The sequence below is a fragment of the Novosphingobium sp. PY1 genome (assembly GCF_017312445.1).
Taxonomy (GTDB): domain Bacteria; phylum Pseudomonadota; class Alphaproteobacteria; order Sphingomonadales; family Sphingomonadaceae; genus Novosphingobium.
Genome location: NZ_BLTI01000004.1, coordinates 1 through 447,516 on the forward strand (window position 1 = coordinate 1; position 447,516 = coordinate 447,516).

At 64.8% G+C, this 447,516-nt stretch carries 444 protein-coding genes, 6 tRNA genes and 2 pseudogenes (1 of these 452 only partly in view); 248 read left to right on the forward strand and 204 right to left on the reverse strand.

Annotation, left to right across the window (positions count from 1 at the left end; genetic code table 11):
• Positions 1–259: 259 nt before the first annotated feature.
• Together J3474_RS04045 and J3474_RS22995 are read left to right on the forward strand one after the other, a co-directional pair.
• Positions 260–637 (forward strand): annotated as a pseudogene (locus J3474_RS04045) (IS66 family transposase zinc-finger binding domain-containing protein); the annotation flags it as partial.
• A gap of 43 nt (positions 638–680) precedes the next feature.
• Positions 681–791 (forward strand): transposase domain-containing protein, encoded by a 111-nt coding sequence (locus tag J3474_RS22995; RefSeq protein WP_376706515.1) that lies wholly within the window; start codon positions 681–683, stop codon positions 789–791.
• Between the two features lie 927 nt (positions 792–1,718).
• Here J3474_RS22995 and J3474_RS04055 read toward each other — a convergent pair.
• The 6 genes from J3474_RS04055 to J3474_RS04080 are packed head-to-tail and all read right to left on the reverse strand — an operon-like array spanning position 1,719 to position 11,430.
• On the reverse strand, positions 1,719–3,623 hold the full coding sequence (locus J3474_RS04055; protein WP_207093178.1) for a sulfatase-like hydrolase/transferase: 1,905 nt from the start codon (positions 3,621–3,623) through the stop codon (positions 1,719–1,721).
• Positions 3,623–5,332 carry a sulfatase gene (locus J3474_RS04060; protein WP_013831591.1) on the reverse strand — a complete coding sequence of 570 codons (1,710 nt, stop codon included), beginning with the start codon at positions 5,330–5,332 and terminating at the stop codon, positions 3,623–3,625. The genes J3474_RS04055 and J3474_RS04060 overlap by 1 nt, the downstream gene beginning before the upstream one ends.
• Before the next feature lie 14 nt (positions 5,333–5,346).
• A complete protein-coding gene (locus J3474_RS04065) occupies positions 5,347–6,822 on the reverse strand; it encodes a sulfatase (RefSeq protein ID WP_242528183.1) in 1,476 nt (491 codons plus the stop codon).
• Complete coding sequence (locus tag J3474_RS04070; RefSeq protein ID WP_207093179.1) at positions 6,822–8,261, reverse strand: sulfatase-like hydrolase/transferase; 1,440 nt, start codon at positions 8,259–8,261, stop codon at positions 6,822–6,824. Before J3474_RS04070 ends, J3474_RS04065 begins: the two co-directional genes overlap by 1 nt.
• A gap of 2 nt (positions 8,262–8,263) precedes the next feature.
• Complete coding sequence (locus J3474_RS04075) at positions 8,264–10,039, reverse strand: arylsulfatase (RefSeq protein ID WP_148274909.1); 1,776 nt, start codon at positions 10,037–10,039, stop codon at positions 8,264–8,266.
• A gap of 50 nt (positions 10,040–10,089) precedes the next feature.
• Positions 10,090–11,430: an MFS transporter gene (locus tag J3474_RS04080; RefSeq protein ID WP_207093180.1), complete on the reverse strand. Its 1,341-nt coding sequence runs from the start codon at positions 11,428–11,430 to the stop codon at positions 10,090–10,092.
• 367 nt (positions 11,431–11,797) lie between these two features.
• Between J3474_RS04080 and J3474_RS04085 the strand changes: the two genes are divergently transcribed.
• From J3474_RS04085 to J3474_RS04115, 8 genes are all read left to right on the forward strand, one after another.
• Positions 11,798–13,486 carry a glycoside hydrolase family 3 protein gene (locus J3474_RS04085; protein ID WP_242528184.1) on the forward strand — a complete coding sequence of 563 codons (1,689 nt, stop codon included), beginning with the start codon at positions 11,798–11,800 and terminating at the stop codon, positions 13,484–13,486.
• A complete protein-coding gene (gtdA, locus tag J3474_RS04090; protein ID WP_207093181.1) occupies positions 13,480–14,562 on the forward strand; it encodes a gentisate 1,2-dioxygenase in 1,083 nt (360 codons plus the stop codon). Before J3474_RS04085 ends, gtdA begins: the two co-directional genes overlap by 7 nt.
• Positions 14,559–15,257, forward strand: a complete 699-nt coding sequence (locus tag J3474_RS04095) for a fumarylacetoacetate hydrolase family protein (RefSeq protein ID WP_013831598.1) — start codon at positions 14,559–14,561, stop codon at positions 15,255–15,257. The genes gtdA and J3474_RS04095 overlap by 4 nt, the downstream gene beginning before the upstream one ends.
• Positions 15,250–15,888, forward strand: coding sequence for a maleylacetoacetate isomerase (maiA, locus tag J3474_RS04100; protein ID WP_013831599.1), 639 nt, complete (start codon positions 15,250–15,252; stop codon positions 15,886–15,888). The genes J3474_RS04095 and maiA overlap by 8 nt, the downstream gene beginning before the upstream one ends.
• A 62-nt stretch (positions 15,889–15,950) precedes the next feature.
• Positions 15,951–17,591, forward strand: coding sequence for an alginate export family protein (locus tag J3474_RS04105; RefSeq protein WP_207093182.1), 1,641 nt, complete (start codon positions 15,951–15,953; stop codon positions 17,589–17,591).
• Between the two features lie 230 nt (positions 17,592–17,821).
• Positions 17,822–17,950: a hypothetical protein gene (locus J3474_RS22865; protein ID WP_256437822.1), complete on the forward strand. Its 129-nt coding sequence runs from the start codon at positions 17,822–17,824 to the stop codon at positions 17,948–17,950.
• Positions 17,951–18,035: 85 nt separating this feature from the next.
• Positions 18,036–18,779, forward strand: coding sequence for a spermidine synthase (locus J3474_RS04110; RefSeq protein ID WP_242528185.1), 744 nt, complete (start codon positions 18,036–18,038; stop codon positions 18,777–18,779).
• A gap of 135 nt (positions 18,780–18,914) precedes the next feature.
• Positions 18,915–19,616, forward strand: coding sequence for a Crp/Fnr family transcriptional regulator (locus J3474_RS04115; protein ID WP_013831602.1), 702 nt, complete (start codon positions 18,915–18,917; stop codon positions 19,614–19,616).
• A 13-nt stretch (positions 19,617–19,629) separates the two neighbouring features.
• Here J3474_RS04115 and J3474_RS04120 read toward each other — a convergent pair whose 3' ends face one another.
• Positions 19,630–20,937 carry a sulfotransferase gene (locus J3474_RS04120; protein ID WP_242528186.1) on the reverse strand — a complete coding sequence of 436 codons (1,308 nt, stop codon included), beginning with the start codon at positions 20,935–20,937 and terminating at the stop codon, positions 19,630–19,632.
• A gap of 103 nt (positions 20,938–21,040) precedes the next feature.
• Between J3474_RS04120 and J3474_RS04125 the strand changes: the two genes are divergently transcribed.
• Positions 21,041–21,514 carry a GtrA family protein gene (locus J3474_RS04125; RefSeq protein WP_207093184.1) on the forward strand — a complete coding sequence of 158 codons (474 nt, stop codon included), beginning with the start codon at positions 21,041–21,043 and terminating at the stop codon, positions 21,512–21,514.
• A gap of 56 nt (positions 21,515–21,570) precedes the next feature.
• Here J3474_RS04125 and J3474_RS04130 read toward each other — a convergent pair whose 3' ends face one another.
• On the reverse strand, positions 21,571–22,269 hold the full coding sequence (locus tag J3474_RS04130; RefSeq protein ID WP_207093185.1) for an OmpW family protein: 699 nt from the start codon (positions 22,267–22,269) through the stop codon (positions 21,571–21,573).
• 235 nt (positions 22,270–22,504) lie between these two features.
• Between J3474_RS04130 and ccoN the strand changes: the two genes are divergently transcribed.
• The 10 genes from ccoN to hemN are packed head-to-tail and all read left to right on the forward strand — an operon-like array spanning position 22,505 to position 31,860.
• Positions 22,505–24,157, forward strand: coding sequence for a cytochrome-c oxidase, cbb3-type subunit I (gene ccoN / locus J3474_RS04135; RefSeq protein ID WP_207093186.1), 1,653 nt, complete (start codon positions 22,505–22,507; stop codon positions 24,155–24,157).
• Positions 24,158–24,182: 25 nt separating this feature from the next.
• Positions 24,183–24,932 (forward strand): cytochrome-c oxidase, cbb3-type subunit II, encoded by a 750-nt coding sequence (gene ccoO, locus J3474_RS04140; RefSeq protein ID WP_013831608.1) that lies wholly within the window; start codon positions 24,183–24,185, stop codon positions 24,930–24,932.
• Positions 24,929–25,099: a cbb3-type cytochrome c oxidase subunit 3 gene (locus J3474_RS04145; RefSeq protein ID WP_207093187.1), complete on the forward strand. Its 171-nt coding sequence runs from the start codon at positions 24,929–24,931 to the stop codon at positions 25,097–25,099. Before ccoO ends, J3474_RS04145 begins: the two co-directional genes overlap by 4 nt.
• Positions 25,092–26,039 (forward strand): cytochrome-c oxidase, cbb3-type subunit III, encoded by a 948-nt coding sequence (gene ccoP / locus J3474_RS04150; RefSeq protein ID WP_207093188.1) that lies wholly within the window; start codon positions 25,092–25,094, stop codon positions 26,037–26,039. Before J3474_RS04145 ends, ccoP begins: the two co-directional genes overlap by 8 nt.
• Before the next feature lie 36 nt (positions 26,040–26,075).
• Entirely contained in the window at positions 26,076–27,533 is a 1,458-nt protein-coding gene (ccoG, locus tag J3474_RS04155) for a cytochrome c oxidase accessory protein CcoG (RefSeq protein ID WP_013831611.1), read from the forward strand.
• The gene (locus J3474_RS04160) at positions 27,530–27,988 is read left to right on the forward strand and encodes a FixH family protein (RefSeq protein ID WP_207093189.1); all 459 of its coding nucleotides are present in this window, start codon (positions 27,530–27,532) and stop codon (positions 27,986–27,988) included. The genes ccoG and J3474_RS04160 overlap by 4 nt, the downstream gene beginning before the upstream one ends.
• Positions 27,985–30,132, forward strand: a complete 2,148-nt coding sequence (locus tag J3474_RS04165) for a heavy metal translocating P-type ATPase (RefSeq protein WP_207093190.1) — start codon at positions 27,985–27,987, stop codon at positions 30,130–30,132. Before J3474_RS04160 ends, J3474_RS04165 begins: the two co-directional genes overlap by 4 nt.
• Positions 30,129–30,296, forward strand: a complete 168-nt coding sequence (gene ccoS, locus J3474_RS04170) for a cbb3-type cytochrome oxidase assembly protein CcoS (protein WP_207093191.1) — start codon at positions 30,129–30,131, stop codon at positions 30,294–30,296. The genes J3474_RS04165 and ccoS overlap by 4 nt, the downstream gene beginning before the upstream one ends.
• Positions 30,293–30,514 carry a hypothetical protein gene (locus J3474_RS04175; protein WP_207093192.1) on the forward strand — a complete coding sequence of 74 codons (222 nt, stop codon included), beginning with the start codon at positions 30,293–30,295 and terminating at the stop codon, positions 30,512–30,514. The genes ccoS and J3474_RS04175 overlap by 4 nt, the downstream gene beginning before the upstream one ends.
• 32 nt (positions 30,515–30,546) lie before the next feature.
• Positions 30,547–31,860 carry an oxygen-independent coproporphyrinogen III oxidase gene (hemN, locus tag J3474_RS04180; protein WP_207093573.1) on the forward strand — a complete coding sequence of 438 codons (1,314 nt, stop codon included), beginning with the start codon at positions 30,547–30,549 and terminating at the stop codon, positions 31,858–31,860.
• Positions 31,861–31,879: 19 nt separating this feature from the next.
• Here hemN and J3474_RS04185 read toward each other — a convergent pair whose 3' ends face one another.
• Entirely contained in the window at positions 31,880–32,152 is a 273-nt protein-coding gene (locus J3474_RS04185; RefSeq protein ID WP_041558652.1) for a PilZ domain-containing protein, read from the reverse strand.
• Positions 32,153–32,523: 371 nt separating this feature from the next.
• On the opposite strand from J3474_RS04185, the gene J3474_RS04190 reads away from it, so the two are divergent.
• Positions 32,524–33,732 carry an amidohydrolase family protein gene (locus J3474_RS04190; RefSeq protein WP_207093193.1) on the forward strand — a complete coding sequence of 403 codons (1,209 nt, stop codon included), beginning with the start codon at positions 32,524–32,526 and terminating at the stop codon, positions 33,730–33,732.
• 25 nt (positions 33,733–33,757) lie between these two features.
• Here the strand turns inward: J3474_RS04190 and J3474_RS04195 are convergent, their stop codons facing one another.
• From J3474_RS04195 to J3474_RS04230, 8 genes are all read right to left on the reverse strand, one after another.
• Entirely contained in the window at positions 33,758–33,889 is a 132-nt protein-coding gene (locus J3474_RS04195; RefSeq protein WP_007012769.1) for a DUF2474 domain-containing protein, read from the reverse strand.
• Positions 33,889–34,896: a cytochrome d ubiquinol oxidase subunit II gene (gene cydB, locus J3474_RS04200; RefSeq protein WP_013831617.1), complete on the reverse strand. Its 1,008-nt coding sequence runs from the start codon at positions 34,894–34,896 to the stop codon at positions 33,889–33,891. Before cydB ends, J3474_RS04195 begins: the two co-directional genes overlap by 1 nt.
• A 5-nt stretch (positions 34,897–34,901) precedes the next feature.
• Positions 34,902–36,311 carry a cytochrome ubiquinol oxidase subunit I gene (locus J3474_RS04205; protein WP_207093194.1) on the reverse strand — a complete coding sequence of 470 codons (1,410 nt, stop codon included), beginning with the start codon at positions 36,309–36,311 and terminating at the stop codon, positions 34,902–34,904.
• A 280-nt stretch (positions 36,312–36,591) separates the two neighbouring features.
• The gene (locus tag J3474_RS04210) at positions 36,592–37,383 is read right to left on the reverse strand and encodes a sulfite exporter TauE/SafE family protein (RefSeq protein WP_207093195.1); all 792 of its coding nucleotides are present in this window, start codon (positions 37,381–37,383) and stop codon (positions 36,592–36,594) included.
• 18 nt (positions 37,384–37,401) lie between these two features.
• On the reverse strand, positions 37,402–38,961 hold the full coding sequence (locus J3474_RS04215; protein ID WP_207093196.1) for a bifunctional protein tyrosine phosphatase family protein/NAD(P)/FAD-dependent oxidoreductase: 1,560 nt from the start codon (positions 38,959–38,961) through the stop codon (positions 37,402–37,404).
• 31 nt (positions 38,962–38,992) lie between these two features.
• Positions 38,993–39,409 carry a DUF6691 family protein gene (locus J3474_RS04220; RefSeq protein ID WP_207093197.1) on the reverse strand — a complete coding sequence of 139 codons (417 nt, stop codon included), beginning with the start codon at positions 39,407–39,409 and terminating at the stop codon, positions 38,993–38,995.
• A gap of 1 nt (position 39,410) precedes the next feature.
• On the reverse strand, positions 39,411–39,854 hold the full coding sequence (locus J3474_RS04225; protein WP_207093198.1) for a YeeE/YedE family protein: 444 nt from the start codon (positions 39,852–39,854) through the stop codon (positions 39,411–39,413).
• Positions 39,855–39,865: 11 nt separating this feature from the next.
• Positions 39,866–40,792, reverse strand: a complete 927-nt coding sequence (locus J3474_RS04230; RefSeq protein WP_207093199.1) for an MBL fold metallo-hydrolase — start codon at positions 40,790–40,792, stop codon at positions 39,866–39,868.
• A 78-nt stretch (positions 40,793–40,870) separates the two neighbouring features.
• On the opposite strand from J3474_RS04230, the gene J3474_RS04235 reads away from it, so the two are divergent.
• The gene (locus J3474_RS04235; RefSeq protein ID WP_013831624.1) at positions 40,871–41,506 is read left to right on the forward strand and encodes a peroxiredoxin; all 636 of its coding nucleotides are present in this window, start codon (positions 40,871–40,873) and stop codon (positions 41,504–41,506) included.
• Positions 41,506–41,862, forward strand: a complete 357-nt coding sequence (locus J3474_RS04240) for a helix-turn-helix transcriptional regulator (protein WP_207093200.1) — start codon at positions 41,506–41,508, stop codon at positions 41,860–41,862. The genes J3474_RS04235 and J3474_RS04240 overlap by 1 nt, the downstream gene beginning before the upstream one ends.
• Positions 41,863–41,993: 131 nt before the next feature.
• Here the strand turns inward: J3474_RS04240 and J3474_RS04245 are convergent, their stop codons facing one another.
• The 4 genes from J3474_RS04245 to J3474_RS04260 form a co-directional block, all read right to left on the reverse strand.
• Positions 41,994–42,743 (reverse strand): M23 family metallopeptidase, encoded by a 750-nt coding sequence (locus J3474_RS04245; RefSeq protein ID WP_051009991.1) that lies wholly within the window; start codon positions 42,741–42,743, stop codon positions 41,994–41,996.
• A 126-nt stretch (positions 42,744–42,869) separates the two neighbouring features.
• On the reverse strand, positions 42,870–43,661 hold the full coding sequence (locus tag J3474_RS04250) for a ferritin-like domain-containing protein (protein WP_207093201.1): 792 nt from the start codon (positions 43,659–43,661) through the stop codon (positions 42,870–42,872).
• Between the two features lie 2 nt (positions 43,662–43,663).
• Entirely contained in the window at positions 43,664–44,137 is a 474-nt protein-coding gene (locus J3474_RS04255; RefSeq protein WP_007012781.1) for a peroxiredoxin, read from the reverse strand.
• A complete protein-coding gene (locus tag J3474_RS04260; RefSeq protein ID WP_207093202.1) occupies positions 44,134–46,845 on the reverse strand; it encodes a bifunctional [glutamine synthetase] adenylyltransferase/[glutamine synthetase]-adenylyl-L-tyrosine phosphorylase in 2,712 nt (903 codons plus the stop codon). The genes J3474_RS04255 and J3474_RS04260 overlap by 4 nt, the downstream gene beginning before the upstream one ends.
• 165 nt (positions 46,846–47,010) lie before the next feature.
• Here J3474_RS04260 and J3474_RS04265 point away from each other — a divergent pair, with 165 nt between their 5' ends.
• The 4 genes from J3474_RS04265 (at position 47,011) to J3474_RS04275 (ending at position 49,071) form a co-directional block, all read left to right on the forward strand.
• A complete protein-coding gene (locus tag J3474_RS04265) occupies positions 47,011–47,217 on the forward strand; it encodes a hypothetical protein (protein ID WP_207093203.1) in 207 nt (68 codons plus the stop codon).
• Positions 47,218–47,366: 149 nt separating this feature from the next.
• Positions 47,367–48,350 carry an agmatine deiminase family protein gene (locus J3474_RS04270; RefSeq protein ID WP_041558656.1) on the forward strand — a complete coding sequence of 328 codons (984 nt, stop codon included), beginning with the start codon at positions 47,367–47,369 and terminating at the stop codon, positions 48,348–48,350.
• A gap of 116 nt (positions 48,351–48,466) precedes the next feature.
• The gene (locus J3474_RS22870; RefSeq protein ID WP_255327356.1) at positions 48,467–48,595 is read left to right on the forward strand and encodes a hypothetical protein; all 129 of its coding nucleotides are present in this window, start codon (positions 48,467–48,469) and stop codon (positions 48,593–48,595) included.
• A 53-nt stretch (positions 48,596–48,648) separates the two neighbouring features.
• Positions 48,649–49,071 carry an Hsp20/alpha crystallin family protein gene (locus J3474_RS04275; RefSeq protein ID WP_242528187.1) on the forward strand — a complete coding sequence of 141 codons (423 nt, stop codon included), beginning with the start codon at positions 48,649–48,651 and terminating at the stop codon, positions 49,069–49,071.
• A 13-nt stretch (positions 49,072–49,084) separates the two neighbouring features.
• Here J3474_RS04275 and J3474_RS04280 read toward each other — a convergent pair whose 3' ends face one another.
• Both J3474_RS04280 and thrS read right to left on the reverse strand, forming a co-directional pair.
• Entirely contained in the window at positions 49,085–49,756 is a 672-nt protein-coding gene (locus J3474_RS04280; protein ID WP_207093204.1) for a spermidine synthase, read from the reverse strand.
• The gene (gene thrS / locus J3474_RS04285; RefSeq protein ID WP_013831632.1) at positions 49,753–51,753 is read right to left on the reverse strand and encodes a threonine--tRNA ligase; all 2,001 of its coding nucleotides are present in this window, start codon (positions 51,751–51,753) and stop codon (positions 49,753–49,755) included. The genes J3474_RS04280 and thrS overlap by 4 nt, the downstream gene beginning before the upstream one ends.
• Positions 51,754–52,064: 311 nt before the next feature.
• Here thrS and J3474_RS04290 point away from each other — a divergent pair, with 311 nt between their 5' ends.
• The 4 genes from J3474_RS04290 (at position 52,065) to ddmA (ending at position 56,053) form a co-directional block, all read left to right on the forward strand.
• Positions 52,065–52,811, forward strand: a complete 747-nt coding sequence (locus J3474_RS04290) for a carboxylesterase (protein WP_013831633.1) — start codon at positions 52,065–52,067, stop codon at positions 52,809–52,811.
• A gap of 16 nt (positions 52,812–52,827) precedes the next feature.
• On the forward strand, positions 52,828–53,703 hold the full coding sequence (locus tag J3474_RS04295; RefSeq protein ID WP_207093205.1) for a tetratricopeptide repeat protein: 876 nt from the start codon (positions 52,828–52,830) through the stop codon (positions 53,701–53,703).
• Complete coding sequence (locus tag J3474_RS04300) at positions 53,700–54,692, forward strand: LLM class flavin-dependent oxidoreductase (protein ID WP_207093206.1); 993 nt, start codon at positions 53,700–53,702, stop codon at positions 54,690–54,692. The genes J3474_RS04295 and J3474_RS04300 overlap by 4 nt, the downstream gene beginning before the upstream one ends.
• A 134-nt stretch (positions 54,693–54,826) precedes the next feature.
• Complete coding sequence (gene ddmA, locus J3474_RS04305) at positions 54,827–56,053, forward strand: dicamba O-demethylase ferredoxin reductase subunit DdmA (RefSeq protein WP_207093207.1); 1,227 nt, start codon at positions 54,827–54,829, stop codon at positions 56,051–56,053.
• A gap of 48 nt (positions 56,054–56,101) precedes the next feature.
• On the opposite strand, the gene queG is transcribed toward ddmA, so the two are convergent.
• Positions 56,102–57,187: a tRNA epoxyqueuosine(34) reductase QueG gene (queG, locus tag J3474_RS04310; RefSeq protein ID WP_207093574.1), complete on the reverse strand. Its 1,086-nt coding sequence runs from the start codon at positions 57,185–57,187 to the stop codon at positions 56,102–56,104.
• 75 nt (positions 57,188–57,262) lie between these two features.
• On the opposite strand from queG, the gene J3474_RS04315 reads away from it, so the two are divergent.
• From J3474_RS04315 to msrB, 3 genes are all read left to right on the forward strand, one after another.
• Positions 57,263–58,273 (forward strand): ABC transporter ATP-binding protein, encoded by a 1,011-nt coding sequence (locus J3474_RS04315; RefSeq protein WP_207093208.1) that lies wholly within the window; start codon positions 57,263–57,265, stop codon positions 58,271–58,273.
• Positions 58,270–59,526 (forward strand): ABC transporter permease, encoded by a 1,257-nt coding sequence (locus J3474_RS04320; RefSeq protein ID WP_207093209.1) that lies wholly within the window; start codon positions 58,270–58,272, stop codon positions 59,524–59,526. The genes J3474_RS04315 and J3474_RS04320 overlap by 4 nt, the downstream gene beginning before the upstream one ends.
• 108 nt (positions 59,527–59,634) lie before the next feature.
• Positions 59,635–60,126, forward strand: coding sequence for a peptide-methionine (R)-S-oxide reductase MsrB (gene msrB, locus J3474_RS04325; RefSeq protein WP_207093210.1), 492 nt, complete (start codon positions 59,635–59,637; stop codon positions 60,124–60,126).
• 21 nt (positions 60,127–60,147) lie between these two features.
• Here msrB and J3474_RS04330 read toward each other — a convergent pair whose 3' ends face one another.
• Together J3474_RS04330 and J3474_RS04335 are read right to left on the reverse strand one after the other, a co-directional pair.
• Positions 60,148–60,777, reverse strand: coding sequence for a PilZ domain-containing protein (locus tag J3474_RS04330; protein WP_013831641.1), 630 nt, complete (start codon positions 60,775–60,777; stop codon positions 60,148–60,150).
• 150 nt (positions 60,778–60,927) lie between these two features.
• Positions 60,928–61,012 (reverse strand) — tRNA-Leu (locus tag J3474_RS04335).
• A 224-nt stretch (positions 61,013–61,236) separates the two neighbouring features.
• Between J3474_RS04335 and J3474_RS04340 the strand changes: the two genes are divergently transcribed.
• The gene (locus tag J3474_RS04340) at positions 61,237–62,298 is read left to right on the forward strand and encodes a hypothetical protein (protein ID WP_007012800.1); all 1,062 of its coding nucleotides are present in this window, start codon (positions 61,237–61,239) and stop codon (positions 62,296–62,298) included.
• 110 nt (positions 62,299–62,408) lie between these two features.
• Here J3474_RS04340 and J3474_RS04345 read toward each other — a convergent pair whose 3' ends face one another.
• On the reverse strand, positions 62,409–62,690 hold the full coding sequence (locus J3474_RS04345; protein ID WP_013831643.1) for an integration host factor subunit beta: 282 nt from the start codon (positions 62,688–62,690) through the stop codon (positions 62,409–62,411).
• Positions 62,691–62,948: 258 nt separating this feature from the next.
• Between J3474_RS04345 and J3474_RS04350 the strand changes: the two genes are divergently transcribed.
• The 3 genes from J3474_RS04350 (at position 62,949) to J3474_RS04360 (ending at position 67,380) form a co-directional block, all read left to right on the forward strand.
• On the forward strand, positions 62,949–64,604 hold the full coding sequence (locus J3474_RS04350; protein WP_207093211.1) for a peptide MFS transporter: 1,656 nt from the start codon (positions 62,949–62,951) through the stop codon (positions 64,602–64,604).
• A gap of 68 nt (positions 64,605–64,672) precedes the next feature.
• Positions 64,673–66,058: an amidohydrolase gene (locus tag J3474_RS04355; protein ID WP_207093212.1), complete on the forward strand. Its 1,386-nt coding sequence runs from the start codon at positions 64,673–64,675 to the stop codon at positions 66,056–66,058.
• Positions 66,055–67,380, forward strand: a complete 1,326-nt coding sequence (locus J3474_RS04360; RefSeq protein WP_207093213.1) for an amidohydrolase family protein — start codon at positions 66,055–66,057, stop codon at positions 67,378–67,380. The genes J3474_RS04355 and J3474_RS04360 overlap by 4 nt, the downstream gene beginning before the upstream one ends.
• 181 nt (positions 67,381–67,561) lie before the next feature.
• Here the strand turns inward: J3474_RS04360 and dxs are convergent, their stop codons facing one another.
• The 6 genes from dxs to J3474_RS04390 all read right to left on the reverse strand — a co-directional run bounded on the left by dxs (position 67,562) and on the right by J3474_RS04390 (position 73,642).
• Positions 67,562–69,484, reverse strand: coding sequence for a 1-deoxy-D-xylulose-5-phosphate synthase (gene dxs, locus J3474_RS04365; RefSeq protein ID WP_207093214.1), 1,923 nt, complete (start codon positions 69,482–69,484; stop codon positions 67,562–67,564).
• Positions 69,485–69,597: 113 nt separating this feature from the next.
• Entirely contained in the window at positions 69,598–70,059 is a 462-nt protein-coding gene (locus J3474_RS04370; protein WP_207093215.1) for a Fur family transcriptional regulator, read from the reverse strand.
• Between the two features lie 80 nt (positions 70,060–70,139).
• On the reverse strand, positions 70,140–70,289 hold the full coding sequence (locus J3474_RS04375) for a hypothetical protein (RefSeq protein ID WP_238532509.1): 150 nt from the start codon (positions 70,287–70,289) through the stop codon (positions 70,140–70,142).
• Between the two features lie 201 nt (positions 70,290–70,490).
• The gene (locus J3474_RS04380; RefSeq protein ID WP_007012808.1) at positions 70,491–70,694 is read right to left on the reverse strand and encodes a hypothetical protein; all 204 of its coding nucleotides are present in this window, start codon (positions 70,692–70,694) and stop codon (positions 70,491–70,493) included.
• A gap of 19 nt (positions 70,695–70,713) precedes the next feature.
• Positions 70,714–72,306 (reverse strand): bifunctional phosphoribosylaminoimidazolecarboxamide formyltransferase/IMP cyclohydrolase, encoded by a 1,593-nt coding sequence (purH, locus tag J3474_RS04385; RefSeq protein ID WP_207093216.1) that lies wholly within the window; start codon positions 72,304–72,306, stop codon positions 70,714–70,716.
• A gap of 100 nt (positions 72,307–72,406) precedes the next feature.
• Positions 72,407–73,642: a dicarboxylate/amino acid:cation symporter gene (locus tag J3474_RS04390; RefSeq protein WP_207093217.1), complete on the reverse strand. Its 1,236-nt coding sequence runs from the start codon at positions 73,640–73,642 to the stop codon at positions 72,407–72,409.
• Between the two features lie 151 nt (positions 73,643–73,793).
• On the opposite strand from J3474_RS04390, the gene glmM reads away from it, so the two are divergent.
• The 3 genes from glmM (at position 73,794) to thiD (ending at position 76,223) form a co-directional block, all read left to right on the forward strand.
• Positions 73,794–75,134 carry a phosphoglucosamine mutase gene (glmM, locus tag J3474_RS04395; RefSeq protein ID WP_207093218.1) on the forward strand — a complete coding sequence of 447 codons (1,341 nt, stop codon included), beginning with the start codon at positions 73,794–73,796 and terminating at the stop codon, positions 75,132–75,134.
• Entirely contained in the window at positions 75,134–75,361 is a 228-nt protein-coding gene (locus J3474_RS04400; protein ID WP_207093219.1) for a DUF1272 domain-containing protein, read from the forward strand. Before glmM ends, J3474_RS04400 begins: the two co-directional genes overlap by 1 nt.
• Positions 75,362–75,476: 115 nt before the next feature.
• On the forward strand, positions 75,477–76,223 hold the full coding sequence (thiD, locus tag J3474_RS04405; RefSeq protein ID WP_207093220.1) for a bifunctional hydroxymethylpyrimidine kinase/phosphomethylpyrimidine kinase: 747 nt from the start codon (positions 75,477–75,479) through the stop codon (positions 76,221–76,223).
• A 13-nt stretch (positions 76,224–76,236) separates the two neighbouring features.
• Here the strand turns inward: thiD and J3474_RS04410 are convergent, their stop codons facing one another.
• Positions 76,237–77,109 carry an LOG family protein gene (locus tag J3474_RS04410; RefSeq protein ID WP_207093221.1) on the reverse strand — a complete coding sequence of 291 codons (873 nt, stop codon included), beginning with the start codon at positions 77,107–77,109 and terminating at the stop codon, positions 76,237–76,239.
• Positions 77,110–77,223: 114 nt separating this feature from the next.
• Here J3474_RS04410 and J3474_RS04415 point away from each other — a divergent pair, with 114 nt between their 5' ends.
• Positions 77,224–78,279: an LD-carboxypeptidase gene (locus J3474_RS04415; protein WP_242528188.1), complete on the forward strand. Its 1,056-nt coding sequence runs from the start codon at positions 77,224–77,226 to the stop codon at positions 78,277–78,279.
• 39 nt (positions 78,280–78,318) lie between these two features.
• Here the strand turns inward: J3474_RS04415 and J3474_RS04420 are convergent, their stop codons facing one another.
• Positions 78,319–78,660 carry a hypothetical protein gene (locus tag J3474_RS04420; RefSeq protein ID WP_207093222.1) on the reverse strand — a complete coding sequence of 114 codons (342 nt, stop codon included), beginning with the start codon at positions 78,658–78,660 and terminating at the stop codon, positions 78,319–78,321.
• Between the two features lie 305 nt (positions 78,661–78,965).
• Here J3474_RS04420 and J3474_RS04425 point away from each other — a divergent pair, with 305 nt between their 5' ends.
• Positions 78,966–80,753, forward strand: a complete 1,788-nt coding sequence (locus tag J3474_RS04425) for a diguanylate cyclase (RefSeq protein ID WP_207093223.1) — start codon at positions 78,966–78,968, stop codon at positions 80,751–80,753.
• 551 nt (positions 80,754–81,304) lie between these two features.
• On the opposite strand, the gene J3474_RS04430 is transcribed toward J3474_RS04425, so the two are convergent.
• The 5 genes from J3474_RS04430 to J3474_RS04450 form a co-directional block, all read right to left on the reverse strand.
• Positions 81,305–81,472, reverse strand: a complete 168-nt coding sequence (locus J3474_RS04430) for a hypothetical protein (protein WP_207093224.1) — start codon at positions 81,470–81,472, stop codon at positions 81,305–81,307.
• Between the two features lie 136 nt (positions 81,473–81,608).
• Complete coding sequence (locus J3474_RS04435) at positions 81,609–82,013, reverse strand: DoxX family protein (protein ID WP_207093225.1); 405 nt, start codon at positions 82,011–82,013, stop codon at positions 81,609–81,611.
• A 244-nt stretch (positions 82,014–82,257) separates the two neighbouring features.
• The gene (locus tag J3474_RS04440) at positions 82,258–82,659 is read right to left on the reverse strand and encodes a hypothetical protein (protein WP_013831658.1); all 402 of its coding nucleotides are present in this window, start codon (positions 82,657–82,659) and stop codon (positions 82,258–82,260) included.
• Between the two features lie 110 nt (positions 82,660–82,769).
• Positions 82,770–84,188 (reverse strand): metalloprotease TldD, encoded by a 1,419-nt coding sequence (tldD, locus tag J3474_RS04445; protein ID WP_207093226.1) that lies wholly within the window; start codon positions 84,186–84,188, stop codon positions 82,770–82,772.
• A 109-nt stretch (positions 84,189–84,297) separates the two neighbouring features.
• Positions 84,298–84,510 carry a zinc-finger domain-containing protein gene (locus tag J3474_RS04450; protein ID WP_038577581.1) on the reverse strand — a complete coding sequence of 71 codons (213 nt, stop codon included), beginning with the start codon at positions 84,508–84,510 and terminating at the stop codon, positions 84,298–84,300.
• Between the two features lie 163 nt (positions 84,511–84,673).
• On the opposite strand from J3474_RS04450, the gene J3474_RS04455 reads away from it, so the two are divergent.
• Positions 84,674–85,618: an ABC transporter ATP-binding protein gene (locus J3474_RS04455; RefSeq protein WP_207093227.1), complete on the forward strand. Its 945-nt coding sequence runs from the start codon at positions 84,674–84,676 to the stop codon at positions 85,616–85,618.
• Between the two features lie 99 nt (positions 85,619–85,717).
• Positions 85,718–87,316 (forward strand): L-aspartate oxidase, encoded by a 1,599-nt coding sequence (gene nadB / locus J3474_RS04460; RefSeq protein WP_013831662.1) that lies wholly within the window; start codon positions 85,718–85,720, stop codon positions 87,314–87,316.
• Positions 87,317–87,408: 92 nt separating this feature from the next.
• Here the strand turns inward: nadB and J3474_RS04465 are convergent, their stop codons facing one another.
• Complete coding sequence (locus tag J3474_RS04465) at positions 87,409–87,654, reverse strand: GlsB/YeaQ/YmgE family stress response membrane protein (RefSeq protein WP_041558659.1); 246 nt, start codon at positions 87,652–87,654, stop codon at positions 87,409–87,411.
• 603 nt (positions 87,655–88,257) lie between these two features.
• On the opposite strand from J3474_RS04465, the gene J3474_RS04470 reads away from it, so the two are divergent.
• Positions 88,258–90,300: a ribonucleoside-diphosphate reductase subunit alpha gene (locus J3474_RS04470; RefSeq protein ID WP_013831663.1), complete on the forward strand. Its 2,043-nt coding sequence runs from the start codon at positions 88,258–88,260 to the stop codon at positions 90,298–90,300.
• A 142-nt stretch (positions 90,301–90,442) separates the two neighbouring features.
• Here the strand turns inward: J3474_RS04470 and J3474_RS04475 are convergent, their stop codons facing one another.
• Entirely contained in the window at positions 90,443–90,925 is a 483-nt protein-coding gene (locus J3474_RS04475) for a hypothetical protein (RefSeq protein WP_242528189.1), read from the reverse strand.
• A 416-nt stretch (positions 90,926–91,341) separates the two neighbouring features.
• On the opposite strand from J3474_RS04475, the gene J3474_RS04480 reads away from it, so the two are divergent.
• Positions 91,342–91,734, forward strand: a complete 393-nt coding sequence (locus J3474_RS04480) for a PepSY domain-containing protein (protein WP_207093228.1) — start codon at positions 91,342–91,344, stop codon at positions 91,732–91,734.
• Positions 91,735–91,737: 3 nt separating this feature from the next.
• On the opposite strand, the gene J3474_RS04485 is transcribed toward J3474_RS04480, so the two are convergent.
• Complete coding sequence (locus tag J3474_RS04485) at positions 91,738–91,998, reverse strand: DUF2171 domain-containing protein (RefSeq protein WP_207093229.1); 261 nt, start codon at positions 91,996–91,998, stop codon at positions 91,738–91,740.
• Positions 91,999–92,403: 405 nt separating this feature from the next.
• Here J3474_RS04485 and J3474_RS04490 point away from each other — a divergent pair, with 405 nt between their 5' ends.
• On the forward strand, positions 92,404–93,456 hold the full coding sequence (locus J3474_RS04490; RefSeq protein WP_007012369.1) for a ribonucleotide-diphosphate reductase subunit beta: 1,053 nt from the start codon (positions 92,404–92,406) through the stop codon (positions 93,454–93,456).
• A 493-nt stretch (positions 93,457–93,949) separates the two neighbouring features.
• Here the strand turns inward: J3474_RS04490 and J3474_RS04495 are convergent, their stop codons facing one another.
• Positions 93,950–94,318, reverse strand: coding sequence for a membrane protein (locus J3474_RS04495; protein ID WP_013831666.1), 369 nt, complete (start codon positions 94,316–94,318; stop codon positions 93,950–93,952).
• A gap of 134 nt (positions 94,319–94,452) precedes the next feature.
• Positions 94,453–95,715 (reverse strand): NupC/NupG family nucleoside CNT transporter, encoded by a 1,263-nt coding sequence (locus J3474_RS04500; RefSeq protein ID WP_007012366.1) that lies wholly within the window; start codon positions 95,713–95,715, stop codon positions 94,453–94,455.
• A 104-nt stretch (positions 95,716–95,819) separates the two neighbouring features.
• On the opposite strand from J3474_RS04500, the gene J3474_RS04505 reads away from it, so the two are divergent.
• The 7 genes from J3474_RS04505 (at position 95,820) to J3474_RS04535 (ending at position 100,667) form a co-directional block, all read left to right on the forward strand.
• Entirely contained in the window at positions 95,820–96,500 is a 681-nt protein-coding gene (locus tag J3474_RS04505; protein ID WP_007012365.1) for a queuosine precursor transporter, read from the forward strand.
• 10 nt (positions 96,501–96,510) lie between these two features.
• Complete coding sequence (argB, locus tag J3474_RS04510) at positions 96,511–97,410, forward strand: acetylglutamate kinase (RefSeq protein ID WP_013831667.1); 900 nt, start codon at positions 96,511–96,513, stop codon at positions 97,408–97,410.
• A gap of 46 nt (positions 97,411–97,456) precedes the next feature.
• Complete coding sequence (locus tag J3474_RS04515; RefSeq protein WP_007012363.1) at positions 97,457–98,011, forward strand: hypothetical protein; 555 nt, start codon at positions 97,457–97,459, stop codon at positions 98,009–98,011.
• 105 nt (positions 98,012–98,116) lie between these two features.
• The gene (locus J3474_RS04520; protein ID WP_007012361.1) at positions 98,117–98,410 is read left to right on the forward strand and encodes a YggT family protein; all 294 of its coding nucleotides are present in this window, start codon (positions 98,117–98,119) and stop codon (positions 98,408–98,410) included.
• A complete protein-coding gene (folD, locus tag J3474_RS04525) occupies positions 98,410–99,306 on the forward strand; it encodes a bifunctional methylenetetrahydrofolate dehydrogenase/methenyltetrahydrofolate cyclohydrolase FolD (protein WP_013831669.1) in 897 nt (298 codons plus the stop codon). Before J3474_RS04520 ends, folD begins: the two co-directional genes overlap by 1 nt.
• Positions 99,303–100,025 (forward strand): hypothetical protein, encoded by a 723-nt coding sequence (locus J3474_RS04530; protein ID WP_207093230.1) that lies wholly within the window; start codon positions 99,303–99,305, stop codon positions 100,023–100,025. The genes folD and J3474_RS04530 overlap by 4 nt, the downstream gene beginning before the upstream one ends.
• A 6-nt stretch (positions 100,026–100,031) precedes the next feature.
• A complete protein-coding gene (locus J3474_RS04535; protein ID WP_007012359.1) occupies positions 100,032–100,667 on the forward strand; it encodes a MarC family protein in 636 nt (211 codons plus the stop codon).
• Between the two features lie 19 nt (positions 100,668–100,686).
• On the opposite strand, the gene J3474_RS04540 is transcribed toward J3474_RS04535, so the two are convergent.
• A complete protein-coding gene (locus J3474_RS04540; protein ID WP_013831671.1) occupies positions 100,687–101,298 on the reverse strand; it encodes an LON peptidase substrate-binding domain-containing protein in 612 nt (203 codons plus the stop codon).
• A 6-nt stretch (positions 101,299–101,304) separates the two neighbouring features.
• Positions 101,305–102,207, reverse strand: coding sequence for a thioredoxin (trxA, locus tag J3474_RS04545; protein WP_207093576.1), 903 nt, complete (start codon positions 102,205–102,207; stop codon positions 101,305–101,307).
• A 223-nt stretch (positions 102,208–102,430) separates the two neighbouring features.
• Here trxA and J3474_RS04550 point away from each other — a divergent pair.
• Positions 102,431–102,505 (forward strand) — tRNA-Gly (locus tag J3474_RS04550).
• A gap of 528 nt (positions 102,506–103,033) precedes the next feature.
• Positions 103,034–105,028, forward strand: a complete 1,995-nt coding sequence (locus J3474_RS04555) for a ParB/RepB/Spo0J family partition protein (RefSeq protein WP_207093231.1) — start codon at positions 103,034–103,036, stop codon at positions 105,026–105,028.
• Between the two features lie 147 nt (positions 105,029–105,175).
• On the opposite strand, the gene J3474_RS04560 is transcribed toward J3474_RS04555, so the two are convergent.
• Positions 105,176–105,505, reverse strand: coding sequence for a YnfA family protein (locus tag J3474_RS04560; protein WP_207093232.1), 330 nt, complete (start codon positions 105,503–105,505; stop codon positions 105,176–105,178).
• Positions 105,502–105,918, reverse strand: coding sequence for a helix-turn-helix domain-containing protein (locus J3474_RS04565; RefSeq protein ID WP_207093233.1), 417 nt, complete (start codon positions 105,916–105,918; stop codon positions 105,502–105,504). Before J3474_RS04565 ends, J3474_RS04560 begins: the two co-directional genes overlap by 4 nt.
• 68 nt (positions 105,919–105,986) lie before the next feature.
• Between J3474_RS04565 and J3474_RS04570 the strand changes: the two genes are divergently transcribed.
• From J3474_RS04570 to J3474_RS04585, 4 genes are all read left to right on the forward strand, one after another.
• A complete protein-coding gene (locus J3474_RS04570) occupies positions 105,987–106,631 on the forward strand; it encodes a cation transporter (RefSeq protein WP_207093577.1) in 645 nt (214 codons plus the stop codon).
• Positions 106,632–107,005: 374 nt separating this feature from the next.
• Positions 107,006–107,305 (forward strand): DUF736 domain-containing protein, encoded by a 300-nt coding sequence (locus tag J3474_RS04575; RefSeq protein ID WP_207093234.1) that lies wholly within the window; start codon positions 107,006–107,008, stop codon positions 107,303–107,305.
• 595 nt (positions 107,306–107,900) lie between these two features.
• A complete protein-coding gene (locus J3474_RS04580; RefSeq protein WP_207093235.1) occupies positions 107,901–108,119 on the forward strand; it encodes a DUF2274 domain-containing protein in 219 nt (72 codons plus the stop codon).
• Complete coding sequence (locus tag J3474_RS04585; RefSeq protein WP_242528190.1) at positions 108,116–108,337, forward strand: AlpA family transcriptional regulator; 222 nt, start codon at positions 108,116–108,118, stop codon at positions 108,335–108,337. Before J3474_RS04580 ends, J3474_RS04585 begins: the two co-directional genes overlap by 4 nt.
• A 17-nt stretch (positions 108,338–108,354) precedes the next feature.
• Here the strand turns inward: J3474_RS04585 and J3474_RS04590 are convergent, their stop codons facing one another.
• The 8 genes from J3474_RS04590 to J3474_RS04625 form a co-directional block, all read right to left on the reverse strand.
• Positions 108,355–108,861 (reverse strand): DUF6692 family protein, encoded by a 507-nt coding sequence (locus J3474_RS04590; RefSeq protein WP_207093236.1) that lies wholly within the window; start codon positions 108,859–108,861, stop codon positions 108,355–108,357.
• Positions 108,858–109,412, reverse strand: coding sequence for a DUF305 domain-containing protein (locus tag J3474_RS04595; RefSeq protein WP_242528191.1), 555 nt, complete (start codon positions 109,410–109,412; stop codon positions 108,858–108,860). The genes J3474_RS04590 and J3474_RS04595 overlap by 4 nt, the downstream gene beginning before the upstream one ends.
• A gap of 3 nt (positions 109,413–109,415) precedes the next feature.
• A complete protein-coding gene (locus J3474_RS04600; RefSeq protein WP_242528192.1) occupies positions 109,416–109,799 on the reverse strand; it encodes an ion channel in 384 nt (127 codons plus the stop codon).
• Between the two features lie 61 nt (positions 109,800–109,860).
• On the reverse strand, positions 109,861–111,210 hold the full coding sequence (locus J3474_RS04605) for an APC family permease (RefSeq protein ID WP_207093237.1): 1,350 nt from the start codon (positions 111,208–111,210) through the stop codon (positions 109,861–109,863).
• Positions 111,207–113,525, reverse strand: a complete 2,319-nt coding sequence (locus J3474_RS04610) for a copper-translocating P-type ATPase (protein WP_242528193.1) — start codon at positions 113,523–113,525, stop codon at positions 111,207–111,209. The genes J3474_RS04605 and J3474_RS04610 overlap by 4 nt, the downstream gene beginning before the upstream one ends.
• 30 nt (positions 113,526–113,555) lie before the next feature.
• Complete coding sequence (locus J3474_RS04615) at positions 113,556–113,840, reverse strand: hypothetical protein (protein WP_207093238.1); 285 nt, start codon at positions 113,838–113,840, stop codon at positions 113,556–113,558.
• 20 nt (positions 113,841–113,860) lie between these two features.
• Positions 113,861–114,277 carry a DUF411 domain-containing protein gene (locus tag J3474_RS04620; protein WP_242528194.1) on the reverse strand — a complete coding sequence of 139 codons (417 nt, stop codon included), beginning with the start codon at positions 114,275–114,277 and terminating at the stop codon, positions 113,861–113,863.
• Between the two features lie 66 nt (positions 114,278–114,343).
• Positions 114,344–115,030 (reverse strand): DUF2231 domain-containing protein, encoded by a 687-nt coding sequence (locus J3474_RS04625; protein WP_207093239.1) that lies wholly within the window; start codon positions 115,028–115,030, stop codon positions 114,344–114,346.
• Between the two features lie 99 nt (positions 115,031–115,129).
• On the opposite strand from J3474_RS04625, the gene J3474_RS04630 reads away from it, so the two are divergent.
• Genes J3474_RS04630 through J3474_RS04650 form a run of 5 tightly spaced genes read left to right on the forward strand, consistent with a single transcriptional unit; the run spans position 115,130 to position 119,263 of the window.
• Complete coding sequence (locus tag J3474_RS04630; RefSeq protein ID WP_207093240.1) at positions 115,130–115,414, forward strand: hypothetical protein; 285 nt, start codon at positions 115,130–115,132, stop codon at positions 115,412–115,414.
• Positions 115,411–115,851 (forward strand): periplasmic heavy metal sensor, encoded by a 441-nt coding sequence (locus J3474_RS04635; protein ID WP_207093241.1) that lies wholly within the window; start codon positions 115,411–115,413, stop codon positions 115,849–115,851. Before J3474_RS04630 ends, J3474_RS04635 begins: the two co-directional genes overlap by 4 nt.
• Positions 115,852–115,857: 6 nt before the next feature.
• The gene (locus J3474_RS04640) at positions 115,858–116,418 is read left to right on the forward strand and encodes an RNA polymerase sigma factor (protein WP_207093242.1); all 561 of its coding nucleotides are present in this window, start codon (positions 115,858–115,860) and stop codon (positions 116,416–116,418) included.
• A gap of 32 nt (positions 116,419–116,450) precedes the next feature.
• Positions 116,451–118,241: a copper resistance system multicopper oxidase gene (locus J3474_RS04645; RefSeq protein WP_207093243.1), complete on the forward strand. Its 1,791-nt coding sequence runs from the start codon at positions 116,451–116,453 to the stop codon at positions 118,239–118,241.
• Positions 118,241–119,263, forward strand: coding sequence for a copper resistance protein B (locus tag J3474_RS04650; RefSeq protein ID WP_376706511.1), 1,023 nt, complete (start codon positions 118,241–118,243; stop codon positions 119,261–119,263). The genes J3474_RS04645 and J3474_RS04650 overlap by 1 nt, the downstream gene beginning before the upstream one ends.
• On the opposite strand, the gene J3474_RS22575 is transcribed toward J3474_RS04650, so the two are convergent.
• A complete protein-coding gene (locus tag J3474_RS22575) occupies positions 119,229–120,017 on the reverse strand; it encodes an MFS transporter (protein WP_242528195.1) in 789 nt (262 codons plus the stop codon). The genes J3474_RS04650 and J3474_RS22575 overlap by 35 nt on opposite strands.
• Between J3474_RS22575 and J3474_RS04660 the strand changes: the two genes are divergently transcribed.
• Positions 120,016–120,861, forward strand: a complete 846-nt coding sequence (locus J3474_RS04660; RefSeq protein ID WP_207093244.1) for a DUF932 domain-containing protein — start codon at positions 120,016–120,018, stop codon at positions 120,859–120,861. The two genes, J3474_RS22575 and J3474_RS04660, sit on opposite strands and share 2 nt — an antisense overlap.
• Before the next feature lie 183 nt (positions 120,862–121,044).
• Here J3474_RS04660 and J3474_RS04665 read toward each other — a convergent pair whose 3' ends face one another.
• Positions 121,045–121,263 carry a helix-turn-helix domain-containing protein gene (locus J3474_RS04665; protein WP_120323806.1) on the reverse strand — a complete coding sequence of 73 codons (219 nt, stop codon included), beginning with the start codon at positions 121,261–121,263 and terminating at the stop codon, positions 121,045–121,047.
• A gap of 271 nt (positions 121,264–121,534) precedes the next feature.
• Here J3474_RS04665 and J3474_RS04670 point away from each other — a divergent pair, with 271 nt between their 5' ends.
• From J3474_RS04670 to J3474_RS04750, 17 genes are all read left to right on the forward strand, one after another.
• A complete protein-coding gene (locus J3474_RS04670) occupies positions 121,535–121,789 on the forward strand; it encodes a DNA -binding domain-containing protein (RefSeq protein ID WP_207093245.1) in 255 nt (84 codons plus the stop codon).
• Between the two features lie 158 nt (positions 121,790–121,947).
• On the forward strand, positions 121,948–122,727 hold the full coding sequence (locus J3474_RS04675) for a DUF2285 domain-containing protein (protein ID WP_207093246.1): 780 nt from the start codon (positions 121,948–121,950) through the stop codon (positions 122,725–122,727).
• A gap of 118 nt (positions 122,728–122,845) precedes the next feature.
• Positions 122,846–123,112, forward strand: coding sequence for an AlpA family transcriptional regulator (locus tag J3474_RS04680; protein ID WP_021227839.1), 267 nt, complete (start codon positions 122,846–122,848; stop codon positions 123,110–123,112).
• A gap of 7 nt (positions 123,113–123,119) precedes the next feature.
• Positions 123,120–124,013, forward strand: coding sequence for a replication initiator protein A (locus tag J3474_RS04685; protein ID WP_207093247.1), 894 nt, complete (start codon positions 123,120–123,122; stop codon positions 124,011–124,013).
• Positions 124,014–124,269: 256 nt separating this feature from the next.
• A complete protein-coding gene (locus J3474_RS04690; RefSeq protein WP_207093248.1) occupies positions 124,270–124,791 on the forward strand; it encodes a DUF2840 domain-containing protein in 522 nt (173 codons plus the stop codon).
• Complete coding sequence (locus J3474_RS04695) at positions 124,788–125,366, forward strand: S26 family signal peptidase (RefSeq protein WP_207093249.1); 579 nt, start codon at positions 124,788–124,790, stop codon at positions 125,364–125,366. Before J3474_RS04690 ends, J3474_RS04695 begins: the two co-directional genes overlap by 4 nt.
• Positions 125,347–125,679: a DUF736 domain-containing protein gene (locus tag J3474_RS04700; protein ID WP_207093250.1), complete on the forward strand. Its 333-nt coding sequence runs from the start codon at positions 125,347–125,349 to the stop codon at positions 125,677–125,679. Before J3474_RS04695 ends, J3474_RS04700 begins: the two co-directional genes overlap by 20 nt.
• A gap of 3 nt (positions 125,680–125,682) precedes the next feature.
• On the forward strand, positions 125,683–126,549 hold the full coding sequence (locus tag J3474_RS04705; protein ID WP_207093251.1) for a lytic transglycosylase domain-containing protein: 867 nt from the start codon (positions 125,683–125,685) through the stop codon (positions 126,547–126,549).
• A gap of 304 nt (positions 126,550–126,853) precedes the next feature.
• Entirely contained in the window at positions 126,854–128,584 is a 1,731-nt protein-coding gene (locus tag J3474_RS04710; RefSeq protein ID WP_207093252.1) for a VirD2 family relaxase/mobilization nuclease, read from the forward strand.
• A gap of 20 nt (positions 128,585–128,604) precedes the next feature.
• Positions 128,605–130,635, forward strand: coding sequence for a conjugal transfer protein TraG (locus J3474_RS04715; protein ID WP_207093253.1), 2,031 nt, complete (start codon positions 128,605–128,607; stop codon positions 130,633–130,635).
• Positions 130,632–131,048: a CopG family ribbon-helix-helix protein gene (locus J3474_RS04720; protein WP_207093254.1), complete on the forward strand. Its 417-nt coding sequence runs from the start codon at positions 130,632–130,634 to the stop codon at positions 131,046–131,048. The genes J3474_RS04715 and J3474_RS04720 overlap by 4 nt, the downstream gene beginning before the upstream one ends.
• Before the next feature lie 321 nt (positions 131,049–131,369).
• Positions 131,370–132,569 carry an ABC-three component system protein gene (locus J3474_RS04725; RefSeq protein ID WP_207093255.1) on the forward strand — a complete coding sequence of 400 codons (1,200 nt, stop codon included), beginning with the start codon at positions 131,370–131,372 and terminating at the stop codon, positions 132,567–132,569.
• Positions 132,566–133,072: a three component ABC system middle component gene (locus J3474_RS04730; RefSeq protein WP_207093256.1), complete on the forward strand. Its 507-nt coding sequence runs from the start codon at positions 132,566–132,568 to the stop codon at positions 133,070–133,072. The genes J3474_RS04725 and J3474_RS04730 overlap by 4 nt, the downstream gene beginning before the upstream one ends.
• Entirely contained in the window at positions 133,069–135,006 is a 1,938-nt protein-coding gene (locus J3474_RS04735; RefSeq protein WP_207093257.1) for a DUF3732 domain-containing protein, read from the forward strand. Before J3474_RS04730 ends, J3474_RS04735 begins: the two co-directional genes overlap by 4 nt.
• Positions 135,007–135,193: 187 nt before the next feature.
• Positions 135,194–135,652 carry a mobile mystery protein A gene (locus tag J3474_RS04740; RefSeq protein WP_207093258.1) on the forward strand — a complete coding sequence of 153 codons (459 nt, stop codon included), beginning with the start codon at positions 135,194–135,196 and terminating at the stop codon, positions 135,650–135,652.
• Positions 135,649–136,236, forward strand: a complete 588-nt coding sequence (locus tag J3474_RS04745; protein ID WP_207093259.1) for a mobile mystery protein B — start codon at positions 135,649–135,651, stop codon at positions 136,234–136,236. Before J3474_RS04740 ends, J3474_RS04745 begins: the two co-directional genes overlap by 4 nt.
• Positions 136,236–137,975, forward strand: coding sequence for a class I SAM-dependent DNA methyltransferase (locus tag J3474_RS04750; RefSeq protein WP_207093260.1), 1,740 nt, complete (start codon positions 136,236–136,238; stop codon positions 137,973–137,975). The genes J3474_RS04745 and J3474_RS04750 overlap by 1 nt, the downstream gene beginning before the upstream one ends.
• Here the strand turns inward: J3474_RS04750 and J3474_RS04755 are convergent.
• From J3474_RS04755 to J3474_RS04765, 3 genes are all read right to left on the reverse strand, one after another.
• Complete coding sequence (locus J3474_RS04755) at positions 137,972–140,044, reverse strand: hypothetical protein (protein WP_207093261.1); 2,073 nt, start codon at positions 140,042–140,044, stop codon at positions 137,972–137,974. The genes J3474_RS04750 and J3474_RS04755 overlap by 4 nt on opposite strands.
• Before the next feature lie 145 nt (positions 140,045–140,189).
• Complete coding sequence (locus tag J3474_RS04760) at positions 140,190–144,836, reverse strand: helicase-related protein (RefSeq protein ID WP_207093262.1); 4,647 nt, start codon at positions 144,834–144,836, stop codon at positions 140,190–140,192.
• Complete coding sequence (locus tag J3474_RS04765; protein ID WP_207093263.1) at positions 144,836–147,610, reverse strand: hypothetical protein; 2,775 nt, start codon at positions 147,608–147,610, stop codon at positions 144,836–144,838. Before J3474_RS04765 ends, J3474_RS04760 begins: the two co-directional genes overlap by 1 nt.
• A 437-nt stretch (positions 147,611–148,047) precedes the next feature.
• Between J3474_RS04765 and trbB the strand changes: the two genes are divergently transcribed.
• From trbB to J3474_RS04820, 11 genes are read left to right on the forward strand one after another with little or no spacing between them, the layout of a single operon-like run.
• Positions 148,048–149,034 carry a P-type conjugative transfer ATPase TrbB gene (gene trbB / locus J3474_RS04770; protein ID WP_207093264.1) on the forward strand — a complete coding sequence of 329 codons (987 nt, stop codon included), beginning with the start codon at positions 148,048–148,050 and terminating at the stop codon, positions 149,032–149,034.
• On the forward strand, positions 149,031–149,366 hold the full coding sequence (locus J3474_RS04775; RefSeq protein ID WP_207093265.1) for a TrbC/VirB2 family protein: 336 nt from the start codon (positions 149,031–149,033) through the stop codon (positions 149,364–149,366). Before trbB ends, J3474_RS04775 begins: the two co-directional genes overlap by 4 nt.
• On the forward strand, positions 149,363–149,644 hold the full coding sequence (locus J3474_RS04780; protein WP_021227817.1) for a VirB3 family type IV secretion system protein: 282 nt from the start codon (positions 149,363–149,365) through the stop codon (positions 149,642–149,644). The genes J3474_RS04775 and J3474_RS04780 overlap by 4 nt, the downstream gene beginning before the upstream one ends.
• Positions 149,641–152,112: a conjugal transfer protein TrbE gene (trbE, locus tag J3474_RS04785; protein WP_207093266.1), complete on the forward strand. Its 2,472-nt coding sequence runs from the start codon at positions 149,641–149,643 to the stop codon at positions 152,110–152,112. Before J3474_RS04780 ends, trbE begins: the two co-directional genes overlap by 4 nt.
• Positions 152,109–152,825, forward strand: a complete 717-nt coding sequence (gene trbJ / locus J3474_RS04790; protein ID WP_207093267.1) for a P-type conjugative transfer protein TrbJ — start codon at positions 152,109–152,111, stop codon at positions 152,823–152,825. Before trbE ends, trbJ begins: the two co-directional genes overlap by 4 nt.
• 8 nt (positions 152,826–152,833) lie before the next feature.
• The gene (trbK-alt, locus tag J3474_RS04795; RefSeq protein ID WP_207093268.1) at positions 152,834–153,112 is read left to right on the forward strand and encodes a putative entry exclusion protein TrbK-alt; all 279 of its coding nucleotides are present in this window, start codon (positions 152,834–152,836) and stop codon (positions 153,110–153,112) included.
• Positions 153,109–154,428, forward strand: coding sequence for a P-type conjugative transfer protein TrbL (gene trbL, locus J3474_RS04800; protein ID WP_207093269.1), 1,320 nt, complete (start codon positions 153,109–153,111; stop codon positions 154,426–154,428). The genes trbK-alt and trbL overlap by 4 nt, the downstream gene beginning before the upstream one ends.
• Complete coding sequence (gene trbF / locus J3474_RS04805) at positions 154,429–155,112, forward strand: conjugal transfer protein TrbF (RefSeq protein WP_207093270.1); 684 nt, start codon at positions 154,429–154,431, stop codon at positions 155,110–155,112.
• Positions 155,109–156,122, forward strand: coding sequence for a P-type conjugative transfer protein TrbG (gene trbG / locus J3474_RS04810; RefSeq protein WP_207093271.1), 1,014 nt, complete (start codon positions 155,109–155,111; stop codon positions 156,120–156,122). The genes trbF and trbG overlap by 4 nt, the downstream gene beginning before the upstream one ends.
• On the forward strand, positions 156,119–157,330 hold the full coding sequence (locus J3474_RS04815; protein ID WP_207093272.1) for a TrbI/VirB10 family protein: 1,212 nt from the start codon (positions 156,119–156,121) through the stop codon (positions 157,328–157,330). The genes trbG and J3474_RS04815 overlap by 4 nt, the downstream gene beginning before the upstream one ends.
• Positions 157,327–157,548 carry a DUF2274 domain-containing protein gene (locus J3474_RS04820; RefSeq protein WP_165325607.1) on the forward strand — a complete coding sequence of 74 codons (222 nt, stop codon included), beginning with the start codon at positions 157,327–157,329 and terminating at the stop codon, positions 157,546–157,548. The genes J3474_RS04815 and J3474_RS04820 overlap by 4 nt, the downstream gene beginning before the upstream one ends.
• A 13-nt stretch (positions 157,549–157,561) precedes the next feature.
• On the opposite strand, the gene J3474_RS04825 is transcribed toward J3474_RS04820, so the two are convergent.
• From J3474_RS04825 to J3474_RS04885, 13 genes are all read right to left on the reverse strand, one after another.
• Positions 157,562–157,858: a hypothetical protein gene (locus J3474_RS04825; RefSeq protein WP_207093273.1), complete on the reverse strand. Its 297-nt coding sequence runs from the start codon at positions 157,856–157,858 to the stop codon at positions 157,562–157,564.
• A complete protein-coding gene (locus J3474_RS04830; RefSeq protein WP_207093274.1) occupies positions 157,855–158,802 on the reverse strand; it encodes a LysR family transcriptional regulator in 948 nt (315 codons plus the stop codon). The genes J3474_RS04825 and J3474_RS04830 overlap by 4 nt, the downstream gene beginning before the upstream one ends.
• Complete coding sequence (locus J3474_RS04835) at positions 158,795–161,329, reverse strand: heavy metal translocating P-type ATPase (RefSeq protein ID WP_207093275.1); 2,535 nt, start codon at positions 161,327–161,329, stop codon at positions 158,795–158,797. The genes J3474_RS04830 and J3474_RS04835 overlap by 8 nt, the downstream gene beginning before the upstream one ends.
• The gene (locus J3474_RS04840) at positions 161,326–161,673 is read right to left on the reverse strand and encodes a hypothetical protein (protein ID WP_207093276.1); all 348 of its coding nucleotides are present in this window, start codon (positions 161,671–161,673) and stop codon (positions 161,326–161,328) included. Before J3474_RS04840 ends, J3474_RS04835 begins: the two co-directional genes overlap by 4 nt.
• Positions 161,674–161,972: 299 nt before the next feature.
• Complete coding sequence (locus J3474_RS04845; protein ID WP_207093277.1) at positions 161,973–162,656, reverse strand: ZIP family metal transporter; 684 nt, start codon at positions 162,654–162,656, stop codon at positions 161,973–161,975.
• A 220-nt stretch (positions 162,657–162,876) separates the two neighbouring features.
• A complete protein-coding gene (locus tag J3474_RS04850; protein WP_207093278.1) occupies positions 162,877–163,224 on the reverse strand; it encodes a DUF190 domain-containing protein in 348 nt (115 codons plus the stop codon).
• Positions 163,224–166,481 (reverse strand): efflux RND transporter permease subunit, encoded by a 3,258-nt coding sequence (locus J3474_RS04855; protein WP_207093279.1) that lies wholly within the window; start codon positions 166,479–166,481, stop codon positions 163,224–163,226. Before J3474_RS04855 ends, J3474_RS04850 begins: the two co-directional genes overlap by 1 nt.
• Before the next feature lie 3 nt (positions 166,482–166,484).
• Positions 166,485–167,645, reverse strand: a complete 1,161-nt coding sequence (locus tag J3474_RS04860; protein ID WP_207093280.1) for an efflux RND transporter periplasmic adaptor subunit — start codon at positions 167,643–167,645, stop codon at positions 166,485–166,487.
• A 97-nt stretch (positions 167,646–167,742) separates the two neighbouring features.
• A complete protein-coding gene (locus J3474_RS04865) occupies positions 167,743–169,011 on the reverse strand; it encodes a TolC family protein (RefSeq protein WP_207093281.1) in 1,269 nt (422 codons plus the stop codon).
• A gap of 60 nt (positions 169,012–169,071) precedes the next feature.
• Positions 169,072–169,404 carry a hypothetical protein gene (locus tag J3474_RS04870; RefSeq protein WP_207093282.1) on the reverse strand — a complete coding sequence of 111 codons (333 nt, stop codon included), beginning with the start codon at positions 169,402–169,404 and terminating at the stop codon, positions 169,072–169,074.
• A 364-nt stretch (positions 169,405–169,768) separates the two neighbouring features.
• A complete protein-coding gene (locus J3474_RS04875; RefSeq protein ID WP_207093283.1) occupies positions 169,769–170,092 on the reverse strand; it encodes a DNA-binding protein in 324 nt (107 codons plus the stop codon).
• A gap of 4 nt (positions 170,093–170,096) precedes the next feature.
• A complete protein-coding gene (locus tag J3474_RS04880) occupies positions 170,097–170,435 on the reverse strand; it encodes a type II toxin-antitoxin system RelE/ParE family toxin (protein WP_207093284.1) in 339 nt (112 codons plus the stop codon).
• 55 nt (positions 170,436–170,490) lie between these two features.
• On the reverse strand, positions 170,491–171,759 hold the full coding sequence (locus tag J3474_RS04885; RefSeq protein ID WP_207093285.1) for a site-specific integrase: 1,269 nt from the start codon (positions 171,757–171,759) through the stop codon (positions 170,491–170,493).
• 499 nt (positions 171,760–172,258) lie between these two features.
• Here J3474_RS04885 and J3474_RS04890 point away from each other — a divergent pair.
• Positions 172,259–172,844 (forward strand): annotated as a pseudogene (locus tag J3474_RS04890) (IS5 family transposase); the annotation flags it as partial.
• A 355-nt stretch (positions 172,845–173,199) separates the two neighbouring features.
• Here the strand turns inward: J3474_RS04890 and J3474_RS04895 are convergent.
• The 9 genes from J3474_RS04895 to J3474_RS04935 all read right to left on the reverse strand — a co-directional run bounded on the left by J3474_RS04895 (position 173,200) and on the right by J3474_RS04935 (position 175,926).
• Complete coding sequence (locus J3474_RS04895; protein ID WP_207093286.1) at positions 173,200–173,409, reverse strand: AlpA family transcriptional regulator; 210 nt, start codon at positions 173,407–173,409, stop codon at positions 173,200–173,202.
• A gap of 155 nt (positions 173,410–173,564) precedes the next feature.
• Positions 173,565–173,801: a hypothetical protein gene (locus tag J3474_RS04900; protein ID WP_207093287.1), complete on the reverse strand. Its 237-nt coding sequence runs from the start codon at positions 173,799–173,801 to the stop codon at positions 173,565–173,567.
• Complete coding sequence (locus J3474_RS04905; protein WP_207093288.1) at positions 173,798–173,995, reverse strand: hypothetical protein; 198 nt, start codon at positions 173,993–173,995, stop codon at positions 173,798–173,800. The genes J3474_RS04900 and J3474_RS04905 overlap by 4 nt, the downstream gene beginning before the upstream one ends.
• Before the next feature lie 2 nt (positions 173,996–173,997).
• Entirely contained in the window at positions 173,998–174,261 is a 264-nt protein-coding gene (locus J3474_RS04910) for a DUF2312 domain-containing protein (protein WP_207093289.1), read from the reverse strand.
• A gap of 20 nt (positions 174,262–174,281) precedes the next feature.
• Positions 174,282–174,515, reverse strand: coding sequence for a hypothetical protein (locus J3474_RS04915; RefSeq protein WP_207093290.1), 234 nt, complete (start codon positions 174,513–174,515; stop codon positions 174,282–174,284).
• Positions 174,512–174,721, reverse strand: coding sequence for a hypothetical protein (locus tag J3474_RS04920; protein ID WP_207093291.1), 210 nt, complete (start codon positions 174,719–174,721; stop codon positions 174,512–174,514). Before J3474_RS04920 ends, J3474_RS04915 begins: the two co-directional genes overlap by 4 nt.
• A gap of 112 nt (positions 174,722–174,833) precedes the next feature.
• On the reverse strand, positions 174,834–175,142 hold the full coding sequence (locus J3474_RS04925; RefSeq protein WP_041558672.1) for an ogr/Delta-like zinc finger family protein: 309 nt from the start codon (positions 175,140–175,142) through the stop codon (positions 174,834–174,836).
• Positions 175,142–175,633 (reverse strand): hypothetical protein, encoded by a 492-nt coding sequence (locus J3474_RS04930; RefSeq protein ID WP_242528196.1) that lies wholly within the window; start codon positions 175,631–175,633, stop codon positions 175,142–175,144. Before J3474_RS04930 ends, J3474_RS04925 begins: the two co-directional genes overlap by 1 nt.
• Positions 175,630–175,926 (reverse strand): carph-isopro domain-containing protein, encoded by a 297-nt coding sequence (locus tag J3474_RS04935; RefSeq protein WP_207093615.1) that lies wholly within the window; start codon positions 175,924–175,926, stop codon positions 175,630–175,632. The genes J3474_RS04930 and J3474_RS04935 overlap by 4 nt, the downstream gene beginning before the upstream one ends.
• 72 nt (positions 175,927–175,998) lie before the next feature.
• On the opposite strand from J3474_RS04935, the gene J3474_RS04940 reads away from it, so the two are divergent.
• The 5 genes from J3474_RS04940 (at position 175,999) to J3474_RS04960 (ending at position 179,816) form a co-directional block, all read left to right on the forward strand.
• Positions 175,999–176,559, forward strand: a complete 561-nt coding sequence (locus tag J3474_RS04940; RefSeq protein ID WP_207093293.1) for a helix-turn-helix transcriptional regulator — start codon at positions 175,999–176,001, stop codon at positions 176,557–176,559.
• 629 nt (positions 176,560–177,188) lie between these two features.
• Positions 177,189–177,476, forward strand: coding sequence for a hypothetical protein (locus tag J3474_RS04945; RefSeq protein ID WP_207093294.1), 288 nt, complete (start codon positions 177,189–177,191; stop codon positions 177,474–177,476).
• A gap of 333 nt (positions 177,477–177,809) precedes the next feature.
• Positions 177,810–178,196 (forward strand): hypothetical protein, encoded by a 387-nt coding sequence (locus J3474_RS04950; protein WP_079731202.1) that lies wholly within the window; start codon positions 177,810–177,812, stop codon positions 178,194–178,196.
• Positions 178,184–178,672, forward strand: coding sequence for an ImmA/IrrE family metallo-endopeptidase (locus tag J3474_RS04955; protein WP_207093295.1), 489 nt, complete (start codon positions 178,184–178,186; stop codon positions 178,670–178,672). The genes J3474_RS04950 and J3474_RS04955 overlap by 13 nt, the downstream gene beginning before the upstream one ends.
• Positions 178,659–179,816 (forward strand): beta family protein, encoded by a 1,158-nt coding sequence (locus J3474_RS04960; protein WP_242528197.1) that lies wholly within the window; start codon positions 178,659–178,661, stop codon positions 179,814–179,816. Before J3474_RS04955 ends, J3474_RS04960 begins: the two co-directional genes overlap by 14 nt.
• Here J3474_RS04960 and J3474_RS04965 read toward each other — a convergent pair.
• The 10 genes from J3474_RS04965 to J3474_RS05010 form a co-directional block, all read right to left on the reverse strand.
• Positions 179,813–180,598: a sce7726 family protein gene (locus J3474_RS04965; protein ID WP_207093297.1), complete on the reverse strand. Its 786-nt coding sequence runs from the start codon at positions 180,596–180,598 to the stop codon at positions 179,813–179,815. The two genes, J3474_RS04960 and J3474_RS04965, sit on opposite strands and share 4 nt — an antisense overlap.
• Positions 180,599–180,817: 219 nt before the next feature.
• Complete coding sequence (locus J3474_RS04970) at positions 180,818–181,828, reverse strand: contractile injection system protein, VgrG/Pvc8 family (protein WP_207093298.1); 1,011 nt, start codon at positions 181,826–181,828, stop codon at positions 180,818–180,820.
• Complete coding sequence (locus J3474_RS04975) at positions 181,825–182,238, reverse strand: phage tail protein (protein WP_242528198.1); 414 nt, start codon at positions 182,236–182,238, stop codon at positions 181,825–181,827. The genes J3474_RS04970 and J3474_RS04975 overlap by 4 nt, the downstream gene beginning before the upstream one ends.
• A gap of 13 nt (positions 182,239–182,251) precedes the next feature.
• On the reverse strand, positions 182,252–184,765 hold the full coding sequence (locus J3474_RS04980) for a phage tail tape measure protein (protein ID WP_207093299.1): 2,514 nt from the start codon (positions 184,763–184,765) through the stop codon (positions 182,252–182,254).
• Positions 184,765–184,896 (reverse strand): GpE family phage tail protein, encoded by a 132-nt coding sequence (locus J3474_RS04985; protein WP_041558677.1) that lies wholly within the window; start codon positions 184,894–184,896, stop codon positions 184,765–184,767. Before J3474_RS04985 ends, J3474_RS04980 begins: the two co-directional genes overlap by 1 nt.
• Positions 184,897–184,904: 8 nt before the next feature.
• Positions 184,905–185,210 (reverse strand): phage tail assembly protein, encoded by a 306-nt coding sequence (locus tag J3474_RS04990; protein ID WP_207093300.1) that lies wholly within the window; start codon positions 185,208–185,210, stop codon positions 184,905–184,907.
• 62 nt (positions 185,211–185,272) lie between these two features.
• Positions 185,273–185,785: a phage major tail tube protein gene (locus J3474_RS04995; protein ID WP_207093301.1), complete on the reverse strand. Its 513-nt coding sequence runs from the start codon at positions 185,783–185,785 to the stop codon at positions 185,273–185,275.
• 43 nt (positions 185,786–185,828) lie between these two features.
• The gene (locus J3474_RS05000) at positions 185,829–187,001 is read right to left on the reverse strand and encodes a phage tail sheath subtilisin-like domain-containing protein (RefSeq protein ID WP_207093302.1); all 1,173 of its coding nucleotides are present in this window, start codon (positions 186,999–187,001) and stop codon (positions 185,829–185,831) included.
• A gap of 16 nt (positions 187,002–187,017) precedes the next feature.
• Positions 187,018–187,368, reverse strand: coding sequence for a GPW/gp25 family protein (locus J3474_RS05005; RefSeq protein WP_207093303.1), 351 nt, complete (start codon positions 187,366–187,368; stop codon positions 187,018–187,020).
• The gene (locus J3474_RS05010) at positions 187,368–187,904 is read right to left on the reverse strand and encodes a phage baseplate assembly protein V (RefSeq protein WP_207093304.1); all 537 of its coding nucleotides are present in this window, start codon (positions 187,902–187,904) and stop codon (positions 187,368–187,370) included. The genes J3474_RS05005 and J3474_RS05010 overlap by 1 nt, the downstream gene beginning before the upstream one ends.
• A 490-nt stretch (positions 187,905–188,394) precedes the next feature.
• On the opposite strand from J3474_RS05010, the gene J3474_RS05015 reads away from it, so the two are divergent.
• Together J3474_RS05015 and rnk are read left to right on the forward strand one after the other, a co-directional pair.
• Positions 188,395–190,680 (forward strand): CHAT domain-containing protein, encoded by a 2,286-nt coding sequence (locus J3474_RS05015; protein ID WP_207093305.1) that lies wholly within the window; start codon positions 188,395–188,397, stop codon positions 190,678–190,680.
• Positions 190,681–191,154: 474 nt separating this feature from the next.
• On the forward strand, positions 191,155–191,874 hold the full coding sequence (gene rnk, locus J3474_RS22965) for a nucleoside diphosphate kinase regulator (protein WP_308632745.1): 720 nt from the start codon (positions 191,155–191,157) through the stop codon (positions 191,872–191,874).
• Between the two features lie 153 nt (positions 191,875–192,027).
• Here rnk and J3474_RS05025 read toward each other — a convergent pair whose 3' ends face one another.
• The 18 genes from J3474_RS05025 to J3474_RS05110 all read right to left on the reverse strand — a co-directional run bounded on the left by J3474_RS05025 (position 192,028) and on the right by J3474_RS05110 (position 205,109).
• The gene (locus J3474_RS05025) at positions 192,028–192,846 is read right to left on the reverse strand and encodes a DNA adenine methylase (RefSeq protein ID WP_207093306.1); all 819 of its coding nucleotides are present in this window, start codon (positions 192,844–192,846) and stop codon (positions 192,028–192,030) included.
• 176 nt (positions 192,847–193,022) lie between these two features.
• The gene (locus J3474_RS05030) at positions 193,023–193,274 is read right to left on the reverse strand and encodes a hypothetical protein (RefSeq protein WP_207093307.1); all 252 of its coding nucleotides are present in this window, start codon (positions 193,272–193,274) and stop codon (positions 193,023–193,025) included.
• 13 nt (positions 193,275–193,287) lie between these two features.
• A complete protein-coding gene (locus J3474_RS05035) occupies positions 193,288–193,671 on the reverse strand; it encodes a tail fiber assembly protein (RefSeq protein ID WP_207093308.1) in 384 nt (127 codons plus the stop codon).
• Positions 193,672–193,679: 8 nt separating this feature from the next.
• A complete protein-coding gene (locus J3474_RS05040; RefSeq protein WP_207093309.1) occupies positions 193,680–196,115 on the reverse strand; it encodes a phage tail protein in 2,436 nt (811 codons plus the stop codon).
• Between the two features lie 12 nt (positions 196,116–196,127).
• Positions 196,128–196,682: a phage tail protein I gene (locus tag J3474_RS05045; RefSeq protein ID WP_207093310.1), complete on the reverse strand. Its 555-nt coding sequence runs from the start codon at positions 196,680–196,682 to the stop codon at positions 196,128–196,130.
• Positions 196,679–197,572, reverse strand: coding sequence for a baseplate J/gp47 family protein (locus J3474_RS05050; RefSeq protein ID WP_207093311.1), 894 nt, complete (start codon positions 197,570–197,572; stop codon positions 196,679–196,681). Before J3474_RS05050 ends, J3474_RS05045 begins: the two co-directional genes overlap by 4 nt.
• Positions 197,573–197,764: 192 nt before the next feature.
• Positions 197,765–198,721, reverse strand: a complete 957-nt coding sequence (locus tag J3474_RS05055; protein WP_207093312.1) for a hypothetical protein — start codon at positions 198,719–198,721, stop codon at positions 197,765–197,767.
• A gap of 252 nt (positions 198,722–198,973) precedes the next feature.
• Positions 198,974–199,645 (reverse strand): phage virion morphogenesis protein, encoded by a 672-nt coding sequence (locus J3474_RS05060; protein WP_207093313.1) that lies wholly within the window; start codon positions 199,643–199,645, stop codon positions 198,974–198,976.
• Positions 199,642–200,160, reverse strand: coding sequence for a phage tail protein (locus tag J3474_RS05065; protein WP_207093314.1), 519 nt, complete (start codon positions 200,158–200,160; stop codon positions 199,642–199,644). Before J3474_RS05065 ends, J3474_RS05060 begins: the two co-directional genes overlap by 4 nt.
• The gene (locus tag J3474_RS22880) at positions 200,144–200,275 is read right to left on the reverse strand and encodes a hypothetical protein (RefSeq protein ID WP_256437826.1); all 132 of its coding nucleotides are present in this window, start codon (positions 200,273–200,275) and stop codon (positions 200,144–200,146) included. The genes J3474_RS05065 and J3474_RS22880 overlap by 17 nt, the downstream gene beginning before the upstream one ends.
• A 10-nt stretch (positions 200,276–200,285) precedes the next feature.
• A complete protein-coding gene (locus J3474_RS05075) occupies positions 200,286–200,681 on the reverse strand; it encodes a hypothetical protein (RefSeq protein ID WP_207093316.1) in 396 nt (131 codons plus the stop codon).
• Positions 200,678–201,130, reverse strand: coding sequence for a D-Ala-D-Ala carboxypeptidase family metallohydrolase (locus J3474_RS05080; RefSeq protein ID WP_207093317.1), 453 nt, complete (start codon positions 201,128–201,130; stop codon positions 200,678–200,680). Before J3474_RS05080 ends, J3474_RS05075 begins: the two co-directional genes overlap by 4 nt.
• Before the next feature lie 4 nt (positions 201,131–201,134).
• Positions 201,135–201,467 carry a hypothetical protein gene (locus J3474_RS05085; protein WP_207093318.1) on the reverse strand — a complete coding sequence of 111 codons (333 nt, stop codon included), beginning with the start codon at positions 201,465–201,467 and terminating at the stop codon, positions 201,135–201,137.
• A 4-nt stretch (positions 201,468–201,471) separates the two neighbouring features.
• Positions 201,472–201,696, reverse strand: a complete 225-nt coding sequence (locus J3474_RS05090) for a tail protein X (protein ID WP_207093319.1) — start codon at positions 201,694–201,696, stop codon at positions 201,472–201,474.
• Complete coding sequence (locus J3474_RS05095; RefSeq protein ID WP_207093320.1) at positions 201,696–202,178, reverse strand: head completion/stabilization protein; 483 nt, start codon at positions 202,176–202,178, stop codon at positions 201,696–201,698. The genes J3474_RS05090 and J3474_RS05095 overlap by 1 nt, the downstream gene beginning before the upstream one ends.
• Before the next feature lie 120 nt (positions 202,179–202,298).
• Positions 202,299–203,090 (reverse strand): phage terminase small subunit, encoded by a 792-nt coding sequence (gpM, locus tag J3474_RS05100; protein ID WP_207093321.1) that lies wholly within the window; start codon positions 203,088–203,090, stop codon positions 202,299–202,301.
• Between the two features lie 54 nt (positions 203,091–203,144).
• Positions 203,145–204,236: a phage major capsid protein, P2 family gene (locus tag J3474_RS05105; protein ID WP_207093322.1), complete on the reverse strand. Its 1,092-nt coding sequence runs from the start codon at positions 204,234–204,236 to the stop codon at positions 203,145–203,147.
• A 51-nt stretch (positions 204,237–204,287) separates the two neighbouring features.
• Positions 204,288–205,109, reverse strand: coding sequence for a GPO family capsid scaffolding protein (locus tag J3474_RS05110; RefSeq protein ID WP_207093323.1), 822 nt, complete (start codon positions 205,107–205,109; stop codon positions 204,288–204,290).
• 175 nt (positions 205,110–205,284) lie between these two features.
• Here J3474_RS05110 and J3474_RS05115 point away from each other — a divergent pair, with 175 nt between their 5' ends.
• The 3 genes from J3474_RS05115 to J3474_RS05125 all read left to right on the forward strand — a co-directional run bounded on the left by J3474_RS05115 (position 205,285) and on the right by J3474_RS05125 (position 209,509).
• Positions 205,285–207,138, forward strand: a complete 1,854-nt coding sequence (locus J3474_RS05115; protein ID WP_207093324.1) for a terminase large subunit domain-containing protein — start codon at positions 205,285–205,287, stop codon at positions 207,136–207,138.
• Entirely contained in the window at positions 207,138–208,187 is a 1,050-nt protein-coding gene (locus tag J3474_RS05120; RefSeq protein ID WP_207093325.1) for a phage portal protein, read from the forward strand. Before J3474_RS05115 ends, J3474_RS05120 begins: the two co-directional genes overlap by 1 nt.
• Positions 208,188–208,435: 248 nt before the next feature.
• Positions 208,436–209,509, forward strand: coding sequence for a DNA cytosine methyltransferase (locus J3474_RS05125; protein WP_207093326.1), 1,074 nt, complete (start codon positions 208,436–208,438; stop codon positions 209,507–209,509).
• On the opposite strand, the gene J3474_RS05130 is transcribed toward J3474_RS05125, so the two are convergent.
• From J3474_RS05130 to J3474_RS05150, 5 genes are all read right to left on the reverse strand, one after another.
• On the reverse strand, positions 209,506–210,462 hold the full coding sequence (locus J3474_RS05130; protein ID WP_207093327.1) for an HNH endonuclease: 957 nt from the start codon (positions 210,460–210,462) through the stop codon (positions 209,506–209,508). The genes J3474_RS05125 and J3474_RS05130 overlap by 4 nt on opposite strands.
• Positions 210,446–210,883 (reverse strand): very short patch repair endonuclease, encoded by a 438-nt coding sequence (locus J3474_RS05135; RefSeq protein ID WP_207093328.1) that lies wholly within the window; start codon positions 210,881–210,883, stop codon positions 210,446–210,448. The genes J3474_RS05130 and J3474_RS05135 overlap by 17 nt, the downstream gene beginning before the upstream one ends.
• Before the next feature lie 842 nt (positions 210,884–211,725).
• Positions 211,726–212,523, reverse strand: coding sequence for a helix-turn-helix domain-containing protein (locus J3474_RS05140; protein ID WP_242528200.1), 798 nt, complete (start codon positions 212,521–212,523; stop codon positions 211,726–211,728).
• A complete protein-coding gene (locus J3474_RS05145; RefSeq protein WP_207093588.1) occupies positions 212,477–213,850 on the reverse strand; it encodes an integrase arm-type DNA-binding domain-containing protein in 1,374 nt (457 codons plus the stop codon). Before J3474_RS05145 ends, J3474_RS05140 begins: the two co-directional genes overlap by 47 nt.
• A 125-nt stretch (positions 213,851–213,975) precedes the next feature.
• Positions 213,976–214,049: transfer RNA gene (locus J3474_RS05150), tRNA-Gln, on the reverse strand.
• Between the two features lie 167 nt (positions 214,050–214,216).
• On the opposite strand from J3474_RS05150, the gene J3474_RS05155 reads away from it, so the two are divergent.
• Positions 214,217–214,363 carry a hypothetical protein gene (locus J3474_RS05155; RefSeq protein WP_158511840.1) on the forward strand — a complete coding sequence of 49 codons (147 nt, stop codon included), beginning with the start codon at positions 214,217–214,219 and terminating at the stop codon, positions 214,361–214,363.
• Between the two features lie 33 nt (positions 214,364–214,396).
• Here the strand turns inward: J3474_RS05155 and J3474_RS05160 are convergent, their stop codons facing one another.
• Positions 214,397–215,200, reverse strand: coding sequence for a crotonase/enoyl-CoA hydratase family protein (locus J3474_RS05160; protein ID WP_207093329.1), 804 nt, complete (start codon positions 215,198–215,200; stop codon positions 214,397–214,399).
• A gap of 304 nt (positions 215,201–215,504) precedes the next feature.
• Here J3474_RS05160 and J3474_RS05165 point away from each other — a divergent pair, with 304 nt between their 5' ends.
• Together J3474_RS05165 and J3474_RS05170 are read left to right on the forward strand one after the other, a co-directional pair.
• Positions 215,505–216,818 carry a Ppx/GppA phosphatase family protein gene (locus tag J3474_RS05165; protein ID WP_207093330.1) on the forward strand — a complete coding sequence of 438 codons (1,314 nt, stop codon included), beginning with the start codon at positions 215,505–215,507 and terminating at the stop codon, positions 216,816–216,818.
• Positions 216,815–217,474: an RlmE family RNA methyltransferase gene (locus tag J3474_RS05170; protein ID WP_007012491.1), complete on the forward strand. Its 660-nt coding sequence runs from the start codon at positions 216,815–216,817 to the stop codon at positions 217,472–217,474. The genes J3474_RS05165 and J3474_RS05170 overlap by 4 nt, the downstream gene beginning before the upstream one ends.
• A gap of 200 nt (positions 217,475–217,674) precedes the next feature.
• On the opposite strand, the gene J3474_RS05175 is transcribed toward J3474_RS05170, so the two are convergent.
• Positions 217,675–218,307, reverse strand: a complete 633-nt coding sequence (locus J3474_RS05175; RefSeq protein WP_207093331.1) for a cytochrome c family protein — start codon at positions 218,305–218,307, stop codon at positions 217,675–217,677.
• 119 nt (positions 218,308–218,426) lie between these two features.
• Between J3474_RS05175 and J3474_RS05180 the strand changes: the two genes are divergently transcribed.
• The 9 genes from J3474_RS05180 to J3474_RS05220 all read left to right on the forward strand — a co-directional run bounded on the left by J3474_RS05180 (position 218,427) and on the right by J3474_RS05220 (position 226,800).
• On the forward strand, positions 218,427–219,320 hold the full coding sequence (locus tag J3474_RS05180) for a prephenate dehydratase (RefSeq protein ID WP_207093332.1): 894 nt from the start codon (positions 218,427–218,429) through the stop codon (positions 219,318–219,320).
• Between the two features lie 99 nt (positions 219,321–219,419).
• Complete coding sequence (locus J3474_RS05185) at positions 219,420–220,124, forward strand: hypothetical protein (RefSeq protein WP_207093333.1); 705 nt, start codon at positions 219,420–219,422, stop codon at positions 220,122–220,124.
• The gene (locus J3474_RS05190) at positions 220,121–221,458 is read left to right on the forward strand and encodes a DUF4350 domain-containing protein (protein WP_207093334.1); all 1,338 of its coding nucleotides are present in this window, start codon (positions 220,121–220,123) and stop codon (positions 221,456–221,458) included. The genes J3474_RS05185 and J3474_RS05190 overlap by 4 nt, the downstream gene beginning before the upstream one ends.
• Positions 221,455–222,429 carry a MoxR family ATPase gene (locus tag J3474_RS05195; protein ID WP_207093335.1) on the forward strand — a complete coding sequence of 325 codons (975 nt, stop codon included), beginning with the start codon at positions 221,455–221,457 and terminating at the stop codon, positions 222,427–222,429. The genes J3474_RS05190 and J3474_RS05195 overlap by 4 nt, the downstream gene beginning before the upstream one ends.
• 4 nt (positions 222,430–222,433) lie before the next feature.
• Positions 222,434–223,762, forward strand: coding sequence for a DUF58 domain-containing protein (locus J3474_RS05200; protein ID WP_207093336.1), 1,329 nt, complete (start codon positions 222,434–222,436; stop codon positions 223,760–223,762).
• Positions 223,759–224,799, forward strand: coding sequence for a stage II sporulation protein M (locus J3474_RS05205; RefSeq protein ID WP_207093337.1), 1,041 nt, complete (start codon positions 223,759–223,761; stop codon positions 224,797–224,799). Before J3474_RS05200 ends, J3474_RS05205 begins: the two co-directional genes overlap by 4 nt.
• A complete protein-coding gene (locus J3474_RS05210) occupies positions 224,796–225,719 on the forward strand; it encodes an RDD family protein (RefSeq protein ID WP_242528202.1) in 924 nt (307 codons plus the stop codon). Before J3474_RS05205 ends, J3474_RS05210 begins: the two co-directional genes overlap by 4 nt.
• Entirely contained in the window at positions 225,719–226,186 is a 468-nt protein-coding gene (locus J3474_RS05215) for a GNAT family N-acetyltransferase (protein ID WP_013831799.1), read from the forward strand. Before J3474_RS05210 ends, J3474_RS05215 begins: the two co-directional genes overlap by 1 nt.
• 95 nt (positions 226,187–226,281) lie before the next feature.
• Positions 226,282–226,800, forward strand: coding sequence for a GNAT family N-acetyltransferase (locus tag J3474_RS05220; protein WP_207093338.1), 519 nt, complete (start codon positions 226,282–226,284; stop codon positions 226,798–226,800).
• Between the two features lie 7 nt (positions 226,801–226,807).
• On the opposite strand, the gene J3474_RS05225 is transcribed toward J3474_RS05220, so the two are convergent.
• The gene (locus J3474_RS05225) at positions 226,808–227,818 is read right to left on the reverse strand and encodes a zinc transporter ZntB (RefSeq protein WP_007012480.1); all 1,011 of its coding nucleotides are present in this window, start codon (positions 227,816–227,818) and stop codon (positions 226,808–226,810) included.
• 117 nt (positions 227,819–227,935) lie between these two features.
• Between J3474_RS05225 and ispG the strand changes: the two genes are divergently transcribed.
• Together ispG and J3474_RS05235 are read left to right on the forward strand one after the other, a co-directional pair.
• Positions 227,936–229,060: a flavodoxin-dependent (E)-4-hydroxy-3-methylbut-2-enyl-diphosphate synthase gene (gene ispG / locus J3474_RS05230; protein ID WP_041558686.1), complete on the forward strand. Its 1,125-nt coding sequence runs from the start codon at positions 227,936–227,938 to the stop codon at positions 229,058–229,060.
• A gap of 71 nt (positions 229,061–229,131) precedes the next feature.
• Positions 229,132–229,668 carry a TIGR02281 family clan AA aspartic protease gene (locus tag J3474_RS05235; protein WP_207093339.1) on the forward strand — a complete coding sequence of 179 codons (537 nt, stop codon included), beginning with the start codon at positions 229,132–229,134 and terminating at the stop codon, positions 229,666–229,668.
• A 12-nt stretch (positions 229,669–229,680) separates the two neighbouring features.
• Here the strand turns inward: J3474_RS05235 and J3474_RS22885 are convergent, their stop codons facing one another.
• From J3474_RS22885 to rpoB, 4 genes are all read right to left on the reverse strand, one after another.
• Positions 229,681–229,815: a hypothetical protein gene (locus tag J3474_RS22885; RefSeq protein WP_007012477.1), complete on the reverse strand. Its 135-nt coding sequence runs from the start codon at positions 229,813–229,815 to the stop codon at positions 229,681–229,683.
• 114 nt (positions 229,816–229,929) lie between these two features.
• Positions 229,930–231,144: an MFS transporter gene (locus J3474_RS05240; RefSeq protein ID WP_242528203.1), complete on the reverse strand. Its 1,215-nt coding sequence runs from the start codon at positions 231,142–231,144 to the stop codon at positions 229,930–229,932.
• A gap of 159 nt (positions 231,145–231,303) precedes the next feature.
• Complete coding sequence (gene rpoC, locus J3474_RS05245) at positions 231,304–235,596, reverse strand: DNA-directed RNA polymerase subunit beta' (RefSeq protein ID WP_013831805.1); 4,293 nt, start codon at positions 235,594–235,596, stop codon at positions 231,304–231,306.
• Positions 235,597–235,674: 78 nt separating this feature from the next.
• Positions 235,675–239,829 (reverse strand): DNA-directed RNA polymerase subunit beta, encoded by a 4,155-nt coding sequence (rpoB, locus tag J3474_RS05250; RefSeq protein WP_207093340.1) that lies wholly within the window; start codon positions 239,827–239,829, stop codon positions 235,675–235,677.
• 570 nt (positions 239,830–240,399) lie between these two features.
• On the opposite strand from rpoB, the gene J3474_RS05255 reads away from it, so the two are divergent.
• From J3474_RS05255 to J3474_RS05295, 9 genes are all read left to right on the forward strand, one after another.
• A complete protein-coding gene (locus J3474_RS05255; protein ID WP_207093341.1) occupies positions 240,400–241,548 on the forward strand; it encodes a hypothetical protein in 1,149 nt (382 codons plus the stop codon).
• Positions 241,549–241,786: 238 nt separating this feature from the next.
• The gene (locus J3474_RS05260) at positions 241,787–241,969 is read left to right on the forward strand and encodes a hypothetical protein (RefSeq protein WP_041558688.1); all 183 of its coding nucleotides are present in this window, start codon (positions 241,787–241,789) and stop codon (positions 241,967–241,969) included.
• 21 nt (positions 241,970–241,990) lie between these two features.
• Positions 241,991–242,551, forward strand: coding sequence for a DUF2975 domain-containing protein (locus J3474_RS05265; RefSeq protein WP_013831807.1), 561 nt, complete (start codon positions 241,991–241,993; stop codon positions 242,549–242,551).
• Entirely contained in the window at positions 242,551–242,805 is a 255-nt protein-coding gene (locus tag J3474_RS05270) for a helix-turn-helix transcriptional regulator (protein ID WP_013831808.1), read from the forward strand. The genes J3474_RS05265 and J3474_RS05270 overlap by 1 nt, the downstream gene beginning before the upstream one ends.
• Positions 242,806–243,166: 361 nt before the next feature.
• Positions 243,167–243,682, forward strand: a complete 516-nt coding sequence (gene rplJ, locus J3474_RS05275) for a 50S ribosomal protein L10 (protein WP_013831809.1) — start codon at positions 243,167–243,169, stop codon at positions 243,680–243,682.
• An 89-nt stretch (positions 243,683–243,771) separates the two neighbouring features.
• The gene (gene rplL / locus J3474_RS05280) at positions 243,772–244,146 is read left to right on the forward strand and encodes a 50S ribosomal protein L7/L12 (RefSeq protein ID WP_013831810.1); all 375 of its coding nucleotides are present in this window, start codon (positions 243,772–243,774) and stop codon (positions 244,144–244,146) included.
• 186 nt (positions 244,147–244,332) lie between these two features.
• Complete coding sequence (locus J3474_RS05285) at positions 244,333–245,244, forward strand: CHAD domain-containing protein (RefSeq protein WP_207093342.1); 912 nt, start codon at positions 244,333–244,335, stop codon at positions 245,242–245,244.
• 7 nt (positions 245,245–245,251) lie between these two features.
• Positions 245,252–245,722 carry a CYTH domain-containing protein gene (locus J3474_RS05290; protein ID WP_013831812.1) on the forward strand — a complete coding sequence of 157 codons (471 nt, stop codon included), beginning with the start codon at positions 245,252–245,254 and terminating at the stop codon, positions 245,720–245,722.
• Between the two features lie 77 nt (positions 245,723–245,799).
• The gene (locus J3474_RS05295) at positions 245,800–246,453 is read left to right on the forward strand and encodes a hypothetical protein (protein ID WP_242528204.1); all 654 of its coding nucleotides are present in this window, start codon (positions 245,800–245,802) and stop codon (positions 246,451–246,453) included.
• Between the two features lie 110 nt (positions 246,454–246,563).
• Here the strand turns inward: J3474_RS05295 and J3474_RS05300 are convergent, their stop codons facing one another.
• Entirely contained in the window at positions 246,564–247,154 is a 591-nt protein-coding gene (locus J3474_RS05300) for a cytochrome c family protein (protein ID WP_242528205.1), read from the reverse strand.
• A gap of 135 nt (positions 247,155–247,289) precedes the next feature.
• On the opposite strand from J3474_RS05300, the gene J3474_RS05305 reads away from it, so the two are divergent.
• From J3474_RS05305 to J3474_RS05320, 4 genes are all read left to right on the forward strand, one after another.
• Entirely contained in the window at positions 247,290–248,669 is a 1,380-nt protein-coding gene (locus J3474_RS05305; RefSeq protein WP_013831815.1) for an MATE family efflux transporter, read from the forward strand.
• 177 nt (positions 248,670–248,846) lie between these two features.
• Positions 248,847–249,134, forward strand: a complete 288-nt coding sequence (gene groES, locus J3474_RS05310) for a co-chaperone GroES (RefSeq protein ID WP_007012467.1) — start codon at positions 248,847–248,849, stop codon at positions 249,132–249,134.
• 45 nt (positions 249,135–249,179) lie between these two features.
• Positions 249,180–250,829: a chaperonin GroEL gene (gene groL / locus J3474_RS05315; RefSeq protein WP_013831816.1), complete on the forward strand. Its 1,650-nt coding sequence runs from the start codon at positions 249,180–249,182 to the stop codon at positions 250,827–250,829.
• Between the two features lie 375 nt (positions 250,830–251,204).
• Complete coding sequence (locus J3474_RS05320; RefSeq protein ID WP_038577529.1) at positions 251,205–252,170, forward strand: serine hydrolase; 966 nt, start codon at positions 251,205–251,207, stop codon at positions 252,168–252,170.
• A gap of 148 nt (positions 252,171–252,318) precedes the next feature.
• On the opposite strand, the gene J3474_RS05325 is transcribed toward J3474_RS05320, so the two are convergent.
• On the reverse strand, positions 252,319–252,627 hold the full coding sequence (locus J3474_RS05325) for a hypothetical protein (RefSeq protein WP_007012464.1): 309 nt from the start codon (positions 252,625–252,627) through the stop codon (positions 252,319–252,321).
• Positions 252,628–252,851: 224 nt separating this feature from the next.
• Here J3474_RS05325 and polA point away from each other — a divergent pair, with 224 nt between their 5' ends.
• Together polA and J3474_RS05335 are read left to right on the forward strand one after the other, a co-directional pair.
• Positions 252,852–255,692 (forward strand): DNA polymerase I, encoded by a 2,841-nt coding sequence (polA, locus tag J3474_RS05330; protein ID WP_013831819.1) that lies wholly within the window; start codon positions 252,852–252,854, stop codon positions 255,690–255,692.
• 67 nt (positions 255,693–255,759) lie between these two features.
• Entirely contained in the window at positions 255,760–256,893 is a 1,134-nt protein-coding gene (locus J3474_RS05335) for a mechanosensitive ion channel family protein (protein ID WP_207093593.1), read from the forward strand.
• 173 nt (positions 256,894–257,066) lie between these two features.
• Here the strand turns inward: J3474_RS05335 and J3474_RS05340 are convergent, their stop codons facing one another.
• From J3474_RS05340 to J3474_RS05350, 3 genes are all read right to left on the reverse strand, one after another.
• Positions 257,067–259,382 (reverse strand): CDC48 family AAA ATPase, encoded by a 2,316-nt coding sequence (locus tag J3474_RS05340; protein ID WP_013831821.1) that lies wholly within the window; start codon positions 259,380–259,382, stop codon positions 257,067–257,069.
• Between the two features lie 767 nt (positions 259,383–260,149).
• Entirely contained in the window at positions 260,150–260,932 is a 783-nt protein-coding gene (locus tag J3474_RS05345) for a universal stress protein (RefSeq protein ID WP_013831822.1), read from the reverse strand.
• Between the two features lie 110 nt (positions 260,933–261,042).
• Positions 261,043–261,945 carry a LysR family transcriptional regulator gene (locus tag J3474_RS05350; RefSeq protein WP_013831823.1) on the reverse strand — a complete coding sequence of 301 codons (903 nt, stop codon included), beginning with the start codon at positions 261,943–261,945 and terminating at the stop codon, positions 261,043–261,045.
• Positions 261,946–262,034: 89 nt separating this feature from the next.
• On the opposite strand from J3474_RS05350, the gene J3474_RS05355 reads away from it, so the two are divergent.
• The 4 genes from J3474_RS05355 (at position 262,035) to J3474_RS05370 (ending at position 264,761) form a co-directional block, all read left to right on the forward strand.
• Entirely contained in the window at positions 262,035–262,742 is a 708-nt protein-coding gene (locus J3474_RS05355) for a CoA transferase subunit A (RefSeq protein WP_013831824.1), read from the forward strand.
• Positions 262,742–263,395: a CoA transferase subunit B gene (locus J3474_RS05360; RefSeq protein ID WP_007012457.1), complete on the forward strand. Its 654-nt coding sequence runs from the start codon at positions 262,742–262,744 to the stop codon at positions 263,393–263,395. The genes J3474_RS05355 and J3474_RS05360 overlap by 1 nt, the downstream gene beginning before the upstream one ends.
• A gap of 98 nt (positions 263,396–263,493) precedes the next feature.
• Positions 263,494–264,039 (forward strand): glutathione peroxidase, encoded by a 546-nt coding sequence (locus J3474_RS05365; protein ID WP_207093343.1) that lies wholly within the window; start codon positions 263,494–263,496, stop codon positions 264,037–264,039.
• Positions 264,040–264,077: 38 nt separating this feature from the next.
• On the forward strand, positions 264,078–264,761 hold the full coding sequence (locus J3474_RS05370; protein ID WP_207093594.1) for a glutathione S-transferase family protein: 684 nt from the start codon (positions 264,078–264,080) through the stop codon (positions 264,759–264,761).
• Between the two features lie 18 nt (positions 264,762–264,779).
• On the opposite strand, the gene J3474_RS05375 is transcribed toward J3474_RS05370, so the two are convergent.
• The 7 genes from J3474_RS05375 to hisS form a co-directional block, all read right to left on the reverse strand.
• Entirely contained in the window at positions 264,780–265,643 is an 864-nt protein-coding gene (locus J3474_RS05375) for a sulfurtransferase (RefSeq protein ID WP_207093344.1), read from the reverse strand.
• Between the two features lie 167 nt (positions 265,644–265,810).
• Positions 265,811–267,028 carry a methionine adenosyltransferase gene (gene metK / locus J3474_RS05380; protein ID WP_013831828.1) on the reverse strand — a complete coding sequence of 406 codons (1,218 nt, stop codon included), beginning with the start codon at positions 267,026–267,028 and terminating at the stop codon, positions 265,811–265,813.
• Positions 267,029–267,071: 43 nt separating this feature from the next.
• Entirely contained in the window at positions 267,072–268,772 is a 1,701-nt protein-coding gene (gene lnt / locus J3474_RS05385) for an apolipoprotein N-acyltransferase (RefSeq protein WP_207093345.1), read from the reverse strand.
• A 70-nt stretch (positions 268,773–268,842) separates the two neighbouring features.
• Positions 268,843–269,643, reverse strand: a complete 801-nt coding sequence (locus J3474_RS05390) for a DUF4167 domain-containing protein (RefSeq protein WP_207093346.1) — start codon at positions 269,641–269,643, stop codon at positions 268,843–268,845.
• 241 nt (positions 269,644–269,884) lie between these two features.
• Positions 269,885–270,718: a peptide chain release factor N(5)-glutamine methyltransferase gene (gene prmC / locus J3474_RS05395; RefSeq protein ID WP_207093347.1), complete on the reverse strand. Its 834-nt coding sequence runs from the start codon at positions 270,716–270,718 to the stop codon at positions 269,885–269,887.
• Positions 270,711–271,781: a peptide chain release factor 1 gene (gene prfA, locus J3474_RS05400; protein WP_007012448.1), complete on the reverse strand. Its 1,071-nt coding sequence runs from the start codon at positions 271,779–271,781 to the stop codon at positions 270,711–270,713. Before prfA ends, prmC begins: the two co-directional genes overlap by 8 nt.
• A 45-nt stretch (positions 271,782–271,826) precedes the next feature.
• Positions 271,827–273,083 (reverse strand): histidine--tRNA ligase, encoded by a 1,257-nt coding sequence (gene hisS / locus J3474_RS05405; protein WP_207093348.1) that lies wholly within the window; start codon positions 273,081–273,083, stop codon positions 271,827–271,829.
• Between the two features lie 179 nt (positions 273,084–273,262).
• Between hisS and J3474_RS05410 the strand changes: the two genes are divergently transcribed.
• The 4 genes from J3474_RS05410 to J3474_RS05425 all read left to right on the forward strand — a co-directional run bounded on the left by J3474_RS05410 (position 273,263) and on the right by J3474_RS05425 (position 277,751).
• Entirely contained in the window at positions 273,263–275,197 is a 1,935-nt protein-coding gene (locus J3474_RS05410; protein WP_207093349.1) for a M61 family metallopeptidase, read from the forward strand.
• A gap of 109 nt (positions 275,198–275,306) precedes the next feature.
• Positions 275,307–275,843: an inorganic diphosphatase gene (gene ppa, locus J3474_RS05415; RefSeq protein WP_007012444.1), complete on the forward strand. Its 537-nt coding sequence runs from the start codon at positions 275,307–275,309 to the stop codon at positions 275,841–275,843.
• A 409-nt stretch (positions 275,844–276,252) separates the two neighbouring features.
• Positions 276,253–276,885 carry a DUF1326 domain-containing protein gene (locus J3474_RS05420; RefSeq protein ID WP_013831835.1) on the forward strand — a complete coding sequence of 211 codons (633 nt, stop codon included), beginning with the start codon at positions 276,253–276,255 and terminating at the stop codon, positions 276,883–276,885.
• Entirely contained in the window at positions 276,885–277,751 is an 867-nt protein-coding gene (locus J3474_RS05425) for a DUF2182 domain-containing protein (RefSeq protein ID WP_207093350.1), read from the forward strand. Before J3474_RS05420 ends, J3474_RS05425 begins: the two co-directional genes overlap by 1 nt.
• A 25-nt stretch (positions 277,752–277,776) precedes the next feature.
• On the opposite strand, the gene J3474_RS05430 is transcribed toward J3474_RS05425, so the two are convergent.
• A complete protein-coding gene (locus J3474_RS05430) occupies positions 277,777–279,231 on the reverse strand; it encodes an NAD-dependent succinate-semialdehyde dehydrogenase (RefSeq protein WP_013831837.1) in 1,455 nt (484 codons plus the stop codon).
• Positions 279,232–279,457: 226 nt separating this feature from the next.
• On the opposite strand from J3474_RS05430, the gene J3474_RS05435 reads away from it, so the two are divergent.
• From J3474_RS05435 to J3474_RS05480, 10 genes are all read left to right on the forward strand, one after another.
• A complete protein-coding gene (locus J3474_RS05435) occupies positions 279,458–280,477 on the forward strand; it encodes a DUF2889 domain-containing protein (RefSeq protein ID WP_207093351.1) in 1,020 nt (339 codons plus the stop codon).
• Positions 280,478–280,664: 187 nt separating this feature from the next.
• Positions 280,665–282,266: a carboxyl transferase domain-containing protein gene (locus J3474_RS05440; RefSeq protein WP_207093352.1), complete on the forward strand. Its 1,602-nt coding sequence runs from the start codon at positions 280,665–280,667 to the stop codon at positions 282,264–282,266.
• 5 nt (positions 282,267–282,271) lie between these two features.
• Entirely contained in the window at positions 282,272–284,125 is a 1,854-nt protein-coding gene (locus J3474_RS05445; protein WP_207093353.1) for an acetyl/propionyl/methylcrotonyl-CoA carboxylase subunit alpha, read from the forward strand.
• Positions 284,125–284,577, forward strand: coding sequence for a MaoC family dehydratase (locus J3474_RS05450; RefSeq protein WP_207093354.1), 453 nt, complete (start codon positions 284,125–284,127; stop codon positions 284,575–284,577). Before J3474_RS05445 ends, J3474_RS05450 begins: the two co-directional genes overlap by 1 nt.
• 38 nt (positions 284,578–284,615) lie before the next feature.
• Positions 284,616–285,236, forward strand: coding sequence for a TetR/AcrR family transcriptional regulator (locus tag J3474_RS05455; protein ID WP_207093355.1), 621 nt, complete (start codon positions 284,616–284,618; stop codon positions 285,234–285,236).
• 132 nt (positions 285,237–285,368) lie between these two features.
• Positions 285,369–286,004 (forward strand): Dabb family protein, encoded by a 636-nt coding sequence (locus tag J3474_RS05460; RefSeq protein ID WP_041559210.1) that lies wholly within the window; start codon positions 285,369–285,371, stop codon positions 286,002–286,004.
• A 41-nt stretch (positions 286,005–286,045) separates the two neighbouring features.
• Positions 286,046–287,242: an SRPBCC family protein gene (locus J3474_RS05465; protein ID WP_207093356.1), complete on the forward strand. Its 1,197-nt coding sequence runs from the start codon at positions 286,046–286,048 to the stop codon at positions 287,240–287,242.
• A 36-nt stretch (positions 287,243–287,278) separates the two neighbouring features.
• The gene (locus tag J3474_RS05470) at positions 287,279–287,581 is read left to right on the forward strand and encodes a putative quinol monooxygenase (protein WP_207093357.1); all 303 of its coding nucleotides are present in this window, start codon (positions 287,279–287,281) and stop codon (positions 287,579–287,581) included.
• A gap of 43 nt (positions 287,582–287,624) precedes the next feature.
• Positions 287,625–288,680 carry an NADP-dependent oxidoreductase gene (locus tag J3474_RS05475; RefSeq protein ID WP_041558691.1) on the forward strand — a complete coding sequence of 352 codons (1,056 nt, stop codon included), beginning with the start codon at positions 287,625–287,627 and terminating at the stop codon, positions 288,678–288,680.
• Positions 288,673–289,170, forward strand: coding sequence for a nuclear transport factor 2 family protein (locus tag J3474_RS05480; protein WP_207093358.1), 498 nt, complete (start codon positions 288,673–288,675; stop codon positions 289,168–289,170). The genes J3474_RS05475 and J3474_RS05480 overlap by 8 nt, the downstream gene beginning before the upstream one ends.
• 20 nt (positions 289,171–289,190) lie before the next feature.
• Here J3474_RS05480 and J3474_RS05485 read toward each other — a convergent pair.
• Together J3474_RS05485 and fumC are read right to left on the reverse strand one after the other, a co-directional pair.
• A tRNA-Gly gene (locus J3474_RS05485) sits at positions 289,191–289,264 on the reverse strand.
• Positions 289,265–289,380: 116 nt separating this feature from the next.
• Positions 289,381–290,772, reverse strand: coding sequence for a class II fumarate hydratase (fumC, locus tag J3474_RS05490; protein WP_207093359.1), 1,392 nt, complete (start codon positions 290,770–290,772; stop codon positions 289,381–289,383).
• 182 nt (positions 290,773–290,954) lie between these two features.
• Between fumC and J3474_RS05495 the strand changes: the two genes are divergently transcribed.
• The 4 genes from J3474_RS05495 to J3474_RS05510 all read left to right on the forward strand — a co-directional run bounded on the left by J3474_RS05495 (position 290,955) and on the right by J3474_RS05510 (position 294,333).
• The gene (locus tag J3474_RS05495; RefSeq protein ID WP_013831849.1) at positions 290,955–291,668 is read left to right on the forward strand and encodes a pirin family protein; all 714 of its coding nucleotides are present in this window, start codon (positions 290,955–290,957) and stop codon (positions 291,666–291,668) included.
• Between the two features lie 67 nt (positions 291,669–291,735).
• Positions 291,736–292,632, forward strand: coding sequence for a pirin family protein (locus tag J3474_RS05500; protein ID WP_038575894.1), 897 nt, complete (start codon positions 291,736–291,738; stop codon positions 292,630–292,632).
• A 29-nt stretch (positions 292,633–292,661) separates the two neighbouring features.
• Positions 292,662–293,048, forward strand: coding sequence for an OsmC family protein (locus tag J3474_RS05505; protein WP_207093360.1), 387 nt, complete (start codon positions 292,662–292,664; stop codon positions 293,046–293,048).
• A gap of 25 nt (positions 293,049–293,073) precedes the next feature.
• The gene (locus J3474_RS05510; RefSeq protein ID WP_013831852.1) at positions 293,074–294,333 is read left to right on the forward strand and encodes a bifunctional alpha/beta hydrolase/OsmC family protein; all 1,260 of its coding nucleotides are present in this window, start codon (positions 293,074–293,076) and stop codon (positions 294,331–294,333) included.
• 30 nt (positions 294,334–294,363) lie between these two features.
• Here J3474_RS05510 and J3474_RS05515 read toward each other — a convergent pair whose 3' ends face one another.
• Positions 294,364–295,416, reverse strand: coding sequence for a tyrosine-protein phosphatase (locus tag J3474_RS05515; protein WP_207093361.1), 1,053 nt, complete (start codon positions 295,414–295,416; stop codon positions 294,364–294,366).
• A 17-nt stretch (positions 295,417–295,433) separates the two neighbouring features.
• On the reverse strand, positions 295,434–298,043 hold the full coding sequence (locus J3474_RS05520; protein ID WP_207093362.1) for a TonB-dependent receptor: 2,610 nt from the start codon (positions 298,041–298,043) through the stop codon (positions 295,434–295,436).
• Between the two features lie 319 nt (positions 298,044–298,362).
• On the opposite strand from J3474_RS05520, the gene J3474_RS05525 reads away from it, so the two are divergent.
• The 5 genes from J3474_RS05525 to J3474_RS05545 all read left to right on the forward strand — a co-directional run bounded on the left by J3474_RS05525 (position 298,363) and on the right by J3474_RS05545 (position 303,584).
• Positions 298,363–298,779: a secondary thiamine-phosphate synthase enzyme YjbQ gene (locus J3474_RS05525; protein ID WP_013831856.1), complete on the forward strand. Its 417-nt coding sequence runs from the start codon at positions 298,363–298,365 to the stop codon at positions 298,777–298,779.
• A 19-nt stretch (positions 298,780–298,798) separates the two neighbouring features.
• The gene (locus J3474_RS05530; protein WP_207093363.1) at positions 298,799–299,653 is read left to right on the forward strand and encodes a cytochrome b/b6 domain-containing protein; all 855 of its coding nucleotides are present in this window, start codon (positions 298,799–298,801) and stop codon (positions 299,651–299,653) included.
• The gene (locus tag J3474_RS05535; RefSeq protein WP_007013013.1) at positions 299,650–300,417 is read left to right on the forward strand and encodes a molybdopterin-dependent oxidoreductase; all 768 of its coding nucleotides are present in this window, start codon (positions 299,650–299,652) and stop codon (positions 300,415–300,417) included. Before J3474_RS05530 ends, J3474_RS05535 begins: the two co-directional genes overlap by 4 nt.
• 120 nt (positions 300,418–300,537) lie before the next feature.
• Positions 300,538–301,917, forward strand: a complete 1,380-nt coding sequence (locus J3474_RS05540; protein WP_207093364.1) for an L-serine ammonia-lyase — start codon at positions 300,538–300,540, stop codon at positions 301,915–301,917.
• A gap of 158 nt (positions 301,918–302,075) precedes the next feature.
• Positions 302,076–303,584 (forward strand): sodium:alanine symporter family protein, encoded by a 1,509-nt coding sequence (locus J3474_RS05545; protein WP_207093595.1) that lies wholly within the window; start codon positions 302,076–302,078, stop codon positions 303,582–303,584.
• 226 nt (positions 303,585–303,810) lie between these two features.
• Here J3474_RS05545 and wecC read toward each other — a convergent pair whose 3' ends face one another.
• Complete coding sequence (gene wecC, locus J3474_RS05550) at positions 303,811–305,112, reverse strand: UDP-N-acetyl-D-mannosamine dehydrogenase (protein ID WP_207093365.1); 1,302 nt, start codon at positions 305,110–305,112, stop codon at positions 303,811–303,813.
• Positions 305,090–306,229, reverse strand: a complete 1,140-nt coding sequence (wecB, locus tag J3474_RS05555; protein ID WP_207093366.1) for a non-hydrolyzing UDP-N-acetylglucosamine 2-epimerase — start codon at positions 306,227–306,229, stop codon at positions 305,090–305,092. The genes wecC and wecB overlap by 23 nt, the downstream gene beginning before the upstream one ends.
• A 685-nt stretch (positions 306,230–306,914) precedes the next feature.
• On the opposite strand from wecB, the gene dcd reads away from it, so the two are divergent.
• The 6 genes from dcd to J3474_RS05585 all read left to right on the forward strand — a co-directional run bounded on the left by dcd (position 306,915) and on the right by J3474_RS05585 (position 312,618).
• Positions 306,915–307,469, forward strand: a complete 555-nt coding sequence (gene dcd / locus J3474_RS05560) for a dCTP deaminase (RefSeq protein WP_007013018.1) — start codon at positions 306,915–306,917, stop codon at positions 307,467–307,469.
• Positions 307,470–307,923: 454 nt separating this feature from the next.
• Positions 307,924–308,412, forward strand: a complete 489-nt coding sequence (ectA, locus tag J3474_RS05565) for a diaminobutyrate acetyltransferase (protein ID WP_013831864.1) — start codon at positions 307,924–307,926, stop codon at positions 308,410–308,412.
• A gap of 17 nt (positions 308,413–308,429) precedes the next feature.
• Positions 308,430–309,761 carry a diaminobutyrate--2-oxoglutarate transaminase gene (gene ectB, locus J3474_RS05570; protein WP_207093367.1) on the forward strand — a complete coding sequence of 444 codons (1,332 nt, stop codon included), beginning with the start codon at positions 308,430–308,432 and terminating at the stop codon, positions 309,759–309,761.
• Between the two features lie 71 nt (positions 309,762–309,832).
• Positions 309,833–310,246 (forward strand): ectoine synthase, encoded by a 414-nt coding sequence (locus tag J3474_RS05575; protein ID WP_207093368.1) that lies wholly within the window; start codon positions 309,833–309,835, stop codon positions 310,244–310,246.
• An 18-nt stretch (positions 310,247–310,264) separates the two neighbouring features.
• Entirely contained in the window at positions 310,265–311,179 is a 915-nt protein-coding gene (thpD, locus tag J3474_RS05580) for an ectoine hydroxylase (RefSeq protein ID WP_013831867.1), read from the forward strand.
• Positions 311,176–312,618, forward strand: coding sequence for an aspartate kinase (locus J3474_RS05585; RefSeq protein WP_207093369.1), 1,443 nt, complete (start codon positions 311,176–311,178; stop codon positions 312,616–312,618). The genes thpD and J3474_RS05585 overlap by 4 nt, the downstream gene beginning before the upstream one ends.
• A gap of 13 nt (positions 312,619–312,631) precedes the next feature.
• Here the strand turns inward: J3474_RS05585 and J3474_RS05590 are convergent, their stop codons facing one another.
• The gene (locus J3474_RS05590; RefSeq protein ID WP_207093370.1) at positions 312,632–313,930 is read right to left on the reverse strand and encodes a HAMP domain-containing sensor histidine kinase; all 1,299 of its coding nucleotides are present in this window, start codon (positions 313,928–313,930) and stop codon (positions 312,632–312,634) included.
• Positions 313,931–314,136: 206 nt separating this feature from the next.
• Between J3474_RS05590 and J3474_RS05595 the strand changes: the two genes are divergently transcribed.
• A tRNA-Val gene (locus tag J3474_RS05595) sits at positions 314,137–314,212 on the forward strand.
• A 133-nt stretch (positions 314,213–314,345) separates the two neighbouring features.
• Here J3474_RS05595 and J3474_RS05600 read toward each other — a convergent pair.
• Positions 314,346–314,930, reverse strand: a complete 585-nt coding sequence (locus J3474_RS05600; RefSeq protein ID WP_007013026.1) for a TlpA disulfide reductase family protein — start codon at positions 314,928–314,930, stop codon at positions 314,346–314,348.
• A 19-nt stretch (positions 314,931–314,949) separates the two neighbouring features.
• On the opposite strand from J3474_RS05600, the gene argH reads away from it, so the two are divergent.
• The 7 genes from argH to J3474_RS05635 all read left to right on the forward strand — a co-directional run bounded on the left by argH (position 314,950) and on the right by J3474_RS05635 (position 320,944).
• Entirely contained in the window at positions 314,950–316,323 is a 1,374-nt protein-coding gene (gene argH / locus J3474_RS05605) for an argininosuccinate lyase (protein WP_007013027.1), read from the forward strand.
• A gap of 7 nt (positions 316,324–316,330) precedes the next feature.
• A complete protein-coding gene (locus J3474_RS05610) occupies positions 316,331–316,570 on the forward strand; it encodes a hypothetical protein (protein WP_041558695.1) in 240 nt (79 codons plus the stop codon).
• 18 nt (positions 316,571–316,588) lie between these two features.
• Positions 316,589–317,854, forward strand: coding sequence for a diaminopimelate decarboxylase (gene lysA / locus J3474_RS05615; protein WP_207093371.1), 1,266 nt, complete (start codon positions 316,589–316,591; stop codon positions 317,852–317,854).
• Positions 317,855–317,874: 20 nt separating this feature from the next.
• On the forward strand, positions 317,875–318,672 hold the full coding sequence (locus tag J3474_RS05620; RefSeq protein WP_207093372.1) for an NAD(P)-dependent oxidoreductase: 798 nt from the start codon (positions 317,875–317,877) through the stop codon (positions 318,670–318,672).
• A 210-nt stretch (positions 318,673–318,882) separates the two neighbouring features.
• A complete protein-coding gene (locus J3474_RS05625) occupies positions 318,883–319,056 on the forward strand; it encodes a hypothetical protein (RefSeq protein ID WP_158511841.1) in 174 nt (57 codons plus the stop codon).
• Between the two features lie 11 nt (positions 319,057–319,067).
• Positions 319,068–320,045, forward strand: a complete 978-nt coding sequence (locus J3474_RS05630) for a hypothetical protein (RefSeq protein ID WP_207093373.1) — start codon at positions 319,068–319,070, stop codon at positions 320,043–320,045.
• On the forward strand, positions 320,033–320,944 hold the full coding sequence (locus J3474_RS05635; RefSeq protein ID WP_242528208.1) for a transposase: 912 nt from the start codon (positions 320,033–320,035) through the stop codon (positions 320,942–320,944). The genes J3474_RS05630 and J3474_RS05635 overlap by 13 nt, the downstream gene beginning before the upstream one ends.
• Positions 320,945–321,001: 57 nt before the next feature.
• Here the strand turns inward: J3474_RS05635 and ruvX are convergent, their stop codons facing one another.
• The 6 genes from ruvX to pyrE all read right to left on the reverse strand — a co-directional run bounded on the left by ruvX (position 321,002) and on the right by pyrE (position 325,474).
• Entirely contained in the window at positions 321,002–321,484 is a 483-nt protein-coding gene (ruvX, locus tag J3474_RS05640) for a Holliday junction resolvase RuvX (RefSeq protein WP_007013034.1), read from the reverse strand.
• Entirely contained in the window at positions 321,463–322,620 is a 1,158-nt protein-coding gene (locus J3474_RS05645) for a DUF3089 domain-containing protein (RefSeq protein WP_207093374.1), read from the reverse strand. Before J3474_RS05645 ends, ruvX begins: the two co-directional genes overlap by 22 nt.
• Positions 322,620–323,588 (reverse strand): signal peptidase I, encoded by a 969-nt coding sequence (lepB, locus tag J3474_RS05650; protein ID WP_207093375.1) that lies wholly within the window; start codon positions 323,586–323,588, stop codon positions 322,620–322,622. The genes J3474_RS05645 and lepB overlap by 1 nt, the downstream gene beginning before the upstream one ends.
• Before the next feature lie 24 nt (positions 323,589–323,612).
• Positions 323,613–324,041 (reverse strand): holo-ACP synthase, encoded by a 429-nt coding sequence (gene acpS, locus J3474_RS05655; RefSeq protein WP_007013037.1) that lies wholly within the window; start codon positions 324,039–324,041, stop codon positions 323,613–323,615.
• Positions 324,042–324,113: 72 nt separating this feature from the next.
• On the reverse strand, positions 324,114–324,854 hold the full coding sequence (locus tag J3474_RS05660) for a pyridoxine 5'-phosphate synthase (RefSeq protein ID WP_207093376.1): 741 nt from the start codon (positions 324,852–324,854) through the stop codon (positions 324,114–324,116).
• A gap of 35 nt (positions 324,855–324,889) precedes the next feature.
• A complete protein-coding gene (pyrE, locus tag J3474_RS05665) occupies positions 324,890–325,474 on the reverse strand; it encodes an orotate phosphoribosyltransferase (protein ID WP_013831879.1) in 585 nt (194 codons plus the stop codon).
• A gap of 206 nt (positions 325,475–325,680) precedes the next feature.
• Here pyrE and coxB point away from each other — a divergent pair, with 206 nt between their 5' ends.
• The 16 genes from coxB to J3474_RS05740 all read left to right on the forward strand — a co-directional run bounded on the left by coxB (position 325,681) and on the right by J3474_RS05740 (position 337,505).
• Entirely contained in the window at positions 325,681–326,745 is a 1,065-nt protein-coding gene (coxB, locus tag J3474_RS05670) for a cytochrome c oxidase subunit II (RefSeq protein ID WP_007013040.1), read from the forward strand.
• Between the two features lie 30 nt (positions 326,746–326,775).
• Entirely contained in the window at positions 326,776–328,461 is a 1,686-nt protein-coding gene (gene ctaD, locus J3474_RS05675; RefSeq protein ID WP_207093377.1) for a cytochrome c oxidase subunit I, read from the forward strand.
• A gap of 129 nt (positions 328,462–328,590) precedes the next feature.
• The gene (locus J3474_RS05680; RefSeq protein WP_013831882.1) at positions 328,591–329,505 is read left to right on the forward strand and encodes a heme o synthase; all 915 of its coding nucleotides are present in this window, start codon (positions 328,591–328,593) and stop codon (positions 329,503–329,505) included.
• 12 nt (positions 329,506–329,517) lie between these two features.
• The gene (locus J3474_RS22890; protein WP_255327360.1) at positions 329,518–329,646 is read left to right on the forward strand and encodes a hypothetical protein; all 129 of its coding nucleotides are present in this window, start codon (positions 329,518–329,520) and stop codon (positions 329,644–329,646) included.
• Positions 329,647–329,651: 5 nt separating this feature from the next.
• Entirely contained in the window at positions 329,652–330,242 is a 591-nt protein-coding gene (locus J3474_RS05685; protein ID WP_013831883.1) for a cytochrome c oxidase assembly protein, read from the forward strand.
• A gap of 79 nt (positions 330,243–330,321) precedes the next feature.
• Positions 330,322–331,143, forward strand: coding sequence for a cytochrome c oxidase subunit 3 (locus tag J3474_RS05690; protein ID WP_013831884.1), 822 nt, complete (start codon positions 330,322–330,324; stop codon positions 331,141–331,143).
• Positions 331,144–331,145: 2 nt separating this feature from the next.
• Positions 331,146–331,535 carry a DUF983 domain-containing protein gene (locus tag J3474_RS05695; protein WP_207093378.1) on the forward strand — a complete coding sequence of 130 codons (390 nt, stop codon included), beginning with the start codon at positions 331,146–331,148 and terminating at the stop codon, positions 331,533–331,535.
• Between the two features lie 11 nt (positions 331,536–331,546).
• A complete protein-coding gene (locus J3474_RS05700) occupies positions 331,547–332,113 on the forward strand; it encodes an SURF1 family protein (protein ID WP_207093379.1) in 567 nt (188 codons plus the stop codon).
• 111 nt (positions 332,114–332,224) lie between these two features.
• Positions 332,225–333,628 (forward strand): threonine synthase, encoded by a 1,404-nt coding sequence (gene thrC, locus J3474_RS05705; RefSeq protein WP_207093380.1) that lies wholly within the window; start codon positions 332,225–332,227, stop codon positions 333,626–333,628.
• Positions 333,628–334,518: a class I SAM-dependent methyltransferase gene (locus J3474_RS05710; protein ID WP_207093381.1), complete on the forward strand. Its 891-nt coding sequence runs from the start codon at positions 333,628–333,630 to the stop codon at positions 334,516–334,518. The genes thrC and J3474_RS05710 overlap by 1 nt, the downstream gene beginning before the upstream one ends.
• An 8-nt stretch (positions 334,519–334,526) precedes the next feature.
• Entirely contained in the window at positions 334,527–334,898 is a 372-nt protein-coding gene (locus J3474_RS05715) for a dihydroneopterin aldolase (RefSeq protein ID WP_013831889.1), read from the forward strand.
• Position 334,899: 1 nt separating this feature from the next.
• Positions 334,900–335,235, forward strand: coding sequence for a Rossmann fold domain-containing protein (locus tag J3474_RS05720; RefSeq protein ID WP_207093382.1), 336 nt, complete (start codon positions 334,900–334,902; stop codon positions 335,233–335,235).
• Positions 335,236–335,244: 9 nt separating this feature from the next.
• Entirely contained in the window at positions 335,245–336,249 is a 1,005-nt protein-coding gene (gene moaA / locus J3474_RS05725; protein WP_207093383.1) for a GTP 3',8-cyclase MoaA, read from the forward strand.
• A gap of 5 nt (positions 336,250–336,254) precedes the next feature.
• On the forward strand, positions 336,255–336,497 hold the full coding sequence (locus tag J3474_RS05730) for a MoaD/ThiS family protein (RefSeq protein WP_041558697.1): 243 nt from the start codon (positions 336,255–336,257) through the stop codon (positions 336,495–336,497).
• A gap of 4 nt (positions 336,498–336,501) precedes the next feature.
• On the forward strand, positions 336,502–336,960 hold the full coding sequence (locus J3474_RS05735; RefSeq protein WP_207093384.1) for a molybdenum cofactor biosynthesis protein MoaE: 459 nt from the start codon (positions 336,502–336,504) through the stop codon (positions 336,958–336,960).
• Between the two features lie 125 nt (positions 336,961–337,085).
• Positions 337,086–337,505, forward strand: a complete 420-nt coding sequence (locus tag J3474_RS05740; RefSeq protein ID WP_013831893.1) for a hypothetical protein — start codon at positions 337,086–337,088, stop codon at positions 337,503–337,505.
• A gap of 91 nt (positions 337,506–337,596) precedes the next feature.
• Here J3474_RS05740 and J3474_RS05745 read toward each other — a convergent pair whose 3' ends face one another.
• Positions 337,597–338,133: a hypothetical protein gene (locus J3474_RS05745; RefSeq protein ID WP_013831894.1), complete on the reverse strand. Its 537-nt coding sequence runs from the start codon at positions 338,131–338,133 to the stop codon at positions 337,597–337,599.
• Between the two features lie 262 nt (positions 338,134–338,395).
• On the opposite strand from J3474_RS05745, the gene rplU reads away from it, so the two are divergent.
• From rplU to J3474_RS05765, 4 genes are all read left to right on the forward strand, one after another.
• Positions 338,396–338,692 (forward strand): 50S ribosomal protein L21, encoded by a 297-nt coding sequence (gene rplU / locus J3474_RS05750; protein ID WP_007013058.1) that lies wholly within the window; start codon positions 338,396–338,398, stop codon positions 338,690–338,692.
• A 26-nt stretch (positions 338,693–338,718) separates the two neighbouring features.
• Positions 338,719–338,988: a 50S ribosomal protein L27 gene (rpmA, locus tag J3474_RS05755; protein WP_013831895.1), complete on the forward strand. Its 270-nt coding sequence runs from the start codon at positions 338,719–338,721 to the stop codon at positions 338,986–338,988.
• Between the two features lie 258 nt (positions 338,989–339,246).
• Entirely contained in the window at positions 339,247–339,822 is a 576-nt protein-coding gene (locus J3474_RS05760) for a GNAT family N-acetyltransferase (RefSeq protein WP_207093385.1), read from the forward strand.
• A gap of 237 nt (positions 339,823–340,059) precedes the next feature.
• Positions 340,060–340,611: a GNAT family N-acetyltransferase gene (locus J3474_RS05765; RefSeq protein WP_013831898.1), complete on the forward strand. Its 552-nt coding sequence runs from the start codon at positions 340,060–340,062 to the stop codon at positions 340,609–340,611.
• Between the two features lie 41 nt (positions 340,612–340,652).
• On the opposite strand, the gene J3474_RS05770 is transcribed toward J3474_RS05765, so the two are convergent.
• Positions 340,653–341,399: a folate-binding protein YgfZ gene (locus J3474_RS05770; RefSeq protein ID WP_207093386.1), complete on the reverse strand. Its 747-nt coding sequence runs from the start codon at positions 341,397–341,399 to the stop codon at positions 340,653–340,655.
• Positions 341,400–341,450: 51 nt separating this feature from the next.
• The gene (locus tag J3474_RS05775; RefSeq protein WP_013831900.1) at positions 341,451–342,356 is read right to left on the reverse strand and encodes a LysR family transcriptional regulator; all 906 of its coding nucleotides are present in this window, start codon (positions 342,354–342,356) and stop codon (positions 341,451–341,453) included.
• Positions 342,357–342,505: 149 nt separating this feature from the next.
• On the opposite strand from J3474_RS05775, the gene J3474_RS05780 reads away from it, so the two are divergent.
• The 4 genes from J3474_RS05780 to J3474_RS05795 all read left to right on the forward strand — a co-directional run bounded on the left by J3474_RS05780 (position 342,506) and on the right by J3474_RS05795 (position 346,176).
• Positions 342,506–343,204, forward strand: coding sequence for a pirin family protein (locus tag J3474_RS05780; RefSeq protein WP_013831901.1), 699 nt, complete (start codon positions 342,506–342,508; stop codon positions 343,202–343,204).
• A 43-nt stretch (positions 343,205–343,247) separates the two neighbouring features.
• Positions 343,248–343,826, forward strand: a complete 579-nt coding sequence (locus J3474_RS05785; RefSeq protein ID WP_013831902.1) for a nitroreductase family protein — start codon at positions 343,248–343,250, stop codon at positions 343,824–343,826.
• Positions 343,827–344,044: 218 nt separating this feature from the next.
• A complete protein-coding gene (locus J3474_RS05790; protein ID WP_041558699.1) occupies positions 344,045–344,725 on the forward strand; it encodes an HPP family protein in 681 nt (226 codons plus the stop codon).
• Positions 344,726–344,850: 125 nt separating this feature from the next.
• Positions 344,851–346,176: a dihydroorotase gene (locus J3474_RS05795; protein WP_207093387.1), complete on the forward strand. Its 1,326-nt coding sequence runs from the start codon at positions 344,851–344,853 to the stop codon at positions 346,174–346,176.
• A gap of 27 nt (positions 346,177–346,203) precedes the next feature.
• Here the strand turns inward: J3474_RS05795 and rarD are convergent, their stop codons facing one another.
• Positions 346,204–347,103, reverse strand: a complete 900-nt coding sequence (rarD, locus tag J3474_RS05800) for an EamA family transporter RarD (RefSeq protein ID WP_013831905.1) — start codon at positions 347,101–347,103, stop codon at positions 346,204–346,206.
• A gap of 209 nt (positions 347,104–347,312) precedes the next feature.
• On the opposite strand from rarD, the gene J3474_RS05805 reads away from it, so the two are divergent.
• Together J3474_RS05805 and J3474_RS05810 are read left to right on the forward strand one after the other, a co-directional pair.
• On the forward strand, positions 347,313–347,750 hold the full coding sequence (locus J3474_RS05805; protein WP_007013069.1) for a glycine zipper 2TM domain-containing protein: 438 nt from the start codon (positions 347,313–347,315) through the stop codon (positions 347,748–347,750).
• Positions 347,751–348,056: 306 nt separating this feature from the next.
• Positions 348,057–348,770, forward strand: coding sequence for a hypothetical protein (locus tag J3474_RS05810; protein ID WP_038575875.1), 714 nt, complete (start codon positions 348,057–348,059; stop codon positions 348,768–348,770).
• Positions 348,771–348,794: 24 nt separating this feature from the next.
• Here J3474_RS05810 and J3474_RS05815 read toward each other — a convergent pair whose 3' ends face one another.
• Together J3474_RS05815 and J3474_RS05820 are read right to left on the reverse strand one after the other, a co-directional pair.
• Positions 348,795–350,264: a succinylglutamate-semialdehyde dehydrogenase gene (locus J3474_RS05815; protein WP_007013071.1), complete on the reverse strand. Its 1,470-nt coding sequence runs from the start codon at positions 350,262–350,264 to the stop codon at positions 348,795–348,797.
• Positions 350,265–350,351: 87 nt separating this feature from the next.
• Complete coding sequence (locus tag J3474_RS05820) at positions 350,352–351,758, reverse strand: protein adenylyltransferase SelO family protein (RefSeq protein WP_207093388.1); 1,407 nt, start codon at positions 351,756–351,758, stop codon at positions 350,352–350,354.
• Positions 351,759–351,824: 66 nt separating this feature from the next.
• On the opposite strand from J3474_RS05820, the gene J3474_RS05825 reads away from it, so the two are divergent.
• The 5 genes from J3474_RS05825 to J3474_RS05845 all read left to right on the forward strand — a co-directional run bounded on the left by J3474_RS05825 (position 351,825) and on the right by J3474_RS05845 (position 357,624).
• Positions 351,825–352,697: an alpha/beta fold hydrolase gene (locus tag J3474_RS05825; protein WP_207093389.1), complete on the forward strand. Its 873-nt coding sequence runs from the start codon at positions 351,825–351,827 to the stop codon at positions 352,695–352,697.
• Between the two features lie 14 nt (positions 352,698–352,711).
• A complete protein-coding gene (locus J3474_RS05830; protein ID WP_207093390.1) occupies positions 352,712–353,857 on the forward strand; it encodes a glycosyltransferase in 1,146 nt (381 codons plus the stop codon).
• 122 nt (positions 353,858–353,979) lie between these two features.
• Positions 353,980–354,804, forward strand: coding sequence for a tetratricopeptide repeat protein (locus tag J3474_RS05835; RefSeq protein WP_007013075.1), 825 nt, complete (start codon positions 353,980–353,982; stop codon positions 354,802–354,804).
• Between the two features lie 23 nt (positions 354,805–354,827).
• Positions 354,828–356,189, forward strand: coding sequence for a PQQ-binding-like beta-propeller repeat protein (locus tag J3474_RS05840; RefSeq protein WP_013831912.1), 1,362 nt, complete (start codon positions 354,828–354,830; stop codon positions 356,187–356,189).
• Positions 356,190–356,271: 82 nt separating this feature from the next.
• Positions 356,272–357,624: an isoprenylcysteine carboxylmethyltransferase family protein gene (locus J3474_RS05845; protein ID WP_207093391.1), complete on the forward strand. Its 1,353-nt coding sequence runs from the start codon at positions 356,272–356,274 to the stop codon at positions 357,622–357,624.
• Between the two features lie 118 nt (positions 357,625–357,742).
• On the opposite strand, the gene J3474_RS05850 is transcribed toward J3474_RS05845, so the two are convergent.
• Complete coding sequence (locus J3474_RS05850; protein ID WP_007013078.1) at positions 357,743–359,131, reverse strand: glutamate--cysteine ligase; 1,389 nt, start codon at positions 359,129–359,131, stop codon at positions 357,743–357,745.
• 58 nt (positions 359,132–359,189) lie between these two features.
• Positions 359,190–359,948: a 16S rRNA (uracil(1498)-N(3))-methyltransferase gene (locus J3474_RS05855; RefSeq protein ID WP_207093392.1), complete on the reverse strand. Its 759-nt coding sequence runs from the start codon at positions 359,946–359,948 to the stop codon at positions 359,190–359,192.
• Positions 359,949–360,057: 109 nt separating this feature from the next.
• On the opposite strand from J3474_RS05855, the gene ubiA reads away from it, so the two are divergent.
• Together ubiA and J3474_RS05865 are read left to right on the forward strand one after the other, a co-directional pair.
• Positions 360,058–361,008 (forward strand): 4-hydroxybenzoate octaprenyltransferase, encoded by a 951-nt coding sequence (gene ubiA / locus J3474_RS05860; protein ID WP_052117869.1) that lies wholly within the window; start codon positions 360,058–360,060, stop codon positions 361,006–361,008.
• Between the two features lie 11 nt (positions 361,009–361,019).
• Positions 361,020–361,664: an SOS response-associated peptidase gene (locus tag J3474_RS05865; RefSeq protein WP_207093393.1), complete on the forward strand. Its 645-nt coding sequence runs from the start codon at positions 361,020–361,022 to the stop codon at positions 361,662–361,664.
• Positions 361,665–361,672: 8 nt separating this feature from the next.
• Here the strand turns inward: J3474_RS05865 and J3474_RS05870 are convergent, their stop codons facing one another.
• The gene (locus tag J3474_RS05870; RefSeq protein WP_038577376.1) at positions 361,673–362,044 is read right to left on the reverse strand and encodes a VOC family protein; all 372 of its coding nucleotides are present in this window, start codon (positions 362,042–362,044) and stop codon (positions 361,673–361,675) included.
• Positions 362,045–362,154: 110 nt separating this feature from the next.
• Here J3474_RS05870 and soxR point away from each other — a divergent pair, with 110 nt between their 5' ends.
• Complete coding sequence (soxR, locus tag J3474_RS05875) at positions 362,155–362,607, forward strand: redox-sensitive transcriptional activator SoxR (RefSeq protein WP_013831919.1); 453 nt, start codon at positions 362,155–362,157, stop codon at positions 362,605–362,607.
• Here the strand turns inward: soxR and J3474_RS05880 are convergent, their stop codons facing one another.
• The 4 genes from J3474_RS05880 to J3474_RS05895 form a co-directional block, all read right to left on the reverse strand.
• On the reverse strand, positions 362,608–366,042 hold the full coding sequence (locus tag J3474_RS05880; RefSeq protein ID WP_207093394.1) for an AAA family ATPase: 3,435 nt from the start codon (positions 366,040–366,042) through the stop codon (positions 362,608–362,610).
• A 33-nt stretch (positions 366,043–366,075) separates the two neighbouring features.
• Entirely contained in the window at positions 366,076–366,834 is a 759-nt protein-coding gene (locus J3474_RS05885) for a thioredoxin domain-containing protein (RefSeq protein ID WP_207093395.1), read from the reverse strand.
• Between the two features lie 129 nt (positions 366,835–366,963).
• Positions 366,964–367,746 carry a thioredoxin domain-containing protein gene (locus tag J3474_RS05890; protein WP_207093396.1) on the reverse strand — a complete coding sequence of 261 codons (783 nt, stop codon included), beginning with the start codon at positions 367,744–367,746 and terminating at the stop codon, positions 366,964–366,966.
• Complete coding sequence (locus tag J3474_RS05895) at positions 367,746–368,300, reverse strand: DUF721 domain-containing protein (protein ID WP_013831923.1); 555 nt, start codon at positions 368,298–368,300, stop codon at positions 367,746–367,748. Before J3474_RS05895 ends, J3474_RS05890 begins: the two co-directional genes overlap by 1 nt.
• Before the next feature lie 29 nt (positions 368,301–368,329).
• Between J3474_RS05895 and J3474_RS05900 the strand changes: the two genes are divergently transcribed.
• From J3474_RS05900 to nudC, 3 genes are read left to right on the forward strand one after another with little or no spacing between them, the layout of a single operon-like run.
• Entirely contained in the window at positions 368,330–369,388 is a 1,059-nt protein-coding gene (locus tag J3474_RS05900) for an A/G-specific adenine glycosylase (protein WP_207093397.1), read from the forward strand.
• Positions 369,385–370,695, forward strand: a complete 1,311-nt coding sequence (locus tag J3474_RS05905) for a serine hydrolase (RefSeq protein ID WP_207093398.1) — start codon at positions 369,385–369,387, stop codon at positions 370,693–370,695. The genes J3474_RS05900 and J3474_RS05905 overlap by 4 nt, the downstream gene beginning before the upstream one ends.
• Complete coding sequence (gene nudC / locus J3474_RS05910; RefSeq protein ID WP_207093399.1) at positions 370,667–371,602, forward strand: NAD(+) diphosphatase; 936 nt, start codon at positions 370,667–370,669, stop codon at positions 371,600–371,602. The genes J3474_RS05905 and nudC overlap by 29 nt, the downstream gene beginning before the upstream one ends.
• Positions 371,603–371,653: 51 nt before the next feature.
• Here the strand turns inward: nudC and J3474_RS05915 are convergent, their stop codons facing one another.
• Both J3474_RS05915 and mgtE read right to left on the reverse strand, forming a co-directional pair.
• Positions 371,654–372,055 (reverse strand): DUF1489 family protein, encoded by a 402-nt coding sequence (locus J3474_RS05915; RefSeq protein ID WP_007013091.1) that lies wholly within the window; start codon positions 372,053–372,055, stop codon positions 371,654–371,656.
• Positions 372,056–372,083: 28 nt separating this feature from the next.
• Complete coding sequence (gene mgtE / locus J3474_RS05920) at positions 372,084–373,529, reverse strand: magnesium transporter (protein WP_013831927.1); 1,446 nt, start codon at positions 373,527–373,529, stop codon at positions 372,084–372,086.
• Between the two features lie 169 nt (positions 373,530–373,698).
• Between mgtE and J3474_RS05925 the strand changes: the two genes are divergently transcribed.
• Positions 373,699–374,166: a peptidylprolyl isomerase gene (locus J3474_RS05925; protein ID WP_007013093.1), complete on the forward strand. Its 468-nt coding sequence runs from the start codon at positions 373,699–373,701 to the stop codon at positions 374,164–374,166.
• Positions 374,167–374,295: 129 nt separating this feature from the next.
• Here J3474_RS05925 and J3474_RS05930 read toward each other — a convergent pair whose 3' ends face one another.
• From J3474_RS05930 to J3474_RS05945, 4 genes are all read right to left on the reverse strand, one after another.
• On the reverse strand, positions 374,296–375,180 hold the full coding sequence (locus J3474_RS05930; protein WP_207093400.1) for a LysR substrate-binding domain-containing protein: 885 nt from the start codon (positions 375,178–375,180) through the stop codon (positions 374,296–374,298).
• A 51-nt stretch (positions 375,181–375,231) separates the two neighbouring features.
• Positions 375,232–376,155, reverse strand: coding sequence for a hemolysin family protein (locus J3474_RS05935; RefSeq protein WP_007013095.1), 924 nt, complete (start codon positions 376,153–376,155; stop codon positions 375,232–375,234).
• 28 nt (positions 376,156–376,183) lie between these two features.
• Positions 376,184–376,669, reverse strand: coding sequence for an rRNA maturation RNase YbeY (gene ybeY / locus J3474_RS05940; protein ID WP_207093401.1), 486 nt, complete (start codon positions 376,667–376,669; stop codon positions 376,184–376,186).
• A gap of 188 nt (positions 376,670–376,857) precedes the next feature.
• Positions 376,858–377,895, reverse strand: coding sequence for a PhoH family protein (locus J3474_RS05945; protein WP_007013097.1), 1,038 nt, complete (start codon positions 377,893–377,895; stop codon positions 376,858–376,860).
• 206 nt (positions 377,896–378,101) lie between these two features.
• Between J3474_RS05945 and J3474_RS05950 the strand changes: the two genes are divergently transcribed.
• On the forward strand, positions 378,102–378,683 hold the full coding sequence (locus J3474_RS05950; protein ID WP_207093402.1) for a hypothetical protein: 582 nt from the start codon (positions 378,102–378,104) through the stop codon (positions 378,681–378,683).
• A 36-nt stretch (positions 378,684–378,719) separates the two neighbouring features.
• Here J3474_RS05950 and J3474_RS05955 read toward each other — a convergent pair whose 3' ends face one another.
• Both J3474_RS05955 and miaB read right to left on the reverse strand, forming a co-directional pair.
• On the reverse strand, positions 378,720–379,433 hold the full coding sequence (locus J3474_RS05955) for an alpha/beta fold hydrolase (RefSeq protein ID WP_041558703.1): 714 nt from the start codon (positions 379,431–379,433) through the stop codon (positions 378,720–378,722).
• Positions 379,430–380,764, reverse strand: a complete 1,335-nt coding sequence (gene miaB, locus J3474_RS05960) for a tRNA (N6-isopentenyl adenosine(37)-C2)-methylthiotransferase MiaB (protein WP_038575864.1) — start codon at positions 380,762–380,764, stop codon at positions 379,430–379,432. The genes J3474_RS05955 and miaB overlap by 4 nt, the downstream gene beginning before the upstream one ends.
• Positions 380,765–380,954: 190 nt before the next feature.
• Between miaB and J3474_RS05965 the strand changes: the two genes are divergently transcribed.
• The gene (locus J3474_RS05965; protein ID WP_207093403.1) at positions 380,955–381,407 is read left to right on the forward strand and encodes a tRNA (cytidine(34)-2'-O)-methyltransferase; all 453 of its coding nucleotides are present in this window, start codon (positions 380,955–380,957) and stop codon (positions 381,405–381,407) included.
• 185 nt (positions 381,408–381,592) lie between these two features.
• On the opposite strand, the gene J3474_RS05970 is transcribed toward J3474_RS05965, so the two are convergent.
• Genes J3474_RS05970 through J3474_RS05985 form a run of 4 tightly spaced genes read right to left on the reverse strand, consistent with a single transcriptional unit; the run spans position 381,593 to position 385,224 of the window.
• Positions 381,593–382,708, reverse strand: coding sequence for an NAD(P)-dependent alcohol dehydrogenase (locus J3474_RS05970; protein WP_207093404.1), 1,116 nt, complete (start codon positions 382,706–382,708; stop codon positions 381,593–381,595).
• A 43-nt stretch (positions 382,709–382,751) separates the two neighbouring features.
• A complete protein-coding gene (locus J3474_RS05975) occupies positions 382,752–383,492 on the reverse strand; it encodes an SDR family oxidoreductase (protein ID WP_207093405.1) in 741 nt (246 codons plus the stop codon).
• Positions 383,489–384,445, reverse strand: coding sequence for a 2-hydroxyacid dehydrogenase (locus J3474_RS05980; RefSeq protein WP_013831936.1), 957 nt, complete (start codon positions 384,443–384,445; stop codon positions 383,489–383,491). The genes J3474_RS05975 and J3474_RS05980 overlap by 4 nt, the downstream gene beginning before the upstream one ends.
• A gap of 17 nt (positions 384,446–384,462) precedes the next feature.
• Positions 384,463–385,224, reverse strand: a complete 762-nt coding sequence (locus tag J3474_RS05985; RefSeq protein ID WP_207093406.1) for an SDR family oxidoreductase — start codon at positions 385,222–385,224, stop codon at positions 384,463–384,465.
• A 189-nt stretch (positions 385,225–385,413) separates the two neighbouring features.
• Between J3474_RS05985 and J3474_RS05990 the strand changes: the two genes are divergently transcribed.
• The 6 genes from J3474_RS05990 to J3474_RS06015 all read left to right on the forward strand — a co-directional run bounded on the left by J3474_RS05990 (position 385,414) and on the right by J3474_RS06015 (position 390,827).
• Positions 385,414–386,460: an L-idonate 5-dehydrogenase gene (locus tag J3474_RS05990; protein WP_207093407.1), complete on the forward strand. Its 1,047-nt coding sequence runs from the start codon at positions 385,414–385,416 to the stop codon at positions 386,458–386,460.
• Positions 386,457–386,807, forward strand: a complete 351-nt coding sequence (locus tag J3474_RS05995) for a hypothetical protein (RefSeq protein ID WP_207093408.1) — start codon at positions 386,457–386,459, stop codon at positions 386,805–386,807. Before J3474_RS05990 ends, J3474_RS05995 begins: the two co-directional genes overlap by 4 nt.
• Before the next feature lie 37 nt (positions 386,808–386,844).
• A complete protein-coding gene (locus J3474_RS06000) occupies positions 386,845–387,951 on the forward strand; it encodes a LacI family DNA-binding transcriptional regulator (protein ID WP_013831940.1) in 1,107 nt (368 codons plus the stop codon).
• Position 387,952: 1 nt separating this feature from the next.
• Positions 387,953–388,834, forward strand: coding sequence for an NAD(P)-dependent oxidoreductase (locus tag J3474_RS06005; RefSeq protein ID WP_013831941.1), 882 nt, complete (start codon positions 387,953–387,955; stop codon positions 388,832–388,834).
• Positions 388,831–389,352, forward strand: coding sequence for a gluconokinase (locus tag J3474_RS06010; RefSeq protein ID WP_207093409.1), 522 nt, complete (start codon positions 388,831–388,833; stop codon positions 389,350–389,352). Before J3474_RS06005 ends, J3474_RS06010 begins: the two co-directional genes overlap by 4 nt.
• A gap of 206 nt (positions 389,353–389,558) precedes the next feature.
• Positions 389,559–390,827 (forward strand): MFS transporter, encoded by a 1,269-nt coding sequence (locus J3474_RS06015; protein WP_207093410.1) that lies wholly within the window; start codon positions 389,559–389,561, stop codon positions 390,825–390,827.
• Between the two features lie 350 nt (positions 390,828–391,177).
• On the opposite strand, the gene J3474_RS06020 is transcribed toward J3474_RS06015, so the two are convergent.
• Positions 391,178–392,122, reverse strand: a complete 945-nt coding sequence (locus J3474_RS06020) for an isocitrate lyase/phosphoenolpyruvate mutase family protein (protein WP_207093411.1) — start codon at positions 392,120–392,122, stop codon at positions 391,178–391,180.
• A 55-nt stretch (positions 392,123–392,177) separates the two neighbouring features.
• Complete coding sequence (locus tag J3474_RS06025) at positions 392,178–395,048, reverse strand: TonB-dependent receptor (protein WP_207093412.1); 2,871 nt, start codon at positions 395,046–395,048, stop codon at positions 392,178–392,180.
• Positions 395,049–395,654: 606 nt separating this feature from the next.
• Between J3474_RS06025 and argS the strand changes: the two genes are divergently transcribed.
• The 8 genes from argS to tatC all read left to right on the forward strand — a co-directional run bounded on the left by argS (position 395,655) and on the right by tatC (position 402,484).
• Positions 395,655–397,412: an arginine--tRNA ligase gene (gene argS / locus J3474_RS06030; RefSeq protein ID WP_013831946.1), complete on the forward strand. Its 1,758-nt coding sequence runs from the start codon at positions 395,655–395,657 to the stop codon at positions 397,410–397,412.
• A gap of 2 nt (positions 397,413–397,414) precedes the next feature.
• Entirely contained in the window at positions 397,415–398,221 is an 807-nt protein-coding gene (locus J3474_RS06035) for an SPOR domain-containing protein (protein ID WP_207093413.1), read from the forward strand.
• Between the two features lie 96 nt (positions 398,222–398,317).
• The gene (nagZ, locus tag J3474_RS06040; RefSeq protein WP_207093414.1) at positions 398,318–399,331 is read left to right on the forward strand and encodes a beta-N-acetylhexosaminidase; all 1,014 of its coding nucleotides are present in this window, start codon (positions 398,318–398,320) and stop codon (positions 399,329–399,331) included.
• Between the two features lie 3 nt (positions 399,332–399,334).
• A complete protein-coding gene (locus tag J3474_RS06045) occupies positions 399,335–400,150 on the forward strand; it encodes a ScpA family protein (RefSeq protein ID WP_007013106.1) in 816 nt (271 codons plus the stop codon).
• A gap of 11 nt (positions 400,151–400,161) precedes the next feature.
• Positions 400,162–400,839, forward strand: a complete 678-nt coding sequence (scpB, locus tag J3474_RS06050; protein WP_207093597.1) for an SMC-Scp complex subunit ScpB — start codon at positions 400,162–400,164, stop codon at positions 400,837–400,839.
• A gap of 97 nt (positions 400,840–400,936) precedes the next feature.
• Entirely contained in the window at positions 400,937–401,176 is a 240-nt protein-coding gene (locus tag J3474_RS06055; protein WP_013831950.1) for a twin-arginine translocase TatA/TatE family subunit, read from the forward strand.
• Between the two features lie 25 nt (positions 401,177–401,201).
• A complete protein-coding gene (tatB, locus tag J3474_RS06060) occupies positions 401,202–401,651 on the forward strand; it encodes a Sec-independent protein translocase protein TatB (RefSeq protein ID WP_207093415.1) in 450 nt (149 codons plus the stop codon).
• An 11-nt stretch (positions 401,652–401,662) separates the two neighbouring features.
• Positions 401,663–402,484, forward strand: coding sequence for a twin-arginine translocase subunit TatC (gene tatC, locus J3474_RS06065; RefSeq protein WP_207093416.1), 822 nt, complete (start codon positions 401,663–401,665; stop codon positions 402,482–402,484).
• 93 nt (positions 402,485–402,577) lie between these two features.
• Here the strand turns inward: tatC and J3474_RS06070 are convergent, their stop codons facing one another.
• On the reverse strand, positions 402,578–404,284 hold the full coding sequence (locus J3474_RS06070; RefSeq protein WP_207093417.1) for an amidohydrolase: 1,707 nt from the start codon (positions 404,282–404,284) through the stop codon (positions 402,578–402,580).
• Positions 404,281–405,177: an NAD(P)-dependent oxidoreductase gene (locus tag J3474_RS06075; RefSeq protein WP_007013112.1), complete on the reverse strand. Its 897-nt coding sequence runs from the start codon at positions 405,175–405,177 to the stop codon at positions 404,281–404,283. The genes J3474_RS06070 and J3474_RS06075 overlap by 4 nt, the downstream gene beginning before the upstream one ends.
• A gap of 99 nt (positions 405,178–405,276) precedes the next feature.
• Between J3474_RS06075 and J3474_RS06080 the strand changes: the two genes are divergently transcribed.
• From J3474_RS06080 to J3474_RS06090, 3 genes are all read left to right on the forward strand, one after another.
• Positions 405,277–406,530: a threonine ammonia-lyase gene (locus tag J3474_RS06080; RefSeq protein WP_007013113.1), complete on the forward strand. Its 1,254-nt coding sequence runs from the start codon at positions 405,277–405,279 to the stop codon at positions 406,528–406,530.
• A 96-nt stretch (positions 406,531–406,626) separates the two neighbouring features.
• Entirely contained in the window at positions 406,627–407,412 is a 786-nt protein-coding gene (locus J3474_RS06085) for an SDR family NAD(P)-dependent oxidoreductase (protein WP_207093418.1), read from the forward strand.
• Positions 407,413–407,627: 215 nt separating this feature from the next.
• The gene (locus tag J3474_RS06090) at positions 407,628–408,467 is read left to right on the forward strand and encodes an arginyltransferase (RefSeq protein WP_013831955.1); all 840 of its coding nucleotides are present in this window, start codon (positions 407,628–407,630) and stop codon (positions 408,465–408,467) included.
• 24 nt (positions 408,468–408,491) lie between these two features.
• Here J3474_RS06090 and J3474_RS06095 read toward each other — a convergent pair whose 3' ends face one another.
• From J3474_RS06095 to J3474_RS06130, 8 genes are all read right to left on the reverse strand, one after another.
• The gene (locus J3474_RS06095) at positions 408,492–409,076 is read right to left on the reverse strand and encodes a lysozyme (protein ID WP_207093419.1); all 585 of its coding nucleotides are present in this window, start codon (positions 409,074–409,076) and stop codon (positions 408,492–408,494) included.
• Between the two features lie 144 nt (positions 409,077–409,220).
• Positions 409,221–409,787: a fasciclin domain-containing protein gene (locus tag J3474_RS06100; RefSeq protein WP_207093420.1), complete on the reverse strand. Its 567-nt coding sequence runs from the start codon at positions 409,785–409,787 to the stop codon at positions 409,221–409,223.
• A gap of 17 nt (positions 409,788–409,804) precedes the next feature.
• Complete coding sequence (locus J3474_RS06105; RefSeq protein ID WP_242528210.1) at positions 409,805–410,956, reverse strand: hypothetical protein; 1,152 nt, start codon at positions 410,954–410,956, stop codon at positions 409,805–409,807.
• Between the two features lie 238 nt (positions 410,957–411,194).
• Positions 411,195–412,604 carry a type I glutamate--ammonia ligase gene (gene glnA / locus J3474_RS06110; protein ID WP_007013119.1) on the reverse strand — a complete coding sequence of 470 codons (1,410 nt, stop codon included), beginning with the start codon at positions 412,602–412,604 and terminating at the stop codon, positions 411,195–411,197.
• 139 nt (positions 412,605–412,743) lie between these two features.
• Positions 412,744–413,082 carry a P-II family nitrogen regulator gene (locus J3474_RS06115; protein ID WP_007013120.1) on the reverse strand — a complete coding sequence of 113 codons (339 nt, stop codon included), beginning with the start codon at positions 413,080–413,082 and terminating at the stop codon, positions 412,744–412,746.
• Positions 413,083–413,497: 415 nt separating this feature from the next.
• On the reverse strand, positions 413,498–414,421 hold the full coding sequence (argC, locus tag J3474_RS06120; RefSeq protein WP_013831959.1) for an N-acetyl-gamma-glutamyl-phosphate reductase: 924 nt from the start codon (positions 414,419–414,421) through the stop codon (positions 413,498–413,500).
• A complete protein-coding gene (locus J3474_RS06125) occupies positions 414,418–414,783 on the reverse strand; it encodes an SH3 domain-containing protein (protein ID WP_007013122.1) in 366 nt (121 codons plus the stop codon). Before J3474_RS06125 ends, argC begins: the two co-directional genes overlap by 4 nt.
• 64 nt (positions 414,784–414,847) lie before the next feature.
• Positions 414,848–416,233, reverse strand: coding sequence for a M17 family metallopeptidase (locus J3474_RS06130; protein WP_207093422.1), 1,386 nt, complete (start codon positions 416,231–416,233; stop codon positions 414,848–414,850).
• A gap of 66 nt (positions 416,234–416,299) precedes the next feature.
• Between J3474_RS06130 and J3474_RS06135 the strand changes: the two genes are divergently transcribed.
• The 3 genes from J3474_RS06135 (at position 416,300) to J3474_RS06145 (ending at position 418,953) form a co-directional block, all read left to right on the forward strand.
• Positions 416,300–417,148 carry a DUF4163 domain-containing protein gene (locus J3474_RS06135; RefSeq protein ID WP_242528211.1) on the forward strand — a complete coding sequence of 283 codons (849 nt, stop codon included), beginning with the start codon at positions 416,300–416,302 and terminating at the stop codon, positions 417,146–417,148.
• Positions 417,149–417,203: 55 nt separating this feature from the next.
• The gene (gene map / locus J3474_RS06140) at positions 417,204–418,034 is read left to right on the forward strand and encodes a type I methionyl aminopeptidase (RefSeq protein WP_007013125.1); all 831 of its coding nucleotides are present in this window, start codon (positions 417,204–417,206) and stop codon (positions 418,032–418,034) included.
• 103 nt (positions 418,035–418,137) lie between these two features.
• Positions 418,138–418,953 (forward strand): glycosyl hydrolase, encoded by an 816-nt coding sequence (locus tag J3474_RS06145; RefSeq protein WP_242528212.1) that lies wholly within the window; start codon positions 418,138–418,140, stop codon positions 418,951–418,953.
• 9 nt (positions 418,954–418,962) lie between these two features.
• Here J3474_RS06145 and J3474_RS06150 read toward each other — a convergent pair whose 3' ends face one another.
• From J3474_RS06150 to J3474_RS06185, 8 genes are all read right to left on the reverse strand, one after another.
• Complete coding sequence (locus J3474_RS06150) at positions 418,963–420,216, reverse strand: adenosylmethionine--8-amino-7-oxononanoate transaminase (protein WP_207093425.1); 1,254 nt, start codon at positions 420,214–420,216, stop codon at positions 418,963–418,965.
• Positions 420,213–420,848, reverse strand: coding sequence for a dethiobiotin synthase (bioD, locus tag J3474_RS06155; RefSeq protein WP_207093426.1), 636 nt, complete (start codon positions 420,846–420,848; stop codon positions 420,213–420,215). The genes J3474_RS06150 and bioD overlap by 4 nt, the downstream gene beginning before the upstream one ends.
• 7 nt (positions 420,849–420,855) lie before the next feature.
• Positions 420,856–421,611, reverse strand: a complete 756-nt coding sequence (locus J3474_RS06160; protein WP_207093427.1) for a methyltransferase domain-containing protein — start codon at positions 421,609–421,611, stop codon at positions 420,856–420,858.
• On the reverse strand, positions 421,608–422,228 hold the full coding sequence (locus J3474_RS06165) for an alpha/beta fold hydrolase (protein ID WP_207093428.1): 621 nt from the start codon (positions 422,226–422,228) through the stop codon (positions 421,608–421,610). The genes J3474_RS06160 and J3474_RS06165 overlap by 4 nt, the downstream gene beginning before the upstream one ends.
• Complete coding sequence (locus J3474_RS06170; protein ID WP_207093429.1) at positions 422,225–423,388, reverse strand: 8-amino-7-oxononanoate synthase; 1,164 nt, start codon at positions 423,386–423,388, stop codon at positions 422,225–422,227. Before J3474_RS06170 ends, J3474_RS06165 begins: the two co-directional genes overlap by 4 nt.
• A gap of 264 nt (positions 423,389–423,652) precedes the next feature.
• The gene (locus J3474_RS06175) at positions 423,653–423,856 is read right to left on the reverse strand and encodes a hypothetical protein (protein ID WP_007013133.1); all 204 of its coding nucleotides are present in this window, start codon (positions 423,854–423,856) and stop codon (positions 423,653–423,655) included.
• Complete coding sequence (locus tag J3474_RS06180) at positions 423,856–424,059, reverse strand: DUF4169 family protein (protein WP_207093430.1); 204 nt, start codon at positions 424,057–424,059, stop codon at positions 423,856–423,858. Before J3474_RS06180 ends, J3474_RS06175 begins: the two co-directional genes overlap by 1 nt.
• 12 nt (positions 424,060–424,071) lie before the next feature.
• The gene (locus J3474_RS06185; protein ID WP_207093431.1) at positions 424,072–425,541 is read right to left on the reverse strand and encodes an ATP-binding protein; all 1,470 of its coding nucleotides are present in this window, start codon (positions 425,539–425,541) and stop codon (positions 424,072–424,074) included.
• A 198-nt stretch (positions 425,542–425,739) separates the two neighbouring features.
• Between J3474_RS06185 and adh the strand changes: the two genes are divergently transcribed.
• The 4 genes from adh to J3474_RS06205 all read left to right on the forward strand — a co-directional run bounded on the left by adh (position 425,740) and on the right by J3474_RS06205 (position 431,275).
• Positions 425,740–427,260, forward strand: a complete 1,521-nt coding sequence (adh, locus tag J3474_RS06190; protein WP_013831967.1) for an aldehyde dehydrogenase — start codon at positions 425,740–425,742, stop codon at positions 427,258–427,260.
• A 124-nt stretch (positions 427,261–427,384) separates the two neighbouring features.
• Positions 427,385–427,804 (forward strand): DUF779 domain-containing protein, encoded by a 420-nt coding sequence (locus tag J3474_RS06195; RefSeq protein WP_013831968.1) that lies wholly within the window; start codon positions 427,385–427,387, stop codon positions 427,802–427,804.
• Positions 427,805–427,922: 118 nt separating this feature from the next.
• Positions 427,923–429,068 (forward strand): FIST N-terminal domain-containing protein, encoded by a 1,146-nt coding sequence (locus J3474_RS06200; RefSeq protein ID WP_013831969.1) that lies wholly within the window; start codon positions 427,923–427,925, stop codon positions 429,066–429,068.
• Positions 429,068–431,275 carry a PAS-domain containing protein gene (locus J3474_RS06205; protein WP_242528213.1) on the forward strand — a complete coding sequence of 736 codons (2,208 nt, stop codon included), beginning with the start codon at positions 429,068–429,070 and terminating at the stop codon, positions 431,273–431,275. Before J3474_RS06200 ends, J3474_RS06205 begins: the two co-directional genes overlap by 1 nt.
• An 83-nt stretch (positions 431,276–431,358) precedes the next feature.
• On the opposite strand, the gene J3474_RS06210 is transcribed toward J3474_RS06205, so the two are convergent.
• The 4 genes from J3474_RS06210 to pedF all read right to left on the reverse strand — a co-directional run bounded on the left by J3474_RS06210 (position 431,359) and on the right by pedF (position 435,450).
• Positions 431,359–432,039 (reverse strand): response regulator transcription factor, encoded by a 681-nt coding sequence (locus J3474_RS06210; protein ID WP_013831971.1) that lies wholly within the window; start codon positions 432,037–432,039, stop codon positions 431,359–431,361.
• 66 nt (positions 432,040–432,105) lie between these two features.
• The gene (locus J3474_RS06215; protein ID WP_013831972.1) at positions 432,106–433,848 is read right to left on the reverse strand and encodes a methanol/ethanol family PQQ-dependent dehydrogenase; all 1,743 of its coding nucleotides are present in this window, start codon (positions 433,846–433,848) and stop codon (positions 432,106–432,108) included.
• A gap of 261 nt (positions 433,849–434,109) precedes the next feature.
• Positions 434,110–435,003 carry an ABC transporter substrate-binding protein gene (locus tag J3474_RS06220; protein WP_207093432.1) on the reverse strand — a complete coding sequence of 298 codons (894 nt, stop codon included), beginning with the start codon at positions 435,001–435,003 and terminating at the stop codon, positions 434,110–434,112.
• A gap of 3 nt (positions 435,004–435,006) precedes the next feature.
• Positions 435,007–435,450, reverse strand: coding sequence for a cytochrome c-550 PedF (pedF, locus tag J3474_RS06225; protein WP_013831974.1), 444 nt, complete (start codon positions 435,448–435,450; stop codon positions 435,007–435,009).
• Positions 435,451–435,618: 168 nt separating this feature from the next.
• Here pedF and J3474_RS06230 point away from each other — a divergent pair, with 168 nt between their 5' ends.
• The 5 genes from J3474_RS06230 to J3474_RS06250 all read left to right on the forward strand — a co-directional run bounded on the left by J3474_RS06230 (position 435,619) and on the right by J3474_RS06250 (position 443,114).
• Positions 435,619–436,620: a PQQ-dependent catabolism-associated beta-propeller protein gene (locus tag J3474_RS06230; protein ID WP_207093433.1), complete on the forward strand. Its 1,002-nt coding sequence runs from the start codon at positions 435,619–435,621 to the stop codon at positions 436,618–436,620.
• Positions 436,621–436,734: 114 nt separating this feature from the next.
• Entirely contained in the window at positions 436,735–438,135 is a 1,401-nt protein-coding gene (locus tag J3474_RS06235) for a porin (protein ID WP_207093434.1), read from the forward strand.
• A gap of 153 nt (positions 438,136–438,288) precedes the next feature.
• Positions 438,289–440,307, forward strand: coding sequence for a TonB-dependent receptor (locus J3474_RS06240; protein ID WP_207093435.1), 2,019 nt, complete (start codon positions 438,289–438,291; stop codon positions 440,305–440,307).
• Positions 440,308–440,334: 27 nt separating this feature from the next.
• Entirely contained in the window at positions 440,335–440,853 is a 519-nt protein-coding gene (locus J3474_RS06245; protein ID WP_041558711.1) for a cytochrome b, read from the forward strand.
• Positions 440,850–443,114, forward strand: coding sequence for a TonB-dependent receptor (locus J3474_RS06250; protein WP_242528215.1), 2,265 nt, complete (start codon positions 440,850–440,852; stop codon positions 443,112–443,114). Before J3474_RS06245 ends, J3474_RS06250 begins: the two co-directional genes overlap by 4 nt.
• Positions 443,115–443,120: 6 nt before the next feature.
• On the opposite strand, the gene J3474_RS06255 is transcribed toward J3474_RS06250, so the two are convergent.
• Positions 443,121–443,309, reverse strand: coding sequence for a hypothetical protein (locus J3474_RS06255; RefSeq protein ID WP_041558713.1), 189 nt, complete (start codon positions 443,307–443,309; stop codon positions 443,121–443,123).
• 190 nt (positions 443,310–443,499) lie between these two features.
• Entirely contained in the window at positions 443,500–444,096 is a 597-nt protein-coding gene (locus J3474_RS22590) for a cytochrome c family protein (protein WP_242528216.1), read from the reverse strand.
• 241 nt (positions 444,097–444,337) lie between these two features.
• Between J3474_RS22590 and J3474_RS06265 the strand changes: the two genes are divergently transcribed.
• Entirely contained in the window at positions 444,338–445,636 is a 1,299-nt protein-coding gene (locus tag J3474_RS06265) for a DUF3422 domain-containing protein (RefSeq protein ID WP_207093436.1), read from the forward strand.
• Between the two features lie 70 nt (positions 445,637–445,706).
• A complete protein-coding gene (locus J3474_RS06270; protein ID WP_207093437.1) occupies positions 445,707–446,564 on the forward strand; it encodes a nucleotidyltransferase family protein in 858 nt (285 codons plus the stop codon).
• A 107-nt stretch (positions 446,565–446,671) separates the two neighbouring features.
• Here the strand turns inward: J3474_RS06270 and J3474_RS06275 are convergent.
• A tRNA-Leu gene (locus tag J3474_RS06275) sits at positions 446,672–446,758 on the reverse strand.
• Positions 446,759–446,899: 141 nt separating this feature from the next.
• A protein-coding gene (locus J3474_RS06280; RefSeq protein ID WP_207093438.1) for an MJ0042-type zinc finger domain-containing protein crosses the window boundary here: on the reverse strand, positions 446,900–447,516 show its 3' portion. The gene runs 268 nt beyond the window's last position; 617 of the gene's 885 nt are visible here — the last part of the coding sequence; its start codon lies beyond the right edge, outside the window — the gene reads right to left on this strand; it ends in the stop codon at positions 446,900–446,902.

Below are 447,516 nucleotides of genomic sequence, written 5' to 3' on the forward strand. Positions count from 1 at the left end.
AAATCCTACCCCCGCAACCAATGGTGTACGACTTAAGCCCCCAGCGCCCACGCGCCGGGGGCTTTGTCGTTTGCAGCCCGCGGCCATGCTTGCCACCGCGGCTGTCAACGCCATGAACTACCACTGCCTCGATCAGAGCGCGGATCGTGTTCCTCGAGCCAATCGGACACCCTGATTTACCGTTGGCGATGAGGCGGTGATTGTGATTTCATGGCGTTGAGCGATAGAGGCGGAAAGTGTCTCTACAGCGTGGCTTTTTCGATTTGCCCTGGAGGAAGTCGAGATGGCGCTGGCCGAGGCCGAGCATGCTCGCGACAAGGCAAGCCGGACTCCGACCGAGCGATCGCGCAAGACCAACCGGGGATCGCTGCCAGCTCACCTGGAGCGGATTGAACAGGTCGTCGACGTCGAGAGCAAGGCTTGCCCCAGTTGTGGCGGCGCCCACCATCAGATCGGCGAAGACGTGGCTGAACGGCTCGATGTCATGCCCACCACCTTCCGTGTTCTTGTCACGCGCCGTCCGCGCTACGGTTGCCGCTCGTGCGAGAGTGCGGTCGTGCAGGCCCCGGCACCGGCACGGATCGTCGAAGGTGGCATCCCCACCGAAGCGCTGATCGCGCAGGTTCTGGCGGCCAAGTAGGCCGATCACCTGCCGCTGGACCGTCAGGCGCAGTTCCAAGATCTCTGGAATCAACCGGCACGTCTGGCTGAGTGATACGCTCACGAAATTGGCCGCGGGTCATCCCGCCAATGCCGTCGGTGAACTCATGCCCTGGACAGCCGTGGGCTGAAAACACCGCTTACGTCTCATTGGGAGCAATTCTGGCGAGGCTATGCGCCTATCGACTGGGGCAATCCGCAGTCTGGGCACAGGTTGCTGGTCGAGGGCGTTGTCAGAGACGGGCCGTTGAATGCGGCGGCGTTCGCAATGACGGGCGAGCATCGGCGCTGGCGGAACTCTCGTCGGAATGTAACGAGATCGTGCTTGGTACTCTCGAAATTCTCGCGATGAAACTGCGGCGCCGACTCGGCTTCACAGACAATCCGCAGCCCCGACCAATGGCGCCGACGACCGCCATTGCTGATAATCTCATACACAGACATCCGCATATGCTCAGGACATAGCCCCAAGCCTCCATCTTAGGCCTGAGGGTGTCCGGTCAAAATAGGGGCCAGATCAGATGGCGAAATCCTGACAGAGCGCTAAGACATGGAGCGCCGGAGAGGGGAGAAGATTGCCAGCATACTCGTTGGACTGGGTGCGCCCGAAGGTTCGATAGGCCTCGAGATCGTTGACACGGTCGAAAGGCCGACCGGCAGGGCAGATTGGCAAAGCCGCCAGGTAGTCGGCACCGCGCTGATCTTTGCCTCGTGCGCTACAGCCCGCCCGCCCAATCGTAGCCTGTCGCCGATCCGGAGAGGTCTTCGGTTCTGGGCTGCCCGTGGATATCTCCGTGACGTCAGCGCGCGGAGAGTGGCCGATGAAACGGCCTCGCTCCACGAATCGCAGGCGTCGGGAATCCAGCGGCTATTTTCGTCGATCCGGAAGGGGGCAACCTGCACTTTTCGAGCCGGGCCCCCTCTGGGTAGAAGCGGTCAGGGCCTATGGGAAAGGGACCATCTACCGATACGCCATATCGACGGAGTCCTTGCCTTTATGTCGAAGTACCGGCGTTGCACGCATCCTTAATCGCCAACGCGCATTTGGAAAGCGGCCTTCAACCGGGACCGTTTCCGGCGCGAATCTTCCGCATCAGGCCTTCGTAATCGAAGATGGTGGTTTGCGGGGTATAGGCGTCGGTCAGCCGCAGCTTTAAGTACTTTCCGGCACTCTTGATATATTCGCTGCTGTCATTTTGCGTAGCCCTGGCTATTTCGAGCGCGGGCATCGCTGCGCGTCCGATATAGGTAAGGGCGTTCAGGGCATAGAGGCGCACTTGCCATGGGCCCGAGGCCGCGAGAGCGACCAGCACTTCCACTCCCTCGTCGGCATGGCCGAGTTTGGTCAGCGCTTCTGCCGCGACTATGCGCACCTGAGGTTCATCGTCGGCGAGGAGACGCTGCAGGTCGGCTTTGGCCGATGCGGCTTTTTCCGCGAGGATGAGAAGGCCCGTCGCCGCCCAATAACGCATGACGGGGGCGCTGTGCCGAGCCGCGCGGCGCAGGGCGCCCAGGCCGCTGGCTTTGCCGCGAGCGGCCGTGGCGGCAAGCGCCATCACTTCCTTGAGCGGATAGAGCGCGGTGTCGCGGCTTTCGCTCCAGCCTTCGCCGGGCATCGTCTCGGGCAGGAAGCCGTTGTCGTTGATCGCCAACATCTGCACATCGAGCGCCCCGCTCAGCTCCGCTAGCGTGGCGCGATGCTCGGGTGAGGCGGCAAGGTCGTTGATCTCATGGGGATCGGCCGCAAGATCATAGAGCTCTTCGAATGGCTTGGGCTGGAAAAAACGGTCCTGAACCGGGTTCAGCGTGCCGTCGATGTGCGCCTGCTCCCATTCCTGATAGCCCTTGGCCAGCCATTCGAACGCCTGCTGCTGGCCCCAGGGACGATGCGGCATGTAGTTGCGGATATAGCGCCAGCGACCATCGGTGACGGTGCGCTGGAAGTCGATCCGCTCGTCCATGCGGTTGCGCATGCCAAAGGCATAGCGTTGCGGCTGCGCCCTGGCGCTCAGGAACGGTTTGCCGCGCATATAGGCGGGCTGCCTGGCCCCTGCCAGCGCCAGCACGGTGGGGGCCAGGTCGATGAAGCTGACGGGCGAGGTGATCTCGGATCCGGGGCGTCCGGGCAGCAGGTGCTGCCACTTGGGCGGGGCATAGACGACCATGGCACAGCGCAGGCCCTCATCGTAGCAATAGCGCTTGGATCGGCCCAGCACGCCGCCGTTATCCGAATAGTAGAAGACGATCGTGTCGTCCGCCAGGCCATCGGCCTCCAGTTCGGCAAGACGTTCGGCCAGTTGTCCGTCCATCTTTTCCATCAGGTTGTAATAGCTGGCGAAGTCCTGCCGCGTGCCCGGCGTATCGGGCAGGAATGGCGGGATCGAGACCATTTCTGGCGTGACCCGGCCCGTCGTCGGCTTGAAAATGCGCGATTCATGCGTCGTCTGGTAGTTGAAGACGGCCATGAACGGCTGGCTCTTGTCCTCGCGCGACCGCCAGTGCGCTTCGTTGCCCTGACCGTCCCAGATCTTCTCCGGGTCGACATCGCAGTTGTAGTCGGTTTTGGCGCTGTTGGTGCAAAAGTAGCCGGCTTCGCGCATCAGTTCGGGATACGTGCGCAGTTCCTGCGGCAGCTGCGCCTGGGCGCGCATGTGGTTGGCTGGCGCGCAGGTTTCCGGATAGACGCCGGTGAGGATGCCGAAGCGCGAGGGTGCACAAACCGGCGCGTTGGAATAGGTGTTGCGGAACAGGAGCCCCTTCCTGGCCAGCTCATCGATCGTGGGAGTGTGCGCCAGCTTGTCGCCGTAGGCGCCGATGAAGGGGTTGTTGTCCTCGCTCACGAGCCAGAGAATGTTGGGCCGTGCCTGTCCGGTGGCTGCGGCGCGCACCGGCCCCGCTGCCGCCAGTGCGGCAGCGCCCGCGGCACTTCCGAGGAGATTGCGGCGTGTCAGATCGTGTCCCATCACTTCGCGTCTCCGTCGACCTGGCGCTTCAGCTCTTGGGCAAGCGGAGGCGTGTAGATTACCGGCTTGCCGGCGGCATGCTGTTGCAGCTTGTAGGGCGTGTCGGGGAGGATCGGATCGAGCCGGTCCGTCGGATTCGGCTTGATGTACCATTCCTTGGGGAAATCAGCCGCGTGCGGGCCATTCACGCTGCGCCGCACCGCGCCGGTGGAAAGGCGCGCGCTGTAGGGGATCGAGTGCTTCCCTTCGCTGTTGGCGAGCTGCTCGTAAAGCGCGATGCGCAGTTCCTGCTTCTTCGCCGCCCATCTGGGATCTTCGGCAAGATTGTGCATCTCCTCCGGATCGTTCCTCAGGTCGTATAGCTCGTCGATGTCATAGACGCCGTAATACTGGATGTACTTTATCCGGTCGCGCTCGATAGCGAAGGTGCCGGGGGTCATCGGGAAGTTGTATTCCCAATAGTATTCGTACGTGAAATCGCCCGGCTTCCAGTCGGCCGCCTCGATCTTGCCTTTCCACAAGGGCCACGCGCTGCTGCCCTCGAACTGCGGCGGACGCTGGGCGCCTGCGACATCGAGGAAGGTTGGCGCGAAATCGAGATTGCGGATGCGGCCGGTGTTGACTGCGTTGGCGGGCACCGTGCCCGGTTCCCAGACGACGAGCGGCACGCGGATAGAGGCTTCGTAAGCGTTGCGCTTGTCGATCAGGCCATGCTCGCCGGTCATGAAGCCGTTGTCCGACGTAAAGACGACCAGCGTATCCTTTTCCAGGTGGTTCTTGCGCAGGTACGTCATGATGCGGCCCAGGCTGTCATCGATCGCGGACAGCGTGCCGTAATAGTACTTGAGGTACTCAGTCATCGGCACGTCGGCGTTGTAGAAGAAATCGATGCCGTGCCAGGTGTTGCGCTGGTTCTGCACCCACACCGGCTTGCCGGCGTTGTTTTCCGGCGTGTCGGCCGCGCTGGCGGGCAGGGTGAACTTCGCGTCGTCGTACTGGTGGGCATAGCGCGGCGGCGGCAGCGGGTCCGAATGGACGCCCTTGTGGCTGAGATAGAGGAAGAAGGGCTTTTTCGGATCACGCTCCTTCGTCAGCCAGTTCATCGCATAATCGGTGAGCTCATCGGTGATGTAGCCCTTTTGCGGGACTTCCTTGCCATCCACGTTGAGATTGGGCGAGGAATGCGGGCCCGCTTGCTTTGCAGGCCAGTAATTGCCCTGGCCCATGAAGCTGACCCACTTGTCGAAGCCGGGACGCGGCGCATCGGTGCTGGCGCCCATGTGCCACTTGCCGAAGAAAGCCGTGTCGTAGCCTACCTGCTGCAGGTACTTGGGAAAAAACGTCAGGCCTTCTTCGGAACTGTCGTTGTTGTCGACCACGCCATGGTTGCGGGCGGTTTGCCCGGTCAGGATCGTGGCGCGGCTGGGGCTGCACAGCGACGACGTGACGACGGCATTGGGAAAGTACGTGCCTTCCTTTGCCATGCGATCGATGTTGGGCGTCTTGAGCAAGCCGGGCTGGAGGAAACCCATGCCATCATAACGCAAGTCGTCCACCAGCACGAAGATAATGTTGCGCGGGTGCTGCGCCGCTGGAGCGGGGGCGGCTTCGGGAGTCTTGGCGGCGGCTGGCAGGGCTGGCAGCGCAACGGCTGCGAAGCAGGCGGCGCCCAGAAGCGCACGTGCGGTAATAGCGAGCTTGTTCTTCATCGATGACAGCCTTCTCAATAAACCATCTCGGTCTCGCGACCGTTGATCTTTACCTTGCGAGTGAGGTGCAGCTCCCACAGCGGATCGGGCAGGCTGGTGCGGAACCGGTCGATTTCGCCCGACAGGCGCTTGGCGTTGGCGGTGTCCTTGGCCGTCAGATCCTGCGATTCGGCCGGATCGCTCTCCAGGTCGTACAGGTGCGACTGCTGCCAATCGCGCGACACCCACAGCTTCTTCGAACCCTGGCGCGCCGCATAGACAGGTTCCTGACCCCACACCAGGAGGCGGTCGGCATCAGGCTTGCGCACCGTCGTCAAGAGATCCCGGCCTTCCAGTTCTGCCGGAAGCGGTTTCCTGGGGTTGACCGCCTTCATCACCGTGGCGGCAATATCCAGCGACGAAACCGGTGCATCGACGGTGGCATGCGGCTTGAGAGCAGCGGGCCAGGACATCATGAACGGCACGCGCGTCCCGCCTTCCAGATAGGTGAACTTGCCTGAACCCCAGGGATGGTTGGTATTGCAGAAGCCGAAGCGTTCGGGGCAGCCGTTGTCGGACAGGAAGACGACGATCGTGTTCTCGCGCAAGCCGCGCTCTTCCAGCGTGTCGAGGATCTGGCCAACGCCATCGTCCATCGCCGCGATCATGGCGATGTATGTGCGTCGGACCGGGTCCTTCACGTTCGCGAAGCGATCGTAATAGGCCTGGGGCACCTGCAGCGGCCAGTGCGGCGCGTTGTAGGCGACGTAGGAGAAGAAGGGCTGCTTGGCATCGGCCGAGCGATTGATGAAATCGACTGCACGATCGGTGATCTGGTTCGTCAGGTACTTCGAGAAGTCGTCCGCCGGGCGTGCATCGGGGCCTTCGACCATGGCGTGATTGCCTTCGCGCGGGCCGATCTCGTACTTGTCGACTTTGGTCGGCGTGGTGACGATACCCGGCGTCTTGGGGTCGACGTAGTTGGTTTCGCCGGCAAGGAATCCGAAGAATTCGTCAAAGCCGCGGTTGGTGGGATAGAACTGCCGGTCGGCGCCGAGGTGCCATTTGCCGAAAGCCGCGGTGCGATAGCCCAGCGGCTGCAGGCGATCGGCGATGGTCTTCTGGCCCACCGGCAAACCGGCGCCGACATCGCCCATGTCGTTGATGTTGTAGGTGAACCCGAACCGCTGCGGCATGCGCCCGGTCATCAGGCCGGCGCGGCTGACCGCACAGACCGACGCGGCGACATAGCCGCTCGAGAAGGCGACGCCGGTTTTCGCGATGCGATCGATGTTGGGAGTGGGCACGTCGGTCCGGCCATATGTGGAGACATCTGCCCAATCGAGATCGTCGACCAGCACCACGACCACATTGGGCCGCGTGAGATCGACTTTGGCGGGGACGCTTGCGGGCACGCGGCGCGCAGCCGCTTGCACCGGCACAACGCCGGTCATGCCGATCGCGCAGGCGCCCGCGAGCAGGCTGGCGGCGATTGCGTTGCGAAATGTCATCATTCGTCTCCCGATGGAGTGCGGCCGCATCCGGCCACGGTCGAGGGTTGGGCCGGATCGACGGAAGGGTATCCCTCGCACCACGGGAAGCGTTCCGGGTTGAGTGGCCCGTCCTTGGTTTCGTCCAGCACCTTGCGAAGGGCTGCATAATGCCTGGCGGCTTCACCCTTGCGCTGCGCTGAGGGCACTTCCGTTTCCACGCCGGACACGGGGTTCATGGAAACGAAGCGGCCATCGCCGTAGAGCTTCCAGGTGGCATCGAAGGCAAAGCGGACAGGCTTGTGCACCCACTGGGGGGCATAGTGCATGAAGATGTTCTGACGGACCGACGATGCCTTGCCTTCCATCACCGGCCACTGGCTGACCCCGTCGACCTTGCCCGCAAGCTGCGGCTTGCCGGCGATATCGGCAAAGGTGGGCAGCATGTCGGCAAAGTCCACCAGAGCGTCAGACACCTTGTGCTGCCCGACGCCGGGGCCCCAGGCAATGAAGGGGACATGGGTGCCGTTGATGGTGGGCCGGCCCTTTCCGCCCTGGATCGCATATCCGTCACGCGTCGAAGTGATCTGGCGGTTCGTGCCGTTGTCGCCGGTGAAAATCACGACGGTGTTCTTGTCGAGCCCTTCGTCCTTCAGGCGCTGCATCAGGTCGCCCACCTTGCGGTCCATGTAGGTGACCATGCCGCTGAAACGATCCTTGTTGCCCTTGGCCGTCATGGAATCGGGCGTCTGGACGAAGGGATTGTGGACCAGCACCATCGAATAATAGAGGAAGAAGGGCTTGTCCTTGTGACGCGAGATGAAATCGAGCGCCATGTCGCTGTCGAGATCGGGTCCGAAGCCTTCCTCGTTGATCTTGGGTTTGCCATTGTACGCGCGGGTCGGCCCCCAGTAGCGCGATCCCTTGGCGGTCAGGGCCTGAAGCTGCCACAGGTAGCTTTCGTCAAAGCCCGCAGCTTCGGGCGTGATGCCGACGCGACCGTCGAAACCGTTGCCCATAAGCTGCCACTTGCCGAACATGCCGGTGACGTAGCCGGCATCCTTCATGACGTTGCCGAAGGTGCGCTGGCCGGGTGCGAGATACCCGAACGCTTCGTAGTTGCGCCAGTTTTCCTGACCCGTCATGAGCCGGGTGCGCGATGGCGAGCACAACGGCGTGGCATGGGCGTTCTGGAACAGCGTGCCCTGTGCTGCCAGGCGATCCACGTTGGGCGTGTAATATTCTCCGCCGTAGGCATTGATGCCTTCCACGCCCAGGTCGTCCGCGAGGATCAGGATGACGTTCGGGGGCCCGGACGTGCGCGCAGGAACGCCGGCGTTCACGGGGCGGGGCGCCTGCGCCGCCTCGGCCTTCTGCCGCGCTGCCAATGCGCCTTGGGGAAGGCCGGCCAGAACGCTGGTGGCCGCGATGGCGGCGCAAAACTTGGTGAAACGTTGCAAGATTACTTCTCCTGCGCCGGAGCGTGGACCGTGCGGTCGCCGCTGCCGTCGTATAGTTCGCGGTATCGATAGAGCTTGGGGGCTTCTGCCAGCGGCGGATCGGAATACTTGCGCGCTTCCTGCCACCACAGAGCCTTCAATTCTTCCAGTTTGGCGGGCATTTCCGCGGCCAGATCGTGATTTTCCGAAGGATCGGCCGCGGTATCGTAGAGCTGCCACACGTCCTTGGCGAAATCGGCGTCGCGCGGGTGGATGGCAAGGGCGCGCCACTTGCCCTGCGTGATCGCGCGGTTACCGCGCAGTTCGAAGTATTGCACGGTGCGCGCGGACGGCGCAGCCGGGTTCGTCACGCTGGGCAGGAACGACGCGCCGGCAACCGGGATCTCGGACTTGCCATCGACCTCCTCGGGGAAGCTGGCACCTGCCGCCGCCGCCAGCGTGGGGGCAATGTCGATCGCGTCGACATACTGCGTGCGAACCTTGCCGCTGGCCTTCACGCGCTTTGGCCAGCTCACGATCATCGGCGTGCGCACTCCGCCCAGCTGCGGCCAGATCTTGTAGCGCTTGAACGGCGTGTCGCCCAGGAATGCCCAGGGGCGCTGGTATTCGCTTTGCGTCTTGTCGGTTCCAAGTTCGTCGAGGCGCGCAAGCATCTGCTCGGGCGTCAGCGTGTTGGGGCGGTACATCCGCTCGAACGAGCCCTTCTGGCCAGCCTCCGAAGCCGCACCGTTGTCGGACACCAGGACGATCAGCGTATTGTCGAACTGGCCTGTGTCCTTGAGGTGCTGGACGAGACGACCGATCTGTTCGTCGGTATGCGTGATGAACCCCGCATAGGTCGCCATGAAGCGGGCGAAGACGGTCTTTTCGGTAGGCGTCAGGTCGGCCCAGGCGCGATCTCCGGTCGCCCGCTCGGTGAGCTGTGCATTCGCGGGCATGATGCCGGAACGCTTCTGCCGGGCGAGGCGGGCAGGCCGCAATGCGTCCCAGCCCTTTTCATAGATTCCGGCATAGGCATCGATGTAGCGCTTGGGCACCTGGATCGGGGCATGTCCGGCACCATAGGCCAGATAGACGAACTGCGGCTTGGTTGCTCCGCCTGCAAGAGCCTTGATCGCGTGATCGGTGATATCGACGGACAAGTGGTAGCCCGGCCGATCCGGCTTCGCCAACGCATGGTTATCTTCGACCAGATCGGGATGATACTGGTCCGTCCAGCCCGATATGAAGCCATAGAAGTCGTCGAAGCCGCGCTGCAAGGGCCAGGAGGCGTTGTGGCCGGGCGATCCGTCCTCGCTTTCGGGAGCCAGATGCCACTTGCCGTAGACGTGCGTGCCGTAGCCGGCATCGTGCAGGACTTGCGCGATGGTGCTGGCGTTAGGCGCCAGTTCTCCCCGGTCGCGCGTCATGTCCGCCGGATCGACGACGCGGGCGGGAAGGTCCGGCAGCCTGACCGTTTGCGGGTTGCGCCCTGTCAGCAATGCCGCGCGCGTGGCCGTGCACACCGCCTTGGAATCGAAATGATTGTACCGCAGTCCCGCGCGCGCCAGCGCATCGATGTTGGGCGTGCGGATCTCCGAGCCGAAAGCGCCGAGGTCGGAAAAGCCCACGTCGTCCAGCACGATAAGGACGATGTTGGGCGCGCTGGCACGTGCGCGCAAAGGCGGAGCATCACGGGCAGTCGAAGGCACGGCAATCGCGCCGATTGCCAGGCATGCAGACAGGCCGGTGGCCAGTCGGAGCATCCCTTTCAGTCGCGACCCTTGCTGTGCTTTCATCGACCTGTCCCTTGTGCTTCTTGTAATTGCAATCGTGGTGGCCGTTCGGCTCAGCCGGTGCTTTTCAGGATACCGGTGTATCCGCGCAGCCCCAGCAGCAAGGCGAGAACCGATAGAGGCGACGCGATGGCGCAGACGATCGTGATGGCGTTGGGAAGCTGGGCCGGATCGTTGTACCAGAAGTCGGTAACGGCGGCGATCGCGAGAGGACCGCCCGCGGCGCCGATCAGGTTGACCATCAGCATGTAGCCCGCCGAAACCGAAGCGCGCATGCGGTTGGGCGTGATTTCCTGCAAGGCCGCAAGGCCACCGCCGAAGTTGAAGCCCGCCAGGAAGTTCATCACCCCGATCAGGGCCAGCGACAGCGTGGCCGTGGAAGCCTGCGGGAAGCTGATGGTGACAGGAATCAGAGCCGTGAAGCCGAACATCGCCGTGAACAAGTTGGCGCGTTCATAGCCCCGGCGGCGCAAGGCGGCGGCGATGAAGCCGCCCGCAAGAGTGCCACCTACGCCGCACAGCGCGGTGATCAGGCCATACTGCGCGCCGATCTGGGCGGTTGTCAGGCCGAACTTGCGCTCCAGAAAGGCGGGGATCCAGGCACCCGTTGCGTTGCCCACGAGGATCATGAGGGCAAAACCTGCGCTGATGCCGAAATACGCCTGCCAGTGACGGCGCATGTGCGCCATCAGTTCTGAGAGGGAGGGGCTGGTGTTGGTATTGTCGTCCGCGGCGCCCGTACCGGGGGCACTCATGCGCACGGGCTCGCGCACCAGGAACATGCACAGGGCCAGGACGATCCCCGGCGCGCCCAACGCCAGGAAGATCAGGTGCCAGCCCTTTACCGCGCCGAGCAGGGGCAGGACCAAGACGCTGCTCGGCGGCACGACCGAGGCCAGCAGACCACCCAGCAGCAACGCCATTGCGCCGCCGATATAGATGCCCATCTGGTAGACGGCCATGGCGGCGGGCAGGCGCTCTTTGGGGAAGTAATCGGCCAGAAGGGAATAGGCGGCCGGGCTGAGGCCGCCTTCTCCGGCGCCCACACCGATTCGGGCGATGAAAAGCGTGACGAAGGAACGGGCGACGCCGCATAGAGCGGTCGCGACGCTCCAGATGAGGACGGCTGCAGCCACGATGTTGCGGCGATTCGCCTTGTCCGCCAGTCGCGCGACAGGCAGTCCGACCAGGACGTAGAACATCGTGAAGCTGAGGCCATAAAGCAGGCTCATGGCCGTGTCGCTGACCTGCAGATCCTGCTTGATCGGCTCAACCAGCAGAGCAAGAGCCTGCCGGTCGACGAACGCCAGCGTGTTGGCAGCCGCAAGCATGCCTGCGGCAAACCAGGCTCGCCGCGGCGAGGGCCAGCTGCGATCCTTTTCAACTTCCGGCATTCGTCCTCCCATAGGGTTCGCATATTGTAGCGCTAAAAGCCCTTGTGCCAAAAGTGAGCGGCAGGTCAAGGCATTGTTTGTCGCTTTGCAATGATACGTATTCTCAGCCGTCGGCGGAATATGGCTTCGCGCCGCCGAAAAGGTTTGACGACGTCCTCCGTTTCTGATTTTAGCGGTAAATATAAACAGCGGTTGGAATCCGGCCGATTCAAGGGGTGGCGTAAAAGCGTCGACTTCTCAAGATGTTAACAAGATGGATGCATGAAGTTGAATAGTTTGGTCGACATGCGCGGCCGCCTCGGCGACGCCAAGACGCGATTCGCGCCGTTCACGGGCGGACCTGCCGAAAATTCGCGGGACGCCGTGCATGGCTGAAATGACCGTGGAAGCAGCCGATCCGTTGGCGATCGATGCCGCCGCCCGCCGCTGGGTCGAGCGGACGCGCGATTCGATGAGCGCCGAGGAGCTGGTAGGCCAGCTGTTCGTCTTCTCCACGTCGCAGGACAGTCGCGAGGAGCTTGACCCGCTGCTGGCGTTGAAGCCGGGCGGGATAAACCGCTTCCCCACCCGCGATCTTGCCGCCTTTCGCGACGCCAGCGTGCGCACGATCGAAGCTGCATCGGTGCCGCCGATCTTCACCGGCGACATCGAAGGAGGCACGATCAGCTATCCCTTCGCCACGGCCGTTCCCAATATCATGGGGCTGGCCGCCTGCAACGATCTTGGCACGACGGAAGCGGTCGCGCGCGTCGTTGCCCGGGAAAGCCGCGCCCTGGGCTACGACTGGTCGTTCGGCCCGGTGGTCGACATCAACGCCGTGTTCCGCAGTGCCATCGTGGGCACGCGCTCGTTCGGCTCCGATCCGCTCAAGGTGCTGCAGCAGGCCAGCGTCTATGCACGCGTACTGCAGGAAGAAGGCATCGCCGCGTGCCTGAAGCACTGGCCAGGCGACGGCTTCGATGATCGCGACCAGCATTTGGTCACCAGCGTCAATCCGCTGTCGGTGGAGGAGTGGCATGCGCTTTACGGGCGCATCTATGGTGCGCTGATCCGCGAAGGCGCGATGACGGTCATGTCCGCGCATATTGCGTTCCCAGCCTATATCCGCAGCCGGATGCCCGATGCCGGACATGAGGCCTTCCAGCCCGCGACAGTGTCGCGGATACTCAATCAGGACCTGCTGCGCGGCGAACTGGGCTTTCGCGGCCTGATCATTTCCGACGCGACGGGCATGGGCGGCCTCACGAGCTGGATGGAGCGGTCGGAAACCGTTCCGACCGTGATCGAAAACGGCTGCGACATGTTCCTGTTCAGCCGGGCGCCCCAGCGTGACTTCGGCTTCATGCTGGATGGTCTGCGCAAGGGTCTGCTTTCCGAAGCGCGCCTGTACGAGGCGGTGACGCGGATCCTGACGCTGAAGGCGCGGCTGGGCCTGCACCTGCGCGCTCCGGATGAGCGGATGCTTCCGCTCGATGCCATGCGCGAACAGCTGCAGACCCCGGCAAGCCGCGAAGTGGCGCGCGCCGCTGCGGGGCAGGGCGTGACCTTGGTGAAGGACGTGCAGAACCTCCTGCCGCTCGACCCTGTCACCCATCGCCGCGTGGTGATCATCGCCGAGGAAGGCTTCAGCTTCTGGGACGGGTCGCTCGATCGCGGCTATGCGCCTCTTGTGGAAGAACTGACAGCCCGCGGGTTCGAGGTGCGCTCCTACGATGCCGATGCCATGCCGACTCGAGAGGATACCGATCTCATCCTGTATCTGGCCGGGCAGGAAGCGACACCGAGTGTGGCGCACATCTATCTGGATTTCGTGAAGCTGCACGGCGGCAATCGCAAGGCAATGACCCAGTTCTCGCGGGAAGTGCCCACCGCGCTTCTGTCCTTCGGTCATCCCTACTATCTCTACGACGCCCCGCACATTCGGACATGTGTCAACGCCTACAGCTCGATCGAGGCGGTGCAACGCGAGACAGCCAAGCGCTTGACGGGCGAAGAGCCGTTCATCGGGGTAAGCCCGGTCGATGCCTTTTGTGGTACGGAGCAATTGCAATGGTAAATGGCGAGGAAAAAGCCGCCAGCCGGCAGGCCGAAGGCGCGAACGACCAGCGTTCGCAGCTGGAAGCTCTTTACGCCGCGATGGCGCCGCAAGGACTGCAGCCGCTTTGGGAAAGCCTGCACGCACTGGTGTTGCCGGAGCCGAAGTCCCCGGCAAGGCCATGGCGCTGGAGCTATGACGATACGCGCAACTATCTGATGCGCGCGGGCGACATCATCAGCGCCGAACAGGCCGAACGCCGCGTGCTCATCATGGAGAACCCGGGGATCGCGGGGCAGGCGGCCATTACGCCCAGCCTTTATGCCGGCTTGCAGCTGATTCTGCCGGGCGAAGTGGCGCCATGCCACCGCCACGCGCAGAACGCGCTGCGCTTCGTGATGGAAGGCAGCGGCGCTTTCACCGCGGTGGACGGCGAGAAGGCGATCATGGAGCAGTTCGACCTCGTACTGACGCCGGCGGGGCAGTGGCACGATCATGGAAACCAGACCGATACGCCGATGATCTGGCTGGATGGCCTCGATATTCCGACCGTGCGCCTGTTCGATGCAAGCTACGCCGAACGCCTGGGCAGTGCGGCACATCCCGAGACGGTTCGTCCCGGCGACACGTCGGCCCGCTATGGTCACAACATGCGGCCGATGCGTGGCAGTTCGGCGGATCGCAGGCCGGGCGGTCGGCCCCTGTTCCATTACCGCTATGCCGAATGGCGCGAAGCGCTGGGCGCCATGGCGGCAAGCGCGGACATCGATCCCCATCTGGGCCATGCGCTGGAATTCCTGAATCCAGCCGACGGCGGCCCGGTCCTGTCGACCATCTCGGCCCACGTCCGGCTGCTCCCCGCCGGCTTTGAATCCCGTGCGCGGCAGGCGACCGACGGCACCGTCTTCGTTGTGTGCGAAGGCGAGGGCGAGCTGCTTTTGGGCGACGACGTGATCGCGCTGCAGCCGCGCGATGTGGTCGTAGTCCCATCCTGGATCCGTCATCAGTTCCGGGCGTCATCGGAACTGATCCTGTTCGGCTATTCCGACAAGGCTTCGCAGATGAAGCTCGAACTCTATCGTGAGGTAAACCATTGACCCAGCTTTTCGAAACGCTCGCGCCCGTCCTTGCCAAAACCAGCGATGGCAATGACTTCCCCGTCCGCCGCGTTTTCTGCATCGGTCGCAACTACGCCGACCATGCCAAGGAAATGGGCGTCGAGGTGGACCGCGAGGCTCCGTTCTATTTCACCAAGTGGGCCGAGACGGTGATCCCGACCGGTTCGACGATGGCATACCCGCCGATGACGCAGAACTTCCATTATGAAGCCGAACTCGTCGTCGCGATCGGCAAGGGTGGCCGCAATATCGACGAAGCGCAGGCCCTCGATCACATCTATGGCTATGCTACCGGCCTCGACATGACGCGCCGCGATCTCCAGCTGGAAGCACGGAGCAAGGGCCGCCCCTGGGATGCCGGCAAGAACGTGGAGCAGTCGTCACCGCTGGGCCTGCTGCATCCGATCTCCGAAACGGGTGAACTGACCAAGGGCAGGATCAGCCTGACCGTCAACGGTGAAGTCAAGCAAGACGCCGATCTGGCGGACCTCATCCATTCGGTACCGGCGCTGATCGCCTATATTTCCAAGGCCTATCGTCTGGAACCGGGCGACCTGATCTACACCGGTACGCCTGCAGGCGTGGGAGCCGTGCTTCCGGGTGACGAAATCGTGATCTCGATCGAGGGCCTCAGCGACACCGTCATCAAGGTCGGACCGCCCCTCGATGCCTGAGAATACGGTACTTCACGGCTTCTGGCGCTCGTCTTCGGCGTGGCGGGTCCGCATCGCGCTGGCGCTCAAGGGCGTCGCGTGGGAAGGGCGGACCTACCATCTTCGCGAAGGCAGGCAGCGCGGGTCGGATTTCCTTGCGCTGAACCCGCAAGGGCTGGTTCCCGCCCTGGAAATCGATGGCGCAACGCTGACGCAAAGCCTGGCGATGTGCGAGTATCTCGACGAAGTGCATCCCGAACCGGCCTTGCTGCCGGGCGACGCGATGCAGCGTGCCAAGATCCGTGCTGCCGCACAGGCGATCGCCTGCGACGTTCATCCTCTGCAGAACCTCAAGGTCCTGCAGAAGCTGCGCGACCTTGGCCACAGTGAAGATGTCGTGACGGGCTGGGCCAGAGACGTCATCGAAGGCGGGCTTGAGGCATTTTCGAAGCTGATCGCCCGGAACGAAGGCACCTATTGCTTCGGTGATACGGTCACGCTGGCCGACATCTGCCTGATACCGCAGTTGGGCAATGCCCGCAGGTTCGGCGCCAGAATGGACTTCCCGCGGCTTCTGGCTGTGGAAGCGGCCTGCAACGAACTGGAAGCGTTTCGCGTGTCGGTGCCTTCGCTGCAAAGCGACGCCGAGTGACCATCAGGGCCTAGCCCAGTTGAAATGGGCCACGTTCACGCGATCTCTCCTCCCGCGTGAAGGTGGTTGACGGCGGCGGATGTGCATCCGCCGCCGTCGAACTTCTCTCCCCCCACTCCCCCCAGGATCATATCTTCAAGATGTCTTCGTTTCCGAAGCGCAAGAATCGTTCCATCTTGCGCAGCCGGGCCAGCCTTGCCGGTCTCACTTTGTACGGCCTGTCCTTCGATCCCGCACACGGTCGCGAAGCGGCGATCACACCGGTTCCCGATGATCCGCCGCGTTTGCAGGATGCGGCACCGGAAGCGGACACACGTGACGGCGCGGCGCGGGGCCAGCCGCGGATCACGCCCAATCTTCCTGCCAACCTTCACAAGGGGCCGCGGCAGGGCGAGCATTTGCGCATCTGGCAGAACCGCCCCCTCAAAGCGATCAAGCAAAGCGCCGGGTCCGATTTTCCACTGGGCCCGCTCAGCCACATCCCTCTCGGCGATGGCGGCGCCTACTTGTCCATTCATGGCGAAGAACGGATGCGAATGATCCGGCAGGATCGCTCCTCTCTCGGTACAAGTCGTCAGCCGCGACAACTCAACATCCAGTTCCGTCACCAATGGGGTGCCGAACTGCACATCAACGACAGCGTCCGTTTCGTAGGTGAACTGGTCTACGGCCAGGTGACCGGCAAGAACTACGTCACACCGGCCATCGACCGGCAAGACAACGGTCCGGAAATATCGCAAGCCTTCGTGGAAATGCAGGACAAGATGGCGGGCGGGCGCGTTGGCGCGGTGCTGGGGCGCCAGAAGATGCAGCTGGGGTCAGGCTCGGTCATATCGTTGCAGATCGCGCAGAACATCCAGCGGAGCTACGATGGTGTGCGCGCCTACTACGAACGGGACAAGTTCCGCTTCGATGCCATCGCCGTCAGGCCGTCGACTTTCACGCACGGCGCCTTCAACGACAGCACGAGCGATACGGAGAGCATCTGGGGTGGTTACGCAGCCTATGCGTTGCCCAGGGGCAAGCGGGTGGCACTCAACCTTGATGCCTTCTACTTCCGCTACCGTGATGAAGACAGTCCGCTGCTGGGCCAGCGGTCGGTGGAAGAACGCAACAACTTCGGCACCAGGCTCTGGGGCATCGTCGGACCGGCACAGCTGGACTTCACCCTGAACCGGCAGACCGGGCAAATCGCCGACAAGCCGATCCGCGCATGGTCGCTGATTTCGGCAACGCGTATCAACCTGTCGACCGGGGGCCTGAAGCCAGCGCTGATTCTCCACGCCGATGTGCTTTCGGGCGGCGATCGAAACGGGGCCGTCATCCATACGTACAACCATATGTACGGTCGTCAGCGGCATAACAATTTCGGCAACCTGTTGGGGCTGACCAACCTCTACAGCTTCGGCGGCGCTCTCAGGGTGAAGCCGTCCAAGGACCTTGTGCTGCAGGCGGGTGTCAGGAATTTCTGGCGCTATTCCATCCACGATGGCCACGCGATCGGCTACCAGACCTTCGTGAACAACACAAAGACGCGCGAACGGTTCATCGGCACCTTGCCGACCGTGTCGGTGCAGTACCAGCTGACCCGCGAGATATCGATGCGGGCCGTGGCTGCCCGCCTCCTGTCCAGCGACGGATACAAGAAAATTGGCCAGCGCGACCTGACGAACCTGGGCTTTGAGTTTAACGTGCTGTTCTGAGGCAGGCGCTCCGGCTCACGCCGGAACCTCACTCGCGGAACTGGTTCAAGATCAACATATGTGTCGCTGCGCGAAAGGCCGGCCATCCACAATCATTCGACCTGCCGGGCACAAGCCTCTTGCGCGGCGAGGCAAAGGCGCTCATCGAAACGCAATCGGGGCCTTTACTTCGTAGGCACGTCCCGGCTGAGAGACTTCGCGCGCTCCCGCTTACAGCAGGAGCGCGCCTCATGCGGTTCTCACCAGATTTTCCGAAAATTCAATCTGCATTGCCGGTGGTCACCGGCATCAGACGATTGCCGGTGGTCACCGGCATCAGACGATTGCTGGTGGTCGCCGGCACCGGACTTGCGCTTTGAGCCTCGGCGCTCCCACGATTTCCCCCCAGACATGCGATCGACCGGCCCGGAGCCGTGTGCGAAGCAACCTCCCCGAGGAGCGTTCATGACAGAAGACGATGTGCTGGTCGGCACGGCCCATGTGCCCGAAGGTGTCGAACTGAGGCTCGTGCAACACGGCGACGGCTTCACCATCCTGCTTGAAGACAATGAACTGATGAGCACCGAGGCCAGCCATTCGGAAGAGGCCCTGGCGACGATGACCTGCGCCCGGCTTGGCGATCGCAGTGCGGTGCACATGCTCGTGGGCGGTTATGGCATGGGCTATACGCTGCGGGCTGCCTTGAGCGCCCTTGGCGAGGACGCAAGCGTTGTCGTGGCGGAAATCGTGCCGGAGATCATAGAATGGGCGCTCGGCCCGATGCGGCATGTCACCGCGGGCTGTCTCAACGATCCCCGGGTGATGTTGGTCAAGGAAGACCTCGCCATGCTGATCGACGCGGCGCGCGAGGGCTACGATGCGATCCTGCTCGATGTCGACAACGGGCCCGAGGGGCTTACCCGCCGGCAGAACGACCTGCTCTATTCGAAGTCGGGCCTGGAAAGGACCATGCAGGCCCTGACCCCCGGGGGGATCGCCGCCATCTGGTCGGCATGGCCCGATCCGGCTTTCACGGCGCTGCTCGAGGAAGTTGGTTTCGAGGTCTCGGTCGTTACGGTCACGTCCGAACCCGATGGGAAAGGGCACCAGCATGTCATCTGGTTTGCCCGTAAATGCGAACAGGCACTGGCGAGGGAGCCTCTTCGCGAAGACACTGGCCGAAGGGTTCTCGATCTTTGCCGTGACTGAGTGTGCAATTCAGCCAGTCGTGGCCGGTCCGACCTGCGACATTGGTCGGGTAAGGGGCTTGAGGCTTTGAGTATGCAAAGAATTACGGTAAATGCGGCGACTTGAGACAATGGCACGGCGCTGGTAATAAATCTTATGGCCAATTGTGATCTTTGCGTGGTTCGCAACCGGGCGATTTGCGCATCGCTCGACGCGAAGGAGCTTGAAGCTCTCAATGCGATCGGCCGTACCCGCACGATCACGCCCGGTGAATCGCTGATCTGGGAAGGCGAGGATTCGGTCCTCGTTGCCAATGTCATCGAAGGTGTGCTCAAGCTTTCGACCAATACCGAGGATGGGCGCGAGCAGATCGTGGGCGTCGTCTATCCCTCCGACTTCATCGGCCGGCCCTTCGGCGGAACTTCCGGGCACGGTGTCACAGCCCTGACCGATGCGAAGGTCTGCGTCTTCTCGCGCCGGGATTTCGATGCCTTTGCGCGCGAACACCCGCAGCTTGAGCACAAGCTGCTCGAGCGTACGCTGGGTGAGCTGGACCGTACGCGGCGCTGGATGCTGCTGCTTGGCCGCAAGTCGGCCTCGGAGAAGATGGCCAGCTTCCTGATCGAGATGGTGGAGCGCCTCCAGGGATCCGGATGTCGCATCGATTTCGACAAGCCCAACGAACGCCATCTCACGCTGCCGTTCTCGCGCCAGCAGATCGCCGATGTCCTGGGCCTCACGATCGAGACGGTCAGCCGCCAGTTCACCCGGCTCAAGAATGAAGGCGTGATCGACCTGCCTTCACGCCGCGATGTGACGATTCTCGATTTCGACGCGCTCGTCGCCGAAGCCGGCTGACGTCGCTCCCGGTTCAGGCGATGGCTTCGCGCAGCCTCTCCTGCACGCTTGCGTAATGCCTTCGCTCTAGCGGGGGGGCGAGATCGAAGGCATCGACATAGTGTTCGAAGCGGGCGCGAACCGCGCTGCGCTCAAGCCCGAAAGCTGACAGGTCATAGCGATGGTGCTGCCAGCGATGCTGGCTGCGCGCCTTGCGGACATAGCGGCGCATGCGTGGCAGGGCCGGGGCGATTTCCATGCCCAGGAAGCGGTAGACCCGTTCCATGACGCCTTCCCAGTCGGTGTCCATTTCGCGGTAATGCACGTCGATGCGCTGGCTCGGGTGGATGCGATTGCGCGCAGCCTGCATCCGGTCGATCTGCAGACCGGTCTTCTCGAGCCAATGCCGGCCGATCCATTGCGGATCGGCTTCGTCGCTGTGAATGGTCATCTGGTTCCACACCAGCGAGCAACTGCTTCCCACGACCCGCTCGGGATCGCGATGGATGAAGATCAGCCGCGCCTCGGGGAAAACGCGCATGAGTGCGGGAAGATCGAGCATGTGCTGCGGCGTCTTGAGTACCCAGGGCTTGCGTGACCGGCTTCCCCGTGCCCAGCGCACCAGCCGCAGCAGCCGGGCAACGTGCTGGTAGGCCGGGGTTGCGTCCTCGCCTTCGGCCCAGCGGCCATAGCTGGGCACGCGCCACTGCGCTTCGTGCTTCATGCCCCACGCAGAGGCGACCAGCAGGCCCAGTTCCTCTTCCGGCTCGTAAGGGCCGGTGGGGTGGATGACGGCGGTACGCGGATTGAGATGGTGCACCGTCTTGAGCAGGCGGCCCGCCTGCCTGGGGCGCCTGTCCTTGCGGCCGGGGCGATAGTCCGGCCGGGGAACCGGGCAAACCGTCTCGAAGAAGCGCAAGTGTTCGAAGCGGTCATCGGCCGCGAGCAGGCGGTGGAGGCGCGTCGTGCCCGATCGCATCGGACCGACGACGATCACTGGAGGGACCAGCGGTTCAGCGAGGATTTCGCGTTCCCGCTTGAACCATTGCTGCGCCCACAGGCGCTCGCGCATGACCTTGAGGAACTGCCCCGTCGCCGCGATATGGCCGATCGGGTTGAGCGCGGCTTCCGCCTTCAGCGCTTCGACGAGGACTTCCAGCGGCTCAAGGAACCAGGGATCGCCGAAATCGTCGAGCCCGGTCTGCTCGCGGGCGACCGAACAGAGTTCCTGTACGTCGAGCTGCACTTGCGGCATGATGGAGCAGGCATCGAGGCCGGTCAGTATGCGGTTGGCTACGCCCACAAGCGGTGAGCGGGTCGGTAACGAGAATTCTCCGGTCATGATCGCAATAAGCGCATGTCGGGAAGAATTGTTCAATCGGGCGAAAATCTTTATGACCGGCAAGCGGCTTGCAACAAGGTCCACGGCGTGGTGTTCAAAGGACATGCGTTCCTTTCTCCACGGATCAGGCCGAAAGTCCGGTCGGTTGAACGATGAAACCGGTCATCCCGGCTTGCGCGAACGCCTGATCAGTCGTCGCAGCTCTCTTCTCTACATAAAGAATGCTGTGGCTTCGACGGCCTCGTTCCTATTCGATCTCCTTCTCATCTCATTGATGATCGAACGATGGGGCTGGAACAAGCTGGTGGCCGTGGCAGTCGGCTTCGTCCTCGCCAACGCGCTGCATTACCTGCTGGCACGGGCGTGGATCTTTCGCGGCAGCCTGCGCGGCATTGCCAGCGGCTACGTCTATTTCCTCGGCAATTCGCTGTTCGGGCTGGCCATCATCCTGGCCCTGTTCGCGCTTCTCGCGGATGGACTGGGCGTGCCGTACCTGATCGCCCGGGTCATCGCTTCGCTTTGCGCCGGGACGATCGTCTTCATTCTCAACGCAACGATCAACTTCCGGCAGCTCTGACGAAAAAGGGGAGCCGCGAACGGCTCCCCTTCGTGTCGTCGTGGAATAAGACCGGGTCAGAAGCGGTAGGATACGCCCGCACTCAGCACCCAGGGATCGAGCTTGTGCCGGGTCTTGAGCGCCAGCGTGTCGCCTTCGTAGAAAGAGGCGGTCGGGCGCATCCAGTACTTCTTGGCGTCGAGCGAGAGACCGAAACCCTGGTCGCCCAGCGCGATGTCGACGCCGGCCTGCGCGGCAACGCCGAGCTTGTTCGACATCTTGACCTTGTCGATCCCCAGCGCCGCGGCGGTCGCGCCCGGCTTCTCGTCGAACACGAGGAACAGGGCCGGGCCCGCGCCCACGTAAGGCTTGATCGGGCCGCCGGTGTCGAGGTGCGCCTTTGCGGTCAGCGTCGCGGGAAGGATCAGCACATGGTCGACCAGTTCCGTGCCGGCCAGGTCGCCGGCGCCGTTGACGTGGTGCTGGGTAAAGCAGCAGATCGTCTCGACCGAGAACGTCCTGTTGAAGAAGTACTCGAGCGCGAGCGTGGGCACGACGTTGTCGTTCGCCTTCGTCTGCGGATTTGCGAGCGCGGCGACGGCGCCGCCCAGCGTCGTGGTGGTGTCGACGGACTTGACGCTGTCGATCTTGCCATCCGGCAGGACGGCGGTGCCGAGCACTTTGACCTGAAAGTGACCTTCAGGGCTGCCTGCCATGGCCGGAGCCGCAAAAACAGTGGCTGCGGCCAGTGCGGCCATCATCGTCAGTTTGCGCATATTGCCTGTCTTTCGTCGCCGCCGGGACCGCCCCTTGCGGTCCCCCTGTTGCCAGCGGCTGCAGGGACAGCCTTTCCTCGATCCTGCGCCAGCTTGATTTGATTCCGCGCAAATTTCCTTGGATTTCCGTTATTTTTGCCATGCTGTCCCGATTTTGATTCCGGTCAATGCCGGATCGATTCCCAGCCTCCAAGGGGGCAGACAGGTTCAGCAACAATCTCGAAAGAGAAGGTATATGGTAACGGTCCTTGCGCGGGCAGGCGTTTGGCTTGTCGTGCTATTCCTTGCCGTCATGACTGCTGCGATGGCAGCCGACGCAGGGTTTGCAATTCACATGGCGATCGTCGCGCTCGCGGCCTTCGTCTGCCTCTGGTTCAGCTTGCGCAACACGGATTATGCCGCCGTCTCGCGCGGTATCCTCAGGATGCCGGCGGACGAGGGCCGGTACGACGACGACCCGATCCGCTGGGGTGTAATCGCCACGGTGTTCTGGGGCATGGCGGGCTTTACCGCGGGGCTGTTCATCGCCCTGCAGCTCACCTGGCCGGTCCTCAACTTCGAGCCTTTCCTCAATTTCGGACGCCTGCGGCCGCTGCATACCTCGGCGGTGATCTTCGCGTTCGGCGGCAATGCCCTGATCGCGACGAGCTTCTACGTCGTGCAGCGCACCTGCCGGGCGCGGCTTGCCTTTCCCGGCCTCGCCCGCTTCGTGTTCTGGGGCTACCAGCTGTTCATCGTGCTGGCCGCGACCGGGTACCTGCTCGGGATCACCGAGAGCAAGGAATACGCCGAGCCGGAATGGTACGTCGACTGGTGGCTGACGATCGTCTGGGTCGCCTATCTCGCGGTCTTCGTCGGCACGATCATCAAGCGCAGCGAACCGCACATCTACGTTGCCAACTGGTTCTACCTTGCCTTCATCATCACCGTGGCCATGCTGCATGTCGTCAACAACCTCGACATGCCGGTCAGCCTGCTCGGCTCGAAGAGCTACCCGCTCTTCGCCGGGGTGCAGGGCGCGCTGGTGCAGTGGTGGTACGGCCACAACGCGGTCGGCTTCTTCCTGACCGCCGGCTTCCTGGCGATGATGTACTACTTCGTGCCCAAGCAGGCCGAGCGCCCGGTCTATTCGTACCGGCTCTCGATCATCCACTTCTGGTCGCTGATCTTTCTCTACATCTGGGCGGGGCCGCACCACTTGCACTATACCGCGCTGCCCGACTGGGCGCAGACGCTGGGCATGGTCTTCTCGGTCATGCTGTGGATGCCGAGCTGGGGCGGCATGATCAACGGCCTGATGACGCTCAACGGCGCCTGGGACAAGGTGCGCACCGACCCGATCATCCGCATGATGGTCATGGCGCTCGCCTTCTATGGCATGAGCACGTTCGAAGGCCCGATGATGAGCGTGAAGAGCGTCAATTCGCTCTCGCACTACACCGACTGGACCATCGGCCACGTTCACTCGGGCGCGCTGGGCTGGAACGGCATGATCACCTTCGCCTGCGTCTACTACCTCGCGCCGCGCCTGTGGGGACGCGAGCGGCTCTACAGCCTGCGCATGGTGAACTGGCACTTCTGGCTCGCGACCATCGGCATCGTCTTCTACGCCGCCAGCATGTGGGTGGCGGGGATCACCCAGGGCCTGATGTGGCGTGAATACGGGCCCGACGGCTACCTCGTGAACTCGTTCGCCGACACCGTCGCCGCCCTGCATCCGATGTTCATCATGCGCGCCTTCGGCGGCCTGCTCTACCTTGCCGGCGCGGTGGTCATGGTGGTCAACGTCTGGGCGACCATCCTGGGCAAGCTGCGCCGGGAAGCGCCGATGCGCGATGCCGCATACGACCCGGTCGCCGACCGTCCGATCCTGGCTCCTGCCGAATAAGCGTGACGAACAGGGAACAACGACAATGACTTCCATGACCGAACGCCACAAGACGCTCGAAAAGAACGTCACGCTTCTGGGCATTGCCGCGCTGGGCGCCGTCGTGATCGGCGGCGTGGTCGAGATTGCACCGCTCTTCTGGATCGACAACACGATCGAGAAAGTGGAGGGCATGCGCCCCTACACCCCGCTCGAGCAGGCCGGGCGCGACATCTACGTGCGCGAGGGCTGCTACGTCTGCCACAGCCAGATGATCCGTCCCTTCCGCGACGAGGTGGAGCGCTACGGGCACTACAGCCTCGCTGCGGAATCGATGTACGACCACCCGTTCCAGTGGGGCTCCAAGCGCACCGGGCCGGACCTTGCCCGCGTCGGCAAGCGATACTCGGACGACTGGCACGTCCAGCACCTCAAGAACCCGCAGTCGGTGGTGCCGGAATCGGTAATGCCGCAATACGGCTTCCTCGCGGAAAACGACCTTAACGTGCCCGACATCGCGGCGAACCTCACGGCGCTGCGCCGGGTGGGCGTGCCCTATACCGACAAGGACGTGAAGATGGCGCTGGCCGACCTCGAGGCCCAGGCCGATCCCGAGGCGGACGCGGGCGATCTTGAGGAGCGTTACCCCAAGGCGCAGATCCGCGACTTCGACGGAAATCCTTCGCGCCTGACCGAAATGGACGCGCTGGTCGCCTACCTCCAGATGCTCGGCACGCTGGTCGATGTCGACGGCGCCGCGGCGCAGGAGGAACTCGCATCGGAGCACGGCCGATGAGCACGCATTCCACTTACGACTGGCTGCGGCACATGGCCGACAGCTGGGGCCTGCTGGCGATGCTGCTGGTCTTCGTGGTGCTGGTCGCCTGGCCTTTCCGGCCCGGCCAGCGCGTGAAGAACGACCATGCCGCCAACATGATCTTCAAGGACGAGAACGATGGCTGACGCTCACAATTCGCCGGCAGCCGCCAGCAGGCGCATCGACGAAGCGACCAACACCGAAACCGTCGGCCACGAGTGGGACGGTATCGAGGAACTCAACACCCCGCTGCCGCGCTGGTGGCTCTGGACCTTCTACGCGACCATCGTCTTCGCGATCGGCTACTGCGTGGCCTATCCGGCCTGGCCGATGATCTCGGGCGCGACCGAGGGTGTGCTGGGCTGGTCGAGCCGCGGTCAGCTCCAGAACGAACTGGACGCGCAGCAGGCGGCGCGCGCCCGGACGGTGGCCGCGCTGGCGGACATGCCGATCGAGCAGTTGCCGGACCATCCCGCACTGATGCGCGCGGCGATTGCCGGCGGTTCGGCGGCCTTCAAGGTCAATTGCGTCCAGTGCCACGGCGCAGGCGCGGCCGGTTCCAAGGGTTATCCCAACCTCAACGACGACGACTGGCTCTGGGGCGGCGACCTCAAGACCATCGAGACCACGCTGATTCACGGTATTCGCCAACCGGGCGACGATGCGACGCGCCAGTCGATGATGCCCAACTTCGGCGCCGATGGCCTGCTGACGCCGGAACAGATCGGCCAGGTCGCGGACTACGTGCTGACGCTTTCGGGCAAGGCCAGGGCCAGTGCATCCTCGCAGCAGGGCGCGCAGGTCTTCGCCGATAACTGCGCGGTGTGCCACGGCGCCGCGGGCAAGGGCAGCCGTCAGTTCGGCGCGCCGAACCTGTCGGATGCGATCTGGCTCGACGGTGGTCGGCGCGAGGACATCGTCGCGCAGCTCACGCGTCCGCACCACGGCGTGATGCCGGCCTGGGGCAATCGCCTCGATCCGGTGACGATCAAGATGCTGGCGGCCTACGTCCACTCGCTGGGCGGCGGCGAAGACTTCGCCGAGACCCCGGCCCCACCCGATACGCAACCGACAGAGGCTGAATAAGCCGCCTGCCGCTCTGCCCCCAAGCGGACTGGAACGATGAACAAGCCCGACCAGATCAAGACGCAGGACCGCCCCGCTTCGCTCTATGCAAAGCGGGAGCCGGTCTTCAACCGGCGCATTGACGGCAAGTTCCGTCGCCTCAAGTGGGCGATCATGGTGATCTGCCTCGCGATTTACTGGGGCACGCCGTGGCTGCGCTGGGACCGCGGCCCCTATGCGCCCGATCAGGCGGTGCTGGTCGATCTGGCCCATCGCCGCTTCTACATGTTCGGCATCGAGATCTGGCCGCACGAATTCTATTTCGTGGCAGGGCTGCTGATCATGGCCGGCATCGGCCTGTTCCTCGTCACCAGTGCCGTGGGCCGCGCGTGGTGTGGCTATGCCTGCCCGCAGACGGTCTGGACCGACCTGTTCCAGCATGTCGACCGCTTCTTCGACGGCGACCGCAATGCCCGCTTCCGGCTCTACAAGGCGCCCTGGGGACCGGCCAAGATCGCCCGGCGCCTCGCCAAGTGGACGGTCTATCTCGCGATCAGTTTCGCCACCGGCGGCGCCTGGATCTTCTATTTCGCCGATGCCCCCACGCTGCAGCACGCATTCTGGACCGGCACCGCCGACCCTGTTGCCTACGCCACGGTGGCGGTGCTGACGGCGACCACGTTCGTGCTCGGCGGCTTCATGCGCGAGCAGGTCTGTGTCTACATGTGCCCCTGGCCGCGCATCCAGACCGCGATGCTCGACGAGAAGTCGCTGATCGTCACCTACAAGGACTGGCGCGGCGAACCGCGCGGCAGCGTCAAGAAGGCCGGGAAGAACCCCGACAGGTTCGGCGACTGCATCGACTGCAACCAGTGCGTTGCAGTCTGCCCGACCGGCATCGACATCCGCGAAGGGCCGCAGATCGGCTGCATCACCTGCGCCTTGTGCATCGATGCCTGCGACCGGGTGATGGGTGAAACGGGCCGCCCGCGCGGCCTGATCGACTACGCCACGCTGGAGGATGCCGAACGCGAGAAAGCGGGGCAGCCGCCGACCCGCCACCTCAAGCTGATCTGGCGTCCGCGCACGATCCTCTATTTCGCGGTCTGGGCCGGGATCGGCCTCTCGCTGCTGTTCCTGCTGGGCACGCGCGTGCACACCGACCTGACCGTCGCCAAGGATCGCAACCCGCCCTACATCCTGCTGAGCGACGGTTCGGTCCGCAATGCCTATACCCTGCGCCTGCGCAACATGCAGGGCCGCCCGCGCAAGATGGAGATTTCCATCGAGGGACTTCCCGGAGCGAAGATCTGGAGCGACGACGTCGGCATGGCCGAGGCCGGGACCGCGCTGACCCGCATCGTGCCCGCCGACGAGACCCAGAGCCTGCGCGCCTACCTGGTGGTACCTGCCGGTACCCCCGCGCAGGAATTCACCTTCCACCTGCAGGCCCTTGGCGAAGCGCGCGAACAGGACAGCGCCGAGGCCCAGTTCGATGCCCCGGGAGAGCAATGATGAGCCGCACTGTCCGCCCCTTTACCGGCAAGCACATGACCGCGATCCTCGTCGCAGGCTTTGGCGTTGTCGTGGCCGTCAATTTCACGATGGCCGGGCTTGCCAGCTCGACCTTCGGAGGCATCGTCGTCGAGAATTCCTACGTCGCCAGCCAGCATTTCAACCGCTGGCTGGATGAAGCGAAGTCGGAAAAGGCGCTGGGCTGGACGCTCCATGCCGATCGCCGTGCCGATGGCCGCGTCGTTGCCATTCTGGGCGAGGTGCCCACCTTTCCCACGGTCTCTGCCGTGGCCCGCCACCCGCTGGGCCACAAGCCGGACATGACGCTGCATTTCGAGCGCGATGCCGGTAGCGGGTGGGTCAGCCGCGAAGTGCTGCCCGACGATCGCTGGACCCTGCGCTTCGCGGTCGAGGCAGGCGGGCGCACCTGGCGCACCGAGCAGGCGATCCGATGAACGCGCCGGTTTCCGCCCTCACCGCACAAGGCGCTGCCGCACAGGCCTGTATCGACAGCCGCTTCACGGTGCCCGGCATGCGCTGCGCGGGCTGCATCGGCAAGGTCGAGCGCGGACTTGCCGCCGTGCCCGGGGTCGCTGCGGCGCGCGTCAATTTCTCCGCCAGGCGCGTCGCGGTGAGCCACGATCCCGCACTGACCGGCGATGCCATCATCGAGGAACTGCGCAAGCTGGGTTTCGAGGCCGAGCGCGCTGCCGAGAACCCGCTGGGCCGCGATGACGCCGAAACCCGGCGCCTGCTGCGCGCACTGGCGGTGGCCGGCTTCGGCATGATGAACATCATGCTGCTCTCGGTCAGCGTATGGGCCGGAGCCGGGGGCGAGACGCGCGAGCTGTTCCATCTGCTCTCGGCGCTCATCGCCATTCCCGTCATCGCCTATGCCGGCAGGCCCTTCTTCGGCTCGGCGCTGATGGCCTTGCGCTACCGCCGCACCAACATGGACGTGCCGATCTCGATAGGCGTCCTGCTGGCGACGGGGATGAGCCTGTACGAGACGCTGACCGGCGGCCCCCATGCCTATTTCGACGGCGCGGTGATGCTGCTGTTTTTCCTGCTGGCAGGCCGCGTGCTCGACGCGATGATGCGCAGCCGCGCCCGGTCGGGGATCGCCGCGCTGCTGGGCCGCATGGGGCGCGGCGCGCATGTGCTCGAATCGGACGGTTCCACCCGCTATGTCGACGCGGACCGCCTGGCCCCGGGCATGATCATGCTGGTGGCCGCCGGAGAAGCGCTGGCCGCCGACGGCGAGATCGTCGAGGGGCGCACCACGGTCGATTCCTCGATGCTCACCGGAGAGAGCGATCCGCGACCGGCAGGCACGGGCGAGACGATCCATGCCGGGATGATCAACCTGGGCAATCCGGTCCGGGTCCGGGTGACCGCGGCGGCGCAGGATACCGCGCTTGCCGATATCGCCCGCCTCATGGACGAGGCCGGTCAGTCGCGTTCGCGCTACGTCCGCATCGCCGACAGGGCGGCGCGCTACTATGCACCGGCAGTGCACAGTCTTGCCTTCCTGAGCTTCTGCGGCTGGATGCTGGCGGGGGCGGGTCTCTACAAGTCGCTGCTGATCGCAGTGGCGGTGCTGATCATCACGTGCCCTTGCGCGCTGGGTCTTGCGGTACCGGCGGCGCAGGTCGTTGCTGCAGGCGCACTGATGAAGCGCGGCCTGCTGATCAAGGACGGCTCCGCGCTCGAACGTCTCGCCGAAGTGGATGAAGTGCTGTTCGACAAGACCGGTACGCTCACCCTTGGCGAGCCGCGCCCCGTCGACCTCACCATGCTCGACCCCCGGCAGCGCAGCATTGCGCTCGCGCTGGCGCAGGCGAGCCGCCATCCGCTCAGCCGCGGTCTGGCGAGCGCCCTGCGCGGCGAAGGCGTCGAGCCGGCCACGCTCGATGCCCTCAGCGAGACGGCAGGGCACGGAATGGGCGGGCTCTGCGCGGGAGAAGAGGTCGCGCTGCTGCGTCCGGAAGTGGAAGCGGGCGGACTCGCCGTCGACCTGCTCGTCGGAGGGGCGCGCACGCGCATCGGCTTTGCCGATCCGCTCCGCCCGGACGTGCGCGAGACGCTGGAGCAGCTTCGCGCACAGGGCATCGTCTCGGCCATCGCCTCGGGCGACCGGCAGGCGGCGGTGGCGCAGGTCGCGCGCGAGCTGGGGCTCTTCGCTACCGCTGCCATGCGTCCGGCCGACAAGCTGGCGCTGCTGGAGCGCAAGGCGGGGCAGGGCTGCAAGGTCCTGATGATCGGCGACGGCCTGAACGATGGCCCTGCACTTGCCGGTGCCCATGTCTCCATCGCTCCCGGCGGGGCGAGCGACGTCAGCCAGCAGGCTGCCGATGCCGTCTTCGTCGGCGACAGGCTCATGCCGGTTTCCATGGCGATCCGGGTGGCGCGTGCCACCATGCGGGTGGTGAGGCAGAACTTCGCACTGGCCGCCATCTACAATCTCTTTGCAGTGCCGCTGGCGATTTTCGGATTCGTGACGCCGCTTCTTGCCGCCATCGCAATGTCGGCCAGTTCCTTGATCGTGGTCGGGAATTCGCTGCGCCTTGCGCGCGCGGCCGGCAGGCAGGGCGCATGACCATTCTTGGCTTCCTCATCCCGCTGGCACTGCTTATGGGCCTCGCCGGGCTCGGCGCTTTCTTCTGGGCGATGAAAAGCGGGCAGTTCGAAGATCTCGACGGTGCGGCCAACCGTATCCTGATCGATGAAGACGACGATCTCGATGGGGACAGCAATTCGTGAATCGCCAGCTTGCCCTGTTCGCCGCTCTGGCCTTGTTGCCCGCCATGATCGGCCCGCTCGAGGCCGAGGCGCGTGCACTTGTCGCCCCGCTGTGCGGCGGCGGCGCGGTTTCGATTCCGGTCGCGCCCGATGGTCCTCCGGGACCGGTGCAGGGGCCGTGCTGCGCGAAAGGGTGCCACACCGGGTCTTCGCGCAAGCGGCTTGATCGAACGCAATGACGAGCGGCGCCGCTGCGGCGAATGTCCCCGGCATGTGGACATATCTGCCAGACCTGCTCGCGATTCCCGTACCGCGCTACACCAGCTTCCCGACGGCGGCCGAATTCGACGATCGCGTCGGCGCGGCCGATCTCCTGCGGGTGCTGGAGGGAGAGACCGGCGAAGTCTCGCTCTACGTGCACATTCCTTTCTGCGAGAAGATCTGCTGGTACTGCGGTTGCAATACCAGCGTGGCCAACCGGCGCGACCGGGTGTCGAGCTACCTCGACGCCCTGCACCGCGAGATCACGCTTGTTTCAGAACACCTGCCCAATGCCGCGAAGGTAACGCGCATCGCCTTTGGCGGGGGCAGCCCCAACGGCATTCCGCCGATCGACTTCGTGCGGCTGGTCGATGCATTGACGTTGCAGTTCGCCGCTTCGCGCCCGGTAATCTCGATCGAGCTCGACCCGCGCACGATGGGCCCCGAATGGGCTGCGGTGATCGGGTCGGTGCGGATCGAGCGCGCCAGCCTTGGCGTCCAGACCTTTGCGCCCGCGCTGCAGGAGGCCATCGGCCGGGTGCAGCCGGCGCAGATGATCGAGGGAACCACCGAAATGCTGCGCGCGGCGGGGGTGGCTTCGCTCAATTACGATCTCATGTACGGTCTGCCCGGCCAGACGATGGCCGACCTGGAGGATTCGCTGAGGCGGAGCGTCACGCTCGGCGCGGACCGCATCGCCCTTTTCGGATACGCCCATGTCCCGCACCTGATCGCGCGCCAGCGCAAGATCGACGACAGCGCACTGCCTGATGCCGAAACGCGCTTTCGCATGGCCGCGTTCGGTTACGAATATCTTGTCAGCGAAGGCTATGTTCCGGTCGGGTTCGACCACTTTGCGTTGCCCGGCGATTCGCTCGCCCGCGCGGCGCTAACCGGCAGGCTGCGGCGCAATTTCCAGGGCTTCACCGAGGATCAGGCGCCGGTCCTGATCGGGCTTGGCGCTTCCTCGATCAGCAGTTTCCCGGAGCTACTGGTCCAGAACGAGAAGAATACCGGCCGCTATCGCATGATGCTCTCGCAGGATCGACTGACCGCCAATCGCGGGATCGTGCGCAGTGCCGAAGATCGCCGTCGCGGCGCCGTGATCGAGGGGTTGCTGTGCCGGGGCCGCGCCCATGTCGATCCCGACCTGGCGCGCGAGGCGTTTCCGATGCTGGAGTCCTATCTTCAGGCCGGGCTGTGCGAGGCCGATGGCGACAACCTGGTGATCCGTCCGGGCGGCCTGCCCTATGCGCGCTCCATCGCGGCACGCTTCGATCCTTATCGCAAGGATTCGCTGCGGCGGTTCAGTTCGGCGGTTTAGCGGACGGCGACGCTGCGCGTCAGGCGCGGGTGTCGAATTCCACGCCGAACAGGTTGCCCTCCGTCCAGCGTACGAGGCCCCAGAGTTCGCGGCCGTCCTCAAGCTGGGCGCGCACGATTGAATTGGGTGCCGGCGGATCGCCCGCGGCGGCAGCGCTGAGACCGCGCGAGGAAATGTCGCGCACGATCACGTCGATCGTCTGGCCACTGGCATCGTACAGCGTGAATCGCGTGCACTGGTTGCGACGGCGTTCACGCAGAATCGGTGTCGGCTTGAAGCGGCTGGTGTCCATGCTTCGCCTCATAAGCCGGGGATGGTTAAGGGATGGTACCCTGGAGATGCGGTGCGCAGGCCGAGTTGGGCGCCCCGGATGCGCTTTTCTGAACTTCGATTCCAATATTGACCCTGGTCAATGTCGGGTGGCGCGACCTGCGGCAGTAAGGGGGTGCCGGTCTTGTACCGCTTCCCTCGGGAAAGGTGCGAACCGCTTCTCCCCAACTTCGGGCGACCCAGCCTCGTGACGGGTCGCCCTTTCTTTTTGCCCAGGAGCCTGGCGGGAATCCGGTTGACGCGCGTCAATGCGCGCGGCGCAGCGATGGCCAGACTGCCGAAAGCCCTGAGGCATTGCGCAGGAGCGTGGCGGGCAAGCTGGGAGTTGAAGTGATGCAGCGCGATGACCTGGTCATCATCAGCACCGAAGATTACCTTTGCGAACCGTCCAACCTGTTCGACAACCAGCTTTGCGGCAGGCTGCTGGCAGCCGCGCCGAGGTCGGGGCAGGATGCGCAAGGCAACCCGGTATGGATCTATCAGGACCGGGCATGGCCGGTAGCCCACTGCGCCTCGTTCCTCGCCGGTGGCGCGCTCGCCGGAGATACGGCTCGGGTCCACCTGCGACCGGGCTGCCGGGACGTTCACGCAAGGATCGACGAGATGGACGCGAATGGGGTGGCAGCTTCGCTGTGCTTCGGCGATGCCTTGGGAGCCGATAGCGCCATCTTCCATGCGGCCCCGGACAAGGCGCTGGCGCTGCGTCACCTGCGCGCCGTGAACGATTGGCATTTCGACGAGTGGTGCATGGCGTACCCCGGTCGCCTCATCCCCCAGGGCATCCTGCCGAACTGGGATGTGCAGGCAAGCCTCGAGGAAATCGACCGGCTTGCGCGCAAGGGGTTGCGGGTCATCGACCTTGGCGCGAACCCGGTCCTGCAGGGCCTGCCGCCGATCCGCGATGACCATTGGCGGCCGATCTTCCGCGCGCTTGCCGACAACGACATGACCGTGGCCTGCCGTCCCGGAACTGGGAATGGCGCGCTCGACACCGGAAGCCTCCCCGGCGCCGGGGCCTGGGTTGCGGGGATGCCGCTGGCGGCGGCGCAAGTGCTTGCCGACTGGCTGCAACTCGACGCGCTGCATTCCTGTCCCGACTTGCGCATCGTGATGCCCGAAGGCTCGATCGGCTGGGTGCCGTTCCTGGCCGCCAGGGCCGACCTGATGGACTGGCGCAGCCCGGCATGGGAGCGTTCGGGGCGGCGTGCGGTACAACCTTCGTATCTGCTTGCCCGGCACTTCTGCCACACCTTCCGGTGGGACCCTTCGGGGCTTGCGAACTGGGCCGAAGTGGGTGAGGACAACATCGCCTTCGCGGCAGGCTATCCGCGCACGTTCGGGCCATGGGCGGACACCGCGGCGCAATGCCTCGAGCAGCTCGGCGACATGCCGGAGGCGGTGATCGACAAAGTCACCCATGGCAATGCGATCCGCTGGCTGCGGCACGAGGCGCTGTTCGAACGCTTCTCCCGGTCCGAAGTCACTGTGGGCGCATTGCGTGCCCGGGCCGCGGCCAAAGGGGTCGATACTGCCTATCCGTAGGCGATCCGGTAAGCGCGGGCGTCCGTTATTTCAGCCAGAACCGGATTGCGAGCGAAACGAGCCCCAGCCCGGTTACGCTCCCGGCCCAGATCAGTGCCATCCAGCCCAGCCGCTTCCAAAGCGGAGCTTCGTCGGCGTCCAGCCGGGTGCGCTTCATCAGTGATAGCCTTCGTGGCCGACCTTGCCGCGAAATACCCAGTAGGCCCAGCCGGTGTAGACGAGGATCAGCGGCAAGGTCAGCGCGACGCCGACCAGCATGAAGATCTGGCTGCGTTCGGGGGCGGCAGCGTCCCAGATCGTCACTTCGCCGGGAACGACATAGGGCCACATGCTGACGCCAAGGCCCGCCATGCCGAGCAGGAAGATGCCGAGCGCGAACCAGAAAGGCGCTGCCTCGCGCCGCCTGGCCAGGGCACGGAACAGCAGGAAGGCGAGGATGGCGGTGAGCAGCGGGACTTGCGCTGCGAACAGGACGTTCGGCATCTCGAACCAGCGGGTCCAGTAGTCTGCGTCCAGCAGCGGCGTGTAGAGGCTGACGCAGACCAGCAGCACGAGCGTTGCCACCGCGGCGCGCCTTGCCACCTTGTAGGCATGGGCCTGCGGCGCGCCGTCCAGTTTCCAGACCAGCCAGGTCGCGCCGAGCAAGGCGTAGCCTGCCACCACGCCGAGGCCGGTCAGAAGCGTGTAGGGCGTCAGCCAGTCCCACCACGACCCGGCATAGGCGCGGTTCGATACCTCGATACCCTGCAGGATCGCGCCAAGCGTCATGCCCTGCGACATCGCCGCGACGAGCGATCCGCCCGAGAAGGCAAGGTCCCAGAACGGCCGGTGCGCCGGATCGCGCCAGCGAAATTCGAAAGCGACGCCGCGAAACACAAGTCCCAGCAGCATGGCGATGATCAGGGGGTAGGTCGCGGGCAGGATGATGGCATAGGCCAGCGGGAAGGCGGCGAACAGGCCGCCGCCGCCCAGCACCAGCCAGGTCTCGTTGCCGTCCCACACCGGCGCGATGGAATTCATCGCGCGATTGCGTCCCTCGCCCACCTTGAAGCTGGGGAAGAGGATGCCGATGCCAAGGTCGAAGCCGTCCATCACGACATAGGCGAAGACGCCGAAGGCGATGATGAAGGCCCAGATGACGGTGAGGTCGAAGTTGACGTCCATCGTGCTTACTCCCCCTTTCCGGCGGGATGCTGGTGCGGCCCGGGTGTGATCCCGGCGGTGCGGACGGGGCCGTCCTCAAGGCCGCTTTCCTGCGGGTGCGGCGCCTTGTCCATCAGCTTGAGAATGTACCAGGTGCCGATCGAGAAGACGGAGAAATAGACCACGACGAAAGCCAGCAGCGAGGCGCCTACCGCGGGCGCGTCAAGCGGCGAGGCGGAATCGGCGGTGCGCAGCAGGCCGTAGATCGTCCAGGGCTGGCGGCCCACTTCGGTGGTCATCCATCCGGCGATCACCGCAATGAAACCCGAGGGGCCCATCGCGATTGCCGCGCGGTGCAGCCAGCGCCAGTCGTAGAGCTTGCCGCGCGCACGCCCCAGCAGGCTCCACAGGCCGATGCCGAGCATCGCGAAGCCCAGCCCGACCATGACCCGGAAGGCCCAGAATACCGGGCCGACGGGCGGCTGGTCGGTTTCGGGAACGGTGTCGAGGCCGGCAAGCGGTGCGTTGGGATCGTGCTTGAGGATCAGCGAGGAAAGCTTGGGTACCTCGATCGCGTAATCGACGCGCTTTTCCTTGCTGTCGGGAATGCCGAAGAGGATCAGCGGCGCACCCTCGGGATGGCTCTGGTAGTGGCCTTCCATCGCCATGACCTTGGCCGGCTGGTGCTCCAGCGTGTTGAGGCCATGGGCGTCGCCGAGAAAGATCTGCACCGGCGCGACGAGCGCGGCCATCCACATCGCCATCGAGAACATCTTGCGCGCGTGGGCATTGGTCCGCTCGCGCAGCAGGTGCCAGGCGCCCACGCCGCCAACCGCGAAGGCGGTGGTGAGGTAGGCGGCGGTCACGGTGTGCAGCAGGCGATAGGGGAAGCTGGGGTTGAATATCACGTCGATCCAGCTCGGCCCCGGCAGGAACTGGCCGTTCGCACCGATCTCGAAACCGGTCGGGGTCTGCATCCACGAGTTCACCGACAGGATCCAGAAGGCCGATACGAAAGTGCCGCCGGCCACCATGCAGGTGGCGAAGAAGTGCAGCTTGCGCCCCACCCGCTCCATTCCGAACAGCATGACGCCGAGGAACCCGGCTTCGAGGAAGAAGGCGGTCAGCACTTCATAGGCCATCAGCGGCCCGATCACCGGCCCGGCCTTGTCCGAGAATACCGCCCAGTTGGTGCCGAACTGGTAGGACATGACGATGCCGGAGACGACGCCCATCGCAAAGGCGACCGCGAAGATCTTGAGCCAGTAGCGGAACAGGTCGAGGTACAGCGCCTTGCCCGTTTTCAGCCACAGCCCCTCCAGCACCGCAAGGTAGCTGGCAAGGCCGATGGAGAACGCGGGGAAGATGAAATGGAAGCTCACCGTGAAGGCGAACTGGATCCGTGCCAGCAGCAAGGCGTCGGCGTGATCCCACATGGATCTTTCCCTCCTGTCCTTTCGGTGCCGGTCCGTGCTGTCCGGCTGCAGTGTCGTGACGGTCGCGGGGCGCGCGTGGAATTACGCCCGGCAGGATGATGCGATCAGGTAGTGCGGCCTGTGCGGCCGGTCTGGATGGGGCACTGCAAGCGCGCCTTGCGCCAGCGCTGGAAAGTCTTTTCCGACATGCCCACCTCGCGACAACTTTCGACGACGCCCCGACCTTGACCTATAAGAGCCTCGATTTGAAGGCATTTCTGCTCCTTGTCGGCAATGCGTCTCATAGCGAAGTTCCGCTTTTCCAGAGCATGTAGGCGGCAACGACGAAGATCAGCCCGGCAAACACCGTGGTCAGCGCGCCCGCGCCGGACAGGCGCCTGGCCGCCATGGTCCCCCCGACGCCGCCGATTATGCCGCCGGCGATGAACACGGCTGCCAGCAGCCAGTCGACGAGGCCCGATGCGGCGTAGTTGAGCGCGGTGGTGAGGCCGAAGGCCGTCACGGCGACGAGGCTGGTGCCTACCGCATTGATCATCGGCATCGAAGTCGACGCAACGAGGCCGGGGACGATGAGGAAGCCTCCGCCGATCCCGAAGAATCCGGAAAAGACGCCGGTGCCCAGACCGAACGTGACGACCTTGGGGGCATTCTCGCGATTGCACTGCGCCCCGGGTTCCCCCTGGTTGCGGCGGCCGCGGATCATCAGCACGCCGACCGCGATCATGACGAGCGCGAAGAGGAACAGCAGTTTCTGCCCGTCGATCGCCTTGCCCAGCGTCGAGCCGAGGAAGGCGCCGAGGATACCCGAGGCGGCATAGACCGCACCGCAGCGCCACTTCACGTTGTGCGCGCGGGCGTGCTGGACAAGGCCGGTGGCGGCGTTGACGGCAACGGCGAAGGCGCTGGTGCCGATTGCCACATGCGGGCTTTGCACACCGACGAGATAGACCATCAGCGGCACCGCGAGGATCGATCCGCCACCGCCGACGAGGCCGAGCGTGAAGCCGACGAGAACGCCCGAAAGAGCGCCGAGCGCGAGGTGGAGCGTATCGATCTGGACGGGGTCGATCATGGCCTGCGATCCTTTCGGCTACTGCAGCGGCACCGGCGGGACGAGCCACTCGCGGCCCTTGAGCATGCCGTGCCAGTAGATCGGCGGCAGTGCGTCGGCCTTGAGATGCCAGGCGAGGCGCGAGGGCCGCGTGCCGTCTATCAGCCAGGTCGGCAGGGTCGGTGAGACTTTCCCGCCGTAAGTGAACTCGGCCAGGACGATGTGGCCGCGATCGACCGTGAGTGGGCAGGAGCCATAGCCGTCGTAGGCTGCGACCGGATCGCGGCCGTCGAGCGCGGCAAGGGCGTTTACCGCAACCACCGGGGCCTGCTTGCGCGCCGCCGCTGCGGTCTTGGCATTGCCGGTATTGCAGCCGTCACCCAGCGCGAAGACATTGGCGAAGCGGACATGGCGCAAGGTCGCGGCGTCGACTTCGGCATAGCCGTTCGCGTCGGCCAGCGGACTGGCCGCGACCACACTGTTGCCCTCTTGCGGCGGAACGACGTGGAGCATGTCGAAACCGCGGGTGACTTCGCCGTCAGGGGTGCGGAAGGTCGCGGTGCGGTTCGGCCCGTCGACGGCGACGAGGTTCGATTCGAAGTTCAGGCCGATGCCGTAGCGCTGGACCGTCTCCATCAGCGCGGGCACGTATTCGGGCACGCCGAACAGAACGCCGCCGGCATTGTGGAATTCGACCTCGATGTTCCCGAGCAGGCCCTGCTTCTCCCATTCGCTGCACGACAGGTACATGGCCTTCTGGGGGGCGCCTGCGCACTTGATCGGCATCGGCGGCTGGGTGAACAGCGCGCGCCCGAGCTGCATCCGCTGGACGAGCTGCCAGGTATAGGGAGCAAGGTCGAAGCGGTAGTTCGAGGTCACACCGTTCCGGCCGAGCGTCTCTTCGAGCCCGGCGATCCTTTCCCAGGCGAGGCGATTGCCCATGGCGACGATGAGGATGTCGTACGTGACGCGCATGCCGCCTGCGAGCTTGACCGCGTTGGCATCGGGATCGAAACAGGATACGGCATCGCGGATCCAGTCCGCCCCGCGCGGCAGTATGGCGGCGGTCTTGCGCACGGTATCGCGCTGCTGGAAGACCCCGCCGCCCACCATGGTCCAGCCCGGCTGGTAGAAGTGATCCTCGCGCGGTTCGACGATCGCAAGGGAGAGCCCGCGGCGGCGCTTGAGAATCGAGGCCGCGGTGGCGATCCCTGCAGAGCCCCCACCGACGATCAGCACCTTGTAGTGCGGTGCCTTTGCTGCCGGGGCCCGTGCAAAGGCGGCCCTGGCGACCTGTTCGGAGCGGTTGCCTGTGCGGCAGTATGCAAGCACGGGGGCAGGAAGCTCGCGAAGGGCGGCAGCAAAATCGGCGGCTTGGTCTTCGGCCGTCGCGCCGCCGCCGACGGGCAGGTAGCGCATGGCAATGCCTTGCGCGCCCGCCGCATCGGCCAGCGTGGCGAAACTCGGCTGGTCGGCGTCCTCGCCGTCGGGACGATTGCACACGATGGCGCGAAAGCCCAGCGCGGCGAGCGCCTCGAGATCGCCGGGCGCGATCTGGCCGCAGACCGAAAGGCCGGGGGCGATTTGCCGAGTTTCCATGGCTATTACTCCGTAAGGTCCGGGGGGCGGGTTATTTCGAACCGCTCTCGGTGAGGCGGAAGCCGACCATTCCTGCCACCATCGCCAGCACGAAGACGGCGGCGGGGACGGGGTTGGTGACAAGCGACGCGACAGCAGGCCCCGGGCACAGGCCGCCCAGGCCCCAGCCCACGCCGAACAGGGCAGCGCCGCCGATCAGCTTGGCGTCGATCAGGCGCGTGCCGGGCAGCGAGAATTCCTCGCAGGCAACAGGCGCGGGCATGCGCCGCTGGACCAGCCACGCCAAGGCCATGACCAGTACCGCGCCGCCCATGACGAAGGCGAGAGTGGGGTCCCAGTTTCCCGCAACATCGAGGAAGCCGCGCACCCGCGATGGGTCCATCATGCCGGAGATGGCAAGGCCGGCGCCGAAGAGCATGCCGGAGAGAAGCCCGATGAGGTGACGCATGTTACCAGTCTCCACCGAGGGCATTGACCAAGGCGACAGTCACCATGCCCGATGCAATGAAGCTTCCGGTCGCCACGATCGAGCGCGGCGACAGGCGCGACAGGCCGCACACGCCGTGACCGCTGGTGCAGCCGCTGCCAAGCCGCGTGCCGAATCCGGTGATCAGGCCCGCCACGGCCAGAACCGCGTAGGATGGCGGGAAGCGTGCCTCGATGCCGCCCAGAGCGGTGGCCATGATCAGCGCGCCGATCGGCAGGCCGGCGATGAACAGGGCTGCCAGTATGCGCGGCGCCCCCGAAGCGAGGCCGAGCGTGCGCGCGGCAAGGCCGCTGACACCGGCGATGCGCCCGGCACCGAGCAGCATGACCGCTCCGGCCAGTCCGATCAGGATGCCGCCGATGAAGCCGTGGAGCGGCTGGGCGTGTGGGAAGAGTTCGGAAAGCATGTCCCGGGCCCTCAGATCGCGTTGATGGGGATCTTGATGTAGCTGACCCCATTGCTTTCCGGCTGCGGGAAGTGGCCGCCGCGGATGTTCACCTGCACCGAGGGCAGGATCAGATTCGGCACCGCCAGGGTGCTGTCGCGGCTGGTGCGCATCTCGACGAATTCGTCCTCGCTAACGCCGTCGTGCACGTGGACGTTGCCGCCGCGCTGTTCTTCGACGGTGGTTTCCCAGGCGAAGGTGTCGCGGCCCGGCGCCTTGTAGTCGTGGCACATGAACAGCCGCGTTTCGCGCGGGAGACTGAGCAGGCGGCGGATCGAGCGGTAGAGCTGGCGCGCATCGCCGCCGGGAAAGTCGGCGCGGGCGGTGCCGTAGTCGGGCATGAACAGGGTATCGCCCACGAACGCGGCATCGCCTACGACATAGGCCATGTCCGCAGGGGTGTGGCCCGGGACGTGCAGCGCGATCGCGGGAATCGAGCCGACCATGAAGGTTTCGCCGTCGGCGAAGAGATGATCGAACTGCGAGCCGTCGCGGGCGAATTCGGTGCCGGCGTTGAACAGCTTTCCGAAGACGTCCTGCACCCGCTGGATTTCGCGACCGATCGCCAGCTTCCCGCCCAGCTTCTCCTGCAGGTAGGGCGCGGCGGAAAGGTGGTCGGCGTGGGCGTGGGTCTCGATAAGCCATGTCACTTTAAGATTTTCAGAAGTGACATGGGCGATGATGCGGTCCGCAGAAGCGGTCGAGGTGCGACCGGCAGCCGCCTCGTAGTCGAGCACGGAGTCGATGATCGCAGCTTCCCGAGTGGCGGGGTCGGCGACCACGTAGCTCACCGTAAACGTGGCTTCGTCGAAGAAGGCGGTAATGGCGGGGCGCAGGACCGGGTCGGCTCCCGCGGCTTCGATCTGCGCAGTGGCTTTGGACAGGATGGCTTCAGACATTGCGATTCTCCGATTTTCAATTTATGTAAATATGTAATTCAGTTGCGTCAAGCAGACAATCACGATAGTGAGCAGCCCATGGAAGAAGAGACCCGTCCGCACTGTTGTCCGCTGCGTATCGGCGACACGGTACCCAACTTCACCGCGCGGACCACCGCGGGGCCCGTTGCGATGAAGGACTTCGCAGGGCGATGGCTGGTGTTCTTCTCCCATCCGGCGGATTTCACCCCGGTATGCACATCGGAATTCGTGGCTTTTGCGCGGGCGGCGGATCGTTTTGCAGCGATGGACTGCGCGCTCATGGCGCTGTCGGTCGACAGTCTTTATGCCCACTTCGCCTGGGTGCGGGCAATTCGCGATCGTCACGGCGTGGAAGTGCGCTTCCCGATCGTCGAGGATCCGACTCTGGTGATCGGCCGGGCCTATGGCATGGTGGCGCAGGACGCGCACGATGCCGGCGCCGTGCGCACGGTCTTCGTCATCGATCCGGCGCAAGTGGTGCGCGCCATGATCTGCTATCCGGTGGAAATCGGCCGATCGGTGGAGGAGATCCTGCGCATCGTCGCCGCTCTCCAGGCCGCGGATCGCGAACAGGCGCTTCCGCCCGAGGGGTGGATGCCGGGCCAGCCACTCCTTGCGCAGCCTGAGCCCACGCTCGATTCGGTCCTTGCGGCCGACGATCCGATGGGCTGGTTCCTGCAGGAGCGGAAGTGATGGCCGGCGAGCCGCCCATCGATCTGCTCAAGGCAATTGCCCATCCCTTGCGCTACGCCATCCTTGCTGCAGTGGCGGAAGGCGAGCGCAATGTCGGCGAGATCGAGGCGATGACCGGGATCGGGCAGCCGACTCTCTCGCAGCAGTTGTCCGTTCTCAGGCAAGCCGGGCTGGTGACTTCGCGGCGCGAGGCCAAGCTGGTGTTCTATGGCTTGGAGCAGGGCGCGATGGCGCAGGCGCGCGACAGTCTGTCGGCGCTGGTCGGCAGCGACGAGGCCTTGCCGGTTGCTGCACGTGCCCGGGAGGGAGCGATCCGGCGAAGCGGCGGCGCGGCGGTCTTCGCACGTCTCGCCTGACTTGCCCCTGGCTCTGAACGGCACTCCAGAATCAGAAAAGGCGACCTGACGGCCGCCTTCTCCTCCTCTCCAAACCCGTAAGCGCTTCCTGCTTGCTTCGCTGCGGCGGGTCAGCGCGAAGCCTTTGCCGATCAACCGCCCTTGGCGTCGCTCTCGGCTGCGGCAGCAGCCATGCGGTCGCCCTGCATGTACGGGATCGGGTTGACGGCAACGCCGTCGACGCGGACTTCGTAGTGCAGGTGGGGGCCGGTCGAATTGCCGGTGGTGCCGACGTAACCGATCACGTCGCCCTTGTGGACGACCTGGCCGTCGGCAACGTTCAGGCGCGACATGTGGCCATAGCGGGTCTGCAGTTCACCGCCGTGTTCGATCGAGACGAACAGGCCGTAACCGCCGAAAGTCGAGGCGCGGCTGACGACGCCGTCGGCCGTGGCGTGGATCGGCGTGCCGGTCGGAGCAGCAAGGTCGACGCCCTTGTGAGCGCGGCGGCCACCGAGGATCGGGTGCTCGCGCATGCCGAAGCTGCTGGTCATGGTGTCATGCTCGAGCGGATCGCGCGAAGGGATCGACACGGCGGCGATGCTGGCACCGCTGGCAACCGACGGCTTGGCCTTGGAAACGGCGAGGCCGGTTTCCTCGTAATTTTGCCAGGAGCTGAAAAGCTGGCGGAACTGTTCGTCCTCGCCGCCGCTGACCGACTGGCTTGCCGACTGCGACGCGCGGAGCGGGGCGGAGATGTCGGCTGCAGCTGCACTGCTGTTTGCCATCGCGGGATGCGCCGCGACGAGAAAACCGCCTGCAACCAGGACACCGGTCACTGCGCGGAACTTGGCGAAAGACTTCGTTACGACCACTCGCAATACCTTTTTGTCCGCCGGCATCCATATTTGGACGCGACGCTTTTCTTGTCTGACGCAGGCCACGAAATCGGCCCGGTCAAAGTTAAAATGGAGATGGTCGGAACCCCCCGCCGTCTCGCGAGTTGCAGTTATGCTTACCGTTCGCGCTCAGGCAACCCCTGCATAAAGATCGCGCGATAAACCGGCTGCGAGACGCGCCGAGTCGTTGAACGGAGGCTTTGGCAGCCCTCGAAAGTGGCGGGAAACCAAGGATTTCCACAATCCGTTAACCGGTTCGTTTAACGTTTTGGCGCGTTCGACGAAGTGTTTTGCGCCGAAACCGACATGGCGAATCTCGTCGTCAAGTATGCGACTCAGGATCTTTGCGCCGGTCTCGTCACCGGCATTGCGGACGCGCTCCAGCGTTGCCGGCGTGACGTCCAGACCGCGCGCTTCGAGCACCATCGGCACGACCGCCAGCCTTGCGGCGACGTCGTGACGCGTCTCGTAGGCGGCGTCCCACAGGCCGTTGTGAGCGGGCAGGTCGCCATAGTGGCTGCCCAGCGTGTGCAGGTGCCGTTCGATGAGCGCAAAGTGCATCGCCTCGTCGGCGGCGACGGACAGGAAGTCGCTGACGAACGGTTCGCCCATCTCGCCGCCGAAGCGCCCGACGATGTCGAGCGCAAGGTCGACGGCGACGAATTCGATGTGGGCGAGCGAGTGCCACAAGGCGATTCGCCCGCGCTGCGATCCGCCCTTGCCGCGCTTGGGCATGCGGTTGGGCGGCAGCAGTTCGGGCGCATCCGGGCGTCCCGGCACATCGGGCATGGACACGTCGAAGGCAATGGCGAGGCGGCCAAGGCGCCAGTCGCGCGCGACCTTGCGCGCGGCCATGACCTTGGTGCGCGGATCGCGCTCGAGCAGCGCCGAACGGATCGCGCGTGCAATCGATTCAGACATACTTAAAGCGCCTTCGCGGCCTCCAGTACGGCCTCGACGTGGCCCTTGACCTTCACCTTGTCCCAGACCCTGGCGATCTTGCCGTCCGGGCCGACGAGGTAGGTCGTGCGGACCATGCCCATGTAGGTGCGGCCGTAGTTCTGCTTTTCGGTCCAGATGCCGAGCGCGTCGGACAGGCCGTTTTCCTCGGCATCGGTTGCCAGGGGGGCGGTGAGGTCGTGCTTGGCGATGAAGTTCTGGTGCTTCTTGGCCGAGTCCTTGCTCACGCCCAGCAGCGCGACGCCTGCCTTGTCGAATTCGGGCTTGGCCGCCGAGAACTCGATGTTTTCGGTCGTGCAGCCGGGGGTGTTGTCCTTGGGATAGAAGAACACGACGAGCTTCTGGCCGGCGAAATCCGAGGCTTTCACGCTGCCGCCATCCGGGGTTTCCATGGCGATGTCGGGAAAGGCGTCGCCGACGCCGGGGCGGGTGCTCATCTGTCAGTCTCCAGTGTTTCGCCAAAGGCGGCCTGCCAGGCGTGTGCGACTTGCGTCCGCGCCTGGCCGAGCGCCATTTCGAGTTCGTCCCACGCCCCATAGCCGCAAGCGCGCACGAGCGCCATGCATGCCGCCTCTACCGGTACCTGCGAATCCGGTGCCAGCAGGCGGGCGGCGACCAGGAAGCGGGTGAGGACATCGTGCGCCGCGATCAGGTCCGCCGGCAGCAGGCCTGCGTCCGCCAGTTGCACGATGGCCTCGCGCAAGTCGGAAACCAGCCCCTTGCCTTCGCGCAGCTGGGTGAAATGGACGAGGAATTCGAGGTCGACGAGCCCCCCCCGTGACAGCTTGACGTCAAGCGGGCCCTTGCCGGGTTTGTGCTGGGCCATCGTTTCGCGCATTTCCAGCACGTCGCTGCGCAGCTTTTCGGGGTCGCGCGGGCGTGTCAGCACGTCATGGACAAGTGCGTCGATTTCGCTGCGCCCTGTGGCGGAACCGAACAATGCCCGCGCGCGGCACAGGGCCATGTGCTCCCAGGTCCAGGCCTGCTCTTCCTGATAGCGTGCAAAGCTGTCGAGGCTGGCTGCCGGCGGGCCTTGCGCGCCGGAGGGGCGCAGCCGCGTGTCGACCTCGTAAAGCGCGCCTTCGGCGGTCGGCACGGAAAGCGCGGCGATCACCCGCTGGCACAGGCGATTGTAGTACCGTGTCGCGCCAAGCGGCCGCTCCCCGTCCGATTCCAGCGAAAAATCGCCGCTGAACAGGAATACGAGGTCGAGGTCGGAGGCGTAGGTCAGGACGCCGCCGCCCATGCGGCCCAGGCCGAGGACGAGCAGTTCGCTGCCGGCAACCTTGCCGTGAGTCTGCTCGAATTCCTCTATCGCGGCGCGGGTGAGGACATGGATGGCCGCTTCCGCGATCCGGGCAAGTCCGTGGCCGATCGCGATCGGGTCGTTTGCCCCTTCGATCAGCTGGACCCCCAGCGCAAATCGCTTCTCGCCCACCTTGCGTCGCACGGTGTCCAGGATCCGTTCATAGTCGTCGTCCGGCTCGAACCGGGAAAACTGCGCGATCAGCGTCTCGACATCGCCCGGCAGTTCGAAGGCACTGGAATCGATCAGTGGATCGAGCAGGTCGGCCCGGCGCGTCAGGGCATTGGCCAGCGGCGGGGCCAGCGAGAGGATGCGGGCAAGGCGCTGCAGCAGCGCGGGCCGGGCTTCCAGCAGGCGGAACAGGTTGATCGCGGTCGGCAGGTTGTTGAGCAGCTGTTCCCAGCGCAGCAGGGCGCGTTCGGGTTCGGGAGCGGCGGCCAGCGCGGCGAGCAGGTCTTCCTGGATCGCCTCGAAGGCATTTCGCGCGGCATCGCTGCGCAAGGCGCGCATCCGGCCCGACTGCCATCCGGCAATCCGCTCGACGAGCGCTGCCGGGTCGGCGAAGCCCATCTCTTCCAGCCTTTCGACCAGGCTGCGCTGCTCGGGTACTGAGACGCTGGTCGAAGGGCCTTCGGGCGTATTGTCCATTATCAGCGCGTCATAGCGTTCGCCCACCGTCTCGGTGATCTGCGTCAGTTCCGCGATGAGCGCCTGCCCGTCCGGTAGTCCGTCGAGCCGGGCCACTTCGTCTAGGGCTTCCGGCTTGACCGGCAGGCTGTGGGTTTGCTGGTCGAGCACCATCTGCAGGCGGTGTTCGACGGTGCGCAGCCGGTCGTAGCATTCGCCGAGGATTCGCGCTTCTTCGGCCGGAATCAGTCCGGCATTGGCCAGCGCGACCAGCGTTTCGCGGGTGCCTCGCAGGCGCAGTTGCGGATTGCGGCCCCCGTGGATCATCTGGTGGGTCTGGGCGTAGAACTCCACCTCACGAATGCCGCCCCGGCCCTTCTTGAGGTCGAAACCGGGCCCGACCACTGGCCCGCCGCGGGCATTGGCGCGAATCTGCGTCGTAAGGCGCCCGATCTCGGCGATGGCCCCGAAGTCGAGGCTCTTGCGCCACACGAACGGCCGGATCGCGGCAAGGAAGGCCTCCCCGGCAGCGATGTCGCCGGCACAGGCGCGGGCGCGGATGAAGGCGGCGCGCTCCCATGCCAGCGCCGAGGATTCGTAATGGGTCAGCGCTGCATCGATGGAGATGGCCAGCGGGCTGACTTCCGAGGCCGGACGCAGGCGCAGGTCGACGCGGAAGACATAACCGTCCTGAGTCACCTTCGCGAGCGTTTCGACCACTGCGCGGGCGACGCGCTGGGCCGCCTCGCCCGGTTCGTCGCGCTCGCGCCGGGGCAGCAGTTCGGGATCGAACAGGAGGATCGGGTCGATGTCCGAGCTGTAATTGAGCTCGCCCGCACCGTGTTTGCCCAGCGCCAGCGCGAGGAACCCGGCCGGCTGCGCGTCGGGCGCGCGGCGGCGAATGCCCTCGGCGATCGCCGCATCCAGCGCCCGGTCGGCAAAGGCGGACAATTCGCCCGTCACCTGCAGCAGTGGAAATGCTCCGGCAAGATCGCCGATGGCGATGGCGATGGCGAGGGCCTGCTTCTCGCGGCGCAGCGCGACACCGACATCGGCGATGCCATCGCCGGCCGCCTTGGCCCAGGCCAGAGCCCCCGCGCCGTCTCCGGAGGCGAGGATTTCGGTCAGTTCCGGCAAGCGGTCGAGGGCCCCGGACAAGTAGGGGGCATGCGCGCGGGCGCGATCGATCGCTCCGGTCCAGTCGACTGTCATGTCCTATCCCTGCCTGCTGACCGCGCCGAGGGCAAGTGTGCCGGGCGCGACATGGCCGATCGGTTCATGGCGCAGGCGCCTGCTTGTGAAAGCCATGCCGTTCTGGCACTTGTTCGCCATCCCCCCAAGCACCCAGAGGTCGCAATCTTGAAGCAGAGAGTCTTTATGCTCGCCGCGCTGGCGCTCAGCGCCTGCAGCACGCCCTATGCGGGGCCGGACATGCCCAAGGGCACCGCGCTGCCGCCCCCCGAAGAGACGTCCCCGGCAGCCAGCCCGGAGATTTCGGTCGATACGATGAAGGCAATGGTGAAGACCCTTGCCTTCGACGAATTCGAAGGCCGCGCATCCAGCGGCGAATATTTGGACAGCTGAAACTGTAACGGGATTGTCCAGGACATCGACCTCTACTACGCGCTTGGCCGCGACCTCGCCGATGGCGACTGGTGGCGCCACTTGGCGCGAGGGCGACGAGTTCCGCGCCATCCGTGACAAATCCTGTGCCCCCGAAGGAGGCTGCTGACTTGACGTTCCAATTGCCGCCGGAGTGGCATCCCCAGGACTGGATCTGGATCGGCTTTCCCCATGACCCGGTCGAGTGGCCGGGCTTCCTGGGCGCCGCGCAGGAGCAGATGGCCCGCTTCGCGAGTGCCGTGGCCGATTCCGGGCAGGAAGTACGCCTGATCGTGCGGGACGAGGCCAATGCCGCGCGCGCGGCGGCGCTGTGCTCTGCAAGCGTCAAGCTGGAGATGCGGCGCTACGGCGACGTCTGGCTGCGTGACACCGGTCCGCTGGTAGTCATGGACGAGGCGGGCGAGCGCAAGGCCATGCGCTTCGGCTTCAACGGCTGGGGCGGCAAGTACCTGATGGACGGCGATCAGGAAATCGGCGCGGAACTGGCGCGCGATGCCGGCCTGCCCGTCGAGACGGCGGACTGGATTCTCGAGGGCGGCGCGCTCGACGGGGACGGCACCGGCCTCGTCGCCACGACCGAGCAGTGCCTGCTCAATCCCAACCGCAATCCATCGCTGACCCGCAACGACCTCGAAACCCGGCTCCAGCGCGACCTCGGCTACGACCGCGTGCTGTGGCTGGGCGAAGGGCTGATCAACGATCACACCGACGGCCATGTCGACAACCTCGCGCGCTTCGTCGCGCCCGGGGTGCTCGCCCTGCCGCGCGCGACCGGCGCGGACGATCCCAATGCGCACATCTATGCCGATGCCAGGGCGCGCGCCGAGGCCATGGGCATAGCAGTGCGCGAAGTGCCCTCGCCGGGCCGGGTCGAAACCGACGGGCGGATCGAACCGGCAAGCTACATGAACTTTGCCATAACCTCGAAGCTGGTGGTGGTGCCGATCTACGGAACCGAGCACGATGACGACGGCATCGATGCGATCGCGCAGCTTTTCCCCGATCGCGATACCGTGGGCATCCTTGCCGATGCCGTGCTGGCAGGCGGCGGCTCGTTCCACTGTTCCAGCCAGCAGATGCCCTCCCGTCCCTGACTTGTGCAGTCCTGACATTGTCCCTTCGTCGCCGGCTGCGCGGCGCCGCGCTGCGACGAAGCGATTGATGTGGATTTTAACGAATTGGTAAGAGTCCGCGGCGCAATCTACGCGGCATGGCTCAAGTCATTGCTCTTGCCCGGACCATCCAGCGCCCGAACCGCGCCCCGGAAGTGCTGCGCACGGCCATCGTCGCCGGTTGCGCCCTCGCGCTGATCCTGGCCAAGGCGCCGCTTCCCTTCTGACGACCTGATTACCTGCCGGCATTGACGGCAGGTGGGCTTCTTTTGCGCGTCGTTTGACCGCAATCAATGCAATCGGGCAGCCGTTGAGGGACTTGTTTCTCACCAGAAAGGAGAGAGGCAATGGCAAGTCTGGCTTTCTCGTCCCCAAGGTCGATGTCGCGGAGACCGAGGCCGGGCTGGAACTGACTGCGGAGCTGCCGGGCTTCGATGAGAAGGACGTCTCACTCGACATCGAGGACGGCGTCATGACCATCCGGGCCGAGCACAAGGACGAGCGCGAGGAAAAGGACGAGAAGAAGCACTATCATCTCGTCGAGCGCACGCAGGGCACCTTCCTGCGCCGCCTTGCGCTGCCGTTCGAGGCCGATGCCGACAAGGCGAGCGCGCATCTCGACAAGGGCCTGCTGAAGGTTTCGGTGCCGCGGCTGGCCACGGCCGAGAAGAAGCCGAAGTCGATCCCGGTCGGGAAGAAGTAGGCAGTCCGGCCGCTCAGGCGGCCTTGGCGAACCAGATCACGTGCTTGGCGCCCTTGCCGTTGCTGCGCGCGGCGACCTTGACTTCGTCGACGTCGAAGCGGGCCTTCTGCAGGCGGCGGGTAAAGGCGGGGTCGGCGCCGGCCGACCAGATCGCCAGGACACCGCCGGGCGCGAGCGCGGCCTTGGCCGCACGCAGGCCCGACGAGGTGTAGATCACGTCGTTGTCGGCGCGCACGAGGCCGTCAGGGCCGTTGTCGACGTCGAGCAGGATCGCGTCGTATTCGCCTTCCGAACCGGCGATGATCGGCGCGACGTCGGCCTGCACGAGGTTCACGCGCGGGTCGTCAAGGCAGCCGGCGGCGAGTTCGGCCATCGGACCGCGTGCCCACTCGATGATCTCGGGCACGAGTTCGACCACGGTCACCCGGCCATCGGCGGGCAGCAGCCTGAGCGCGGCGCGCAAGGTGAAGCCCATGCCGTATCCGCCGATCAGCAGGTGCGGCTGGCGGACGTGATCGATGCGCTCGATCGCCTGGACCGCCAGAGCTTCCTCAGAGCCCCACTTGCGCGTGCTCATCAGTTCGTTGTGGCCGAGCACGATCATGAAATCGCGGTCGTGCCGGTACAGTTCGAGCAGCTCGCCGCCCGGGACTTGCGCCGTGCCGATGAGTTCGCGCTGAATCAAGGGCGAAGGTCCGGTGCGGTCGCTTCGCCCTTGAGCATGGCGATGGCGTCCTCGAGGCTCATTACCTTCTGGTGCTCGGCACCCAGCGTACGCACGGCGACGGTTTGCTCGTCCGCCTCGCGCTTGCCCACGACCAGCAGGTGCGGGACCTTCTTGAGCGAGTGTTCGCGCACCTTGTAGTTGATCTTCTCGTTGCGCAGGTCGGTTTCGACGCGCACGCCCGCAGCCTTGAGCTTCGCGGTGACTTCCTTCGCATAGTCGTCGGCATCCGAAACGATCGTCGCGACGACGGCCTGCACCGGCGCGAGCCAGACCGGCAGCTTGCCGGCGAAGTGCTCGATGAGGATGCCGATGAAGCGCTCATAGGAGCCGAAGATCGCGCGGTGCAGCATGACCGGGCGGTGCTTTTCGCCGTCCTCGGCGATGTAGCTTGCATCGAGGCGTTCGGGCAGGACGCGGTCCGACTGGATCGTGCCGACCTGCCAGGTACGGCCGATCGCGTCGGTGAGGTGCCATTCCAGCTTGGGTGCGTAGAAGGCGCCTTCGCCGGGCAGCTCCTCCCAGCCGTATTCCTCGCTCGCAAGCCCTGCGCGCACGACCGCGTCGCGCAGCTCGGCCTCGGCCTTGTCCCACATCTCGTCGCTGCCGAAGCGCTTTTCGGGGCGCAGGGCGAGCTTGATCGAGTACGTGAAGCCGAAGTCCTTGTAGATCCGGTCCGCCAGTTCGCAGAAAGACTGCACTTCGGCGACGATCTGGTCTTCGCGGCAGAAGATATGCGCGTCGTCCTGGGTGAACTGGCGCACGCGCATCAGTCCGTGCAGTGCGCCGTGCGGCTCGTTGCGGTGGCAGCAGCCGTTCTCGTAGATGCGCAGCGGCAGGTCGCGGTACGACTTGATACCCTGGCGGAAGATCAGGACGTGCGCCGGGCAGTTCATCGGCTTCAACGCCATCCAGTCCGCATCGTCGGACACGAGCGGGCCCTCGTCCTCGACGTTGGGAACCTCGTCGGGGATGACGAACATGTTCTCGCGGTACTTGCCCCAGTGGCCGGACTGCTCCCACTGGCGGGCGTCCATCACCTGCGGGGTCTTGACCTCCTTGTAGCCGGCACCATCGATGGCGCGGCGCATGTAGGCTTCAAGCTCGCGCCAGATCACATAGCCCTTGGGGTGCCAGAACACCGAGCCGTGCGCTTCGGCCTGGAGGTGGAACAGGTCCATCTCGCCGCCGAGCTTGCGGTGGTCGCGCTTGGCCGCTTCCTCGAGCCGGGTAAGGTGGGCATTAAGCTGCTTCTTGTTGAGCCAGCCGGTGCCGTAGATGCGGGTCAGCTGCGCGTTCTTCTGGTCGCCGCGCCAGTAGGCCCCGGCTACGCGCATCAGCTTGAAGGCCTGCGGGTCGAGCTTGCCGGTCGAGGGAAGGTGCGGGCCGCGGCACATGTCGAGCCAGTCGTCGCCGGACCAGTAGACGGTCAGTTCCTCGCCCTCGGGCAGTTCGCCGGCCCATTGCGCCTTGAAGGTCTCGCCCTCGGCGGTCCACTTGTCGATCAGCTGCTGGCGGCTCCAGACTTCGCGGCGCAGCGGCTTGTCGGCCTTGATGATCTCGCGCATCTTTTCCTCGATGGCGGGAAGGTCGTCCATGCCGAAGGGCTCGCGCGAGGCCGGAGCCATCACGTCATAGTAGAAGCCGTCGTCGGTCGCGGGGCCGAAAGTGATCTGGGTGCCGGGCCAGAGCGCCTGCACCGCCTCGGCCAGCACGTGCGCATAGTCGTGGCGGGCGAGTTCGAGCGCCTCTTCCTCGTCGCGGCCGGTGACCAGCGCCAGCGTCGCATCGCCGGTGAAGGGACGGGTCAGGTCGACCAGCTCACCGTCGATCCTTGCGGCAATCGCGGCCTTGGCGAGGCCGGGGCCGATGGCGGCGGCAACGTCGCCGGGGGTCGACCCGAGCGGCATCTCGCGCACGGAACCATCGGGAAGGCTGATCTTGAACATCTCGGACATCGATCTCGTCTTTCGCTCCTGAGCCGCAGCGCCATGGCACATGGCTGCGCGCGGCGGAAGGTCCGGCGTCAGGTAAATTCGTTTCGGATCCGGGAAGTGACGCCTGCCGCCCGGACCCCCGGGCGACGGTGGCTCGCGTCTTCAGGCCGCGACCAACCGTGCCCGGGCCAGCCGGGTAGTCGTGGTGGTCGTTGTGGGAGTGAGCCGCGTCATCGCCGCGGCATCTAGCAGGTCAGCCCCGGGGAGTCACCCACCTGAAGCTCCAAGGTTACGCCTTGCCCTCGAGCGCCATGGACCCCACCTTCCGGGGCATGACCGAAACCTGCTTCCACGAGATGCCCGACGGGCGGAGGATCGCCTATCGCCTTACCCTGGGTGAAGGGCCGATGATGGTCTTCCTGCCCGGTTACATGTCCGACATGGCAGGAAGCAAGGCGGCTGCAGTGTTCGACTGGGCGCATCGTCACGGCCGCGCCTGCCTGCTGCTGGACTATTCCGGTTGCGGCGAAAGCCCGGGCGACTTTGCGGACGGCACCCTGCTGCGCTGGAAGGACGAGGTGGTTGCGCTGATCGAGGCGCTGTGCCCGGGGCAGGTGGTGCTGATCGGTTCCTCGATGGGCGGCTGGCTCATGCTGCTGGTTGCGCTGGCCCTGCCCGAGGGACGCTGCGCCGGGCTGGTCGGCATCGCCGCCGCGCCCGACTTCACCGACTGGGGCAAGACCGAGGCGGAGAAGGCGCGGCTCGCAGCGGGCGAAGTCGTCCTGGAGGACAATCCATATGGGCCCGAGCCGACGCCGACCCATCCCGGCTTCTGGGAGAACGGACAGGCCAATCTCCTGCTCGGCCATGAGATCGCGATAGATGCCCCGGTGCGTCTGCTGCAGGGCCAGCAGGACCCCGACGTGCCTTGGGAGACTGCGCTGAAACTGGCCAAGGCACTGCGTTCAGCCGACGTGCAGGTCCAGCTGATCAAGGACGGCGATCACCGCCTCTCGCGCGAGAGCGACATCGCGTTGCTCCTGCGCACGCTCGACGAAATCGTCAGCGGGGCGGCCTGACCGGAGACCTGTCCCGATGTTCCTGCCCGTTTCACTGATCCTCGCCCCTGTCATGCTGGCGCAAGTCGGTCCCACCACCGGCTACGGCGCCTCGCCTGCCTCGCAGCTTCCGCTCGAGATCATCGAGAAGAAGCAGGACGAAGCGCGCAAGCGTGCCGTGCAGGCAATGCCCCAGCCGAGTGCCCCGCGCGGGGCAGGCTGCATGGCCGCAGCCGAGGCGAGCCCCGAGCGCACGGTGCAGGTCGCGCGCGATGCCCTCAACCAGGCGGTCGGGCGCGAGAAGGTGCGCGCAGGCCTGTGCCTCGGCGTCGCGCTCAGCGATCTCGACCGGTGGGGCGAGGCGCAGCAGGCCTTCGTCAATGCCCGCGACGCCACCGAGCCGGACGATCACCAGACCCGCGCCCGGCTTGGCGCCATGGCCGGCAATGCCGCGCTGGCGCAGGGCGACGCGGCGCAGGCGCTCATGCTGCTGGGCCCCGCGGCGGGTGAGGCGAAGCTGGCCGAGGACAATTCGCTCACCGCTTCGATCGCGCTCGACCGCGCCCGCGCCCTCGTTGCCGTCAACCGGCCCGACGAGGCGGCCGACGCCCTGACCCAGGCGCGCGAGGCCGAGCCCGACAATGCGCAGGCCTGGCTGCTTTCGGCCACGCTTTCGCGGCGGCAGAACAAGCTGATCGAGGCGCAGACCCAGATCGAGCAGGCCGCCGGGCTGGCCCCGCGCGATGCCGAAATCGGGCTCGAGGCCGGCGTGATCGCCGCGCTTTCGGGCAACGACGACGCGGCGCGGCGCAGCTTCAACTCCGTCCTTGCGCTGGCCCCCGGCAGCGACCTGGCCGCCAAGGCGCAAGGCTATCTCGACCAGCTCGGCCCCGAAGGAGCCAAGACCCCATGATTCCCCTTTCCGTCCTCGATCTCGTCACCGTCCGCGAAGGCAGCACCGTTGCCCAGTCGCTGGCGATCAGCGCCGACTATGCCCGGGCCGCCGAAGCGGCGGGCTACAAGCGTTTCTGGGTGGCCGAGCATCACGGGATGGACGGGATCGCCGGAGGCGCGACTTCGGTGGTGCTGGCCCACATCGGCCAGGCGACCTCCAAGATCCGGATCGGTGCGGGCGGGATCATGCTGCCCAATCACACGCCTTTCGCGATCGCCGAACAGTTCGGTACGCTCGCCGCGCTGTTCCCGGGCCGTGTCGACCTCGGTCTCGGCCGCGCACCGGGCGCGGACGGGCGCCTCGGCAATGCCCTGCGCAAGAACATCATGGCTGCAGCCGAGCAGTTCCCGCAGGACGTGGTTGAACTGCGAGCGCGCTTTGCCGGACAGGCGGTGGGCGGCGTCACCGCGCCGCAGGCCGACGGGGCCGACGTGGAAATGTGGATCCTGGGATCGAGCCTGTTCGGTGCCCAGCTCGCCGCCATGCTCGGCCTGCCCTATGCCTTTGCATCGCACTTTGCGCCTGCGCAGCTAGACGATGCCGCGCGGGTCTATCGCGAGCGGTTCCAGCCATCCGAAGTGCTCGACAAGCCGCACTTCATGGCGGCGATCAACGTGATCGCGGCCGACAGCGACGAGGAGGCCGCCTATCTCGCCTCGTCGACGGAGCAGAGCTTCGTCGCCTTGCGCACCGGCAATCCCGGGCGCCTCAAGCCGCCTGTGCGAGATTACCGCGCCAACCTGCCGGGATCGGCGCTGGCCATGCTCGAACAGGTCCGCTCAGTCAGTGCGATTGGCGCGCCGCAGAAAGTGCGCGAAGGCATCGAAGCCTTCATTGCGCGCACCGGGGCGGACGAACTGATCGTGTCGGGCGCCACCTTCGATCCGCAGGCGCAATACCGCTCGCTGGCCTTGACCATGGAAGCGCTGGAACGGGTGGCGGGCTGATCCGGGGCGGGCAGGCCGCCATCCCCACGCGAGAAAGGATCTTTCGCCGAAGGGGGAAAATCGGCAAGGATCTAGGCATTGACCCCGGCTGCGAAATTGCGCAAGCGGACGGCGAGTCAGGGAACAGGAACACCATGAGCAAGGCAGACGTCGTAATCGTGGGAGCCGGGCATGGCGGTGCACAGTGCGCGATCGCCCTTCGCCAGAACGGCTTCGAAGGCACCATCACCGTCATCGGCCGTGAGCCGGAATATCCCTATGAGCGCCCGCCGCTCTCGAAGGAATACTTCGCGCGTGAGAAGACCTTCGATCGCCTCTACATCCGTCCGCCGACGTTCTGGGCCGAGAAGAACATCGCGTTCAAGCTGGGCACCGAAGTCACCAAGGTCGATCCCAAGGCGCACGAACTGACTCTCTCCAACGGCGAGAGCTATGGCTACGGCAAGCTCGTCTGGGCCACCGGCGGGGATGCCCGTCGCCTCTCGTGCCAGGGCGCGGACCTTACCGGCATCCACGCCGTGCGCACCCGCGAGGACTGCGACACGCTGATGGCCGAAGTCGATGCCGGCACGAAGAACATCGTCGTCATCGGCGGCGGCTACATCGGCCTGGAAGCCGCGGCCGTGCTGTCCAAGTTGGGCCTCAAGGTCACGCTGCTCGAAGCGCTTCCGCGCGTGCTGGCACGCGTTGCGGGTGAAGACCTGTCCACCTTCTATCAGAAGGAACACGCCGAACACGGCGTCGACCTGCGCACCGAAGTCATGGTCGACAGCCTCGTCGGCGAGAACGGCAAGGTGACCGGCGTGCAGCTTGCCGGCGGCGAAGTGATCCCGGCCGAAGGCGTCATCGTCGGCATCGGCATCGTGCCTGCCGTCGGCCCGCTGATCGCGGCCGGCGCTGCCGGCGCCAATGGCGTCGACGTGGACGAGTATTGCCGCACCTCGCTGCCCGACGTCTATGCGATCGGCGACTGCGCGGCTTTCGCCTGCGACTATGCTGGCGGCAACGTGATGCGCGTGGAATCGGTGCAGAACGCCAACGACATGGGCACTTGCGTGGCCAAGGCGATCTGCGGCGATGAGAAGCCCTACAAGGCGTTCCCGTGGTTCTGGTCGAACCAGTACGACCTCAAGCTGCAGACGGCCGGCATCAATGTCGGCTTCGACAAGACCGTGATCCGCGGCAATCCGGAGGAGCGCAGCTTCTCGGTCATCTATCTCAAGGATGGCCGCGTCCTCGCCCTCGACTGCGTGAACATGGTCAAGGACTACGTGCAGGGCCGCAAGCTGGTCGAAGCCGGGGCAACCCCCGACCTCGAAGCGCTGGCCGATGCGGCCAAGCCGCTGAAGGAACTGCTCTAAGGACAGCCGCCTTCCTGTCCCCGCGATGGCGGGGCAGGGGGCGGGTATTCAAGGGATGCTCTGAAGTTTGCTCGCGGCCCATTGCGCCGCGTCGGCGACGGCAGGGTCCGGATCGTCCAGCAAGGGCCCGACCTGTTCCAGCAGGTCGGGCCTTTTGCTGTTTCCGGCCGCATAGAGGCAATTGCGGATGAAGCGGTTGCGGCCGATGCGCTTGATCGGGGAGCCTGAAAAGAGCTTGCGAAAACCCGCATCGTCGAGCGTTAGAAGGTCGGCCAGCGGCGGCGCGGCCAGTTCCCCGCGCGGCAGGAAAGTGCGGTGGACATGCGCGACTTGCGCGAACTTGTTCCATGGGCACACGGCCAGGCAATCGTCGCAGCCGTAAATCCGATTGCCCAGTGCCTCGCGGAACTCGAGCGGGATTTCGCCCTTGTGCTCTATCGTGAGGTAGCTGATGCAGCGCCGCGCATCGAGGCGGTAGGGCGCGGGAAAGGCCTGTGTCGGGCAGGCGTCCTGGCAGGCGCTGCATGACCCGCAGCGATCCCGACCGGGCGTTGACGCTGCAAGGTCCAGCGTCGTGTAGATCTCGCCAAGGAACAGCCAGGAGCCGTGCTCGCGGCTGACCATGTTGGTGTGCTTGCCCTGCCAGCCCAGTCCGGCGGCGGCGCCCAGCGGCTTTTCCATGACCGGTGCGGTATCGGTGAAGACTTTCACGCCGACCGAGCCGTCCGCGCCGCCAAGCCCCCGCTTCTCACCCTCGAGGACGATCCAGCGCGCGAGGTGCTTGAGCGCCTTCTTCACCGTATCGTGGTAATCGGCCCCTTGCGCATAGACCGATATGCGCGCAATTTCAGGACGATCCGCATGAGCCAGCGGGTCGGCGGCGGGAGCATAGCTCATACCCAAGGCAATCACGCTGCGCGCTTCCGGCCAAAGCCCTTGTGGCGAACGCCGATGGTGGGCGCGTTCCTTCATCCACGCCATCGAACCGTGCATGCCATCGTCCAGCCACGTCTCCAGCCGCTGCGCGCGCACCGGGTCTTCGCTTGCCGAAGCGATGCCGAAAGCGCAGAACCCGAGCGAACGGGCCTGCGTCTGCAGGTCCTCGATGAATGTGTCCGGCGCGACATCGACCAATGCGGAGTTAACCAAGCTTGCGGATGTTCCCGTTTATGGCTCTCCCTCGTCGGTGGTTACCGCAGGAGAGCGTCCATGAATGTCGCACTAGGAGATTGGCGAGTGGCGGGCAATGACCAGGCTGCCTGTGCCGATGGGCCTGACTTCGGGCCGCTCGCCATCGAGGCGCGGGGACTGGTCAAGCGTTTCGACGGGGTAACGGCGGTCGACGGCGTCGATCTCACCGTGCCGCGCGGCGCGGTCTACGGCATTCTCGGCCCCAACGGCGCAGGCAAGACGACGACCCTGCGCATGCTGCTGGGGATCATCGACCCCGACCGGGGCTATCGCCGCATCCTGGGTGCGGATCGACCGCATGACGTTGCCCATGCCATCGGCTACCTGCCCGAAGAACGCGGTCTCTACCCCGCGATGAAGGCGGTGGATGCGATCGCCTTCGTCGGCGCCCTGCGCGGCTTGCCGCTGAAGGAAGGCCGCCGGCGCGGGCGCGATCTGCTCGAACAGCATGGTCTGGGCTATGCCGCCGACCGGCAGATCAGGCAGCTTTCCAAGGGCATGGCGCAGCAGGTGCAGATCCTCGGGACGCTCGTCCACAAGCCGCGCCTGGTGATCTTCGATGAACCGTTCTCGGGGCTCGATGCGCTCAATCAGGGCAAGCTCGAACGCATGATGCACGGCCTCGCGCAGGACGGGACGACGGTCATCTTCTCCACCCATGTCATCGCCCATGCCGAGCGGCTGTGCGACGAAGTGGCAATCATCGCCGGGGGCAAGGTGCCTTTTGCCGGACCGGTTGACGTCGCGCGCGACCGGATTCCCGCGCAGGTCCGGCTGGAGACCCGTGCGCAGGACGGTCCGTGGCGCGCCGCGCTGCCTGCCGATGCGCGCCATGAAGGCAGCTTCTGGTTCTTTTCGCTGCCCGATACCGGGATAGAGCCGCTGCTGCGCGCTCTGATCGAAGGCGAAGCCGGCATCCTCTCGCTCTCGATCGAGCGGGCGGGGCTTCACGACGCCTTCGTCGCGATTGCCGGCGAGGCTGCGGCCCGGGCGCTGGAACAGGAAAAGCCCGAGGAATTGCGCCGATGACCCGTCCCCGCGGCAGACTGTCGATCACCCGCGCTGCATGGGTCGTTGCCCGGCGTGACTTCGTGGCGATCCTGATGAGCCGGACCTTCTTCTTCTTTCTGCTCGGCCCGCTGTTCCCGCTCATCGTCGGTGGACTGGCCGGCAGCGTCGGCCAGCGTGTGCAGCAGACGGCGGACAATCCCCATGTCGCCATTGTCATGCAGGGCGACGATGCAGAGGCGATGCGGGCGGCAAGGGACCGGCTGGCGGCCAATATCGGCAATCTCCTGCCCGATTTCGTGATCCTGCGACGACTGGACCCGGGAGAACGGTTCGATCCGCGGGCCATCGTCGACGGTGGCAGGGCCAATGTCGCGGCGGTGCTCTCGGGCACGCCGCAGGCGCCGGTCCTCACCGGCCCGGAAGACCAGATCGAACGCTGGCGGGGACAGGTGGCGCTCATCGCCTCCGAAGCGCTTGCGCCGCGCGAACGGGCCTTGCCCGAAGTGCGGCTGGACCGGACCGTGACCAGCAACGCCAATGAACGCAAGGGCCAGCTCAGGACTGCCCAGTCCGCGCAGATGCTGCTGTTCCTGCTCACGATGATGCTGGCGGGCATGGTCCTGTCCAACCTCGTCGAGGAAAAGGGCAACAAGATCATCGAGGTGCTGGCCGCGGCTATTCCGATGGAATCGGTCTTCTTCGGTAAGCTCTTCGCCATGCTCGGGGTGTCCTTCGTCGGCATCTCCGTCTGGGGTGCAGTCGGGGCGGCACTTTATGTGGCGGCCGGAACGGCCGTCCCGCAGTTGCCGGATCCAGCGGTAGGCTGGCCGATGCTCATGGCTTTGGGCATCGTCTATTTCGCCATGGCCTACCTGCTTCTCGGCTCGGTCTTCCTCGCGATCGGCTCGATGGCAACGACCGTGCGCGAGGTCCAGACCCTGTCGATGCCGGTCACGATGCTGCAGCTTCTCGTCTTCTTCTTCGCCAGCTTCGCGATGACCCAGCCGGGCTCCTTCATGGAAGTGGCAGCGGTGTTCTTTCCGTTCAGCTCGCCTTTCGCGATGCTGGCGCGCGCCGCGCAGGACCCGGCGCTGTCCCCGCACCTGTTCGCGGTGATCTGGCAGATGATCTGGGTAGGCCTGCTGGTGCGTTTCGGCTCGGCACTGTTCAGGCGCCGGGTGATGAAATCCGGGCCGGGGCGCTCGGACCGGCGCGGCGGCTTCAGGGGGCTCCTGCGCCGCGCTTCGGCGAACGCGTCGGAAGCGGTCTGAGGACCCTTCATTAAGGCTGCGTATTGAATTCGCGAGGTATGTCCCGATCTCGAGGCCGTCTGCGCCGACCCGCAGCTGCCCTGCCGTGCCTGCAACAGGAGAAACCGGATGCCGCTCGCTACTTCTCGCCGCCGACTGCTTGCCTGGCTGGGAATGGGCGCGGCCCTGCCGGTGCTGACCGCTTGCGGCAGCGGCGATGCCGAAGCGAAGGCCTATCCGGTCAGTTACAGCGAGGCGGAATGGCGCAAGCGCCTGACGCGCGAACAGTTCCACATCCTGCGCGAGGCGGGCACCGAGCGGCCCTATTCCTCACCGCTCAACGATGAACATCGCAAGGGCACGTTCGTCTGCGCGGCGGACGGCAACCCCTTGTTCTCTTCGGCCACGAAATTCGACAGCGGTACCGGCTGGCCCAGCTTCTGGAAGCCATTGGCCGGCGCCGTCGGCACCTCGACCGACTACAAGCTCGGCTATCCGCGCACCGAAGTGCATTGCGCCAAGTGCGGTGGGCACCTCGGTCATGTCTTCGACGACGGACCCAAGCCCACCGGCAAGCGCTATTGCATGAACGGCGCGGCGATGAAGTTCCGCCCCGCCTGATTCCCTGTCAGGCCGATCCGCTCAGGCCGCCGCAGGTCCCTGAAGCTGCATGCGATAGACGCGCTGGGCCAGTTCTTCCATGCTCATGAGCTGGCGGAAGACCAGGCCATAGGCGGGATGTTTGCGCCAGCACACGGTGGCTTCGAACTCGGGAAGGTGGTCTCCGCTGATCCGGATCGTCTGGCCGATCGCCAGATGCTGCGGGGTTTCGATGCGCGCGCCCTGGCGCGACAGGTCGCATAACGTTGCCGGGGCAGTCGTCCCGGCGAAGGCGAGGGTCACATCGTGGTTGACCCTGATCCGGACCGGACGCTTGGGGAAGGGGCCTGCTTCAGCGATGAAACGCATGATGTCGACCGAATCGAGGAAGCGGACGCCGGCTTCGCCGTCCCTTTCCCAGACTTTCTCGATACCGAAGCGTTCGCCGGTCGCGATTTCGAGCGCCAGCGGCTCGTCGCTGATGACCGGATGGAAGATCTTCAGTTTCGCGCCGCTTTCGGAAACGTCCCTGACGATGCAGAGAAATTCCCCGCTGGGGCCGACGAGCTTGGCGCTGCGCAGCATGAGCGCAAAGCGCGGCTGAACGCGCTTTTCGTTGTAGTCGTCGATTTGACCTGCCTCGGGCTCGGACAGAATTCCCGGGTATTTCATTGCGAGCGTACCCCCCATGGTACTCGCGCTCTGGCGACACCTGTTGCTACGATCTGCATTGCCGAAGTCAATTGCAGTCCGGTTGTATCGCCTTCGCATGGTTTCAATCCGGTAAATGCCGGTATGAGCGCAGTTACGTAGGCGATTTTGTGGTGCGGACGGCGGGACTCGAACCCGCACTGGGATACCCAAGCGGATTTTAAGTCCGCAGCGTCTACCATTCCGCCACGTCCGCACGTCGCAGGATCATGGGTCCTAGCTGGCTGCGCTGCGCTGCGCAATCCGCCTGCAGCAGTTGCCCGGGATTTGTCGGCGCAGCCGCAAAGCGCGGTCTCGCGAGCTTTCGGTGATGTAAGGTTAATTGCAACATAACGCCTAAACTTAAAGAAATATCAACGTGCTATGTTCACCTCTCGGTAGGCCCCCCGCCCTCTCGTCGTAACGAAAGGATGGAACTGCATGACTGGACTGATCACGCGCCGTGGACTGATCGGAACCGCCGCCGCCGGTATCGTTCTGAGGCCTTCCCTGCTGCAGGCACAGACCTCGGGCCTCACCATCATTGACGGCCGCACGTTCCGGGGCACGCGTTCGCCCGGCGGTTCGGGCACTGATGGCGGCACGGCGATAAAGGCGGAAAGCAACACGCTGATTCGCAACTGCTACTTTCTCGACCTCGGCAATGGCGCGATTCGCCTGTTCCACACGACGACGCAGAACGTCACGGTGGAGGATTGCCAGGTCGCCAACATGTACCGCTTCATCGAGAACTGGTCGTGGAACCATCCCGATGTGCCTGCCCCGGTCAGCGACTTTACCGTCCGGCGGGTGAATGCCGCCCGGCTGGCCCGCAACTTCATGCGAATCCGCTACGGTTCGACGCGCGGGCTGATCGAGGACGTCGTCGCGCGTGGCAATGGCGAATGCGCGAACTACTGCGTCGGCTTCGCGCTCGACGATGAAGCGCACGACATCGTCTATCGCCGCGTCGAGGCGCACGATTTTTGCGAAACCCAGCGCCCTTCGGACAAGTACTGGAATGGCGACGGATTCTCGGACGAGCGCGGAAACAGCAAGATCCGCTATTATTCCTGCGTGGCGACCGGGTCGAGCGATGGCGGCTTCGATACCAAGTCGCAGGACGTCTACATGGAAGGCTGCTTCGCCAGCGGGAACAAGCTCAACTACCGGCTCTGGAACAGCGGCACGCTCAAGAACTGCCGCAGCGAGAATCCGGTGAAGCGCGGCGGCACCGGCTGGATCGGGCATTTCTCGTTCGTGGGAGGAAGCGGCCCGAACTACGTGCTCGACAGTCCGGTGGTTCGTGCAGGAGCGACCAACAAGGCGCCTGTCCTCTACTTCCAGTCGAGCGTGCCGGCGACTGTGACCATCTACAATGCCGATATCGATGCGCCGGGCGCGGCATTGATCCAGGTGGACAAGGGGCGTCCTGCGCCCACCATCAAGTGGGTTCCCGAACGCAGCCAGCAGAAAATCCGCGTCGCGCGCGATTATGCGTGAGCGCTGGATCGGGGCGTGAGCGCGGGATTCGACAAGGGAACAAGGGGTTAGCTTCGACGGGCTCGGCCTGCGGGGGATGACAGGTCCGTCGAAGTGCGCCCGTGCGCGCCTTAGCTGACGTTCAGCTTGGCGCGCATTTCCTTGCCGGGCTTGAAATACGGCACCTTCTTCTCGGGAACTTCCACGGTTTCGCCGGTGCGCGGGTTGCGGCCCTTGCGGCTGTCGCGGTGGCGAGTGGAGAATGCGCCGAAGCCGCGCAGTTCGACGCGGCCGCCATCGGCAAGGCGCTGCGCGATCTCGTCGAAGAAGGTATCGAGCGCGCGCTCGACGTCTTCGGTTCGCAATTCCGGATTGTCCTTGGCCAGGGCCTGCAGCAGTTCCGACCTGATCATTTCAACGTCCCCCCAAAAAAATCTTCATGGCTTGGGCGAATCACAAAATTTCGTGAACTTTGCCGATTGCGAAAAGAGAAAATGCCATTCCACGGCTTTATGCGCAATGGCTTAGCAGTAATCCCTTAGAATGCACCCTAAAGCACAGGGCGGCGCGGGCCCTGTCGCGGGTGCCCCCCATTTACACCCTCGTTTTGTCCGCTACCTTGCCCCGCTTCATACCTTCTCTGCCGTCAAGGAAAGGCCACAAGAGGTCGCATGAAGGACATAACAAACTGGAACGAGGGTGACTGGATTGCGGCAATCGCCGCTCTGGCCCTGTTCGCTACGCTCGCCATCGGCGGCCTCATCGCCACGCGCAAGAGCGAGGAATTCGTCGGCCACCCCCGTGGCCTGTTCGTGCTGTTCTATGCCGAGATGTGGGAGCGCTTCTCCTACTACGGCATGCGCGCGCTGCTGATCCTCTATCTGACGAAGTTCTGGCTGTTCAACGACGGCGACGCCTCGCTGATCTACGGGGGCTATACCAGCCTCGTCTATATTACCCCGGTTCTGGGCGGTTACCTCGCCGACCGCTGGCTCGGCCAGCGCAAGGCGGTGCTGTTCGGCGGCGTCGTCCTGGCGCTCGGCCACCTGTTCATGGCCTGGGAAGGCATGCAGGGCGTTGCCGATCCGGCCGTCAAACAGGCGGACCCGGCGATCAACGTGTTCTGGCTGGCGCTGTCGCTGATCATCGTCGGCTCGGGCTTCCTCAAGGCCAATATCTCGGTGATCGTCGGCCAGCTCTACAAGATGACCGATGCGAGGCGGGATTCGGCCTACACGATCTTCTACATGGGCGTGAACGTCGGCGCCGCGCTCGGCACGATCCTCGTCGGCTACCTGGGCGAGACGATCGGCTGGTCCTGGGGCTTCGGCCTTGCCGGCATCGGCATGGTGCTGGGCCTGATCATCTTCGTTGTCGGCAAACCGGCGCTGCTGGGGCAGGGCGAGCCGCCCAGGCCGTTGCAGAAGAACAACGAGTTCAAGCTCTACGGTACCGGCATTGCCGCAGTCGCGGTGATCTGGTTCCTGATCCAGTACGTCGACGTGATCCAGAACCTGCTGATCATCACCGGCGTCGCGATGCTTGCATATACGCTCTACGAAGCCTTCAAGCTGCCCAAGGAACCGCGTGAGCGGATCTTCGCGATCCTTTTCCTGATCGCGCTGAACCCCGTGTTCTGGGGCCTGTTCGAGCAGGCGGGCGGATCGCTCAGCCTCTACACTGACAAGTACGTCGATCGTGGCGGCGTCCCGACCAGCCTGTTCCAGTCGATCAATCCGATCTACATCGTGCTCTTCGCGCCGCTCTTCGCCGGTCTCTGGCAGATCCTCGCCAAGCGCGGGCTGGAGCCTTCGGCCCCGGCCAAGTTCGGCCTTGCGCTGATCCAGGTCGGCCTTGGCTTCCTCGTCTTCGTCTGGGGCGCGGGCACCGGCGATCCGGCGGTGATGACCTCGGTCGTCTTCGTCTTCCTCATCTACCTGCTGCACACCACCGGCGAACTGTGCCTCTCGCCCGTCGGCCTCTCGGCCATGACGCGGCTGGCACCGGCGCACCTGGGCAGCTTCATCATGGGCGCATGGTTCTACATGACCGCGGTAGGCAACTTCGTGGCCGGACGGATCGGCGAGGCGACCGGCGGCGAAAGCGGCGAGATGTCGAAGGACCTCACGCTGGCGATCTACAGCAAGATCGGCTGGGTTACGATCGGCATTGCCATCGTCGTCCTCCTCCTTTCTCCGATCGTGAAGCGCTGGATGCATCTCGATACGCTGGGAGACCGCGATCATGGCGATGGTCTGGTCGGGCAAGGCGAAGTCGGGCTCGAGGCGCAGGAAGCCGGGATGCACCCGGAAAACCGGCCGACCTGAACGACAGGAATGCGACGGCCCGGGTGGAAACGCCCGGGCCGCTTTTTTGGGTGAACAGGGGTTTTGTCATGAAAGCACCGCCCGCATTGCGGCAATGGACCGGCGTGATTGCGCTGGGCCTCGCCCTCGCGCTGCCCAGCGGCGACGCGCTGGCCAGGAAGAAGGACAAGGATAAGGAAGCGGCGGCCGAGACGCCCTATCCTTCGACCTACAAGCCCTACCCCGGCAGGCCCACGGCACTGGTCGGCGCGACGGTCTATGACGGGCGCGGCGGGCGCATCGACAACGGCACGCTGCTGTTCGAGAACGGCAAGCTCGTCGCCGTGGGCGGGTCCGATCTCGCTGTGCCGGATGGCTACACGCGCATCGATGCCGCGGGCAAGTTCGTCACTCCCGGCGTGATCGACGCGCATTCGCATCTGGGCGACTATCCTTCGCCCTCCGTCGATGCCCTGGCCGACGGCAACGAGGCGACCAGCCCGACCACGCCCGAAGTCTGGGCCGAGCACTCGGTATGGCCGCAGGACCCCGGTTTCACCCGCGCCCTCACCAATGGCGGGGTTACCTCGCTGATGGTCCTGCCCGGCTCGGCCAATCTCATGGGCGGGCGTTCGGTCACGCTCAAGAACGTGCCGAGCCTGACGGTGCAGGGAATGAAGTTCCCCGGCGCGCCCTATTCGCTGAAAATGGCCTGCGGCGAGAATCCGAAGCGCGTCTATGGATCGAAGGGCCAGAAACCCTCGACCCGCATGGGCAATTTCGCGGTCGACCGGCAGACCTGGCTCGATGCCAAGAAATACGCCAAGGACGAGGAGCGCGACCGCGACCTTGCCAACGAGACTCTGGTCGGCGTGCTCGACGGCGAGATCCTCGTGCAGAACCACTGCTACCGTGCCGACGAGATGGCGCTGGTGATCGATATGGCCAAGGAGATGGGCTACAAGGTCGCCGCGTTCCACCACGCTGTGGAGGCCTACAAGATCGGCGACCTGCTCAAGCAGAACGACATCTGCGCCGCCGTCTGGGCCGACTGGTACGGCTTCAAGATGGAAGCCTACGACGCCATCCCGGAGAATGCAGCCCTGCTGCAGAAGCAAGGCGTATGCGTGATCATCCACTCCGACAGTGCAAACGGCATCCAGCGCCTCAACCAGGAAGCGGCCAAGGCGCAGGCGGACGGCCGGCGCATCGGCATCGACATTCCCGATGCCGAGGTGGTGAGCTGGTTCACCTACAACCCGGCCAAGGCGATGGGCGTTGCCGACCGGACCGGCAGCCTCGAAACCGGCAAGATGGCCGACGTTGTGCTGTGGAACGGCAATCCGCTCTCGGTCTACACCCGGCCTGAGAAAGTCTGGATCGACGGCGCACTGATGTACGATGCACTCGATCCCAAGCGGCGCCCGGTGAGCGACTTCGAATTGGGTCAGCCCGGTGAAGGAGATGTGAAATGAAGCGCCTCTCCACGGTCGCCGCTGCTCTTGCCGGTGTCGCCGCGCTGGGCCTGCCTTCGCTCGCGTCTGCGCAGGATTTTGCCATCACCAATGCCACTCTTGCCATCGGCGACGGCAGTGCGCCCATCGAGGGCGGCACTGTCGTCGTTCGCGGCGGCAAGGTCATTGCCGCAGGGGCGGGCGTCACCGTGCCGGCGGGCGTCGAGGCGATCGACGGCAGTGGCAAATGGGTTACGCCGGGCATCTTCGCGACTTACACCGACCTTGGCCTGTTCGATGTTCAGGAAGTGAGCGAGAGCGATGACCGCGAATCCGATCTGGCGCCCTTCAACGCCGCGCTCGACGTGGCCCCGGCGATCAATCCGGCGAACGAGCACATCGCGGTCAGCCGCGAAGGCGGGGTGACGCGGGCCAGCGTGACGCCGTTCAACGGCAATTCGATCTTCGCCGGCCAAGGCGCACTGATCGATCTTGGTGCCGATCCCGAGGCAGTGACGAAGGCGCGGGCCTTCCAGGTCGTCGCTCTGGGCGAGGGCGGGGCGAAGCTCGCCGGTGGCAGCCGCGTCGCAGCGCATGTCGCCTTGCGCAATGCCCTGCGCGAGGCGAGGGATGTGGCGGCCATGGCACAGGGCGCGGACCGCCAGTCCGACGCGATGCTGACGCGCGCCGATGCCGCCGCCTTGGGGCCGGTCATCGCCGGGACCCAGCCGCTCTACGTCGAAGTGGAACGCGCTGCCGACATCCGTTCGGTGCTGTCCTTGAAGCGCGAGTTTCCCAGGCTCGATCTCGTGCTGGTCGGCGCGAGCGAGGGCTGGCTCGTCGCCAACGAGATCGCGGCGGCAGGCGTGCCGGTGATTGCCACGGCGCTGAACGACCTGCCGGCCCAGTTCGACCGCATCGCCGCCACTCAGTCCAACGTCGGCCGGATGAAGCGGGCGGGCGTAAAGGTCGCCATCGGCATGCTCGCGAACGACAACCAGCCTCGGTACGCGCCCCAGGAGGCGGGCAATCTTGTCGCTCTGAACAAGATTCCCGGCGCATCAGGCCTGAGCTGGGGAGAGGCACTGGCCGCGATCACTTCGATCCCGGCTGAGATCAGCGGCATGGACGGCCGCAACGGCCACATGCGCGCCGGCGTGCTTGCGCCCGGCGCGGTTGGCGACGTGGTGGTCTGGGACGGCGATCCGCTGGAACTGTCCTCGGCCCCGCTGGAAGTGTGGATCGACGGCGTCAAGCAGCCGCTGGACAACCACCAGAGCCGCCTGAAGGAACGCTACAAGGACCTCGACAGGACGAATCTGCCCAAGGCCTACGACTGGTAAAGCGGTTCGGCATGGCGGGCGACCTGTGGCCGCTCGCAATGATAAATGGTTCTGGGGGTCGCCTCATCCGCTCATGCCGAGCGTGTCGAAGCACGGGCGCACGGTGCCCTCCCTTCGTCACCCTCAGTTCGACACCCTCAGGGTGAGGGGGCAGCGGTACAGGGGTAAGGGGCGGCGCGGCTCAGGCGCGCGCTTCGTTCACGCCCGCGCTGTTGTGGCGCAGCGCCTTGAGCACGGTGTCGACGATCTGGGGGGCGTTCAGCCCGGCCTCGTCGTACTGCGCCTCGGGCTTGTCGTGATCCTGGAACACATCCGGCAGGCGCATGGTACGGATCCTGAGGCCGTTGTCGGTCAGGCCCTCGTCGCTCGCCATGGTGAGGACGTGGGCGCCCAGGCCGCCGATCGAGCCTTCCTCGACCGTAACGACGACTTCGTGGCTCAGCATCAGCTTGCGGATCAGTTCGCTGTCGAGCGGCTTGGCGAAACGCAGGTCGGCGACGGTGGTCGACAGGCCCTTGGCTTCCAGCGTGTCGGCTGCCTTCAATGCCTCGCCCAGACGGGTGCCGAGCGAAAGCAGGGCGACCTTGGTGCCTTCCCTGACGATACGGCCCTTGCCGATCTCCAGCACTTCCGGCTTTTCCGGCAGGGCGACGCCGGTGCCGTTGCCGCGCGGATAACGGAAGGCGATCGGGCCGCTGTCATGCTGCGCGGCGGTGTGGACCATGTGCATCAGCTCCGCCTCGTCGGCGGCGGCCATGACCACGAAGTTGGGCAGGGTGGCCAGATAGGTCACGTCGAACGATCCGGCATGGGTTGCGCCGTCCGCACCGACTAGGCCGGCACGGTCGATGGCGAAGCGCACCGGCAAGTTCTGGATCGCGACGTCGTGCACGACCTGGTCGAAGGCGCGCTGCAGGAACGTCGAGTAGATCGCGCAGAACGGACGCATGCCCTGGGCCGCAAGCCCGGCGGCGAAAGTCACTGCGTGCTGTTCGGCAATGCCGACGTCGAAGCTGCGCTCCGGGAACTGGCTGGCGAACTTGTCGAGCCCGGTGCCCGAAGGCATCGCCGCCGTGATCGCGCAGACGCGCGGATCGCCTTTGGCCTCGGCAATCAGGGCCTTGGCGAAGACGCCGGTATAGCTGGGCGGACCGGCCGGCGCCTTGGCCTGCTCGCCGGTGACGACATTGAATTTCTGAACGCCGTGATACTTGTCTGCCGCTTCCTCGGCCGGGGCGTAGCCCTTGCCCTTCTTGGTCACGACGTGAATCAGGATCGGGCCCTCGGCGGCATCGCGCACATTCTCGAGAATCGGGATCAGCTGTTCGAGGTTGTGGCCGTCGACCGGGCCGACATAGTAGAAGCCCAGTTCCTCGAACAGGGTGCCGCCCATCGCCATGCCGCGGGCGAATTCGTCGGTCTTCTTCGCGGCGCGGTGCAGCGCTTCGGGCAGGCGGCGCGAAACCTTGCGCGCGAAATCGCGGATGTTGAGGAACGGGCGCGAGGAAACGAGCTGCGCGAGATAGGCGGAAAGCCCGCCCACCGGCGGCGCGATCGACATGTCGTTGTCGTTGAGGATCACGACCAGGCGGTTGCCCGCCTCGCGCGCGTTGTTCATCGCCTCGTAGGCCATGCCCGCGCTCATCGCTCCGTCGCCGATTACGGCAATCCCGCGGCCCGGTTGGTTCGAAAGCTTGTTGGCGATGGCGAAGCCCAGTGCCGCCGAGATCGAGGTGGAGCTGTGCGCGGTGCCGAACGGATCGTATTCGCTCTCGCTGCGCTTGGTGAAGCCGGACAGGCCCCCGCCCTGGCGCAGGGTGCGGATACGGTCGCGCCGTCCGGTGAGGATCTTGTGCGGATAGGCCTGGTGGCCCACGTCCCAGACCAGCCGGTCCTCAGGTGTGTTGAAGACGTAGTGGAGCGCCACTGTCAGCTCGACGACGCCGAGGCCGGAGCCGAGGTGGCCCCCGGTCTGGCCGACGGCGGAGATCATTTCCTCGCGCAGCTCGTCGGCGAGCTGGCGCAACTGCGCGGGCTTGAGCTTGCGCAGGTCAACGGGCGTATCGACAGTGTCGAGGAGGGGCGTTGCCGGGTTGGCGGTCATGGATCGTGTCTACACGGATTGCGGGCGGGAGTCGAATACCCAGCCCTGCCGCATGGCGGACAACTTCGCAAGGCTGCGAGGGGCTTGGCGCATGGCGGGGCGAATGCGCCGGGTCAGCTGCAGGCCGCGCAAGTGCCGCGCAGTTCCACCACCGGGCGTACATCGGCGAAGCCCGCATCGCGGGCCGCGGCGATCAGCGAGCCGGTCAGACGGTCGTCGTCGATATGGACGATCTGGCCGCAGGAGTCGCAGATCAGGAAGATGCAGTCGTGGCGGCAGCCGGGGTGGCTGTTTGCGACATAGGCATTGGCGCTTTCCACCCGGCGCGCCAGGTTGGTGCGCACGAAGAGGTCGAGGATGCGATAGACGCTGTTGGGCGCGACGCGCTTTCCTCGCAGCGCCGAGACGTTTTCGGCGAGGTCGTAGGCGGAGGCGGGCCGGTCATGCTCTGCCAGAGCGGCAAAGACGTCGGCGCGCATTTCGGTCCACTGCTCGCCGGCCTTGAGAAGCGCGGACTGCGCAGCCTTCACGAGGCCTGCGCCCGAATGTTCGTGATGTACGTGTCGTGTCGCCATGGCCGCAATATGGGGCCGGAAGCGGCCGGAAGCAATCGCGGCGGGCGGGCAGGAGGCCCCGGCCTGCCCGGCGCCGGGTCTCAGCGCGTCGTCGCGGCCTCGGCCGGCGGGACGATGTTGTCGGCCAGCGAAGCGCTGTGGTGCAGACCCATGGAACCGAACACCAGCAGTGCACCCCCGGCGAACCCGAGAGCGAAGAAGCGGTAGAAGTCGGCCTTGAAGAGTCCCATGTCCTGCGTAGCAATCCGTAGTTCGATTTCGATGCGGCCCACATGCCGCTAAAGTGCTTTCGGTCCAGTGAATAAACCCACATTTCGCATGATGCTGCGATCAGTTGCGCGCCGCGTGCGATGAATGGAGGGAACAATCGAGGCAGGGAAAGCCGCAGCACCGCTGCGCGCCGGTTTCTGTCCCTTTGGATGTTGGCGCGGTCAGCCGGGGCGGAATGCCCAGCCTGCGACGGCCAGTATCGACAGGCCGAGCAGCGGGACCGCGAGGCATCCGAAAGGCAACGCCGCAGTGGCGAGGATACGCCGTCTGCCGTGCACCTTGCCAAGGCGAAGGAGCACGGCAGCGGAAGCCAGACCGGCAAGGAATGCCAGTCCGAGAAGGGGTCCGAGCCAGTGCAGCCACATGACCGTCCCGGCCCCGTTATCAGTGTTTGAAGTGGCGCATGCCGGTGAAGACCATCGCCAGACCTGCCTCGTTGGCGGCCTTGATGACTTCATCGTCGCGGATCGAGCCGCCTGGCTGGATCACGGCGGTAGCACCTGCTTCGGCTGCGGCGAGCAGGCCGTCGGCGAACGGGAAGAATGCGTCCGAAGCCACAGCCGAGCCGACCGTGCGCGGCTTGTCCCATCCGAACTTCTCGGCGGCCTCGGCGGCCTTCATCGCGGCGATGCGCGAGGAATCTCGGCGGTTCATCTGGCCTGCGCCGATGCCGGCGGTGACACCGTCCCTGGCATAGACGATTGCGTTCGACTTCACGTGGCGCGCGACGGTCCAGGCGAAAAGGCAGTCCTTCAGTTCCTGGTCGGTCGGTTCGCGGTCGGTCACCACCTTGAGGTCGTCGAAGCCGATCGCGCCATTGTCGCGGCCCTGCACCAGCAGTCCGCCGGTGATCGGCTTGACGGAAAGGCCGCCGCGGCGCGGATCGGGCAGGTCGCCGGTCAGCAGCAGGCGCAGGTTCTTCTTCTTGGCGAAGAAGGCGCGGGCTTCCTCGTCGGCATCGGGAGCGACGACGACTTCGGTGAAGATCTTGCAGATCGCCTCGGCCGTGGCGCCGTCCAGCGTCTGGTTGACCGCGACGATGCCGCCGAAGGCCGAGACGTCGTCACAGGCCAGGGCGCCTTCCCATGCCTCGAGCAGCGACTTGCCCTGAGCGACGCCGCAAGGGTTGGCGTGCTTGACGATGACGACGGCCGGGTCCTGGCCCTTGAACTCGGCCGCGAGTTCGAAGGCGGCGTCGGCATCGTTGTAATTGTTGTAGGACAGTTCCTTGCCCTGCACCTGCTCGCCCTGGGCGAGGCCCTTGGTGTAGGGGCCGACCGGCGTGTAGAGCGCGGCCTTCTGGTGCGGGTTCTCGCCATAGCGCAACTCCGTGACGAGGCGGCCGTTGACGGCGAGCATCTCGGGGAAGGTCTGGCCCTGGTCGGCAAAGGCGAACCACTGCGAGATCATCGAATCGTAGGCGGCGGTCTGGGCGAAGGCGCGTGCGGCCATCAGCTTGCGGAAAGGCAGCGTGGTGCAGCCGTCGGTCGCTTCCAGCTCGACGAGCAGGCCTTCGTAGTCGCTGGGGTCGGTGACGATGGTGACGTAGGCGTGGTTCTTCGCCGCCGAACGCACCATCGAGGGGCCGCCGATGTCGATGTTCTCGATGATCGTGTCGCGGTCCGCGCCCTTGGCGACGGTCGCCTCGAAGGGGTAGAGGTTGACGACGACGAGGTCGATGGCGCCGATTTCGTGGTCGGCCATGGCCTTGGCGTGCTCGGGATTGTCACGCACCGCCAGCAGGCCGCCGTGGACCTTGGGGTGCAGCGTCTTGACGCGGCCGTCCATCATTTCGGGGAAATCGGTGACTTCCGAGATGTCCTTGACGGTCAGGCCGGCATCGCGCAGCGCCTTGGCGGTGCCGCCGGTCGAGATGAGTTCGACGCCGCGGTCGACCAGCGCCTTGCCGAGTTCCGCAAGGCCGGTCTTGTCGGACACCGATAAGAGTGCGCGGCGGATCTGGACGGAATCGGTCATGACGGTGGTTTCCTGCAGTGATGGGAGTTTTCGGGCCCTCTAGGTCGAGACTCTCGCGGGGGCAAGATCGGGTATCGTCCCTAAGCCAGTAGCCCCAGATTTAGTCCTCTGTCGTGGCAGGTGCGCTCTGCCGAGAGATATCTACGCTGGCCGTAACCGCAACGTCCATGGTCACGTTCCCGACCGTGCGCATGATGTCGGGCAGCATTTCCACCGCGACCAGCACTGCCAGCGGCCAGAGCGGCACGCCCATGGCCGCGGCGATCGGCGCGGTGGAAGCAATGAAGCTGACCGTGCCGGGCAGCGAGACCGACCCGAAAGTGGTGAGGAAGGCGACGAAGACGCCCGCGGCAATGGCGCCGGGATGCAGGTCCACCCCGGCCAGGTGCGCGGCATAGATGACGACGCCCACGTTCATCGCCGGGCTCGTCGCGCGAAAGATGGTCACGGCCAGCGGCAGGACGAACTCGGCTGTCGTCGTCGCCACGCCCAGGCGGCGGCACGACGCGAGCATCGTGGGCAGGCTGGCGAGCGAGGACTGGGTGGAAATGGCGACGACTTGCGCGGGCAGGACCGCCGCGGCGAACCGGCCCAGCGGCTTGCGCGCGATCACGGCGGCAAGCGGATAGGCAAGGAGCAGGAACACCGCGCCGCAAGTGCTGACCAGGACGATGTAGTGCGCCAGCGCACCGATCGCGGCGACACCGCTGCGCGCGGCAAGGCTGAGGCCGAGCGCGAAGACGCCGACCGGCGCGACCTTCAGGACCCAGCCGATCAGGACCATCATCGCCCCGGCCATTCCTTCGAACAGCAGGGCCAGCTGCCGGCGCGGCGCCTCGTCGAGCCGCAAGGAAGCGACGGCGAACAGGGCGACGAAGATGATGACGGGAAGCAGCGCATCGTTCGCGGCCGAGGTAACGACATTGGTCGGCATGATCGACAGCAGGAAGTCGCCGATGCCGGGCACTTGGGGCGGAGCCTGGGTTCCGGGCACGGCGACGCCTTCGGGCGGCGGGCTGAACGACAGCAGCAGCGGCATGACTGTCGCGCCGACGAAGGCGCTGAAAGCCAGCGAGCCGAAGATGAAGGCCATCGTGCGCTTCGCCATTGCCTCGGCGCGGGCCGCGGCGGCTGTCTCCACGATGCCGGTGAACAGCAGTCCGGCGACGAGCGGCAGGATCGTCATCTTCAGGCCCTGCAGCCACAGCGAGCCCACCGGTCCGGCAATCGCAAGTGCGCTGTCCATCTCCGGCGAGTGTGCCAGCAGCGCGCCGCAGACCAGACCCGCGACGAGACCGGCAAGCGTCAACAAGCCGGGGACGCGGATCTCCGGCATCCGTGATGCGCTGCCTGTTCGGGAAGTCTCGTTGCTCAGGATTGCACCAATGGCTGGCCTTGTGGTGCAACAGACATTAACGAAGTTGCGCGACATGGCAATTTGCCCGCATGGGCAAGTCCGACAACACATTCGATAGCGATCTTTGAGCATGGGCAAGCAGTTCTTCGGTACCGACGGCATTCGCGGGCGCACCAACCAGGGGGCGATGACCGCCGCCACCGCCATGAAAGTGGGACAGGCGGCAGGCAGCCGCTTCCTGCGCGGCGATCACCGGCACCGCGTGGTGATCGGCAAGGACACGCGCCTGTCCGGTTATATGCTCGAGAACGCGATGGTCGCCGGATTTACCAGTGTGGGCATGGACGTGGTCCTGCTCGGGCCGATGCCGACACCCGCGGTGGCCCTGCTCACGCGTGAACTGCGCGCCGACGTTGGGGTGATGATCTCGGCCAGCCACAATCCCTACCAGGACAATGGCATCAAGCTGTTCGGCCCGGACGGGTACAAGCTCTCCGACGAGGACGAACTGGCGATCGAGGCCTTGCTGGGCAAGGATCTCGCGCTCGCCGATGCCGAGGACATCGGCCGGGCCCGCCGCATCGACGATGCGCGCGGTCGCTACATCCACGCGGTCAAGCGCTCGCTGCCCGAGGACATCCGCCTCGACGGGCTGAAAATCGCGATCGATTGCGCCAATGGCGCGGCCTACCAGGTCGCGCCATCGGCGTTCTGGGAACTGGGCGCGGAAATCGTCGCGGTCGGGGTCAATCCCAATGGCAAGAACATCAACGCACGCTGCGGATCTACCCATCCCGAGCTGTTGCAGGAAACCGTGGTCTCCTCCGGCGCGGACATCGGCATTGCCCTCGATGGCGATGCCGACCGCCTGATTGTCGTCGACGAGAAGGGCCAGACGGTCGACGGCGACCAGATCATGGCGCTGATCGGCAGCCAGTGGGCGGAGCAGGGCCGCCTGACCGGCGGTGGCGTGGTGGCCACGGTCATGTCCAACCTTGGGCTCGAACGCTTCCTGCAGGGGCGCGGGCTCGATCTCGTACGGACCAAGGTCGGCGACCGCCACGTGCTCGAGAAGATGCGCAGCGCAGGCTACAATGTCGGCGGTGAACAGTCCGGGCACATGATCCTGCTCGATCATGCGACGACCGGTGATGGCACCGTCGCCGCGCTGCAGGTGCTCGCCGCGCTGGTCAAGTCGGGCAAGCGGGCCAGCGAATTGCTGCACCTGTTCGATCCGGTGCCCCAGCTTTTGCGCAACGTGCGCTTCGCGGGCGGCAAGCCGCTGGAAGTGGACCGGGTCAAGGCCGCCATCGCCGATGCCGAGGCTTCGCTTGCGGGCAAGGGCCGACTGGTGATTCGTCCTTCGGGGACCGAACCGGTGATCCGGGTCATGGCCGAAGGCGACGATGCCGGCGATGTCGAGGCAGCGGTCGCCTCGATCTGCTCTGCCGTGGAAGAGGCGGCTGCCTGATGGCTCTCGAAATGCGCCCCGATTGCGAACGCTGCGGCGTTGATCTGCCGGCAGAGGCGCCCGGCGCCTTCATCTGCAGCTTCGAATGCACCTACTGCGCCGAATGCGCGGATGACCTCGATGACCTGTGCCCCAACTGCGGGGGCGAACTGACCGATCGCCCGACGCGCGCGAAAAAGCACCACGCGGCGCATCCCCCCTCGACGCAGAGGCAGTATAAGGCCTAAGGGAGGACTTCCCCCCGCAGGTGCAGCGACAGGCTCGGCACGCTTTGGGGCCTTGTAGCGACACCTGACCCGTTCGCCCTGAGCCTGCCCGTGGGCGTGCGGCCGAGACTATTCCATGAAGCCAGCTCGTATCCTTGCCATTGCCGGTTCCGACAGTTCGGGGGGCGCTGGCATCCAGGCCGACATCAAGACGATCACCGTGCTTGGCGGCTATGCCATGACCGCAATAACCGCGATCACTGCGCAGAACACGCTCGGCGTTCAGGCGATCGAGCCGCTGTCTCCCGAGCTGGTCGGCGCGCAGATCGACGCCTGCATTACCGACATCGGTGTCGACGCAGTGAAGATCGGCATGCTCGGCTCGGCCTCGATTGCGGAACTGGTTGCGGATCGGCTGGAAGGGCTTGATGTGCCGGTAATCTTCGATCCGGTCATGGTATCGACGAGCGGATCGACGCTGACTGACCAGGAAACGGTGACTGCGTTCGAACGGCTGATCCGCCTTGCCGCGCTGACGACGCCGAACATCGGCGAACTGGCGGCGCTTGGCGGGGCCGAGACAATGGCATCGCGCGGGGCGGCATACCTTGCCAAAGGTGGCGACGCCCAAGGCGAAACAGTCGAGGACCGGTTGATCGTGCCGGGCCACGAGCCTGTCGTCTGGCAAGGATCGCGCATCGACACGCGGCACAACCATGGCACCGGCTGCACGATGTCCAGCGCCATCGCGACGTTTCTCGCGCAGGGTTGCACACTTGAGGAAGCCATCGAGGATGCCCGCGATTTCGTGCGCGCAGCCCTGCTCAATGCGCCGGAATTCGGCGCGGGCAATGGACCGATGGGACACCACGCGGTCCGCTGATCGACGCCGGCTCCTAGCCGCAGTCGAGGTCGTAGAATTCGCGGATCCGGGTCCAGCCTTCCTCGCCGGTCTCACACCAGTGGAACAGGTCGAGGTCGCTGGCATTGATCGTGCCTTCTTCGGCCAGCGCCTCGAAATTGATGATCCGCTCCCAGAATTCGCGGCCGTAGAGCAGGATCGGGATCGGCTTCATCTTGCCGGTCTGGATCAGCGTCAGCAGTTCGAGGAACTCGTCGAGCGTGCCGAACCCGCCCGGGAACACTGCGACGGCGCGGGCGCGCAGCAGGAAGTGCATCTTGCGCAGCGCGAAATAGTGGAACTGGAACGAGAGGCGCGGCGTCACGTAAGGGTTGGGTGCCTGCTCGTGCGGCAGGACGATATTCAGGCCCAGCGATTCGGCGCCGACGTCTGCCGCGCCCCGGTTGGCTGCTTCCATGATCGACGGGCCGCCGCCCGAGCAGACGACGAACTGGCGCATGCCTTTCTCGACCACCGCGCACTTGCTGGCGAGCTGGGCCAGCTTGCGCGCCTCGTCATAGTATTTCGACTTGGCGACCAGCCGCTCGGCGATCTTCCTTTCCTGTTCGCTCCTCGCCTTCGCCAGCAGGGCGTCGCACTCGTCGGGCGCGGGAATACGGGCCGATCCGTACATGACGAGGGTCGAGCCGATGTTCGCTTCTTCGAGCAGCATTTCCGGCTTGAGCAGTTCCAGCTGGAATCGCACCGGGCGCAGTTCGTCGCGCAGGAGGAATTCGGTGTCCTGGAACGCCAGCCGATAGGCCGGGTTCTGGGTTTGCAGGGTGCCTTCCTGCTGATCGGCGAACGAGGCTTCCTGCTCCGCCTTGTAGAAGCGGCGGTCGGCTATCTTCTTTTCTTCTTCGGTCATAGATCCTAGATGGAGGTTCGATCGGCTTCCGTCGAGAGAATAGCCGCATCATATTAAACTCTTGCGAAGATGCGGGGACTCGCCTGCCCGGGCTCCTGCGGCTAGGCTTGCGCCATGACGATCCCCGATCTTTCGCGGCGCGGTGCGCTCATGGGCCTCGGCGTTGCCGCCGCCACGATTGCGGTCCCTGCGATGTCGGCAAGACCGACCGGCGCGCCAAGCAGGCAGAAGCCGCCGCGTCTGCGCCGGGGCGACGTGCTCGGCCTCGTCGCCCCGGCCGGTTTCATCGGCGACCGCTTCGGGCTGGAGGAGATCGAGGAGGCCGTGCGGGCCATGGGGCTGGAGCCCAGGGCTGCGCCGCATATGCTCGATCGCGAAGGCTATCTTGCCGGATCGGACAAGGACCGAGCAGGCGATCTCATGGCGATGTTCGCCGACGACGAGGTGCGCGCGATCATGGCCGTACGCGGCGGCTGGGGCTGCGCGCGCATACTGCCCTGGCTCGATTTCGACGCGATGGCCCGCACGCCCAAGCTGTTCGCCGGGTTCAGCGACAATACCGCGCTCCACCTCGCCTTTGCCGCCCGGACCGGCGTGCCCAGCATTCACGGACCGAACGCCTCGGCGTCCTGGCCCCCGGCTGCTTGGGAATCGTTCCGCGCACTGGCTTTCGACGGGGCGACGCCGACATATGCGGTGCCCGAGCATGCCGGCACCTACCTTGGCCGGCGCAGCGAGCGGGTGCGGACTTTCCGGGGCGGCAAGGCACGTGGCCGATTGATCGGTGGCAACCTTACCGTCCTCGCGGCTCTGGTGGGGACTCCCTACCTGCCCGATTTCAGCGGCGCGATCCTGTTCCTGGAGGACACCAACGAGGCAGAGTATCGCATCGACCGGATGCTGACGCAGCTGGCCCTTGCAGGCATTCTCGGAAAACTGGCGGGTGTCGTCTTCGGCCAGTGCACCGGCTGCAGCAATGCCGAGGGCGGTTATTCGAACTTCACGATCTACGAAGTGCTCGACCGCCAGTTTGCAGGGCTGGGCGTTCCTGCATTCCAGGGCGCCCAGATTGGCCATATCGCCGGGCAGGTGAGCATGCCGGTCGGCGTCATGGCCGAAATCGATGCCGATGCAGGGACGATTTCGGTTCTTGAACCGGCGGTAAGCTGAAACTTCGCAGGCGACCCGGCCGCCCCGGATTTTTCGTGATCAGGCGGCCTTGGCAGCGCTGCGACCGAGGCCGAAGCGGGCCACGAGATCGGAGAAGGTCTGGCCGTCGAGCGGGTCGGCAAATTCCAGGCCGGCGCTGTGATCGTTGGCCCATGCGACGAAGGCCATAGACGGCCGGCATCCCGGCAGCGCCAGGCTGACGGCTTCATCGGCGCAGAGGCGGCCGACTCCTTCGACTTTCGCGCCGAAGCGCGTCAGGTCCTTGAGCAGCACTGTGCTACTCACGAAGTCGCGACGGAACTTCGCCAACATCTCGACCTGCTCGCGTTGCTCGCGGCGGTGGATCGGCGGTGATCCGAGTTCGGGGTCGAGATAGGCCATGTCGATGCTCCGGCGTTCGTGCTTCCGGCCATTAACTACGGCATCGCGGGGAAGAATTTCAGTCCGGAGCACCCGCCAAGCCGAATTTTTCTCGCGGTTAAGCATGTCGCCCGCTGCGCGTCGCCTCGAACTGCCGGATTTCATGCGGGGATATGCGCCTTTGCTAAACTGAAACAATCGATTGTAAAATAAGCGGAATCCTTGGGGGCATCTGGTTGTGTGAAAAGTAAACACATCATGAAATCAGAGACTTAAATGGCCGGTTTAACCCGTTGATAACCCTGTGCTGCGTATCGACTGCAGGCATGGGAAGGGTCGCAAGAACAGGCAGTGCAGCACTATCGCTGCGTTCGACGGGCAGGGCGCTTGTGGCAGCGTGCCTCTATTTCGCACTGGCTGCTGCGACGATTAGGCTCACCAGCCACGAAGGAAGTATTGCCACGGTCTGGCCTGCGAACGCAGTCGTGGTCGCCATGATGCTGCAGCGCCCGCGCTCGGAATGGCTCCTTTACCTGCTGGCCGCATTGCTGGGTAATGGCGCTGCGAACTTGGTCATACGCGAGGCCGGGATCGGTTCGCTCATGCTCGGGCTGTCCAACTTGCCGGAAATCCTGATCGCGGCATGGATGTTTCGCCGCATCGTCAGCGCGGACAATTCGCTGCTGCACGACAAGAGATCGGTGATCAGCTTCATTCTTGCGGCCGGCCTGATCGCGCCTGCTGCCAGCACCGGCTTCGGGGCGATGACCGCCTATCTGATGTTCGACCAGCCTATCGGCGAATCGGTCGGCATCTGGTTCGCCGCCGATGCTCTTGGCTTGCTGATCTTCACACCGTTCTTCCACTGCCTGATCGCCGGCCATTACCTCCAGTGCTTCCGATCGAAGTCGGGGATCGAACGTCTCAAGACGGCGGCCCTGCAGGGGCTGGTGGTCGCCGTCACCGCGGGTGTATTTGCGCAAAGCACTTATCCGTTGCTGTTCGTGCCCGTTCTGCCACTGATCCTCGTCACCTTCCGGCTCGGCTGGTTGGGGACCAATCTTGCGGTCATGCTGATTGCCGCGATCGGCGCCCTTGCAACGATGCACGGTATCGGGCCGGTTTCGCTTGCCTCGGTTCGCGGCTTCTGGGTCCAACCGGCCTTCTTTCAGATCTATCTCGCCTTCCTCCTGCTTACCAACATGCCTATCGCGGCTTCGCTCAATGAGCGCCGCTCACTGCTCGACAGGCTGGCCGAGCGCGAACGCGCGATCCACTTGCTGGCGGAGCGCTCGTCGGTCCTGCTGGTCAACTTCTCCCCGGCAGGGCGGTGCACCCAGGTCGCGGGCGATGCTTCCTCGATCTTCTCCCGTCCGGCGGCCGAGCTTGTTGGCGAGGATATTCTCGACTTGCAGGAAGATTGCGCCGACGCGCTGATGAGCGCCCACGTCAGGGCGATCGACAACCCGCAGGGCAAAGCCGTCGCCGAAATCCCGCTGGGCAACGGGCGCTGGATCGAGGCGACCTTCACCGCTTCTTATGACGGCGAGGGCCTGTTTGCAGGCTCCATCGCCACGATTTTCGATATCACGCGGCGCAAGCTGCGCGAGCGTGAACTGGCCGATGCCGCCCAGAGGGACGAACTGACCGGCGTGCTCAATCGCGCGGGTTTCATGGAGCGCTTCCAGGCCGCCATCGCGGACAAGCCGGCCACCGGCATCAGCCTTGCTCTGATCGACGTCGACCGGTTCAAGTCGATCAACGACGAACTTGGCCACCTTGTCGGCGATGCCGTTCTAAAGGAAATCGCCGCGCGCCTCGTCAACGAAGTGCGCGACACTGACGTGGTCGGGCGCCTCGGCGGAGACGAGTTCGTCATTCTCCTGCACACCGACAACAGCGAGATCGCTCATGCCATCTGCAATCGTATCGTGGACCGGGTCGCGAGCGATCCGGTGGACATGCGGTTCGGGCAGGAAGTCCGGACGCAGATCAGCTGCGGCCTTGTCTACCATATCGCCGGACTGGGAGTGGAAGACATGATCCACAGTGCCGACATGGCGCTCTATGCCGCGAAGCGGGCGGGTCGCAACCGGCTTCAGGTTGCGGCCTGAACCGGTCTGCAAGGGCAGGGTCACGACCTGCAAGCGGTCCAAGTTTGCCGGAATGCGATAAGGTGACTGGTCCATCTGACGAGCCGAAGTTGCCACTCCGACGAGCGCAGGATAGTGGGAAATCGCTGCTCACGTTTCGGACGTTGCGCCTCGGGCCGTCCCCCCTTGGACTCCAATCCCGGCATGCAGGCAGGCAGCACCCGACTTTTCCGAGATCGCAGAATGTACCGTGCGGCGCCAATTCCGCGTAAAGGCCTTGCGCCGTTTTCGGCCATGCGGAAGCGCGATCCAGTGACACTGCACATGTGCAATGCGGGCCAGGAATCAGAAAGGGCCGCTCCTTTCGGAGCGGCCCCCTGACCGGCCCTTTTGTTCCCGAACCTGTCCATGGACTTTGCCCTTACGGTGCATGTCGTGGTCTGGTTCGCGATCCTGGCAAGGGATGCCTTTCGCGGTCGATTCCTGAATACGCCTCGCGAGTGAGTCGGGCAAGCCCCCATGCAGGGTAAGACCTCGTGGGTAAGCGTCCATGCGTGCGAACGAAGGCAAAGTCAGTTCTTCCTGGAGGCGCGTGTCTGTGCCAATTCCTGCATGGCTTCCATCTTCAATGGTCGCGCGATCAGGAGTTTGGTGTCGAACACGAGCCCGCCGACGGTCGGTTGCGGCCTATTGCAGGATTCCGGCGGGGATCGTTCGACCCGTATCGCTTCGGAGGTCATTGCCGAGTACGAAGCTGAATTGGCCGATGCAGCGGCAATGCGCGGAGCCGTGAAATACCTGAAGCCCTTCGCTGGAGGAGGGCCTAGCCGATTTCAGACGAGTATAGGTTCTTGCGCCGAGAGGGCACGTGCGGGCTCAGGGGCGTGAACGGAAGGGCCAGGCGATAACCTTGCCTGCCCATAGCGGCCACCAGATCAGCACCGGTTGCAAGGCTAGCCGGGGCAGGTGATAGGCGAGCCCAAGGCCATGGTCGGGCCTCGCCATGTCGATCAGCATATGTTGCACGTTGGCTGGCCAGACACACAGCGCATAGGCTGCAAGACCCCAAGCGGCGGCACGTTGCACTGTGGTTGAAAAGGGCTGGGTCAACCCTGCCGCGCCAGCCAATTCGGCAAGTCCGGTCAGCGCGACGACGCTTGCCGGAAACGGAACCCACGGCGGCACGATCGAAACAAACGGGTCAGGCAGGACGAGGTGCAGCACGCCTGCTGCCGCATAGAGCGAGGCGAGGAGCCATCGGCTACCGGATCGTATGGCCATCCTAGCTTTCCTTCCATAACGCATCGCGCGCATGAAAAATGCGCCCGAGCTTGTTGCCCGGGCGCATGAGTTGCCAAGCCAGGGTGGGCTCGAGGGCGCAGGACATGCCGCAGGTCGCTTGTGGATTGCAACCGCTGCAAGGCATTAATCTGTCTGGAACAGGTGGATCGCAAACCAGAAGGCGACCGCGAGAAACTCCCGGCCGCCTTCCGCAGGGGACCTCTTGGTAGAATAGCGCTGGCGCTTACTTGGCCGACGCTATCTTGGTGTAGGGCACGAAGTCCTGAAGCCCCACGAAGCCGTTCCAGAAGTGGCTGCCGCGATCGTGCAGTTGCACGGTGTCGAGCCGGCAAAGCTGGCTGGAATGAAGCTTGGTGACGAGAATGTCGTCGTCATCGAGCGAATCGGCATTGCTTGGGCGATTGACGTAAAGCGTGCTGCCGACGCGATAGACGATCGCCGTCTTGTCGATCACGCGCGTGTCCTGCGCCATGTACGATGGAATGCAATTGACCGGCTTCCCGGCCTCTCGGCCATCGAGCATCTTGGCCAGCTGTTCCTCGCCGGTGAGCTTGGTGCGCGCGTCTGCGACGGGTGCGGCAAGGAGCGTGGCGGCGACAGCTACAGCGGCAAGTACCTTCTGCATGTCATTTCTCCTTTGATCCCACTTCCCTTTCATCGCGACTTTCGCACGAACCGTCTTAACCGAAGCTGACCGCCGGGGCTTCGATCGGCAGGGAATGCCGTCAGCCGATCTCAGGCGGTTCCGCCGACGGTGAGACCCTCGATCAGAAGGCTGGGCTGGCCGACGCCAGCCGGCACGCTCTGCCCGCCCTTGCCGCACATGCCCACGCCCTCGTCGAGCGCCATGTCGTTGCCGATGCCCTTGACCCGGGTGAGGACGGAAGGGCCATCGCCGATCAGCGTGGCGCCCTTGATCGGCGCCCCGAGCTTGCCGTTCTCCACCTTGTAGGCTTCGGTGCAGGAGAAAACGAACTTGCCCGAGACGATGTCGACCTGGCCGCCGCCGAAGTTCTTGGCGTAGATGCCGTTGCCGATGCGGGCGAGCAGTTCCTCGGGATCGTCCTCGCCGGACTTCATGAAGGTGTTGGTCATGCGCGGCAGCGGGGCATGGGCGTAGTTTTCGCGGCGTCCATTGCCGGTCGGCTCGACGCCCATCAGGCGCGCATTGAGGCGGTCCTGCATGTAGCCCTTGAGCACGCCGTCCTCGATCAGGACCGTTTCGCGCGTGGGCGTGCCTTCATCGTCGATGGTGAGCGAGCCGCGGCGGCCCATGATCGAACCGTCGTCGACGATAGTGACGCCAGGTGCGCCCACGCGTTCGCCGATGCGTCCGGTGAAGGCCGAAGTGCCCTTGCGGTTGAAGTCGCCCTCGAGGCCATGGCCGATGGCTTCGTGCAGTAGCACGCCGGGCCAGCCGGGGCCGAGCAGCACGGTCATCTCTCCTGCGGGAGCATCGACGCTTTCGAGATTGATCAGCGCGCGTTCAAGCGCAGTGTCGATGGCGCGGTTCCAGTTCTCGGGCTTGAACAGGTAGTCGTAGAGCCAGCGCCCGCCCATGCCGAACGAGCCGGTCTCGCGCCGTCCGTTGCTTTCGGCGACGATCGAGACGTTGAGGCGGACCAACGGGCGCACGTCGGTGGCGACGAAGCCGTCGGCCCGCACGATCTCGACCACCGACCAGGAGCCCGAGAGACTGGCGCTGACTTGCGCGACGCGCGGGTCGCGGGCGCGGGCGGCGGCGTCGATGGTCTCGAGCAGTTTCACCTTCTCGCCGAAACCGACGAGGTCGAGCGGCGAGGCATCGGTATAGAGGTGCCGGTTGCTCTTCTGCGGCGGTGCGGCGCGTTTGCCGGTTGCCGGGTCGAGCAGCTGCAGCGTCTCACCCGCGCGGCGGATCGCGGCGGCGGAAATCTCGTTGGCGTGGGCAAAGCCGGTCATCTCGCCGGAAACGCCGCGCAGGCCGAAACCTGCATCGCGCGAATAGTCGGCGGTCTTGAGGCGTCCGTCGTCGAAGCCGAAGGCCTCGGTCGCCATGAACTGCATGTAGAGTTCGCCGTCGTCGCACGCCTGCAGCGTTTCGGCGGCAAGCGCCTGTGCGTCCTCGGGCGTGAGCTGGCGGTAAAGTAGCGAGCGCGGGTCAGTAACGGTCATAGGACCGGATATAGGCCCACCGGCGCGAATTGAAATGGCAATGGCCGCAATCGGGCCAGTGCCGAAGATCTTGCGGGGCGTCCCGGCCGAGGACCGGGACGTAAGCCGATCAGGCCGCCTGCTGGTCTGCGGGGCCGCCCTTCAGCACGAAGCGGCGGTCGCAGTAACCGCATTCAACATAGCCCTTTTCGTCGATTTCCATCCACACGCGGGGATGGCCCAGCGCGGCGGGCTTGTAGGCGCCGTTGGCGCGGATGTCGGAAGCCCCGTCGCAGGAGACGCGAGGGGAATCGGTGTAGACGGTTTCGGGCGCGTTGCTCATGAGCTGCGCCATTAGCAGCGAGTGCTGGCCATTTCCAGCGCGGAACGGCGCAGATTCGCAACCTCATGTGGGAAGGTCCCGCGCCGCCGCGGGACGCGCGCCTGCACGCTGCCTTGCCAGCCGGGGCTTTACCCGGAGGGCAACTTCCCCCAAATGCGCAGGAATGACCAGCACTGCAGCCCCCGCCATCTCCATTCGCGACCTCAAGAAGCGTTACGCTCCGGCTGGCGGCGACGAAGGCAAGCTTGCCCTGAAAGGCGTCTCTTTCGACGTTCCGGAAGGCGGGATCTTCGGCCTGCTCGGCCCGAACGGCGCGGGCAAGTCGACGCTCATCAACATCATGGCGGGGCTGGTTCGCAAGACTTCCGGCTCGATCGACATCTGGGGCTTCGACATCGATCGCGACCAGCGCAACGCCAAGCGGTCGATCGGCATCGTCCCGCAGGAAATCGTCTTCGACCCCTTCTTCACGCCTTACGAGGTGCTGGAGATCCAGGCGGGCCTCTACGGCATCGCCAAGCACTTGCGCCGCAGCGAGGAACTGCTGCGTGCCGTCCACCTTGCCGACAAGCGCGATGCCTACTCGCGCACGCTGTCCGGCGGCATGAAGCGGCGCCTGCTGATCGCCAAGGCGCTTGTCCACCAGCCGCCGGTGCTGGTGCTCGACGAGCCGACCGCGGGCGTCGACGTGGAACTGCGCCGCCAGCTCTGGGAACTCGTCACCGAGATGAACCGCGAAGGTGTGACGATCGTACTTACCACGCACTACCTCGAGGAAGCCGAGGAGTTGTGCGATCGCATCGCCATCATCAACCACGGCGAACTGATCGCCAACAAGCCTACCCGCGAACTGGTCGGCATGGCGCGCGAGAAGATCCTGGTCCTCACGCTCGATCGCGACCTGACCGAGCTGCCCAGTCACCCCGGCTTCGTGAAGTGCGAAACCAGCGGTGAGCGCATGCTTGAGATCACCTACGACAAGGACCGCGCCAATGCCGGCGAGATCCTCTCGGCGGTGCAGGCGCAGGGCTTCTCGATTGTCGACGTGACGACCCGCGAAGCTGATCTCGAGGACGTCTTCGTCAGCCTGACCAGCCAGGCGGCCTGACCTGCACTTGTAAGAGGGCAGGGAGCGGAAAAGCCAAAAAGACTCTCTGTCTACCGGCAGGTTATTGCGATTGGGCGCGTCTCTCGCCAATGAGGCGGGATGGAACCGTCAGATCGCAGTAGCGTGCAATACGATGTCGTCATCATTGGTTCGGGGGCAGCGGGCCTTACCGCAGCTCTGGCACTGGCCTCGAAGCTCAAGGTTCTGGTCCTCGCCAAGGGCCAGTTGACCGGTGGCTCCACTGCCTGGGCGCAGGGCGGCATTGCAGCCGTACTGGATGCCGGTGACACCTTTGAAGAGCATATCCGTGACACGATGGTCGCCGGTGCGGGCCTGAACCGGCTCGAGACGGTCGAATACGTCGTCGAGCGCGCGCCCAGCGCAATCGGACGGCTGGTCGAGCTGGGCGTGCCGTTCAACATGGAAGGCGATGCGCTGCACCTGACGCGCGAAGGCGGCCATTCCCACCGCCGCATCGTCCACGTCAACGATGCCACCGGCTGGGCCGTGCAGCAGGCGCTGCTCAAGGCTGCCGAGGACAGCCCCAACATCACCCTGCTGCCGGGCCGTTCGTGCATCGACCTCATCACCGGACGGCACGAGATGCGCTATTCCGGCTCGGGGCGCATCTGGGGCGTCTATGCGCTCAACGAACAGACCGGGCACGTCGAGGCCTATACGGCGCGCGCCACGGTGCTCGCCACCGGCGGGGCGGGGCGCGTCTATCGCTTCAGCACCGCCCCGCGCGGCGCCACCGGGGACGGGATCGCCATGGCCTGGCGCGCCGGTGCGCGCGTCTCCAACATGGAGATGATGCAGTTTCATCCGACCTGCCTCTACAATCTGGAGGTCAAGAACTTCCTGATCACCGAGGCGGTGCGCGGCGAGGGCGGGCACCTCAAGCACCCGGTCACCGGCCACCGCTTCATGCCCGATTATGACGAGCGGGCCGAACTGGCGCCGCGCGACGTGGTCGCGCGCGCGATCGACGACCAGATCAAGCGCTACGGCCTGGATTACGTCCACCTCGATATCAGCCACCGTCCGCCCGAATTCGTGAAGGAGCACTTCCCGAACATTTACGAGAAGCTGATCTCGCTGGGCATCGACATGACGAAGGAGCCGATCCCGGTGGTGCCGGCGCAGCACTACACTTGCGGCGGCGTGCTGGTGGACCTCGACGGGCGGACCGACCTGCCCGGGCTCTATGCCGCGGGCGAGTGCACCGAAAGCGGGTTGCACGGCGCGAACCGCCTCGCGTCCAATTCGCTGCTGGAATGCTTCGTCTTCGGCGAGGCCGCGGCCGCGCACATTCTCGATCACTGGGACGCCTTCGATGCTCCGCCGCCGATCCGCGACTGGGACGAAAGCCGCGTCACCGATTCGGACGAGGAAGTCGTCATCAAGCAGAACTGGACCGAGATCCGCCGGTTCATGTGGAACTACGTCGGCATCGTGCGCACCACCAAGCGGTTGGAACGCGCGATGCACCGCATCCAGATGCTCAACGGCGAAGTGGAGGAATACTACCGCCACTTCCGCGTCTCGACCGATCTCGTCGAACTGCGCAACCTGCTGCAGTCGGCGGAACTGATCGTGCAGTCGGCCCTGCGCCGTCATGAAAGCCGCGGCCTGCACTTCACGCTCGATTATCCCCGGACGCTTCCCGAGGCGCAGGACACCGTAATGGTGCCCTAGGCGCGCGGGGCCGGGTTCGGGTTCTCCATTGCGCAATCCCCACCGCCTTCCCCGCCAGGGCGGGAAGCGGGGCGCGCTTCAGCCTTCGGAAATCAGGCGCCGATTCCGAGCAACCGACCGAGGAAGATCAGCACGATGGCACCGATGATCGAGGCGAGGCAGCCGGCGCGGCTGAAGTCGCGCTGACCACGGCTGGAGACCAGCCCGGCGACGAGAGAACCGCCGATGCCCAGCAGGATCGTCGCGATCCAGCCCATGTCGACCGCGCCCGGGTAGAAGAAACGCGCCAGCACGCCGATGATGAGGCCGCTGATGATTGCGCCGATGATGTTGAGCATGATTTCGTTTCCCTCCTGCCAGTCCGTTCTCGAATCAGGCTGCCTTATAACCGTTGAAAGACAAGACGGTTGCATCCCGCCATGGCCTGCTTGCGAAAGCCCCGGCAAGCAACTGGGGCTCGCGATCAGGGCACCGGAGGTCTCGTTTCGTCGTATTCCTGATTCAGGTCGTCGTCAGATTACTGGGGAAAAATTTTTCGGCGCAGGCGTGACATTCGGACTTGCCAGAGACGCGGGTGAAGGACTTCCCACGCGTCGCGAGAGCGGCGGGGCTGTCCAGCCGTCCGATGCGAAGCCCATCGGATCAGGGGCCCCCCTCTTGCAGTGAAATCCAGAACAGGCACTATGGGTTGTGTCGCAGCGGCGGCCGGGGCTCAATACCTAGAGGGATCGCAAGTGGGCGGATCAGGGCCCACCAGGGGGCGAGTCCCGGTGTGAAGGCCGACCGGAAGCCTCTAGGGCCAAGGCGGAACGGGTAATTCCGTTCTCTTTTTGTACCATATCTGGTAGGTGGGAATGCAGATCCTCGCCGACTCGTGACGGTACCGCCCGGCCGATGCGGAAAAGATGACGCTGCTTTCGGGCAGTTCGATGACAAGTGCGATGACACGGGGGCGAAAAGTGGATTTCAGGAACGAAAGCGACGCGGTCGTGGAAAGTGCTGACGTGGAACATGTCGGGGCGGTGGCTTCGGATACGGACTGTGCCGTAGGGGCGCAGGACGCGAGCAAACAGAACAAGGAGACGGGCAAGGGCCCGGCAGTCGCCATGGATAAATCCGACATCGCAACCGCAGATCTGGTCGACGCGGCGAAGGCGCCGCGCAAGAGCGATTCGAAGACCATCCATGACCGCCGCTTCAAGGTCGTCACGGATGACAGCCGCGATGCGCTCCTGACCGATTTCGGCAAGGAGACGCTGGACGACCGCTACCTGCTGCCCGGCGAGAAGTACCAGGACATCTTCGCGCGCGTCGCGGATGCCTATGCCGACGACCAGGAGCATGCGCAGCGGCTCTACGACTACATCTCGAAGCTGTGGTTCATGCCCGCTACCCCGGTCCTGTCGAACGGCGGCACCGGGCGCGGCCTGCCGATCTCGTGCTACCTGAACTCGGTGGACGACAGCCTCGAGGGCATCGTCGCGACCTGGAACGAGAACGTCTGGCTCGCCTCGCGCGGCGGCGGCATCGGCACCTACTGGGGCTCGGTGCGCGGCATCGGCGAACCGGTGGGCCTCAACGGCAAGACCAGCGGCATCATTCCCTTCGTGCGCGTGATGGACTCGCTGACCCTCGCGATCTCGCAAGGTTCGCTGCGCCGCGGCTCGGCAGCCTGCTACATCGACGTCTCGCACCCCGAGATCGAGGAGTTCCTCGAGATCCGCAAGCCCTCGGGCGATTTCAACCGCAAGGCGCTCAACCTGCACCACGGCGTGCTGCTCACCGACGAGTTCATGGAAGCCGTGCGCGATGGCCGTGAGTTCGAGCTCAAGAGCCCGCGCGACGGTTCGGTGCGCGGTTCGGTCAATGCCCGCTCGCTGTTCCAGAAGCTGGTCGAAACCCGCCTGGCCACAGGCGAGCCCTACATCGTCTTCTCCGACACCGTGAACCGCATGATGCCCAAGCATCACCGTGATCTCGGCCTCAAGGTCTCGACCTCGAACCTTTGCTCGGAAATCACCCTGCCCACGGGCCGCGACCACCTCGGCAACGACCGTACGGCGGTGTGCTGCCTGTCCTCGCTCAACCTGGAAACCTGGGACCAGTGGAAGGGCGAGAAGCGCTTCGTGGAAGACGTGCTGCGCTTCCTCGACAACGTGCTGCAGGACTACATCGACCGCGCGCCGGACGAGATGGCCCGTGCCAAGTATTCGGCCATGCGCGAACGCTCGGTCGGCATGGGCGTGATGGGCTTCCACTCGTTCCTGCAGCAGAAGGGCATCGCCTTCGAAAGCGCGATGGCCAAGGCGCTCAACCTGCAGATGTTCCAGTACATCAACCAGAAGGCCAACGAGGCCTCGATGATGCTCGCCAAGGAACGCGGCCCGTGCCCGGACGCGGCCGATCAGGGCGTGATGGAACGGTTCAGCTGCAAGATGGCGATCGCGCCGACCGCGTCGATCTCGATCATCTGCGGTGGCACCTCTGCCTGCATCGAGCCGATCCCGGCCAACATCTACACCCACAAGACGCTTTCGGGCTCCTTCGTGGTGAAGAACCCCTACCTGCAGAAGCTGCTGGCCTCGAAGTCGAAGGACTCCACCAACGTGTGGAACTCGATCCTCGAGCATGGCGGCTCGGTCCAGCAGCTCGACTTCCTCTCGCCCGAGGAAAAGGCGATCTACAAGACCAGCTTCGAGATCGACCAGCGCTGGCTGCTCGAATTCGCGGCCGACCGCACGCCCTATATCGACCAGGCCCAGTCGCTGAACCTGTTCATCCCGGCCGACGTCGACAAGTGGGACCTGATGATGCTGCACTTCCAGGCCTGGGAGAGGGGCATCAAGTCGCTTTACTACCTGCGCTCCAAGTCGGTGCAGCGCGCCGGTTTCGCCGGCGGTGTGGAAGCGGACAATACCAAGGTCGCACCCAAGTTCGAGATCGGCGAGACCACCGACTACGACGAGTGTCTTGCCTGTCAGTAAGGGAATTGCCGGGGGGCGGCATTTGCTCAGCCCCGACACGGACTCCCAGCGGAAGCGGCTCCCGGTTTGCCGGGGGCCGTTTTCGTTTGAGCCCGGATGAAGAGAGGCACACCGTTCGGGCAGGGCTTCTCGTCGACCGGGCTTACTCCACGGTCATGCGGAACGGCAGTTCGATGTCGATCTTCACCCGGTAATTGGGTCCGTTGGTCCCGCTGCGGTCGGCCACCATCACGATCACCGCGCTGCACTTCACCATTGCGTGCGAAAGGTGCCAGCGCTTGAGCCATTCGCGAAACTGCGTGGTCAGGGTGCGCGGGCAGGAGCCGATCACGATATCGTCGATGGTGACGACGACATCGCCCCGGCTGTTCGCATGGTCCTCGTCGAGGTCGAGGGTCGCGATGCATTCGTGCTTGCGGCGCGGGCCATCGCCATTGCCTGCAATCGTCTTGAGCTCGGGCTGATAGTGCGAGGTGCGCACGATTTCGTGGCGGAATTCACCCTTGCCGTGAAGGAAAAGGAAGCGCGTTTCGCCGCCGGGCACGGGTAGCAGGTCGGCATTGATCGGCACCGCGCCAGGGCGCGTGGCCCTGTCGAGGATGACCGGCAAGATCAACCACTTCAAAAACTGTACGAATTTCTTCCAGATACCCACTTTTGCACGCGACGCCCGATTTTCATGGGATTTTGACAGGTTCTTTAGTGCGGTTTGACTGTAGCCGATAGCCCGGTTGGAGGGGCACGAGCGGAGTTTTCCCCGCCGGCTTTCGTAGCTTGAATGTCGCAATACCGCAGAAATCCGCACCGTTCGCGGCGCTGCGGGAGCGAATTCTCCGCCCGCATCAGCCGGTTACGAACGGGCCCGGCAAGTATTCGTCTGCGTAAAAGGCGAAGGATAGCAGCTTTGCCGGAATGTGCCCTCGAAGTGTGCAGCTTTTACCATTTGCGACAATTTGCGGCTTGAGGTCGACGGGCCGAATGCGGATGGGATCGCACAAGACAGTTCCTCTACCGGCATCAGTTTCAGGACCAGATACGACAATGCGCAAGTGGCACCGATGGCTTTCCGTTTTCTTTGGCGTCTTCATGCTCTGGATCGCCGTCACAGGGGTCCTGAGCCAGGTTGCCGTGCTCTGGCCGAGCGGCGCGCCCGATGCTGCCGCACAGGCCGCGGCCGCGCCGCCGCCCGGCTTCGAATGCCCCGAAGGCTGGCGCTGCATGCCGCCACGCGGCGATGGAGGCGGCATCCGTTCGCTGACCGGGCTGTTCCATCACCTGCACTCGGGTGAAAGCTTCGGCCCGATCGGCACGCTGATTTCGGTGCTCTCCGGCCTGACCCTGATCTTCTTCTCGATTTCGGGCCTGTGGCTCTACGTGCAGATGTGGCAGAACCGGAAGAGCCGTTCGCTCAATCCGCGCTGGTTCTGGAAGTAAGGTTCAGGGGGTGCCGCCAAGCCCGAAGGTGGCATCCCCGCGCCCGGACAGGAGGACGCTCGTCTCGTCGACGCCGTCGACCTGGGTGATGACGATGAAGTCATGCTCCTGATCGTCCGGCGTTCCATCGAGGAAGATCTCCTCTCCCTTCATGCCCGACACGATGCCGATGCACGAACCGTCGGGATTGAGTACCCGCATGCCCTTGCGGATCGTTCCCACGACCGTCGTCCAGGCGGTTTCGTCCGATCTCTGCTCTGTCATGGGATTTCTCCTGTTGAGGGGGGCAGAAATGCCATCCCCCTATATCATGAATAATGCCTCGGGCGGCGCTCGGGTTCCTGCGAGCGGCGCCGGGCCGCGCGCGGGGCGAAGCCAAGGACCAAGCACGAGTCGCGTCGCATTCGAGCGGGTCGGCCGGGCTCTGGAATACTAGGTCTAGCGTCCCCATATTCATCGGGCCGCTAGATATGCGGGGGACGAGGCTGTGCATATGTTCCAGGCACGTCTCCCACCGCAAAGCGATTTTTGGTTATCGTGGCGCCCTTCGCTCGGGTCATGTCACTGCGGGCGAAAGCGTTTTCGACCCGGAAAGTCCTGCCGAGCCGCCGATCCGGCCGGCCGAATCGACCGGGCCACTGATCAACCGATGCCCGGAGTGAGTCGCCCATGCCCCTTCTCGAAGCCCGCAAGACCTACAAGCCCTTCGAATATCCCTGGGCCTACGACTACTGGAAGCTCCAGCAGCAGGTCCATTGGCTGCCCGAGGAAGTGCCGCTGGGCGAAGATTGCCGCGACTGGGCGCAGAAGCTTTCCGAGCATGAGCGCAACCTGCTCACGCAGATCTTCCGCTTCTTCACCCAGGCCGACGTCGAGGTGCAGGACTGTTACCACGACAAGTACGCGCGGGTGTTCAAGCCGACCGAGATCAAGATGATGCTCACCGCCTTCTCCAACATGGAGACGGTGCACATCGCGGCCTATTCGCACTTGCTCGACACCATCGGCATGCCCGAGAGCGAGTACGGCATGTTCCTCGAATATGCCGAGCTCAAGGACAAGCACGACTACCTGCAGCGTTTCGGCGTCGATTCCGATGAGGACATCGCCCGCACGCTCGCCATGTTCGGCGGCTTCACAGAGGGCGTGCAGCTTTTCGCCAGCTTCGCGATGCTGATGAACTTCCCGCGCTTCAACAAGATGAAAGGCATGGGCCAGATCGTTTCGTGGTCGGTGCGCGACGAATCGCTGCACTGCGAGGGCATCACCCGCCTGTTCCACGCCTTCACCAAGGAACGCGACTGCCTGACCAAGGCGGTGAAGGAAGACATCGCCGACCAGTGCCAGACGACCGTGCGGCTGGAAGACAACTTCATCGACCTGGCCTTCGAGCTGGGCCCGGTCCCCGGTATGACCGCCAAGGACATCAAGAAGTACATCCGCTTCATCGCGGACTGGCGTCTCGGCCAGCTTGGCCTCAAGCCGATCTACCTGATCGACGAGCACCCGCTGCCCTGGCTGCAGCCGCTGCTCAACGGCGTCGAGCATGCCAACTTCTTCGAGACCCGCGCCACCGAATATTCCAAGGGCGCGACCCGCGGGAACTGGAACGACGTCTGGACGAATTTCGACCAGCGCCGCAAGGCCAAGGCCAACGACGTCGACGAACTCGACGACGGCAGCGAGCCCGACATGTTCGGCGGCACGCAGGCAGCGGAGTAATCCGCCAGGCCACATGCCGCTGCGTCATGGCGGCCTCTCCCGCACAAGCGGGAAAACGACAAGACCGCCCCTCCCACGCGCGGGAGGGGCCTGGGGCAGGCGCGGCTACCTCGACTGCCGTCTTGCTGCAGTGCAAAATCGCCACGCTGCCTGTGACATGAAAGACACGCGCGGCAATTACCGGGCCATCGGTGCCGTATTCTTGCAACCTTGGGATTGTACCCGGCGTTGAAACGTCGGAACAAGGGTGCAGCCGGGTTCGGCAGGACATGGCAAGCCTGTTCCTGCCACTCGTGCCGGAGGAAGCGTCAGCGAAAGCAGGCGCCAGAGCCGGCCAGGCGCCGCCCGGACAGCGCGAATCCCCGTCCGGGCGGCGCTGCCTCTTCCTGCGAAACGCTTGCCGCAGGACGGAGCAATGGAGCGTCCTGGCGGAGCATCATGATACCGCATCATGACTTGGCCACGACGCTCCTTTTTCTTCGGGCGATCCCGTTCAGGCCAGCCAGGTTGATGGATTGGGCATCGGTGCATGCTTCTGCGCGTTGAGCAGGCTCAACACGCTGCGCACGATCACCAGCACTGCGACGGCGGGCAGGATCAGGAAGCCGATCAGCACGATCATGAGCATGAAGCCCACGACAGAGCCGACCAGCCCGATCCAGAACGTGTTGATCAGGTACTGGTAATGCGAAACTTCCCAGTCCGCTTTCGGTTCGTTGCGCCAGACAAATGCAAGAACGATGCCGACGATCGCCGTTACCCCGGTCAGGAACGAGGCAAGATAAAGCAGGCTGATGATCGTCGGATTATTGAACTCGAAACCTGAATTGGCAGGCGTCGGGGTGGGCTTCATTTCATCCATGGTAATCCTCCATGATGGCCGGCCCCGATGCTGCCTGTAATACTCTTGAGGCGCAAGACACTGATTTTGAGGCGGTGACCCGTTCCGCGAAAGCGAAAGTGGGGGCGCAGGACGGCCCGGTTTCCCGCCCTCTTTCAGCCCAGACCGAGGAACAGTCCGGCCAGCGCCGCGCTCATCAGGTTGGACAGGCTCCCGGCTGCCAGCGCGCGCAGGCCGAGGCGGGCGATCACCGGGCGCTGGTTGGGCGCCAGCCCGCCGGTCACCGCCATCTGGATCGCGATCGAGGAGAAATTGGCAAAGCCGCACAGCGCGAAGGTCACGACGGCGACAGTTCGCGGGGACAGACCTGCCGCGCCGCCAAGGTCGATGAAGGCGACGAACTCGTTGAGCACGATCTTCGTGCCGAACAGGCTGCCGGCCTGCATCGCCTCGTGCCAGTCGGGCGCGGCGAGCAGGTAGAAGATCGGCGCGAGCAGGTAGCCCAGCAGCGACTGGAAAGTGACGTCCTGGTAGCCGAACAGACCTGCAGCCCAGCCGACCACGCCATTGGCCAGCGCGATCAGGGCAACGAAGGCAAGTACCATCGCGCCGACCGCGACTGCCAGCTTCACGCCCGTCTGCGCGCCTTGCGATGCGGCCATGATGATATTGGCGGGGCGTTCCTCGTCATGCGGCACCTCGACCTGTGCGCCGCGGGCAGCGGCTTCCAGCGCCGCATCTTCCTGGGCCAGCGTCACCCTGCGCGGATCGGGCATGATCATCTTGGCCATGAAGATGCCGCCCGGTGCGGACATGAAGGCGGCAGCCACGAGGTAATCGATGCGGATGCCCATGCTGGCATAGGCGGCCAGGATCGTGCCGGCGACCCCGGCCAGGCCGACCGTCATCACGCAGAACAGTTGCGAGGGTGTCAGCCCGGCAATGTAGGGGCGAATCACCAGCGGGCTTTCGCTTTGGCCGACGAAGATGTTGGAGGCCGCGCACAGGCTTTCGACCTTGCTGATCCCGGTTACTTTCTCCAGCGCGCCGCCGATCCAGCGGATCACCAGCGGCATGATCCGCAGGTAGTAGAGGATCGAGATCAGCGAGGCGAAGAAGATGATGACCGGCAATGCCGAGATGGCGAAGCTGGTGCCGCCGATCTCCGGGCGGGCGAGGGGCCCGAACAGGAACTCCACCCCGGCATGGGCATAGCCGAGCAGGTTGCTCACGCCCCGCGACGCGCCGTTCAGCAGCGAGCGGCCGAAGGGCACGTAGAGCACGAGAGCGGCAAAGCCGGCCTGCAGCGCAAAGGCGGCGCCGACCACGCGGGGGCGGATGGCCTTGCGATCTGTGGAGAGGAGGAATGCGACAGCCGCGATGAGAGCAATGCCGATCAGGCTATAGGCAACGTGCATTCGGCGCATTTCTCCGCAGGAGGCCAAAAAACCCGGCAAACCTAATGCCCTGCGCAAAAGGCGGCTAGTGCAATTGCGAAGCCGAACGGTTAGATCGTCCGACCATGATCACGCCCCCCTTGCCGCAATCGCGCAATTGCCCGCCAGGCCTGATGCTCTTCTCGCTGATTTATGGCGGCATGGTGACACTGGGCGGCGTCTTGGGCGCCAAGCAGGTGTCTATCGGACCGCTTGCGGTGGAGGCGGGTATCTTCCCATTCCTGACCCTGGTGGCGACGTCCAGCGGTATTGCCGAACTCTACGGCAAGGATACCGCGAACCGGCTGGCGCGCTTCGGGCTGGTACCGCTTGTCATGGCTATCGCGCTGACTTTCTTCGTGCTGCAACTGCCCACCGATCCGGGCATGTATGAGCCGGCCAAGGCCGCCTTTCCGGTAATCCTGGGCCAGTCGGGGCGGATGATGGCGGCAGGGATCTGCGCCTATGCCGTCTCGCTCACGCTCAATATCTGGATCTTCTCGAAGCTGCGGGCCGCGACCGGGCGCTTCGCCGGCTTGCGCGGCTTCATCGCGGCGGCGCTCTCGCAGATCGTCGACACGATGATCTTCATCACCATCTCGTTCTACGGCGTGCGCGAGATCTTCGGGATCCTGGTCGGGCAGGCGCTTGCCAAGGTCGTGCTCTCGGCCGTCGTGGTCCCGATCGTGATCTGGATCGTCGTGAAACTCGGCCATTTTCTGGACGGAAACGCCGAAAATGCTTCAAATCGCGCGCAGGAGCGTTAAAGCGCACCCCATGCCGAATCCACACGATCCCTCGCTCCTTGCCAAGGCCGAAACGCTCGTCGACGCGCTGCCTTACCTGCAGCGTTACGCAGGTCGCACCTTCGTCGTGAAGTACGGCGGCCATGCCATGGGCGATCCCGAACTGGCGCACGATTTCGCCGAAGATGTCGTCCTGCTCAAGGCAGTGGGCATCAACCCCGTGGTCGTCCACGGCGGCGGCCCGCAGATCGGTGCCATGCTCAAGAAGGTCGGGGTGGAAAGCCAGTTCATCGACGGGCTGCGCGTCACCGACAAGGCGACTGCCGAAGTGGCCGAGATGGTCCTTTCAGGGGCGATCAACAAGGAGATCGTGGGCTGGATCGCCAAGGCCGGCGGGCGCGCGATGGGCCTGTCGGGCAAGGACGGCGGCCTCGTCACCGCCCGCAAGGTGCAGCGCACCAGCAAGGATCCGGACAGCAATATCGAGCGCGTGGTCGATCTCGGCTTCGTCGGCGAACCCGACAGGATCGATACCAGCGTGATCGAATCGATTTCGGCGGCGGGCATGATCCCGGTCATCGCGCCGATCGCGCCGGGCCCCAATGGCGAGACTTACAACGTCAACGCCGATACGATGGCCGGCTCCATCGCGGCGGCACTGGGCGCAGCGCGCCTGTTCCTGCTCACCGACGTGCACGGCGTGCTCGACAAGCAGGGCGAGCTGCTGACCGACTTGCGCCCGGCCGATATTGACCGCCTGCAGAAGGACGGAACCATCTCGGGAGGGATGATCCCGAAGCTGGAAACCTGCGTCCATGCCGTGGAAGCTGGGTGTGAAGCCGCCGTTGTCCTTGACGGACGGGTATCGCATGCCATGTTATTGGAAATTTTCACGCAGGAAGGTGCCGGCACGCTCATCCGCGCAGGCTAGGATTTTTGCGAAGGGGACCAAGGGTCTGAAAGGCATCTCTAAAACCATGCATCTCAAAGCCGCTTTTGCCACCGCGCTCACGGCGAGCGTGCTGCTGCTCTCCGCCTGCGACAAGGAACCGCCGATGGCCGAGCCTTCCGCCAGCATCAGCGGCGAGGCAAGCGAAGGTGCCATGGTTCAGGAAGTGCCTTCCGCCGATGCCTCCGGGGCGGCATCCGCCGGCCTGGCCGCCGGTCTGGACATGGCCGCGCTCAAGGAGCGCCGCGATCCCGAACGCCTGCTGCGTTTCTACACCAATGCCATCCGCATCGGCGACTGGGGCGATGCCGCCAGGGCCTGGAGCCTCGACGCGCAGATGACGCCCGAGAAGCTCGAGAAGGAATTCGGCGGCAATGCCGGGCCGAAGGTGGCGGTGGGCAAGGGCGATACCTCGGGCGCTGCCGGATCGCTCTATTACGAGGCGCCGATGGTGGTCGACTTCGCCGATGGACGTCCCTCGCGCCGCGGCACGATTGTCCTGCGCCGCGTCAACGATGTGCCGGGAGCCAGCGAGGAACAGCTCAACTGGCGGATCGAGCGCACCTCCACCCTGCCGCAATAGTCTTTCGTCGGCGGGCATGGGTCCGCTGCAGACTGCGGCCTTGCTCCCCACGCGCCTGCTCGGCTATCAGCCGCAGCGCCAGTTCCAGAAGAAAGGGAGCAGGACTTGCTCTTCTACACCCTCTACCAGATCATCGATTACCTCGTGAACATCATCGTGTTCGTGGTGATCGTGCAGTTCGTGCTGGGCCTGTTGATCGCCTTCAACGTGGTCAACATGCACAACCAGTTCGTGGCGTCGGTCTATCAGGCCCTCAATGCCCTGCTCGAACCGCTGCTGCGGCCGATCAGGCGCCTGATGCCCAGCACCGGGACGATCGATTTCTCGCCCATGATCCTGATCATCGGGCTTACCATCCTCCAGATCATCCTGGGCAATCTCGCAAGGGCCTACGGCTGATGAGCGAAGCAGCGATTATCGACGGCAAGGCATTCGCCGAAGGCCTGCGCGGCCGCGTCGCCACTTTCGCGTCGCAGTTCGAGGCGAAGGCCGGGCGCAAGGCGGGCCTGGCAGTGGTTCTCGTGGGTGAGGACCCGGCAAGCCAGGTCTATGTGCGCAACAAGGGCAAGCAGACGCTTGCCTGCGGCATGAACAGCTTCGAGCACAAGCTTGATGCCGACACGAGCGAGGCAGACCTGCTGGCGCTCGTCGAAAAGCTCAATGCCGACCCGGCGGTGGACGGGATTCTCGTCCAGCTGCCGCTGCCTGCGCACATGAACGAGCAGAAGGTCATCGCCACGATCAATCCGGACAAGGACGTCGACGGTTTCCATGTCGTCAATGTCGGCCGTCTGGCGACCGGGCTGCCCGGTTTCGTGCCCTGCACGCCGCTGGGCTGCTTGATGCTGCTGAAGGACCGGCTCGGCTCGCTTTCGGGCCTCGATGCCGTGGTCATCGGTCGCTCCAACATCGTCGGAAAGCCGATGGCGCAGTTGCTCACGGCGGAAAGTTGCACGGTGACGATTGCGCACAGCCGCACCAAAGACCTTCCCGAGGTCGTGCGCCGCGCCGACATCGTCGTGGCTGCCGTGGGTCGTCCGGAAATGGTCAAGGGTGACTGGATCAAGCCCGGTGCCACCGTGATCGACGTAGGTATCAACCGCGTTCCCGCGGCAGAGGAAGGCAAGACGAAGCTCGTCGGCGACGTCGACTTCGCTTCGGCCTTGCCAGTTGCCGGGGCGATCACCCCGGTACCCGGCGGCGTGGGGCCGATGACGATTGCCGTGCTCCTGCGCAATACCCTGGTGGCCGCGCATCGCAACGCCGGCGTCGCGCTTGACGAGAACGCGATTTGAAGCCTGCCGCGCTCGGTCTTGCGCTGCTGGCGCTGGCCGGGGTGCTTGCATCCCCGGCACTGGCCGAGCCGCGTCGCCGGCCCGGCCCCGGCACTGCCAATCCGAGCGCGCTGGTCGCCGCTGAAATCGCCTTCAATCGCCTCGCGCATGACAAGGGGCAATGGACGGCGTTTCGCAAGACCTCCGACGAATCCGCGATCATGTTCGTGCCGCAGCCGGTCCTTGCAAGGTCGTGGCTCGGCGGGCGATCCGACCCCGCGCAGCCCGTGCAGTGGGAGCCTTACGAGGTCTGGATGAGCTGTGATGGTTCGCTGGGCGTCACTCGCGGCGCCTATCAGGCGCCCGGCGGCGCGGCGGGTTACTTCACGACGATCTGGCGGCAGGACAAGAAGGGCGAATACCGCTGGGTGCTCGACCAGGGCGCGCCGCTGGCCAAGCCGCTCGACAAGCCCTTCATGCTATCCGCCTCCGTAGCCGACTGCCCGTCGCGCGGCGAGTGGCCGGGCGCCTATCGCGGCAAGGCCGAGGATGAGCGCCGCGACCGCGAGCCGATCAAGGTCGCGGGCATGGACGGCAGCGGCACGTCGGACGACGGCACGCTGACCTGGGCCTACCACGTCGAACCCGACTTTGCCCGAACCCTTACCGTGTCATTGCGAAAGGATGGCGAGATGAAGCCCGTGCTTTCCCTGAAAGTCAGTGCCGAGGACGCCAGGTAGAATTCCATGCTTGAGCTGTTTCTTTCGGCTTTCGTATCGCTGTTCGTTGTCATCGACCCGCCCGGGTGCGCGCCGATCTATGCCGGACTTTCGGCCGACGCCACGCGGAGGCAGGCCATTGCGATGGCTGCCCGTGCCTGCGTCATCGCCGCGATCATTCTCGTCATATTCGCGCTGTTCGGCGAAAAGCTGCTTGGCGCGCTGCACATCGAGCTCAATGCCTTTCGCATCGCAGGCGGCATCATGCTGTTCATGATCGCCACCGAAATGGTGTTCGAAAAGCGTACGCAGCGGCGCGAAGAGCGGGCCGAGAAAATCATGGCGACGCCGGAAGTGGAGGACGTGTCGGTCTTCCCGATGGCCATGCCGATGCTCGCCGGGCCGGGTTCTATCGCCACGATCATGCTGCTGACCGCGCGCGCCCAGGGCATCGAGCAGACCTTTGCCGTGCTGGGCGCGATGCTGCTCGTCCTTTTGCTCAGCTTTGCCGCGCTTGCTGCCGCCGGGCCCTTGATGCGGGTGCTGGGGGACAAGGTGGAGGCGGTGATTACCCGCCTGCTGGGCGTCCTGCTGGCCGCGTTGGCGGCGCAATACGTGATCGACGGCGTCACCGCCGTGCTGCGCTTCCCGGCGGCGGCCTGAGCCGCCGCCGCGCGCGCTTCTACTGCAGGGTCACGCCTTCTTCGTCGCCTTCGCCGTGGCGGCCGAAGAACTGCATGAGCTGCACGAGCAGCTCGCATCGCGCGCCCAGCCCGTTGGCTTCAAGCAGGGCCTGCTTGGCGGCGGGGTCGAACGGGGCGATCTGTGAAACGCCGTTGATCAGCGAGACGTCGTCCAGCCGGGCTACCTGATCCCAGTCTACCGCATAGCCCTGCATGTCGGCAAAGCGGCGCGCTTCCCGTTCGAAGCTGGCGCGCTCGACCGGGGCTAGGGCTTCGTCCTCGCTCTCCTCGATCAGTTCGGCCTCGACCTGCCGGAACGGGGTGGTGACATCGAGTTCCTTGACGATGCGGAAACGCGATTCGCCTTCGAGAATGATGTTGAAGCGCCCGTCCTCGAGCGCTTCAACGTCGCCGATGCGGCCCAGACAGCCGATCGAGAAGAGCGGTGCGCCTTCCTCTGGCCGCTGAGGCTGGATCATGCCGATCAGCCGGTCGCGCGCGAGCGCATCACTTATCATCGCCCGGTAGCGCGGTTCGAAGATGTGCAGCGGCAGCTGCAGTCCCGGATAGAGAACCACCCCGGGCAGGGGAAAGATGGTGATGCGCGTCACGGAGGGTCAGCCGAACAGGATCGTCGAGAGCTTGCGCCGGGTTGCCGAGACCCAGGGATCTTCCAGACCGACGGCTTCGAAGATCTGGAGCAGCTTGGCGCGCGCGGCGCCATCGTTCCATTCGCGGTCGGCCTGGATCATCGCCAGGAGCGTTTCGCCAGCGGTATCGCGCTCACCGGCGGCAAAGGCAGCATTGGCGAAGGCAAGCTGCGCGTCCATGTCGTCGGGGCGCTCGGCCGCGGCGGTGCGAAGGGCGGCCAGCTCGCTGTCGTCGGGCTTGTCCTTGGCCAGCTGCAGGGCAGCGCGCGCGCGCTCCACATGCGCATCCTGCGCCAGTTCCGGGGTCAGGCTACCGAGCACCTGCTCGGCTTCCTCGAGGCGTCCTGAAGCGATGAAGCTGCGAATCAGGCCGGAGAGCGCCTCGGCATTGTCGGGGGCCATTTCGACGATCTGCATGAAGATGCTGGCGGCGCGTTCGGCGTCATCCCCTGCCAGCGCTTCCTCGCCCATGGCGAGAAGCGGTGCCAGATCGGCCTCCGGCTCACCGCCGCCGGGTTCGACCGGAAGCTTTTCCAGCAGCTGGTCGAGCGTGGACTTGAGCTGCGATTCGGTGCGTGCGCCGGTCAGGTCGGCAACCGGCTGGCCGCGAAAGATCGCATAGACGGTCGGGATCGAGCGGACCTGGAACTGCGAGGCAATGAACTGTTCTTCGTCGACGTTCACTTTCGCGAGCAACACGCCCTTTTCGGCATATTCGGCGGCAACCTTTTCGAGCACGGGCGTGAGCGCCTTGCACGGCCCGCACCATTCGGCCCAGAAATCGAGGATCACCAACTGCGTCATCGAGGGTTCGACAACGGACTGGCGAAAACGGTCCACTGCCTTCTGTTCGTCGAGGTTGAGACCCATGCTGGCCAAAGTGCTTGCTCCTAAACTGTGCTGCGGTTGCATAGATCGGGACTTTGCGAGCGTTTGTGAAGGGTCATTGCGTCGGAAATGCCGGTTTTGCGTTGCTCTGTCAGGGAGGATGAAAAAATTTTCGATTTCCCTCTTGCCACCCCAAAAAGGCACTGCTAGTGGCGCGCCTCCACCCCGGGCCTACCGGCAAACACGGCAGGCCTCGAACGTCAGAGCGGGCGTAGCTCAGGGGTAGAGCACAACCTTGCCAAGGTTGGGGTCGAGGGTTCGAATCCCTTCGCCCGCTCCAGTTTTCCATGACAAATCAGCGAATTAGCGCCACGGCGCATTCCCTTTCGCTGGAGACAAAGCCGGTTGCGAGGGCTGTTGTCTCCACATTGTCTCCAGAAAATCGGCAAACTCAGGTTGGTTCTGGCGTCGAATAGCGAAGATTGCGGCGGCGTCGCCCTTTGGGCCGGGCTTTCGGTTTGCACCGGAGCCAAGCGTTGCCTGTCTCCGCCATGCGGCTTCAATCCCTGACGCGAGCGTCGTTTCACGTCATGTCGTAAATCCGCGTCTGCGAATTCGCGTCGTCCTCTGGATGCGGAGATCGGTCCAGGGCTGCGCCGACCCGATCGCGTTGTTTGTATCTCTCCCCGTCGGTGGGGTGGGCGACGCTTCCCTTTAGGTTCGCCGCGCCGGGGCGCAACGCGCTTTGCGCTTACTTCCTCTTCGTTTCAGCCCTCCGGGTGCGCCCCGGCTCTGACAGCGAACCAGCCGGTCGCTCCTTCGCCGCCCACCCCATTCCGGGGTGAGTGTGTGTTGAAGGAGAAGTGTGATGAACGCTGTTACCGAAACCACCGCTGCCGAGCCTGCGTCGGGCGTCGAGATCTTAGTGCCTTTGAACAAGCTCAAGAAGTCCCCGCGCAATGCGCGCAAGGTGCCGCATGGGGAAAGCGCCATCGAGGCACTGGCCGCATCCATCGCGCACAAGGGACTGATCCAGAACCTTGTCGTGGAACCCGAAGTGAAGGAGGACGGGACGCCGACCGGCTCCTATTTCGTCACCGCTGGCGAAGGCCGCAGGCAGGCGATGCTGTTGTGTGCCAAGCGCCGGAAGATGAAGAAATCCGATCTGGTGCGCTGCTGGCTCGATACCGAAAACGATCCGTCCGAGATCAGTCTGGACGAGAATGTGACCCGGACCCCCATGCACCCCGCCGACCAGTTCGAGCGGTTCCGCGAGCTTTCCGAAACCAAGGGTTGGGGCGCGCAGGAAATCGGCGCGCGGTTCGGCGTGTCCGCCCATGTCGTGAAGCAGCGGCTGCGCCTTGGTGCTGTGTCTCCGAAGCTGTTGCAGGTCTACCGCGAGGATGGGCTGACGCTGGATCAGTTGATGGCCTTTGCCATTACCGGGGACCACGACCGACAGGAGCAGGTGTTCGAGAGCCTGCATCACAACCGCGAGCCATGGATCATTCGGCGCGATCTGACCGCCGCCAATGTTCCCGGCCATGATCGCCGCGCGATCTTCGTGGGTGAGGCAGCTTATGAAGAAGCGGGCGGCACGATCATCCGCGACCTGTTTGCCGACGAAGGCGGCGGCTATTTCGAGGATGCGGGTTTGCTCGATATGCTGGCTATCGAGAAGCTGCGCGAGGTTGCTGCCGAAGTGCAGGCCGAGGGCTGGAAATGGGTCGAGGCGCATATCGACTATCCCCATGCCCACGGCATGCGGCATTTCTATCCCGAAGCCGTTGCCCTGTCCGACGAGGACGAGAAGCGGTTGGAAGCGGCGTCAGCCCAGTATGACCAGCTTGTCGAGAATTTCGACTCCTATGACGAAATGCCGGAGGACGTGGCGGCCAAGGTCGAGGCGCTGGATGCGGAGATCGATGCGATTTCCGACAATCGCCATGCCTATGATGCCAATGTGATCGCGTATGGCGGTGTGTTCGTGGTGCTCAACCATGACGGGACGGTCAGAGTTGAGCGCGGTTTCGTTCGTGCCGAGGATGAGGTGCTGGCCGATCCGCAGCCCGATGGTGAAGCCATCGACCCGGAGACGGTCGAGGATGAGCAGGCCGAAGGTGATGAGGATGTGCAGGAAATCGAGGACGAGGAAGTCGGCAAACCGATTTCCGATGCCTTGACCCGCGACCTGTCCGCGCACCGAACGCTGGCCCTTCGCGTGGCGCTTGGCGAGCGGCCCGACATGGCGTTGATCGCGCTCACCCACACGCTGACCTCGCAACTGTTTTACAGCTATGCCGAGGCCGGTTGCCTTGAGGTTCGTCCGACCGTGACGCCGCTTGGCAGTCATGCGGACGGTATCGAAGACACGCCGCTGGCGGCCAAGGCAAACGCGGCGCATGAGGCGTGGGCGGAACGCATGCCGCGTGACGTGGCGGACCTGTGGGCCTTCATTGTCGCTCTGGACGACGAGGACCGGACGGCGCTGCTGGCGTATTGTGTATCCTGCACCGTCAATGCCCTGCGTCTGCCGTGGGATCGCAAGCCCCGTTCGCTGCAAACCGCGGACAGGCTGGCAAGCGCGCTGTCGCTCGACATGGCGAAGGACTGGACGCCCACCGTGGACAGCTACCTTGGCCGTGTCACCAAGGCGCATATCGTCGAGGCCTTGAGCGAAGGTGTGTCGGAGGATGCCGCGCGCCGGATCGTGGACATGAAGAAAGCCGACATGGCGCAGTCCGCCGAGCAGCTTCTGGCCGGGACCGGATGGTTGCCTGCGATCCTGCGGACGCCGGAGGCGGATGCTTCCGAAGCGCAAGCAAAGGACGGTGAAGACTTCTACGCCGTCGCCGCCGAATAGCGGCATGAGCCGGGGCCGCGCGAGCGGTCCCGGCTCTCTTTACCGCTTTTTGTGACAGGCTGAAAAATTGCGGCCGCGCCCGATGGGGCGCGGCCGTATTGTTATGCGTCGGATCGTCACCGCTGGTAATTAACCCGGCTCACCGGTTCAAATAGAACGGGGACCAAGTAGGATAATGGCCGCCCCAACGAGACAGATGGAGGCACCGGTAATATCCCATCGATCGGGGCGCAGCCCTTCAATCGCCCATAGCCAGCCCAGTGAGGCAGCAATATAGACGCCGCCATAGGCAGCATAGGTTCGTCCCGCCGCATCGCTGTCGACCAAGGTCAGCAGCCACGCGAACAAGGCGAGCGAAATCATGCCGGGAAGAAGCCAAAAAGGTGATTTGCCGAGCCGCAGCCAAGCCCAGTAGGAGAAGCAACCTGCGATCTCGGCCAACGCTGCGCCGAGATAGGCGAACGGTGTGAGGCTCACAGGGTCTCTCCTGAAGTGGCAGGCGGTGCGAGCGCCTCGATAATCCGGCAATCCCCAACCGTGCCGCCGTCGCAGGTGTCGAGCAATGCGGACAGCTCGCTCCGAAGCGCAGTCAGATCGGCGATCTTACGCTCGACCTCGGCAAGGTGATCGCGGGCCAAGGCATCGACCATGGCGCAGTCGCGTGTGCGATCATCCGACAGTGACAGCAACGCCCGCACCCGATCGAGCGGAAAGCCGAGATCGCGTGCCCGGCGAATGAATGAGAGCCGGCCCAGTTCCGCCTTCCCATAGGAGCGATAATTACCCGAAGTCCGTTCGGGCTTCGCAAGCAATCCGATCCGCTCGTAATAGCGGATCGTCTCTACGTTCGTGCTTGTTGCATTGCCCAGTTCGCCGATCGTGAACGCCATGCCCTTGACCCTGTAGTTGCTACAGGGTGCATATAGGCGGTCGTATCGCAATAATCGAGGTGACGAATATGGCAGGCGGATGTTGCGGCGGTTGCGAAACGACCGCACCGACCACGGACAAGGCATGGCGACGAGTGCTGTGGATCGTGCTGGCCATCAATGCCGGCATGTTCGGCGTCGAGATGGTGGCGGGGGTTGCGGCGCATTCGGCATCGCTCAAAGCCGACGCACTCGACTTTCTCGGGGATGCCGCCAACTATGCGATCAGCCTCGGCGTTGCCGGCATGGCGCTGCAATGGCGCGCGCGGGCCGCATGGCTCAAGGGTGCCTCGCTGCTCCTGCTCGGCTTTTGGATTCTCGCCAGCACCGTGTGGATGGCGATAACGGGCACGCTTCCAAGGGCGGAGACGATGGGCATTATCGGCGTGCTGGCACTCATCGCCAATTGCGCCTGCGCTGTCATGCTATGGCGCCACCGAGACGGCGATGCCAATCGCAGGTCCGTGTGGATCTGCTCGCGCAATGACGCGATCGGAAATGTGGCCGTGGTCGCCGCCGCGCTCGGCGTGTTCGGCACGGGTACCGCCTGGCCTGATATCGCCGTTGCTATGATCCTCGCCAGTCTTGGTGTCAGTGGCGGATGGCAGATCGTCCGGCAGGCTCGGTCCGAATTGCGGGGACTTTCGGGAAGTAGGGCACGCGCGGCCACCTGAGGCGCTCAATTTGCCCTTGTGTGGTATGGAGAGCGTTCTGTTCGACAGGTGCCGAAACACCTGCACCTGTGGCTTAGGGATTCCGATCGCACACCTGCATTCTCTGTTCCCTGCCGTCAGAACCACACCCACACGGCCTCTCTCATGGCTGGTCTGACCGGAGGCAGCTTCGCCCGATCGGCTATGCCGCAATGACGGGTCCGCCGCTTTTTCCGCCGCCTGACGGCTTTGCATCGCGAAACAAAAAAGCGGCGTCCCGCCATCCTCCGCTTCGCTGCGGTCCCTTTGGGATGCGCCGCCGATCGCTCCGGTCCCTTGAACCGCCATCGAGGCCGCGATGGGCGCGGTCCGAGCAACACGAAAGGAACCACGACATGGCTACCATCGGCACCTTCACCGCCAACGACAACGGCGAACTGGGCGGCACCATCAGGACGCTCACCCTCAACACCCAGGCAATTCTCCGCCCCGTCGACAAGGACGGCGAGAAATCTCCCGACTTTCGCGTCAGCGCCGGCAATCTCGACATCGGCGCCGCCTGGAAAAAGACCAGTCGCGAAGGCCGCGACTATATCTCGGTTAAGCTGGACGATCCGAGCTTCCCCGCTCCCGTCTATGCCACGCTGTCCGAGACCGACACTGGCGGCGAATACGCCCTCATCTGGTCGCGTTAAGGCCAACGGCGCCCCGCCCGTTCGGGCGGGGCGCATCGATCATCGGACGGATCGACCGGCTTTCACCTGGCAGTCATCGCCATCGCCAGCCAGAACTTGCGAGTGAAGCGCAATAAGCGGCATGAGGGGAAAGCGCAGAAAGGACAGATCGATGACCCGCCACTTCCCGCCGCCAAGCCTCGACGATGCCGCGCATCGGTCATTGCTGATCGAGGCGGCGCGGTGCTAGCGCAATGCGCGCGATACAGGCCAATCTGTCCAACCCTGTCTCTACACGATTCTTGCTTCCCAGAATTGCGAGATAATTGCTCCAGTGTCCGATAGCCTGATGCACCTGTGCGAAGATGCACTCGGCCGACCGGTCGCTGTCGGTGAAGCACTGCCTGGTGACGAGCATCTACTGCTCGGGCTGATCGACGGATCGAAACCGCGCCGCTCCGCCAGGCCCCTGTTTTCACGGGTCCGTAAAGGTCCACTGGGATCGACCGCAACCTCGATATCCAGCCGACCATCATGGTCCGGCCCGGCGCGCTCGTGCGTGTGCTGGTGACGCGCGACCTCATCCCCGCGCCCTGGCGCCGACAAGGAACCTGATATGGCCGATTTCAAGCTCGCCAAGCTGCCCGACGGTACGCCCGTAAAGCTTTCGATCACGATCACCCCCTGCCTCCAGTCGGCGTTGCAGGACTACGCGGCTGTCTATGCCAAGGCCTACGGTGTCGAAGAACCCGTGGCCCAACTCATCCCGGCAATGCTGGCGGCGTTTCTTGAAAGCGATCGTACCTTTGCGCGTAGCCGGGCGGCCCGCAAGTGAGCGAAGCCGAACATCCTATTTACCGCCCGATCAGGCTCAACGAAGTGAAGCGTCGTGTCGGATTGGGCAAGTCGATGATCTATCGGCTGATTCAGGAAGGAAAGTTCCCGGCGCCCTACAAGATCTCTCCATTCGCCTCGCGCTGGAGCGATCGCGAAGTGACCGCCTGGATCGACGAGGTGAAGAACGGGTTCGAAGGAAAGCGGCGCCGGTTTTGACCGCGCGGCGGACCGCGTCAGGACTTTTTCGTCCCGGCGCAGTCCCGATAACCGCGAAAGCCAAGCTCATCTTTCGCGCCCGGCAGTGCGATCAGCATTTCAGCACCGGGGAGACCGTTGTCGCTCTTATCCTCCGCGGCGGGTCGCAGCCGGATGCGCAGGTTGCCGTCGGCGAAGTAGCCCTCAGCGACGCGAGCGAGCCGCACGAGTTTGCCGTTGAGCTTCACATAGCCGAGGCCATTGGCACGGTCCTCGAAGAAGGACGGATAGGCGACCCCTGTGAGGCGGATCACGCAATTGCCGGCAAGGCCCCCGAGACTGGCGACATCGGCCTCGTTCATGGTCTCGGGCTGTATCGCGCCGGTCGCTATCCCCGAGAGGGCTTCGGCGGCGCTCGCCGTCGGAGCGGCGGTCGGCGCCGGATCGACCTGCGCCTCGCGATCGTTACCGGGCGCGGTGTTCTGGTTGCAGGCACCAAGCAGCAGGGCAGTGCCGAGCGCAAGGGGAGTGAGCGAGCGAGTCATTGGGCGTTCTCCGATTGCGGGGCGGCGGGTACAGGGGCGAGCTCTTCGGGCAGGCGCTCGGTGCTGCGCACTCCGTTCGCTTCGATGTCGGCGATGAGATATTTCATTTCGGCAATCTCGCGCCGCTGCGCGACGATGATGTCCTTGGCCAGCTCGCGGACGCGCGGATCGCGCAGATGCGCTCGCTCGCTGGTCATGATCGCAATCGAGTGATGCGGGATCATTGCCTTCATATATTCGGTGTCGTTCACGGTGGTCTGGCTGCGCACCAGCCACAGCGCCACCGCGAAGACCAGCGCGGCCACTCCGAGAATGATCCAGTTCTTGGTCTTGTTCTTGTACATCCCCCACATGAAAAGGAGCATGACGACCATCATCATCGCGCCCATCACGAATGCCATCCAGAAGCGCGTCTCGCTCCAGAAGACGTGATCTATGCTGAAGGTGTTGGCGTACATCAGCCCGAACATGATTGCGGTCGAGGTGCCGATCATGGCCATGAAGCGCCAATAGTTGCCCCCGCCGTGATGGTGTTGCTGGCTATCCGACATGGATCACTCCTTTTGCTTCTTCATTGTCGAGAACACGAACTGCGCGGTGCAGCTGATCAGCAGGAAACCGGTGAGGGATTCGATCCCCGCCAGCGCGCGCAGGTGCCCGGTGGGATAGATGTCCCCGAGGCCGAGCGTGGTGATGTTGATGAGCGAGAAATAGAACAGGTCCATCGCGCTCATCGCAGGCTCCTTGTCGAACCCCCCGATCCCGAGCGCTGCGCTACCGGCGAAGCCGATCGCAAAGAGACCGGTGACGAGCAGGTGGCTGGCGAGCACGATGAGATAGGCAAGGCTGAGCCGCAGGGAACCGATCGAGGCAGGCTGAACGGTCAGCCTCGCCAGGCGGATCATGCCAAGGTGCAGCCACAGGGCTGCAAGAAACAATACAATACCGATGATTGTCGCAGACGATATGGCTCCATCTCCCTTCTGTGGACTTCCATTTCTAACTTGTCTCGCGCTCGCGCCGTTCCCTGCGGCGCAAGAAGAGATACTCACCTGCAAAGACCAGAACGATGCCAATTGCCGCGTAGAGTACGACCATCGGGTCGCTCTTGAGCTTCACCCACGAAAAGGCGGCAAGGACCACGCCGTTGGCAGCCATGGCCGCGAGCAGGATTGCCGCCCGTGCCCCCACATCGCGGCGCAGGTGCCGGAAGACACCCCAATGTACCAGCATGTCCATGACCAGGTAGAAGAAGGCCCCTAGTGCGGCGATGCGGGTCAGGTCGAAGAGCACCGCGAGCGTTCCCGCCATGACCACGGTGTAGACCAGGAGGTGACTGCGCAGGCTTCCCTTCATCCCGAAATGGCTGTGCGGAATCAGCGTCATTTCGGTCAGCATCGTCAGCATGCGCGAGACCGCGAACACGCTTGCCACGACGCCCGATGCCGTGGCCGTGACCGCGATCACCACCGTGAACCAGAATCCCGCAGGTCCGAGCGCCGGCTCGGCGGCCGCGGCCAGCGAATAATCGCGTGCCTCGACAATCCGTTCGATGCTGAGGCTGGAACCGACGGCGACCGCGACGAGGAGATAGGTCACCACGCAAATGGCAATCGCGATCATGATCGTCCGGCCGACATTGCGGTGCGGGTCGACGATCTCGCCGCCACTGTTGGTGATGGTCGTAAACCCCTTGAAGGCGAGGATCGAGAAGGCGATCGAGGCGACAAAGCCCATGCCCTTGAAACCGGTTGCGGGCTCGGCAAAGGCACCGCCGCTGAAGCCACTGGCCCACAGGGCAGCGATTGCGAAGATCGCGATGCCGCCGATCTTGATCGCGGACATGACGAGCGACGCGGTACTCACCGAGCGATTGCCAGCCGCGTTTACGAGATAGGCAAACACGATGAGGGCCAAGGCCAGAACCGAGAGCAACAGCCCGTTCGTCTCCTCGCCGAACGGCCGCAGCGCGTAGGTCGCGAAAGTTCGGGCCACCAGGCTTTCGTTGATGACCATCGACAGCGCCATCAGCACCGAAGCCGAGGCGGCGATGGTACCGGGGCCGTAAGCCTTTTGCAGGATCATCGCGATGCCGCCCGAGGAAGGCCAGGCGTCCGACATCTTGACGTAGCTGTAGGCGGCAAGCGCGGTAACAAACGCGCCCGCGATAAACGAAAGCGGGAATAGCGGGCCGGCGAGTTCGGCGATCTGGCCTGTCAGGGCAAAGATACCGGCGCCGATCATGACGCCGGTCCCCATCGCGACCGCACCGCTCAGCGAGATGCTGCCTTGCTGCTCGGCGCCCTCATGCGCCCGGTGGGCGCTGGAATGATCGTGTTCGCCGGTCACAGCCGCGCCGTGCGCAGGCGCAGCGAGTTCAGCACTACCGAGATCGAGGACAAGCTCATCGCAAAGGCGGCGAACATTGGACTGATGAGCAGCCCCATCGCCGGGTAAAGCACGCCTGCCGCGACCGGCACACCCGCGGCATTGTAGATCAGCGCGAAGAACAGGTTCTGGCGGATGTTCCCCATCGTCGCCTGCGCCAGCCGCCGGGCGCGCACGATCCCGTCGAGGTTGCTCTTTACCAGGGTGATTCCGGCACTCTCGATGGCAACGTCTGCACCGGTCCCCATGGCGATCCCGACATCGGCCTGAGCGAGCGCGGGAGCATCGTTCACGCCGTCACCCGCCATGGCAACCTTTGCGCCTTGCCCCTGCAGTTCGCGAATGATCCGCGCCTTGTCTTCGGGCAGCACGTCGGCGCGGATTTCGTCGATCCCGAGCCGCGCCGCAACGGCCTTGGCAGTACGTTCGTTGTCGCCGGTGGCCATTATGATCCGCAGGCCCAGTTGGTGGAGTGCCTTGAGAGCGTCGGGTGTGGTTTCCTTGACCGGATCGGCAACGCTGACGAGTCCCGCCAGCGCTCCGTCCAGCGCAACGAACATGACGGTCTCGCCTTCGTCGCGTCGCGCATTGGCCTTGTCGACCAGATCGCCGCCGACGAGACCCATGTCTTCGAGCAGGGCCTTGTTGCCGAGCGCTACCGCCCGGCCATCGATCTTCCCTTTGACACCCTTGCCGGTGACAGCCTCGAAGTCGCTCGCATCCGCGAGAGGCAAATCGCGCTCTTGCGCGCCGGTCACGATAGCCTCGGCAAGCGGGTGTTCCGAACCGCGCTCAAGCGAGGCCGCGAGCCGCAGCACCTCGTCTTCGCCGTCCGGACCCGAGGCCATGACTGCAACCAGGCGGGGCTTGCCCTCGGTCAGTGTGCCGGTTTTGTCGACGATCAGCGTGTCGATCTTCTCGAAGCGTTCCAACGCCTCGGCGTTCTTGATCAGCACGCCCGCCTGCGCGCCGCGCCCGGTTGCGGTCATGATCGACATTGGCGTCGCCAAGCCGAGGGCGCAGGGGCAGGCGATGATAAGAACGGAAACGGCGGCGACCAGTGCATAGGCGAGCGCGGGGGAAGGACCGAACATGGCCCAGCCGATAAAGGCGAGGCCCGCAACTCCCATCACCGCCGGAACGAACCAGCCCGCGACCTTGTCGGCATATTTCTGGATCGGCGCGCGCGACCGCTGGGCAGCGGCGACCATGTCGACGATCTGCGCCAGCATGGTGTCAGCGCCGACTCGCCGGGCTTCCATTACGAGGCTTCCGGTTCCGTTGATCGTTGCGCCGGTGAGCGTATCGCCGGCGGTTTTCTCGACCGGCACGGGCTCGCCGGTGATCATGCTTTCATCGACCGAAGAGCGCCCATCGACGACCACGCCATCGACCGGCACCTTGTCGCCGGGGCGCACGCGCAAGCGATCGCCGACCGCGATCTCTTCCAGCGGGACCTCTTCCTCGCGTCCGTCTTCGCCGATCCGCGTGGCCGATTTCGCTGCGAGGTCCAGCAGGGCGCGGATCGCCTTGCCGGTCCCCTCGCGCGCGCGCAGTTCCATGACCTGGCCGAGCAGAACCAGAACGACGATGACAGCCGCGGCCTCGAAATAGACGCCGACATGGCCTTCGGCGCTGCGAAAGCCCGCCGGAAAGACGCCGGGTGCGAGGACTGCAACGACGCTGAAGAGATAAGCGGCGGCAACGCCCATCGCGATGAGCGAGAACATGTTGAGGTTTCGCGTCCGGAAAGAATTCCAGCCGCGCACCATGAACGGCCAACCGCACCACAGCACGACCGGCGTGCCGAGTGCGAATTCGATCCACATCGCAGTCCACTCGCCCAGTCCCTCGCGCAGCGCGCCGAGCCCGACCAGCGGCCCCATCGTCAGTACCAAGAGCGGCAGCGTGAGGACTGCGCCAATCCAGAACCGCCGGGTGAAATCGATCAGTTCCGGATTGGGGCCGTCCTCCACCATCGCGGCGGATTCGAGTTCGAGCCCCATGCCGCATATCGGACAGGGGCCCGGATGGGTCTGGCGCACCTGTGGGTGCATCGGACAGGTATAGACCGGTCCCGCATAATCGGACGGAACGTGGTTGTAGCGCCCGTCATCCGGCGCGGGTTCGGCGGCGTGACCGGAGCAACCGGCGTGTCCGTGGCCGCCGGACTGGCCCGCTTCATCCTCGGGAACGAGATGCATGCCGCATTTTGGGCAGTCTCCCGGGTCTTCCTGCCGCACCTCGGGATGCATCGGACAGACGAATGTGGTCATGGACGGCGCACTCTCTCGGATCTCTCGGCCCTACTTGGGCGCTTGCGGCGGGTGTTGGTCGTGGGCGGGCTGTCCTTGCGGGCTTCCGCCATGGTCCATCTTGCCGTGATCCATGTGCGGCTGGTCCATCATCCGGCAAGTCATATTGCCGTCCTCGCCCTTGACCATCATGCCCTGCATTTTCATGCCGTTATGTATCATCTCACACGTCTGCGGTTTCTTGGCTGGAGGCGCTGGCTGGTCGGTCTGGGCTTCGCCGGCCCAGGCCGGACCCGCGAGCAAAGCGCCCGCGACGATAACGATCAGCTTGTTCACTCGAATTCTCCTCGTCTCATTCAATTGTAACTACTGAAAGCCGCGCGTCCGGCCTTGCCGAAGGCAACCACCTGATAGGGCTGGGTGCGTCCGCCCATTTCCATGCCCGGCGATCCCACCGGCATTCCGGCAACCGCCAATCCTTCGACGCCCTTGGGACGTTCGCGTAGAAGTCGCGCGATGTCGGCGGCCGGTACATGGCCTTCGATGACATAGCCCTCGACGATCATGGTATGGCACGAGCGCAGGTCGCCAGGAACGCCGTGGCGGTCCTTGACAGCGGCCATGTCGGCGCTGTCCCGCACGTCGATTTCGGCGTTCATTCCCTCACGGATATGCGTCGCCCAGGCTTCGCAGCACCCGCAACTGGGATCGCGCAGCATGGTGTAACTTGCCGCCTGCGCGGCACCGGAACAGGCCACGAGCGCGAGCAGCATGGCGGTATTGAGCGTGCTTCGCAGCGATCTTTTGCAAAAATTTCCCATGAACCTACGTCCTTCCGCCTATCGAATTCCGAGATGGTTGGGGCCGAAGACCATTTCGCCGCCGAGATAGCCCTGCGCAACAAGCGCGGCGGCAAGGACCGCCAGCGCAAGACGCAGGCCCGCGCGGCTATGCGAACGAAATGCGAGCCACGCCGCAACCAGCGCTACGCCGGCGATCGCGGTTCCGTTCCAGCGATGAAGTGCGAGCGTTTCCGATCGGTCGGAAAGCCGCCACCCGGCCGCGAACCAGCCGAGCAGGGCGGCGATCGCGGCACCTCCTGCACCACCGGCGACGAGGAACCGCACCGTCGTCTCCAGCGCCAGGGAGGGGCGCAAAATAAGCAGCAACTCGGCGAGAGCCGCCATCAGCAGCAGCGCGATCGGGAAGTGAGCCGCTATGGGATGAAGCCGGCCGAGAACGTCACCCGCCGAACTCGCGCGGTTCTCCGCGACGGCAGCCGCCAGTGCCTGTTCGGGTGTTGGCTGCTCAGCGACTGCCTCTTGCAAACCATAGTCATGGATCCCGTGCGACGCTTCTTCCATGACATCGTGCCCGCCTGCGGCATCATGGCTTTCCATCTGCGCCATCTCGGCGTCACTCCTGTCCTCCTTGTGGCCTTCGTGAGCACTGACGATGGCAGGCATGGCAAGCACGAGGGCGGCCAGCGGAACGAAGATTTGCCGGAGCAGGGTCGATCGGTTCATGCTCCTGTTACGCCGCGGCTTCGCGCACCCCTCACTATTTTTTCGAGGGGCGGAACCGAACGCAGCGTATAGGAAGGGTGCAAGCAGGAACGAGGCACGATGCGAGACGAACACAGACTGGATAAGGCGCTGGCCAGGCTCGGGTCGGGCAGCGGCGGGGCGATCCCGGAGGACTTCATGGACGGCGTCTGGATGCGCGCCGGCCGACTGGAAGAAGTGTCCGCGCGGCGGACCCACCTGGTGCTCTTTGCCGCGATGGCCTTTATCGGGCTAGGCGCCGGGTTCGGCACGACGCAGGCCCCGGCCAATGCCGAGCCGGCGGGTTACCAGCTGGTCGAGGGCGCCGATCTGTCTCCGGCCGCCCTGCTCCACGTCGAACCATGAAGGTCGGTGGATTGCAGCTGCTGCTGGCGGTCCTGCTGGCCCTGATCGCAGGCTGCATCGGCGCCTTTGCGGCAAGCGAGTGGCGCGAGACCAGCCATCCGCAGACGCTGCACGAATTCGTCCACGAAGAACTCGACCTCGATGCCGCGCAAAACGCCAGGCTCGATCAGCTCGAGGCCCGCTTCGCCGTCGAACGCAAGGAACTCGACCTGTCGCTGCGCGCGGCCAACGCCCGGCTCGCATCCGCGATGGAGGAGGAACACGATTACGGACCCAAGGTCGCGGCGGCGATCGACGATGTCCATGCGCGCATGGGGGATTTGCAAAAGGCCACCGTCCAGCACGTATTCGCGATGCGCATGCTGCTCGATCCGGCGCAGCAGCAGCGCTTCGACCGTCAGGTCGCCTCTTCGCTCACCGGCGAACCCGGCGAATGAACGGCGGTGCAGGGGCAGCACGACACGGGTGAACAGGGCCTGGTTGAGGACGTCCGGTCGGGAAGCCGGACGGCATTCGGACGGCTCGTCGAGCCGCACCTTCCGCGGTTGCTCGGCCTTGCCCGACGCATGCTTGGCTCGAACGAGGAGGCGGAGGACGCCGTCCAGACCGCTCTCGCTTCGACGTGGGTCGCACGCGCAAAGCTGGACCCCGCCCAACCGGTGGCGGCCTATCTCACGACCGTGACGCTCAACAAGTGCCGTGACCGGTTGCGGCGGCGCAAGGCGGCCCGCTTCCTGAGCTTCGGGCTCTTCGATATGGACCTGCCGGTTGCTGCCGCCACCCCCGACGCGGAAACCGAAATCGGCGATCGACAGACCCTCGAAAGCGTGTCCCGCGCGATCGAGCGCCTGCCGGTCAAGCTGCGCGAGGCGCTGGTCCTCGTGACCATCGATGGCCGGAGCCAGCGCGAGGCGGCCGAACTTCTTGGCGTGACCGAAAAGACGATCGAGACACGCATTTACCGCGCGCGCCAGCGCCTGCGCGAAAAGCTCGATTTTGTTTGAGGGGTGATGGCCCTGCCGGCGTAAGCGAGAGTATGAGCATTTCCTCCCGCAGCGACAGGTTCGCGATCGACCGCCGCAAATTTCTGACCCGCAGCGCAGGAGCAGCGAGCCTGCTCGGGCTTGGCCACACCCTACCTGCATGGGCGCGTGGGAGCCACAGCGGGACCGTAGCGCACAAGGGCAGCGACGTCCTCTCCGGCGAGCATATGACGATGTCGGTCGCGGATGCGAGCTTCGCCACTGGCAGCCGACACGGTCCGGCGGTAACGGTGAACGGGACGCTTCCCGGTCCCCTGCTACGGCTGCGCGAGGGCCAGAACCTCGTCGTCGACCTTGAGAACAACAGCTCGATGGGGACCTCGATCCACTGGCACGGCCTGCTCGTGCCGTTTCTCATGGACGGCGTGCCCGGCGTTACCATGGCGGCCGTCGAGCCGGGCGAGCGGTTCCGCTACGAGTTTCCTATCCGCCAGGCCGGGACCTATTGGTGGCACGCCCACACATTGCAGGAACCGATGGGGCATTACGGCCCGATCATTATCGATCCGGCGGATGGCGATCCGCACAAGGTCGATCGCGACTATGTCGTAATGCTCTCGGACTGGTCGCCGATGGACCCCCACACGCTCATGAAGAAGTTGAAGGTGGGCGAGGCACCTTTCAACTTCCAGAAGACCACGGCAACCGACGACTATCCCCTATCGGGCGAGGATCGCCGGATGTGGGCGCGCATGCGGATGATGCCGACCGACATCTCGGACGTCTCCGCACCGCTCTATAGCTACCTCCTCAACGGCCACGGCCCCGAAGACGGGCTGGAATTTGCTTTCAACCCCGGTGAGCGGGTTCGCCTGCGCTTCATCAATGGCTCGGCGATGACCTTCTTCAACGTGCGTATCCCCGGCCTGCCGATGACGGTCATCGCCGCCGACGGGCAGGATGTGCGCCCGGTCGAGGTCGACGAATTTCAGATCGGCAATGCCGAAACCTATGACGTCATCGTCGAGCCGACCGGTATGGATGCGTTCACGATTGTCGCGGAGGCAATGGACCGCTCAGGCATGGGGCTTGCCATGCTGACAAGTCGCGCTGGCGCGCGCGCTGCAGTTCCTGCGCTGCGCGACCCACCGCTTTTGACGATGGCGGACATGGGGATGAACCATGGCTCGTCTGCGGGAGCGATGGACCATGGTGCGATGGCCGGCATGGATCACGGTTCGTCCGATTCCATGGAAGGTTCGATGGACATGGGCTCGATGTCGATGCGCGACATCTCCCTGCTTCCGCCCAGCGTCAAGGTCGGCCCCGGCATCGACATGGTCTCGATGAACCCCGTCGACCGCATGGGCGATCCCGGCATCGGTCTGACCGAGGTTGACCACCGCGTCCTCAACTACAAGCAACTCGTCGCCGCGAAGATGAACCCGGACATGCGCCGGCCGACGCGGCTCAAGGAAATCCATCTGACCGGCAACATGGAACGCTACATGTGGTCCTTCGACGGCCAGAAGTTTTCCGCCGTCACGGACGATCCGATCCGCTTCGCCTTCAACGAGCGTGTGCGGGTGAAACTGGTAAACGACACGATGATGGCGCACCCGATCCACCTGCACGGGCATTTCTTCGAGCTGGTGAACGATGCGCCCCACGGGCATCAGCCGCTCAAGCACACGGTCATCGTCCAGCCGGGCGGCAGCGCACAGTTCGACCTGACGGCGAATGAACCCGGCGACTGGGCGTTTCACTGCCACCTCATCTACCACATGCATAATGGCATGTTTCAGGTCGTGACGGTCCGCCCGCTGCAGGGGGGACAAGGCTGATGCGTGCTGCAACGCCGTTCCTTTTTGCGCTCGCGCTGGTCCCCGGCACCGCAATCGCGCAGGATCACCAGCATGGGGCGCAGCGTCCAACGGAAAGCGACGCCGCCGCTCCTGTAGAGGCCCCGGCGGCCTATGCCGCCGAGGAAGATGCCATGGATCAGGGCACAATGGACCATTCCCAAATGGACCATTCAGCGATGGATCACGAAGCCATGGACCCCGCTGCGATGGACCATTCGGGCATGGATCACGCTGCGATGGAAAGCGATGCGCCGATCCCTCAGGGGCCGCCGCCGCCCGAGGCTTTCGAGGGTCCGGCATTCGCCGCCGACGCCTTCGTTGGCCCTGAGAAAATGGCTGCGTCGCGCGCTTCGGTTGTTCGCGAAGTGAGCGGCATGCCGGTATTCTGGTTCCAGGCAGACCGCGCCGAATTGCGCGTGCGAGATGGCAAGGACGGCTACCTCTGGGACGTCCAAGGGTATTACGGCGGTGACCTCGACAAATTCTGGTTCAAGAGCGAGGGCGAAGGGAGTTTCGGCGAGAAACCCGAAGCGGCCGAAGTGCAAGGCCTGTGGAGCCACGCGATCGGTCCCTGGTGGGACTTGCAGGCGGGCGTTCGACAAGACCTGACCGGCCCCGAGCGCACATATGCAGTCGTCGGCTTGCAAGGGCTCGCGCCTTACCTCTTCGAAGTCGATGCCGCAGCCTTTCTCTCGACGAAAGGCGATCTCACCGCCCGCATCGAGGCGGAACTCGACCAGCGGATTACGCAACGCCTGATTCTGCAGCCGCGGGTTGAGCTCAACCTCTCAGCGCAGGATGTTCCCGAACTCGGCATAGGCGCCGGGCTCGATTCCGCGGAGGCGGGCCTTCGCCTACGCTATGAATTCGCCCGCGAATTTGCGCCCTATGTCGGCGTCGAGCAGGAATGGAAGGTCGGCAGGAGCGCGGACTACGCACGTGCCCGCAGCGAGAATCCAAGCGTAACTAACTATGTGATCGGCGTGCGCTTCTGGTTCTGAGCTGTGAAGGCGATAGCGTGCGAGTCTCGGGCAGTGCAAGCAGCGCCAGCAGCAGGTTTCCCGCGTTGAGCGCGGCCGCCGCGATGAAGGGCCGCGACGTCCAATCTTCGCCGAGCAATCCGCCAAGCATCGGTCCGATGATGAAGCCCGTGCCGAACATGGCGCCCATCACACCGAACCGGCGCGCGCGCTGCTCGCCAGGCGTGATGTCGGTGAGATAGGCCGTGGCGACCGACACGTTGGTGTTGGTCAATCCGGGCACGGCCTGGCTGAACATCAACATCCAGCGCTGCGGCGCCAGCGCCATAACGACAAAGTTGATCGCCACGCCCGCCAGCGAAACGAGCAGGACCGGCCGTCGCCCGAACCGGTCGCTCAGGGCGCCGAGTACGGGCGCGAACACGAACCGCATAGAGCGCGGCCATCCAAGCACCAACTCATCTGGTCGCGCTGACCGGCGCACCAGGAGGGCGCCCCGTCGATGGCGGTGCGCCTTCTTGCCGTTCCAGTGGGTGGCGATGACAAGATAGACGGCCCGTTTGGTCCGGCGCCGATCATCGGGTTGCTTGGGGCGCTGCCCCCAGCGCCCTTCGGAGCGGCTTCCGCCCAGCTTCCTCCGCGCTGCGCGTTCCGTGCAGCCGGTTCCCCGCGAAGCCGCCCACTCCGGTTGCACCCCCGGTCTCGCCGACGGGCAGGGTTTCAGCGCGGCAGTACCGCTCGCGCGGAAACCCAAGCCAAGGAAGGAAAGGCCCATGAGCATCCACCATCTCGCCACTCGGTTCGGTCGCAATGCCCATCAGATCAGCGGACGCGAGCCGCTCGACAATGAGGCGCTCTATCGCCACGTCCCGTCAATCTTCGCCAACGAGGCGCATGACAGCCGTTCGCAGCGCTATGTCTATGTCCCGACCATCGACATCGTGGAGGGGCTGCGGCGGGAAGGATGGTTTCCGTTCTTCGCCGTGCAGTCGGTCCCCCGCGATGGCAGCCGCCACGGCCACGCCAAGCACATGCTGCGCCTGCGCCGGGATGAGGGTATCGGCAAGCCCGAGGCGGCCGAGGTCATTATCGTGAACAGCCATGACGGCACCAGCGCTTACCAAATGTTCGCCGGAATGCTGCGCTTCGTCTGCACCAACTCCATGATCGCGGGCGAGCGGTTCGAGGAGGTTCGCGTGCCCCATAAGGGCAATATCCAACATGACATCATCGAGGGTGTTTACACCGTGGCGGAGGACTTCCCCCATCTGATCGACGCCAGCGAGAACATGAAGGAAGTGCGGCTTTCCGAAGACGAGCGCCGCTTGCTCGGCGAAGTCAGCCTTGTCGCCCGCTATGGCGAAGACGAAAGCCCGATCCGGCCCGACCAGATCATTGAACCGCGCCGCCGCGAGGATATGGACCCGAGCCTCTGGACCACGTTCAACGTCATTCAGGAGAATGTCATTCGGGGCGGCTTGCAGGGCCGCAAGCGCAATGCCGAGGGGCGCATTCGTCGCAGCCGCTCGCGACCGATCAACGGCATCGACCAGAATGTGACGCTCAACCGGGCGCTCTGGACGCTGGCCGAGGGGATGCAGCGCCTCAAATCCGCCTGATCGCGGTGCCGTAGGGCCGGTTCCGGCCCTACGGCTTCCCGGACTGCGCAGGCTACCGATCGCCCGGCTCCCGGCGCGCGGCCCAAGGCCCGCGCGCCGGTCGAAGCGGACGGGCTCGCCGGGCGTTCGCCCGGCTCGCGTTTTAATGTTCTGAATGGCTCACAAGGATTTGATAAATGAGGGTCAGGCCTGATCGTCGGGCTGCACCAATTCGACGTGACTCACGCCAAGAGCCTGAGCCAGTTCATACAGCGTGATTACGGTCGGATTCCTTTTGCCGCGCTCAAGGCTACTGAGATATTGCTGACTGAAGCCGGACCGCGCCTCCACCTCTTCCTGGGTCAGCCCCTTGTCTCGGCGCAAACGCGCGAAATTTCGGCCAACCAATTTGCGCATATCCATGCGCTGCAGGATCGTGATTTACATACTTTGAGTTTATGAACTATAGTATGTAAACGATCTTCGCGATGTTGGCGTCCAGCAGGTACGCGCACTACGACCGTCTGCATGTATCACCGGCGAGACGCTCCGGCCGATGGATAAACACGCGACCGAGTTATCCGCAAATCATCATGTTGCGATAGCGAATGCGGGAGGATTGCTTCGGTCCATTACGGTGTATGTTTGGTGAATCTGCACGAGTTGGAATCAGGGCCGAGGCACGAGGCGAACGATGGGAATAACAGCCTTCGAAGATCACGCCCCAGACGCGCCCTACATTACGGCTTACGACGAACGCCACCATCACACCTATTGGCGGCTGCTCGATGCGGCCGAGGAAAAAGCCGACTGGCAGGAGGTGGTTCGCATCATCTTCGGCATGGACCCGGCCGCCGAGCCGGGCCGGGCGAAGACCGTCTATGACAGTCATCTCGCTCGCGCTCGCTGGATGTGCGAGCGTGGTTATCGGCACTATCTGCGGCCCTGATCCTAACCGTTAAATCCGCGCCGCGCGCCGGCATTCTCCTCTGCCGCCTGTCTTATTTCCGCTATGTACCTGAGTGCGCAGCGGAACTTCCCTGCGATTGCCAGCCCGAACAACATCCCTCGTCGCGCTCCGCAGAGGGCCATGCTTAGGAGGGGCGTATGCCGCCTGAGAGGGACTGGCGCGCGCCCCCGGACGAAGCCGGGAGCGATGCGCTTGCATATTCCGACATCGCCCTCGGCTATCTCAGCCGCAACCCGACTTACCGCGCCGACTACACCCGCGCGCTACGGCGTGTGAAGCGCGGGACGACCACCGCTGACGACGCGACCGCTGCGCTGGTGCGGCGCTGGGGCATCAGCTTCCATGCGGAACCGGCGACGGCCTTCGATCCCAAGCTGACTGTCGCCAGACCGGACCTATCGCCGACGAATATTGTCCTGGCCCCAGCGCCGGTCGACATTGGCGCGACACAGATCATCGACGAAAAGCAGCTCGGCACAATCCGCGCGCGGATGCGGATCGGAAAATATCTGCACGTCATTCTCGCCGATTCCGATGGCGACGAGCACATCTGGATCGCGGGCGCGCTGGATGGCCCATTGGCAATGATGCTGCCGATCGAGGCCGATCCTTTCGCGCGCCTTGCTGCGGCCGAGCGGCTTTGCCGCCGCCTCAACGGCATGGCGGTGGGACCGCCGACGTTGCGGCCGCCCCCTTTTCGGCGGCTGCATCTGCTTACCTTGCTGCAAGTGCTCGACGGCCTGCAGGCGGGCGCCACGCAGCGGGAGCTGGCCGCCTCGCTGATACACCAGAAGGTTCGTCGCTACAGCGCCGCGGACTGGGTTGAAAGCAGGGAACGCAAGCGCGTCCGCCGCTGGATCGCCGAAGCCGTCGAGCTGCGCGACGGTGGCTATATTCGCCTGCTGCGTGGCGGCTGAGGGGACGTTTTTACGCCCACCGGCGCTGTCCCTTCTTTAGACAGCGGTCATTTCGCCATCATCGCCTCCTGACCGCCGGCCTTCCTTGCGGACGCCGGCCATCACCAGGAGGATCATCATGACCGAACCTGTGGCCGTGACCACGCCGCGCTACCTCAAGACGCCTGATGCGGCGATCCACCTTGGCCTGTCGGCCCGGACGCTGGAAAAACACCGCTGCTTCGGCACCGGCCCGGTGTTTCGCAAGCTGGGCGGCCGCATCGTCTATGCGATCGACGACCTTGAAGCCTGGGCGGCACTGGGCACCCGTCGCTCGACCTCCGACACTGGTACCGGCGTGGTCCATCCCGCCAAGCGGCTGCCCACCGACTGCGTCCGGCGCTGACAGGCCGATGCAGGCTGCACGTCCCCATTCCAGCCGGACCAGCGGTGAGCGGACGCAGCTCGAGCTGTTCCGCTCCATCCCCGGCGACCTTGCCGCGCGAGATGCTCAGGACCTGATGTCCTGGCCTTTCTTCAGCTTGGCCAAGACCAGACGGCAGGCACCGATCGACTTTCGCATGGGTGCGACATGGATCTCGGTCGAGGCCGTCCCCGAGCATGGCATGGCAACGATCTGGGATGCCGACGTGCTCATCTGGGCCGCCAGTCAGCTCGTTTCCGCGCGGGATGCAGGGCGGCCGACCTCGCGGCTGATGATGACGACGCCCCACGAGATACTGGCATTCACCCGGCGCGGCACGGGTAAGGCGAGCTATGAGCGACTGAAGGCGGCGCTCGACCGGCTCCAATCCACTACCGTCGCCACCTCGATCCGCCAGGAGCACCAACGCCGGCGCCATCGCTTCTCATGGATCAATGAGTGGCGCGAACTGGCGGACGGCAACGGCCGTGCGCTGGGCATCGAGTTGATCTTGCCCGACTGGTTCTATGCAGGCGTGCTCGATCGCGCGCTCGTACTGACGATTGACCGCGACTATTTCGACCTGACCGGCGGTCTCGAACGCTGGCTCTACCGCATCGTGCGTAAGCACGGCGGACGGCAGGCTGGTGGCTGGAGCTTCGATGTCCCGCACCTTCATCTCAAGTCGGGCGTGCTCTCGCCGCTGCGCCGCTTCGCGTTCGAGCTCCGCGCTATCGTCGCCCGCCAGCCACTGCCCGGTTACGTCCTCGCGCTTGAACATGCGCTCGGCCGCGACCGGCTTAATTTCATGCCGGTTCCGGTCGATCCGTTCGATGCCGCCATGCGCCGCGTCGGTCTCAAGCCTGTGGAGAACCAGCCATGAGACACGGACTATCAGGAACACCTAGAGTCGGACGATCAGGAACGCGAAGCACGGACTATCGGGAACACTTCCTCCCCGGAAACCCGCAGAAAACCGAGCGGAATCGGCCCCTCTCTAACTATCCTAATAGAAAAGAATCCTTCGGATTCTTGCTAACGGCGCGCGCGGCTGTGGAAGTCACGGCGCGGTTCGGCCAGCGGCCCGCCCGCCGCCATCGCGCTGCGTCCAGCACGACGCTTATCCCCGGAGACAAACGATGACCGACGACCGGCCCCCGGCCGTCCGCCCCGGCGGCGCATTCAGCGCGCGCGCCCGCGACGGCCTCACCCATGTCGAGCTGACCTGGATCGAGAAGAAACTGGAGCACTGGATACGCTTCGGTCGCATCGCGGAGGATCATATCCTGACGCGCCGGACGCGCGTGGTCGGCTTCCGGCCGGGCGCGGTCTTCGCCTTCGTCCGCTGGGCCTCCAACGACTTCGGCACCATCGTCTCGCGTATCGACGTAGTGCGCGTGGTGGCGGCGAACGAGCCCTACACGACGCTGCCATTCGTGCGGCCGGGCGGCGATGTCCTGCTCAAGATCGAAGGCTGGCCGAAGGTGAACCAGGTACTCGCCGCGATCGACGCCGTGGAGGCCGCCGGCGTCGATCCGTGCGACGCCGCCCCCGATCACTGGCGGCATGTGCACCAGCGCATCACTGCCGGACATCAGCCGCGACTCTACACGGTCGAGCGCCATACCGCGTGGCTCAAGCGCCGGGAGATCGAACGATGACCCGCCGCCGCTACGCCCTGGCAACGGCCATCGCCGCGTCGGCTTTCGCGGTCTCGTTCATTGCCGTCGCCGTCGTCCATCCGCGGCCACGTCTCGTCTGGAACGCCAGCGCCAGCGCGCCGATCGGTCTCTACCGCATCCAGCCCGACCGCGATCCGCCCACGGGGGCGCTGGTCGCTGCGATGCCGCCCGCCGTACTCGCGCGCTGGCTCGCCCAGCGCGGCTATCTGCCCGCCGGTCTGCCGCTGCTCAAACACATCGCGGCCAAGGCCGGGCAACGCATCTGCCGACATGGCGCCGTCGTCAGCATCGACACGCGTCCCGTCGTCATCGCTCGTGCGCGCGACGGCCGAGGCCGTCCATTGCCGGTCTGGCAAGGCTGTCACACGCTCCAAGCCGGCGAGTTGCTGCTGCTCAATCCGGCGGTGCCGGACAGTCTGGACGGCCGCTACTTCGGTCCGCTGCCGGCATCAGTCGTCATCGGACGCGCCCTGCCGCTGCACCTCAGTACCGCTCCGCAACGCCTCCACCCGTCAAGCCCGAAGGAGACTGACCATGCCCGTGAACATCTTTGAGCCGACCGATAACGGCTATGCCGGCCGCATCCGGCTGTTCGCGATCGACGAAGCGATCCTGCTCGTTCCGGCCGAACTGAGCGACGCCGAGAACACAGCCGATTATTGCATTCATCTCGACGATCTGGACGGTCCGATCGTCGGTTTCGCCCGCAAGCGCACCAGCGAACGGGCTGGCGACTACATCGCGCTGGAGATCGAAAGCCCGCTCTTTCCGCGTTGGCTCAAGCCCAAGCTGTTCCGTGCGAATGCCGAGGCGCAGACATTTCGGCTGTCATGGCGGCACCCGCGATCCAGCCGAGACTGGAGCTGATCGGTGCCTGACCCGACCATCCCTTTGTTCGCGGAAAAGCCGTCTCATCCCTTCGTCCCGCTCGGCCTCGGACCGGCCGGTGCGCGCAGCGAAGGTCAAGGGCGGTCACCGGCCGGCGCTCCGCGCGCACCCTTTACCGGAGCGAGCACATTGGCAGGCTGGCGGCGAAGCGGAGTCGGATCGGTCGTTGGTCTGGTGATCCTGCTGCTGGTCTCGCCGGGCGCGGCGCTGGCGCAGGAAGCACCGGCTGGAGAGACCACCGCGAGCAATCCCTATGCCGCACCCGTTTCCGAGGCGGCGCGGCGCTTCGGCATCCCCGAGCGCTGGATATCGAACGTGATGCGCGCGGAGAGCAACGTTGATCGCCGTGCCGTCTCGCCGGTCGGGGCGATGGGGCTGATGCAGATCATGCCCGCTACATGGGCCAGCCTGCGCGCACGCTATCGGCTCGGTTCCGATCCGTTCGATGCGCGCGACAACATCCTGGCGGGCGCCGCTTACCTGCGCGAGATGTACGACCGTTATGGCGACGTGACCGCCATGCTGGCCGCCTACAATGCTGGCCCTGGGCGCACCGACGAATATCTTTCGCGCGGTCGTCCGCTGCCTGTAGCCACGCGCGCCTACATCGCAAAGCTGGCGTCGATCACCGGTGCTTCGGACGACACTCGGCTCGCAGTCGCGCACCCGCCCGATCCCTTTGCCTGGCGCCGCGCGGGGCTGTTTCCGGCACGCTCGGGTGGGTCTTCTACTGCCGCCACCGCACCTTCGGAAGGTGCGCCGGCCATTCCATCAGCCGTCGCCGCCGAGCCTGTCGCGCTTCGCCAAGCCAGCTTGTTCGTCCCCCTTTCCGACGAGATCGCACGATGATCGCGCGTGATCTTCAGCGATTCGGCCGCCTATTTGCCGTCAGTGACGGTATTCACGCGCCCTGGCGTTGCCAGTCGCAGCGTCTCGCAGCGTCGGAGAGGAGAAGGCTTCAGTGTTTGGAGGGAAGGGAGCGAGGGCAAGATAAAGGGCGGCAATGTGCGAAGCCCCTGCGCCCCGGTCGTGGCCTTGATTCTCAAGGCTTTTGGGCATTGCTGCGCAATGTGTGCGGAAATCCCGTACTGCGTGAGGCTTACCGAAAGTCAGTTCCCGCCTCGGTTTTTCGCACTGTGCGAGGCGTGGCGGCATGAGCGGCGACGAGGATTTCCGCGTTCGGCCTGGGCGCATCCGCTCGCGCGGCGGCCGGCGGGCGCTGCCGATCATCACCCAGGCGCTCGTCGCCGCGCAGCGCGCCGGCGGTCATGTCTCGCGCCGCGGGCGAATCATCGCGCCGGGCCGTTCGACCTTCGGGCGCGGCCGCGTCACCAGTCTGCGCGCCACGCACCGGCTCGGCCACCGATCGCGCCAGGTTGTCGTCAAGGCGCGGGTGGTCCGCCACGGCGGCCGCGCCTCGCTGGCGGCGCATCTCAACTATCTGCAACGCGATGGCGTCACCCGCGACGGCGAGAAGGGCGTGCTGTTCGGCGCGGACGCCGAGGGCCTCGACCGGGGCACGTTCGCCGCGCGCTGTGAGAACGACCGGCACCACTTCCGCTTCATCGTCTCGCCCGAGGATGCGCCCGACATGGGCGACCTCAAGGGCTTCACCCGCGAGCTGATGACGCGAATGGAAAAGGATCTCGGCACCCGTCTCGACTGGCGAGCCGTCGAGCACTGGAACACCGACAACCCCCATGTCCATGTCATCGTGCGCGGCGTCGCCGAAGACGGCCAGAACCTCGTTATCTCGCGCGACTATATCGGCGAGGGAATGCGCGCCACCGCGCGCGAGATCGTCACCCGCGAGCTGGGGTTGCGCAGCGACCTCGACATCCGCGCTTCGCTGGAGCGACAGGTCGACGCCGAACGCTGGACCGAGATCGACCGCGACCTCTCGCGCACGCTTGGCCGCGAGGGCGTCATCGACATGGCGCCCGTACCGGGCGTGCGGCCGGACGGAGACCACACGCTGCGGATCGGACGGCTGCGCAAGCTGGAGGGACTCGGCCTCGCCAGCGAGATCGCGCCGGGCCAGTGGACGCTTGCGGACAATGCGCAGACTGCGCTGCGCGAGTTGGGCGAGCGCGGCGACATCATCAAGCGGATGCACAAGGCGATGAGCGAGCGCGGCCTCGACCGGGGCGCGGCCAGCTATGTGCTCGAACCCGATCCCGCCCAGCCCGTCATCGGTAAGCTGGTGACACGCGGCCTCCATGACGAGCTGACCGGCCGCGCCTACGCGATCGTCGACGGGATCGACGGGCGCACCCATCATGTTCAGTTTCCCGACATCGAGGCGACCGGCGATTGCAAGCCCGGCGCGATCGTCGAGCTGCGCCGCTTCGAGGACCGCAAGGGCCGCCAGCGGGTGGCGCTCGCCGTGCGATCGGACCTCGATTTGCCGGGACAGGTCCATGCGCCGGGCGCTACCTGGCTCGACCGCCGCAACCTGTCGAGCGACGGCCGCGTTCTCGGCGGCGGCTTCGGGACCGAAGTGCGCGCGGCGATGGAAGCCCGCGCCGAGCATCTCGCCGATATCGGCCTGGCGCGGCGACAGGGGCAACGCATCATTTTCGCGCGCGGCCTGCTCGACAGGCTCAAGCGCCGCGAACTGGACACGGCGGCCAAGGATCTGTCGACCGAGATCGGATTGCCGCACACGCCGTCCAAGGCCGGCGAATATGTCGCCGGCACCGTGCGCCAGCGCCTCACGCTCGCCTCGGGCCGCTTCGCCATGATCGATGACGGCCTGAGTTTCCAGCTTGTCCCGTGGACCCCCTCGCTGGACCGGCAGATCGGCAAGCACATCTCCGGCGTCATGCGTGGCGACGGCGGCGTGGACTGGTCGCTCGGCCGAGGTCGGGGGCTCGGGCTGTGATGCTTTCAAGGAGATTGAATATGCCCGCCAGCAAGATTCTTTGGGGCCAGGTCGTCACCGTCCTCGCGATCATCGTCGCGACGCTTTGGATCGCCACCCAATGGACGGCCGCGGCGCTTGACTATCAGCCGCAGCTCGGCCCGCCCTGGTTCGTCGCCTTTGGCTGGCCGGTCTATCCGCCCTACGCCTTCTTTGTCTGGATGTTCTTCTACGATGCTTATGCGCCCAGGATATTCGAAACCGGCGCGATGATCGCCGCTTCGGGGGGCTTCCTCGCCTTCATCGTCGCCATCGCCGTGTCGGTGCGCCGCGCCCACGAACTGAAGAACGCGCAGACCTATGGCTCGGCCCGCTGGGCGGAGCGACAGGAGGTGGAGGCCGCCGGGCTGCTCGGCCCGAACGGCGTAACGCTGGGCCGGCTGGGACGCGACTATCTGCGCCACGACGGACCCGAGCATGTGCTGTGCTTCGCGCCGACCCGGAGCGGCAAGGGCGTCGGCCTGGTGGTCCCAACGCTGCTGACCTGGCCGGAGAGCTGTATCGTCCACGACATCAAGGGCGAGAACTGGCAACTCACCGCCGGCTTCCGCGCACGCCACGGCCGCGTGTTGCAGTTCGATCCGACCGACGCCCGCTCGGCCGCCTACAATCCCTTGCTCGAAATCCGCAAGGGCGCCCTGGAGGTGCGCGACGTGCAGAACGTCGCCGACGTGCTGGTGGACCCCGAAGGCTCGCTGGAGAAGCGCAACCACTGGGAAAAGACCTCCCATGCGCTGCTGGTCGGCGCGATCCTCCACGTCCTCTATGCCGGCGAGAACAAGACGCTGGCCGGCGTCGCCGCCTTCCTGTCGGACCCGCGCCAGCCGATCGAGTCCACGTTGCGCGCCATGATGACCACGCCGCATCTCGGCGAGGCCGGCGTCCATCCCGTCGTGGCCTCGGCCGCGCGCGAGCTGCTCAACAAATCGGCCAACGAGCGATCCGGCGTCCTCTCGACCGCTATGTCATTCCTTGGCCTCTATCGCGATCCCGTCGTCGCCGCGGTGACGAGCCGCTGCGATTGGCGCATCGCCGATCTGGTGGAAGGACCGCTGCCCACCACGCTCTACCTGGTCGTGCCGCCCTCCGACATCTCGCGCACCCGCCCACTGATCCGCCTGATGCTCAACCAGATTGGGCGTCGCCTCACTGAGGATCTGAAGCCCGCCGCCGATCGGCACCCGCTGCTCATCATGTTCGACGAGCTGCCGTCCGAAGGCCGCCTGGACTTCTTTGAAAGCCAGCTCGCCTTCATGGCCGGCTACAAGATCAAATGCTTCCTCATCGCGCAGTCGCTCAATCAGATCGAGAAGGCTTACGGCCCCAACAACGCGATCCTCGACAACTGCCATGTCCGGGTCTCGTTCGCGTCGAATGACGAGCGCACCGCCAAGCGCATCTCCGACGCGCTGGGCACCGCCACCGAGATGCGGGCGATGAAGAACTATGCCGGCCATCGGCTCTCGCCCTGGCTGGGACATCTGATGGTGTCACGCTCCGAGACCGCCCGCCAGCTCCTCACGCCCGGCGAGGTGATGCAGCTCCCATCCGACGACGAGATCGTGATGGTGGCGGGCGTGCATCCGATCCGCGCCAAGAAGATGCGTTACTTCAAGGATCGGCGGTTCACCGAACGGGTGCTGCCGCCGCCGGACCCGAAGGCCGGCGTCGGCAAGCCACGTCCCGACGACTGGAGCGATATGCCGCCGATCGCGGCGCCGCCGATGCCGGAGCCGACCGAGGAGAAGGCGCCGAAGAAACCGAAGAAGAATAAGGCCGCCAAGAAGGCGGCGGTGGAGGACGATGCGGAGAATGCGGACCTGCGCCGCGAGCCGGAAATGGAGCGCCATATCGACATTGCGCCCCCGCCCAGCCCGGCGCCCGCCAATGAGTTCGAACTGGACGAGCCGGAACCCGATACCGACGCGGCGCGGCAAGCGACGGTGCGGCGACAGATACAGGGCATGGCGCGGCAGGCGTCGCTCGATCCTGACGACGGCATCGAGCTATGACCACCAAGACGCCATTCTCGGTCTATCTCGATCCCGAGCTGATGCAGGCGCTCGCCGCCTATGCCGACCGCCGGGGTAAGTCGCGCTCGCTGGTCGCCGAGGCGGCGATCGCATCCTTCCTGTCGCCCGACGCCGACGAGCAGCGCGAGGCGGCCATCGCCAAGCGGCTTGATCGGCTCGACCGGCGCCAGACGCGGCTGGAGCGTGATGTCGGGATCGGCGTCGAGATGATCGCGCTGTTCGTCCGCTTCTGGCTGTCGAACACGCCGCCACCGCCCGAAGCGGAACGCGCCGCGATGCGCCGCTTGGGGAACGATCGCTACGACGCTTTCATCGAAGCGTTAGGCCGACGCCTCGCGAAAGGTCCGAAGGTCCGTCAGGAGATCGGCGAGGATATGGAAGCTGGATTATAATAGACCGCTAAGTCGGACGACCGGGACGTCTCCTACCAGAAGCGCCGATCAGGATAGCGGACGTTTCATGCAGCGAACTGCCAAGCAGCACGTACGGCCGTTATGGGTAGTACGCGGCTGTTCCGGCAGGTTCTGATCATACAAACTTCACCATGAGCGTCTAGGATAAAAAATGATCACCAGTTCTGCTTTCTCCTCTCCTGTGAAACATCTCCATCTATCTCCAATACGGCGCAGTGTTTGATGCTTTACAACATTTTGCCGGAGACTTAACCTTCACAATCTAAGGGGAGATGGGGCAGCGCTCCATCGCGAGACGGGGTGAGCGCTATCGCTTCGAACTACAACGCAACCGGGTCAATGCTCGGGTATTTGTTCCAGTGCCGCGAGGCGCTTTTACTTGCCATCCTGGAAACAAAATCCCAGCCAGGCCTTTCGGTCTCGATCGAGCGTTTCGACGATGTCGCTTTCGAGCAGCACGGCACGGCGACCGAGCAGCTTCAGCTCAAGCATCATGTAAATCCATCGAGCCTGACCGACATGAGCGTCGACTTGTGGAAAACGTTGAGGATCTGGAGCGAACAGGTCGCCGCGGATTCCCAAGCGCCGTTCGAACGGCGGTTTACCATCATCACCACCGCCCAGGCGCCAGTCGGCTCGGCCGCCGAATTGCTCAGAGCAACTCGGCCTTCCGCAGACGCAGAGAAGACCGCGCTCCGCCTTCTCAAGGCAGCCGCCGCAGACTCAACCAACCAGGAATCGGCCGCCGGCCGGAAGGCCTTCCTCGCGCTGTCCGAGCAAGACCAGATCAACCTGCTTGCGGCGATGCGGATCCACGACAACGCGCCCAGCATCACCAATGCGCGAAGCGAGATCGAGGAGCAGCTCTACTTCTCGGCGCCGGATGGAAAGGTCTCGGACCTCGTCGATCATCTGGAGGGATGGTGGTTCGCGCAAGTCGTCACATCGCTCGCCGATCCGGACGCACTCGCAATATCGCTCCTAGCGTTGCGCGCAAAGATCGACGAGATTGGCCGAGCCTTTCGCAACAACGAGCTGTTGATCAACCCGGAAGCGCTGGCGGTCTCCGCGGACGCCCTGCCCGACTCCGACGACCGAACATTCGTCCGCCAGATGCGCTGTGTTGACGTGGCGGAGGAGTCGATTGAGCTCGCGAAGTTCGACTTTTATCGGGCAACAGCGCAACGCTCGAGCTGGGCGCGAGAGAATGCGCTGCTCGACGGCGAGGCGGCCCGTTACGATGCCGATCTAGTCGAACGGTGGAAGCGGGAGCGCCTTGCCCGTGAAAGCAGCGGCGCGCCTTCGACAGAAGACGAGAAGAAACTGTTCGGCCGCGACCTGTTTCACTGGGCAAGCCGCGCGCAAGCACCGTTCCGCAATCGCCATGAACAATGGCTGTGCACGGGGTCCTATCAAATTCTTGCCGATGGCGTGACGGTGGGCTGGCATCCCGATCACGGTACGATGTTCGGCACTCCTGCCAAGGGCAAGGCCGCATGAGCCTTCTGGCTTGGGATAAACGTCCGCGCGAAGAGGCGCATTTATTCAACCCCGCCTTCTGCGCTGCGGCGCTGCACGAGTTCGTGAAAGAGTACCAAAAGGCGAAGGGAGCGTCCGCCCCGTATGCCCTGCTCTTCTGTGTTCTTCCGATCGCGGTCCATGGCAAGACACGACGTGCCCTTCCAGGCTCAACCCTAACGTCGCTCTATTCATGGCGCGAGCGCAATCCCGAGGTTTTGGTCGGCTTTGCAGAACGCGCCTGCTCGCTACGGCCGGTCGTGCAGGAAGCGTTGCGCTTTGCCATCGATCGCAGCGCAATTGCGTTCGCCGATGATGGCGGAGTCATACTCGGCGCAAAACCGCTGGTCGTCGCGAAAAAGTTCGAGGACGGTCTCACCGACGACGCCCGCGAGTGCATCGCCGCGGCGCGCTTGCTTGGACGCTGGCTTGCAAAGGCCGGCACGACATCGACGATCATGGCCGCCTGGGGGATCAAACCATGAGCATGAGCATCGGGGCGATCATACTCTATTCGCATTCAGGCGAACAGCGCGAGCTCACTTTCAAGAGTGGCTGCCTCAACATCATCACCGGCGATTCCAAGACTGGCAAGTCAGCGATCATAGACATCATCGACTATTGTCTCGGCCGGAGCAGCTGCAACGTGGCCGAGGGCGTGATCCGGCGCAGCGTCTCGTGGTTCGCGGTGCGCTTGCTGAAGGGCGACGATGAGTTGTTCGTCGCCCGCAAGAATCCGGGCCCTGGCACGGATACCGGCGGCGAGATCTACGTCCGTCGCGGCACGTTCGACGCGGCACCCGCGTTAGACGAGCTCGCGCGAAACATGATCGAGCCCGAACTCATCTCACTGCTGTCGCGTTTCGTCGGCATTTCGGAGAATGAACACAGGCCGCAGAGCGGATCACGGTTGCCTTTGCAGGCAACGATCCGGCACGCCTTGTTCCTATGCTTCCAGAAGCAGGATGAAATCGACAATCGTGATCGGCTCTTCCATAGACAGGGCGATCAGTTCATCCCGCAGGCGATTAAGGACACGCTGCCTTATTTCGTGGGCGCGGTCGATGAACAGCATTTCCTGCGGCAGCATGAGCTCGATCTTGCACGGGAAGCCTTGCGCGAACTTGAGCAACGTGCCCAGCGGCAGACTGAGGCGCGCAACGTCGATATCACCCGCATCCGCAGACTGGTGACGGACGGCAAGCGTGTCGGTTTGATCGTTCCGGAATATGAACCAGTCGAGATCGATATCGCGCTGGAAGTGCTCGATCGGGCTGCGCGCACCGATCTTGCGACTACAGGGGCGCTACCCGACTTCGGCGATTCCATCAATCGGCTGCGAGGCGAACAGGCAACGCTCAGGAGCAGTCTCGAACGGGCGAACGACGAACTTCGGGCCGCGAGGCTCATGCTGTCAGAACAGAACGCCTACTCGCGCGAAGGCCACGAACAGCGGGCTCGCCTCAGCTCGATCGGCTTGTTCAAGATTGAAGCCGACGGTCACCAATGTCCATTGTGCGACGCGACGCTTGATGTACCTACCCCAGCGACCGCGCAGGTCACCAGTGCTCTGCGCTTGGTGGGCGATCAGCTAGCAGCGGTCGAGGTCGAGCAGCCGCACCTTCAACGTCACATTGAAAGCCTGGAGCAGCGAAAGGGAAAGCTTGAGCGGGAACTAGTTGAAGCGCAGAACTCATTGTCACGGCTGATCGCGGACGACGCCCGGGCCAAGGCCCAGCAGGATCTATTGGTCGACCAAGCACGCGTCATCGGGCGCATCGGTGCCTTTCTGGACGCGGTACGCCCAAGCGAGAGCGAGTCCGATCTAACGCCAATGATCGAGACGGCGAAGCGCAAGATCGAGACGCTCGAGGCGGCGGTTAACGCCGACGACGTCGCCCAGCGCCTTGACACCTATCTCAACCTCATCAGTAAGCAGATGTCGACATTTGCCGAAGTCCTCGATCTCGAGCATAGCGGCAGCGAGCTTCGGCTAGATATCAAGAAACTGACTGTGGTCGCCGACACACTCGACGGTCCGATACCGCTCAATCGGATGGGAAGCGGCGAGAACTGGGTCGGCTATCATGTGCTCACCTATCTCGCGCTGCACTGGTGGTTCAGGAAGCGGAATCGGCCGGTCCCGGCGACGCTGATCTTCGACCAACCGAGCCAAGCCCATTATCCGGCCGAGCGCGATCAGGAGGGCAGTCTCGATCCCCTTGACGACAAGGATCGTCACGCCGTGCAAGCTTTGTTCGAACTGATGCACCGCGCCTGTCAGGAGATCGAAGGTCTACAGTTGATCGTGCTCGATCACGCCCATCTCGCCGATGATTGGTTTGAGGATGCGATCGTAGAAGAATGGCGCCGCAACCGCTTCCTCATTCCACCGGAATGGGACACACGCAGCCCCTGAGGGACGCATCATCCCTCGATGCCCATGGTTGAGCTTTCTCACGGGGCACGCGTTGCCGGGCTGCCTTACCAAAGAGACATACAGCTTTATTAGGTTTGGAATTTTATAAACTTCTGGATTTATAAGAATCTCACATTTATAAAGATATAAGTTGATATATGGTGATACGATATAAAGCCGGGGATTTATGAAGGCCGCCATTCGCACCAGAGCCCGAGATCGGCTCGACAGCAAACTGACGTTGATCAAGCCGATCGACCGCTTCGCCACGCCACCGAAAGGCTGGATCCGCGCCATTCGTGACGCGATCGGCATGACGGGCGCGCAGCTTGGCAGAAGGCTCGGCATGACTGCCCAAGGCATAGTCAGCCTTGAGCGTTCGGAAGCAAATGGCACAATCCAGCTCAATACCTTACGCCGTGCCGCCGAAGCTATGGACTGTGTGCTCGTCTATGCGCTCGTACCCAAGACGAGCCTTACCGATATGGTCGACCGCAGGGCGCGCGAAATTGCCCTACGGGCACTCGGCCGCGTCTCGCATTCCATGGCCCTAGAAGATCAGCAGGTCGATCGCGATATGGAAAAGCGCGTCCGGACCTATATCGAGACCGCATTGCGTGATCGCGATCTCTGGGAGTCCGCGTGAGCGACGTCTTTGCGCAGCCCGACGATGCAACGCCCTTGGATGCCGACGAGCGTGAAGGGTTGCTGCAGACGTGGATTACGACGCGTGCCGATCTCAACGAAGCCGAGCAGGCGAATATCGACGAGGCGGTCGCCTGGACCGATCGCCGTCGCAGCGCCGAGATCCTGACCGAGGGTGTTGTCTTCGAACTGCACAAGCGGATGTTCGGGGACGTCTGGTCCTGGGCGGGATCGACCCGCAAGACGGGCAAAAATATCGGCGTCGATCCGCAGCAAATCCATGTCCAACTCGGCGGCTTGCTGCGCGACGCGCGATACTGGATCAAGCACGCCTCCTTCTCGTCCGATGAGATCGCGGTTCGGCTTCATCATGGCCTTGTCGCCATCCATCCCTTTCCCAACGGGAACGGCCGTCACGCCCGGCTCTTGGCTGATCTTCTCATAGCCCAACTCGGTGGCGAGCCCTTCAGCTGGGGCGGCGGCACGCTACGCGACATCGGTACGCTTCGCGCTGAATATATCGCCGCACTGCGTGCCGCGGACAATCACGACTTCGCGCCGCTGCTGGCGTTTGCGAGAAGCTAATGACCGCTGTTTCGTCATCACTCAGCGATGTCGGCTTCCGACCGTTGCTGAACTTCGTGCGTGCGCATCGCAAGGCGATTCTTGAGCAGTTCGAGCCCGTCGATTTCTGTCTGGCACTGATCGACGATTGTGATCCTCCCGACCTCGTGACGGAGGCGCGAGCGCTCGTGGCCTCGCTCGACCCAGATTTACAAGATTATGCGATCTCGAGCGCCTATGCCCGGCTGATAGGGGAAGACGTGCGCAAGGCGCTCTCGGCCTATTTCACGCCGCCCGCGCTTGCCGCTGCTACCTTGGAAGCCATCAGCGAATTGGCGGACCCAACGCAGCTGCGCATCCTCGATCCGGCGTGCGGCGGAGGTTCCTTCCTGGTTCCCACGGCGCGACTCTTGATCGGACGCCGGATCAAGCAAGGCCGGGCGCCGGCGCAAGCCTGCACAGAAGTGCTCGAACAGCTCAGGGGCATCGAAATCGACGCCGGGCTCGCCCGCATCTCCGCAGCCTTGGTCAAGCGAATGATCCGCCGCGAATGGGATATCGACGTCGATACGGGCGATCTGATCCTGTGCGCCGATGCGCTCACTGCCGCATTGCCTCCGACCTTCGATGTCGCGATCGGAAATCCGCCCTATAGCAAGGTCTGGCGAAAAGGCGCCGAGGACGCGAAGGCGCTGGCCGGCCGTGCCGCTCTAGGCGGTCATACCAATCTCTACGCGTTGTTCGTAATCCGTGCGCTCGACTGGTTGCGGCCTGGCGGCGGGCTCGCCTTTGTGCTGCCCACAAGCTTCGTCGCCGGCCCCTATTTTGCCGGTTTGCGCGAGGAAATACTGGACCGCGCAGAGGTGGTCCGGCTCGACTTGCATCAACAACGCGAGGATCTGTTTCTTGATGCGACCCAGGATGTCTGCCTGCTGGTGCTCCGGCGGAATCATCCAAATCAACGCCCCGAACCCGGACGCTACACGCTTGGCGTGATCGATACTGACGGCAACCGCACCGTGCTCGGAACAGCCGATACCCCAGCAGGCGGCGAGCCTTGGTCGCTTCCTGTGCCCATCATGGAGCCGAGCGCCGATCATCATCAACTCATTGCGACCGAACCGGCGGCAACGATCGCGGATTACGGCTACAGGATGCGGGTGGGCAAGATCGTGCCGACACGCGAAGGCGACCGGCTCTATGCCGACACTGCTTCCGACCGCTTGCCGGTCCTCTGGGCCTCGGATGTTCGTCCCGATGGAAGTTTTGCCTTCCAGGCCGGCACGCGAACCTCCGATGCCGCTTGGTACGCGCCTATCGATCCTGCGAGGGTACCCTATGCGAGCTTTGGCCGGTCCGTCTTGGTGCAGCGCACGAGTAATCGCGATCAACAACGCCGCCTCAACGCCGCCGCAATCTCCGCCGAATTCGCGGACGAACACGCCGACAAGGGCTATGTCGCCGAAAATCACGTCATCGTGATCGAGCCGATCCCTGGGGAGGTCGCTGTTGCCCCAGAGGTGCTGGCAGCGCTGCTCAACTCGGCGATCATCAACCGACGCTTCTCGGCAGTGTCCGGCAGTTTCAGCGTATCGGCGCGCCTGCTTGCCCGTCTGGCCTTGCCCCCCGCGCATTCGCTTCCGAGCGATCCCGACGATATCGAGGATCAGTTGCCGGCATTGCTGGCAGCGACTGACGGCATTCTGGCACCCAAGCTGTGGAAGCCGGATGCCCCTCCAAGGATCGACAGCGAAACTTAGTCACTCTCGGCCTCCGCCTGAGCGGCGAGATCGTGGACCACTTCAAAATAGCCGGAGAGCGGAGTTTGGTCGGCATCCCAGGGCGGCGCCCGCCCGCCTACCAGCGCGGCGCGTGACAGCAGATGGTTCCCGGCGATGCAAGACGTTTCGGGGATCATGATGCAAGCGGGACAGGCGCCGCCACGATGATCGCAAAGCGTCCCCGAGCCGCAACGCAGCTCTCGACGGGAGACGAGATAGTCGAGAAAGGCGGCATTATGATCGCGCCACATCGACGAGAGATTGCCGAGATCTTCCGTCATCCCGCGACGATGGACCAAGAAAGCGAGGTCGGCCGGAAAGATAGCCTCGCTCATCGATCCCAGGTCCAACCCTGAGAAACGGGCGATGCCGTGCATCACATGATGCGCGAAGCTGTGAAGCAGCAGGTACACGGTCGAGGCAATGTCGCGGCTGCGGCTTTGCCCGGCCTCGTCGCGGACGGCGAAATCGGGGAGGAACATGCCGAAATCGACATAGTTCTCGATCAACTCACCGCCGATCGTCCGCGGCGCTGGCGGCGGTGCCGCCACCACCCCATTGCGCCGCAGAAACTCAGCCACCGCCGCGCTTTCGAGGCGAACATAGAGCGCTTCATTCTGCTGCTCGATCACATAGATCGGGCGCTTGTCGTTCGGCAGCTGCGGAAAACCGACGAGCCGAACCGGCATCGGCCGGTTCTTCTGCACCGTCACCGGCGTCGCGGAGACGCGCGTGAACCCGAACGAAAACTCTACCATGTCGAGGTCGCGAATAAGCCGTGTCTCCGCGATCCCGGAACGCGCCAGTGCCTCGGTAACGCGCGCGCTGTAGATGGCCTCGCTTTCTGGCTCGCCGAACTCGGCGCACAGATCGGCTTGGGCGATCTTGAGATCGGCGGATTGGTCGGCCGTCAGCTTACGCCGTCGCAACGCATCATGTTCGACGGTGCTGCGGATCGGGTCGTAGCGGCGTGCATAGCCCGCGCGATCGATGATCTGCTGCTGTAGCTGCGGGCTCGCCTGAGTCTCGCGATCGACATCGCCAGCGTCGTACCAGGCCTGCAGCATCTCGCGGGCCATGTCGTCATAACTGCTCGGGTCCTGGCCGTTGGCGCGGGCCGTGTCGGCTTGGCGCAGAATGCTCTCATAGATGCCGAACATCTGGGCCCGTCCTCGATTTTCGAGCTCAGCACGAATGCGCTCCGGACTGGGGTCGGTGCCGCCGAATCCGTGCAAGCCGGCGATGCGGTCGGTCAGGTCGGCCAATCGGGTCGGCCCCATGATGGTGACGATGTCGGGGTCGGCGTCGTAGACGATGAATCTTGCGGTCTGGACGTAAAAGACGGGCGAAGCGCGATAGGAGATCGGGATCATGTTGATCTCGCTCCATTCGTGCGCAACGCCTTCGTCCATCCGCGGTTTGAGCCAGGCGAGGCTCAAGGGATCGGTCTGGTAGACCTCGCGCTCGGCTGCACAGCCGGTGCAGCGGAAGCGCCAGCGGTTGAACTGGTTGCCCTGCTTGATCAGCCGAAAGTCCGCCGCTCCGCATTGGCATCGCGGAATCTTGCGCAGCTCGCCTTGTCCATCGAGCGTGTTGCGATAGGGCGACAAACCTTCAAGCGCACCGGACCAATGGACATAAACGACGTCGAGCTGGCGCCACTTGCATTCCCGTTCGCCATTATGCGCGCGGCAGGCGGTGGGCAGCGGGTCGAACAACTGGTGCGCCGGGGAGAGATATTCGCGCACGATCTCACACTGATCGCAACGATAGACGAGCGGGCCGGGCAGATAGCCCATCCGTTCGGGCCTAAGGAACTCGAACTGGTCGCTGGCGAGCTCGACGCCGCTCAGGCCACGTCGCGTCTGGTTGAAGAAGCAGCTGTCGAGCAGCTGAACCTCGTAGACGGGCGCCGATCGATTGTTGGCGATGGCCATGCCGCGCGCGAGCCAGCTCTGGCAGAACTCGGTCATGTTCTCGAATATCTGGTCGCGCCGGGTCGAGCGCGCCGAAAAATCGATCGCCGCGCCCTCGATCGGGGCGGCCATGCAGGCGCCTTTGCCGCCTTCCCAAGTGAACATGGCCCCTGGAGCATAGGCGGTCGCGAGCTGCGGCTGCGACCGGTTCATACTGGGCGGGCGAGGACGCTGGATGTTGCGGCTGCCCGCGCCCCCGGCTCGGCTGTCGCTCATCTTAGTCCTCCATGTCCACGGGCTGCGGATCGGCATCCAATTCCGAGCGCACTGCATGCCGCTGGCCGCGAATGATCCGCATGATCTGGCGCACCGTCTCGAAATTGACGCTGCGATTGCGCCATGGATCGCGCGGCGCGGCCTGAATGATGCCGCCGGAGTCGACATCGCGCAGCGAGGTCATCGGCCTGCGAACCGCCTGGGATTCACGCGACCGCCAGAAATTGGCGAGCAGCGCGGCGTCGGACCGGCTGGTGAATGCATCAAGCAGTATGCGGACCCGGTCCTGCACGAACCGGCGATAATGTTCGGCGTGCGGCGCGGCCCCGATCGCAGCGGCCGAGCGCCCCTCAAGCCCCACCGCTTCCAGCGCGAAGTCGGTAAGCGCCGCGATGGCGCCGGCACCGCCTTGGGCGTGGCTGTCCGACCAGGCCTTGACTGCGGCCGCTGTGCGGAAGGTGCGGGCGCTTCCCTTCGCGCCGTCCGGTGCGCGCGCGAAAGCTTCCTGTTCGACCACGCCGCAGAGATAGGCTTGGAGCACGCTGGGCACGATCCGGCGAATGGCCCGCTCGGCCCAGCGCTGGACCGCTGGCGGCGGGATCATGCGTTCGAGGAAACGATGGAACTGGTCGTGGGTCTCTACGACATAGCGGTCGCGGCGGCTCTGGGGCGTCGGCACCAGCATGCTGAAACCGACGTGCGTGCGGCCGACACGGCTGGACGCCTGGATATATTCTGCAATGTCGGAGGGAAGCCCGGCGAAGAACATGGCGTTGAACTTGTCGACATCGACGCCGTGACTGATGGCGGAGGTCGCGACGATGTTGCGTAGAACCTTGTCGAGCGGCTCGAAAGGCGCGCCGGGGTCCGTGGCCCCCTCCGCCTGCTGCATCACGTCCTGAATCTCCGCGATCGTGACGCCGCCCGAGATCAAAGCGGTGAGGAACGGAATATCGCCGACCGCAGCTGCACGTTGGTCGCGATCAACCTGTGCGGCCAGCGTTTCGATGATCTGGTCGCCGCCCTTCTTGTTGGTGACATAGGTAAGGGAGATGCGCTGGAGGTCGAGCAGGCTCGCCAGCAGGTCCGGCTCTTGCGCCAGAGCCTGCAGTGCGCCGGCTCGCAGCGGTGAGAGCGGATCCTCGACTGGCAGCGCGGCCGAAAGGGTGGTGATCACCTGCTCGGGGGCACCGTCTTCCAACGCCCGCCACAGGCGGGTGAAAGCGAGATGATAGGCGGATACGACAGCTGAGGTCGTCATCGTGTGCGACCGGCCATTGGTCATGATCGAAACGTAGAGACGCATGCGTGGCGCCGATAGTTCGGGACGTCGCGCCGGGGTAAGGCTCTCGGCATAGGCCCGTCGCTCCAGGCGAAGCGGTTCGCGCGGTGCCGAGTAGAAAGATTCATAGAGTGATGGCCCAGGACACGGGAAACGCAGCGGTTCGCGTTGATAGAGAACACGCAATTGCCGGTCCGGATCGGAGATCGTCGCCGTCGCGGCTATGACCTTGGCGAGTCGCGGCTGGCGTTCACCGGGCGAGGGCGCCCATTGTGCTGCGCGTTCGGCCAGCATTCCGTTGCCGAAGCGTCGCTCCAGCGTCTCGAACAGCGTCTCGAACAGGCCGGAGAACGTGCCGAGGCTCTCGTCGAGCAGGTGCCCCTCGTCCTGAATGACGAGGCTTGGGAAAGGATCATGGAAGATGTCGGCGCCGTCGGCAAACGCGGGCTGCAGCCGCTCCCAGCCCTCGTCCTCCGCGCGCGTGAGCTGTGCCGCCGTGCGCGGCATGAACAAATGGCCGTTGCCGGGATCGCGATAGCGAGCGACGCCCAGCATGCCCGCAATCGCGGCGATCGTCCGATCGTGCTGCCCGATCAGCGCCAGCTTGTCGATCGTGCCGAGCACCACCGAAGGCGCACGCTGATAGATGGTGTCGTCGGTAAGGATGAAAGGCAGCGGCACACGATGCGGCTGCGGCGGGTTGGCGGCGTTCCAGGCGCAATCGTCGTCGTTGAAACAAACGATGCCGATCCGCCCGTGCTGGGCGGGATAACGCCGCATGCCGGTGGCCGCGCCGCAGCTCGGACAGGTGCGCAGCTTGTCGTAGGCCTCGAGTGCTTCGCGATAACGGTTCGATCGTCGGCGCGCGCGCTTGGCGCTCTCGCTGTTGTCCTCAGGCGGATGGAGTAGCGCATCGTCGTCGGCATAGGCGGCCATGCCGATGGTCGGCACGCCGCCGAAGCCTTGAGCTACCCGGTTGGGCGTGTTGCCCGAACCGACCCAGAAGCCAATCTCGAAGGGCCAGCTGCCAAGACCCGCGCGCAAGCGGACAAGTTCAGCATGGACGAGGACGCGCAAAAGCCGGCGCGCCTGCTGAAGGGTAAGCAAGCGCAGCGGATAGCGCACAAGCGCCGTGACGCCGCGGTCCTTGCCGCGCAGGCGATCGAGGAACAGATTGTAGACGAGCAGTCCGAAGAAGGCTTCGGATTTGCCGCCGCCAGTGGGAAAATAGAGCAGACTCGCCGATAGTTCGTCGCGGAACGCGTCGAACCGATCAGCATAGACCGGCATGCGGCTCGCGAGCGTCGGCACGTGCGCGAGGATGAACGCTAGCTGGAACAGACGCCAATCGGTGAAGCGCGTTCCGCCATAGGCCGCGAACGCCTCGTTGGTGCGCAGCCAGGCGCGCCACGGCGCGGCGCGCTCCCGGAGGGCCGCGCGGTCAGGCCCGGGCGCACCGGCATCGAGGGTTCGCTGAGCGGCGCGGGCAGCGACCAGCAGCTCGATGCCCGCGCGGATATAGCCGGACTCGCGGCGATAGGCCTCGATGTCGACCGCGTGCGCAGCGCGTTCACGATCGGCATCGGCCGGGTCGAGTTCCTCGCCGACATCGACCGCACCCTGTTCAGCTATCCAGGCATCATACGCATCGGGGAGCGCTAGCAGGCTTTCAGGGGCGGTAGCGGGATCGCTGAGCGCCGCATAGGCGGTGGGCACGCCGGCGATGGTTCGCGGGTCGATCCGCGGCTGACAATATCGCGGTGCCCAGGTCGTTCTCAGCATGACCGTGTCGCCTTCGCCAATCTGCTCGACCCCACAGTTGAGACCCATGGCGGGATATTCGAGCCAATCCCGGAAACGGTAAGAGGGCTGCACGCGATCGAGCCGCAGCGGACGATGGATTGCCGCCGGCAGGCTTACGGTCAGTCCGACCTGAAACAGGCTGTGCTCGAATGCACCCCGATCGCGGGTTGCCGGCTGAAGCGCATCGTTCTGCAGCGCGACGCGCATATTCACCCGTGTGGGATCGACGAAGTCGGGATCGATGTCGGCGACCAATGTGACGCCCGCCAGATTCGGGCGGATATCGTCCAGCGTGGCCGGGCGCCGCTGGCGCACGGCCTGCAGGTAGGCGTCCCAACTGGCGCGGTCGGTGAACTGGCTGGGCAGGATGGTTTCGCGGGGGCGATATGCGTCCCGCTGCCCCTCCTCGGTCGCCAACCAGGCGCGAAGCACCCGGTCGATCTCGGCGAGCAGGGCCGTTGCGAAGCCGGCGCACGCGTTGTCGCGGTCGGTCTGATCGCCTCGCGCAAGCGGCAAACGCACCGGCTCGAGCGTGAGCGGCACGCGCCGCCATTTCTGCGGAATGGACTGCGGCGCTGCGTGACGATCTTCGAGCCGGCCGGCGCCCGGCCGAAGCGGACCCAAGGCGCCGGTTGCCGGAGCGGGTCCGTGCTCGGGATCGTCTTCGCCCGTTTCCTCGGTGTCGGGCGCTTCGTCGACGCGGGAGACGTCGCTGGTCTCCGGCTCGAGCAGGTCATCCGCCGTGAGAGGGCGCGCTCCCTGGCTCCCATCGGCATTGAGTGTGATGTTGAGCTCGCGGAAGGCCCGATCGAACGCTGCACGGCGAATTTCCGTTCGCTGGCGGCTGCGTTCGATCCTCGCTGCGCGTCGGCGTTCGGCCGTCGCTGCGCGCGCGGCAGCGGCCTGCTCCGCCCGATCCGCGGTAGCAACAGCTGCGCGGGCGTCCCCTTGGGCTTCAGCATCCCCGCCTTGTGCGGCCTCCTCTGCAAGGTCGGCACGCTCGCGCGCATTCTCCGCTTCGGCCACCGCGTCGCCGCCGCGCTCGTCGGGTTCTTCGTCCTCGATCGGCGGCAGCTGGGCTACCGCCTCATCGATATATTGGCGTGCCAAGGCCTCGACCTGTTGGCGCGCGGCGCGCGAGAGCTGCGGCTGCGGCATCATCTCGTGGCGCGGATCGCTGATCTCGTCCCAACTCGGGAGTTCGCGGACATAGATCGCAAGATCTGGCTGCACGATGGCCTCGCCCGATGCGTCGGCAGCGAGCTGCAGGTCGAGACCGAGCGTGGCGAGATGGATGTCGCTGGTCTCGTCACCGCCCATCTGGTCGAAGCGGGGGAGGAGGAAACCGCTCACCAGTTGCGACGATGGCTTAGCGCCGAAAAGCAGCGCGCCGCTGGCGCCGGATCCTGTGCAATGCTCGACGGTTAGTCCCAGCAGCCCATCAACGATGGCCTCCTTCGCCTCGGTCAGGTCGCCCTCGACCCGGGGCGGTAGCGCACGCAAGTCTGCCGCACGCAGTTCGCGTTGTTGCGCCGAATTCGCCTGGCCATCCTGATCGCACATCAATTCTCGTCCTCTGTTTGATGCTCGACGATGGGCGATGCCTGCACCGTATCGAGGTGGTCGAGCGCACGTTCGCGCAATTCGGCAATGCTGGCGCGCAGCGCCGGGTCGAGTCCGGCGGCCGCGCCGTGCGGGTCGACCAGCACCGAGATAAAGGCTTGCGCCATACGTGTGCCGGCACGCCGCCGGTCGATGCGAAGCGGGTCGATGCCTTCGCACCACATCTTGTCGGCGATGGGCGCTGCGACACTGATCGCCTCCATGAAGAGATCGAAATCGTCGCGGTCTTGCGGCGCGTGTGGGCGCAGCTGCTCATCGCTTTGCTGGCGGTAGGTTTCTGCGCCAAGCCATTCGGTCACTGCCGCTGCGGTGACGCTCAGGCCTTTCGGCCGGAGTTGCGCGTGGAGCGTGCGCGCCTTCGCGGCCAGTCCATTGCCCAGTAAGGCGGGAAGCCCATTGACGATCGCGTCGTGGTAGATTTTCACCCATCCCCGAGCGAGAACATGAATCGGCAAAACGCGACGGGCGTCATCGGTGAAGGCCCTGTCGGGAACCACAATCGCGTCGCCGAGCTGCAGGTCGCGCGCCGCAGTGCGATCGAACGGGTTCGTTGCGGCCTGCTGGCGATAGATAATGACCGCCGATCCCGGGCGGACGCGCAGGCTGCGGCCGCTCTCCAGGGGCACCAGCAGATTGTTCGCGCCATCGCCGCTTCCGTCCGTCATATCGACGATGGGGTCCGGCACGTCGATCGGTGGCCGCGAGGCCAGCTCGAGATCGATCGTGCCGACCGAGCGGGCTTCGGCTTCGCGCTTGCTTGCCGCCGCGACTGCGGTGAGGCGTCCTCCAATCTGGTTCTCGCCGCCGAAGGCCGGTTGGCGCGCAAGCGCAGCGTAGCCGCCGGCTGTGCGGAGCGCGAATGCGCGATCGCACAGCACAAGCATCGTCGTCGGAAGCCAAGGGCGGATCAGCAATCGGTCGAGGAAGGCCAGTCGCGGGGCCACCAGAATCAATTGCCGCCAGCTGTTCGGGCTGTCGCCGGATTCAAGAGCGGCAAGCGTCTGTTCGAGCGTTCCGGTATGTGTGATGTGGACTTGGCCGCGCTCAAGGCGTTTGCGAAGCACGCCGCCAACCTCGGTGTTGCCTCCGAAGCGCGCACGCGCGAGCCGAAGGTCGGTTTCGTCGGAAAAGCAGACGATGCTGAAACTCGACGACCGGCTCATTGACAGAGCAAGCGCAGCCATCGCCGATCCGATCGGCGTTTCCGAGGCAAGGCCCGCATAGGCCTGGCGCACGGCAGCTTCGGCGGCCTGCAGGCGTTCGCGTTGGACGCCCGTCGTGCCATCGTCAAGTGCAGCGATCACCGGTGTCAGCACGCTCGATTCAGAGCGTGTCTGCAGAAAAGTCTCCGCCGCCGCCTGACCATCGAGATCACACAGGATCGTATAGGCTTCGTCGAGACCGCACGGCAGCGCCGCGGCGCGACGTAGATTGGCGGCGGAGCGCCGGAGGGAGCCGGCGGTGATCGGATCGGCACCGCGAGCGGCGGCGGCGAGCGCGTCGAGTGCCGCAACGCTGGCGCCGGCTGCCGACTGAAACTCCGGTTGGAGCGGAGTCACGTTGCCGACGGGTGGATCGTTCGTCTCGAGATCGCTGCTTCCCCGGATAACCACCGGCAACGTCATCGCTGCCCGGTTCGCCTTGCGTGCCGGCTTGCATTGCTTGAGGAGCGCCGCAACGCGCCTTTGTACGAACGAGTCCTGCGTGATTGCGAGAATGGGCAGAGCGGGTTGCCGGGCAACGAGCGCATCGAGGAAGCGTGCGACCTCCGCTTCCCAACCGAAGCCGAGCCGCCTGAGCCCGGGATAGCAAAGGTCCAGCAGACAGATGTCCGCCGGCCGGCCACCTTTAGCGGGGTCGAGCGCTCCATGCGCCAGCGCGCCGCGCATATCCGCACGCCCGGTGATGCCGAAGAAACCGAAGGGCGCCTGGGCCGGATCGCACAGCGCCGGGCGGTGATCGGGCAGTTCGCCCATGCCTGCGCCATAACGGACCCGGCCGAACAGTTCATGCACAGCCGCGGCGAATGGCAGCGGTGCATTCTCACCCTGATCTGCCGAAAATAGAGGGTAGAGCTCGGCCAGATTGGGATGAGCGAGATGTGGAAAGCGCGCCTCCCGCCGCGACAGCTGGGAAAAGTGGCCGAGCATCTCATGGAGATCGCGTAGCACGTCCGACAATTCTGGTTTTTCCGCGGTCCGGCGCGTCAGATGCAGCGCATTGGCCCGGATGATGTTGGCACGGTCGACTAACCAGCGCCGCTGATCGGCTCCGGTCCCGCCGCCACGCCACGGGAAGTAAAGTGTGCGGAAGTCTGGAACGGCCGCACAAAACCGATGCCCTGCTTCCACTTGCGGCGGAGCGCTGCCGAGCAACGCGAGCATGGCCAAGGGATGAAGGATGGAAACGTCACGCTGACCCGCCGGCCATTGCAGAACCGACGCGGAACTGCCGCCGATCAGAGTCGCCAAGAATTGATCGAGCAGCTCCAGGGTCGGGCGATTGAGTGCCGTGGATGGCCCGAGTTCAAGATCATAGCGGCGGAACCGCAGCGCCTCTGCGAAGCGTCGCGCGGCTCCGACATCCAGCGCATCGAATCGCCCGGGCTTTTCAGCTTCGGCCTTAGCGGCTGCAGCTACGACCGCCCGTCGTTCACGCAACTCAGCCGCAAGGGCGGACCGCCGCTTCGCTTTGTCAGCCTGAGCGGCCTGCATCTTTGCGAAATTGTCGTGTCCCCAACGCAAACGGCAATGCCCCCGATTAACTGAATCTGCGGATTCGTTTCCCTGTTGCCAGAATGTTCTTCTGTGTAACGACTCCGCTGCGGGCAGGCCACAGCTATGCGGCACATCTTCCAAATTTAATCCATTTTCTTTGGCTTAACGTGATGAATGAACGGTCGATTTTGGGAATCCGATTTCCCGCCTGCTACGACCGCTTTGTTGGCGTAAGCCGCAAAGCGGCATCTGATTCGCGCCAAAAGAGCCGCCCTGCCGGTTGATTGACGCGCTGTCGCCTACGCTGCTCCCTGTATTACTTCGCCAGGCTACGATGCCCGCATTTACTTGTTGAACCGCCGCCCTTTCTGTCTCTCTTGATGTGCCCCTGACGCCGGGCGGCGGTTCGCCCGGCCCAACGCAGGGGCCATTTCTTGACCGTCCACCCGATCCGTTCCGAGGCCAGGTCACGCGGCGCGCGGATGCTGCGCACAGCGCTCGGGGCGTCGATCGCGGCCTGGCTTGAAGACCCCGCCGTCATCGAAGTGATGCTCAACCCCGATGGCCGCCTGTGGGTCGATCGGCTGGGGGAAGGCATCAGTGACACCGGCAATACGCTGACCGCCGCGGACGGCGAACGCATCGTACGTCTTGTCGCGCATCATGTCGGTGTCGAGGTTCATGCGCGCAGCCCTCGTGTCTCGGCTGAGCTGCCGGAAGGCGGCGAGCGATTCGAGGGCCTGCTGCCGCCCGTGGTGGCGAACCCGGCCTTCGCGATCCGTAAGCCCGCCGTCGCGGTCTTCACGCTCGACGACTATGTGCGCGCCGGGATCATGTCGGCGGCCGAGGCCGCAGCTCTGCGGACAGGCGTCGCCGCCCGCGCCAACATCCTGGTCGCCGGCGGCACGGGCAGCGGCAAGACCACGCTGGTCAACGCGCTCTTGGCCGAGGTCGCCAAGACCCAAGACCGCATCGTCCTGATCGAGGACACACGCGAGCTGCAATGCGCCGCGCCGAATCTGGTGGCGATGCGGACCAAGGATGGCGTCGTCTCGCTGTCCGATCTCGTCCGCTCCTCGCTGCGCCTGCGGCCTGATCGCATCCCGATCGGCGAGGTGCGCGGCGCCGAGGCGCTGGACCTTCTCAAAGCCTGGGGCACCGGCCATCCCGGCGGCGTCGGCACCATCCATGCCGGGTCCGCGCTCGGTGCGCTGCGCCGCATGGAGCAGCTCATCCAGGAGGCCGTCGTCACGGTGCCCCGTGCGCTGCTGGCCGAGACCATCAACCTCATTGCCGTGCTGGTCCGCGACGGGACCGGCCGCCGGCTCTCCGAGCTGGCCCGCGTCGAAGGGCTCGACGCCGCAACTGGCGACTACCGCCTCGCGCCGCTCTCCACCCTCCAACCAGGAGTCCTCCCATGATCCATGCCGTTCGGCATGGCGCACGCCGCGCCATGCTCGCCGCCTCCGCCAGCCTCGTCGCCCTGACCATTTCCGCGCCCGCCTACGCTTCGGGTTCGTCCATGCCGTGGGAAGCGCCTCTGCAATCCATCCTCGAAAGCATCGAGGGGCCCGTGGCGAAGATCATCGCGGTGATGATCATCATCATCACCGGCCTGACGCTCGCCTTCGGCGATACGTCGGGCGGCGCGCGCAGGCTGATCCAGATCGTGTTCGGCCTGTCGATCGCGTTCGCCGCGTCGAGCTTCTTCCTGTCGTTCTTCTCGTTCGGCGGCGGGGCGCTGGTCGCATGAGCGACGCGGCCGATCCTGGCGAGCTGATCGCGGGCTTCCATGCGCCGGTCCATCGGGCGCTGACCGAGCCGATCTTGCTCGGCGGCGCCCCGCGCGCGCTCGCCATCGTCAATGGCACGCTGGCGGGCGCAATCGGTCTTGGTCTGCGGCTCTGGATCGCGGGCCTGGTCATCTGGGCGTTCGGCCATGCGCTCTCGGTCTGGGCCGCGCGGCGCGATCCGCAATTCGTGGACGTGGCCCGCCGCCACCTCCGCTACCCGGCGTGGATGCGGCCATGATGAGCTTGCGCGAATACCGCGGGCATGCCGCGCATCTGGCTGACTTCCTGCCCTGGGCCGCTCTGGTCGCCGAAGGCATCGTGCTCAACAAGGACGGCTCGTTCCAGCGCACCGCGCGCTTCCGCGGCCCCGATCTCGACAGCGCCACGTCCGCCGAGCTGGTCGCCACCACGGCGCGGCTGAACAATGCGCTGCGCCGCCTGGGTTCGGGCTGGGCGATCTTCGTCGAGGCGCAGCGCACGCCCGCGCTCGACTATCCGGACTCCATCTTTCCCGATCCGGTTTCGGCGCTCGTGGACATGGAGCGGCGCGAACAGTTCCGCGAGGATGGCGCGCATTTCGAGAGCCGCTACTTCCTCTCCTTGCTGTGGATGCCGCCTGCCGAGGAAGCCGCGCGCGCTGAAGGCTGGCTCTATGAGGGCAAGTCCAGCACCGGCGTCAATCCGTGGGAGCTGCTGGCGAGCTTCACCGACCGCAGCGACAGGGTGCTGAACCTGATCGAGGGCTTCCTACCCGAGGTCCGCTGGCTCAATGACGCTGAGACCCTGACCTATCTGCACTCGACCGTCTCGACGCGGCGCCAGCGCGTGCGCGTGCCCGAGACGCCGATGTATCTCGATGCGCTTCTGGCCGACGAAGCGCTCACCGGCGGGCTCGAACCGCGCCTGGGCGAGCATCACCTTCGCACGCTCACCATCCTCGGCTTTCCCAGCGCCACCTTTCCAGGATTGCTCGACGAACTGAACCGGCTCGCCTTCGAGTATCGCTGGTCGACGCGCGCGATCATGCTCGACAAGACCGACGCGACCAGGCTGCTGACCAAGATCAGGCGCCAGTGGTTCGCCAAGCGCAAGTCTGTCGCCGCCATCCTCAAGGAGGTGATGACCAACGAGGCGTCGGTCCTGATGGATTCGGATGCTTCCAACAAGGCGGCCGACGCCGACATCGCCCTACAGGAACTGGGCGCCGACTATGCAGGGATGGCCTATGTCACCGCCACGGTGACGGTGTGGGACCGCGATCCGGCGGTTGCGGCCGAAAAGCTGCGGCTTGCCGAGAAGGTCATCCAGGGCCGCGACTTCACCGTGATCCCTGAAGGGATGAACGCGATCGAGGCATGGCTGGGGAGTCTTCCCGGCCATGCCTATGCCAACGTCCGCCAGCCCCCGATCTCCACACTCAATCTCGCCCACCTGATCCCCCTGTCAGCGGTATGGGCGGGGCCGGAACGGGACGAGCATGTGCAAGCGCCCCCCTTGCTGTTCGGCAAGACCGAAGGCTCGACCCCGTTCCGGTTTTCCCTCCATGTCGGCGATGTCGGTCATACGCTGATCGTCGGCCCGACCGGCGCGGGCAAATCGGTGCTGCTCGCGCTGATGGCGATGCAGTTTCGCCGTTATGAGAACGCCCAGGTCTTCGCCTTCGACTTCGGCGGCTCGATCCGCGCCGCCGCCCTCGGTATGGGCGGCGACTGGCAGGATCTCGGCGGAATGCTGGCGGACGAAGCCAGCGAAGGGGTGCAACTCCAGCCGCTCGCGCATATCGATGATCCCGCGGAGTGCGCCTGGGCGGCCGAATGGCTGGCCGCGATCTTCGCGTCCGAAGGCGTCGCGGTCGATCCCCAGGCCAAGGAGCATATCTGGTCGGCGCTTGTCTCGCTCGCCAGCGCGCCGGCGTCCGAACGCACCCTGACGGGTCTCGCCGTCCTGTTGCAGAGCCAGCCGTTCAAGCAGGCGCTTAGCGCCTACTGCGTCGGCGGGCCTTGGGGCCGGCTGCTCGACGCCGAAGCCGAGCGGATCGGCGAGGCGCGTTGCCAGGCGTTCGAGACTGAGGGCCTGGTCGGCGCTGGCGCGGCGGCGGCCGTGCTCTCCTATCTGTTCCACCGCATCGGCGATCGGCTCGACGGCTCGCCCACGCTTATCATCATCGACGAGGGCTGGCTGGTCTTGGACAGCCCCGCGTTCGCGGCGCAGCTCCGCGAGTGGCTGAAGACGCTGCGCAAGAAGAACGCCAGCGTCGTCTTCGCCACCCAGAGCCTCGCCGACATCGAAATGTCGAGCATCGCGCCAGCCATTATCGAAAGCTGCCCGACGCGCATCTTCCTGCCCAACGAGCGTGCGGCCGAACCGCAGATCGCGGCCATCTACGAACGCTTCGGCCTCAACGCGCGGCAGATCGAAATACTCAGCCGGGCGACGCCGAAGCGCGACTATTACTGCCAGTCGCGGCGCGGCAACCGCCTGTTCGAGCTGGGCCTAGGTGAGGTGGCGCTGGCTTTCGCCGCAGCCTCGTCGAAGTCCGATCAGCTCGCCATCGCCGAGATCATCGAAACCCACGGCGCCGCCGCCTTCGCCGCCGAATGGCTGCGGCATCGCGGCTGCGCCTGGGCCGCCGAGCTGCTGCCCGAACCGGCGTCCGGCCTCCAGCCCGAACTTCCCCTCACGCCGGACATGGAGATCATCCGATGAAATTGCTTCCGTTCCGCCGCGCCCTGATGACGGGCGTCCTCGCCGTCTCAGCCGTCACGCCGATGTTTGTCGCCGCGCCGGCCTACGCGCAGTTCGGCGGGATCGTCTATGATCCCAGCAACTACGCCCAGAACGTGCTGACGGCCGCCCGGTCGCTCCAGCAGATCAACAACCAGATCCAGCAAATCCAGAACCAGGCGACCTCGCTCATCAATGAGGCGCGCAATCTGGCGTCGCTGCCGTACAGCTCGCTTGCGACATTGCAGCAACAGGTGCAGCGCACCCAGCAGCTCCTCGGCCAGGCGCAGCGCATCGCCTATGATGTCCAGAACATCCAGCAGGCGTTCAACAGCCGCTACACCGGCACGGCGCTGACCGGCGATCACGCTCAGATGGTCGCCAACGCCAACTCCCGCTGGGAGGATAGCGTCGGCGCCTTCGAGGACGCGCTGAAGGTGCAGGCCGGCGCGGTCGGCAATATCGAAGGTGCCCGCACTTCGATGGATAGCCTGGTAACGGCCAGCCAGTCGGCGACCGGCGCCCTGCAAGCGGCGCAGGCCGGAAACCAGCTTCTCGCGCTACAATCGCAGCAGCTCGCGGACCTGACCGCCACGGTCGCCGCGCAGGGCCGGGCGCAGGCGCTCGAATCCGCACGCCAGGCTGCGGAAGAGGCCGAAGGACGCGAACGCTTCCGCCGCTTCATGGGCAACTGAGGCGTCCCATGCTGCACGGAACCTCGCGCACGGCAAAAATCGCAGGCGTGGCGGCGTTGGCCGGCCTGATGATGGCGGTGACGATCCTCGCCGTCAGCAGGGATCGCGCGCCCACGCCTCCGCCGATACCTGCGATCGTGCGCGATACCGAAGGGCGCAGTCGGCTCAACCGCGAACTGGAACGCTGCGCAACGCTCACCATGCCGGACAGCGGGTGCGAGGCGGCCTGGGCCGAGAACCGCCGCCGCTTCTTCCATCAGGACGATCACGAGGGCGCCGGGCGATGAACGACACCGGCGTCATCGACACCTTCCTGGGCGTTTTCGGAAGCTACATCGACAGCGGATTCGGTCTGCTGGGCGGCGAAGTCGGGTTCCTGTCCTCGACGCTGATTGCGATCGACGTGACCATCGCCGGGCTGTTCTGGGCCTGGGGCGCCGACGAGGACGTGCTCCAGCGGCTCATCAAGAAAACCCTCTATATCGGCTTCTTCGCCTTCATCATCGGCAACTTCCATACCCTCGCGACGATCGTCTTCGAGAGCTTCGCCGGCCTCGGTCTCAAGGCCAGCGGCGGCAGCCTCAGCCTGGCCGAGTTCATGAAGCCGGGCGGCATCGCGGCGACCGGGCTTCAGGCCGCAAAGCCGCTGCTCGATGCCGCAGGCCAGTTCTCCAGCCTCTGGGCGGTCTTCGCCAACCTCGCGCTGATCCTCGTGCTGCTGATCGCCTGGCTGATCGTGGTGCTGGCCTTCTTCATCATCGCCGTCCAGGTCTTCATCACCCTGATCGAGTTCAAGCTGGTGACGCTGGCCGGCTTTGTGCTGCTGCCCTTCGCCTTCTTCAACCGCACCGCCTTCATGGCCGAGCGCGTGCTGGGCCATATCGTATCGAACGGCATCAAGGTGCTGGTGCTGGCCGTCATCACCGGCATCGGCACCACGTTGTTCAGCCAGTTCACCGCTGCGGGCCTTGGCGTCGAACCCGACATCAACCAGGTCATGGCTATCGCCCTTGCGGCACTATCGCTGCTCGGCCTGGCGATCTTCGGCCCCGGTATCGCCAACGGCATCGTCTCCGGCGGTCCGCAGCTTGGTGCGGGCGCTGCAGCCGGCACCGCGCTTGCTGCGGGTGGCGCGTTGGTTGGCGGCGCGGCCGCCGCACGCCTGGGCGTCGGCGCCGCGGGTCGGATGACCGGCGCGGCCGCGCGTGGCGGGGCGCAAATGGCCGGAGGCGCCGCCAGCGCCTACAGCCTCGGCTCGCTCGGCAAGAGCGGCGCCGGCGCGGCCGCAGGCGCGGCGGTCAACACCGTCATGTCCCCCCTGCGCAAAGCGGCCGCCCGAGGCGGCGAAGCGATCAAGGCCAGCTTCCGTTCCGGCGCGCGTGCGGGCTTCACCGCATCAGGCGGCACGATCGCCGGCGGGTCCGCACCCGCCACTGCGGCCGCTGGCGCTTCCGCGTCCGGCCCCGCCGCGCCGCCCGCCTGGGCGGCCGCGATGAAGCGCCGCCAATCCATGACCCACAACGCGACCCTTGCCGCGCACACGCTCAAAGCTGGCGACAGCCACGGCGGCGGTGGTGGTCCCGACATCCGGGAGAAAGACTAGATGTTCCGACGCCCTTCGATCCGCTTTGCGCAGACTCCCGAGCCCGTCACGCCCTATCAGGCCGCCCGGCAGGAATGGGATCGCCGCATCGGCGAGCCGGTCGTGCAGGGGAAGAACTGGCGGCTCGCCTTCTTCTGCGCGACGGCCTTGAATCTCGCCTTGACCGGTGGCCTGATCTGGCAGTCGGCGCGCGGCCATATCGTCCCCTGGGTGGTTCAGGTCGACCGGCTGGGCGAAGCGCAGGCGGTCGCGCCGGCCGAGGCCGGCTACCGGCCCACCGATCCGCAGATCGCGTTCCATCTCGCGCGCTTCATCGAGAATGTCCGCTCGATCCCGGCCGATCCCGTCATCGTCCGCCAGAACTGGCTCAGGGCCTACGACTTCACCACCGACAAGGGCGCGCTCGCGCTCAACGACTACGCGCGCGCCAACGACCCCTTCACGCAGGTCGGCAAGGTGCAGGTCGCCGTGGAGGTCTCCAGCGTCATCCGCGCTTCACCCGACAGCTTCCGGGTCGCCTGGATCGAACGCCGCTATCAGGGCGGCAGTCTCGCCGCCTCCGAGCACTGGTCGGCCATTCTCACCATCGTCGTGCAACCGCCGCGCACCCCCGAGGGCCTGCGCAAGAACCCGCTCGGCATTTTCGTCAACGCCTTCAACTGGTCAAAGGAGCTGTCGCAATGACGCGATTTCGTCGTTCCGCCCCGGCGGTCCTGCTCGTATCCACTGCGGCCCTTGCCGGCTGCGCCACCTCATCGGTCAAGCCGCCGGCCATCGCCTATGACAACCCGCCGGCCGAGATCGCGGCAACGCTTACGCCCGAGACGCCCAAGCCCGTCGCGGTCGTCACCATCCCCGAGCCCTTGCCTCTCCCCGGCCAGTTGAAGCCAGCACCCGCTGAACAGGCGTCGCCGCGCGAGCCCGCCGATCCGCGCCAGCGGGTCGGTGCGGCCAATGCCGCCGCCCGGATGCAGCCCGTGCGCGACGGCTTTCTCAATGCCATCCAAGAATATCCCTGGGTCGAAGGCGCGCTTTATCAGGTCTATGCCGCGCCCGGCCAGGTGACGGACATCGCCCTTCAGCCGGGCGAGCAGCTCGTGGGCGCTGGCCCGGTTGCGGCGGGTGACACCGTGCGCTGGATCATTGGCGACACGACCAGCGGCAGCGGGCCGTCGGCGCGCGTGCATATCCTCGTGAAGCCCACGCGGTCGGACCTTTCCACGAATCTCGTCATCAACACCGACCGGCGCACCTATCACATGGAACTGCGCGCAACGGCGGCGACCTACATGGCGTCGGTCTCCTGGACCTATCCGCACGATGCGCTGATCGCGCTCCAGGCGCGCAGCGCGGCGGCGGCCGCCGCCGCGCCGGTTGCGACCGGCGTGGATGTCGCCGCGCTCAATTTCCGCTACCGCATCGACGGCGACAATGCCCCGTGGAGGCCGTTGCGCGCCTTCGACGATGGGCGTCAGGTCTATATCGAGTTTCCGGCCGGGATCTCGCAGGGCGAGATGCCACCGCTATTCGTGATCGGCGCGGTCGGCGGCGCCGAACTCGTCAACTACCGCGTCCAGGGCCGCTACATGGTGGTGGACCGGCTGTTCGCCGCCGCTGAGCTGCGTCTGGGCGACAAGCACAGCGAACAGCGTGTTCGCATCGAACGCGCCGACGGACGGAAGGGCCGGCCGTGACCGATCCCGTCGAACCGCCCGCCGCTGAGCCGGCGTCGCCGCATCCCGATCCTGGCGCCTTCCAACTCCGGGGCGATCCGCCGCGCGTCATGCGCCTCTCGCGCAAGGCCCTGGCCGTTATCGGCATCGCCGCCGGTCTCGGTATCGGCGGCTCGCTCATCTACGCTCTGCGGCCGCCCGCCGAGAAGCAGGCGAAGGAGCTTTACAGTACCGAGACCCGCAACACGGCGGAGACTATCACCTCCGGGCCCAAGGACTATACGCAGGCGCCGCGGCTCGGCCCGCCGCTTCCCGGCGATCTCGGCGGCCCGATCGTCTCGGCCCAGCAACGCGGAACGGACGTGCCCGTGCCGGCGGTTGGAGCGAACGGACAGCGCGATCCGCAGGCGCAGGCCGCCGAGGCGGCGCGCCAGCGCGCCCGGCAGGAACGCGAAGCCGCGCGCACCAGCTCGGTGTTCCTCGGTCACGGCGCAGCAGGGGCCGGCGCGACTACGCCGCAGATCGCCGCCGCGCCGGGCCCGGCGGCGGCGCCGTCGCAGACCAGCCCGGCCGCCCAAGGCGACCAGGCCGCCAAGCGCGCCTTCATGGCGCAGGCGTCCAGCCAGCACACCGTCAGCGTCGAGCGGCTGACTGCGCCGGCCTCGCCCAACATCGTGCAGGCCGGCAGCATCATCCCCGCCGCGCTCATCACCGGCATCCGTTCCGACCTTCCCGGGCAGATCACCGCTCAGGTGACGCAGAACGTCTATGACAGCCCCACTGGCCGCATCCTGCTCATCCCGCAGGGCGCGCGGCTGATCGGCGAATACGATAGCCAGATCACCGCCGGCCAGACCCGCGTGCTGCTCGCCTGGGATCGTCTGATCCTGCCGGACGGCCGCTCGATCGTGCTCGAGCGCCAGCCCAGCGCCGACGCGGCCGGCTATGCCGGCTTGCAGGATCGCGTGGACGAGCATTGGGGCAATATGCTGAAGGCCGCGGCGATCTCGACGCTGCTCGGCGTCGGCGCAGAGATGGCGACCGACAACAACAGCTCGCTGGTCCAGGCGCTCCGCTACGGCACGCAGGACACCATCAATCAGACCGGCCAGCAGATCGTGCGCCGCCAGCTCGACGTAGCGCCGACGCTCACCATCCGCGCGGGCTTTCCGCTCCGCGTGATCGTGACGCGCGATCTGGTGCTCGAACCCATAGGAGCGACACGATGACGAAATTGAAGCTGGGACCGTTGGCGGACGACCGTCCGGTCAAACTGACCGTGGAACTGCCCGCCGCCGTCCATCGCGATCTTCTAGCCTATGCCGCGGCGCTCGCCGCCGAAACCGGCGGCCCGCCCGCCGCGCCCGAGAAGCTCGTTTCGCCGATGCTCGCCCGCTTCATGGAGACCGATCGGGCCTTTCGCCGGCATCGCGCCCAGGCGACTTGAGGGAGCGTCGGCCCTACTTGCCCATGAAACGGCGGAAGCGGTCCTTGCCTTCCGCTTCCGTCACGGCCTGCTCTGCATTGGCGCACTCGTCGCCGCGAACCGAGCCCGTCTGGCATCCGGCCACGATCTGCCGCGCCTCGTCGAGATGCGCCGCGAAATACGCCAAAGCGCGCGGTTCGGCCGGAAGCGGGACCGGGGCGATGGCGACGGTCTGGCCGGTCGGCAGGATCACCGGGCGCAGCACGAAGCCCGCGCCGAAGCCGACGATCAATGCGACCACCACGATGACGAGAATCTTGCCTTGAATCATGACGTCTCCTTTTCGGTTTGCTCGTGGGACGGCCGCGCCGGGATCGGCGGCAGCGAGTAGCGGGCGACCACGAAATCGAGGAACCGGCGCAGCACGGGATTGTCATTGTCGGCGCGCCAATATCCGGAAAATCCGGTCCGCATATGGCCGTTGCTTTCGTGGACCTCCCGGAACACGACGCCCGGTATCTGAATCCCTAGCGACGATTCTGCGACGATTGAGAGGTGTTCCCCGAGCGCAACGATGCTCAGTGCCGTCTCGCGTCCGACATCCTCAATCTCGATCTTTGGCGTGTAGCCGGGACGCGCGAGCCTGCCCAACAGCGTATTGCGTGTTTCGGGGCCGGGATCGCGTTCGGTCAGCAGAAAGCGTTCGCCGACCAGATCCGTCCAGTGAAGGCGCCCGCGTGCTGCCGCCAATGGATGGCTCTCTGGCATTGCGACCAGAATGCGCTCGCTCCAGAACGGGCGCGTCATCAACTCCCAGTGAGGCACTTCGCCGATCATGATGGCGATATCGAGCAGACCGTTCTCTATCCCCGCCAGCAACATGGCGCGTTCGCGCTCGCAACGGCAAACCTTGACCTCGGGAAACTTGTCTTGGAACTCGCTGAGGGTGGCGCGCAGGTTGCCGGCCGAGAAGGAGGTATAGAAGCCAACGCCCAGCCGGCCGGCATGGCCGTTTTTGGTTGCCGTGACCCAGGCATTGATTTCGGCGAACTCTTTAACAACGTGCTGGACCGTGCGCAGATAAGTGTCGCCGTTTGGCGTGAGCGTCGCGCCCCGCGTCCTGCGGTCGAACAGAACTATGCCCAGCCGCTTCTCGACCAAAGCGATGTGCCGGCTGAGCGTTGCCTGTTTGATGTTGAGAATGCGCGCGGCGCGGCTGAAACTGCCCGCCTCAGCTGCAGCAATTAGATACCTCAGCTGCCGTAGCTCAATCATGGACAGATATAGGTGTATTTTTATTGCGAGAATGGTTTGGTTCCCGATAGGCGAGCAGTCGAAGTGCATTGAAGACGACGATCAAGGTCGATCCTTCGTGCATCGCGACGGCGGGACCGATGCCCAGGCCGAGAATTGTGGCCGGCACCAAGACCGCCACGACGCCCAAGCTCACGAACACATTCTGACGGATCACAATGCGCGTTCGGCGGCTCAGCCCGACCGCAAAGGGGAGATGCGAGAGATCGTCAGCCATCAACGCGACATCTGCCGTCTCTAACGCCACGTCGGAGCCTGCGGCGCCCATCGCAACCCCCACCGTCGCGCTGGCCATAGCAGGAGCGTCATTTACGCCGTCACCCACCATCGCAACCTTAGTTGCGGCGCGAAGCTTTTTGATCGCCTCCACTTTGTCCTCGGGCAATAGATCGCCCCAGGCTTCGTCAATCCCCACCTGCTTCGCCACAGCCTCGGCGACACGTTGGTGATCGCCCGAGATCATGATCATTCGCGCGATCCCGATGCGACGGAGACGATCGAGCGCGTCTCTTGCGGCCGGGCGCGGCGTGTCCATAAGCCCGATGGCCCCTAAATCTTGCTGATCCCGCCGGACCACCATGCTCGTCTGTCCGGCAGTCCTCAGCCTCTCGATTGCCTCCTTCATTTCCTGCGACAACGGGGCGATGCCGTCAGTGCCGAACATTTCCGCCTTGCCGATGAGGACCTCGTCCTCACCAACAAGGGCTGAGACGCCGCGCCCCGTCAGGCTCTTCAGACTTTTAGCTCGCGGGATAGGGTTTTGTCCGACGTGATCGCGTCCATCGCGCGCGATCGCCTGCGCAAGTGGATGGTCGCTCAGACTTTCGACCGCGACGGCGATCGCCATGAGGTCTTCCTTCAGCACGCCATCGGCCGGGATAACTTGTTGGATTCTTGGCTCGCCTAAAGTGAGCGTTCCAGTTTTGTCGAAGGCTACGGCGTCGAGCGATCCAAGCAGTTCGAGTGGAGCGCCGCCTTTGACGAGCACGCCGCCCCGTGCCGCGCGCGCGACACCGGAGAGCACCGCGCTCGGGGTGGCGATCGCCAGTGCACATGGGCTTGCCGCCACAAGGACTGCCATCGCGCGATAGAAGCTGTCCCGGAATGGTTCGTCGACAACAACCCAGGCAAACAGCAGCATGAATGCCACCGCGAGCACCGCAGGCACGAAGAAGCGCTCAAACCTGTCAGTAAATCGCTGGGTCGGCGATTTCTGGGTTTCGGCCTCACTGACGAGCTGAATAACTTTCGCCAGTGTACTTTCGCTCGATGAGCGCGTTACCTCAATTTCGATAAGCCCGCTGCCGTTGATCGTGCCTGCGAAAGCTCGATTTGCAGCATCTATGCGATCGGGATTTGCCCTCGCCGCCGCATCGTCCATCACTGGCCTCTTATCGACCGGCATGCTCTCGCCTGTCACGGGGGCTTGATTGATGCTCGTGGTACCTTTGACAAGAAAGCCGTCTGCGGGAATTCGCGTGTCAGGCTTCACCACGATGAGATCGCGAGGGACCAACTCTTCAACAGCGACCTCTTCCGTGCTGCCGTCTTCGAGCCGAAGGAGCGCCGTTCGAGGCGCCAGTTCAGCCAATGCCTCAATTGCGCGTTTGGCGCGGCCCATCGCATAGTGCTCAAGGGCGTGGCCGAGGCTGAATAGAAAGAGCAGGAGCGCGCCTTCGGCGAAAGCGCCTAGCGCTGCGGCGCCGGCCGCCGCCACCAGCATGAGAGTGTCGATCTCGAATTTCCGCAGTCGGAGATTGTCGATCGCCTCGCGCACGGTGAAGAAGCCGCCGGATACGTAAGCTCCGATGTAGAAGGCAATCGGTAGCCACGCGGGTACGCCAGCGTCGAGCTTGTCGATTGCAAAGCCAATCCCCAGCAACGCCCCACAAGTCACCGCAAAGATTAATTCCGTATTGGAACCGAGAACTCCGCCGTGATCATGATCATGACCGTGGCCATCGCCGTGTGCATGGTCGGCTCTCACATCCTCCCGACCACCGCCATGACTGTTACCCGCTTGGGCTCCGCCTGGAGCGGCGGCAGACCGCCGGACGCCCAATCGCGACAGCGCATCCAAAATCTGCTTTTCGGACACCTGCTCGCGGTCGAACTCCACGCGCACTAGGCCCGAAGCATTGGCATCTGCTTCAAGTACGCCCGGCATGGCGTGCAGTTGCTCGCTGACCGTACGCGCTTTTCTTTGGTGGCCGATCCCGCTCACCGGCCACAGCGCATGACCGTAGCGCTCGGCAATCGCAGCTCCCGCCGAGCGGGCGATGTCGCGGATGCGCGAAAGCGACAGCGTGTCAGATTCATAATGGATGCAGAGCAGTGCGGGCTTGTCTCCTTTGGCCGGAACGACATGCGCCTTTTCGATGCCGGCGCGCGCTGAGAGATCGGCTGTCAGCCGAACTACACAAGCATCATCGGCATCGGGGATGTCGGGTAGGATTAGCGGAATTTCGAGTTGAATCTGGTCCGTCATGAAACCTCCTCAATGTTTGCTCGGGCCTGGTTCCGTGCCGATGTGGAAGTGCAAGGGCGCGGCCCGGCCAGGGGAGTCGGGCGCCCGTCCCGTGGCTGATTGGAAGCGGCGCGCTGGCAGATTTGCGTTTTCGCGTCGGGGCGGATGACAACCACCCAATCGTTGGAGATCGAGAGGTTCATAGTGTCGCCGAAATAGGTGACGCCGGCCGCGGGCGAGGTCAGGCGTTCGGTTTCACCATCAGGCAAAATCGCGGCCTCGACCGTCAGACCGTCATCGCCGAGAAATTCGACGCGCACCTTCGTCCCATTCGCGCAGACAAAGCTATGCGTTCCGGCGAGCATGGCACTGCCAGCGTCGGAGCTATCGGGCGAACAGCCTGCGTTGGCCGCCAGCAGCAAAAGGGGGGGCAACCGGAGGCACGCCCGCCTCCGTTTCGACGCCCCGCCGTGACACTGGCGGCTACAAACTTTCGCCGTGAACGAGGGGGCAGAACGTCCACGGCGCGGGCCCATCTCGCACAAACACGCATGAGGGCGTTGCGCTTGTGGGGGACCATTTCCGATGCCGTCGAGAAGGCTATGCCGGCGCTGCCGGGCTCGGCAGGCGTTGCTCTCGATGGCGCGATCTGTCGGTGCTGGACTCACATAAGCTCCTCAAAAATGAGCAGCCCCAGGAAGCCCGCGAAGAACATTCCGGTGACCAGCGGACTGTCCGGACATTGGTGCGCATCGACGAGCAATTCCTCGGTTACGAGATAAAGGAGCGCCATGAGCCCAAAGCTCAGGAAGGCGGCAATGATCGGCTGCGACAGGGTCGCTACCGGCGTCGCCAGAACCGCGCCGAGAGGCAGCAGCAAACCGATCGCGGCAACGACGGCCACTACCTTCCAAGCTGCACGGATGGACTTACGAAGGTCGCTCGTAAGGGTCAGCCCAAGGAACAGGACCTCCAGCGTCAGCGCGATCGTCAGCAGAATCCCTGCCTTCTCGCCTGCGAGAAAGGCTAGGCCCAGCACCAGCCCATCGACGAGGATGTCAATGGCGACAGCGCCAATCATCGCTAGAGATCCAGTGGCTCTCTCTTCGAGAGCCTTCAGCAGCAGCATGGCGCCGACGCCGACCGCCCCTCCGACCAGGGTCGCGACCGGGGCCGCATCGTGCTTGATCTGCGGCAGGATTTCGGTCGCTGCCGCCGCGAACACCACGCCGGCCGCCAAATGCTGCATAGCGCTGACAAGTCGTGCGCCAGGCATTCGCAGCAGCGAAAGGATAGCGCCCGCAATGACGGCCGAGACAGGAATGATCGTGTAGGCGAGCGCCGACATCAAACCTGCTTCCGCAGGCATGTCGCCGCTGCACGTCCGACGGCTCTTTCAGCTTTCCCTGGGAATACCGGGCAATGGTGGAACCTCGCTTGGCATGCGCGGCCAGGGACTTGTCCGTCGCGACCAGCATTCTTTGCAGCCCGCCCCGAAAAACTGATACAGTTGAGCGCGATGGGCTGGATCGCCCATCGCGCCTGGCCCGTTGCATCGATCGCAGCAATCACGCCTGCACGCCAGCAGCGGCTTGCAGCGCCTTGCCGCCGATCACCTCGACGGCTTCGAGCGTGATAATCCCGATGTCGGGAACATTCGCCAGCAAGGCAACAAACGCCCGTAGCGCATCTTCGGCATCGATAATCTCGATGACCACCGCGCGGTTGCTTTCGAGGACATGACGGCGATGGAGCTGCGCCGAGCCGCCAAAACCCATCAAAGCTTCCAGGACGGTCACACCGGCGATTTTTTGATCGCGCGCCAGTGAAGCGACATATTCGAAGACCTTGCGGTCGCCGATATAGGCCGCTTCATCGGTGTAGATGCGCAGCAGCTTCTGGTCCTTCTTTTCCATCATGCCTCTCCTTCAGCGGCTGCCGGCTGTTCGCCGACTGCCGGTTCTGACTTTCTTCTCTTCCATTGGATGTTGAGGCCGAGGACGACCTTGGCGATCGCTGGCAGCACCAGCAGCGTGAGGATGGTTGCCGCAATGAGGCCGCCGATGACGGTCGTCGCGAGCGGCTTCTGCACCTCGGCGCCGGTGCCATGCGCGAGCGCCATCGGCACGAAGCCGATCGCCGGCACGAATCCGGTCATCACGACGGCGCGCATCTTTCCGGCCATGCCTTCGCGAATGGCCTCGGGCAGCGCGACCCCTGCCTCCAGCCGCTCGCGGATCGCGGTCATCACGACGAGACCGTTGAGCACGGCGACGCCCGCTAGGCAGATGAATCCGACCGCCGCCGATACCGAGAAGGCGATGCCGGTCATGGCGAGGGTGAACACGCCGCCGGCAAGCCCTAACGGGACTGCGAGGAACACAGCCGCGGCACGGCCGAATCCGCCGAGCGCCATATAAAGCAGCCCGAAGATCGCCAGGAAGCAGAGCGGAACGACGATGGACAGACGCTCAGCGGCGGCCTGAAGATTCTGGAACTGGCCACCCCACTCCAGATAATAGCCTGCCGGCAGCTTGACCTGCGCAACCTTGGCCTGCGCCTCCGCAACGAAGGAGCCCGCGTCGCGGCCTTGCAGGTTCGCCTGAATCACGACCCTGCGCTTGCCGTTCTCGCGGCTGATCTGATTCAGCCCTTCGGTGAACCTGATCTGGGCGACCTGCGACAGCGGAACCGAGCTGCGCGCATGGCCTTCCTCCTTGGGCAGCATCACTGGAAGCGCGAGCACGTCATCAAGGTTGACCCTCGTGGCGTCCGGCACACGCACGGTGATGTCGAATCGCCGGTCCCCTTCGAACAGTAGCCCCGAAGCCCGCCCGCCCATGCCTGCCGCCACGGTGTCGGCGACCTCCTGAACGGTCAGGCCGTACCGGGCGATGGCAGCCCGGTCGAATCGGACATCGAGCGTAGGTGCACCGCCTGTCTGGTCGGCCTTGACGCTGGATGCTCCGGGGATCGACTGGAGTACACGCACGATCTCATCGGCAGACGCCGACATCTGGTCGAGGTCGTCGCCATAGAGCTTGATGGCGACGTCGCCGCGCACACCAGCGATCAGCTCGTTGAAACGCAACTGAATGGGCTGGCTCACCTCATAGAGCTGGCCCAGCTTGCTGCCAGCGGCTTTCTCAATGCGCTCTATCACGTTCGCTTTGGACTTGACGTCCTTTGGCCATTGGTCCTCCGGTTTCAAAATGACGAAGCCGTCAGAAACGTTCGGCGGCATCGGATCAGTCGCAACTTCCGCGGTACCGGTCTTCGAAAACATCAGTTCAACTTCGGGCAGCTGGGTCACGGCCTTTTCAACGCCGCGCTGCATGGCCAGCGATTGTTCGAGGCTGACAGAGGGCACACGGGTCGACGCCAACGCCAGGTTCTTCTCGTCGAGCTGGGGAATGAACTCAGAACCGAGCAATCCGAACGCCGGCACGGCCGCAAGGAAGAAGACCAGCCCGCCGGCAATGAAGGGCCAAGGCCGTGCGATCGCTTTGTCGAGCAGTGGAAGATAGCGCTCCTTCGACTTGCGGATCAGCCACACTTCCTTTTCAGCGACTTTGCCCCGGATAAGCAGGGCGACCAGCGCGGGGACCAGCGTGATGGCAAGGATGAACGCTGCCACCAGCGCGAGCATGATGGTGATCGCCATGGGCGAGAAGGTCTTGCCCTCGACCCCGGTGAACATCAGCAGCGGTGCGAAGGCGAGCAGGATGATCGCCTGACCGAACACGGTCGGTTTGATCATTTCCTGACTGGCGTGCATCGTCTCTTCGAGACGTTCGCGCAAGCTGAGCAAGCGGCCTTCATGCTCTTGGCGATGCGCGAGACGGGCCAGACAGTTCTCGATGATGATCACGGCACCATCGACGATCAGGCCGAAGTCGAGCGCACCGAGACTCATGAGGTTGCCGGGCACCTTGAAGGCATTCATGCCCATCGCCATCATCAGGAAAGAGAAGGGGATGACGAGAACGGCGATGATCGCCGCACGCCAATTGCCGAGCAGGAGGAACAGCGACGCGGCCACCAGCAAGGCGCCTTCGGTCAGGTTTCGCTCAACAGTGCCGACCGTAGCGTTGACCAGCTTTGCGCGGTCAAGCACCACCTTGACCTCGACACCTGCCGGCAGAGTCGACTTCACCTGGTCGAGCTTTGCGTTCACAGCCTGCGCCACGACCCGGCTGTTTTCGCCGATCAGCATTAGGGCCGTACCAACAACTGCTTCCTGGCCGTTCATACTGGCCGCCCCCGTCCGAAGGTCGCCACCAATTCGGACATTGGCGATCTCGCCAACCGTGATCGGGACCCCGCCGCGTGTTGCGGCAACGGCGTTGCGAATTTCATCGACCGAGCGAATGCGTGCATCGGCGCGCACCAGATAGGCTTCGCCGCCGCGGTTGAAGTAGTTGGCGCCAACCGCGAGATTGGCGGCTTCGAGCGCTTCGCCCAATTCAGTATAGGAAATGCCGTAGCTCGACAGCTTCACCGGATCAGGCTCGACCACGAAGGTCTTCGCATAGCCGCCAATTGAGTCTACGCCGGCCACACCGGGGACCGTGCGCAACTGGGGGCCGATGATCCAGTCCTGCACCGTGCGCAGATAGCCGGCCTTCGCGACTGCGTCGGTAAGGCGGGCACCTTCGGCCGTCAGATAGCTGCCATCAGATTGCCAACCGGGCTGACCGTCAACTTTCTTCGCGCCTTGCCCGTCGGGATGGGTATAGCCGACCGTATACATCACGACTTCGCCCAAGCCCGTCGTCACCGGCCCGATTTGCGGCTGTACGCCCTCGGGCAGATTTTCCTGCGCCTGAACGAGCCGCTCACCGACCTGCTGCCGAGCGAAATAGAGATCAGTCGAATCCGAAAAGATCGCGGTGACCTGACTGAAACCATTACGGGACAGCGAGCGCGTGGTTTCGAGCCCAGGAATGCCGGCCAGCGCCGTTTCAATCGGATAGGTAACGAGTTTTTCCATTTCGACCGGCGACAGACCGCGGTCGACCGTGTTGATCTGGACCTGGTTGTTGGTGATGTCCGGAACTGCATCGATCGGGAGCTTGGTGAGTTGCCAAACGCCAAGCCCGGCGATCGCGAGGAAGAGGAACAGCACCGCCCATCGTGCGCGGACTGACAATGCCATAAGGGATGCGATCATGGCTTATTCCTCCTCGCCCGCGCCCTTGCCGAGTTCGGCCTTGAGCAGGAAAGCGTTGCGGGTGGCGACCGTCGCGCCGGACTTGAGTCCGGAGACGATCTCGACCCGGCCTGCGCTGCGCTGGCCGAGCGTTACGAATTGCGCGCGGAAACCCTGAGCTGTGCGAAGGAACACTGCGTCACGACCGTCGACACTCTGCACAGCATCTTCCGGAACCACGATCGCGTTCGTCGGCGCGCCCTGACTGGGCATGAGCCGCACGCGCACACCGAGGCCGGCCTGTAAAATGCCACCCGGCACTTCGATGAGCGCCGTGGCAGCGCGGGTTTCTCCGCTCAGAGTCGGCGTGACGGCACGTATCCGGCCCTCGACCGTTCGACCGTCAATAAGTTCGATGATGGCGCGATCACCGGTCGCGAGACGTGCGACATCACCGGGATTTATCGCCGCCTCGACCTGAATTTTGCTTGGATCAGCGACCCGAAACAGCTCGGCTTCTGGCTGGACATACGCACCGAGGCTGACATTCTCCGAGGTTACTCGCCCGGCAATCGGACTTGCCACGATAACGCCGCGCCCGTCCTTGGTGACATTGGCGGCGCCAACCGAAACTTGCGCCCGCCTCGCTTCGGCTTCCGCTGCGGCGGCTTCCGCTTCCGCGCGTTCGAGATCGACACGCGCCGAGACTTTCTGCTCGAACAGGTAGCGCTCGCGAGCGAGGGCTTTCTGCGCAAGAACAGCCCTGGCCGACGCGGCCGCGCGATCTGCGGCGATCTGTGCCGCATCGCGGCTTTCGACGATCGCCAGCGCCTCTCCGGCGCGGACCGGATCGCCGAGCCGCTTGAATATCCGCGTCACGGCGCCGCCCGCGCGTGCCGTTACCAGCGCTTCGCCCGTGGGTGAGGCTGTAACCTGGCCTTGCACCAGTATCTCCGAGCCGAGACCGCCGGCTCGAACAGTTTCGACGGCAATTCCGGCATCGCGGATTGCATCCGGCGTGATCGCCAGACTGTCTGACGGCGTTTCGCTTTCAGCGCTGTCTTCGGCGGGCGCGGATGCCACTGACGGATCAGCTGTACAACGTGCGACGCTGAACCCGCCGATTGCGGCCAGCAGAACTGCGCCGGTGACACCGCCAAGGAGTCGCTTGTCCTGTGCTATCATTAAAGATCTCCGAAACGGATCGAGCAGCGGCCAGTCAGGGGCGCGTTCAGCTCGGAATGGGAAATGGGGAAGGTGAGGATCAGCGAGGCAGACGCGGTCATGGCGTTGTTCCCGCCACATCGGGCGCCGGTGTCGTCAGATGCGCCAGACGTGCCTCGGCGTCGTGATAGGCGACCAGCGCATCGACAAATGCGCCTCTCGTGTCGGCCAGAGTTCTCTCCGCATCGAGCAGATCGAGCTGGCTGAAACGGCCTTGCGCATAACCTATCCTCGCGATGCGGGCCGCTTCGCTTGCTGCCGCGAGCGCGGGTCCGCCCGCCGAGCGCGCGGTTGCGGCCGCGTTGGCAAGCTCGGCCTGTGCGGCGGCGAGCGCCTGTTCGGTGTCGAGGGCGGTGACCCGCCGCTTCGCATCGACCGCCTGCCGTTCGGCCTGCGCTTGGCTCAATGCAGCACGACCGCTGTTGAACAGCGGAAAGGGAATGCTGACCCCGAATACCGCCGCCGTGTCGCCTGTTGCGGACAGCCGCCGTGCCCCGGCGCTTAACGTGACGTCGGGGATACGTTGCGATCGAGCGAGACGCACTTGTGCGCTTGCCGTGGCCACGTCGGCTTCGGCGGCGGCCAGGATGAGCGTTCCGTCTGCTGAAGCCGGTCGCGTCGGGCCATATCCGCCGACCTGCTCAAACCATTCGGTATCCAGTGGACCTGCTACGGGTTCTCCGATCAGGCGTCCCAGATTCTCCCGCTTAACCGCCGCTTCCCGCCTTGCCCGGTCGAGCGCGACGTTGGCATTGACTCGCTGGACGTCAGCACGCTGCTGTTCAATCGGAGATGCTGCGCCAGCGGACACGCGCGTACTTGCAGCGCGAAACCCTTCTTCTGCGAAGCTGGCGAGCTGAACCGCAATCTCAACCCGCCGTTCGGCCGCCGCTGCGGCAATATAGGTCTGCGTTACCCGCTCGCGTAGATCGGCGAGTGCAATGGCAGCTTCGAGGCGTGCGCGCACGCCGCGCGAATCGGCAACGGCAATGCGCGCTGATCGTTTGCCGCCAAGTTCGATCGGCAAGGCAAGGCCGGTGGTAATTTCGGCATTCTGCGTGCCGCTATATGGTCCCGATCCTGCGACATTCTCGACATCCACCTGGACTTCGGGATTGGGTCTGAGACCCGCAACAGTCCGTGCTGCGCTGGCTGCACGAACGCCAGCGTCGGCGGCCTCGAGGAAGGGTGATGACACCCCGGCTGCGTCAAGGGCACGGTCGAGCGTAAATGGGGGTGCCGAATCCGGCGGCGACGCGACCGTCTGCGCCTGCACGATCGACGCGCAGGACGCCACGGCCAGCAGGGCCGCGACAAAGCGATGCATGATTTAAAGACTCCTGACAGTTTCCAACGAGCCCCAAGGAGTGGGGCCAAAAGGACGCTGTCAGGCGCGTGGAGGACGGTAGGTGGGGTCTGTCGGTGTCGAAGGACCAGCGGCGGCCCTGCTCAGAGGAAGCAAGGACTTGATCACGCTGACAAGACCAATCCCGCTATCGCGTGCCGGTTCGGCGATGTGATGGCCATGGCAAGGCGCATGGTGGTGCGGCGTGCCCTTGTCGGCATCGGAAGGCACTTCGTCGCGATCGCCTTCAAAATGCCCAAGCGCCGACGCAGACTCACTATCGATGCAGGTAATTGGCTCTGCGGCATGGGCCATCACACCCGATGTCAGAGACACCGAGAGCAGGACCGCAAGCATGACAGAAAGCCATCGCATGAAAATCCGCTATCACGCATCGGCGCGCGAAGCAAAAACAATGTGCGTCCACAATCATACCCGAGGCACAAAAAGTTATATCATATCCAACTCAAAAGATGTGGTATGATTGTAGGAAAGGCTTACACGTACTATCCATAGCTTTGGTTGTATTGTAAGTTTTCTTCTATATACCGATTAGATTGAGATATTAGGAAATAATATCTGTCACAATAGCAGAATATACCGTTATATTGTGGCAATTTGGAATTTTGGTATGCCCACTCGATTTGAATGTGGTCGCTAAAATTGCTCCGAAGAACTGCAACCTTGTCTTTGCGGCGAGGCTATCACCGGCCTTTATGACTTGGTAGCGATGCGTTGATCAGGCAGCTTCTACAACATGGGCCTCGATCGCAACTCCAAGGCGCTTGCGTACCGCTCCGAAAATGGCCGCGAGATTGTCCATGCTCGGATTGCCCTTCTCGGACAGCATCCGGTGCAGGCTCTTGCTGGGTCGGTTGGTCTCGGCCGCCAAAGCTTCAAAACCAACCGATGCGTTCACCAGGTCACGCAGGATCAGCCGTGCGACATGCGGCTCGCCATTGAGGAAGGCCGTCGCGGCCTCGTCAAGCATGGCCTTGGCAAAAGCGGGATCGCGCGCTGCGCGCGCCTTTACCGTTTCCTTGAAATCCCGTGTCAGCACCATGTCGCTATTTCCTGGCCTTCTTCGCAGGGGCCTTGCGGCCCTTATATTCCCTCAACAATGCAGTGGCCTCGTTGACATCGGCCTGCTGTCGCTTCTTCGTTCCGCCGACGAACAGGATGATCAGCTCATTCCCGTCCTGCGCCAGATAGAGCCGATAACCCGGTCCCCAATTGATCCGATATTCTCCAAGCCCGCCGCCGATCCATTTGACGTTCGACAGATTGCCCAGTTCCAGCCTGACAATTGCCGTCGCAACCTTGGCCCCGGCCTGAGAATCGAGATCATCGAACCAGGATCGGAACGGGCAGGACCCATCCTCGCGGATATATTCCTGTACGATCAACTCACAGCCTTTCAAGTAACGTATATGTTACCATTTGTCCAGCTCCCATTGTCGCTCAGGCCACGAGCCGCAGCCGGTCGAGCTTGGCGGCGCCCTGGGCGAGCAACTTGGCGATCTCGTCAGACGTGCGTCGCACGGCCAGTTTCAGCGCTTCATCGACGTGGATGTAATCCTGCGTCACGTTCTGCGAGGCGTGTCCCAGCATCGCGCGGATCGTCAGTTCCGAGAAACCGAGTTCGGCGGCAATGCTGGCAAAGGTGTGTCGCAGGACGTGGGGCGTGACGCCCGTGATTCCGGCAAAACCGCAAACCCGCTGCAGACAGGCGCTTACAGCCGTAAAGGGGCCATCGCCCGTCGTTGCCGCAAACACATAGGAATTGCCGGCGATCCGGGGCTGCGCCACGATTACCTTGATCGCTTCCGGCCCGATCGCCCGTACCTGCTCGCCGGTCTTGGTGTCGGGAAAGGCGACGAAGCCGCCCATCGGATTGACCCATTCCCGCTGCATGGCTTGGCCTTCTTCGCGGCGATAGCCGGTTAGAAGCAGCAGGCGGATCACGGCGATCCCGGTCGGACTGACGCCTTGTTGTTCAGCGTAGACCATCGCTTTACCCAGCGTTTCGATCTCGGCGATGCTGAGGCGCCTTGTCCGCTTGTTTCCGGCAAGCTTCTTGGCGCCCTTAGTCGGATGCTCTGCGAGCAGGCCTTTATGTTTCGCATGCCCCAGGATCGCCTGGATCGTGGTCAGGCAGCGCGCCGCGACCCCGCGGCCGCCGGTCGCCTTGCCGCCGCGGCCCCCGGTGCGAGGCTTTCCGGTCTTTCCCTTCGCGACATCGTCCTGCATCGCTTCGACATCGGCAATCGTCAGATGCCGGGCGATACGCTTGCCGATCAGCGGGTTGATATGGGTCCGAATCCGGCTCTCATCCATCGCAAGCGATGACTCCTTGATCGGCCGGTTTCGGCGACCGAGGATTCTGCCTGCGCGCGCTTCGGTCAGATACCAGTCGCACAATTCAGAAACATTCATCTCGTTGCGCGCGCGACGTGCGTCTTCGGCTGGGTCTTCTCCGGATGCCACCGCACCGAGTTTGATCTTCGCGAGATCGCGAGCCTGGTCCACTGTGAGCACGCCGAAGCGGCCAAGATTGACGCGGCGCTTGATGCCTTCGGCGTTTCGATACTGGATGATGAACGTCTTGAGCCCAGACGGCAGCACCCGAATACCGAACCCGCGGATCTCATTATCCCACAGGACGAACTGTTTTTCAGCAGGGGGCTTGAGCGCATCGATCGCGCGCTTGTTCAGCTTGGCTGTCGGCATTGCCGCCTCCATTTGGAGACAAAGCTCCGGAGAGCAGCTTTTGTCTCCATATTGTCTCCAGAATACGCCGTTTCATGGCGAATTGCAGGATATGACAGCGAAGAACAAAATCAATATCTATTTGAATTAGCGTAGAAACTCGTATAGACGAAAACTGTGGCGTAAGGTTAGAATCGGATTGCCAAGGTTGGGGTCGAGGGTTCGAATCCCTTCGCCCGCTCCAGTTCCTCTATGAAAATTAGAGATTTGGTCGATTAGGGGTGATGAGACTGCCGTTTCTTTCGGAACGGTGTCTACCACAGCTCCACTATTGAGCCTCGCTCTAGCGTCGCTGGTGGTACTGGATCGGCTTAGATTGCCTCGGTTTTGCAAATGTCTGGACGCATCGCTCTCCGGAGTGAGCGCTTCCGCCGCTGTTACATGCCGTAGTCTGGTTGGGCTTTGTTGCATAAGTGACCGAGGGATTCCGATAGTGAATCCAGGTTGTTAAGGGGCGGCGATGAGCGAGCCGCCCCGCGCACGCTACCTCACGACGAACTGGAAAACCTGCAACGCAGCGCTGGCACATCGAGGCTCGCTTCAGATCCGGTTTGATCCCGGGATGCAGTGGTTGTCGGCGCCCACCGGTAAGCGCGGGCGCCAGCCCGTCTTCCCGGATGCCGCGATCCAGACCTGCCTGACGCTGAAGGCGTTGTTCAAGCTGTCTTTGCGCCAAACCACCGGCATGGTTGCGAGCCTGCTGGAGATGGCCGGGCTCGATTGGCCGGTGCCGGACTTCAGCACACTGATCCGCAGGCAGAAGGCCCTGCTCGTGGAAATTCCCTGCCAGGCTGGTTCTGGGGCGTTGCACCTGCTGATAGACAGCACTGGCATCAAGGCCGTGGGTGATGGTGAGTGGTGCGCGCAAACATGGTCTTTCCAAGCGCCACCAGTGGCGCAAGTTCCACCTGGACGTCGACGCCCGGACACTGGAGATCCGGGCCATCGAAGTTACCGGCAGCCGGATTGGCGATGCCCCCATGCTGCAGAATTGCTGGGGCAGATTGCCACGGATCAACCTGTCGCTTCGGTCAGCGCCGATGCAGGCCTCCCGCACTGCTCTCCCCACGGCCTCAGAAAATCCGTCGCCGCCGCTGCCGAGAGGCCGGTTGTTCCAACGAAGAGGGCATGGCGATCACCGGTCACAAGACCGAACGATAGTACCTCCACTACGCCGCCGACTCAGTCCGAGCCGCCCGCGCCGACGCCGCAATGACGAAGGTAATGGCTAACCATCGTAAAAGGTTAGCGACCGACCCCGGCGAAAACACAGGGAATTAGCCAAAATGTTCAGAAAAGTGGATGCCCCGCGAGGAATTGGATTGCATCGTTAAGCCTATGAAAAATAATGATTTATGGAGGAGTAATTTGACTGGATACCCCAGTTGTTACCCCCGCGTGCTAATTCAGAAAATTGTTTGCCTGTTGGTCTTTCCAGCCCTGCACCGAGCGCTCTGACCATGCGACGCGCTGGGGGCTGACGCGAATCGGGGAGGGGAAATCGCCTTTGGCGATCAGGCGATAGATCGTGGCCCGCGATAGCGAGGTTTCGGCGACAACGTCCGTGATCTTGAGAAAGCGATTGGAGCGCGCCGGAGCTGCTTCAGACATGTGCGCCTCCAAGGTGGGGGGTGGATTTGGTTGAGGTCAATTGCATGGGCCTGAAGCCTTCTTGTTCTGGATGAGCTGGCCGGGGAAATTAGAGGGGAGGGCGCAACCCGATCGTGGTGATCGGTGCGGATGTTGCCGCCTCTGGCGAGTTTCGGTCACGCCCCCTGTATTTGGACGGGCGGCTGACAGACATTTTCCAATTCCTTCTCCCTGCGCCGCGCCCGGATTTCTCGTTGAGCTTCGGCGCGGTTGCGGATGGTGGTAATGATGTGCTGGTGGGCGGGCGCGCCGATCAGCTGGTGTATGAACAGGGCCTCGGCGCAGAGGACGAGGCGCTCTTCATTAAGCTGGCCGGTCCAGTCCGTGGCCAGTTCGAGCATCATGGCGCTCACTGGCGCTCTCCCCTGGCATTAGACAGGGCGAGCGCGACGATGAACGGGATCGCCAGAACGGCCGCGATCAGGAACAGGGCGCGGGTGGCGGCCTTGATCGCTTGCCCGGCCCGTGGATGGCCACCGCCTTTGGGCGTGCAAGCCTTGCAGGTGCATCCCATGGGGTGGACCGTGGCTACGGTGCGGCGGCGCATGGTCAATCGATCCCCAGCGCAGCGCGGTAGGTATCGAGGATCATGTCCATTTCGCGGCGATCGTCCGGCTTCATCTTCCGCAGGCGCACGATCTGGCGCATCATCTTCACATTGTAGCCGACGGCTTTCGCTTCGTTGTAGACGTCGCGGATATCCTCGCTGATGCCCTTCTTTTCTTCCTCGAGACGCTCAACGCGCTCAACCAGAAGGCGCAGGCGATCGTCTACGGGACGTCGCGATTCTTGGATCTCGACCGGGATGGTCATCTGTTCGTCTCGGGCAGCAATCACAGGGCGATCCACTTCATGGCTTGGGCGACCGCGCAGCTTGCGCCGAACACCGCCGCGCCGATCAGGAAGAGGGGAAAGAGGAAGCGAAGAGCCGCCGATTGCGCGGCCAGCTTCGCGGCCAGCGCGGCACATTCCGGATCGTGTTCCAGAATGACGAGGCCCCTGCTGGCATCCCACAGGAGGTCCACCTCTGTGCAGGGCTGCGCGGGGAAGTACTGCGGCGCGCTCACTGAAGGTCGCCCTGGGGCAGATCGAGCGCGCAGGGCGGGCAGAAGATGTAGGCGTTTTCGTCGATGTACTCGATCGACCAATCGGCAGGCGCTTCCGGCGTGGGCCGATGCTCGGTCTGTTCGCAGCAGGTGCAGGTGAAGGAAAACGACTGTCGCACCGGCGGCACAGGTGCGTTGCGGCCTGCGGTTTGCTTGGCATTCTGCATGGACAATCTCCCGTTGTGGGCTTGGAAAAAAAGGCAAAGCGGGGGCGTTCCCGGCGATGGGGTGCGCCGGGTTGCGGGCTTTGATCTGTCAGTGGATCAGGTGGCGATCAGGCTATCGGCTGTGCATCGATCCGGCGTGGGGTTCGGTGGGCGGCCCATCGTCATTGGCGGCGCGGTCATTCGCCGCGGAGTGCCACTGGCTTTGGGGCAAGACGGCGATGGGCCGGGGAAAGCGGCTTGGCCGGGTGGTGCGGATCGGTTCCATGCCGACAACGAACTGGTGCCCGCAGGCATCCGGGTTGCGGCAATGGTAGTAGATCTCCCGGTAAAGCGGCGTGTTCTTGCCCACCGAGCGGGCGAAGGCCTTGCCACCGCAGGCCGGGCAGGTGACGTGTGGAAGTTGCGCAGGGCGACCTGACATTACCGATGATTCCCCATGGTTTCGCGCGCGGCCCCATTGCCGGGCATGAACGATTTCAGGCGGCCGAGCAGGCGCGGCAGCAGCGCGTCAGCCTCCTCGGTCTCTACGATGGCGCGCTGGATCACGGCGTGCGACGCGCCAGGCTGCGTGGCCATAATGCAAAAGCTGATCGCCTCACCGATCTCACGCGAGACATTGGCGACGTCATCGGCCAGGGCAGCGCGGCAGGCGATCAGTTCCAACAGCGACACGTCCAGCTGGCGCACGTAGCTTTCCAGAATGGGAGCATAGCCGCCGCCGGCAGCCAGAAACGCGCGGTCGAGCGCGATGGCCTGATCAAGCGTGGGCGTGCCATTCTTGTCGCTCTCAGACCAAAGGCGGACGGTGCGTTCAGCGCGACGGGTAGCGTCGGCAACAAGATTCCAGCCAATGCCTTCGGCGACGATCTTGATGGCGAGCGAAAACGTGAGGGGATCGCGGATCTTGGTCATCGACCCCGTCCTTTTCGTTGCAATCCAGCCTGCCGATTGCAAACGACGGCGAGCCGCTTGCGGGCTACATCAGTTGAGGCAGAAACATCCAAGCGGCCGAGGGGGAAGACGACATGTTCCGCGGTTACCGGCAATCCGAGCGCCTGACCGACCTCCAATACATGGGGCTGTTTTGTCGCCGGAATGCGGCCGTGACGTTTCCAAGCCCCAACATTCGAGAACGGCTCCCCGATTGCGCGAGCCATCGGACGGACGCCGCCAAACATGGAAAGGATGGACTGTTGCAGGCTCATACAAGCGTGTGTGCAAAAAAAGTACACGTTTGACAAGCCTCAATTTGCACAGACGTTGTACAATTTTTTTGCATGGCTGCGGCTGTGAATGTGTCAGTAAACATCCAGCTCAAGGAACTGCGGAAAGCGGCCGTTCCTCGTCTCTCGATCAGAGGCATGGCGGAGGCGTTGGGGATCGGATATTCCCGGTACGCCTATTTCGAAGATCCTAAACGCTTCAAAAAACGCGAACTCCCTCTCGATCTGACACGTAAGATTGCTGCGGTCCTGTCCCGGCATGGCGTGGACCCGTCAGAGGTTATGAAATTGGCTGGATTGAGCGAGGACGAAGCTCAGCCGGAAGCGCGCGAGATCGAGGCGCAAAAGCCAACGCAATTCTGCGTCACCCTACCGGTCATTCTGCCTAGTGAAGCTGCGCTGCGCGATATGTTCCGCAGTATGCTGGTGATGGTTCCGGATAGGGCGACAAAGGACGAAGCCGCTGAAATTCTCGCTCGACGGCTTCCATCTGGGCTCGCAGCGATCGGACCTGTTCTGCTCGATCCAGTCGCGGCTGTATCGATTGCTGGCGAAGCAGATCCTCAATATCCCGCCAAAGCTCATCCCGAAGCCGAACAACGGTCGCGCACCTGACACTGCACTGCGAGCAACCAAACTCGCACCCAGGCGTCAGACGGATAACATCGCGACCCACAGCTCACTTCCTTTTGTTCCTTGTTTGTTCTCATCTGCCTGAAGCGGAACGTGTAGGAAAGGTGCAAGTGAAATGATTTTGGTTTCCCCGGTAAAAGGGCCCTGGGAGACCTAGTTCGGATTAAAACCTTGTCACATTGAACGCACAACAGCGGCGTCCAGAACACTGCGGAAAAAGCAATGTAGACAGCCCCTTATACCGCACGTAGCGACTGCTCGGAAATTCCGCACAGGGGAAATGAATGAGTGAAGGCACCCCCGCAAAAGGGAAAGGTAAGTGAAACCGTCGGCACCGCCATGCTGGACGATTGCCTTATCAATTAATGCCCTTTGTGCGTCTTCGACAGACGCACAGGCTTGTGGGCCTTCAGGACGCCGAAGAGTTGGCAACTCGATTTGAGGCAAGACCGGAAGGCCCGCGGCCGGGCTACTATCTTCAAGGTAAGAGTGGCAAATTCTGGGCACACTCGCATGCGCCAAGTATGTGGCGAATGCCCGGTTTGGCCGGTTCGTCACTCGCAAGGTGCGATGTCCACGATGAGAATAGCAGAGGCTAGTACAGGGGGCGCATGAGCAACATCGATCTTTCGGATTTGTCTGCGATCTTGAGCGTCATTTCGGCAATGCTTTGGTTCTACTCAGCTCTGAGTGTGTCTCGCGAAACAGAACTGAAGCGACGTACAAAGCGAGCCCTCCGCAAAGGTGTCGAACCAGACCTTGGGGGGATCCAAATTCTTGACGATAACCATCGATATGATCTGATTGCGACTCTGCGTCATCAATCGCGATGGAGCAAATGGGGCGCAGCATTCGCGGCATTTGCACTGATCGCCCAAGCAGCAGACAAATACGTATAGATAAGACCGATTTCGGTTTGCCCGCATCAAAACGGCGTGCCGGGCAAAGCGCGCATTAGGATAGCGCTCGCAGAAATCCTGACCATTATCGACCAGATCACGCCTTGCAGCGAGAAGCTTGCTCAAGAACCGGAGCAACAAGCCAATACGTCGGCGCTCTTATCCGAGCGATTGTCATCGCAAAGTCAAGATGGTGCCCTGCGGAAATTGGACGGATACGGTGGCAGCCTGCCCCGAATTGGATCAACGCCAACATATCGACAAAGCCGCTGACGTATCTTATCGAGAGATATGCGGTGGTTAAAGCGAACTGTTTTGGCGGCAAATGTCCTCATGTTTGGACTGCTGCTATTGCTGCTCGACCTTCAGGGTGCGTCGATAATTCGGCCTGGCGATTGGGAATACAAGGACCTGATCGCGATTCTCCTCACCGTCGTTTCACTAATAGTGACCTTTATTGGATTCATCGTCGCCGTCGCAGCTATCTGGGGCTTCCAGACACTTCGCAGCATAGCAGAACAGATTTCAGTTGAGACCTCGAAGAGTGGAAGCGACAGCTATTTCAAATCGGAGAATTTTACCCAGCGAGTGGACGCCGCCATCACTGCAGCAATGGAAACCCGCGCCCGGGATGCGGTGCAAGATGCCTTGGGCGCGTCGATCGTGAAATCCGACGCAGCCCCGGAACATCAAGTGCGAGATGAAGAATGGCGCGACTGAGCATTCCCCAACTGCCCCCCTATGCAGCCGAAGCGATCGCTCGTCATCAAGTGGAAGCTCCGGTTAAACTAGGGGCCATCGCAAATGATCTCGGCGTCAAGGTGGTTATCAGTGATCTGCCGCTTGCTGTGTCGGGAATGCTTGTCTTGGATAAGGATGATCGCAAGACTTGGACTATCAAAGTCAATCGGCACGAGCACCGTAATCGACAGCGTTTTACTATTGCCCATGAAATCGCGCATTACGTTCTCCATAGGGATGTCATTGGCAATGAATTGGTCGACGATACATTTTATCGGAGCGGGCTCTCCGAAAGGCGAGAATTTGAGGCGAATGCCTTGGCAGCCGAAATTTTAATGCCGTGGCATCTGATTACCCAGCTTATGCGCAACGGCGAAAGGGATGTTAATAAACTTGCAGAAGCGTTGCAGGTTTCTCCAGCGGCCATGAATATTCGCTTGGGTGTGCTCACTTAAGACCGCGATACTTTGGAGAGAGTGCCTTTTGTTTACTGCAAAATATTTTCCGAGCCTGACTATTCGACAAAGCGAGGCCGAAGCTCTTAGCAGGCTGGCGGAGCCGATAAAGGACTCGATCTTCCCAATCGTTCGCGTGCAAGCGTGGCCCCATCCAAAAAAAGGGGAAGGCAGTCCGATTCAAAGGTCGACCGATCATATGGCGCAGGCCTATGGAGAGCGCCAGATAGGGATGGATCTAGCCTTGCCGGCCCCACCCTCTGACAAGATTTACAAAAGGCAGGATCGTGCTGACTGGGCCGCATTGGGCCGCTCAGAAGTCGCTGCACTTCACGACCCCGCGAATGGATATCAGGCTTGGTGTCAGTTCATTCGAAATGACGAGCGTCGCATCCCGGTAGTGCAATGGGCTGACGACCCCGATCTATTAAGGGCCCAAGTACAGCAGCTCGCTGCGCTGAATCGAGGGCTAATCTTTCGATTTCGTCGATCTCGAGGCTGGAATCTCACGCAAGCTGCAGAGCTTGCCGGTCTATCTTTCGACCAGAATCATCTGCTGATGGTCTACGACTACGAGCAGATTGGCTTACGTGATGATCTCACCTCCATTGGCGTTATGGCTCAAAGTGCAATCCTCTCCTCCAACTCCCATTTTTCGGGGGGATCACGTACTCATGTTTTCAAGGCTTCGAGTTTCCCAAGCGAATTTACTTCAACGGGCGAAGAGTATGCTTGTCTGACGATTCGCGAACGGCAACTCTACGATATGCTAAAGTCCAGCCCGCCTATCGTAGCGGCCGGAATTGATCTGCAATACGGCGATCATGCTGCAATCTTCGCCTCCGACAGGGACCCTGCCTTTCGCGGCGTCCCTCGTGTCGATTACCCGACACCTGGAGAATGGATATATCATCGTCGACGCGAAGGTTTTCACAACGCCGCAGTCCGGGTCCGTCAGGACATAAAGTGGGACGATTCGAACTTGTGCTGGGGGGCGCAGCGGATCCGAGAAGCCGCCGAAGGCAAAATGGAAGGCCTCAATGCAGCGGGTAAATGGACCACAATTCGAATGAACATTCATATGCATGTTCAGGCGCAATCGGCGGGCGCTTCGCTAACAACAGACGAACCTTGGGTCGATTAATCGGCTAACATGTCTTTTAATTCATCCGGAATCGGTCCAAAACTCTGGCCAACGTGCCTATAGACCGCCGCGTCGGTACAGCCGCGCAACGCTGGTGACGAGACTCGAACGCCATTGCCATCTTTGATGGCATCCGCCTCCTGGCTCCAACGCCTGAGAATGGAGAGATCGCTGGGTCGGATTTTACGCCGCCGAGTTGCTCGCCACAGTGCCCGACTATTCGGCCCGTAGCGCTCAGCAAAAAAGGCGAGAACGGCCTGCTTCTTTTTCTCGACGGCCAACTCAACTGCCTCGGCGACCACTTCGTGTCGCCGGAGCCGACCAGTTATCGCGAGCCGAGATTGAAGATCCTTTACGGGAACGAGGGACAGCAACGCATTTGCATCAAATGCGGGTGAGCGCGATGCTTTGCGCACCACGCGGAGCGGATTCTGACAATCGAGGCCGACCATTTCGATTATGCCAACGTGGGGGTCAACTCGCGACATAATGGCGTTGATGTGCCGTGTCGCCGCGACGACCGTGACAAAATTGGCATGCCGAGCATAGGCCTCAAGCTGCCGGTCAAGACGAGCAAGCGTGTCACGGTCGGTTTTGATTTCGTAGCAGTGCAGATCGTTTCGGTCGCACACAGCAACGTCTGCCCGAACTCTGTAATTGTCGAGAATGAGTTCGGCACTCACTGAAGATTGGCTGGATAACTCACCCGTCGAACGCAGGAAATCAAGAAGTGCAGCTTTTGCCTTAGGCTCTGCTCGATCATCTCCCGCGCGTTTCGTCACATCTTTTCCCTAGCCGCGGCGAATAAGTGCGATCTGGCCGCTAAGCGGCGGCCCATAAAGCGTAACTCAAACTCCAGCAAGGAAGAAGGGCTTTGTTTTCCGGGCGAAACTCACACAGCCCTCATTGGCAATGCTCGACGGCAGCAATCGGCACCTGGCCACTCGCGCCACGAGCCTTTGACCACGGCACCCGAAATCGATCCCAGAGCCCCATGACACTCAAGGTGCCGTCTCCATCCTTAGAACCGTGATGTACCCGCTTCCATTGTTGAGCCTGTGCGTCACTTCTGAAATCAGCCAGGTCCTGGCATCGATTTCGTTCTTAAAACCCGAGACCGAGACACGGCATTCCGGGTAGGCATCCGGCCTGCCCAGCGCCAGTTTCAGGTCCAGCTTGGCGGGCGCGCGCTTGAGCCTGTCCCGCTCGGCGATGGCGGCGCGCTTGGCTGAGGCTTCGTCCGGATAGACCTTGCGCAGCTTCTTCGCGCCGTCCGTCTTGCCCACGGTAATGGTCTTTCGTTTCGCGCCCTTCCGGTCATGCCAGCTGGCGGTCACCCCTTCCTGCCCATCCCGCTTTTGCCGCTGCCAGTTGTGGCCGTCTCCGCTGCGGCGGGTCAGGGTGAGCGTGGGCAGCGCCTTGCCGCTGGCGGTCGTTCGCGCCCCCTTGCGCGCGAAGATCAGGTGCCTGTCCTTGATGGTGGCCACGGCATCGTATTCCCGCCCCAGACGGCGCAGGAAAGCCACATCGCTTTCGCGGCTCTGGCTGATCGAGGCCAGTACGATCGCGGCCATATCGGCGGCCACTTTCGGCGTCAGGCCGTTCCGGCCGGCGACATCCTGAAGCACTGCGCCCAGCGTGGTGTTCTTCCAGCTCTGTTCGCGGCGGTTGCGGATCTGGCTGGTGAAGTCCGCGGCACGCGCCCGAATGCGAATTTGGTCGGGCGGGCCGCTATGGGTGACATCGTCGACCTTGTAGCTGCCCTTGTCGATCAGGCCGGGCGTGACATCGCGGCCCTGCTTCCAGCCCAGTGCTACGGCCAGCAGCGCGCCTTCCCTGGGGATCGCGAGCATGCCGTCCGTATCGTCCAGCACGATGTCCAGCTGATCGGCCTCGTCCCCGCGCTTTTCGGAAATGGTGAGCGAGACCAGGCGCGGGCGCATCCGTTCGGTCAGGTCCTTGCCATCGAGCGTTACGCGCCAGTCCGGGATATTGGTAATCGCCTGAGTCATGCCGCTGTTTCCGCGTTGTTGGCGGGCGCCGGATCATCGACGCGCAGCAGATCGATGCCGAAATCGATCCGAAGCGGGCGGCCATCGGCCATCATGGCGACGTGGCGTTCATCGATCGCCTCAATCACGAAATTGCCGAAGACGGTGCCGCTGCCATCGACCAGTGGCAGGGCCTCTCCCTGATCGGCCATTTCGCGCAGCTGGTCGATCGAGACGCGGCCATCGGCGATTTCGGCATAGACCGCGCCGGACAGGCTGACCTTCTCATCACCCGGGCCAAGGAACTGGACGGCATCGCGCGCGCCCACGCGGGCAGAGCGGGCGAAGCGCCAGTCCGTCTTGCGCTGCAGTTCGTCGTAAGCGAGCGTCGGGATCTGAAACAGGAACATGCCAAGGGCCATCAGGTGCATCGCGGAGCCTTCCTCATTCGTCGCCAAAGCCGCGCCCGCGCCGCTCGCGCTCAATCTGCTCGATCGCCTTGCGGACTGCCTCGGCGATGTCCTGTGCGGGCGCGGCCCCGGCATGGACGGTGATGTTATAGGTTGCGCCGGGAGCGGATGGCGCCGCGCGCGTATCGGCCGACGCAGATGCAGGCGAGGCCATCGCCACAGCGGGCGCGGCGGCTCCGGCTACGAGCGCGCCGGCCATCCTGCCTGAACTATCGGCAATGCGGGAAAGCATGCCGCCGCCTTCCGGCTGTGCGCTTCTGACAAGGGGCGCAATCGGATTGGCCGTTATGCCTGCCGCCATGGCGTCCGACAGGGCGGAAATGCGCCGCAATGGTCCTGCGCTGTTCTCCGCAAGGCCCTGATCGAGCCCGGCCATGACAAAGCCACCCAGCCCGGCAAAGACGCGCGATGGCGAATGGATGCCCAATTTTTCCTTGAACCACCTGGCAACCGATCCGGCGGCATTCATGACCGTAGTCTTCAACGTGCCGAGCATTCCGGTGATGCCGATGACCAAGCCCTGTATGAGATTTCGCCCGATCTCCTTCAAATCGAGACCTTGCAGGTAGGTGAGGACAGCGTCGAACGCCTTCATGAGCAAGCCGATAGGCGAGAAGTTCATGAAGGCATCGACGAGCCAGTCAATGGCGGCCCCAGCAGCCGATTTGATATCTTCCCACAATCCGCTGAACCAGGCAGAGATCGCGCCCCAATTGCTGTAAATCAGGTAGGCTGCGGCAGCGACGGCGGCCACAGCCGCAACGATCAGCAATAGCGGACCGAGAGCGATTCCAAGGGGAGCGGCAGCGAAAGTCAGCGCAGCGAATGCCAGCGCGAGGCCGCCGAGCAAAATGAGCAGGCCCGAACCCACGGCCATGAAGATCATGATGCCCTTGGCCAGATTGGGATTTTCCTCCGCCCAATCCCGCATGCCATTCGCGGCATCCCTCACTTTGTCGGATACCTCTGAGACCGTAGGGAGCATTTGATCTCCCATCTTGGTGCTGAGCGCATCGATCGCATTGCCGGCGAGCTGCGTTGAACCTTCAGTCGTCGCAATGGCGGAGAGGTATTCCCTGTTCATCGAGCCCGCGTACTGGCCCTTGTCTCCCACCAGCGCGAAGTTCTTCTGCAGCTGATCGAGGCTGGTGAGCATGGGCGCGATGGCCGAGACGCTTTCCGATCCGAACAGCTGGGTGAGCGCGCCTGCCTGCGCTTCCCTGGGCAGCTGCTGCAGGCGCTTCATCACGTCGATGATCGTGCCGCCGGCATCGCGCTGCATGTCCTTTGCGACCTGAACGGCATCGAGGCCGAGCGCCTGAAACGCCGCACTTTGCGACCTGGTGGCCGCTTCGCCCTTGGTCAGCGCCAGCATCATGTTCTTGATGCCGGTGGCGCCCACTTCCGATTCCACGCCAACGCTGGAAAGCACTTGGCTCATCGCCGCGATCTGGGACGCGGCCAGCCCGCCCACCTTGCCCAGCGGGCCGATGCGGGTGACCATGTCGGTGACGGCACCGACATTACCGCCATAGCTGTTGGTCAGCGCGTTGATCTGGTCTGCCAAGGCCACGACGCCCTGCTGCGGCAGTTCGAAGGCCGTGCGCCATTTCGCCATGGTGCTGCCCGCTTCCTCGGCAGTGCTGTCAAAAGCCACGCCCATCTTCGCGGCATCTTCGGCGAACCGGAGCAATTCCTGACGCGGGACATTGGCGCGCCCTGCTGCGGCAACGATCTGGGCAATGCCTTCGGCGGACATCGGGATGCGGGTGCTCATTTCCAGAATGTCATCGGACATCTGGGCGAATGCCTTGGGCGTGGGAAAATCGACCACCTTGCGCACATCGGCCATGGCGCTTTCCAGCGTCATCGCCTGCTTCGTGGCCATTGCAATCGGCGCGCCCGCTGCGGTGCCGGCCGCGATCATGCCCACGCCCATGCCGGTGGCCTTGGAACCGATGTCGCTCAGCTTCTCGGAATTGCGCCGAGCCCGATCGACTTTCTCCAGCTGGGCAGTCTGGCGGCGCAAGGCTTCGGTTGCATCCTGCGTCCGTTCGGCAAGGCGGTCCTCATGCCGGGCAAGGTCTGCAACGTCGATGCCGGCGTCCGACAGTTTCGAGGACAGCTGCTGCAGTTCGGCGCCGCCGTTTTCCAGCTTGCGCGCCACTTGTGCGGTCTGGCGCTCGACCTTTTCGAACTCGTTTCGCAGCTTCTTCGTGGGTTCCTCGGTCTCCTCAAGCTGCTGGCTCAAGGCGGCCAGCTTCGCCTGCAGTTCTTCGTACTGCCGCGCATCGTTGGCGTAGCGGGTTTCGGCGGCCTTGTAGCGGCCGACCTGCTGCTGCAGGGCATCGAGCCCCTTCAGCTGCTTGTGCGTTTCGGCAAGATCCCGGCGCGCGGCCGATGACGCGCCGGTGATGGACTTGAGCGGGGCGGTCACCCGGTCCAGCCCTTCAAGAATGATCTGCAGGCGTAGGTTTCTGTCAGCCATCAGCGCTTCCCCGGTGCCTCCGGTTGTTGGGAACGGCGGGCCGCCCGGTCACGCCAGCCCATGAGTTCGGACAGGTCCATCCCGTCCATCGCGGCGGGCGGCCAGTGGAAGATGACCGCCACGTCCGCCATCGCGTCATCTACCGATCGAGGGCATCCGTGCGCTGCGCCCTCTGCAGCAAAAAACTTCCGATCTCCGCGCCGCAGGCCAGCAGGTCCGCCGGGTCCATGTTGGAGACTTCGGCGGGCGTGAGCATGGGGATGGTGACGCGCGGGAGAAGCTTGGTCAGCGCATCGACCTTCAGCTGCCCCAGTTCGACCAGGGCAAGGCCGCGCAGTTCGCCCGACTTGGGCTTGCGGATCTGGATGGATTCAATGGTCTGTTCGCCGCGCTGGATGGGCGTGTCGAGGGCAACGGTGCGGATTTCGGGGGTGGCTTCGGTCATGTTGGCTTCCGGATGTCAGAGGGAAAGTAAGGCGGCCCGGCGGGATGCGCCGGGCCGGACGGTCAGAACAGGCCGAGGGCGCTGCGCTGCTCTGCCAGTCGATCGCTGCCGTCGACGATTTCGACCATGTTGAGCGGATCGATCTCGATCTCGGTTCGGCCGTTCCAGATGAGCTTGTAGTAGGCGAGGGCCGAGGTGACGGTGAAATCGGCGGGCGTGCCCACTTCCTGATCGCCCATTTCGATTTCCGAATGCCGGCCGCGCACGATCACTTCGATCGTGTCGGTCTCTGCCGTATCGTCCTGTTGGTAGAACCCGGCAAAGCGCATGTAGACCCCGTTCACCTTGGTCATGCCCCACTGGCGCAGGATATCGCGCTCAGGCCCGGCGAAGACGGATTTCAGCTCCATCGCCTCCATCCCCATGTCGAGCTTTACCGGGGCAGACATGCCGCCCCCGCGGTATTCTTCCATCTTGCGGGTGAGCGTGGGAAGGGTGACGGTCTTGACGTCGCAGACGTAGCTCTGACCTTCGTTGAAAAGCATCAGGTTCTTGAGCGTGCGGGGCAGTCCCATGGTGGGCTCCTATGCAAACGGGGGAGGAAGTGCGGCGCGCCGGTTATGCGGCTTGCGTCAGCTGGCTCGCGAAGTCCGCGAAGTAACTGTCGGTGATGCGCTGGTTGAAGCCGAGGTCTTCGAGCGGCGGCGGCACGGTGTAATCGTAATCGATGCGCAGCTTTCCGGCCTGCAGGCTGGCGGTGGAGTTGTTCGCCTCATCGAACCAGGCACTGGCGCCGAGGATGACGCCGGCGGCCTTCAGTTCGAGGAAGAAGCCGTTGACCGTCTCGATGATGTCCCGGGCGAGCGCAGGGGTGAGGGGCTTGTCCATCGCCCAGTCCATGCCGCGCGCGACGGTATCGGCCAGCAGCTGCGCGACGCGCGTGGTGCTTTCGAACTGGAACAGCGGATCGTCCGAACAGGTGCGGTTGCCCCAAAAGCGGAAGCCGCTGTCGGAACGGACCAGCGCGGTCACCTCCGAAGCATTCAACACGCCCGCATCGCTGGCCATGTCCTCGATATCCCAGTGGATGTCCTTGGTCAGGCCGACGACGCCTGAAACCGCCACGTTCGAAAGCGTCTTCTGCGGGCCGTAGAGTTCGTCGATCCTCGCGCGCAGGCCCATCGCGCGGGCAGCGGCAAAGCTGGTGACGTTGGCGCTGGTGGCGGTGTCCCAGGCGAGGAAGTCGGGCATCAGCAGCATGAGTTCACGCTCGCTGAAGTTCGCGCGGTAGAGGACGGCGTCGGCCACGGTATCGCCCACGGCGCGGGCATAGGCGAAGCCGCGCAGCTTCTTCGCCACCACGGCAAGCGCGGCCGTGACGGCCTGCGCCTCGAGCCCCGGCGCGCCGAGGATCTTGGGCTTCACGCCCAGCTGGCCCTGCGCGGCGAGCAGTGCCTGCATGCCCGTCTTCATGCCTTCGGCCGTCGTGGTGCCGATTACGTTGCTGGCGGTTTCGGCTTCGTCCGCGCCTTCGGCCACGCGGACCACGACGACGATCGGGCGCGACTGGTCGGCAATGGCGCGGAGCGAGGCGGCAAGCGTGCCGTCCGTACCGGCATCGCCGATTGCGGCTTCCACGTCAGTAACAAGCATCGGTGTATCGAGGGGGAAGGCTGCCTCATCGGCATCCGACGCGGTGGCGACAAGGCCGATGATGGCGGTGGAGACGGCAGCCAGCGTGCGGGCGCCGGTGCTGATCTCGGTAACGGTGATTCCATGTTTGAAGGCCATGAGCGGCTCCTTGGGTTCAGGCGGCAAGAGGGACGGAAAGGCGCACCAGCGCGTTGGCGGGAGCGGTGTCTGTGCGGGTGGCGTCGATGATCACGGTCGCCGCGCCTGGGCGATCCCCGGCGGCCACGCCCACGCGGCGCAGGCGGATGCGGCTTTCCCACCGGGTGAGCGCCACGGCGGTCGCGGCATAGACGCGCAGGATGTTTGCCGCCGTCATGGGTTGGTCGATCAGTTCGGGCAGCAGCGAGCCATACTCGCGCCGACCGACGCGCGTGCCCATGGGCGTGGAGAGGATATCGGCGGCCGACTGGCGGATGTGCTCCAGACCATCGAGTGCCTTGCCTGTATCGCGGGCCATGCCAGTCATCACACGGGCGTCCCGGACTGCGCGCCGCCAGCCTGCACGCCGCCGTGCTTGTGGCCCTTCAGGCTGATCCCGCCGCCGATAACGTCGGTGCTGGCGGTAAGCTTGCCGTTGACGGTGACGTCACAGTTGAGGGTCAGGCCGCCCGGCGCATCGACCGTCGCGGTGCCGCCTGCGGGTAGCGTGACTGTCAGCGCATGGCCCGTCAAATCGTAGGCGATGACGGCGCCGTCATCGAATTCAAGGTGGACCAGATCCGGATTGGCAGAGGGGGCGGGGAAGGCATCGCAATAGAGGCCGACGATGACGACGCCATTTTCGATATCGCCTTCGGGCGAGAGCAGCAGGCACTGTTCCCCGATCGTGGGGGGAGACCATATGCGCAAGCCGCCGGCACGCGGCGCGATCCACGGCAGGTCGCCGGTGACCACATCACCGCTTTCGACAGTGCAGGTGGCATTGGCATGATCGACGGACGCGATCACGCCGAGCCGAAGCACGTCACCGGTTAGCTGTTCAGGATCGAGGGGTTGCGCCATGGGGCGACCATGGCGCGCTCTTCATCGCGTTTCGCGGGGGTGCATTTGGATGGGCGGCTGACCAAATGCAGAGCCTGCATCCAACTGCTCTTGCCGGATCACTGCCCCATGGCCGTATGACGGCTATCGGTGGCCGATTGGCGTCACCTTAATGGCAAGTACGTTGGGGAAGCGGACGTTGGTCGTCTGCGCTCCAACGTTTGCAATGGGCCGGTAACGGTCTGACCATTGTCGGAGAACGGCGGTCGGATAGCTGCCAATACAAAACACATGAAGCCGGAGGAAAATGCCGCCCTAATTGCTGATGCCTACGAGATTGAAAGCGCTTTCTAAAAGCAGTAGTGCAACCATTGACCTAACCGTACAAAAAAGGCCGCCATTGGTCCGCACTTGGGGATATGCACAACCTTAAATCTAATAAAATGACAAAAGACTAAATAAACGGCTAGCAAAGAACAATGCGCTACAGTGACAAGTCCGGATTTAATGTATGAAGCGGGATTATCAGCCCGACATCCAAATTAAGTATGTGTTCGTCGTGCCAAATGCACCACTCGACAAACGCTCGATATTTCAAGGGTTTACAACTGAAATATTCGACTATATTCCGTTTTTACCGAACTTAGTCAAACTGCCGCCCAATGTGATTGACCCGAGCCTTCCTCGCCCAATTCGCTTGGCTCGACACGCGGCGGGACAAAGCTCTTGGCTGGCGACTCCTGTCTCAGACTCGTCGCTAATCAAATTAAGCGCGAACGAGGTGCTCGAAAAACCATTCTTCGTCACCTTCTCAGCGACGAAAAATGCCGCTGACTCCATTGCTGACTGGGCAGCTTCGCTTCCGGTGCCGATCCTCCACGTTGCACTCGGCCCATACGACAACGCAATCACACCCGATCAACTTACGCAGGCGAGCTTGCAACAACACGCCTTCGCCGTGCTCGAAGCGCTGACCAATCATTATGCAAAGGCACCGCTTGATCGTGTACGAGAGATTGTCGGCAACTGGAAAGAACGCGACGTCGTCAACTCGCGCGAAGATCTTGTCTCGCATTTGACGACGATTCCGAATCTTTTGTCGTTGGCCGCCGGCGGCATCGACGGCCCAACCTCGAAAGAACGTTGGACCGGCAAAGATGAGGCTGCCTACATCGAGGAAATCGTTAAATCCTACGACGCTGTCCAAACGCTACGCGACGATATCCCGTTCCAACCGCTCCATCGCATCGCCCCGGCGCAACCCGACGTGTTCGTGGTTGCACCCGCCCATTACCGGTTCAACTGGGCCAACATGGCCTCCGCGTCACCAAAGGAGGAACGATCGGCGGTTCGCAACCTCCTGAACGGTCTCGTACGCCAATCCGGTTTTCGCAGAAGCTTTGGCGACGATGCGGCAATTCGCGCGAGCCCACTCGCGAGGATGATGTTGCGGGAGCGTATTGGAGAACTAACCCTTTTCGCACTTGCAATAGGGCTTCGTGCAGCATCGACGTTAAGCGCAGTTGTGCGTGTCCCACCCGCTGTCAATCGCGCCAGTGGCCTGATTGGCCAACTCGGCCAAATGGCCCGTACGCAAGAATTGCGTGATCGATCAAAGCTCGAACGTACTTTCGCAAGTGTGCAAAAGCGGCTCAAAGAGACAGTGGGTGCCGAACTTCTCCGGTGCATCAACGAAAGTGCCCATGGCGTCAAAGTGATCAGCGATGCTCCGCTCGAATGGCTTCCAATTGGGGACTTGCCTCTTGTATTGGCACACAACACTTCGCGGTTGACATCAACCCCCGGTGACCTGCTCATGACGCAGTTAGTTGACAATGAAACGATCACTATACCCGTTGATGCATTCCGTGACATTCTGGTGATTTCATCCTTCAAATCGGATGATCGTCTCAGCACCCTTGTAAAGAAATCTATTGAAATGATGGCGCCAGCTTGGCCAAAGGGTAGGCTTAATATTGTATCCGTAGATGTAACGACAACTGAAGAACTCGTTAAAGCGTTCAACGAATTCGACGGGCCGATGGCCATCTTCGACGGTCACGGCGTGCACGATACTGCGACCAATATCAGCTATCTGATGATCGGCGACACTCCGGTTGATGTCTGGAGCCTACGCGGGAAGCTGCGCGTACCACCGATCGTTATGCTGAGCGCGTGCGATACTCAGGCGATCGACGGCTCACATGCTACTACTGCGAATGGTTTTATATCGTTGGGAGCACGGGCAGTGGTTGCGACCTTGCTTCCAGTGCATGGCATCCATGCGTCGCTGTTTGTGGCGCGTATGATGTTGCGCATCGCCCAGTTTGTGCCTGCCGCCATCACAGAATATGGTCGCGGCATCCTCTGGTCAGAAATGGTCAGCGGGTTGCAGCGCATGAACCTGCTGAGCGATCTTATTATGGCGCTTCTGGACAAGAAAATTATTGACGATGGGCAATATAACCGAATTGGCACATACGGAAACGGCGTAATCAATTCCCTTGATCGACGATGGCTCGAACGGATTAAGGAAGAGATTATTCGCGAGACTGGTATGCAGCCAGGAGAACTTGATCGGAGAATTCGGAATGTCATCGCGTGTTCGGACGCAATTCGCTACGCACAGATAGGCAACCCCGAGACCATTGTCATTGGTGATGTTGGTGACGTGTCGGAGGGACTTCTTAAAGTCGATCCCGAAAGCGACGATGGCATTCGGCTACGTGAATTGACCGAAATCAGGGCTGAGCTGATTGCCAACGCTCGTGCATCATTAGTCGGCAAAAGGCTCTGATCTCCCCAGCCATGATCGTTCAGACACAGTCTGTGCCCAGCTTTCGCGCGAACGGCAGGTTCTGGGATTGCCAATCCGGCCACTGAATGACCGGGATGGGCGCACTTCGGCCGGAGGCGCTATGTCAGGTTTGTTGGCGGGTTCGGAACGGCAGATCTCTGACTAAATTCCTGAAAACTTGCCGTTCGATCCACCTCGGACTTCACCCAAGTGACCGATCGCGGGCTCAAAATTTGACTGCATTCAGCGAATGCGGCAACGTCTGCTCATGATTCTTGACGTTCGGCATTTCCGGTACGCCCGCCATGGGGGGCAGCTTCTCGCAGGCATTTAGCCCCGGGTTCAGGTGGATAGCGCCCCGAGCTCGGGGCGAACGTGAAACTACGGCGCACGGCTGCGGCGCTGCTCCACGCCATTCACCGGAAAGTTACAACCATGCCAAAGTCAGGGTCGGCACAACGGCCGCCTATTCACTTGATCGATGTCGAAGCCGATGCGCTTTCGGGTCTTGCCTACTCGGCAGAGAATCTTGCGCCCGACGTGAGCAAGCTCCTGCTTGAGGAGATTCTGCGCGCCAAGGTACTGAAGGCCGAGCGCATCCCGAAAGACGTCGTCACCATGCGTGCCACAGTGAAGTATCGCGACGAAACGAATGGCACTGCACGCTGGGTACAATTGGTCTACCCCCGCGAAGCCGATATCGTTCAGGGGCGAATTTCCATACTCACCCTAATAGGCGCGGGCCTTGTCGGTCTGCGCGAGGGGCAATCCATTCTTTGGCCAGACCGGGATGGGCAAGAGCGGCTCCTGACGGTCATCAAGGTTGTGCAGGGTGATCAGCTTGAGACGCCACAGATCGAGGCGAAACCGCTGCGGGCCGAAGGCTTATCGACCTTGCCTGAACCGGCGACCGAGCAACAAACCGGTATCGATGTCATCATCCAGATCGAAATCGATCGACGCCAACCAGGCTATCGCGCGCGTTTCGAAGAGGCCGTGCTGAACTGGCCCAATCTGCGAGAATGCCTGCTGCTGTCCAACGACATGAACTACTCCCTACGCCTTTGCCTGAAGAGCGTGGGAGAGTACGAACACGTCAAGAGCGGCCTGCTGGCAAATTTGCCAGGCATCCGAAAATTGACCGCCAATTTCGTTGTATATGACCTGCTTCGAAGACGGGAGCGCCATGGTTAGGGCCTTGGTCCAAGGGTCATTCGCCAGTCAGAGCGTGGGGTGATAAATGCAAATTCCCACCCCACGCCGCGTTGACCATCAGGCGACTTCCCAGCTGGAAAGGACCTGAGTTCCGGACCGCGCAATGCTCCGCTTCGAACAGTCAGGCCCTACCTATTTGTCATTTGCAGGTTGCACGAAATTGGAGATCAGCACTTCCCGCGCGGGCCGGGACTTCGCGCCGACAGTGTAGGTCGTGTCGATCGGTGTGACGGTAAAGGCTGCGAAGGTCTCGCGCACGCCAGCGTTGTCATTCAGCGACATCAGGAATTTGCCCTTGATGCCATCCAGCTGATCCGCAAGCGCGGCGAAGTCGTTGCGGGTGAAGACGTTCGCGCCATAGTCGCGCTCGCAGGCCCAGTATGGCGGATCGAGGTAGAACAGCGCGTCTTCCCTGTCATAGCGGCGGATGAAATCGCCATAGGGCAGACGCTCTATCGTGACCGACTGCAGGCGATCATGGAGTTCGGCCAGCATCGGTTCCAGCTTGCCGACATCGAACCGCGCGGGCGCAGAAGCATCGACGCCGAAATTGCGGCCCGAAACCTTTCCGCCGAAGGCCAGGCGCTGGACATAGAGGAAGCGCACCGCACGCTGCAGGTCGGTGAGCGTATCCGGGTCCTGCGCCAGCAGGCGTTCGAACTCGGCGCGGCTCGCGACGCGGAAGCGCAGCATGTCGATCAGGTAGGGATAGTGCTCGGCCAGGCAGCGGAACAGGGTGACGACGTCGCCCGAGATATCGTTGATCGCCTCTGCCCTTGGGCGGCGCGAGCGGCGCAGAAAGATACCGCCCATGCCCACGAAAGGCTCGGCATAGCTGGTGTGCGGGGTGCGCTCGATGATGGCGCAGATGCGTCTGGAAAGGTTGCGTTTCCCGCCGATGTACCCGGCAGCGGGGGAAACGGGGCGGACGAGAACAAAAGGGGTAGACATGTTGGATTTCCTGCACGATTGCCCTTCGCGGCATGCCACGGAAGGGAACTCAGAAAAGGCGGGCGCGCCGCCTTGAGAGTGCGAGTGCAGGCTCGCGGTTTTCAGGATGCGGGAACATCCGAAGCCCCCTTCCGTAAAGGGGCCGGGTGGCGGCAGGGAGGCCCCGCCGCCGGGCATTATTCCGAAGCGGTCGCTACCTCCGCTGTCTCTGGCTCGGGCTTGGTGATGACACCGGCAGCGATCTTGTGCGCCACGCCCATGGCCACTTCCTCGACGCGGGCCTTGGTGGCCGCCTTGTCGTAGCTGCCGTCCGCCTTCAGCACGGCATTGACGTCACGCTTGTGGACGATCTCACCACTGGTGAAGGTGACCGGGACGGCGCGGGTCTCGGCGTTGAAGGCGCCGATCTTGAACGAGAGTTCGGACACGGGAAGTTCCTTTCTAAGCTGGGGCGACCGGCCACTCAGCAGTGGCCGGATCGGTGACGGTTTCGGGAAGATCGCGAAGGGCCTGCCGGTAGGCGGCCCAATCGGATCGGAGTGCATCGGTCAGCGGGCTGTCGGGCATCTGCGTCCAGTCGCTGGCGGTCAGGAGAAAACCGCGACGCTTGCGCAGTGCGCGCCACTGCTCGGCCTCGCTGGGCGGCGCCGGAATGACCGCGAGGGGTTCGCCCGCTTCATCTGCCTTGATGACCATGCCTTCCGCCTGCGCCTGCAGAAGTTCTGCGTGACGCTCGGGCGTGATCTCCACCGCGTCTGCAGGGACCACCAGGTGCAAGTCGCTGTCATAGAACCCGCACGACTGTGAGCTGAAATACCGTGCCATGATTACCCTCAAATCCTTCCGAGTGCGAAAACGACCGGCGCTGCTGCGACTTCCCCGGTGTTGCCAGAGTAGCCGCGCATGACCGTGCAGCCGTTGTTGCTGGGTGAGCCGACAAGCTGGAACCAGACGTCCGCGCTGGACGATGCGTATGACACCGAGGTCGAGACGAAGGCATCGATCACAGCAGTAAAGGTGAGAGGCCAGTTCAGCGCCTGGCTCCCTTCGCTGGCCCCCGAAGCCCCGCGCACCCATTGCAGGACCAGGCCGCCCGGGAGCTTCTGATAGCCGCCCGCAGACAAGTCGCCTGCGAAGTCCGCCATCTTTGCGAATGCACTTGCCTGCAGACCATCCAGGAGGTCGGCATCGAGGCCACTGCCAGCACCGTCGTTATCGGGGCCCCACAGGTTATAGGCGCCGCGCCACATGCTGGCGCCCTTGATGTTCAGGACATTGCCGTTGAGGTTCGGCTCGGTGACCAGCGCGCCCTGATCGGTGGAATCCACGGTGGCCTTAAGCCGTGCGCCGCTCCACCCGACGTAGATCTTGTTCGTGCCCTGACCAATGCCGCCGCCCTGCTGGACTGGCGTGTAGCCAAGGCGGGCGGGGATATCGGCGAACCAGCTTGCGTGTGCGCCATCCAGTAGGTCCGCGTCCAGTCCACTGCCACTGCCGTCATTGCCAGCATGCCAAACCTTGCCGCCGCTAATCGCCACAAAGCCGCTCGAGCTAATTGTGAAATAATTCGTGTTCCCGGCGCCCAGGATAAGGTTGCCGTTCGCGTTCGTCGGCCGAATGTAGGCGTCTGTTCCGGTGTGTTGCAGCAACAGCAAGCCGCTGTTGACATAGATTTGGGTGCCCGTGAAATTCGGCGCGTCGTTGCGCGCGTAGTAGCTCCCATGCTGGCCGTCCAACAGATCGGCGTCCAAGCCACTGCCCGAACCATCATTGCCCGCGTGCCAAACGGTGTTGCCATCATACGCAAGCGATGACCGAACGTTCAGGCCATTGTTCATCGTGACAAGGCCGCTCGACAGGGTGATGTTGAAAGGGCGTAGGCCGTTAAAGTTGCCGGATGGGGCAGTTCCGGCGTCGGTCAGCAGGAAAAAGAAGTTGCTGGTGTCGGCGCGCAGAATGGTGCTTGGCGAATTCGATCCGGCATAATGGATAATCAGCTGGTTGCCGGCCGCGTCGATCACCTGGGTCGAGGTGAACGTGTTCGGCTGAGACACGCGCGCGAATGCGCTGCCCTGGTAGCCGTCCAACAGGTCCGCATCCAGGCCGCTGCCGGAGCCATCGTTGCCCGCATGCCAATATCTGTTTCCTTGATCGGTAAACAGATCATATCGGGTTTTCGGTTGTGCGGTGGCAGTGCCGATAAATAGGGTACTCGTGTCCCAATCACGCCAGATGTAATGAGAAGGTGTGTCGGTCCCGTCGCTGACTATGAAGTCGGCGTCATCAATTCGCAGATTGACCGGCCCCAAATTTACGCCATCGCGGCGCGCGAACGCACTGCTCTGCAAACCGTCCAACAGGTCCGCATCCAGTCCGCTGCCGGCGCCGTCATTGTCGGGGCCCCACAGCGCATTCCCGGCGCGGTTCATATAGGCGCCATTGATCCCCAGTCCGCCGCCAGCCAGATAAGGGTCCGTCACCAGGTTGCCTTGGTCGGTAACGTCGACGGTCGCCTTGAGGCGACTGGCGCTGGACCACCCGATCTTGATGACATTGCCGGCAAGCTGCCCGTTACCGGTGCCCTGCTGGACGGGGTTATAGCCAAGGCGTGCCGGGATGTTACTGTACCAGCTGCCCTGCTGCCCATCGAGCAGATCGGCATCGAGGCCCGAGCCTGCGCCATCGTTGCCGGGGTGCCAGATACCGGCATTGTTCGCGCCGAAGCGGGCATCGAGCCACGCATTCACGGCGTCCTTGACCATCTTCTCGGCCGGGACGCGGGTCTGGCTTGTCCCCCCGATGGCCTCCGCCAGCGTCGAGAGTTCGACGACGCCCATCTGCTCGGTGGTCGCGGGCGGGTTCAGGAAATTGGCATCGCCGAAGGTCAGGTCCGTCGCATCCACATCGGCGAACTGGACGTCGATCGCGAGCAGCATGAGCGCCTGCGCTGACTTCTCGACCAGCACGTCAGCCTGCCCGTAGATGGCGAAGAGCGTGCCATCGCCAAGGTAGAGCGCGAGGCTGCGCACGGTGAAGACGTCGCCGGTTTCATCTCGCACGATCAGGTGGATCGTATCGTCGGCCACGACATCGCCCGAGAGTGTTGCGATGCGCTTGAACTCGCCGGGCAAGGCGGTCGCCGCAGGATCGGGCGTGACCGCGGTGCCGGTCAGGCCGACCTGCGCGATCGTGACCGGGGCGGTGCCGGTGTTGCTCGCATTCACGAGTGCGGCGCGGCCTGCATTGGTAACGGTGAGGGTGAGACCCATGAATTCCTCCGGTCAGGTCGCGGCCGGCGCCGTGCAGGACAGGCGGGCGAAGATGGTGGGGCGCACGGCAGCGACCAGGCCGACACCGGCCTGTGTGTTGATGCCCTGCGTGAAAGTGAATGTGCTGCGCACCGGCTTGGCGCGGCTGACCTCTGCAATGACCTGATCGACGAAGGCGGCCGAGGCCGGGGCGTCGGCGGAATCGAGGTTCAGGACGAGGCTGAAGGTGTGCGGGTCGCCCTTGGGCTCGCTCTGCCACCATTCGCGAATGGCAACCGATCCGCCGAAGCTGGCGATGACCGCGCGCACCGATTCGGCCGTGCCCTTGCGCCGGGCAATGGAGATCGCCTGGCGCACACGCTCGCGCTTGATGCCCTCGGGCCAGCTGGTCGACCAGTTATCGAGGCTGAGGCCCCATGCCAGCCAGGGCAACAGTTCGATCGGACAGTCGTCGGGCGACCAGACCGAGCGGACGGGCGTCGGGATCTCCAGCAGACCGGCGGCGACCTGCTCGAGCGCCTTTTCCAGCGCCGTGGAACCGGGAGGCAGCAGCGTTGGGTACGTCATTCGCCGGTCCCGGCGTAATTGATCGTGGTGCCGGTGCAGTGCGGCGCCTGCGTGCGCGAAACGATGATGTCGGCAGCGGGGGCGCTGAGTTCGACATTCTGCACGCCCTCAACGTGGAGGGCGGCAAAGATGGCTGAGCGGGTAATGTCACGGCCGAGGCGGTGGCTGCTCGCGATGTAGGCATCGAGATTGGCCTGCGCGGCGGCAAGGACAACGCCGCCATCGGGGCCGCTGAAAGTGGTGAGCGTAGCCTCCACGGCATAAGTGACGATTTCGGCTGACTGGACGGTGACGAAGTCGGTCAGCGGGCGGCGCGTCTCGTCCGAGACGTAGGCGGCGACCTTGCTGACAAGCGCGGCCGAAGCTGCGCCCGAGCCGGTGCGTGAAAGGACGGAGACCAGCACTTCGCCAGCGGCCGGGCTGGTGGCGCTGGCATCCAGCACATCGGCATCGGCCGACAGGGCGTGGAAGATATAGGCGCCCTCCGGCCCGGCGACCGAATAGCCTTCCGGTGCCAGCACCATGCGGCGGCGGAAATCGGCATCGCTTTCCATGACGGCGGGAATGCCCAGCGCCTCGTCGGCCGGGGTCAGGGTAAAGCGGGTGATGCCGAAGAGGGCGGCAATGTTGTCCAGGTCTGCGCCCACCGCATAGGCGGGCATGACCGCGCGCACGGCATCGTTGACGCGCTGGCGCAGCAGCTGGGCGAAATACGCGAAGACCTGCAGCAGCTTGGTGGCCGGATCGCTGTCACGCGTGACGAACTCCGGCATTTGCGCCTGCATGCGCGCGACGGCATCGGCAAGGATGGTTTCGAAATCCAGTTCCTCGACGATATCCGGCGCAGGCAGGCGCGACAGATCGACAGCGGTGAAGGTAGCATCGGCCATGCCGCCCATGTCGCTGGGCAGGCAGGGCGATGGCTACGGGCTGCATTTGGATGGGCGGCTGACCAAATGCAGCGTCGACGCCGGAACTCAGGCCATTAGGTCATCGACTGTTGTGCAGCCTTGGAGAGGAAGCGCCTGTGGCTCGAATGGCGGAGAGGGGCCGGTAGCGGAATGTCTCCTTCCGGCCGCGTATTATGCCATTACCGAATCCTTCGTCTGTGCTACTCCCAAGTGTAAAATCTCCCCTAAGAATAGGTATACGTTCAGGAACAGGCTAAAAGCTTCCTCCGCAGTCACGTCGGTGTGAACACCCGTCGAGACTCTGTCGTAAAGATTAGACAGGTTCTGTCGGATGCGAGTTCGCCGCGATTTGCTATCTGTTCGCTCAGCTACATATACATTGATACGATTCTGATGCTTATTTGCATCCAGACTGAGATCGTTACCACCAAGATTATAGGTACCCGCCTGAGGCGGGAAAATCGCGTCCGCAAAACTATCGATAATCCGGCGGCAGGTTGTCAGGGCCTGACTGACGGCTTCGTCGTTGCCTTCCTGTAGGCGGGCAACCACCGATGGTAACTTCTCAAGCACTTCCCCAGCATGAGCCGCAATTAACGCATCGACGTCCTTTTTATATTGCTCGAAAGTGCTCTCCGCCACCTTGGCAAACTGTCGCTCATAATAAACGCCAGCTACAAACGTGTGCAGCATGTTTAGGACGCGGGACCGTATGGCGACCATGGACGAAATACCGTTGGCGAGCGCCTGTTGTGCGTCCCGGTTCATCCTCATGGCACCGATCAAGCCGTCACCGGACAGGCTCTCAACTTTGCTGACATCGATACGTAGCTTCTGGACGCGGATGTTTTCTTCAATTTGCGCGAGCGGCCCCCAGTACCCCTTCCTTTCAGCGAAGTTGGTCCAACGACCGGTCCGGCTCATGTAGTGATCCGATAGCTCCTTGCTGCCGTTGTACCCCTCCATCTCCAGCTTGATCCACTGCTTGATCTCATCCGTGCCAGATAGCCTCGCAAGACGGGAGCACTTCAGCAACAGTTTGTCTGCTTCAAGCCTTTGCAGCTCTATGTCATCCAGAAGGTCGCGACTGAGAAAGAGGATGTGGTCAGATTCACTTTCGATCGTCATCCCTGATTATTCCGTTTTTATGCCAATAGGTACACGTGATTCATGCTCGTGGATCAACACAAGTCAACAATACGACCATATTATTCTCGGTGCCGATAGCGCATACCCGAACGAAAGACTGCTTCTCAGGCAAAATTCAATGGCTTGAACGACCGCAAGGGGCGCATACTGGCCATATGCGCGATGAGGGCTCTGTCAGTGTATCCGAAAGAATTGCTATTCAGACTAAAGATCTGAACACGCTACTTGAAATCAAGTCCCTGCAATGTGCAGGTATAGCGCGTCCAGCATGCGTTCCCGATCGGCAGACGTAGCGCCCAGCAGTTCACGCCGGGGATAGGGTACGGCCTTTGCCCGGAGCGACGGCCTGTCGCGCAAGCCCTGCTGGTGGACGCTGGCGATCTGCGAAACCTTGCCGGTGAAGCCGACCCAAAAGCCCTGGTCGTCGGTCTGCGTCTTCAGGAAACGCGAACTGGCCAGGCGGCGGAACATGGCCCTGCGGCGCAGGCCACCGCGACGGCGCAGCTTGCCGGCGCCGCGGTTGCGGTATTCTTCCGGTACCGGGAGCCACTTGACCACCTTGTCGAATTCGAAGGTGCGGATTCCGCCGGCCTCGATGTCGAAGCCGGTCATTGAGCGGCCTGTGCCCCATGTGAAACTCTTCATGATCACGCGGCGCAGCGGGCCGCCGCCGTGTGCGGGATACAGAAAGCAGGCCGTACCCCGGCCCGATACCGGCGGCTGCTTTACCTTGCGTGGTTCGAAGGCGCTGCCATCGGGCTGGTGCTGGGCGGTGATGCGCTTGCGCTGGCTGATTGCCAGTTCGCGGGCCATCTTTCGCATGATCGCGCGTCGCTTGCCCGATGACAGGCTGCGTAGCAGGGCGCCTGCGATGCGTTCGACTTCGGCCAGATCGTCCGTCATGCGCTAGGCGGAATCGCCGGTGTCAGAACGGCATCAGGATCGGTGGTTTCGGCGAGCAATTGGACATTGCCAAAGCCTTGCAGGAAGGACGCGGTCACGCCGTCGAACATCGGCGGGAAGGCCGGTTCTTCGGGGTGGGTCACATCGTAGCCGCTGCCGTCCGCGCGCGGGATGACCAGCACGGGTTCGGTCAGGTCGATCGACAGCTCTATGTCGTAAGTTTCGCTGTCGAGCAGTTCGGCTTCGAACTGGAAGGGCTTGCCATCGCTCGCCTGCAGCAGCTGCGGCTGTTCCTTCTCGATCCATGCCAGAACGGCGACCATGATCGTATCGGTATCGCCCGCAAAGTCCGTGATGAGCGCCCTTACCGTATAGGTATAGGCGAAGGACAGCGTGGCGGAACGGCGCGCGCCGACCTGGCCGCCTTCGAGGTAAACCTGCAGGCGATCAGGGTGGGTCTTCAGATCGGGCAGGAAGGCGGTCAGCCAGCGCCGCAGGCTATCGGCCTTGCGCATGATCCGCCTCCGACGCCATGCGGACCTGTGCCTGCAGTTCGATCAGCATGGCGCGAATCTGGCCAGCCACATCGTACAGCGCGTTCAGGCTGGCGACGGCATCCGCGCCATCCATCTCACCCGCGCTATTGCGCTGCGCCTTCGGCAGGGGCGGTGGCGGTGCCAGCAGGCTGGACGACACCTTCGGCGTTGGCGATCGCGGCGGAACGGTCGAGCAAGCGCACGCCATCAGCATCGATGCAGACATTGCGATAGACCGGGCGTTCGATGACCTTCTGGCTTTCATGATAGATTTCCCTAACGCTGGATTGCCGCGCATATTCGGCGGCCTGGGCGCGCTGTGCGGACGCATCGATCTGGCCCTGCAGCTTGCGGCGGACGGCATCTGCGGCATCGTCTGCGCGCTTCTGCGCGGCCCGCTCCTGAGCCACGCCGATGCGCGTACCGTAGGCAAAGCCGCCGATGCCCGAGAGGCAGGCGGCCAGCGCCCCGGCAAGGGCAAGGTGCGATGCTCCGATCAAGCGAGCAGTCCCTTGAAATAGTTACGCCGCGCGTAGGTCAGTGCTTGCTTGCGCAGGCGACCGTCACGATAGCTGACATGCACCCACCCGCTGTTCGGATTGCCGCGCACGTAATTCTCGAGGATCAGCTGGTCGAAGGGCAGGCGGTCACGAATGAAGGTGGCCACGGTGAGATTGTCGATGCCGGCGATCTCAAGGTCGGCAGCCTCGCCCTTTGCATGCTGGCTGCCCGTGGTCGAACCGACAGCAAGGCACAGCTTGGGGGACCGGAATCCGGAAGTGATCCGAACCGGCTGCCCAAAGTGGGCGCGAAGCGGTTCCAGCACCTTGGTGCAAAGCAGCTTCATGGCTGCGATCTGCCGCGCGTTGGGGGAGTTGGCGATCCGTTCGCGCTCGGCGGTGGCCGATGCGGTGAATTCGTCCAGGCTGAAGTTTGGCGACAGCTGCATGGGTTCAGTCCTTCTTCGGGAGGAAGCGGTCGGCAAGGCGGCCCGGCACGCTGGCAAGCGCGTCGGTCGCGGCCTTTGCGAGGCGGGGCGTGGCGTCGAAGGCGAGCAGCGCGATGCCGAAGGCGATCGACTGCGCGACGAAGTCATTCCAGCCCGTCAGTTCGATGATGGCGCGGGTGGCGTAGAAGCTGACGGTGGAGCCGACGATCCACTGCACGAAGCGCTGGCGCCACGAGAGGCCCGGCTTCCACGCCTGGGCAACGGCCGAGCCGATCAGCGAAGGCGTGAGCGATCCGATGGCATCGGCGATGGAGGGGAGGATGGTGCGCAGGTCCATGGTTTCAGTCCCAGAGCTGGATGAGGGGCCGCACGCGCGGGGCGCTTATCTCGGCAGTGGCGGGAACGATGACGGTCGTGCCCAGCGGGAGGATCGGGCCAAGATCGGCAAGGCCCGGATTGGCATCGAGGACGCGGGTCAGGTCGGACGGACCGAGACCGGCCTCGCGAAACAACAGCAGGTCCAGCTTGTCTCCCGCGCGGGCAACGAGGCGCTGCTCGGCCGCCATCAGATCAGGTCCACGGTAGTGCGCGTGGTGCCGAGGATGTCGCGGATCGCATGCATGGCATCGCGGCGCAGTTCGCCGATGGACACTTCCAGTTCGTCTGCCTGATTGCTGCCGGCCGCGGTCGTATCGAAATCGCGGTGCCGCTCGATCAGCTCAGCCTTGGTCAGCAGGGCAATGGCGCGGTGGTAGCGGACCAGCTGGAGGCTTTGCCCGTCCAGCTGCGGTGCCGGGACGGCGGCAAGAATGGCGCAGCCTTCGGCCATGCGGTCCTTCGCCCATGTGCGCAGATCGATCTCCACCGACATGATCGCGCCAAGGATGGCGGCGCGCAGGCGGGCGGGCGTGATGCTGGTGGGAATGCGGGCAGCCTCGCGCACGCGGGCGGGCTCGATATCCGGAAAGAAGCCGTCATTGATCACGGCGCTTTCGGCAGGCGGGGCCTGATCGATTTCCGCTTCCGGCGGGCGGGCAACGAATGTCATGGTGCCTCCTGTTCGGCCCGCCGGCTAACGGGGGTGGGGATCGGGTCAGAGGGCGGCCCTGCGGCTTCAGGAAGCCTCCCGCCCCGCGCGATCCGCCCCCGAGCGCCGGGGGCGAGCCTGTCAGGCGGCCGGGCCGCCCTGTTCGTTGGTTTCTTCGGGTTCGGGCGTGACGGCGGCGAGCAGCTTTTCCGCCCGCCTGATCCGGTCCCTCACACCGATGCGATCGTGGAGACGCTGGGCCTCGCGCAGGGCATCCAGCGCGGCATTGAGGCGCGGTGCGCTTGTCGAGGCTTCGGAGTCCTCGGCCCTGCGCAGCTGCTCGACGCCGATGGCCTTGAGCAGCTTGGCGCGCGCCTGATCGTGCATGTCCAAGCCATGGGTCAGATGGTCAACGCCATCGAGAATGGCGAGCGGGAACTCTTCACCCGCCGCCTGCGTCTTGAGCGCGGCCTCGGCGATCTCTTCGAGGATCACGGTCGCGGTATCGCGCTGATAGCGCGCGGGCATTTCGACGCGGTGGCGCATCATGAATTCGGCGAGTTCGAGCGCTTCCGCATATTCGCCGACATCGATCATCCAGACCATGCAGGTGGGCAAGACTTCGGCGGCGATGCCGCTACCGACGCCCGCATCAGCCTTGTGCAGGCCGACAAGCCAGTCACGGTAATGCGGCAGCATTTCGCGTTTGGCCGCGATCTTCAGGTCGATCGACTTGATCTCCTTCAGGCGGCGCAGGTCATGCGTCAGGCGAAGGGCGATCTGCGCGGCGGCGCGATCGGCCGGGGCAGCGTTGGCCGCCCCCGCTGCGGGAAGAGGGGCTGCAGCGGGGGCGGCGGCCGCTCCACCATCGGGAGCGGACGCGACTGTCTGGGAGGCAAGGATGCGGTCCCGGTGGCGGCGAGCGAGGCTCATGTGCGTGTCCTGTCAGGTGGAGCGGTGTTGGGTTCGGTTACCGGAGGGCCGGGATCAGGCGGCGGGCTTCTTGCCCATGACCACGTTCTCAACCAGGGCGGTGCGGCCGTAGTCCTCGACGACGTAGTCTTCGTTCACCGATTCGTAGTTCTCGATCTGGTCGAGCGCGGGCTCGTCCCTGATCTGGCGGCGGCGGGTTTCCTCCTGCCAATAGATCGAGAGGTTATCGAGGCTGGTGATCAGCATCGAGGTTTCGGGGAAGAAGGGCACGATCACGGCGCGCTTGCCCGCCAGCTGCTTCGGCAGCGTGAGGATGCGATGCGCGGCCTCGCGCTCGGTCGCGGTTTCGCCGGCTGCCTGCAGCAGGTTCAGGTACTTGTCCTTCACCAGCTTCCAACCGACGATGACGACAAGGTCGGTATCGCTGCGGTGCCAGGGATCGAGCAGGTCGAGCGCGTCGAAGGCCAGAGCGTCGAGGTTGGCATAGTCGGCTTCGGCCGTCGCGGTGTTGGTGGCATCGCCATCGACCACTTCCACGCCCGCCGCGACATAGATCGCCTTGGCCGGATCGACCGAAAGGTCACCGTCGTTCAGCACGCGCGAGCCTGCATGGGTGCGGATCTTGTGCAGCCAGCCCTCGTTGACGTCCTGCAGCAGCGGATTGGCGACGACGTCGGTCGACGCGGCTGCCGAGGTGCCGTTGAAACCGATCATGATCCGGTCGCGGCCCTGCTGCTTCAGGATTACGTCGCGAAGCAGGGTCTGGAACTGCGGCTTGTGGCGCCAGGCATCGAGCTTCGCGTACTTGATCGCGTGGTCGTAATTGGTCTGGCGGCAGAAGTAGCTGCCGTTGTCGCCGGTGTCGGTCGGATCGGTGGGGGTGCGGCGGTTGCCGCCTGCCGTGTCGGTGCGGCTCGCCATCGGGCGGGTGACGGTGACGCCGACCTTCTGCCCGGTCTGCTGCGGCACGCCGACGATGTTGATCTCGCTCAGAAAGTCGCTCGACTCCTGGATCTTCTCTTCCAGCGTTTGCTCGACGGCGGGCGATACGCTGAACTTGGTGGCGGCATCCTCGACGTCGATACCGTTCAGCAGCGCGATCTGGCTGACGTAGGATTTGAAGAGCTGGCGGGTTTCTTTACGCATGTGCGTGGGCTCCTGGCGGGATAAAGGCGGGGGACTTGCGGGACTGCGCGATCAGCAGTCGGTCTTGATGGAGCCGGTGCCGCCGGTGGCCGGGGCGCGGGTGAAGCTGCCGGGCTGCTCTGTGGCCTTGAGCTTGCTTTCGAGGGCATCGAAACGCGCGCCAAGGGCGGCCACGGCATCGTTGGCGGGCTTCACGGCCGCCGCGATCTGCAGGCCCATGACACTGGCGAACCTGTCGACATCGAAGGCATTGTCGTTGGCTGGTGCGGGGGCCGGTGCGGGCGCGGGCGGCGGGGTAGCCGGCTCCTCCTCCTTCCTGTCCTTCCTGAAGAAAGCGAGGAGCGAGCGGCCGATGCTTTCACCGATCTGTTCGCCGCTGAGCGGCTGCGCAGCGAGTTCGAGGGCGGTTTCGTGCGCCGTGGTGAACAGGTTGGGCCGCGAAAGCGCGGCGAACTTGAGCGGTTCGGTGCCGAGCGAGGCGGGCTGATCGGTGACTGCCAGGCCGACCAGATAGGCCTTGCCCTCGCCCGCGAAGTCCGGGTGAATCTCGCAGCTGGTGAACAGCTTCTGGCCGGCCTTGTTGATCTCGACCAGCTGATCGTTCGCGTCGATTTCGGCATAGAGCGCGAGCAGCGACTTCTTCTCGCCATTGAAGCTGAGTTCGACTTCCTCGGTCTTGAGCGAGAGGACCGATCCATAGGCGTTGAACGGGCGGTCGGGGCTGTAGCCGGCCACATGTTCGCAGTTGATCCGCGCGGTATAGGTGGCCGGGTCATAGCTGGCCGCCATCTGTTCGAGCCATTCGCGCTGGATGACGCGGCCGTCGACGGTGGCGCCCTCGACGGCGACGCGGAAAAACTTGCTCTTTGCCATGATCGGTTCCGGTTCCCGTGGTTGCGGGGCGGCGCGCCCCAAGGCCTGCGATTTGGTTGACGGGTCCAGAAAAGGGCTGGCGGGGCCACTTCCTCAAGGGCCTGCATTTGGACGGGCGGCTGACCAAATGGACGGCCATGATTAAGGGGCGTTTCGCGCGGCATGGTCGGCGGCGATGCCCGTCCAAACGCCTCCCCAACCCGGTGCGCCCTCTGCCGCCTGGCAGTTCGATCCGCGCCGCCATGCGCGCAGCCTGTACTGGCGCGGGTGGGGCGTCACGCAGATCGCGCAGGAATTCGAACTGTTCGGCGTGGTCAGCGAAAAGGGCACGTCCATCCCGCGCGCCACGATAGAGGCGTGGAAGCAGCGCGACCGCTGGGACGATGCGCCGTCGATCCGCAAGATCGAGGACGGCCTTGAGATCCGCCTGCTGACGCTGATCGCGAAGGAGAAGAAGACCAGCGCCGACCTGGTCGAAATGGACGCGCTCTCCCGCCAGATCGAAAGCCTCGCCCGCGTGCGCCGGTACGAAGAACCGGGCGGGCATTCCGGCGATCTCAATCCGAAGGTGGGCAATCGGAATGCCGGTCCGCGCCGAAAGGCCAGGAAGAACCACTTCACGGCCGAACAGGCGAGTGAACTCAAGCGGATCTTCCTGGACGGACTCTACGACTACCAGCTGACCTGGTGGAACGCGCTCAGCCAGCGCACCCGCATGATCCTGAAGTCGCGCCAGATCGGCGCGACATACTACTTCGCGTTCGAAGCCCTGATCGATGCGATCGAGACGGGCCGCAACCAGATCTTCCTGTCCGCCTCAAAGGCGCAGGCGCATCAGTTCCGCTCCTACATCGTCAGCTTCGCCAAGCTGGTGGGGGTATCGCTGACCGGCGATCCGATGCTGATCACCTCGGACCTGCGGCCGGAAGAGGAAGCGGCGGCCGAACTGCACTTCCTTGGCACCAACTTCCGCACCGCGCAGGGCCGCCACGGCAATTTCTACTTCGACGAGTTCTTCTGGGTCCATTCGTTCGAAGAACTGAACAAGGTCGCCTCGGGCATGGCGACCCACAAGAAGTGGCGCAAGACCTACTTCTCGACCCCCTCCAGCGTTGCCCACCCGGCCTATCCCTACTGGACCGGCGAGCGGCGCAACCGGCGGCGCAAGAAGGAAGACCGGGTCTCGATCGACGTCAGCCACAAGGCGCTGGCCGGCGGCAGCACCGGGCCGGATCGCATCTGGCGCCACATCGTCAACATCGAGGATGCCGAGGCCGGCGGCTGCGACCTGTTCGACATTGAGGAACTGCGCGACGAGTACGCGCCCGACGAGTTCGCCAACCTGTTCCTGTGCGAGTTCGTCGACGACAGCCTCTCGGCCTTCAGGTTCAACGACATGATCGCCTGCGGCGTCGACAGCCTGGTCGAATGGAGCGACTTCAACATCGAAGCCCAGCGGCCATATGGCAGTCGCTCGGTCTGGGCAGGCTACGACCCGCAGGAGAGCGAGAACGGCGACAATGCCGCTCTGGTGATCGCCGCGCCGCCGCTGGTCGAGGGTGGGCAGTTCCGGGTGCTGGAGCGCCACCAGCTGCGCGGGCTGGATTTTGAGCAGCAGGCCGAGTTCATCAAGGCGATCCTGTCGCGCTACACCTGCACTTATCTGGGCATTGACGCCAAGGGCGTGGGTGCGGGCGTCTATCAGCTGCTGGCCAAGCCGGGCGCGATGCCGGGCTGCTCGGTCGCCAAGATCGAGTACTCGCTCGAGCTGAAGGCACAGATGGTAATGAAGGCGCAAAACGTGGTGCGCCGCGGTCGCCTCGCCTTCGATGTCGGCATGCTCGACATCGTCTCGGCCTTCGTCTCGATCAAGAAGACGCTCACCAGCAGCGGCCGCAACATGACCTTCAAGGCGGGACGCGGCGGCGAGGACGGCCATGCCGATCTTGCCTGGGCGACCATGCACATCCTCATGAACGAACCGCTCGACGGCAAGGAAGCGCCGAAGGGCACGATGGAGATTATCTGATGGGAAAGCGCGCACGCAGAATGAACCGCCGGGAATCGGCCGAGGCGTCAAAAGGCGCGCTGGCCGCCTCGAACGACAATCGCGGCCAAGCGATCGAGGCTTTCACCTTCGGCGATCCGGAGCCGGTGCTGAACCGGGCGACGATGCTGGACATGCTGGAGTGCTGGCACAACCACCGCTGGTATGAGCCGCCGGTGTCTATGGATGGTCTCGCCCGCGCATTCCGCGCATCGCCGCACCATTCCAGCGCAATCATCCTCAAGCGCAACATGCTGGCCGCCAGCCTCGATCCCACGCCCCAACTGAGCCGCCGCGCCTTTGCGGGCATGGTCCAGGATTACCTTGTCCTGGGCAACGCCTACGTGCGCGAGATCCGCAACCGCCTGGGCGAAGTGATGCGCCTCGAGCATTGCCTCGCCAAGTACACGCGGCGCGGGGTGGAGCCGGGCCACTTCTGGTGGGTGCCGGGCTACCAGCAGGAAGAGGAGTTCGAGCAGGGCACCGTTCACCAGCTGATGGCGCCCGACATCAATCAGGAGATCTACGGCTTGCCCGAGTACCTCTCCGCCCTGCAGTCCGCCCTGCTTAACGAGAACGCCACCCTGTTCCGCCGCCGCTACTACGAGAACGGCAGCCACGCAGGCTACATCCTCTACGCGACGGGCGAATTCGCCAACGGCGACGTCGACGCCATGCGCGAGGCGCTGAAGAAGTCAAAAGGCCCCGGCAACTTCCGCAACCTGTTCGTCCATGCCGCGAACGGCAAGGAAACCGGCATCAAGTTGCTGCCCATCGCCGAAGTCGCCGCAAAGGATGAATTCCTGGGCATCAAGAACACCACCCGCGACGACGTCCTCGCCGCCCACCGCGTGCCGCCCCAGCTGCTCGGCATCGTGCCGGCGAACGCGGGCGGGTTTGGCGATGTGACGAAGGCGACGGATGCCTTCTTCGAGCTGGAGATCGCGCCGCTGCAGTCGGTGTTCCTCGAACTGAACGAGGCCCTGGGGATTGAGGCGGTACGGTTTCGGGAGCGGGCGACAGCGATTTGATCGCCCTCAGGGCCGCAAGAAAACTGGCGAATTCGGAGCGAGCGAACCGCGCTGAATTTTGCCCAGGTTACCATCCTCGCCCCCCTTACGAGCTGGATTCACAAATGGAATTCCGCTGTCATCTGCGCAGCAAACAATGTCGAACGGCTCGCGACAAACTCAAGTTGACTGTGGAGAACATTTAGCGAACCATTTGCCTGGACGGGCACCTTACTCTAGCATCTTATCGTTTCGCGCTTGGAGCAAAAATGGCCTTTCGACTGATTGACCTGTTCGCTGGTGCTGGCGGCATGACCCTCGGCTTTACCGATGAACGGTTCTGCGGCGGATTTGACAGTGTCTGGTCGTTAGACTTTGATAAGGCTGCGGTCGAAACGCATCGGAAAAATTTCGGACCTCACGCCGACTGCGGAGATATTGAAGAGTGGGTCTCGGGGAATAAGCCGATACCAAAAGCCGACGTTGTGATCGGCGGCCCACCTTGCCAAGGCTTCAGCCTCTTGAACAAGCGGCGCGAGGGCGATCGCCGCCGCGCACTCTGGCTGCCTTTCATGGATATCGTCGAGCGCAGCGGCGCTGCCATGTTCGTAATCGAAAACGTTGCCGAACTAATCAAGTCGCCGGAGTGCAACGCCATCGAAGAGCATGCCCGGGGTCTGGGCTTCCACGTCGTGAAGGATATTCTCCTTGCGGCTGATTACGGCGCGCCACAAACGCGCAGGCGCACCGTAATCATAGGGTACAAAATCGGGGCAATGCCCCCCGCTTTCCCTCCGCTTCCCACACACGCACCCCCGGGCGTTTCGACTAACCTCCCCCCTTGGAGGACGGTACGCGATGCGATCAGCAATCTTCCGAAGCCGGTTGGTACGGAAATTCGCAAGGCACAGGCACCTTTAAATTTGCATTTCGGCCGTAACCCTACCGAAAAAAGTCTTTTACGCTATCGGGCGGTGCCACCCGGCGGCAACCGCTTCGACCTTCAGCGCAACGCGCCAGAAATCACGCCGGATTGCTGGATTCGCAAGACGTCGGGCGGAACGGATTTGTTCGGCCGCCTGTGGTGGGACCGGCCATCAGTTACGATCCGCACGGAGTTCTTCAAACCCGAAAAGGGCCGTTACTTACACCCTGACCAGGATCGCCCGATTACGCACCGCGAAGCTGCGCGGCTGATGGGCTTTCCAGATGACTTTGAGTTCGCGGGATCGAAAGTCGAAATCGCGCGACAGATTGGTAATGCCGTGCCCCCTCCGCTCGCCGGTGCAATCGCGGCAGTCGTCAAACAGGCACTTGAAGCGAGGATGATGGTCGCAGCCTAAACAGGCTCTAGATCCAAAGTTCCGGAGCGGTGCGTTTCATCGTGATGAAGGTTGCAAAGAGTGATCAGGTTCTCCGCCACATTTTCTCCCCCCTCCTTATGATGCGTAATATGATGGGCTTCCAGGTACCGATGATCGCTATCTGGAAATCCGTGCGGCCAACCGCAGCCGCGCCAACGGCATGACCAATTATCCCGTCGCATGACTTCGCGGCGCACAATTTCCGGAATGTGCCGATCGTGAGGGGGGGCCTGCTCATCTCGAGCGAGAACATACACGCCGACGGGAAGCGCAGGATCACCATTGTTACGCGTTATAATCGGCCAACCGTCTTCCGTCCTTAGCTCTCTGGAGCGCCGCGCCCACTCGCTCACATTTCCGGCAACATAACGAAGTTCTTCCGAGGTTATGTGCTTTCCCACATTACTCCGGAAAAAGCGCAACAGCTTGTCGCGCACCCCTGCACTGCTTTTCCGGATCTGATTGGCCATGGCCCAGCGATGCGCGGCATCGCGATCTTGGCGATCCTCCAGCAGCAGATACTGATCAGGTCTCATCTGCGGTGGAAGCTCTGCCGAAGCCTCCTCACCTTCCGAGTCCCGTTGTTCCCTTGCCGTATTGCCGGAAAGGATCGGCCAGCCTTCCTCGACCCGCAGCTCGCGAACACGGCGCGCGTACTCACTGATCCCTGCAACGACCATCAGCTCATCGCCGTCGATCACTTGTCCCGGAAACTGACGAAGATACGCCAAAATCCTTGCTCGAGCCGACATCGTCCCGCCGTCAGGCAACAAAGAGCCGCCAAGGCGCCTAAGAAGATCGTTTGCAGGAATGAGCTCAATAACCTGCTGGCGCAGCCCCGCGTTAAGCAGGTAATCTTCGAAATTGTTCAACAGATCGATAAGCTGAAGCCGAATTCCATCAGGTGTTGAAATTTCATTCGGTCCGGTCATCGTCTGCAGAGGCCTTATGTGCGTGACGGGAAATGATATCTACGATCAGGTCATCATCCTTCAAGCCGCACTCCCACAAGATTACGGGGACAATTCCGAGCCCAGATAACGCCTCTTCGGCTGCACGATCTCTGGCTTTGTTACGCTCGATTTTCTCTCGCCAGAAGTCTTGCCGTGTCGCCGGAAGTCTAGAGCGTCGACACCCCTCATGCCCATGCCAAAAGCATCCATGAACGAAAACAGCCAGCTTGTACTTCGGTAAATAGAGGTCGGGAGAACCTGGGATATCACGACGGTGCAGTCGAAACCGAAACCCAGCTCGATGGAGCACGCGGCGCACCCGCAATTCCGGCCCCGTGTTTCGGTTCCTAATGCGGCTCATGTTTTGGCTGCGAGCAGCTGGACTCAAATGGTCGGCCATCAAGGATATGTAGCGAGGCTAGATGCCGCCGGCATCCTCGGAATGAATAACCTCTAGCTTTTCGGATGCCTTGAGTCCTGATGTTGGGGTTCTGTGCTCAGGAGTATGACTGCGATCGCCCTGCCTCAATCGATGCCCACGTTCATGCGCCTCTCAGGCCGAGGGCGGGCAGCAACTTGAGCATAGTTTCCAGCGTCGGGTTTCCGTCTAGACCGAGCGCGTGATTGAGTTGCTGGCTCTTGATCCCGGTTTCCTTGGCGAACCTACGCGCGACATTTACCGCAGAATGTTACGGCGCGCTGCCGCATTCTGTCAGGCAATAATATTACGCGACTTGCCAAACATGGCGCCTTTCGAAGGCCATGTAGGAAGCCCGCACAGCGCCGATCCACGCCACTGACTGGCTCGGACCCGTTCAAGGCCCAAAATCTCGCCCTCTGGCCGCCGTTGCGCCCCCCTGCACGGGGTCGGCTGCGCGGCCACCCCTCGCCGCGCGCTTTTCCCCCCGCCTCGCCCGCGCGCTTTTCGTGTCGGATTTGATGCACCTCCGGTCGGCCCGAAGAACCGGCCTCAGTCCTGAGCGGACGCCCATTTCGAATGACCGAAGCGTTGATGCGTATTGATGCACCTCGGCATCGGAAAACAGACCCGGTTGATGCGGGCTCGTTTCCGCCGTCCTGACGCCCGAGAATGGCACGTCCTTTGCTCTTGGCCCCCTGGAACACCCCGGGCGGCGCAGCCGCCCTTGCGCGCCGGTTCGACTGGCGCTTCGCTGCAGGCGGGAGAAGCATCTAGAGTTGGGGGTCATCACAAATCTGACGCCTGAGGGCGCCTGAGCGCCCTCAGTCCTCTTCTCTTTCAGTTCTGAGCCCGGGGTACAATGCCAACTTGGCACTCGCACTAGTGGCAGAAGAGAGGCTCAGCATTTCTTCGTGTTCGCGAATGGCATCGGGGTTGCCGGCATACATGTGGGCGAGGCGCGAAGAGAGGGACGAGCGAGCCAAGGCGCGCCTACTTGCTCCGTCACGCCTACCTGTTGCCGATAGGGCGCCCGTCACGCTCTTCAGCAGCCGCTCTGCCTTGATGGCCATACGATTTGGCACACTGCCGGACCCTTCGAGATGGCGCACTTTCTCACGGAGCCTGGCGCCCAGCTTCTGTCGAAGCGTGCGGACGATCTCGATGGGAAGTTTGAGCATGTCGATGAAGTAGGCATTGCTGGTCTGCTGCCGTTGAGGACCTTCGCCTCGCGCGTTCCCGGTCTTCACGGTGCGGCGGACCCAATCAATGATCCTCAGCTCACGAAGGACGTTCAGCTGACGCACGACAGTGCGGCGGGAAAGGCGGCTGCGCCTGGCAATCGTGTCTAGCGATGGATCGCATCGTCCTGACTTTCCATCCATGACGCTCAGAAGAGCGTCCAGGACGGCCTTCGCGTTCATGGAGATGGGCAATTGCTTGCCGGCTTCGCGGATATGATCCGAATAGCCGACTACGGATCTCGCGAAAGCATCGAAGAATTTCAGAGCATTTTCATTCTTCGCCGTTGGTTCCCAATAGATCGTGGAGACCTGTGCCCGTTCGTCGTTGACGTCATAGCTTTTGCGCCAAGGGCCTCCGGATTCGCGCACGCCGCTCATGCCCGGTCTCCCCGGACTTCGCTCGCCAGGGCCGGTATTCCGGCAGCAGGAACTGCGGTGCCACGGCGTCCTTCATCAACAGATCGGCCCAGTCTTGAGCCAGCTCGCGCCGACGCGGCAGATACAGGGCGCGATTGTAGATCGGTTCGACGCCTTGTTGCGCGTGTGCAAGCATCAGGTCGATGATTGCACGATCGCGTTCCTGGTCTTCCAAGGCAGCCCGTTCGTTCATTATCGTCGAGAAAGTGGACCGCCAACCGTGGGGGACATGAACTCCCGTGAACCCGGCGTCTCGATACAGCTTGCTTAGTGTGCTGTCGCTGATCGGTCGCTTCCAAGCGCCTGTGCCCGGGAAGAGCCATGAAGGCCCGTCCGAGGTGTGGCAAGCCAGGCTTTCCGAGATCGCTGCTTTCGCCACCTCCGCCGCCTGCCGCGACAAGGGGATGACGAACTCCCATGTAATATCGCGCTTCTGAGCGCGGGTTAGCTTCATTTTCTCGGCGGGTATGCGCCAGATGGGGGCTGCCCCGTCCAGCCCTTCGAACTCCTGCTTTTCGGCCAGACGAACTACACCCGGCCGTGCCGCGGTCAGTGCGAGTAGTCTGGATGCCAGCAGGGTTGACCAGTGTGTTCCGGCAAGCGCTTCGATATCCGCCAGAAGCTTTCGCGCGCCGGCGATTTTTATCATTGCCGGCCGCAATTTCGGGTCGGTCGGCACAAGTGCCTTGCGAATTATCGCCGCCGGGTCGTTCTCCGAAAGTCCCGAAGCGATCGCCCAGACGAACACGTCCGACATATGATTGCGAACGCGATGCGCCATGTCGTGGGCTCCGCGTTTCTCGATCTTCCTGATCACAGCCAGAACCATGGGAGGCGTGATGCTTCGAATTGGTTTTTGCCCAAGCGCCGGAAAGACGTTGTTCTCCAACCTGCTCAGAACGGCTGCGGAGTAGCGTGGCGCCAACGTAGTTGCCTTCGCCGCGTGCCAGGCTCGCGCAACCTTTTCGAAGCTGTCGAGCGCATCCGCTACGGCTTGCGCCTTCCGGCTCTGCTTCTCGGCTGAAGGATCGATCCCATCGCGCAATTGCTGCAGCGCCCTGTCTCTCGCTTGCCTTGCTTGCGAGATTGATACTTCTGGGTATGGCCCAATCGAGAGGGATTTTTCCTTCCCGGCGAATCGGTACTTGAGTCGCCAGAGTTTCGAGCCGGAACGCCGGACGAACAGGTAAAGCCCCCTGTCGTCGAACATTTTTCGGTCTTTCTCGCTTGGAATCGCCTTCCGGCAAGCAGCATCGGTCAACAAGAGCCGATACCCCCAGTACCCCAATTCGTACCCCCACCGACGCTGCGCTTGGCTGAATTTCGCTGAGACTGCATGGTGCCGATGTCGCAGAAAAACCTCGCAAAAAGCAAGGGTTCCGCGATTGGTTGAAGCCAACTGAGATTGGGAAGTGGATGCCCCGCGAGGATTCGAACCTCGATAGACGGAATCAGAATCCGTAGTCTTACCATTAGACGACGGGGCAACGAGGGGGCGCCTCTAGCTTGCGGGTTCGGAGGGGTCAAGACCCAACTTCAAGGAAATTTGTGCTCCGGCGCCGGGGCGCCTGGCGAGGTGGTATGATCAAGGTCGGTGGCGGCGTTCGGCGCTGTCGAATCTGCGACCCCGTTCATGCAAGGGATGGTCCGTCCCATGCAGTTTCACGGTCAAGCAATAGGGGATCCGGGTGAGGAACGGGGAATCGTCAGGACCTTCACCATCGAGCCGTTCGCATTCCCGCCACAGGCGGCCGCGCTGCGTGAGCAGGTCAGGGCGATCGTGGCCGATCCTCTCGCCTGACCGGGGGCCTTTTGTGAGCAAGGTCTGTGCGGACTACTTGCCGGTGAAGTGCGGCGGACGCTTTTCGAGGAAGGCGTCGATCGCTTCCTCGAAGTCCGAAGTCTCGTGAGCCAACGCCTGCATGGCGGCGGACATTTCCAGCACTTCGTTCAGGCGCATGTTCTGTGCGTCGGTCAGCAGGCGCTTGGCGAGGCGCAGTGAGCGTGCCGGATTGGCGGCGATCTTTTCGGCAATCGCCATGGCCTCGTCCATCAGCGATTCGGGTGGGACGACGCGCGAAACGAGGCCCATCGCCTTGGCCTGTTCGGCATCCAGCGTCTCGCCGGTGAAGAGCATTTCGGCGGCATTGGCGAAGCCGACCGCGCGGGGCAGGGCCCATGCGCCGCCGTCTCCCGGGATCAGACCCATCTTGATGAACCCGGCCGAGAACCTGGCTCTCTGTGAAGCGATGCGAATGTCGCAAAAGCAGGCGAGATCGTTGCCCAGGCCGATGGCGAAACCGTTGACCGCGGCGATCAGCGGCACTTCGCATTCCTGGAAGGCGCGCGGAATGCGCTGCACGCCGCGGCGATAGTTGAGCCGTGTCGCTGTAGGAGAATCGAGTGGGCCGATGCCATTGCGGTCCTTCATCGCCTGCAGGTTGCCGCCGGCGGAAAAGGCTTTGCCGGCCCCGGTGAGGATGCCCACGCTGATGGCTTCATCCGAACCGATATCCTCCAGTGCCGTCACGAAGTCTGCGCAGTCCTCGAGAGCGCCGATGGCATTGAGCTTGTCGGGATGGTTCAAGGTCAGGACGGCAATGCGCCCGCGCTTCTCGATCTTGACGAAATCACCCATGTTCAATCCTCTGCTCGTCGCAAGCGGTGCCTGCGCCGCATTATCTTGCGCCGATGTTGGCAGATGCGCGTGCCCCGCGCGACCCCCCGCCCGGCGAAAATCACTACCGCGGTGTCTTGCGCAAGCCGGGATCGGCAATCGCGATCGGCGCCCGGGCCGGTTTCACGGGCTCTTGCGAGACGGCATGACGGGGGCGGTTGCGACCGGCTCGGGGAAGCTCTCTTGCCCCTTTGGTTACGGCACGTTAGCATTGGCCTCAGGTGCCCGCCGCCTTGGCGGGAAGATATGAACGAGATTTGATACCATGGCGGAGCAAGATCCGCCGGCCGCGAAAGTCAAAGTGTCGGGTCGCCCGGGAAGGCGGCGCAAGGGACGTAAGGGCAAGTCACGCCCGAAGGTCGCCGGCACGGCCAAGGGGAAGGTGCGCCCGGCGGGTGCGCCTAAGCCAGAGGCAGGCGCAGCGCCGCGCGAAGAGAACGACAATAACGAGCAGGCGTCATCGCGTCGGCAAACGGTGCGGCAGGTTTCACAACGACCTTATCCTCAACGTACTGCCGGTCCGCGGCCGGGCGGCGGTCGGCAGTCCTATGCGGCGATCGACCTGGGTACCAACAACTGCCGTCTTTTGATCGCCCGACCTTCGGGCGAGAACTTTACCGTGATCGATGCTTTCAGTCGCGTCGTTCGTCTTGGCGAAGGGCTGGCTCAGTCCGGCCGTCTCTCGGACGAGGCGATGGACCGTACGCTTGCGGCCCTGCGGGTGTGTGCCGACAAGCTCATGCGCCGCAACGTTTATCTCGCGCGCTCCGTCGCCACCGAGGCCTGCCGCCGTGCCGAGAACGGCCCGGAATTCATCGAGAGGGTGCGCGAAGAGACCGGCATTGCCCTCGACATCATCAGCGCGCGCGAGGAAGCCCGGCTGGCGGTGCTGGGCTGCCATGTCCTGCTCGAGGCAGGGTTGGGGCCAGCGATGATCTTCGATATCGGCGGCGGCTCGACAGAGCTCGTCCTGATCGAGAGCACCGGCACCGTGCCGCGCATTCTCGACTGGCAGAGCGTGCCCTGGGGCGTTGTCTCGTTGAGCGAGAGCTGCGGCCCGGAAGGCGTGAGCGAGGCGGATCGTCTCAACCGTTATCGCCACATGCACGGCCTCGTGACCGAGAGCTTCGCTGGATTTTCCGACAGGATCTCGGGCGCGCGCAAGTCGGTTGCAAGCAGCGGCGAACTGCGCCTGCTGGGCACCAGCGGCACCGTGACCACGCTGGCGAGCCTGCACCTGCAATTGCCGCAGTACGACCGGCGGATGGTCGACGGCCTGATCGTGCCGGCCGAATCGATGCGCGAAATCAGCACACGCCTCTCGACCATGGCAGTCGAGGATCGCCGCGAGCTCAATTGCATCGGCCGGGAGCGTGCCGATCTTGTCGTTGCGGGCTGCGCCATTCTCGAGGCCATCCTCGACCTCTGGCCGGCAGCAAGACTGGGCGTTGCCGATCGCGGCATTCGCGAAGGCATCCTGCGCAGCCTGATTGCATCCAATGGCCATGGCAGCCCCCACGCGGGACAGGTCATCGCCGCAAGTGAAGGAAACGTACAGCAAGTGGAAACCGGTCGATGAGCCGTTCGGGACGCGATCCGGGCGAAAAACTGCGTACGGCGAAGAAGCGTTCGACGAGTTCGGCACGCTGGCTCCAGCGCCAGCTCAACGATCCTTACGTCAAGAAGGCCAAGGCCGACGGTTATCGCAGCCGTGCGGCCTACAAGCTGATCGAACTGGACGAGAAGTTCGGCCTGTTCAAGGGCGTAACCCGTGCAGTCGACCTCGGCATTGCGCCGGGCGGCTGGAGCCAGGTGCTGCGGCTCAAGTGCCCCAGGGCCAAGGTCGTGGGCATCGACCTGCTGCCCACCGATCCCATCGAGGGTGTGACGATCTTCGAGATGGACTTCATGGCAGACGAGGCCCCTGCGGCGCTGGAAGGGGCGCTGGACGGCGCGCCGGAACTGGTGCTGTCGGACATGGCGGCCAATACGGTCGGTCACAAGCAGACCGATCATCTGCGCACGATGGGGCTGGTCGAGACGGCGGCCGATTTCGCGATCCAGACGCTGGCACCGGGCGGTACTTTCGTGGCCAAGGTCCTTGCAGGAGGCACCGATACAGAGCTGCTCAACCTGCTCAAGCGCCACTTTACCAGCGTCAAGCATGCCAAGCCGCCGGCAAGCCGCAAGGACTCTTCCGAGTGGTACGTCATCGCCAAGGGCTTCAAGGGCTAGGGCGAGCCTCTCGTCGTTCCCGCGACTGCGGGATGACGCTGTTTTCTCGGCGACCTTGCAAGTCAGCCGGCCCGGTTAGTCTCGGCCGGGCGGGTTGGCTTATTTTTCCTGCGCTAAAGACGGAAACGGCCCGAAGGCGACTCGGTGACGCCTGCGGACCGCTTCCTGCCGGCAATGCCGGATTCGTCGAATTTTCGGGATTATTCGGCCGCGGCGGCCTCGCCTTCCGCGGGAGCAGCGGCTTCCGCGCCTTCTGCCGGAGCGGCAGCGGCGTCACCCTCGGCCGGTGCCTCGTCGGCGGCCGGCGGGGTGGGCAGCGGCAGGTTCGAGCCCTGCGTGTTCAGATAAGCGATGAGGTTCGCGCGATCTTCCGGCTTGGAAAGTCCGGCGAAAGTCATCTTGGTGCCAGGCGCGAAGGCCTTGGGGCTCTTCAGCCAGTCGTTGAGCTTGTCGAAGGTCCATTCGCCGCCGACGCTCTTGAGCGCATCGGAGAACGCGAAACCGGCTACGCCCTGGCCGATGGCTTCGCCAACGACACCATGAAGGTTCGGGCCGATGCCGTTGGCACCGCCGGCGTTGATCGTGTGGCACGAGGCGCACTTGGCGAAAGTCGCCTCGCCCTTGGCGACATCGGCGCCGGCCAGAAGCGTTGCGATCGGCACTTCGCCGGCGCCTTCGCCTTCTTCCTGCACGCCTTCGATGGCGTATCCCATCGTCTCGGGACGATGCGGTTTGTCAGCCTTGAAATAATGCGAGCTGACGGTCGTCAGGCCGAGCCCAACGATGCCTGCGAACAGCGTCCAGCCTGCAATGGTATTGAAACGATCATCCATTCGAAGTTGCCCCGCCGGTGAATCTAGCCCATTCGGTTGCGCTGCGCTCTAGTGGCGGGCGGTGCTTAGTGCAAGAGCCATTGCGGATATCGCAGTTGCAGCCTAATCGCGCAGGCACCATGCATTCCTATCCCAAACCCGCCCTCGCCCTCGTGGCAGAGATGGAAGCCGCAGCGGCTTCTGACCCTTCGCGCGCCATGGCCTTGCAGGGCGCACCAGGCTGCAACGGGCATCGTGCCGCCCTCGAATTCGATCCCGATTGCCTGCCGCTGCCGTGCTTTTCCTTCGAGGATGCGCTCGATGCGGTGAAGGAAGGCAAGGCCGAGCGGGCGATCATTCCGATCGAGAATTCGCAGCACGGCCGCGTCGCCGACATCCATTTCCTGCTGCCGGAAAGCGGGCTTTCGATCGTCGGCGAACATTTCATGTCGATTCACCACGCGCTGATGGCGCTGGGGGACGGACCCTTCAGCGGTGCGTACAGTCACCCGCAGGCGCTGGGCCAGTCCCGCCATTACCTGCGTGAGCGCGGGATCGTGCCGATGTCCTATGCCGATACCGCCGGCGCGGCGGCCTACGTGCGCGAGCAGGGCGACCTGACGGCCTGCGCCGTGGCGCCCAAGCTGGCGGCCGAGCTCTACGGACTCAAGATCATCGAACAGAATGTCGAGGACGCCGCGGACAACATGACGCGATTCGTCGTGCTGGCCAAGGAACCGCTCGATCCGTTCTATCTCCAGGGCGAGACGGCGATGACGACCTTCATCTTCGAGGTGAAGAACATTCCCGCTGCGCTCTACAAGGCGCTGGGCGGCTTCGCCACGAACGGCGTCAACATGACCAAGCTGGAAAGCTACCAGACCGGGGCAAGCTTTGCCGCCACGACCTTCTATGCCGACATCGAAGGCGTGCCGGGCGATCCGCGTGTCGACATGGCGCTGCAGGAACTGGCTTTCCACTGCAAGTACGTGCGGCCGCTGGGCAGCTACCGGCAGGCGCGCGCCCGCGGCTGATCCTGCGCGAAGCGTGCTTGCGGCCCGTCGGATGGCGGTGCTGCCTGAAAAGTCGGGAATTTTCAGGCCTGCTTGCGCGGCGGTCACGCTGGCAATCGCTTGCACGTCACGGCCGCCCATGCCAATCAGGCCGGCGTGACGGTTGGTGGGCCTCAGATTGCGGGTGCGGCCGCTGCCCGGGACGCCGCGAGCGACTGGGAGGCCGTGCGCGCCGCGTCCGATATCCAGTACGCGCCTTTGCCGCCGCTCCAGCAGCCGCCCGTCTCCGAAGTACCGGGCTGGCTGCGCGCCCTTTCCAGGCTGATGGAAGCCATCTTCGCGCCGATCGGGCGCCTGCTGGGCATGTCCTGGCCTGTGTTCCAGTACGTCCTGATCGCACTGGCGGCAGCGATGGCGGTGTTTCTGCTCTGGCGGATTTTCGGCCCGGCCATCGCCGTCTGGCGCAATCGCCGTGACCGGGAGGAGGACGCCGTCTGGACGCCGAAACGGGCCCAGGCCGTCGCCCTGCTCGAGGATGCCGACCGGCTTGCCGCGCAAGGGCGATTCGGTGAAGCCGCGCACCTCCTGCTTCAGCGCAGCGTCCACCAGATCAACGATGCCCGGCCCGACTGGCTGATCCCGGCCAGCACCGCGCGCGAAATTTCCGTCCTGCCGATGCTGCCCGAAAGCGGCCGCCGCGCCTTCGCGACCATTGCCGAGCGGGTGGAGCGCAGTCTGTTCGCCCGGCGCGATCTCGACGCGCAGGACTGGTCAGCGGCCCGCGCCGCCTATGCCGATTTCGCCCGGCTGGAGCTGCGCGCATGAGCGCGGCGGCGTCCGCTGCAGGCCCGGTTGCAGGCACCGCCATTCCGGTCGGCGCCAACCCTTTCTCCCGCCGCGCCGCCCTGGGGATCGTGCTCCTCGGCTCCGCCCTGTTCATCGCGCTGCTGTGGATGATCGGGACCGGCAACGGGATGGGCACCAGCAACGACGGCCAGGCCCATGCGCAGGGCAAGGGACTCAATGGCTATGCGGCCATGGCCGATTTCCTCGACCGGCGCGGCTTTGCCGTGCGCAAGGTCAAGAACGAGGGTGCGCTTGCGAAGCAGGGGCTGCTGGTCCTGACACCGCCTGCCTTTGCCGAGGGAGAGGAGATCGACCGCATCGTCAGTGCCCGGCGCTACATCGGGCCGACGCTGGTGGTCACGCCCAAGTGGATGGCAGGCCCGGTCAATCGCCAGCAGAAGGGCGCGCGGCGCGGCTGGGTGCAGCTCATGGGCGCTTCTGGTCCCAACTGGCCGGGCTTTCTCGACGATGTCGGCGTCACCCTGTCGCCGATGGACAAGGACGGCGCGCAGCCGGGCTGGCGCGGCATGGGCCTTGGCGGCGTGCTGCCCGAGGGCAAGCAGGTGCTGTCGGGGCAGGGCGACCGGCTGGTCCCGCTGGTGGAAGGTCAGGACGGCCGGGTCCTCGCGGCCGTCCTCGACGACGGCGGCGACTACCCCGAGCTGGAAGACCGCGCGCTTGCACCGATGAAGTCCGAGGTCGAGGATGACGACCTCTATCCGCTGGTGCTGGTGTTCGAGCCGGACCTGCTCGACAACTACGGCATGGCGCGGCTTGAGAATGCGCGCCTTGCCGAGGCGCTGGTCCGGGCCAGCGGGATTTCGCCGGGCGATCCGGTGATCTTCGACATGACGCTCAATGGCTTCGGCCAGTCGCGCAACCTGCTCACGCTTGCTTTCACTCCGCCGTTTCTCGCCGCCACATTGTGCCTGCTGCTCGCCGCGGTGCTGATCGGCTGGCGTGCCTTTCTGCGGTTCGGACCGCCAGCCAGTGCGGAACGCGCCATCGCCTTCGGCAAGCGCGCCCTCGTCAGCAATTCCGCCGGCCTCGTGCGCCGTGCCCGCCGCCTGCACCTGATCGGCGGACCTTATGCCGACCGCATCCGCGAGCGTCTCGTGCAGGGGCTTGGCCTGCCGCGATACCTCGATACCGTTCACGCCGAAGAGGCCATCGACCGCGCCCTTGCCGCGCGCGATCCCGAAGCCGAACCCTTTTCCGTCATTGCCGCGCGCCTCAAGCGCTCGCGCAAGGCCCATGACCTCCTGAAAGCCGCGCGCGAACTCCACGCGCTCGAAAGGAAGCTGATCCGATGAGTGAGACCGAGACCCTCAGCCTGCCCGATGTCGCGCAGATCGCCGGGGCCATACGCGAACAGGTCGGCAAGGCCATCGTTGGCCAGGCCGGGACCATCGACCACTTGCTGATCGCGCTGATGGCGCGCGGCCACGTGCTGCTTGAAGGGCCGCCGGGCACGGCGAAGACGTTCCTCGCGCAGTGCTTCGCGGCGACGCTGGGGCTCGATTTCGGGCGTATCCAGTTCACGCCGGACCTGATGCCGGGCGATATCCTCGGCTCCAACCTGTTCAACTTCCAGACCAGCCAGTTCACCCTGACCCACGGGCCGATCTTCTGTGACCTGCTGCTGGCCGACGAAATCAACCGTACCCCGCCCAAGACGCAGGCCGCCCTGCTCGAGGCGATGCAGGAACGCCGCGTCACGCTGGACGGTGCCGCCCATGCGCTGCCGCCGCATTTCATGGTCGTCGCCACGCAGAACCCGATCGAGAGCCAGGGCGTCTATCCGTTGCCCGAGGCGCAGCTCGACCGTTTCCTGTTCAAGCTGCTGGTCGACTATCCCAGCGCCGAGGAGGAGATCCGCATCGTCGCCCGCTACGGCGAGAATCGCGGTGCGCCTTCGCCTATGGAGCTGGGCATCGAAGCGGTGGCATCGCCGCAGGTGCTCTCCGCCGCAACCCGCGCCGTGGCGAGCGTGACCCTCGCCGATAGCGTGACCGACTACATCGTGCGGCTCGTGCGCGCCACGCGTGACAGCGCCGACCTTGCCTGCGGGGCGAGCCCGCGTGCGGCGGTGCTGCTGGCCGGGGCGGCCCGCGCCCGCGCGGCGCTGGAGGGCCGCGACTATGTTGTGCCAGATGATGTGAAGGCACTGGCGACCGGCGTGCTGCGCCACCGTCTGCTGCTCAGTCCTGCGGCGGAGATCGAGGGCAAGCAGGTTGAGGCGCTTGTCGCCCAGCTTGTCGAACAGACCGAGGCGCCGCGCTGACGCGATGAGCACGCGGCTTGCCCCGATCGTACCGACCGCGCGCGCCGTGGTGCTGCTGGCGCTTGGTGCGCCGGTAGCGCTCGTCATCGGCGCAACGCAGCCGGAAGCATGGGTCATCGCGCCGCTGTTCGGGCTTGCAGTGCTGGTGCTGATCGTCGTTGACGGTCTGTTGGGAGGGCGGCTCGAGGATTTGCAGGTGACCGTGCCCGGCGATGCCGAAGTCGGGGCCGAGACGCAGTTTTCAGCCCGCGCCGCGCTCCATGCAGGCAGGCCCTCTGCCGTCGAGATCGCGCTGGAATGCGATGCGCGGCTGTCGCCCGGCGGGCGCTGCCAGTTCGCTCTGCACCGTCGGGACGGCGAATGGCGCGGGCAGGCGCAGGTCAGCCCTTCGCGTCGGGGCACCGGCCGGGTCACGCGGTGCTGGCTGCGCTGGACCGGGCCACTGGGGCTGGGGGCGCGGCAATTGCTGGGCGATCTCGACGAACAGGTCCGCGTCTGGCCGAACATTGCCGCGGTGCGTTCCCCGGCCCTGCAGACTTTCCTCAAGGATGCGCAATACGGGCTTATCGCGCGGCGAATTCGCGGCGAGGGTACGCAGTTCGAATCGCTGGCCGAGTACGAGCCCGGGATGGATCGCCGCCGCATCGACTGGAAGGCCTCGGCCCGCCACGTCCATCTCTACGCCAAGGAATTCGAGACCGAACGCAACAACCAGATCGTCTTCGCCTTCGATTGCGGGCAGGCGATGTGCGAACCGATTGCAGGGATGCCCCGGCTCGACCGCGCCGTTTCCGCCGCGCTGGCGACCTCCTATGTCGCGCTGAAGGGCGGGGACCGGGTATCGCTGTTCGGCTTCGCCTCCCGGCCCGAAGTTTCCACGCCTTTCATCACCGCTTCGCGCGACTTTCACCGTCTGCAGCGCGCCGCCGCCGGGCTTGAGTACCGCGCCGAGGAGCCCAATTTCACGCTCGCCCTGGCGACCCTTGCCAACCGGTTGCAGCGCCGCTCGCTCATCGTCGTGTTCAGCGACTTTTCCGACCCGACCAGCGCCGAACTGATGATCGAGAGCATCGGCCGTCTCGTCTCCCGCCACGTCGTGCTGTTCGTGACGATGGAGGATGAGGAGCTCGAGGAAATTTCGGCCGAGCCTCCCGAAGATCTCGAAGTGCTCTCGATGGCGGTTTCGGCCGACTTGCTGCTGCGCCAGCGCGCGCTTGTGACCCGGCGGCTGCAGCAGATCGGCGTCGACGTCATCGAGGCCCGCTACGACCGGATCGGTACCCGATTGCTCGACGCCTACCTTGCCATCAAGCGATCCGGAGCGATCGGATGACCGCTACCCTCGATGCCATCGAAAGCGCTGCCTTGCGTTCGGATCGTTTCCGGCTCGAGCGCGAGGCGGACTGGAAGCGGCTGGAAGCTATCGTCACGCGCATGGAAAAGGGCCGGATCAGGGGCATTTCCGACGAGGACCTGCTGGCGCTTCCCGGCCTCTACCGCACCGTCGCCTCCAGTCTGTCGATCGCGCGGGAAACTTCGCTCGATGCGGCAACGCTCGCCTACCTTGAAGCGCTGGTCCAGCGCGCGTGGTTCGTCGTCTATGGCCCGCGGACCAGCCTGTGGGAATGGTTCCGCGGCTTCCTTGGCGGTGGCTGGAGCGCCGCGGTGCGGGCGATCTGGGTCGATATTCTCATCGCCTTCGCGGTGATGGTGGCGGGAACGGCGGTCGGCTGGCTGCTCGTCTCGCACGATCCGGAATGGTATTTCGCGCTGGTGCCCAAGCAGTTCGGCGACGCGCGCGTGCCCGGGGCAAGCGCCGAGGCGCTCAAGGCGACGATCTTCGGTAATTCCGGGCAGAACGGGATGAGCGTGTTTGCCGCCCAGCTGTTCAGCAACAATGCGCAGGTCTCGATCCTCGCCTTCGCGCTCGGCTTCGCCTTCGGCGTGCCCTCGCTGCTGCTGCTGGTGCACAACATGGCCGTGCTGGGCGCCATGCTCTGGCTCTACAATGGGGCGGGGCTCACAACGGATTTCGCCGGATGGATCGCGGTCCACGGTACGACCGAGATTTTCGCGATCCTGCTGGCGGGGGCAGCCGGACTGCACATCGGACGCTCGCTGGCATTTCCGGGGCGCAGGCCGGTGCTGCAGGCCACTGCGCAGGCCGGACGGCGCGCCGCGCTGGTCATGGCCGGCGTCGTGCTCATGCTTGTCGTCGCGGCCCTGCTCGAAGGCTTTGCGCGCCAGCTTGTCGATGAGACGGCGGGGCGCTTCGCCATCGGCGGATCGATGCTGCTGATCTGGCTCGGCTATTTCTTCGCCTTTCGCGGCAATGACGGCCACGCGGCGAGCCGGGACACCTCTCGATGACCGCGATGCCGACCCGCCTGCGCCGTTCCTCGCGCGACCGCGTGCTCGTCACGCCCGAGGGGATCGCCCTGCCGGTCACCGTGGCCAGCCGCGGCGCGCGGGCCGGTGCGCTAATGCTAGACCTCGTCTTCATATTCCTGCTGATCCTGGGATCGACGATGGCGCTGTTCTCGATCGCCGGCGGGGCATCGGCGTTTATGCGCGAGATCGAGAGCGACACGGCTGCAGGGCATGTCCTGCAATTCATCTTCATCGTCTGGATCGTGGTCCTGTTCCTGTTCCGCAACGCCTACTTCCTGTTCTTCGAACTCGGCCCGCGCGGCGCGACGCCGGGCAAGCGCATGGCGGGCATCCGCATCGCCGCGCGCGACGGCGGGCGGCTTTCGGCGGAAATGGTCATTGCCCGCAATCTCCTGCGCGATGTCGAGCTGTTCCTGCCGTTGGTCTTTCTCGCTTCTGCGGGCGTGGAAAGCGGAGCGGCGTGGCTGGCCGCGACGGGCTGGTTCCTGATCTTCATGCTGTTCCCGATGTTCAACCGCGACGGCCTGCGCGCCGGGGACATCATCGCCGGTAGCTGGGTGCTCGAAAGACCGCGGCAGAAGCTGGAGGCGGCGATGTCAGTCGCGCGCGGAGCGCAGACCGCCGTGGCTGCGCCGCATCGCAAGTACCACTTCGAGGATGCGGAACTGGCGGTTTACGGAGAGTACGAGCTTCAGGCGCTGGAACGCGTACTGCGCGGCAGGCGGGATCAGTCGATCGAATCCGTCTATCAGACGATCGCCGCCAAGATCGGCCGCAATGACGGCTGGAACGACGAGCGCCGGTTCCTCGAGGCATATTACACCCAGTTGCGCGCGCGGCTGGAGGCAGGCATGCGCATGGGGCGGCGCAAGGCCGACAAGTTCTCGGACGAAGGCTGATGATCGACGCCTTGAGGATCGTGCCCGATGACCTGTCCGGCGATCAGGTTCTCGCCCTGCTGCAGTTCCATCTCGACGAGATGCACAAGTGGTCTCCGGCCTGCAAGGTTCACGCGATGCCGGCAGAGCGCCTGCGGCAGGCGGACGTTGCGTTCTATTCCGCATGGGATGGCGAGCGGCTCGCCGGTTGCGGCGCGATCAAGCATCTGGACGACGGCCACGGGGAACTCAAATCGATGCGCGCCGCGCCCGATTATCGCGGGAAGGGGGTGGGCAAGGCGATCCTGCTTCATCTGCTCACGGTCGCGCGTGAGCGCCGCTATACCCGCGTCAGCCTCGAGACCGGCAAGCCGGAGGCCTTCCGCGCCGCCCGGCAGCTCTACCTTGCGAACGGCTTTGTCGAGTGCCCGCCGTTCGGCGACTATGTCTCCGACGCCTTTTCCATGTGCATGACCCGCGCGCTGTAACGGGAAACGGCCGCCTCCTTGCGAGCGCGGCTGCAAAGACTTGCGCTGAATCGGACGGAATTGACGAGCGCGGGCAAGTGAACCAGGAAACGGCAATGGATATGAGACTCGCCGCGCCAGCCGATGCAGCAGCCCTTGCCGATCTGGGCGCGCGCAGCTTCGTGGAGAAGTTCGGGTACCTCTACCGCCCGGAGGATCTCTCTGCCTTTCTGGCCGGTTCCCATGGCGAAGACGTCGTTGCAGGGCAGATCGCAGATCCGGGCATGCGGATCATGCTGGCCGTCGACGGGACCCGCCTGCTGGGATTCTGCAAGATGGTCATGGCCTGCGGCTGGCCGGAGCACGCCCGCGGCAGCAAGGTGGTCGAACTCAAGCAGCTCTACACCGATCCCGATGCGACCGGGCAGGGCATCGGCGCAAGGCTGATGGACTGGGCGATGGACGAGGCGCGAGATTTCGGCGCGGACGAAGTCCAGCTGTCGGTGTGGAGCGAGAATTTCGGCGCTCACAAGTTCTATGCGCGCCAGGGCTTCGAAAAGGTCGCCGACATTCACTTCATGGTCGGCGAACAACGTGACGAGGAATTCCTCTACGCGCGCCTGTTGCTGGGCTGACGGCGCTCTACCCGAACCACTTCCAGCGCCAGAACATCAGCAACTGCATCACCAGGATCGCAACGCACATGGCGACGACCAGCCAGAAGGCGTCCGGGTTCGAGGCGCCGGGCATCCCGCCCACGTTGATGCCGAGCAGGCCGGTCACGAATCCGAGCGGAAGGAAGATCGCCGCGACGATCGTCAGCAGGTAGCTGGTGCGGTTCGACTGGGCGACGGCGCGGGCGCGCAGGTCGTCCTGCAGGACGACCGCGCTTTCCTTGCTGATGTCGAGATCGTCGATATAGCGGCGCATGCGGTCGATCGTCTCGGCGATCTCGCGGCGGTCGTGATCCTCGAACCAGGCCGGGGCATCGCGCGAGATGCGCTCCAGCGCGACGTGCTGCGGCGACATGTGGCGCTTGAGAGCGAGGCAATTGCGCCGGATCGTCGAGATCTTGTCGAGCATGCTTTCCGGATCGTCGTCGGGATCGGTGTCCTCCAGCTGGTCGATCACCTCGTTCATGTCGACGATGGAGCGGTTCATGCGGGCAATCATATGCTCGACCAGCGAAGTGATGGCAGCGCCTGCATCGACCGGGCCGCGCCCGCCATCGAGATCGTGCATCACCGAACGCGGCGTCTGCAAGGGCCGCCGGCGCAGCGTGATCAGCCGTTGCCCGTCGCACCAGACCTGCATCGAGACCATGTCTTCCGGCTCTGCTCCGGGGTTGAAGTTGATCCCGCGCAGCGTCGCCACCAGCGCGCCGTCCTCGCTGAAGGCGCGCGGGCGGGTATCCTCGCTGGTGAGCAGTTCCGCCGTGGGTTCGGGCAGGCCCAGCGTCTGCTCCAGCCACTCGGCGACGCCCGGACGGTCGCGCCGCAAGTGCATCCACAAGACTTCCCCCGGTGTGCCGGGCTGCCAGGCGTTCGCTTCCTGCCAGGTCACGGTGCGCCCGCCGCCGCGACCGTCCAGCACGCGACCGAACAGCAGAGGCGTTTCGGCTTCGAGGTCGTCGGTACGGGTATCGTCGAGCATTCGCCATGCATGCCCGAAAATCCGCACGGGCAAAAGAGCGCCCTCGAATCCGCGGCTTGGCCCGGCAGAATGCAAACGTGCTTCAAACCGTCACGCCAAGCGCCTATAGGAGCGGCCATGTCTTCCATTCGACCCTGGCGCGATATCGAGCGCCGCAAGAGCCGCCAGATCATGGTCGGCACCGTTCCCGTCGGCGGCGATGCCCCGATCACCGTGCAGACCATGACCAATACGCCGACCTCGGACGCGCGCGCGACGATCGACCAGATCCGCCGCTGCGAGGACGCGGGCGCCGATCTCATCCGCGTCTCGTGCCCCGATGTCGAGAGCACCACGGCGTTCCGCGAGATCGCCCGGGCAGCGCAGGTTCCGCTGATCGCAGACATTCATTTCCACTACAAGCGCGCGCTCGAGGCAGCGGACGCGGGCGCGGCCTGCCTGCGCATCAACCCGGGCAACATCGGCTCGGACGAGCGCGTCGCCGAAGTCGTGCGCGCGGCCAAGGCCAACGGCTGCGCCATCCGCATCGGCGTCAACGCGGGCAGCCTCGAGAAGGACCTGCTCGAAAAGTACGGGGAGCCGTGCCCGGAAGCTCTGGTCGAATCGGCGCTCGATCACATCAAGCTGCTGCAGGACCATGACTTCCACGAGTACAAGGTGGCCGTGAAGGCCTCGGACGTTTTCCTTGCCGTCGCCGCCTACCAGGGGCTGGCCGACGCGGTGGACTGCCCGCTGCATCTGGGCATCACCGAAGCCGGCGGCCTGATCGGTGGTACGGTCAAGTCGGCCATCGGCATCGGCAACCTGCTCTGGGCCGGTATCGGCGATACCTTGCGCGTCTCCCTTTCGGCAGAGCCGGAAGAGGAAGTGCGCGTCGGCTTCGAGATCCTCAAGGCGCTCGGCCTGCGCACCCGCGGCGTACGCGTCGTTTCCTGCCCGTCCTGCGCGCGCCAGGGCTTCGACGTGATCCGCACGGTCGAGGCGCTCGAGGCGCGTCTGCAGCACATCAAGACGCCGCTTTCGCTTTCCGTGCTGGGCTGCGTGGTCAATGGCCCGGGCGAAGCGCGCGAGACCGACATCGGCATTACCGGCGGCGGCAATGGCAAGCACATGGTCTATCTCTCCGGGGTGACCGACCACCATGTGCAGAGCGACGACATGCTCGACCACATCGTTTCGCTGGTGGAAGCCAAGGCGGCGGAGATCGAGGCTGCCGAGGCGCAGGCCCAGGCGGCCGAGTAAGTCCGCTCCTGCGTCGCTTCTCCGCGCGCTTTACGCCGGTTTAAGGCTTTGGCGCATAGCCTGCACGGGCCATGCGCAAGGGACCGATCATCCTTCTCGTCGGGACGGCCGCCGTCGTCGGCTGGATTGCGCCTGGACTGGAGGCAGGCAACGGGCGCCGTCCTGCCGCCAGCGTCAATCCTGTCGAGGTTGCGAGCCGCGAAGTTCGGCAGGATCGCCGCGATGCCTGGCTGGCCGGCGAAACCGTGCTGCCGCGCGAACCTGACGGTCATTTCTATGCCGATGCGACGGTCGGCAATGCGCGCACGCATTTTCTCGTCGATACGGGCGCCAGCATTGTCGCTCTCACGGGCGCCGATGCGCAGGCGATCGGCCTCGAGTGGGACGATTCGGATCTCGTCGGGGTCGGGCGCGGGGCAAGCGGTCCGGTCTATGGCGTACCGGTCCGGCTGGAGCGCCTGGAACTGGGCGGCTTCGAAGCGCGTGACGTCGAGGCGGCGATCATTCCCGAGGGGCTCGACGTTTCGCTTCTCGGCCAGTCGTTCCTCTCGAAGCTGAGCGGGGTGCGGATCGAGGACGATCGCCTGGTTATCGGACCGGTAAGCTGATCCCCGGCTCGCTCACGCGCCCAGCAGCGCTGCGGTACTGCTGAACGCCCCGCTGAACTCCGCAAGGCCGGACCACACCACGAAGGCCAGCATGGCAATCACCGAGGCGGCTGCGGCGCTGCTGACAGGGGACTCGTGACGTTTCATCGGTTCCGGCCTTGCGAGAGCGGGGGCGAGCGCCTCTATGCCGCTCCGCCCGCTCGAAGGCCATGTCACCGGTCGAACCGGATATGTCGCCCGTCGAACCCGCGACCGGCCAGCCTATGCTGCCTCTTTGCGATAGGGCCCGAGCGTGGCGATCAGGACGACGACGACAGCGAGGAACAGGGCCGAGCTCACCAGGGCGATGTCGTAATTGCCGGTGACGTCCACCGACCATCCGAACAGCATGGGGCCGAAGCTGGCTCCGAAGCTGAACAGGCCGAGGATGACGCCATATGTCGCGCCGTAGTTCTCGAGGCGGGCATAGCGGCTGGTGAAATAGGCCAGCATGTCGACTTCGGCTCCGGCGGCGAGGCCGAGGAGCATCGCAGCGGGGACGACCGGTCCGCCAAAGCGCAGCAGCAGGCTGGCGATGACGGGTGAAAGCAGGAACAGGCTGGCGACATAGGGAGCGTGGAAGCGGTCGAAGAGGTAACCGACCACCACGCGCGCGGCGAGGACCGCCACGCCCACGCTGGCCGCGACTTGCGCCGCCTGGGTCGAAGCTATGCCGCGATCAACCAGCATCGGCACGAGATGGACGATGAGGCCGGCCACGATCAGCCCGAGCAGGAAGCCGATGACGATGAGCACAAGGGTCGCTCGGTTGGCCTCGAAGCGGCCGCGACCGATCCGGGAACCTGTCTTTGTATCCGGCGTTTCTCGCCCCGTGAGCAGGCTGACCGGCAGGCCGATGAGGAGCGTCACGGCGGCCATGGCCAGCACTGCATTGCGCCAGCCGTAAGCGACGAAGACCGGGCCCAGCAGGGCCGGTGCCAGCACTGCCGCTACGCCCGTACCCAGCAGCATCAGGCCGAGCGCAAGGCCTCTTGCGCGATCGAAGCGGATCGACACGACCCGGGCCCAGATCGCGGGCGTCGTTCCGCAGCCTGCCAGAGAGACCATGAGCCAAAGTGCGTACCAGGCCGGGATCGACGGCCCGGCCTGGGCCAGCAGGACGAGGGCGACAGGAGTGGCGAGGTAGCTGACAATGGCAATGCGGCGCGCGCCGAAGCGGTCTGCCAGGCGACCGACGACGGGGGCCGAGAGGAAGATGCCCAGCTGCTGGAATGTCGCCGCACCCGAAACGGCCGCCCGGCTCCACCCGAATTCGTCCTGCAGCGGCTGCACGAAGAGTCCCAGAGAGTAGAAGCCGATGCCGGTCATACCGACGCTGATGGCCAGCGCCGCAGCCAGCACTGCGGGCCAGCCCTGCGCAAATTCGCGCCGCGCGGCGCCGGGGATCGTTGCAGTCATCGCGCGATCATGACGCATGACGGTGGGCGCGGCGCAAGGCGGTACATTCGCGATCACCGTGGGGCGATCACCGGGCCGTCACGGCAGGGCTGAACCGCAGGCCCGACAAAGCAAAGGCCCCGCCGGATCGCTCCGGCGGGGCCCTGTTTGTCGCCTGTCAGGCTGGAGGGGTGAGGCTCAGGCCTCGCCTTCCTCGTCGCCCTTGATCAGGTATTCGCCCGCATCGGCGTCGGTGCCGTGGGTTTCGCCCTCGACTGCCGCCAGCGGATCGTCGCCCAGATCGTCAAGCGGGTCGCGCTTGAGTTCTGCGGCATGCTCTTCCTCGGCCGTGTCGGCAGCGATGAGCGCTTCCTGCATCTTGCGATAGGAGGCGCGCAGGGCTGCGTCGCGGCTCGACGCGGCAACGCGCACGCGGTTCATGCCCGCGCCGGTGCCCGCCGGGATGAGGCGGCCGACGATGACGTTTTCCTTGAGACCGATGAGCGAGTCCTTCTTGCCCTCGACCGCGGCCTGGGTGAGGACGCGGGTGGTCTCCTGGAACGACGCCGCCGAGATGAACGAACGGGTCTGCAGCGAGGCCTTGGTGATGCCCAGCAGCACCGGCTTGCCTTCGGCCGGCTTCTTGCCGCCCGTGAGCTTGCTGTTCACCTCGAGCATTTCCTCGAAGTCGACCTGCTCGCCCGGCAGCAGCGTGGTGTCGCCGCCGTCGGTGATCTCGACCTTCTGCAGCATCTGGCGAACGATCACCTCGATGTGCTTGTCGTTGATCTTCACGCCCTGGAGTCGATAGACTTCCTGGATTTCCGACACGAGGTATTCCGCCAGAGCCTCGACGCCGAGGACCTCGAGGATGTCGTGCGGATCCGGCGAGCCGGAGATCAGGTTGTCGCCCTTCTTGACGAAGTCGCCTTCCTGAACGTCGATCACCTTGCTCTTGGGGATCAGGTACTCGACGGGTTCGCCTTCCTCGGGAATGATCGCGATCTTGCGCTTGGCCTTGTAGTCGCGAACGAATTCGATGCGGCCCGAGACCTTGGCGATGACCGCATTGTCCTTCGGCTTGCGGGCCTCGAACAGCTCGGCAACACGCGGCAGACCGCCGGTGATGTCACGGGTCTTGGCAGCTTCGCGCGATGCACGGGCGATGATGTCGCCGGCCTCGACGGTCTGGCCGTCCTCGACCGAGAGCGTCGCACCCGGCGCCAGCATGTAGCGTGCGGCCTCGCCCGAGGAGTCGTCGAGAAGGGTGATGCGGGGACGCAGGTCTTCCTTCTTCTTCGAGCGGCTGGACGAACGGTCTTCGGTAACGACGCGGCTGGTCATGCCGGTGGCATCGTCGACCTGTTCGGTCAGCGTGCGGCTGTCGATCAGGTCCTGATACTTCACCACACCTGCCGTTTCGGTGATGATCGGCAGGGTGAACGGGTCCCACTCGGCAAGGCGTTCGCCTTCCTTCACGGTAGCCCCGTCGGTGTGCAGCAGCACCGTACCGTAAGGCACGCGGTGCATGGCGCGCTCACGGCCTTCGGTATCGATCACCACGACTTCGCCGTTGCGGGCGAGCGACAGGCGACGGCCGCGCTTGTCGACGATCGTCGGGATATCGCGATACTGCACGGTACCGTCGCAGATCGATTCCAGGTGGCTGGTTTCGTTGAGCTGCGCGGCGCCGCCGATGTGGAAGGTACGCATCGTCAGCTGCGTGCCCGGTTCACCGATCGACTGGGCGGCAATGACGCCCACCGCTTCGCCGATGTTCACCGGCGTACCGCGGGCGAGGTCACGGCCGTAGCACTTGCCGCAAACGCCCTGGGTCGCTTCGCAGACCAGCGGCGAACGGATGCGGGCCGACTGCGCGCCAGCGCCTTCGATCGCCTTGACCGCCGATTCGTCGAGCAGCGTGCCGTTGGCGACGACGATTTCGCCTTCCTTGTCGACGATGTCCTCGGCCAGGGTACGGCCCAGGATGCGCTCGGCCAGCGAGGCGATGACCGAACCGCCCTGGACGATCGCGCGCATTTCCAGCGCACGTTCGGTGCCGCAGTCCTCGACGACGACGACGCAGTCCTGCGAGACATCGACCAGACGGCGGGTCAGGTAACCCGAGTTCGCCGTCTTGAGCGCGGTGTCGGCGAGACCCTTGCGGGCGCCGTGGGTGGAGTTGAAGTACTCAAGGACGGTCAGGCCTTCCTTGAAGTTCGAGATGATCGGCGTTTCGATGATCTCGCCCGACGGCTTGGCCATGAGGCCGCGCATACCGCCAAGCTGCTTCATCTGGGCCGGGCTACCACGAGCGCCCGAGTGGCTCATCATGTAGATCGAGTTGATCTGAGCCTGACGGCCGGTTTCAGGGTCGACCGGAAGGGCCTTGAGCTCTTCCATCATGGCGTTCGCGACCTGGTCGCCGCAGCGGCTCCAGGCGTCGATCACCTTGTTGTACTTTTCCTGCTGGGTGATGAGGCCGTCCTGGTACTGCTGCTCGTAGTCGGCAACCAGGTCCTTGGTCTCGCCCACCAGGGCTTCCTTCGATTCCGGAATGATCATGTCATCCTTGCCGAAGGAGATGCCGGCCTTGAACGCGTTGCGGAAGCCGAGCGTCATGATGGCGTCGGCGAACAACACCGTGTCCTTCTGGCCGGTGTGGCGGTACACCTGGTCGATGACGTCGCCGATTTCCTTCTTGGTGAGAAGGCGGTTGACGACTTCGAAGGGCACCTTGTGGCTCTTGGGCAGGCATTCGCCGATGAGCATGCGGCCCGGCGTGGTCTCGAACCGCTTCATGTACTGGTTCCCGTCCTCGTCGGTCTGCGGCACGCGGGCCTCGATCTTCGAGTGCAGGGTGACGGCGCCGGTGAAGAGCGCCTGGTGCACTTCGGCCATGTCGCCGAACTTCATGCCTTCGCCAGGATCGCCGGAGCGGTCCATCGACAGGTAGTACAGGCCCAGCACCATGTCCTGCGAAGGCACGATGATCGGCTTGCCGTTTGCGGGCGAGAGGATGTTGTTGGTCGACATCATCAGCACGCGCGCTTCGAGCTGGGCTTCCAGCGAGAGCGGAACGTGGACGGCCATCTGGTCACCGTCGAAGTCGGCGTTGAAGGCCGAGCAGACGAGCGGGTGCAGCTGGATCGCCTTGCCCTCGATGAGAACCGGTTCAAAGGCCTGGATGCCCAGGCGGTGCAGGGTCGGCGCGCGGTTCAGCAGAACCGGGTGCTCGCGGATCACCTCGTCGAGGATGTCCCAGACTTCCTTGCGTTCCTTCTCGACCCACTTCTTGGCCTGCTTGAGGGTCATCGAGAGACCCTTGGCATCGAGGCGGGCGTAGATGAACGGCTTGAACAGTTCGAGCGCCATCTTCTTGGGCAGGCCGCACTGGTGCAGCTTGAGCTCCGGACCGGTCACGATGACCGAACGGCCCGAATAGTCGACGCGCTTGCCGAGCAGGTTCTGACGGAAGCGGCCCTGCTTGCCCTTGAGCATGTCGGACAGCGACTTGAGCGGACGCTTGTTGGCACCCGTAATGACGCGGCCGCGGCGGCCGTTGTCGAACAGGGCGTCGACGGCTTCCTGCAACATGCGCTTTTCGTTGCGCACGATGATGTCCGGCGCGCGCAGTTCGATCAGGCGCTTCAGGCGGTTGTTGCGGTTGATGACGCGGCGGTAGAGGTCGTTGAGGTCCGAGGTAGCGAAGCGGCCGCCGTCCAGCGGAACCAGCGGGCGCAGTTCCGGCGGAATGACCGGCACGACTTCAAGGATCATCCACTCGGGACGGTTGCCCGAATCGATGAACGATTCGACGACCTTGAGACGCTTGATGATCTTCTTGGGCTTCAGTTCCGACTTGGTCGTCTCAAGCTCCTGGAGAAGGTCGGCACGCTCCTGCTCGAGGTCGAGCTCCATGAGCATCTGCTTGACCGCCTCGGCGCCGATCCCGGCCGAGAAGGCGTCTTCGCCGTATTCGTCCTGGGCGTCGAGCATTTCGTCTTCGGTAAGAAGCTGGAACTTCTCTAGCGGGGTCAGGCCCGGCTCGATGACGATGTAGCTCTCGAAGTAGAGGACGCGCTCAAGCTGCTTGAGCTGCATGTCGAGCAGCAGGCCGATGCGCGAAGGCAGCGACTTGAGGAACCAGATGTGCGCGACCGGGGCGGCCAGCTCGATGTGGCCCATGCGCTCGCGGCGCACCTTGGTGACGGTGACTTCGACGCCGCACTTTTCGCACACGACGCCCTTGTACTTCATGCGCTTGTACTTGCCGCAGAGGCACTCGTAGTCCTTCACGGGGCCGAAGATGCGCGCGCAGAACAGGCCGTCACGTTCCGGCTTGAACGTGCGGTAGTTGATGGTTTCCGGCTTCTTGATCTCGCCGAAGGACCAGGAGCGGATGCGCTCGGGGGAGGCGAGACCGATCTGGATCTGATCGAAGGTCTCGGGCTTCGCCATCTGGTTGGTGAATTTGGTCAGGTCGTTCATAGTTCAGTCCCCAACAGGGTGAATTCTCTTGGCGGGTGGAGAGGGGAGGGCGGAGCGTGGAAGCCCCGCCCGATCCCGTTACTCCGCCGCTTCGGCCAGGCCGTCGTCGTCCTCGTCGTCGTGGCTCTTGAGCTCGACGTTGAGGCCCAGCGAGCGCATTTCCTTGACGAGAACGTTGAAGCTCTCGGGGATGCCCGCCTCGAAGGTGTCGTCGCCCTTGACGATCGCTTCGTAGACCTTGGTGCGGCCGACCACGTCGTCCGACTTCACGGTGAGCATTTCCTGCAGCGTGTAGGCTGCACCGTAGGCCTGGAGTGCCCAGACCTCCATCTCACCGAAGCGCTGGCCGCCGAACTGCGCCTTACCGCCCAGCGGCTGCTGGGTGACGAGCGAGTAGGGGCCGATCGAACGGGCGTGGATCTTGTCGTCGACAAGGTGGTGCAGCTTGAGCACGTACTTGTAGCCGACAGTGACCTTGCGGTCGAACGCCTCGCCGGTGCGGCCGTCGAGGAGCGTGACCTGGCCCGATTCATCGAGCCCGGCGAGCTTGAGCATGGCCGAGACGTCGGCTTCCACCGCGCCGTCGAACACCGGGGTGCCCATGGGCACGCCGGCACGCACGTTCTGCGCCAGTTCCACGATCTGCTCGGGCGTGCGCGCGTCGATCTCGGCGGTGTAGTTCTCGCCGTAGATCTCCTTGAGCACTTCCTTCACGGCTTCGGGCGGCTGACCGGCAACCGGGTCGGGGTTGGCGGCGCGCCATGCGTCGAGCGCCTCGCCGACCTTGCTGCCAAGGCCACGAGCGGCCCAGCCGAGGTGCGTTTCGAAGATCTGCCCGACGTTCATGCGCGAAGGCACGCCCAGCGGGTTGAGTACGAAGTCGACCGGGGTGCCGTCCTCGAGGAAGGGCATGTCCTCCTGCGGCAGGATGCGGCTGATGATACCCTTGTTACCGTGACGACCGGCCATCTTGTCGCCCGGCTGCAGCTTGCGCTTCACCGCAACGAAGACCTTGACCATCTTGAGTACGCCCGGAGCGAGTTCGTCACCGCGCTCGAGCTTCTCCTTGCGATCCTCGAACTTCTCCTGGATCGCCTTGACGGTCGCGTCGTACTGGGCCTTCACCGCTTCGAGCTGCGACTGCATGTGGTCGTCGGCGACCGCAAACTTCCACCATTCGTGCTTCTCGACTTCGCCGAGAATGGCCTCGTCGATCTCGATGCCCTTCTTCACGCCCTTGGGCGCCGAAGCGGCCACCTGGCCGATCAGCATTTCCTGCAGGCGGTTGTAGGTCGCACGGTTGAGGATGGCGCGTTCGTCCTCGCGGTCCTTGGCGAGGCGTTCGATTTCCTCGTTCTGGATCGCGCGGGTACGGTCGTCGATCTCGATGCCGTGGCGGTTGAAGACGCGCACGTCGACAATGGTGCCCGAAACGCCCGGCGGCAGGCGCAGCGAGGTGTCGCGAACGTCCGAGGCCTTTTCACCGAAGATGGCGCGCAGGAGCTTTTCTTCCGGCGTCATCGGGCTTTCGCCCTTCGGGGTGATCTTGCCGACGAGGATGTCACCCGGGTGCACTTCGGCGCCGATGTAGACGATGCCCGCTTCGTCGAGGTTGCGCAGCGCTTCCTCGCCGACGTTCGGGATGTCGCGGGTGATGTCTTCCGGACCCAGCTTGGTATCGCGGGCCATCACTTCGAACTCATCGATGTGGATCGACGTGAACACGTCGTCCTTCACGATCCGCTCGGAGATGAGGATGGAGTCTTCGTAGTTGTAGCCGTTCCAGGGCATGAACGCGACCAGCACGTTGCGGCCCAGGGCCAGTTCGCCGAACTCGGTCGACGGGCCGTCGGCGATGATGTCGCCGGCCTCGACGACGTCGCCCACCTTCACCAGCGGACGCTGGTTGATGCAGGTCGACTGGTTCGAACGCTCGAACTTCTGCAGGCGGTAGATGTCGACGCCCGACTTGCCGGCCTCGATGTCACCCGCGGCGCGGATGACGATACGGGTGGCGTCGACCTGGTCGATTACGCCGCCGCGCTGCGCAGAGATCGCGGCGCCGGAATCGCGGGCGACGGTCTCTTCCATGCCGGTGCCGACGTAAGGCGCATCGGCCTTGACGAGCGGAACGGCCTGACGCTGCATGTTCGAGCCCATCAGAGCGCGGTTGGCGTCGTCGTTTTCCAGGAACGGAATGAGCGAGGCGGCCACCGAGACGAGCTGCTTGGGCGAAACGTCCATCAGCGTGATCTGGTCGCGCGGGCTCATCACGAATTCGCCGTTCTGGCGAGCCGAGACGAGTTCCTCGACGAACGAACCGTCGGTGTTGAGTTCGGCCGAAGCCTGCGCGACGGTGTGCTTCTGCTCTTCCATCGCCGAGAGGTACACGACCTCGCCGGAGACCTTGCCGTCCACGACCTTGCGGTACGGGGTTTCGATGAAGCCGTACTTGTTGACGCGTGCGAAGGTCGACAGCGAGTTGATCAGACCGATGTTCGGGCCTTCCGGCGTCTCGATCGGGCAGATGCGGCCGTAGTGGGTCGGGTGAACGTCGCGGACTTCGAAGCCGGCGCGCTCACGGGTCAGACCGCCCGGGCCAAGCGCCGAGACGCGGCGCTTGTGGGTGACTTCCGAGAGCGGGTTGGTCTGGTCCATGAACTGCGAGAGCTGCGAGGAACCGAAGAACTCGCGAACGGCAGCCACGGCGGGCTTGGCGTTGATGAGGTCGTTGGGCATCACGGTCGAGACGTCGACCGAGCTCATGCGTTCCTTGACGGCGCGCTCCATGCGCAGCAGGCCGACGCGGTACTGGTTTTCCAGCAGCTCGCCCACCGAACGCACGCGGCGGTTGCCGAGATTGTCGATGTCGTCGATCTCGCCCTTGCCGTCCTTGAGATTCACCAGTTCCTTGACCACCGCGAGGATGTCATCGGTGCGCAGGGTGGTGACGGTGTCCTCGACTTCGAGGCCGAGGCGCATGTTCAGCTTGACGCGGCCGACGGCCGAAAGGTCATAGCGGTCGCCGTCGAAGAACAGGCCTTCGAACAGGGCTTCGGCGGTTTCCTTCGTCGGCGGTTCGCCCGGGCGCATGACCTTGTAGATGGCCTCGAGACCCATGTCGCGGTTCTCGGCCTTGTCCACCTTCATGGTGTTGCGGATCCACGGACCGGTGTTGACGTCGTCGATGTCCAGCAGGTTGAGCTGGTCGATGCCGGCAGCGTCGATCACCTCGAGGTTTTCCGGCGTTACTTCGTCGCCTGCCTCGATGTAGATGCGGCCGGTGGACTCGTCGATCATGTCCTCGGCGATGTAGCGGCCGAAGATTTCCTCGGTCGGGATGAGGAGTTCCTCAAGACCGTCCTTCTGCGCCTTGTTGGCGGCACGCGGGCTGATCTTGTGACCGGCGCCGAACACGACTTCGCCCGACTTGGCATCGACGATGTCGAAGGCCGGCTTCAGGCCGCGCCAGTGCTCGGGGGTGAAGGGCAGGCGCCAGCCGCCTTCGCCGCGCTTCCAGGTGACGGTGTTGTAGAAGTGGTCGAGGATCTGCTCGCTGTCGAGGCCCAGGGCATAGAGCAGCGAGGTGACCGGCAGCTTGCGCTTGCGGTCGATACGAACGTTGACGTTGTCCTTGGCGTCGAACTCGAAGTCCAGCCACGAACCGCGATACGGGATCACGCGGGCAGCGAAGAGGAACTTGCCCGAGGAGTGCGTCTTGCCGCGGTCATGGTCGAACAGCACGCCCGGCGAACGGTGCATCTGCGAAACGATGACGCGCTCGGTGCCATTGATGAAGAAGGTGCCGTTCTCGGTCATGAGCGGCATGTCGCCCATGTACACGTCCTGCTCCTTGATATCGAGCACGGAGCGGGTCTCGGTTTCCTGGTCCACCTCGAACACGATCAGGCGCAGCGTGACCTTCATCGGGGCCGCGTAGGTGATGCCGCGCTGGCGGCACTCGGTCACGTCGTACTTCGGCTCTTCCAGTTCGTAGTGCACGAAGTCGAGTTCGCTGGTGCCGGCGAAGTCACGGATCGGGAACACCGAACGCAGCGTCTTTTCCAGGCCCGAAACGTAGCCGACCGAAGGATCGGAACGCAGGAACTGCTCGTAGCTCTCGCGCTGGACCTCGATGAGGTTGGGCATCTGGACGACTTCGTGGATGTCGCCGAAGATCTTGCGGATCCGCTTCTTCGCGGAGCGGCGGGGTTCGAGGGGCTTGGTCGCCATGTGGGGTTCTTGCCTCTTCGCTTCTCAAAAGGGACCGATTCGTGATGAACGGTCCGGAAAAATTTCGTCTTCGCGAGGACGATTTTCCGCCCGATGGACGGATCACCTGAAACACCAAAAGGCCGCTCGGCATGCCCGGAATCCCGAGCATCGGGGTCCGAAGCGGCCTGCAGCCTCTGCGTCAGATGAATACCCGGACCGCTTCCTTCCTGGACGTGTCCCCGCGCATGGACCCGCCTTGCTCGAAGCGCCGAGCGAGGTGTGCATATAGGAGTGCGCCCCTGCACTGTCAAACGATCCCATGGCCACCTCGCGAAGGCGAAGCGGGGGCAGGTGGATTTGCGGTGCGCGAGCGACCGGTGGAGCATTCATGGCGTTGATCCGATGCGATATTCACGCGTTGGCTGCGATTTTCCGGTGAACGTCAAATGAACGCACTGTCATGCGCTGACAGGGCAACTACAGTGTCTGACCGTCCAAGTATCAATTCGTCGCATTTGGCCTGTCGACTTGTCCTATATTGGCGGTCTTGACGGTAACTCTTTCAAGTCGGCGCGCATTGTACCGGGCATGACAGAAGTACGCACACGTTCGCCCCGCGCCCTGACGGCGGTTGCCGCTGTCCTGGCGCTTGGTTCCACGCCGGTCCTGGCGCAGGACAGTGGGGCGTCCGCGCCCGCGCTGAGCCTGCCGCAGGACGTGAACACCGCTTCGCCCGTCGACGCATCGAGATCGGCGGCCCCGGTCACGAACTCAGCCGAGCAGCCGCCTGCGGTCCAGCCTGGCATCGTGCTCCCGCAGGCGCAGCCGGCACGGGATGCATCGGTTCCGCAGCCGGCAGTTATGCCGGTGGCGCCCGTGGTTGAGCCCGAGACCACGACCGCCAGTTCCGCAGCTGCGAACGGTCCAGCGGATGCCGCGCCCGAAGAGCGCAGCCAGGCCCAGCGCACGACGGCAAGCGAACCGAACGCGCGCGGCGCAAGCCGAGGCCGCGCCGCGGAGCCGGTTGCCGTGCCCAGCGAAGGCCGGGTCGGTACGGCCGCCGACGGCGCGCTTGCGCAGGGCGATGTTGCAGACCCGGTGCCGGCCTCGCCGCTCGGTACGGTCCCGCCTGCCGATGCCGATGCCGGTGTCGATGCCGGCGCTGCGATCGATACGCCCCCGGCCGATGACGGCGGCGACTTGCCCGTCGAGGGGATTCTCGGCCTGCTTGCCGCGGCAGGCATAGCCGGTGCGGGCATCATGGCCATGCGTTCGCGCCGCAAGCGGGTTTGCCAGCCTCGCTCGCGTGAGCCTTTGCCCGGGTCGTACAAGCCCGCTGCCGCCTATCGCCCGGCCTCGGCCTCTGCTGCCGCTTCGGCGTCGAACGCTTCGAGGGCTGCGGCCATGACGGCCGGTGGTTCGGCGGCCATGGGAAGTCCTGCTGCGACCGCCCCGGCAAGTCGCCCGCTCGAGCGCAAGGTCCAGGCCCCGGTCGCAGACAGCGGACCGGTTCCGACCGGTGAGGAGCGCCGCGAACTGCTCGAAAGCATGGCAGCGGCGCCGCCGGACGCCGGCAACCCCTTCACCTCGCGCAAGGCTCGCTTGCGCCGCGCGCGGATCCAGCTCCAGCACCGCGAACACCTGCAAAAGCAGGGAATGGCCCAGTCCTTCGACTGGCGCACCTACCGGCCTGCGACCAAACCCTCCACCCCTACGCCCCCACTGGTCGAGGCCTGATCGCCAGCCGCCAATCCCTCGGGCGGCCGGTGACGACGGGGCGACTCCCAGCGAGTCGCCCCGTTTTTTCGCGTGCTTTCGGCGCGCGGGTCCAGGCGCTGCCGCCGCCAGGCCGGGCTTGAGGTCCTTGTTTTTCCGTAATTCGATGAGTGAATTATCGTTTTTCAATATTATTGTTTGACAATAAGGCGGTGTAAAATTATTGATTATCGATATTGAACATATCGGAGAACGAACAATGACCACTTACAACGTGCAAGCCGCATCCCGTCCCGCAGCCGTCGTCATGGCCCTTACCTTCATGGCTGCCTTCTGGGTCCCCACCCTGTCGAGCCCGTCGCAGGCTGCCACGGTGCAAGCCGCCGCTTCCGTCCGGGGTGATGCGATCGTCGTCGGCTATGTCGCGCCGACGCTGATGTGATCTGAAAAGGAGGTTGCCGACATGAACGCCATCACCCGCCTCGCCAACGATCCCCTCCTGTCGATCGCCAAGGGGATCCTTTACTTCCTGATGGTCGCGATGGGCGTGGGCGCCGCGGGGTGCCTGGCGGGAATGATCGGCCTCTTCGCCTTTCCCGGACAGATCTCCGTCGAATTGGGCAAGGATGCTCCTGGCTTCGATTTCGTGCAGTTCCGCTGGCTGCTGGAGCTGGTGCTAGCCCTCGCCATCGCGCTGCTCGCGATGCTGGGCATGATCTTGCTGCACCTCAAGCGCATCGTTGATACGGTCGGGCAGGGCGATCCCTTCGTGCCCGACAACGCGACGCGGCTGACCCGGATGGCGTGGCTTTCGCTCGCGGTGCAGCTTGTCAGCCTGCCGATCTCCGGGCTCGGCACGTGGATCCACAAGGTCACCGAAGGCGTAGGCGCCGACAAGGGCGATTTCCAGATCGATGGCGGGGTCGACGGCAATGGCCTGCTGCTGATGCTGATTCTCTTCATTCTTGCCCGTGTCTTCCGTAAGGGCGCCGAGATGCGCGCCGAGCTGGAAGGAACCGTCTAATGCCCGAGGATACAGTCGATGGGGGCACTATCGTGGTTCGTCTCGATGACCTGCTCTACGCCCGCCGCATGACCCTGACGCAGCTGGCAGAGCGCATCGGCATTACCCTGGCCAACCTCTCGATCCTCAAGACCGGCAAGGCCAAGGCGATCCGTTTCTCCACGCTCGAGGCGATCTGCCGCGAGCTGGAGTGCCAGCCCGGGGACCTGTTGGGGTACGAGCCGGTCGGCGCGGGGGCGTCCTCGGAGGCCTGAGGCCACCCATCCGCAAGAACGGCGCGGCGCCCGACTTCCCCGTCCGGCGCCGCACGGCTTTGCTTGACTCTCCGGTGCAAATCGGCCAATGGCCCGCTCCGACCGGCAGGCCCTGCGCCTGTCGATCATCCGTCCGAGACAGTTGGTGCCGTTTTGCGGCTTAATTTCCAGCCTAGACGGGGAACAGGAAATTTTCCGGCCCCTCGCTCCTTTTCGAAGCGTGGTGCCCAGATCGTGCTTCGGCACGAGAACTCCTTCCCCATCGACAACGGACTCGCCCGAAGTGCTTTTGCGCTTCGGACAAACGTAGCCGGCCGTGCGGGGCGAAACCCCCAAGCGGTCACATGTGAAGGAGTAAGGCATGGATCGTTCGCAGAAAGCCGAATCGGTCGCCCAGCTCAACGCGGTCTTCAACGAGGTCGGCGTGGTGGTCATCACCCGCAACCTCGGCATGTCGGTGGCCCAGTCCACCGAACTGCGCAACAAGATCCGTGAAGCCGGTGCGTCCTACAAGGTTGCGAAGAACCGTCTTGCCAAGCTTGCCATCGCGGACACCGACTACGTCGGTATCGGCGACTTCCTGACCGGCCCGACGGCCATCGCCACTTCGGTGGACCCCGTCGCAGCCGCCAAGGCCGTCGTCGATTTCGCCAAGACGACCGACAAGATCGAGATCGTCGGCGGCGCGATGGGTTCGCAGGTTCTGAACGCGGACGGCGTCAAGGCTCTCGCCTCGATGCCCTCGCTCGACGAACTGCGCGCCAAGCTCATCGGTCTCGTCCAGGCTCCGGCCACGAAGATCGCCCAGCTTTCGACCGCTCCGGCGGCCAAGCTGGCCCGTGTCTTCGGCGCCTACGCCGCCAAGGACGCTGCCTGAGCGCAAGTCGAAGCAATTCGATTCGAAACGATTTATCCCGCCTGGTTGCATGAGGCACCGGCGGGACCACAGATCAGGAGTTAATTATCATGGCCGATATCGCCAAGCTTGTTGAAGAACTGTCGCAGCTGACCGTCCTCGAGGCCGCTGACCTCGCCAAGGCTCTCGAAGAAGCATGGGGCGTGAGCGCCGCTGCTGCCGTGGCCGTTGCCGCTGCTCCGGCCGGTGGCGAAGCCGCTGCCGTTGAAGAGAAGACCGAATTCGACGTCGTCCTCACCGGCGACGGTGGCAAGAAGATCCAGGTCATCAAGGAAGTCCGCGCCATCACCGGCCTGGGCCTCGCTGAAGCCAAGGCTCTCGTTGAAGGCGCTCCCAAGCCCGTCAAGGAAGGCGTCAACAAGGCTGAAGCCGAAGAGATCAAGAAGAAGATCGAAGAAGCCGGCGGCACCGTCGAGCTCAAGTAATCTTCTTTCCGGATTTTTCGGAACGAAACAGGGAAGGGCGGCTCCATTGGGGCCGCCCTTTTCCTTTGCGCGCCGTTCTGCTCGCTGTCCCGGCAATGTCGCGCGCCGCGAAAGGCAACCACGGTTCCCTTTCGTCATGATTCTTGGCATGGTCGATCCCCGCCCACGTGGCAGCTGAAGGGACGCATGGCCTACCGCTTCAAAGCCAGGGACAGCTCGGTGGAACATGCCGTGCGCCGCATCGCGCGCGAGCAGGCAGCCCGCGCGCTCAGTGCGATCGAGCATGAACCTGCGGCCGTTGCCACGCACGAAGTGCGCAAGTCCTGCAAGAAGATCCGCGCGCTGATCCGCCTCGTGCGGCCGGCGTTTCCCGACTATGCGACTGAAAATACTCGTTTCCGGGACATGGCCAGGCTCATGGCGGGCTCGCGCGATGCCAAGGTCGTGGCCGATACCTGCAGGATGCTGATCGAGCATGCCCCGGGGGATCAGGGGCAGGACATGTTCGCACCGGTGCTGGAAGAGCTGGAAGCGGCGGGAAGCGGGCTCGTGCAGGGCGAGGTCGAAGACGCCCATCTCGAAAAGGTGCGGGTCCTGCTTGAAGAGAGCCGTGAGCAGGCCGCAGACTGGTCAGTCGAGGAAAAGGGCTGGGACGCGATCGGCGCAGGGCTGAGCAAGGTTCTTCACCGCGCTGGCAAGGCAGCGCAAGTTGCGGCGGCCGATCCGAGCGCGGCAAACTTCCATGAACTGCGTAAGCGCATGAAATACCACTGGTATCACACGCGCCTGCTGGTGCAGATCTGGCCCGAGATCATGAATGCGCGGGCGGCCCAACTCAGCCTGCTGGCCGATAATCTGGGGCTCCATCACGACATTGCCGTTTTCGAGCGGAGGCTGGTCGAACTTCACGCCGGTGGCGCGCATCCTCATGCGGTGGCCAGTCTGCAGTTGCTCGCCTTGGAGCGTCGCGAGACGCTCGAACGGGCGAGCAAACCCCTGATCGAGCGGATCCTCGCGCAGTCGGCCGAGCACCTCGAGGGGTATTGGTGGTCCCTGTGGCAGATCTGGCGCGCCGGGACCGCGCACAAGAGGGACTGAGCGGGCCATGGCAATCGAGATCGAACGCAAGTTCCTGGTCGAGGGCGAAGGCTGGCGCGGCGCGGTCGTCGCGAAGAAGCGCATCCGCCAGGCTTACCTGTCCAATGGCGGAAAGGCGGGCGTGCGAATCCGCATCATCGACGAGGATCGGGCCAAGCTGACGATCAAGTCCCGGGGTAAGGCGGGCGGCAAGGCGCTTTCGCGCTCCGAGTTCGAATACCAGGTGCCGCTCGAGGATGCGCGGGCGATGCTGGAGCTGAGGCGCGGCCTGATCATCGACAAGGTACGCCACCTCGTTCCGGCCGGTGGCGGGCGGACCTGGGAGATCGACGTCTTTGCCGGCGAGCACGAAGGACTGGTCCTAGCCGAGATCGAGCTGGGCTCTGCCGAGGAAGCAGTGGATCTGCCGGAATGGATCGGGCGCGAGGTGACATCGGACCCGCGCTACAGCAACGCGGCGCTCGCACAGGGCGGCTGAGCATCGGGTAATCTGCGGTTCAGGTTGAGGGGATAAGTTTCATCTTCGCAACGGGTTGAGTCACAGGAGATCCCTCAATGCGAATTGCCCCCCGCAATTATGTGATCGGCGCCGCGATCCTGGCGGTGCTTGGCGCCGGCGTTGCAGAAGCCGCCACGGCAAGGCTCCATTCGATGAAGGTCGAAGCGCCCGATGGCGCGGTGGTCCATGTCCAGTACACCGGCGATATTGTGCCCAAGGTGGAAATCGTCCCGGTCGATCGGGACGTCTCCGCCCTTCGGGCCTATCCGGCCAGCGCCGATCCAGAGCCGATGCTCATGGCGGATCCCTTCGCCGGCATGGAGCGCATCTCGGCCATCATGGATGCGATGATGCAGCGGGCCGCGCTCATGCAGCGGGCCGCGCTCATGCAGCGGCAGGCCGCGCAGATGCAGGCGCAGGCAGCGGCGACACCTGCGGTTGCCGGCAATGCCGCGCCCGGCTTCACCATGGTCGGTGACATGCCGCAGGGCATGCACGTGACCTACTATTCATCCACGACGAGTGCAGACGGCTGCACCCGCACCGTGTCTTATAGCTCCGAGGGTTCGGGCACCGCCCCGAAGATGGTCCAGGCGGCATCCGACGCCTGCGATGCCGCCGATGCGAGCGGTTCGGCGATGCCCGCCGCTATTCCCGCCAAGGCCGAAGCGCCGGCCAAGGCGCCCGAAGCACTCGGCCAGAAAGTCTGAAGTCCCCCGCAAGGCCCCTGCAAGCAATGTGTCCCGACTGAAAAGGGGCGGCCCGGAACCCTTCCGCGCCGCCCCTCTTTTCATCGGGAAATGACCCGTGCCCGCGAGACTTATTTCAGCGTCTCGAGATAGTCGATGATTTCCTTGCGCTTGGCGGCATCGGGCTGGCTGATGACCATCTTGGTGCCGGGAACCATCTTGAGCGGACCCGACAACCAGGTGTCCAGCGTACTGCGGTTCCAGGTGATCCCGGACTTCGCAAGTGCAGGCGAGAAGTTGTAGCCTGCGACCTCACCGGCCTTGCTGCCGACGATGCCGAAAAGGGTCGGGCCAACGCCGTTCTTGCCGGGTTCGACCGAGTGGCAGACCTTGCACTGCGTGAAGGAGGGGGGCGGCGTGGCGGGCGCCGTGGCCGCAGCCGATACCATCTTGGCGGCAGGTGCTGCCGCGGTTGCCTTCGCTTCGGCTTGCGGCTTGGCCGTTTCTGCCACTTCAGGGATGGAATCCTTCTGCATGGCAGCGTCCGGCGTTGCAGCGTCCGGCGTTGCGGATGCGATAGCCGCTTCCTCGCTCGATGCCTGTTGCGCCGGTTCGCTCCCGGCGTCCTGAGTTGCGGTATCGGTCGTGGCTTCGGTCTCGGAGCCGCCGCATGCGGCGAGCAGCGTCATAGGGGCAATGGCAAGCAGGAAGCTGGAACGCATTGAAATTTCTCCTTCGCGGGCATTCGTATCGCACTGATCCGGGGAATGAAAGCTTGCGCAAGCCGGCGCGAGAATGCCTTGCCATGGGAATTTGCTTCCGTTGTTTGGCCGCTCGGCCTATCGCGCCGCTCCGCAATGACGAAGTTGGTCCGCTCCTCGACTCTGCGCAGCGAATTGCGCGCCACCCTGCGTCTTGCGGGCCCCTTGGCGCTGGCCAACCTGCTGCAGATGGCAGTCTTTGCCACCGACGTCATTTTCGTGGCGCGGCTCGGCCAGCAGGCGCTTGCCGCGTCGAGCCTTGCCATCGCTCTGATCGCAGTAATGATGATGGGGCTGAACGGGGTGACCAGTGCGGTCGCGCCGCTGATCGCCGCCGAACTGGGGCGGCGCAGCAATGCAGTGCGCGAAGTGCGTCGCTCGACGCGCATGGCGCTGTGGGTGGCGGTCATTCTCGGCATCGCCGGATTTCTCGTCAGCCTGAAGGGTGAGTGGCTGATGCTGGCGACCGGTCAGGACCCCGAAGTCTCTGCGCTTGCGGGCCATTTTCTCGTGATCGTGTCGATCGCAATGACGCCGATGGCGGTGTCCAACGTGCTGCGCACCTTCGTTTCGGCGCTCGGGCGGCCGGTTTTCGCGACGCTGATCACCGCGCTGTCGATCCTCGTGAATGCGCTGGGCAACTATACGCTGGTCTTCGGCCATTTCGGGGCGCCGGCTCTGGGGCTGACGGGCTCGGCACTGTCGAGCATCATCACCGCCTGCATTGCGGTGCTGGCCTACTCCATCGCAATCGCGCGGGACCGCAACCTGCGACGCTTCCACATCTTCGGTCGCTGGTGGCGGCCGGAGTGGAGCCGCCTGCGCCAGATTCTCGCGCTCGGGCTGCCGATCGCGCTGACGCTGATTGCGGAAGGCGGCCTGTTCAGCGGGGCGGCCTTCCTGATGGGCCGCATCGGCGAGGCGCAACTGGCCGCGCACACCCTTGCGCTGCAGATCGCTTCCTTCGCTTTCCAGGTGCCGTTCGGCATCGGCCAGGCCGCGACGATCCGGGTCGGTTATCACTACGGTGCGGCCAATCGCCTCGCCATCGGCCATGCCGGCTGGGCGGCGATCATCATCGGTCTGGCGTTCACCTCGGCCTCGGCCGGCGCGATGCTGGCGTTCCCGAAGCTGATCCTCTCGGCCTACATCGACGTGTCGGCGCCCGCGAATGCGGCGCTGATCGCCTTTGCCCTGCGCTACCTGTTCGTCGCCGCAATCTTCCAGCTGACCGACGGACTGCAGGCGGTAGGCGCGGGGGCGCTGCGCGGCATCCAGGACACCCGGGTGCCGATGACCATCGCCATCTTCGGCTATTGGGCAGCCGGTTTCGGGGTTTCGGTGGTCCTTGCGTTCTGGACCCCGCTGGAAGGGGTGGGCGTCTGGATCGGCCTCGCCGTCGGCCTGACCGTGGCGGCGATACTGCTGCTCGCCCGCTGGCACTGGCGCGATCGCTTCGGTCTCGTGCCCGCGTAACGCAGGCATTTCGCCCCGCCGGAGCGCGGTTGCGTCCGATTCCGGGAACGGCTTGCAAATTTTTTAGCATCGAGCCGCTTGACGCCTCCGGGGCGCGAGACCATATCCCCGCCGTTGGCACTCTCAGAGCGGGAGTGCCAATTCCAGATTCTTGCTCATAGGATTAGGGAGTATCCAATGACTTTCCGCCCGCTGCACGATCGAGTTCTCGTGCGCCGCGTTGAGGCCGAAGAAAAGACGGCCGGTGGCATCATCATCCCCGACAGCGCCAAGGAAAAGCCCGCAGAGGGTGAAGTGGTCGCTGCCGGCAACGGCGCCCGCGCCGAAAACGGTACGGTTACCCCGCTCGACGTCAAGGTCGGCGATCGCGTGCTCTTCGGCAAGTGGTCCGGCACCGAAGTCAAGGTCGACGGTGAAGACCTGCTGATCATGAAGGAAAGCGACATTCTCGGCGTCATCGCCTGAGCCTGTACGCAACCATCCATCTGATATTCTAAAAGGAATTCTACAATGGCAGCCAAGGACGTAAAGTTCTCGCGCGACGCCCGCGAGCGCATTCTCGCCGGTGTCGACACCCTCGCCAATGCCGTCAAGGTGACCCTGGGCCCCAAGGGCCGCAACGTCGTCATCGAGAAGAGCTTCGGCGCTCCGCGCATCACCAAGGACGGCGTCACCGTCGCCAAGGAAATCGAACTCAAGGACAAGTTCGAGAACATGGGCGCGCAGATGATCCGCGAAGTGGCCTCGAAGGCCAACGACGCGGCCGGTGACGGCACCACTACCGCTACCGTTCTTGCCCAGGCGATCGTTCGCGAAGGCATGAAGTCGGTTGCTGCCGGCATGAACCCGATGGACCTCAAGCGCGGTATCGACCTCGCCGTGACCAAGGTCGTCGAGAACCTCAAGAGCCGTTCGAAGGACGTCTCGGGCAACGCGGAAATCGCCCAGGTCGGCGTGATCTCGGCCAATGGCGACCGTGAAGTCGGCGAGAAGATCGCCGAAGCCATGGAAAAGGTCGGCAAGGAAGGCGTGATCACCGTGGAAGAGGCCAAGGGCCTCGAATTCGAACTCGATGTCGTCGAAGGCATGCAGTTCGACCGCGGCTACCTGTCGCCCTACTTCGTCACCAACCCGGACAAGATGACTGTCGAACTCGACAATCCCTACATCCTGATCCACGAAAAGAAGCTGTCGAACCTGCAGGCGATGCTTCCGATCCTCGAAGCCGTTGTTCAGTCGGGCCGTCCCCTGCTGATCATCGCAGAGGACATCGAAGGCGAAGCCCTGGCCACTCTGGTGGTCAACAAGCTGCGCGGCGGCCTCAAGGTTGCTGCCGTCAAGGCTCCGGGCTTCGGCGATCGCCGCAAGGCCATGCTGGGCGACATCGCCACGCTGACCGCCGGTGAGATGATCTCGGAAGACCTCGGCATCAAGCTCGAGAACGTGACGCTCAACATGCTGGGCGAAGCCAAGAAGGTCACGATCGACAAGGACAACACGACCATCGTCGATGGTTCGGGTTCGGCCGAAGAGATCAAGGCCCGCGTCGAGCAGATCCGTGCGCAGATCGAAGTCACCACTTCGGACTACGACCGCGAGAAGCTGCAGGAGCGTCTTGCCAAGCTGGCTGGCGGCGTTGCCGTGATCAAGGTCGGCGGCGCTTCGGAAGTCGAAGTGAAGGAGCGCAAGGACCGCGTCGACGACGCTCTCCACGCTACCCGCGCTGCCGTTGAAGAAGGCATCGTCCCCGGTGGCGGTACCGCGCTGCTCTACGCCACCAAGGCTCTCGAAGGCCTCAAGGGCGAGAACGACGACCAGACCCGCGGCGTGGACATCATCCGCCAGTCGATCATGGCTCCGGTTCGTCAGATCGCGAGCAACGCCGGCTTCGACGGTGCGGTCGTCTCGGGCAACCTGCTGCGTGAAAACGACGAGACCCAGGGCTTCAACGCGGCTACCGACACCTACGAGAACCTCGTGGCTGCCGGCGTCATCGACCCGACCAAGGTCGTTCGCACTGCCCTGCAGGACGCGGCTTCGGTCGCCGGCCTGCTGATCACCACCGAAGCGGCGATCAGCGAAGCCAAGGAAGACAAGCCCGCCATGCCGATGCCCGACATGGGCGGCATGGGCGGCATGGGTGGCATGGGCGGCTTCTAAGCCAGCCCGGCCATCTGCCGAACGAAAACGGGCCGGGAGGAGCGATCCTCCCGGCCCTTTTCTTTGGGGTTCATGGCGGCGAAAAGGTGCGAAGGGTTCCGCTCGCGGCCGTTCCGGGCGGGTCCGGCAACATTTCCCCCAGATGAACGAATCCGTCGCAAAGGCGGCGTAAAACTGCGGCTTTGCGCAACTACTCGCAGCATGCCGGCAATTCATCGCGAATGGCTGGCGGTTCGCCGCCGTTTCCTTCATATTTGCGGAACTGGGACGCTTTAGGCTTCAAGAGATATGACCGGGTCTAGCACATTCATCGCAAGGTGCCTGCGTGGCGCCACTCGTCTGACCGCCGCGGCCGCGATGGCGCTGGCGTCGACGATGCCGCTTGCGCCTGCCTATGCGGGCGATACCGCGACGGTGCAGGATATCGGTGAAGTACGCCAGACGTTCGATTCGCTGTTCGGGACGGAGCTGCGCGGTCCGCCGACGTACTCGACCCAGTTCGAAAAGCAGCTGGCCTCGGTGGCCGAAGCGTCCAAGGGCCGCATCGGCGTTGCGGCGGTGGATCTTGCGACTGGCCGCACCATCGAAGTGCTGGGCGACCAGCGCTTCCCGATGGCCAGCACCAGCAAGATCGCGATTGCCGCCACTTTCCTGGCCGGTGTCGAGAAGGGCAAGTGGAGCCTGACCAGCGAATTCCCGCTGATGGTTCCGGTCGCCTCGGCGCCGTTCTCCACCCCGATCGCGCCGGTTCGGCCCGGCGCCTATCTATCGGCGCGCGATCTCATCGAACAGATGATAACCCGCTCCAACAACTACGCGACCGACGCCCTGCTCAAGGTCGTGGGCGGACCCAAGGCCGTGAACGACTGGGTGCACAATGTCGCGGGGATCGAGGAATGGCACCTCGATCGCGACATCGCCACGCTGGTTCGCGATGACGGCGCGATCGATCCGGCACAGGTGATCGACAAGCGCGACAGCGCCACGCCGCTGGCGATGGTGAAGCTTCTGAACGGCATCTACGACGGCAAGTGGATGAAAGCGGAAAGCCGCGACGTCATCCTCGGGGCGATGAGCCGTTGCCGCACCGGCCGGCGCCGCATCCCGGCAATGATGCCCGATGGCGTGACCGTTTCGCACAAGACCGGCTCGCTCAACAACACGTCCAGCGACGTCGGCATTATCCAGACGCCCGACGGCCATGCCTTCGCCGTGGCCATCTACGTGACCGGGCAGGGCAGCCGCCCCAACCGCGAGGCGCGCATCGCCCAGATCGCCCGCACCGTCTATGACGGCTACCTGACCGAAAGCTCCAGCTACCGCCGCACTGCCTCGCGCTGAGGAATGCGCCGGCGCAGGCCCGGTCCATCCGGATCTGGCTTTCGCGCGCATTGCGCCCGGGCCGGCAAGACGCTCCAGGCAAAAGGAAAGGCCCGCCGGACCGAAGTCCGACGGGCCTTTGCCGTCACTCCAGACTGAGCGTTCGGGCTCAGTTGGTGTGGTTGTCCATTTCCGCTTCCGCGTCCTTGGCAGCCTGCTCGGCGCTCGATGCGGCGTCGCCCGCTGCGTCGGCAGCATCTGCACCGGCATCCTTGGCGGCATCGGCGGCGTCGTTTGCAGCACCGGCCATCGCATCGCCCGCATCGTCGACAGCGCCGGCGGCGTCGGTTGCCATCGCGCTCATGTCATCGGCAGCGGAGGAGGCTGCGGCCTCGGTCGCGTCCTGGGTCTTTTCAGAGCAGGCGGCGAGCGAGAGGGCCGCAACAGCGGCGGTGGTTGCAATAACGATCTTGCGCATCTTTCAGTAATCCCTCGTTGGCAAGTTGAACCCCGATGGCGAAAGCCACGAAGCAGGCCCGGAATCTTGAACCGGGCCGGTCCCCCATGGATTAGGAGGGGGCACGCGGCGTTTCAAGCACTCGGGGCAAAACGCGCATCGGGCCGGGCGGTTCCCGAGAAAGTTCACGACCTTCATCGACCTGCCTGCTGACGCCCCGCTTCGGCACTGCTAGGGGACTGTCCATGGATCCCAAGCAGCACCTCTATCTCGTCGACGGCTCGGCCTACATTTTCCGCGCCTATCACCGCCTTCCGCCGCTGACGAACCCGGAAGGCACGCCGGTCGGTGCGGTCTACGGCTACACGACGATGCTGTGGAAGCTGGCAGACGATCTCAACAAGGCAGACGGGCCGACGCACCTGGCCGTCATCCTCGATGCCGGGAGCAAGTCGTTCCGCAACGACATCTACGAGGAATACAAGGCCAACCGTCCGCCGCCGCCCGAAGACCTGCGCCCGCAGTTCCCGCTGATCCGCGATGCGACGCGCGCCTTTTCGCTGCCATGCATCGAGGAACAGGGTTTCGAGGCCGACGACCTGATCGCCTCCTATGCCCGCGCCGCGGCCGAGCAGGGCTGGAACGTCACCATCGTCTCCTCGGACAAGGACCTGATGCAGCTGGTCGGTACTTGCGAGAAGGGCGGCGGCAAGATCGACATGCTGGACACGATGAAGAACCAGCGCATCGACATCGACGAGGTGGTCGAGAAATTCGGCGTGCCGCCGGAAAAGGTCGGCGATGTTCTGGCGCTGATGGGCGACTCGGTGGACAACGTACCGGGGGTCTATGGCGTCGGCCCCAAGACCGCGACCAAGCTGATCCAGGACTACGGCGATCTCGAAGCGGCGCTGGCTGCTGCGCCCGAGATGAAGAAGTCGAAGCTGCAGGAACGGCTGATCGAACAGGCCGAGCAGGCCCGCCTTTCGAAGGTGCTGGTCACGCTCAAGGAAGACTGCAACCTGCCGATGCCGATCGAGGACTTCAAGCTCGACGCGATCCCGCCCGAGCCTTTGGCAGCATTCCTCTCGACGCATGGTTTCACCAGCCTCCTGAAGCGCCTCAATGGCGGTGCGGGCAGCCCTGAGCGCGCGACCCAGCTCAACCCGGCCAAGCCGGTCACGGCGGGCGCCGGTCCCGCCGAAGGCGCCGCGCGCCAGTCGCCGCCGGAATTTCCCGCGCTCGACTATGCCGCCTACGAATGCGTGCAGACGCTCGAGGCTCTGCAGGCCTGGGTGGACAAGGCAGCCGCGGCGCATCTCGTCGCCGTCGATACCGAGACATCCGCGCTCGATGCCATGCAGGCCGACCTGACCGGCGTCAGCCTGGCGATCGGGCCGAACGAGGCCTGCTACATTCCCCTCGGGCACGGCGGCAGCGACATGTTCGCCGAAAAGCCGCAGCAGGTGCCGCTCGACAAGGCCATCGAGGCGCTCAAGCCGCTTCTGGAAAACGATGCGGTGCTCAAGGTCGGCCAGAACATCAAGTACGACCTCAACGTACTCGCCCGCTACGGCATCGCCGTGGCGCCGGTCGACGATACGATGATCGAGAGCTTCTGCCTCGATGCCGGTCGCTCCATCGACGGGATCGGCGGCGGTCACGGCATGGATGAACTGTCCGAGCGTCACCTCGGCCACAAGCCGATGGCGTTCAAGGACCTGTGCGGCACCGGCAAGAAGGCGATCCCCTTCGGCGAAGTCCCGCTCGACAAGGCGACCCACTATGCGGCCGAAGATGCCGACGTCACCTGGCGGCTGCACACCGTGCTCAAGCCGCGTCTCTCCGAAGAAGGCGGCACCCGCATCTACGAGCGGGTCGATCGCCCGCTGATCCCCGTCGTCGCGCAGATGGAGCGCCACGGGATCAAGGTCGACCGCGAGAAGCTGGCCGGTCTTTCCAGCCAGTTCGCCGAGACGATCGGCGCGCTCGAAGCCGAGATCCACGAGGCCGCAGGGCAGGAATTCACCATCGGCAGCCCCAAGCAGCTGGGCGAAGTACTGTTCGACAAGCTCGGCTACAAGGGCGGCAAGAAGGGCAAGTCGGGGCAGTATTCCACCGACCAGTCGGTGCTCGAGAAGCTCGCCGGCGAAGGTGCGCAGGTCGCGACCAAGGTTCTCGAATGGCGACAGCTCTCCAAGCTGCGCTCGACTTATACCGAGGCGCTGCAGGCAGCCATCAACCCGAAGACGGGCCGTGTTCATACCAGCTATTCGCTGGTCGGCGCGCAGACCGGCCGCTTGTCCTCGACCGATCCCAACCTGCAGAACATTCCGATCCGCACCGAGATCGGCCGCCAGATCCGCGACTGCTTCGTCGCGGACAGCGGCAATGTCCTGCTCGCGGCCGACTACTCGCAGATCGAGCTGCGGCTGGCCGCGTTCATGGCCGACGTGCCGAGCCTGAAGGAAGCCTTCGCCAATGGCGAGGACATCCACGCGCGCACGGCGCAGGAGATGTTCGGCACGGTCGATCGCGACACGCGCGGCCGGGCCAAGACGATCAACTTCGCGATCCTCTACGGCATTTCGCGCTGGGGCCTTGCGGGCCGTCTCGGCGTCGAGGCCGACGAGGCGCAGGCCATGATCGACCGCTACTTCGAACGCTTCCCCGGCATCCAGCGCTATATCGCCTACACGCTCGAGCAGGTGCGCGAGCGCGGCTATTCGGAGACGCTGTTCGGCCGCAAGACCTGGTTCCCGCGCATCACCTCGAAGAACCAGGCCGAGCGGCAGGGTAGCGAGCGCGCCGCGATCAATGCGCCGATCCAGGGTACATGCGCCGATATCATCAAGCGCGCGATGGTGCGCATGCAGCCCGAACTGGAACAGGCGGGCCTCGGCCACGTGCGCATGCTGCTGCAGGTGCACGACGAACTGGTCTTCGAACTTCCCGAAGCCGATGTTGCGGCGGCCTCGCAAGTCATCGAAAGGGTCATGGCGAGCGCAGCGGAACCGGCAGTCAAGCTGGACGTGCCGCTGGGCGTGGAGATCGGTTCGGGATCGAGCTGGGGCGCGGCGCACTGACCGCCCGCATCGCGGCGCGTGAAATTACGCCCTTGATTATGCTGCAATGCGGCATACCCTCGTGCGGATGATCCAGTTCATCGAGCGCAACCTCGTCGCCTTGCCCCTCTGGGCGGAGCAGCCCCTGCTTGCGTTGATTGCCGCTGCCATCGGCATTGCCATGGCACTGGTGATCCACTGGTTCCTCTTCCGCCTCCTGCGCCGGGTCGCCCGGTCGAGCAGCAACGATGCCGACGACATCGTCGTCAAGCGGCTGGCGCGGCCGACCCGCTATGCTTTCGTGGCGCTGGGCATCGTTATGGCCGCGCGCGAGATGCCGGTGCTCGATGCGGTCTGGTCGCGCTTCTCGGGCTTTGTCATGCCGCTGCTGACGGGCTGGATCGCGGTTGCGGTACTGCGCGCATTCGTCGAGGCGATGATCCTGCGAAACGACATCTCGGTCGAGGACAACCGCAATGCCCGGCGCAGGCGCACCCGGCTGGCGATCTTCAGCCGCATCGGCACATTCCTGATCGTTTTCCTGACGGTCGCGGGCATGCTCGCCTCGATCCCCGGAGTGCGCGAGATCGGGGTGACGCTGATGGCCTCGGCCGGCCTTGCGGCCCTGGCGGTCGGCGCGGCGGCCCAGCCCGCACTCAAGGCTCTCATCGCCGGATTCCAGATGGCCCTGACCGAGCCGATAGCGATCGACGACGTGGTGATCATCGACGGCGAGTGGGGCCGGATCGAGGATATCCGCACGACCTACGTGATCGTGCGCGTCTGGGACGACCGCCGGCTGGTGGTGCCGTCCAACCGTTTTCTCGAGGATACTTTCCAGAACTGGACCAAGACCAGTTCCGAACTGCTCGGCACGGTCATGATCTACCTCGACCACGGGGCCGAGATCGCGCCGATCCGCGCCGAATATTCCCGGCAGATCGCCGCGCATCGGCTCTGGGACAAGCGCGCGCAGGTGCTGCAGGTCACGGATTGCGACAACGAGGCTATCGAGGTGCGCCTGCTGATGAGCGCAAAGGACGGACCCACGCTGTTCGACTTGCGCTGCGAAATCCGCGAATCGATGCTCGACTGGATTCGCCGCGAAATGCCGCAGGCCCTGGTTCGCCGCCGCACCCTGCCGGTCGCCCCGGTGGAGCTTGCCGCCGGCCCGTCGATGGCCGCGGCCATGGCCGGTGAGGGCAGGGGTTCGCTACCTTAGGGGGCTTGCTGCCTTAGGGGCTGGCCGGCGCCGCACCTGCCAGGATTTGCGAGCGAACGCGCGGAGAGCCCGGATAGGCAGACGCCAGTTGGGTAGCTGGCCTGGCCCTGGCCCCAAGGAAAAAGCCCGGCCTGCACAGACCGGGCTTTCCCTGAGCTTCGAGCCGGGACCGATCAGTCCCCGTGTTTCCTGTCTCTAGTCGATTCCACCATGCCGGGGGTGATGAAGCCGATGGGGGCCACTTCCATCGCGCGCTTCTTCAACTCGCCCTTCATGCGGCCATACTCGTTCTCCATTTCCTCTGTCACTGTCGCGCGGCTGTCTTCCAGGGCTTCCTCGAAGTCAGCCATGCTTACCGACAGGACGTCGGCGCCGCCCTTGCGGATTGCAATGAGGCCCGCGCGGCGCACCACGTCTTCCAGGTCTGCGCCGGTGAAGCGCTCGGTCCGTTCGGCGATGTCTGCCAGCGAGACGTCTTCGGCCAGCGGCATCTTCGAGGTATGGATCCCCAGGATGTGCTCGCGTCCGGCCGTGTCGGGCGTGCCGACATAGACCAGCTCGTCGAAGCGGCCAGGGCGCAGCAGCGCCGGGTCGACAAGCGTCGGGCGGTTGGTTGCGCCGATCAGGACGACCGACTGCAGTTCCTCCATCCCGTCCATCTCGGCCAGGATCGTGTTGACCACGCGGGCGGTGACCTGCGGTTCGCCGAAACCGCCGCCTGAACCGCGGGCGGGTACGAGGCTGTCGATCTCGTCGATGAAGATGACGCAGGGGGCAACCTGGCGGGCACGGGCGAAGAGTCGGGCGATCTGCTGCTCGCTTTCGCCGTACCATTTGGACAGCAGGTCCGAGGACTTGATCGAGATGAAGTTCGCCTCGGCTTCCTTGGCGACGGCCTTGGCCAGCAGCGTCTTGCCGGTGCCCGGCGGGCCGTAGAGCAGGAAGCCCTTGGCCGGGCGGATGCCCAGCTTGTGGAACGCCTCGGGGTTCTTAAGCGGCAGTTCGATGCCTTCCTTGAGCTTGAGCTGCGCCTCGTCGAGCCCGCCGATATCGGCCCAGCCGATATTGGGCACCTGCACCATGACTTCGCGCATTGCCGAAGGCTGGATGCGCTTGAGCGCCTCGATGAAGTCCTCGCGGGTGACCGAGAGGTTCTCCAGCACCTCGGGCGGGATCGTGCGCGCTTCGAGGTCGATCTGCGGCATGATCCGGCGCACTGCCTCGATCGCGGCTTCGCGGGCGAGCGCGGCGAGGTCGGCACCGACGAAGCCATGCGTGGTACGCGCCAGTTCCTTGAGGTCCACCTTGTCGCCCAGCGGCATGCCGCGGGTGTGAATGGACAGGATCTCACGCCGCCCGCTCTCGTCGGGCACGCCTATCACGATTTCGCGGTCGAAGCGTCCGGGACGGCGAAGCGCCTCGTCGATCGCCTCGGGCCGGTTGGTTGCTGCGATAACGACCACGTGGGCGCGGCTGTTGAGGCCGTCCATCAGCGTGAGCAGCTGGGCGACGAGACGCTTTTCCGCCTCGCCGTGGACCTGGCTGCGCTTGGGCGCGATCGAATCGATCTCGTCGATGAAGATAATCGCCGGGGCAGCCTTGGTCGCCTCGTCGAACACCTCGCGCAGGGCCTTCTCGCTGTCGCCATAGCCGGAGCCCATGATCTCGGGCCCGTTGATCGAAAAGAAGTTGGCCTCGCTTTCGTTGGCGACGGCCTGCGCCAGGCGGGTCTTGCCGGTTCCCGGCGGACCATGGAGCAGCACGCCCTTGGGCGGCGCGACGCCTAGTCGGGTGAACAGCTCGGGGTAGCGGAGCGGCAGCTCGACCATTTCACGCAGCTGGCGGATGGTATCGCCCATGCCGCCCACGTCGTCGTAGTTGATGTCGCCGCGCCGGGCTTCGGCTTCCTCGAAGACCTCGCGCAGTTCGACTTCGGTATTCTCGTCGATGTGCACGATGCCGCGCGGCGTGGTCGAAACGACGTTCAGGCGGATCTGCGTCAGGGCATAGGCCGGCGCATTGAACATGCGGCGCAGTTGCGGGGGAATGTCGGCCACCTGCTGCTGACCGGTCGTGGCGACAAGGTCGCCCTGTACCATCGGACGGCCCGCGAAGTTGCGCTTGAGCGCGGCGGAGGGGCCCTGCAGGCGCATTTCCTTTTGCGCGGGGGCGAAGACGACCCGCTGGGCCGGACGCGATTCGCCCTTGCGGACCGTGACGTGATCGCCCGAACCGACTTCGGCATTGACGCGCTGGAGCCCGTCGAGCCGGATGACTTCGAGCCCTTCGTCTTCGGGATAGGCCAGAACGGCCTGAGCCACCGTCACCGACTTGCCGGTGATTTCTAGCACATCGCCCTCCATCGCGCCGATCGCCGAGAGCGATCCGCGCGACATTCGGGCAATGCCCTGGCCGCTCTCTTCCTGCCGGGCGGCCGCGACTTGCAGCCTGACCGTCCGTTCATCCACCTGGGGTGGGGCGTCCGCCATGTGATTCCTTTCCTTCGCCCATTTCCCTCGTCTGTCGCGCGTCGACATCGCGACTTTTCGGAGAGTGATCCTGAGCTAGGTATCGCCCCGAGGGATTTCAAACGAACGGTGGTGGCAATCTCAAGTTCCCGCGCGCGAAGGCGGCACTCGCGGGCACCATTCTTTGGTAACGCTCACAAACTGCGGACAAAAAAAGGCCCGGACGTTACCGACCGGGCCGTGGAAGTTTTGGGAGAGGATGCCTGAAAGGCAGTTTCGTTATGACTCCAGTCGCCCTTTTGTGCAAGTGCGAAATGCAATTTCCGGAGATGCAAAAAATTCAATTGTGATTGCGATTAAGCCAAGCGCCCTGGAGGAATCGCCGTAATGCACCGGAAATGGCAGGAAACCACATTCGAATCAGGTTTCATATTCCATTGTAATGTCTGCAGGTTTTGGCGGTGGCATGCTGCGCGCTGGGCATTCCTGCTGCGACGCGATATCTCCTAAGCTACCTCAGGATCTTGTCGCCGTATCGTCAGGCTTATTGCCTCGTGGGACTGAATCGCGGGTGAACCGATGGCCCGTTCAAGACCTGAACCAGGCCGCGACTCACCGAAAGCAGGAGGCAATGGGTCCTGGCGCTGCCAGCGAGTCGTTTTCGGTGTCCGAAGCGTCGGCTGCGCCGGAGGCCGGATTATCAGGTAAGCGGGAGACCCGCCCATGCCGTCACCCCGGATCGGTTCCAGGGCGATGGCAAGTGTCTGATCAGAGACCCGGCGTGGCGGTCAGTGTACCAGCAGAAGGGCCGGCGACTTTGCCTCGTTGAGGAAATAGGCGGTGACGCCGCCGAACAGGAATTCGCGCATCCGGCTCTTGCCGTAGGCGCCCATCACCAGGAGTTCGGCATGGTTCTGCGCCACGGCAGTTGCGATCGTCTCTTCGGTCGAGCCGCGACGCTGGTGCTCCTCGAACTCGGCGTGAATGCCGTGGCGCGAGAGATAGCGCAGCGCTTCGGTGCCGGGATAGCCGCCCGGCTTCTCGGCTACGGAAATCAACTTCACCATCTGGCAGTCGGCGAGCAGCGGCACCGAGGCGCGCAGCGCGGCAGCGGCCTGTTCGCCGCCGTCCCAGGCGATGCACGCGCGGCGGATCGGCACTTCCAGGCCCTTGCCGTCGGGCAGGGCGAGAACCGGAGTGCTGGAGATCAGCGCCACTTCGCCGGCCAGTCCGCCCGAGCGCGATACGATCACGAGATCGGACAGGCGGGCCGCACCGGCCAGGGCGTTGACCGGGTCGTCCTCGCTGCGCAGGACATTGAACGGCACATCGTCGCGCGAGAGGCGCGCCTCGATCGCTTCGGCGGCGGCATCGTCTTCGCCGCGCGCTTGTTCCAGCGCATCGGAGATCACGTAGCTACCGCCCATGGGGTCCATGGCGATGTAGCGGGTTACCGGCGTATCGACGAGGACGGTGACGTGACCGTCGGTCCGTCGTGCCAGGTCAAGCGCAGTGTTGATCCGGACATCGCTGTCCGGCTTGCGGTCCGCATTGACGAGAATCGAGCGCATGTCCATTTCTCCCACTGATTTTCGAACCTTAGCGGGAAGGTACGCTCCCGCCATGACCGAGATCAAACATTAATCGCATTTGCTGTCACGATCGGTGGCCCGGTTCCTCTTCAAAGCGTTATCGGCGCTGCCTGTTCCGGATGTGCGTCCACTGTCAGGCGGCTTGCCCGTGCGAACAGCTCGAGAATGACGGGCTCGCGTTCACGCGTGCGAATCGCCGCCTCGAAATGTACCTTCTGTTCGGGCCGCGGCAGGATTTCGACGAGGGACCCGCTCTGCAGATGCTCTCTTACCATGGTTTCGGGCAGGACCGCAGCGCCCCGTCCGCTGCAGACGATCTCGATCATGGTGCGCACGTTGTTGCAGGTATGCAGCGCCCGCGGGGCAAGGCCGTGGGCCGCCAGCGTGTTCACGGCGACGGCGTGGATCGGCGAGTGATCGGGCAGTGACCAGACCGGCAGCGGTTGCGCGAACCCGCCCGCGCGCGCCACCGCAGGGCCGGCCACCCAGGCGAGGTCAACCGAGCCGATCGGCGTCGTGCGAATCCCGGGGCTGGCTACCGGACCGGCAAGAAAGACGATGTCGCGCGTGCCCGACAAAAGCTGCTGGAGCAGGCGTGCGGTCAGGTCGAGGTCGATTTCCATGGTGACGCCGGGGCGTTCGCGCTCGATTGCGCCGATGAAGGCGGGCAGGCAGCTCGCCGCCGCTATCTCGCCCGAGCCGATGCGCACCGCGCCCGTTGCGCCGGCGAAGTCGCTCGCTTCCAGCAGTACCTGTTCCAGCCCGCTGCGCAGCGGTTCGCAGGCCTGCACAAGCCTGCGCCCGCGGGCGGTGAGAACCATTCGGCGTCCGTCGCGTTGGAATAGCGAGAGCCCCAGTTGCTCCTCGATCTCGCGCACCCGGGCGGAAATGGCCGGCTGGGTCGTGTTCAGCCGCTGCGCGGCCGCCGCGAAAGTGCCCAGGCGGTCGATCCACATGAGCGTTTCCAGATGATAGAGCGCAATCCGTTTCATAGAGCCTGCTTATCGAAACAGATAAAAAACAATCGCTATTCGTAATGTCATTGCATGTCTAGGGTGCCGCGCAAGCGAGAGGAGATCCGATGAACAAACTCTATCCCAGTGCTGAAGCTGCCCTCGACGGGCTGCTCAGGGACGGCCTGCTGATCGCCGCCGGCGGTTTCGGCCTTTGCGGCATTCCCGAGCGCCTGCTCGACGCGGTGCGCGACAGCGGGGTGAAGGACCTGACCTTCGCCTCGAACAATGCCGGCATCGACAATGAGGGCATCGGCAAGCTCCTGCGCACGCGGCAGGTGAAGAAGATGATCTCCTCCTACGTGGGCGAGAACAAGGAGTTCGAGCGCCAGTTCCTTTCGGGCGAGCTGGAGGTCGAATTCAGCCCTCAGGGTACCCTGGCCGAACGCATGCGCGCGGGCGGCGCGGGCATCCCGGGCTTCTATACCAAGACCGGCGTCGGCACCCAGGTGGCCGAGGGCAAGCCGACCATGGACTTCGACGGACAGGAATACGTGCTCGAGCGCGGCATCTTCGCGGACCTTTCGCTGGTCAAGGCGTGGAAGGCCGACGAGAGCGGAAATGTCGTGTTCCGCAAGACGGCCCGCAACTTCAACGTGCCCGCCGCAACCTGCGGCAAGGTCTGCATCGTCGAAGTGGAAGAGATCGTGCCGACCGGCTCGCTCGATCCGGATCACATCCACCTGCCCGGCGTTTACGTCCAGCGCCTCGTGCTTGGCGCGCCCTACGACAAGAAGATCGAATTCACGACGACCCGCGAAAGGGAGGCCGCCTGATGTCCGAGGAAACCAAGAAGGGCTGGGATCGCAACCAGATGGCCGCCCGCGCGGCGCAGGAACTGGAAGACGGTTTCTACGTCAACCTGGGCATCGGCATTCCGACGCTGGTCGCCAACCACGTGCCCAAGGGCGTCACCGTCACCCTGCAGTCGGAAAACGGCATGCTCGGCATCGGGCCGTTCCCCTATCCGGACGAGGTCGACCCCGACCTGATCAACGCCGGCAAGCAGACGGTCAGCGAACTGCCGCAGACCGCCTTCTTCGACAGCGCCACCAGCTTTGCGATGATCCGCGGCGGGCATATCGACCTGGCCGTTCTGGGCGCAATGGAAGTGGCCGAGAACGGCGATATCGCCAACTGGATGATCCCGGGCAAGATGATCAAGGGCATGGGCGGCGCGATGGACCTTGTCGCCGGCGTGAAGAAGATCATCGTCGTCATGGAGCATACCTCCAAGAACGGCGATCCCAAGTTCATTCCCGCCTGCACCCTGCCGCTGACAGGCAAGAACGTGGTGGACATGATCGTCACCGACCTGTGCGTGTTCCAGCGTCCGGACCACAACTCCCCGTTCAAGCTGGTGGAACTCGCGCCTGGTGTCACGGCTGAGGAAGTGGCGGCCAAGACCTCGGGCAAGTACGAGGTCTGACAAGAGTTTAAGCGCATTTGCCCCGGCATGACTTGCAGCGGTCATGCCGGGGCCGCATATCTCCCATCGCAAACCAAGCCACACGGGAGAATTCGGAGATGACCGATCTTGCTGCCATTCCGCTGACGCGCATCGACGGTGCCGGCGACAGCCTTGCCAACCACGAGGGCAAGGTCCTGCTCGTGGTCAATGTCGCTTCCAAGTGCGGCCTCACCCCGCAGTACGAGGGGCTGGAAAAGCTCTACAACGCATACAAGGACAAGGGTTTCGAAGTCCTCGGCTTCCCGGCCAACGATTTCGGTGCGCAGGAGCCGGGCAGCCATGAGGAGATCATGGAATTCTGCTCGCTCAACTACGGCGTCTCCTTTCCGCTCTTCGCCAAGGCCGACGTCACCGGCGAGGGCAAGCAGCCGCTCTATGCCGCGCTGATCGAGGCGCAGCCTGAAAAGGTCGGTCCCGCCGAGGAATTCCGCGAAAAGCTGAAGGGGTTCGGCATGACGCCGACGCAGGATCCGGAAGTGCTGTGGAACTTCGAAAAGTTCCTGATCGCCCGCGACGGGAGCGTCGCCGGCCGCTTTGCTCCGGGCGTTGAGCCTGGCGCGCCCGAGCTTGTCGGCGCCATCGAAGCCGAACTCGCGAAGTAGCTTGCCAAGTGCTCATGCCCCGGCCTAGCGGTTGGGGCATGAGCTATGTCCTGATCACCGCCAACCGCAATTATTCCAGCTGGTCGCTGCGGCCCTGGGTACTGATGAAAGCCCTCGGCATCGCTTTCGAGAACCGCGTCGAGCCGTTCACCAAGCCGGTGAACTTCGAGGAATTCCGCAGCTTCTCCCCCACAGGACAGGTGCCGGCGCTGATCGATGGTGAGCGCACCGTCTGGGATTCGCTGGGGATCGCGCTCTACCTTGCCGACCGTCACCCCGGCGTGTGGCCGCAGGACGAGGCTGCGCGCGCCTTCGCACAGAGCATCGTTGCCGAAATGCACGGCGGCTTCGCGGCCCTGCGCAACGACTGCACGATGAACGTGGGCGTGCGTGTTCGCCTGCGCCCGATGTCGCAAGCGCTCAGCCGGGACGTCGCGCGCCTGCGCGAGATGTTCGAGGAAGGGCTGGCGCGTTTCGGCGGCCCGTGGCTCGCCGGACCCGAATTCACTGCGGCCGATGCTTTCTATGCGCCGGTAGCCTTCCGCATCCGTACCTATGGTCTGGATGTGGGCGGCGGGCAGGAATGGGTCGATCGTGTGCTCGACCATCCGGCCATGCGGCAATGGGAAGCCGAAGCGCTGACCGAGACCTGGCGCGAGGAAGCGCACGAAGCGGAACTCGCCGAATGCGGCGAGATCGTCGCGGACTACCGCAAGAGCTGAATCGGTCGCAGGGGCCGCTCAGGCCTCTCCGGTTGCGACCGGACGGGAGGGATCGCTGATCCATTCGCTCCACGATCCGGGATAGAGCCGCGCGCCGGGCAAGCCTGCGATTTCCAAGGCGAGCGCATTGTGGCAGGCGGTCACGCCCGATCCGCAGCTGAGCACGGCAGGTTTGCCCTCGAGCAGCGCCGAGAAGGTTGCGGCCAGTTCCTCGGCCGAGCGGAAGCGCCCGTCGCCGTCGAGGTTGTCGCGAAAGAAGCGGTTGCGTGCCCCCGGAATGTGCCCGGCGACCGGATCGAGCGGGTTGGCGTCGCCCCGAAAGCGCGAAGGATCGCGGGCATCGAGCACTTGCGCCGCGCCGCCGTCGATGCCCGCAAGCACGTCCTGCGCGCTGACGATCCCGCCCACCAGCGGTTGGCCCGGAGTGAAATCGCCTTCGATGCCCGCCCCGGGCACTTCGCTGGTGAGGTCAAGTCCGGCGGCAACCCAGGCCGGCTTGCCACCGTCGAGCACCGCGACCGCGCGGTGTCCCATCCAGCGCAGCAGCCACCAGGCCCGCGCCGCCCACGCTCCGCCGTTCGAATCGTAGGCGACGACCTGCTGGCCCTTGCGCAGGCCGAGGCTGCGCAGCCAGGCGGCAAAGGTATCTCGGTCCGGCAAGGGGTGGCGGCCGTTCGAGCCGTCGGGTGCGCTGGCTAGGTCGTTGTCCAGGTGGGCATATCGGGCACCCGGCAGGTGCTCCTGCGCATAGACCGTGCGGCCCTTTTCCGGCGTGGCCAGGTCGAACTCGCAGTCGAGAAGAAGGACCGACGTGCCGCATTCCAGCAGGGCCTGCAGCTCCGCGACCGAAATCAGTGTTTCGAAGGGCGTCTTGTCGTTCATGGTGCCTCGCACGTCCGGTTCCCTGCCTGCACCGCAGTAGGGACCGGCAGCCGCAATGTCGACGCATGTCGGTAGATCGGGCCAATCAGCCCGGCAGGGCCCCGATCCGCTCGATGGCGCGGGTGCGGGTAAGGCGAGGGGTCATGAACCCCTCGCCCCGGACCGGATCAGGCCAGCGCGGCCTTGAGGTCGTCCACCAGGTCGGTGCGTTCCCAAGGGAACAGGTCGCCGCTGGGCTGACGGCCGAAGTGGCCGTAGGCCGCCGTGCAGGCGTAGATCGGCTTGTTGAGGCCAAGCCCGACTCGGATCCCGCGCGGGGTGAGGCCGCCCAGGCGCTCCTTGGCGACCTTGGTGATCGCGGCTTCCAGCGCTTCCTCGCTGACCGTGCCGGTATCATGCAGGTTCACGTAGAGCGAAAGCGGCTCGGAAATGCCGATCGCGTAGGACACCTGGATCGTGCAGCGCTTGGCAAGGCCGGCCGCGACGACGTTCTTGGCAAGGTAGCGGGTGACGTAGGCTGCAGAACGGTCGACCTTGGTCGGGTCCTTGCCCGAGAATGCACCGCCGCCGTGCGGGGCCGCGCCGCCGTAAGTGTCGACGATGATCTTGCGGCCGGTGAGGCCGGCATCGCCGTCGGGGCCGCCGATCTCGAACTTGCCGGTCGGGTTGATGTGGAACACCGTCTCGCCGGTCACGAAGCCTTCGGGCAGGATCTCGGTGACGACGCGCTTCACGTAGTCCTTGAGCTGCGCTTCCTTCTCGCCCTCGTGGTAGCCCGGCTTGTGCTGGGTCGAGACGACGACGGCAGTTGCGGCGACCGGCACGCCGTTATGGAAGCGCAGGGTGACCTGGCTCTTGGCGTCGGGTTCGAGGAAAGCCGCTTCGCCCGACTTGCGGTCGGTCGCGAGGCGCTGGAGGATCTTGTGGCTGTAGTCGAGCGTCGCCGGCATCAGGTCCGGCGTCTCGTCACAGGCGAAACCGAACATGATGCCCTGGTCGCCGGCGCCTTCGTCCTTGTTGCCGGCCGAATCGACGCCCTGCGCGATGTCGGCGCTCTGCGGGTGCAGGTGGTTTTCGAAGGTCAGGTCCTTCCAGTGGAAGCCGTCCTGAGCGTAGCCGATGCGGTGCACGGTTTCGCGAACGACGCGCTGGATTTCCTCCTGCGCGCCTTCTTCCCAGTGACCGTTCCGGTCGATCATGCCCTTGCCGCGCACTTCCCCCGCCAGCACGACGCGCTGGGTGGTAGTGAGCGTCTCGCACGCGACGCGCGCTTCGGGGTCGCGCGAGAGGAAGAGATCGACGATGGCATCGGAAATCTGGTCCGAAACCTTGTCGGGATGGCCTTCCGAGACGCTCTCGGAGGTGAAGACGTAGTCACTGCGCATGTTGGGCACCGGGATATAAAGATTGCTTTATGTCTGTTGCCGTTTACCTCCCGCGGCGGCCGAGTGCAACCACGGAAAGCGCCAGAAGGGCAAGGAATGCGCTGAAGGCGAGCGGGAGGGCATTGCCGTAGCGGGCGAAAAGCGTGGGTTCATGCGGCGGCGGGATGCGGCCGTCGAGGCGTCCGGCGCGGCGCCAGGGGACGAACTTGCGCACGATCCCGTCGGCGTCGACGACGGCGCTGATGCCGGTGGTGGTCGAACGCAGGACCGGCAGCCCTTCCTCGATCGCCCGCAGACGGGCCTGTGCCAGGTGCTGCGGCGGGCCCCAGGTGCCGAACCATCCGTCGTTCGAGGGATTGAAGATGTAGTCCGGGCGATTGCGGGGATCGACGACCTGGCCGCTGAAGATGATTTCGTAGCAGATCTGGATGCCGGCCTCGCCATAGCTGCCGAGATCGTAAGTGCGTGGCCCCGGGCCGGGCCAGAAGTCCAGCGATCCGGCCACCAGACGGCGGGCGCCCAGCGGTTCCAGCAGCCAGCGCATGGCGAGATATTCGCCGTAGGGCACGAGGTGCGCCTTGGAATAGCTGGCAAGGATGTGCCCTTCGCCATCGAAGGCGGTGACGGTGTTGCGCGCGCCCACGCTCTCGCCGTCCCTCATCACCAGGTCGACCGCGCCGGTCAGCAGCACGCTGTAAGAGCCGATCATGCGGCCGATGCGCTGGCGGGCCAGCAGCGGATCTCCGGCATAAGTGTACATGCGGTAGAGGTAATCCGGATACCCGTCGCGCAAGTAGTCGCCCAGCCCCGATTCCGGCCAGAACACCACGCGCTTCTCGCCCGGTCGGCGCTGCAGCGACAGCCTGGCGAGCTTGATGAAATTCGCTTCGTACTCGCGCGGATCGTCGATGACCTCCTGCCGCAGGTCGGGCTGGACGAGGGTGTAGTGGATCTCGCCTTCCTCGCGCTTGGCCCAGCGGTCGGGCCCGGTCATCACCATTATGAGCGGTGCGGCGAGCGCGAGGAGCGCAAGCGCGCAGGCCCAGCGGCCATGGCCGCTGCGAGCAGAGCCCAGACGAGCAAGGTAGCCGGGCAGGCAGGCCAGCAGGACCAGTACGCCGGACAGGCCGTAGGTCCCGATCCAGGGGGCCAGCAATGCCAGCCCGCGCGTGTCGAACTGGCCGAGCAGGGCGACGCCCAGCGGATTCCACGAGAACCCGGTGAAGACCCAGGCGCGCAGCCACTCAGTCACGATCCAGGCGGCCGGGAGCGCGAAAAGGACGATCAGGAAGGCTGCGGGGCCTGCCGCTGAGGTGGCCTTTTCCTTGCCATTTCCCTTGACCTTGCGCCCAGCCTTGAGCGCCAGCCATGCGCACAGCGCGGCAAGGGCGGGATAGATCGCGAGATAGAGCGAGAGCAGGAATACGGCGATGCTGCCCAGCCACGCGGGCATTTCCGCCTGGTAGGTGAAGGCGGTCGCAATCCAGTTGTTGCCGAGAGTGAAGTGGCCGAGGCCGAAGCACCAGCCAAGCAGGAAGGCGCTGCGTCCGCTGCCGGCCCGCACGACGAGCTCGGCGAGAATGGCGATCCCTGCAAGGGTCAGCGGCCAGAGCGAGAGGGGCTGGAAACCGCAGGCGGCCACTGCGCCTGCGAGGATTGCAAGCAGGCCCGCGGCAAGGCGCGGGAAGCGGTCGAGGATCGACAGGGGATTGCGGGAGGCCGGAGCGTGCCGAGGGAAATTCATCGGCGCCGGTATGTAAGCCAGCCCGGCCGCGACGCAAGCGAAGTTGCGCGCGGCCGGATTGGTTGTCGTATCAGTCTACGGTTTCCAGCGCGCTGCCGCTGCTGCCGTCTTCGTTCGAAGCGCTGGCCTTGCGGGTCCGGCGGCGCTTGGGCTTTTCCTCGCCCTCCGCGCTCGCTTCGGGCTTGGCCTTGGCGCGGGTACGGCGCTTGGGCTTTTCTTCCGCCTTGGCCGCGATCGGCGGCGGCAGGGTTGCCGGATCGAAACCGTCGGAGGCATTCTGCGCGTCCTCGGCATGGCCCTGCTTGGCTTCGGCGCCTTCGCTGGCGTCGGCTTCCTCGTTGCCGTCGCCCGCGTCATCGCCGCGGCGCGGCTTGCGCTGCTTCAGGCCGCCACGGGGGCCGCGATTCTCGCGCACGAAGGGGTTTTGCGGCGGTTCGTAGATCGAACCGTCATTGCCTTCGGCCTCTTCCTTTGCTTCGACCTGCTCGGCAGGAGCCTCGTTGCCGCGCTGGTAGCGCTGGCCGCGATCCTGCTGGTGATAGCGCGGGGTTTCGCCCTCGTTCTCGTCCTCGGAACCGGCGTCGTCGCCGTAATCCTGCGAACGATCGTCGCGGCGCGGCTGGCGCGATTCTTCCTGTCGCTGCTTCTGGTCGGCAATGACACGGAAGTAGTGGTCAGCAAACTGGAGGTAGTATTCCTCCTGGACACGGTCCCCATTGAGGTGCGCGTCATGGGCCAGCTTCCGATACTTCTCCAGCAGCTGCGGTGCATTGCCCCGCGCCCTGCTGTCGATCCGGTTCATCTGCTGTCCGCCCTGCTGACGGTTATTGCCGCGGCCACGCCTGCGGTTATTACCACGATTGTTATTCAAGGATTACGTTCCTCAAAACCCCTGGCTGCCGTCCAGAATGCCTGGCGGTTCAGCCGCACGTCGCAAGTTCACGGTTCGCTGTGATTGCCGTGATTTCCAAATCTGCTCAGTCGAGGCGCCGTAAGCTGCACCGATTGCAAATTGTGGAGGTGAACCGTGCATGGGAAGTTTCATCCATGCCTTGGTTCGTCATTAGGCTTAGGCACTCCAGCGCCGGATTCCAAGCGAAATCTTGAGTTATTCACCAAAATCCCAGGACTCGTGGCCGATCTGCCAGGTCGCGATGGAGCCGCACCGAAAGCCCGGCGGCGCGGCCGATTGCGCTGACGGCATCGGCCTGGGCATGGCCGATCTCGACCAGCGCCATCCCGGAGGGGGCAAGCAGGTCGCGCAGCTGGGGAATGAGGACGCGGTAGTCGTCGAGCCCTTCAGGCCCGGAAAACAGCGCGCCGGCCGGTTCGAATGCGCGGACGGATCGGTCGAGCGGGGCATCGTCCTCGACATAGGGCGGATTGGCCAGGATCAGGTCGAACGGCCCGCCCAGTGCCTCGGCCCAGCCCGGGACATGCCAGTCGGCCAGGGCCAGTGCGGCGCGTCCGGCAAGGCCCAGTGCCTCGGCATTGGCCCGGGCCACGGCAAGGGCCGAAGAGGAACAGTCGATGCCGACGCCGCGCGCGCCGGGAAGCTGCGAGAGCACGGCCAGCAGCAGTGCGCCCGATCCGGTGCCGCAATCGAGGATCCTGCGTGCCTGCGGCCGCGCGGCGATCGCGGTCTCGACGAGGACCTCGCTATCGCCGCGCGGGATCAGGACGTCGCTGGATACCGCGAAGGGCAGGCCGAAGAATTCCTGCTGCCCGGTGATGTAGGCGACCGGTTCCTGCGCCATGCGACGCGCAACCATCGCTTCGTAGCTTTCAGGCACCGGCGCACCCATGTGGCGCAGCAGCAGTTCGGACCGGGTGGCGCCAAGGGCGTGGGCCATTAGCACTTCGGCGTCGAGCCGGGCCGTGTCACTGCTCGCGCCCAGTTTCAGGGCAGCCTCGCGGATCGCCGCGGCGACGGTGTCTTCAGGCATCCATGGCGGCAAGGCGCTTGGCCTCGTCCTCGGCGATCAGCGCGTCGACGAGTTCGCCCAGGCCCGGGCCTTCGAGGATCTCGGGCAGCCGGTGCAGGGTCAGGTTGATGCGGTGGTCGGTCACGCGGCCCTGCGGGAAGTTGTAGGTGCGGATGCGTTCGGAGCGGTCGCCCGATCCGACCATCGCCTTGCGCGCTTCGGCCTCGGCGCCCTGCGCTTCGTCACGCATCTTTTCATAGAGCCGCGCACGCAGGACCTGCATCGCCTTGGCCTTGTTCTTGTGCTGGCTGCGCTCGTCCTGGCAGATCACCACGAGACCGGAGGGCAGGTGCGTGATGCGCACCGCGGAATCGGTGGTGTTGACGTGCTGACCGCCCGCGCCGCTTGCACGGTAGATGTCGATCTTGAGGTCCTTGTCCTCGATCTGGACGTCGACCTCGCTTGGCTCGGGCAGGACTGCAACGGTCGCGGCCGAAGTGTGGATGCGCCCGCCGCTCTCGGTCACCGGCACGCGCTGGACCCGGTGGACGCCGCTTTCGAACTTGAGCTTCGCGAAGACGCCGGTGCCCGAGACATTGGCGACCACTTCCTTGAAGCCGCCGATGTCGCTGGCATTGGCGGAGATCATCTCGACCTTCCAGCCCTGTTCGGCCGCGAAGCGCTCGTACATGCGATAGAGGTCGGCAGCGAACAGCGCGGCCTCGTCGCCGCCGGTGCCGGCGCGGATTTCCAGCATGGCCGGGCGGCTGTCGGCAGCATCGCGCGGCAACATGGCAATGGCGAGCTTGCGCTCGGCCTCGGGCAGTTCGGACTTGATCCGCGCGATTTCCTCGTCCGCCAGGGCCCGCATCTCCGGGTCCGGATCGTCGAGCTTCTGCAGGCTTGCCAGTTCCTCGCGCATCGAGACGACTTCGGCGGAGACGCGCGCTACCGGTTCGAGTTCGGCGTAGTCGCGGCTGGCGGCCACGAAGGCCTCCCCTTCCAGTGTGCCGGAAGCCAGCCGGGCTTCGAGCTCGGCGAAACGGTGCGCGATCTGGGCGAGGCGCTCGTCAGAGACGGACATCGTGCCGTACCTCCCATGCCGCGCGCCGGTCGGTCATCCCCGTGCTCACGGCCGGATCGACTGGATGACCTGCTCGACCGCGAGGTATTCCGCCGTCGGATCGGCCGCGCGCAAGTTGGCGACGGGCACGCCGTCGCGCATCACGAACGAGACGAGGACTTTCGCACCGAGCTTGACCGCCTTGTCGAAGCGCTTGCGGGGCGATCCGGTGGCGATCATCTCGGCGTCGATGCCCTGGTGGCGCAGCGCGGTGATGGCCTTCTGGGCATAGGGCAGGGCGTTATCGTCCTCGACCGCGAGGATCACCGTGAGCGGGGCTTCCCCAAGCGCGCCTGCATCGGCGACCAGCATCGAGAGGCGCTCGATGCCCGCTGCCCAGCCGACTGCCGGGGTCGCCGGTCCGCCCAGCGCCTCGAGCAGGCCGTCGTAGCGACCGCCGCCGAGCACGGTGCCCTGGGCGCCGAGCCGGTCTGTCACAAATTCGAACGCAGTGTGGCGATAGTAGTCGAGCCCGCGCACAAGGGCCGGCGCGCGCACATAGTCCACCGAGGCCGCGTCGAGCCCTTGTGTCACCTGCCCGAAGAAGTCCTGCGCCTCGGCCGAGAGGAAATCGTCGATCTTCGGTGCATCGGCGGTGAAGGGCTTGTCGCGCGGGTCCTTGGAATCGAGGATGCGCAGCGGGTTGCGTTCGAGGCGGTCCTGCGAATCCTCGCTGAGCGAGTCCTTGTGGTCGCGAAAGTACTCGATCAGCGCGGCGCGCCAGGCTTCGCGGCTGGCAGCATCGCCCAGGGTGTTGAGCTGAAGCGTCACGCCTTCGGCAATGCCCAGTTCCTTGAGCAACTGGTCGGCCATCACGAGAAGTTCGACATCGACCATTGGCTCGGCTGCGCCGATCACTTCGGCGTCGATCTGGTGGAACTGGCGGTAGCGGCCCTTCTGCGGGCGCTCGTAGCGGAACAGCGGGCCGTGGGTCGCGACCTTGAGCGGGGCGAACTGCTTCCAGCCGTTGGTGAGGTAGGCGCGGGCGATCCCCGCGGTGAATTCGGGGCGCAGGGTCAGCGATTCGCCGCCGCGATCCTCGAAGGAGTACATTTCCTTGGAAACGACGTCGGTCGTCTCGCCCAGCGAACGCGAGAATACGGCGGTCTTCTCGAAGACCGGCATTTCGACGCGGCGGAAGCGGTAGAGCTTGCGTACGCGTTCGAAGGTTTCGACGACATGCGCGAAAGCCTCGGCGTCGCTGCCGAAAATGTCCTGGGTTCCCCTGATCGCTTTGGGAATGGCCTGTGGTGTGCTGCTCATGACGCGCGCGCTTAGCGGGAATGGCGCTGCGGGGGAAGACCGCTGCTGGACGCGATGGCGCCGGGATGACGCCGATTGGCCCCGTCGTGGTAACCGATCCGGTCCAAATCGGGAAGGTTGCAGGGTCCATGCACGCTTGCGGTTGCGCTCGCGCGGCCGGGTTGCCAATACCCGGGGCCATGAAAAATATTCCTGCGGTTGCAACGCTTCTCTCCGCCCTTTGCCTTTCCACCTCGGTCCCGGCCATCAGCGCCGAGCCGACGCGTATCGAGATGGCCAGCCCGACGGTGCCCGATGCGGTCGACAGTCCCTGGCCGGGGGGAACGATCCAGCTCGACATCGATGCGAGCGACGTGACTCGCGCGACCTACAAGGTGACCGAGACGATTCCGGTTGCGCCCGGGACCGAGCGGCTGACGCTGCTCTTTCCGCAGTGGCTGCCCGGCAACCACGGGCCGCGCGGGCCGCTGGCGGAACTGGTCGACTTGCGCTTCACCGTCGACGGCAAGCCGGTGAAATGGGAGCGTGACCCGATCGAGGTCTATGCTTTCCACGTCGAGCTGCCCGCGAATGCGCGCAAGGTCGTGGCCCGCTTCATCCATACCTCGCCGCTGCAGCCTTCCGAGGGCCGCGTGACCGTGACGCCCGACATGCTCAACCTGCAATGGGAGAAGATGAGCCTCTATCCGGCCGGGCACTACGTCAGCCGGATCAAGGTGCGCCCAAGCGTGACCTTCCCCAAGGGCTGGACCCCGGCAACCGCGCTCGACGGCGAGACTTACGCCGGCGATCGCTACGCCTGGGCCGAGACCAATTACGAGGAACTCGTCGATTCCCCGATCTTTGCCGGCGCCAATTATCGCCGCTTCGATCTGGGCAACGATGTCTCGCTCGATGCCGTGGCGGATTCGCCCGAACTGCTGGAACTCGCCCCGGAAAACCTCGCCAAGCTGCGCGCGCTTTCCGATCAGGCGCTCTACCTGTTCGGCAAGCCGGCCTTCGATCACTACGAATTCCTTGTCGCGCTTTCCGGCAAGATCGGCGGGATCGGCCTTGAGCACCTGCGCTCGAGCGAGAACCAGCTCGAGCCGCGTGCCTTCGTCGACTGGAAGGGCATGGACTGGGACCGCAATGTCCTGCCGCACGAGTTCACGCACAGCTGGAACGGCAAGTATCGCCGCCCCGCGAAACTGTGGACGCCGGACTACCGCACGCCGATGCAGGACAACCTGCTCTGGGTCTACGAAGGCCAGACCCAGTTCTGGGGCCAGGTGCTTGCCGTGCGTTCGGGTGTGCAGGAAAAGGACACCGTGCTGGGTGCGATCGCGCGCGCGGCCGCTGCGCTTGCCGCCAATCCCGGGCGCGGCTGGCGTTCGGTGGAAGATACCACTTTCGATCCGGTCTTCGCCGCCCGCAAGCCCAAGCCCTATGCCTCGATGGCCCGCACCGAGGATTACTACTGGGAAGGCGCGATGGTCTGGCTTGAGGCTGACCAGGTGATTCGCGAGGGCACCAACGGGCGCAAGGGCCTGGACGACTTCGCCAAGGCGTTCTTCTCCTACCGCGATGGCACGGCCCCGACGCTGCGCTACAGCTTCGACGACGTGGTGGCGACGCTCAACGAGATCTATCCGTACGACTGGGCGCGCTTCCTCAAGGACCGCATCTACCAGCCGGGCCGCGGAGCACCTTACGCGGGGATCGAGAAAGCGGGCTACCAGATCGTCTTCAAGGACGAGCCCAACCCCTACGACAAGGCGCTCGTCGACAAGTACGGCAGCCTCTACCTTTCGCACTCGCTGGGCATGACGGTCGACAAGGACGGCGACGTCAGCGGCGTTGTCTGGGACAGTCCGGCCTTCAACGCAGGAATCGTGTCCGGCGCGAAGATCATCGCGGTCGACGGCACGGTCTATTCCGCCGATGCGATGACCAAGGCAATCACCGCGGCCAAGTCGCGCAAGGAGCCCTTGCAGATCGTTGTGCGGCGCGGCGACAAGGTCATGACCGTTCCCGTCGATTATCATGACGGCATGCGCTGGCCATGGCTGGTATCGACGACACCCGGCAGGGAAAACGGCCTGGACCGCCTTCTTGCGGCCCGTCGCAACTAAATCAGTCTACGACCATTAGCCTGTTGCGACGCAGCAGGGGCGAGGCTAAGCCGCGCACCGCAATAGTACCGCGGTCAGCGGACTCACGTCTGCACAAGTAAGGAATAGTATGCGCATCGACATGATTCCCGTCGGCGACAATCCGCCGGAAAGCCTCAACGTCATCATCGAAGTTCCGACTGGCGGCGAACCCGTCAAGTACGAATTCGACAAGGCCTCCGGCGCCCTGTTCGTCGATCGCATTCTGCACACGCCGATGCGTTACCCGGCCAACTACGGTTTCGTGCCGCACACCCTGTCGCCCGATGGCGACCCGCTCGATGCGCTGGTCGTCGCGCGCTCGCCCTTCATTCCGGGCTGCGTCGTGCGCGCCCGTCCGATCGCCGTGCTCAATCTCGAGGACGAACATGGCGGCGACGAGAAGCTGGTCTGCGTGCCGGTGGACTCGACTTTCCCGTACTACTCGGACGTGAAGGAAAAGACCGACCTTCCCGAGATCGTGTTCAGCCAGATTGAGCACTTCTTTACCCACTACAAGGACCTCGAGAAGGAAAAGTGGGTACGCGTCGGGACCTGGGGCGATGCCAACGAAGCGCGGAAAATCGTCGTTGAGGCGATTGAGCGCTATAAGGAATCCACGCGCTAAGCGGCTCTTCTGAGTCGCGCGGACAGCACGAGTTCCACTCCCCCATGTGGAACGGGGGCCGACGGTGCAAATCGTCGGCCCTTTGTCATTCTGGAATCGTGGTTTTTTGCTTTTGAGCTGCCGCGGTAGCTTCCCGGCGTGGCCTTTCCGCCCCCGTTCAGGCGGGCGGGCGCAGGCCAGAATTCGTCCCAAATGCCGATGGCCGAGTCGACGCAGGAAGCCCCGCTCGCGGGCCGCACGATGGCGATTGCGCCCCGAATTTTCATGAAAATGCCGGCCTTGGGGCGGGTTCTGTCGGATTACCTCGGTCGGGACTGCAAATAGCGTCCGAAGCGGGGCAAATCGTGCTAGAAGAGGTTTCCCAAGCGCGCCGATCAGCGCGTCTGCATTGCTCACGGGAGATGAAGCAATGGCATACTGGAAACTCAAGGGACGCGAACTCGCCAACTGCAATTGCGAGTATGGCTGCAACTGCCAGTTCGGCGGCCTGCCGGACAAGGGCAACTGCCAGGCCGTCTTCGCCATGGCGATAGATCAGGGCATCCACGGCGACACCGACCTTTCCGGGCTCAACATCGCGGCGGTCTTTTCCTGGCCCGGCCCCATCCACGAAGGCCACGGGGAATGCGCTGCCTTCGTCGATGAACGGGCCACAGATGCGCAGCGCAATGCCCTCCTGACGATCATGACCGGGGGCGACACCGATCCCTTCGCTACCGTCTTCGCCGTCTTTGCCTCGACGATCGAGACAATGCACCCGCCGGGCTTCGTGCCGATCGAGTTCGATGTCGACGTCGACGGGCGCACGGGGCGGCTGCGCATCGAAGGGCATGTCGAAATGGACGGCGAGCCGATCCGCAGTCCGGTCAACGGCGCCGAAGTGCGCGCCCGCATCAATCTGCCAGATGGCTTCGAATATGAGATCGCCGAAATCGGCTCGGGCTCCAGCAAGTCCTTTGCCCCGATGAAGCTGGAACATTCGCACAGCTACGGCCAGTTCGCGAACCTGCATCTCGATAGCCACGGGGTCGTGCGCGCCTGATGGCGACCGCCCTTGAGGCCATGCTGGCACGGCATCGCGCCGTCACCGTCGCCATGCTTTTCCTTCTGACGGTCCTTGCGTGGATATGGCTGGCGACCGGGGCGGGTTCGGGCATGGTCCCGGGCCTGTCGTTTCCTGCGATCATGCCGGCCAGCAGCCCGTCGCCGGAGATGATGCGGGGCCTCGACAATGCCATGGGCGACCGCACGGGCGCATCGATGGGGGCGATGCCGGGGATGGCCGCAGCCGCTGCGCCTTGGGCCCTGCCGCGCTTCCTGCTCACCTTTGCGATGTGGTGGGTGATGATGGTGGCCATGATGCTGCCGTCCGCGGCCCCCACCATCCTGCTCCATGCCCGCGCCGGAAACGCCTCGGCAACCGGATCGCCGCCAGCGACCGGCACCTTTCTCGCCGGCTACCTGCTTGTCTGGGGTCTGTTCTCGCTCGCCGCAACGGTCCTGCAGATGGCGCTTGAACGGGCCGGGATCATGGCCGGGATGGACATGGTCTCGGTCAGCCGACCGTTTTCGGCCGCCGTGCTCGTCCTTGCCGGGCTCTACCAGCTATCGCCGTTGAAGGAGGCATGCCTGCGCCACTGCCGCAATCCCGCCCAGTTCCTGGCCCGGCACTATGGCCCCGGGCAGACGGGCGCATTGCGCATGGGGCTGCTGCACGGGGCCTGGTGTGCCGGATGCTGCTGGCTGCTGATGGCGCTGCTGTTCGTCGGCGGGGTTATGAACCTCGTCTGGATCGCGTTCCTGACGCTTGTCGTGGCTGCCGAAAAGCTGCTCCCCGGCGGCCGCGGAATCGCGATCGCCGGAGGGCTGGCCTGCATCGCCTGGGGCGCGTGGATCGTCTTCGCGTGACCTGAGGCGTAATCTCGACCTTGGGTCAGGCGCTGGGCTGGATGCCCATGCACAGGTACTTCACTTCCATGAAGTCATCGAGGCCGTAGTGCGAACCCTCGCGGCCCAGTCCCGATTGCTTGACCCCTCCAAAGGGGGCGACTTCAGTGGAGATCAGGCCGGTGTTGATCCCGACCATGCCCGCCTCCAGCGCTTCGGCGACGCGCCACACGCGGCTGAGGTCGCGTGCATAGAAATAGCTGGCGAGGCCGAATTCGGTGTCGTTGGCCATGGCGATGGCGTCCGCCTCGTCCTTGAAGCGGATCACGCCGGCGAGCGGGCCGAAAGTCTCTTCGCGCGCGATCTTCATGTCGGGCTTCACCCCTGCGATCACGGTCGGGTTGAAGAAAGTGCCGCCCAGCGCATTGCGCTGGCCGCCGGCCAGAACGGTGGCGCCGCCGGCCTTGGCGTCTTCGAGGTGTTCCTCGACCTTCTCAACCGCCTTTTCATCGATCATCGGACCGATGTCGGTGCCGGAGTCCATGCCGTAGCCGACCTTCATCGCCGAAACCCGCCTGGCCAGCTTGTCGACGAACTCGTCATAGACGCCGTCCTGGACGTAGAAGCGGTTGGTGCACACGCAGGTCTGGCCGCCGTTGCGGAACTTGGAAATCATCGCGCCGTCGATCGCGGCATCGACATCGGCATCGTCGAAGACCAGGAACGGCGCATTGCCGCCCAGTTCCATCGAGCACTTCTTGATCGTCTCGGCGCTCTCTCGCAGCAGGTCGCGGCCGATCTCGGTCGATCCGGTGAAGGTGATCTTGGCGACCTTGGGATTGCCGGTCAGTTCCGAACCGATCTGGCCCGCGCTGCCGGTGACGACATTGACGACGCCGGCCGGAATGCCCGCCATCTCGCACAGCGCGGCAATGGCGAGCGCGGAGTATGGCGTGGCCGACGCCGGCTTGATGACGATGGTGCAGCCCGCCGCCAGCGCCGGGCCGAGCTTGCGGGTGATCATCGCATTGGGAAAGTTCCAGGGCGTGATCGCGCCGACGACGCCGACGCCCTGCTTGATCACGACGATGCGGCGATCCGCGGCATGGCTGGGGATGACGTCGCCATAGGCACGTTTGCCCTCTTCGCCGAACCATTCGATGAACCCTGCGCCATAGGCGATTTCGCCCTTGCCCTCGGCAAAGGGCTTGCCCTGTTCGCGGCTGAGCAGTTCGCCCAGGTCGTCCTGATGCTCCATCATCAGTTCGTAGAGCTTGCGCAGGAGCTTGGCGCGCTCGCCCGCGGTCTTGGCGCGCCAACCGGGCAGGGCCGCTTCCGCGGCATCGATGGCGCGCGCGGTCTCGTCCTTGCCCATCTTGGGCACGGTGCCCAGCACCTTGCCGCTGCCGGGATCGGTCACTTCGAAGGTGGCCCCTGAATCGGCATCGCACCACTTGCCGTCGATGTAGCACTGCTGCTTGAGGAAGTCGGTGTAGGCCATGCTTTCAGGTTCCCTGTTCTTCGTCGGCCCCGACAGGCAGGGCTGGTTATTTTCAAGATCGATAGGGTGGCGAATACCTCGTGGCAACCGCTCAGTGCTGCTAGGTCGCAGCGCCGGCCCGGCGATTATAGGACCTGCTTTCCTTCCTGGAAGTTACCGGTACGACAATTTCCGATCCGGCGGGGCGGGCTTGATCGAACCGGGAAAGCAGGACACGGGGGACAGCATGACCGTTAACCGTTTGCCCCCGCCTCCGCGCACCACTGCCAATCCTGCCCCGATCAGACCTGCGGATTCGGTGCGCCGCACGAGCAGCATCGATGTTTGCTGGCCCGATGGGCTGGACGGCGAACGCCTGTTCGTCGGACGCGCGCGCGATCTTGTCACGCCGGCATCGGGGGATGGAGGACAGGTCTGCGCCGAAGGTTTCTTCGAAGCGCGCATCGGCGATGACAAGACGATCCGGTCGATCGTTGCCGATGCGCGCTATCCCAAGATCGGTCAACTGGTCGGGGAACGCGGTGGAGGCCATCTGCGCATGGTGCTGGCAGAGCGCATGCCCGAGCTGATCGCCGGGTACGATCCGCTCTACCTGACGCTCGACGACATATCTGGTACTGCGCTGGTCTCTGCCTTCGCGCGATTGCAGTGGGCGCCGGAACTGGTCGCACGGCACCGCGAGCAGCTGGGCGAGGATGCCTATCGCAAGCAGCTGGAGCAGCGCATCGATATCTGCTGGGGGCTCAAGGAAGGGCACAGCGGCGTCTCGCCCGAGGGTTCGCCCTATGCGGTTGCCGATGCCGACGCAGGCCACTTGCGCAACCCCGCCGATCCCGAAGGCTGGCACGCGTTCCCCGAAACGGAGGGCGCCGGGTTTCGCCGGGCGCGTCGCATCGATGTCATGCGCGACCGCACAGCCGGGGTCATCCGGGTGGACTCCGCGTTTCAGGACAGTGCCAGGCTCAAGCAGGGCGGCCGCGTCGCCATTCACGAGTACAACCTGCGCGCCACGGTGGATATCGGGACGCTGGAGATCCTCTCCATCGAACCCGAAGCGCGTATTCTTCCCTTCTCGGAATGCCCCGGTGCGATCGCCAATGCCCAGAGGCTGGTCGGCAAGCGCATCGGCGACCTGCGCGACGAAGTGCTGTCCCTGCTGCGCGGCCCTGCCGGCTGCACCCACCTCAACGACGCCTTGCGCGCCCTTGCCGACATTCCGGGGCTGGTGGCGCACCTGCCGGGATGAGACTGAGCGTCGCTCGCATTCCCCTCATTCCCTATGACGGCGACGATCATTCATAGACACTGTCTATAAAGTACCCCGGAAACTTTCAATTTCCCCACCGGTTTCGCCCTTGGTACATAGATGCCGCAAATCAGAACGAACCGGTGAAGAGGGTTATGCTCCCAGCAGCGACAAGGACGATCCGGGCATGAGTGCGCCTGTCCTCCAGACCAGCATCAATCTCGAAAGCCCCGAGGCCCGGGCCCGCGCCGTGCACAACCGCGCCTTGGCCGCCGAACTGCGTGAGAAGGTCGCCCAGGCGGCGCTTGGCGGCAGCGAGAAATCGCGCCAGCGTCACGTCAGCCGCGGCAAGCTGCTCCCGCGCGAGCGGGTGGAGCGCCTGCTCGATCCGGGTTCGCCGCTGCTTGAACTCGGGCAGCTCGCGGCCAACGGCCTGTACGGCGAGGACATCCCGGGCGCGGGCCTCATCACCGCGATCGGCCGGGTGTCAGGCCGCCAGTGCATGATCGTGTGCAACGATGCGACCGTCAAGGGCGGGACTTACTACCCGATGACGGTCAAGAAGCACCTGCGGGCGCAGGAGATCGCGCTCGAGAACAACCTGCCGTGCATCTACCTCGTCGATTCCGGGGGGGCCAACCTGCCGCACCAGTCAGAGGTCTTTCCGGACAGGGACCACTTCGGCCGGATCTTCTTCAACCAGGCCAACATGAGCGCTAAGCGCATTGCCCAGATCGCCTGCGTCATGGGATCATGCACCGCAGGCGGCGCCTACGTCCCGGCGATGTCTGACGAGACGGTGATCGTGAAGGAGCAGGGCACCATCTTCCTGGCCGGCCCGCCGCTGGTGAAGGCGGCGACGGGCGAAGTCATCTCCGCCGAGGACCTGGGCGGCGGCGATCTCCATTCGCGCAAGTCGGGCGTGACCGACCATCTGGCCGACAACGACGAACATGCGCTGACGATCGTGCGAGACATAGTCAGCCATCTCGGCCCCGAGCACCTGCACGATCTGCGCCTGCAGGAGCCGCGCCCGCCCAGGTACGATCCGGAAGAACTCTACGGGGTGATCCCGGAGGACGTGCGCGCACCCTATGACGTGCACGAGGTGATCGCCCGCGTCGTCGACGGCAGCGAGTTTCACGAGTTCAAGGCGCTCTACGGCAGCACGCTGGTCTGCGGCTTCGCGCATATCCACGGGATGCCGGTGGCGATCCTTGCCAACAACGGCGTGCTGTTCTCCGAAAGCGCGCAGAAGGGCGCGCACTTCATCGAACTGGCCTGCCAGCGCAAGATCCCGCTGCTGTTCCTCCAGAACATCTCGGGCTTCATGGTCGGCGGCAAGTACGAGGCAGAGGGCATCGCCAAGCACGGCGCCAAGCTGGTGACGGCAGTGGCAACCGCCAGCGTGCCCAAGATCACCGTACTCATCGGCGGGTCCTTCGGCGCGGGCAACTACGGCATGTGCGGCAGGGCCTATGCTCCGCGCTTCCTGTTCACCTGGCCCAATGCGCGCATCTCGGTGATGGGCGGAGAGCAGGCGGCAAGCGTGCTCGCGACCGTCCACCGCGATGCCGACCAGTGGGACGAACGCGAGGCCGAGGCCTTCAAGGCGCCGATCCGCCAGAAGTACGAGGACGAGGGCAATCCCTACTACGCCACCGCGCGGCTGTGGGACGACGGCGTGATCGACCCAGCGCAGACCCGTGACGTGCTGGGCCTTGCCCTGGCCGCGGCGCTCGAGGCCCCCATGCCCGAAAGTCCGCAATTCGGCGTGTTCAGGATGTAATGGCCATGATCCAGTCTCTCCTTATCGCCAATCGCGGCGAAATCGCCTGCCGGGTCATTCGCACCGCGCGCGCGCTCGGCATCCGCACGGTGGCGGTCTACTCCGACGCCGATGCCGACGCACTGCACGTTCGCGAGGCGGACGAAGCGGTTCACATCGGTCCGGCGCCGACGCGCGAATCCTATCTTGTGGGCGAGAAGATCATCGCAGCTGCCCGGCAGACCGGGGCCGAGGCGATCCATCCCGGCTACGGCTTCCTGTCCGAAAACGCCGCCTTTGCGCAGGCGGTGATCGATGCCGGGCTCGTCTGGGTCGGGCCCAAGCCCTCCTCGATCACGGCGATGGGCCTCAAGGACGCCGCCAAGAAGCTGATGGCCGAGGCCGGGGTGCCGGTGACGCCGGGCTACATGGGCGAGGACCAGTCCACTTCCTTCCTCGCCGAGGAAGCCGCCAAGGTCGGCTATCCGGTGCTCATCAAGGCCGTCGCGGGCGGCGGCGGCAAGGGCATGCGGCTGGTCGAGAGCGAGGAGGACTTCGCCGACGCGCTGGTTTCCTGCAAGCGCGAAGCGGCGGCGAGCTTCGGCAACGACCACGTCCTGATCGAGAAGTACATCGCCAGCCCGCGCCATATCGAAGTGCAGGTCTTCGGCGACAGCCACGGCAACGTCGTCCACCTGTTCGAGCGCGACTGCTCCCTGCAGCGCCGTCACCAGAAAGTGATCGAGGAAGCGCCCGCGCCGGGCATGGATGCTGCGACCCGCGAGGCGCTTTGTGCTGCAGCGGTGCGTGCAGCAAAAGCCGTCGACTATGTCGGTGCGGGAACCATCGAATTCATCGCCGATGGATCGGGCAGGCTTTCCGCGGACCGGATCTGGTTCATGGAAATGAACACCCGCCTGCAGGTCGAACATCCGGTGACCGAGGCGATTACCGGCGTCGATCTGGTCGAGTGGCAGCTGCGCGTCGCCAGCGGCGAACCGATCCCGATGCACCAGGAAGACCTCACCATAGACGGCTGGGCGATGGAAGCGCGCCTTTATGCGGAAGATCCCGCGCGCGGCTTCCTGCCGAGCATCGGCACGCTCGAATTGCTGCAGTTCGGCGAGGCGGAAGGCGCCGAGGGCTGGGGCCGTATCGATACCGGCGTCTATGAGGGCGCGGAAGTATCGCCGCATTACGATCCGATGATCGCCAAGGTCATCGCCTGGGGCGAGGATCGCGACGAGGCGCGCGAGCGGCTGGGCGAAATGCTAGCCGATACCGCGGTCTGGCCGGTCAGGACCAATGCCTCCTTCCTGGTCCGCGCGCTGCAGCATCCGCAGTTCGTGTCCGGCGATGTCGACACCGGGTTGATTGGGCGCCACGGCGAGGCCATGGCGCAGTCCCCGGTGCCTTCGGACGAAGTGCTGCAGGCGGCGGCCAATGCCATGCTGCCGGTCACCGACATGGCCGGCTTCCGGCTCAATGCTGCACCCGCGCGTGCAGCATGGTTCCTGCTCGACGGCGAGAAGGTCGAGATCCCGCTGACCGGAGAGGGCAGCGATGAGCCGGTGCCCAGCGTACTGGTGACGGAGCAGGGCCAGGCCTGGTTGCTCTCGCCCTGGCGTCACGATGCAGCGCATGGCGCGGCCGACAGTTCCGGTGCGATCCACGCGCCGATGCCGGGCAAGGTGATCGCGGTCGACGTTGCGCAGGGCGACGTCGTCAAGCGGGGGCAGAAGCTGTTGACCCTTGAGGCAATGAAGATGGAGCATGCCCTGACCGCACCCTTCGACGGACTTGTCGCGAAGATCGACGTCGAGGAAGGCGCGCTGGTGCAAGTCGATGCGCTGCTGGTGCAGATCGAGGAGACTGAGTAATGCCGGGCCGCTATTTCGACGAGTGGCACGTCGGTGACAAGCTGACCCACCAGCCGAGCCGCACCGTTACCGAGACCGACAACCTGATGTTCTCGGCCATGACCCACAACATGCAGCCGCTGCATCTCGACGCGGAACTGGCGAAGAAGAGCGAATTCGGCCGCATCCTCGTCAATTCGACTTTCACCTTCAGCCTCGCCATCGGCCTGTCGGTCGCGGATACGACGGTGGGTACGCTCGTCGCCAACCTCGGCTTCGACAAGGTGGTGACGCCCAAGCCGACATTCATCGGCGACACGCTCACCTGCACCAGCGAAGTGACCGAGATGCGCGAAAGCAAGTCGCGGCCCGGGCAGGGCATCGTGGTCTTCCGCCATGAACTGACCAACCAGAAGGGTGAAGTCGTCTTGTCCTGCCTGCGCAGCGTGCTGCTCGGCAGCAAGCCCCGGTAGCCCCGGACTTGACACCGGCCGGCCTGTGACCAAGGCGGGTGACATCAGGTGCAAGCGAGGGTGCGCGGACAATGCCGATCATGGTCGACAGGGAAGAGCGTCGGACCGCAGTGGTATCGATCGCCTTCGATCTCGTCGCTGAAAAGGGCATAGAGGCCCTGACCTTCCGCGAGATTGCCGCGGCCAACGGGTGCAGCACCTCGATCGTCTCGCACTATTTCCGCAACAAGAACGAGCTGCTGTTCAAGGTCTACCAGGTCGCCAACTCCCACGCGAGCCAGCGACTCCAGGAGGCTCATGCCGCGGGACGTCCGCTGCTCGAATGTTTCGATGCGATCCTGCCCGTCTGCGAGGAATCACGGCGCAACTGGCGGGTATGGCTTGCCTTCTGGTCGCGCGCGCACCTCGAACCGGCCTACCTCGAAGAACGTCGCCGCGCTGCGGAAGACAGCCTGGCGCTTTACCGGACGATGCTGGCTGAGCGCCTCGGCAGGCCGGAGTGCGATCCGCAGATGCAGGCCGCCGCCCGCCGGCTGATCGCCGCAATCGCCGGGATCGGGCTGGAAGCCTGCTTTGCGCCCGATGACTGGACGGTCGAGCAGATGCACGCAGTGCTGGCCGCCGTGCTCAGGGATCTCGGTCTCGCCGAGCGCGGCTGAAATCGGTGCGACCTGTTTAATCTGACAGGCGTCAGATTAAACGATCCGGGTTAGTCTCTTCGCCAACAACAAGGCCGGCCCCTGCCGCGAAAGGCAGGACTTAAAGGCGCGGCCGCAGCGATGGAGAGAGACGTGATCCGGCATGTCGTGATGATCAAGTTCAAGAAGGACGCCCCGCAGGAGAAGATCGACGTCTTCCTCGAAGAGGTGAAGAAGCTCTCGCACCTTAACCGCGAAGTGCGCGACTACAGCCACGGCCTTTGCGTCAAGACACGCTACCACTCGGGCGACTTCGACTTCGCCAATTGCTGCGACATCGACAGCTACGAGGCGATGGATCGCTACATGTCGCACTGGGCGCACCTGCGCATGACGCCCTTCCTTCCCGACATCCTGGAGAACATGATCTCCTTCGACTGGGAGATCGACTACCGAGGCCCCGACTTCGACGAGAAGCTCGCCGCCGAAGAAGCAGAGCGAGAGAAGGCCCGTGTGCTCAAGCTGCATGACGATGCCGACAAGGCCTACGTCCCCGAGATCCGTGGCCAGACCCGCGAGCGGGCAAAGGAAATGCTCGAGATGGTCGGCCTCTCGCTTGCAAGCGAAGAGGACGAGATCATCGGGTCGGTCTGGGCGCCCAACCGCATCATGTTCCAGACTCCCGATCCCGACACCGAAGTGGTCCGCGGCAGCGAGGTGAAAATCGGCATTACCGGCAATTGGCTCACCGGCCCCGCTACGCCTGAAGGTGACGGCCCCGCCTGGTAACGATTGCCGGGGCGGCCCGGCGCGCGATGGGAGAAGGCGCGATGACCGAAATGCGCAAGGCTTACGGCGATGCGGCGGAAAAACTGCTCCACTTCGTCGAGTCGAAGACGACCGACCAGACCGGCTCTACCATGCAGGTCGCGGTCGAAAGCTACCTCGACCCGGATCAGTGGCAGCGCGAGATCGACCTGATCTTCAAGCGCCTGCCGCTGATGCTGGCGCTGACCGTCGAGATGCCCGCAAAGGGTGACTACAAGGCGATCTCGCCGATGGGCATGCCGGTCCTCCTGACCCGCGGCAGCGACGGCAGGGCGCGCGCCTTCCTTAACGTCTGCCGTCACCGGGCGATGAAGCTGGTGGATGAGGGCGAGAACGGAGGAAGGGGCAATTGCCGCGCCTTTTCCTGCCCCTACCATGGTTGGACATATGCCAATGACGGGCGCTTGCTCGGCATCACCGAGGCCAGTACATTCGGCGATGTCGACAAGTCCACGCTCGGCCTGACCGAACTGCCCTGCGAGGAAGTGGCGGGGATGATCTTCGCGATCCTCACGCCCGGCCTGCCCATTGACATCCCTGCGTTTCTTGGCGGCATGCTCGATGACCTTGCCGCGCTCAGGCTCGAGACATGGTACTTCCACAAGTCCAAGCCGATGCAGGGCGCAAACTGGAAAGTTGCCTATGACGGATATCTTGAGGGCTATCACTTCCAGGCCGCGCATCCCGAAACGGTCCTGCCGCGCACACCGTCCAACCGCGCCTATTACGAGGCATTCGGTCCGCATATCCGCCTCTCCTACCCGCAGCATCGCATCGTCGAGCTGAAGGACCTGCCGCGCGAGGAATGGGGCGAGCGGGAGAACCTGAACTACGACTTCATCCGCATGCTCTTTCCCAACTTCGCGATGTTTCTCGCGCCCGAGATGTGCCAGGTCGCGCAGCTCTTCCCCGGCGATGCGCCGGGGCGCAACGTCACGATCATGAACTATATCTTCCCGACCGCCCCGGCATCCGAAGCCGAGCGGGAGGAGCTCGACCGGATGAGCGACTTCTTCTTCGACGTCGTCGAGAAGGAGGACTATCTGATGGGCATGCGCGTGCAGCAGGGGCTGGAAGCGCAGCGCAGCGGGCACGTCACTTTCGGCCGCAACGAACTGGGCAACCAGTACTTCCACAAGTGGATCGCGCATTACCTGTCACAAGGGACAGTGCCCGAACCCTTGCTGCGCGCCGATTGATGGCGCCCGACAGAAAAAACGAGAGGGCCTGAAACCATGATCATCCTTGCCGGACACCTCAAGACGTCGCCGGATCGCGTCGACGAGCTGGCCGAAACCCTGCGCGGTCTCGTCGCCGCGACATTGCGGGAGGACGGCTGCCTCAACTACCACTTCGCCGTCGACAGCCGGCAAGAGGGCACCGTGCTCGTCTACGAGCGCTGGCGCGACGAAGCGGCGCTGGCGGCCCACCTCGCGCAGCCTGCGATTCTCGGCGTCCTGGGCGACTGGGCCGACAGCATCGACACCTCGGGCGTGCGCAAGTTCGATGCGGGCAGGGAGCGCGGCTTCGCCGACTGACGCAGCGCGCCGCCAAGCCAGAAAATACCGGGAGAAGACCGCCATGATGAACCGCCGTATCGTCCTCGAATCGCGCCCTACCGGCGTCCCCGTCCCGGAGAATTTCCGCATCGAGGAAGCGGAGCTGCCTGAACTCGAGGAAGGGCAGGTCCTGCTCGAGAACCGCGTCTTTGCCATCGACCCGGCCGTGCGCGGGATGCTCGACGACGTGAAGAGCTACTTGCCCCCGGTTCCGATCGGCGGACTGATCCCGACGATGGTGCTGGGCCGCGTCGTTCAGTCGCGCAATCCGGATTTCAGGGAAGGCGATTATGGCCGTGCCTTCATCGGCTGGGAAACCCATTCGATTATCGCGCCCGGCAGCGTCGCCTTCGAGAACGTGCGCGTGGCCGAGGACCTGCCGCTTACCGCCTACATGGGCGCGGCCGGCTGGTCGGGCATCACGGCCTATGTCGGGCTCAAGCGCTATGGCGAGATGCGCGAAGGCGATGAAGTGCTGATCAGCGCTGCGGCGGGCGCCGTGGGATCGGTCGCGGGGCAGGTGGCCAGGCTCTCGGGCTGCCGCGTCGTCGGCACGGTCGGATCGGACGAGAAGGCGCGCATCGTCACCGAGGAACTCGGCATGGACGGCGCCATCAACTACCGCGACTGCAAGGACCTCGACGCCGAGATCGCAAAGCACTTCCCCGATGGGATAGACCTCTATTTCGACAATGTCGGCGGCGTGACGCTGGACACCGTACTGCCCCGGATGAAGGCCTTCGGGCGCATTCCGGTCTGCGGCATGATCGCCAACTACAACCACCAGACCGATCCCTATCGCCTGCGCAATATCTGGCAGGTGCTGGTCAACCGCATCACCATGCGTGGCTTCCTCGCCTACGAGGCGACCGACATGCTGCACGAGGCCGAGGAAGCGCTGGCGCAGTGGATCCGCTCGGGCGACCTGATCGCGACCGAAAACGTCGCCACGGGTCTGGAAGCGACGCCCGAGGCGTTCATCCGGCTGATGTCGGGCAAGACCACCGGTAAAACGCTTGTGCGCATCGACGAGAGCGTCTCGACGCTGGCCGACTGGAAGGCCGCGGCTCATGCCTGAGGTGGCGCTAGCCGATCTCGTCGCACGGGCTCGCCTGACCGAACTGGTCGCCGAATACGGCAATCTGATCGACTGGATCGACTGGGGCCGACTCGATGCGGTTTTCTGGCCCGAAGCGAAGTTCGATTTCGGCATGTTCAAGGGCAACTTCGAGGAATACCGAGGCTTTGTGGCCCAGCTCGAGGAAAGCTACGCGCGCCGCCTGCACATGTTCGCCATACCTGCAATCACCCTGGCGGACGAGTATGCGAGGATCGACGCCGGCTCTGTCATAGTGTGCCGCACCGACGATCCTGCGCCCGGCATCGACGACACGTTCTGGGGCCGCTACCTTTTCGAAGCCGAATGCCGCAAAGGCGAATGGCGACTGTCGAGCCTGACTTACGTGCTCAACCTGTTCGACCGCGCCGAGCGTGCAACCGATGATCGAACCGGACCGATGAATTTCGGCGACGGCCTGTCACCCAAGCATCCGTTTGCGACAAGATAAGAACACCTACGAACCGGTAATGGAGCGGGTGAAGGGAATCGAACCCTCGTCGTAAGCTTGGGAAGCTTCTGCTCTACCATTGAGCTACACCCGCGTTTCGACGAAACGGTCCGTCTGGCGCGCGCCGGGAAGTCCGGGAACTTCCGCTGGGGCGGCGGGCCTAGTGCCATGGGTTTGGCCGGGTCGTCAACGGATCTCTTGCAGGTTGCTTCAACTTGGGCCGGTCATCGTTTCGGGGCGCACGATGCGGTCGAAGTCCTCGGCGGTGACGGCGCCGCTTTCCACGGCGGCCTCGCGCAGGGTCTTGCCGCTTTCCTGCGCGCTCTTGGCGATCTTCGCGGCGGCTTCGTAACCGATTTGGGGGGCCAGTGCGGTTACCAGCATCAGCGACCGTTCGACGCCTGCGGCGATGTTGTCCTCGCGCGGTTTCAGCCCCTCGAGGAGGTGTTCGCGAAAGCTTTGCGCGGCATCGGCGAGGAGGGTGATCGATTGCAGCGCGTTGTAGGCCATGACCGGGCGATAGACATTGAGTTCGAACTGGCCCTGACTGCCGGCGAAGGTCAGGGTCGCGTGGTTGCCGAAGACCTGGGTGCAGACCTGGGTCATCGCCTCGCACTGGGTGGGATTCACCTTGCCCGGCATGATCGACGATCCCGGCTCGTTGGCGGGCAGGGCAAGCTCACCCAGTCCCGCGCGCGGACCGGAGCCGAGGAAGCGGATGTCGTTGGCGATCTTGTAGAGCGAGGCCGCCAGCGTGTTGAGCGCGCCGTGGGAGAAGATCAGGGCATCCTGCGCAGCCAGCGCCTCGAACTTGTTGGGCGCGGTGACCAGCGGCAGTCCGGTGGTCTCCGCGAGTTCGGCGGCGATGGCCTCGGCAAAACCGACCGGTGCATTGATTCCGGTGCCGACCGCCGTGCCGCCTTGCGCGATGTGGCAAAGGCCCGGCAGCGTCGTCTCGATCCGGTCGATCCCGGCGCGCACCTGCGCGGCATAACCGGAGAACTCCTGCCCGAGCGTGAGGGGCGTCGCGTCCTGCGTGTGGGTGCGCCCGATCTTCACGATCCGCGCCCATTGCTTGGCCTTGGCCTCCAGCACTTCGGCCATGGCGGTGAGCTGCGGTAGCAGCCTTGCGGTCAGCGCGTGCGCGGCGGCGATGTGGATGGCGGTGGGGAAGGTGTCGTTGGACGACTGGCTGCGGTTGACGTGGTCGTTGGGGTGGACCGGCTTCTGGTCGCCCGGCTGGCCGCCGAGCAGCTGGTTGGCGCGGTTGGCGATCACCTCGTTGACGTTCATGTTGGTCTGCGTGCCCGAGCCGGTCTGCCACACGACCAGCGGGAAGTGATCGTCGTGCTTGCCCGCAATCACTTCGTCGGCGGCCGAGACGATCGCCTCGGCCAGGTACGGGTCGAGCTTGCCCAGGCGCTGGTTCACGCGGGCGGCGGCCCGCTTGATCTGGGCGATGGCCTGCACGATCGCGAGGGGCATGCGCTCTCCCCCGATCCGGAAGTTCTCGAAGGAGCGCTGGGTCTGCGCGCCCCACAGCCGGTCTGCGGGGACGGCGATCTCGCCCATGGTATCGCGTTCGATGCGGGTCTCGGTCATGTCGGCTCCGTGGTGGAATGGCGTCGCTACCCCCAGCGTTCCACATGGGGATGGTGGCGGGAGTTTCATCATTTCCACTTGTTCGAACATCTTGGACGATTTTGTTCCAGTTATCCGTCTGGGTGGATGGCCATATATGGACCCTCGACCGGGCGGCCCCCGCTGCCCGCCGGAGACACACCATGATCGAACTGCGTCCTTTCGAAAGCCTTGGCGGTGCCAATCACGGTTGGCTCTATGCCAAGCACCACTTCTCCTTCGCCGGCTACCACGATCCGGCGCGGGTGCACTGGGGCAACCTGCGCGTCTGGAACGACGACACGATTGCGCCGGGCACCGGCTTTCCGCCGCACCCGCACGCCGACATGGAGATCGTCACTTACGTTCGCGAAGGCGCGATCACCCATGAGGACAGCCTGGGCAACAAGGGCCGGACCGAGGCCGGCGACGTCCAGGTGATGAGCGCGGGCACCGGCATCCGCCACTCGGAATACAACCTGGAGGAGGTGACGACCAAGATCTTCCAGATCTGGATCATCCCCACCCGCAGCGGCGATGCGCCGAGCTGGGGTGCGCGGCCCTTTCCCAAGGGTGAGCGCTCGGGCCGGTTCATCACCCTGGCCTCGGGCTATGACGGCGACGGCGATGCCCTGCCGATCCGCACCGATGCGCGGGTTGTGGCGGCCACGCTCAAGGCCGGCGAGACGGCAGAGTACCCGCTGGGCCGCGATCGCAAGGCCTATCTTGTTCCCGCGACCGGTCAGGTCCGTGTAGAAGGGGGCGAGAGCGACGGAGTCGAAGCGCGCGAGCGTGACGGCGTGGCCGTGAACGATGTCGAGGTCCTGCGCGTTACGGCGCTGGACGACAGCGAGATCGTCCTGGTCGACGCGGCCTGAAACCGATGAGAGAGGCGGACGTGCATGGCGCGTCCGCCGATCCCTGCAGTTCCCGAGGAGAGTGCCCATGTCCATCCGTTCCACCGACATCGAAGGTGTCGATTCCGTCATACTCCCGCCGGTCCGCGATCTTGGCGACGGCTTCAAGGTCCGCCGTGCATTGCCTTCCGCCCACCGTCGCATGGTCGGCCCGTTCATCTTCTTTGACCAGATGGGGCCGGCCGCCTTCGACAGCGGCGAGGGCCTCGACGTGCGGCCGCACCCGCATATCGGCCTCGCGACCGTGACCTACCTGCTGGAAGGCGAGATCCTGCACCGCGATTCGCTGGGATCGTTGCAGCCGATCCGGCCCGGCGAGGTCAACTGGATGACCGCGGGCAGCGGCATCGTCCACTCCGAACGCACTTCCGATGAAGTCCGCGCAAGCGGCGGCAAGCTGTTCGGCCTGCAGACCTGGGTCGCCCTCCCGCTCGACCGCGAGGAAGTCGATCCCGATTTCTCGCACTACAAGGCGGACCAGATCCCGGTGACCGAGGACGGCGGCACCCGGTTGACCCTCGTTGCCGGCAGTTCCGATGGGCTGGTCTCCCCGGTGAAGACGTTCTCGGACATGGTCTATGCCGATATCGTCATGGCCGAAGGCGCGCGCTACCAGGTGAAGGCCGAGCATATCGAACGGGCAGTCTATGTCGTTTCCGGCGAGGTCGAGGTGATCGGGCAGACCGGTTCCTTTTCCACCGGCGAACTCGTGGTGTTCCAGCCCGGCGCGGAAGTCGTGCTCAGGGCCAGGGGTGCGGCGCGGCTGATGCTGCTGGGCGGCGAGCCGTTCCCCGAGGGCCGCAACATTTTCTGGAACTTCGTGTCCTCCTCGCGCGACCGGATCGAGCAGGCCAAGGAAGACTGGAAGGCGCAGCGCTTCGCCCCTGTCCCGGGCGATAGCGAATTCATCCCGCTGCCGGCCTGACCGCCGCACACCGCAAGGGAGCATTGCACATGGCACATGGAACTGCCCGCATCGGCCGCGATCGCTATCGTACCGAGATCGAAGTGAGCGGTCACGCCCTCGTGGCGGACGAAGGGTCCGGGCTTGGCGGTACCAACACCGGACCGGCGCCCTACGACTATATCCTGGCCGGGCTCGGTGCCTGCACTGCGATCACGCTGCGCATGTATGCAGACCGCAAGGAATGGCCGCTCGAATCCGCCGATGTCGGCTTGCGGCTGGTGGGCGGCAAGGAGGGCGCGCATATCGAGCGGACCCTGACCCTTACCGGGGCGCTGAGCCAGGATCAGCGTGCCCGGCTGGCCGACATAGCCGAGCGCACGCCCGTGACGCTCACGCTCAAGAATGGCATCGGCATCGAGACCACGCTGGCCTGACCGGCGGCGCGCTGAGGAGCAGATCATGGCTGCAAGGGCATTCGATTTCACCGGAGCCAATGGACATCGCCTGTCCGGCCGTCTCGACGTGCCGGACGGCCGGGCCCGGGGCTGGGCGATCTTCGCGCATTGTTTCACCTGCGGGAAGGACAACCTGGCAGCGGTGCGCGTGGGCCGCGCGCTGGCGGCGCAGGGCATCGGCGTGCTGCGCTTCGACTTTGCCGGGCTCGGCGCCAGCGAGGGCGAATTCGCTGCCTCCAGGTTCAGCGCCGATGTCGCCGACCTGATCGCCGCCGCCGAAGTGATGACGGGCGAGGGCATGGCGCCTTCGCTGCTGATCGGTCACAGCATGGGCGGCGCGGCGGCGATTGCCGCAGCGGGCCGGATCGCCTCGGTGCGCGCAGTGGCGACGATCGGGGCGCCATTCTCGCTGCAGGTGGCGATGCACCATTTCGGCGACGAGGCGCTTCTGGCGCTGGAGCGCGACGGGGAGGCCGATGTCCATCTGGCCGGACGTCCGTTCCGCGTCGGCAAGTCGATGGTCGAGGAATTGCGCGCAACCGATCTCGGCGCGGCGCTCAAGGCCCTGCGCAAGCCGCTGCTGATCATGCATGCCCCCTTGGACGATACGGTGCCGCTGGCGCAGGCGACCAAGATCTTCACTGCGGCGCTGCATCCCAAGAGCTTCGTGACGCTGGACGATGCCGACCATCTGCTTACGCGCAAGGGGGATGCGGACTATGTTGCGGGCGTCGTGCTGGCCTGGGCGGCGCGCTATCTCGACCTGCCGCAAGCGGTTCCCGCACCGCGCCCGAGCGAGGACGTGCTGGCCGAAGAAACCGGGGTGGGCAAGTTCCAGCTGGCGATCTCGGCGGGCGGCGCGCGCTTCCTCGCCGACGAGCCGCGCAATGTCGGTGGGCTCGGCTCCGGCCCTTCGCCCTATGACCTGCTTTCTTCTGCGCTGGCGGCCTGCACGGCGATGACGCTGCGCCTCTATGCCGATCACAAGGGCCTGCCGGTCACGCGTATCCGCACGGCTGTCGGCCATCGCCGCGAGAACGGGCAGGCGCAGCCCGATGTCTTTACCCGCCGCATTGCGATCGAAGGCGAAATCGACTCCGAACAGCGCCAGCGGATGCTTGAGATGGCCGAACGCTGCCCGGTCCATCGCACGCTCGAGAAGGGCGCGCGCTTCGACACGGTGATCGGTGAGCCGCCCGCTGCGGCCGAACCGGAATCGGCCCATGCGGCCGACATGCAGGTGGCGGTGGACGCCCGGGACTGAGACCCGGGCGCTCCGTCCCATAGCCTCCGTTCAGTCGAGCAGTTCGCGGCGCAGCTTGGCGAAGTCCGCGTCGGTCAGTCCGACTTCCTGCTTCAGGTAGCCTTCGGTCCCGCCGTACTGCTGGTCGAGATAGGTGAAGAACTGCGCAAGGTGCGAGGCCCCGCTCGGCGTGTAGAGCGGCTGGACGACCTGCCGCTGCTTCTCGTCGCCCGACATGTACATCGCGACGATGGGATTGTTCGGATAGTCCTTAGGATCGACTTTGGGCATCTCGAACTGCGGGCGGCGCAGCGCGGTCGAGAGGTGGTAGTCCTTGAGGATCGTCTCGCGGTCGACGCCCAGCAGGTCGTAGATCAGCGCAGTGGCGATCCCGGTGCGGTCCTGCCCGGCCGAGCAGTGGTAGATCACCGCACCCTCATCCGCCAGCAGGCGGCGGAACAGCGAGCGGAACTGGGGCACGAGCATCTTTTCCATGCCCTTGTAGGTGTTCTCGCCATCGCCGGCGCCATAGGCCGCCAGTAGCGGCTTGAGCGAATAGTCGTTGGCAAGGAACAGGGCGCCGGTGCGATCGTCGACGAAGTCGGGCGCGACTTCGCGTTCTTCGATGGAGCGCAGGTCGACGACGCTGTCGATGTGAAGCTGGTCGATCAGGGCATAGTCGGCATCGGAAAGCAGCGGCATCGCCCCCGAACGGAACGCCTTGCCCCAGCGAACCTGATGGCCGTCTTTGGTTACATAGCCGCCGATGTCGCGGAAGTTGCTGCCCTGCTGCAGTGGCAGCACGCGCTCGGCAACGACGGTCGAGTGGCCGTTCTCACCAAGGAGGATGACGTAGCGACGCGCGTCGGCCGGGATTGCCAGCTTCACCTTGCGCTCCTTGGCGGTGGCGGTGACGCGCCGGTCGCCATCGTCGATGGTCGTGTCGGCGCTGATCCAGATCGAAGCCGGGGCTTCGTCGCCCCGATCAAGTTCGACGGTCTGCGCGTCGAGACGGGTGAGGGTCGCCATCTCCCGCGCGGACGCGGGAGAGGACGCCAGCACGGCGAGCGTGGCAATGAGGGCGGTGCAGGTGGTGTTACGCATGCGGATGTCTTTCTCGATCAGAAGCCGAAGCGCACGCCGAAGAGGTAGCGCGAACCGATGCGCTCTACTTCGGTCGGCGTTGCCGGGGTGTTGGCGTAGGCGATGTACGTTTCGTTGGTGAGGTTGGCGAGGTCGGCGAAGAGCGTGAAGTTCTCGTTCACCGCATAGCGCAGCGAAACGTCGAGGTTCTCGTAGCCCTGGCGGTATTCGCCGCTGCCAAGTCCGCCCAGCGTATCCAGCCAGTGCGAACGCCACTGGTAGCTGACGCGGCCGGAGAAACCGTACTTTTCATAGAACAGCGAGGCATTGGCGATCGTCTTCGACATGCCCTGGAAGGGAATGCCCTCCTGCGTGGGGGTATCGAAGTCGCCGTCGAGCAGGGTCAGGTTGCCCTGGAAGCCGAAGCCGTCGAGCGGTGCGGGCAGGAAGTCGAACTGCTTCTGCGCGTTGAACTCGACGCCGTAGAGCTTGCCGTGCTTGCCGTTGAAGGTGCCGCTGAGCAGGTAGCCCGAACGGTCGACGCCGCCGAAGCTGTAGAAGTCGGAGCCGACCGGCTGCTGGCTGGAGTACAGCACGTTGTCGACCCAGCGGGAGAAACCTGCAACCGAGAGCAGGCCGTTGCCCGGCAGGTAGTATTCGACGCTGGCGTCGAGGCCCCAGGTGTACTCTGGCTTGAGCAGCGGGTTGCCGCCGGTGATTTCGCCAGGCGATGCCGTATCGTTGATCGAGGCGCCGACGCGGATCGCGCCGTAGGCCGGGCGCGATACGCCGCGTTGCCCGGCAAGGCGCAGGACCACGTCGTTACTGGCCTCGTACTTGAGGTTGAGGCTCGGGAAGAAGTCGGTCCGGCTCTTGTGGAAGGTGAGCGGCGTGTAGGCGCCGTCCGAAAGGACCGAGCCGGAATTGTCGAGCACGTAGTTCTCGACGCGCAGGCCGGCAATCGCGGTCAGCGCACCGGTTTCGAGCTTGGCCGAGACATAGCCCGCGAGCGTCTTCTCGCGCTGGGCGTAGCGGTCGCTGGCCGGAATGTCGGCCGCGGGATCGTAGAGCCCTGCGGTTTCCAGCCTCGCGAGCAGGCTGTCGATGTCGCGGCGCATGGCGACATTGTCGACGTAGTTTAACTGCAGGCCGAGCGGGAAGTCGGTGTCCCAGGCCTTGTCGGTGACGTAGCTGTTCACGTCGAACGGCTGGCCGACCACCGAGCCGAGCGCGCCGAGGAACGTAAGGTTGGAGAACGAGAAGTTGTTCCCGGCTATGTCGCGGTCGGCATAGAGCCCGCCGCCCGAAAGGGTCAGGTCGCCCATCTCCTTCGAAAAGTCGACTTTGGCGGTGTAGCTGTCCGAGACCGTCTCCTGTCTGGCGCCGATCATGTAGGTACCGGCGACCGAGAGGCTGGCCTGGTTGAACGCGCCGCCGTTCAGCGAGACGATCGGGAAGTTCGGATTGCTGGCATCGTAGGAGAACGAGAGGTTGTCGGCTCCGCTGGTCGAGGACTGGACGAGCGGCAGGTAGCTGCTGTTTTCGGTGCGGGTGTAGTTGAGTTTCACCGCGGCCGTGAAACCGTCGAAGTCGTCGTACTCGCCGCCGATCGTGCCGATGTAGTTGCGATTGCGGTATTCGCCGTAGTTGAAGCTGCCGCGCATCGGTACGCCGGTCAGGTCGCCCGAAGAGAAGCCGCGGGTGCCGCCCGCTGCCTTGTCGAGCCGCAGTTCGTACTGGTTGCGCTGCTCGTCGTCGTTGAACTCGGAGAAGATCGCCTTGGCATAGATCCGCTGGCCCGCTTCGGGGCTGTATTCCACGGCCCCGAACAGGCCGTTGTTCCAGCGTTCGAGCTCGTACTGGCGGATGTCGAACTCGGTCGGGCCTTCGGCGTCGTAGGCTCCCACCTCGCGGTTGTCGGTAAGCTGCTTGCGGCGATAGTGCGAACCGCCCAGCACGAAGCCGAAGGTATCGTTGGACCATGAAAGCCGCAGCGAACCCTGGCGCTGCTCACCGCCGCCCAGGCCCATGAACCCATAGCCCAGATCGCCAGAGACGTGCAGGCCGCGCTGCTCCATCGGCGAATAGGTGCGCAGGTCGATCGTCGCGACGATGGCATCGGCCTGCATGTCAGAGGTCAGCGACTTGTTGACCACCATCTCCGAGAGCATCACCGCCGGGATCGCGTCGAAGCGGTATGCGCGGGTGTCGCCGCCTTCGTCGACGCCGACCATCGGGATGCCGTCGATGGAGACCGAGGTCCAGCGGTTGGGCGCGCCGCGCACCTGGATGTAGCGCTCCTGTCCCTGGTCGCGCTGCACGGCGACGGCGGGCAGGCGCGCCAGCGCGGCCGCGGCGTTCTGGTCGGGGAAGCGGCCCACTGCGTCGGCTGCGGCGATGTCGCTGAGATTGTCGGCCTTGCGCTTGGCTTCGACCGAGGCCTGCTGCGAGGCGAGGATGGTGCCGGTGACGATGATGGTGTTGCCGATTTCGCCGCCCGGGATCATGTCGTCCTGCGGCGAAACGCCCGCTTCGGCGGCGGCAAGGTCGGAAGCTCCGGAATCCGCGGCCCGCGCCATTCCGGCGCCGGATACTGCAATGGCCAGCGCGCTGGCGAGGCCCGCCGCGCGGTACGAAAGATGTTTCATCTGCTGGTCTTTCCCTGAAGTGATCTGTCTTCGGGGCGGCGCCTAGGAGGGGTTTGTGACAGGGCGCGAAAAGTTCAGGGACAGTTCGGTTTCAGATTTATAATAGTATTATGACAATTGCCTGTCCGACAGATGTCGGGAAGCTAACGATTTCCTCTGTTTACCAGTGGCTTGCGCCGTACATTCTGGCGGAGAGCGCCGACGCCATCGGGCGCCATTCTCGTAAAAATGATGTGGACTGCAAAAATGTGATGGCATTTGCACGATCGCGCGGAACCGGTTGAAAGCCAGCCGCGCCCGGCGCAGTATCGCCGCCTCCATGCAGCAGGTCACCACACTCCTTTCCATCGACACGCCCGGACGGGGCCTGACCGAAATCACGCGCGCAGTTGCCGAATGGCTTGCTGCACAAGGCGTGGATGAAGGGCTGCTGACCCTGCTGTGCCGTCATACCTCGGCGTCGCTACTGATCCAGGAGAACGCCGCCCGCGAAGTGCGCAGCGACCTGCTCGATTGGCTGGAGCGCCTTGCGCCTGAAGGCGATCACTACGCGCATGACGATGAGGGGCCGGACGACATGCCCGCGCACCTGCGCGCGACGCTGACCGGCGTGAACTTGTCGATCCCGGTGATCGGCGGGAGGATGGCGCTGGGCACGTGGCAGGGCATCTACCTTGCCGAGCACCGCCGCATGCCGCATCGCCGGCAAGTGGCGATCCACCTTCTGGGTCAATAGCCGAAAGGAGCCGGCAGGGATGGGAAAACATGAATCACCCGAGCGCGCGCAAGGCGGAGACCTCGTGCGCCGCCATCGCCTTTCGACCCGCCTCTGGCACTGGATCAATGCCGTCACCTTGCTCGTGATGCTGATGAGCGGTCTGATGATCTTCAATGCCCACCCGCGGCTCTACTGGGGCGAATACGGGGCGAACTTCGACCAGCCCTGGCTCAAGATCGGCACCCTGCAGAATACCCGGACCGGCGAGTACAGCGGGTTTCTGCAGGTAGGCGACGCGCGGGTCGACACCACCGGCGTCCTCGGCCTGTGGGAGGACGGCGACGGGCGCCAGCAACGCTATGCCTTCCCGCCCTGGGTGACGATCCCTTCGCGTTACAGCCTGGCCGGCGCGCGTATCTGGCACCTTGCCTTCGCATGGGTGCTGGCTCTCGGGTTGCTGGCGTACCTGCTCTGGTCGCTGGTCAACGGGCACTTGCGGCGCGACATCCATATCACCCGCAGGGAATGGAGCCCGCGGCACCTGTGGCAAGACGTGAAGCAGCACGCGCGCCTGCGTTTCCCGAAAGGCGCGGCGGCGCTGCGCTACAATGCCTTGCAGAAGCTCGCCTATGCCGGGGTCCTGTTCGGGTTGCTGCCCTTGATGATCGTCACCGGCCTTGCCATGTCGCCGGGCACCGATGCGTGGGCGCCCATCGTCACCGAACTGTTCGGCGGGCGGCAATCGGCGCGCTCGGTCCATTTCATCTGCGCCTTCCTGCTCGTGGCCTTCTTCGTCGTGCACATTGTCATGGTCGTGCTGGCCGGGCCCATCAACGAAGTGCGCTCGATGATTACCGGCAGGTACCGGCTGCCGAAGGAGAAAGGCCAATGAGCCGCCAGTTGATCCTTTCGCGCCGCACCCTGATCCGCACCGGGGTGGTCGGGACCGGCGGCCTGCTCCTGTCGGGCTGCGACAAGCTTTTCGAGAATCCCGCCTTCCGCTCCGCGCTCGAAAGCGGGGAAGACCTGCACAAGGCCAGCCAGCGCGCGCTGGGCCGCAATGCCCTTGCGCGTGAGTTCTCCGCCGGCGACATGTCGCCGGTGTTCCGCGCCAACGGCAGCCGCGAAGGCGCAGGCGAGGAATATCGCCGTCACCTTGCGCAGGGATTTGCGAACTGGTCGCTCAAGGTGGACGGGCTGGTCGAACGGCCGCTGGCGATCCCGCTCACCGCGCTGAGGCAATTGCCCCAGCGCAAGCAGATCACCCGGCACGACTGCGTCGAAGGCTGGAGCGCGATCGGTCAGTGGCAGGGGCCGCGCCTCGCCCAAGTCCTCGATCTCGCGCGGCTCAAGCCCGAGGCGCAGTACATCGTCTTCCACTGCGCCGATCTCTATCGCGGGCGGCCCTACTACGAATCCATCGATCTCGTCGATGCATTCCATCCCCAGACGATCCTGGCCTGGCAGATGAATGGCAGGCCGCTTGAGCAGCAGCACGGTGCGCCGCTGCGCCTGCGCGTCGAAAAGCAGCTAGGCTACAAGCACGCCAAGTTCGTGACCCGCATCGAGGCGCGCGCGTCGCTCGACGGGCTCTACGGCGGCAGGGGCGGCTATTGGGAGGACCAGGGCGCCTACGCCTGGTATGCCGGAATTTGACGCCTTGGCCCGTGACGTAATGAGGAGCGGGCCTATTCCTGCGTCTTCCCACTTGGTGTCCCCTCGAGGCCGCAAGGCTCCGGGCATGACCTCAGCCCTACGCAGGAGTAGTCCCCAGCAGTGATTTCCGCTCTCGACCTGTTTCGCATCGGCCTTGGTCCTTCGAGCTCCCACACCGTCGGCCCGATGCGCATTGTCACTGCGTTCCTCGTCGAACTGCGTGAACGCGGCAGGCTGGGCGAGGTAGCGCGGGTGCGCATTGGCCTGCAGGGATCGCTGGCGCTGACGGGGGAAGGGCACGGTACGCCGGATGCCTGCATCATCGGCCTGTGCGGCTACCGCCCGGAAACCGTCGATCCCCAGGAAGCCTACGCAGCCGTGGCTGACGTGCGCGAAACGGGCCGCGTCACGCTGCTGGGCGAGCGCGAGATCGGTTTCGATCCGCAAACGGACCTTGTCCTCGACTTCGCCTCCATGCCCGACCTCCATCCCAACGGCATGGTGCTATCCGCTTACGACGATGCCGGCGCACGGATCGACGAAGCGGATTTCTACTCGACCGGCGGCGGGTTCTTTTCCAGCCGCGCGCAGCTTGAGCAGACGGCGCGCAACGACCAGTTGATCTTCGGTCCGCCAGTACGCCTGCCATTCGGTTCCGGCGCGCAATTGCTCGAGATCTGCGCCCGCGAGGACATGGCGATCTGCGAAGTCGTCCTTGCGAACGAAGCGGCCTGGCGCCCCGAGGCGGAGACGTTGGCTGGCCTCGATGCGATAGCGCAGGCGATGAATGCCTGTATCGACCGCGGCCTGTCGCGCGAAGGGCATCTTCCCGGCGAACTCAAGGTGCGGCGCCGGGCGCGCGCCATTCATCAGAACCTGATTGCGCGGCCGCAGGACAATCAGGCCGAGACGCTGATGGACTGGCTCAACCTCTATGCCATGGCAGTTAACGAGGAGAACGCGTCGGGCGGCCGGGTCGTCACCGCGCCCACCAATGGCGCGGCGGGAATCATCCCCTCGCTGCTGCGCCAGTATTGCAGCGAGGGCAACAGTGCGATTGCCGCCAAGGCTCGCCGCTATCTGCTCACGGCAGCCGGGATCGGCATGCTCTACAAGCAGCGCGCCTCGATCTCGGGCGCGGAGATGGGCTGTCAGGGCGAGGTCGGCGTTGCCTGCTCGATGGCGGCCGCAGGGCTTGCGGCGGTCTGGGGCGGCACGCCCGAACAGGTCACCGCTGCGGCAGAGATCGGCATGGAACACAACCTTGGCCTCACCTGCGATCCGGTCGGCGGACTCGTCCAGATCCCGTGCATCGAGCGCAATGCCATTGCCGCGGTCAAGGCGGTCAATGCCGCCAAGCTCGCGCTACACGCAGGCGAAACGCCGCGCGTCTCGCTCGATCAGGTGATAGAGACGATGCGCCAGACCGGCGTCGACATGTCGAGCAAGTACAAGGAAACCAGCCAGGGCGGCCTCGCGATCAACGTCGTGGCCTGCTGAACGCGTAGCGCTGGACCCTTCGCCCGTTGCGGATAGGACCTTTCCCATCGCGCAACTTTAGTTCACGAATCCGCAATTGAGCCCGTCGATCCACAGAGCGGGCAAAAGATATCGCAAGGCAGCAATCAGGGGATAGCCAGCGAATGACAATCTTGAACATGGCGGCGGCTGCAGCGCAGCAGGATACCAGCCTGATCGACCGTATCACCAATATCTCGGACTTCATCTGGGGCGGCACCTGGGACGGGGCGATCGTCCTGCCTTTCCCGCCGATGGTCATCGTTCTGCTGGGCATCGGCCTGTACATGATGATCGGCCTGCGCTTCTATCCGCTGCGCAAGCTGGGCAATGCCTTTGCCGGCCTGTTTCGCAGCCGCAAGGGCGCCGGGTCGGGTGAAATCAGTCCATTTGCCGCACTTTCGACTGCGCTGTCCGGACAGGTCGGCACCGGCAACATGGCCGGCGTCGCCACCGCGCTTGCGCTGGGCGGTCCGGGCGCGATCTTCTGGATGTGGGTCACGGCCCTGATCGGCATGGCATTGGCCTTTGCCGAAGGTTCGCTGGCGATCCGCTTCCGCGAGAAGTCGCTGGAAGGCTACTGGCGCGGCGGCCCGATGACCTACATCGTGCGCGGCCTTGGCCCCAAGTGGACCTGGCTTGCGGTCATCTTCTGCATCGGCACGCTGATCTCGACCATCATCACCGGCAATGCCATCCAGGCGAACGCGGTGGCTGACGGCATGAACGAACTGTTCGGCATCGACGAATGGCTCGGCGGCCTGATTGCCGCGATCGCGGTCTTCGTGGTCATCATCGGCGGCATCAAGTCCATCGGTGCCGTCGCGGAGAAGATCGTGCCGTTCATGGCCGGGACCTATATCCTCATGGCCCTCATCGCGATCCTGCTCGACATCAAGGACATTCCGGAGACTTTCGGGCGCATCTTCGGCGGCGCTTTCTCGGGGCAGTCGGCGGTCGGCGGATTCGTCGGCGCCGGGATCATGCTTGCCCTGCGCGCCGGCGTTGCGCGCGGCCTGTTCTCCAACGAGGCCGGGCAGGGCACGACCCCGATGGCCCACGCCGTCGCCCAGACCGACGACCCGGAAGTGCAGGGCCGCATGGCGATGATGGGCACTTTCATCGACACCATCGTCATCTGCACCATGACCGCGCTGGTGATCCTTACCGTAGAGGGTAACTTCACCGGTGGCGGACATGCGGTGAAGCACGCATGGCAGTCCGACCTGACCGGCTTCGCGATGACTTCGGGGGCCTTCGCCGCGGCTTTCCCGGTACAGATCGGGGGTCTTGCGATTGGCAGTATCATCGCCTCGCTGGCGCTGATCCTCTTCGTTTTCTCCACCCTGCTGACATTCAGCTACTACGGCGAGCGCGCAATCACCTTCCTCTACGACAAGGTGCCCGGCGCCAGTGCGCGCGGTGAGAAGATCCTGCACTACATCTGGCGCGTGCTGTGGTGCTTTGCGGTGTTCATCGGCGCGAGCCAGCCGTTGCAGCTGGTGTGGCGTCTGGGCGACATCGCCAATGCGACGATGGCCGTGCCCAACCTGATTGCGCTGGCGGCGCTGTCAGGCGTGGTCTTCAGGCTCGCCCGGGGCGAGAAGGACGCAGGCCACGATCATCACGTGGCGATGCGCGAGGAATAAGGCCCCGGCTGCCCCGTTCATCCTTCGACAAGCTCAGGATGGGCGGGGGTAAGTCGATGGCGCAGCGAAAGGCAGCGGGCACACGGAGGCCCGCTCGCCCGGAGCCTGCCGAAGGGCGCTTGCGGCCCTCAGCCGACCAGTCGCAGGGCGCCCGCAAAACGCCCGGAGCCTGCCGAAAGGCGCCCGCAAAACGCCCGGAGCTTGCCGAAGGGCGCTTGCGGCCCTCTCAGCCGACCAGTCGCAGGGCGGTTTCCGTCTCGCGCAATGCGCGGGGCTGGTCGGGCCAGATGCCGCGGGTATCGTAGACCAGCTTGTCCGCACGCTCGGCCAGCGGCACGACGCGGAAGACATCGTGGTCGACCAGCACGATCAGGATGTCGCAGGCTTCCAGGGCATCGTCGATGTCGATCTGGCGCGCGCCGGTGCCGGTGAACTCGATCGGCAATTCGGCGGCATAGGGCTCGACGATATGGATGCGATCCCCGAACTTGCGGGCGAGGCGGCTGGCGACGAAACGCGCCGGGCTCTCGCGGAAGTCGTCTATGTTGGCCTTGAAAGCGAGGCCGAGGCAGGCGACTTTCGCGCCGGGATGCGCTTCGACCAGCGCCTCGGCCTTGGCGATCACGTGATGCATCTTGCCATCGTTGACGCCGCGCGCGGTGCGGATCAGCGGGGTCTCCTCCGGCGCGCCGTGGACGATGAACCAGGGGTCGACGGCGATGCAGTGGCCGCCCACGCCGGGGCCGGGTGACAGGATGTTCACGCGCGGGTGCCGGTTGGCAAGGCGGATCACTTCCCACACGTCGAGCCCCATGCGGTCGGCGACGATGGAAAGCTCGTTGGCGAAGGCGATGTTGACGTCGCGATAGGCGTTCTCGACCAGCTTCGTCATCTCGGCCGAGCGGGCATCGGTGGTGACGCATTCGCCGCGCACGAAGCGCTTGTAGAAGGCCAGCGCCTTGCGCGCGCAGCGCGGGGTGATGCCGCCGATCGAGCGGTCGTTGTTGGTCAGTTCTTCCAGGATGCGGCCGGGCAGCACGCGCTCGGGGCAGTAGGAAATCGAGATGTCGGGTATCTCGCCGGTGAGGCCGGGAATCTTGAGGTCGGGGCGCAGCCCGGCGATCAGGTCGCGCAGCTGTTCGGTCGTGCCGACCGGCGAAGTCGATTCCAGGATGATGACATCGCCCTGCTTCAGCACCGGGGCGATCGTGCGCCCGGCCGACAGGACATAGGAAATGTCGGGGGCGTGATCCTTGTCGAAGGGCGTGGGCACGGCAATGACGAAGACATCGGCTGGCGCCACTTGCGTCGAGGCGGACAGCAATCCGCGCGAAACGACGCCATGGACGAGCCCATCGAGATCGACTTCCTCGATGTGGATCTCGCCGCGATTGATCGTGTCGACGACCTTTTGAGAGACGTCGAGGCCCAGCACCCGGCATCCGGCGCGGGCGATCACGGCGGCAGTGGGAAGTCCGATATAGCCCAGTCCGACGACGCAGACCTCAGGCTTCTTGTCCGATTTCATTCGCTAGCAGCTCCACGATTCGGCGCGCGGATTGCCCGTCCCCGAAGGGATTGTGGGCGCGCGCCATGGCCTCGTAGGCCACGGTATCGTCGAGCAAGGTTGATATTTCGGTAACGATCGTCTCGGCTGAAGTTCCGACGAGTTTCGCGGTTCCCGCCTCCACGCCTTCGGGGCGTTCGGTGGTCTCGCGCATGACGAGGACCGGCTTGCCCAGCGCCGGGGCTTCCTCCTGCACGCCGCCGCTGTCGGTCAGCATGATCTCCGCGATATTGAGCAGGCGCGCGAAATGCGGATAGTCGAGCGGCTCGATCAGGGCGACGTTTTCCAGTCCGGACAGGCGATCGTTCATCACCCGCCGCACGTTGGGATTGAGGTGGACCGGGAAGATCACCGCCGTATCCGGACGCTCGGCGATGCGGCGGATGGCCGTGGCGATCTGCTCCATGCCCTCGCCGAAATTCTCGCGCCGGTGGCTGGTGACGCCGATGATCCGCTTGCCGGCGAATTTCGTTTCGAGGTCTGCCAATCCGGCGGCGAGATGGGGCTGGGCCTCGATCCGTGCGCTGACCCAGTGCAGCGCATCGATCACCGTGTTGCCGGTGACATGAACGCGCTGGGGATCGACGTTTTCCTTGACCAGTGCCGCGGCCGAGGTCTCGGTCGGCGCGAAGTGCAGGCTGGCCATCGCACCGATGATCTTGCGATTCACTTCTTCGGGCCAGGGATGGTAGATATTGTAGGAGCGCAGGCCCGCCTCGACATGGTCGACCGGAACCTTGCGGTAATAGGCGGCGAGCGCGCCGGCCATGGCAGTGGCGGTGTCGCCCTGCACGATGACCCGGTCCGGCTTCACCTGGTCCATGACCTTGCCGATGCCGGTCAGCAGGTTGGCGGTCAGTGCGTCGAGCGTCTGGTCGGGCTGCATGACGTCGAGATCGTGGTCGGGCACGATCCGTGCGATGTCGAGCACCTGGTCGAGCATCTGGCGATGCTGCGCCGAGACGCAGACCACGCATTCGAAGCGCGGATCGGCTTTCAGTGCATGGACGACGGGGAAGAGCTTGATCGCCTCGGGGCGGGTGCCGAAGATCACGAGAATGCGGGAAGTCTGGGTCATCGCGCCGGAAATAGCACCCTGTAGTTAACCTTGATCTAAGGCTCGCCTCGCGGCCCGGATCGGACACCATCCTGCGCGGCATTTGCGGCAGGCGCCATGCCGATACGGGAAGGTGACGACATTTTAATGCCTTACTGTACCATTTCGGCTGAAATGAACGTGCGCAAAGTCCTTGCTTTCGCTATAGTGCTGTCAGTTCGCAGGATGAAAATTGCGGTCATAACAAGATATAGTCATGGCGCGCCAATGTTACTTGGCGATGAATGTCACAATGTCCGTCTGTGCTGCCGCATAAAGAAACGGCAGCTTAAACAAGCCGCCGTTCAAGTTGTTCAGAGCCTACTGTGTAAACAGGCCCTTCGGGTCGCATCTCTAAGTAGATCATACGGGGCCGATTCGATCCAGTCGCAAAAGGCTGGGCGTAAACTATCTCCGTTTTCCATGGCTTTACGGATGTGATTGGCGCTGTGCCCAAGGCCTTCCCAGCCGAATCGCCGGCTCCAGGCGATTCGGCCGGTGGATGGCATCGCCCGGTTTGGCCCTTGTCGCCCAAGCGCGCTGGGTGCTTCTCGCGCCCGTACGACGACTGGCGGGGCGATGTCCGTGGTGGCTCGTGCCTCTCGCCTCGGTGGACAACCGGGGCTGGCCACTTGCTCCGGCGGCGCCCTTGGGGAATCAACCGGGCATGGCAATTCTGAGCGACAAGTGGATCCGCCAGCAGGCGCAGGAAAACGGCATGATCGAGCCTTTCGTCGAGGCACAGCGCCGCGACGGATGCATTTCCTATGGCCTGTCTTCCTATGGCTACGACGCGCGCGTCGCGCCGGAGTTCAAGATCTTCACCAATGTCGATTCGGCCGTGGTCGATCCCAAGGACTTCGCCGCGAACTCCTTCGTCGATCGTGAAACCGACGTCTGCGTGATCCCGCCCAATTCCTTCGCTCTGGCCCGCACGGTGGAATATTTCCGCGTGCCCAAGGACATCCTCGTGATTTGCCTGGGCAAGTCCACTTATGCCCGCTGCGGCATCATCGTGAACGTCACTCCGCTCGAACCCGGCTGGGAAGGGCACGTCACTCTCGAATTCTCGAACACGACGCCGCTGCCGGCCAAGATCTATGCCAACGAGGGCGCCTGCCAGTTCCTGTTCCTGAAGGGGAACGAGCCGTGCGAGACGAGCTATGCGGACCGCGCCGGCAAGTACATGGGTCAACGCGGTGTGACCCTGCCGCGCCTGTAAGGCGCGCCTTTCCGAATTTTCGTCCGAATCCGGGCCGCTTTTGGTCCGCTCGGCGCGTGCCTGCGTCCGGCCTTTTGCTGATTCGCCGCTCGAAGCGCGTGTGAAGCGCTCTCGGGGATAATTTTTTTCGCAGTGCAGCGAGGGGGCCGGTGGTTGCCTTTCGCCGACCCCCGCAAGCGCCAGTGTTTGCGGGGCTTTGCGGCCTGTTGGCAGATGCTTATTCGGCCTAACTATCTCATTCGAAATGTGAAGGATCTCCCCGAACGCGGCCGTGCTGGCTGTTGCAAAAATCCCATGAAAAACTATGTGAAGCCGTCCAAAGCGTGAGAGCGAGGATAACCAAGCACTGAAATGTGCTTTGGAGGGTGAAGGAATTTTTGAAGAAAGTTTGAGTAAGCCGGGCCACCGGGACGATCCGGAGGGCCCTAAACGAACGAGCGGCGATGACCGCCTGTTGCTGAGAAGTCCGCGGGCCGAAGACGGGCCCGCGATCTCGGCGCTGATCGCAGCATCGCCGCCGCTCGATACCAATTCCGCTTACTGCAACCTCCTGCAGTGCAGCGACTTCGCCGATACCTGCGTCGTCGCCGAGAGGGACGGCCAGATCGTCGGATGGATTTCCGGCTACCGGCCCCCTTCGCATCCCGAGCGAATCTTCGTCTGGCAGGTCGCCGTCGACGCTTCGGCGCGCGGCCTGGGTCTGGGCGGGCGCATGCTCGATGAACTGATTGCGCGCCCCGCCGTGAAGGGGGCGACCACGCTCACGACGACCGTGACCGAAACCAACGACGCTTCATGGGGCCTCTTCCAGGCCTTCGCGCGCCGCCATGGCGCCGAGCTGACCAAACAACCGCGCTTCGAGCGCGAGGCGCACTTCGCAGGTGCGCACGACACGGAATGGCAGGCGAGCATTTCGCCGCTGCCGTCCGCCCAATTCAACTGAACAGGGAAACACCTGAGATGATGACGACTCCCAAGCCGAGCGCCAAGACGCCTGATACCGCCATTTATGACCGCCGTGAATCCGGGGTGCGCAGCTACTCCCGTTCCATGCCGCGTCAGTTCAACCGCGCGCAGGGCGTCTGGATGCATGACAGCGAGGGCGGACGCTATCTCGACTTCCTGTCGGGCTGCTCCTCGCTCAACTACGGACACAACCATCCGGTGCTCAAGCAGGCGCTGATGGATTACATCGCCAGCGATGGCGTGACCCACGCGCTGGACCTGCACACCGATGCCAAGGCCGATTTCCTGCAGACCTTCGAGGACGTGATCCTGCGCCCGCGCGGCCTGGACTATCGCGCAATGTTCACCGGTCCGACCGGCACCAACGCCGTCGAGGCCGCGATCAAGCTGGCCCGCAAGGTCACCGGCCGCGAAATGGTGATCGCCTTTACCAACGGTTTCCACGGCATGACCCTGGGCGCGCTCGCCTGCACCGGCAATGCCGGCAAGCGCGGCGGCGCCGGCGTTCCGCTCAGCCACGTCAGCCATGAGCCGTTCGACGGCTACTTCGGCGACGAGGTCGATACCGCCGACCTGCTCGAACAGCGCCTTGCCGACCCGTCGAGCGGCCTCGATGCCCCGGCGGCATTCCTCGTCGAGACGGTGCAGGGCGAAGGCGGCCTCAATGCAGCGCGTCCGGAATGGCTGCGCAAGATCGCCGCGCTCGCCAAGAAGCACGGCGCGCTGATGATCGTCGACGACATCCAGGCCGGCTGCGGCCGTACCGGCGGCTTCTTCAGCTTCGAGGACATGGGCTTCACCCCCGATGTGGTCACCCTGGCCAAGTCGCTCTCGGGCATGGGTCTGCCCTTCGCGCTGACCCTGTTCCGCCCCGAACTCGACGTGTGGAACCCGGGCGAGCACAACGGCACTTTCCGCGGCAACAACCACGCCTTCGTCACCGCGACGGCGGCGCTGCGCGAATTCTGGGCCGATCCGTCCTTCGCCGACGACATCGCCCGCCGCGGCGGCATTCTCGAGCAGCGACTGGAACGCATTGCCCGCCGCCACGGTCTTTCGACCCGCGGGCGCGGCATGATGCGCGGCATCAATGTCGGCAGCGGGGAAGTGGCAGACAAGATTACCGGGGCCTGCTTCGATGAGGGCCTGATCATCGAGACCAGCGGCGCCCATGACGAGATCGTCAAGGTGCTCGCCCCGCTCGTCATCGACGACGAGACCTTCAACGCCGGCCTCGACATTCTCGAGGAAGCGATCGCCGAGGCGATCGCCCCCGTCGACGATGCGGACACGCGCTCCGAGCGCAAGCTCAACGTCGCCGCCTGAGGCCTGGAAGGCGGCCCCGCGCGGCCGCCCCTTGCCACGCGGCTTCCCATAAGAAACCAAGGAAAAATAATATGATCGTTCGTAAGCTCAAGGACATTCGCAAAAGCGACAAGCACGTCAAATCCGAAGGCTGGACCAGCGACCGCCTGTTGCTCAAGGATGACGGCATGGGCTTCTCGTTCCACGTCACGACCCTGTACGCCGGCGCGGAACTGCACATGCATTACCAGAACCACCTCGAGGCGGTGCTGATCCTCAAGGGCACCGGCACGATCGAGGACCTGGGTACCGGCGAGACCCACGAGCTGAAGCCGGGCGTGATGTATGCGCTCAACAACAACGACAAGCACATCGTCCGTCCCGAGACCGAGATCCTGTGTGCCTGCGTGTTCAACCCGCCCGTCACCGGCCGCGAGGTCCATGACGAGAGCGGTGCCTACCCCGCCGATGTCGACGCAGAGCGCGAACCCGCGCTTTCGGACTGAACGCAGACGGGGGTAGCAATGCAGGACCAATATCCGTCGCGATGCGCCGGGCAGCCCGAGCTGCTCGCGCGTCACGAACCTGTCGCGCGGCGTGCCTGGGAACCGGGCGCGCCGCTGACCGCCGAGCAGATCGAGCGGTTCGACCGGGACGGTTATCTCGTACTGGAAAACGTCTTTTCCGAAGCTGAAATTGCCGCACTCCAGGCCGAGACCGGCCGTCTTCTCTCCCATCCCGCCGGGCTGGAGGACGAGACCGTCATTTCCGAGCCGGACAGCCGCGAAGTCCGTTCGATTTTTCGCATCCACGGACAGAGCCGGATGATGGAGCGCCTGGCCGCCGACGAGCGGTTGGCGGGCGTCGCCAGCTACCTGCTCGACGACGAGGTGTACATCCACCAGTCGCGCCTCAACTACAAGCCGGGCTTCAAGGGCAAGGAATTTTTCTGGCACTCGGACTTTGAGACCTGGCACACCGAAGACGGCATGCCGTCGATGCGCTGCCTGTCGATGTCGGTGCTGCTGGCGGAAAACGATGCCAACAACGGCCCGCTCATGTTGATTCCGGGTTCGCAGCGGGTCTTCGTCAGCTGCGTCGGGGAGACGCCGGACGATCACTACAAGCACTCGCTGCGCAAGCAGGAGTTCGGCGTGCCCGATGAGTACAGCCTGGCCGAACTGGCCCACAGGCACGGCATCGATGCGCCTACCGGCAAGCCCGGCACGGTGATCCTGTTCGACTGCAACACCATGCATGGTTCGAACGGCAACATCACGCCGTTCCCCCGTTCCAATGCATTCTTCGTATTCAACGCGGTGAGCAATCGCCTCGTTGCTCCTTTCGGCGCGGAGAAGCCCCGCCCCGATTTCATTGCTGCCCGCAAGGTCGAGCCGATCCGGCCGGTCTCGGGCGAACTCATGGGAGTTGCCGCATGACTGCAGCCCATAGCGTCGAGAAAATCGGCGGTACCTCGATGGCCGCCACCTCTACCGTCTTCGACAATGTCCTCATCGCGGGACGCGAAGGCGCCGAGCTGTACAATCGCATCTTCGTCGTTTCGGCCTATGCCGGAATGACCGACCTCTTGCTCGAGCACAAGAAGTCGGGCGAGGCGGGCGTCTATGCCCACTTCTCGGCCAACGATGTCGAAGGTGGCTGGCAGGATGCGCTCGCCCGCGTGCGCGACGCCATGCATGAGCGCAATGCGCAGATGTTCGTCAGGCCGGAGAGCCTGCGCGAGGCGAACCGCTTCGTCGACGACCGTGTTGCCGCGCTCGATGCCTGCCTCGACGATCTCGACCGCCTGCGCTCGCATGGCCGGTTCTGTCTCAAGGAGCAAATGGTCACCGTGCGCGAAATGCTTGCCGGTCTCGGCGAAGCGCATTCCGCGCACTCGACTGCGCTGCTGCTGCGCGACCGGGGCGTGAACGCGGTCTTCGTCGACCTCACCACCTGGAACCATGACGAGCTTGCCAGCCTCGACGACCAGATCCTCAAGGCGCTCGAGCCGATCGACCTGGCGACGCAGATGCCGATCGTCACCGGCTATGCCGGCTGCGAAGGCGGCATGGTGCGCCGCTATGCCCGCGGCTATTCGGAAATGACCTTCTCGCGCATCGCGGTGCTGACCGAGGCGCGGGAGGCGATCATCCACAAGGAGTTCCACCTTTCCAGCGCCGACCCCAAGCTCGTCGGCACCGGCAAGGCCCGCAAGATCGGCCGCACCAACTACGATGTGGCCGACCAGCTCGCGAACCTGGGCATGGAAGCGATCCACCCGCGCGCAGGCCGCGGCCTGCGCCAGTCGGAAATCCCGCTGCGCGTGCGCAACACCTTCGACCGCGAGGACGAAGGCACGCTCATCCGCGGCAACTATGTGTCCGACAAGCCGCGCGTCGAGATCGTCACCGGGCTCCAGACCGTCCACGCCCTGCAGTTCTTCGAGCAGGACATGGTCGGCGAGAAGGGCTACGACGCCGCGATACTCGAAACCCTCACCAAGCACGGGGCGTGGATCGTCAGCAAGAGCTCGAACGCCAACACGATCACCCATTACCTGAGCGGTATCGCCGCAGCGAAGATGGAGCGTATCGTTACCGACCTTGAGCGTGCCTATCCGGGTGCGGTAATCACTTCGCAGCCGGTGGCGATGGTTTCGGCGATCGGCAGCGACCTGTCCGAACCGGGCCTCGTCCCCCACGCGCTTGCGGCCTTGATGGACGCCGAAGTGGACGTGCTCGCGATGCAGCACCAGATCCGCAACGTCGACGTGCAGTTCATCATCCACTCGCACGATTTCGACGCGGCGATCCGCGCTCTCCACGGGGCGCTCGTCGAGGACGCCGGACGACTGGGCCAGCGCGCCGCAGCCTGACGGGCTCTGCCTGTCAGGGCGGCGGGCTGGGCACTTCCAGTCGGGCGATCAATCCGCCGCCCGGCGCAGCGGCGAACGAGAGCCCGCCGTGGAAGCGCATCATCAGCCGGTGCGCCGTGGGAATACCCAGGCCGAAGCCCCTCGTGTCGCGCTGACGGGCTTCGTCGAGACGGAAGAAGGGGTCGAGGATCGCCTCGAAATAGTCGGGCGGGATCCCCGGCCCTTCGTCTTCGATAATCACCGCGTGACGCCCGTTCTCTTCCACCAGTGAAACTCGGGCCCGCTTGCCGAAGTGCACGGCGTTCTCGACGAGGGCGCATATGGCGAGCGCCAGCGGCTCACGGTAGGTGCGCGCGGTGGAACGACCGTGCATTTCCAGGCTCGCGCGGTTGCCGAACCCGGCGAGGAGGTCGGCGAGATACGACGCAAGGTCGATGCTCTCCGGCTCAGCGGAGAGGTGTTGCGCGCGCAGGAAGCGCTGCAGCGAGGCCAGCAGGTCCTCCATTTCATCGACGCTCTCGCGCATCAGCGCGGCGATTTCCGGATCGTCGATCAGGTCGCTGGCGACTTTTTGGCGTGATAGCGGCGTGCGCAAATCGTGGCTGATCGCCTCGAAGGAAAGCGCCTGGTCGCGCAGCAGGCGTTCGATGCGCGCCTGCATGACATTCATGGCATGGCCCAGATTGCGCAAGTCCTTGGGGCCGCCTTCGCGGATCGGCACCTGCCGTCCCTGACCGATCGCTTCGGCGGCATCGGCCAGCCGTCGCAAGGGGCGCGTCAGCAGATGCAGCGCGCCCAGGCCCAGCGCCAGGCAGGCAAGCGTCGTCGCCAGTGTCAGCGCGGTCGCGCGCAGGGCGACCGGCCACATCGAACTGATGTCGCGCGAGCGGAAGTTGAGCCAGCCCTTCTCGCCCAGCCGGATCGAGCCGATCAGGTCCCGTCCGCCGCCGGACGCGCGCGTCGTTGCAAGGTTCAGCGAACGATTGGCGAGTGAGGGCTCCCATTCCACGATGCGTGCGGCAATCGCCATGAGCGCGGCATCGCCCGTCGGCGCGGCGACCAGCGGAGCCGTTGCCACCCGGGCGGAGAGGTGCCGCGTCGTCATGCTCTCGGCAAGGCGCGAGGGATCGAGCGCATGCACCCTGTCGCTCACCACCAGCAGCTCGGCCACGCGCCGCGCATGATCGTCGCGAAGCGTCTGGCGATCGATCGCGCTGTAGAACAGCAGGCTCGCGCCCAGCTGCACCAGTGCAAGGACGAGGAACACGACCGCCACGTAGGCTGCAAGACGGGTAGGGACTGGGCGGGCCACTGATCTCGATCCTCTCTCGGCCGGTTCGCCTTTTGCGCGGCTACCGATGCTTGTCATGTGCTGGCTTCCACCCCGCGCCATGCAGGTCAATCGCCAAGCGCGGCCAGCAACGATTTGAAACCCGGCAAACGTCCGACGCGCCGGAAACGAAACCTCCGGTTGACGAGCGGCCATTTTCGCGTAAAGGCCCGGGGCTCCGGCAGGCCGGGCGGTTAGCTCAGTTGGTAGAGCATCTCGTTTACACCGAGAGGGTCGGGGGTTCGAGCCCCTCACCGCCCACCACTTTCCTCAAGTTTAAGTTCATCGCGCGGTGCCGTTGGCACGCTGTCCATGCTGCTTGTCTTGGTGGGGCAGGAGGAGGTGGTCAGCCCGGAAGGCCGATGGCGCAGGGCCTTCTCCTCCCTCCGCCGAGAGCCTACTTGGCCTCGGCGATCAGCTTGAGCGCCTCCGGGCTCGTCCAGTCGTTGCCGCCGGTGTAGCGCCAGACTTCCTTGCCCTTGCTGTCGAACAGCACCGTCACCGGCAGGTTGCCGCCGTACTGGAAGCCGAGGTCGCCGTTGTCGTCGACCCATGGCTGGATGTGGTCCAGCTTGCGGCGGCGCAGGATTTCCACGGCCTTGTCCGATTGGCCCATGTCCTGCGAGATCGGCAGGACGGCGACGCCGGTCTCGTCTTCGCGGGCGATCAGGGCGTTCAGCGTCGGCATTTCCTCGATGCAGGGCGCACACCAGGTGGCCCACAGGTTGATCAGCAGCGGCTTGCCCCTGAACGAGGCAAGGTCGAGCGTTTCGCCGGTATTGTCGACCAGCGTGATTACCGGCATCGGATCGCCCTTGTGCGAGCGATCCAGCTTTTTCGAGGCGGCCTGGGCCGGCGCGGCAGATTCGGCAGGCGCCTGCGAAGCCTGCGGTTGCGACTCCCCTTCGCTTTGCCTATCGCAGCCCGCGGCCAGCAGGGCGCCAGTAAGGACGAGACACTTGAGCGATCGGGAAGACAGCAAGATGGGAGGCTCCAACCAGATGTGGGGCGGACGGTTCGAAGGTGGACCGTCGGCAATCATGCGCGAGATAAATGCCTCGATCCCCTTCGACAAGGCATTGTGGCGTCAGGATATCGCCGCCAGCAAGGCGCACGTCGCCATGCTGGGTGCCTGCGGCATCGTCGCGGGCGAGGACGCGGTGCTGATTTCCGAGGGGCTGGACAAGGTCGCGGCCGAGTACGAGGCAAACGGCGTGCCCGAGGACTGGGACCTCGAGGACATCCACATGACGACCGAATCGCGCCTCACCGAGTTGATCGGCCCGGCGGCGGGTCGCCTGCACACGGCGCGTTCGCGCAACGACCAGGTGGCGACCGATTTCCGCCTGTGGGTGCGCGACTCCATCGACCAGATCGACGCCGGTCTGGAGGCGCTGCAGGTCGCGCTCGTCACCCGCGCCGGTGAGCATGCCGATTCGATCATGCCCGGCTTCACCCACCTGCAGACCGCGCAGCCGGTTACCCTGGGCCATCACCTGATGGCCTACTACGAGATGATCTCGCGCGATCGTTCGCGCTTCGCCGATGCCCGCAAACGGATGAACCGCAGCCCGCTCGGCTCGGCGGCGCTGGCCGGGACCGGCTTTCCGATCGACCGCAAGATGACCGCGCAGGCGCTGGGCTTCGATGCGCCGACCGACAACAGTCTCGATTCGGTGTCCGACCGCGACTTTGCGCTCGACTACCTGATGGCGGCCTCGCAGTGCTCGCTGCACCTCTCGCGTCTGGCGGAGGAATTCATCATCTGGGCGAGCCAGCCCTTCGGCTTCGTGGCTCTGCCCGATGCGCTGTCGACCGGCAGCTCGATCATGCCGCAGAAGAAGAACCCGGACGCCGCCGAACTGGTGCGCGGCCATGCCGGTCGCATCACCGGCTGCCTGACTGCGCTGATGATGACGATGAAGGGCCTGCCGCTCGCCTATTCGAAGGACATGCAGGACGACAAGCCACCGGTCTTCGAGGCCGCCAGCCTGCTGGCGCTGTCGGTCGCGGCGATGACCGGGATGGTCGCCGACACCAGATTCCGCACCGACCGCATGCGCGGCGCGGCCGAGCTGGGCTTTGCCACGGCCACCGACCTTGCCGACTGGCTGGTGCGCGAGGGCAACATTCCCTTCCGCGAGGCGCATCACATAACCGGCGCTGCAGTGAAGCTCGCCGAAACGCGCGGGTTGGCGCTGGACCAGTTGCCGCTCTCCGACCTGAAAGAGATCGACAGCCGCATCGACGAGCGCGTATTCAAGGCGCTCTCGGTCGAGGCTTCGGTCGCCGCGCGCAATTCGCACGGCGGCACCGCGCCCGATCAGGTTCGCCTGCGCGTGGCCGAGGCCCGGTCCGCGCTCGGTCTGGAGTAAGTCTACCTTGCGCAAGCTCATCCCGCTCGTTCTCGTTCTTGCGCTGGTTGCCTGCGGCCAGCGCAAGGGGCTGTCGCTGCGGGAAGGGCAGCAATTGCCGCCCGCGCCCTATGGCCGTGCGGAAAGGCCGACATCGGACGAACTGCTCAATCCGCCGACCCTGGCGATCCCCGAGCGCAGCGTCGAACTGCGCACCCGATCCGAGGAACGCGAGGACGATCCCTACGATCTCCCGCCGCCCGAATAAGCCCCTGACAGGACAACAATGGACCATTTCGAACTGAAGAACGGCGCGCTTCACGCCGAGGACGTGCCGCTCGAAACGATCGCGCGCGAAGTCGGCACGCCGGTCTACGTCTATTCGCGCGCCACGCTGACGCGCCATGCCCGCGTCTTTCGCGAGGCGCTTTCGGCCCTGCCCAGCGTGCACATCGCCTTTGCCGTCAAATCCAACCCCAACCTGGCCGTACTGCATCTGCTGGCCAGCGAAGGCTACGGCGCTGACGTAGTGTCGGAAGGCGAGATGCGCCGGGCCCTGGCCGCGGGCATCCCGGCCCGTGACATCGTCTTTTCCGGCGTCGGCAAGTCGAAGCGTGAGCTCAAGGCAGCGGTCGAGGCGGGCATCGGGCAGTTCAACCTCGAGAGCGAGGAAGAAGGCGTCGAGCTGGCGCAAATCGCCGCGGTACTGGGCAAGCGGGCCTCCTGCGCGCTGCGCGTGAATCCCAATGTCGATGCCAGGACCCACGCCAAGATCTCGACCGGCAAGGCCGAGAACAAGTTCGGCGTCGCCTATGACGTGGCCGCCGGCATCTACGCCCGCCTCGCCGGATTGCCCGGCCTGCAGATGCGCGGCCTTGCCGTGCACATCGGCAGCCAGATCAGCGACCTCGAACCCTCGCGCCAGGCCTTCATCAAGATGGGCGCGCTGATGGAGACGATCCGGGCCGAAGGCCACGAAGTCACGCACATGGACCTCGGCGGCGGCCTGGGCGTGCCCTACAAGGTGGGCGAAAGCCTGCCCACGCCCGATGACTACGGGCGCATGGTCCACGATGTGGCGAAGGACTGGGGCGTCACCCTGATGTTCGAACCGGGCCGCGTCATCACCGGCAATTCCGGTGTGCTCGTGACCGAGGTGATCCGGGTGAAGCAGGGCGCGTCGAACCCCTTCGTGGTGGTCGATGCGGCAATGAACGACCTCGCCCGTCCGGCGATGTACGATGCCTGGCACGATTTCGCGGCGGTCAACCCGACCGGCGCGACGATGGTTGCGAACATCGTCGGCCCGATCTGTGAAAGCTCCGACACTTTCGCCATGGGGCGCGAGATCGATGCAGTGGAGGCAGGCGATTTCGGCGTGTTCCGCACTGCCGGTGCCTACGGCGCGACGATGGCCAATACCTACAACAGCCGTGCGCTGGTGCCCGAGGTGATGGTCGACGGCGCGAAGTGGGGCCTCGTCGCCAACCGCATCGAGCCTGAAACCATCCTGGCCGCCGAACGCGTGCCGGAGTGGCTGAAGCAGGCGTAATTGCGCGGAGTGATCCGAAGATGATCGAAACCCTTCCCCTGTTCCACCGCATCGCCGGCCAGCCGGTTGTGGTGCTGGGCGCGGGGGAAGCGGCCGAGGCGAAACGGCGGTTGGTCGAGCGGGCGGGCGGCATCGTCGTCGACGACCTGCAGGAAGGGATCGACAAGGGCGCGCGGCTCGCCTTCATCGCCCATGAGGACGAGACAGCGGCACAAGGCGACACGGTTCGTGCGCGCTGTGCGGGATTGCTGGTGAATGCCACCGATCGTCCGGCGCTGTGCGACTTTACCGTCCCCTCGATCCTCGATCGCTCGCCGGTTCTCGTCGCCATCGGGACGGGCGGCGCTTCGGCGGGCCTCGCCAAGCAGCTGCGCCTGCGTCTGGAATTGCTGTTGCCGCAGTCGCTCGGAGCGCTTGCAAAGGCGCTGGGCGCCGCCCGGGCTGCCTTGCGTGGGCGCTTCCCCGATGCCGGAGATCGCCGCCGCGCGCTCGATGCCGCGCTCGGCTCGGGCGGACCGCTGGACCCGCTCGACGAAGCCAGCGCCGGCAGGATCGACGACTGGCTCTCGGCAGCCGGTCAGGAGCGGGTGGGCGTGGTGGAGATCGTCCTGCACAGTGACGATCCGGAGGACCTGACTTTGCGTCAGGCGCGCCTCTTGGGATCGGCCGACCTGATCGCCTACGAAACCGAAGTTCCCCGCGCGGTGCTGGACCGTGCCCGCGCCGATGCCGCGCGGGTCATGGTCGCGACGGGCGAGAGCCCGCGTACGGGCGAAGGGCTTACCATCCTCCTGCGCATGGCCCCCGGAGCCGACTGAGCTGCCCCTCGGGCACAACGCGAGTCGCCCGGACCCCAACCGCGTCTTCGCCCGGTCAGTAACCCGATCCTAAACATCGTGTCCGGCAGTTAAACTCGGGACGCGTGGCTCCGCGTTGTTATTACAATGTTTTAATTGCTCGCAGGGCGACCGTTAAGCGTAATTTGCTAACGGCGAGGCAGTGCCTGGCCCAATGAGGGACACCACGACATGACCGAACCCGGGTTTCTGCACTTGCCGGAAATCGATCCCGCGTCGCTGCCGGATCCGGCGCAGCCGATCGGCCTGTTCGGTAGCTACACCGATGCTGCGGGCCGTCAGGTCCATGACGCGGCAGAGGCTTCGCTGGAGGCCTATCTCTACGAACTCCACCCCGGCACCTGATCCGAACGCATATGTTTCATGACAAGACGCTGGCAGACCTGCGCGAGAACGACGAAGGCTGGATGAAGGGGCAGCGCGATCTCGCGGCACTTGTGGGGAAGTGGCGCGCGCGCCCCGAGGCAAGCCGGGTTCTCGCCGATCTCGAACGCTTCGGCGATGGAGATCCGTTGGAGGCCTGTCCTTCGCTTGCCGGGCTGTTCGAAGAGGGAAGCGGCGCCGCGCACGAACTCGTCGCGAACTTCCTGGAATTGGGCTTGTGGGGCTTGCGCTCGCACCCGCTGGGTCACTTGCCGCTGCGCCACGGGGTAGGCCATGCCGGGCAGACCCTGCTGCTTTCGCATTGGGGCACCGCGACCTTGGCCCTTGTCTCGTATGAGGGTGAACGGCTTTCCGCTTTGCCCGAGGCACGGACGGTGGCCTTTACCCCGCTTGAAAGCTGGTCCTTCGTGCTGGCCGGTTCGGCCACGGCCGGCCGCGTGCGCTGCATGAATGTGCAGGACCGCCGGGCCGAACTGCAGGTTGAGGCGCTGTCCATGCATCCGGGTGCCGTGATCCACAGGGACGGCCGGCGCGAGACGATACAGATGCGCGGTGCGTCAGGCAGCCTGGTGAAATTGCGGTTGCAGCGCTTCCTCGGCGCGAGCGAACCGGTCCGCGAATTCGCGCTCGCCGATGGAGAGCTTGTGCATCAGGCTGCGTCCAACCTGCACGACAGCCGCTGCGAGCTCGCGATCTCGGTACTTTCGCGCATGGGACGGCGAGACGCAGTGCCGGTGATTTCGCGCATCGTGACGGGGAACGGGCACGAAGGCCTGCGCTGGCAGGCCATGCGCGAACTGCTTGCCCTCGATACCCGCGCCGGGATGATCCTGCTCGGCCAGATCGCCGCTTCGGACGACGATCCGCTCGCCGCATTGGCGCAGGAAACGCAGCGCGCGCTGCTACGCACCTGGCCGGAGCTGGAAAGGGTATCGCAGTGGCGCAGCTGATCGAAATGCGCGATCCCACGCCGGCTTCGCTTTCGGAGTGCATCGATGCGCTGTCCTCGTGGGGTTTCGATCCGCGCGAGCGGGAAAGCGTCGCACATGCAGCCCACTGGCTGCGCCGGCTTGGCAACGACCGGGTCTTCCTCGGCGATCTGCTGATTGACCTGCTGGCGGGCTTCGCGCCTTCGCCGGCTGCGGTGGACGCCATCAGCAGCGGTGGCCCGCAATCGATCGTGCTGGCAACGCCGGGGCGCGGCAATTTCTGCATCCGCGCCAATATCTGGCCGGCCGCCGCGGACTACGCGATGCGGGCCAGTGGTGCGCGGGCCTTCGGCTATGGCACTGCCCACGACCACAACTACGACTTCCTCACGCTCGGCTATTTCGGCCCAGGCTGCGAGATCGAGGACTTCGAGTACGACGGGCACCGTGTCATCGGCCGTGCGGGAGAGGCGATCGCGCTCAAGCGGCTGGGCCGGACCCGGTTGCGCAAGGGCCGGGTGCTCCACTACCGCGCGCACCGCGACATCCATCGGGTCAACCCGCCCGCTTCGCTCTCGGTTTCGCTCAAGCTGGTCCACACCCAGGCCGTGCAGGGATGGCTTAGCCATTACGAATTCGACACGGTCGAAGCGCGCATCACGCGCGTCATGGGAAGCGGACCGAGCGAGACTTTTCTGCGCCTTGCGGTGGCGCTGGGCAGCGAAGAGGCCAAGGAGCTTGCGCAGCATTTCGGGCGTAGTCACGCCAGCGATAGAATGCGCCTAAACGCGTGGGAGGCGCTGTCCGCCTGCGCCGAGAGCGAGCACGCGCGCGAGGGGATCTGGCGTCAGGCCGAAGCCAGCGGTAGCCGCCTCGTCGCGCAAGTGGCGAAGCACAGACGCGGCATGCTTTGCGGATAGGCCGCCCGCCGAGGTCGCCCGGCAAGTCGAAACGCGCGCGGTCCTGGGGGGCCGCGCCTAGAGTACGCCCCCGGCCAGCGCATCGATTGCGCCTTGCAGGATTACCGCGGCGGCGGCGGAATCGATGCGTTCGGCGCGCTTGGCGCGGCTCATGTCCTGGGCGATGAGGCCGCGTTCGGCGCCCATCGTCGACCAGCGTTCGTCCCACAGCAGGATCGGCAGGCCGAGCGCGGCAAGGTTGCGGGCATAGGCGCGGCTCGATTGCGAGCGCGGGCCTTCCGATCCGTCCATGTTGAGCGGCAGGCCGATGACGATGCCCTTGATCGAGCGTTCGCGGATCAGGCCCTCGAGCAGCGCCTTGTCGGCACCGAACTTGCCGCGCTTGAGCGTCTTTCCGGGCGAGGCGAAGTGCCAGCCTGCATCGCAGAAAGCCGTGCCGATGGTCTGCGTGCCGAGGTCGAGCGCCAGCAGTGGCCCGGCGTCGGGCAAGGCATCGCGATAGTCGAGCGCGCTGGTGGTTATGAGTGCTGCTTCTGCCATGCCGCTATCCGCCGTTCGAAGTCGGCCCTGATGTTCGCCCAGAACAGGGTGTAGTCATAGACGTGGTAATTGTTGCCCGGCAGCACGTAGGGGCCGAGGTCGAGCCTGGGCGGCGGTCCGATGTGCAGGAACATGTCGCTTTCGCAAGCCGCAGGTACGACCTGCCTCACCAGTTCGCCGTTCCAGCTTGCCGGATCGGGCACCAGTGTGCCGAGGTTGGCCTGTGCGTCCGCAACGCCGTTGCGCGTACCAGTCAGTGGATTGCTGCACAGGAACGGGCTGTCGATTGCCACGCCCTCGGCAGTCGTCTGCGTGAGCGGCTGTCCGTCGAGACCGCGGCGGCGCACGTAGGCCTTGACCAGCTGCTCGGTCTCGGCAGGGTCGGCCACGGTGAGCCAGCTCATCACGCAGCCGGCCTGGTCGGGCCTGTCGCAGGGGCCGAGGCCCATTTCGGGCAGGTCGTGGTCGATCGAGACCGGCCAGCCCACGATGTATGCCGCGGCGATGCGCTCGGCCAGCGGGGTGCCGGCCACGCGGTCGCGCAGCAGACGGCGTAGCAGGAATGCGCCCTGGCTGTGTCCTGCCAGCACGATCGGCTGGTTCTGCGGGACCGTCTTGATGAAGGCATCGAAGGCGGCAAGGACGTCGCCGTAGGCCAGGTCGATCGCCTTGTCGGCCTGCGGGTCGTCGGTCAGGAACGCGCCGACAGCGGCCTGGCGGTAGCGCGGGGCCCAGAGCTGGTCGGCTGCGTTGAAAGGCGTCGCCATGCCCTTGACGTAAAGGCCCGCCAGATCGCGCGAGGCCTTGTCGTTCAGGCTCGCGTTCCACGCGTCCTTTTCGACGTAGCTGGTGGGATGGACGAAGAAGACCGCGGCGGCGAGCGGATCTCCGGCCGGCTGGCTTGCACCCTGCGGCAGGTAGCGTGAGGGATCGGCCTTGGGCAGCATCCCAGGGCGCGCAATCCACATGTCCGTCTTGTCCCAGGCGTTCATCGCCATCGCCGGCTGCGGCTGGAACGTGACGTCCGGCACGAAGGCCATTTCCGTAAGGTCTTCGGCCCAGAACAGCAGGGCAATGCGCCCGACCGTGATCAGGACGATGATGGCGGCGACGGCATAGAGGAACTTGCGGACCATCAGGTGGCAGTCCCGCCGGGCTGGCCGGTGCTGCTGTCGGACGGGTGCTTTTCGATTCGCGGGCGCAGGCTGGTGAGGGCGCGCCCTTCGCGCAGGGCGCTCCACCAGCTCAGCGGGTTCCAGGTCTGCGTACCGTCTAGCGAGAAGGTGATGAATTCGGCGCGCCCGCCGATGTCGGAGAGTGGCACCGGACCGCCAAGGCCGCCGCCCGGCGTGCCCTGGTAGTCCGTCTCGAAGGGAAAGCGGCTGTCGGCCGAACGGTCGCGGTCGTCGCCCATCAGGAAGACATGGTCTTCAGGCACGGTGATCTCAGGATAATTGTCCATGACCTGCGTCGTATAGTCGATCACCTGGTAGGTCGCACCGTTGGGCAGTGTCTCGCGGTAGGCGGGAAGGTCATAGACTTCGCGACCGCTGGGCAGGCGGCGGCGGTAGAGCTCGAAACCCTTGTAGCAGTGCCCCGGCTGCGCATCGCCCTCGCATTGCAGGGCGTCGTCAGCGGCGATCTCGACCGGCGGCTCGACTTCGCGCGGGATGAATTTGCCATTTAGGCGGATGCGCCCGTCGACCACGGCGATGCGGTCGCCCGGAAGCGCGACGACGCGCTTGATCAGGTCAGCCTTGCGGTTGCCCGGCACCACGATCACGATGTCGCCGTACTCCGGCGTCGAGCCGAACAGCCGCCACTTGGCGCGCGGAAGCATGTGAAAGCTCACCGAGGACCAGTTCCAGCCGTAGGCGTACTTGGAAACCACGAGCCGATCGCCCACCAGCAGGTTGGGCATCATCGAGATCGACGGGATGTAGAAGGGCTTGGCGATCAGCGAATGGAACGCCAGCACGCCCAGCAGCATCAGCGCCAGGCCGCGCAGTTCGTGCAGCCAGTTGACCTTGGGCTTGTTCGGATTGCTAACGGGGCTCTCCTGCGCGCAAAGGGTGGAGGCGGTATCGGCGGTGTGTTCGGTCATTCTCGGTGGAGCGCTCGGAAAAGTCTAGGAACCGGACGGGGCGGGAGCCGCCGCAAGCGGACGGGCCTCGATCACGACGAATGCCTGGGCCCATGGATGATCGTCGGTGAGCGTCAGGTGAACCACGGCCTCGTGACCGGCGGGAACCATCAGGTCGAGCCGGGCCTTCGCGCCGCCGGTGAGGGCAAGGGTAGGGGCGCCCGATTTCGCATTGATGACGCCGATGTCCTTCATGAACACCCCGGCCTTGAAGCCGGTGCCGACCGCCTTCGAATAGGCTTCCTTGGCCGCGAATCGCTTGGCGAGGGTCCCGGCCTTGGTGAACGGGCGGCGATTGGCCTTGGCCTGCTCGATTTCGGTGAAGACGCGCTTCTCGAAGCGCTCGCCGAAGCGGTCCAGCGAAGCCTGGATACGCTCGATGTTGCACAAGTCGGAACCCATTCCGATGATCACGACGCACTCTCCGTCCTGCGGCCGATATTGCAGCCGGCTTCCTTCCCCCGATGGTGGATCGGGGGCTTCAAGTCACCGGACTTCGTCCATCAGCGCGCGCATTCTCGTTACGCTCGCTTCGAGTCCACAAAATATGGCCTCTCCAATGAGATAGTGTCCGATGTTCAGTTCCGCGAGCTGCGGAATGGCTGCGATCGGCTGGACGTTCTCGTAAGTGAGGCCGTGTCCGGCATGGGGCTCGATGCCGTTCTTGGCAGCCAGCGCGGCCATGTCGACGATGCGCTTGAGCTCGACTGCGACCTGCTCGCCCTCTGCATGGGCATATTCGCCGGTATGGAACTCGACGATGGGCGCGCCCAGCTTCATTGCCGCTTCGATCTGCCGTGGGTCCGGGGCGATGAACAGGCTCACCCGTACGCCTGCGTCCGACAGGCGCGAGACGATCGGGGCGAGCTGGTTGTGCAGTCCGGCTGCGTCGAGCCCGCCTTCGGTCGTGCGTTCTTCGCGCTTTTCCGGGACGATGCAGGCCGCGTGCGGCTTGTGGCGCAGCGCGATCTCCAGCATTTCGTCGGTCGCTGCCATTTCGAGGTTGAGCGGCAGGCCGGTGGCGGCCTGCACGCGCACCAGGTCCTCGTCGCGGATGTGGCGGCGATCTTCGCGCAAGTGCACGGTGATGCCGTCTCCCCCGGCCTGCGCGACGATCTGCGCCGCGCGTGCCGGATCCGGATGCTCGCCGCCGCGCGCATTGCGGATCGTGGCGACGTGATCGATGTTGACGCCTAGGCGCAGGCGCGAGGGGGTAAGGGCGTTCATCCGATAATCCTGGGGTTTTCCGGCGGGTCGAAGGGTCAGGGCTGGACGCGGCTGCCCGGCTTGATCGCGGGGGTCGCCGCCAGCTCGGGGGGCAGTTCGTCGTCGGCGTATGTCGGGAAGTTGATCTCGACGAGCGGGAAGTAAGGTACGCCCAGATCCACGGCGCCGCCCGAACGGTCGACCAGCGAGGCCGCCGCGATGACCCGGCCGCCTGCCGCCTCGATCGCCTTTATCGCCTCGCGCGAGGACTTGCCGGTGGTGACCACGTCCTCGACCATCAGCACCCTGTCGCCGGGATCCAGTTCAAATCCACGGCGCAGCTCGAAAGTACCTTCCGGGCGTTCGACGAACATCGCGTCGACCTGCAACGCGCGGCCCATCTCCTGGCCGATGATCACGCCGCCCATGGCCGGCGAGACGACCTTGTCGATCTGCTTGCGCACGTCGTGCGGCAGCTTGCTGGCGAGCGCGACGGCGAGTCGTCCGGCGCGGTCGGGGCTCATGAGGACGCGCGCGCACTGAAGGTAATGCGCACTGTGGCGGCCGGAGGAGAGCAGGAAGTGCCCCTCAAGCAATGCCTTGCTGGCGCGGAACTCTGCGAGGACTTCTTCTTCCTGCATTACGACCTATTCCTTCGATGCATATTTCATTGATCTGGCGCACCTTCGACACGCCGTTTGCCAAAAATTCCCCTAGAGGCGCTTGAGACACGCGGCAAGCGCGCGTATAGGCCCCGCGGAAGGGGGGCCTCCGGCTCCGCATCAGGGCGCGCGTATGCGGGGGCGACTCGCGTGCGCGGATTTGGAAAACGGAAGCGCAAAAAAATATGAATTTGGGCAAAACCGCACGCGCCGCGAGCCATACCGCAAAGGCTCTGGGCCTGTCCCTTGGAAGCATCATGGCTGCCGGAGTCATGGCACCCCAGGCGGCTCTCGCCGCCGCGGCATCCGAACCTGCCGCCGCCGCGACTGCGGACGCCGCCGCTTCTGCCGGCAGCTACACGCCGATGGCCCCGACCCCGGGGATCGGCATGCCCGTCGACAGCGGCATCGGCTTCCAGCAGCAGTTCTCCAAGCTCGGCGAATATGGCGAGTGGATCCACAATTCGGTGCTGCTGCCGATCATCGCCGTGATCACCGTCTTTGTGCTGCTGCTGCTCGTCGTCATCGTCGTGCGCTTCAACCGCCGCGCCAACCCGGTACCTTCGAAGACCAGCCACAACACGCTGCTCGAAGTGGTCTGGACGCTGGTCCCCGTGCTGGTCCTCATCGGCATCGCGGTTCCCTCGATCGACCTGCTGGCCAAGCAGTACAAGCCTGCCCCGAAGGGCGCGCTGACCATCAAGGTCACCGGCAACCAGTGGTTCTGGACCTACGGCTATCCCGACAATGGCGAGTTCGAGGTCGTCTCGAACATGCTCAACATCCCGGGCCAGCCGACCATCAACAACGGCGTGCGCGAAGTCGGTTCCGAGCCCTGGGACGGTCCTTCGCACCTCGAGGTCGACAACCGCATGGTCGTCCCCGTCGGTGAACCGATCCGTCTGCAGATCACTGCGTCCGACGTGATTCACTCGTTCGCCGTGCCTTCGCTCTGGTTCAAGCTGGACGCGGTTCCGGGCCGGATCAACGAGAAGGTCCTCTTCGTCGAGAAGCCGGGCGTCTACTACGGCCAGTGCTCCGAGCTTTGCGGCGCCAAGCACGGTTACATGCCGATCGCGGTCGAGGCTCTGCCGCGCGACAAGTACGACGCCTGGGTGCTGACGCATGCCGGCGGCAAGATCGACGGTCAGGCGACCGCCGCATCCGAGACCGATTACCTGCCGGGTGAAGAGCCCGCCGGCGAAGCGTCGGAGGCTCCGGCCGCCGAAGCCACTGCTGCCGCCGAATAAGCCCGCATTCAAGGACAGGGTCACCAGAACATGGCAACCACAGCCCCAGAACATTTCCCGGCGCACTCTGACGATCACGCGCACGACCATGACCACAAGCCGGGCTTCTTCGCCCGCTGGTTCATGTCCACCAACCACAAGGACATCGGCACGATGTACCTGATCTTCGCGATCATCGCGGGGATCGTGGGCGGTGCCTTCTCCGGCATGATGCGCGTCGAACTGGCGCAGCCGGGCATCCAGTACCTGGACACTTTCGCAAAGTGGTTCGGTGCGGTTAACCCGGACTTCAACTCGACGCTGCACGTCTGGAACGTGCTGATCACCGCGCACGGCCTGATCATGGTCTTCTTCATGGTCATGCCCGCGATCATCGGCGGCTTCGGCAACTGGTTCGTCCCGATCATGATCGGCGCGCCGGACATGGCCTTCCCGCGCATGAACAACATCTCGTTCTGGCTGACCGTCGCGGGCTTCTGCTCGCTGCTGTGCTCCGCCTTCGTGCCGGGCGGCACGGGCCTGGGCGCCGGCACCGGCTGGACCGTCTATGCTCCGCTGTCGACCACCGGCTCGCCCGGACCCGCCGTCGACTTCGGCATCTTCGCGCTGCACCTTTCCGGTGCCGGCTCGATCATGGGCGCGATCAACTTCATCACCACCATCTTCAACATGCGTGCGCCTGGCATGACCATGCACAAGATGCCGCTGTTCGTGTGGTCGGTGCTCGTCACGGCCTTCCTGCTGCTGCTCGCGCTGCCGGTTCTCGCCGCCGCGATCACCATGCTGCTGACCGACCGCAACTTCGGCACCACCTTCTTCGATCCTTCGGGCGGTGGCGATCCGGTCCTGTACCAGCACCTGTTCTGGTTCTTCGGCCACCCCGAAGTGTACATCATGATCCTGCCGGGCTTCGGCATCATCTCGCAGATCGTCTCGACCTTCTCGAAGAAGCCGGTGTTCGGCTACCTCGGCATGGCCTACGCCATGGTCGCGATCGGCGTGGTCGGTTTCATCGTGTGGGCCCACCACATGTACACCACCGGCCTTTCGGTTAACACGAAGATGTACTTCACCGCGGCGACCATGGTCATCGCAGTCCCGACCGGCATCAAGATCTTCTCGTGGATCGCGACGATGTGGGGTGGCTCGATCACCTTCAAGTCGCCGATGGTCTGGGCGATCGGCTTCATCTTCCTGTTCACCGTCGGCGGCGTGACCGGCGTCGTTCTCGCCAACGGCGGCATCGACGACAACCTGCACGACACCTACTACGTCGTGGCGCACTTCCACTACGTGCTCTCGCTCGGTGCAGTGACCGCGCTCTTCGCCGGGTTCTACTACTGGTTCCCGAAGATGAGCGGCCGCATGCACTCCGAGTTCCTGGCGCATGTCCACTTCTGGGTGTTCTTCATCGGCGTGAACCTGATCTTCTTCCCGATGCACTTCCTCGGGCTGCAGGGCATGCCGCGTCGCTACCCCGACTACGCCGAGGCCTATGCGCACTGGAACCAGGTCGCGACCGACGGCTACATGATCATGGCGGCTTCGCTGGTGATCTGGTTCGCCAACATTGCCTACGCGTTCATCGCCGGCAAGAAGGCGGAAGACAACTACTGGGGCGAAGGTGCGACCACGCTCGAGTGGACGCTGTCAAGCCCGCCGCCGTTCCACCAGTTCGAGACGCTTCCGGTCATCGAGGAAGTGCACCACCACTGAGAACGCAACCGCGCGCCATTGCGGGTATGAACGAAGCAATCCAGAGCCTCCTTCGCGAGCCGCTCTGGATTGCTTCGGCGCATTGGCGCCTCGCAATGTTGGCCCTTGTGAGTGTAAGATCCTAAGACCATGTCCGTGACGAGTCCCAGTTCAACGCAGCAGCTTCCGGCGGATTGGCGCGATCTCTTCGCGCTGACCAAGCCGCGCGTGATGAGCCTGGTGATCTTCACCGGCCTGTGCGGTCTGCTCGCCGCGCCCGATCGCATCCACCCGGTCCTCGCCTTCACCGCAATCCTGTGCATCGCGATGGGTGCCGGCGGTGCCGCCGCGCTCAACCAGTGGTGGGAAGCCGATCTCGACGCGGGGATGAAGCGCACCGCGAACCGTCCGCTGCCGCAAGGGCGGCTGGACCGTACCACCGCGCGTGATTTCGGCGGCGTGCTATGCGCTGCCTCTGTATTCCTGATGGGCTTCGCGATCAGCTGGCTGGCCGCCGCGATCCTTGCTCTCTCGATCGTCTACTACGCCGTCGTCTACACGATGTGGCTCAAGCCGCGCACGCCCCAGAATATCGTCATCGGCGGCGGGGCGGGGGCCTTCCCGCCATTGATCGGCTGGGTTGCGGCCACCGGGCACATCACATTGATGCCGGTCGTGCTCTTCGCCATCATCTTCATGTGGACGCCGCCGCATTTCTGGGCGCTCGCGCTGTTCGTGAAGAGCGACTACGCCAAGGTGGGCATCCCGATGATGCCGGTCGTTGCCGGTGAGAAGTCGACTCGCCGCCAGATCCTCGCCTATGCGATCCTGCTCTTGCCGCTCAGCGTCGTTCCCTGGTGGATCGGTGGAACGCATGCGGTCTACGGCATTTCTGCCATCGTCCTGTCCACCCTGTTCCTGGCGCTGTCCGTCCGTGTCGGCCTGCGCGAGAAGGACGGGCCGGAAGACACGATGAAGCCGGAAAAGCAGCTCTTCGCCTATTCGGTGATCTATCTCTTCGCACTCTTCGCAGCGCTCGTAGTCGACCGCTTCGTGGTCATCTGAGGACCTCAATCCATGGCCGATAACGATCCTACCCCGCGCACGCCCCAGGACATCCGCAAGAGCCGTAACCGGGTGCTTGCACTCAGCCTCGCGGCATTCGTGATCCTCGTGTTCTTCATCTCGATTGCCAAGATGAGCTGAAGCGCATGACGGCCGTGACCCGCCAGGAGCGCAGCAACAGGAAGACTGCCTTTATCGCGCTTGCGATCGCGCTGGGGATGCTTGGCCTGGGTTACGCTTCGGTACCGCTTTACCGGATCTTCTGCCAGGTCACCGGCTATGGCGGCACCACCAAGCGGGTGGACGAGACGCGGGCCGCCAGTGTCAAGGACAGCGGTCGCACCATCACGGTGCGCTTCGATGCCAATGTCGCGCGCGACATGCCCTGGGAATTCAAGCCGCTGCAGGTCACCGACACCGTCTCTATCGGTGCGCGCGACATGGCGCTTTTCTGGGCGAAGAACGATTCGGACCAGACCGTGACCGGCACCGCCAGCTTTAACGTGGAGCCGGAGCAGGCTGCAAAATATTTCAACAAGATCCAGTGCTTCTGCTTCACCGAACAGACCCTGAAACCGGGCGAGGAAGTGCGCATGCCGGTGCTCTATTACATAGATCCGGCGATTCTCGACGATCCCGACAACAAGGACGTTGAGCTGATCACGCTCAGCTATACGTTCCACGTCACATCGATCGGGGATGCAAAGACACTGGACCGCGAACAAACTGGCGGTTAAGGGCCGCATGGGAAACCTGCGTACCGGCCCGGCCGGATGCGCTCGTGTGACATATTCGATAAACGGGGACGAAGGCACCATGGCCGGTACCAAGCACCACGATTACCATATTCTTCCGCCGGACATCGTTCCGCTGGCGACTACGATCGGCGCCTTCACCTTCACCTCGGGCATGGTTCTGTTCATGCACGACATGCCGGGCGGCCACTTCGTGCCGTGGCTGGGCATGGCGCTGCTGCTGGCCTCGATGTTCGCCTGGTTCTCGAAGATCGTGAAGGAAGCGCATGCCGGCGATCACACGCCCGTCGTGCAGCTCCACCAGCGCTATGGCATGATCCTGTTCATCGCTTCGGAAGTGATGTTCTTCGTCGGCTGGTTCTGGGCCTTCTTCGACTTCTCGCTCTTCCCCTCGACGATTTCCGAGGTGGTGGCGGGGCAATGGCCGCCCAAGGCGATCGAAGCGGTCATGGATCCCTTCGACCTGCCGCTGCTCAACACCCTGATCCTGCTCTGCTCGGGCACGACCGTCACCTGGGCGCACCACGCGCTGATCCACGGTGACCGCGAGGGCCTGAAGAAGGGCCTCTGGGCGACCGTGCTGCTCGGCCTGCTGTTCACCTCGATCCAGGCCTACGAGTACATCCACGCGCCGTTCCCCTTCGGTCAGAACACTTACGGCTCGGCCTTCTACATGGCGACCGGGTTCCACGGCTTCCACGTCATTGTCGGCACGATCATGCTGATCGTCTGCCTGATCCGCGCCTACAAGGGTGACTTCACCCCGCGCCAGCACTTCGGCTTCGAAGCGGCGGCATGGTACTGGCACTTCGTCGACGTCGTGTGGCTGTTCCTCTTCGTCGCAGTCTACATCTGGGGCGGCTGGGGCTACCCGACGCACTGATCATGGCGGACAGCCACCAATCGAATACTGAAGGGCAGCCGGAGATCGCTTCGGCTGCCCTTTTCGGTCTTTGCCCCAAGTGCGGCGCGCGAACCCTGTTCGCTGGGTTGGCCTCGTTCGCCCCGCGGTGCCGCGCCTGCGGGCTGGACTACGCGCAGTTCAACGTCGGCGATGGGCCAGCGGCCTTTCTCACCCTGATCGTGGGCGCGGTGATCGCCATGCTTGCGATCTGGCTGCAGCTCTCGTTCGATCCGCCGTTCTGGGTGCATGCCCTGCTGTGGATTCCGCTGACGACGTTGCTGGTCATCGGCGGGCTGCGAATCGCCAAGGCATGGCTGCTCGGCGCCGAGTATCGCCGCCGCGCCGGTGACGGCCGGCTCAAGGAAGACTGACGGGAGCCACCATGCGCAAATTTCCGATACTCGCGACGCTGATCGTGTTGGTGGCCGTTGCGATCATGATCGGCCTTGGCGTGTGGCAGCTCAAGCGCCTCCACCAGAAGGAAGCGCTGCTGGCGCATTACGCGCAGGCGCGCAGCAATGCCGAGGAAGTCCTCTGGCCGCGCCACGGGGCTGCGCAGACCGACCTGCTCTATCGCCATGCCCGGCTGACCTGCGAGGGCGTGACCGAACATTCCAGCATGGCCGGGCGCAATGCCTCGGGCGAATCGGGCGCGGCGCAAACCGCGCGTTGCATGCTGCCCGACGGCGCCCAGGCACTGGTCGTGCTGGGCTGGTCGCGCCAGCCCAATGCCGCGGCCAACTGGCAGGGCGGCATTGTCCACGGGGTAATCGCACCGGGGCCGCGCCTCGTCGCCAATCCGCCGTTAGACGGGCTGGAGGCCAATGCCATCCCCGATCCTTCGGAAATCCCGAACAACCACTTCTCCTACGCAATCCAGTGGTTCTTCTTCGCCGCGACTGCTCTGGTGATCTATGTACTGGCAGTGCTGAAGCGCGCGCGGGGTTAGGCAAGGGCCCAGATCGCCTTTTCGATTTGACCGATCGGGAGGCGGCCAACGCGGCGACAATCTCATGCGAGGATTGCGTAAGGCGCGCTCCCCCGCTAACCGCGCATTCCCATGGACTACATCAGCACTCGCGGCAGCGCTCCGGCGCTCGATTTCGAAGGCGCAACGCTCGCCGGTCTCGCTTCGGACGGCGGCCTCTACGTGCCGCGCGAATGGCCGCGCTTCTCGCAGGACGAGATCGCCGCCATGGCGGGCCTGCCTTATGCGCAGCTGGCCGCGAAGATCATGTTCCCCTTCGTCGAAGGCAGCCTCACCCATGAGCGCCTGCTCGAACTGACGAGCGAGGCCTACGGCCGCTTCGCCCACAAGGCGGTGACGCCGCTCAAGCAGTTCGACGAACAGCAGTGGCTGCTGGAACTGTTCCACGGCCCCACGCTCGCGTTCAAGGACGTGGCGCTGCAACTGCTCGGCCTGCTCTTCGAGGAGTTCCTCTCGCGCTCCGAACGCAACCTGACGATCGTCGGCGCGACTTCGGGCGACACCGGCTCGGCCGCCATCGATGCCGTCGCTGGCCGCGCCAAGGTCGACATCTTCATGCTGCACCCCAAGGGCCGCGTGTCCGACGTGCAGCGCCGCCAGATGACGACGGTGCTGGCGCCCAACGTCCACAACCTCGCGCTTGAAGATGCCAGCTTCGACGATGCCCAGGCGATCGTGAAGCGCATGTTCAACGACAAGGGCATGACCGACCGCTTCGCCATCGGCGCGGTCAACTCGATCAACTGGGCACGCCTGATGGCGCAGGTGGTGTATTACTTCGCGGCCGGGCTGCAGCTTGGCGCACCGCACCGCAAGGTCGCCTTCTCGGTCCCGACCGGCAATTTCGGCGATGTCTTCGCCGGCTATGTCGCGGCGCAGATGGGCCTGCCGATCGAGAAGCTGATCGTGGCCACCAACGTGAACGACATTCTCCACCGCGCGCTTGCCAATGGCGATTATTCGCAGGGCACGGTGACGCCCACCGCGGCGCCTTCGATGGACATTCAGGTCTCTTCGAACTTCGAACGCCTGCTGTTCGACCTGGGCGGACGCGACGGCAAGGCGCTGGCCGAGCAGATGGCCGGCTTCGAATCGACCAAGGCGATGCAGCTGACCAATGCGCAGCGCGAGGGAGCCGCGGCGCTGTTCCAGTCCGCGCGTGCCGATGCCGACGAGATGGCCTCGACGATCCGCTGGGCCTGGGAGAATTGCGGCGAGCTGATCGATCCGCACACCGCCTGCGGCCTTTTCGCCGCACGCAACTCGGGTATCGACGGCTCGATCCCGGTCGTTACGCTGGCAACCGCGCACCCGGCCAAGTTCCCCGAAGCGGTCGAGCGCGCCACCGGGCACCGCCCGGGGCTGCCCGAACGCGTGGGAGACCTGTTCGAGCGAGAGGAGCGCTTCACGTCGCTGCCCGGCTCGTTCGAGGCGGTTGCCGAATTCGTCGCCCAGCACGCCGCGCCCAAGGTCTGATGGCAGACATCGCCACCCAACCCCTGATCCTTTCGGGAGAAGGCTGGGAGGACTACGGCCTTGTCGATTCGGGGCAGGGCCGCAAGCTCGAGCGCTACGGCGACTACCGCTTCATCCGGCCCGAGCCGCAGGCGATGTGGACGCCGCGCCTCGCGAACTGGGACGCGCACGGCGAATTCGTGCCCGGCTCTGACGAGGACGGCGGCGGCAGGTGGCAATTCGACCAGCCCGTCCCGCGCGATGGGTGGCCGCTCGCCTGGAACGAGGTCTCGTTCACCGCGCAGTGCACGCCGTTCCGCCATCTCGGGTTTTTCCCCGACATGGCGCCGGTGTGGGACTGGATGCGCACCATGCTGGCCGGACGCGAGGATGCCAGCACGCTCAACCTCTTCGGTTATACCGGGGTGGGTACGCTGGCGCTCTCCGCGCACGGGCAGGTTACGCACGTCGATGCCTCCAAGAAGTCGGTAGCCCAGGCGCGCGAGAATGCCGCGCTCGCCGGGCTGGAGGAGCGTCCGGTGCGCTGGCTGGTCGACGATGCCGCCAAGTTCGCCGCGCGCGAGGTGCGCCGCGATAAGCGCTACGACGGGATCATCCTCGATCCGCCCAAGTTCGGGCGCGGACCTGGCGGCGAGACCTGGCGCCTGGAGGAAGGCCTGCCGGGCCTGCTCGGCGATTGTCGCAAGCTGCTCGACAGCGAGAGCCGGTTTCTCTTTCTCACCGTCTATGCGGTGCGCATGTCCTCCCTCGCCCTTGCCGGGCTGATGGGCGAACTCTTCGCCGACCTGCCCGGTACGATCGAGCATGGCGACCTGGCCGTTCGCGAGGACGGCCGGGACGGGCGATTGCTGCCCACTGCCATATTCGCACGCTGGTCCAATCCCGGCTAAGGGACGCCATGGCTGATTCGCTTACACTTCAGATCGATGACTTCGAGGTCGATGTTCTCACCGGCATCTATTCGGAGGAAACCGGCAAGCCGCAGCCTTTGCGTTTCTCGATCATGGTGCAGATGAAGCCGGCCGATCGCTACACGCCGGACACGCCGCTCAGTGAAAGCAAGAACTACATGGACCTCAAGTTCGCGGCGTCCGAAGCGCTGCCGCCGGGGGTTCACTTCAAGCTGATCGAGGCGGTTGCCGATCACGTCTGCGAAACCCTGTTCCTGCAGGATGCGCGCGTCGAGGCGGTGACGGTCAAGATCGTCAAGCTCGCGATCAGCGAGGCCGGCGAGAAGATCGGCATGACCCTGCACCGGGAACGGCGCTGAGGTGCAGGACGTGCTGCATGTCGGACCGCTCCCCGAGGAGCCGCTCGCCGCTGCAGCCGATTTCCATGCCCGGCTGCTGCCCGGGATCGAAGCGGCCCTGCGCGGCGGGGCCGACCCGCTGACGGTCATTTTCCCGCCTGCCAGCCATGAACATCGCAATTGGCGGCTTGCTGCGATCCAGTCGCTCGCCCGCGCATTCTCACCCTCGCGAATCAATGGGTTGGAAAGCGACAACGAAGCGGCGATCGCCGCCGCGCTGGACTGGCTCGCGGGCGCGGCCAGTGTCACCGGGCAGGTCATGGCGCTGGATGGTACTGGCGCGGGTCCGGTGCTATAACCCCTTGCAATGACGAAGCGCGCGCCACTCGTTGACCAGTTCCAAAGGCGGATAACCTACCTTCGCATGTCGGTGACCGACCGCTGCGACTTGCGTTGCGCCTATTGCATGCCCGAGCGCATGACCTTCCTGCCGCGCAAGGATGTCCTCAGCCTTGAGGAACTGCACGATCTTGCGCTCGGCTTCATTGACCGGGGCATAACCAAGTTGCGTCTGACCGGGGGCGAACCGCTCGTGCGGCGCGACATGATGGAACTTGTGCAAGCGCTCGGCCGCAAGATCGGGGACGGGCTCGAGGAATTGACCCTCACTACCAATGGAACCCGTCTCTCCGAGTTTGCCGACGATCTCTTCGCATTCGGTGTGCGGCGCATCAATGTCTCGCTCGACACGCTCGACCGCGAGACTTTCGCCAGGCTTTCGCGCCGAGATTCGCTGCCGCAGGTGTTCGAAGGGCTGGCAGCGGCCAAGGCGGCGGGCCTGAGGGTCAAGCTCAACACCGTTGCGCTCAAGGGCGTGAACGAGGACCACATCGCCGATCTCGTCGCATGGGCACACGGTCAGGGCTTCGATGCCACGCTGATCGAGGTGATGCCGCTGGGCGAGGTTGAGGAAGACCGCTTCGACCACTACCTGCCGCTCGTTGCCGTGCGCGAATCGCTGGAGAAGCGCTGGACGCTCAATCCCAGCGACCACCGCAGCGGCGGCCCGGCGCGCTATTTCGACGTGGCCGAGACCGGCGGAAGGCTGGGCCTGATCACGCCGCTCACCAACAATTTCTGCGACGGGTGCAACCGGATCCGCGTTACCGCGACCGGCCAGCTCTATGCCTGTCTCGGCGGCAACGAGCGGGTCGACCTGCGCGCGGCACTGCGCAGCGAAGACCCTGAGGCGGCGCTTTCCGAAGCGCTCGACGTGGCGATGCGGATCAAGCCCGCGCGCCACCATTTCGCCATCGAGGAACCAGGCGCGGCTCCGGCACTTTCCCGTCATATGTCCATGACAGGAGGCTGACTTCGATGTCGCTCAATCTCGTTTTCCTCGGTCGGCTCGAGGATGTGGCCGGTAGGGGAAAGCTCACGGTTCCGGTGTTGCCGTGTATCGATGCCGTGATCGCGTCGCTCGAGCCGTCGCTCGGTCATGCGCTCAAGGCGCCCAGGGTGAAGCTCGCCGTCAACGGGATCCTGGTGCAGGATACCGATGCGCCGGTGCTCAAGGACGGCGACGAGATTGCCTTCCTGCCGCCGGTTTCGGGCGGCTGAAACAGTGGGCTGCGAGAAGCATTCGGACGTCCGCCTGCTGACCTCGCCCTTCGCTCCGGCGAAGGAGATCGCCGCTTTCGCGGGGAGCCATCCCGAATCGGGCGGCGTCGTCAGCTTCATCGGACAGGTGCGCGAGGGCGACGGCGTCGAGGCGCTCGAACTGCAGCACTACGAACCGCTCACCCAGCCGGCGATGGAGAAGCTGGCCGTGAGCGTGCATCGTCGCTGGGATCTCGACGGGGTGCTTATCGTTCACCGCAGCGGCGTGATGGTACCGGGCGAGCCGATCGTGCTGGTCGGAGCCGCCGCCCGACACCGCCGCGATGCCTTCGCCGCGGCCGACTACGCGATGGATCACCTCAAGAGCGAATCCTGGTTCTGGAAGCGGGAGAAGCGCGGCGGCGAATGGCACTGGATCGAGCCGCGCGAGCAGGACTTCGACGATATCGCCCGCTGGGGCTGACACGCTCGCGGGGCCGGACAAGTTCCTTCGCGAAAAATTTTCAACTCGTTCTCGCGAATTGACCGCCGTCAAACAAATCGTCTGCATGGCGAAGCATGATTCCCTTCAAGAAGGAGATCAGCACCATGTCGCAGCGTTTGTCCCATGAACAGCTCCAGCAACTTGCCAGAATCACCGATGCGCCAGTGCGCACCCGGGTGGAGCGCAATTTCGGTCTGCCGACGGGGCTCTATGTTGCGACAGTGGCGCTTTATCTCGGCTTTATCGGGGTCATGGCCAGCCTGTTCATGAACCCGGAACTGGCCATTCCGATGGTCGTCTTTGCCGGCTTCGTGGTCTTCGCCTTCGGCCTTGCCGGTTACTGGGCGAAGATGAAGCCCGACAACGATACCGCACCGCTGACATGGGGGCAGTTCGGCAGTCGCGGTATCGATACTCTGAGCGGAAGGCTGACCGCAAGCGAGGCGGCGATACAGGTCCTCATGCTGCCCGTGCTGATCCTGGGCTGGGGTCTGGCCGTCGCGGTGATCGTGGCCTTCACCTGAGCCGGGGGGCTTTCAGGTTCCATCTTCGGATGGACGTTCGGAGACCCCTCCCTCGCAAGAGGGAGGGGTTTTCGCATGTCTGGAGGTTGCTTCAGCTGCGCAGGCGCGCGGCGAGGCTTTCGATCACGCCGTCCTGACGCGCGACGATGTCGCTGACCTGCGCGCGCGCCTTCTCGATGGCCTGGGCGCTGGGCGAGAGTTCGAGCGGGGCGGCATCGCGCGCCTCGGCATAGAGCGTGTCAAGTTCGGCGAGCGGGGCCACGGTCGCCCCGCGGCGCGATTCGAGAGCGGCGAGGGCGATCTGCGCCGTGGCCCAGCTGTCACTGGTGACGGCGGCTCCGGCGGCGCCTGCTACGGCGCGCTCGGCAGGGCCCTGCTGCTCCCTGAACTGTGCGTCGGTTTGCTGCGCGGCGGCGACCAGCCCGTCTAGCCGGGTGACGAGGTCGGCGCTGGCCGGGGGCAGGGCGGGTTCCTCGGGCGTCTGCTCACCGGCGACCGGCGTGGCGGAGCCGCCGATTCGCTCTACCTCGCGCTGGGCGAGCGAGGGATAGCCGCTGGTGGCGGAACAGGCCGCCAGCACGGCGGGCAGGGCGGCGGACAGGAACAGGCGTGCAGTTGCGCGGATCATGGCCCCGCCATAGCACGGCGCGGGCCTTGCGCGAGGGGGGAAACGCGAGGTCGTCGGCGCAGGGCAATTGCCTTCAATCGCCAGACTCTGGTTGACACGACTCAGGCCTTGGACTAACGGCACGCACTCTTTCCGGCCCCCGCATCAGGTGGGGTGTCCGGCGCGTCGCCCGCAAGGCTCCACGGTTCTTCCTGGACCAGAGCGGCCGGGGCAAGGTTGTTTCGGCTCGTTTTCGGGCAATTTGAGATTAGGTAAGGGCACCATGTTCGCAGTTGTGCGCACGGGCGGCAAGCAATACCGGGTTGCCGCCGGAGACAAGATCGCGGTCGAAAAGCTGGCTGGTGAAGCCGGTGAGACCATCACCCTGGGCGACGTTCTGCTCGCAGGCAAGGACGGCGAAGTTGCTGACGCCTCGAAGATCAAGGTTTCGGCCGAGATCATCGCTCAGGCCAAGAGCGAGAAGGTCATGGTGTTCAAGAAGCGCCGTCGTCACAACTACCGTCGCAAGAACGGCCACCGCCAGCAGATGACCCTGCTGCGCATCGTGTCGGTCGGCTGAGCCCAGACTTCGGAAGGAACTGAGCAATGGCACATAAGAAAGCAGGCGGCTCGTCGCGCAACGGTCGCGACTCAGCAGGTCGCCGCCTCGGCGTGAAGAAGTTCGGCGGTCAGGAAGTGATCGGCGGCAACATCATCGTGCGTCAGCGCGGCACCAAGGTGTACCCGGGCGTGAATGTGGGCATCGGCAAGGATCACACCCTGTTCGCCACTGCCGAAGGTCGCGTGCGCTTCCACGATGGCAAGCAAGGCCGCAAGTACGTCTCCGTAGACGTCATGGCTGAAGCCGCCGAATAATCGGATGGTCTTGCAAAGGGCCATCCTGACGGGATGGCCCCCGCTGGACTGCACAAGTCCGGCAGAATGAGGGAGAGGGCCCCGCCCGTCTCCCTCTTTTCGTATCTCCCTCTTCCGTTGCCCGTATCGAGCCGATGCGGATGCATTTGCCGCAATTATCCAATCCGCGGCAGCATCCTTGTGCTTGAGGACCCGGGCGTAACGTCAATGTCACGTGCCTGCGCTATGTGGGCCCGGGACTGATGAGTGGAGACCGAAGTGTTCATTCGCAGCGATAGGCTGTTCCTGCGCCCGGCGTGGCCGGAGGACCTGCAGGAGCTGGAAACATTGATTGCGCACGACAGCGCCGCCTGCAATCTTGCGAGCGCGTGCTGGCCTTGCGCCCACGAAGATGCCCTGCGCTTCGTCGCGCACGAGCAGGCCCACGCGCTGCCGCAGTTCCTCATGACTGTGCCCGGTGCCGACGGCGCCCGTATCGTCGGCTGCATCGGCCTCGACCGGTGCGGCGACGAGGTTGAGCTGTGCTACTGGATCGCGCCGGACCACCGAGGTCGGGGCTATGCCCGCGAGGCCGTGAAGGCTGTCGTCGAACTGGCATGGTCGCTGGGACACGCACGAATCGTCGCCAATCACTTCGTCGACAGTCCGGCCTCGGGGCGGGTTCTGCATGATGCGGGTTTCCGGCGAACCGGACGCGTTGCCGAGCGTTACAGCGTCACGCGCAAGCGGGTTTCCCCGGCGCGGGAATATGTCTTGACCCCTGCCGGATCGGGCGGCTTTGACGATGAAATGAATGGCTTGGCGGCAGGTGGCGACCAGAAGCGTGCGGCTTGAGCGTTGCTGCCCGACCGCATCCCGCGCCTCGGATGCGGTCGGGCAAGATTTTTGCTGAAATTCCGACCGGAATGTTGGATAAGGGATTGCCCTGAGGAAGATCGCAATAATTTTTTAATGCGGCAGAGTCAGGGTTAAAAAGGGAGAGAGTTCGGCCTGAACCTGATTGGGCGCGTGTTTGCGTGCCGATCGGGAAAAGCTGGAATCGCGGAACAGATAATAACGGAGAACCGTGAAATGTTCGTCCGCACGGAGAGACTGTTTTTAAGACCCGGTTGGCCCGAGGACCTCGAGGATCTGCTCGAAGTCTTCGAGGACGACGACGTCCAGCCGGACGCATTCGTCGCGCCTTTGCCGCGTACGGCCGGAGAAGTGCGCGAGTTTCTCGAGCGCCCGCGCGATCCGCGCCTGCCTCATTTCGTCATGTACCTGCGTTCCGCCAGGGGTGCGGAGCTGGTGGGCGGGATCGGCTTTGCCCGCGAAGGTGACCGTATAGAGATGGGCTATTGGATCGTCCCGCGCTTCCGCGGCCGCGGCTATGCGGCCGAAGCCGTTCGCGCGGTTCTGAACCAGGCCCGCACGCTGGGCTACCGCAAGGTCTACGCGAATCACTTCGTGGACAGCAGTGCTCCGGCAAAGGCGCTCGAATCGGCCGGCTTCCACGATACCGGCCGGGTCCATTCGCGCTATAGCGCCGGGCTGGGCATGGAAACCACCGCGCGGATCTACGTCGCCGAACTAGAACGCCGCACGAGCCCGCGCATCGAACCGACCCTGGCCTCACTCTGAGGGACGGGGGACGCGGCGCCTGACAGTCGCCGGGCGAAGGGTCATGCCTCGAGCTTGAGCCAGCCCGGCAAGCGGGCGGCGGCAATGCTGTCCGTCCTTGCATGGTCCACGGCAAGGCCGAGGTCGGGATAGGCGATCCGCTGCCGCTTCTCGTCCGATTCGGCCAGCGGCAGCACGATCAGGCGGCGATTGACCTTCTGGCGCCAGTTCATGCGCGCCGTGTTTTCCTGGCCGACGTAACAGCCTTTCGCGAAACTCACGCCGTGCAGCTCGGCGGCGTTGCATTCCAGCCAGAGCGTCGTTCCGTCTCCCAGTTCCGCCCGGCCTTCCGTCACCCCGAACCGCAGGCGGTGGGCGCGCCACGCTTCATCGGCGCTCTCCAGCTCATGCTCGTCGGTCGTGTCGATGGAGGAAATCCAGCGCTCGCCCAGTGCCGCAAGGCGCGGGTCGGGCGCGGCGCCGTCACCCACGTGGGGGCGCCAGTGTACGGCCAGCTTCTCGGCGCGCGCGATGTCGATGGCGCGGCGCAGCCGGTACATCGAAAGGCGTTTCGCCAGGGCATCGGCGAATTCAGCCTCGCAATCGATCAGCAGGTCCGTGCCCGAAGGCCAGACGATGAAATCGAACAGGACCTTGCCCTGCGGAGAGAGCAGGCCCGTCCACACCGGGAGCTTGCCCTTGATATCGGAAGTGACGAGGCCCTGGAGGAAATCGGCGACATCTTCGCCTGAATTTTCGCGGGGGGAGAGCCGCAGCACGGCGCGCTCGAATAGACGTGTCGCTGACATGCCCCCCTAGATGAGCATTTCTGCGAAGTCGGCAAGGGCGCGCCGGTATTTTTACACGCCGCGGGCAAGCCTTTCGCGGACCTCGTCGAGGACCCAGAGCGCGGCGGGACCGGGCGGACCGTCCTTGCGCCAGAGCGCGACGAGCGAATAGTCGAGAGGGGGACGCTCTGGCAGGTGCAGTTCGACGAGCGCGCCGCTTTCGAGGTCGGCCGCGATGGCATGGCGCGGCATCGAGCCCCAGCCGATCCCTTCCTTGAGCAGTACGTGCTTGGCGCCGAGATCGGCGAGTCGCCAGGTGCGGGGGCTGAACACGGAAAAGTCGCGCCCCGCGGTCAGCGGCGAGCGGTCGGTGAGGACGAGTTGCAGGTGCTTGCGCGATTCGCCCGGTGCGATCGCCTCGGCACGGGCCAGGGGATGGGAAGGCGCGGCAACCGGGACCATTTCCACCGAGCCGACCGTTTCGCGTTGCAGTTCCGGCAGGTCCTGTATGTCCGGCCCGGCGATGGCAAGCGTCGCCTTGCCATCGAGAATGAGGCTCGCGACCGCGCCCAGCGCCTCGACATGCAGGCGCAGGGCGACGCTGGGGAACATCACCTGGAAGGCAGCGAGCAGCGAGGCGAGGACGGGACCGGGGACCATGACGTCGACCGCCAGCGAAAGCTCTGCTTCCAGTCCCTGTCGCAGGCTGCGCACTTTGGCGAGGAGGGCATCGACGTCGTCGGAAATGGCGATTGCCTCGGTCAAGAGCGCCTTGCCTGCCTCGGTCAGCTGCGGCTTGCGCGATCCCTCACGATCGAACAGCGACACGTCGAGCTGGCTTTCGAGCTGTGAGATGGCGTAGCTGACCACCGAAATCGCCCGGCCCAGCTTCTTTGCGGCACGGTTGAAGCTGCCTTCGTCGACCACGGCAAGGAAGCAGCGCAAGTGATCGAGACTGGGAGGGGCTATGTCGGGCATGGAACCTCTTCTATTCGACTTTGTCGAACATTTCAGTCGATTTTATCACAATTATCCGAGATGCCTGCAAGGCCTATCTGATGTGCGAACACTGGCCGAACCTGTAATTGCAGCGGCCTCCAACGCCTTTAGAGAAAGGAGTGCAAGCCATGATTGAACTCCGTCCCTTCGACACGATCGGGGCCGCCAACCACGGCTGGCTCGATGCGCATCATCACTTCTCCTTCGCCGACTATCACGATCCGGCGCGGACCAACTGGGGCCGCCTCAGGGTCTGGAACGACGATACCATCGCTCCCCGGTCCGGCTTTCCGCCGCATCCACACCGCGACATGGAAATCGTCACTTATGTCCGCACCGGAGCGATCACCCACCAGGACAGCCTCGGAAACAAGGGCCGCACCGGCGCCGGCGATGTCCAGGTGATGAGCGCGGGTTCGGGCATCGTCCATTCCGAGTTCAATCTCGAGGACGAGGATACGACCGTATTCCAGATCTGGATACTGCCCGACGAGCGCGGCGGAGAACCGGGCTGGGGCGCACGTCCCTTTCCCAGGGACGACCGCGCCGGCTGCTTTGTCACGCTTGCCAGCGGCATCGCCGGCGACGACGACGCGCTGCCGATCCGCGCCGATGCCCGCGTGCTGGGCGCGTCGGTCAAGGCGGGCGACACCGTGACTTACGCGACGTCCGCAGGCCGCCATGCCTATCTCGTGCCCGCTACCGGCCGCATCCGAATCGGCGAGGTCGAGGCGAATGCCCGCGACGGGGTTGCCGTGACCGGACTCGACACCATTACCGTAACTGCACTCGAGGATGCCGAACTGGTCCTCGTCGATGCAGCCTGAAGCCTCCCACTCTCCCAACAACTTCCATTTGAAGGATCAAGACATGACCGGACGCATTGCCCATCCGAAGATCGAAAAGCTCATTGTCGAGCGCTGGTCCCCCCGCGCGTTCGATGGCAGCGAGATGCCGCAGGAAGACCTCGAGGTAATCCTCGAAGCCGCCGGCTGGGCCCCCTCGGCCTACAACGTGCAGCCCTGGACCTTCCTCTATGCCCGCAAGGGCGACGCCAACTGGGACCTGCTGCTCTCGCAGCTCGTCGAATTCAACCAGGGCTGGGCGAAGGACGCCTCGGCGCTCGTCTTCATCGTTTCCGACAAGTACATGCGCTCGGACAAGGGCAACTCCGACAACCACAGCCACAGCTTCGACGCAGGCGCTGCCTGGGCCCTGGCCGCCATCCAGGCACAGGCCATGGGCTACCACACCCATGGCATGACCGGCATCAAGTTCGGCGAGGCTGAAGCCGCGCTGGGCATCCCCGAAGATCACCGCCTTGAAGCCGCCTTCGTCATCGGCCGCCAGGGGCCGAAGGAAGCACTGCCCGAATTCCTGCAGGAGCGCGAAGTCGCGGTCGGCCGCAAGCCGGTTTCCGAGATCGCCCGCGCCGGCAAGTTCGCCTGATCCGCAGGCGCTGACCCTACCCCTCAGAGGCGTTCCGACCCTTCCCCTCCCCCACATCGGAACGCTTCGACCGACCCGGTCTGCCTCGCGGCAGGCCGGGTCTTTTTCGTGGGATGGCGACGGACGGCGGCGTCTTGACGAAGGGTCAAAGTCTCGGCTGGGCATACCAAAGAAGATCTCGCTGGCCTCCTTTGGGCCCAGCGGGCACAGGGCGCGCCATGCTTGACTGGATCCGAAACCTTGCAGCCCCTGTACCGCAGGCGGCGGTCGGTCACCTCGGCTGGCTGCGCGGCGCGCTCGGCGCGGCGCTGGCGATTGCGCTGGCTGCCGGCCTGACCGCCATGCTGCTGGGTGTCAGCGCACTTCCCCTGCCGCTGCCGCTGCTCGTCGCGCCGCTAGGGGCGTCGGCGGTACTTGTCTTCTGCGTTCCGGCCAGCCCGCTGGCACAGCCGTGGCCGGTGATCGGCGGCGACCTGGTTTCCGCTGCGGTAGGACTGGCCGTTGGTCATGCGGTCGGCGTACCATGGCTGGCCGCGAGCATCGCACTGGGCATCGCGATCGCACTGATGTCGCTGCTGCGCTGCCTGCATCCGCCGGGCGGTGCCTGCGCGCTTCTTTATGCGCTGGGCGCGGCAGGCGCAGAGCATTGGCAATGGGCCTGGATCGGCTCCATCGCCGCCAATGTCGCGGCGCTGGCGGCGACCGGATGGCTCTACAACAACATGACCGGGCATCCCTGGCCGCACGTTCCGGTGCGCGTTCCGCCGCCGCTTGCGCCCGCCTATACCCGCGACGACATCGAAACGGTGCTGGCCGACTGGAACGAGGTGCTCGACGTCGACATCGACGATCTCGATGCGTTCTGCCAGGCGCTCCTGCGCAAGGGGCGGGGCGGCTAGGCGTCAATCGCCTGCGCATCCTTGCGCACGCGGCCCGGGACGCCTAGTTCCCGGCTGTGGGCCGAACCGGTGCTTGCGCCGGAATCGACCCGAGCCCGTCCATGTCACCAGTAAAGAGGCCCCCCATGACCGCCAGCGCACCCGAACTCGTCCTTTCAGGCGGCACGGTCCACACGCCCAACGGCTCCGGCGTCGCCGACGTCGCGGTGCGCGACGGCAAGATCGTCGGCGTGGGCAGCTATCCCGATGCCGAGCGGCGGATCGACTGCACCGGGCTCGATGTGCTGCCCGGCGTGATCGACAGCCAGGTCCACTTCCGCGAGCCGGGCCTCGAACACAAGGAGGACCTCGAGAGCGGCAGCCGCGCCGCGGTGATGGGCGGCATTACCGCCGTCTTCGAGATGCCCAACACCTCGCCCAACACCGACAGCGTGATGCGCGTGCACGACAAGCTCGATCGCGCCCGTCACCGCATGTACTGCGACCACGCCTTCTACGTCGGCGCAACGGCGGAAAATGCCGAGGAACTGGGCGAGCTGGAGCGCATACCGGGCACGGCCGGCGTCAAGATCTTCATGGGCGCCTCGACCGGCAGCCTGCTCGTCGCCGAGGATGAGCAGCTTGCGCGCGTGCTGGCCCACGGCCGCCGCCGCGTCGCCATCCATGCCGAGGACGAGGAGCGCATGAACGCGCGCAAGCACTTGCGCGTCGAGGGCGATCCCTCCAGCCACCCGGTGTGGCGCGACGACGAGAGCGCGATGCTGGCGACGAAGCGCATCCTGCGCCTGGCGCGCGAAGCGAAGCGTCCGATCCACATCCTGCACGTCACCACCCCGGCCGAACTGGAGCTGATCGCCCAGCACCGCGATGTGGCGACCTGCGAAGTGACGCCGCAGCACCTCACGCTGGCGGCCGAGGACGCCTACCCGCGCCTGGGCTCCTATGCCCAGATGAACCCGCCGATCCGCTCTTCCGAACATGTCGCGGGCCTGTGGCACTGGTTGCGCCAGGGCGTGCCCGACGTCATCGGTTCGGATCACGCGCCGCACACCAAGGAAGAAAAGGCGAAGACCTATCCGAACAGCCCCTCGGGGATGCCCGGCGTCCAGACCCTGCTGCCGCTGATGCTGGACCATGTCGCCAAGGGCAACATGACGCTGGAGCGCCTGATCGACATGACTTCCAACGGGGTGCAGCGGGTCTTCGGGCTCGTCGGCAAGGGCCGCATCGCCACCGGCTATGACGCCGACTTCACCGTGGTCGACCGCAAGGGCACTTTCACGATCAGCGAGGATTGGGTGGAAAGCCGCTGCGGCTGGTCGCCCTTCACCGGGATGGAACTGCAGGGCCGCGTCGTCGGCACGATCATCCGCGGCCATTCGGCAATGTGGGAAGGCCAGCTTGCCAATGCCGCCCGCGGCGAAGCGCTGCGCTTCGCCGGCGCGCTCTGATCGATCGGTGAAAGCGCGCGGCGGCGGTCAGGCTGGCGCGCGCTTCGACAGCAGGTCCCAGCAGAACGCCGCGATGGCGGCCCAGATCAGCACGAAGCAGGCCATCTGCACGGGCTTGAGCGGTTCGTGGAAAACGAACAGGCCGATCAGGAACAGGCCGGTCGGCGTCACGAACTGGATGAAGCCGAGCGTCGAGAAATCCAGCCGCCGCGCCGCCGAGGCGAACAGCAGCAGCGGTGTGCCGGTCAGGATTCCCGCCAGTGGCAGCAGCAGGTTGAGCTTGAGCGACGTGCCCATGGCCAGCCCCTCGGGCGTCAACGCCTGCCATGCCAACAGGCCGAGCGCGGGCGGCAGCAGCACCAGCGTCTCGATGGTCAGGCCGGGCAGGGCGTCCACCGGGGCCAGCTTGCGGGTCAGGCCATAGCCGCAGAAGCTCATGGCCAGCACGAGGCTGATCCACAAGGTATCCAGCGCCCCCAGCGAGAGGATGGCGACGCCGCAGGTAGCCAGGATCACCGCCACCCACTGCAGGCGTGACAGCTTCTCGCGCAGGAACAGCGTTCCGGCCAGCACGTTGAGCAGCGGGTTGATATAGTATCCAAGGCTGGCGGCGAGCACATGGCCGTGGAGTACGGATATGACGTAAACCAGCCAGTTGGTCCCGATCAGCAGCCCGCTCACGGTCAGCGCGCCGAGGATCCGGGGTTGCCTCAGTGCATCGCGAAGCTGCTTGCCCTGTCGCAGCAGCACCGTCACCACCACGCAGAAGGGCAGGGTGAACAGCAGGCGCCAGGCGACCACCTCGAAGGGGGACACCGCCTTGAGCAGCGCGAAGTACAGCGGGAAGAGGCACCAGATGCCATAAGCGGCGAACGCCTGGGGCAAGCCGCCGGTACGGGGCGCGGGCGGAACAGTGGAAACGGTCATCGCGGGGGAACTCGGTTGGGGGGCAGCGCTGCATAAATGCCGGAAATGCGCGCAGCAAGCGGTTCGTCGCGGCCAGGACCTCGGCTCGTCGATATTACCAAATCTGACAGCCGCGTTGCAGCCCGTTCAGGTTCAATGCTCTAAAGATGAATGCGTACCGCGGATCGCGCCTCCCAACACGGCCCCTCCGCCATCGCAGGAGAAACGACATGAACGCATTCATCAAGGCAACCGCCCTCGCTGCCGCGACCGCCAGCCTCGCCACCGCTGTCCCGGCCATGGCCGCGCCCAGCTATGCGCCGAGTTCGGCCTCGGACTTCCGCGCGCCCGGTGAGCAGACTTACGAGCACAGCCGCCGCTACTCGCGCGAGGACTATCGTCGCGGCTACCGCGGCGACTACCGCAGCTATCGCAACTACGGCGAGCCGGTCTATCGCAACACTCGCGTGTGGCGCGGCGACAATGGCCGCTACTACTGCCGCAAGCAGAACGGCACCACCGGCCTGCTGATCGGCGGCGCGGCAGGCGCGCTGCTCGGCCGGGAAGTCGACGGCGGTTACGACCGCACCGCCGGCACCCTGATCGGCGGCGTCGTGGGCGCCCTGATCGGCCGCGAAGTCGACCGTGGCGGCAACCGCTGCCGCTGATAGCGCTGTCCCCTAACGATTGAGACACCCCGCGCGGACGGCGACGCGCGGGGGAACCGTCCGGTCTTGTGCTTCACGTTCTGCCGGGCGGGAGGGCGCCTGCGGCTTGTCCGCGGGCGCCCTCGAAGTTTGCGTCCTAAACACTTGGCCAGCGACCCTTCCCGGAATGGGACGCCGCCGCGATTGGCGGGTCCCAAGCCTCGTTTTTCCTTCCTTTTCACCGTATTGAACGGCCAAAGACGGCGACTTGGCGCGATGCCCGGGCGCTGGCATCCTGTCCGCTTGCGGCAAGGAAGGAACAAGAAGATGAAGAACTCCGCCCGTTTCATGGTGTTGGGCCTTGCAGGTTCGCTGCTGCTTGCCGGTTGCAATTCGGACAAGAAGCAGCCCGAGGGCGCCGAAACCGATCCGGCCATGAGCGGCGCGCTGGGCGACCAGATCATGGTCGATCCGGAGATGACCGGGCAGGATGGCGCGGCGCTGGGCGCGAACGGCGGCCAGATCACGCTTCCGCCTGCAGAACGCTCGCCCGAAGCGATCGCGGCAGCCAAGGCCGATGCGGCGGACGTCGCCGGCGGCAAGCTGACCGACATTCCGCAGCCGACCAAGGGCAGCGCCGCAGCGCTCACCGAAACCGCGGCAACCGCGGCTCAAGTGGCCGCCGCTGCCAGGACCGCGCACACCGATTGCGCGGCCAAGGTGCAGTACTCGAACACCTGGGCGGCCCGCCTCCCGGCCGAGATCCCGGTCTATCCGCGCGGCGCGGTGCAGGAAGCGGCCGGCACCGACAGCGACGGCTGCGCCTTGCGCGTGGTCAACTACGCGACGCCGGTATCGCCCGAGGATGTGGTGAGCTTCTACTACACGATGGCCAACAAGGCCGGCTACGGCGCGCAATACCGTCTTGACGGCGACGATCACGTCGTCGGCGGGCGCAAGGGCGGCAAGGCCTATGTCGTCTATGCCCGCAAGTTGGGCTCGGGCGTGACCGAAGTGGATCTCGTTACCAGCGGGAAGTAAGCGCCAGGGGCGAGGGCTCCGCCTTTACTTCAGTCCGACGCCGATCATCGCGCGCGGTTGTTCCATTTCGCCCGAGGCGACCGGATAGGCGCAGTAGTCGGCCGCGTAGTAGCCGCTCGGGCGATGGTTGCCGGACAGGCCAATGCCGCCCATCGGCGCGGCGTGGGACGGGCCCGTGGTCGGGCGGTTCCAGTTGACGATACCGGCGCGCACGTTGGCCCAGAAGCGGTTGTATTCCTGCGGCGTGCCACCCACCAGCGATGCGGCAAGGCCGAAGCGGGTCCTGTTCGCCTCGGCAATCGCGCCGTCGAAATCGCTCACCTTGATGACCTGGAGGATCGGGCCGAACAGCTCGACGTCGGGGCGGTCGGCCATCGCCGTCGTGTCGATGATCGCCGGACTCAGGAACGGCAGGGTTTCGTCCGGGCGCACGAGGTGCTTGATCGCCCGTCCGCCGTTGCTCAGCAGGTAGAGGAAACTCTCGGTCAGGCCGTCGGCCGCGGCATTGTCGATCACCGGGCCCATGAAGGGGGCCGGATCGTCGAACGGTGCACCGACGATCAGGCGGTCGGCGAGGGCCTTCACTTCGGCCATCAGCGCATCATAGATCGTATCGCGCACGATCAGGCGCCGCGCCGCGGTGCAGCGCTGTCCGGCGGTGGCGAAGGCGGATTGCACGACGATCGCGGCGGCGTCGGTCAGCTTGGGCGTATCCCAGACAACGATCGGGTTGTTGCCGCCCATTTCCAGCGCCACGACCTTGTCGGGCCGGGTGGCGAGCCTGCGGTTGATGGCAAGGCCGGTGTTGGCCGAGCCGGTGAAGAGGATGCCGTCGACCCCTTCATGCGCAACGAAGGCCTGGCCTTCTTCCGGGCCGCCCACGGCAAGCTGCACGACCGAAGAGGACATGCCGGCGCGGTGGAAGCAGCGGATCAGGATCTCGCCCGAGGCCGGGGCCTTCTCGCTCGGCTTGAAGATAACGACGTTGCCCGCGATCAGCGCCGGGACGATGTGGGCGCCCGGCAGGTGGGCCGGGTAGTTGTAGGGGCCGAGCACGACAAGCACGCCATGCGGCTTGTGGCGTACCGCCATCGTCCCCTGCAAAGCGCTGTCCAGTTTGCGCTGCGAAGTGCGTTCGGCATAGGAGCGGATCGAGACTTCGACCTTGTTGATCACGCTCTCGACTTCGGCGTTGGCTTCCCACAGGGGCTTGCCGACTTCGCGGGCGATGGTGCGCGCCAGCGTATCGGCTTCCTTGCGGACCTCGTTGGCGAAACGGCGGACCAGTTCCATGCGGTTGGCCAGCGGCTGCGCGGCCCAGCCGGGCCATGCCTGCCGGGCGCGGGTCACGACTTCGTCGATCTCGCAGGGCTTGCCGCGCCAGATTTCGGCCCCGGTAGCCGGCTCGAAGGAGATGATGTCCGCCTTGCTCACGTCGGTACCCGGTCTCCGCTCACTTGAAAGTGCAGCTTCTTGTGTCGCTTGCGCGGTCATTACGACAATAGATCCGTTATCCAAGATAAATCGAAGTTCCGCTGCACCTTACACTCGCTTTCCTACCGGGGTGCTAACGAGGGGTTGTTAATCATCGTGTCCGGCGGGAATCGGAGGCGTACCGAGCTGGCGGCCCAACTCCCGGATTTCTTCTATTCTGGCGTGAAGCGGGCCCCAGTCGTTGTCCCTGTCGATATGCGACCAGATCCGCTCGACTTCGTCGATCAGCGTGCTGGGCGGCGTCCCGCGGGCCCAGAACGGATCGTCGGTGCCCGCAGCCGGCGTATATCCCGAGAGGATCCGGCCGAAGTCGCTGTCGTCCGCGGCGCGGCCGCCGCGATGGTCGTAGAACAGCTGTTCGGGCGGCAGGCCGGTTTCGACCATGCGGTTCTCGGCGGCCTGGATCAGCCGGGTATCCGCTTCCAGCCCTTGCGGTTCGACGCCCAGGCGCCAGGCGAAACGGCGGGCCATCGCTTCCTGGTAGAGCGGCGCGAAGCGATTGAGCGCGGCAACCAGCGGTTCGGTTTCCGCCAGCATCCGCAGTGCCACGGCCAGCTGGCCGCAGTTCCACAGCACCGCCTCGGGCTGGCGGCCGAAGGCGTAGAGCCCGCCCTGGTCGAAGTAGGCGGCGGTAAAGCGCGGGTTCCACTGCGGCAGCCAGCGCCACGGGCCGTAGTCGAAGCTCTCGCCCGAAATGTTCATGTTGTCGGTGTTGAGCACGCCGTGGACGAAGCCAGCGACCATCCATGCAGCGGCGGTGTCGGCCAACCGTTCGACCACCTGGTGCATCAGGATCACCGCGGGCTCGTCGCGCCCGGGCGCATCTTCGGGCGGAGTGCTGCCGGGGTATGTCTCGAGGCAATAGGCGACCAGCGCTTCCATGTGCTCGCGCTCCTCGAAGGCGAGCAGGCGCTGGAAGGTGCCGATGCGGATATGGCCGTGGCTGAGGCGCAGCAGCACGGCCGAGCGGGTGGGCGAGGGCTCGTCGCCGCGCCACAGCGATTCGCCGGTCTCGATCACCGAGAAGGTCTTGGAGGTATAGACGCCCAGCGCCTCGAGCATTTCGGTGGCGAGGATCTCGCGCATCGCGCCTTTCAGCGTCAGGCGTCCATCGCCGTCGCGGCTGTACGGGGTCTGGCCCGAGCCCTTGGTGCCGAGGTCGAGCAGTCGCCCCTCGCCGTCGCGCATCTGGGCGAATAGGAATCCGCGTCCGTCACCGATGTCGGGGTTGTAATGGCGAAACTGGTGGCCGTGATAGCGCAGCGCCAGCGGCCGGGGGAGGTTGTCGGCCAGCGGCGCGAAGCGTCCGAAATGTTCGATCCACTGTGCATCGTCGAGATCGGCAAGGCCGATGGCGGCGGCCCAGCGGTCGTTGCGGAAGCGCAGCTCGTGCCGCGGGAAGGAGGCGGCGTCCACTTCGTCCCCCAGCCAAGAGGATATCTTCCCGATCCGGGGCTCGGGTTTATAGGCACTTGCTTGCGGTTCTGTCTGCATCAGGCGATAGTGGGCGCATGACGCGCGTCGTTCAAGGCGCGCAGGCTTGGAGGACCCCACTAAGGCATGTCGGATTACGAGGATCGGTTCTGGACGAGCCGCGACGGGGTCAAGTTGCATTTTCGGGATTACGCGGGGCCGGATGCACCGGAAGGTCCACCGCGGCTGCCGGTCGTGTGCCTGCCCGGCCTGACCCGCAATGCGCGCGATTTCGAGTTGCTGGCGCCGCACATGGCGCGCTCCCGGCGTGTGCTGTGCCCGGACATGCGCGGGCGCGGCGATAGCGAATATGCAAAGGATTCGGCCAGCTACAATCCGGTCCAGTACGGCGAGGACCTGCTCTTGCTGCTGGAACAGGAAGGTATCGACCGGTTCGTGGCCGTGGGCACATCGCTGGGCGGCATGATGACCATGGGCCTTGCGCTCATGATCCCGGATCGCATCGCCGGTGCCGTTCTGAACGACATCGGACCGGTGCTGGAGCCCGAAGGACTGCGGCGCATTCTCGATTATGTCGGGCAGGGGCGCAATTTCGCCACCTGGGTCCATGCCGCCCGCGCGATCGAGGGTACGCAGGGCGATGCCCACCCGGGGCAGCCGCTCGATTTCTGGATCGGGCGGGCCAAGCGGCTGATGGCGCTGGGCAGCAACGGACGCATCGTCTTCGACTACGACATGAAGATCGCCGAACCGCTCGCCGGACTCGACGTCGACAACCAGCCGGAGCTGTGGCCCGCCTGGGAAGCGCTGGCGGGAAGACCGCTGCTGGTCGTGCGCGGCGCCCTGTCGGACCTGTTCAGCGCGCAGACGCTGAAGGAAATGCTGGTGCGGGTGCCCGAAGCGGAGGCGGTCACGCTCTCAGATGTCGGCCATGCGCCGACGCTGGACGAACCCGAAGCGGTGGCCGCGATCGATCGCCTGCTCGACAGGGCCGACTGAGGGCGCGGAGGGACATGCAGGATTCGCGGCCCTTGCGGGTGCTTCATCTCCATTCGAGCTTTTCCGCCGGCGGCAAGGAACTGCGCGCGGCGCGCCTGATGAATGCCTTCGGGCCGAAGGTCCTGCACACGGTCGTCTCGGCCCAGCCGGGTGCCTATGGCGCGGCCATTGCCGTCGATCCCTCGCTTTCGGTGACTTATCCGGAAGACTTCCCCAGTCTTCAGGGCAGGCCCCTGCCGCGTCGGCTCCTGGGCATTGCCCGGGCGCTCAGGGATCACGACCTTGTCCTGACCTACAACTGGGGGGCGATGGACGCGGTGCTGGCCCATGCCCTGTTCAGGCGATCTCTCGGCCTGCCGCCGCTGGTCCACCACGAGGACGGCTTCAACGAGGACGAGGCGAATCGGCTCAAGCCCGCGCGCAACTGGTTTCGCCGGGTGGCCCTGACCGGGGCTTCGGCGGTGATCGTGCCTTCGCAGCGGCTGAAGGCGATCGCGCTGGACGCGTGGAAGCAGCCGCGCGGCAAGGTCAGGCTGATCGTCAACGGCATCAACTGCGCGGCCTATGTCGACAAGCCGCGTCCGGACATCCTGCCGGGCCTCGTCAAGCAGCCCGGCGAGAAATGGGTCGGCACGCTGGCCGGGCTGCGCCCGGTCAAGAACCTGCCCCGTCTGGTGCGCGCCTTTGCGCAGATGCCGCAGGACTGGCGGCTGGTCATCCTCGGCGAAGGGCCCGAGCGCGGTGCCATCGCCGCGCAGGCCGAGGCGAGCGGCGTGGGGAATCGGGTGCATCTGCCCGGCTTCGTCGCCGATCCCCCGCACGCGGTGGGGCTGTTCGATCTCTTCGCGCTGTCCTCCGATAGCGAGCAGTTCCCGATATCGGTCGTCGAGGCGATGGCGGCGGGCCTTGCGGTGGCTTCGCCGGCGGTGGGAGATGTCGCATCCATGGTTTCCGAGGAAAACCGGGGACATATCACCAGGCCCGGCGACGAGGCGGAACTGGCCAGGGCGCTGGTCGAACTGGCCTGCGACGCGCAGTTGCGGACCCGCATCGGCATTGCCAACCGCGCCCATGCCAATGCACATTATGACGAAAATACAATGATTTCCCTGTATCGCATGGTCTATGGACAGGCGGTGGGCCGGATGTCCGCGATCTAGGTCCCGCGCTCATTCAGCGGTGCTTCACCACGGGACGTGCAGCGATCATCCCCGTTGAAAAGCCCCAGCCATTCGCTAAACAGCCCGCAACCATCCTGATTTCCGCAGAAAGCGCCCGAAAATTGGCTCTGCCTCCTTCTCAAAACACTCCGTCCAACGACAAGGCCGAACAGCGACTCGCCGCGCAGCAGGATGTATTCCTGCGCGAGGTTGACGATGCCGTGCGCCAGGATCAGCTCGAAAGCTTCTTTGCCCGCTATGGCAAGCCGCTGATTGCGCTGATCGTCATCGCTCTCGCGGCCTTCGGTGGTTACCTCTACTGGGATCACAAGCAGACCCAGCAGCGTGAAGGGAACGCCGAGGCCTTCGTGCAGGCGCTGGACAGCCTGAAGGCGGGCAAGCTCGACGATGCCGATGCCAAGCTCAAGACGCTTGCCGGTGAAGGTTCCGACGGCAGCGCCTCCGCGGCCAAGCTGATGCTGGCGGGGATCGCCCTCGATCAGGGCAAGAAGGACGACGCGCTCAAGCTCTACGCCGAAGTCGCCAGGGACGAAAAGGCGCCGCAGCCGATGCGCGACCTCGCCACGATCCGCGAAGTCGGCGCGAACTTCGATGCGATGAAGCCGCAGGACGTGGTCGATCGCCTCAAGCCCTATGCCGCCCCGGGCAACCCGTGGTTCGGCGTGGCTGGCGAACTTGTCGGGATGGCCTACCTGAAGATGGACAAGAAGGACCAGGCCGGTCCGCTGTTCGGTGCGATCGCCAAGGACGAGGGCGTCAGCGCAGCACTGCGCAGCCGCGCCCGCCAACTGGCGGCGGTGCTGGGCGTCGACGCGCTGGACGACGTTGTTGATGACAAGGGAGAGCCCATCGGCAAGGACGGCGCAAAGACCGCCGCGGATGCCGGGGCGAATGACGAGGATGCCGCCCAGGGGGCCGGCGAATGACCCATTTTCTTGAGGATCTGCGCATGAAGGCAACTGCCCCGAATATCCGACGGTCCAACGCCCGCAAGGTCGTGCCGATGATGGCCCTGGCCCTGGTCATGGGCCTTTCGGGCTGCAAGTTGTTCGGAAGCAAGGAGGGCCCGAAGACCCCGACCGTCGGCGAACGCGTGCCGATCCTCTCGCGGATCGAGAGCGGCGCCAAGGTCGACCCGACGCTTGGCGCAGTCTCGGTGATCCTGCCCCCCGAAACGGTGAATGCCGAATGGGCGCAGGCCGGCGGCACGGCCAGCAAGGCTTACGGCCACCTTTCGCTTTCGGCGACGCCTTCGCGCGTGTGGACCGCCAATGTCGAAGGGTCTTCCCAGCGCCAGCGCCTCGCGGCCTCGCCGGTGATCGGCGACGGACGCCTCTATGTGATGGACACCAGGGGCGTCGTCCACGCCTTCGACGCGCAGAGCGGCGCGCAAGTCTGGACCAAGAGCTTCGCCGTCTCGGGCGACGGCTCCAAGGCGATCTTCGGCGGCGGTGTCAGCTATGACAGCGGCAAGGTCTACATCACCACGGGCCTTGGTGAAGTGGCCGCACTCACCGCGGCTACCGGCGAGCAGCTGTGGACCAAGAAGCCCGCAGGCCCGCTGCGCGGTTCGCCCACCGTCGGCTTCAACTCGGTCTACGTGATGACCCAGGACAACCAGATCATCGCGCTCAATGCGGCCGATGGCGAACTGGCGTGGAACGAATCCGGCTCGCTTTCGCAGGCCGGCGTCTTCGGCGTCGCCGCTCCTGCTGCAGGCCAGGGTACCGTCATCGCCGGTTACTCCTCGGGCGAACTGGTCGCCTATCGCTACGAGAACGGCCGCCAGCTCTGGTCGGACGCGCTTGCACGCACCTCGATCTCGACCGAAGTGGGCAGCCTGACCGACGTCGATGCCGATCCGATCATCGATCGCGGCAGCGTCTACGCGCTGGGTGAGGGCGGACGCATGGCCGCCTACGAACTGGTGACCGGCCAGCGCATCTGGGAACTCAACCTGGCGGGTATCTCGACCCCGGCCGTGGCTGGCGACTGGATCTTCACGCTGGACGATCACGCGGAAATCCTCGCCATCCAGCGCAATACCGGCAAGGTGAAGTGGCTCACCGACCTGAAGCGCTACCGCAAGGCGAAGAAGAAGAAGGGACCGATCTTCTGGGTCGGCCCGGTTCTGGCCGGCAACAAGCTGTGGGTCGCCAATTCCGAAGGTGAAGTCGGCTCGGTCGATCCCGCCAGCGGAGAGTGGACGCCCTTCACCAAGCTGGGCGACGCGGTCTCGCTGGCTCCGGTCGTGGCCAACCAGACGCTCTACATCCTCGACGATTCCGGCCGCATCACCGCCTATCGCTGATGCGGCACGCGGGCGCCCCGGCCGGCATTCGCTGCGAATGCCGTTTCGGACGCCTTAACCATTTGCCTTTAGGCAAGCGGGCATGAGCAATGCCCCCACGTTCACCGCCCGCCGGCCGGTCAGCGATGTTTCGGCAGGTGTCGGCCTCGCCGGGCTGGCCGCGCTGATCGCCTGGCTGCTGGTCTGCCGCAACTGGGCGGGCATCGCCGATGCCTTCGACCTGGGCGGCCCCCGCGAACCGCTCAGCGGGCCTTACGCGGCAGTCCTGACGCTGTTCGTCACTGGCCTGACGATGACCTTGTGGTCGGTGCTGGTCGACAAGGTCCATCTGCGCCCCAGCACCGGGATGGACTGGCGCAGTCCCCGCCCGCTGGCGCAATCGCTCGACGTCTCGATTACCAAGCTTGCCGGGCTCTGGGCGACCTGGGCGGCGATCGGCATGTTCTACTGCATCGGCCGCTGGTACTGGGACGGGCAGTACCTTTTCGCGATGGAAGTGATCGGCACGGCGGCGGTGCCGCTTTTCGCGCTATCGGTTCCCTACGTGCTCTGGCTCGACCGCTACATGATCGAACCGCGCGACCATTCCTGGCACTTCGGCGCCATGCTGATCGGGCGCGAGGCATGGTCGGCTGAGGAAGTCAGGAAGCATGGCCGCGCGTGGGCGATCAAGGCCTTCTTCGGGGCCTTCATGATCTCGATCCTGCCCGGCGGCTTCGCCCGCATCGTCGAGGCTGATTTCGGCGCCATCGCCCACGATCCGGTGGCGCTCGGCACCATGCTGATCGAAGGGCTGTTCCTTGTCGACGTGCAGATCGGCACGGTCGGCTATCTGTTCACCTTCCGCCCGCTCGATGCGCATATCCGCAGCGGCAACCCGCTGCTGGCCGGCTGGGTCGCCGCGCTGATCTGCTATCCGCCGTTCGTGTGGGGCACGATGGGCCGGGCCGACGTGCTGGGCTATGAGGTCAATACCGGCGGCTGGGCCTACTGGCTACAGGGCCACGATCTGCTGCTGTGGTGCTGGGCCGCGCTGCTGGTGAGCCTCACCGCAATCTATGCCTGGGCGACTTTTGCCTTCGGCCTGCGCTTTTCCAACCTGACCTATCGCGGGGTTCTGACGGGCGGGCCTTACCGCTTCACGCGCCATCCTGCCTACCTGTCGAAGAACCTGTTCTGGTGGTGCTCGACCCTGCCGTTTCTCGTCACCAGCCATGCGATGAGCGATGTGGTGCGCAACACCGTGTTGCTCGGCGTGGTCAGCACGATCTACTTCTGGCGCGCCAGGACCGAGGAAGCGCACTTGCTGGCCGAGGATGCCAAGTACCGCGAATACCACGCCTGGATGGCCCGGAACGCGCCGATCACGCGCAGCCTTGGCTGGCTTCTCGGCAAGCTGCGCCCGCGTCGGCCGGTGCTGCAGGCAGCGGAGTAAGCGGGCGGGCCAGGTTCGGCTCGCCCGCTTTTGTCATTCCGGGCTTGATCCGGGACCCCCGCCCGCGCGGAGATGACTACGGGATTTATCCGAGGAGAGAAACGAGGCGAGCTTCCATTCAGAAGCTCTTCTGCTTGTAGACCTCGCACAGGTTGCCGCCCCATTCGCCGTGGAAGCGTTCGAGCAGGCGCTGGGCCGGAACCTTGCCCGAAGACACGATCTCGGCAAGCGGTTCAAGGTAACCGGTCTCGTTGTCGCCCCCGGCATTGAGCTTGCCGCGCGCGGCAAGGCCGGACCGGGCGATGTCGAGCACTTCGCCGGCAATGTCGCGCAAGGTGCCGCCACTCCCTTTCGCCGATTGGGGAAGCGGAGCGTCGAGGCCGAGCCTGGGGACGGAGCTGCGCAGCACTTCGCGCCCTTCCATGTCCCAGTCCTTCACCAGGTCCCAGGCCGCATCGAGCGCGGTCTGGTCGTAGAGCAGGCCGACCCACAGGGCGGGCAGGGCGCAGATGCGGTTCCACGGTCCGCCGTCGGCGCCGCGCATCTCCAGGAAGGACTTCAGGCGCACTTCGGGGAAGGCGGTGGACAGGTGATCCTGCCAGTCGCTCATGCGCGGCAGTTCGCCGGGAAGCGCGGGCAGCTCGCCCTTGAGGAAGTCGCGGAACGACTGGCCCGCGGCGTCGATGTACTTGCCGTCGCGGAACACGAAATACATCGGCACGTCGAGCATGTAGTCGACGTAGCGCTGGTAGCCGAAGCCCTGCTCGAACACGAAGGGCAGCATGCCCGTCCGCGCCGGGTCGGTGTCCGACCAGATGTGGCTGCGGTAGGAAAGATAGCCGTTGGGCTTGCCTTCGGTGAAAGGCGAATTGGCAAAGAGCGCGGTCGCCAGCGGCTGCAACGCCAGCGAGGTGCGGAACTTCTGCACCATGTCCGCTTCGCTGGAATAGTCGAGATTGACCTGGATGGTGCAGGTGCGCAGCATCATGTCGAGCCCCATCGAGCCCACGCGCGGCATGTGCCGCAGCATGATGTCGTAGCGGCCCTTGGGCATGATCGGCAGTTCTTCGCGGGTCTTGTCCGGCCACATGCCGAGCCCGAGGAAACCCTTGCCGATGCGGTCGCCGATGGTCTTGACCTGCGCCAGGTGCCGACCGGTTTCGGCACAGGTTTCATGCAGGCTTTCCAGCGGCGCGCCGGACAGTTCGAGCTGCCCCGCCGGCTCAAGGCTGACAGTGCCGTCGCTGCCCTTCATGGCAATGACGTTGCCGCCTTCGACGATCGGCTCCCAGCCGAATTCGGTCAGCGCCATGAGCAGATCACGGATGCCGCCGGGTTCGTCATAAGACGGCGCGTGAAGGTCGGTCTTGTCGTAGACGAACTTCTCGTGCTCGGTCCCGATCCGCCACGCGGCGCGCGGCTTTTCGCCCGCAGCCATCGGCTCGGCGAGTTGGTCCAGGCTCTCGATCAGCGGATCGGCGCGATCCGATATCTCGCGGGTGCTCATGCGCCGGGAAGTAGTGGCGGCAAGGCACGGACGCCAGCACTATTTGCTGCGGTGATAGTCAATTTCCGGCAGGCAACCAATCGCCTGCCACGGCCATCCAGAGCGCGGTGGCGGCGATGCTGGCGGTCTCGCCGCGCAGGATGCGCGGGCCCAGTGTGATCGGGCGCGCCTGCGGCAGGGCGCGGATGAGCGCGCGTTCCCCTTCGTCGAAGCCGCCTTCGGGCCCGACCAGCAGGGCGGCTGGGCCCCGGTGCGCGGCGAATTGCGCGGCGGCGGGTTCACCGCCCAGCTCGTCGGCGAAGAACAGCGCGCGATCTTCGGGCCAGTCGCGCAGCAGCGCCTCGAGCTTGAGCGGTTCGGCCAGTTCGGGCAGCGCGGTGCGGGCGCATTGCTCGGCCGCCTCGGTCACCATGGTGCGCGCCCGCTCGGGGTTGAGCTTGTCCGCCACGCAGCGGCGCGTCACCACCGGCTGGATGCGCCGCACGCCCAGTTCGGTCGCCTTTTCCAGCACGAGGTCGAAGTTCGGCTTCTTGAGTAGTGCGGCGCACAGCGTGAAGTCGGGCACCTGCTCGCGCGGGCGCAGCCTTTCGCGCGCCTCGAGGACAACGTCACGCTTGCCCGCCGAAACGACGGCGCAGGCCCATTCGCCCGTCTCGTCATCGCACAGGATTACCGCGTCTCCTGCCGAGACGCGCATGACCTTGGACAGGTAATGCGCCTGCGCGCCCTCGATCGCGACATGCGCGGCCAGCGCGATCGGACCGGGGACGAACAGGCGCGGCGCGGAGCGCGGCGGCCAGGCAGGGGTTGCAACCATGCTTTCTCTTACTGTGCTGGGCTTACTTCGCAATCGTGCGCAGGAGCGTAAGCCACTGCTCCGTGCCCTGGCCAGGCATGCCGACATGTGTGCCGGCTTGCGATCGGTCATGACAGACGGGCTACAATCGACTACGTACCTTCGCGTGACCGAACCCGCATTTGTGCCCGATACGCAAAGCCGCAGCCTCGTGTCGATGCTGCCGCCGTCCTTGCGCGACTATGCCATGCTGGCGCGTTTCGACCGGCCCATCGGCTGGTGGCTGCTGTTCTGGCCCTGCGCCTGGGGCGTGATGCTGGCGGGCGGCGAATCGCGCTGGGGTCTCGTGCTGTGGATGCTCGTCGGCTCGATGGCGATGCGCGGCGCGGGCTGCGTGTGGAACGACATCGTCGACGCAGATCTGGACCGCAGGGTTGCGCGCACGGCCAGCCGCCCGGTCGCGAGCGGTCGGGTCAGCCGGCAGGCCGCGACGATCTGGCTCTTCACGCTCTGCGCGGCAGGTCTCGTGGTGCTGTTCCAGCTGCGCTGGCAGGCGCAGGTCATGGCCCTGAGCAGTCTGGCCCTGGTTGCCGCCTATCCCTTCATGAAGCGCATCACCTGGTGGCCACAGGTCTGGCTCGGCCTCGTTTTCACCTGGGGTTCGCTGGTCGGCTGGATGGAGATCCGCAGCGACCATATCGACGTCCTCGTCGCGCTTTACGGCGGCTGCATCTTCTGGTGCATCGGCTATGACACTATCTACGCCCTGCAGGACCGCGAGGACGACGTCCTTGTCGGTATCCGCTCCGCAGCGCTGCGCCTGGGCCGTCACGTGCGCGCCGGTGTCGCCGCGTTCTATGCGCTTGCAGTGGCATTCTGGGCGCTGGCCTTCTGGACCCTGCGCGGCGACTGGGTTGCGCTCGTCGCATTGGCCCCGGTGGCTGCCCATCTCGGCTTCCAGGTCGTGACCCTCGATACCGATGACGGCGACAATGCGCTTGCCCGCTTCCGCTCCAACCGCGATGCCGGCCTCGTCATGGCACTGGCCTGCTGGGTGGTGGGCAACGCCGGCGTGATCTAGGACGGGTTGCCATGTGCAACCTCTACCGGATGACCAAGGGTGTAGAAGAAGTCGCCAGGCTCTTCGAAGTCCTGCCCGAACGCGGCGCCAATTTCGCCGAGGAAGTCTATCCCGGCTATCCCGGCCTCGTCGTTGCCGAGGGCAGGGCACAGGCGATGACATGGGGCTTTCCGCTCGTGCTCAAGGGCAAGCAAGGGCAGCCGCTCAAGCCCAGGCCCGTCACCAATGCCCGCGACGACAAGCTCTCCACCGCGTTCTGGCGCGACAGCTTCGAAAAGCGCCGCTGCCTCGTGCCCGTCACCGCCTGGGCCGAGGCCGAGGGCAGCAAGGGACGGATGACCCGCACCTGGTATGGCGTGGAAGGGGAAGAGACTTTCGCCGTCGCCGGGCTCTGGCGGCCGACCGGCGAATGGGGGCAGGCCTATACCATGGTGATGGTCGATTCCTGCCCGCAGATGGTCGATGTGCACGATCGCATGCCGGTTCTCCTGCCCCGCGATGCGTGGGGGCAATGGATCAGCGGCACACCGGAGGAGGCGTTTCGCCTGTGTCGCACACCCGACCTTCCCCTGACGGTGGACCGGACGGACGAATTGTGGAGCGGCGGCGGGCAGCCGGCTCGGGGCGGTGGGAATACCACGCCCCGGCTCTTGTGATCAGCGGCTCATTCATAACTCACCAGTTCGAATTCGATGCCGTCCCAGTCCAGGAAATAGAACCGGCGGCCCGGTTCGTAGTCGGCATGGTTGAAGGGGACGAGACCGGCATCGGCCACGATCTTCTCGGCAGCGTCGAGGTCGTCGACGACGATCCCGAGGTGATTGAGCGGCGCCCCCTTGGCGAAGCGGTCATGTTCCTTGCGGTCGGTATAGACGGCGATGTAGCCGAACTCCTCGCCGACATGGATCGTCTCGCCGCCGTTAAGGGCCGGACCGCGCCAGCGTTCTTCCCAGCCGAGCAGGTCCTGCAGCAGCCTGGACGAGCGCTCGATGTCGCTCACGGTGATGTTGGCGTGTTCCAGTCTTCCCTTGGGCATGTGCATTTCTCCTTGGATTTCAGCGATCCGCCCCGGCGGCGAATCACTCGGCTTGCCCAAGGTGCAACCTCAAGTTAACTTGAGGTCAAACGGAAACTGGAGGTATTGAGATGACTGCCAAGGGCGTGACCGACCGCTTCATCTCGATCGGCGATCTCTCGCGCCGGACCGGCGTCGCGGTGTCGGCGATCCGCTTCTACGAAGAGAAGGGGCTGCTCGTCTCGCTGCGCACTTCGGGCAACCAGCGGCGTTTCCTGCGCTCGGACATTCGCCGCGTCAGCTTCATCCTGATCGCGCAGAAACTGGGGCTGGGCCTCGCGGAGATCGAGCGCGAGCTGGCGCAGCTGCCGCAGGGGCGCACGCCGACGATCGAGGACTGGGAGCGCATCAGCCTGTCCATGCGCGAGGCGATCGACGCGAAGATCGCGCTGCTCGAACTTACCCGGCGCAAGCTGGACGAGTGCATCGGCTGCGGCTGCCTGAGCCTGACGAAATGCCGCCTCTACAATGCCGAGGATGCAGCCGGGGCGGAAGGCCCCGGGCCGCGCTTCGTGCTGAAATAGCTATTCGGCAGCCAGCAGTTCCTCGGCCGCGCCGAGGTCCACGCTGACGAGGCGCGAGACGCCTTTTTCAACCATGGTCACGCCGAACAGGCGGTGCATCCGGCTCATCGTCACGGCATTGTGGGTGACGATCAGGTAGCGCGTGTCGGTCTCGCGGGTCATCGCCTCGAGCAGGTCGCAGAACCGCTCGATATTGGCATCGTCGAGCGGCGCGTCGACCTCGTCCAGCACGCAGATCGGGGCCGGGTTGGTGAGGAACAGGGCGAAGATCAGGGCAACGGCTGTCAGCGCCTGTTCGCCGCCCGACAGCAGCGTCAGCGATTGCAGGCGCTTGCCCGGCGGCTGGGCGAAGATTTCCAGTCCGGCTTCGAGCGGATCGTCGGAATCGACCAGCGCCAGGTGCGCCTGCCCGCCCTGGAAAAGCTGCTGGAACAGGCGGCGGAAATGCGCATCGACTGCCTCGAAAGCCGCGCGCAGGCGTTCGCGCCCTTCGCGGTTGAGGTTGCCGATCGAACCGCGCAGCCGGTTGACCGCTTCGGCCAGCTCGGCCTTCTCGGTTACGCTGACGCCCAGTTCTTCTTCCGCCTTGGCCAGTTCGTCGGCAGCGACGAGGTTGACCGGGCCAATGCGCTCGCGGTCGGCGACGAGCCTGTCCATCGTCGCAGTCTCGGCCTGCGCGCCGGAGACTTGCGAGGAATCGAAAGCGAAGCGTTCCGGCAGGACGGGAGGCGGGCACTGGAAGCGCTCGCCCGAAAGCCGCGTCATCTCGACCCGGCGCTCGTCCTCGTTTTCGGCGCGGGCGACGGCACCGGCGCGGTTCTCGCGCGTGCTGGCGAGCTTTTCCTGCGCATTGGCCAGTTCGGCATCGGCCTTGCGCGCGGCCTCGGTCGCGGCAGTGACGGCCACTTCGGCCTTGCCCAGTTCATCGGAGAGGCGATTGCGCACGACTTCCCCGGCTTCGATCTCGGCCATGATCGAGGCGGGTTTGGCGGCGAACACGGCGCGCTCGGCCTCGATTTCCTCAAGCCGGCCGGCCATCTGGGCGAGGCGATTGGTGGCGTCGCCGGCACGGCCCTGCCAGTTGCGGATGTCGCTGCGCTGCGACGCGGTGCGTTCGCGCCCCACCGCCAGCGCCTGATCGTGCGCGGCAAGTCCGGCCGTCGCCGATTGCAGCCCGCTCTTGGCGGTTTCGTTCCTCTCCCTTGCGGCCTGCAGCGCGGCGCGACCGGTTTCGGGATCGGGCAGTGTCTTGCGCTTGCCTTCGGCGGCGGACAGGTCCTGCGCGGCGGTCTTGCGCTGCTCGGCCAGCTCGCCGACCTGCGTATCGAGTTCGGCGCGGCGGGCCCGCTGGCGCTGGCGCTGGTCTTCGGCCTGGTCGGCGGCGCGCAGGGCGCTGCGTTCGGCATCGGTGGCCTGCGCGATGGCGCGTTCGGCGGCAATGACCGCGGCCTGCAGCGCGGAGAGTTCCTGCTGCACCCCGGTCTGGCGCGCTTCGGCAACCGCCACGGCTTCGCGCAGCGGCGGCAGCTGGGCGTCGAGTTCGGCAAAGCGGTTTTCGGCCTCGAGCCGGGCGGCTTCGGCGGCGCCTTCGCCGCGCGCAACGAAACCGTCCCAGCGGCGCAGCACGCCCGAACGCGTGACCAGCCACTCGCCGGCCTTGAGGACGCGACCGTCATCCTCGTCCACGACATGGACGAGCGCGAGGCGCGCCGCGAGTTCGGTCGGGCACTGCGTGACGTGCGCGGCAAGGCTCTGGGCCACTGGCGCGGGCGCCTCGGCGCCGGTCCAGAAGCGGCCATCGGCGCCCTCGACCTTGCCCAGCGGCGCCTTGGCGTCGCGGCCCAGCACGGCGGCCAGCGCGCGTTCGTAGCCCGGCGCGGCACGCACCGCGTCGATCGCGACGGGCAGGCCATGTGCGGCCTTGGCGCCCTTGGCCCGGGCCTCGCGGTCGCGAACGAGGGCGCCGTGTTCGCGTTCGATGCCGGTGAGGTCGGCGCGCGCGCCGGCGAGTTCCGAGGCTGCGGCATCGCGCTGGGCCTGCAGCTCTGCCTTGCGGGCCTGCTGCGCCTCAAGTCCCTCGCGGGCCTCGGCAAGGGCCTTTCCGGCAGCTTCGGCTTTCGCTCGTGCAGCGGCGACGACGGCGTCGAGGTCACCTGCCGCCTCGAGCGCGCCGATCTGCGACTGCAGGCGCTCTGCCTCGGAATCGAGGCGGGCAAGCCGGTTCCTTGCCTGTGCCAGTTCGGCCTCGGCAATGCGCCATTCGGCCTCGACGCCGGCCTGCTGGGCGGTCGCCTGCGCCAGTTCGAGTTCGGCGGTGCGGGCGGCGCGTTCGGCGCCTTCCAGGGCATTGGCCAGACGGGGGCGGTGCGCCTCGTCGGCTGCAAGCTGCTTTTCGCTCTCGGCCAGTTCGCGTTCGAGGCGGGAAAGCGCCTGCGCCGCATCGCGGGTCACGCGGTCGGCATCGCCGCGGTCTTCCTCGAGCCGGGCCTTCTGCCTCTCGAGATCGGCCAAGCGCTGTTCTGCCGCTTCGAGCTGGCTGGTGAGCGTTGCCATGCGGTGGCCTTGCGCATTGGCATCGTCGCGGCGGTCGGCCAGTTCGTCGCGCGCCTCGACCAGCGCTTCGGCAGCGGCGGCCTGTGCGTTCTGCGCCAGCTTCGCGGCCTCCTGCGCCTCGTTGACGCGGGCCTCCGCGGCCTTGGCTTCCTTGCGCGCGGCCTCTGCGGCAGCGGCGGCATCGCGCCAGCGGGCATAGACGAGGCGCGCCTCGGCCAGCCGGATCTCGTCGGTCAGGGCCTTGTACTTCTCGGCCGCCCGGGCCTGGCGGCGCAGCGTGGCGACCTGCTTGTCGAGCCCGGCCATGATGTCTTCGAGGCGGGCAAGGTTGGTTTCGGTCGCGCGCAGCTTCTGCTCGGCGTCCTTGCGGCGCACGTGGAGGCCGGCGATGCCCGCTGCTTCTTCCAGCATCGCTCGGCGTTCGGTCGGCTTGGCGGCGATGACCGCGGCGATCTTGCCCTGACTGACCAGCGCGGGCGAATGCGCGCCGGTCGCGGCGTCGGCGAAGATCAGCGCCACGTCCTTGGCGCGCACGTCGCGGCCGTTGACGCGATAGGCGCTGCCCGCCCCGCGCTCGATCCGGCGCACGACTTCAAGCTCTTCGCGCTTGCCGTCGATGGGGGTGGTCTCGCCGGTCAGGACGACTTCGGCGAAGCTGCGCGGGGGGCGGCTGGAGGTGCCGGCGAAGATCACGTCTTCCATGCCGCCGCCGCGCATCGACTTGGGCGAGCTTTCGCCCATGACCCAGCGGATCGCTTCGAGAAGGTTGGACTTGCCGCAGCCGTTGGGGCCGACGACGCCGGTCAGCCCCGGCTCGATGCGCAGTTCGGAAGGCTCTACGAAGCTCTTGAATCCACTGAGCTTGAGCCGCCTTATGCGCATCGGGTCGCCCTTATCGAAGCCAGAACCGGCGCATCAGCGCGCGCCGGCCTGCTGCAGTTTGGTTTCCAGCTCGTCCCAGCCCATCGAACCGACCGAAGAGCCGTTGATGATGAACGTGGGCGTGCCGGTGACGTTGAATTCCTTCGTCGCCTTCTCGGTCTGGTCGGCAAGGGCCTTGGCCTTGGCGGTGTCGGCAAGGCAGGACTTGGCCTGGTCGAGCGCGATCCCGCGCGAGGCGAAGAATTCGGTCATGCCCGATGCCTGCGCGATGGCCGGGATCTGCTGCGGCGGCGACATTGCGCCGATAGCCTTGAGCTTGTCCTCGCCCAGCGCCTGCACGTTCTGGAACATGTTGGGCTGCCAGGCCCAGAACTGTTCGCTGAGCGGGATCACCGCCTCGGTCGACCCGCAAGTGGCCAGCAGCGAGGCCGGCACGTCGTAGGGGTTGAGCATGAAGTAGCGCAGTTCGTAGCTGACGCGGCCGCTGGCGACATAGTCATCGCGCAGCTTGGCGAAGCTTTCCTTGGCGAATTCGGCGCAGTGCGAGCAGCTCAGCGCGCCATATTCGACGAGCTTGATCGGTGCCTCGGGATTGCCGAGGCGATAGCCGCCCTCGTCCGTCTTGGCGACCATGTCCGACCAGCTCTTGCCGGCGGGAGCGGCGATCGGGGCGATCGGCTCGTTCGAAACCGGCGCGGCCTCGTCCTTCTTGTCGCCGCAGGCGGCCAGGCCGAGGGCGAGCGGAGCGGCGATCAGGCCCAGCGCGACGTTACGGAAGCGAAAACGGGTCATCGAAGCGAATCCTTTGCGAATTGAAAATGGCTAACCCATGGTCCGGACAGATCAAGGGCGTGCGGGGGCCGGGAGGGGACATCTCCACAGCTAACCCCCGCAATTCGGCGAAAGCACCGATTTCGCGGTCTAGATCCTGCCGGCCTGCAGCGCCGCGGCGCGGTCGCTGAGCAGTTTCGAGAGATGCTCCCAATCGTGAACCTGCTGCACTTCGCCATTGATGACGAAGCTGGGCGTGCCGGTCAGCCCCAGCGATCCGGCGGCCGACTGCTGCGCGCGCAGTTTGTCGAGCATCGCGGCGTCGTTGAGGCAGCGGTCCGCCCGGGCGCGGTCGATGCCCCATTGCTGCATCTTGGCGTAGAAGCCAAGGTCGCCGGCGATGGCGCGCATGCGGGCCGGGATTTCACCCTGTCCCCAGCGCGCAAGCTGTTCCGGCGTCATCTTCTGCGCGGTGGCGAGCCACTGGTCCTGCGAGGCGAAGAACGCATTGTGGCGCACCCAGAAGCGGTTCGGATCGCCGCAAGAGGTCAGCATCGCGATCGTCAGGTCGATCGGGTTGCGCAGCAGGTTGGTGACGGTGACCTGGATCTGACCCTTGGGGATCAGCGTCGTGCGCAGCACCGGGTCCGCTTCGCGGTGGAACACGGCGCAGTGCGGGCAGGTGTAGCTGACGAACTCGGTCATCTTGATCGGCGCGTCGGGATTGCCCAGCGTATGGCTGCCGTCCGCCGTCACGCCCATCGTGCCGTTCCAGTTGCCCTTCGCGGCAAGCTGCTGCCTCGCTTTTGCGGTGGGCGTGGGCTTAGGTGCGGGTTGGGGCGGGCTGGCGGCGAGGCTCAGCGCGGCGCAGGAGGCAAGGGCGATCGTACGGGCGGCGTTACGGGCAATGGACTTCACGAATGACGGCTTCATCACTTGTCCTTCTGGTCTTCCTTGGCAGCCATGCTCCGCGCCAGCGATTCCAGCACGGCCCGAAGTTCCGGGTCGCCGATGTCGCGCAGCGATTCTCCCAGTTCCATCGGCACCGGTTTGAGCGAAGGCGGAGCAGACCTGCGGTCTGAAGCAGGCGGCGCCTTAACCTCGCCTTGCCGGATCTTGGCCCTGGCCACCGCATTGTAGCCGAAGAAGCGGTTCACCCGGTCGATGATCTCGGGAATGACGTGCTGGATCATCGGGGCATGGGCGGGCAGCACGACGAGCTGGAGAATGCCGTCGCTTTTTTCGCCGGGCGGAAAGCGGATCGACTCGGGAGAGCAGACCCGGGCATGGCGGGCACCGACGATCTCGGGCCAGCGGGTCACCACGCTGGACTGGACAAAGCCGAAACGGCGAAAGGCGGTGCGCCCGACTTCGGGCATCAGGTCCGATATCGCGCGCGCCTGCCCGCCGCGCGGACGCTCGTAGCGCTTGAGGGCGGGCGAGGTCTTGCCCGGTTTGCTCGATTGTTTGCCGCGATCCCGTTCCATTACCGGCGCTGCAATGCCATAGCGGGCCCATGGAAGCCAGTTCCGATACGATCTCGCGCAAGCTTCTCAACTGGTATGACGCCCATGCGCGGGACCTGCCGTGGCGTGCGCGCCCGGGTGCGCCGTCTCCCGATCCCTACCGCGTCTGGCTCTCGGAGGTCATGCTGCAGCAGACCACCGTTGCCGCGGTGAAGGACTACTTCGCCGAATTCACGAGGCGCTGGCCCGACGTGAGCGCGCTGGCCGCCGCGCCGGACGAGGAGGTCATGGCCGCCTGGGCGGGACTTGGCTACTACGCCCGTGCCCGCAACCTGCTGGCCTGCGCGCGCGAGGTCGCGGCGCGCGGCGGGCGCTTTCCCGATAGCGAGGAGGAACTGCGCGCGCTGCCGGGGCTGGGCGCCTATACTGCCGCCGCGGTTGCCGCCATCGCTTTCGGCCGCCGCGCGGTGGTGGTCGACGCCAATGTCGAGCGCGTCGTCGCCCGGCTCTTCGCCCTCGATACGCCGCTGCCGGGTGGACGGACCGCAATCCGCGAGAAGGCCGATGCGATCACGCCCGAGCGGCGCAGCGGAGATTTCGCACAGGCGATGATGGATCTGGGCGCGACCGTGTGTACCAGCCGGGCGCCGCGCTGCCTGCTCTGCCCGCTTTCGGCCGAGTGCGAGGGGCGGGCACTTGGCGAGCCGGAGCGCTTCCCGGTCAAGGCGCCCAAAAAGGCCAGGCCGGCGCGCCGGGGCAGGGCCTTCTGGATCGAGCGCGACGAACGCGTCTGGCTGGTGCGCCGTCCCGGCAAGGGGATGCTTGGCGGGATGCGGGCGCTGCCCGACGACGGCTGGCATTCGCGCGGCGACGGCACCGGTGAAGGGCCGCTGGACGGACCGTGGGAAAGCGCCGGCAAGGTCGGCCACGTCTTCACGCACTTCTCGCTAGAGCTGAACCTTGCGGTTTATCACGGCAATCAATGCGATAGTCTTCCCGCCGAAGGGGGCGAGTGGTGGCCGCTGGACCGGATCGGGGAGGCCGGCCTGCCCACGCTTTTCGCCAAGGCGGCGCATCTGGCGCTCGCCGGAACGGGAGAGAGGGTATGATTCGCACTCTCGCCCAGCTCGAGGCCGCGATGGACCGGCGCGCGCTGCTGCGCATGGGCGCCTGTGCCGGGATCGGCGCTGCGCTGATGCCGCGCCTTGCGCTCGCCGCTGCCGATCCGGACCTGCTGCCGCAAGTGCGCGCGGTGGTGGAGCGCTGGGTGGGGCCGGGCAAGTTTCCCGGCATGGTCGCTTCGCTCGGTATCCCGGGGCGCGAACCGCAATATGTCGCGCGCGGTTCGGAAGGCTTCACCGATGGCGATGCGGTGACGGCGGACAGCCTGTTCCGCATCTATTCGATGACCAAGCCGATTACCGGCATGGCCGCCATGCAGCTTGTCAGCGAAGGCAGGCTCGGTCTCGACCAGCCGCTTTACGACATCCTGCCGCAGTATCGGCACATGCAGGTGCAGGACACATACGATGGATCGGTTGCCGCGCTGCACCCGGCCCGCTCGCCGATCACGATCCGGCACCTGCTCACCCACACCTCGGGCATCGGCTACACGATCATCCAGAAAGGGCCGATCAAGGACCTGATGGAGCGCAAGGGCCTGGTCGCGGGCCAGATCAGCCGCATGAAGATTCCCGGCGTGTTCGAAGGCGAGCCGGTCCACGGCCTCGATCGCTTTGCCGACCGGCTTGCCGAAGTGCCGCTGGTGGCCGACCCCGGCACGCGCTGGAGCTATTCCATGGGGCTCGACCTGATGGGCCGGGTGATCGAAGTGGCCAGCGGGCGCAGCTTTGCCGATTACCTGCGCGAAACGATCTTCGAACCCGCCGGGATGTCGAGCACCTTCTTCCAGGTGCCGCAGTCCGATGCCGCCCGCCTGACCACCAACTATGGCGCGCTCGGCAAGTTGCTGGTGCCTATCGATAGCGGGATGGATTCGATCTTTCTCGATAAACCGCCGTTCCCCTTCGGCGGGGCGGGCCTTGTCAGTTCGCCGCGCGACTACGACCGGTTCCTGCGCATGCTTGCCCAGTCGGGTACGATCGACGGGCAGCGCGTGCTCGCTGCACAGGCCGTGCGCACCGGCACCAGCGATCTCCTGCCCGCTGGCGTGACGATCCCGGCCGCGTTCGGCGGGGCGGCAGGTTTCGGCGCCGGGGGGCGCGTCGGGCGCGGCGGCGAGGCCGGGATCTACGGTTGGTCGGGCGCGGCGGGCACGGTCGGCATGGTCGATATGGTCCATGCCCTGCGCTCGCAGATATTCGTGCAGTTCATGCCGCCCAACGCGGTGGGACTGCTTCCCGAGTTCCAGGCCGCACTCAAAGCCGATGTCATGGCCATGCTGGAGAAACGCTGACGTGATTGCCCTCGATTCTACCCCGATTGCCTTCTCCGGATCGCACCTCGACCGCGCCGATCATGTCCGCAGCGATCCTGCCGCGCTCGATGCCCTGATGACGTGGAAGGCGCGGCTGCTGCGCATGGATGGGCTCGACCCGGTGCTGACGCCCGATGGCGCGCTGGAATGGGGCAGCCTTGCCGATGCCGCGCCCGACAGCGACCTGGTGTTCCTCGGCCTCGATGGCGAACGCGGCTGTTTTGCCGAAGTGCGATCGTCCTATCCCTCGGGCAGTCCCCATGCCGGACCGGCTAGCTGGAATGCAATGTCGGTTCTGGGCGCGGGCGAACTGGCGACCTATGGCGGCGCCCGCTCGCTGGTCGGCTGGCATGCGCGTCACCGCTTCTGCGCCGTATGCGGGCAGCCCACGCGGCTCGCCAAGGGCGGCTGGCAGCGCACGTGCACCTCCGAAACATGCGGTGCGGAGCACTTTCCGCGCGTCGATCCGGTCACGATCATGCTGGTCGAGCATGAGGGCAAGGTGCTGCTGGGGCGCCAGCCGCGTTTTCCCGAGCGGCGCTATTCGACGCTTGCCGGTTTCGTCGAGCCGGGCGAGACGATAGAGGAGGCGGTTGCCCGCGAAGTGCTGGAGGAAGCCGGGATCCGGGTCCGCGACGTGACCTACATCGCCAGCCAGCCCTGGCCGTTCCCGTCCTCGCTGATGATCGGCTGCCACGCCTATGCCGAGACGACCGAGATAACCATCGACGAAACCGAACTGGACGATGCCCGCTGGTTCAGCCGCGAGGACGTGGTCGATGCCCTCGAGGCGATCGGCCGCGGCGAACTGGGCCGGGCCTTCGGTGCGCCGCCGAAGACGGCGATTGCCCATGTCCTCATGCGCTGGTGGATCGACCGGGGCTGAGGCTCCGCTCAGGGCGCGGCAAGGAGGAAGCCGGGCCTTGGCGCCGAACCTTCAGACGAGGCCGAGCCTTGCCAGTTCCCGCGCCAGCTTGGGCGGCATGATATCGCCCGAGCTTTCGCCGTCGCCCAGGTCGCGCGGGGCGTCCTCTTCCTTGAGATAGCGCCAGCCCTGGTGGGCGCGCTTGGGCTTGGTCACGACCGGGATCAGCTTGGGGGCGAGGCGGATCCACCAGCGGCCGTCCTCGCGCTGTTCGAAGCCGAGGATCGGGGAGCGGCCGATGAGGGCGTGTTCGTAGATCCAGTAAAGCGAACCGCCCGCCATTTCCTCGTGCCGCTTGGGCAGGTAGCGCGTCGTCAGGCGCGCTTCGCCGATGTCTGCGTGGCTTTCCAGCCATGCGCGCAGGTCCGCCGGGCTCTCGGCGGAATAGGCGATCTTGGTCATGTGCAGCGGCATGGGAACGAAGATAGGTATTCGCGGTGGGTCAGGCGAGTCCGGTTAGCACGGCAAGCCCGAGGAACGAGAAAAATCCCATGGTGTCGGTGGCCGTCGTGACGAAAACCGCGGACGATACGGCCGGGTCGATGCGGAAGCGGTCGAGCGTGACCGGCACGAGGATGCCGGCAAGACCGGCGACGAGGTTGTTGATCACCATGGCCGCCCCGATGACGGCACCCAGCAGCGGGTTGGAGAACAACAGCGTGGTGCCCCCGCCGATCAGCAGGCCGAGCGCAGCGCCGTTGGCCGTGGCGATGCGCAGTTCGCGCAGGATCATGCGCACGGTATTGGAATCGGTCAGCTGGTTGGTGGCGATGGCGCGCACCACCACGGCCAGCGTCTGCGTCCCGGCATTGCCGCCCATCCCCGATACGATCGGCATGAGCACCGCAAGCAGCGCGAAACGGGTGATCGCGCCCTGGAACAGTCCGACCACGGACGATGCCAGAATCGCGGTGGCAAGGTTGACGCACAGCCAGGTCAGGCGCGCGCGCACGGTGATCAGGATCGGCTCGTTGATGTCGCCATCACCGGCACCGGACAGGCGCAGGATGTCCTCGCTCGCCTCTTCCTGGATAATGTGGACGATGTCGTCGACGGTGATCTGGCCGATCAGGCGCCCGGCGGAATCGGTCACCGCGGCGGAGATCAGCGCGTACTTCTGGAAGCGCAGAGCCACTTCTTCCTGGTCCATGTCGACCGGGATCAGCGTCTGGTCGCGCGACATCACGTCGTAGAGCGGAATGTTGCGCGGGCAGCGCAGAATCCAGGACAGCGCGCAAGTGCCGACCGGGCGGTGCATCGCGTCGACAATGAAGACTTCCCAGAACTCGGTCGGCAGTTCGCGGTGTTCGCGCAGGAAATCGATGAGATCGCCCACCGTCATCGTCTCGGGCACCGCGACGAACTCGCGGCTCATCAAACGGCCGGCGGATTCCTCGGGATAGGAAAGCGCGGCCTCGATCGCGGCGCGGTCTTCGGGATCGAGTTCGGCAAGGACCGCCTGCTGGTCCTCGCGGTCGAGGTCCTCGATCATCGCGACGGCGTCGTCGGTGTCGAGCTGCTCGGCAATTTCGGCGACGACGTCGGCCGGCAGCGCCTCGATCAGGAGTTCGCGGACCCAGTCGTTGAGTTCGGCGATGACCTCGACGCCCATGAGGTCGCGAATCGAGCGGGCGAGCTGGAGGCGCTCATCCTCGTCGACCAGCTCTAAAAGGTCGGCGATGTCGGCCGGGTGGAGCGGTTCGACCAGTTCGTAGACGCGGTCGGAGTCCTCCTCGTCGAGCGCATCCATGACGTTGCGCACGAATTCGGGCTTGAGCCGGTTCTCCTCGTCGAGGCTCTCGCTCTCGGGTGCAGGCGATTCAGCTTCTGCCTCTGCAGCGACGGCATCGTCCTGCTTCAGTTCGTCGTCGAGGTCCGCGCCGCTCATAAGCGCCGGTCTAAGCGCCAATTTCGCAATTGCAACAGGCGAAGGAAGGGCCGCGGCAGATAGCTGTTCGGATACTTGTTCCGGACAGGCGTGCGTGACATTGGCGAGACGCAGCCTATATCGGGCCGGTGCCCGGATCCGCATCGACGCGGACAACAGGAGATTACAGATGGCCGACGAATACCTGACGCTCACTCTCGACACCGGCAGCGGCGGTGGCGACGTCAAGATCAAGCTTCGCCCCGACCTGGCCCCCGGCCACGTCGAGCGCATCAAGGAGCTGACCGGCGAGGGCTTCTACGACGGCGTGAAGTTCCACCGCGTGATCCCCGGTTTCATGGCACAGGGCGGCTGCCCGCAGGGCACCGGCATGGGCGGTTCGGACAAGCCGGACCTGCAGGCCGAATTCAACGCAGAGCCCCATGTGCGCGGCGTCTGCTCGATGGCCCGCACCAGCTACCCGCACTCGGCCAACAGCCAGTTCTTCATCTGCTTCGACGACGCCACCTTCCTCGACAAGCAGTACACCGTCTGGGGTCAGGTGGTCGAAGGCATGGAACACGTGGATGCGCTGCCCAAGGGCGAGCCGCCGCGCGAGCCGGGCAAGATCGTCAAGGCGACGGTATCGGAAGGCTGAGCCCTACCGGTTCGAATGCAGGAAGGGGCGCCCCGGCCGGGGCGCCCCTTTTTCGTTGGCTCGGTGCCAGCAATCCCGTCCTTCGGCAGGTTCAAGCTGAGCCTGTCAAGGCCTGCGGCGCTACCCGGCTCAGAGCCCCGCCTGCAGCAGCCACTCGTGGAAGATGCGCACCGGGCGGGTTTCCAGCGCCTTGGGACGGCAGACGAACCAGTAGCGGTACGGGCTCTCGACATCGATGTCGAACAGGCGGGCGAGGCGATTGTCGTGCGAGCGGCGGAAGTGGTCGTCGTGCATGATCGCGATGCCCAGCCCTTGCGCCGCTGCCTCGAGGACGAGCTGGCCGGAGTCGAAGCGGTCGATCGATGCCGGTTCGAGCTGCGGCATGCCGATTGCGGTCTTCCAGGCCTCGAAACTGTCGAACAGGTCGTTGTGGATCAGGATGGTCTGCTTCGAGAGCGTCTCGACATCGGGTGCTGAACCGATTTCCTCGGCAAGTCCTCTGGACACGATTCCATAGACCTTGTTGTGGTCGAGCTGGATCCGGTAGAAATTGGGATCGGGCTCCTTGGCCAGGATGATCGCCGCGTCGAGGGTGTCGCCGACGCGATCCTCGAGGTGGGCGCCGGTATCGATGTCGATATGCAGGCGCGGATGCAGCTTGCGCAGTTCGGGCAGGCGCGGGAACAGGCGCTGGCCGCCGAACAGGGTCGGCACGCCAAGGTGCAGGCGCAGGACCTGTCCGCGGTCGATCTGCGATTCGACGGCTTCGGCCAGTTCTTCCAGCTTGGGGCCGACGACGTTGTAGAAAGCCTGGCCTTCTTCGGTCAGCTTCATCGCCTGGTGCTGGCGGGTGAACAGGCGCTTGCCTGTGAAATCTTCCAGCGCGGCGACGCGGCGGGAGAGGGCGGAGGGCGACAGGGCAAGTTCACTGGCTGCCGCCTTGGCCGAACCAAGGCGGACGACGCGCACGAAGGCTTCAAGTGCGCGCAGAGGGGGGAGGCGGCGTACGGGCAATGTTTCGTCTTTTCATCCGGTCACGAGTCAACTGCTGGGCAGATGACGGCTTCAGTCTGTTGCGCTCTCGAGCTCCTCTACCGGCGGATGCAACCGTAATCGGGTGACGTGTCGCTCATTTCCTTCGGTTACCTCGATTCGCCAGCCGCTGTCGTGTTCCAGGATCGCTCCGACCTGTGGAACCTGCTCAGCCAGTACGAATGCGAGGCCGCCCAGTGTATCTACTGCTTCTTCAACTTCGGCAAGTCGTGGATCGATTCGTTCCGCAACTTCATCGAGTTCCACGCGGGCGTCGGCATCCCACATGCCGTCTTCCAGCGGCAGCAGAAGTTCTTCGGGCGCATCGTCGTGTTCGTCTTCGATACTGCCGACGATTTCTTCGACGAGATCCTCGATGGTGATGATGCCGTCGGTCCCCGAGTACTCGTCGATCACGACGGCCAGGTGCGTGCGGCGTGCGCGCATGTCGGCCAGTACGTCCAGCGCCCCGCGCGCCTGCGGCACGTAGAGCGGCTGGCGCATCAGGCTGGTCCAGTCGGCCGGCGCCGGCAGTCCGCGCGCGAGGATCGGGAAGATATCCTTGATGTGGATCATCCCGCGGATCTCGTCGAGCGATTCCCCGTAAACCGGCATGCGGCTGTGACCGTGTTCCGCAAAGGCCTCGACCACTTCTTCCCACGATGCCGAGGCCGGGATGGCAATGATGTCGCCGCGCGGCACCGCGACGTCGTCGGCATCGTGCTCGCTGAAGTGCAGGAGGTTGCGCAGCATTTGCCGCTCGAGCTGCGACAGGTCGCCGTTGGGCTGCGCCCCATGTTCGGCGTCGCCCTCGTGTTCGTTGATGACGTCTTCGATCTGCGCCCTGAGCGACTGATCTGCGTCTGCGTGAAAAAGTCTCCGGAAGACACGCCAAAGCGTGCCGCTACTGTCCGGATCTCCCGAGCCGGGCTCGGTGTGGCGGCCATTGTCGGCCATCGTGACTGGTTACCCCTTCAAACCTGATTCAGTCGTCATATGGGTCGGCGATCCCCAATTGGGCAAGTGCTTTCGTCTCCAGCGCTTCCATTGCTTCGGCATCGGCATCGGAAATCTCGTGGTCGTGGCCGGCCAGGTGGAGCAGTCCGTGAACGACGAGGTGGCTGGCGTGATCCTCGACCGATATGCCCTTTTCCGCGGCTTCGCGGGCGCAGGTCTCGAAGGCGAGAGCGATGTCGCCGAGCATCTCGGGCGGGCCATCGGCTTCCAGTTCGAGCACCTGATTGCGCTCAAGCATCGGAAAGGAAAGGACATTGGTCGGCTTGTCCTTTTCGCGCCATTCGCGGTTCAGGACGTGGACTTCGGCGTCGCAGGTGAACAGCACGCTCGTCACGAGCCGCGGATTCGCGAGTTCGGGCGCCACCTGTGCCAGAGCCGCGCAGGCGCGCTCGGTCAGCTCTGCCCAATCGGTGCTTTCCGGCCAGGGCTCTTCGATATCGATTTCGAGATTCATCGCTACTGCCTCTAGCGGTTTGCGGCGGTGCAAGGAAGCTGGATCCCCGGTTTTGCAGGGATGACGGGCGCGCGGGGATGATGAGAGTTCAATTGGCTGGGGCAGGACGCGCACGTCAGCCTTCAGCCGCCATCCCCGCGAAGGCGGGGATCCAGCGACTACACAGACAGGGCCGAACCGAGACTGCCCTACTTGCTCTCGTCGTACTGCGACAGAGGTCCCTCGTAAGCCTCGACGATCCGCCCGACGATCGGGTGGCGCACAACGTCGGCGGCGGTGAAGCGGGTGACGTTGATGCCGTCGATCCCTTCCAGCTTCTGGACGCCGTCGGCCAGGCCGCTCATGCGGTCGCCGCCGGGGATGTCGACCTGCCTGGGGTCGCCGCAGACGACCATGCGGCTGTTCTGGCCGAAGCGGGTGAGGAACATCTTCATCTGCTCGCGCGTGGTGTTCTGCGCTTCGTCGAGGATGACGAAGGCATCGGCCAGCGTGCGGCCGCGCATGAAGGCGATCGGCGCGATCTCGATCTCTCCCGAGGCGAGGCGGCGTTCCACCTGTTCGGGCGGCATGCAGTCGTAGAGCGCGTCGTACAGGGGCCGCAGGTAGGGATCGACCTTGTCCTTCATGTCGCCGGGCAGGAAGCCCAGCTTCTCACCGGCTTCGACTGCCGGGCGCGAGAGGATCAGGCGTTGCACCGATCCGGTCATGAGCTGGCTGACCGCCTGTGCGACGGCGAGGTAGGTCTTGCCCGTGCCGGCCGGGCCGAGCGCGAAGATGACGTCCGAACGGGCCAGCGCGCGCATGTAGTCGATCTGCGTCGCCGAGCGCGGCACGATCGTTTTCCTGCGGGTGCGGATCATGATCGGCGGCGCGCCCTGGTCGCCGGAGATGATGCCTTCGAGCGTAGGTTCGGCCGACATCGTGATCAATGATTCGACTGCGCCTGCATCGAGATCCTGTCCTTGTTCGAGGCGGTGGTACATGCCGGTGAGAGTTTCGCGGGCCCTGGCCACGGCATCTTCCGGACCTTCGATCTGGATGCGATTGCCGCGCGCCGCGATGTAAACGCCGAGCCGGTTCTCAACCTGCACGAGATTGGCGTCGAACTGGCCGAACAGGGCGCCTAGCAGCGTGGGTTCGTCGAATTGTATTTCGACACGGGCCCGGCGGTGGGTTTCGGGCCTGAACTGCGCCGGGTCATCGGCACGGGCTGCTTTGCGGGCCATGCGCTCCTTTCGGGCAAAACGTGTGCTGTTCTGTAAGCGAAGATGGTCCCGCTCCGGGCAGCTTGCAAGCTCTCGCGCACATGGCGCAGATCGATTCCTGGTGGATAACCCATAAACCTCCCCGGATCCTGCGGGATGGGCCCGCCGCAAGCCGGATCGAGGCAAGGCGCATTGCCGGGGCGAAGGACCAAGGCTATCCATGTCCCATGAACCGCCAGCACATTTTCCCGCTCGCCCTCTTGGCTGTCCCGGCCCTGCTGCTCGCCTCGTGCAAGGGCGAGGAACCCGCTCCCGAGACCAGCGCAACCGCGACCGGCGAGGCCTCCGAAGCCGCGGTCACGCCGGTTACGGTCGAAAGCTGGCTTGAAGAAAGCGCCGCGAAGGATCTGGGCGGTCAGACCGATTCGCTGCAGTACGCCCGCGCCGAGGCCGATCTGGACGGCGACGGCGTCGATGAAGTGCTCGCCTATGTCGGCGGCCCGATGATGTGCGGGACGGGCGGCTGCAATCTCGTCGTGCTCAAGCGCGATGGAGAAGGCTACAGGCAGGTCGGCGACCTCTCGGTGGTCCAGCTTCCGGTAGGCGTGCTGTCCAGCAAGACGAACGGCTGGAAGGACCTCGCCGTCTCGGTTTCGGGCGGCGGCAGGCCGGGCGGCATCATGCGCGTGCCCTTCGATGGCAAGGCCTATGCCCGCAACCCGACGGTCAGCCCGGCGGAGCCGGTCGATTCGATCGGCAAGGAACTGATTGCGGACAAGCCGCTCAAGCCGCTCAAGACCGGCGCGTAAGCACCGCTCGTACGTCCTCAGGCGGGACGTGCGTTCTCAGGCGGGACGTTCGAGCCAGCGGCGCATCGCCGCGGTCACGGCTGCGGGCTGCTCCATGGCGGAAAGGTGGCCGCTGTCGGCTATTCGCTCCAGCACGGCGCCGGGAATGGCGGCGGCGATCTCTTCCGAAAGCGCGGGCGGCGTCAGCGCATCCTGCTCGCCGACGAGGACCAGGGTGGGGACCTTGATCGCCGGCAGGTCGTCGCGCGAATCGGGGCGGGTGATGATCGCGTTCTGCTGGCGGGCATAGACCTCGAAGCCGGTCCGCAGCGCCATCGCGACGACCTGTTCGCGCAGGTCTTCCGGCGCCTCGGGATGCACCAGCCGCGCCAGCCCCTCGCGGGCAACGGCTTCGTAGCCGCGCTGCTCGGCCGCCGCGATCGTGCCCCGGCGCATGGCGGAGGTGTGGCGATTGTCGGCGCGGGCATTGGTGTCGAGCAGGGCAAGGCGTGTGACGCGGCCCGGGGCCTGCCGCCAGATCTCCAGCGCGACGTAGCCGCCCATCGACAGTCCGGCGACGGCAAACCGCTCCGGCGCGTTCGCGAGGATGCGGCTGGCCATGACCGCGATCGAATCGTCGCGCAAGGTGTCGCCGATGGTGAACTCGGCAATGTCCCACAAGCCGGAGACCTGCGCTTCCCACAAGGCGGCGTCGCAGGCGAGGCCGGGGATCAGGACGAGCGGTTGGCGGCCCTCCACGCCGTCGCTCACGCCGCGGCGACCATCCGCGCGGCGGCGCCCAGGCTGTTGGGCCCGGCGCTGGTGATCTCGACTTCGACGAGGTCGCCCACCTGCACGTCCGCCTCGAAGTGGACCGACTGCAGCCAGGGCGACTTGCCCAGCCACTGGCCGGGGTGCTTGCCCTTGCGCTCGACCAGCACGGAGCAGGTCTTGCCCACGGTCGCGGTATTGAAGGCGTACTGGTCGCGGTTGAGCGCGGCCTGAAGGCGCTGCAGGCGCTCATCCATAACCGCCAGCGGGACCTGCCCGTCCATCGTCGCGGCGGGCGTGCCCGGGCGCGGCGAGTACTTGAAGCTGAAGCACTGGGCATAGCCGACCGCGTCGACCAGCTTGAGCGTGTCCTCGAATTCGGCATCGGTCTCGCCGGGGAAGCCGACGATGAAATCGCCCGAAAGCGCAATGTCGGGCCGCGCCGCGCGCACCTGCTCGAGGATTTTCAGGTAGCTTTCCGCCGAGTGGCTGCGGTTCATCGCCTTGAGCACGCGGTCGTTGCCCGCCTGCACCGGCAGGTGAAGGAAGGGCATCAGCTTGTCGATCTCGCCATGCGCCGCGATCAGGCCGGGCGTCATGTCATTGGGATGGCTGGTGGTATAGCGGATGCGGGCGAGGTCGGCGATCTGCGCCAGTTCCCGGATCAGGCCGTCGAGGCCGACCGTCTGGCCCTTCGCGTTCTCGCCGGTCCAGGCATTGACGTTCTGGCCGAGCAGCGTGATCTCGCGCGCGCCGGCTTCGACGAGGCGCCTGGCCTCCTCGATCAGGTCGCCATGCGGGCGCGAGACTTCGGCGCCGCGGGTATAGGGCACCACGCAGTAGGTGCAGAACTTGTCGCAGCCTTCCTGCACGGTGAGGAAGGCGGTGGGCCCGGAGCGGCGACGGCGCGGCAGCGCGTCGAACTTCGTCTCTGCGGGCATGTCGGTATCGGTGACGCGGCGGCCCTCGCTGGCCTCGCGGATCATGTCGGGCAGGCGGTGGTAGGCCTGCGGGCCCACGACCATCTTCACGCTGGGCGCGCGTGCCATGATCTCCTCGCCCTCGGCCTGCGCGACGCAGCCGGCCACGGCGATCAACGGCGAAGAGCCGTCCTCGCGCTTCAGGCGGCCGATGTCGGAATAGACCTTCTCGGCCGCCTTTTCGCGGATGTGGCAAGTGTTGAGCACGACCAGGTCGGCATCCTCGCCTTCGGGCGCGGGGGCGATGCCCTGTTCGGCCAGCAGTTCGGCCATGCGGTCGCCGTCATAGACGTTCATCTGGCAGCCGAAGCTCTTGACCCGGTAGGTCTTGGGAGTCTGGGTAGGATGCATGGCGGCCCGATACACGCGTTTGCACGGCTTTTGAAGGGGCGCTGCGCCCGGCGTGCAGCGGGGCTCGCCCGGAGAGGCGCCGCCGGATGAAGCGCCGCATACCCGATTGGGCCAGATTCATGGGGAAGTCGCGGTCCGGCAGTGGCGCAACGGGCTTGCATGGTCCCGATTGCGACGCCAATCAGCGCCGATGCGCATTGCTCTTTTCGAACCCGAGATTGCCGGAAACGTCGGCGCCATCCTGCGGCTGGGCGCCTGCATGGGTACCGCGGTGGACCTGATCGAACCGATGGGGTTCGCGTGGAACGACCGCCGCGTCCGCCGTGCCGCGATGGACTACATCGACCACGTCAGCATCACCCGGCATTCGGGCTTCGAGGCTTTCAGGGCCACCATCGGTTCGGGCAGGCTGGTCCTGTTCACGACCAAGACGACGCAATCGTCCTATGACTTCGCCTATCGCGCCGACGATGTCCTGCTCTTCGGCAAGGAGAGCGCGGGCGTCCCGCCGCCCGTGGTCGAAGCCAGCGACGCGCGCGTGCGCATCCCCCTGCGCCCGGAAGTCCGCTCCCTGAACCTTGCGACCGCAGCCGCGCTGGCGCTGGGCGAGGCCCTGCGCCAGACCGCGACACTGCCCGGCTGAGAGGCTGCGCCACCCTCGGCCAGAGCAGGTAGGCGGGCGCGAACCGGTTCATCGTCAAAGAAATCGCCGTGGTCGCCGCTGCCATGAGCGGACGTATGATACGCGGTGGAGCCGGTCACTATCTCTGCAACCGATGGCAAGCCATCGCAGCTGCCCGGCTCCGCCACGAAATTGCGTAAGGTGCGTCAGGACATCCGCAGGACGGGCTTGATCACATCGCCGCTTTCACTGGCCGCAATCGCCTCGTTGATCCGCTCGAAGGGGAAGAAGCCGATCAGCCGGTCGAACGGAAAGCGGCCCTGGCGATAGTAATCCATCAATGTGGGCAGGAATGTCTGGAGATCGCTGTCGCCCCCCAGGATGCCCATGACGCGGCGGCCGTGGCCCATGAACGTCGCTTCGTTGAAGGCGAGCATGTCTTCCGGCGCAGAGGCCCCGACCATGCCCAGTATGCCTTTCGGCGCCAGCAGGGAAAAGGCCAGCTCGATCAGCTTGTTCACGCCCGTCGTATCGAAGGCGTAGCCAAGGCCGCTTGGACACAGCCCGCGAATAGCCTCCTCGACGTTGTCGCTCCGGCCGTTGAAGGCGTGCGTCGCTCCCAGTTCAAGGGCCATGGCGAGGCGCGAATCGTGCACGTCTATGGCAATGATGGGATGCGCACCTGCGATCTTTGCCGCCATGATCGCGGCCATGCCCACGGTTCCTGCTCCCCAGATCGCAATCGGCATGTCCTTGCGGACTTCCATCGCATTCAACACCGCGCCGGCTCCGGTCATCAGGCCGCAGCCGATCGGGGCGAGCACTTCCAGCGGCGTGTCGTCGAGGTTGGCGGGAACGCGCACGACGTTGCGCTCGTGCGCGATAGCATGGGTGGCGAAGGCCGACTGGCCGAAGAAGTTGCCATTGAGCGGGGAGCCGTCGCGATAGAGCGTGGGCGATCCGTCGGGGCGCACGCCCGACCAGTTGTTGGGGAAGAACTCGTAGCAATATGTCGGCGCGTCGGCGCTGCAATTGGGGCAATCGCCGCAGGAGTTGAAGCTCATGACGACCCGGTCCCCGGGGCTGACCGAGGTCACCGCGCTTCCCACTTCCTCGACGATGCCGGCACCTTCATGGCCAAGGACGATCGGCAGAGGGACCGGCAATTGCGCGTCACGCACGGCAAGGTCGGTGTGACAGATGCCGCAGGCAACGATACGCACCCGAAGCTCGTCAGGGCGCAGCGCATCCAGCTCGACATCGGCGATGGCGAAAGGTTCGGTCTGGCCACTGCAGATCGCGGCCCGTGCTGGCGTTTTCATGTCTTTCTCCTCGTCCTGCCGCCAAGTGGTTGCCGCGTCTGGATTATCCGCGGCCGATGAACGGCATTTTGGTAGCCATTACGGTCATGAAAGCAACGTTGGCCTCAAGCGGCAGGCTGTCCATGTAGGCGACAGCCTCGCCGACCCGGGCAGCATCCATGAGAGGCTCGGTCCGGATGCTGCCGTCGGCCTGAGGCACTCCTTCGGCCATGGCCGAGGCCATTTCGCTGGCAGCATTGCCGATATCGATCTGGCCGCAGGCAATGTCGTGCGCGCGGCCGTCGAGTGCGCACGACTTGGTAAGGCCGGTAACGGCATGCTTCGTCGCGGTATAGGCGATCGAGTCAGGCCGCGGGGCGTGGGCCGATATCGATCCGTTGTTGATGATGCGACCGCCCTTCGGAGTCTGCGCCTTCATCACGCGGAATGCGGCCTGAAGGCACAGGAAGGCGCCGGTCAGGTTGGTGTCCACGGTGCGCTTCCAGTCCTCGTACGCATAACTTTCAATCGCACCGCCAAGGCTCACTCCGGCGTTGTTGAAAAGCAGGTCGAGACGTCCCAGGCCGTCAACAGTGCGAGCGAACAGGGCATCCACGCTGGCTGGATCGGTTACGTCGGCGCTGATGGCAAGATGATCGCTCCCGCCAAGCAGCGCACGCGTTTCTTCCAGCGCCGCGATCCTGCGCCCCGCCAGAGCGAGACGATAGCCTCGCTTCGCCAAGGTCACTGCGACTGCCCGGCCGATCCCGCTACCGGCACCGGTGATGAGGGCGGTTCTGCTCATCGTGGGGCAAGTGCCGCGCGCGGAGCTCTTCCCGCCAGGAAATCGTCCAGATTGGCCACCACGAGATCCGCCATGGCCTGCCGGGTCTCGACGGTCGCACTGGCGATGTGGGGGGTGAGAACGGTCCTTTCGCTATCGACAAGCGGCTGGGGAATGTTCGGCTCGTCGGCGAAGACATCGAGCGCCGCGCCCGCAATTACGCCCTCTGTCACCGCCCGGGTCAGGGCGGGCTCGTCGATTACCGCGCCGCGCGAGACATTGACCAGATATCCATCGCGGCCGAGCGCGGCGAGAATCTCGGCGTTGACGATTCCGCGAGTCTCGGGCGTGGCCGCGCAGGCCACGATAAGGACATCGCAGGCTTCGGCCAGTTCGGCCGCGCTTGCATGGTAAGCGTAATCGACCGGCTTGGGGCCGGCGTCGCAATAGGCAATCGGACCGAATGCGGCGAGGCGCTGCGCCACCGCAAGTCCGATCTGGCCCAGCCCCAGAATGCCGAAGCGGCGTCCGCTGACCTTGCGAGCCAGGGGCATGTCACCCTGCAGCCAGCGGCCCTGGCGTACGTAGGCATCGGCCGAGGGCAGTCCCCGGAGCATGGCGATGACAAGCCCGACGGCGAGATCCGCGACGTCATCCGTCAAGGTCCCGGGTGTCGTCGTGACGGCAATGCCCCTGGATTGGGCTGCGGCGAGATCGACCTTGTCGAAGCCTACTCCGTTGATCGCGACGATGCCCAGCGAAGGCAGTGCGGCCATGAGCTCGGGCGGACAGCCGATGTGTCCGCCTGTCACGACTGCGCGAACCTGCGCGGCATTTTGCGCAAGCCAGGCCTTCTGTTCGGCAACGTCCTTCTCGAACCAGCGCTGAACCTGGAAGCGGGCCGCGACCGCAGCTTCCAGATTCGGTGAAAACGGGCACAGCTGCAGTGCGACGGCTGCGGAAGAATCCCCCATGAAAATCTGTCTCCTGCTCAAATTACCGAGAGTATGCCGCCGTCGACGTAAAGCGTCTGGCCGTTGACGAAATCGGATGCGCCCGAGCAGAGGAAGACGGCTGCGCCGTGCAGGTCCTCCAGATTTCCCCAGCGGCCCGCTGGCGTGCGCTTACGCAGCCAGGCATCGAATTCGGGATCCTCGACCAGCGCCTTGTTGAGCGGGGTTGCGAAATAGCCCGGTCCGATCGCATTGATCTGGAGGCCATGGCGCGCCCAGTCGGCGCACATGCCGCGGGTCAGATTCCTTACCGCCCCCTTGCTGGCGGTATAGGGCGCAATTCCGGGGCGGGCGAGTTCGCACTGAACCGAGCCGATGTTGACGATCTTGCCGCGACCGCGCGCGATCATCGAACGCGCAACGGCCTTGGACACGAAATAGACGCTGTCCAGGTTCGTCGCCATCAGCGCGCGCCAATCGTCGTCATCGAACTGCTCGAGTGGCGCGCGGCGCTGGATTCCCGCGTTGTTGACGAGGATATCCAGCGGGCCGTCCTCGCTCTCGATCTCTTCGATGGCGCGGTTCACCGAATCCGGGTCGGTTACGTCGAAGCAGCTTGTGGCTACGCGGAAACCCTGGCTGCGCAGTGCATCGGCAGCCGAGCCGAGCGCATCTTGCGATCGCGCATTCAGTACCAGCGAGGCGCCGGCCTGCCCAAGGGCTTGCGCGATCGAATAGCCGATTCCGCGCGAGGAGCCGGTGATGAGGGCTCTGCGGCCCTCAAGGTTGAATAGGTTCACGACATGCTCTCCTTCATGGCCTTGCCCTAGTATGGGATCGGTCACATGACAAGTCTTATCGAGTTGCCCGAGATTGAGGTGATATGCGGTAAGCGCTCATTTTTACGATGGAATTATCTTTTTCCGATTGACGTGTTGCCACGCATGGTCACCGATGGTATCGGTCCCACCGTAATAGGAGAGGGCGTTATGCTTGCAGCGATTTGCCACGGAAAGAAGGATTTGCGCGTCGAGGAGCGGGAGGACCGCGGGCTGGCTGACGGCGAAGTGCGCGTGGCGGTCGCTTACGGTGGTATATGCGGTTCCGATATGCACTACTTCCACCGAGGGTCGGTGGGGGACAACGTTGTCCGGGAGCCGATGGTGCTGGGGCACGAGATTTCCGGCGTAATCGCCGAATGCGGTGCCGGCGTCGAAGGGCTGCGTCCGGGCATGCGCGCTGCCCTGGATCCGAGCCGGCCGTGCCTGACCTGCGCGCAGTGTCGTGCCGGCCGGATGAACTTGTGCGAGGATATGTACTTCCTCGGCAGTGCAGGCCGCTTCCCGCATGTCCAGGGCGGGTTCGCCCAGCATCTCGTGCTTCGGGCCGATCAGATCATCCCGGTTCCCGACGATGCCGATCTGCTCCGGCTCTCGGTTGCGGAGCCGCTCTCGGTCGGTTTGCACGCCGTTGCCCGGGCAGGCGCGCTGATGGGGAAGAGGGTCCTGGTCACCGGGTCCGGGCCGATTGGATTGCTGACCGCGCGTTGTGCGAAATGGGCAGGCGCGCTGGAAGTCGTCTCTACCGACATCGAGGATGCCGCTCTGCAAGTGGCGCGTCGCATGGGGGTGGATCGCACCGTCAACGTGGCCAGCGCGCCGGACGCGCTCTTGGCGATGAAGGATCATTTCGATGTCGCCTTCGAGGCATCGGGCGCGGCAGCGGCGCTTGGCTCGTTGTTCGACCTCGTGCGGCGCGGCGGTCGTATCGTCCAGGTCGGCATGCTTCCGCCCGGCGATGCTCCGGTCCCCGTCAACAGGCTTCAGGCGCGCGAGATCGAGTTCGTGGGAGCGTTTCGTGCCAATGGCGAATTCCGGCTTGCGGTCGATCTGATCGTGTCGGGCGCGATCGACGTCACCCCGATCCTTTCGGGTACCTATCCGCTCGCCGATTCCGTCACTGCCTTTGAACGTGCAGGCGATCGTTCGCAGGTCGTCAAGCTGCATATAGCCATGAACCCGGAGCAATTCGCATGATTACCCGCACCGCCGTCTTCGAGGGGACGATCAAGCCGGGCCGTGAAGAGGCATTCAAACATGCCGTGGTCACGCGGCTGGGTCCGGCCTGGAAGGCCTTTCCGCACGCGCTTGATGTCCGCCTGTTCTACATTGAAGACGCGGACGAGGGCGCGCCGCCGATCGTCATGATGCAGCAGATCGACTATCCAAGCCGCGAGGCCCTGGCTGAAGCGCTGGCCTCACCCGCCCGCGATGCCGCGCGCGCAGCGACGCTGGAAGTCCTCGAGATGTTCGAAGGGCGCTTCTATCACTATGTGAGCGAGGGCAACGCGGTCGAGACGGTGGAGGCGGCGCAAACCCGGTGATATGCCGGAGTTTTGTTGCCTGAAGGATCCAGTCGCGATGTCCAGTTCATCCAACTCTTCCGCCGATGCCGGCAATCGCGAAGCCCCGGTCGCAGGTGGGAAGTCCCAGCAGTCCACCGGCCGACCGACAATTCGCGACGTTTCGCGCCTCGCCGGCGTCTCTCGCATGACCGTTTCGCGTGTGATCAGTACGCCCGACCTCGTGCTTCCGGCGACCCGCGACAAGGTTCTGCGTGCGATCGACAGCCTGGGTTATGTTCCGGACCGCGCGGCGGGAAGTCTGTCGAGCCGCAAGACCGGCTTTATTGCGCTCATGCTGCCCACGCTGAACAACGCCAACTTCGCGGCGGTTGCGCATGGTCTTACCGAAGTCCTTCGGGAACGCGACTATCATCTCCTGGTGGCTTATACCGACTACGATACGGCCGAGGAGGAGCGCCAGATGCGTGCGCTCCTCGCGCGCCGGCCCGAGGCTATCGTGATCACCGGCGCCATGCACCGGCGCAACGCCAACCGCATGCTGCTGGCGGCGGACATCCCGGTCATCGAGGTTGCAAACCTTCCCAGCCAGCCGATCGAGCATGCCATCGGCTTTTCCAACTACGAAGTTGGACGTACCGCAGCACGCTATCTCATCGCGAAGGGCTTTACCCGGATCGGCGCGCTCGCGGCGACTGCGGGCGAAACGGTGACCGATCACCGCGGTGAGGAGCGCGTGCGCGGTTTCGAAGAGGAATTGTCTGCCTCCGGTCTGTCCAGGGATTTCGTGCTGCGGCATGGCCAGGCACCGGTCAGCTTCTCGCACGGCTCACATGCCATGGGCGCATTGCTCGAGGCGCATCCGGACGTCGAAGCGGTTTTCGCCGTGTCCGACATGTCGGCTGTCGGTGCGGTCATGGAGTGCCAACGCCGTGGTATCGACGTCCCGGGGCGGGTCTCGATCATGGGCTTCGGCGATTTCGAGATCGGCAGGGAAATCAATCCTCCGCTCACCACCATCCATGTGGACTTTCATGCGCTTGGCCAACGAACGGGACATGCCCTGCTGGGTATCCTGTCCGCGGATGCGCAGGAACGTCCTGCCCAGCGCATCGATGTCGGGCTGAGCCTGATCGAGCGCGCCTCAGTCAAGGGAACCCAATAGCATGAAGATCGCGGTCATCGGTGTCGGAGTCATGGGCTCGGCCATAGCCGGTCGCCTGCTCGAAACAGGCGCGGCGCTTACGGTGTATGACCGCGATGAATCGAAATGCGCGGAACTGGTGGCCCGCGGGGCGGTACTTGCCGGAAATGCGCGTGGGGCCACTGAAGCCGCGCAGTTCGTCATCACCAGCCTCAATTCGGCCGCGATCGTCGAAGCGGCGGTATTCGGCGAGGACGGCATCGCCGGTGCAGCGGGCCCGGACAAGGTATTGTTCGACATGTCGAGCATCGATGCCGGTCTCACCACCCGGATGGCCGCGCGCCTTCTGCGCGAAACAGGCATGGAATGGGTTGATGCACCGCTTTCCGGCGGCGCGCCGGCTGCGGCAAAGGGGACTCTGACCCTGATGATCGGCGGTCACGATGGTGCCGTCGAACGGGTCCGGCCCCTGATCGATGCGCTGGCCCGAAATGCCACCCATTTGGGAGGTCCCGGCGCTGGACAGACGGTCAAACTCGTCAACCAGTTACTGTGTGCCAATACCTTTCTGGCCGTCGCCGAAGCGGTGCGCTTTGCCGAGGCACAGGGTGTGGATGCCGCGCGCATCCCGGCGGCCCTGGCCGGCGGACGGGCGGATTCGCGGATACTGCAAGAGTTCATGGGCAAGATGGCAGTGCGCGACTTCACGCCGACGGGACGCATCGACAACATGCTCAAGGACCTGGAGACCGTGCAGTCCGCCGCCATGGACAAGCGCCTGGCCATGCCGCTTACGTCGCTGGCTGCCGACCTTCACCGCATGTTGGTGGCCGCGGGCCTCGGTTCTTCGGACAGTGCCGAATATGTCCGCCTCTTCGACATGGCCAGGGACAAGGGGGCATGAGTGGGGCTGTGCCGCGCGCCATCGTGGTCATGGGGCCCAGCGGTTGCGGCAAGACGACATTGGCCCATGCGCTCGCGAATGCTCTGGGTTGGACCTTCATCGAGGGAGACGAGCTTCATCCGCCCGCGAACCGCGCCAGGATGGCTGCCGGCATCGCGCTGAGCGATCACGACCGGGAGCCGTTCCTCGACGCAGTGGGCGATGCGCTGGTGGCCAGTCCGCGCGGCGCGGTGGCATCCTGTTCCGCACTCAAGCGCAGCTACCGCGACCGGCTGCGCGCGCGGGTCGGAAATGTGCTTTTCGTGCTGCCCATGCTTGATCGATCCGGCCTTGAACAGCGCATGACCTCGCGCCCGGGCCATTTCATGCCGGTGTCGCTGTTGGAAAGCCAGTTGGCCACGCTCGAAGCGCCGACTGGCGAAGAGAATGCCTGTCTCCTCGATGGACATTTGCCCGGTGCCCAGCAGGTCTCGCAAGTCCTGCAAGAGTTGGCTGCCTGCAAGGCGAAGAATTCCTGAAACGAAGTTTGCCTGACCGGGAATGGCAATTCGCTCCCGGCAGTCTTGGCGGCAGCTCACGCAAGGGCGGGCCCGCAATGACAAAAACGAAGAGGATGCAAATGGCAAATCCTGTGCCCGCTCAGCACGACTTTCAAACCGATGCCTTGCCGCCGGATCCTGTTCCCGAGCGCAAGGCCGCGTGGCCCGCGGCTCGGCGCAGTTGGATGATTGCCACGCTTCTCGCGCTGGCCTCGATCGCTTCGCAGTTCGACCGGGTCGTGCTCAATCTCACGGTCGAGCCCGTCAAGGCGCATTTCGGCATGGATGACACGCGCTTCGCCATGCTGCAGGGCGTCGCCTTCGGAATATTCTATACGATCTGCAGCGTTCCGATCGGCCGCCTTGCCGACAGGCACCGCAGGACCGGTCTGCTGGGAATTTCCCTGCTGCTGTTTTCCGTCTTCTCGATGGCCTCGGGCCTCGCCCGCAATTTCTCCCAGCTCTTTGCCTCGCGTGTCGGGGTGGCGGTGGGTGAGGCAAGCGTGACGCCGACGGGGCTGTCTCTGCTTGCAGATCTTTTCCCGCCACAGCGCCTCGGCCGCGCGGTGGGTGTGTTCTTCCTCAGCGCCCCCTTCGGTATCGGCCTCGCCTATCTCGTGGGTGGTCAGTTGCTGGACGGGCTTTCGGCCGCTCATGATACCAGCGGAGGGCTTCCCCTGGGCCTGCTGCCCTGGCAGGCGTGCTTTCTGCTCGTGAGCCTTCCCGGCCTGCTGCTGGCGCCCGTGTTCTGGCTGCTTCGAGAGCCCGCACGGCGTGGCACCGGTCATGACAGGCCGATGACGATCGCCGAAGTGATCAAGGTGGTCAAGGATCGCCGCCTTGCGCTGACGCTCATGTTCTCGGGTTTCTCCATGGTTACGGTCGTGAACTTTGCCTACAACGTGTGGATGCCCGCGCTCTTCGGTCGTGTTTACGGGTGGGACCCGGCGCAGGTCGGGCTCGGCTTCGGCCTGATCATGATCATCTTCGGTACCAGCGGCACGTTCTTTGCAGGCGTGCTGGCAGACAAGGTTGCGGCAAGCGGCAAGGTCGATGCGCCGCTCCGGGTCGCTGCATGGAGCTTCCTGCTTTGCGGTATCTTCGGATGTGTCGCGCCGCTCATGCCCAATGCCTGGGCATCGCTTGCCCTTATCGGACCGACCATGTTCCTGTCCTGCATGCCGGTGCCCTGTGCTGGAACCGCGCTGCAGCTGATCGTCCCGAACCGCGCGCGCGCGCAGGTCACTGCTCTCTACATCATGATCATCTCGCTTGTCGGCATCGGCATCGGCCCGATGATCATCGGCTTCATGAACGATCATGTGTTCACCGGCCCCACCGACATTCGCTATTCGATGGCCATCGTCGTCGGGATTGCCAGCCCGCTGATGTGGGTCCTGCTCCTCTTCGCGCTGAAGCCCTATCGCAGCTTGCGCGAAGCGATGGACCTGTAGGCTCTTCGCCAGCTTCTGCTTGAGGCGAGGGTAATCTTGAGGGGGGCAGTCGCATTGACTGCCCCTTTTTTGGTGCCTTGCCCACCGGTGATGGGCCGGTGCCCTGTACGCAATCCCACCGATCCCGACCTCCGCTTGCCCGGAGACGTGCGGTGCCTGCGGTACACTAAGCGCGTTCCGGAAGGCCACGAGGGCCGGGGAGGCAAGCAGATCTTTCATCCCGCCCGCCGCTGTTCGGCCGTAGGTGGCGGTGTCTTTGCCTGGGGGCGAGAGCCATAAAAAAGGGGCCCGGCAACGCAGAGGAGATCTGCGTTGCCGGGCCCCGAGGGAGGGTCAGTATTTCTTCGGGATCAGAGGCGGTCTTCGATCGGCACCCGCTTGAAGCCTTCGGGGAAGTCTTCCACCGCATTGCCCACGATCGTGTATTCCTTGCCGCCGCCCGTGAAACGGTTTTCCAGTTCCATGTAGCTCTGCGGGTCGAAAAGCGGTGTAGCGCTCATGCCCATCACGCCGGTCGCGTCCTGCTTCTGGCAGGTATAGTGGCAGCCCTGCTGCTCGACGTTCCTGAGGCCATGTTCGAGCATGCCGTCCATTGCCGCCTTGAGCGTATAGTGCATGGTCATGAAGTTGAAGCCCAGCGGGTAGATCTGGTCGGCGGTGACTGCCGGTTTGCCGTCGATGTCGCGTACGTCCGGAAACATCTTCCAGCCCGGGACCTTTTCGGCCACATGCTGGGCATGTGCGTAAGTGCCGATCTTGACGACGGTCGTCATCTTGGCGCCCAGTTCATGGGCTATCGCCATTCGGATGCAGCCTTCTTCCATTTCGGTTTCGGGGTCTGCATTGGTGCGTGCGATCAGGAAGCAGTCGGTCCCTTCCAGCGCCGCCAGCGCGGCCTTGACCTTCTCCATGTACTTGTCGCGTGAAATCAGTCCGGTCGATTCCTCCATGTCCGAGGCGTCCTCGAGCTGGAGCGCCTTGGCGCCGGCCATCGCCATCCGCTTTGCCGAACGATAGACGGCAAGCGGACCGCCGAAGCCGTCCTCGATGTCGGCGGCAAGCGGGATTCCGGAAGTCTGCGAAATCCGGCTCGTTATCCACTCAATGTCGGTCAGGTTCGAAAAGCCGTAGTCGATCACCCCGTTCATGGCGATCGAGACTTCCCCGCCCGAGAGCATCATGGCCTCGAAGCCAACCAGCTCCACCGCACGCGCGGATGCGCAGTCGTAGACACATGGGGCGACAATGCATTTCTCGGTCGTCTGGAGCAGCTCTTGGAGCGACTTTTTTGCCATGCGCATTCCTTCTATTTGCAGGCCCGCGCCGGCATCGCCGGCGCGGATTTTGAATTTACATCGTCACACGGGCGCCGATCTTGAAGTAGCGACCGTAGGGATTGAAATAGACCTGGTTGGTGCCGCCCTGCGCACTCGCCGCGGCGGACGGGTCGGTATTGAAGACATTGTTGACCAGCCCGAAGAATTCGAAGCGGTCCGTCGCGCGGAAGGTCAGGCCCAGATCCAGCGTGAAGTAGCTGTCCACGCGGTTGTCGTTGACACTGTTGGGCAGGTTGGGATCGTAGCCTGAATCTTGCGGTCCGATCATCGTCGTGTCGAAGATGCCTTCGGGGATGTAGCGACCGTGGGCGTTAAGCGAGACGCGGTCCATGTTCCAGGTCACCGAGGCGTCGATCAGATAGTCGGGAACGCCCGTGGTGGTGCCGGGACGATAGCCGGTCTGGCCGAGGCGATCGACACCCGCGATCGAGTACTTGAGGTACTTGGTCGCGAGGACGCGCATGTCGACATTGCCCATGCTGCCAACGTCGAACCCGTAGTTCAGTTCGAAATCGAGGCCGCGGTTGCGGATCTGGCTCACGTTCTGAAGCACGTCGGATACGCTCGTAATCGTCCCCGTCGTATCGCGCGAAACATAGTCGCAAAGCGCAGAGACCCCGGCATAGCACCGGTCGACAAGAACCTGTGCACCGAGCGTCGAAATGGCACCCTTCAGGTTGATGTCATAGTAGTCGACTGAGAAGCGCAGGCGATGGAGCGCGCCGCCCGGCGTCAGGACCGCGCCCAGGGTCCAGGTGTCGGCCTTCTCGGGATTGAGTTGGCCGTTTGCGCCTGAATAGGCATTGACCTGGATCTGCGAACCGTTGTTGGCCGGATCGACAACTGTCGTGCGGCCAAGGGATACGGGGCCAAACAGCTCGGTCAGATTCGGCGCGCGGATATCGCGCGAGCGGGTGACGCGAAAGCGCAGGAAATCCGCCGGTGCATAGACGAGGCCCGCTTTCCATGTGGTGGCGTCGACCGTGCTCGAATCGACGCCCGGGCTGTTGCGGGTGTAGTGGGTCTGGCGCACCGCGCCGTTGAGTTCGAGCGTGCGGGCAAATGGGACGTCCGCAAGGATCGGTGCGTTCGCTTCGAGATAGCCTTCGACGACCTTGATGGTGCCGGTAAGCGCTTTGCCGTTGAAGGACCAGAAGGCGTTTGCAGTGGACAGGGCATCGGCCGAGCCGGAGGCGTGATCGCTGCGGAATTCTGCGCCCGCGGCCAGCGCAAAGTCGCCGCCCGGCAAGGCGAAGAGGGAGCCGTTGATGTTGGCGGCAATGGCGTGCTCGGTCAGGTCGGTCGTCTGGTAGCCCGAGGGTGCGATGTAGGCTGCCCCGGCCTGTGAGATATTGCCTGAACCAAAGACGTTGATCGGAACGCAGCCCGGGTCATCGTTGCCGGGATCGGCATCGGCATTCACCCGGCACACGACCGAGCCGTTCGCTTCCACTGCGTCGGCTGCCTTGGCTACACGCGAAGCGACGACGTTGCCGGAATAGTCCTGTCGGAACTTGTTGCGGCCGTACTCGTAGTAAGCGTCCCACTTCCAGGTGTCCGACAGCTCGCCTTCCAGCGAGAAGACGGCCCGGTATGTTTCGTTCTTGGAGTAATCTACCGAACCGCCCAGGTCGGTAAATGCGCGGCCCAAGGTGAAGCTGTCGATCCCGTTGTCATCCATGATCGTGCCAACGCTGTCGGGCAGGTAGTAGTTGTCGCGCTGGACCGTCAGGGTGGACCTTGCGTCAGAGCCGATCACCATGCCCTTGACCCTGCCATAGGACAGGTCGAGCCCGGCCTTGATGCTGTCGGTCAATTGGTAGTCGCCGTGTGCATAGGCGACAATGCGTTCAACCGGCGGGGCCAGCAGGATACCGTCGAGAAATCCGTTGCGACCCGATTCCGATCCACCCAGCGTGAAGAGTGGAGACGGGTTGCTGCCGTAGATCGTACCGTAGTCGTAGTTGTAGGTGCTGCCGTCAGGATTGAAGGCGAGGCCGCGCAGGGGGCCTGAATTCGCAACGATCAGGCCGCCCGAGGACAGGGTGCCGGTTCCGGCCGGCCCGCCGCGAATGCTGGCGGGAAGTCCGTCAAAGCCTGCCGGCGAATTGCCGATCAGTTGTTCGTTGGGGCACCAGTCGCGCGTGTAGCAATCGCCAAGGCCTTCGGACTTGGTGTATTCGCCGGCAATCTGGAAGTGGCCCCGGCCATCGCCGAAGCTCGTGCCCCACGCGGCCTGGGCAGAGCGCTCTGCGCCGTCGCCCTCGCCGGAGATGCCGGCCTGGACCGTGCCCTTGAAGCCGTCCAGGTTCTTGTCGAGGATGAAGTTGACGACCCCTGCAACGGCATCGGAGCCGTAGGCAGCCGAAGCGCCGCCGGTCACGATTTCCACGCGCTTGACCAGCAGGCTGGGGATGAGATTCACGTCGATCGTACCTTGCGTGGTCGAGGGTACGAAGCGCTTCCCATCGACCAGAACCAGCGTGCGGGTGGCGCCCAGGCCGCGCAGGTCGAGTACGCGCGCGCCGATGTTGCCACCAACGGCCTGCTGGGTGTTGGGCGTGGTGAGGGCCCTGAACGAGGGCAGCTCGTTGAGAGCATCGCCCACATTGGTTTCTGCGCGGGCCTGAAGCCGTTCATCGCCGACAACGGTGACGGGCGTAGGCGCGGACATGCCGTTCTGAGCAATGCGCGAACCCGTGACGATGATCTGCTGCATCTCCGGTTCTGCGGCCGGCGCAGTCTGGACGACCGCTCCGGCAGGAGCGCGAGAATCGGTTGCCCCTGCAGCACTATCCTGAGCCTGAACGTTGGTTGCGGCCATCAGTGCCATTAGGGCGCAGCTGCCTCCGAGCGACCAACGCACTTTATCGAACTTGCACATCCAAACCTCCTCTCGTTGCGTGATCGGCTCTGGCCAATCATCCCTGTGATATCGGTCCCATTAATGAGAGTGCTGGCGGTGTGCAATCGAAAAACCAAAAAAGCGCGTATTTTTATGGTTTTTTCGGATGTTCTGAGCGAAGTTTGTCCCGATGCAGTTCTATCTTGGGATCGGTCACATTGAGTCGAGGTTGTCGCGATGCCGGTGGCGGCCGGGCGAGATGCCGAGGATCGCAGGCGCTCCCGAGAACGAGGGTCGGGTGTCTGTCAACCTCGGCTCACCGCTGGTCCATCGTCGCGGGAGCCGGTTGACGAGGAGGGGGGTGAATCGAGTCGATCAGGGGCGGGTCTGGCGCAGGCCGCCTTTGCATTGACGGCCGTCGCAATCCGTTTTCCTACAGGCATGTGTCTGCGCTAGTTTCGCTGTCATGCCCCGGCTCGATAGGACCTGTCTCGCAAACGCGGCCATTCTCACGGTGGCGGGCAAGGCCCGGTGGGGGCGGCGCCGTTTCTGTCCAGGACAGTGTAAACCGTGTAAACCTGCCTTGCCGGTCATGCGCGAGCCAGCCTGTTCCCCTTTGCGCGCACATCGGCTATCCGCGCGCCCATGAACACTGCAACTCGTGAGAACCAGACCCTGTACGCCGCTTTCGCGGGCCACCTCAACGCTGCGCTCGATGCGCTGGAAGCGGCGGGGACGCTGCCGGGCGGGCTGAAGCGAGGTGCGATCACGGTCGAGCCGCCGCGCGATCCCTCGCACGGCGATCTTGCGACCAATGCGGCGATGGTGCTGGCCAAGCCCGCTGGCATGAAGCCGCGCGACCTGGCCGAGGCGCTGGTCTCCGAGCTGGCGAAGCTCGATGCCGTGACTTCGGCGGAAATCGCCGGGCCGGGCTTCATCAACCTGCGCCTCGCGCCTGCGACCTGGATCGCGGAGCTGCGCGCGATTGCCGATCTGGGCGCGGATTACGGCCGTTCGGCCATGGGCGGCGGGTCGACCGTCAACGTCGAGTACGTTTCGGCCAACCCCACCGGGCCGATGCACATGGGCCACTGCCGCGGCGCGGTCGTCGGCGATGCGCTGGCGACCCTGCTCGAGTTTGCCGGGCACAAGGTGGTCAAGGAATACTATGTCAACGACGCCGGCGCGCAGGTGCAGGTGCTCGCCCGCTCGGTCCACATCCGCTACCGCGAAGCGCTGGGCGAGGACGTGGGCGCGATCCCCGAAGGCCTCTACCCGGGCGACTATCTCGTCCCGGTCGGCAAGGCGCTCGCCGAGGAATTCGGCGACAAATACGCTCATGCGCCCGAATCGGAATGGCTCACGCTGTTCCGCGAAAAGGCGGTCGCCGCGATGCTGGTGATGATCAAGGACGACCTCGCACTGCTCGGCATCGAGCACGAGGTGTTCTCGTCCGAAGCAGAGCTGCAGGCATCGGGCAAGCCCGACGAGGCGGAAGCCTGGCTGCGGTCCAAGGGGCTCGTCTATGACGGCGTGCTCGAAGCGCCCAAGGGCAAGACGCCCGAGGACTGGGAGCCGGTCGAGCTGCCGCTGTTCAAGTCGACCCGGTTCGGCGACGATCAGGATCGCCCGATCAGGAAGTCGGACGGCACCTGGACCTATTTCGGCGCCGACCTCGCCTATCACTACCAGAAGGCCCAGGAAGCCGACGCGCTCGTCGATATCTGGGGCGCCGACCATGCCGGCACGGTCAAGCGGATCAAGGCCGCGGTTGCCGCGATGACCGGCGCGGACGGGGAGCCGACCCCATTCGAGATCAAGCTGGTGCAGATGGTCCAGCTGCTGCGCGACGGCGAGCCGGTGAAGATGTCCAAGCGTGCGGGCACTTTCGTCACGCTGGCCGACGTCGTGCGCGAAGTGGGCAAGGACGTGGTGCGTTTCACCATGCTGACCCGCAAGCCCGAAGCGCAGATGGACTTCGATTTCGCCAAGGTCGTCGAAGCCTCGAAGGACAACCCGGTATTCTACGTCCAGTACGCCCATGCCCGCGTCCATTCGACGTTGCGCAAGGCCGCGGCCGAAGGGCTGACGCCTGCGGCCGATCACCTCGAGCTGCTGGGTGAGGAGGAACTGGAGCTGGTCAAGCTGGCCGCGCAGTTCCCGCGCATCGTCGAGGCGGCGGCAGCCGCGCGCGAGCCGCACCGTATTGCTTTCTTCCTTGGCGACCTTGCCGCCGCGTTCCACGGATACTGGAATCTCGGCAATGATCGCGTCGAGAAGCGGTTTATTAACTTACTCGATGTTAACCTTACTGCTGCGAGGCTTTTCCTGGCTGTGCAGATCGGGCAACTTGTCCGTAACGGCCTGGCATTGCTCGGCGTAGAGGCTGTAGAGGAAATGTAAGGATGGCATTCTCGGACACGGGTCAGGGGGACCGGAGCGGAGATCCGCAGGGTCCGAAGGTCGACGGTGACGACGGCGAATTCGAAGGCGCCGGTTTCGCAGGCGTCGCGCCGGAAGGCCAGCCTTCGTTCGAGGAGCCGCCGCAGCTCGAGCTGGGTGACGAGGACGTGCGCCTGCCCTGGCTCGAGGGCGATGACGACGAATTCGAGGACGAGCGCGGCTCGGGCATGAGCCAGGGCCTGCTGCTGGGCATCTTCGGTCTGCTTGCCATCGCGGTGATCGTCGGGATCGTCTTCTGGGCGATGAAGGGATCTTCCGACAAGCCGCTCGTCGCCGATGGCGGGGTCATCGCCGCGCCCAAGGAGCCCTACAAGACCAAGCCCGAAAACCCGGGCGGCGAAGTCGTGGCGGGGACCGGCGACACCAGCTTCGCGGTAGCCGAAGGCCAATCCCGCCAGCCGCAGATCGGCGAGCAGGAGGAAGTGCCCGGGCCCGGTTTCGAATCGGTCGACAAGCCTGCCGACAAGCCCGCCGAGAAGGCTTCGGTTCCGGCAAAGGCGCCTGCACCGGTTTCCGGCGTTGGCGTGCAGGTCGGCGCCTATACTTCGAAGCAGGCGGCCGAAACCGGCTGGAATACGCTCAAGACCCAGTATCCCGACCTTTCGGGCGTGAACCATCGCGTGCTCGAAGGGCAGGCGGACATCGGTACGGTCTATCGCCTCCAGGCGGTGCCGGGCGATCTCGCTGCCGCAAAGGCGCTGTGCAATGGCATGAAGGACGCCGGGCTGAGCTGCCAGGTCAAGAACTGAGCGCGGCTGGGCGGGCTCGGCCCGCCCTGGCGCATTTCCACACCTCAAGGACGCCGCTTCCTTGCGAAGAGCGCGGATTTCTGCGACGAATCCGTCATGGTTCCTGCAATTTTCGGCCTTTCCGGACTCTCTCTCGGTCAGGACGAGCGCGCGTTCTTCAAGGATGCCGATCCCGCCGGGTACATCCTGTTCGGACGCAACGTCGAAAGCCGCGAGCAGATGCGCGCCCTTACCGACGAACTGCGCGCGATCCATGGCCGCGACAACCTGTTCATCTGCATTGACCAGGAAGGCGGCCGCGTTGCCCGGATGAAGCCGCCGGTCTGGCCGGTCTATCCGCCCGGGGAAGCCTTCGACCGGCTCTACGACATCGCCCCGGCCACCGCGATCGAGGCAGCGCGGGCCAACGCCGAGGCGCTCGGGCTGGACCTTGCCGAAGTCGGCATCACGGTCGATTGCCATCCCTCGCTCGACGTGCGCCAGACCGGCGCGCACGACGTTATCGGCGATCGCGCACTCGGCACCGATCCGATGCGCGTTGCCGCACTGGGCCGGGCGATCCTTGCCGGGCTGGCACGGGCCGGTGTCGCCGGGTGCATCAAGCACATTCCCGGGCACGGCCGGGCGATGGCCGACAGCCACAAGGAGCTGCCGAGGGTCGAGGCGAGCGCAGAAGACCTCGAAACGGACCTGCAGCCTTTTCGCGCGCTGTCCGATTCGCCGATCGGGATGACCGCCCATGTCCTTTACACCGCGTGGGACAAGGAGAATCCGGGCACGCTTTCGCCCGTCGTGGTGCGGGAGGTGATCCGCAAGAGCGTCGGCTTTGCAGGGCTGCTGCTGACCGACGACCTCGACATGCAGGCGCTTTCCGGCACGGTGCCGGAACGCGCCGAGCGCGCTATCGCCGCGGGCTGCGATATCGCGCTCAATTGCTGGGCGAAGATGGACGACATGGTCGGCATCGCCGAGCGTCTGCCAAGCATGAGCGAGGAGACCGCGCTCCGCCTGAAGCGGGCGCTGACCGCCGTCGGCGACAGCGGAACCGCGGGAGACCACGCGGAACTGATCGCCCGGCGCGATGCGCTGCTGGCGCAGGTGGCGGCCTGAGCCATGGACCTGCCGCCGGAATCCGGTCTTTCCTTCGAAGCGGCGGACCAGGAATGGGACGGCGTGGCGGCGGCCGAGGCGCACAAGGAAGCGCTCTACCTCGAGATCGAAGGCTGGGAAGGCCCGCTCGACCTCCTGCTTGACCTTGCCCGTCGGCAGAAGGTCGACCTGCGGCGCATCTCGATCCTCGAACTGGTCGACCAGTACCTGACCTATATCGAGCAGGCCGAAGCGCTGCGGCTGGAACTGGCGGCAGACTATCTGGTGATGGCGGCCTGGCTCGCCTACCTCAAGTCGGCGCTGCTGCTGCCCAAGGACGAACAGGCCGATCCCAGCCCGGAGGAACTGGCACTGCGCCTGCAGCTGCGCCTGCAGCGGCTGGGCGCGATGCGCGAGGCGGCAGCGCGCCTCATGGGCCGCGACAGGCTGGGCCGCGACGTCTTCCCGCGCGGCGCACCCGAAGGCTTGCGGGTGGCCCGTCGCAATGCCTGGCAATGCACCTGGTTCGACCTCGTGCGGGCCTATGGCGACATCAAGATCCGCAGCGAACCGGTGGTCCACATGGTGCGCGAGCGCATGGTGATGACGCTCGAAAGTGCGATTACCCGCGTCTCCTCGATGCTGGGCGTTTCGCTCGACTGGATGGAACTGCGCGAATTCCTGCCGCCCGCGCACGATTCGTGGGCCAATCCGCAGCTGCGCAAGTCGGCGCTGGCATCCAGCTTCGTCGCTGCACTGGAACTGGCGCGCACCGGCAAGGCGGAGATCGCGCAGGACGAAACATTCGGGCCGCTAAGGCTGAAGGCGGTGAAGCCATGAATGAAGACGCAATGACCGAAGAGAGCTTTGCAGAGGCCGGGGCGGCCGGGGCGACGGGACCCGACGATCTGGTCCGCGCGGTCGAGGCAGCGCTGTTCGCTTCCGAAGAGCCGATGACCGTCGAAGCGCTTTCCGCGCACCTGGGGCAGGCCGACATCCGTCCGGCGCTGGCCGAACTGCAGAGCCATTACGAGGGGCGCGGCATTCATCTGGTGGAGCGCGGCAAGCGCTGGCATTTCGAAACCGCGCCTGACCTTGCCCATCTCCTGCGCCGCGAAAAGGAAGAACTGCGGCGCTTGTCGCGCGCGGCGACCGAGGTGCTGGCGATCGTCGCATACCACGAGCCGGTCAGCCGCGCCGAAATCGAATCGATTCGCGGGGTGCAGACGGCCAAGGGCACATTGGACGTGCTGATGGAGGCGGGCTGGGTACGCGTGGCCGGGCGCCGCGAAGTGCCGGGCCGGCCGGTGATCTACGCCACCACGCCCGAGTTCCTCGCGCATTTCGGGTTGCGTTCGCTCAAGGAGCTGCCGGGTATTGACGAGCTGCGCGCCGCAGGGCTGCTCGATCCTGTGGATGACGACATGATCGAGGCGGCGCTTTCCGGTCCCGTTCCACAGGAGCGCGATGCGCCGGAAGAGGCGGATGACCGGGACGGACATGACGAGGATGACGGCGACATGACCTGACCGGGTCAAATTCATGACAGGGTGGCAAGTTCCCCCGAAAATCCCTAGATGAGCCTCGTGGCGACCGGAATCGGTCGCACGGTTTGGAGTTGAAGTTATGGGTAGCTTTTCGATCTGGCACTGGCTTGTCGTGCTCGTGATCGTACTGGTTCTGTTTGGCCGCGGTCGGGTTTCCGAAATCATGGGAGACTTCGGCAAGGGCATCAAGAGCTTCAAGGAAGGCATGAACGACGAGAAGTCGGAAGATTCCTCCACCCCGCCGGCTCAGATTTCGTCGAAGCCCGCTGATCCCTCGGCCACGCCGAGCGCCAGCGAGAACAAGACCGAGCAGTCGTAAGCCAGCGCAGAAAGCGACTTAAGCGATGTTCGACATCGGCGCATCAGAACTGCTGATGGTAATCATCGTGGCGGTCGTCGTCATCGGCCCCAAGGACATGCCGATGGCGATGCGCACGGCTGGCCGCTGGATCGGCAAGATGCGGAAGATCTCCGGCCACTTCCGCGCCGGGATCGACGCCATGGTGCGCGAGGCCGAGCTGGAGGAAATGGAAAAGCAGTGGCGCGCGCAGAACGAGGCGATCATGAAGTCGACGCCGCAGCTGCCCAGTGCCGAAGAGATGCAGGCCCCGATCGCCTCGCGTCAGGGTGATGCGGGTTCCGTTGGCGAAGCGAAGTCGCCTGAAGCTGCTGCAACCGATACCCCTGCGCCGCTGAGCGGCGAACAGTCCGCTGCTCAAGATGAAGCCCCGCGAGATGCGAAAGAACAGCAAAGCCGGCAGGCCGAACTGAATCTCCCGCCGCCGCCGCCCTGATCGAACGCTCCATGGCTTTCAAGATTTCCGATATCGACGACACGCAGGCGCCGCTCCTCGATCACCTGATCGAACTGCGCAGCCGACTGATGCGCGCCTTCGCCGCCTTCGCGGTCGCCTTCGGCGTGTGCTTCTATTTCTCGAACGACATCTTCAGCTTCCTCGTTCGTCCGCTGACCGAGGCCTTCCCGGCAGGGCAGGGCAGGCTGATCTACACCAAGCTCTACGAAGCCTTCTTTGTCGAAGTGAAGATCGCGATCTTCGCGGCCTTTTTCGTGAGCTTCCCGGTGATTGCCAACCAGCTCTGGGCCTTCGTCGCGCCGGGCCTCTACGCCAAGGAAAAGAAGGCTTTCCTGCCGTTCCTGATCGCGACCCCTGTGCTGTTCACGATGGGCGCGGCGATGGCGTATTACGTCGTCATGCCCACCGCCTTCCACTTCTTCCTGGGTTTCCAGGGGGACAAGGGCGGCCTTAAGCTGGAAGCGCTGCCGGGCACGGGAGACTATCTTGCGCTCGTCATGCAGTTCATCCTCGCTTTCGGGATCAGCTTCCTGATGCCGGTACTGCTGATGCTGCTCAACCGCGCCGGTATTATCACCCGCGCTCAGACCGCCGCCGCGCGCCGCTACGCCATCGTCGGCATCTTCATCGTCGCCGCCGTGGCCACGCCGCCCGACGTCATCTCGCAGCTCCTGCTGGCCGTACCGCTGCTGTTGCTGTTCGAAGGCACGCTGATCGTGATGTGGTTCACCGAAAAGCGCGATGCGCGCGAAAAGGCCAAGACCGACACAGCGGAACCCGCGGGTGAGCCCGAGGCTCCTGCCAGCAACTGAGCTTCACGCGGGCCTTGGCTATGTCCGCTTACCCCGGGCCTGTCGCGAGGCGGGCGCACGAAAGGGCCGCGTGAGTGCCGCCCGATCCTCGGTTCAGCGGCCCTCGATCGGAGAGACGTCGCCTTCGGCCTTGGTCGGCAGCACCCGATCCTTGGCATTGGACCAGGCGAGCTTGCCGCCGATCCACGTCTCGAGAACCCTGATCTGGCGCAGTTGCTCGGGAGTCGCTTCCATCGGATCGGTATCGACGAAGAGGAAGTCCGCGTCATAGCCCTTGGCGATGCGGCCAAGGCGGTCCTCGGCGAACATCGCGTAGGCCGCGCCGGTCGTATAGGCGTTGATGGCCGCCTCGCGCGAGAGGATCTCCTGCGGCTGCCAGCCACCTGTCGGCTGACCGTCCGCGCCCTGGCGCGTCACGGCGACGGCGATCCCTTCGAAGGGGTGGGCCGGTTCGACAGGGGTGTCCGATCCGAAGGCCAGCGGTGCGCCGGTGGCGGCGATCGAGTTCCACGCATAGGCGCCGGACAGCCGGCTCGGGCCCAGTCGCGCTTCGGCCATCGGTCGGTCAGAGGCTTCGTGCTGCGGCTGCATCGAGGCGACGATGCCGTGTTCGCCGAAGCGCGCGATATCCGCGGGATCGACGATCTGGGCATGTTCGATGCGCCAGCGGCGGTCGCCCTTGTAGGTCTGCGATAGCTCGTCGATGGAATTGAGGACCGCCGCATTGGCGGCATCGCCGATGGCGTGGACGGCCACCTGGAAGTTGTCTATCGCCGCCCGGCTCATGAGGTTGCCCAGCTGGGTTTCGCTGATCTGGGGCAGGCCCTTCGTTTCGGGCGCGTCGGCATAAGGCGCCTTGAGCCATGCCCCGCGCGAGCCGAGCGCGCCGTCGAGGTAGAGCTTCACCCCGTTCATCTTCAGCCGGTCGCCATAGAGCCACGGTGTCGGGCGGGGGCCGCCGATCAGCGTCATGTTGTCGATGCCTGCGGCATAGGCGACGATGCGGATGCGCAAATGGCCGAGGTCGGCGGCGCGGCGATAGGCCTGCCAGTCCTCGATCGTCGTGCCCATGTCGGCAATTGCGGTCACGCCCGAGGCGAGCAGCGCCAGTTGCGCTTCACCCAACGCGGTATCGCGGTCTTCGGGGCGGGGACGCGGTACCCTGGCCTCAACCAGTGCGGTGGCGGCATCGACCAGCACGCCGGCAGGGGCCTTGCTGCCCACCTTGCGCAGGATCTGGCCGCCAGCCGGATCGGTGGTGGCGGCGGTGATACCGGCAGAAGCCAGCGCGGCGCTGTTGGCCCAGCCGGCATGACCGTCGACTCGGGTAAGCCACGCGGGCTTGCCGCCGGTCACGCTGTCGAGCTCGGCCGCGGTCGGCATCCGGTCGATGCCCCAGTTGACCTGGTTCCAGCCACTGCCGAGGATCCAGGGCGTTTCGGGATGGGCGGCGGCCCATGCCGCGATCCGGGACAGCGCCTCGTCCAGCGATTTCGTCGCGGAGAGGTCGAGCGTCATCTTCGCAAAGCCGGTCTGCATGACGTGGCCATGGGCATCGATCATGCCGGGCACGACCACGCGATGCTTGCCGTCGACCTGGTACTGGACTTTCCTGGGGCGCTTGTCGCCGTGGCGGTAGACCTCGATCACGCGGCCGTCTTCGCCGATCAGGAAGCCCTCGAAGCGCTCTATCCCGCCCTTGCCGTCCGGCGTCAGGCCCTCGACATTGTCGACAAGCACGTCCGCATGGGCGGGCGTGACGATCAGCAGCGCGAGCGCTGCCGCGGCGAGATGCTTCACTTGCGGCCTTTCCTCGGCAGTCGCTTGATGATCGCGCTGGTGTCGAGGCGGCCGCCGCCCATGGCCTGGATCTCGGCGAAGAACTGGTCGATGAGCGCGGCCACCGGCAGCGAGACGCCAAGGCCACGCCCTTCGTCGAGGCTGAGGCCGAGATCCTTGCGCATCCAGTCGATCGCGAAGCCGAAGTCGAAGCGGTCCTCGTCCATCGACTGCCAGCGGTTGTCCATCTGCCACGACTGCGCGGCGCCGCCGGAAATCGCCTCGTAGACCTTGTCCATGTCGAGGTGCGAGGCCTGCGCGAAGCGCACCGCCTCGGCCAGCGCGGCGACATTGCCCGCGATGCAGATCTGGTTGGCCATCTTGGCGATCTGGCCCGAGCCGGCCTTGCCGACGTGGACGATGCGCTGCGAATAGGCTTCCATCACCGGACGCGCGGCTTCCACCGCTTCGTTGCGTCCGCCGCACATCAATGTGAGCGTGCCTTTTTCCGCGCCGATCTGCGAACCGGTCATCGGCGCGTCGATGCAATGGACCTGCAGGTCGCGCGCCTCCACCGAGATCTGGCGGGCGATGCGCGCCGATACGGTCGTGTGGTCGATGAAGACGCCGCCCTTCTTGAGCATCTTGAAGACGCCGTTGGGGCCGAGCACGACTTCGGCGAGGTCGTCGTCGTTGCCCACGCATGTGATCACCACGTCGGCGTCCTGCGCCGCGTGCGCCGGGTTCGCGGCGATGCGATGGGCGAGTCCGGGATTGTCCTCCACCCATTTCTGCGCGCGTTCGGGCGAACGGTTGTAGATGGTGAGCTCATGGCCCGCCTTGGCGATGTGCCGCGCGATAGCGCCGCCCATCACGCCGAGGCCGAGGAAGGAAACCTTGCGTCGTTCGGTCATGGGGATGTCTTCTAGCGAGGGTCTGTGACGCTATCAATCTAAGCCGGGCCTAAGCCCACGCTTTCAATTTGCCCCGGTTTCCTTTACCCGCGCCACCCTATGGACCAGCAAACGCTCAAGACCGCCCCGGGGACCGATGGTGCCCTGCTGACTGCCGACGACGTTCGTGCGGCGGCGGCGCGAATTTCGGGCAAGGTCGTGCGCACGCCGACGCAGCACTCCAATACGCTGAGTGCGATCACCGGTGCCGACGTCTGGCTCAAGTTCGAAAACCTGCAGTTCACCGCCGCCTACAAGGAGCGCGGAGCGCTCAATGCCCTGCTGCTGCTTTCGGAAGAACAGAAACAGCGCGGTGTCATCGCCGCTTCGGCGGGCAATCACGCGCAGGGGCTTTCCTACCATGGCACCCGGCTGGGCGTGCCGGTAACGATCGTCATGCCCAACACCACTCCGCTGGTGAAGGTGATGCAGACCGAAAGCGTGGGCGGCAAGGTCGTGCTCGAAGGCGAAAGTTTCGATGAAGCCTATGCCCATGCGCGCAAGATGGAGGCCGAACTCGGCCTTACCTTCATCCATCCCTTCGACGATCCGCACGTCGCGGCCGGGCAGGGCACCGTCGCGCTCGAAATGCTCGAGGACGTGCCCGAGATCGATACGCTGGTGCTGCCGATCGGCGGCGGCGGCCTGGCATCGGGCATGGGCACGGTGGCGCGCGCCATCAAGCCGGGCATCGGCCTGATCGGCGTCGAGGCGCAGCTCTACCCCTCGATGTACAACCTGCTCAAGGGCACCAACCTGCCGGTCGGCGGCGATACGCTGGCCGAGGGCATCGCGGTGTTCGAGCCGGGCAAGTTCACTTCCAAGGTGCTGCGCGGCCTGCTCGACGAGTTCCTGCTGGTCAGCGAATCGCGCATCGAAAGCTCGCTGGCGCTCCTGCTGCAGATCGAAAAGACCCTGGTGGAGGGCGCGGGAGCGACCGGCCTGGGCGCAGTCATGGCCAATCGCGAACTGTTCGCCGGCAAGAAAGTCGGCATCGTGCTGTCGGGCGGCAATATCGACACGCGCCTGCTTGCCAATGTGCTGCTGCGCGACCTTGCCCGCTCGGGCCGGCTCGCGCGCCTGAAGATCGGCCTGCAGGACCGTGCCGGTGCGCTCTACAAGGTCGCCAAGGTGTTCCACGAGCACAATGTGAACATCGTCGAGGTGCTGCATCACCGCATTTTCACCAACCTGCCCGCCAAGGGACTGCTGACCGAGATCGAGTGCGAGGCGCGCGACCGCGAGCAGCTCGAGACGCTCGTCTCCGCCCTGCGTTCGGCGGGGTACGAAGTGCGCCAGGTCGAGACCGACTGACGAACTGCCCTGGTCCGGCTTCGTCCGGATAGGCTGCACGAGGCTGAAACTGGCCGGCCCTTGAAACCCGGACGCGTTGCCGCGCGTTGCTGGGGCATGGCACTCGATTATCTCGACTTCACCGGCGATTGCGTGGTCGTGACCGGCGGCAGCTCGGGGATCGGCAAGTCCTGCGCGATGGCGCTGGCCGGACGCGGGCTGGCGGTCGCGATCACGCACTTTCATGCACCGGACGAAGCGGACGAAGTCATCGGCCGGATCCACGCCAACGGCGGGCGGGCTATCGCCTGCGATACCGATGTCGGCAACGAGCAAGACGTCGAGTCACTTTTCGCAGCTGCCGAATCCGCCTTCGGTCCGGTCCGCCTGCTGGTGAACAGTGCAGGCCGCAACATGAGCGGGACGGCGGTGCAGGACATGACGCTGGAGCATTTCGATGCCGTCATGCGTGCCGACCTCTACGGTCCGTTCCTGAGCTGTCGCCGTTTCGTCCGCGGCCTCGAGGGGCAGGGCGGGGGCCGGATCGTCAATGTCTCATCCATTCACGAATCGGCGCCGCGGGCCGGGGCCGTCGACTACGATAGCGCCAAGGGCGGGCTGGCCCAGTTGACCGCGACGCTCGCGCTGGAGCTGGCGCCGCGCGCAATCGCGGTCAACGGCGTGGCGCCGGGCATGATCCTGACGCCGATGAACCAGGCCGCGCTGGACGATCCGCAGGTGCGGGCGCGCAAGGCCGACGCGATTCCCTGGGGCCGGGCGGGTCGTCCGGAGGAAGTCGCCGAGCTTGTCGGCTACCTGCTTTCCGACCGAGCCGATTATATTACCGGGGCTACGGTCAGGATTGACGGGGGACTTTCGCTCAAGGTGGCGCAAGATGCCTGATCGGGAATGGACCAGTCATGGAAGTGCTAAGGTTCTGATTCACTTACGCCCCGAACCGGGACAAGTTGATATCGCAAGGGGTACTCCGGGGCGAAACCTCCGGTTCGAGGGCAGTTTTGTAGTTAAAAGACTTTCAACTAACTGCCCGCGCATGCATATTCGCTCTGCAACTGAAAGGCCTATGGTCGCAAACAAGTAAAGGAAGAGGCGCCTCCGTGACGGCTCCCGTTCGATTTCCGAGGTTCTTTGTAACGAGCCCTGCGCCGTGCCCCTATCTGCCTGGGCGGAGCGAACGCAAGGTGTTCACGGAACTCAAGGGGCCACACGCGGACTCCCTGAACGATGCGCTCAGCCGGATCGGTTTCCGCCGCAGCCAGACCGTCGCCTATCGCCCGTCCTGCCTTGACTGCAATGCCTGCGTCTCGGTGCGTGTCGTCGCCAGCGAGTTCACGCCATCGGGAACCCAGAAGCGCATGATGAAGCGCAACGGAGACCTGATCGCCACCGTATGTCGTCCCTGGTCGACCGGTGAGCAATTCCAGCTCCTGCAGAAGTACCTTAGCGCGCGCCATCCCGAAGGCGGGATGACCTCGATGGACGAGGTGGACTTCGCCGACATGGTCGAGCACACGCCGGTCACCAGCTTCGTCATCGAATATCGCGAACCCTCGGCCGATGGCGTGACTCCGGGCCGCCTTGTCGGCGCATGCCTTACAGATCGCCAGTGCGACGGGTTGTCGATGATCTACAGCTTCTACGATCCGGAGCATGAATCGCGGGCAGGGCTGGGCAACTACATCATCCTCGACCATATCCATAAGGCGCAGGAAATGGGCCTGCCCTATGTCTACCTCGGCTACTGGGTCGAAGGCTCGCCGCGCATGCAGTACAAGGTGCGTTACCGGCCGATGGAACGCCTTGGCCGTTCCGGCTGGGAGCGCTTTTCGCCCGAAGAGCAGGACAAGCTGATCGCTGCCGTCGTCAAGAACCCGGATGGACATGGCAAGGCCGGTGCCGGTGGGCGCAAGGACGGCGTACCCTCCATCGCCAACTGACGATCCGGCGCGACGCGCATTCGGTCAGGCGCGGTAGAGCGCTGCTTCTTCCGCGCGTCGATTCTTGAGGCCGGATAGCGGCTTGCCGTCGTTGTAGATCCACTTCGCAAATTCCAGAGCCGCCTCGGCAAAGCGCCTCTCGCGGTGCAGGCGGGTGAGCGTGGCCTTGCGGATGGCGCCCGTGTTGTAGTGGAACGAGACGAGGGCATCGAACTGCCCCTGCGTCGTCGCCACATCGCCTACCGCATCGCGGACCTCGTTGACGTAGCGCGCGATGTCCCTGTCGAAGCGGGCGTCGCATTGCGCCTGCGTCCAGATCAGACCCTTGCCTATGTCCGCTCCGGTTGAACCCCAACCGATCGTCCAGGGCTCACCCGTGGCACTGCCGGGATCGGGATAGGCTTCGAAGCGGCCGTCCGACCGGCGCCTGGCACAGCCTTCCCACTTGCGGATCAGGGCGCGACCTGCCTCGCCGAGGGCAAGATCGGCAGGGACGGGGCTGTCGTTGTCGGCGCGGTCGATGGCTGCGTCGAGCAGCGCAATGTCGGATGGCCGGAAGCCGCGGCCGAGCAATTGGCGCACGGCATCGAAAATCGGTTTGCGATTCATCTGGAAGGGACCTCCCCGGTTCGGTGCGGAAAGGCGATCCAAGTAAACCGCAAGCGGGTCTGTAGGAAAATGGTTTTTGGAACCCCGGCAGGCAAAGGCCCGCCGCAGCGAAGTGAAGCGGGCCTTCGTGACAGGTGCAGGGGATCAGATCTTCTTGAGGATCCCGGTCAGCGGTATGGCGATGCTGGAGCCGCCGGCGAGCGCTTCGCCGTCGAACGTTGCTTCCGATCCGTCCGGCGCGGAGACCGAGATCGCATTGCCCTTGCGGGTGAAGATCAGCTCTTCCCCGCTCACCGTGGGCATCGAGACTTCGCCATCCTTGCTGGCGTCGATCGCCGCGGAAATGTCCTGCGGGGTCAGGTAGCCGGGGATCAGGTGATCCTTGAGCAAGGCCGCAAGCGCTGCATGGTCTTCGCTGCCCGTCAGCTCCTTGGCCGAATCGCCCAGGGCCGCAAAGGCGGCATCCTCGGGCGCAAGCAGCGTATAGCTGCCCTTTCCTTCAAAAATGCCGCTGATGCCGGTTTCCTTGATGGCTTCCGCCACAGTCTGCAGGCCATCCGCATCGTCGAGCAGGGCAGGCAGCGATTCGGTTTCGGGCGTGGCAAGCTCGGCGGCTCCGGTGCCGGTGTCCTCCGGCGTTCCGCCCGAGCAGGCGGCGGTGGCAAGGCTGGCGCCGCCAAGCAGCGCAATGGCGAGGTGTTTGATCCGCATGCTGGTTTCCCTCCCGATCAGACAAGCAGTTCGATGGCGGCCTGCACAAGCCGCGTAGTGGGATTGATCTGATAGACGTAGCCGTCGCTATAGCGATACATTGCCTCCGGTCCGTCGTAGTACTGGTCGCGATAGTCGTAAGGCACGTTGTAGACATCGTAGCCCATCGGCATCGGCTGGCCGATCCGGATGTCGTTGCCGGTCAGCAGCGCCGCCACCGAGCGGATCGAGGACGTATCCGGATCGACGCGGTAGATCGTGTCGTCGTAGTAGCGATAGCCGCTGGCGGGGCCGAGATCGTAGTAGCTGTCGTAGTATGACGGCAGCGTCACCGGCTGATAGGCGGAGGGCCAGGTCTGGCCGATACCCAGCGCGCCGCCCAGCAGCGGAATGTAGCTCAGGATGCTGTCGCCAGCGCCCAGGCGCAGCATGTAGCCGTCGGCATAGCGGTAGCGATAGGACCGGTCGTAGTCGCTGAAGTACCAGGCCGGATCGACCCAGCTGACGTCGCGCGGTCTGGCGAGGCCGGGAGGAGTGCAACCGTTGTATTTCTTGGCGAGGCCCGGCGGGCAACCGTCGTAGGCATGGCGACGCTCGAGCGAGGCCCAGTCGAAAATGCGGCGATCGGTGATCACGTGGACCCGGTCGTTGGTGGGAACGATGAATTTCTTGCCGCCATGACCCTTGTAGCTGACGCGTTTGACGTCCTTGCGCTGTGGTGGACGCGGGCCGGCAGCAACGGCCTTGTCGCCCTTGTTGCCGGGATGGTTGTCGTCGGCCTTCCTGTCGACTTTGCGCTCGGCCATGTGCTGGGCCCCGTTCCCGGCCTGCTGGTGCTTTTCCGCCTTGGCCGGGGCGTCGCGGACCGGCGAGCGCATGGTCGGATGCGAAGCCTGCATTGCCGCTCTGTCCTGCTTTGCCTGGACATGGGCATTACCGCCAGATTGCGGCTTGTCGGGCTTGTTGTCGGGCCTTGATGCGGGCGGGCCCTTGTGGTCATTCTGCGGCCCCTTGGCATTGCCCTGCACGGTTTCCCTGCCGCCGCCCTGGGCCTTGCCGTGGCCGCTACCGTGATCGCTGCCATGGTCGTTGCCGCCGGGCGCGGCGGAAGCGGCCCCGGCGATCAGGGCCAGGCTTGCCACGCTGCCGATGAAGATCCTTTGCATCATTTGCATCTCCTTGGGTTGGCAGTTGCAACGCGGATCGGCGACAGTTCGTTCCTTGGGGACTCTTCGCCGCCTCGGGCGAGCGACGGGGTGGACCGGCTGCGATTAATCGGCGCTGACTGCGGTGTGCATTTGCCACCACAAGGGGGGAGCAGGAGCGCGCAAACGGAAAAGGGCGCCTGGATTGCTCCAGGCGCCCCACTCGGCGAACCGATTGTCCCTTCCGGAGAAGGGAGCGAAATCAGGCGCTGTAGTACATGTCGAACTCGACGGCCGACGGCGTGGTTTCCCAGCGCAGAACTTCCGGCCACTTCAGTTCGAGGTAAGCTTCGATCTGGTCGGCAGTGAACACGCCGCCCTCGATGAGGAACTCGTGGTCAGCGGCCAGGGCCTCGAGAGCTTCACGCAGCGAACCGCAGACGGTCGGCACTTCGGCGAGTTCGGCCGGCGGCAGATCGTAGAGGTTCTTGTCCATGGCGTCGCCCGGATGGATCTTGTTCTTGATCCCATCGAGGCCGGCCATGAGCAGCGCGGCGTAGCACAGGTAGGGGTTGGCCATCGCGTCGGGGAAACGGAATTCCACGCGCTTCGCCTTGTCGCCCGCACCGTAGGGGATGCGGCACGAGGCCGAGCGGTTGCGCGCCGAGTAGGCGAGCAGGACTGGGGCTTCGTAGCCCGGCACCAGGCGCTTGTAGCTGTTGGTGGTCGGGTTGGTGAAGGCGTTGAGGGCCTTGGCGTGCTTGATGACGCCGCCGATGAAGTACAGGCAGGTATCCGACAGGCCGGCATAGCCGTTGCCGGCGAAGGTGTTCTTGCCTTCGTTCCAGACCGAGATGTGCGTGTGCATGCCCGATCCGTTGTCCTTCATGATCGGCTTGGGCATGAACGTGGCGGTCTTGCCATAGGCCTGGGCGACCATGTGCACGACGTACTTGTAGATCTGCATGCGGTCGGCGGTGGTGACCAGCGTGCCGAAGGTCAGGCCGAGTTCGTGCTGCGCGGCGGCCACTTCGTGGTGGTGCTTGTCGCAGGGCAGGCCCATTTCGATCATGGTCGAGACCATCTCGGCGCGGATGTCGACAGCCGAGTCGACCGGAGCGACCGGGAAGTAGCCACCCTTGGCGCGCGGACGGTGCGCAAGGTTGCCGGTGTCGTACGACTTGTCCGAGTTGCCGGGCAGTTCGATGTCGTCGAGCTTGAAGCCGTTGCCGTCGTAGCCGTCATAGAACTTCACGTCGTCGAACATGAAGAATTCGGCTTCGGGGCCGACATAGACGGTGTCGCCGAAACCGGCAGCCTTGACGAAGGCTTCGGCGCGCTTGGCGGTCGAGCGCGGGTCACGTCCGTAGAGGTCGCCGGTCGAAGGCTCGACGATGTCGCAGAACAGGATCAGCATCGGGGTGGCCGAGAACGGATCGACATAGACGGCGTCGAGGTCGGGCTTGAGGATCATGTCCGACTCGTTGATGGCCTTCCAGCCCTCGATCGACGAACCGTCGAACATGAGGCCGTCTTCCAGTTCGTCCTCACCAAGAACCGAGGACACCATCGTCAGGTGCTGCCACTTGCCCTTGGGGTCGGTGAAGCGGAGGTCAACCCACTCGATTTCCTCGTCCTTGATTTGCTTGAGGACGTCCTTTGCACTTGCCATTTGCGTTGTTCTCCAGTCTTGCCCTGCCGCCGCGCGGCAGGGGATCAGGGGTTATTGGCACTCCAGGAATTTTACCGGCCCCCCGTGCCGGATTGTTCCCCAGTCCGGCTCAAGCCGGAATTTTGAGATGGCCCTCGGATCAGAGGGCGTCGTCGTCCCGCTCGCCGGTACGGATGCGCACCGCAGTCTCGACCGGGATGACGAAGATCTTGCCGTCGCCGATGCGCCCGGTCTGTGCGGCTTCGGCAATCGCCTCGACCACGCGGTCCGCCAGGGCGTCGGCAACAACGACCTCGAGTTTCACCTTGGGCAGAAAGTCCACGACATACTCGGCACCACGATAAAGCTCGGTATGCCCCTTCTGACGCCCGAAGCCCTTTGCTTCGGTGACGGTGATGCCCGAAACGCCCACTTCGTGAAGCGCTTCCTTCACTTCATCGAGCTTGAACGGCTTGATGATGGCTTCGATCTTTTTCACGCCTGTCTAGACCCCTGCACTTGATCCCGGATTTCCGAAGAGGTTTTCCGGTCCGGGAACCAGATGCCTCGCGCGCGACTCCCATCAAGAATCGTGCCAATACGGTTGCCCACTAGGTAGGGCATGTGTGCAGTCGCGAAAAGACCGGAATCGCTCGATTTACCCTATCGAATAGGGTGTTTCGGCAATGTTCGACAGGCGCAGTGCACAACATCTGTTCAATATTCAGGCAAGCCCTGCCTCAAAATTGTGCAGTGCGCCCAAGAAGGCGTCGACACGAGGCGCGGTGGGTTGGATTCGGAAACCGGGTAAGGCAACGGGCAGCCGGAAGGGCTTGCCGGTCGTTCCCACCCCGGGAGCACTGTTTGGCGGGGCAATCGGCGCTGCAACGGCACCGGTGCGCAAGGCCGGCTCGTCAGAGACGCAGTCCTGCTGTTTCCGGCAGGCCGGCCATGATGTTGAGGTTCTGGACCGCGGCGCCGCTGGCGCCCTTGCCCAGATTGTCGAGCATGGCGACGAGGCGGGCCTGGCTGCCGTCGGCAGAGCCGAAGACGCGCAGGGTCAACGTGTCGACCGGCTGCATCGAGGCGCGCAGCAGCAGTTCACCCGGTTCGTCGTCGACGACCGAGACGATCGGGCTGCCTGTATAAGTCTCGCTTAACTTTCCGCGCAGGGCCTCGGGCGAGCCGGCGTTCTTCATGGCGCCGAGGTGCAGCGGCACTTCGACGACCATGCCGCGATGCGCAGCGATGACGGCGGGCGCGAAGATCGGCGGGATCGAAAGGCCAGCATGAACCGTCATTTCGGGCACGTGCTTGTGGCCCATGGTCAGGCCATAGGCGCGAAATGCGATGTCGCGGTCTTCCTCGAATCGGCCGATCAGCGCCTTGCCGCCGCCCGAGTAACCGGAAACGGCGTGGCACACATAGGGCCAGTCGACCGGTAGCAGTCCCGCGGCCACGAGCGGCGCGACGAGGGCGAGGAAGCCGGTGGGATAGCAGCCCGGATTGCTGACGCGCATGGCCGATGCAATCGCATCGCGGCCGACCAGCTCGGGGAAGCCGTAAGTCCAGCCATCGGCGGTGCGGTAGGCGGTCGATGCGTCGATCACCCGGGTCCGGTCGTTGCGGATCATTCCCACGGCTTCGCGGGCGGCGTCGTCGGGCAGGCACAGCACGACGAAATCCGCGTCGTTCAGCGCTTCGGCGCGCGCCGAGGCGTCCTTGCGGCGTTCGTCGTCGAGAACGATGAGGTCGAACTCGCTGCGGCTGCCGAGCCGCTCTGCAATTTCAAGCCCGGTGGTGCCGGCGGCGCCGTCGATGAAGACCGTCGCGCTCACTGCCCGATCACCTCAATCCCGGAAAGCGCGACGTAGCCGACCTGGCCTTCCTCGCCGAGCTGGCCCCAGGCCCAGTTGCCGGCGATATCCAGCACGTTGAAGGTTTCGCCCGCGGGCAGTTCGCGGATCGCGTCCGCATCCTCGCGCCCGGCGCTGCGCAGGACGGCGCCCGGAAGCACCTTGTGCGGCATCGGCACCGAGTAGTGCGGCACGAAGTAGAGACCGGCGAGCTTGATGTGCGCCAGGTCTCCGCGAACCGGAAGGCAGCCGGGATCCGCGGTCACGCTCGGCCCGGTCATGGCAAGAATGCCGTCGATCCGGGGGGGGCGGGTATGGGAATCCTGGATGGCCAACGCGGTCATGTCTCCAAAGTCAAAGATGGGCGCGCTTAGCTGGGGCATGGCCAAGAAGCAAGGTTTCGGCGAGTCATTTGCCGTAGCGCTGTCTTAGCATATTCCAGCTTGCCCGCAGACCCAAAGCGTCTCCCCCTTTCGGACGACCCGGCTTGGCCGAGGGGCGCCAGGCGAAAGTGTCGAAGTGGGCCCAGTCGACGCCCTTGGGCACGAAACGGTCGAGGAACAGCGCCGCGGTGCAGGCGCCGGCAAAGCCGCCGGTGCCTGCATTGTTGATGTCGGCTACGTCGGACTTGAGCATTTCGCGGTAGCCTTCGTGCAGCGGCAGGCGCCAGCACGGATCGTCGCTGGCAAGGCCGCCGTCGAGCAGGGCCTGCGCGGTTGCATCCTCGCGCGCAAAGAGTGCGGGCAGGTCGGGGCCGAGCGCGACCCGGGCCGCGCCGGTGAGAGTTGCGAAGTCGATGATCAGCTCCGGCTCCTTCTCGCCGGCCCGGGCAAGGGCATCGCCGAGGATCAGGCGGCCTTCGGCATCGGTATTGCCGATCTCCACCGAGATGCCTGCGCGGCTGCGCAGGACGTCGCCCGGGCGGAAGGAATTGGCTGAAACCGCGTTTTCGACGGCGGGGACCAGCAGGTGCAGGCGCACCGGCAGCTTCGCGTCCATGATCAGACGCGCCAGTGCCAGGGCATGTGCCGCGCCGCCCATGTCCTTCTTCATCAGCAGCATGCCCGAGGACGGCTTGATGTCGAGCCCGCCCGAATCGAAGCAGACGCCCTTGCCGACGATGGCGATCCTGGGATGCCTGGGATCGCCCCATTCCAGCTCGATCATGCGCGGCGCGTGGCTGCGCCCGGCGGCGCGGCCCACGGCATGGACCATCGGGAACTCGCGCTCGAGCATGTCGGTGCGGGTCACGTGGATCTCGGCGCGATAGGCCTTGGCAAGGCTCTCGGCCTCTGCCTCGAGCTGGCCGGGGCCCATGTCCTCGGCCGGGGTATTGACGAGGTCGCGGACCAGTTCGACGGCCTCGGCCTCGGCGGTGATTGCGTCGATCTTGCCCGCCTCGGCGGTCAGCAGTACGCGGGGGCCTTCTTCGGAAGGATCGGAGCGATAACGGTCGAAGCTGTACTGCCCGGTGATCCAGCCGAACATGGCGCGGCCCGGTTCGGCGCCATGGCAGCGATAGGTGCCGGCGGGCAGGGCATCGGCGAGCTTGGCCAGGCACCAGCTCGACAGTTCCCCGGTCCGGGCAACGCCTGCCACCACGATCCAGCCGTCGCCATCGGGGACGATCGCGTGTTCGCCCGCATCGGCGGAGAACTTGTGCGCTTCGAGCGCAGCGCGCTGGGCAGCGGTGCGTTCCTTGAGGAAGGCGTCCAGTCCGTCCTTGTCGACGAGGTGGATCGCCACGGCCTTCTGGCCCCGGTCCGGCTGAATCAATGGGTTCTTGTCGCTCATACAGAGTTTCTCTAGCGTTGGCTCAGGCCTGAGTGCGAGAGGAAAATTATGCGAATTGGCGGATTGGTGTTGGCAAGCGTTCTCCTGGCAGGTGGCTGTTCGGGCAAGCAGGCCGATGCCCCCGAGGATCAGCCTTCGCTTTCAGCCTCGAGCGAGGCCAGTGCCGGTCCTGCGGGAGCGGGCATGGCCTCGCAAGGGGCGGCCAGCGACGGGGCTTCGCAGGTTGCGCAAGCTGCCGCGCCCATGGGCCGCAAGGAAGAAGCCTCGAACGATCTTTACGAATTCGCCTACGAGTACCCGGACCAGGCCGGCGCAATCCCCGGGCTGCGCGCAAGGCTCGATGCCAAGCTGGACGAAACCCGCAAGGCGCTCATCTCCGAATCGCGCGATGACCGGCGCGAGGCGAAGAAGAACGACTTTCCCTATCACGCGCATAGCAGCCAGACCTCTTGGAAGGTGGTGACCGACTTGCCGGGCTGGCTGTCGCTGTCCTCCGAGTTCTACGTCTTTTCCGGCGGTGCCCATGGCATGAGCGGTTTCGATTCGCTGCTGTGGGACAAGCAGGCCGACGCGGCCCGCAAGCCCGAGGCCCTGTTCACCAGCGAATCGGCGCTGCGCTCGGCAATCCGCCGGCCTTTCTGCAATGCGCTCGACAAGGAGCGTGAGAAGCGGCGCGGGGTGCCGGTACGCCGCGGCAGCGACGACATGTTCAGCGATTGTATCGATCCGCTCGAAAGTACGGTCATTCTCGGCTCGTCGAACGGCAAGACTTTCGATCGCCTCGGAATCCTCGTCGGTCCCTACGCGGCCGGGCCCTATGCCGAAGGCACATACGAGATCACCCTGCCGGTCACTCCGGCCGTGCTCGACACGGTGAAGCCCGCCTACAAGGATAGCTTCTCGACCGGCGGCTGATCTTCGCGCTTGCGAGCATCTCGCATTTGGCGAGCAAGATCGCTATGTGGGGGCCATGAGCGAATACCAGATTGTCGAACCCGGAAGTGAAACCGTCCTGCGCGACGGCACCATCAAGCTGCACGGACCCGAGGCTTTCGAGGGCATGCGCAAGGCCGGACGCCTTGCCGCAGCGATCCTCGATGAAGTGGCCTCGATGGTGGAGCCGGGCGTCACCACGGCTGAAATCGACGACAAGGTTCGCGAACTGACGCTCGATGGCGGCGCCGTTCCGGCAACGCTGGGCTATCGCGGCTATGCGCATTCGTGCTGCATCTCGATCAACCATGTCGTGTGCCACGGCATTCCTTCGGAAAAGACGCTGAAGGAAGGCGATATTCTCAACATCGACGTGACCCCGCTGCTCGACGGCTGGCACGGCGATTCCAGCCGCATGTATTTCGCGGGCGAGCCCTCGCTGAAGGCGCGCAAGCTGGTGGAGGTGACTTACGAGTGCCTGATGATCGGCATCGAGCAGGCCAAGCCGGGCAACCGCGTGGGTGACATCGGCGCGGCCATCCAGGCCCATGCCGAAGCGCATCGCTACGGCGTCGTGCGCGAATTCTGCGGCCATGGCCTCGGCCGCCTGTTCCACGATGCGCCCGAAGTGGTCCACGCCGGTCGCGCCGGCACGGGGCCGATGCTGAAGCCGGGCATGTTCATGACCATCGAGCCGATGATCAACCTCGGCAAGCCGCCGGTGAAGCTTCTCAACGACGGCTGGACCGCGGTGACCCGCGACAAGTCGCTTTCGGCCCAGTTCGAACACTCGATCGGCATTACCGAGGACGGCTGCGAGATCTTCACGCTCAGCCCGGCAGGCCAGCACAAGCCGCCTTACGCCTGATCGCAGCGATGGCGGGGACGCAAGGCCCCGCCGCAACCGCGCACCTCCCCCGCGCGTTGAAGCCCTTGCCATGGCCCGCGCCGCGATCCCCGCAATTCGCCTGTTGCCCCTACTCGCGGTGGCCCTCAGTCTGTCTGTGCCGGGCGGGGCCCATGCGGGGCGATGCCCGGTCGACCATGCCGGGAAACTCGGGATCGGCGCCTGGCCCCTCGAGGGCGATAGCACACTGGAAGCAGATCTGGAGCGGCTCCACGGGGGGTGGTTCCATACCTGGCAGGCCCGGACGGATCTTCGCGATCCCGGCTTTGTGCCGATGATCCGGTCTGGCAGCGATCTGCCGCAAGTCTTCGCCGCGCCTTCGCCGGTCCTGCTGACTTTCAATGAACCGGACGAAGCGAAGCAGGCGAACATGAGCGTCGAACTGGCGCTGGCCTACTGGCCGACGCTGATGGCGACCGGAAAACGCCTCGGTTCACCGGCGACGCGTACGGGCAACGAAGTGGGCCCAAGCACTTGGCTTGGCCGCTTCATGGCACGGGCAGCGGAGCGCGGCTACCGCGTCGATTTCATCGCCGTCCATTATTACACGCAGTCGCCGGACATCGACGCTTTCCGCGGCTACCTCGAGCGGGTCCACGAGGCTTACGGCCGTCCCGTCTGGGTCACCGAATGGGCGCTGGCGGACTGGTCGCGGCCGGGCCGCTTTTCCTTTGCCGAGCAGGCAGCGTTCTTCCGCCGCGCCTCGGCGATGCTCGATGACTTGCCCTATGTCGAGCGGCACGCATGGTTCGGTCTCTACGAAGGGCTCGACGGCTGGAAGCTGCATTCCGGGCTGGTCGCAGGGGGCAGGCTTACCGAAGTGGGCAAGGCCTTCGTCGATCTTGCCACATGTGACCAGACGCCGGTCGAGCCGCAATAGCCCTGCCGCTCAGAAGCTGATCACGGCTTCGCCGATGGCATTCCACACATCGGCCAGCTGATCCTCGCCGATGCAGTAGGGCGGCATGACATAGACCGTGTTGCCCAGGGGACGCAGCAGGATGCCGCGCTCGCGGAAGAAGGCCATGAGGTCGGGCGCCAAAGTGTCGAGATAGCCGCCTTCGCCCGACGTCTTGAGGTCGAGCGCGGCAATCGTTCCGCATTGGCGGGCATTGTCGAAGTGGCAGAAGCTGCCGAGCTTATCGAGCCACTGCGCCTGTCGCTTGGCGAGAGCGGCGATACGCTCGCGCACCGGCTCCTCGCGCCAGATCTCGAGGTTCGCGCGGGCTGCCGCGCAGGCGAGCGGGTTGGCGGTGTAGCTGGACGAGTGGAAGAACATCTTCGCGCGGTCGGTCGACCAGTGCGCCTCGAAGATCGCCTCGTTCGCCATCGTGACCGCAAGCGGCACCGCGCCGCCGGTCAGTCCCTTGGAGAGGCACAGGATGTCGGGCGAAACGCCGGCCTGTTCGCACGCGAGCAGGGTGCCGGTGCGGCCCCAGCCGGTCATCACTTCGTCGGCGATGAACAGGACGTCGTGCTGCGTGCAGATCTCCTGCATCCGCGCCAGCGTTTCCGGCGCGTAGAACAGCATCCCGCCTGCGCCGAGCACCAGCGGCTCGACGATGAACGCCGCCGCATCGCCCTTGCGGCAGATCGCCTCCAGCGCATCGAGCGCGGCCTGTTCCGCCCCCGCGGCGGGGAAGGGCACGGTTGCGACGTCGAACAGCAGCGGCTCATAGGCCTGGTTGAACACGCCGCGCGCACCGACCGACATCGCGCCGATCGTATCGCCGTGGTAGCTGTGCTCCATCACGACGATGCGGTGCCGCGCCTCGCCGCGCGCATGCCAGTAGCCCAGCGCCATCTTCAGCGCGACTTCGACGGCGGTCGATCCCGAATCGGAGAAGAACACCCGAGTCAGGTTTTGCGGCATGATTTCGCGCAGGCCCGCGGCGACGGCTTCTGCGGGTTCGTGGGTCCAGCCCGCGAAGATCATCTGGTCGAGCTTGCCAGCCTGTTCGGCGATGGCCGCCATGATCTTCGGATTGCAGTGCCCGTGCGTCGTCACCCACCACGAGGAGATCGCATCGATGTAGGATTTGCCGTCCGCGGTGTGGAGCACGGCGCCCTCGGCGCGTTCGACCCGCGGGATCGGTTCGCGCAGGCCGTGCTGCGTGAAGGGGTGCCAGACAGATGACGTCACCGGGTGAAATCCTCCAGTCGAAAATGTTCGGCAAAGGCCGTGCGCAGGGTTTCGGGCGTCAGCGGATCGAGCCGCGGCAGGCGGCCCAGACGGCGGACCTTGCCCATCTCGCAGATCGTCGCCTCGCTGTCTTCCACCGCATCGCCGACGAAGGCGACGCCGAGAATGTCGATGCCGCGCGTGCGCAGCGCCTCGATCGACAGCAGCGAATGGTTGATCGTGCCCAGCACGGTGCGCGCGACGAGGACGACCGGACATCGCCATTGCGCGAACTGGTCGGCGTAAGTCATCTGGCGGGTCAGGGGCACCAGAGCGCCGCCGGCTCCTTCGATCACCAGCGGGCCGTCCACTTGCGGAAGGGCGAGCCGATCCGGGTCGATGACGACCCCGTCGATCTCGGCAGCGAGGTGGGGTGAGCAGGGTGTCGAGAGCCGATAGGCGTCGGGCAGCACCCGCTCGGGCGCGATCCCGGCGAGACGGGCCACGCGGTCGCGGTCGCCGCCGTCGGCCTCCAGTCCGGCCTGCACGGGCTTCCAGTAGCAAGCGCCGAGCGCGCCGGTCAGGCCGGCGGCAAAGACGGTCTTGCCGATTTCCGTGTCGGTGCCGGTGACGATGATGGGGGTGTTTGGCATCGCGGGCTCACCTAGCGCGATGAAGGTGGCAGGTCACGACCTCGTACGTGACAGCGCTTCCGGAAGCCTCGAAACGCGCCATGACCCTGCGCAGGGCGGCGGGCGGCAGCGGGCGATGGCGGGGCGAAGACGTGCCGGCGCCGATGGCTTTGAGCGAGCGCAGGAACGCGCGGGCATCGGCATGGCATTCCACGTGCGCCTCGACGTCGAGCGCGGCCGGGGCGAGCCTGACGAAGTCTTCGACGGGCTGGAATTCCGGGGTTCCGGCGACCAGTCCCTCGGCCGCGTGGGCTTCGCGCCATTCGGCGAAACTGCCGGGGCCGAGAGTGGTCACGAGGCAGTGACCGCCCGGCGCGAGCCAGTCGGCCATGCGGGCCAGCGCGGCCGGGGCGTCGGTGAACCACTGCAGGGCCAGGCTGGAGCAGATGAGATCGAAAGGGCCGCCTTCCGGGGTGCCGAATTCCCCGTCCATCGCAGCGAATCGGCGCGAGGGCGCATCGCCGAGGCTGGCGCGGCAACGCTCGACCATTTCGGGTGCGATGTCGGTAATCGTCCAGTCTCCGCCGACATCGGCCGCGAGCAGCGCACGCGTCAGGAAGCCGGTGCCGCAGCCGATTTCCAGCACGCGCGGGCTTTGCGGCAGCGCAAGTGCGGCAATGCGTGCGGCAAGGGCTTCGGCGACGCTGCGCTGGACGCGGGCATGGTCCTCGTAGTCCGGCGCCATGGCGAAGGCCCGGATGATGCGTTCGCGTTGCCCGCTCATGCGAGGGACCCAGCCATGTCGCGGACCGCCTGCGCGCAAAACGCCGGGTCTTCGAGCGGGAGCAGATGGCCGCCGCCTTCGTGGCTCAGGTGCCGTGCCGCGATACCGGCAAAGCAGCCTTGGCGCATGGCTTGCGGAAGCAGCGGATCCCTGGCGCCCTGCACGACCAGAACGGGAACTTCCGGCAGGGGGGGATGCGCATCGCGCAGGCTCAGCAGGTCATCGCGCAGGGGAGCGGGATCGATCCGCGCGAAAGCCGCGTCGCATCCGACGCGCCGGCGGAAGTCTTCAACGACCGTTCGCGGATCGCGGCCGAACTGGCGCAGCATCAGCTCGACGACGCGGGTCGGCACGCCCGGACAGTCGGGCGAGGCAGTGAAGCGCTCGAACCCGTTGATGGCGACGAGACCGGCCAGTCCCGGCGGTGGATCGGCGAGGAGCCGCATGGTGCCGAAGGAATGGGTTACCGCCAGGCAGGGACCTTCGACTGCCGGGGCCAGCGCGTCGCCGAAATAGCCACGGTCGTCGCGCAGCTGCTCCCATTCGGGCAGGAGCGGGGCCAGCGTGTCCCAGAAGTGCCGGTCGAATCCCCAGCCGTGACAGAACAGCAGCTTCAACGGTGCGCCTCTATGGCTGTCAGCAGGGTATCGACGTCGGCCTCGCTCTGGCTGGCGCGCAGGGCGATGCGCAGGCGGCTGGTGCCGGGCGGAACCGTGGGCGGGCGGATCGCGGAGGCAAGCAAGCCTGCCGTTTCCAGCCGGGCAGAAAGTGCCATGGCATCGGCTTCTGCGCCAATCACGGCAGGCACGATCTGGGTGCTCGAGGCGCCATGGTCGAGGCCGAGCCGCGACAGGCCCGCGCGCAGGCGGTCGCCCAGCGCCGCGAGGTGGGCGCGCTCGGCGTCCATGCCGGGCACGAGGTCGAGCGCGGCGTCGATAGCGCCCAGCACCGCAGGGGGCGGCGCGGTCGTGAAGATAAAGCCGCTGGCGGTGTTGACGAGGTAGTCGATCAGCGCCTGCGAGCCCGCGACATAGGCCCCGAATCCGCCGAGCGCCTTGCTGAAGGTGCCCATGATCAGGTCGACCCGGCCCGGAATTTCGGCCGAAAGACCCGCGCCGCCGGGGCCGAGGACGCCGGTGGCATGGGCCTCGTCGATGAAGAGCACGGCATCGTGCGCTTCGGCGATGGCGGCAAGGCGTGCCATGTCGGCGCGGTCGCCGTCCATGCTGAACACGCTTTCGGTCAGGATCACCCGGGCCGGGGCATCGCGTCCCTTGTCGGCAAGCAACGTCTCGAGGTGGTCGAGGTCGTTGTGCCTGAACCGGTGCTGGCGCACGCCGGCCATGGCGATGCCTGCGTGCATGCTGGCGTGAATCAACCGGTCGGTGAAAATGGCGGCGCCCGGTACGGCTGCGAGCAGGGCGGGGATGACCGCGGCATTGGCCTGCCAGCCGCTGGCAAAGATCAATGCGGCCTGGGTCCCCTTGAACTGCGCGATGCGCGCTTCGAGCGCGAGATGCGCATCGCTCGTGCCCGTGACCAGCCGCGATGCGCCGGAGCCGGTGCCTAATCGTGCGGTCCATTCGCGCGAACGCTCGATCAGCAGGGGATGACGGGCAAGTCCGAGATAGTCGTTGCTGGAAAAGTCGACCAGTTCGCGCCCCTCGCGGATCACGCGGCCGCCGCCGGCAAGGGCAGCCGCGCGCAAGGTGCGGCGCTGTCCGGCGCTCTCGATCCGCGCGAGCGCGGACTTGAGAAGGGAATCGAGCCTGCTCATCGCAGGTGCCGGTATGGCAAGCTGAGCCTTTGTACAATGGCGCTAGGGAAATCGGCGCCAGGGGCACGGTCTTTCAACGATAGGGCGTGTTGGATTTTTTAAGAGTTTACGGGCTATACAATCGATAGCATAGTTGCTTCCCTGACGCCCGAAGTCGGACGCGGGCGTTGATTGGCCCGGTGCCGGATCGCTTCTCTTCCATTCTCTCTCCGCGATCCTGCACCGGGCATTTTTCCCCTGGCCGCACAGGTGCAATGCGAGGGATCAGCTTTCGAACAGGTCGAGGTAGGCCACCACGTCGTTGTCGGTGGCGATGAACAGCCCGTCCTGCACGTCTTCGGGTTGCTGCGCCGCGATTCGCATGGCTTCGGACAGGGGGCCGTAGAACAGGGTATGTGCCGCGCCGCCTTCGGGACCGGCATCGAGGTGATAGAGGCGCACTGTCGCGCTCTCGTAAGTCGTGCGCATCAGTCCGGGGCCCCGTTGTTGCCGGAGTCCTTTTCGCGCCGTGCACCGTCGACCGTACGGGCAAGCCGCTCCGCTTCGGCCTCGGTTGCCTTGCGCTCTGCCGCGGTGCGTCCGTGCCGGGCGCGATTGCTGTCCGTCTGCGCCTTGTCGGCGGCGCGGGCCTTGGCCTTGCGGGCCAGGCGAAGGTTGATGATTTCGGCCATGTCCGGCCTGTCTTACGCCTCGACGGGGGTTGTCGTCACGCCCAGATCGGGCAGGCCGACCGATCGCTTGCCCGAAAAGTCGGTGCGCACGACGATCAGGCCGTCCTTTTCCAGATAATCGAGCAGGCGCTGGACCCGGCGCGGGCTGCTGGTGCCGTAGATGCGCGCCAGTTCCATGTCGTCCGGGCACGGTTTTCCGTCCATAGCTGCGCGGGCGAGGACGTAGAACGTCGCCAGCGCGTCGTCGGGCACGTGCTTGGCAAGGTTGAGCAGGTCGAGCCAGCGTTCGTCCTCCGGATCCTCGATCCCCGCAAGGGCGGCGGCAAATCCGCGGCGGAACATCGTGGCGTCGAGGCCGCGGATCGAAATGCCCTTCATCCGGCAGCGGATCGTGAAATCCTGGAACAGTGTGGTCGAGGACTGGAACGTGCAGTCCTCCTCCTGCGCCATGGCGTTGAGGATCTCGACCATCGCCGCGCGGTTTTCTTCCGGCTCGGGTTCGGGCCGTTCGGGGCGCGGGGCGGGATCGGCCACGCTGTCGGACGTCGCGATGCTGGCCGACAGCTCCTCGACGTCGAGGCGCGGTCGCGGCGCCGGGCGCGGGAATTCGGGGCGCTCGGGCTCGACGTGCAGGTCGGCGTGGAGCAGTTCGCGCATGTCCTCGGTGCTGGCGGTCGGCAGCGGGGCGAGGCCGGGCGTCACCGACTTCGCGCCGGTCCGGACCGAACCGATGTTCACCGCGACCGGGCGGCGCGCGATGGCCGGGCCGAGACCGAGGAACTGGCCGCGCGCAAGATCGCGGATCTGTTCGGCCTGGCGGCGTTCCATGCCCAGCAGGTCGGCCGCGCGCACCATGTCGATGTCGAGGAAGGTGCGGCCCATCAGGAAGTTGGATGCTTCGGCCGCGACGTTCTTGGCCAGCTTGGCAAGGCGCTGGGTGGCGATCACCCCGGCGAGGCCGCGCTTGCGCCCGCGGCACATCAGGTTGGTCATCGCGCCCAGCGATATGCGGCGGGCTTCCTCGGAAACTTCGCCGGCGGCGGCAGGCGCGAACATCTGCGCCTCGTCGACCACAACCAGCGCCGGGTACCACTGTTCGCGCGGGGCATCGAACATGGCATTGAGGAATTGCGCGGCGCACTTCATCTGCTGGTCGATTTCCAGCTCGTCGAGCGCAAGAACAACCGAGGCGCGGTGCTGGCGGATGCGCGAGCCGAGCCGGACGATCTCGGCCTCGCCATAGGCCGCTCCGTCGATCACGACATGGCCGAATTCCTCGGCAAGGCTGACGAAATCGCCTTCGGGGTCGATCACTACCTGCTGGACGATGGCGGCGCTCTCTTCGAGCAGGCGGCGCAGCAGGTGCGACTTGCCGGACCCGGAATTGCCCTGCACCAGCAGGCGGGTCGCGAGAAGCTCCTTGATGTCTATCCTGATCGCCTCCCCGCTGGGGGTCTGGCCGATGACGATTTCTGCACTCACCGGTCCTGCATTAAGCAGGCGGACCAGGGGAATCAAAGGTGCGAGGCGCTTTTATCCATAGCTTGGGGCCACCCGGCGGCCTGCGGCGCGGTTCGCCGCCGGCGGGGCTCTATCGGTCCAAGGTACAATTGGCGGGCCATCCCGACAGGCGCACAATGCCCATCGAAACTTCATGCCAGAACATGAATGGAGATTGGGATGCTGGAACAGGCCATGAGCAAATTCACCGGCGATTCGCTAATCCGCGAACGCTTCGACAACTTCATCGGCGGCAAGTGGGTGGCCCCGGTCCGGGGCGAGTATTTCGACAATATCTCGCCCGTCACCGGCCAGGTCGTCTGCCAGGTCGCGCGCGGCACGGCGGAGGACATCGAACTTGCGCTCGATGCTGCCCATGCCGCCCGCGAGGCATGGGGCCGCGCCTCGACCATCGAGCGTTCCAACACCCTGCTGAAGATTGCCGACCGAATGGAAGCCAATCTCGACAAGCTTGCACTCGTCGAGACGATCGACAACGGCAAGCCGATCCGCGAGACGACGGCTGCCGACATCCCGCTTGCGATCGATCACTTCCGTTACTTCGCCGCCTGCGTTCGCGCGCAGGAAGGTTCGCTGGCAGAGATCGACCACGACACCGTGGCCTATCACTTCCACGAACCGCTCGGCGTGGTCGGCCAGATCATCCCGTGGAACTTCCCGATCCTGATGGCGGCCTGGAAGCTCGCCCCGGCTCTCGCCGCGGGTAACTGCGTGGTGCTCAAGCCTGCCGAGCAGACGCCGATGGCGATCATGGTGCTGGCCGAGATGATCGCCGACATCCTGCCTGCCGGGGTGCTCAACATCGTCAACGGCTTCGGCATCGAGGCCGGCAAGCCGCTTGCCACCAACAAGCGCATCGCCAAGATCGCCTTCACCGGCGAGACGACGACCGGCCGCCTGATCATGCAGTATGCGTCGGAAAACCTGATCCCGTGCACGCTGGAACTGGGTGGCAAGAGCCCCAACATCTTCTTCGCCGACGTGATGGCCGAGGACGACGACTTCCTCGACAAGGCGCTCGAAGGCTTCGCCATGTTCGCGCTCAACCAGGGAGAGGTCTGCACCTGCCCGAGCCGGGCGCTCGTCCACGAATCGATCTACGACCGCTTCATGGAAAAGGCGATTGCCCGGGTCGAGGCGATCAAGCTGGGCAGCCCGCTCGATCCTTCGACGATGATCGGCGCGCAGGCATCGAACGACCAGCTCGAGAAGATCCTGTCCTACATCGACATCGGCAAGGGCGAGGGCGCCAGGGTCCTCACCGGCGGCGAACGCTTCGTGCAGGAAGGCGAGCTGGCCCAAGGATACTACATGCGCCCGACCGTCTTCGAAGGGCACAACAAGATGCGCATCTTCCAGGAGGAGATCTTCGGTCCGGTTCTTTCCGTGACGAAGTTTTCCAGCGATGAAGAGGCGCTCGAGATCGCCAACGACACGCTCTACGGTCTGGGCGCCGGCGTCTGGAGCCGCGACGGCACCCGTGCCTACCGCTTCGGTCGCGGTATCCAGGCGGGCCGCGTGTGGACCAACTGCTACCATGCCTACCCGGCCCATGCGGCCTTCGGCGGCTACAAGCAGTCGGGCATCGGGCGCGAAACCCACAAGATGATGCTCGACCATTACCAGCAGACCAAGAACCTGCTGGTCAGCTACAGTCCGAAGGCACTCGGTTTCTTCTGATGTCCTCGGTTCGGGCCTTTGCAGGCTTACCGGTGTCGGTCCCTTCTCTCCACCAGCCCATGACCGGCACCGGAACCCTTGCGCCGACGGGTGGCCGCCGGGCCACGCGTCGCCCTTTCGCGCCATGAGCCTTGCCGTGCCCGCCCGCATCCTTGCCACGCCCGAGGCCGAGGCGTGGATCGAGCGCTTGCGGGCGAAGCACGGCGATCTCATGTTTCACCAGTCCGGCGGTTGCTGCGACGGATCTGCGCCGATGTGCTTTTGCGCGGGCGAGTTTCGCGTCGGCGGTCAGGATGTACTGCTGGGCACACTAACGGGCGATACGCAGGTCTGGATTGGCGCGGCGCAATTCGAATACTGGCGGCACACCCAGGTCACCATAGACGTCGTGCCGGGCCGCGGATCGGGCATGAGCCTCGAGGCTCCCGAGGGCGTGCGTTTCATCATCCGGTCGCGCGTGTTCAGCGATGCCGAGGCCGAGGCGCTGGCGGCGGCCGGAGAGCCTCGACGCGGGGATGCGCCCCCGGGAAACGAGAGCCGATAGGACCGAAAGAATTGGCTCGAATTTCCTTGGCGGCCGGCTGGCATGGCCCTAGGAATCCGGGAGACCGGCACTCGCTCGCAAGACAGAAGCGAGGCCGGCGGGAGACAGGCGAATGGACATGGAAGTGCAGCATGGCAAGGACCGGCTGGTGGCCAGCACCTCGCGCGCGCAGGACCCGGTGGCTGCCGTGGCCGAACTTGTCGAAGGGCTGGACGGCTGCGAGTTGGCCGGCGGCCTGCTGTTCTGTTCGCACCGCTACCCGCGTGACGACCTGGCCCGCGAACTGGGCCGCTCTTTGCCGGGGGTGCCACTGGTCGGCTGCACCAGCGCCGGGGAACTGACCGATCGCGGTTACGATACCGACAGCCTTCTGCTGATCGGCTTTCCGGCCTCCAGCTTTTCGATGGCGGCGCTGCGCTTCGACGATCTCGATCATTTCGATCCGCAGACGGCGCAAGGAGCGATCCGCCAGCTCGTTTCCGGCGCGCGGCTGGATCATGGCGCGGCCGGCGACCTGCATCAGGTCGCGCTGTTCTTCGTCGATGGCCTTTCGCACCGCGAAGAACTGCTGACGATGACGGCGCAGCACGCCCTGGGCGATGTCCAGCTCATCGGCGGGTCGAGTGGGGACGACCTATCCTTTGCAGAGACCGCGGTGCTGCACGAGGGCGAATTTCATTCCGATGCCGCGGTAATCGCGCTGCTCACCAGCCGGCGGCCGATGCACGTCTTCAGTGCCAGTCACTACCAGCCCGGTCCGGCCAAGATGGTCATCACGCAGGCCGATCCGGAAACGCGCACGGTCTTCGAGATCAACGCGGCGCCGGCTGCGGAAGAATACCGGCGGCTTGCCGGAAGCCCGGCCGAGACGCTCGACGTCCACTTCTTCGCAGCCCATCCGCCCATGGTGCGCACCGGCGGGCAGTACCACGTGCGCTCGATCCAGTCGGCCAATCCCGACGGCAGCCTGACTTTCTACTGCGCCATCGATACCGGGGTGGTCTTGACCATCGGCGAGCCGGTCGACCGCATTGCCTGGCTGCGCGAACTGTTCGGCAAGGTGGGCGCGCGGGTCGGCGAGATCGATCACATCATCGGTTTCGACTGCGTGCTCAACCGGCTGGATGCCGAGGACCGCCAGATCTCGCGCGAGATTTCGGCGCTCTACTCCGAGTTCAACGTACTGGGCTTCAGCACGTATGGCGAGCAGTTCCTGGCCGCGCACATGAACCAGACCTTCAGCGGCCTGGCGATCGGACGCTGATGGCGATGGGCATGGCGGCGGATACCGGCGAGGTGGAAGAGCTGAAGCTGCGGATTGCCCGGCTGGAAAAGATCAATGCGGCGCTGATGGATCGGGTCGAGCGCTCGACCGACATTCAGGGCGGGGCGTTCTCGATGTTCGAGACGGCGATTTCGCTGGAAGCCATGGTGCGCGACCGCACGGGGGCGCTCGAGGAAGCGCTGGGCCGCCTCAACGATGCCAATGCCGAACTGGCCGCCGCACATGCCGCGGCCAGTTCGGCCCGGACCCTTCTGCGCGATGCGATCGAGTCGCTGAGCGACGGCTTCGCGCTGTTCGGCAGCGACGACCGCATGGTGCTGTGCAACCGCGCCTTCCTGAAGATCTTTCCCTATTTCGAGGACATCAGCGAGGCCGCGCCCGAGTTCTCGCAGCTGGCCTCGCACCTTGCCCAGTCGGGTGCGGCCCTGGCATCGCGCGATGCACCCGAACGCTGGCTGCAGGACCGGGTGGCGCGCCATCGCCTGGCGCAGGGTGCGCATGTGCAGGCGCTGTCGGATGGGCGCTGGATCCAGATCAACGAACTCAAGACCAGCGACGGCGGCACCGTCGGCATCTACACCGACATCACCTCGGTCAAGGCCGAGGACGCCCGGCAGCGCGCCCGCGAACTGGCCGAACGCAACCTTGCGCTGCAGGCAACGCTCGATACCCTGTCCGAAGGCGTCTGCCTGTTCGATCCGCAGCGGCGCCTGCAGGCCTGGAACGAGGGCATGTTGACGATCCTCGGGCTGGGTACGGACGCCCCGGGAAACGGGCTCGACAATCACGCCGCGCTCTCGGAATGGTGTATCCTCAATCTTGGTCTCGACCGGCCCGATGCGCTCGACTGGCGCGAGGGCGGGGCTGCGCAGGTGGCGACCCAGTGCATGATCGCTGAACGGCATTTCACCGTGCGTTCGGTCCCGCTCAAGAACGGCGGCATGGTCTTCACTTTCGACGACGTGACCGATCGCGTGCGGTTCCAGCGTTCGTTGACCGAGACAGCCGAGACGCTTGAGCGGCGGGTCGCCGAACGCACGGCCGAACTCGTCGATCTCAACCGCCAGCTCGTCGAGGCGAAGAACGAGGCGGAGACGGCCAACCGTTCGAAGACCAGCTTCATCGCCGCTGCCAGCCATGACCTGCTGCAGCCGCTCAATGCCGCGCGGCTGTTCGTTTCGGCGATGGACGGGCAGGACATGCCGGCCAAGTCGCACAGCCTCGTGCAGCAGGCCTCGACCGCGCTGGACTCGGTGGAAGACTTGCTCGAAGCGCTGTTCGAGATTTCGCGTCTCGATGCCGGGGCGATCCAGCCCGAGTTCACCGATATCTCGCTCAACCAGATCCTGCGCGCCTTGCGGATCGAGTTCGCCCCGCTGGCGCAGGCCGGCAAACTTGCCTTCGACGTTCCCGAAACCGCGCTGTGGGTGCGCAGCGATCAACGCCTGCTGCGCCGGGTGCTGCAGAATTTCGTCTCGAACGCGATCCGCTATACCGAAGAGGGCCGCGTCGCGGTGGAATTGACCCTGAAGGGCGATCAGGTGGTCGTCACCGTACGCGACACCGGCCCGGGCATAGCCGCGTCCGATCGTGACGAGATTTTCGAGGAGTTCCGCCGCATCGGCAAGACGCAGAAGATCCCGGGCAAGGGGCTGGGCCTTGCCATCGTGCGCCGCGTCTCGACGATGCTCGGCCATGAGATCGGCCTGGACACGGCACTGGGAGCGGGGGCGGCGTTCTCGATCCGCCTGCCGCGCGCCGAACCGGCTGCGCTGCCGGCCGAAGCGCGGCCTGCAGCCGTGAACGGCGGCAGCGAAGCCGGGGGGCTCGTTCTCGTGGTAGACAACGACCCGGCAATCCTTTCCGGCATGGAAGCCCTGCTGGAGAACTGGGGGCTCGATGTCGTCGCCGTCGGCGATCCGCAGGACCCGGCCGCGCTGACTGCCATGAAGCAGGGCCCGGCCATGCTGATCGTCGACTACCACCTCGACGACGAGGTGACCGGCGATGTCGCAATTGCCCAGCTGCGTGAGAAGGCGGGCTCGCAAGTGCCGGCGATGGTGATTACCGCCGATCGCGGTGAGGAGACCAAGGCGCGGCTTGCCGGGCTGTCGCTTCCGGTCCTGCACAAGCCGGTAAAGCCCGCTCAATTGCGGGCCCTGCTGCGCCAGCTCGAGGTGATCTGACCAGGCGCGGTTTGGCAGGGAACTTCGACAAGCTCATCCTGAGCCTGTCGAAGGCTGGGGAACTTGGCGCTACCTGGCCGCGATCACCCCCTGAAACCGATCTTTCCCGCCATGATCACCGCCTGCGTGCGGCTGAAGACGTTCATCTTCTGCAGGATTGCCGAGACGTGGGCCTTCACCGTCGTCATCGAGACGTCCAGCTCATAGGCGATCTGCTTGTTGAGCCGCCCGGCGACGAGATGGCCGAGGACGACGCGCTGCTGCGGGGTGAGGCTGTCGATGCGCGCGCGGATGAGGTCTTCTTCCGCGGCTTGCGTATCGTCGACCTCCAGTTCGGGCATATAGATCTCTCCGGAGAGGACCTGTTGCAGGGCATCGACGATCGCGGCACGCTTCAGTGACTTTGGCACGAAGCCCGCCGCGCCGGCGGCCAATGCATCGCGTACCACGTTGCGGTCGCACACGCCCGAGACCATCACGACCGGTGTCGCAGGGAAGTCGTCGCGCAGGCGTTCCAGCCCGGAAAGGTGCGAGACGTCGGGGATGTTGAGGTCGAGCAGCATCAGGTCGACGTCGCCCGATGCCGACAGCACCTGCAGGGCGCTTTCCAGGCAGTCCGCTTCGAGGATCTCGCAGTCGGGGAAAGTATCGTCGAAGATCGAGCGCAGGCCGTCACGGACCAGCGAATGGTCGTCGACGATCAGGACGCGGTCCGGTGCGGTGAACTCTTCCATGGTTCTGTCCCTGGCGACCAATATGCTCATGAAGTTAACCCGGGGAGGTTGGGCGCGCCAGTCCCGGACTGGCGCGCCGGTTGCCGTGCTGACCGCTTACTTGGGCAGCTTGAATACCCAGAGCATGCCGCCCTGGCTGATTTCCTTGAACGTCTTGGCGACTTCGCCGCCCCAAAGCGGAACCGCGCCGCCCCAGCCGGACATCACCGCGACGTACTGTTCGCCGTCCTGCATCCAGGTGATCGGCGAACCGACGACGCCCGATCCGGTCTGGAACTTCCACAGCTCCTTGCCCGTTTTTGCATCGAAGGCCTTGAGGTAGCCTTCCGGCGTACCGGTGAAGACGAGGTTGCCGTGCGTCGTCAAGACGCCGCCCCAAAGCGGCGCCGCATTCTTGTATTCCCACACGATCTTGCCGGTCTTCGGGTCCATCGCGCGCAGGGCGCCGATGTGGTCTTCGGCGATCGGCCTGATGGTGAAACCCGCGCCGAGGTAGGCCGCGCCCTTCTTGTAGGCGATCGGTTCGTTCCAGATGTCCATGCCCCAGTCGTTGGAGGGCACGTAGAACAGGCCGGTGTCCTGCGAATAGGCCATCGGCATCCAGTTCTTGCCGCCCAGGAACGAAGGCGAGGCGAACACCGACTTGCCCTTGTCCGGACCGGCCGGTGCGCCGGGGCGGTTGGCATCGACGTAGTTGGGACGGCCGGTCTTGAGGTTGATGCCGTTCGCCCAGGTCGTCTCCATCACGAACTTGTGCGCGCCCAGAAGCTTGCCGTTGCTGCGGTCGAGCACATAGAAATAGCCGTTGCGGTCGGCCTTGGCGCCCAGCTTCATCGGCTTGCCGTTCATCGTCGCGTCGAAGGGAATGAATTCGTTGACGCCGTCGAAGTCCCAGCCGTCGTGCGGGGTGGTCTGGTAGTGCCACTTGATGACGCCGGTGTCGGCGTCGATGGCCAGGGTGGAACTGGTGTAGAGGTTGTCGCCCGGGCGCAGGTGGCTGTTCCAAGGCGCCGGGTTGCCGGTGCCGAAGAATAGCAGGTTGGTGCCCGGATCATAGGTGCCGCCCAGCCAGGTGGCGCCGCCGCCCGTCTTCCACATGTCGCCCGGCCAGGTCGCGCCGGTCTTGCCGGTCACGCCGTTTTCCTTGCCGTTGAGCATGCCCATGTGGCCTTCGATGGTCGGGCGCGACCAGATCAGCTCGCCGGTGTCGACGTTGCGCGCCTGCACTTCGCCGATGATGCCGAATTCGCCGCCGGAATTGCCTGTGATGACCATGTCCTTGACGATCAGCGGAGCGGCGGTGGCAGAGTATCCCGCCTGATAGTCGGCGAGCTTCTTGTTCCACACGACCTTGCCGGTCTCGCGGTTGAGCGCGATGAGGTGCGCATCGAGGGTTGCGAAGATCACCTTGTCGCCGTGAATCGCCGCGCCGCGGTTGACCACGTCGCAACACGGCATGATCGCGTCAGGCAGGCGGGCGTCGTATTCCCACTTCTTCTCGCCGGTGCGCGCATCGAAAGCGAAGAGACGCGAATAGGAACCGGTGACGTAGATGGTGCCGTCATATACCAGCGGCTGGGCTTCCTGACCGCGCTGCTTTTCCCCGCCGAGCGAGGCCGCGAAGGCCGGTACGAGCTTGCTGACATTGTCGCTGTTGAGCGTGTCCAGCGGCGAGAAGCGCTGCTGCCATGGCCCCAGGCCATAGCTGAGAACGTCGCCGGTGGATTCGGCATCCTTCATGAGGTCGGCGCTGGTCGGGCCGGCCGCATGGAGCGGTACGGCTATCGTACTGCCAGCCGCGGCGAGCACCGCGATGAGTTTTGAGAAACGCCGCTTCATCCTATCCCTCCTTGTTGCTTGTGCGCCGAGTTCAGGTGCCGGTAGTCGACCTGGTGCCCCCGGACGTCGACGGTCAGCCTAGTCGTTGGAGAGGGGCGGACAATTGAACCTTGGGACAAGACGGGAGGAGTAAGCGCATCTTCGGGAAGCTGTCGCAGGGCGCGCGGCAAGGGCGGCCAGAAGCGGGCGGGTCGCGCGGATGTCGGGGAAGGATGCGGTTCGGGGGACGCCGGTCGCAGTCGGCGTCCCCGTCCCCCTGGTTCACGAAGCGGAGGGCTGAGCGGCGAGAGCCGGCTGCCACTCGACTCCGTGTCGAGCGAAGATCGTCTTCATCCGGCCGTCGGCGGCCATGGCCATGATCTCTTCCTCGAGGACGAAGCCGAGCGAGCGGCTGTTTTCCTTGACCGCGATGCCGATGTCCCAGCCCGGCGACAGCATCGCGGGCAGCGGTCCCTTGCGCTTGCGGATCGCGGCATCGGGATGGTCGGCAAGCACGGCCTCGATCTGCGCGCGACTGGCGACGGCGAAGTCGGCCTTGTCCTCGCCCAGCGCCGCGACCGCGGCATAGCCGCTCGGCAGGTGGGTCACGTCCCTGGCAAGAATGCCGCCGAAGCTGCCCAGCAGGTAGAAGTCGGGGATCGAATCCAGTTCGGCCGCCAGTCGCTTGCCGCGCATCTGGACGGGTGGGGCCTCGCAATCGCCGATATCGGCCGCGCAGGCCGCGCCGAAGCTCTCGCGGTAATAAGGTGCGAGGAAGACGACGTTGTCCTCCTGCGCCATGATCTGGCGGTCGAACGGCACGTGCAGCATCACGTCGCAGCGCTGGAAACCCAGCAGGCCGCCGCGCCATACGACGTTGCGCAAGTCGTCCGACAGCTCCTCGTCGGCCGGGAACAGCGCGATGTCGGCGCGCACGCCAAGATGTTCGGCCAATGCGCGGGCAAGTTCGACATCGATCCCCGAGGGCGTGCCGTCCCGGTCCCACGACCAGGGCCGGTTGTCGGCATAGAGCCCGACGCGCAGCACGCCCAGTTCGCGGACTTTCTCCAGCGGGGCGGCGAGCAGCGGTGCCGGGCGCAGGGCGGCAGGCAGGGCGAGCGCGCCGAGCGCGCCCGCCAGCCCGGTCAGGAACGACCTGCGGCTATCGCCTGCCACTTCTCAGTCCTCGGTGTGCTGGGTTTCCAGCCAGGCGCGGATCGCCCAACCGGCCTTTTGCCCCAGAACATCGCCGAAGGGCGGCATGTAGACCTTGCCGTCGTGGCTGGAGCCGTGGCGGAAGCGTTCGACGAACCATTCGTCTCCCGATGCGCCCAGTTCGAGATAGCGCAGGTCCGGCGCGATACCGCCGGAAATCGCCTGCAGGCCGTGGCAGCGCGCGCAGTTCTGGCCATAGGCGGATTCGCCGATCTCGATGGCCTTCCGGTTGCCGGTATAGGGGTTCTCTTCGAGCCAGTGGTCGTTGCCGCCCTCGATATCGGGCAGGGCGCTGGTGTCGACCGCCTGCGGCGTCACGTTGCCGTGCGCATGGAGGTTGCCGGCGATGGAGAGGGAAGCGATGGCCGCCGCGCCAAGCAGGGCCGAGCGGCCGATTGTCAGTTTCATGGTCAGTCATCCTCTGCGACTTGCGGCCTTGCGACTTCGGATTGCCTCCGGTTGCCGCCGCCTTGTTGCCGTTCTGGATAACCGAGAGCCGCGCGCCGCCCCAATTGGACTATGGTACCAGACCAAGGTGCAATTCCCTGCGGGCAGGCCCGTGATAGGCTTGCCGTCATGGAGAGATGCCTGAACCGGATCGCGCTGGTCGCTTGCGCCGCGCTCTCGCCGCTCGTTTGCGCCGCACCTGCACTTGCCGGGGACCAAAGCGCCGCGACCAGGGCCTATGTCAGCAATGAGCGTTCCTCGACGGTCACTGTTGTCGACCTCGTTAGTGGCAAAGCCGTGGCGAACTGGCCGGTGGGCCATCGCCCGCGCGGCATCGCGCTCACCCGCGACGGCAAGTACCTGCTTGTCTGCGCCAGTGCCGACAACGCCGTGGAAATGCGCGATCCGCAGACCGGGGCGCTCGTCTCGGTCCTGCCCTCGGGAGCCGATCCGGAGCAGTTCTTCGCCTCGCACGACGGGAGGCTGCTGTTCATTGCCAACGAGGACGACGGCGCGGCCACTGCGGTCGATCTCGCCAAGGGTCGCCTTGCCTGGCAGGTTCCGGTCGGGGAAGAGCCGGAAGGGATCGCCGAAAGCCCCGATGGCAAATGGCTGCTCGTCACCAGTGAGGAGGACGCGACCGTCGCCTGGATCGACCTCGCCACGCGCGAAGTGGTCGAGGAAATGGAGACGCAGACCCGGCCGCGCCACGTCGAATTCACGCCCGACGGCGCCCATGTGTGGGTGGCCGCGGAAATGGCGGGCGTCGTCCAGATCGCCGATGTCGCGAGCCGCTCGGTAATCGCGACCATCGCCTTCGCCCCGCCCGGCGTGCCGGCATACAAGGTCATGCCCTGCGGCATCCGCTTCACGCCCGATGGCCGCACCGCCGTCGTCGCATTGGGGCGGGCCAATGCCGTGGCGGTGATCGACGTCGTCAGCCGCAAGGTGCGCGGCTACATCGCCGTGGGCGAGAGGCCCTGGCACCTGGCGATCCTGCCCGGCGGCAAGCGTGCGCTCGTTGCCAATGGCGGCAGCGACGACCTTTCGGTGGTCGACCTCGAGGCACTGTCAGTCACGGCGACGATCCCTGCGGGCGAAGGACCTTGGGGCGTCGCGATCGGCCATTAGCCCTCGTTCCAAAGTACAGGAACCAAAGTCCAATACCCGCCGGGGCACTCCCGGCCCATCATCTTCCCCAGTCGCAGGAATAGTCGACACCATCTTACCGAAGGGGGAAGGATAATGATCTCCAGGATCATTCTACGTGGCTCTGCCGCGCTGGGGGCACTCGCCCTGGCAAGCGCGCCGGCATATGCCGGAACGGGCGAAACGCTGCTCAAGCGCCTTCATGAAAAAGGCATCCTGAGCGATGACGAATACGCCGAATTGCTGGCCGAGGAACAGGCGCAAGCGGCTCCGCCGTCCAGCGCCGCACCGATGGAAAGGGCACAGGAAACGCTCGATTCCAGCCGTATGGTGCGCATGACCGAAAGCGGGATCGGCATGGAAGTCGGCCCCGCCACGATCAGGTTCTCCGGCTCGGTCAACGGCTTCTATGTCCACGACAATCCGGATACGCCCTCGGCCACGACAAGCGTGGTGGGCGGCATCGCCAGTGTCGGCACCCGCAATTCCAGCGCGGTGCGCAACGGTCTGCTGCCCGGCTACCTGACCGTTTCGGTCTCGACCAAGCAGGAGGGCTGGGACATCGGCGCCTTCTTCGGTCTCTATCCCGGCATCAATTCGACTGCCTGGGGGGCGCTGGGCGCAAACAACGGGGGTCAGCCGACGGCGCTGGCGACGGCGGGTATCGATGCCCGCCAGACCTACCTGACATTCGGCAAGCCCGGGCTGGGCACGGTCAAGATCGGCCGCGACATCGGCCTCTTTGCCTCGGAAGGCATCCTCAACGACATAACGCTGTTGTCCTCGGGCACGCCGGGCAACAACGTCGCGCCGGGCAATACGACGCTGGGCCGCATCGGCGTGGGCTACATCTACACCGATTTCCAGCCGCAGATCACGTATACCAGCCCCAAGTTCTCGGGTTTCCAGGCCTCGGTCGGCGTCTTCCAGCCGCTCGATTCCCTGACCGGTCCGGCGCAGAGCAATGCAAGTCCGGGCGTGCAGGGCAAGCTGACCTATGACGGCAAGCTCGGCGGTATCGGCACCCGGTTCTGGGTCTCCGGCGTCAGCCAGAAGCACGACATCGCGGCAGGCGGCAGCTACACAGGCAAGGGGCTGGACCTGGGCGGCAAGGTCACGGCGGGACCGATTGCGGTGACCGGTTACTACTATACCGCCAGGGGCCTTGGCACGACGGTCTTCGGCCTCTTCGATACCGACGCCTTGGGCAATCCGCGCAAGAGCGACGGCTTCTATGCCCAGGCTCTCGCTACTTTCGGCAAGATCGGAGTCGGTGCCAGCTACGGCGAAAGCTCGCTGCACCATGCCAATGCGGCCGACGCGCTGGCCAATCCCGATCTGGTCAAGACCAACTCCAGCTATGTCGGACAGCTTCGCTACGGCCTGACGAGCTGGGTCACGCTTATCGGCGAATACGTACACTCGAAGGCCAGGGCCCACAGCGGCAACGCGGCCGAGAGCGATGCCATGGCGCTGGGCGGGATCCTCTTCTTCTGAGGCGCTTCCCGACCCCGTGCGGCGTGCTTCCCCGCCGCACGGGGCATCCCGGCAGCCCCGCCTCCTACCGGGGCTGCCGGGATCTCCGGCTCCCTTTTTCGTCACCCGTAGGCAGGTCGCAGAGATATGGATGACTTTCGTTTCCCGGGTGCCATGCGTGGCCCATTCACCATCACCGCCACGGCGCTTGCGCTGGCCTTGCTGTCCCCGGGCCTCGCGCGGGCCGAGGAGGCCGCCGACGCGGGCGAAATTCTCGTCACCGGGCGCGGGCTTGAGGAAACCCCGGGGACGCCCGCCTATTCCACGGTAGAGATCGAGCGGAAGGAGATCCTCTCTGCGCCGTCCGGCCGGATCGAGGACGTGCTGACCTCGGTCGCAGGTTTCCAGCAGTTCCGCCGTTCCGACAGCCGCTCGTCCAATCCTTCGGCGCAGGGCGTGACCTTGCGGGCGCTGGGCGGCAATGCCTCGAGCCGCGCACTGGTCCTGCTCGACGGGGTGCCGATGGCCGATCCCTTCTTCGGCTACATTCCGCTTCCCGCCCTGGCTCCCGACCGCCTGGGCCGTATCCGGGTTACGCGCGGCGGCGGTTCCGGTCCCTTCGGTTCAGGCGCGCTCTCGGGCACGATCGAGCTGGATAGCGCCGCGACCGAGGATCTCGGCCTGGTCTCGGGCAGCATCATCGCCAACCAGCGCGGCGAAACCGAGGCGAGCGCCTCGATCGCGCCGCAACTGGGATCGGGATTCGTCGTCGCCAGCGCGCGCTGGGATCGCGGCAAGGGCTTCTGGACCACGCCGGGTGACGAGCGCGTTCCCGCTTCTGCCCGTGCGCGCTTCGATTCATGGTCGGCCAGTCTGCGTGCGATCGCACCGCTTGCGGGCGACGTGGAACTGCAGGCCCGCGGCCTCGTCTTCGGGGACCGCCGCAGCCTGCGCTTCCAGGGCGCGGACAGTGCAACCGAAGGGCAGGATGCCAGCCTGCGTCTTGTCGGTCGGGGTGGCTGGAAGTTCGATGCGCTGGTCTATGTCCAGGCCCGCAACTTCAGCAATGTCGTCGTCAGCTCGACACGCTTCGTGCCGGTGCTCGACCAATACAAGACGCCCGCGACCGGGATCGGCGGCAAGTTCGAACTGCGCCCGCCGCTGGGCGAGGCCCATGTGCTGCGGCTCGGTACCGACTGGCGGCGCACTTCGGGGACCATGCAGGAAGCGGCGATAAGTGCCTTTACCGGCAAGATCACCGCGCGCCGACGGGCCGGTGGGCACAATACCGTCCTCGGCTTCTTCGCCGAGGACGACTGGACGCTGGGGCCGGTCGTCCTCACTGGTGGCCTGCGCGGGGACAGGACGGTCATTGCAGGCGGGTATTTCACCGAGAGAAGCCCCGATGGCCTTGCCGTCAGCGACGAGCGCTACCCGGACCGGGCCGACTGGACATTGAGCTACCGCGCCGGCGTGCTGCTCCATGCAAGCGAGACCGTTGCGCTGCGCGCCTCGGCCTACAGCGGGCTGCGCCTGCCAACGCTCAACGAACTCTACCGGCCCTTCACCGTCTTCCCGGTCGTCACCCTCGCCAATGCCGCCCTGCGCAACGAGAAGCTCGAAGGTTACGAGGCCGGGGTCGATTTCACTGCGTCACCGGGTCTGAAACTCTCTTTGACGGCGTTTGAAAATCGCATCGAGAATGCCATTGCCAACGTCACCATCGCCGCCAACCTGCGTCAGCGCCGTAATCTACCGGAAATCCGTTCGCGCGGGATCGAGGCCGCAGCGCACTTCGCGACCGGTCCGGTCAGGCTCGACGCCACGCTGGCATGGAACGATGCGAAGGTCCACGGCTCCGGGATTTCCGGGGATCTCGACGGCATGCGCCCGGCGCAGACACCGCGTCTTGCAGCCAGCGGGACCCTCGCATTCGTACCCGCCGACAGGTGGAGCGTGGCGCTGACCCTGCGCCATGTCGGTGCGCAATTCGAAGACGACCTGCAGACCGACGTCCTTCCCGCGGCCACGACGCTCGATGCCCTTGTGGAAATCCCTCTCGGCGCGCGTGCCTCATTGATCCTGCGCGGCGAAAACCTGTTTGACGAGAAGATCATAACCCGTAACTCTGGCGGTTCGTTGGACCTAGGCGTGCCCCGCACGCTGTGGGCCGGGTTTCGCTGGGGTCTGTGATCCGGACCCTGATCATGAGGGCATTTGATGACGGTCGAGAAGTACAATCTGGGGGCCCGTTGGTTCCACTGGACCCTTGCGGTTCTCGTCATTCTCAATCTGGCGTCCGGCCTGCTGCACGAACCGCTGGAGAAAGTCGTCCAGCTTATGACCGTGCACAAGTCGTTCGGCCTGACCATCCTGCTGGTCACGATCGGGCGGATCGTCTGGCGCCTGCGCTGGAAAAAGCCCGAGCTGCCCGATCACGTTTCGCCGATGGAGCGCATGGTCGCGTCGACCACGCATGTGGTGCTCTACGCCCTGATGCTGATCATGCCACTGACCGGCTGGATCTTCTCGTCGGCGGGCAAGTATCCGCTCAGCTACTTCGGCCTGTTCCTGTGGCCCAAGCTGCCGATCAGCAAGGACGGCCCGCTCGCAGGTCCGGCGCACGAAGGTCACGAGATCCTGGGCTGGGTGATGCTTGCGCTGGTAGTCCTGCATATCGCCGCCGCCCTGCGCCATCACTTCGTGCTCAAGGACGGTATCCTGCGCCGCATGATGTGAAGACCGGCCTGGCCGCGGCACTGGCTGCGGTCGCGCTGGTGTGGCCGGCCCCGTCCCGGGCGGACGAGGCGCCGCTGATCACGGTCGTCGCGCCCGGCGGCGCGATCGATCTCGACGAAGCCCGGGTCATCGATGCCCGGGCGCTCGATGCCGCGGCCCGGCCCGACCTTGGCCGCGCGCTGGAGCGAAAGGTACCGGGCCTTACTCTGGGCGGGGCGACCGGCAATGCCTGGCAGCCATCGATCGGTTGGCGCGGCTTTTCCGCTTCGCCGCTTCAGGGCGCGGAGCAGGGCCTTGCCGTCTATCTCGACGGCGTGCGCTTCAACCAGCCTTTCGGCGATGTCGTGCTTGTCGACCTGCTGCCCGAGGCGGCACTGGCGCGCGCGCGGCTCACCGAAGCGAGTCCGGTCCTTGGCCGCAATGCGCTGGCCGGATCGCTGCTGCTTGAAACCCACGACGGCACGACACTGCCCGGTCTGCGGCTCGCGCTCGACCGGGATAGCCTGGGCAGCATCGGAGGAATCGCGTCGGCCGGGCTTGGCGACGCGGATTCGAGCGTCCTGCTGGTAGCCGACCGGCGCGACGACGAGGGCTGGCGCGATGCCAGCCCCTCGCGGCTGGATCGGCTTTTCACCAAGGGATTGCACGCCGGGCAGGGCTGGGGGCTGGAGGTACAGGCGCTGGCGGCCCGAACCCGCCTGACCGGCAATGGCGTTTCGCCGGTGGAACTGCTGGCCGCAGACTACCGCGCCGTTTTCACCCGCCCCGATACGACGCGCACGTCGTTTCTGCGCCTTGTCGCCGCGCCATACGTCGAACTGGGAGCGAGTGGAAGGATCGAACTGCGCAGCCATTACCAGCGCCTCTTGCGGCAAAGCGCCAATGGCGATCTTGCCGACTTCGGCCCCTGCGACGGCGCCTCCGGGTTCCTGTGCCTTGGCGACGAAGAAGACGGCTTTTCCGAGCCCCTGCTGTCGGGAGGGGCGGCGGTTGCCGTCGATCCCGCCGTCGCGGATTACGCCGTCTTCAACCGTGGCCGCGAGCGGACGCACGGCGGCGGCGCGACGCTGCAATGGCTCGACGAGCGCGAGACCGATCATGGCACGCGCCGGTTCGCCGTCGGCCTCTCGTGGGAGCGGCACCGCACACGCTTTCGCGCCGTCAGTGAACTGGGCGCGCTGGAGGAAGACCGATCGGTCGAGGCGCTTGGCCACGTACTCGCCTCGGCGGACGGCGCGATCGCCCCGGTCGACGTGGATAGCCGGATGAGCGACCTGGCGCTGTTCGCAAGCGCCGAACAGCCGCTGACACGTGCGCTCACTGCCGAACTGGGCGCGCGCTGGGCACGCAATCGGGTCGAGCTCGACGACCGGCTCGGCACCGCCCTCGATGGCCGCCACCGCTTCGCCCGGATCAATCCATCGCTCGAATTCGACTATGCCTTGCAAAAGCACCTGCGCGCGACGGCGGGTTTCGCGATGACCAGTCGCATCCCGACGCCTGCGGAGCTTTCCTGCGCCGACCCCGAAGCGCCGTGTACATTGGCCAATTTCTTCATCGCCGACCCGCCGCTCAGGGCCGTCACCGCGCGCAACTGGCATGTCGGTCTGGAAGGCGCGCCGGGGAGACTGGGCTGGCGCCTGTCTCTCTGGCGCGCGGATACGCGAAACGATATCCGCATGGTTGCCTCGCAAGTGCGCGGGCGCGCCTACTTCGCGAATCTCGGGCGCAGCCGCAGGCAGGGCGTTGAGGTGTCGCTGGAATGGCACCGCGATGGCTGGCGCCTGAGCGCGGGCTACGCCTTCACCGACGCCCGGTTCCGCAGCCCGTTCCTGTTGTCGAGTCCGGCCAATCCCATGGCCGACGCGGAAGGGACGATCGCGGTTGCGCGCGGTGACCGGTTGCCCGGTACGCCGCGCCATGCGTTGAACCTCTACGCGGGCCGCGCGACGAACGCCTGGGAACTGGGCGCCGCGATGCGTGCGCGCACCGCGCAAGTGCTTATGGGCGATGAGGGCAACGACAATCCGCGCATACCTGGCTACGCCGTTTTCGACCTGTTCGGCAGGCTGACTCTGGCTCCGGGACTGGAACTGGCAGGCGAGCTGCGCAACCTATTCGACAAGCGCTATGCGACCGCAGGGACCTTCGCAGAAATCGAAGAGATCGACCTTGTCGAAGCCCCTGGTGCCAGCGACCCGCGCGCCTATGCCCCCGGCGCGCCGCGCCGCCTTACGGTTTCACTGCGCGCGCATTTCTAGGGGGGGTCAGTTGGACGGTAACTGGCCGGTCTGGTCCAGCCGCCGCCACACTTCGTCCATGGGTTCGATCACCGTGACAGTGCGGTTTTCGCCAAAGCGAATGCGCGTGCCATCCTCGACGGGCGTGATGAAAGTGACTTGTGTGGCATTGACGATGGCAGGCACCCTGTCGGTGGCGGTGAACTTCACGAACATAAACGGCTCTCCCACTTGTTTGCGCTGACGCTAGCCTGATTTCGGGAAGTTGCCAGCGGCATTTCACTGGCTTTGCGCAGACGTGCATTTTCCGATGCGGCGGGCGTATGACGGGGACGATTGCGTCACGGCGAGGCGGGATGCGTCATCCCCGCCGGCGCGGGGATGACGGGCAGGGACGAGCGGTCCCTCAACGTTGCTGCTTGAGGTAGTCGATGATGGTCTGCCGCTTGCCGGGGTCCTTGAGGCCGGGGAAGCTCATGCGGTTGCCCGGGACGAGCGCGCGTGGGTTCTCGATCCACTTGTCCAGCGTCGCCGCGTCGAAGGTCAGTCCCGAATTCTTCAGCGCATCGGAGAAACCGAAGCTGCCTTGCGCCGCCTTGGCACCATAGACGCCGTAGAGGTTGGGGCCGAGCTGGTCCGGAGCGCCCTTGACTGCGCTGTGGCAGACTGCGCAGCGCGCAAAGGCGGCAGGCGGTGCGGCCTCGGCAACCTTGACCGGCTCGGCCAGCGGTGTGGCAGCGGGTGCCGGTGCAGGGCTTGGCTTCGGGATCGGCGTGGACCTGGCTTCGAGCGTGGCTGACGGTGTCGGCTCGGAAGTACCGGTCGTCGGCTCCGCCTCAGGCAATGCGCTGGCGACGGGTTCGACCGGGGCAACCGTCGCAGGGGCTGTTTCGGCTGCAGCGGCGCTGACCGTTTGGGTCGGTTCAGGGGCGGCTGTCTCGTTGCCGCCGGAACAACCGGCCAGCACCAACGCCGACAGTCCCGCAGCAAGGTGAAAACGCATGAGATTATCTCCCGGATCTGATGTTGGCGCAGGTTTCGCACGGTCGCCGGGATGGCCGCTATTGCACTTTGGTTCCGTGCAGGACGCGGGAGGAGGAGGAGCAGGGCACGCGGGGCAGGACGGTCAATCCAGCGGGAATTGGTATTCCATACTTTCGGTCCGGTTGTGGACGCATGGCCTTCGGCGTTAACATGCCTCCATCGAATCCGGGCTGAAACCGGGCTCGCTTCAGGGATGAGCAATGGACAATGAGCACGAGTTGCGCCGAACCGTTGTCGGCGAAATGCACTTGCGACGCTGGCCTCTCCTGGAAGCGCCGTCCCTTGTCATCCAACTGGTCCGGGTGCTCGATGCCGGGGACCGTGAGGCTGAGCGCCTGGCGCTGGAAGAGCTGCCTCGAGGGGCCTGGATCGATTGCGCCGACAATCCGCGCCATGTGAAGGGCCTGTTCTCGCCCGGCGTTGCCTTTACGCTGGAACGGCACAGCGAGGCCAGCACGACCACCTTGTTCGTCAGGGATGGCACCCTCGAGGCGCTGTTCGCCCCGGCGCCGGGAAGCGACCTGGAAAAGGCGGTGGCCTGGGCCAATGCCCTGCCGGGCAAGTTGATTCGCGCGACCCGGCTGCTGCTGGTGGAGGACGAGGGCAAGGCGGGTGCGCTCCTGCCGCAGATCGGGATTGCAGATGACGAACTTGTATCCTGCCGTATCGGCACAGGGGAGGCGTTGGACGCCTCGGCGCGGATTTGGTCGGATTTTCGCCTGCGCGAGCAGGGCTTCGGCATCCTCATCGTGGCGGCCAACGGGATGCTGCCCGCGGACCTGACCCGCACCGTGCAGCGCCTGCAGGAACTGGGCAACTATCGCAATCTCGCGCTGCTCGGGCTCCCGGTCGCACGCGAAGGCTGGAAGCGGCTCGATCACATCGAGGCGATGCTGGGCAAGATGAACGGCGCTATCGCGCGGCCCGAAGTGACCGACGATTCGCTGCTGGAAGAAGTGACCAGCCTCTACATGGATCTCATCACCCACTCGGCCGAATGCGATTACCGGATGAGCGCGACCGAGGCTTATGCGACCATCGTCGAGGAGCGGCTGGTCGACCTTAACATCCGTCCATGCCCGGGGCACCTGTCGCTGACCGATTTCACCCAGCGCCGCTTCTTCCCGGCGGTGCGTACCTGCGCTGCCCATCGCCGCCGCGCCGAGCAACTCGCCCAGCGCACCGCGCAGTTCGTTTCGCTGTTCCGCACCCGGATCGAGACGCGCATCGAGAACCAGAACGGGCGGCTCCTCGCCTCGATGGAGCGCAATGCCACGCGCCAGCTGCGTCTGCAGCAACTGGTCGAAGGACTCTCTGTCGTAGCCGTGAGCTATTATGCCCTGGGCCTGTTGGCGAAGCTGCTGGAAGGGGTGGAAAGCGTCGTGCCCGGCCTGCACGCCCACTTCCTGACCGCGTTGATGGTGCCGTTCGTGCTCGCCGCGGTGTGGCTCGGGATCCATCACATGAAGAGACGGATTCTCGAGCCCATGGCGAGGTAGCTTGTGACAATCCATGACAAAGGCTTCCCGGTCACGGGACTGTCACAAGTGCGCGGCATAGGCGCAGGCCATGGATGTTCGCAGTCTCTCGACCGACCAGGGCAACTTGCCGCAGCCGATCCGCCTGGTCGTTCTCGCCGGTCGTCCGCGTAAAGGGACAGATCCGCTCGCGCAGCGCTTCGGTGTGAGCCACAAGTGCCTGATCCCGCTCGCAGGAAAGCCGCTTATCGCGCATGTCCTGCAGACTGCAGTCAGCCACCCGCGGATCGCCAGCCTTGCCGTGTGTATCGAGCGCGACGGCTTCGAGCCGGTCTACGACGTCCTGACGCGTCTGCCCGGGCGCGGAACGGTGGCCCTGATCGAGGCACGCGATTCCCTGGCGGACAGCGTACACGCCGCGGTGGAGGGCTGGGACGGGGCAATCATCGTCACCACCGCCGATCATGCGTTGTTGACCGGGTCATCCATCGATGCCCTGCTCGATACACTGGAAACGGCAGACATCGCCTTTGCCCTGACCCGGCGCGAATGGGTGGAGGAGGCCCATCGCGCAGGCCACGGCCATTATCTCAGGCTGCGCGACGGTGAATTCGCTGCCTGCGACCTTTACGGCATGTCAGGCCGCCAGGCCCTGCGTGCGATCGAGGTGTTTCGCGGCGCCCGGTTCGATCGCAGCGGCCAGCGCATCGCGCGCGCAACCGGGGCGCTTGGCCTGCTGCGGGTCATGCTCGGGCTGGAGACGCTCTATGGTGCGATTGCGCGGGCTTCCCGGCGCCTTGCGCTCAAGGTCGGTGCGGTCATTCTCGGAGATGGCAGCCAGGCGATCGACGTCGATGACGACCGCACATACGCTGTGGTACGCGATCTGCTTGAGACGCGCGAGGCCGAAGGGATCGAGGAAGACGTGCCGCAGCTCGCTGTCGCCTGACGGCGGGGGCACAGCTCTTGCATCGATTTTCAGGATTGCCTGCCAAGGCTGAGGCGGGACTTGTTCCCTTGCCTCAGGCCCCTGAATTGTTTCGCCAATTCAGGGGATGGTGCGGTCGAGAAGACTCGAACTTCCACGGGCTTTCGCCCACAACGACCTCAACGTTGCGCGTCTACCAATTCCGCCACGACCGCTAAATCAAACGGGGCTTGGTTCGCACCAGCCCCGTGGCAGGAGCGCGCCATTAGCAAAGGGATTGGGGGGCTGCAAGCGCTGTTTCCGATAAAAATTCAAGGAGGCGAAATTAATTCGGGGTCGGTGCGCGCGAACCCGCCTTATTCAGGCTTCCAGCCGATCTCGGCAGCGGCAGCTGCCTTGGGAATGTCGGTCAGCGCTTCGTTGATGGTTACCATTTCGCCGGGCGCGAGTTCGCGCTTGGGCGGAACGATTTCCTTTTCGTAGACGATGCGTTCGCGATCGTCGCGCAGGACGACGAGCAGCGAAGGCACGTAGCGCGATTCGCTGCCGATGTTGCTGATCGTGCCGCTGACGCTGAAGAATTCGGTGCCGTCGGGCAGGGGCTTGCGATCCTGCCGCTTGCGCGGGAAGTCCAGCTGCAGGTCGGGCTGCGCCTTGGTGAAGCTCTGGCGCGGGATCGGCACCCAGTTGGGCAGGCCGAACCATGCCACGGCTCCGGTCAGGCTAAGAGTGGCGACTGCGAAGACGCCGGCCGCGATGGTGCCGATCTTGGTCCAGTTGCGGCGCGGACGAAACGGCGGCGAAAAATCGAAGCTGGACGGGGACTCGTCTGCGTAGCGCGCACCGACGGTATCGTCGTAGTAGGAAGAGACCGTGCGCTGCGGTGTCCTGGGCGGTGCCGGCGGCAGCGGGGAATTTTCGCTGGCGAAGCTCGAAGTCCGCCCCGGTGCCACCGGTTCGGGCTCGCGTGCGG

Coding starts and splice junctions, on each gene's coding strand:
- J3474_RS04055 (WP_207093178.1), bottom strand. CDS start 3,623: ATGGGACACGATCTGACACGCCGCAATCTCCTCGGAAGTGCCGCGGGC.
- J3474_RS04060 (WP_013831591.1), bottom strand. CDS start 5,332: ATGAAGAACAAGCTCGCTATTACCGCACGTGCGCTTCTGGGCGCCGCC.
- J3474_RS04065 (WP_242528183.1), bottom strand. CDS start 6,822: ATGACATTTCGCAACGCAATCGCCGCCAGCCTGCTCGCGGGCGCCTGC.
- J3474_RS04075 (WP_148274909.1), bottom strand. CDS start 10,039: ATGAAAGCACAGCAAGGGTCGCGACTGAAAGGGATGCTCCGACTGGCC.
- J3474_RS04080 (WP_207093180.1), bottom strand. CDS start 11,430: ATGCCGGAAGTTGAAAAGGATCGCAGCTGGCCCTCGCCGCGGCGAGCC.
- J3474_RS04085 (WP_242528184.1), top strand. CDS start 11,798: ATGGCTGAAATGACCGTGGAAGCAGCCGATCCGTTGGCGATCGATGCC.
- gtdA (WP_207093181.1), top strand. CDS start 13,480: ATGGTAAATGGCGAGGAAAAAGCCGCCAGCCGGCAGGCCGAAGGCGCG.
- maiA (WP_013831599.1), top strand. CDS start 15,250: ATGCCTGAGAATACGGTACTTCACGGCTTCTGGCGCTCGTCTTCGGCG.
- J3474_RS22865 (WP_256437822.1), top strand. CDS start 17,822: ATGCGGTTCTCACCAGATTTTCCGAAAATTCAATCTGCATTGCCGGTG.
- J3474_RS04110 (WP_242528185.1), top strand. CDS start 18,036: ATGACAGAAGACGATGTGCTGGTCGGCACGGCCCATGTGCCCGAAGGT.
- J3474_RS04115 (WP_013831602.1), top strand. CDS start 18,915: ATGGCCAATTGTGATCTTTGCGTGGTTCGCAACCGGGCGATTTGCGCA.
- J3474_RS04120 (WP_242528186.1), bottom strand. CDS start 20,937: ATGACCGGAGAATTCTCGTTACCGACCCGCTCACCGCTTGTGGGCGTA.
- J3474_RS04125 (WP_207093184.1), top strand. CDS start 21,041: ATGCGTTCCTTTCTCCACGGATCAGGCCGAAAGTCCGGTCGGTTGAAC.
- J3474_RS04130 (WP_207093185.1), bottom strand. CDS start 22,269: ATGCGCAAACTGACGATGATGGCCGCACTGGCCGCAGCCACTGTTTTT.
- ccoN (WP_207093186.1), top strand. CDS start 22,505: ATGGTAACGGTCCTTGCGCGGGCAGGCGTTTGGCTTGTCGTGCTATTC.
- ccoO (WP_013831608.1), top strand. CDS start 24,183: ATGACTTCCATGACCGAACGCCACAAGACGCTCGAAAAGAACGTCACG.
- J3474_RS04145 (WP_207093187.1), top strand. CDS start 24,929: ATGAGCACGCATTCCACTTACGACTGGCTGCGGCACATGGCCGACAGC.
- ccoP (WP_207093188.1), top strand. CDS start 25,092: ATGGCTGACGCTCACAATTCGCCGGCAGCCGCCAGCAGGCGCATCGAC.
- ccoG (WP_013831611.1), top strand. CDS start 26,076: ATGAACAAGCCCGACCAGATCAAGACGCAGGACCGCCCCGCTTCGCTC.
- J3474_RS04160 (WP_207093189.1), top strand. CDS start 27,530: ATGATGAGCCGCACTGTCCGCCCCTTTACCGGCAAGCACATGACCGCG.
- J3474_RS04165 (WP_207093190.1), top strand. CDS start 27,985: ATGAACGCGCCGGTTTCCGCCCTCACCGCACAAGGCGCTGCCGCACAG.
- ccoS (WP_207093191.1), top strand. CDS start 30,129: ATGACCATTCTTGGCTTCCTCATCCCGCTGGCACTGCTTATGGGCCTC.
- hemN (WP_207093573.1), top strand. CDS start 30,547: ATGTGGACATATCTGCCAGACCTGCTCGCGATTCCCGTACCGCGCTAC.
- J3474_RS04185 (WP_041558652.1), bottom strand. CDS start 32,152: ATGGACACCAGCCGCTTCAAGCCGACACCGATTCTGCGTGAACGCCGT.
- J3474_RS04190 (WP_207093193.1), top strand. CDS start 32,524: ATGCAGCGCGATGACCTGGTCATCATCAGCACCGAAGATTACCTTTGC.
- J3474_RS04195 (WP_007012769.1), bottom strand. CDS start 33,889: ATGAAGCGCACCCGGCTGGACGCCGACGAAGCTCCGCTTTGGAAGCGG.
- cydB (WP_013831617.1), bottom strand. CDS start 34,896: ATGGACGTCAACTTCGACCTCACCGTCATCTGGGCCTTCATCATCGCC.
- J3474_RS04205 (WP_207093194.1), bottom strand. CDS start 36,311: ATGTGGGATCACGCCGACGCCTTGCTGCTGGCACGGATCCAGTTCGCC.
- J3474_RS04210 (WP_207093195.1), bottom strand. CDS start 37,383: ATGATCGACCCCGTCCAGATCGATACGCTCCACCTCGCGCTCGGCGCT.
- J3474_RS04215 (WP_207093196.1), bottom strand. CDS start 38,961: ATGGAAACTCGGCAAATCGCCCCCGGCCTTTCGGTCTGCGGCCAGATC.
- J3474_RS04220 (WP_207093197.1), bottom strand. CDS start 39,409: ATGCGTCACCTCATCGGGCTTCTCTCCGGCATGCTCTTCGGCGCCGGC.
- J3474_RS04225 (WP_207093198.1), bottom strand. CDS start 39,854: ATGCTTTCCGAACTCTTCCCACACGCCCAGCCGCTCCACGGCTTCATC.
- J3474_RS04230 (WP_207093199.1), bottom strand. CDS start 40,792: ATGTCTGAAGCCATCCTGTCCAAAGCCACTGCGCAGATCGAAGCCGCG.
- J3474_RS04235 (WP_013831624.1), top strand. CDS start 40,871: ATGGAAGAAGAGACCCGTCCGCACTGTTGTCCGCTGCGTATCGGCGAC.
- J3474_RS04240 (WP_207093200.1), top strand. CDS start 41,506: ATGGCCGGCGAGCCGCCCATCGATCTGCTCAAGGCAATTGCCCATCCC.
- J3474_RS04245 (WP_051009991.1), bottom strand. CDS start 42,743: ATGCCGGCGGACAAAAAGGTATTGCGAGTGGTCGTAACGAAGTCTTTC.
- J3474_RS04250 (WP_207093201.1), bottom strand. CDS start 43,661: ATGTCTGAATCGATTGCACGCGCGATCCGTTCGGCGCTGCTCGAGCGC.
- J3474_RS04255 (WP_007012781.1), bottom strand. CDS start 44,137: ATGAGCACCCGCCCCGGCGTCGGCGACGCCTTTCCCGACATCGCCATG.
- J3474_RS04260 (WP_207093202.1), bottom strand. CDS start 46,845: ATGACAGTCGACTGGACCGGAGCGATCGATCGCGCCCGCGCGCATGCC.
- J3474_RS04265 (WP_207093203.1), top strand. CDS start 47,011: ATGCTCGCCGCGCTGGCGCTCAGCGCCTGCAGCACGCCCTATGCGGGG.
- J3474_RS22870 (WP_255327356.1), top strand. CDS start 48,467: ATGGCTCAAGTCATTGCTCTTGCCCGGACCATCCAGCGCCCGAACCGC.
- thrS (WP_013831632.1), bottom strand. CDS start 51,753: ATGTCCGAGATGTTCAAGATCAGCCTTCCCGATGGTTCCGTGCGCGAG.
- J3474_RS04290 (WP_013831633.1), top strand. CDS start 52,065: ATGACCGAAACCTGCTTCCACGAGATGCCCGACGGGCGGAGGATCGCC.
- J3474_RS04295 (WP_207093205.1), top strand. CDS start 52,828: ATGTTCCTGCCCGTTTCACTGATCCTCGCCCCTGTCATGCTGGCGCAA.
- J3474_RS04300 (WP_207093206.1), top strand. CDS start 53,700: ATGATTCCCCTTTCCGTCCTCGATCTCGTCACCGTCCGCGAAGGCAGC.
- ddmA (WP_207093207.1), top strand. CDS start 54,827: ATGAGCAAGGCAGACGTCGTAATCGTGGGAGCCGGGCATGGCGGTGCA.
- J3474_RS04315 (WP_207093208.1), top strand. CDS start 57,263: ATGAATGTCGCACTAGGAGATTGGCGAGTGGCGGGCAATGACCAGGCT.
- J3474_RS04320 (WP_207093209.1), top strand. CDS start 58,270: ATGACCCGTCCCCGCGGCAGACTGTCGATCACCCGCGCTGCATGGGTC.
- msrB (WP_207093210.1), top strand. CDS start 59,635: ATGCCGCTCGCTACTTCTCGCCGCCGACTGCTTGCCTGGCTGGGAATG.
- J3474_RS04330 (WP_013831641.1), bottom strand. CDS start 60,777: ATGAAATACCCGGGAATTCTGTCCGAGCCCGAGGCAGGTCAAATCGAC.
- J3474_RS04340 (WP_007012800.1), top strand. CDS start 61,237: ATGACTGGACTGATCACGCGCCGTGGACTGATCGGAACCGCCGCCGCC.
- J3474_RS04345 (WP_013831643.1), bottom strand. CDS start 62,690: ATGATCAGGTCGGAACTGCTGCAGGCCCTGGCCAAGGACAATCCGGAA.
- J3474_RS04350 (WP_207093211.1), top strand. CDS start 62,949: ATGAAGGACATAACAAACTGGAACGAGGGTGACTGGATTGCGGCAATC.
- J3474_RS04355 (WP_207093212.1), top strand. CDS start 64,673: ATGAAAGCACCGCCCGCATTGCGGCAATGGACCGGCGTGATTGCGCTG.
- J3474_RS04360 (WP_207093213.1), top strand. CDS start 66,055: ATGAAGCGCCTCTCCACGGTCGCCGCTGCTCTTGCCGGTGTCGCCGCG.
- dxs (WP_207093214.1), bottom strand. CDS start 69,484: ATGACCGCCAACCCGGCAACGCCCCTCCTCGACACTGTCGATACGCCC.
- J3474_RS04370 (WP_207093215.1), bottom strand. CDS start 70,059: ATGGCGACACGACACGTACATCACGAACATTCGGGCGCAGGCCTCGTG.
- J3474_RS04375 (WP_238532509.1), bottom strand. CDS start 70,289: ATGGGACTCTTCAAGGCCGACTTCTACCGCTTCTTCGCTCTCGGGTTC.
- J3474_RS04380 (WP_007012808.1), bottom strand. CDS start 70,694: ATGTGGCTGCACTGGCTCGGACCCCTTCTCGGACTGGCATTCCTTGCC.
- purH (WP_207093216.1), bottom strand. CDS start 72,306: ATGACCGATTCCGTCCAGATCCGCCGCGCACTCTTATCGGTGTCCGAC.
- J3474_RS04390 (WP_207093217.1), bottom strand. CDS start 73,642: ATGCCGGAGATCCGCGTCCCCGGCTTGTTGACGCTTGCCGGTCTCGTC.
- glmM (WP_207093218.1), top strand. CDS start 73,794: ATGGGCAAGCAGTTCTTCGGTACCGACGGCATTCGCGGGCGCACCAAC.
- J3474_RS04400 (WP_207093219.1), top strand. CDS start 75,134: ATGGCTCTCGAAATGCGCCCCGATTGCGAACGCTGCGGCGTTGATCTG.
- thiD (WP_207093220.1), top strand. CDS start 75,477: ATGAAGCCAGCTCGTATCCTTGCCATTGCCGGTTCCGACAGTTCGGGG.
- J3474_RS04410 (WP_207093221.1), bottom strand. CDS start 77,109: ATGACCGAAGAAGAAAAGAAGATAGCCGACCGCCGCTTCTACAAGGCG.
- J3474_RS04415 (WP_242528188.1), top strand. CDS start 77,224: ATGACGATCCCCGATCTTTCGCGGCGCGGTGCGCTCATGGGCCTCGGC.
- J3474_RS04420 (WP_207093222.1), bottom strand. CDS start 78,660: ATGGCCTATCTCGACCCCGAACTCGGATCACCGCCGATCCACCGCCGC.
- J3474_RS04425 (WP_207093223.1), top strand. CDS start 78,966: ATGGGAAGGGTCGCAAGAACAGGCAGTGCAGCACTATCGCTGCGTTCG.
- J3474_RS04430 (WP_207093224.1), bottom strand. CDS start 81,472: ATGACCTCCGAAGCGATACGGGTCGAACGATCCCCGCCGGAATCCTGC.
- J3474_RS04435 (WP_207093225.1), bottom strand. CDS start 82,013: ATGGCCATACGATCCGGTAGCCGATGGCTCCTCGCCTCGCTCTATGCG.
- J3474_RS04440 (WP_013831658.1), bottom strand. CDS start 82,659: ATGCAGAAGGTACTTGCCGCTGTAGCTGTCGCCGCCACGCTCCTTGCC.
- tldD (WP_207093226.1), bottom strand. CDS start 84,188: ATGACCGTTACTGACCCGCGCTCGCTACTTTACCGCCAGCTCACGCCC.
- J3474_RS04450 (WP_038577581.1), bottom strand. CDS start 84,510: ATGAGCAACGCGCCCGAAACCGTCTACACCGATTCCCCTCGCGTCTCC.
- J3474_RS04455 (WP_207093227.1), top strand. CDS start 84,674: ATGACCAGCACTGCAGCCCCCGCCATCTCCATTCGCGACCTCAAGAAG.
- nadB (WP_013831662.1), top strand. CDS start 85,718: ATGGAACCGTCAGATCGCAGTAGCGTGCAATACGATGTCGTCATCATT.
- J3474_RS04465 (WP_041558659.1), bottom strand. CDS start 87,654: ATGCTCAACATCATCGGCGCAATCATCAGCGGCCTCATCATCGGCGTG.
- J3474_RS04470 (WP_013831663.1), top strand. CDS start 88,258: ATGACACGGGGGCGAAAAGTGGATTTCAGGAACGAAAGCGACGCGGTC.
- J3474_RS04480 (WP_207093228.1), top strand. CDS start 91,342: ATGCGCAAGTGGCACCGATGGCTTTCCGTTTTCTTTGGCGTCTTCATG.
- J3474_RS04485 (WP_207093229.1), bottom strand. CDS start 91,998: ATGACAGAGCAGAGATCGGACGAAACCGCCTGGACGACGGTCGTGGGA.
- J3474_RS04490 (WP_007012369.1), top strand. CDS start 92,404: ATGCCCCTTCTCGAAGCCCGCAAGACCTACAAGCCCTTCGAATATCCC.
- J3474_RS04495 (WP_013831666.1), bottom strand. CDS start 94,318: ATGGATGAAATGAAGCCCACCCCGACGCCTGCCAATTCAGGTTTCGAG.
- J3474_RS04500 (WP_007012366.1), bottom strand. CDS start 95,715: ATGCACGTTGCCTATAGCCTGATCGGCATTGCTCTCATCGCGGCTGTC.
- J3474_RS04505 (WP_007012365.1), top strand. CDS start 95,820: ATGATCACGCCCCCCTTGCCGCAATCGCGCAATTGCCCGCCAGGCCTG.
- argB (WP_013831667.1), top strand. CDS start 96,511: ATGCCGAATCCACACGATCCCTCGCTCCTTGCCAAGGCCGAAACGCTC.
- J3474_RS04515 (WP_007012363.1), top strand. CDS start 97,457: ATGCATCTCAAAGCCGCTTTTGCCACCGCGCTCACGGCGAGCGTGCTG.
- folD (WP_013831669.1), top strand. CDS start 98,410: ATGAGCGAAGCAGCGATTATCGACGGCAAGGCATTCGCCGAAGGCCTG.
- J3474_RS04535 (WP_007012359.1), top strand. CDS start 100,032: ATGCTTGAGCTGTTTCTTTCGGCTTTCGTATCGCTGTTCGTTGTCATC.
- trxA (WP_207093576.1), bottom strand. CDS start 102,207: ATGGGTCTCAACCTCGACGAACAGAAGGCAGTGGACCGTTTTCGCCAG.
- J3474_RS04555 (WP_207093231.1), top strand. CDS start 103,034: ATGAACGCTGTTACCGAAACCACCGCTGCCGAGCCTGCGTCGGGCGTC.
- J3474_RS04565 (WP_207093233.1), bottom strand. CDS start 105,918: ATGGCGTTCACGATCGGCGAACTGGGCAATGCAACAAGCACGAACGTA.
- J3474_RS04570 (WP_207093577.1), top strand. CDS start 105,987: ATGGCAGGCGGATGTTGCGGCGGTTGCGAAACGACCGCACCGACCACG.
- J3474_RS04575 (WP_207093234.1), top strand. CDS start 107,006: ATGGCTACCATCGGCACCTTCACCGCCAACGACAACGGCGAACTGGGC.
- J3474_RS04580 (WP_207093235.1), top strand. CDS start 107,901: ATGGCCGATTTCAAGCTCGCCAAGCTGCCCGACGGTACGCCCGTAAAG.
- J3474_RS04590 (WP_207093236.1), bottom strand. CDS start 108,861: ATGACTCGCTCGCTCACTCCCCTTGCGCTCGGCACTGCCCTGCTGCTT.
- J3474_RS04595 (WP_242528191.1), bottom strand. CDS start 109,412: ATGTCGGATAGCCAGCAACACCATCACGGCGGGGGCAACTATTGGCGC.
- J3474_RS04610 (WP_242528193.1), bottom strand. CDS start 113,525: ATGACCACATTCGTCTGTCCGATGCATCCCGAGGTGCGGCAGGAAGAC.
- J3474_RS04620 (WP_242528194.1), bottom strand. CDS start 114,277: ATGCTGCTCGCGCTCGTGGCCTGTTCCGGTGCCGCGCAGGCGGCAAGT.
- J3474_RS04625 (WP_207093239.1), bottom strand. CDS start 115,030: ATGAACCGATCGACCCTGCTCCGGCAAATCTTCGTTCCGCTGGCCGCC.
- J3474_RS04630 (WP_207093240.1), top strand. CDS start 115,130: ATGCGAGACGAACACAGACTGGATAAGGCGCTGGCCAGGCTCGGGTCG.
- J3474_RS04635 (WP_207093241.1), top strand. CDS start 115,411: ATGAAGGTCGGTGGATTGCAGCTGCTGCTGGCGGTCCTGCTGGCCCTG.
- J3474_RS04645 (WP_207093243.1), top strand. CDS start 116,451: ATGAGCATTTCCTCCCGCAGCGACAGGTTCGCGATCGACCGCCGCAAA.
- J3474_RS04650 (WP_376706511.1), top strand. CDS start 118,241: ATGCGTGCTGCAACGCCGTTCCTTTTTGCGCTCGCGCTGGTCCCCGGC.
- J3474_RS04660 (WP_207093244.1), top strand. CDS start 120,016: ATGAGCATCCACCATCTCGCCACTCGGTTCGGTCGCAATGCCCATCAG.
- J3474_RS22575 (WP_242528195.1), bottom strand. CDS start 120,017: ATGGGCCTTTCCTTCCTTGGCTTGGGTTTCCGCGCGAGCGGTACTGCC.
- J3474_RS04665 (WP_120323806.1), bottom strand. CDS start 121,263: ATGGATATGCGCAAATTGGTTGGCCGAAATTTCGCGCGTTTGCGCCGA.
- J3474_RS04670 (WP_207093245.1), top strand. CDS start 121,535: ATGGGAATAACAGCCTTCGAAGATCACGCCCCAGACGCGCCCTACATT.
- J3474_RS04675 (WP_207093246.1), top strand. CDS start 121,948: ATGCCGCCTGAGAGGGACTGGCGCGCGCCCCCGGACGAAGCCGGGAGC.
- J3474_RS04680 (WP_021227839.1), top strand. CDS start 122,846: ATGACCGAACCTGTGGCCGTGACCACGCCGCGCTACCTCAAGACGCCT.
- J3474_RS04685 (WP_207093247.1), top strand. CDS start 123,120: ATGCAGGCTGCACGTCCCCATTCCAGCCGGACCAGCGGTGAGCGGACG.
- J3474_RS04690 (WP_207093248.1), top strand. CDS start 124,270: ATGACCGACGACCGGCCCCCGGCCGTCCGCCCCGGCGGCGCATTCAGC.
- J3474_RS04695 (WP_207093249.1), top strand. CDS start 124,788: ATGACCCGCCGCCGCTACGCCCTGGCAACGGCCATCGCCGCGTCGGCT.
- J3474_RS04700 (WP_207093250.1), top strand. CDS start 125,347: ATGCCCGTGAACATCTTTGAGCCGACCGATAACGGCTATGCCGGCCGC.
- J3474_RS04710 (WP_207093252.1), top strand. CDS start 126,854: ATGAGCGGCGACGAGGATTTCCGCGTTCGGCCTGGGCGCATCCGCTCG.
- J3474_RS04715 (WP_207093253.1), top strand. CDS start 128,605: ATGCCCGCCAGCAAGATTCTTTGGGGCCAGGTCGTCACCGTCCTCGCG.
- J3474_RS04720 (WP_207093254.1), top strand. CDS start 130,632: ATGACCACCAAGACGCCATTCTCGGTCTATCTCGATCCCGAGCTGATG.
- J3474_RS04730 (WP_207093256.1), top strand. CDS start 132,566: ATGAGCCTTCTGGCTTGGGATAAACGTCCGCGCGAAGAGGCGCATTTA.
- J3474_RS04735 (WP_207093257.1), top strand. CDS start 133,069: ATGAGCATGAGCATCGGGGCGATCATACTCTATTCGCATTCAGGCGAA.
- J3474_RS04740 (WP_207093258.1), top strand. CDS start 135,194: ATGAAGGCCGCCATTCGCACCAGAGCCCGAGATCGGCTCGACAGCAAA.
- J3474_RS04750 (WP_207093260.1), top strand. CDS start 136,236: ATGACCGCTGTTTCGTCATCACTCAGCGATGTCGGCTTCCGACCGTTG.
- J3474_RS04755 (WP_207093261.1), bottom strand. CDS start 140,044: ATGGCCGCCCCGATCGAGGGCGCGGCGATCGATTTTTCGGCGCGCTCG.
- J3474_RS04760 (WP_207093262.1), bottom strand. CDS start 144,836: ATGTGCGATCAGGATGGCCAGGCGAATTCGGCGCAACAACGCGAACTG.
- J3474_RS04765 (WP_207093263.1), bottom strand. CDS start 147,610: ATGCAGGCCGCTCAGGCTGACAAAGCGAAGCGGCGGTCCGCCCTTGCG.
- J3474_RS04775 (WP_207093265.1), top strand. CDS start 149,031: ATGATCCATGCCGTTCGGCATGGCGCACGCCGCGCCATGCTCGCCGCC.
- J3474_RS04780 (WP_021227817.1), top strand. CDS start 149,363: ATGAGCGACGCGGCCGATCCTGGCGAGCTGATCGCGGGCTTCCATGCG.
- trbE (WP_207093266.1), top strand. CDS start 149,641: ATGATGAGCTTGCGCGAATACCGCGGGCATGCCGCGCATCTGGCTGAC.
- trbJ (WP_207093267.1), top strand. CDS start 152,109: ATGAAATTGCTTCCGTTCCGCCGCGCCCTGATGACGGGCGTCCTCGCC.
- trbK-alt (WP_207093268.1), top strand. CDS start 152,834: ATGCTGCACGGAACCTCGCGCACGGCAAAAATCGCAGGCGTGGCGGCG.
- trbL (WP_207093269.1), top strand. CDS start 153,109: ATGAACGACACCGGCGTCATCGACACCTTCCTGGGCGTTTTCGGAAGC.
- trbF (WP_207093270.1), top strand. CDS start 154,429: ATGTTCCGACGCCCTTCGATCCGCTTTGCGCAGACTCCCGAGCCCGTC.
- trbG (WP_207093271.1), top strand. CDS start 155,109: ATGACGCGATTTCGTCGTTCCGCCCCGGCGGTCCTGCTCGTATCCACT.
- J3474_RS04820 (WP_165325607.1), top strand. CDS start 157,327: ATGACGAAATTGAAGCTGGGACCGTTGGCGGACGACCGTCCGGTCAAA.
- J3474_RS04825 (WP_207093273.1), bottom strand. CDS start 157,858: ATGATTCAAGGCAAGATTCTCGTCATCGTGGTGGTCGCATTGATCGTC.
- J3474_RS04830 (WP_207093274.1), bottom strand. CDS start 158,802: ATGATTGAGCTACGGCAGCTGAGGTATCTAATTGCTGCAGCTGAGGCG.
- J3474_RS04835 (WP_207093275.1), bottom strand. CDS start 161,329: ATGACGGACCAGATTCAACTCGAAATTCCGCTAATCCTACCCGACATC.
- J3474_RS04840 (WP_207093276.1), bottom strand. CDS start 161,673: ATGCTCGCCGGAACGCATAGCTTTGTCTGCGCGAATGGGACGAAGGTG.
- J3474_RS04845 (WP_207093277.1), bottom strand. CDS start 162,656: ATGTCGGCGCTCGCCTACACGATCATTCCTGTCTCGGCCGTCATTGCG.
- J3474_RS04850 (WP_207093278.1), bottom strand. CDS start 163,224: ATGGAAAAGAAGGACCAGAAGCTGCTGCGCATCTACACCGATGAAGCG.
- J3474_RS04855 (WP_207093279.1), bottom strand. CDS start 166,481: ATGATCGCATCCCTTATGGCATTGTCAGTCCGCGCACGATGGGCGGTG.
- J3474_RS04860 (WP_207093280.1), bottom strand. CDS start 167,645: ATGATAGCACAGGACAAGCGACTCCTTGGCGGTGTCACCGGCGCAGTT.
- J3474_RS04865 (WP_207093281.1), bottom strand. CDS start 169,011: ATGCATCGCTTTGTCGCGGCCCTGCTGGCCGTGGCGTCCTGCGCGTCG.
- J3474_RS04870 (WP_207093282.1), bottom strand. CDS start 169,404: ATGCGATGGCTTTCTGTCATGCTTGCGGTCCTGCTCTCGGTGTCTCTG.
- J3474_RS04875 (WP_207093283.1), bottom strand. CDS start 170,092: ATGGTGCTGACACGGGATTTCAAGGAAACGGTAAAGGCGCGCGCAGCG.
- J3474_RS04885 (WP_207093285.1), bottom strand. CDS start 171,759: ATGCCGACAGCCAAGCTGAACAAGCGCGCGATCGATGCGCTCAAGCCC.
- J3474_RS04895 (WP_207093286.1), bottom strand. CDS start 173,409: ATGTCTGAAGCAGCTCCGGCGCGCTCCAATCGCTTTCTCAAGATCACG.
- J3474_RS04905 (WP_207093288.1), bottom strand. CDS start 173,995: ATGCGCCGCCGCACCGTAGCCACGGTCCACCCCATGGGATGCACCTGC.
- J3474_RS04910 (WP_207093289.1), bottom strand. CDS start 174,261: ATGACCATCCCGGTCGAGATCCAAGAATCGCGACGTCCCGTAGACGAT.
- J3474_RS04920 (WP_207093291.1), bottom strand. CDS start 174,721: ATGCAGAATGCCAAGCAAACCGCAGGCCGCAACGCACCTGTGCCGCCG.
- J3474_RS04925 (WP_041558672.1), bottom strand. CDS start 175,142: ATGTCAGGTCGCCCTGCGCAACTTCCACACGTCACCTGCCCGGCCTGC.
- J3474_RS04930 (WP_242528196.1), bottom strand. CDS start 175,633: ATGACCAAGATCCGCGATCCCCTCACGTTTTCGCTCGCCATCAAGATC.
- J3474_RS04935 (WP_207093615.1), bottom strand. CDS start 175,926: ATGAGCCTGCAACAGTCCATCCTTTCCATGTTTGGCGGCGTCCGTCCG.
- J3474_RS04940 (WP_207093293.1), top strand. CDS start 175,999: ATGGCTGCGGCTGTGAATGTGTCAGTAAACATCCAGCTCAAGGAACTG.
- J3474_RS04945 (WP_207093294.1), top strand. CDS start 177,189: ATGAGCAACATCGATCTTTCGGATTTGTCTGCGATCTTGAGCGTCATT.
- J3474_RS04950 (WP_079731202.1), top strand. CDS start 177,810: ATGTTTGGACTGCTGCTATTGCTGCTCGACCTTCAGGGTGCGTCGATA.
- J3474_RS04955 (WP_207093295.1), top strand. CDS start 178,184: ATGGCGCGACTGAGCATTCCCCAACTGCCCCCCTATGCAGCCGAAGCG.
- J3474_RS04970 (WP_207093298.1), bottom strand. CDS start 181,828: ATGACTCAGGCGATTACCAATATCCCGGACTGGCGCGTAACGCTCGAT.
- J3474_RS04975 (WP_242528198.1), bottom strand. CDS start 182,238: ATGCACCTGATGGCCCTTGGCATGTTCCTGTTTCAGATCCCGACGCTC.
- J3474_RS04980 (WP_207093299.1), bottom strand. CDS start 184,765: ATGGCTGACAGAAACCTACGCCTGCAGATCATTCTTGAAGGGCTGGAC.
- J3474_RS04985 (WP_041558677.1), bottom strand. CDS start 184,896: ATGGCGGACGTGGCGGTCATCTTCCACTGGCCGCCCGCCGCGATGGAC.
- J3474_RS04990 (WP_207093300.1), bottom strand. CDS start 185,210: ATGACCGAAGCCACCCCCGAAATCCGCACCGTTGCCCTCGACACGCCC.
- J3474_RS04995 (WP_207093301.1), bottom strand. CDS start 185,785: ATGGGACTGCCCCGCACGCTCAAGAACCTGATGCTTTTCAACGAAGGT.
- J3474_RS05000 (WP_207093302.1), bottom strand. CDS start 187,001: ATGGCCTTCAAACATGGAATCACCGTTACCGAGATCAGCACCGGCGCC.
- J3474_RS05005 (WP_207093303.1), bottom strand. CDS start 187,368: ATGACTGGCATGGCCCGCGATACAGGCAAGGCACTCGATGGTCTGGAG.
- J3474_RS05010 (WP_207093304.1), bottom strand. CDS start 187,904: ATGGCGCAACCCCTCGATCCTGAACAGCTAACCGGTGACGTGCTTCGG.
- J3474_RS05015 (WP_207093305.1), top strand. CDS start 188,395: ATGAAGCGGGATTATCAGCCCGACATCCAAATTAAGTATGTGTTCGTC.
- J3474_RS05025 (WP_207093306.1), bottom strand. CDS start 192,846: ATGTCTACCCCTTTTGTTCTCGTCCGCCCCGTTTCCCCCGCTGCCGGG.
- J3474_RS05035 (WP_207093308.1), bottom strand. CDS start 193,671: ATGGCACGGTATTTCAGCTCACAGTCGTGCGGGTTCTATGACAGCGAC.
- J3474_RS05040 (WP_207093309.1), bottom strand. CDS start 196,115: ATGGGTCTCACCCTCACCGTTACCAATGCAGGCCGCGCCGCACTCGTG.
- J3474_RS05045 (WP_207093310.1), bottom strand. CDS start 196,682: ATGACGTACCCAACGCTGCTGCCTCCCGGTTCCACGGCGCTGGAAAAG.
- J3474_RS05050 (WP_207093311.1), bottom strand. CDS start 197,572: ATGGCCGATGCTACCTTCACCGCTGTCGATCTGTCGCGCCTGCCTGCG.
- J3474_RS05055 (WP_207093312.1), bottom strand. CDS start 198,721: ATGACGATCGAAAGTGAATCTGACCACATCCTCTTTCTCAGTCGCGAC.
- J3474_RS05060 (WP_207093313.1), bottom strand. CDS start 199,645: ATGACGGACGATCTGGCCGAAGTCGAACGCATCGCAGGCGCCCTGCTA.
- J3474_RS05065 (WP_207093314.1), bottom strand. CDS start 200,160: ATGCGCAAGGCCGATAGCCTGCGGCGCTGGCTGACCGCCTTCCTGCCC.
- J3474_RS22880 (WP_256437826.1), bottom strand. CDS start 200,275: ATGGATGGCGCGGATGCCGTCGCCAGCCTGAACGCGCTGTACGATGTG.
- J3474_RS05080 (WP_207093317.1), bottom strand. CDS start 201,130: ATGCAGCTGTCGCCAAACTTCAGCCTGGACGAATTCACCGCATCGGCC.
- J3474_RS05085 (WP_207093318.1), bottom strand. CDS start 201,467: ATGGACCTGCGCACCATCCTCCCCTCCATCGCCGATGCCATCGGATCG.
- J3474_RS05090 (WP_207093319.1), bottom strand. CDS start 201,696: ATGGCGGCCGAGCAGCGCCTCGTTGCCCGCGCGGGAGACAAGCTGGAC.
- J3474_RS05095 (WP_207093320.1), bottom strand. CDS start 202,178: ATGACATTCGTTGCCCGCCCGCCGGAAGCGGAAATCGATCAGGCCCCG.
- gpM (WP_207093321.1), bottom strand. CDS start 203,090: ATGAGCCTCGCTCGCCGCCACCGGGACCGCATCCTTGCCTCCCAGACA.
- J3474_RS05105 (WP_207093322.1), bottom strand. CDS start 204,236: ATGCGTAAAGAAACCCGCCAGCTCTTCAAATCCTACGTCAGCCAGATC.
- J3474_RS05110 (WP_207093323.1), bottom strand. CDS start 205,109: ATGGCAAAGAGCAAGTTTTTCCGCGTCGCCGTCGAGGGCGCCACCGTC.
- J3474_RS05115 (WP_207093324.1), top strand. CDS start 205,285: ATGCCCGTCCAAACGCCTCCCCAACCCGGTGCGCCCTCTGCCGCCTGG.
- J3474_RS05120 (WP_207093325.1), top strand. CDS start 207,138: ATGGGAAAGCGCGCACGCAGAATGAACCGCCGGGAATCGGCCGAGGCG.
- J3474_RS05125 (WP_207093326.1), top strand. CDS start 208,436: ATGGCCTTTCGACTGATTGACCTGTTCGCTGGTGCTGGCGGCATGACC.
- J3474_RS05130 (WP_207093327.1), bottom strand. CDS start 210,462: ATGACCGGACCGAATGAAATTTCAACACCTGATGGAATTCGGCTTCAG.
- J3474_RS05135 (WP_207093328.1), bottom strand. CDS start 210,883: ATGGCCGACCATTTGAGTCCAGCTGCTCGCAGCCAAAACATGAGCCGC.
- J3474_RS05140 (WP_242528200.1), bottom strand. CDS start 212,523: ATGAGCGGCGTGCGCGAATCCGGAGGCCCTTGGCGCAAAAGCTATGAC.
- J3474_RS05155 (WP_158511840.1), top strand. CDS start 214,217: ATGCAGTTTCACGGTCAAGCAATAGGGGATCCGGGTGAGGAACGGGGA.
- J3474_RS05160 (WP_207093329.1), bottom strand. CDS start 215,200: ATGGGTGATTTCGTCAAGATCGAGAAGCGCGGGCGCATTGCCGTCCTG.
- J3474_RS05165 (WP_207093330.1), top strand. CDS start 215,505: ATGGCGGAGCAAGATCCGCCGGCCGCGAAAGTCAAAGTGTCGGGTCGC.
- J3474_RS05170 (WP_007012491.1), top strand. CDS start 216,815: ATGAGCCGTTCGGGACGCGATCCGGGCGAAAAACTGCGTACGGCGAAG.
- J3474_RS05175 (WP_207093331.1), bottom strand. CDS start 218,307: ATGGATGATCGTTTCAATACCATTGCAGGCTGGACGCTGTTCGCAGGC.
- J3474_RS05180 (WP_207093332.1), top strand. CDS start 218,427: ATGCATTCCTATCCCAAACCCGCCCTCGCCCTCGTGGCAGAGATGGAA.
- J3474_RS05190 (WP_207093334.1), top strand. CDS start 220,121: ATGAGCGCGGCGGCGTCCGCTGCAGGCCCGGTTGCAGGCACCGCCATT.
- J3474_RS05195 (WP_207093335.1), top strand. CDS start 221,455: ATGAGTGAGACCGAGACCCTCAGCCTGCCCGATGTCGCGCAGATCGCC.
- J3474_RS05200 (WP_207093336.1), top strand. CDS start 222,434: ATGAGCACGCGGCTTGCCCCGATCGTACCGACCGCGCGCGCCGTGGTG.
- J3474_RS05205 (WP_207093337.1), top strand. CDS start 223,759: ATGACCGCTACCCTCGATGCCATCGAAAGCGCTGCCTTGCGTTCGGAT.
- J3474_RS05210 (WP_242528202.1), top strand. CDS start 224,796: ATGACCGCGATGCCGACCCGCCTGCGCCGTTCCTCGCGCGACCGCGTG.
- J3474_RS05215 (WP_013831799.1), top strand. CDS start 225,719: ATGATCGACGCCTTGAGGATCGTGCCCGATGACCTGTCCGGCGATCAG.
- J3474_RS05220 (WP_207093338.1), top strand. CDS start 226,282: ATGGATATGAGACTCGCCGCGCCAGCCGATGCAGCAGCCCTTGCCGAT.
- J3474_RS05225 (WP_007012480.1), bottom strand. CDS start 227,818: ATGCTCGACGATACCCGTACCGACGACCTCGAAGCCGAAACGCCTCTG.
- ispG (WP_041558686.1), top strand. CDS start 227,936: ATGTCTTCCATTCGACCCTGGCGCGATATCGAGCGCCGCAAGAGCCGC.
- J3474_RS05235 (WP_207093339.1), top strand. CDS start 229,132: ATGCGCAAGGGACCGATCATCCTTCTCGTCGGGACGGCCGCCGTCGTC.
- J3474_RS22885 (WP_007012477.1), bottom strand. CDS start 229,815: ATGAAACGTCACGAGTCCCCTGTCAGCAGCGCCGCAGCCGCCTCGGTG.
- J3474_RS05240 (WP_242528203.1), bottom strand. CDS start 231,144: ATGCGTCATGATCGCGCGATGACTGCAACGATCCCCGGCGCCGCGCGG.
- rpoC (WP_013831805.1), bottom strand. CDS start 235,596: ATGAACGACCTGACCAAATTCACCAACCAGATGGCGAAGCCCGAGACC.
- rpoB (WP_207093340.1), bottom strand. CDS start 239,829: ATGGCGACCAAGCCCCTCGAACCCCGCCGCTCCGCGAAGAAGCGGATC.
- J3474_RS05255 (WP_207093341.1), top strand. CDS start 240,400: ATGACAGAAGTACGCACACGTTCGCCCCGCGCCCTGACGGCGGTTGCC.
- J3474_RS05260 (WP_041558688.1), top strand. CDS start 241,787: ATGACCACTTACAACGTGCAAGCCGCATCCCGTCCCGCAGCCGTCGTC.
- J3474_RS05265 (WP_013831807.1), top strand. CDS start 241,991: ATGAACGCCATCACCCGCCTCGCCAACGATCCCCTCCTGTCGATCGCC.
- J3474_RS05270 (WP_013831808.1), top strand. CDS start 242,551: ATGCCCGAGGATACAGTCGATGGGGGCACTATCGTGGTTCGTCTCGAT.
- rplJ (WP_013831809.1), top strand. CDS start 243,167: ATGGATCGTTCGCAGAAAGCCGAATCGGTCGCCCAGCTCAACGCGGTC.
- rplL (WP_013831810.1), top strand. CDS start 243,772: ATGGCCGATATCGCCAAGCTTGTTGAAGAACTGTCGCAGCTGACCGTC.
- J3474_RS05285 (WP_207093342.1), top strand. CDS start 244,333: ATGGCCTACCGCTTCAAAGCCAGGGACAGCTCGGTGGAACATGCCGTG.
- J3474_RS05290 (WP_013831812.1), top strand. CDS start 245,252: ATGGCAATCGAGATCGAACGCAAGTTCCTGGTCGAGGGCGAAGGCTGG.
- J3474_RS05295 (WP_242528204.1), top strand. CDS start 245,800: ATGCGAATTGCCCCCCGCAATTATGTGATCGGCGCCGCGATCCTGGCG.
- J3474_RS05300 (WP_242528205.1), bottom strand. CDS start 247,154: ATGCGTTCCAGCTTCCTGCTTGCCATTGCCCCTATGACGCTGCTCGCC.
- J3474_RS05305 (WP_013831815.1), top strand. CDS start 247,290: ATGACGAAGTTGGTCCGCTCCTCGACTCTGCGCAGCGAATTGCGCGCC.
- groES (WP_007012467.1), top strand. CDS start 248,847: ATGACTTTCCGCCCGCTGCACGATCGAGTTCTCGTGCGCCGCGTTGAG.
- groL (WP_013831816.1), top strand. CDS start 249,180: ATGGCAGCCAAGGACGTAAAGTTCTCGCGCGACGCCCGCGAGCGCATT.
- J3474_RS05320 (WP_038577529.1), top strand. CDS start 251,205: ATGCCGCTTGCGCCTGCCTATGCGGGCGATACCGCGACGGTGCAGGAT.
- J3474_RS05325 (WP_007012464.1), bottom strand. CDS start 252,627: ATGCGCAAGATCGTTATTGCAACCACCGCCGCTGTTGCGGCCCTCTCG.
- polA (WP_013831819.1), top strand. CDS start 252,852: ATGGATCCCAAGCAGCACCTCTATCTCGTCGACGGCTCGGCCTACATT.
- J3474_RS05335 (WP_207093593.1), top strand. CDS start 255,760: ATGATCCAGTTCATCGAGCGCAACCTCGTCGCCTTGCCCCTCTGGGCG.
- J3474_RS05340 (WP_013831821.1), bottom strand. CDS start 259,382: ATGGCGGACGCCCCACCCCAGGTGGATGAACGGACGGTCAGGCTGCAA.
- J3474_RS05345 (WP_013831822.1), bottom strand. CDS start 260,932: ATGCGCTCGATTCTCGTCAATGCGGACCGCAAGCCGGACAGCGATGTC.
- J3474_RS05350 (WP_013831823.1), bottom strand. CDS start 261,945: ATGAAACGGATTGCGCTCTATCATCTGGAAACGCTCATGTGGATCGAC.
- J3474_RS05355 (WP_013831824.1), top strand. CDS start 262,035: ATGAACAAACTCTATCCCAGTGCTGAAGCTGCCCTCGACGGGCTGCTC.
- J3474_RS05360 (WP_007012457.1), top strand. CDS start 262,742: ATGTCCGAGGAAACCAAGAAGGGCTGGGATCGCAACCAGATGGCCGCC.
- J3474_RS05365 (WP_207093343.1), top strand. CDS start 263,494: ATGACCGATCTTGCTGCCATTCCGCTGACGCGCATCGACGGTGCCGGC.
- J3474_RS05370 (WP_207093594.1), top strand. CDS start 264,078: ATGAGCTATGTCCTGATCACCGCCAACCGCAATTATTCCAGCTGGTCG.
- J3474_RS05375 (WP_207093344.1), bottom strand. CDS start 265,643: ATGAACGACAAGACGCCCTTCGAAACACTGATTTCGGTCGCGGAGCTG.
- metK (WP_013831828.1), bottom strand. CDS start 267,028: ATGCGCAGTGACTACGTCTTCACCTCCGAGAGCGTCTCGGAAGGCCAT.
- lnt (WP_207093345.1), bottom strand. CDS start 268,772: ATGAATTTCCCTCGGCACGCTCCGGCCTCCCGCAATCCCCTGTCGATC.
- prmC (WP_207093347.1), bottom strand. CDS start 270,718: ATGCCTGAAGACACCGTCGCCGCGGCGATCCGCGAGGCTGCCCTGAAA.
- prfA (WP_007012448.1), bottom strand. CDS start 271,781: ATGTCCGTCTCTGACGAGCGCCTCGCCCAGATCGCGCACCGTTTCGCC.
- hisS (WP_207093348.1), bottom strand. CDS start 273,083: ATGAGCAGCACACCACAGGCCATTCCCAAAGCGATCAGGGGAACCCAG.
- J3474_RS05410 (WP_207093349.1), top strand. CDS start 273,263: ATGAAAAATATTCCTGCGGTTGCAACGCTTCTCTCCGCCCTTTGCCTT.
- ppa (WP_007012444.1), top strand. CDS start 275,307: ATGCGCATCGACATGATTCCCGTCGGCGACAATCCGCCGGAAAGCCTC.
- J3474_RS05420 (WP_013831835.1), top strand. CDS start 276,253: ATGGCATACTGGAAACTCAAGGGACGCGAACTCGCCAACTGCAATTGC.
- J3474_RS05425 (WP_207093350.1), top strand. CDS start 276,885: ATGGCGACCGCCCTTGAGGCCATGCTGGCACGGCATCGCGCCGTCACC.
- J3474_RS05430 (WP_013831837.1), bottom strand. CDS start 279,231: ATGGCCTACACCGACTTCCTCAAGCAGCAGTGCTACATCGACGGCAAG.
- J3474_RS05435 (WP_207093351.1), top strand. CDS start 279,458: ATGACCGTTAACCGTTTGCCCCCGCCTCCGCGCACCACTGCCAATCCT.
- J3474_RS05440 (WP_207093352.1), top strand. CDS start 280,665: ATGAGTGCGCCTGTCCTCCAGACCAGCATCAATCTCGAAAGCCCCGAG.
- J3474_RS05445 (WP_207093353.1), top strand. CDS start 282,272: ATGATCCAGTCTCTCCTTATCGCCAATCGCGGCGAAATCGCCTGCCGG.
- J3474_RS05450 (WP_207093354.1), top strand. CDS start 284,125: ATGCCGGGCCGCTATTTCGACGAGTGGCACGTCGGTGACAAGCTGACC.
- J3474_RS05465 (WP_207093356.1), top strand. CDS start 286,046: ATGACCGAAATGCGCAAGGCTTACGGCGATGCGGCGGAAAAACTGCTC.
- J3474_RS05470 (WP_207093357.1), top strand. CDS start 287,279: ATGATCATCCTTGCCGGACACCTCAAGACGTCGCCGGATCGCGTCGAC.
- J3474_RS05475 (WP_041558691.1), top strand. CDS start 287,625: ATGATGAACCGCCGTATCGTCCTCGAATCGCGCCCTACCGGCGTCCCC.
- J3474_RS05480 (WP_207093358.1), top strand. CDS start 288,673: ATGCCTGAGGTGGCGCTAGCCGATCTCGTCGCACGGGCTCGCCTGACC.
- fumC (WP_207093359.1), bottom strand. CDS start 290,772: ATGACCGAGACCCGCATCGAACGCGATACCATGGGCGAGATCGCCGTC.
- J3474_RS05495 (WP_013831849.1), top strand. CDS start 290,955: ATGATCGAACTGCGTCCTTTCGAAAGCCTTGGCGGTGCCAATCACGGT.
- J3474_RS05500 (WP_038575894.1), top strand. CDS start 291,736: ATGTCCATCCGTTCCACCGACATCGAAGGTGTCGATTCCGTCATACTC.
- J3474_RS05505 (WP_207093360.1), top strand. CDS start 292,662: ATGGCACATGGAACTGCCCGCATCGGCCGCGATCGCTATCGTACCGAG.
- J3474_RS05510 (WP_013831852.1), top strand. CDS start 293,074: ATGGCTGCAAGGGCATTCGATTTCACCGGAGCCAATGGACATCGCCTG.
- J3474_RS05515 (WP_207093361.1), bottom strand. CDS start 295,416: ATGCGTAACACCACCTGCACCGCCCTCATTGCCACGCTCGCCGTGCTG.
- J3474_RS05520 (WP_207093362.1), bottom strand. CDS start 298,043: ATGAAACATCTTTCGTACCGCGCGGCGGGCCTCGCCAGCGCGCTGGCC.
- J3474_RS05525 (WP_013831856.1), top strand. CDS start 298,363: ATGCAGCAGGTCACCACACTCCTTTCCATCGACACGCCCGGACGGGGC.
- J3474_RS05530 (WP_207093363.1), top strand. CDS start 298,799: ATGGGAAAACATGAATCACCCGAGCGCGCGCAAGGCGGAGACCTCGTG.
- J3474_RS05535 (WP_007013013.1), top strand. CDS start 299,650: ATGAGCCGCCAGTTGATCCTTTCGCGCCGCACCCTGATCCGCACCGGG.
- J3474_RS05545 (WP_207093595.1), top strand. CDS start 302,076: ATGGCGGCGGCTGCAGCGCAGCAGGATACCAGCCTGATCGACCGTATC.
- wecC (WP_207093365.1), bottom strand. CDS start 305,112: ATGAAATCGGACAAGAAGCCTGAGGTCTGCGTCGTCGGACTGGGCTAT.
- wecB (WP_207093366.1), bottom strand. CDS start 306,229: ATGACCCAGACTTCCCGCATTCTCGTGATCTTCGGCACCCGCCCCGAG.
- dcd (WP_007013018.1), top strand. CDS start 306,915: ATGGCAATTCTGAGCGACAAGTGGATCCGCCAGCAGGCGCAGGAAAAC.
- ectB (WP_207093367.1), top strand. CDS start 308,430: ATGATGACGACTCCCAAGCCGAGCGCCAAGACGCCTGATACCGCCATT.
- J3474_RS05575 (WP_207093368.1), top strand. CDS start 309,833: ATGATCGTTCGTAAGCTCAAGGACATTCGCAAAAGCGACAAGCACGTC.
- thpD (WP_013831867.1), top strand. CDS start 310,265: ATGCAGGACCAATATCCGTCGCGATGCGCCGGGCAGCCCGAGCTGCTC.
- J3474_RS05585 (WP_207093369.1), top strand. CDS start 311,176: ATGACTGCAGCCCATAGCGTCGAGAAAATCGGCGGTACCTCGATGGCC.
- argH (WP_007013027.1), top strand. CDS start 314,950: ATGTGGGGCGGACGGTTCGAAGGTGGACCGTCGGCAATCATGCGCGAG.
- lysA (WP_207093371.1), top strand. CDS start 316,589: ATGGACCATTTCGAACTGAAGAACGGCGCGCTTCACGCCGAGGACGTG.
- J3474_RS05620 (WP_207093372.1), top strand. CDS start 317,875: ATGATCGAAACCCTTCCCCTGTTCCACCGCATCGCCGGCCAGCCGGTT.
- J3474_RS05625 (WP_158511841.1), top strand. CDS start 318,883: ATGACCGAACCCGGGTTTCTGCACTTGCCGGAAATCGATCCCGCGTCG.
- J3474_RS05630 (WP_207093373.1), top strand. CDS start 319,068: ATGTTTCATGACAAGACGCTGGCAGACCTGCGCGAGAACGACGAAGGC.
- ruvX (WP_007013034.1), bottom strand. CDS start 321,484: ATGGCAGAAGCAGCACTCATAACCACCAGCGCGCTCGACTATCGCGAT.
- J3474_RS05645 (WP_207093374.1), bottom strand. CDS start 322,620: ATGGTCCGCAAGTTCCTCTATGCCGTCGCCGCCATCATCGTCCTGATC.
- lepB (WP_207093375.1), bottom strand. CDS start 323,588: ATGACCGAACACACCGCCGATACCGCCTCCACCCTTTGCGCGCAGGAG.
- J3474_RS05660 (WP_207093376.1), bottom strand. CDS start 324,854: ATGAACGCCCTTACCCCCTCGCGCCTGCGCCTAGGCGTCAACATCGAT.
- pyrE (WP_013831879.1), bottom strand. CDS start 325,474: ATGCAGGAAGAAGAAGTCCTCGCAGAGTTCCGCGCCAGCAAGGCATTG.
- coxB (WP_007013040.1), top strand. CDS start 325,681: ATGAATTTGGGCAAAACCGCACGCGCCGCGAGCCATACCGCAAAGGCT.
- ctaD (WP_207093377.1), top strand. CDS start 326,776: ATGGCAACCACAGCCCCAGAACATTTCCCGGCGCACTCTGACGATCAC.
- J3474_RS05680 (WP_013831882.1), top strand. CDS start 328,591: ATGTCCGTGACGAGTCCCAGTTCAACGCAGCAGCTTCCGGCGGATTGG.
- J3474_RS22890 (WP_255327360.1), top strand. CDS start 329,518: ATGGCCGATAACGATCCTACCCCGCGCACGCCCCAGGACATCCGCAAG.
- J3474_RS05685 (WP_013831883.1), top strand. CDS start 329,652: ATGACGGCCGTGACCCGCCAGGAGCGCAGCAACAGGAAGACTGCCTTT.
- J3474_RS05690 (WP_013831884.1), top strand. CDS start 330,322: ATGGCCGGTACCAAGCACCACGATTACCATATTCTTCCGCCGGACATC.
- J3474_RS05695 (WP_207093378.1), top strand. CDS start 331,146: ATGGCGGACAGCCACCAATCGAATACTGAAGGGCAGCCGGAGATCGCT.
- J3474_RS05700 (WP_207093379.1), top strand. CDS start 331,547: ATGCGCAAATTTCCGATACTCGCGACGCTGATCGTGTTGGTGGCCGTT.
- thrC (WP_207093380.1), top strand. CDS start 332,225: ATGGACTACATCAGCACTCGCGGCAGCGCTCCGGCGCTCGATTTCGAA.
- J3474_RS05710 (WP_207093381.1), top strand. CDS start 333,628: ATGGCAGACATCGCCACCCAACCCCTGATCCTTTCGGGAGAAGGCTGG.
- J3474_RS05715 (WP_013831889.1), top strand. CDS start 334,527: ATGGCTGATTCGCTTACACTTCAGATCGATGACTTCGAGGTCGATGTT.
- moaA (WP_207093383.1), top strand. CDS start 335,245: ATGACGAAGCGCGCGCCACTCGTTGACCAGTTCCAAAGGCGGATAACC.
- J3474_RS05730 (WP_041558697.1), top strand. CDS start 336,255: ATGTCGCTCAATCTCGTTTTCCTCGGTCGGCTCGAGGATGTGGCCGGT.
- J3474_RS05740 (WP_013831893.1), top strand. CDS start 337,086: ATGTCGCAGCGTTTGTCCCATGAACAGCTCCAGCAACTTGCCAGAATC.
- J3474_RS05745 (WP_013831894.1), bottom strand. CDS start 338,133: ATGATCCGCGCAACTGCACGCCTGTTCCTGTCCGCCGCCCTGCCCGCC.
- rplU (WP_007013058.1), top strand. CDS start 338,396: ATGTTCGCAGTTGTGCGCACGGGCGGCAAGCAATACCGGGTTGCCGCC.
- rpmA (WP_013831895.1), top strand. CDS start 338,719: ATGGCACATAAGAAAGCAGGCGGCTCGTCGCGCAACGGTCGCGACTCA.
- J3474_RS05765 (WP_013831898.1), top strand. CDS start 340,060: ATGTTCGTCCGCACGGAGAGACTGTTTTTAAGACCCGGTTGGCCCGAG.
- J3474_RS05770 (WP_207093386.1), bottom strand. CDS start 341,399: ATGTCAGCGACACGTCTATTCGAGCGCGCCGTGCTGCGGCTCTCCCCC.
- J3474_RS05775 (WP_013831900.1), bottom strand. CDS start 342,356: ATGCCCGACATAGCCCCTCCCAGTCTCGATCACTTGCGCTGCTTCCTT.
- J3474_RS05780 (WP_013831901.1), top strand. CDS start 342,506: ATGATTGAACTCCGTCCCTTCGACACGATCGGGGCCGCCAACCACGGC.
- J3474_RS05785 (WP_013831902.1), top strand. CDS start 343,248: ATGACCGGACGCATTGCCCATCCGAAGATCGAAAAGCTCATTGTCGAG.
- J3474_RS05790 (WP_041558699.1), top strand. CDS start 344,045: ATGCTTGACTGGATCCGAAACCTTGCAGCCCCTGTACCGCAGGCGGCG.
- J3474_RS05795 (WP_207093387.1), top strand. CDS start 344,851: ATGACCGCCAGCGCACCCGAACTCGTCCTTTCAGGCGGCACGGTCCAC.
- rarD (WP_013831905.1), bottom strand. CDS start 347,103: ATGACCGTTTCCACTGTTCCGCCCGCGCCCCGTACCGGCGGCTTGCCC.
- J3474_RS05805 (WP_007013069.1), top strand. CDS start 347,313: ATGAACGCATTCATCAAGGCAACCGCCCTCGCTGCCGCGACCGCCAGC.
- J3474_RS05810 (WP_038575875.1), top strand. CDS start 348,057: ATGAAGAACTCCGCCCGTTTCATGGTGTTGGGCCTTGCAGGTTCGCTG.
- J3474_RS05815 (WP_007013071.1), bottom strand. CDS start 350,264: ATGACCGCGCAAGCGACACAAGAAGCTGCACTTTCAAGTGAGCGGAGA.
- J3474_RS05820 (WP_207093388.1), bottom strand. CDS start 351,758: ATGCAGACAGAACCGCAAGCAAGTGCCTATAAACCCGAGCCCCGGATC.
- J3474_RS05825 (WP_207093389.1), top strand. CDS start 351,825: ATGTCGGATTACGAGGATCGGTTCTGGACGAGCCGCGACGGGGTCAAG.
- J3474_RS05830 (WP_207093390.1), top strand. CDS start 352,712: ATGCAGGATTCGCGGCCCTTGCGGGTGCTTCATCTCCATTCGAGCTTT.
- J3474_RS05840 (WP_013831912.1), top strand. CDS start 354,828: ATGAAGGCAACTGCCCCGAATATCCGACGGTCCAACGCCCGCAAGGTC.
- J3474_RS05845 (WP_207093391.1), top strand. CDS start 356,272: ATGAGCAATGCCCCCACGTTCACCGCCCGCCGGCCGGTCAGCGATGTT.
- J3474_RS05850 (WP_007013078.1), bottom strand. CDS start 359,131: ATGAGCACCCGCGAGATATCGGATCGCGCCGATCCGCTGATCGAGAGC.
- J3474_RS05855 (WP_207093392.1), bottom strand. CDS start 359,948: ATGGTTGCAACCCCTGCCTGGCCGCCGCGCTCCGCGCCGCGCCTGTTC.
- ubiA (WP_052117869.1), top strand. CDS start 360,058: ATGACAGACGGGCTACAATCGACTACGTACCTTCGCGTGACCGAACCC.
- J3474_RS05865 (WP_207093393.1), top strand. CDS start 361,020: ATGTGCAACCTCTACCGGATGACCAAGGGTGTAGAAGAAGTCGCCAGG.
- J3474_RS05870 (WP_038577376.1), bottom strand. CDS start 362,044: ATGCCCAAGGGAAGACTGGAACACGCCAACATCACCGTGAGCGACATC.
- soxR (WP_013831919.1), top strand. CDS start 362,155: ATGACTGCCAAGGGCGTGACCGACCGCTTCATCTCGATCGGCGATCTC.
- J3474_RS05880 (WP_207093394.1), bottom strand. CDS start 366,042: ATGCGCATAAGGCGGCTCAAGCTCAGTGGATTCAAGAGCTTCGTAGAG.
- J3474_RS05885 (WP_207093395.1), bottom strand. CDS start 366,834: ATGACCCGTTTTCGCTTCCGTAACGTCGCGCTGGGCCTGATCGCCGCT.
- J3474_RS05890 (WP_207093396.1), bottom strand. CDS start 367,746: ATGAAGCCGTCATTCGTGAAGTCCATTGCCCGTAACGCCGCCCGTACG.
- J3474_RS05895 (WP_013831923.1), bottom strand. CDS start 368,300: ATGGAACGGGATCGCGGCAAACAATCGAGCAAACCGGGCAAGACCTCG.
- J3474_RS05900 (WP_207093397.1), top strand. CDS start 368,330: ATGGAAGCCAGTTCCGATACGATCTCGCGCAAGCTTCTCAACTGGTAT.
- J3474_RS05905 (WP_207093398.1), top strand. CDS start 369,385: ATGATTCGCACTCTCGCCCAGCTCGAGGCCGCGATGGACCGGCGCGCG.
- nudC (WP_207093399.1), top strand. CDS start 370,667: ATGTCATGGCCATGCTGGAGAAACGCTGACGTGATTGCCCTCGATTCT.
- J3474_RS05915 (WP_007013091.1), bottom strand. CDS start 372,055: ATGCCGCTGCACATGACCAAGATCGCCTATTCCGCCGAGAGCCCGGCG.
- mgtE (WP_013831927.1), bottom strand. CDS start 373,529: ATGAGCGGCGCGGACCTCGACGACGAACTGAAGCAGGACGATGCCGTC.
- J3474_RS05925 (WP_007013093.1), top strand. CDS start 373,699: ATGGCCGACGAATACCTGACGCTCACTCTCGACACCGGCAGCGGCGGT.
- J3474_RS05935 (WP_007013095.1), bottom strand. CDS start 376,155: ATGGCCGACAATGGCCGCCACACCGAGCCCGGCTCGGGAGATCCGGAC.
- ybeY (WP_207093401.1), bottom strand. CDS start 376,669: ATGAATCTCGAAATCGATATCGAAGAGCCCTGGCCGGAAAGCACCGAT.
- J3474_RS05945 (WP_007013097.1), bottom strand. CDS start 377,895: ATGGCCCGCAAAGCAGCCCGTGCCGATGACCCGGCGCAGTTCAGGCCC.
- J3474_RS05950 (WP_207093402.1), top strand. CDS start 378,102: ATGAACCGCCAGCACATTTTCCCGCTCGCCCTCTTGGCTGTCCCGGCC.
- miaB (WP_038575864.1), bottom strand. CDS start 380,764: ATGCATCCTACCCAGACTCCCAAGACCTACCGGGTCAAGAGCTTCGGC.
- J3474_RS05965 (WP_207093403.1), top strand. CDS start 380,955: ATGCGCATTGCTCTTTTCGAACCCGAGATTGCCGGAAACGTCGGCGCC.
- J3474_RS05970 (WP_207093404.1), bottom strand. CDS start 382,708: ATGAAAACGCCAGCACGGGCCGCGATCTGCAGTGGCCAGACCGAACCT.
- J3474_RS05975 (WP_207093405.1), bottom strand. CDS start 383,492: ATGAGCAGAACCGCCCTCATCACCGGTGCCGGTAGCGGGATCGGCCGG.
- J3474_RS05980 (WP_013831936.1), bottom strand. CDS start 384,445: ATGGGGGATTCTTCCGCAGCCGTCGCACTGCAGCTGTGCCCGTTTTCA.
- J3474_RS05990 (WP_207093407.1), top strand. CDS start 385,414: ATGCTTGCAGCGATTTGCCACGGAAAGAAGGATTTGCGCGTCGAGGAG.
- J3474_RS05995 (WP_207093408.1), top strand. CDS start 386,457: ATGATTACCCGCACCGCCGTCTTCGAGGGGACGATCAAGCCGGGCCGT.
- J3474_RS06000 (WP_013831940.1), top strand. CDS start 386,845: ATGTCCAGTTCATCCAACTCTTCCGCCGATGCCGGCAATCGCGAAGCC.
- J3474_RS06005 (WP_013831941.1), top strand. CDS start 387,953: ATGAAGATCGCGGTCATCGGTGTCGGAGTCATGGGCTCGGCCATAGCC.
- J3474_RS06010 (WP_207093409.1), top strand. CDS start 388,831: ATGAGTGGGGCTGTGCCGCGCGCCATCGTGGTCATGGGGCCCAGCGGT.
- J3474_RS06015 (WP_207093410.1), top strand. CDS start 389,559: ATGATTGCCACGCTTCTCGCGCTGGCCTCGATCGCTTCGCAGTTCGAC.
- J3474_RS06020 (WP_207093411.1), bottom strand. CDS start 392,122: ATGGCAAAAAAGTCGCTCCAAGAGCTGCTCCAGACGACCGAGAAATGC.
- J3474_RS06025 (WP_207093412.1), bottom strand. CDS start 395,048: ATGTGCAAGTTCGATAAAGTGCGTTGGTCGCTCGGAGGCAGCTGCGCC.
- argS (WP_013831946.1), top strand. CDS start 395,655: ATGAACACTGCAACTCGTGAGAACCAGACCCTGTACGCCGCTTTCGCG.
- J3474_RS06035 (WP_207093413.1), top strand. CDS start 397,415: ATGGCATTCTCGGACACGGGTCAGGGGGACCGGAGCGGAGATCCGCAG.
- nagZ (WP_207093414.1), top strand. CDS start 398,318: ATGGTTCCTGCAATTTTCGGCCTTTCCGGACTCTCTCTCGGTCAGGAC.
- J3474_RS06045 (WP_007013106.1), top strand. CDS start 399,335: ATGGACCTGCCGCCGGAATCCGGTCTTTCCTTCGAAGCGGCGGACCAG.
- scpB (WP_207093597.1), top strand. CDS start 400,162: ATGACCGAAGAGAGCTTTGCAGAGGCCGGGGCGGCCGGGGCGACGGGA.
- J3474_RS06055 (WP_013831950.1), top strand. CDS start 400,937: ATGGGTAGCTTTTCGATCTGGCACTGGCTTGTCGTGCTCGTGATCGTA.
- tatB (WP_207093415.1), top strand. CDS start 401,202: ATGTTCGACATCGGCGCATCAGAACTGCTGATGGTAATCATCGTGGCG.
- tatC (WP_207093416.1), top strand. CDS start 401,663: ATGGCTTTCAAGATTTCCGATATCGACGACACGCAGGCGCCGCTCCTC.
- J3474_RS06075 (WP_007013112.1), bottom strand. CDS start 405,177: ATGACCGAACGACGCAAGGTTTCCTTCCTCGGCCTCGGCGTGATGGGC.
- J3474_RS06080 (WP_007013113.1), top strand. CDS start 405,277: ATGGACCAGCAAACGCTCAAGACCGCCCCGGGGACCGATGGTGCCCTG.
- J3474_RS06085 (WP_207093418.1), top strand. CDS start 406,627: ATGGCACTCGATTATCTCGACTTCACCGGCGATTGCGTGGTCGTGACC.
- J3474_RS06095 (WP_207093419.1), bottom strand. CDS start 409,076: ATGAATCGCAAACCGATTTTCGATGCCGTGCGCCAATTGCTCGGCCGC.
- J3474_RS06100 (WP_207093420.1), bottom strand. CDS start 409,787: ATGCGGATCAAACACCTCGCCATTGCGCTGCTTGGCGGCGCCAGCCTT.
- J3474_RS06105 (WP_242528210.1), bottom strand. CDS start 410,956: ATGATGCAAAGGATCTTCATCGGCAGCGTGGCAAGCCTGGCCCTGATC.
- glnA (WP_007013119.1), bottom strand. CDS start 412,604: ATGGCAAGTGCAAAGGACGTCCTCAAGCAAATCAAGGACGAGGAAATC.
- J3474_RS06125 (WP_007013122.1), bottom strand. CDS start 414,783: ATGACCGCGTTGGCCATCCAGGATTCCCATACCCGCCCCCCCCGGATC.
- J3474_RS06130 (WP_207093422.1), bottom strand. CDS start 416,233: ATGAGCGACAAGAACCCATTGATTCAGCCGGACCGGGGCCAGAAGGCC.
- map (WP_007013125.1), top strand. CDS start 417,204: ATGAGCGAATACCAGATTGTCGAACCCGGAAGTGAAACCGTCCTGCGC.
- bioD (WP_207093426.1), bottom strand. CDS start 420,848: ATGCCAAACACCCCCATCATCGTCACCGGCACCGACACGGAAATCGGC.
- J3474_RS06160 (WP_207093427.1), bottom strand. CDS start 421,611: ATGAGCGGGCAACGCGAACGCATCATCCGGGCCTTCGCCATGGCGCCG.
- J3474_RS06170 (WP_207093429.1), bottom strand. CDS start 423,388: ATGAGCAGGCTCGATTCCCTTCTCAAGTCCGCGCTCGCGCGGATCGAG.
- J3474_RS06175 (WP_007013133.1), bottom strand. CDS start 423,856: ATGCGCACGACTTACGAGAGCGCGACAGTGCGCCTCTATCACCTCGAT.
- J3474_RS06180 (WP_207093430.1), bottom strand. CDS start 424,059: ATGGCCGAAATCATCAACCTTCGCCTGGCCCGCAAGGCCAAGGCCCGC.
- adh (WP_013831967.1), top strand. CDS start 425,740: ATGCTGGAACAGGCCATGAGCAAATTCACCGGCGATTCGCTAATCCGC.
- J3474_RS06195 (WP_013831968.1), top strand. CDS start 427,385: ATGAGCCTTGCCGTGCCCGCCCGCATCCTTGCCACGCCCGAGGCCGAG.
- J3474_RS06200 (WP_013831969.1), top strand. CDS start 427,923: ATGGAAGTGCAGCATGGCAAGGACCGGCTGGTGGCCAGCACCTCGCGC.
- J3474_RS06205 (WP_242528213.1), top strand. CDS start 429,068: ATGGCGATGGGCATGGCGGCGGATACCGGCGAGGTGGAAGAGCTGAAG.
- J3474_RS06210 (WP_013831971.1), bottom strand. CDS start 432,039: ATGAGCATATTGGTCGCCAGGGACAGAACCATGGAAGAGTTCACCGCA.
- J3474_RS06215 (WP_013831972.1), bottom strand. CDS start 433,848: ATGAAGCGGCGTTTCTCAAAACTCATCGCGGTGCTCGCCGCGGCTGGC.
- pedF (WP_013831974.1), bottom strand. CDS start 435,450: ATGAAACTGACAATCGGCCGCTCGGCCCTGCTTGGCGCGGCGGCCATC.
- J3474_RS06230 (WP_207093433.1), top strand. CDS start 435,619: ATGGAGAGATGCCTGAACCGGATCGCGCTGGTCGCTTGCGCCGCGCTC.
- J3474_RS06235 (WP_207093434.1), top strand. CDS start 436,735: ATGATCTCCAGGATCATTCTACGTGGCTCTGCCGCGCTGGGGGCACTC.
- J3474_RS06240 (WP_207093435.1), top strand. CDS start 438,289: ATGCGTGGCCCATTCACCATCACCGCCACGGCGCTTGCGCTGGCCTTG.
- J3474_RS06245 (WP_041558711.1), top strand. CDS start 440,335: ATGACGGTCGAGAAGTACAATCTGGGGGCCCGTTGGTTCCACTGGACC.
- J3474_RS06255 (WP_041558713.1), bottom strand. CDS start 443,309: ATGTTCGTGAAGTTCACCGCCACCGACAGGGTGCCTGCCATCGTCAAT.
- J3474_RS22590 (WP_242528216.1), bottom strand. CDS start 444,096: ATGCGTTTTCACCTTGCTGCGGGACTGTCGGCGTTGGTGCTGGCCGGT.
- J3474_RS06265 (WP_207093436.1), top strand. CDS start 444,338: ATGGACAATGAGCACGAGTTGCGCCGAACCGTTGTCGGCGAAATGCAC.
- J3474_RS06270 (WP_207093437.1), top strand. CDS start 445,707: ATGGATGTTCGCAGTCTCTCGACCGACCAGGGCAACTTGCCGCAGCCG.